Source organism: Parasegetibacter sp. NRK P23, from assembly GCF_023721715.1.
In the GTDB taxonomy this organism is placed as follows: domain Bacteria; phylum Bacteroidota; class Bacteroidia; order Chitinophagales; family Chitinophagaceae; genus Parasegetibacter.
Genome location: NZ_JAMDLG010000001.1, coordinates 540,054 through 1,001,426, shown reverse-complemented (window position 1 = coordinate 1,001,426; position 461,373 = coordinate 540,054). Strand labels below are relative to the sequence as shown.

Sequence of the window (461,373 nt, the reverse complement as noted above, 5' to 3'; positions counted from 1 at the left end):
CAGCGCGTTGCTCAACGTTCCCCAGGCTACTGTCAGAAAGCAAAAAGAGCGTGCGGTGGCGCTTTTACAATCGGTGTTGCTTAAAAACCAACTCTCGGCCTCCTGGGCTTTTTCTCCCTATTTTATTTTTTTATTAAAAATTGTCACAAAAGGATAATGCTGTCGTCTTAGAACCGGATGCCGCCAAAAGGCATTCCGTTTACCATGGCAGATATTCTTATTCATAGCGACATTATTGACCTGCTGTATAAACGCATCCAGGCGCAGGAGCTGAGTGTGCGTGAGTCGCGGCAACTGGAGGAATGGGGCGCACGTTCTCCCGAACATGCCCGATTGATAACCGACCTGGGCAACGATGTTTTCCTGATGCAGGCCATCCGCGAAAGGTACCAGTTGAAAAAAGAGTCGGGATGGGAAAAGATACAACACGAATTGCGCCAGGATGGCATGCAGGAAGCGCCCGTTCGCCCGATTTTCTTCTTCCGGAAAAAATGGTTCCGATATGCCGCGGCAGTATTGCTGTTCGCTACCGGGATTTATTTATGGGGAAAAAGGAATCCTGCTACGGATACTTCCACGCCGCAAATGGTAGTAACCGATCTGGCGCCGGGTTCCGAAGGAGCCGTACTCACGCTGGCCGATGGTACGGAAGTAGTGCTGGACAGCCTGGGTAACGGCGTAATCGCCAATCAGAGCGGCGCCGTGGTTGTACTTCGTAATGGACAACTGAACTATGATCCTGCCGCTGAAGCCACCGGGTCAATCGTCTATAATATCATGCGTACACCTAAAGGGCGCCAGTTCAGCGTGACCCTCCCGGACGGAACCAGGGTATGGCTCAATGCCGCCAGTTCCTTAAAATACCCCACCAGTTTCTCAGGAAACGAACGCCGGGTAGAACTTACAGGAGAGGGGTATTTTGAAGTGGCGCCGGATAAATCGAAACCATTCTTCGTAAAAGCAGGCAACCAGGCGGAAGTGCAGGTGCTGGGAACAAAATTCAACGTGAACGCGTATCATGATGAGCCGGGTACAAACACCACCTTGCTGGAGGGACACGTGCGGGTGAACAACCTTGAAACAGGAACACTCGCCGTGTTGCAGCCCGGACAACAGGCACGCATAGCCGGACAAAAAATCTCCGTAAGCAATGAACCCGATCTCGAAAAAGTGATGGCCTGGAAGAACGGACTCTTCAATTTTGAAGGTGCCGATCTGAAAGAAACCATGCGCCAGCTGGAAAGGTGGTACGATATAGAAGTGGTGTATGAAGGCACAATACCAGACGTCCACTTTTTCGGTAAAATGAGCCGTAAAGTGAACCTTTCCACGGTGCTTACCGCCCTGAAAGGATTCGGCCTGCAATGCAGGCTCACCGCGGAAGGAAAACTGATGGTAAGCCCTTAATTCCGTTAATAAAAATAATACTGACAACTATGCAATAAGAACCGGGTTGGCCAAAAAAAACCGGAAGTGCTTGAGACCACTTCCGGCTAAAAAGTTCGGCCGATTAAACGTAAGACTGATTCACTTTTAATAACCAAACCAATGCAATTTATGCAAAAAACTGCTATTGCCCGCCGATGCTTATCGGTTGCCCGGGTGTTCCTTCGGGTACCTGGCACAGGCGGGACTAACTGTAGCCGGAGTGATCTTGCCGTTTCTGATTCAAGCGCGCGCTTTCTGCCGGAGGCATCACTTACAAAGGCTGAACGTGTTCGTTTGAAATGGCAACCAGGCGCATTCCGGTTGACCGACCAAACGTTACGAATTATGAGATTAACTACTTTTTTGCTGCTCGTGTGCTGCATGCACATTTCCGCAAGAACGGTTTCCCAAACTGTTACACTGTCGGGGAAGAACCTCTCGATGAAAGAGGTATTCTCCGCCATCGAAAAGCAAACTGGTTACATGGTATGGGGCCGCACGGAATTCCTGGAAAATGCCCGTAAAGTTTCCGTCTCCGTACGGAAAATGCCGCTGGAGACCTTCCTGGATAAAGTGTTGAAGGATCAGCCCTTCACTTACAATGTGGCCGACAATACTATTTTTCTTTCTCAAAAATCAGGGGCTTTGAAGGATACGGTGCCGGGCAGGGTTGCTATAGCTACCGCAGTTGTTGTGGCAAACATGACAGGTCTGGTACTGAACGCTGAGAACAACGAAGCGGTGGAAGCGGCATCTATCGGGTTCAATGATGGCAAAACAATGATGAGGTCGGATAATACAGGTCACTTCGCTATCGCGGGAATTGATCCCAATGATGATATCGTGATCACCTCCGTCGGCTTTCAAAAGTTGCGCGTGCCCATGAGTGTGTTGATGCGCATGGGCAACGATCAAACCGTAGCGTTGCAATCAGGTTCAGTTAGGAAAATCCCAACGGGCCTGTTTATATTCAACCTGCTTCCTGTTAAGACCGTACTGGAAGAGGTGGTGATCAACAACGGGATGTTCAGCAGGAGCAAAGAAAGTTTTACCGGAGCGGCATCCGTTTTTACCGGAAAAGACCTCCGCTCGGTGGGCAATAAAAATATCCTGGAAAGCCTTAAAACACTGGATCCTTCTTTTATCATTGTGGAGAACAACCTCCAGGGCTCCAACCCGAACCGCTTGCCCACTATTGAAGTAAGGGGCCGCACCACCCTCACCAATGCCAATCTGAACGACCAGTTCAATGCAGATCCCAACCAGCCATTGTTTATCCTCGATGGGTTCGAAACAACGCTGCAAACGATCTACGACCTGGATATGAACCGTATCGCCACAATCACCATCCTCAAAGATGCTGCTTCCACCGCATTGTACGGCTCTAAAGCGGCGAACGGTGTGGTAGTGGTAGAAACAAAAAGGCCGGTGCCGGGAAAGTTACAGGGAAGTTATGTGGCCGACTTTACGATGGAACTACCCGACCTCTCCAGTTACAACCTGATGAATTCCACGGAAAAAATGACATGGGAAAAGTTCCTGCTCAATCCGGGTGGAACCGATCAGGGCTATTGGCTCAGGGAGGAAAGATATAATTTCTACCTGGCGGAAGCTTTGCGCGGCGTGAATACTTACTGGCTGCATGAACCCGTTCAAACCGGCATCGCCAACAGGCATTCCCTTCAGTTGAATGGGGGAAGCAACGACCTGTTCTTCAACGCGGGCGGCGTGTACAGCAAAAAAAACGGCGTGATGAAAGGTTCCGGAAGGGATAGCTGGAGCGGGAACTTCCTGGTCACTTACCGCAAGGGAAAGCTGAACATCACCAACAACGCAATGGTTTCCGGCACCAATGCCAATGAGTCGCCATACGGCTCCTTCGCTAACTATGCCAGCATGAATCCTTACTACAAAAAAACGGATGCGAACGGCTTCATCAACAGAAAAGTAGATGCCGTTTACGATACCAGCGTGATCAATCCCTTGTACAATGCTTCTTTGTTCAGCATCAACAATAGCAAAACATTCGCCTTCACCAACAACCTGAACGGTAGTTTTTCCCTTACCAACAACCTTCGCGTGGAAGGAGGGATACAGGCATCAAAGAGCAACGGGAATGCCGTGATATTCACGCCTCCGGACAATAGCATGTTCGACCAGGTGGAAGTGCAGAAGAAAGGTAGTTATACCAACACGCAATTGCAGAGCAGTACTTTCAATTCCAATCTTTCTCTTTCTTATGGGCAGGTGTTCGGTAAAAGCCGGCTATCCGCTAACGTGCGTGGCCAGGTGGAAAGTACCACTTCCGAATCTGTTGGCTTTTCCGTGGTGGGATTCCCTTTTGGAACGAATGGCAATCCCGCTTTCGCATACGGATTCACACCATTCAGTACGCCCGCTTCCACGAGGATGAAAAGCCGTGGCGTAGGGCTCACCACCAGTATCAACTATGTATTCGCCAACCGGTTTATGGTAGATGGTGTTTATACCCTGAGTGGAGCGAGCGCTTTCGGCAGCAACAAAAGATTCAAGCCGTTTATGTCGGCCGGGTTTGGCTGGAACCTGCATGAAGAGGCTTTTCTCCGGGGTGTGGAATGGCTGGAAGTATTCAAGCTGAGAGGGAACATTGGTTATTCCGGGAACCAGAACCTGGGGAACTTCACTTCTGTATCGACATATGCTTACGAAGGTACCGGCAGTAATTATTTCGGACAGGGCTTATCGCTCGCTTCATTGGGCAGTCCCGATCTCGAATGGTCGCGCACTTTTCAGGGCAGCTATGGGGTGGAGTTCAGGATGCTGAACAGCCGCGTGAGCGGTACGCTGGAATATTTCAGGAAACTCACCGATCCATTGTCGGTAGGAGCCGAAGGCACTGTTCCTTCTTCAGTGGCGCTAAACAACAATTATGTGATCAATGTGGGGAACCTCACTACAACGGGATGGAACCTTAACCTTCGTTTTTCTCCCATCTATGACTTGAAGAACAGGATCATCTGGTCCATCGCGGTTTCAGGTGTGAAGAACAACAGTGTGTATGGCGGTTTCTCCAATAAACTTCAGTCGCTCAACAAAGCGGAGCAGGATAGTCGCGGGCTCAGCCGCTATTACGATGGATACAGCCCGGATGATATGTGGGCCGTTCGCTCACTCGGGATTGACCCGGCAACCGGTAATGAATTGTTCCGGAAAGCCAATGGCGACATCACTTTTATATACGATCCCGCTGATATTGTAAGAGTGGGCAATACCCGCCCGAAAATGGAAGGGATCGTTACAACGTCCTTCACTTACAAGGATTTCACCTTCAATGCCAATGCCCGGTACAGGGCAGGGGGATACGTTTTCAACAGTGCCGTGTATTCGAAAGTGGAGAACGCGGGTACTACGACACTTGGTGCAGGACCCAACGGGTATGGTGTGGTGGGGAACCTGGACCGACGCGCGTTGTACGACAGGTGGCAGCAGCCCGGAGATGTTAGTGAATTCAAGTCCATACAGGGCGCTGGCGGCGTTACGGCCATGTCATCCAGGTTCATTCAGAAAGACAGTCATTTCATCGGAGAATCATTCAGTCTCTCCTGGAGAACGAACGCGGCCTGGGTGCAGCGACTGCACCTGCAGGGGTTGGGCGTGAACTTTTACCTGAACGATATTTTCAGGGTGGAAACGGTGCTTACCGAACGCGGATTGGATTATCCGTTCTCAAGGTCAGCCGGGCTGAGTGTTAACCTATCCTTTTAATTCCAAAACCAACTGATTATGAATAGCAGATATCCCGTTGTGTTTTTACTTGGCGCGCTTCTCTTACTGGGAAGTTGCAAAAAATACCTGGATGTACAACCTGAAACTTCCTATACGGAGAACCAGGTATATAACAGCGAATCGGCGCTGATCCAGGCTTTTAACGGATTGTACCTCGATTTGGCGGCACGCCCGTTGTACGGGTCCTTCCTCACCAATTCCGTAATAGAATTAATGGCACAGCGTTTTAAACCCGTTGTGGATGGATCGCAGGACATGAGTTCGTTCGTGGGGTACAATTATACGGCACTGCATGCGGGCCAGATGCTGGATACGATATGGCGGAAAGCTTACGGCACTATTCTCGCGACTAATGTGTTCCTCTCTAAAATAGACAACTCGATCGCCGCAAATGTAGTATCGGAAGCGAATGGCAAATTGCTGAAAGGAGAGGCGATGGCCATCCGTGGCATGCTTCATTTCGATCTGCTTCGTTTATACGGACCTGTATATTCCACCGGCAACGGATCTCCCGCTATTCCCTACTACACAATAGCAGATGGGAAAATGCAACCTATTCTCTCCGCCGCTGAAGTATTGGAAAAAGTGCTGGCCGATCTTACCACCGCGAAACAACTGCTGGCTGCCGATCCGGTGATTACAAAGGGCGTGGTGTTCGAACATGATTTTTACAGCAGCGCCCGCAACCAGCGCCTGAATTATTTCGCGGTAAAGGCATTGCTGGCAAGGGCTTACCTCTGGGCCGGCAGAACGGGCGATGCACACGCGGAAGCGCAATCGGCCATCACCGAAGGAGAACAGTGGTTCCCCTGGGTAGAAGCGGATGCGGTGAACAATGCATCCAATCCCGACCGCGTTTTCGCGCCGGAAATATTATTCGGCGTGTACAATCCGCAATTGTACAATATCTACGACAAGTTCTTTAACCCGGCCCTGACCGATCAGAGTATTTACGTTCCGTATGAGTCAAGGTTCACCGAGTTGTTCGAAGGGATGTTCCAGGATTACCGCGTGGTGCAAACATGGCTCACAGGTGGTGGAAAAAGCTACCGTACCTTTTACAAGTTCGCACCGCAGGCTACAAAAAATACCTGGGAATTTGTTCAGCCATTGGTGCGTAAATCGGAGTTGTACCTCATCCTCGCGGAAACCGAAACTGATCCTGCCAAGGCATTGGACTTCCTGAATACGGAACGCCGCAGAAGAGGATTGGCCAACCTGCCGGGAACAGCCACTTTGTCCCTTGAAATCAGGAAGGAATACCAGAAAGAATTCTGGGGCGAAGGGCAAATATTTTTCTATTACAAAAGAATCAACGCGAACGATGTGCCTATGGCTGATCTGCCGTATCCATGGGCTACCGTTGAACCCGTTTACAAAGTGCCGTTGCCACTTTCTGAAACCACCACCCGATAATCATCCTACAACTATAAACCAGGAACGATGAAAATAACTGTCTGTTTATTTGTAACATGCGCCGCAGCGGTGCTGTTGGGTACTTCCTGTAAAAAGGACCCGCTGCTCACTTATGCGGCCCCCGATAATATTTACTTTGAAATGATAGAGGGTGCGAACCCCGCGCAGGATTACCTGGGGCGGTATGCCGATTCCCTTAACCTCTCATTTGCTTTCAGCCCGGGCGCGGTAAAAGATACATTGATTGGTATCCCAGTTGCCGTTACCGGTTCCCCCGCAGCGCAGGACCGCTCTTTCGGAATATCAGTTGATCCGGCTTCCACTGCTATCGTATCAACACACTATGAGTTCCCTGCTTCTTTTACATTACGTGCCGGCCGGCTGAAAGATTCCGTTTTCGTGAAACTGAAGCGCGCGACTGACCTCACTTCAAAAAGCGTCTCAATCGTGCTCCACCTGGAAGAGAACGAAAATTTTGAAACGAAAATCAAATTCAGGTCGCGGAATCCAAGGGAGTCCACTTCGCTCAACGGCGATACCATCTGGGTGAATACTTTCAGGATCAACTTAACGGATAGGCTGGGCGCGGGTCCTTTCTGGAACGATTACTATTATTCTTATTTCGGCGATTTCAGTGAGAAGAAAGTAAGGCTTATCAACCAGATTGCCGGAATGCCACTCGATTTCTGGTCTGCAGCCATCACCACCGATCAACAGAGTTTTGATGCCACTTACTATGGTGCGTTCATGGCGCGCTACCTCAGCGATCAGGCTTTCGCCGGGAACACCATCTTCGAAAGCGATGGAACCACACCCATGAAAATGGGCTACAGGTTCCCCTGATGCATTTTCTTTTATGTCATTCAAAAAGTTTTAACATGAAGCGCTTATTCATCTGCATAATATTCGCCGCACAGGTTTGCTGCCTGCTCTCCTGTTACAAGGACGAAGGAAATTACAGCTACAAGGATATCAACGAAATCAGTTTTTCAGGCATCGATCCAAATGCAACCGTACCTGTTTTTATAGGAGACACACTCTCCATAACGCCCGTATTGAACAGTACTATGTCGAACGGGGATGATTACAGCTACGAGTGGTCGTTGTTCAGGGAGATGGTGGGAGAAAGGGTGATTTCTACGGAAAGAAACCTGAAGGTCAGGATCAACGAACTCCCGGGCACTTACCTGGTGCAGTACCGCGTAACCGATAATAAAACCGGTGTGGTGTTTAAAGTACGGACTACACTGCTCGTGCGCACCGATGTGTTTGAAGGCTACATGGTACTGAACAATGTAGAAGGAAAATCAAGGCTGGATATGCTTTCATACGACGCTGTGAACGGTTCTTTCAACCAGTTCACGGATGTATTAAAGAAGATGGGTTCTTCCCTGCCCGAACAGGGAACGCCCATCAAAGTAGTGTGTACAAGGGTTACCAGTGCTTTCAGTTATTCCGATTCTACTTTCGGCATCTACCTGATTACTGAAACAGGAACGAATCGTGTGCATCCCGAAACATTTGATTGGCGGCCTACCTACAATATCCGCTACGAAATTGCCGGCAATATCTCCCCGGATTTTAAGGCGCAAAATATGGTGTGGGACAGCTATACTTATTTCGTTCCCATTTTCCTTTGGTCTGACCACAACCTATACCTCCGTGCCGGAGGACTGGCGCCGGTGTACAGCCTTCCAGTAAACAAATATGTGGGGCAGCCTGAATTCAAAGCCGCACCGTATGTAACTTCCAACGGTTCTGATAACCTGGTGATGTTCAACCGGGACAATAACTCCTTCGCGCTGCTGCGTTCTTTCCAACACAGCGCAGCGGTGGACCCGCCTTTCGCTTCCAGACCCGGAGAGATCGATTTTCCCACCGGGAAGGAACTGGTGTTTATGGGTGAATCCGCATCCGGGTTCTCTTACGCCATACTCAAAGATCCGGGCGGCGCCAACCACTACCTGCTGAAATTCAGGGCGGGTTCACTCCCGGTTTACTTTAAGCAACTTAAAGGAACGGACATTGACAAGGCCACACATTTCGCGCTGGGCGCAAACCCCGAATATATTTTCTACAGCGTCGGCGGCAAAGTGTACGAGTATGATATGTACCTCGAAAGCAGCAAACTCATGCTCGATAAAGGTGCTTCCGAAATCAGTTACCTCGCGTTCCAGCAGTTTTCTCCCAATAGAAGCCCTGCTACTTATGGCGTTTGGTCGCGCTGGCTCAATGTAGGTGTCTATAACCCGGCTGGTGCTTCCGGTTCCAATGGTATACTGGAACAATACAGTGTTCCCGATGCCAACGAGGCGCTTGTGCTCCAGAAACAATGGACGGGTTTCGGAGAAATCACCAGTATTTCTTACAGAGAACGATAACGCCTTCAATTACCAACGAACTATAAAATTTAACATGGAAAATGCAATTGTAAGGATAGAAAAACTATCCCATCGCTACACCAATGCCTGGGCCATCCGTGATATCAATATGGAGATCGGTGCAAAGGGCATTGTAGGGTTGCTCGGCTCCAACGGCGCGGGCAAATCCACCACCATGAACATTCTGTGTGGCGCGCTGAATCAAACCGAAGGAGATGTATTTATCAACGGCATCAACCTGCGCGAGCAGCCAGAACTGGCAAAAAAAGAGATCGGCTTTCTTCCCCAGAATCCGCCGCTGTACATGGATCTTACAGTAGATGAATATCTCTCTTACTGCGCTGCACTCCGGCACATCCCCAAAGATAAAATGAAGCCCGCCATCAAAGAAGCGAAGGAACGTTGCGGCATCGACCATTTCAGCAACCGCCTCATACGCAACCTCTCAGGAGGATACCGCCAGCGGGTAGGCATCGCGCAGGCCATCGTACACAAGCCCGCACTGGTGGTGCTGGATGAACCCACCAATGGACTGGACCCGAACCAGATCACAGAAGTAAGGGCGCTGATCAAAGAGATCGCTTCAGACAGGGCCGTGATCTTTTCTTCCCATATCCTCTCCGAAATTCAGATCCTCTGCAAAGAAATCAAGATGATTGAAAGCGGCAGGATCGTATTCTCTGATACAATGGATGCCTTCAACAACTATGTTGAGCCGCACAGTATGCTGATCCGTTTCGAAAACCCGCCTTCCACGGCGGAACTGGCCGAGATACCAGGGGTCACCAATGTGGACTTTCTTACCGAAAGACAGGTACGCATCCATTTCAACGGCGACCAGGAAATCACCGAACGCATGGTGAACACCAGTGTACAGAAAGGATGGAGGCTCCGGGAGATCAGTCTCGATAAGAGCGCCCTCGATGAGATATTCAAACAACTTTCCAATCAGAAACTCAACTAAAAGAAATCACCAACAAAATAATCATCGGATGAAAACAATTTTCAGGGTCGCGGGCACAGAGCTACGCATGTTGTTCTATTCGCCCATCGCGTGGTTCGTGCTGATCGTATTCCTGGTACAAAGCGGCATCGTTTACCTCGGCATGATCGACGGCGTTGCCACACAACAGGAAATGGGCGGAATCAGGATCAGGTACATCTTTGACCTCACGGCAAGGTTGTTTGTGGGGAAAAGCGGCCTGTTCCCCCACATCATGGAAAACCTGTACCTGTACATTCCATTGCTTACCATGGGATTGATCAGCCGGGAAACTTCCAGCGGTACCATCAAGTTGCTGTATTCTTCTCCCATTAAAGTAAGAGAGATCATTTTCGGGAAATACCTCGCCATGATGGTGTACAGCTTCCTGCTGCTGCTTATCGTCGCCTTGTTCGTATGCTCCGGGATTTACCATATCCAGGAAGCGGACAAAGGAATGCTGATGACCAGCCTGGTCGGCTTCTACCTGCTCCTTTGCGTGTATTCGGCCATCGGCCTGTTCATGTCCTGCCTCACGACCTACCAGATTGTTGCGGCGGTATGTACTTTCGTGATGATCGGATTACTGAGTTATATCGGCTCCGTATGGCAGGGTATCGAATTCGTACGGGATATTACTTACTATCTCTCCATCGCGGGGCGTACGGAAAAAATGTTGCGTGGGCTGATCTCTTCCAAAGATGTGATCTACTTCATCGTGATCATTTCGATATTCCTTGGACTGAGTATTTACAAACTGAAATCGGGCATGGAATCGAAGTCTGCAGCGTTCAAAGCCGGAAGGTATGCTGCTGTGGTGGCGCTCAGTATATCTGTCGGTTATATCTTCTCTCTTCCCTGGCTTATTGGTTACCACGATGCTTCGCTGCACCAACGGAATACCGTGTTGCCGCATGTGCAGAAAATTATTGAAGACTTGGGCGATGAACCCCTGGAAGTGATCACCTACAACAACGTGCTGGCGGCTTCCATGGGAATGGGTATGGATGCCTCCTATAACCGCGTTGCTTCCACCTGGGAAATGTACAACCGCTTTAAAAAAGGACACAACATCAAAGTACACAAAGCGATCAATTTCTATGACAGCACCCTGGATAATACGACCATGCTCATGGGGTACCCCGATAAATCGCTGAAAGAAATAGCCCAGCAACTCACCAAAGCTACCGGCATGAGTATGAAAGATGTAAAAACGCCCGAGGAAATACGGAAAATCATCGACCTGCGTCCCGAAATGAACCGTTTTGTGATGCAATTGAAATACAAGGATAAAACTACTTTCCTGCGCATTTTTGATGACCAGACCGTATGGCCGGGTGAAACGGAAGTGTCTGCCGCATTCAAAAGACTGATGCAGGCAAAACTCCCCAAAGTAGCTTTCGTTACCGGAAACATGGAAAGAAGTATTTTCAGAAGAGGCGACCGTGAATACGCTAAAATTGCCACCGCAAGAGGATTCCGTTACGCATTGATCAACCAGGGGTTTGATGTGGATACGGTTTCACTGGATAACAGAGATGTGCCCGCTGATATTTCCAGCCTCGTAATTGCCGACCCCAAACTGGAGTGGAGCGAAACAGCCCTCGTGCGACTCCGCCAGTACATCAGTAGCGGAGGAAACCTCCTGATTGCCTGTGAACCGGGAAAAAGCAATGTGACGCAGCCCATACTGGATGAAGTTGGGGTGGAAATGATGCCCGGCAGACTGGTGCAGGCCGATAAGGATGCCGCGCCCGACAAAGTACGCCTGAACTTAACGAAAGAGGCCGCCGGTTTGTCGAAGTACCTGGCCGAGATAAAAGAGGATACCATGGCTGAAAGAGTAGCCATGGGCGGTGTGGCAGGACTGGTATATACCGGTAAAGCCAATTTCACGGCAAAGCCATTGCTGGTGACGGATAACAAGATCACCTGGAACAGGATAAAAGCACTGGATCCTGAAATGATGACTTCCGCGATGGACGGCTCCATGATGATGGGAAGCATTTATGGCGGGAAAGATGACGAACAGGAACTGCCTGCGGAAAAAACGGATACGGCAAAGAACAGGCGTGAAAATACTGCTGATCCAAAGAAGAAAGCGCCCGCGACCCAGGTGAACATGGTGAACACAAAACCATATCCTTCACTCGTAAAACACGCGGTGGTACGGGAAACCTCCGACCAGCCTGCATCTTCCCGTGCGAGAGGCCGGGGCGGAAGGCCGGGTGATATGGGAACGATCGTTTTTTCTCCCGAAGAAGGCGACACCAAAGGAGTCTACCCAACAGCATTATCTCTTTCAAGGAACATCAACGGGAAAGAACAACGCATCGTGGTTACCGGAGATGCCGATTTTATGAAGAACGGCAGCATGAGTATGGCAGGCTTTCATTTTACCAATTCCCTGTTCAGCTGGCTTTCTTATGATGAATTCCCGATCAGCAGCTACCGCCCCAAAACAAATGATACGGCGGTGAAGGTGAGCACCGAACAAGTGGGGACCCTGCGCCTGCTTTACCTATGGGTGCTTCCGGGATTGCTTATCGCTTTCGCTGCAATTTTACTCATCCGCAGAAAAAGGAAATAGACCACCATGTTGTTCACAACCGATAAACAAACACTGGAAGACCTGAACATCTTCGGTAAACATGGGGGAGATTCCATATACAATATGTTCAACCGCTGCGCCACAAGAGGGGGCGCGGCGGCGTTGGAAGAAATGTTCCGGTACCCGCTCTCGGACCACAACGGCATCAACCGCCGCGCGGGCATCATCCGGTTCTTCTCCGCTTCCAACCTCAGTTTCCCTTTTCCCAACGCGCATTTCGACGCCATAGAACCCTACCTCGCCAACCAGGACGACCGAACCAGGATCTCGCACGAAAAAAGATCGCTCACCCAAAAAATGAGCAATATGATCGCGCCTGATACCGAAACCATGATGGTCGTGAAAGGCGTGACCGCATTGATGGAAATTTTTCAGGACTGCCAGGTTTTCATTTCATCCCTGAAACTGGAAGCCGGACATTTTTATGCAAACGAAAAGCGCATACTCGAAGACGTGTTAAAAGATCCGGCTTTTGAAGCTTTGCTTCAACACAAAGGCAAACCCGGGCTGGAACTGATCGCGGAATATGATGTGCTACTGCGTTTCCGCTACCGCGATCGGGTGCAACTGCTGCTCCGGCATATCTACCTGCTGGATGTATATATTTCTGTGGCGAAAGTGGCGCGTGAACGGGGATTTGTTTTCGCGCAGGCTTTGCCGAAAGACGTACTCCATACCGTGGTGGAAGGCGTATACCATCCCAGGGTACCCAACGCCGTTCCCAACTCCCTGCACATTTCTCCGGAGGAAAATGTGCTGTTTCTTACGGGTGCGAATATGGCGGGAAAATCCACCTTTATGAAATCCATCAGCATTGCCATGTACCTTGCGCATGTTGGGTTTCCCGTTGCCGCAACGAAAATGGAATTCTCCGTAATGGATGGCATCTACACCACCATCAACCTGCCGGACAACCTCGGGATGGGGGCCAGCCATTTTTACGCGGAAGTATTGCGGGTGAAGAAAATGGCCCACGAACTGAGCCTGGGAAAGAACCTGTTCATCGTATTCGATGAACTGTTCCGCGGCACCAATGTAAAGGATGCCTATGAAGCCACCATCGCCATTACCAAAGGATTCGCCCGTCGCAGGAACAGTCTTTTCCTTGTTTCCACCCATATCATCGAAGCGGGTGAAGTGCTGGGAAAAAGCTGCGCCAACATTCGTTTCATTTACCTGCCCACCCGCATGAACGGCAACAAACCCGTGTACACTTATACCTTGGAAAAAGGAATCACCGACGACAGGCACGGCATGATCATCATCAACAACGAAGGTATCCTCGATATACTGGAAGCCGGATTGAAAGAAAAGAAATCAGCATGAGTTTTACAACAGACAAACAAACCCTGGATGACCTCGGACTGCCCGGGAAGTTCAAGCCAAATTCCATCTATTCCCTGTTCAATAAAGTAAAAACCGCTGGCGGGGAAAGACTGCTCAACGAAATGTTCCACCATCCCCTCCACGATCCCGATGCCATCAATGCCCGGAGTGCAACCTTCCGTTATTTCCAGGAACATGCTTTTCAGTTCCCGTTCAACCGGGAAGATTTTCTGCCCGTAGAAAATTACCTGGGTAATGGGACAAGTGCCAGCTTCATTGCTTCGGCCACTGTGTTGGCGAAGAAGAAGTGGATGCATTCCTTTTTACGGGATGAACAATATTCTGCGCTGCAAACCGGCCTTCGGGCCACCATCAATGCCCTGGTGGCGTTAAAAGAACTGCTGCACGAACTGAAGATCGGTTTTGTGGCGCCCGCACGAAATATATTTTCCCATCAAAAGTTACACTGGCTTTCCGAAGCGTATCATTCCAAAGAAGTCCCGTTGCTGAAAGCGGCCCGGTACGATCTTCTGCTCCGCCATACCCTGCGAAAGGAAATGGCGCAAGTGCTGGAGACCATTTACCAATTAGACGTGTACATGGCCGTGAGTGCCGTGGCGCGCGAAAGAGGATTTTCCTACGCGACGGCGCTGCCTGCGCCCATGAATGTGCTGGAAGCGGAAGCCCTATGGCATCCCGGCCTCCGGAAAGCGGTGCCGAACCCTGTGGCGCTGAACAGCGCGCACAACCTGGTGTTTTTAACGGGCGCGAATATGGCGGGGAAATCTACCCTCATGAAATCCATCGGGATCGCCACTTACCTTGCGCATGCCGGCTTTCCCGTGGCGGCGAAAGGTATGCGCTTCTCCGTTTGTGATGGCATGTACACTTCTATCAACGTGCCGGATAACCTTGATATGGGGTACAGTCATTTTTACGCGGAAGTACTCCGGGTGAAAAAAGTAGCGGAGGAAGTGAGCAGCGGGAAAAAACTGCTCGTGGTATTCGATGAACTCTTCAAAGGAACGAACGTAAAAGACGCTTATGATGCCACCCTGGCGGTAACAACGGCGTTCTCTAAATACAGGAATTGTTTTTTCATCATCTCCACCCATATCATAGAAGTGGGCGACGCCTTGAAAAAGGAGTTCGATTCCATCCGGTTCTCCTATCTGCCTACGGTAATGAACGGGCATGTGCCTTCCTATACTTACACCCTGGCCGAAGGCATCACCAGCGACCGGCAGGGGATGACTATCATTGAAAATGAAAAGATACTCGAACTACTGGAGGAATGAAATTAAAAAGTATGTATTGCGTGCTTCTTATTTAACAGACACCTTATGCACTTCTTTCCTCCCCTGGCCGTCGCTTATATGCAACACCAGTATACTTCCTGCTACAGCGTTGGTATTTACCGTATATGAGGAGCTCAACGCCCGTTTTTCCACCAGCTTTCTTCCCTGTATATCGAATACGGTGATCAGTAAGCCCGGTCTTGACAGCTGAAGCAATACTTCGTTACCCGAGGAGCGTTTTGCCACAGAAAGAAGACGTTTCTCCTGAGTGGCGATGGCCATTTTTTTTGTGGTGCTGTAGTCGAATTGCCCATCTGTATCCACCTGTTTGATCCGGAAGAAATAATGGGTGGATGGCACTGCAAGTTTTTGATGCGGGATCAGCGCCTTGTAATGAATTTCAGTTGTGCTGTTGCCTGCCGCCGCTACGCGGCTGTCTGTGGTAAAACTTTTACCATCAGCGGAAAATTCTGTTTCAAAGTGTGACGTATTGGCTTCCGTGTGTGTGCTCCAGCGGAGTTCCACACCCGTTGCGGTGGAGGTGGCGCTGAATGGGCCCCAGCTTACGGGCATTGCGGATGAGCCAATGTCCTGCGGAAGGGTGAAAGGTGTGGCGTCGTCGGTATCCCAGTTGGCCAGGTTGTAGATGGCGGTTTTTAACTGCGTTGCATTGCCAGTGAGTGTTCCTTTGTAAACGGCGTTATCCGCTTCCGGGGTAAGAAGGATGATATGATCGTTGGAAAGGTTGGTAGGTTGGGCGCTGGCCGAGGTGGAGGTAGAAGTTGTAGTGAGCCATCCGCCATCCATATTGATGCAGGCGATCCAGTTGTTGGCGCTGTTGTTGGCAGGTTTAGTGCCCTGGTAGGCGAACAGAACGTCTCCGGAAGTTGGAAAAGAGAAATCGGGGCAGGAGCCTGGTACAAACAATGTGCCTGTGGATGCCGTAGCTTGTGAAGGGTTGGTTGAACCTGTGGCGCCTGGGTTGGAGATCACTACAACGGTGCCCACGGTAAGTGCCGAACTGGCCGTCCATGTCATAAAAGTTTCGGTATTGCAGGCCCCGAACGAGGTGTTTTCGTAAAAGCCGCCGGTGCTATATTGCCACAGGTGGTCCGTAAACGTGATGGTGGTTCCTGTGGTAATATCTTTGAGTAGCATGAATGCGAAATCATCTACTGATCCATCTGAGTTGTAAGCTACGAATGCGATATCGCCCTGTGCAAGGGGTGTTTGGGCATCGCCCTTAACAGCGAAGAACAGGCTGCAAAGCGTGAATACGGCGGATAAAGTGTGAAGCCTGTTGTAAAGGAATATTCTTTTCACAAAGGTTTGGCCTGACTGGGGAATCATCTGGAATGGTTTTAAATGCACGTTGCAGCGTAAAGCTATCCCCATTGCGGCAAACCTGTTTTGCCGTTTCGTAAGCCGTAAGTCTGATTGAGTAGCTGGTGGGTCTCCCTGAGTAAACTATTTTTCCAGGAAACTTTTTAAGTAATGCAGGAATGCCTGTTTGTAGCTTCGTGATACAGGGATGAGGGTGCCGTTTTTCAGTTCCACTTTTCCGCCTTCGGCGTGAAAGAAGCGGTAAATACTATCGCGCGCAATCAGGTAACTCTGGTGCACACGGATGAATCGTTCCGGGTCCAGCCTACGCATCATACTGCCCAAAGTAAAGGAGGCGCATATCTTTTCCCCGTTCTTTAAGTAGATTAGGCAGTAGTTTCCTTCCGCTTCGCAATATAGTACCTGCATCGTCTCCACCAGTGTAATCCTGTCTTGTGCCGGAATGGCTATTCTTTCAGGGAACAACTGACTGGTATTGTTAATATTGCTATCCAGCCTTGAGATAGCGGCGTTAAATGCCGCTTGAAGTTGTATTGTTTCCACCGGTTTCAGGATATAATCGGCAACTTGTGCTTTGATGGCGCGCAACGCGAATGATTCATACGCGGTTACCATGATGGTTTGGAAAGAAGGCTGAGGGAAGACGTCAAACAATTCAAAGCCATTGCGTTTTCCCAACTGAATATCCAGCAGTACAATCTTTGGATCGTGGGCCTCAATGGCGTTCACGCCATCCTGTAGGGACGTGTGCGTCCATATCTGTCCCGCCTGCGGGCAGGATGCCCTTATATCCTGTTCCAACGCCAGCGCCGCGGGCAGTTCATCTTCTATGATGCAGATGTCATACGCTTTCATGCGTTTCAAAGCTACATGGAATTTTTAAAACCACCCGGCAACCGCCCTTTTCATCCATTCGGTCAATTTCGAAAAGCGGGCAGGTAGGTTTTCGGTTTCCCCAGGCCAGCGCGCCAAGCAACTCAAGGCGTTTACCAACCAATGCGACGCCCTTTCCGTTCGATCCCTCTTTGGTGTTATACTGTGCTTCTTCCATACCGGAATGCTTGGTGTACGTATATCCTTTTCCGTTATCCGTGATTTCAATGTTGATCATCGCTTTGGACCGATCTGGATTGATGTGAACATGAATCTGCTGTCCCGGCGCGTCTTCTTCAAACCCATGATCGAAACAGTTTTCTATGAGTGGCTGCAGCAACATGGTGGGGATGGATAGGTGCGCAGCTCCGGGTGCTTTGTATTCAAAATGAATTTCAACGGGATGCCGCTTTTTCATGTTCCGCCATGCACAATAGTTTTGCAGCAAACGCACTTCTTCTTCTAAACTGATCCTTTCTTTACCGGAGAGCCGCAGTTGCTCCCTTATAAGTCCTGAGAATTTTTCCGCGTAAGCCTTTCCCTCTGTGATTTTTCCGGCGCCATAATAACCTTGTAAGGCATAGATCGCATTAAAAACAAAATGGGGCGTCAGTTGTGCTTTCTCCGCTTCCTGCTGCCATTGAAGCAACTGGTGCTGAAGGGTGACGCGTTCTTTTTCCTGCACGATCTGTTGTTGGGCGGCGGCGTTTTTCTTTCGGAGCCGATTCATCTTTGTTTTGAAAAACAGCACCATCAGGCCCAGGGCCGCTATTCCCACCAAAACACGGAACCACCAGGTGCCCCACCAGGGCGGGGCAATGTACAGTCGAAGTGTTGCGGAGGGCCCGAAGGCGGAATCGGGTCTACGCGCCTGTACCGCGATATCATATGTTCCCGGCGCCAGTTGCCGGAATTGGATTTCGGGCCGCACGGTTGTTGCCCATTGATTGTTCCCCGGCGTTATTTTAAACCTGAAAACCGGTGCATGCACTATGGAAAAATACAAAGGCGTAAACCGAAGGGTGATGTTGTTCTGAAAGTGCGCCAGCCGTGGTATGGTGTTCGAATACTGAAGCATGTACACCGAATCTTCTAATTCCATTTCTTCCCAAAATACCTTTGGGCCGGGCGCTGCTTTTTTTTGAAGTGGAAGCGTGTACACCCCATTTTCAGTGGCCAGCCAGAGTGCGCCTTTGTGCGAAGCAATACTGAGGAGCGGTCCCTCATAAGGAATGCCATAACTTTTTTCAAGGATGAACTTTCCTTCTTTGTACGCCACAGCCGATAATCCCGCGTTGCTGGCTACCCACCATTGCCTGGGGCCGTCGGCGGGAATCACCTGGTGTACCCAGTAGCCGTCTCTTTCGCCATTGTTGAGGTGTTGTATTTTCCGGCCATCGAAATGAATAAGCCCCTCTTCCCTGGTGCCGATCAGCAACTGGTTTTCGGGCATAGTAACGATGGCCGTAACGGGGGAGCGTATGCTCTTCAGCGCGGCTGGTATGGGCAGGGCGCCGTCTTTGAACAACAGCCTGATCCCTTCCCAGCAACCTATCCAGGTGCTGTCGTTGCCGGAAGGTACCATACAAAGTACTTTCTCTTCGAGTATGGTCCGTTCGGGATAGCCGCCCGGCGGTTGAACGGAAAGTGCTGGATCGGGTGCGGGCACCTTCACCAATTTCGCGGATCTGGCTATTAGCAGACTATCATCCTTCAGTATCCTGATGGCTTTGGTGGCACCCGGTACCCTCACCGTTGCCTTGGTTGTTGTGTCGGTCACCAGCAATGCGCCATCCAGCGCGGCGTAAACCCGGTTGTGGTGCGCATGGAAAGCGCGTACCCGCTTTAAAGATTCTGAAAAACGTGCCTGGTGGATGAACCTCAGCCGGGAGCCCAGGCCTTCTTCTTTAAAAACGCATCCTTCTTCTGTTCCGGCCCAGAGTTTGCCATTTATGACTTCAAGCCGCGAGCAGATATCTTCCGGTGCGCAGCCCTCCAGCTGAATTTTTCTGAATGTATGTTGCTCCGCGAGGAAAAGTCCGCGGGTTAAACTGGTGGCCCACACATTTCCTGTTCTGTCCTTACGAAAGGAGCTCGTCCAGGGAACATCGTCCGCCAGTAGCTTCATACCGTCTTTGCCCATAGCTGAAAGCCCATACACGCCATTTTCCGTGCATACTACCAGTATGCCCTGTTCAGGGCCCGCCTTAATTCCTTTCCCCGGGAGGATGTTCACGACCAGTTGATTGCCGGGGGTGCTGAGTTGTGTTTCAAGTTGCAATGAAGCATTGAAAAAGTAGACTTCCCGATCTTGACTGATGCATAATTTTCCGTTCCATACCGCCATTTTGGTGTTTTGGTTCAGAAAGCGGATGGTTGCCGGTAACGTGATGAATCGTTTTTCCGCCGGCAGGTAAAATCCGGCATCCGTAACCAGCACCAGCTTCCCATTGAACAGGATGGCGCCGGCCATTTTTCTGGCGTAAGGCTGCAACTTTTCAACGGCGATGGAGCGGACGATGTTATCGCCCCTAATCCAAAATATTTTCCTGCTGCATACCACCACCACGTGATCCGCATGTTCCAGGATATTTTGGATGGGGCCATTGCCCGCAATAGGTTGTAGCCATGGAGCATTCTCTTTATTAAACCATTTGCCGTTGTGGAAAAAACAGGGATCGCCGTTAAAGGTAGCCGCCCATATTCTTTGCCGGCTGTCTTCATGAAATGAAAAGATATTAAGGTCCGAAAGCCCGTCTTTTTTGGAATAGTGGATGAACCGGGCGCCGTTGTACCTTGCCGCGCCGTTGGCGGAGGCGATCCAGGTATACCCGCGGCTGTCCTGGTAGGTATCAAAAAGCATTCTGCCGGAAGGGTAGGGGATTTGGCGGAACGAAAGCGTAGTGTCTTCCGATGCCTTGCATACGAAAGTGAGCTGCAGCGAAAAAATGATGAAAAGGATCGGCAATCTTTTTATCATGGGGAATAAAATGGAAAGGTAGGTGAAAATCTTATCTTCGGTCCGATGTCAGTTGATCGTTCCGAAACCATCTTCCATAACAGGAGTACTCCTTTCTCCCCTGAATATCGGGTAACCATTCCCGGTATCCTGACGCATCTTTTCCGGCTTTGGCGCACCATGAAACGCCATGAACCTTATTTTGAGACAAGGGTACAGGAATTGCTGGCGCCGCTTCTTCCCGGAAAAAATCAGCTCAACCCTTCCAACCTGGTCCGGATCCGGAAATACTGGGAGCTCTCCCTGCACTTTATCTGCGGAAGTTTTTATGAACGGAACGGTTGGAAGTTGAGCAGGAGAGAAGAAGAAAATATACTGCGCCTCAGTTTGCTCTCTCCTTTTTATGATGATCTTTTTGAAGAAGGTATTGATGCGGAAAGAATACGATCGCTTACTGCCAATCCCCAAGGCTTTCAGCCTGCGCATCCGAAAGAAATAATCGTTTGCACGCTTTACTGTTCCATTCTTGAAAGTTTGAAGGATCCTGTTTCTTTTAAAGAACAGTTCTTACAGGTTTTTCACTGGCAGCAACGATCGCTGGAGCAAAAGGATATTACTGTTTCCGAAGCGGCGCTCACTGAAATCATGATCGGAAAGAGTTACCACTCTTTTCAGTTGTTTTACCGGTTGCTGGAACACTTCCCTTCCGCTGATGAATTAGACATGATGCGCCGTGTAGCCGGGTTGCTGCAATTCACCAACGATGTATTTGATGTTTACAAGGATGTACAGCACAACGTATACACCGTTCCCAACCTGTATGGTGATTACTGTAAACTGCGTAAATGGCTGCTGGATGAAGTCCGTTTATTGAACGGGCAACTCGCCGCCTTACCTTATCACGTTAAGGGAAAGAAAAAAAACATCATCACATTCCACGCCATGAATGCCATGTGTTTACTGGCGTTGGAACAACTGGAGCGAAATACCGGCGGCAAAGCGGATATTGCCCGGCTGCGGATGATGCACCGGAAAGAACTCGTTTGTGATATGGATGATTTTTTGATGAAGATAAAGTGGTTGTGGAAGGTGAAAGCATTGTGTGGCATGAAGGAATAACCTGGCTAGCTGTGGAAGATGGCCAGGTATTCTTCGAACACGAAATGCCGGTTCCTTTTAAGGCCGGTTGTTTCCTTAAGAATTTTCAATTCAATGAAGTGATAGGCGGTAACCTGATAAACTTTCAATTTCCAGGTGCATATTGTTATTGAAGGGAGACTTATTTAATCTTTCAGAGCCAGAGTTAAATAAAAAAATCCATATTTAACTTTCCATCTTCTTCCTGAAAATTGACTTTCTACTGTCCTATTTGTGCATCTCCGTCTATTTCTATGCTAAATCACCTATCTTAAACAGTCAATTAACTGCTTTAACGGATGCCGCTGCCTGGAAGAACAGAGGGCCGGGAGTGAAGTTTCCAGCAACAAACCTGAAAAGATGCGTGGCCATATTTTAGTTTCTTTCCTATTGCTTTCTTTCGCGGCATTTGCGCAGGTGGATCAGTACAATTTCTCCAAACTCAATATTTACACCGGGCTTTCCCACAACCATGTTACCGCCGTACTGAAAGATGCCGACGGTTTTATGTGGTTCGGCACCATGGCCGGTCTTAACCGCTACGATGGTTACGCCTGCAAGGTGTTCCGGAAGCGGTACAATGATAGTACCTCGCTCCGCGACAACAATATTTCAGCCTTATACGAGGCGCCTGGCGGAAAAATTTTCGTGAAAACAGCGGGAGGGCCCTGTATTTACGATCCGGCCAGGGAGCAGTTCGATGATGATATGGATGCCTTTTTAAAGGGGCTCGCATTGCCGGTGGGGAATATCAGTTCCATTACCAAAGGCCGGGAAGGAAGGTATTGGATCGTATATGAAAATGGAGAACTCTATTTTTATAAGGAGGGGAAAAACGTTGCGCCCGAAAGGGGGAGGTTCGGTTCGGGCGATGGAGAAAAAGTGGCTTCAGTAACCGAAACCCGTGACGGAAAGTTATGGGTAGTGCTGCAAAATGGCATGCTCAGGTTGTACGCTATTAAAACAGGGAAGTTGTTGTTGCAGTCTGCCGCACTGAAGGAAACTAACCCCGGCACGCACTTCTACCACGTTTTTGAGGACCGCGACGGCGACCTATGGCTATGGGCCACCAACAGCGGAGCGCTCTTGTTTCAGCCAGGATCAAACAAAATCACACCTTTCAATGAACGTTCAGCCGTTGGTAAACTGAACACCGACCTCGTGACCCAGATCGTGGAAGATGAGAACGGCATGATATGGGTGGCCACCGACCACGGAGGTGTGAACCTGATCAGCAAGAAAGAGGGTTTCAGGGTCACTTATCTGTTGAACGACCCCAAGGATCCGCGAAGCCTTAGCCAGAACAGCATCACCGCCATGTACAAAGATGACCGGGGCGGTATCTGGCTCGGTACGTATAAACAGGGTGTCAGTTACCTGAACAGCGGCATTACGCTTTTCCCCCTTTTCAGGCGCCAGGAATCAAGGAACAGCCTGCCTTACGATGATGTGAACCGTTTCGTGGAAGATAAGGACGGCAATATATGGATCGGCACCAATGGCGGAGGGTTGATCTTTTTTGATAGAAAACGGAATGCTTTCAAGCAATACCTTCACGATCCTGCCAATGGCAACAGCCTGAACAACAACGTGGTGGTAAGTCTTATCATGGACCACAAAGGTGTGCTGTGGGTGGGTACTTTCTTCGGGGGGCTAAGCAGTTTCGACGGAAAAAAATTCACCCACTACCGGCACCGGGAAGGAGATACCGCCAGCTTATCGAACGACAATGTGTGGGAGTTGTTTGAAGACCGCGCACACAACTTATGGGTAGGTACATTGGGCGGAGGGGTCGACCTGCTCGACCGTGAATCGGGAAAGTTCACGCATGTTGATTATGTAACGGATGAGGCCCTCGCAATTCCGTCAGAATATGTTTCGAGCATCAGGCAGGATAAAGCCGGAAATATCTGGATCGGAACTACCGGAGGCATCATCGTACTGAAAAATGACCAGTCGGTAGCTGCCACGTACCGGCGGGAGGCAAAGCAGGAAAATGGGTTAAGCAACAACAACATCACCTGCATCCTGGAAGACAGGGCAGGCAACACCTGGGTGGGTACCCGGGAAGGGTTGAATATCCTGACCCCGAAATCGAATACATTCCGCGTACTCACCACAGCCAACGGTTTACCGGATAACATGATACTGGATGTGCTGGAAGACAATGCCGGTACAATATGGGTCTCCACACCAAACGGATTGTGCAACCTGCTGCGTGAAAAAAACAGCGCGGGCCAGGATTTCACAGCAGTGAACTACGATGAATCGAACAACCTGCAGAACAGGGAATTCAATGAGAACGCGGCTTTGAAAACAGCCCGGGGGGAACTGATCTTCGGCGGGCCTTCCGGCTTCAACATCATTGATCCGGGAAAGATCAGAAAGCAGGAGCGCAGACCCGATATCGTGCTAACGGGATTTCAGTTGCTGGGCAGAAGTGTATCGCCCGGAGAAGGCGTTGACGGGCGCGTATTGCTCCCGAACGCATTGTCGCACCTCGAAAACATCGTGCTGAAATACAAAGAGAACGTATTCTCCATCGAGTTCACTTCGCTGGATTTCAGGCAGGGCGCCATCGACAAATACGCTTACAAAATGGAGGGCTTTAATGCCGACTGGATTTATGTTTCAGGCGACCAGCGCAGGGCCACTTACACCAACCTCAGCCCGGGATCCTATTTCTTTAAAGTGAAGGTGCTGAACAGGGACGGGGCCTGGAGTCCGGAAAAATCACTGAAGATAAACATACTCCCGCCTTTCTGGAGAACCACCGTGGCGTATATCATTTACCTCCTGATCGCCGCGGGGTTATTCTGGCTCGCAAGAAGGATCATCCTGGAACGCATCCACATGCGGTATGAAGTGCAGCAAAAGCGCAGGGAAGCCATACGTGCCCAGGCCGTGGAGCAACTGAAAACGAAGTTCTTCACCAATGTGAGCCACGAGTTCCGCACGCCGCTGAGTCTGATCATTTCTCCGCTGGATAAAATCATCCGGCAAACCACGAATGAAGAACAGAAAAAGCAACTCAGCCTGGTACAACGGAACGCCAAACGTCTTCTGAGCCTGGTGAATCAATTGCTCGACTTCCGTAAAATGGAAGTGCAGGAAATTAAACTGCACCCTGCTATAGGCGATATCATCGCCTTCAGCAAAGACATCAGCGATTCCTTTCTAGACATCGCGGAGAAAAAGAACATGGGCTTTTCCTTTCAATCCAATATAGACCACCTGGAAATCTACTTCGACAAGGATAAGATCGAAAAAATACTGTTCAACCTCCTTTCCAACGCGTTCAAATACACCAATGAAAACGGGCGTGTGAACCTGGCGCTTACCTACCATCCACCGGCAGGCGAAGCCGCCGAAGGCACACTTACCATAGAAGTGAAGGACACGGGCATCGGTATCGCCGCCGACAAGCAGGAAAAGATATTCGAAAGATTCTTCCAGACCGATGTGCCGGAAACGATGGTGAACCAGGGCACAGGCATTGGGCTGGCCATTACAAAAGAGTTCGTGAAGCTGCACCAGGGTGTGATTTCTGTGAAGAGTGCACCCGATAAAGGCACCACTTTCAGTGTACTGATTCCCGCGAAAAAGATTAACGATTCCACCATAAAAGCCAGTTCCGTTTCCGTACTCGAGGAAGATGCTGAAAAAATACTGTCAGAAGAAACGCCCCGGAATGGCCGGAAGAAAATGGTGCTGGTGGTGGAAGACAACGAAGACATCCGTTTTTACCTGAAAGAGAACCTGAAGGCAACCTACGAGGTAGAAGAGGCCACAAACGGCAAAGAAGGATTCGAAAAAGCCAGGAGCCTGATGCCCGACCTGGTGGTGAGTGATGTGATGATGCCACAGATGGATGGCATTGAAATGGCGGCGAAACTGAAAAGTGAAACCGTTACCGCGCATATCCCCATAATCCTGCTCACGGCCATGGGCAGCGAAGAAAAACAATTGGAAGGCCTGAAAGTGGGGGTGAACGATTATGTGACCAAACCCTTCACCTTCGAAATACTGGCCTCCCGGATTCGGAACCTGATCGCCCAGCAGAAACTTTTACAAAAACGCTTCCAGAAACAGCTAGAAGTAGATCCCGGCGAAGTGACGATCACCCCGGTGGATGAAAAATTCCTGCGCCAGGCCCTGGAACTGGTGGAAAAAAACATGGACAACGCAGACTTCTCGGTGGAGGATTTCAGCCACGACATGTTTATGAACCGCGTTACTTTATACCGGAAAATCCTTTCGCTGACCGGCAAGACCCCGATCGAGTTCATCCGCTCCATCCGGATGAAAAGGGCGGCGCAGCTGCTGCTAAAAAGTGGCATGTCGGTTTCAGAGGTGGCTTACGAGGTGGGGTTCAATAATCCGAAACATTTCGCCAAAGCCTTCAAAGAAGAGTTTAAAGTGATCCCCTCCAAATACGCCTCCTCGCAAAACGAGGAGGAGCGTTGAGCCGTTTCAACGCTGACATTTTTGCCGCTAGGCGTTCCTTAAATTAGTAAGGATGCCAGTGTCCCTTCGCCGCCGCGGGCAATCGTGATTTACCCAGATTTTCAGGGTCATGCGCATTGTATAACTTGATTTCCGCTGAAAATCATTCCGTTGCAACATTTCGTATACCAATATGCAACAATTGACGACGGTGTTCCGAACCCGGCTTTTGTAGTTTTGAAGCATTCGACCAGGATTAAGATTGCTGTTTATGAAATTACGATTGCTGTTTACTACACTTTTTCTTACCGGCTGTTTACATGCCGTTTTGTCTGCACCCCCTTCCTTCATCAAAACGGAAACAGGCGTTATTGTATTCACGGATCCCATGTTCACGGGTACATCTAACGCCGTGAAACTGGAGGTGATAGCCGACCACATTATCCGGGTAACCGCGGCACCCGGGAAAGAGATCGTTCAAACAACCAGTCTGATCACTGTTTATTCCAGGCAGCCCGGCCTGGCCTGGGACGTGGTTCCTTCCGAAGACCTGCTGGAACTGAAAACAAAAAAACTCACCGCGAAAGTGGATGCGAAGAACGGCGCGGTTTCCTTCTACGATAATAATGGTAATAAAATCATTGCCGAAAAGGCCGTTGGCGGAAGAAGTTTCCAGCCTGCCGTATTCGATGGTAAAAGATACTACGGACTCACCCAGACTTTCCAGACCACAGAAGACGATGCTTATTATGGCCTTGGTCAGCACCAGGACGGCATCATGAATTACAAAGGACACCAGGTGAATTTCTTCCAGAACAATACCGAAGTGGCCGTTCCGTTTTTATTGTCCGCAAAAAATTACGGCATCCTCTGGGACAATTATTCCCTTACCAAAGCCGGCGATGTGCGTCCTGCACACCCGCTTTCCGCCCTGCAATTGTATTCCGCCAACAACGAGCCCGGCTGGCTCACCGCCGCGTATGCCAACAACAAAATGAAGCCGGGAGAGATCGTGTTGGAAAGAGCAGAGACAACAATAGAAATGGCTTTTCTGGGCGAATCAAAACTGAAGCTTCCGAAAGAATTTGATCCTGCGAAAGGTGTGGTTACCTGGAAGGGTAGTCTTTCCAGCACGCTATCCGGGCTGCACCAGTTCCGGTTTGTTTTCGGCGGAACATTAAAAGTGTGGCTGAACAATGAGCTCGTGCTTGCACATTGGAGAAAAGCCTGGAACCCTGCAACTGTATTGCTGCCCGTTCACCTTAAAAGCGGGGAGCAAACGCCCATCCGCATCGAATGGGTACCCGAAGGCGGCGAATCTTATCTTTCCGCGCAATGGCACGAACCACTTTCACCAGAGGAAAAGAACAGCTTCAGCTTTTCTTCTGAAGCGGGCCACCTGATCGATTATTATTTCATCCACGGCAACAACATGGATGAGGTGATTGCCGGTTACAGAACACTTACCGGGAAGGTCCCCATCGTACCCAAATGGGCCCTCGGTTTCTGGCAAAGCAGGGAACGGTACAAAACGCAGGAAGAACTACTCGATGCGGTTGCGGAATTCAGGAAACGGAAAATACCGCTTGATAATATTGTGCTGGACTGGAGCTACTGGAAAGAAGCCGAATGGGGCAGCCAGGAATTTGATGCGGCACGTTTCCCTTCGCCCGACAGCATGATCAATGTACTGCACAACAAATACAATACGCAGATCATGATCTCCGTTTGGCCGAAGTTCTATGAAGGCATCGAGGCCTACAGAACATTCGACCGGAACGGATGGCTCTACAAGAAGAATATCGCCGACCGCCAGCGCGACTGGATCGGAAAAGGCTATGTGTCCACATTCTACGACGCGTTCAATGAAGGGGCCCGCAAAGGCTTCTGGGAACTGATCCGGAATAAAATCTACACCAAAGGCATTGACGCCTGGTGGATGGATGCCAGCGAACCAGACATTCTTTCCAACGTGGACCCGGTGCAACGGAAATTGCAAATGAGTCCCACCGCCATCGGTGCCGCCGCTGAATACCTGAACGCCTATCCCCTGCAAAACGCGAAAGGCATTTACGAGGGGCAACGCTCCACCGATCCCGATAAGCGAGTGTTCCTGCTTACCCGTTCAGGTTTCGCAGGCTCCCAGCGGTATGCCGCGGCGATATGGAGCGGTGACATTGGTTCCACCTGGATGGATATGAAAAACCAGATCACGGCAGGATTGAATTTCTCCATGTCGGGATTGCCTTACTGGACCATGGACATCGGTGGTTTTGTGGTGCCGGAAAAATTTGAAAACCCCAACGCGGAGAGCCTGGAAGAATGGCGCGAGTTGAATACCCGCTGGTACCAGTTCGGTGCATTCGTGCCGTTGTTCCGGGCCCATGGTCAGTTCCCATACCGGGAAATTTACAACATCGCGCCCGGGCAACATGCCGCTTATAAAAGTTTTGTCTATTACAACCAACTCCGTTACCGCCTCATGCCTTACCTGTATGCACTGGCGGGCGCTGTTTACCACGACAACTATACTATGATGCGCGGGCTGGCGATGGATTTTGCCCATGATACCGCTGTGCTGAACATTGCCGATCAATACATGTTCGGCCCTTCCTTACTCATTAACCCGGTATATGGCTACCAACAGCGGAGCCGGAAAGTATACCTTCCTGAAGGGAATGGCTGGTTCGACCTGTATGCAGGAAAATACTTTGAAGGCGGACAAACCATTGAAGCCGCGGCACCTTACGAACGTATGCCCATATTCGTGAGAGAAGGTTCCATTCTGCCAACAGGTCCCGCCTTGCAGTATGCAATGGAGAAACCCGCCGATACCATCACGCTCACCATCTACGGTGGGAAGGATGCGTCTTTCAAATTATATGAAGATGATGGGAAACAATACGATTACGAGAAAGGTGCTTTTTCCACCATTGAAATGAAGTACAGCCACAGCGCCAACACACTTTCGATAGGAGAACGGAATGGAAGTTTTGAGGGCATGTTGAAAAAAAGATATTTCCGCATCCGGTTGATCACACCGGGAAAAGCACAGGCGTTCGATGCCAATGCACGGGGGCAGAAGGAAGTGGTGTACACCGGAAAGGAATTGACAGTGCGGTTAAAGCAGTAAAGCAGGACCTGAGTAACAACTTTTTCTATATACAGTTTGCTGATATGAACAGAGGTTTTTAACCCCGGTTTTCCCGGACATTAACGATTAGGTATATGAAATTAAACCAAACGACCCGCTTGTCATTATTACTGCTTCTTGCAGTATGCGCGCTTCCGTTTATGGAAGCGTTTTCCCAGACTTTAAAATTAAATGGCCGGATCACCGGCGAACGTTCTTCGGAACCCGCGAAAGGCGCTACCGTTACCGTAAAGAACACGAACCGGCATGCCGTTACCGACGACAATGGCCGCTTTACGATTGATGTAAACCCTGGTGAGGTACTGGTGATTACGATGGTAGGCTTCCTTTCGAAGGAAGTGAAAGTAGGGCAGGGAAGTTCCATTCAGGTGAAACTTTCCGAGACCATCTCGCAACTGGATGATGTGGTGGTGATCGGCTACGGCAAGGTCAGGCGAAAAGACCTTACCGGCTCCATTTCCTCTATCTCCGGCGAAGAGTTACGCCGCTCACAGCCCACTACCATTGACCAGGCCCTGCAAGGCAAAGTAGCCGGTGTGGTGGTACAACAAATATCCGGACAACCCGGTGGCGGCGTTTCCGTTCAGGTGCGCGGCGTATCATCCATCAGCGGCAACAACGCGCCCTTATATGTAATTGACGGGGTGATTATTCCATCGCCAGGTGATCCCGGAAGCGGCTCGAATCCGCTGAATACCATCAACCCCAACGAAATTGAATCCATTGATGTATTAAAGGATGCTTCAGCAACGGCCATCTACGGTTCGCAGGCCACCAATGGCGTAATTGTAATTACTACCAAAAGAGGAAAAGCCGGCCCGCCTTCTGTTTTCTATGACGCGTATTTCGGCTATCAGAAAATACCTAAAAAATTGCCGACGGTTAACCTGCAGGAGTTCGCCACGCTGCTGAATGAAAGAGCCATCATATGGGGCTTTGACGCAAGACCGGAATTTGTAAATCCCAAATATGTAGGGACCGGTACTGATTGGCAATCGGCATTGTTCCGCTCGGCCCCGATGCACAACCACACGATTACGGTAAACGGTGGCGATTTGCGTACCCAATATCTGTTGTCGGCTTCTTATTTTAACCAGGAAGGGATAGCGCTGGGTTCTGATTTTAAAAGGTATTCCGTTCGTTTGAATTTAGACAATAAAACCACCAGCTGGCTCAAAATAGGTACAAGCCTCCAATTGGCGCATGTTGATGAGAATGTGAACGCCACTACGTCCAGCGTTATTTCCAATGCCCTGAGTTTAACGCCGGATATTCCTGTAAAAAACCTCGATGGAACTTTTGGCGGCATCACCAATACATCGGGCTGGATTACGGCTGTTCCCAATCCCGTCGGGCTTGCCACCTTAAATACACGTACCAACAAAAGATACCAGTTGTTTGGCAACATGTACGCAGATATTCAGTTTACCAAAGACTTGTCGTTCAGGAATGAGGTGTCCCTCAATTTTGATTTTAACAAACAGAACGCATTCAACCCCACGTACAATTTTGGCAGAGTAGAGAACAACGTGAATTCCGCGTCCTCCTCTATGGGACATAGCTTGTACACTGTATTCAGGAGTTTCCTTACCTACAACCGTTCCTTCTCGGATTGGAACTTGAATGTATTGGCCGGCCATGAGGCGCAATTGAATACTTCAGACAATGTTTCCGCGGGAAGGCAAAACTTCCCGTCCAACGTAGTGCAGGCGATCAGCTCGGGTGATGCCAATACCGCTACCAATGGCGGCGCGCCCGGTTCGGGCCCTGCCCTTGAATCTTATTTTGGAAGGATTAACCTGGGCTGGCACGACAAATACCTGCTTACAGGAAATTTACGGGCCGACGGTTCTTCCAATTTTGCGCCCGGAAGGCGCTGGGTAAATACCTACTCCGGCGCGTTCGCCTGGAAAATGAACAATGAGGATTTTTTAAAAGATAAAAGTTTCATCAGCGAATTGAAATTGCGTTTAGGCTACGGCGTTACCAATAACCAGGGCATACCCGGTAATACGTTTGTAACATCACTTTCTTCGGTGAGCAATGGGCTGTCGGGTTCGGCGCAGTTTCAATACAATCTGGCCAACCCCTTTGTGTCATGGGAAAAAACGAAATACGCCAATGCGGGTATCGACGGCGCGTTCTTCAACTGGAGAATCAGTTTTTCGCTGGATGTTTATAACCGTGAGACAGACGGCCTGCTGCTGAAACTGCCATTGCCTTTGTATTCCGGAACCACTACCGCATGGTCGCCGGGAGCCATGCAGGCGCCATTTGTGAATGTGGGCGCCGTGCGCAACAAAGGATTCGATTTCAGAATCAGTTCCACCAACATCAGCCGGAAACACTTTACCTGGAAAACCGATATCACCGTTTCGCGCAATGTGAACGAAGTATTGAGTTTAGGCGCCGGTGGCGATGCGGCCAACCTTTCCCAAACTTTCAATTCTTACGTTTTCGCCAAAACGGTTCCTGGACGCGCGATGGGCGGATTTTACGGGTATGTGTTTGACGGTGTATTCGCCACCCCGGAAGATTTTAAAACCCATGCGCTGCCGGTAAACCAAAGTGGAGTAGCTTACCCTGTCTCACCCAGCGGCGGTGGAATATGGTATGGCGACAGAATGTATAAGGACCTGAACGGCGATGGCATTATTGATACCAGGGACCAGACTTTCTTAGGCTCTCCGCTGCCCAAAGTTCAATTGGGATTCAACAATTCATTCCAGTACAAAAATTTCGACCTGAATATTTTCCTGGCATCAAGTATAGGAAACAAAGTGTTTAACCAGTTGACCATTTCGCAAACCAACCCCCAGAGCAATGCCAATTATTTTAAATCGGTTTTGAATTATGCCCGGGTGGAATATGTGGATCCGAACCTTTCCACGGCCAATATTTACAACGCCTATGTCAGCAATCCCGATACAAGAATTGTTGGGTTGAGGAATGACAATACCAATGAAAATAATCGTCCTTCCGATCTCTATATTGAAGACGGCTCCTTTGTGCGGTGCCGCAATATCACGCTGGGGTACAGGATTCCCGCAAGTGTATTATCGAAAGCGCACATCAATGCGCTGAGGGTCTATTTTACCGTGGCGAACGCGTTCATCATTACCGACTACACGGGGATGGATCCGGAAATTGGTTCATGGAACCCGCTCCAGGCCGGTTGGGATGGCGGCTTCTATCCACAGCCCAGAACCTTCACATTTGGGTTGAGCCTGAATTTAAACCAATAATAAATTTTGTGACCATGAAACGTATGAATAGATATATGCTGCTTGCGATTGTTGTTGCTTCAGTTGCCTGCAAAAAAAGTTTTCTCGATCGCCCTTCTCTTTCACAGATCAGTTCGGATAATTTTTATAAAACAACCGGCGAACTGAGGTTGGCTACAGCGAGCCTTTACGGTGGATCTCCCTGGGGCATCTGGCACAAAGAGGCAAACTTGCCTTTGGGAGAAATTTTAAGTGGCAATGCCTATTTCGCCTGGTACGGCGATTTTGTACAGTTGTACACCCGTACCATTACGGCCGGCAACGCTGTGATACTTGGTGGCTGGAAAGGAATGTATAACCTGATCGGGCAATGCAATACCGTGATCAACTCCATCGATAAAAACGCCAGTGCTTCCATCAGCGCCTCAGATAAAAACGCGGCGATAGGCGAAGCGAAGTTCATCAGGGCGATGGCCTATTATTACCTCGCTATGGTTTGGGGTGAGGTGCCGATTATCGAAGACAACAGCAAACTGATTCAGGATCCGCTTTTAAACCGCATCATCGTAGCAGATGTATACAAGTTCGTTGTGCAGGACCTTAGTTTCGCTGCGGGTAGTTTGCCACTGACGGATGAAAAGGGAAGGCTTACCACCTGGTCGGCACAAGGCATGCTGGCAAAGGTTTACCTGACGATGGCCGGCCTGGGGCAAACAGGCGGAACCCGCAACCAACAATACCTGGACAGCGCCATAAAATATGGTGGTAATGTTTGCAACAAAAGTGGGTTGAACTTATTGAACAACTACGCCAATTTATTCATGTCGCAATATAACGACAATCCGGAAGCGCTGTTCGCCTTGCAGTGGGCAACCGGCGCGGGAATAGGTTGGCAGGAAGGAAACCTGAACCTTACCTATTCTCCCTCCAATGATATTAACCCCCAGCGCAATGGCGCGTGGACGCCGCTGGCCCCTACTTATGATTTGTATTTGAACTATTCGGCCCAGGATTCGGTAAGAAGAAAGGCTTCGTTTATGATGAACGGGGATTATTACCCGGAACTGAACGCGGCGGGCGGCGGTTATAAGGCGACCGGGCAAAGCATGAAAAAACACATTATCGGAAACGAGAAGGACAACAATGCGCCCACCATGACCTATACCGCATCCATTGAACACGATGCTCTGCTGCGGCTCGCCGATGTTTACCTGGTGTATGCTGAAGCGATTTTAGGTAACAATACTACTACGGCCGACCCCGAGGCGTTGAAGTTTTTTAATAAAGTGAGAAAGAGGGCCGGTGTTGACCCCGTTACAACCATCAACATGGATATCCTACTAAAAGAAAGGCGGATTGAATTTGCATTCGAGGGACAGTACTGGTTAGACCTGGTTCGTCTCTCATACTGGAATCCGGAAAAAGCTGTTTCAATCATCAACAACCAGCAAAGAACAACTTTTGAATATACCAACGGGTTAGCCACACCGGCGGCAATAAGCACGAGCATTGTACCTGCCACTGTTGCGGCGTTTAAAATGCAGATACCGGCGGCGGAGTTAACGGCCAACCCTAAACTGGCGGAAGCCGCGGTTCCTTATTACTAATTTTTCAACATCATTAAGATTAAGGTTATGAAGAATAAAATACTAAATATTTCAGGCTTCCCCGCAATCTTCGCCATGCTGTTGCTGGGTATGCTGATGCTGCAGGCATGTAAAAAAGATACTGCCGGCGGACCGCCCAAAATTACATCCATCCGCAACTATGCGCCCGCGCCGGAGGATACCCTGCTTACCAGCATCAGCACCGGACAATGGGTGGTGATTCATGGGGAAAATTTGAGGGAAGCGGTGGAAATACTTTTCGCCGGCGTGCCCGCGCAGTTTAATTACGGCATGTTTTCGGGTGAAATGGCCGTGGTGCAAATTCCCGCGTCCATTCCCTTCAACACTGTTCCGGATGAACTGCTGAATACAATTAAATATACCACCACAAGCGGCAGCACCGTTTTCTCTTTCAACTACAATTATCCCATGCCGGTTATTACCGGTCTTGGCAACGAAACCTTTTTCCCCGGCGACTCCGTCTATATTTATGGATCGGGGTTCTTCCTGGTGCAAAATGTAAAGTTTGCCGGCGCCACCATTACGGAGTATGGTGTTGATTCGCTTGGCGGTTTTATCAGGTTTGTATGTCCGCCACTGGCACAGGTGCCGGGAGGTACCATTACGGTAGTAGCCAAAGGGGGCACGGCTACCACTACCCAAATTTATTCGGTAGGTAAACCCAGTATTTACGCGATTTCCAACGAAAATCCCAATGTGGGTGATTCCGTTTACATTCACGGTGCCGCGTTTAAAGATGTGCAATCGGTAAGTTTTGGCGGGAACGATGTTGCTGTTGCCAATTACCGCACCGCAGACGATTTCTCCTACATCGCATTCAAATGTCCGGCGCTCAACAATGCCGGAGTGGTGCGGATGGAGACCTTATATGGCGTTGCAACCACCCTGTTTAACGTAAACGATAAGCTGACCGGCATGATAGGCAACATGGAGTGGGGCGACCAGTTCGGTTACCAATGGTGGGGTGGCGCCAATTTAAGTGTTGATGACGCAAGCCGCAATGGAGGATGGATCTATACCGATCCTTTGTTTGCCGTGAATACCAGTATGTTTATGTCGCTGATCAGCGGACCTTTAAGCAGTGGCGATGGCAACAATGGCAGCACTTCCATCCGTTTAGGCAGCGCGCAATGGGTGCCTGCCGCCAACCTTACTGAAACGCCTGATAACTGGGCCGTAAAATTTGAAATGAACGTGCCCAAACCCTGGAACGGCGCAACGCTGTGCATTCAAAGCGAATTCACCGAAAACATCATGTACCGCTACGAACCCTGGAGTACGCCATCCGGCGCGGTGGATTTTAAAACCAACGGATGGGTAACCGTTACCATCCCGCTTTCCGCTTTCCGGCTTAAAAGCACAACCCTGGGCGATGGTCGCGGCACACCGGTAACCACCTTGTCCAGTCTGGTGGGGAACTCCGGTAAAACAGGTATGTTCCTGTATATGAAAAATTTCAGCGGGGCCACCAATCCAACAGGTTATCACGCGGCGTTCGACAATATCAGGGTTGTAAGGATAAAACAATAAGTAAGCGATTCATGGCCATGAGCTCCTGCTCCCTGTTCATTCCAAAAAATAATACATGAAAATGAAAAATATTCTCACGGGTTTAATCACCTTAGTTGTAGTGTTTTTTTCTACGGCATCCTGCAAGAAAACAAATGATGACGGACAGTTTACACTGGAAAACCTAACCGACTCGGTAGCAGCTACCGGTGGCGTTCGTTCCATCAGCTTCAGCAGCAACACGACCTGGAGCATAGATACGGCCGGGCTGGGTTGGATCAAACTGAATGCTGTTTCGGGCAACGCGGGCGATGCCGCCTTACAGATTGCGGTGTCGGATACCAACAAAACTGGTGCCAGCAGAACGAAGCACATCACGGTAAATACCAGTGATGGTGTTTCCAGAAGAATAACCGTTTATCAGTTCCCATATATCTTTCCAGGGTATAATACTTCGCCGCTGCCGCCGGATGCAACAGGAATGGGCAGTACCGCCGCGCAACTGATCGCGAAAATCAGTTTGGGGGTGAACCTCGGGAACACACTGGAATTGGTGAACATCAATCCTGCGCCAACAGAGCCCTATTTCAAAATGCTAAAACAACAGGGTTTTAACGGCATTCGGATCCCATGCGGATGGTATTTGCATGGCGGCGATAACGCGACCGCTAAAATCCCACAGCTCTGGATGGACTCGGTAAAAAAAGTAGTACAGTGGTGCGTAAGCAACGATATGTATGTGTTGTTAAATATCCATTGGGATGGTGGATGGCTGGAAGGTGCGGGCAATACGGCTGAAAGTAAAAAAGATATGGTGATTGCCCGCCAGACCGCTTACTGGGAACAGATCGCCACGGCCATGCGCGACTTCGACGAGCACGTGATGTTTGCCAGCGCCAACGAACCTTTTAATGTACAGAATGACCTGGAAGCCAAAAACCTGGTGGCCTATCACCAGGCCTGCATCAATGCGGTGCGCGCCACGGGCGGGAAAAATACGTACAGGACGATCGCCATCCAGGGCCCGGAAGAGTTTATTCAACCAGACAGGTATTTCCCAACCGACCCCACCCCCAACCGCTTGGCGTTTGAATTTCACAATTACACACCAAGCAATTTTTCGATCCTCAATGCCGATCCTTCCGAAGGTGGATGGGGTTATATCTTCTACTACTGGGGTGCCGGCAACCATTCCACTATCGACAGCGCTTACCGCAACGCCAACTATGGCGAGGAAGCAGAACAACTGGCCAGTTTCAAAAAACTTAAGGAAGAATATGTGGACAAAGGCATTCCCCTGTTGATGGGGGAATACTCCGCCAACAGGAGAAAAGGCACATCGAATGGACACGAACCACTTGACCTGGCAAAACACAATGCTTCGGTAAACGCGTGGTACACCTTTCTGACCAAACAATGTCTCGCCATTGGTGCCAAGCCGTTTTTCTGGGAAACCGGCGGCGTTTTTGACCGGGTGACCAATGCAGTCAGGGATCAGCAAACACTGGATGCCATCAAAGCGGCGCTCTAACAGAGTAGGGTGTTCGAAGTTGTATTGGTTCTCCTAAAAGATGAATTGAAAACGTGTTCGTATGTGTATCCACAAGGTATTTTGTACAATCAGTATCGCTGCTTTTTTGGTTTGTTCAGGATTCTCCGTAAAAAAGGAATACCCTTCAAAACAACCTGTTTATCCATCCTATAATGTATCGCCTAAAGCGCCCGATAGTACCGGGATGAGCAGTAACGCGGTACAGCTGGCCGCAAAGTTCAGGTTGGGTTGGAACATCGGCAATACTTTTGAAGCCCCGGGCGGCGAAACCGGCTGGGGAAGCCCGGTGATAACAGAAGTATATATAAAAACGGTAAAGAAGCTGGGGTTCACCGCGATAAGATTGCCCTGCGCCTGGAACTGGCATCATTTGGTTGATGAAGGCACTGCCAGAATCGATCCGGACTGGCTGAAACGGGTAAAAGAAGTGGTGGGCTACTGTGTGAAAAATGATTTGTATGTATTGCTGAACATCCATTGGGATGGCGGCTGGCTCGACCACAACATCAGCAGGGAAAAACAGGATTCGGTAAACGCAAGGCAAAAAGCGCTTTGGGAACAGATTGCCACCACCATGCGCGATTTTGATGAACACCTGATGTTTGCGGGCTCCAATGAGCCGCCCGCTGAAAATGCCACACAGATGACCATCCTGGACACCTACCACCAGACTTTTGTGGATGCGGTGCGCGCCACAGGAGGCAGAAACAGTTACAGGGTACTGGTAGTGCAGGGGCCATGTACCGATATTGAAAAAACCGACAGCCTGTTTGTTCGCCTGCCCGCCGATAAGGTAAAGGACCGCATGATGGTGGAAGTGCACTTTTATACCCCTTTTCAATTTTGTCTGATGGATGGTGATGCCGATTGGGGGAACATGGTTTATTACTGGGGCGCCGGCCACCATTCCACGCTCGAACCCTCCCGCAATGCCAACGGAGGAGAAGAAAAGGATATCCTGAAGTTGTTCGGTAAGATGAAAGCGAAGTTCACAGACAAAGGTATACCGGTTATCATGGGAGAATACGGCGCTTTCAGACGAACCAAACCCGGACGCCAACCCGCAGACATGGCCAGGCACAACGATGCCATAGACCATTGGATAGCTTTTGTAACCCGTGAAGCCATTGCCCACGGTTTGAAACCCTTTTGGTGGGATACCGGCGGGGCCATAGACAGGCTGCACTTTAACCTGAAAGACAAAAGAACTATTGATGCTTTAACAAAGGGAAGTAAAAAATGAGCATGCCCCATCCGTTTCAACAAATGCTCTAAACCCGAATGTCCGGCAATGTATAAAAATGAATCCGTTATGATGAGAGTTTTTCCGCTGCTTCTTTCCTTTGTTACCACGGTCCTTTTTACTGCGGCCCAACCAACATCATCACCGTTTTTTAAAGATGCCGACCTGGTAAATACAGGAATATATTACTACCCTGAACACTGGCCGGAAAGCCAGTGGGAAAGAGATATTTCCACCATAGCGAACATGGGATTCGAATTTGTGCACCTGGCTGAATTCGCCTGGTACAAAATGGAACCAACCGAAGGGGTATTTGATTTTTCCTGGCTCGATAAAGTAGTGAACCTGTGTATAAAGTATCGCCTGAAGGTATTGTTGTGTACGCCTTCGGCTACCACCCCAACCTGGATGCGTGTAAATTATCCTGAAACCTTTATAATGGATGGGCACTACATCAGGGCTGAAAATGGCACCCGCGGACTGGGCTCGATGGTGAGCGAAAAATACCGAGATGGCGTGCGCAAAGTAGTGGCGGCTATGGCCCGGCGTTATGGAACGAATCCGCATGTAATCGGCTGGCAGGTAGACAACGAGCCCGGCGCCGTGGCTGATTATAGTCCCGCGTCACAGGCGGCCTTTAGAATATGGCTGCAAAAGAAATACAAAACCATTGGTGCGCTGAATAAAGCCTGGGGAACGGCTTTTTGGAGTCAGTGGTTCAATAATTTTGGACAGGTTATTATACCCAATACCAACCTGGTGGGCTGGTGGGGCAACAATCCACATGCCTTGCTCGATTTCAAACGATACTCCGCCGATACCCAGGCGGAATTTCTCGACATGCAGGCCGCGGCCCTGCGGAGCCATATCGCTGAAACCCAGTTCATCACCACCAATTACACCGCAGTATGTACCGGTGCCGATGCCATGCGTACCCGTAAGCTGGATTTTGCCACTTACACCGCTTATCCGAACGGCGGCGGCGATAATATCGGTAACCAGGGCTTCAGGCTGGGGAACGCCAGGGCCGTTCTTTTTGCAGCTGATTATTACAAATCTGTTGGGGGAGTATCAGGTGTAATGGAGATGCAGCCCGGTCCGGTTAATTGGGGAAGTTACAACCCGCTGCTCTTACCAGGAACAGTGCGTATGTGGCTCTACCACACGTTTGCGGCGGGCGGGCGAATCGCCTGTTCCTACCGTTTCCGGCAAATCAACTACAGTTCCGAGCAATACCATGCGGGTATCATGCTTACCGATGGTGTTACGCCTTCGCCGGGGGGAGAGGACTACAGGCGGTTTATGAAGGAGGTAAAAGAATTGCGCCAACAGTACAGGCCAGGTGAGGCCATGCCCCAACAAATGAAGGCCAGGTCAACAGCCATTGTTTGGAACGTCGAAAACTATTGGAGCATCGACCGGCAAAAACAAACCCACCAATGGGATACATGGAATTTTCCCGTGAAATATATTGAAATGGCAAAGTCGCTGGGAGCCCCTGTTGATGTTGTGCCCGAAACAGCCGACCTGTCGGCTTACAAATTTGTGATAATACCGGCTTATGAACTCGCCGATGAAGCGCTCGTAAAAAAATGGGCGGACTATGCAGCCAATGGCGGACATTTATTGGTTACCTGCCGCACCGCTGTCAAAAATCGTGATGGACATTTTTGGGAGGGGCCGATAGCCGCGCCCATCTCAAAGTTAATCGGCGCACGGGTAAAAGCAACCGATATGTTATCAGGCCATGGGAAAGGCGACATTGTATTGAACGGCAGCCACTATAAATGGAACAACTGGGCCGACCTATTAGCGCCATTCGAGGGAACTGAAATCGTCGCAACCTATAATGACCAGTTTTACAAAGGTATGGCCGCCATCGTGAAACGTAAGTCAGGAAAGGGTTCTGTAACCTATGTCGGGGTAGATACCGACGATGCGGAACTCGAAAAAACTGTATTGCAGCAAACGCTTAACGATGCGGGTGCCAGTACTGAAAATTATCCTGAAGGTGTTTATGTTTATTGGCGGGATGGTTTTTATATGGCCGTAAACTACGCTTCGGAAAGCTACACGATGAACTTGCCGGAGAACAGTAAGATACTTGTGGGGGAAAAAACGCTGAAACCAGCCGGAGTATTGGTTTGGAAAGTGTTCTGAAAGCTTGTGTTGAATGAAGCAGCAGCAACTGCAACTTGTACAAATAGGCGCAACAGGCAATATGCTTTTTTGACGACACAATTCATTGAAATTTTTTATTCAAAAAGATAAAATTTTATGCCCCGAAAGGAATTTAGAAAAATGCTGGCAGCAGCAACAGGCTTTTTGCTGACCCTTACAAGCTATGGCCAGCGTGCCATCGAAGTAAACTACAACAAGCCAAAGGGTGCCATGAACACCATGTTCAAGGAATGCGTAGGCGCAGGCAGGGCCAACGAAGGGTTGCGCGCCGACTGGCAGCAGCAACTGGCCTATGTAAAGGAACAGTGCGGGTTTAAATACATCAGGATGCACGGCCTGCTCACCGATGATATGGCTGTTTATACAACTGACAGTAAAGGTCAACCGAAATACAGTTTTATGTACGTGGATGCGCTGTTCGATTTCCTGCACAGCATTGGCATGAAACCATTCGTGGAACTCGGTTTTATGCCCAATGCGCTGGCCAGCGGTCCCGAAACGATCTTCTGGTGGAAAGGCAATGTTACGCCGCCCCGGGATTATGAAAAATGGGCGGGCCTGGTGGAAAACCTGGTGCGTCATTTCGAAGAAAGGTATGGCGAAGAAGAAGTGAAGACCTGGTATTTTGAGGTATGGAACGAACCCAACCTTTCCCCCGGGTTCTGGACCGGCTCCCAGGCCGATTATTTCAAATTGTACCAATATGCCGCCAACGCGGTGAAAAAAGTGAACAAGGCTTACAGGGTGGGTGGACCAGGAACGGCAGGCGCGGCATGGGAACCGGAAATGATAGACTTCTGCCATAAAAACAATATACCCATCGATTTCATCAGCACCCACGCATATGGCGTGAAACAGGGATTCCTGGATGAATTCGGGCAGGGTGGAACGGTGCTCAGCAAAGATTCTCTTTCTGTAAGCGGAGATGTGATGCAGTCCAGGAAAGAGATCTCCGAATCAGCCATGAAGCACCTGGAACTGCATTATACGGAATGGAGTTCTTCTTATACACCCGCCGATCCATTGCACGACAGTTACCACGAAGCAGCCTACATCCTCGACAAACTGAAACAGGTGGGTGATGCGGCGCAATCCATGTCGTATTGGGTGTTCACCGATATCTTCGAAGAACCCGGTCCGCGCTTCACACCGTTTCACGGTGGCTTCGGGCTGCTCACCATTCAGGGCATTAACAAACCCGCTTTCTACGCATACCAGTACCTTAATAAACTCGGTGGAACCGAACTGGTAAATACCGACACCCGTTCATGGGCATGTAAAAATGAGCAGGGCGATGTTCAGTTGCTGCTCTGGGATTTTACGAATACCCATCCCGGTGATTCCGTGCACAATCAGAAGTACTATATCCAGGACCTTCCGGCAAAATCAAAAGGCTCCGTAAAAATAAATATCTCCAACATCCCCGCGGGAAATTATACCATGGAAGTATATAAAGTGGGCTATCGTATCAACGACGCTCATACTGCTTATATCGATATGGGAAGACCCGATCAGTTGAACAAACACCAGGTGCGGCAATTGAAGAATGAAAACCATGGCAGCCCCGTATTCACCGGCAGGATATCAGTGAAATCCGGAAAAGATTTCTCCCACGAACTGGACATCAGGGAGAACGACGTGGTATTGGTGAAACTTATTAAAAGCAAGAAGTAAAGTATAAAAGATGAATGTAACCTGGTCCAGGGGAAACCATATCGTTGCGGCGTTTATCCCTGGTTGTTGTTTGGTTACCGCTCCTCCGGGAGAATGCACCAGGTTTGTCAGAAAGGCTACAAACGGAACGGACTGTTTGCTGAAAATTGGGCATGAAAAAAGCATGATAGGTAATGCTGAATTATTTTGACGGATTGAACCAGTTCTAAGATATTCAGCGGAAGCATTAAATTGGTGATCCGAAAGATGCGGTAACAGTAAATAATAAATGCAGCGGAAGAAAATAACAGCAACATGATTAGACGGTCTTTTATAATGGGTTTGCTTGCCCTGTTTGCAGCATGCCCAACATTCGCGCAAACAAAAGCGCCGGCTCCTGTCGGGCCCATCCCCACCGTTAACCAATTGCGGTGGCAGGAAATGGAATATTACGCATTTGTGCATTTTTCCCTGAATACCTATACCGACCAGTCCTGGGGCTATGGCAACGAAGACATCAACCTGTTCAATCCCGAAAAACTGGATTGCAGGCAATGGGCGCGGATCTGCAAACAGGCGGGCATGAAAGGCATCATCGTTACGGCGAAGCACCACAGCGGATTTTGCCTATGGCCATCGAAATATACGGCGTACTCCGTTAAGAATGCGCCCTGGAAAAACGGTAAGGGTGATGTGGTGCGTGAGTTGGCGGATGCCTGTAAAGAATATGGGTTGAAACTGGGGATTTATGTATCTCCCTGGGATAGAAACCATCCTGATTACGGGAAGCCGGAATACATCACCTATTTCAGGAATCAGATCCGGGAATTGCTTACCCAATACGGCCCCATCTTCGAAATATGGTTCGATGGCGCGAATGGAGGAACGGGATATTACGGCGGAGCCGATGAGAACAGGAAGATCGACAGAGCCACCTACTACCAGTGGCCGGAAACCTATAAGATCATCAGGAGACTTCAGCCAGATTGCGTGATCTGGAACGATGGTGGCGACCGTGCCGATTTGCGCTGGGTGGGAACGGAAGAAGGCTATGTGGGAGAAACCAACTGGAGTCTGCTCAACAAGAAGGGGGAACCCGATTGGGGTATGCTGCATTTTGGCCTGGAAAACGGCGATGCCTGGGTGCCCGCCGAAGTGAATACGTCCATCCGGCCAGAATGGTTTTACCATCCTGATGAAGACACCAAAGTAAAGACCGTGCCGCAACTGATGGATACGTATTACCATTCTATCGGGCGCAACGGAACCCTGCTGCTCAATTTTCCCATTATGCCGAACGGCCTGATCCATAAAACAGATGAACTTGCGGCGCTGGAAATGGCCGCCGCCGTGAAGAAGACCTTCGCCAACAATCTGGCGTTGAAAGCTTCGGCCAGCGCTGAACATGTCCGGGGAAACGATAAGCGGTTCGGTGCAGCTATGGCAATTGATAAAAATCCTGCTACCTATTGGGCCACTGATGATGGCGTTACAACCGCTTCGCTGGTGCTGGACCTTCCCGCGCCGGTGGTGTTCAACAGGTTCCTGGTGCAGGAGCGTATTTCGCTTGGGCAACGCGTAAAGTCGTTTACCGTGGAGGTTTTTGCGGATGGTAGCTGGAAGGAGGTCGCGGCCGGAACTACCATCGGGTACAAACGTATCCTTCGTTTTCCCGGGGTGAAAGCTTCAAAGCTGCGTTTCAATATAAAAGATGCGAAGGCGTGTCCTGCCATTTCAACCATCGGGTTGTACAATGCGCCTTTGTTTTTAAACGCGCCATCGGTTACAAGAGATCAGTCGGGGAAAGTAAGCATCACTACAAACGATATTGGTCCCGTTTTCTATTATACGTTGGATGGAAAAGTGCCTACTACCCGTTCGAAAAAATATTCCGGTGCATTTCAGGCCGATGGAAAAATGGAAATCAGGTCGATAGCCGTTGATCCAGCCTCCGGGCAAGCGGGTCCGGTAACCATGGAAAAATTCGATGTTTCAAAAAGCAAATGGAAACTCGTTGGAACGAATGATACCAAAGCGTACGCGGTATTGGATGGTAATAGCACCACCGCGTGGCACCAGCAGCGAAAAGATGGTATTCCCAATGAACTGGTCATTGACCTTGGGGAAGAACATGCGGTGGCAGGCTTCCGGTATTTGCCGGAGCAGGGCAAATGGGGTTCGGGCATCATTACGCATTACCGGTTCTATGTTTCAGATGATGGGGCGAATTGGACACTTGCAGATGAAGGAGAGTTTTCCAATATCAGGAATAATCCGCTTTGGCAAACCAAAAAGTTCCAGGTGCGGAAGGCGCGTTACATTAAACTGCAGGCGCTGAAAAATACGGCGGATAATAACCGGGCGGGCTATGCTGAAGTGGATATAATTACGCAGTAGCCACGGGGTAAAGAGGGGACATGTTTTAGCTGGCCTTTAGGAAGAACGATGGCAGGAGAAAAACTGTTTCAATCACTTTTGGCTACAACAATAGTCGTTTAGGCTTCATGCGTTGTTTTCGCGCAGGGCATTTTTGTATCATCAAAAATCAAACAAATGATGATACGAAAGAACACAACCGAAAACCTCGTATTCACGATGTTGCTCTGCATGGTGAGTGTGCTGTCTCAGGCGCAGTCGCCGGGTGGCTTCAAAGGAAAGGTGATCGACCAGGGGACCAAACAGCCCATTGCCGGGGCTTCCGTTCAGATCGGAAACACAAAATCCGGCACCGTAACCGATTCGCTGGGCAATTTTGAAATCCGCAATATTCCCGCGGGAACATTTTCTGTAACCGTTTCCAGTATTGGCTTTCAGGAAAAGAACATCAGTGAACTGCTGGTGGCGCCTAATAAAACCACCTACCTCGAAATCGAGTTGATGGAAGCTGTGGCGAAGTTGAACGATGTGGTGGTGAAAGCTTTCAGGGGCGAGAACAATCCACTTACACCTGTATCTACTTTCTCCTATTCGAGGGAAGAGATTTTCCGCAATCCCGGCGCGCAGGGCGATATCATGCGGGCTTTGTCGAGCTTACCGGGCGTGGTAAGCAGCGGCGCGCAATTTTCAGCCATCGCCGCCCGCGGACAAGGTACGCAGGACAACGTGTATATGGTAGACGACATGCCGGTGTTCAATTTGTCGCACCTGGAAGCGGAAGGGTTCAACTCTGGCTTTAATGATCCCAATGGCGGGCGGTTCAGCATATTCGCCCCCAGGATCATCGACAATGTGCAGTTCCAGAATGGTGGATTCGACGCTGTTTATGGGCGTAGGTCGTCCTCTTACCTGGGGCTGGGTATAAAAGAAGGGAACAGGGAAAACTGGTCGTTCGCCGGTCAGTTCGACCTGCTGGGCGCCACACTCATCGCCGATGGACCACTCTCCAGTAAAACCAGTGTTTTCGCTTCCGCGCGCTACCAGAATTTCGCGTTGCTTCAAAGGATATTGCAGCAAACGAATCCCGTTAGCATCGGCTTTGGCGACTACCTCGTAAAAACGACCACCCAACTCAATGCCAAAAACAAACTCACGTTCATCGCCATGTTCAATCCGGAGGCGCCCTCCAGGAGCATTGACGATATTGAGTCCGGCTACAACATACAGGAAGACAACAGCGCGGGCACCATGCTCTTTAACCACAGGGGCAGCAAGGGACTGGTAGGCCTGAACCTGCGCACGTTGATCAACAACAGCAGTTATATTAAAAATGTACTCTATTTCCGTTCCTCCACCGTGGACAACAGCTTCGGTCATTTTACGCCCTTACTGGATCACGAAGGTGTGGTGCTGGATCCGAAGTATGGCCGCTTTGAAGATGACCTGAGAACCATCAAAAACAACCAGCAGGAAATCGGCTACCGCTCCATTTACACCAAACGCTTTAACAAGGTCACACTTACCGCGGGTATAGATGCCGCCATGATGAACCTGGATTATGAAAGACGTTTAAAGCGTACCGATACCGTTTACACCTTCAGGAGCACCGATACAAGGTCCGCACCGGATCAATACTACCAGGTATTGAATCCCGCGCTGTACAACGCCAGGTTCGACGACAATGCTTTCAACGGTTCCGGCTATGTAACGCTTTCCTGGAAAGTCGCGAACGGGTTTACGCTTAACCCGGGTGTCCGTTACGATTATACCGGCTTTACCGAACAGCATACCATCTCACCCAGACTGAGCGGCAGCGTATTGCTGAATGAAAAAAACAGCATCAACTTCGCTTCGGGCATCTATTACCAGGATGCGGCTTTCTCCGACATCGCGGGGCAGAGCGCCGCCAATAACCTGAAGAACGAACGCACCTTCCAGAATATACTCGGGTACAAGTACCAGTTCTCGACAGATATGAAGCTGGTGGTGGAAGGCTGGCACAAGCAATTCGATGACGTGGTGGTACAGCCCAACCGCGTGCAGAGTTACCTCAATAATAACGGTACCGGATATGCGTACGGTGCGGACATCAGTCTTACGAAAAGACTTTCCCAGAAATGGTACGGACAGGTAAGCTATTCTTACAAGGAAAGTAAAAGGGACGACAATAATGGTCTTGGCGAGTACGATTACACTTTCAGTATTCCACACAACTTCTCCTTACTGGGCAGCTATAAACCCAACAACAAATGGATTTTCTCGGGGAAATTCAGGTACAGTACGGGCCGCCCTGCCGATGAATACATCGTTCATGCAGATGTGCTGAACAATACCGATGTGCTGCGTTACGCCCAGGAAATAACCGCCGTAAACGGAAGAAGGCTGAACGATTATGTGAGCCTGGATCTTCGTGTCGATTACAATGTACTGATGAAAAAGGGGATGTTCTCCGCGTTTATCGATCTGGCGAATATCAACAACCAGTTCAACGTGAATACGGAGATATTCCTCCCGCAAACAGGTGGGGTGTATAATGTGGGACTGGGGGTGTTTCCAACATTTGGCGTACGCATAGAATTGTAACAGCAGTTTTTTACCTTAATCATCAATCAATGAGACTAACCAATAATACCATCCTCATAACAGGCGGCACAAGCGGTTTTGGCCTGGAGTTCGCCAAACGTTTCCTGGCATTGGGCAATACGGTGATCATCACGGGAAGGGATCAGAATAAACTAAACGAAGTAAAAACGCTTCTGCCCGGCATTCATGCATACAGAAGCGATGTGGCGAAAGCGGAAGATATCCGGGCGCTTTACCACCAGGTAATCGATCAGTTTCCCGGACTCAATATGCTCATCAACAATGCGGGCGAAATGCGTAAAATAAGCCTTCACCACAACCATGAACTCACCGATATCACGCGTGAGATCGACATCAACCTTACCGGACCGGTGAGGATGGTGCAGCAGTTCCTTCCCCACCTGAAAACAATGGCCAACGCGGCGATCGTAAATGTAACTTCGGGTATTGCCCTGATGGCTTTCCCGATCGCGCCCATCTACAGCGCAAGCAAATCTGGTTTACGCGCTTATACGCAAACGCTAAGAATTCAGTTGAAGCATACGAACGTGAAGGTGATGGAATTGGTGGCGCCAGGTTCCAACACCCCGCTGAACCATAAGTTTACGGGAGACAGGTCGGTAAATGAAAAAATGCTGATGACCCCGGAAAAAATTGTGGAGGCCGCAATTAATGGTATGAAAAGAGACAGGCACACCGTATATCCCGGCTTGTCGAAGCTGATCCGTGTATTAAGCAGGGTTGCGCCCGGATTCCTGCTAAAGCAGGCGGGCAGGGCCGGTGCGGATTATTTCACGGAGCAATAGCGGCGCGTGGTAACCATCTTATAAAAAATCAAAATCAACCGGTTGATGACGAACAACAACATTGAAAGCAGCGCTTATTTATCCGGCTGGAAAAGAGCGGCCTTTCTAACCACGCTTGTACTGGTGAGCATATTCAGCCAGGTGGACAGGATACTGCCCTTTATATTGGGAGAATCCATAAAAAAGGAACTTGGCCTCAGCGATACACAATTGGGATTGATTACCGGATTGGCTTTCGCGGTGTGTTATTCGCTGGCGGCCCTGCCCTTGGCCAGGATATCGGATAGGGGCGGAGCAGGAAAAGTATTGGTTTGGTGTGTTGTTGTCTGGAGCGCCATGACTGGTTTGGCGGGTCTGGCCTCCGGTTTTTTGATGCTCTCGTTGTTGCGTGTGGGGGTGGCGCTTGGTGAAGCCGGGGGGACGCCCGCGAGCCATGCGTTGATCGTGCAGAAAATTCCGGCATCGTTCCGGGGCCGGGCGATCGGGTTGTTTTCGATGGGAATCCCGCTGGGCACCATGCTGGGCTTCGCGCTGGGAGGCTGGGCCGGAGACAGGATCGGGTGGAGGAACACGTTTATGGCTGCCGGAGCGCTGGGGTTGGGCATTGCGCTATTGGTAACAATGCTGCTGGCGAAACGAAGTAATGGACAGTTACTGAACAGGGCGCGCATGGAAGGATTTATTGCCCCGGCCAGGAATCTCCTGAAAAAACCGGCTTTTTTATGGCTGTTCATTTCCGCCAATCTGGTCGGTTTTGCTTCGGCGCCATTTTACGTGTTTACTTCACCGTTCCTGATCCGGACATACGGGCTCAGCACCAGTGAGGTGGGACTGAAATTCGGACTGTTGCAGGGATTGATGGGCATCGTAGCCACCCTTGTTGGTGGCAGGTTGTTCGACATAGCGGTCGCGAATAATTCCGTTAAAATAATACACCAGCCGGCTATCGTATTTATGGTGGCGGCGGTTTGTACCACCACGGCGTTGTTTATGCCCTCCGCGAACCTGGCCATCGCGTTGCTGGTTCCGGGCATGTTTTCATTCGCGTTCGCGCAGCCCTTCGCGTTTGGTGTGGGACACCTCATTGCGGGAACCGGTAAACAGGCCTTCTCCAGCAGTATGCTGTTGCTGGGCACCAGCCTGGTGGGGCCTGCCCTGGCACCTTTGCTGGTGGGGCTGATCAGCGACTACGCCACCGGGGCCAACATTGAAAACGGTCTGCGCTGGGGATTGCTGATCGGGCCCGTGGCAAGTATCTTGTGTGCGTTGGCCTGTTTCCAGGTAAGCAAAAAAATGTCACCGCGACAGCACCTTCATTTAATAACTTTATAAAAACGCTCTTTTGAAAATCGTTAGTATAGTACTTCTTTTTGTATCGGCCGGGCTCAGCATTAAGCACGGCATCGATACCTTCCGGCCAATGAGTCCGGAACAATGGCAAATGATGGAGCGGTTAGGTGTTACCAAAGCCGCGCTGCCCTATTTGGGTGCATTGTCGATCCTTATCGGGGTGATGTTGTTTTTTTCGCGCACTTTCTTTCTCGGAAATTTACTCAACGCTATCATTATCCTGCTGATCATGGCGCTTTCGCTGAAAGCCGGCGATACCAGGACGGCCCTGATAGAAATCCCGTTTCTTGCCCTGCCCCTGGTGTTGATCTGGCTAAAATATCCTTTCAAATCTTAAAAAGAAAAAATGAATACACCCATAAGAGTAAGTTCTATCGCGCAAGCGCATAAAATGCAGGACTTCGCGCCGCCATCACATCCGCTCATCAGTATTATCGAGTGTGGTGCTATGAAATCTGCACCCGGTCTAAGTGCCGTGCTGGATTTCTACATGATTTCCGTAAAGAGGAATTGTAATAACCTGATGTATGGCCAGCAGAAATATGATTTTGACGATGGCTTCATGGCATTTGTGGCGCCGAACCAGGTCATAAGCGGCCAGCAGCACGATCCGCATGAACGGCCCGTTGGCTGGATGCTCCTGGTTCACCCTGATTTTTTCTGGGGAACACCGCTTGCGAAAAAAATCAAGCAATACGAATACTTTTCATACGCGGTAAATGAAGCCCTGTTTTTATCGGACAAGGAGCAATCGATCATCAATGCCATCGTTGACAATATACGGCAGGAATGCAGCGGGAATATTGATAAATTCACGCAGGGCATCATCATCGCGCACCTAGACACTTTACTGAACTACGCGGAGCGATTCTATCAACGCCAGTTCATCACCCGTAAAATCACCAACCACCAGATACTGGACCGGCTCAACGATATGCTCGAAGGTTACTTCAACAGCGATGACCTGCTGAATAAAGGATTACCCACGGTGGAATTTATCTCTGATAAATTGAATGTATCGCCCAGTTACTTGCGCGGATTGCTCAAAACACTTACGGGGCAGAGTACGCAACAACTGATCCACGAAAAGTTAATCGATAAGGCGAAGGAGAAATTGTCCACCACCAGTTTATCCGTGAGTGAAATTGCGTATGAGCTGGGATTCGAACATCCACAATCATTCAGCAAATTTTTCAAGACGAAAACGAATGTTTCTCCTGTAGCGTTCAGGGAGGCGTTTAACTGATGGTATTCCAAAGGATTTGCACCACCGCAATATTCCTTTAAAAGCGGATGACAAAAACTGAAACGAAATGCCGTGCATCCCACAAACTAAAATGCGCTGGCCTGAATAAAAACAGGGTGTACCGTAATTTTGATACACCCTGTTTTATTAACGTGAAACTTCAGCTACATATTTCCCGAATGCTGATTGAACTATTCCGCGGCGGGAAGCACCACCGTATCAATTACGTGGATCACGCCATTAGTGGCTTTCAAATCGGTAGCGGTAACAATCGCTTTGCCGCCATTGCCATCCGTTAGCGTTACTTTTCCATCTTCCAGTGAAGCGGTGAGTTTACTTCCGGCAACTGTGGTGAGCACCGCTTTGCCACCCCCTTTTTGAATGGCTGCCAGTACTGCTTTGGCGTCCAGGTTTCCTGCTACAACATGGTAAGTAAGAATGCCGGTCAGCTGGGCTTTGTTTTCTGGTTTCAACAGGCTCTCTACTGTGCCGTCGGGCAGTTTGTTGAAAGCGGCGTTTACGGGGGCGAATACAGTGAAGGGGCCTTTGCTTTTCAGCGTTTCCACCAGTCCGGCGGCTTTTACCGCGGCCACCAATGTGGTGTGGTCCGCTGAACCGGCCGCGATGGTTACGATATCAGATTTTGCCTGGGCGATAGCACCCAGAGAGAATAAACTCATGGTAAGGAACAAGGCGATTTTTTTTACTGATTTCATGATTTTGAATTTGTAAAAATAAACAGCGGATTGGCTGAAAAGGTTGTTGGTGGCGGACTTCAGGAGAATGCGATAAAAATAAATTCCAACAATTTACGGGTTCAGTTGTGGTGTTTTTTTGAACTAAGCAAGTGTAAAATGGGAGGAAGGTTAAACAGGAGAAATTGTTTGTGTAACAAAGTTTGTGTTCAATGATGGGGATGGTTGAACAGGCGGGGTTATGTTAAGAAAAATAAATCTTTTTTTAGTTGATGTAATGCTCCTTTTCGTTTGATTTACTTATTCCGTAATTACCCCTGGGCTAATGTCTCGCCCACATAGGCTTCTGTTGTAAGATTTTTTTATAAATAGGACAAGTTTCGGCATGCGCTCCTGGTAAATAGCCAATGCTCATCAGGAATTCATTCACGATTTCACCGCCAGTAAAACGAAATGTCTTCTTAAATAATTTCACCCATTCTTCTTTGGTTTTCGGATGATGGTGTTTCAGCCATTTTTCAAATGAGCCATACGCTGCTTGCAAAGCAAGAATTGTTTTTGCGTTTTCGATGGCGGCATTTATTTTCAGTTTGTTCCGGATGATTCCTGCATCAGCCAGCAGTCTTTCCCTGTCCGTCTCCGTATATGCGGCCATCTTTTTGATATTGAAATTGCTGTAGGCTTTTCTGAAAGATGCTTCTTTTTTCAGAATCGTCTCCCAGCTCAATCCGGCCTGATTGATTTCTAAGATCAACCTTCCAAACAATTCATTATCGTCATCAATTGGAAAACCATAGTGCTTGTCGTGATAGTTTTTGTGCAGCAATTTTTTTTCTCCTGGCTGCATGGTTGCTATGGCCGCGCAATAAGACATGGTATATTTATTTTCTTGGTTTAAAAAGAATGGCTAAAACTAGCCATTCCTGGTTAACCTGTAATTTTTAAGTACTGAATTAATTCATCAGTGATTTGTAAATGGTATGTCAACACAATCGGACTTCCGGGAAAGTCTCCTGAAACTTCCGCCTTCAAAAGGGTTTCGTTTTCTTTTTCCTCAAAGCCCACAGGGTTCATTACGGCTTTGTATTGCTTGTTTGCATCATCGATCCAATGTTCTATCTCTTTTCTTCCGTTGTGGGTTTTCCCCTCATCAACTACCACGGCTGTTTCGGAAAAACAGGCAGTGTAGGCTTTACTGTCAAAATCGTTTTGTGCCTTTACTAAATCAGATATCACTTTAGGTAAGTTCATTTTGTAAGCTTTTAAATAATGATTAAATGGTTGGTACGGTGCCGCCATCAATAACGTACTCCGTTCCTGTGAGATAAGCGGCTCTTGGCGATACCAGAAAGCCAATCAATTCGGCTACTTCTTCCGGTTCGGCGGGTCTGCCATAAGGTATTCCACCCAGTGCGTCCATCACGTTTTGCTGAGCTTGTTCTACGGTAATGTTGGCATTTCTGGCAATCTCGCCTAACCATGCCACGGATGCTGTTGTATTGATCCATCCGGGCGAAACGGTCAGGACCCGGACACCTTTGGGAGAGACTTCGTTGGATAAGCTTTTGCTGTAATTTCTTAAGCCGGCTTTCGCCGCGGCATAAGGTAACGTGGAATCATACAAAGGCAATTTGCCCTGGATGGATGCAATATGAATAATGACCCCGCTTTTTTGTTCGATCATTTGCGGTAAAAATCCTCTGTCAAGCCGAACTGGGGCAAGCAGGTTGGCTTGTAATGTTGATACCCAGTCTTCGTCGGTTAACGAGGCGAAACCACCGGCGGGTGTGGCGGAAGAACCCAGGTTGTTCACAAGAATATCCAGCCTTCCATAAGTTGACAAAACCTCGCCCACTACTTTTGCCGCTCCTTCTGCCTTGCTTAAATCTACAGCGATAAAGTGCATGTTGCCGTTTTCTTTTTCAGGGGCGTTTCTTGCTGTAATAATCACCGTTGCGCCTGCCCGTACCAGCCTTTCTGCAATAGCGCTTCCTGCGCCTTTCGTGCCGCCTGTTACCAGGGCAATCTTGCCTGACAACTCATTGTTGAAATTGAACTGTTCCATTTTTTAGTCTTGTTTTATGAATTGATAATAGGGCAAAATTGAGGCGTAAAGGAGGTCAAAACAAGTACGGGGTTACGATTCATATAGGGATAAATTTATCCCCTATTGCAGAAAATGAGCTGTATGTATAACTTTGCTCCATGTATGAAAGAAAGACATCTCCCAGCCTGAATTGCGGACTTGATTTGATTGGCGAAGTGCTTTACGGCAAATGGAAAGTCCGTTTGTTGTGGTTTATTGATCAGGGACACAAACGCCCCAGCGAATTGCAACGAAAAATCCCGGATGCCACAAGGCGTGTGTTGAATGTGCAATTGAAAGAATTAGAGGACCACGAATTGGTGACGAGAAAAATCTATCCGGTTGTACCACCGAAAGTGGAGTACAGCCTCACCGAATTTGGTAAAACATTGATCCCTGTGATTAGCGCATTGGGGCAGTGGGGCGATGCGCACCAGGACCGTTTGCGGGATGTGATTTTGAAACGGGCAGCAGGTGCTCTGGACTGAAGTCAAACTGCGCCTTTGGCCATACATCAGCCACCCTTTGCTGGCGCGTGTTTCAAAGAAAAAAGCGTTCTAATGAACGCTTTTAGAAGAAGTTCGATTTTTTGCGAAAATGGGGTCTGGTGGCCTCGCCAGGAATCGAACCTGGATCTGGAGCTTCGGAAACTCTTATACTATCCATTGTACTACAAGGCCCTTATTTGATCAGTTCTCCAACATTCGAACTGAATATTTTTACCGCGATGGCCAGCAAAACTACGCCAAAAAATTTACGTACGGCAAGCAATCCTGCTTTTCCGAGTAATTTTTCTATGAGGTTCAGCGATTTGAGCACGGTATAAACGATCACCAGGTTGAGGACGATGGCGATCAGGATAGGAACTTCGTCGTTATTGGCGCGGAGGGAGATGATGGTGGTGAGGGTTCCGGAACCGGCGATCAGCGGGAACGCAATAGGAACCACTGTCCCCGATTTAGCATCGCCTTCGCTTTTGAAGAACTCGATGCCGAGGATCATTTCAAGGCCCAGGATGAAGATCACGATGGAGCCTGCCACCGCGAAGGAGCGTACATCCACCCCAAGGAGGTTAAGGAAACTTTCTCCTGCAAACAGGAAGAGGATCATCAGTCCGCCGGAAATGGCGGTGGCCCTGAACTCCCGGATACCCCCGAGTTTTTCTTTCAGCGAGATGAGCAATGGGACCGAACCCACGATGTCTATCACCGCGAACAGGGTGAAGGTGAGTGTGAGGATGGTGTCGATCTGAACGTTCATGCGTGGGTGTTTTACACAATTTAGGTAAAACGGGGCATTATACGGAGGATGGTTTGTGCTGCTCCTTCGTTCTGAAAATGTTCTGGATCACTTCATGTTCCAGGCCATCTTCCGTATGCTGTACTTTTACCACGCACCCGTAATTCAACTGGAACTTCGAGAAGGAGTCTTTCAACGCTGTATCGGTGATATGGGAAAGTATGCTTCTGATCACCCCGCCATGGGTGATGATGGCGCAGGATGGGTGTTGAGCAATAATTTCATTGAACCGGGATACGGTCCTTTCATATACTTCCACGTAGTTTTCGCCGCCCGGTATTTTTATGTTGACGAAATCATCCATCCACGGACGCACTTCTTCGGGTGGTATATTGTCCCAATGCAGTCCTTCCCAAATCCCGCAGTTGATCTCCATGAGCGCGGGCTCATGGTTCAGTTCGTGTGTGGGGAAAAGGTGTTCGGCCAGTTTCCGGCAGCGTTGTAACGGACTGGTAAATACCTTCCCGATACCTGGAGGCAGCGTTGCTTTGATCAATGCCGCTTCTTCGTGGAAAGCTTCCGTAACATCGAGGTCCAGTTGTCCGTAGCAGGTGCCTTTTTCCACCAGTGGTGTGGTGTGTCGTATCAGGTAGATGCCCATTATACAAAGTATTTCCAGGTGAGGAGGATGCCCAGGTAAAAAATGATTTCTGTGAGCTGTTGTATAGCTCCCAGGCAATCTCCGGTATATCCTCCGATCCATTTTTTAAAGTAGCGGCTCATTTCAAGCGTGACGAGCACCATTGGGAGCAGTACCCAGGCGAAGATCCATCCCGTTAGGTAAAAAACGGGAACAATGGTCAGCAGCCCAATCAGCAGGTTGGTCCAGCCTGGTCTCCTGTTGGCCATCGGCTTTGATTTACTTTGGTCCGGATCGGCTACATATTCAAAACGCTGAAGCGTAAGCAGCGGCATCAGCCGGCTGATGCCATGCGCCCCGAGAAATACACCGGTGATAAACAAATAGCCGCTGATGGGGTTGCCACCCGCTGCAACAGATTCCGGACTGAACAGGGGCAACGATCTGATCAGGAGAAACTTTGTACACAATACAGCGATCAGCCCGGTAACGCCGAAGGTGCCGAGCCTGCTGTCTTTCATGATGGTGAGTATCTTTTCTTTGGTCCATCCGCCGCCGAAGGCGTCACACACATCGGCGAAGCCGTCTTCGTGGAAAGCTCCTGTGGTCAGTATGCTGGTGATCATATAGGCTACGATAGCCAGATCGGATGAGACATACCTGTTCACCACCAGGAAAGATAAAGTAGCCAATACACCCACGATCATTCCCGTAAGGGGATAATAGCGCGGGGTTTGCTGCAAAAACTCCGGCTGGTGCTGCACGAATGCGGGCACCCTGATGCGGGTGAGAAACATGACCGCGTTAAAAAATACCATCAACTCCTTTTTCATACCATCTCCTTTTCTGAATAGTCAATCAATCTCTTTTCCCGGAAACGCCTGCGGAGGAGAAACTCGCCATGTCGTTGAGTATATCTACCGATGCTTTTATGATGGGCATTGCCATAGCTGCGCCTGTTCCTTCTCCCAGCCGCATATCCAGGTGAAGCAAAGGTATGCCGCCCACTTCATTCAATAATTGCGCATGGCCTTTTTCCGCGGAGCAATGGGTGAAAATACTGTAATGCTTTATGGACGGATACATCCTGTAAGCGATCAGCCACGCGGTGGTGGCGATGAACCCATCCACGAGCAGGATCATGCCCAGTTCCGCCGCTTTACAATAAGCGCCGGTCATCATGGCGAGCTCAAAACCACCGGTATATTCCAGTACTTTCAATGGGTGATTTTTCAGGGTATTCAATCGGTGTTTCTCCGCTACAAGTTCCAGTGTTTTTCTTTTCTGCTCCAGGAAGTCATCATTGGCGCCCGTTCCCCTTCCGGTACATTCTGATAACGGTATACCTGTAAGTGCGTGCATCATGAGTGCGGCGGAGGAACTGTTTCCTATGCCCATTTCTCCCAACCCGATGGTATTGCAACCAGTACTGAAAAGCCCTTCCACCAGTGTGGCCCCGGTTTCCAGCGCGTGGGTGCATTGTTCGGGTGTCATTGCCGGTTCTTCGAGGTAATTCTTCGTTCCCTGGTCGATGGGAATATTGATGAGCAGGTGAGCAGGGTCGGTAAAAGGAAAACTTTCTTTCACCCCCGCGTTCACCACTTTAAGGGAGATGTTGTTGGTGCGGCACAATACATTAATCGCTGCTCCGCCCGATAAGAAGTTCTGTACCATTTGCGCGGTCACTTCCTGCGGGTAAGGATTGACCAGCCCGGTAGCGGCGATGCCGTGGTCGGCAGCGAAAACCAATATATGTGGTTGGCGGATAGAAGGCGAAAGCGTTTGCTGAATCAGTCCGCATTGCAGGGCGGTGTTTTCCAGTTTACCCAATGCGCCGGGAGGTTTCGTTTTGTTGTTGATCGCGTGTTGAAGCTGAGGAAGAATTTGTGTGTCCGGTGCATTGATGTGCCATTTCATGAGGGGAAAATTACAGTAATAAATCCTGGAAATAAAACCCGTACTGTTCTTTTACGGGCGTGGTATAACAATTGTCCGCATCATTGCCGGATGGGACGGGGTAAGTACGGTGTACCAATGCTCCTTTTTTAACGGGGATAGCGTTGCGGAATACCGGTCCCGCATATACGTAGGAATGAAATTCTCCGTTTTCCCCGCAGGGGTCAACATCTGGAGGAAGGTCATTCAAAAAGGAATGGTCCAGTTCCCTTCCGCAGAAGGAGCTGTCGAGCCACCTTTCATTCACACAAACAATGATCGCTTTGAATCCTTCGTTGATGAAATATTCGGCCAGGGAACGGGTGTCTTCTTTCCAGATGGGGAACACGGCTTCAATGCCCGCCGCTGCCAGTTTTTCTTCTCTGTATTTTTTCAGGTCCTCCAGAAAAATATCACCGAAAACCGCTTTGCTGAAGCCGCGCTGTTTCAGGCTATTCATTTTCTCTCCCATCAAAGTATTGTAGGTATTCATATCGGGTTGTTCCGGCAGTTCCAGTGTTTCCAGTGGGATACCGGTTTCCATAGTCTGTATTTCCAGCAATTCCCTTCGTACGCCGTGCATGGAAACGCGGTTGTGCATAGCATTTACGGAGGTAAGCAGTAACTCGGGCGTATTGCCGGCTTCCATCATTCTGAACAGGGCGATGGATGAATCTTTTCCGCCACTCCAGTTGAAATATGTTTTCATGCGTTGGTGTTTGATCAGGGGCGTTTAATGGGAAGCGGGATACCGCTCACCATGAATACCACTTCCTGCGCTACGGAAGCGATGTATTGGTTGGCCCAGCCCTGAAGGTCGGTAAAAAGAAGGCCCGCTTCGGTATGTGCATGCAGTCCCATGCCGATTTCATTGGATACGATGAAGAAATGGTTGTCTGTTTTCAGCAGTTGCGCCATGTCTTGCTTTAGGAGTTGCAAACATTTTTCAATGTTGTTTTGCTCCTGTGAGAAGAGGTTGGTGAGCCATAAGGTAACACAATCGATCACTATGGTTTCTTTCTGAAGGGGAAGTTCCGAAAGGTGGGTCATCTTTTCGAATGTTCTCCATCGGTCGTTTCGGTCGTTGCGGTGCCGGTCCACTCTTTTCTGAAAGGAATCATCCCATACTTTCGCGGTGGCGACGTAAACAGGAGAGATGCTTTGCGCGAGCGCTCTTTCCTGCGCGTAACTGCTTTTTCCGCTGCGTGCCCCTCCCGTGATGAATGTAACATTGGCCATGAAACTAGTTTACGCGTGTACGGATCCGATAGTCCTGAAATGTTTGGTGAGCGCTTCCGGAACGGGTAATATTTCGGGGTGAAAAAGTCCGGCGAGTAGTTCAATCCCGTTCACCAGTGTAGAGGCGCTGGGTTGGGTAAAAAGATCGAAGTCGGCGAGGAAAACGCGGTTTGTTTTTACCGCCAGGAGTTCTTCCCATCCGGGAAGTTGGGTGAGCAGGTGCATTTCTTCCAATGATCTTTCCGTAGTGAACCCGCAGGGGGCGATCACCAGCACTTCCGGATCGTACCGGCGGATTTTTTCCCAGGGTGTAACAATGCTATCGCCTGAAGGGTTGCTCAACATATCCACACCACCGGCATAACCGATCTGGTGCGGGATCCAGTGGCCGCAATTGTACACCGGTTCAATCCATTCCATCAGCAGCACGCGGCGCACGGGCGCACGGTGTTTGCGCAGCGTATCCGTAATATGGTCCATTCTTTTGGTGAGGGCGCCCAGGTAGCGGTATGCGTGTTCTTCCATGCCCACCGCGGTAGCAATTTGAATAGCGGTGGCGAATACGTCTTCCAGACTTTGCGGCGTGAGTGCGATAAGTTCTGGTTGTTTTTCCAGTTTGGCAACGGCTGTGGCGGTACAAACGGTATCTATCTGGCATACTTCACAAACATCCTGCGTGAAGATGATATCGGGTGCGATAGACTGCAACAGCGCATCATCCACATAATATAAACTTCGGCCTTCGGCTTTGCTCGCAGAGAAGATGCGGTCGATCTCTATGCTGGAATAGTTCTTTCCTTCCAGCACGCACCGCACGACTTTCGGCTGACCGGCCGCAACGGAAGGGCATTCAAAGGTGACGCCTTTCAGCAGGTGCTGCAGGCCCATATCATAGATCATCTGTGTGGCGGCGGGAAGGAAAGAACTAATGGTTGGCATAGGATTATTTTATGCGTTTTGCGCCTGGAGCGATCTTCTGCGGATCATGTATTCGGCAGAACCGAACATGATGGTTCCATAGACAAGCGTTCCGGCGAGGAAATTCAATTCATAAGGAATGGCGGCGATCAGGCATTCAACAAACCCCATCCCTGTTTTTGGATACAAAGCATACGCCGATTGCCATACCCCGATATCGGTCACAACCCAATGGATGAGGGTGATGAACAGGGTGGCGGCGAACACGTTCCTGAAGTTGATCTTTTTCAGGAGAGAACCTGTGAAGGTCATCATCGCGAAAGCTGCGTAAGTCCATACGCTGCCATCGTAGAACAACTGCCATTCATTGAAGAATACGAGCCTGTTGAGCAGGACATCGCTGATCCACAAAGTGAGCAGCGGGAACAGGTATCCTTTCCACTTTTCCGTGAAATAAGCACCGCCGAAAAGCGCCATCGCGCCAATGGGAGAGAGGGTGCTCATAGGGGAGCCGCCCAAGCCGAACGCCACGCGGGAAGCCGCTACCACGCTCACAAAAAGCAGGAGGATAAAGGTAGGGAGTTGAATGTTTTTAGGCATGACTTATAGTTTAAAACTGATTCCGGCTGTAATGTTGAAGCCCTGGGTACTGTAACCAAGTACTTCTTCGTATTGTTTGTCGAGGATGTTCTTCACATCGGCGAATACTTTCAATCTGGCGGGAATGAAGGCGTATTCGGCGTAGGCGTTCCAAAGTCCATACGCGCCCAGGTTCACCTGTGTGGAGGGCCAGGAAGAGAAATCCATATCCGTACGTTTGCTGTACGTGTAGTAATTGGTGCTTACAAAAAGTTTTTTCGTAAGCTGGTACGATGCGGTAATGCCACCTGAATGTTTGGGCCTGCGCAGTAAGTTGAAGTAGGAGGTGTCTTTACCACTGGTTTGCGTGGATACTTCTCCATTAACAAAAGTGTAAAACAGGTTTACCTGGAGGTTTTTGGTAAGTTTCAACGTGGGTTCTATTTCAAACCCATAGTCTTCCTGTTTGTCGAAGTTGATGTATCCGTTCGCGCCGTAGATCATAACATCATCAATGTGGCGGGTGAATCCGGTGATCCGGGTATTGATTTTGTCCTGAAGGAAAGAAAGCTGCACACCTGCCTCTCCGGTAACGGATTCCTCGGGCTGAAGATCAGGGTTCGCGCCCCATTGACCGTACAACTGCGATAAGCTCGGGGCCTTGAAAGCCGTAGATAGATTGGCGAACAGTTTCACGTTATTGTTCAGCAGTACCGAAGGATTGATATTATAGGTGAAGTGGCTGCCGAATTCAGAATTTGAAATATACCTTCCGCCCAACTCCATATTCAGCGTGTTGAAGATATTCTTAAGGAATACACTTATATAAGGACTGGAGGAGTGCATTTTCTCCTTCGTGATCACCGGCAGAATGGTGCGGTACCAGCGTTGGTCGAAGCCAGCCAGCACTTCGAAATTCGGACTGAATTGATAGTTGCCGTAAACATCCAAAGTATGGTTCCTGCCATCAAATTCGGAGGGGTAGGCTGAAATATAGTCGCGGGTTACTTCATCGTATCCGAACAATGCGTTCACATTGCCTTTTTCATGTTTCCATTGGAATTGAGATCCGGTGGAAAGCAGGCTGGATTTATAGGAATTGGCTGCGTCGGCATAAGAGCCGTCGTCGTACGCTCCGCTGAAATAACTGTACCGGAAGAAAGGTTTCACTGACAGTCCAGGCATAACTTCTCCATCAATACTCAGGTTGATGGCGTTGTTGCGGAAGCCATCTTTATCGAAGTTGCCGGTTCCTGTTTTGTCTAGGGCTTCGCTGATGCCTTTGGTTTCGTTGTGCACGAAGCCGATATTGTAGGACACCTTATCTGTTGTGCCATTCAGGCCAGCAGTTGCTTTAAAGGTTCCGAAGGAACCTGCTGCGAGGTTGCCGTACAATTGAGCGGGTTTGCCTGCTCCTTTTTTGGTGATGATGTTAATAACGCCGGCAATGGCATCAGAGCCATACAAGGTAGATTGCGCACCTTTCAGAATTTCAATCCGCTCGATCTGGTCGATTGGGAACAGCCGCATGTCAAATGCGCCGCCTACACCGGTTGGATCGTTGACGGGAACGCCGTTTACCAGGAAAACCGTATAGTCGTTCTTGGCACCACGGAGGTAGAGGGATTTGTCTTTACCAGGGTTGCTGGTAGCGCCGTTCACTACGATGCCTGCCTGTTCGGTCAGCAACTGCGCGATGTCTTTACCCGCGCTTCTTTCCAGTACTTCTTTACTGATTACGGTAAGAACCTTTCCTGTTTCGGAAGCTTTTCTTGAAAACTTCGTAGCGGTAACGACCACTTCGTTCATGGAAGTGCCGCTTGTGTCCTGCTGTGCGTTGGCGTTAGAAAAGAAAGCCAGGGCCGCGCCTGCTAGGAATAAATGTTTCATGGTCATAGTGCTTTTAAAATGAATACTATGAACCCCCGGAAAAATGAATAACAGAAATGTAAAACGCTTTGCAATAAAGTATTTCCATCTCCGGCTTTTCACCCGAAAGCTCGTGATAACAACGGACCCTGGCAGGTCTTCTGGCTCGTTCCATGTTGAACACCTTCCCGGAGTGCTTCTCAAAAGATTACATCTTTACGCGGCCGCGTTATTGAGAGCAGTATCCAGTGGTATGAAGATCCAACACGTGGAGGAAATGCTTCCTCCAGGAACTTACAGCTACGGGGATAGCGCCGGATTTGCACCGGACTTCCCTTTTAATCCCCCGGTAAGGGGGAACCAAAGTCGCCGCAAAGATGGGAATACCCTTTGGAATTAGCAAATGGAAAATAATGGGTGCACGTGTTGAGTCGAGTGCATCAGTGTGTTTTCACCTTTTGTCCGGAAGAAAATAACGGAGGTCGCAAAGTTTTTTCCTGCCAACACCGGTAGAAAACAACGTCGGTGGCACCGGTTCACCCCAAAAGCGCGCTTTTCCTTCGTTCTGAGTTTGTTCCCTTCAACAGTATTTTCACCTTTCGTTCCAACCGAAAAACACGGTACCCGGTGTTTTGCCGGGTGCCGTGTTTTTTAAAACTTTACCGTAATTTCCCGGCACCAACACATGCGAACAACCAAACAACTGAACCTTTTCGACCTCACCATGATTGTGGTGAGTCTTGTTATCGGGATGGGCATCTTCAAAACACCGGTAAAAGTGGCCGCCAGCGCGGGTGTTCCCTGGATATTCTTCGCCGCCTGGATCGCCGGAGGCATAGTGGCCCTGTGTGGCGCACTCACCTTCGCGGAAATAGGTTCGCGGTTGCCCGTAGCCGGAGGCTACTATAAAATATTCTCGTATGCCTATCATCCTTCCCTGGCCTTCTCTATCAATTGTATCATCCTTGTTTCCAATGCGGCTTCGGTAGCAGGGGTTGCGCTGATTGGCGCGGAATACATCGCCGCGGTGCTTTTCCCTGACCGCCCGGATATTACGGCGATAAGGTTACTCATCGCCGCAGGAAGTATCATTGTTTTTTATGGGGTGAACCTGATGGGACTGAAGATGAGCGCACGTACCCAAAATGTGCTTACCATCATAAAGATCGGACTCGTGCTGTTGCTGATCTCAGCGCTTTTTCTGGCCGATCCCGTTTCCGGAGGAACTGCTACGAATACCACAAATGTCGCAGCGCACAATGGCTGGTTGCCGATGATAAAAGCATTTGGGATTTGCCTTATCGCGGTGTCCTTTACTTATGGCGGTTACCAGCAAACGATCAATTTCGGGGGGGATGTAAAAAATCCAGCCTCCGTAATGCCCAAAGGGATTTTCCTGGGACTGGCCATCATCATTGGGTTGTACCTTCTTATTAATATCACCTATGTTCATATCATCGGGTTCCAAAACCTTGGAAGCGCCGAATCCATCGCGGCCATACTGGCAGGGCAACTTTTCGGGGAACAAGGATTCACGGTATTGTCTGTATTGCTCTTTCTTTCCGTACTGGCCTATGTGAACGTGTTGCTTATGAGTAACCCCAGGGTGATCTTCGCGATGAGCGAAGACGGTGTTTTACCAGGATTCTTTCAGAAAAAAAACGGTAAAACACAGGTGGTGATCACTGCGCTCTCGGTGTTTGCCGCACTGTGTATCGTTACGCTTTTTTACGCCCAGACCTTCGATAAAATACTGAACTATACGATATTTATTGACAGTATCGGTATGGCCACTTCAGCGGCAACCATCTTTGTGTTGCGGATAAGAAAGGAGGGAGAAGGCAATAGCCAGGTGTATAGAATGGGCTGGTATCCGTTGCAACCGTTGTTGTTCATAGCGGCATACCTGTTTGTGGCGGTCAGTATTTTCCTGGATGATCCCATGGCGGCAGTGAACGGTTTGGGGATATTTCTCTTTTTCCTGTTGTTGTTTTTTATCATGAAAAGAACCGGTTGGAAGGGTTCAAAAAATATATAGATGGACATCTCTTTTATATTAAATGAACTGGGCGAAGAGCGGGAACTGTATTACAATGCCGTGGCCCCGCCCATTATGCAGACCAGCAATTTCAAAGCCGCCACCGTAGCGGAATTGAAAGAACTTTTTGCGGATGAATACAGCGGATACCTTTACAGCAGGGGACTGAATCCGACTGTGGAAATGCTGCGGAAGAAGCTGGCCGCCCTGGATGGCGCAGAAGATGCGCTCGTTTTCAACAACGGCGCCGCCGCCAGCTTCGCCGCCGTGTTTGCCCAGGTGAAATCCGGTGATCATATTGTTTCTGTGAGGAAACCCTATACCTGGTCGCAGAAAATGTTCGACGATATTTTTCCGCGTTTTGGTGTACGCACCACTTATGTGGACGGCACCAGCAATGCGGAAGTGGAGGCGGCCATCCGCCCGGAAACAAAAGTGATTTACCTGGAATCGCCCAACAGCTGGACCTATGAGTTGCAGGACCTTGCTTTTATAGCGGGTATTGCCCGTCCCCGCGGCATCGTTACCATCATAGATAATACCTATTGCACACCGCTCTGGCAGCGCCCGCTTGAACTCGGTATTGATATTGCCATGCAAACCGCCACCAAATATATTTCCGGCCACAGCGATACCCTCGGGGGCGTGCTTACCGGAACACGCGCCATGATGCGCCGGATCTTTGAAAGCGAATACCTGAATATCGGCGCGGGTATTCAGCCTTTTAATGCCTGGCTGTTGCTGCGGGGGTTAAGAACCCTGCCCCTGCGCCTGGAAAAAAGCGCTGCTTCAGCCGTTGAATTGATAGACAAACTGGAAAAACACCCTGCGGTTTCGAGGATAATCTACCCCTTCCATCAGTCATTTTCCCAATACGAACTGGCTAAAAAACAGATGAAGGGTTGCTGCGGATTGCTCACCTTTGTGGTGAAAGCGCATAGCCACGCCCAGGTTTCCACATTCTGTGAATCATTGAAACATATCATGATGGCCGTAAGTTGGGGTGGGCACGAATCGCTTATCATGCCCAGGTGCGCTTCACTGGAACCGGCCGATTTCGATCCCGCCAACGAAGCGCATCGTATGCTACGGCTTTACGTGGGCCTGGAAGAACCGGATTACTTATGGGCGGACCTGGAGCAGGCTTTTGAAAAAGTGACCTGGAACGAATAGAAATGCGGAGAATAATGACAATTTGTTAATTTGGCGGTGTAAACCATTAACCGCTTATCAATATTAGCGTTCACAGGTACCGGGAACACTTAAATTTGTTGCATGAGAAAAAGACAACTGTTGCCTTTAACCCTTATCACTATGCTGGCCGCCTTCCAGGGAATGGCGCAGGAAAAATGGGATTTAAAAAAATGCGTGGATTACGCAGTGGCAAATAATATTTCGATCAAGCAGGCACAGCTTGATATCAAAGTCGCCGAAGTAAATCTGAAACAAAGCCGGATGGGGCAGCTCCCAACGCTTGGATTTAACTCCGGGCAGCAATGGGGATTTGGACGAACCCGTGATTTCGCGACCCAGGAGATCGTTACGCAAAACTCCTTTGGATCCAGTTACGGGCTACAATCCGGGGTTACGCTTTTCAATTGGTTCAGCAACCGTTACAACACAAAAGGAACGGCTTTAGAAGTTGAAGCCACCAGAGAAGATGTGAATGCTTTGCGTTACAATACATCATTGAGCGTGGCTGCGGCATACCTGGATGCGCTGCTTGCCGTTGAACAGCGCAGGGTTGCCGATGTGCAACTGGAACTCACAAAATCTCAATTGGATAACACCCGCAAACTTGTAGAGGCTGGTTCCCTGCCGGAACTGAGTGCTGCTGAATTGGAAGCACAAGTGGCAAGAGATACGTCCGCTGTTGTAACGGCTTATGGTGCAGTAAACACCGCCATACTTCAGCTCAAGGCGCTGATGAACCTTGATGTTGCCACCCCGTTTGAACTGGCGGTGCCTCCTGTAGATCAGATACCCCTGGATCCTATCAGTGAACTGCAGCCTGACCTTGTGTACAATATCGCAGTTAATAATCAGCCCTCCCAAAAGAGCAATAAGCTGCGACTTCAATCCGCAGAGTATTATGTGAAAGCCAATAAGGCAATGCAGTGGCCCACTATTTCTGCCAGCGGAGGAATCAGTACCCAGTATTTTAGTTTATACAGGCAAATGAACGCTTCCGGACAGATTGAGAAAGTTCCCTATATGGATCAATTGAGTGAGAATATCGCAGAGAGTATTGGTATTGGTATCAATATCCCGCTGTTTCAAGGGTATACATTCAGGGGGAATTATCAGAAATCTGTACTGAACACGAAAAATGTCGCCCTGCAATTGGAGCAGATCAATTTCAACCTTAAACGCGATGTTTACCAGGCTTATGTAGACGCCACTACCGCACTTGAAAAATACAATGCCCAGAAAAAGGCTGTGGAGACATCTCAGAAGACATACGAGTTCTCTAAAAAGAGATATGAAGTGGGCTTATTGAATACAATTGATCTGATCATCGCCCAGAACAATTTCTCTTCCGCCAAAATAAACCTCTTATCCGCCCAGTTCGAATACGTTTTCAAAATGAAAGTACTCGAATTCTACAAAGGTCAGGGGCTTAAACTGTAACCACACACTTGAGAAAACCATCATAACAGTATTATTATGAACAAGAAATTGCGCTGGATCATTATCATTATCGTAGCCCTGATCGTGCTGCTCATCGTGCTGAAAAAAGCCGGTGTGCTGGGTAAGGACGAGGGAACCAAAGTGTCCGCAGAGAAAGCCGCACCCCGCACCATCATTGAATCGGTGAACGCCAGCGGTAAAGTATATCCTGAAATTGAAGTGAAAGTGAGTCCCGATATCTCCGGGGAGATCACTGAACTTACGGTACAGGAAGGCGACAGCGTACGCAAAGGGCAGGTGCTCGCGCGCATCTATGCCGATATCTATACCACGCAACGCGACCAGGCCGCGGCCAATGTAACGCAGCAACTCGCTTCCGTGCAGAACGCCAAAGCACAGCTCGCCGGGCAGAAAGCCGCCATGGAGCAGGCGAAAGCAGCTTACGACAGGCAAAAAACATTGCTGGACCAGAAAGTGATTTCCCGCTCGGAATTCGAAACCGCGCAAAGTGCATATTTGTCTGCTGAAGCTACTTACAACGCTGCATTGCAGGGCATCCGCAGCAGCGAGGCCAGCGTTCAGAACGCACAGGCACAGTTGAGCGGCGCCGATAAGAACCTCGGCAGAACCACGATCGTGGCACCCATGGATGGCGTGGTGTCGCTGCTCGCCGTTAAAAAGGGGGAGCGCGTAGTGGGTACCGCACAAATGGCGGGTACCGAAATGATGCGCATCGCCGATATGAATACCATTGAAGTGCAGGTGGATGTGAGTGAAAACGATATTCCCAAAGTACACCTCGGCGATTCCGCCATCGTGGAAGTGGACGCCTATACCAACAGGAAATTCAAAGGGATCGTAACCCAGATCGCCAGCAGCACTACTTCAGCTACCGCCACCGCCGCTACCAACGAAGTAACCAACTACAAAGTACATGTGCGCCTGTTGCCGGAAAGTTACAAGGACCTGATTGATCCATCCCGCCCTAAAAGTTTCCCCTTCCGCCCGGGTATGAGCGCCAGCGCTGATATTCAGACCAAAAGAATCGATAACGTGTTGAGCGTACCCATTAACGCGGTGACGACCCGCGAAAAAGGCAGCGATAAACCTTCTGAAAAGAAAAAAGAAGAGGGTAGTGAAGAACAGGGCAACGCGGGAACAACGGTTTCCGATGATCCCGATGAAGTAGTATTTGTACGTCAGGCTGATAATACGGTGAAGAAAATCGTGGTGAAAACAGGCATCCAGGACATTAATTATATACAGGTGACTTCCGGACTCAAAGGTGGGGAAGAAGTGATCACCGGACCATATTCCACGGTCAGCAAGACTTTGCGCGATGGCATGAAGGTAAACGTGGTGCCAAAGGACAAGCTTTTTGAGGTGAAGAAATAATGTAGGAACTTCGCCGCCTAAAACTTAGCGCAATGCAATTGGGAATGCTGGGCAGTGGAAGTTGGGCCACCGCACTCGTGAAACTGCTTACGGATAACGGACACACCATCAACTGGTGCGTACGCCACCAGGAGACGATAGATCATCTGAAGAAACGGCATCATAATCCGCACTATCTTAGTTCGGTGAATTTTAACCCTGCGCTGCTTCGGTTAAGCTGCGATGTGAGAGAAGTGGTCGCGGCGTCCGATTGCATCGTCGTAGCAACGCCATCCGCTTATGTAACGGATGCATTTCGCCAGCTTTCGAGAGAAAATCTTGCCGGCAAAAAAATCATTTCAGCCGTGAAAGGTATTCTTCCCGAGCAAAACCAGTTGCTGAACGAATACCTCTTCCAGGCCTTTGATTTTCCCCTCCAGGATTATTTCGCCGTGATGGGCCCCTGCCACGCCGAAGAGGTGGCCAAAGAGAAACTTTCCTACCTTACTTTCTCAGGTGTCAACGAACAGGCCGCGGCAGATATCGCTTCGTATTTCGCGACGGAATACCTGAACACCGTGGTGAATACGGATATCAACGGGGTGCAATACGCGGCCATCCTGAAAAATATTTACGCGGTAGGCGCCGGGATAGCCCACGGATTGGACTATGGCGATAATTTCCTTAGTGTACTGATCGCGAATAGTGCCGACGAAATGGCCTGTTTTCTCCGGAAGGCAGGTGTGCCGCGCATTGAAGTGGGCGTGCATGAAGAGGAAGATCCGGTTTCACACAGGAGGAAGGCGAATTACGCAGCCTCCGTGTACCTCGGCGATTTGCTGGTAACCTGTTACTCTCTTTACAGCCGCAACCGTACTTTCGGCAATATGATCGGTAAGGGATATTCCGTAAAAGCAGCACAGCTGGAAATGAATATGGTGGCCGAAGGCTACAATGCGAGCCGTTGTATTCATGAACTCAACCGCGGCTTCCAGGCGGAGATACCCATTGCAGAAGCCATCTACCGGATTTTATGGGAGAAAATGTCTCCCCGTGAAGGTTTCAGACTGATAGAAGGCGGGTTGATGTAAGTTTTATTCTTCCACTAACAGATTATTCTTCCACAAACAGGTCAGACGCGATCCCGTCGGCCAGGAACCGGCCTTTTTCTGTTATACGGATATGCGTTTGTGTAAGTATGGCATTTCCATTTGCGATATGTGGGGCGGTTGCTTTCAGCAGTTCCTGAACCGCTGTTGTTCCTGCTATTGCAGCGTAGCGTTCCAGTGAAAGTCCTTCCATGGTGCGTAGGCTGGTCATGATGTATTCGTTCAGCCTGTTGGCTTTCGTGAGTATTTCTTCTTCGAAAGGAACGGTCCCGCTTTGTATGGAAGTCAGGTAAAGCGCGTTGTTTGCCACGTTCCACTGCCGGCTTTTCCCATTGAACGAATGGGCCGAGGGGCCGATGCCCAGGTAGGGAACACCCTGCCAGTAAGCGGTGTTGTGTTTGCTCCGGAATCCCGGCTTCGCCAGGTTGGATATTTCATAGTGTTCAAAACCAAATTCCGGGGCTTTCGACTGCAGCAGTTCGAAATGCCGTGCCTGCCGGTCAGGATCCACAGCTTCTTTTTTCCCTTTCAGTATCATAAGATCCAGTGCGGTACTGGGTTCTACGGTAAGCGCGTAGCAGGAGAGGTGCGGTACTTCCAACTGAGCGGCTTTCTCCAGGTTGGCGATCCAGTTTTCGTCCGGAAGTGTGGGCCCTCCATAAATCAGATCGATAGAGATGTTGCGGATGCCCGCCTGTTGGGCCATGCGTATCGCGTCTTCGGCCATTCCCGCATTGTGGGCGCGGTTCATCCATTCCAGGTCGGCATCAAAAAAAGATTGCACACCAATACTAAGCCTGTTGATGCCCAATGCGACCCAGGATTCAACGGTGCCGGGTTGGATGTCGTCAGGGTTCGCTTCCAGCGTAATCTCCGGATCAGGATCAACCTGGAAATTGGCTCGTATGGCGGACAACATTTCTTTCAGAAACAAATCCGGCATCAGCGAAGGTGTTCCTCCCCCGAAATAAATGGTGCGCACCGGTTCTTTTCCCAGATAAGCGCTTTGAAGCGACACTTCTTTCAATAAAGCTTCCCTAATTTCGTTCTCATGCGTACGGGTGGTGGAGAAATGGAAATTGCAGTAATGACAAGCCCGTTTGCAGAATGGAATATGAATATAAATACCGGCCAATTTGTTCAGGATATTTTTGCGAGGAATGAATAGAATACTGCTCCTGCTGCTCCTCACCAGCATAGGGGCCGTAGTGTGCCGGGCGCAGGTTGCCAGCCAACCTTATCCCCTGCAACTGGATTGCTCCGGCAAAGATAGTGTGTTACTGCTGGAGCAGGTGAAAATGCCGCTTTCCTTCCTTTCAAAAGAAGCATGCGCCGGTTATATCGGGCAATTACCAGCCACTTTCAGAAAAATGGGCTTCATAACGGCCTCCATCGATTCCGTCAGGATCGATTCCACGGCTGCATACCTGAAAGTGTTTGTTGGAGAAGCCTGGAAATGGGGTGAGCTGGATCCGGGAAATGTTCCCCGCGCCATATTGGAAGCTGCGGGATGGCGTGGTGCTAATCATCAAAAAGTATATGATCCCGGCGCGATGAGCGCTTTGCAACAAAAGATCGTGGATTGGATGAACAACAACGGTTACCCCTTCGCCGCCGTAACCCTTGACAGTCTGCAACTCAATAGTGGCGTGGTTTCCGCGAAGTTACAACTGGACAGCGGCCGTAGGTACACCATTGATAGTATCCGTGTTTTCGGGGAAGGAAAAATCAACAACCGGTTCTTACAGAAATACCTGGAGTTGCCGAACGGTGTGTTGTACCGCTCCGCGAAACTGGAACAGGTGAGCAAGCGCATGCGCGAACTGCCTTTCCTGGAAGAAACACAACCCTGGCAATTGTCGATGCTGTCTACCGGCGCGGTCCTCGATATGTACCTCGCGCCCAAAAAAAGCAGTCAGGTAGATGTGCTCATCGGGTTCCTGCCGGGAAGTGATCAGCCGGGAGGAAAGCGGTTTCTCGTAACCGGAGAAGCGAATATCCAGTTGAAAAATGCCTTGCAGCAGGGCGAATCCATCGGTTTGAACTGGCAGCAATTGCAGGTACAATCGCCACGGCTCCATTTGAATTATGCCCATCCTTACATTGCCAACTCCAACCTCGGGATTGATTTTTCTTTTGAACTGTTCAAAAAGGATTCGTCTTTTCTCAATCTCCAGGCTTCGGCGGGCGTACAATACCTTGCCAGCGCGGAAAAAACAGGAAAGATATTCATCCAGACCTTCCGTACCAACCTGCTCACGGTAGATACGAATACTGTTTTTCTTACCCGTCAGCTCCCCGAACAGATCGATATGAGCGTGCTCACATTGGGGGTATCGTACAGCAGCAACAAAACGGATTACCGCAATAACCCACGCAAAGGCTTTGCCTGGGAGACCATGGTAACGGCAGGTCAGAAGACGATCAGGGAAAACAACGGCATCATTGAGATTAAAGATCCCAACTTCGATTTTTCTTCGCTTTACGACAGCCTTCAACTGAATTCGTACCAGTTCATCGCCAGGACATCACTCAATAAATATTTCCCTTTGGGCAGACAATCCACGTTCAAAGCGGCTTTTAACGGTGCCTGGCTGGAAAGTCCGGATATTTTCAGGAATGAACTTTTCCAGATCGGTGGCTACCGTTTACTGAGAGGGTTCGATGAGCAAAGTATTTTCGTTTCCCGTTACGGCGTATTCACAGGTGAATACCGTTACCTGGTAGGGCGCGACTCCTATTTCGCGGCTTTTACGGATATGGCGCTAACGCAGAACAGGAGCCGGTCCGCGGCAATGGCAGGGGCGGGCACGGTCGCTTATATCGGTGCGGGATTAGGTATGGCCTTTGAAACGAAAGCCGGGATATTTAACCTTTCCTGGGCCGCCGGAAAGCGGGGTGATCTTCCCTTCGATGTACGGCAATCCAAAATCCATTTCGGTTACGTGAATTATTTCTGACAGGAACGCATATTTTTGCCGGCATTACGCCTATGTCTCTTTTTATCCGCTGTTTTATTGTTGTATGCCTGTTGGGAGGAACGGACGCACTGCGTGCGCAGGACAGTACGTTGCTGAACAGCGTGGATTCCACTGTCCGCGACACGGTACAGCAAATGGTTGCAGGCGATACCACGGTTCTGAAAGATTCCGTTGTGGCTCCGCCGGTGGTCCCTAAAAAACCGTCGGAACTGCTCGATTACCGGAAGGCGTATTGGAAAACCGTGCAGGCGAACGAACTGATTGGGAACAATAAAGGCAATGTGCTCCGGCTGCCGATGGAACACCGCGTTGCGCCGGATAAGGACCAGTTCTTTTACCTGGTATGCGGACTGCTCTTTTTATTGGGGATACTCAGGGTCGCGTTCGGGAAATATTTCCAGGACCTGTTCAGGCTGGTATTCAGAAATACTTCTTTCCGCCAGAAGCAGTTGCGGGAACAGATGCAGCAAACGCCCCTTGCTTCGCTGCTGATGAATTTTTTCTTCGTGCTTACCGGCGGAGTGTACGTGAGCCTGTTGCTGCATCATTATGAAAGGGTGCCGCGTAACAGCTTCTGGACCCTCACCGGGCTGTGTGTGGCCGCTCTGGCCATGCTATATCTTTTGAAATTCCTGGTGCTTAAACTGGCAGGATGGATATTCGCGGTGCAGGAGGGGATGGAAACCTACAGTTTTATCGTATTCACCGTAAACAAGATTCTGGGACTGGCCTTGCTGCCGGCCGTCATTCTTATTGCGTTTACCGCCCAACCCGTGCTCGATTTCGCCATCACCATCTCCTGGCTACTGATTGCCGGACTGTTCATTTTCCGCTACTTTTTAGCATGGACAGCCGTTGCGAGAGAGGTTAAAGTAAGTCGCTTTCACTTTTTTTTGTACCTTTGCGCTTTCGAGATTGCGCCATTGCTGATTATTTACAAGGCGTTGTCCGGATATATGTGAGAGAATTAAACTTTACGTAAACTTAGCTCAATAACAAATGCTAAAGAACGGGGCGAAAAAAGCGGCGGATGTAGCCGGATCAGTAAAGAAAATCCTGATTACCCAACCGAGGCCTGAAAGCGACAAGTCGCCATACTTCGAACTGGCGAAGCGCTTTAACGTAGAGTTGGAGTTTCATCCCTTTATCAGGTTGGAAGGGGTTCCTTCTAAGGAATTCAGGAAGCAGAAAATTGATATCCAGCAATTTACGGCCGTTATCTTTACCAGCAGGAATGCAATCGATCACTTTTTCCGCATTTGTGAAGAAATGAAAGTGAGCGTATCCCAGGATACCAAATATTTCTGCGTTACCGAAGCCGTTGCGCTGTACCTCCAGAAGTTTATTCTCTACAGGAAAAGAAAAGTTTTCTACGGTGCTGATGGCACGAACAAGAGCATGTTCGATGTGATCAACAAACACAAAGAGAACGAGAAATTCCTTTACCCTGTTTCCGAAGGCCAGCAGGACAATGATATCTGCACCTGGCTTAAATCCCATAATTGCGAATACGCCACGCCTTATATGTACCGCACCGTTTCCAATGGCGATGTGAAGGAAGTGCTCGGCAGTAAAGACTTTGATGTGATCTGCTTTTTCACCCCCAGTGGCGTGAAGAGCCTGTTTGATAACTGTCCGCAGTTCAAACAAAATGGCACACACATTGGCGCCTTCGGCGTGAATACTTCTAAAGCGGTGGAAGAAGCGGGCCTCCGGCTTGACATCAAAGCACCGCAACCCCAGATGCCATCTATGGTGGCGGCACTGGAGAAGTTCCTCGCGGCAAAATAACTGCGGTATAAATATTGCTGGTATGTGCGTTGTATAATTGTACAACCCTACGTGTTTTTCTTCGTGATACACCGTTTTAATACCGAAGACCGGTAAAAACGAAAATCCCTAATATTGTAACTCACGCATTAAAAGGATTTTCATGCATACCAACCGGCTCATTTCAGAATCAAGTCCATATTTACTGCAACATGCGCACAATCCTGTAGATTGGTATCCATGGGGGCCTGAAGCTTTGTTGCGGGCACAAACGGAGCAGAAGCCGATCCTCGTAAGTATAGGTTATTCCGCGTGCCATTGGTGCCATGTGATGGAAAGAGAGAGTTTTGAAAATGAAGAAGTGGCTGCTTTCATGAACCAGCACTTCATCAACATCAAGATTGACCGGGAAGAACGCCCTGACCTGGACCATATTTATATGGATGCCGTTCAGGCGATCACCGGGAGTGGGGGATGGCCGCTGAATGTATTCCTTACTCCCGACCGTAAACCATTTTACGGCGGGACTTATTTTCCGCCGCAACCGATGCATAACCGGGCTTCCTGGCTGGACGTGCTTGCGGGGATATCCGCCGCGTTCAACGAAAGAAGACACGAAATAGAGTCGCAGGCCGAAAACCTGACGGCACACCTGCTGAATGCAAACACATTTGGCGCGGGAAAGCAATCGGAGTCCGCCGACACAGACTGGCTGCACCGGATGAAAAACAATATCATGCAACAGGCGGATACTACAGAAGGCGGCTTCGGCCGTGCCCCTAAGTTTCCTCAAACATTTTCTATACGATATCTACTGCGTTATGCCCATCTTTACAAGGATGAGCAGGCGCTGAAGCAGGCTCTGCTAAGCCTGGATAAAATGTGTGCCGGAGGTATTTACGACCAGATCGGCGGCGGCTTCGCGAGATATTCCGTGGACAATGAATGGCTTGCCCCGCATTTTGAGAAGATGCTGTACGACAATGCGCTGCTGATTTATGTGCTTTGCGAAGCCTTTCAGCTTTCAGGAAATAAGCGGTATGAAGAGGTGGTGCGCGAAACGATCGCTTTTTTACAAAGAGAAATGCGTGCGTCGGATGGAGGATATTACGCGGCATTGGATGCAGACAGCGAAGGTGTGGAAGGGAAATTTTATGTGTGGTCGTATGACGATTTTATGAAATCAGCAGGCCCTGATGCGCCCTTAGCCGCGGTTTTCTATGATGTCTCGCCCGAAGGGAATTGGGAGCATACCAATATCCTCCGGTTGAAAAACACAGTAGCGGAGTTTGCCGCGCAAAACGGGATGTCGGAAGAAGAGTGGGAGGAACGGCTCAATGAAGTTAAAGGCAATCTCCTGGCTGCCCGGTCGAAAAGAGTGCGTCCCGGCCTGGACGATAAAATACTGCTGAGCTGGAATGCGTTGATGCTTTCGGCATTGTGCAAAGCTGCGGGTGTTTTCGGCGAGGAGGCCTGGAAGCAGGAGGCGCTGACCCTGGCCGGTTTCCTGGAGCAACAGTTTGATGCGGGGAACCATACTTACCTGCATACCGCAAAGAACGGGGAGGCCAGGTATCCCGCGTTTCTGGACGACCTTTCTTTCTGGGTGCGCGGCTTGCTCGACCTGCAGGAACTCACCGGAGATAATACCTGGTTGCAGAAGGCCGGAGTGCTCACCGGGGTTATACTAAAGGATTTTTCCGATGAGGAAGGTGTTTTCTGTTATTATACGTCCGCCACTCAGGATGATGTGGTGATCAGGAAAAAGGAAACCTACGATGGCGCCGTTCCATCAGGAAATGCTGTACTCTGCGGCAACTTATTGCGCTTATCCGTGTTGTTGGGGAAAGAGGACTGGGGCATGCGCGCCTCAAAAATGCTGGAAGGTTTCGGGCAAACGGCTTCGCGGTATCCGACTTCGTTCGGTGAATGGGCGGATTGCCTGATGGTACAGCTGAACGGATTAAAGGAGATTGTAATACTGGGCGCCGGTTGGGAAAAGCATTTGAAGGAACTATTATTGAAATACATTCCCGGAAAGGTGGTGCAGGCGGCGGCGCAGGGAGATGATCAATACCCCTTAATGGCGGGCAAACCAACGGAAGCAGGTTCACGTATTTTCCTGTGTGAACAATACGCCTGTAAACAGCCGGTTTTTACGGTAGAGGAGTTAATGCAATTACTTGTGAATCAATAATGTAAAATTATGTTAATCCTAAACAATAATACATTCTTGCCTATCGTTAATACAATTGCGTTGAACCTGATTGGAAAAATTAAATTTTAAACGCTAATCTTGTAAAGCTGATGTTTGAGAAACATTATATTTGCCCAATACCCTTTAAGTACATGAAAATGAAAAACCTAGCCAATCTTATGGCCGTAGCCACACTAGCACTGCTGGCTGCAAGCTGCGGAAAGCTGGGCAAGTCCTCCGGACTCCCCAACGATGGCCAGTTGCACGGCGTTGCTCCTGGTAGTAAATACGTATTACCTAAGCCGCCGGGTATGGTATATATTCCACCAGGGACCTTTCACATGGGCCCCAGCGATGAGGATATGAACTATGCCTTTACCGCACGCAACAAACAGGTGTCTATCAACGGCTTCTGGATGGATGCTACTGAAATTACCAACAACGAATACCGTCAGTTCGTGAGCTATGTCCGCGACTCTATCGCCGCGAAACAACTGGGTTTCGTGAAGCAGGTGGATGGCGAAGAGTTCGTTGACTGGACCAAAGCGAAAACCATTAAGTACGGTGATAAGGCCACCATGGAAAAGCTGGAAGCCATCATGGTGACTCCTGAAAACAGGATTTTCGGTAAGAAAGTGTTGGATCCCGCTAAAATGATCTACCACTCCGAAACCTTCGACCTGAAAGAAGCGGCGAAAAGAGAGAACGCCAGTCGCCCTGTTTCAGCCTTCATCATTAAAACAGATACCAGGATTTACCCCGATACGCTTTGCTGGATCAGAGACTTCTCCTATTCCTACAATGAGCCTATGACCAAACGTTATTTCAGCCACCCCGCTTATGGAAACTATCCTGTAGTGGGCATCAACTGGAAGCAGGCTGTGGCTTTCTGCGAATGGAGGACAAAATACCTCAACAGTTTCCTCGAAAGCAAGAAAAGAATTACTGAGTCTGATTTCCGTTTGCCAACGGAAGCTGAGTGGGAATACGCTGCCCGCGGTGGTCGCTCACAATCTATGTTCCCCTGGGGTAACTATTACCTGAGAAACAAGAAAGGATGTCTGCTGGCCAACTTTAAACCCGGCCGCGGTAACTATCCAGAAGATGGTGGATTCTACACTGTACGTGCAGATGCCTACTGGCCCAACGATTTCGGTCTGTACAACATGGCCGGAAACGTAGCGGAGTGGACCTCTTCCCTGTACTATGAAGGCGGGTACAATTTTCAGCACGATATGAACCCTGACATTCGTTGGAATGCAAAGGATACAGATCCTCCCCGCATGAAACGTAAAGTATTGCGCGGCGGTAGCTGGAAAGATGTAGGCTTCTTCCTGCAAACAGGAACCCGCTCTTACGAATACCAGGATACAACCAAATCATACATCGGTTTCCGTTGTGTGATCGACCTGCCTCCCGTTCAGCAGCGCTAAGTAAAAATCCCGGACCCCGGAACAATTTTTAACCATTCTAACCGTTTAAATTTCGTCTGAATTTTAAATCAATACCCCTTTGTCAAAAATCAAAACATCTAATCATGGCCGGACAATCTAAATCAGTTGACAGAATCGTAAACGTTATCGTGTGTGTGGGCGCCGCAGTAGTAATCTTCGGAGCCTGGGCAAAAATCCTTCACAAGCCTTTTGCCGACATCATGCTCACCGTAGGTCTTCTTACCGAAGCAGGTATCTTCATCGTTTACGCATTGCTCCCACCTCCAGGTAACGATATGGAACCCCTTATCGCTGCACTGCCGAAAATTTCCCAGGGTTCTTCCAACCCCGCTCTCGCGAAACTGGACAACATGATGCAGGACGCGGACATCACACCCGCCAATCTGCAAAAACTCAGCGAAAGTTTCAAAAGCCTGGGTACCACTGTTACCCAGATGAAAGACATGACCAATGTAGTGGCCGCTACCAGCGATTATACCGCTAAAACAAAAGAAGCCGCCGCCGCACTGGGTACCGTAAAAGAAGCTTACCTGGGCGCCGCAAGTTCACTCGGTGCTTTCAACCAGGCCGCTGATGGTACAAAACAATTCCACGAGCAGGTACAACTGATGACCAAGAACCTCGGCTCACTGAACACTATTTACGAACTGGAACTGCAGGATACCAATAACCACCTGAAAGCGATGAACAAGTTCTACGGTAACCTTTCCAGCGCTTCGCAGGCACTGCAGGGCAGCGTGGAAGATGCCAAGAAAACACAAGAGCAGATCGGCGTACTGGCTAAAAACCTGAGCAACCTGAACCAGGTATATGGCAATATGCTGAACGCTATGCAAGGCCGTTCTTAATGATTCAAAGGGTGTGCTAAAAGCGCCATTTTCTCTCAGTATTAGATGTTTGCTTTAGAATCCCGATCCTGAAAAACCAACCGTACAATAATTACTTTAAATAGTTTAAGATATGGCCCTACCTAAAGAGCCCAGGCAGAAGATGATCAACATGATGTATTTGGTGCTTACAGCCCTGCTGGCACTGAATGTATCCGCTGAGGTGATCATCGCTTTCCGGACTGTAAACGCCAGTATCGGAGAAGCCAACCGCATCATTACCGACAAAAACAACATGACCTACGGCTCCTTTGAAGCGAAGCTGAAAGACAGCGAAACAAGGGAGCGCGCGGAAAAATGGAAACCTTTCGCGGATAACGCGAAGAAAGAATCAGAAGCGCTCTATTCTTATATCGAGGACCTGAAACAGAACCTGAAAAAAGAATCGGGTCTGGAGGTGCATGATGGCGTTGAATCTTTCAAGGAAGATAACCTGGATGCCCCCACCCGTGTAATGGTGGAAGGCGGAAAAGGTAAGGAACTGCTCGCCAAACTGGAAGCATATAAAAAGAATATGCTTGCGCTTGTGCAGGATAAAACCAAGCAGGCCGAGTTCGCAAAATCATTGCCGCTGGACCTGAATCCGCCTAAATCTGAAACAGGCTCTTCCGCGAACAAAGACTGGTCAGCTGCTTATTTCAGAATGACCCCGTCTATTGCAGCGATCACTATCCTGAGCAAGTTCCAGAACGATGTTAAAAGTTCAGAAGCACAGTTGGTGGATTATTTCCACTCACAGATCGGACAGGTACAAGTGGTGTATGATGCCTTCCAGGCTTTCGCCGGAACAAACTCTACTTACCTCATGCCTGGTCAGGAACTGGAAATTACGGCAGGTGTGGGTGCATTCAGTAGTAAATCAAAGCCTTCCATTACCATTAATGGTGCTGCCCAGCCTTTGAACGCTGACGGTGCCGCTGTATGGAAATCAAGAGTGGATGGTGTTGGTTCTCACAAAGTACCTGTAAACATTACCTACACCAAGCCTGATGGCACAACAGCTTCTATTTCTAAAGTAATTGAATACACTGTGGGCTCCCCCTCCGGCGCTTCCATCTTCCTTGAGAAAATGAACGTGCTGTACCAGGGAGTTGAGAACCCGCTCACCATCTCTGGTGGTAGCGTGGGTTCAGAAAAAGTAAGTGTACGTTTCACCGGTGGTGAACTGAGAAAAGTTGGTGGTGACCGTTACATCGCGATCCCCAACAAGACCGGTCCAGCTGAAATTATCGTAACCGCTGATGGCAAATCCACGCCTTTCTCTATGAGGTGTAAAGTACTGCCGGATCCCGTTGTAATGGTAGGCGGTTCAGGTGGTGGCGCTATGGCCTCCGCGAACTTCAAGGCGCAGGGGGGGCTGATCGCTAAACTGAAAGATTCTGATTTCGACGCGCCTTTTAAAGTGATCAGCTATGTGCTGGGCGCGAAAGGCGGAGAGATCGCTTCTTATCAGCAGTTCGCCAACGATGGTCCCCGCTGGAGCGGAAACGCCGCGGGATTGATCAACCGCGCAACACCAGGTACCTCTATCTTCTTCGATGAGATCAGGGTACAAGGTCCGGACGGAAAGATCCGCGCTATTCCCGGTATTTTCTTTAATTTGAAATAACTCGTTTGTATAATGAAGAACCGAATCATCAAATCACTGTTGTTGCTTACGCTGGTAGCCGGTGTAGCTGAAACTGCCGATGCACAGACGGGCCGCAGACCTAGACCTACGACCCGTAGAACTCCCACGACCAACAATACTGCAGCCAACAACAATGCCGTGCAGAATACACCGCCACCCGCGGATACAGTGAAAAAGTTGCCACCACCTCCCCCGGAACTGAAGCTGGATACGATCCGCAAATCATTGCGGAACGACAACGCCATCGAAAGGAACCTGGTGAAGGAAAGAACACCACTGGCTTACGAGCACATCCGCGAAGATGATGCCGTATACCGCCAAAGGGTGTGGAGGGAACTTGATGTTCGGGAAAAAATCAACATGCCCTTCGTGAACAAAGCCAACGAAGACAATGGCAACCAGCGCTTTATAAGTATCCTGCTGAACGCGTTGAAGAATCCGAACGACAGCATCACCGCTTTCAGTCCGATCGACGACCGCTTCACCACGCCCATCACGATGGGGGAGATCACCAAAACTTTGGTAGGTGAACCCAAGACTGTTCAGGTGCGCGACTGGAACGCCGATCCCGACGGATCTAAAGATATCTTCAAAGATTCTATCATCATCGATGAATTCAACCCTGAGGCCATCGAGAAATACTGGATCAAAGAAGATGTGGTGTTCGATAAGGAATCTTCCCGCCTTTACACAAGGATACTCGGCATCGCTCCGCTGAAGAACATTTATAATTCAGATGGCTCGTTCCGTGATGTTACCCCGATTTTCTGGGTGTATTATCCCGATCTGCGCCCCATGCTGGCACGTTATGAGGTGTTCAACGGAAAGAACATCGGCGCCCGCATGAGCTGGGAAGAATTGTTCGAAAGCAGGATGTTCAGCGCGAGGATCATCAAGACGACTATGGATAACCCCTATGATCGTTACATCGCGGATTACGTAAAAGATCCCATCCTTCGTTTGCTGGAAGGAGATGCCGTAAAAGAACGCATCTTCAACTACGAGCAGGATCTCTGGTCCTATTAATTACAACACTGGTTCTTTCATTATAGAAGCGGCGCTATCCAAAAGATGGCGCCGCTTTTTTATTCTTCCTTATAACAAACTTCTAGTCCCTCTAAACCACTGGCTTTTCAGCGGATGCTACTCGCCTTTGTCATTCGGTTTGGTTTCAGCAACCTGCCATGCAAATTAAGGTTCGTCCACTTTTGTTCCCGGTAGCAGGTTTGCTAAAAAATACCATCACGCCAAAACATCTGGCACCACTCCCTTATTTTCCGGGCTGTGTAGCGGGTTCTTTCAAACGCTGCATCTATGAGTAAAAACCTTAATAAAAAAAAATATCAAAATACCCACATGCGGGTATTGGAAGTTGTGATTCTTTTACTATTTTTACAACGGTTTTTCATAGGATATTGGATTTTAAAAACGGGGCTGGATGTCTATCCTGGCCCCTTTTTTTATGCCCTTTATTTTGCGGCATAGCGCATGTTCTCCCTACAGCACTTGTACTGCAGCCATTTTATACATACTTTTTTCAGGTGAATTTCTCTTCTATTCTTCCGTGTTTTCAGCGGAGAAATGTGTGCGGATGAGCTTAGCGCGCGCAACACCCACTACCTTAATGAGCTCTTCTTCCGAGGCGTTCTTTACATTTTTAACCGAGCGGAAATGCTTTAAAAGGTTTTCGGCCGTTTGTTTACCGATACCTGGTATCTGTTCCAGTTCATTACTGAAAGTACCTTTGCTGCGTTGGTTGCGGTGGAAGGTGATGCCGAAGCGGTGCACTTCATCCCGGATACGCCTGATCAGTCTTAGGGAGTCGCCATTATAGGGGAGCTTAATGGATTCCGAATCGCCGGGGAAGAACAGTTCTTCTTCGTTTTTAGCAAGCCCCACGAGGGTCATTTTACCTACGAGTCCCAGCTCCCTTATGCTCTCCATAGCGGCGCCTAATTGTCCTTTACCACCATCAATGATGACCAGTTGAGGAAAAGACTGCTCCTCGTCCCGGAGGCGCTTATAACGCCTGAAAACCACTTCTTTCATGGTGGCGAAATCATTGATGCCCTCCACGGTTTTCACGTTGTAGTGGCGGTAGTCTTTTTTGCTGGGGATGCCGTTCCTGAAACATACCATGGCCGAAACCGGGTAGCTGCCCTGGAAATTGGAGTTATCGAAGCATTCTATATGAACCGGCAGTTCGGGCAATTGAAGTTCTTCCTGGAGCTGGTACAGGACTTTTTTCTTTTCCTGGTCATCCTTTCCTTCCAGTTGAAGGATCTTTCTCTTCCGGATTTCTTCACGGAAATAGTTCACGTTTTTTAACGATAATTCTACCAGTTTTTTCTTGTCGCCGGCCTTGGGTACAGTAATCGTAATCGCTTCGAGCGGGAACTCAATAGGGAAGGGGACGACTATCTCATCCGCCAGACTGTTGAAGGTTTCTCTGAGCTGCTGTATCGCAAACACGAGTACTTCTTCATCCGTCTCTTCCAGGTGTGTTTCCAGTCGGATGGTATGGGTTTGAACGATGGTACCGTTCTGCACCATCAGGTAGTTTACGTAGGCCCATTCGTCTTCTTTGAGCAGCGAGAACACATCAATATTTGTGAGGTACCTGCTTACTACTACGGAGCGGGCATTGTAATTTTCGAGGTGTTCAATTTTCTTGCGCATCATCTCGGCTTTTTCAAAGGCCATGTCCTGCGCGAAAGCCTGCATCTGCTCCTTAAACTGCTGGATCACGGGGGAAACGTTCCCTTTCAATATCTGCCGGATCTGCAGCAGTCCGGCCTGGTAATCTTCTTCGGTCTGCAAGGCCTCACAGGGGCCCTTACAGTTGCCAAGATGGTATTCCAGGCATACTTTAAACTTTCCTGCCCGGATATTCGCCGGGGAAAGATTCAGTTTACAGGTCCGCAACGGGATGTTGAGCCGGATGAAGTTCAGCAACTCCCGCACTCTGCCGACGGAAGTGAATGGCCCCAGGTATTCCGAGCCATCGTTGATTTTATTGCGCGTAAGGAACACCCTCGGGAAATGTTCTTTTTTAATGACAATGAAGGGATACGATTTATCATCCTTCAGGTCGATATTGTACTTCGGCCGGTATTGTTTGATCAGGGCGTTTTCAAGCAGGAAGGCATCCTGCTCACTGTCTACGATGGTGAATTCCACCCGGTGGATGCGGGTGACCAACTCCTTTGTTTTGTAGTTGGGATAACTTTTTGTGAAATAAGACCCAGTCCTTTTCCGCAGGTTCTTTGCTTTTCCCACATACAACAGTGTGCCCTGTTTATCATAGTATTTATAGATACCGGGTTGGTGCGGGATGGTATGTGCGATCTGCTGGTATTCCTGTGCGGTCATGATATAGCTATTCGCCGGCGTTCCATACCAGTTTGGTCTGGATCATTTTTTCATTGCCGGAGGCATCTGTTTCCTGTTCAATAACCATGCAGTTCTGCCTGGATTTCCAGTACAGTTTTTTCACGGTAGTGGTGCCGTTATTTTCCGCCACTTTTTCAAGGTAAATACTGTTCACTTTACTCTTCACTTCCCCTTCTTTCACGAGTATATCGGCCCGGCGCAATGGTGTTTTGTCGTTGTCTATGGTATAGCTGAGCGTGACCAGTCCGATGGATTCATCCATGAAAGTTTTTTCTACCACATCTCTTTTAAAGGTGGCATCGTTCAGGTCAATTCCCATGAATGCGGTGGCGAATGCCTCCAGTGTATCGTAAGGCACGAACCCGGAATCCACTTTATTGCCAATCGTAATATACCTGGTAATGGCCGTTGGGTTTTCCTGGGCGTATTTCAGTTCCTCGGTAATAAAGGCGGGAATGGGATAGTATTCTTTGGAGGCTGCGATACTGTCTTTCATGATATCACCGGCTTCCGTTTTCAATGGGGTTCCCTGGCAGGCGTATAGGAACACCAGGGCTATAATCACTGTTATTCGCATGCCCCAAAATTAAGGAAATAGGGGGCGGGGAAGGATAATTTTTATTTGAAAATTTTGCTTACGCCGATCTTGAAACCATAATCGATCACGTATTCCCGTATAGGATACCTGTTCTCATAACTCGAAAGCATCTGGTACCTGAATTGTGGCCCCATTTGCCAGCGAAGCCCGTTCTTTTCGAAGGCGAAATAAGCTTCGAGATTGGTGTGCAGGTTCCAGCGGCGCATCAGGTCGTCCGGCGCTTTCACGTAATGTTTGTAATCGGAACTCAGCATGTAGCTGTTGCTGCCCAGCAGGTAGGTGGGCTGAACGGCACCTGCCACGTTGAAACTGAATTTATTGGTGCCCGCCACGCGGAGTTCCAGCCCCACCGGCATGGAAAGTTGCATGTATTGGTTCTGGACTTCCGCCCTCGAATAGCCGAAATAGTTCCTGAGCCTGCTGCTGCTGAGCATCGTGTCGGGCTGGTTGCCGGTAGTGGTGCTCATAGCCACGATTGCTGTTTCCGGCGCCGCATTATAAGCGTGCACCTGGAAGCGGGAGAAATTGAATTGAAGACCGGTTTTCAAGGTTAAGCCGGGCATCAGTTTTACGAGCATATTGGAACCGGCTTCAAAGCCAAATGATGGCTTATGGTTCACGTATTTGTCAATATCGTAGTGGGCTTGCGTGGTGAGGTTGGTTGGCGCGGAATTGAGGTTGATGTTTTTCCCCCAATCGGTTAACCTTCTGTAACTAACCGTAGGCGTTACGTAGAACTGGACACTTAGTTTCTTTCGCTGAGGGGGGATATAGTTCAGCGCGAAATTATCTATATGTCTTTTGTCTTCTTCAGAAAGGAATGGCTTGTCTTCCAACAGTTTTACGGAAGCAATATCCATTGTTCCGTTTACCGGTACCGTAAGTGCCTGTTGAAGCGGAGCGCTCAGGGCGGAAGGTTTTTCAATATGAGCGGCTTCCAGATGAGGAACAGGTTGTGATTCCGGTGTTTTAACGGGGAAGGAAGCCGTGGTTTTCAGTTCTATCTGCGCAACAACAGGGGCTGGCAGTTCTTTTTCTTCCGGAACCTCAGCGGCTACAATAGCCGGACTATCCACTTCCGCGGGACGAAGCCAGGCCACCTTCATGTTGGGATCGTTCTTTTCCGCGATGTCCTGGAAAAGCATATTGGAAAGTTTCCTTTCCCTGATGTTGTTGATGGCAATAATGAGTTGGTTGGGCGCTATGTATTTTGCCGCTTCTTTACCAGGCTCTTTCTTTGCGGTTTTTTTCTCCGCTTCTTCTTCTGAATTTGTAGTGGAAAGTGGAGAAGGTGTTACCTGGTTGTTGGCGGCATCGGCTAGGATATTTTCAGTGCCGCTCAGGAAAAACCTGCCTCCGAGGAAAGTGGCGCCCAGCAGCAGGGCGGATATACCGAACATGGTCCAGCGCCTGTACACATGCAGTTGGCGGTGAATTTTTTTCCAAACAGTATCAGAGGGGAACATCCGGTATTCGTCTGTTTTTTCCCTTAGATATTGTTCAAAATCATCTGTGTAAAAGTCTCTCTCCATGCCGGTCTCGTTTCAAGGTCTCAGGATCTCCCGGTAAGCGCGGCGAACCAGCCTGCTTTTTCCCGTGGTTTCTGCATAATTCTTTTTTTCACAAGAATATCTTCCAGCATGGCGCGGGCCCTGGTGTACTGCGAGCGGCTCGTGCTTTCCTCAATGTCCAGCATCTCTGCGATCTCCTTGTGGTTGTAGCCTTCAATGGCATACAGGTTGAGTACCGTCCGGTATCCGATCGGGAGTATCCTGATGCAATCGATAACCTGCTTGGCCTGGATGATCGACGGAACGGATTCCTCCCTTACCTGCACGCCCGAAGCGTGAATAATGTCCACACTTTCATTGAACTTTTTGTTCTTCTTCAGAATGTTGATGCAGGTATGCACAATCACCCTTCTCACCCAACCTTCAAAAGCGCCTTTGCCCTGGAAGGTGTGGATTTGCGAGAACACTTTAATGAAACCCTCCTGGAGCATATCTTCCGCGTCTTCCCTGTTGTGGGCGTACCTGAAACACACCGACAACATTTTCGGGCTGTAGCGGTTGTATAACTCCTTTTGGGCGGTTGCATCATTTCTTAAGCAACCGGTAAGAATGGCTTCCTCCGTCATATACGACATTTGGTTACCATACAAGTTAGACAATAATTTTCAGAATATGCTGCCTCCGTTTAAGTTTCAGGGCTGAATTTCTGCCTTTCTCTTCCGGATTCTTTTCGGGTTATACCAGAGCCAGAACCCGGTAATGGTGAGCAGGAGGAGGCTTATTCCTCCAATGGTGGAGTAGGTGAGTTTACCCAGACCATTGGCGCTCAACAGCTTATCAATGATGCTGCCGTCGTGCAACTGTTCAATAAAGTCGGCGCGCCGTTCCTCGTACAAAAGTATATTTCCCGTAACGGCATCTACCTGGAGCGCGTGGTAATGGTTCTCGAAAATGAACTTGACCATTCCTTTATCCGGCCGCGCATCGATCCGGCTGATCACGGTATCAATAGTATTACCGTGTTTTTCGCGAAGCGCCGTAATGGCTTTGGAAGAAAGCGTTTCAAAAGAGAGCCATTGGGAAAGAAGGGGGCTGCTCCCCTTCTTTGATTCCGCCAGCAGGTATCCCCCGCTATTTTTTTTCCAGGCCAGCAGCAGGCCGGTAACGGAGGTGAACAATAGGAAAGCAGCTCCTATAATGGCGATGTTCCGGTGCCATTTTCTGTGCCATCTCGTTTTGCGGGCTATCTGTGCTGAAGTGTTCTGCTGCATGGTTGGTGTTTTAAATGGAAGCTTTTACGGAGAGTACGAGGTTGGAACCCGCGGCCACAATGCCGGATGAATAAGGCCTGTACCTTTGGTTGGTCATGTTTTCCCAGCCTCCGGAAACAGAAATATGGCGGTTGATCTCGCAACTTCCCTTCAGGTTGATGGTGTACCAGGAAGGTGAATAAGGGTTGCCGTTCGCGTCCTTTGCGTAGATGAAGGTTTTCACCTGCTCGGTGGGCGCCAAGTCCTCGTAACGGATCGCGGCATTGTAGATGCCATACAGGTCGAACAGCCATTTGCCACGCATAAAACGCAGGTGGCTGTTCCCGAAGAAGGGGGCCGCGTGGCGTAGTGGAACGTTCTTGTCTTCCGCGTCGTCCGTTTCTTCTCCTTTCGTCCAATTGCCCTGGATGCTCCAGGATATTCTCGGGGCAATAAACACAGAAAAAGCACCCTGCACGCCCCATACTTTGGCGTGTGCCACGTTCTGAAGGGCTTCCGTGAACACCATGCCGCCATTGAATTCTAGGCTGTCGCTGCCATTCAACCGGAAAGCTCTCCGTGCGATGGCGTTATCCAGATAGGTGAAGAAGGCGGTGATGTCGAAACTATACCTTCTCTCTTTTTTGATGTTCCAGCCCAACTCGCCGTTCCACGCGTATTCCGATGACAGGTTCGCGTTCGGCACCGTCAGTCTTCCGGTAACCGATTCAAATATCTTCCCGATATCGTCCACGTTCGGACTTCTGAACCCGGTAGATACATTGAAGAAAAGGTGTGAGTTTTCCGTTGTGCGGTAGGTGATACCAATATTGCCTGTAAGAGCCCCTTTGCTGATGTCCGCTTCCAGGAATGGTGTTTTGAAGTAAGTAGTATCGAACCTGCTCTTCAGTGAAACATGGTTGTACCGGAGGCCGGTGGACAGCACAAGTTTCGGGTTTACCCGTTTTTTCAAACTGATGTAAGCGGCCGCTGATTGCCACTTTGATCCGTTAGGATAACGGGAAGCCACACCTGAAACTGTTCCGTTGGTGGTGTTCACCCTGTTTCCTGTTGAGCCCACTTCATTGAAAACGTATTCTGCGCCATAAAACAGGCTTGTATGCGGGTCGAGCATTTTCAGGAAATCGAAGTTGGCGGAAACAGCTTCCACGGTTTCAGTGAGGTTGCGGAGGTTGGCATTGTTTCTGCGCCGGTCGTGGCGACTTTCTTCATAATCCTGGTAGGCAAATACGGCCTTCATGTTGTCGAACAGCGCGGTTCTGCCAGTGTAAGCTGCCTGTGCCTGGTGCATTTCCCAGCGTTGCGGGCCATAATACCATTGGGCGAAGGTGGGTAAGCCGCCGCTCGTTTCAATCAACCGGTCATAACGGGGCACATTACCCGTAGCGGAATAATGGTAGGCATAACCGAGGTCCCAATGATCGTTGGGGCGGATACGGATTTTCTGCAACAGGTTGAGCTGATGGTAACCGCTTTGCAACTGGACACGCGGGTCCGGGTTAGTGACCACACTGTCTTTCCCGTTGATCCATTCCACGGAATTGGGGCGAAGGTAGCTGTCCTGGCCGCCGTTCTTTCCCATCTTCATGTCGCCGAAATCACTGTAGGTGAAGCTGGAAAGAAAAGATATTTTTTTCTCCCCGAAATTCACGTCGGCATGAACGGTTTTTTCCTTGTTCGCGGAAGCATAACGGGTGAGCACATTCGCTTTAACGAACAAGTCCTCATTGGACGATAGTTTCGGCGTGAAGGAATGAAAATCCATTACACCACCAATGGCATCGCTTCCATAAATAAGACTTCCCGGCCCGAAGATCACTTCCGCGTTTTCAGTAGCCAGCGCATCAAGCGAGATCACGTTCTGGAGGTTACCGCTGCGGTAAATGGCGTTGTTCATGCGCACGCCATCCACTACAATAAGTACACGGTTGGTGGCAAAACCGCGTATCATCGGGCTTCCGCCGCCCATCTGGCTTTTCTGAATGAATACTGAGCCCGAAGCACCCAGCAGGTCGGCCGCTGTTTGCGGGTGTTGCAAGGCAGCGAGTTTCATATTGATGCGCGCGATCTTATTGGGGACCTCATTCAGGTTTTGCTCCCATTTGTTGTAGGAAACAACTACTTCATCCAGTTCGTTCCACAAGGAATCCTTGCTCTTTTTATCCTGTGCCTGGGCAAAAAAGAACATGCCCATGGCTGTACAGGAGCATATAATTCTTCTGTAATCCATGTTAGTATTGGTTTGAAAAAATGAACAGCAGTGTGTGTTTAAGAAAACGGATGCCGGGGAGGAGGGGTGGGCACCTTTTGTTCATTTTTCTGAAAATATCCGGTCGGATAAATGTTGTACAGCTTAAGGATTGCAGTGCTTTCAACGGGCATGGCCGGCTCCTGGTCAGGGCAGGTATACTGTTGTTTAAAGAGCCAGGTGCCAAAAGCATCTTGTTGTTCTTCTTCCGCCTGGCCTTCTATCGCGTTACTTAATTGCCGGTGAATATGTTTTTCATCATAATCGTACAAGCCGGTAACGAGGTACCCTTTTGCCACCGGAACGATTTTTTTCACATCAAACAAATCTTTTCCAAGCTGTATCTCTTTGTTCTTCTTCACCCAATACAACCGGCCCCTGGGTACAAAGATGGTGGTGAGCGCCTCTTTTTCCAGCCGTTCTTCCATTTCATGGCGTATCATGGCCTGCCTGCCCAGGAATGCGAGGGAAAGAAAAAGCGGGGCGGCCGCCAGTAGGAGTAGCAGCATTGCCCCGCTGAAAGTTGGAATATTATGGTGTTTTACGTTCACCCGCTACCAGCATTTTGTTCTGTATTTCTTTCCGGGTTTTATCGGCCCAGGCTACAATCGCTTCTTTTTCCGCTTTGGTGAGCGCGGCACTTTTGTGCATGCGCACATAAGACGGTAGCGGCATATGGCCTTTTTTCACTTCTTCTATCACTTCTTCCAGCTTGTGATCCTGTTTTTTCAGGCCATAGGTGAGGAACTCATCGAAATTCAATTCGTTCTTCCCATCCTTAATATGGTCCGCGAGCCACCAGCCAACGGGCTGCACGTGCGCATACCAGGGATAACTGGTATTGTTGGAGTGACAGTCGTTACAGGACTTCTTCAGAATAATGGCTGCGGCTTCCGGCACGGCATAACCTGCCGAAAGGGCATTGGGCTGCGGAGCAGTTGTGCTGTTGGCTTCCGGCCGGAAGAACTGCATCAGTAGAAAAGCGACCAGCAGGCCTGTCAGTATTCTTTTTTTCATACGGTTTATTTATGCCGAAACCAGCACCTTGCCGGTCATTTGCGGGGGGATAGGAAGACCCATCATCGTTAAGATAGAAGGCGCGATATCACCCAGTTTTCCTGGCTGCAAGGTGCCATGCCAGTTTTTATCAATAACGAACAACGGCACCAGGTTCAGCGTATGCGCGGTATTGGGTGATCCGTCTTCGTTCCGCATATAATCGGCGTTGCCATGATCTGCTGTTAGAAACACGGTATAGCCGTTTTCCAGGGCGGCGGTTACCACGCGTTGAACGCAGTTGTCTACGGTTTCCGCGGCTTTCATGGCGGCTTCAAAAATCCCTGTATGGCCCACCATATCGGCGTTGGCGAAATTCAGGCAGATGAAATCGGCGGTTTGGTTTTGAATTTCAGGAACGATCGCGTCGGTAAGGTCGTAAGCGCTCATTTCAGGTTTCAGGTCATAAGTGGCCACTTTGGGCGAAGGTTTCAGGATTCTTTCTTCGCCTGGGAAGGGAAGTTCCCGGCCACCGCTGAAGAAGAAGGTGACGTGGGGGTATTTCTCCGTTTCGGCGATGCGGATTTGTTTGAGGCCGTGTGCGGCGATCACTTCTCCTAGTGTGTTGGTGAGGTTATCGTTTTCAAACATAACGGATACGTCTTTGAAGGTTTTATCGTATTCCGTGATGGTGGTATAGTGCAATGTTTTTTTGTGCATGCCCAGTTCAGGGAAGTCTTCCTGCGTAAGCACCTGTGTGATCTCGCGGCAGCGGTCCGTTCTGAAGTTGAAGCAGATCACGGCATCGCCGTCGGCGATGGTGGCGATGGGCAGGCCGTCGGCTCCGGTGATATTGGTGGGGAGGATGAATTCGTCGGTTTTGTCTTCAGCATAGGAAGAAGTAATGGCTTCGATGGCTGACGCGGCTTTGTTTCCTCTTCCATTTACCAATGCGTCGTAAGCGAGTTTCACGCGTTCCCAGCGTTTGTCGCGGTCCATGGCGTAATACCTTCCGGAGACGGTGGCTATTTTCCCGGTTGTACGGGTAAGGTGCTCTTCCAGGGTAGTAACATAACCCAGTCCTCCTTTTGGATCCGTATCCCTTCCATCCGTAAATACGTGTATATATACCTGTGGAACGTTCTGCGTGGCCAGGAAGCTGGTGAGCGCCATCAGGTGGTTGATGTGGGAGTGTACCCCGCCATCGCTTACCAGGCCCATCAGGTGAAGTGGCTTCTGTTGTGTGCGTGCATAGTCGATCGCTTTCAGCAGCACAGGGTTGGTGAACATTTCACCGGATTTAACGGCAACGTTAATGCGCTGAAGTTCCTGGTAAACGATGCGTCCCGCCCCCAGGTTGAGGTGTCCCACTTCGCTGTTGCCCATCTGCCCTTCAGGCAATCCCACTTCTTCCCCGCAGGTAACAAGGGTGGTGTTGGGATATTTTCCGTACAAACTATCTACAAATGGCGTATTTGCGCTGCTGATGGCATCCGCGGTGGGAACCTGGCCCAAACCCCAGCCATCCATGATAACCAGTATTGCTTTTTTCTTTTCCATGAAATCAAAACTAACTCATTTACAGAATTTTGACGGAGGAAACAGCTATATTTAGGTCGTGAAAAGCCCGGAAAAATCCTAATCTGGCATGTTTTTGGGTACCTCAGGGTTAAAATCAGTATCATGAAATATCTTTACCGGAGCGCCTTAATCCTTTTGCCGGTGTTGCTGCTTACCGCATTCACCAACTTTCAGACCCTTGATGGCGTCGTAAGCGCCATGAAGTCAGGGAATGCGGCCCAATTGTCCAAATTTTTCGATACTTACGTGGATATTTCCCTTCCCGCGAAAAGCAATTCTTACAGTAAAAGTCAGGCGGAACTGGTAATGAAAGATTTCTTCACGACCAATGCAGTAAAGAGTTTTGAAGTGAAACACAAAGGGGAGAACGGGGGAAGCCAGTTTTGTATCGGTATTCTGCAAACTAAAAATGGCCAGTACCGGGCCACGATATTCCTGAAACAAAAAGGAGAAAAGCAATTGCTCCAGGAAATACGATTGGAGAACAGCGGAGCCTGATCCGTTTATATATCGTTTGATTGGAGCGGCGCATCGTAAAAGATGCGCCGCTCTTTTTTATCATTGAATGGATGGAAGATTTGCGGAAGTATGGTTGGAACTGTATTGAAGGTATTAAACAAACCTTTGTACAGGAGTGCTCCGTTAAAAAACGGTATGTTATCGGTGTTTTTCTCTCTCTTCGGTTGCGCACGTTTTATGTAGCTTTGCTTTATGAGAACGTTCGACGAACAATTGGCGGCTTTGGTCACAGCAGCTTTGGCAGAAGACATCGGGGATGGGGATCATTCTACTTTAAGTTGTATTCCGGCAGATGCCAGGGGGAAAGCAGTGCTGAAGATCAAAGAAGACGGGGTATTGGCCGGGCTTGAAGTGGCCAGGAAAATCTTCGCCATGCAGGATAGTTCCTCCGTTTTTACGCCCCATAAAAAAGACGGGGAACCCATGAAGGCCGGAGAAACAGCGTTTGAAGTGGAAGCCAGTGTGCATACGATTTTGTCCTGTGAAAGACTTGCGTTGAACTGCATGCAACGCATGAGTGGTATCGCAACACTAACAAGGCAGTATGTCGGCAAACTGGAAGGATGGCACACACGCGTGCTGGATACCAGGAAAACCACGCCCAACTTCCGGTTGCTTGAAAAAGAAGCGGTGCGCATAGGAGGAGGGGTGAACCATAGAATGGGACTGTATGATATGATTATGCTCAAAGACAATCATATCGACTATTGCGGGGGGATTGAAATGGCCATTGAAAAAGCCTATGTTTATGTACAACGGTTGCAACTGCCACTTGAGATTGAGATAGAAACGCGGTCATTGGAAGATGTACAGAAGGTGCTGGCGTCCGGAAAAGTGAACAGGGTTATGCTCGATAATTTCTCGCCATCGTTGCTGAAAGAAGCCATGGAACTGATAGATGGAAGATTGGAAACAGAAGCCAGTGGCGGAATAAACCTTGACAATCTCCTGGACTACGCCGCCACCAACGTGGATTTTGTAAGTGTGGGCGCATTGATCCACCAGGCCAGAAGCCTGGACCTTAGTTTGAAAGCTGTTTAATGTAATGCTTGAAAAGATGGCAAAAAAGAAAATTACCGGAACAGGGATCGTTTACTCCACCGATCCGGGTTTTAAGATAGAAGAGGAAGCTGAAGTAGTGGAAACCCTGCCGAAAGCCGCGCAGCGGTTAAGGATTCAGTTGGAGACGAAACACCGCGGCGGAAAAACGGTTACGGTTGTACTCGGGTTCATAGGAAAAGAGGAGGACCTCGAAGCATTAGGTAAAAAACTGAAGAACCATTGCGGAACGGGTGGCTCCGCGAAGGATGGAGAGATCATCGTACAGGGGGATCACCGGGAGAAATTGAAAGCCTTTCTTAAAAAAGAAGGATACGTTGATGTAAAATAAGAACGGAGTTGAAATGAGCAAGATCACTCACATCAACTCCGCAATCAGATTATCGGAAAACTATTATTGGCCCTGCGCCAATGAATAACCGCTTTTCTCCCCGACTTTATTCAGGAGCTCAAGGGAACATATTTTGAAATCTCCGCTCAGACTTACATACAGACCAATCACATCCTGTTGGTTGAGTGGTGTGGTGTCGATGCTTTCAAAGCGCGCGTTGTATTGGTTCACCAGGTTGGTGAATTTGGAGCCGGTGGGCCAAACCTGGGTCCCGCGGTTGCTGATGTTCACCAGTTTGAACTTAACACCGGCATGACGCAGGCATTTCTGGGCCAGTTCTTCGGGTTGGATATTGCTCTCGATGAACATGTCCACACCAACGATCTTTTCGCTTGCGCCAGCGGCGGATTCCAGCATAGGATTCTCTTCCAGGTTAAAGACCGTGCAACTGGTGGGTTGGTCGGTGCTGCCTGGTTTGGGATTGTTGGCAGGCTTCTTGCCGAAGTTGCCGATGATGGCCTGCGCGAACTCAGTTGTGTTGAGAGAGGGTTTTGTTTTATCACCGAAGTCGCCTGTATGAACACCGCTTTCCAGGGTGTAAAGCAGGGCGTTCTCGATCATGGAGGCGGTATCATATAACCCGATGTGCTGCAGGAGAGAAAGTCCGCTGAGCAGCAGGGCGGTTGGGTTGGCGATGTTTTTACCGGCAATATCAGGTGCGGTGCCGTGAACGGCTTCGAAAATGCAGATATGGTCGCCGATATTGGCGGAAGGCGCGAACCCAAGTCCACCTACAAGACCGGCGCAAAGGTCGGAAACGATATCGCCCTGGAGGTTGGTGAGTACCACCACATCAAAAGTATCAGGGCGCGTAACGAGTTTCATGCAGAGATCGTCCACGATCACGTCGTCGGCTTTGAGTTCTGGGTATTCTTTGGCTACTTCGTAGAAGCATTCCAGAAAGAGGCCATCGGTGATCTTCATGATATTGGCCTTGTGTCCGCAGGTGATGCGGCGCGCGCCTTTCTTTTTCGCCATCTCGAAAGCGTAGCGGATCACCTGTAAGCTGCCGGGGCGTGTGATGAAACGACGGCTGAGGGCAACGTCGCGGGTGAGCATGTGCTCTACGCCACCATAGGTATCCTCAATGTTCTCGCGCACAATGGTGATGTCGATGGGAATGCCTGCCTTGCTGAAAACGGTGTCCACACCGGACAATGTTTGGAAAACACGCTTGTTGGCGTAGGTGTTCCAGGTTTTACGGGCGGTCACGTTCACGCTTTTCACGCCCTTTCCCTTGGGGGTTTCCATGGGGCCTTTGAAAAGGATGCCCAGGGTTTCAATAGATTGCTGGGCTTCAGGGGTCATTCCATTGGAAAAACCTTTGTCGAATACCCATTTACCCATATCAACAAATTCGTATTCCAGCGAAACTTTGGCGGCGTTGAAAACAGAAAGAACAGCATCCATTATCTCCGGTCCTATTCCATCTCCTTTGGCTACGGCAATTTTCATATCATGGTGTTTTTGATGTCGTAAAGTGAAAGTGGTGCAAAGGTAGCATTGAAAATTATTTCAGGATGCGTTATTTATCGGCCTTAAATTTTAAATTTGGTTAATTTTAGAAAAAACGTTGAAGATGGTATCTAAAATCTCCGAAGGCGTTGAAGTTAGTGTGGAAACGTTTTATCAACCCGACTATTCCAATCCCATGTCGGGTGAATTCATGTTCGCCTACCGGATCACCATCGAAAACCACAATACATATCCCGTAAAATTGCAACGCCGGCACTGGTTCATCGCCGATAGCAACGGCACCCACCGAGAAGTGGAGGGGGAAGGCGTGGTAGGCGTTCAGCCAACCCTGCAGCCGGGAGAAAAGTACCAATATGTGAGTGGCTGCAACCTGCGCACGGAAATGGGGAAAATGTACGGCACTTACCAGATGGAGAACCTGCTTTCCAAATCCTCTTTCGATGTGAATATCCCCGTGTTTGAAATGATCGTTCCTTTTAAACTCAATTAAGTTACGGTATCGGGTAGCTGAACGAGCGCTTCGTCTTACACTACCGACCTGCAACGTATTGGCTGATGAATTGGTCAATCGCCCGTTAATCATTACAAAGTTCCCCGAATGCATACACCTTCTGAAAAAGCGAATGGTATTGAATTTTCTGAAAAATTCTATCATGGCACAAAAGCGGCGTTAAATCCCGGAGATCTGATTGAGCCTGGCTTTTCGTCCAACTACGGGCGAAGAAAAATAGCAAAATACGTGTACTTAACGGCTACGCTGGATGCCGCGGTTTGGGGTGCTGAACTGGCGCAGGGGGAAGGACCCGGGCGGATTTATATTGTTGAGCCAACCGGACCCATGGAGGATGATCCTAATCTTACAGATAAAAAGTTCCCGGAAATCCTACAAAGTCTTACAGGTCATTGCAAGCGCTTCGTGTGGTAGGCGAATTAACAACCTGGACCGGACATGCTCCGGAACAATTAAAAGCCATGAAGGATCACCTTGAGCAATTAAAAGCGCAGGGCATTGAAGCCATTGAAGATTAGCAGTGGAATGAACTGAAACTACCATCTATCTCCTTTATGCCTCCCAAAAAACATATTCTCTTTTATTAAATGTGTAACTGCATTCGAAGAACTTCATTTTTTACTGTTGCTTATATGTGTTTCCCCTTACCTGACCGCTGTTTCAGCATTGATTTAACTCAAAAAAAACGCTGAAACGCACAACGGTAGGTAACCCCATTTCACCAAAATATTCACGGCTAAAACTTACGCACAGGATGTGTGCATTTCTTTTTGACACGAGGTGAAAACTTTTTTAAATTGGGGATAAGTGCATGATTCTTGTTTAAAAGCCGGGTAATGGATGTGGATTACCCGTGAAATAGCTGTGAAATACTTTTCAAAGCAGAATTATTTTTTGGAGAATAGGAACCCCATTATATTCGCCGTCCTGCCAAAATGCAGGTAACCTTCCGGTAACAAAACCGTAACGATTTGATAAATTAACATTCACGCAGATTCAGTTTAACTCATGGACCTTACAAATCTCAATAAAGACCGTAAAGCACGCCGCAAGTCCTCCGTTGACGTTTCCACCATGGTATATGGAAAGGTTCCGCCCCAGGCCAAGGACCTGGAAGAAGCCGTTTTGGGGGCGGTGATGCTGGAGAAATCCGCTTTCGACACGGTAATCGAGATCCTGAAATCGGAATGTTTTTATGTGGAGGCGCACCAGCGCATTTTCAAAGCCATGCAGTCCCTGGCCGCGAAGAGTATGCCCATTGATATTCTCACCGTGGTGGAAGAATTGAGAAAGAAGGAAGAACTGGAGATGGTGGGCGGCCCTTATTTTGTTACCCGGCTCACCAATGCCGTGGTAAGCGCCGCGAATATTGAAACACACGCGAGGATCATTTTGCAGAAATTCATCCAGCGGGAACTGATCCGCGTTAGCGGGGAAATCATCGCCGATGCCTACGAAGATTCCACCGATGTATTCGATCTGCTGGACGATGCTGAAGGAAAACTGTTTCACATTACCAATAATCACCTCCGGAAAGAGTTCAACAAAATAGACTCAGTGCTTGTAAAAGCGGTGCAAAGGATCGAGGACCTGCGCAGCAGGCAGGAAGAGATCACCGGTGTACCGTCCGGGTTCCCAAGCCTGGATAAGCTGACCTATGGCTGGCAGAAATCGGACCTGATCATCCTCGCCGCCCGTCCCGCCGTGGGTAAAACCGCTTTCGCCCTTAACCTGGCACGTAACGCGGCGTTGCACCCCACCAGGCCAACCGCGGTGGCGTTGTTCAGTCTGGAGATGAGCGCCGCGCAGTTGGTATCAAGGATTCTCTCCGCGGAAAGTGAGATTCTGCTCGAAAAAATCTCCCGCGGTAAAATGGAGGACCATGAAATGAAACAGTTGTATGCGAAAGGCATTCAACGTCTAGCACAGGCCCCGATTTTTATCGATGATACCGCGTCGCTCAATATCTTCGAACTGCGCGCAAAATGCCGCCGCTTGAAGAACAAAGAGAACCTTGGCATGATCATCATCGACTACCTGCAGTTGATGAGCAGCAGCGGGGAAGGAAAAAATACCAACCGTGAACAGGAGATCAGCCAGATATCACGCTCGCTGAAGCAACTGGCCAAAGAACTGGATGTGCCCGTGCTGGCGCTGTCCCAGTTGAGCCGGGCCGTGGAATCCAGAAAAGACGGACAAAAAATACCACAGTTGAGTGACCTCCGGGAATCGGGCGCCATCGAACAGGATGCCGATATGGTCATGTTCATCTACCGCCCCGAATACTATGATATCACCGCGAATGAAATGGGAGAAGACAACCGGGGGGAAACGCACATCAAGATCGCGAAACACAGGAACGGTTCTCTTGATACGGTGAAATTACGGGCACACCTTAATATTCAGAAGTTCGTTGAAATGGAGCAGGACAGCTTCAATGATTTTACCACCAGCGGCTCCTGGAAACCAGTTAAGGACGGAGATGGCGCCGATGCGAAATTATTCATCCAGAAAGGCAGTAAGATGAACGACCTGGACCTGGATGAAGAAACACCGTTCTAACTTCCTGGTTATAAAGTGACGTGAAATGCTGTGCCAGCGCCTTCTTTGCTGGTGCAGCTGATGGTACCGTTGAGTTCTTCCACCAATCTTTTTACAATGGAAAGCCCCAGGCCGGTTGAGTGCTCCCCACCGGTTGGCGTAGAGGAAATGCGGCTGTATTTGGTGAACAGATAAGGCAGCTCTTCCTCCGGAATGCCCACACCTTCATCTTCAACGGTGATGCGCACACGATCATTTTCCGTTTTTTCCAGGTGTATCTTCACTGAAGTGTCAGGGTTACTGAATTTGATCGCGTTCGACAAAAGGTTCTCCATGATCCTGGTGACAAGATACGCGTCGGTAAGTAAGGAGAAATCATTGCCCGACCGGGTGAACACCAGTGAGATATTCTTTTTTTCCGCCCTGGCTTTGTATTCTTCCAGTACTTTCAGCAGCACCTGTTCCATATCGTTCTTTTCTAGGTGCAGGAGATGGCCGTTGGTTTCCGCTTTTTCCACGTCAAGGATGTTTCGGATCAGTTGTTCGCCTTTTGCGGCGGAGGTGAGGATGCGCTTTACCGCGGTGTGTTGCTCCTCCGTCAGATTTTCTGCGTTGATCTGAAGTAGTTGTCCCCACATCATCACGTTTACGAACGGACTGCTCAGGTCGTGCGAAACGATGCTGATGAGCGCGTTTTTTTCCTGGTTCAGGATGGCGAGTTTTTCGTTTTTTTCGAGGATAAGCGCATTGGTGCGGGCGAGGTGCTTGTTGGCCCTTCTTTTGGTGATGAAGGCAAAGCCGGCCACCACGGCAATGAGCAGGAAAGCGAAGGCCAGCAGCCAGATGTAACGTTGCCTTTGTTTATTAACGAAGAGGTCGGCGGTCAGTTTGCGGTTGTCGTTTTCTCTTTTCTGCGCATTGTATTTTTCCTGGAGATCGGCTATCCTGCGGTTGGTTTCACTGTTCACGAGGGCCGTATCAAGGCTGTACCATTTCTGGAGGTAGGTAAAAGCTTCGGGGTAACTGTGTTTCCTTTCGTAGTATTTGGCGAGGATGGCGTAGCTGTCGGCTTCTTTTGTCCTGGAATGGAGTGTGATCGCCATTTTCAGGGAGTTGTTCGCGTAATGAAGCGCGGAGTCGAACTGTTCCTTTTCGATGAATACATCCGCGATGTTCAGGTAGTCGATCCAGAGGCCGCTTTCGTCGTTTTCCAGGATATGCTGGGAGAGGTTCGTTCTGAAATAGTACAGGGCTGAGTCAAGGTTGCCTGATTTGAAATGAACGTTCCCAAGGTTGTTGTAAAGGGTCGACAATTCGATATAGCCATTCACCTGACGAGAAAGTTCCTGCGCGTAAGAAAGGTAGTGGAGGGCGCTGTCGTATCTGTTCACCTGGTTGTGTAGTGCGCCGATATTGCTGTAAGCGGTGATGAGACCACCAAGTTCTCCCCGCGCCCTTGAGATATCCAGGCTTTTCCGGTACATCTCCATGGCCTTTACGGGTTGCTTCAGTCTGGAGTAGAGAATGGCCAGGTCGCTGAGGGCGGCGCTTTCGTAATCGGTATTTTGGAGTTTCCGGGATTCTTCGAGTGTGCGCAGGTAGCTGTTGGCGGCTTCATCGTATTCTTCTGAATATTCCTGGTAGATGCCTTTGAGCCGCAGGGCCAGTACCTTTGCTGCCGGGAAGTTTATTTCGGCGCCTGTTTTTTCGATATAATCTGCGCAGGATAACAGTGAGTCCAGTTTGCTCTCATCAAAATCCAGTGCGCGGTCGTACAGCGCTTTGAGGTACCCCGTGTCTTTCTGCGCCAGACTCTTCTGTTGTGCGGCGATCAGTAAAAGGACGGCGATGAACCACCTGGAGGTAAGCATAGGCTGCAATCAATCTATTAGCTTGTTTCGGAGTGCGTATTTCACCAGTCCAACGGTGTTGTTTACCCCTAGTTTGGCGATGATGTTTTTCCGGTGTGTTTCAACAGTGCCTACACTCAGAAAGAGCTTGTCGGCGATTTCTGAATTGCTGTATTCTTTGCAAACGAGCTTCAGTACTTCTATTTCCCTTTTGGTGAGGATATCATCGATCTTCACATCGTTTACCGTGATGGTTTGGCGGAAGTCGTCGTTCCCGTCGGAAACGTCTATTTCCTTGCTGAAATAGCTGCCGCCATTGGCAACGGTTGCAATGGCCTCGCACAATTCAGCAATGGGGGCATTCTTTAAAATATAACCTCCTATTCCATGCCTGATCAGTTTGTGAACGTTACGGGTGCCACGCATCATGGTGAGGTAGAGAATGCGTATGTCGGGCTGCTTAACGCGGATCTGCTTTAATAAAGTTTCGGCTTCAATATCCGGGAGGTGTACATCAAGTAGCAGCAGGTGCGCGTTTTCATCCGGCAGGTGCTCCAGCAATTGGGTGCCATTGTGGAAGGTGCCGGAAACGGAGAAGTGCTCCTGTTTGTTCAGCAACAGGGCCAGTCCTTCCAGGTACATTTCGTGGTCTTCGGTAATCAGAATATTGATCTTCATTCTTTTATACAGATCCGGCTAAAATATTAGATCAAATATAGGAGAAAACTATTCACTATTGATAAAAATACTACCCAAACAGGGGATATTGTGCAGCGGTTGAATGCACCGCCGTCTTTTAAGTTCAACAAGCTGAGATCAATTCAGTAATGGCCAAAAATTGAGAAACCAGTCCGAAGACTGGTTTCCCGTTTTCTCATGTGTCGCGTATATGTGAGCTAGTTGATGTTCTCTATAATGCCGGCGATGCCTTGTCCTCCGCCAACGCAAGCGGAAACGATCCCATATTTTTTATTCAGTCGTTTCAGATCGTGCGTAAGTTGTACAGTCAGTTTGCAACCGGTGCATCCCAATGGGTGACCGAGCGCAATGGCGCCTCCATTGATGTTAACGATGGAGGGGTCGAGGTCAAGCGTTCGTATTACTGCCAGCGACTGCGAAGCGAAAGCCTCATTGAGTTCCACGAGATCGATCTGGCTTTGTTGCAGTCCTGCCTGCCTGAGCGCCTTAGGGATAGCTGCCACAGGGCCTATTCCCATGATCCTGGGATGAACCCCTGCAGAGGCGCAGGCGATAAGGCGGGCGATTGGTTTTAACCCCAGTTCATTCACCATTTTTTCTCCCATCACGATCACGAAAGCGGCTCCATCACTTGTTTGAGACGAGTTGCCCGCTGTTACCATTCCTCCCGCAGCGAATACCGGCTTCAATTTTCCCAGTGCCTCGAGCGTAGTATCAGGTCTGGGACCCTCGTCCGTGTCAACAACAAAAGAAGCTTTTTGTTTTTTACCCGAGGGGTCCAAATATACATGCTCCACGGTTATGGGTAGAATTCCCTCCTTAAAAATGCCTTTTTGGATTGCATTTATGGCTTTTTCGTGTGATTGCAACGCGAACTGGTCCTGGTCTTCCCTGCTTACATTGTATTCTTTTGCCACTGCTTCTGCTGTAAGCCCCATGCTCAGGTAATAATCCGGTTCTTCTGATGCGATGGAATAAGCCGGGGCTGTTTTCCATCCTGCGGTAGGCACCAGGCTCATGCTTTCCGTTCCGCCTGCCACAATACATTCCGCCTGTCCGCTCCTGATCTTGGCGGTGGCGATGGCGATGGTTTCCAGTCCGGAGGCGCAATACCTGTTCACCGTCATGCCCGGAACTTCGATACCCAAAGCCCTTGCTGCTATGATTCTTCCCACCTGTAAACCCTGTTCCGCTTCCGGCACCGCATTCCCCACGATCACATCGTCAACCCTGGCAGGGTCAAGCGCAGGAACGCTGGCCATCAATCCTTTGATCACTTCCACGGCAAGGTCATCAGGCCGTGTAAACCTGAATCCCCCGCGCTTCGATTTCCCGACCGCGGTTCTGAAACCAGCTATGATGTAGGCTTCCTGCATGGTGAAATTTTTATAAAAGTATTGGAGACTCGGATAAGGTCACTCCTATAAAACTAAACAAATTTCGGAAAAGTTGCATAAACAACTTAAAATTTTTTAGCGATAGTCTGGCTATCTTCGCAGCCATTATGTATTCACTGCTCAGAAACCTGCTTTTCCTCGTTGATCCTGAAACTGTTCACTATCTGGCGATGAACAGTTTACAAGGCGTTTGTGGGATAGCGCCCGCGAAGAACGCCATTGCCGCGTCGATGACACCGCCGGCATCGCTGGCCAAAAAAGTTTTCGGACTTACTTTCAGAAATCCGGTAGGACTGGCCGCCGGGTTCGATAAAAATGCCCGCTACCTCCGGGAACTGCGTGCATTGGGCTTCGGCTCCGTGGAAATAGGAACGGTTACACCGAAACCACAGGATGGCAATGAGAAGCCGCGCCTGTTCCGTTTACCGAAAGATGGCGCGCTCATCAACCGCATGGGTTTTAACAACGATGGGGTAAAAGTGGCCGCACGCCGGCTCGCCGAATGGAAGAACCAGGAACAAAAAGGATTGAAGCCAGGTGAACTGCCCATGATCATCGGGGGAAATATCGGTAAAAACAAGGTTACGCCCAATGAAGACGCCTGGAAAGATTATGAACGTTGCTTTACAGAACTCGCCGATGTGGTGGACTACTTTGTGGTGAATGTAAGTTCTCCCAATACACCCGGTTTGCGCGAATTACAGGAAAAGGACGCGCTCCGGAAAATACTCTCCCATCTTCAGACGATTAACGTACAATCGTCCACGCCAAGGCCGCTCCTGCTGAAAATAGCGCCGGACCTCACCCAGGGACAACTTGATGATATTATTTCACTCGCCACCGAAATCCGGTTGGATGGACTGGTAGCCACGAATACGACGATAAGCCGGGAAGGACTGAAGACGCCTGCTTCCGAAGTGGAAGCCATTGGCGCAGGAGGATTAAGTGGAAAACCCGTGCGGCAAAGGAGTACAGAAGTGGTGCAATACATCTGTTCAGAAACAGGCGGATCGATTCCGGTGATTGCCGCAGGCGGCATTTTTACGGGTGAGGATGCCCGGGAGAAACTGAATGCAGGGGCTGAACTGGTGCAGGTTTGGACGGGGTTCATTTATGAGGGGCCAGGGATTGCGGGGAAGATTTGTAAGGGACTTTGATTTTTTTTCACGCAAGGACGCAAGGAAGCGGAGACGCAAGGAGCGGTTTTGTGACCACCTACATCATAAGTGTTACTGCACCGTAGATGCCGGCGGTTTCGGTGCGGAGCCGGAAATTGCCCAGGGAGACGGGTTGAAAGCCTGCGTTGCTGGCTGATATTACTTCTTCTTCCGTGAAATCCCCTTCGGGGCCGATTAATAAATACTGGGAAACGGCCGGGGTTACCATCATTTTTAAGGGCGTTTTTTCACTGTCCATGCAGTGGGCTATGAACTTTTTTTCAGCGGGTATTTTAACGACTTCTTCTATGGATTGGGGAGTATATAACTCTGGAAGCCAGGCTTTCTGCGACTGGAGCATCGCGGCAATGAGAATGCCCTTCAGCCTTTCTTCCCTGAAATGTTGACGCTCCGTTCTTTTACACAACAAGGGTACAATACCGTTAATGCCGAGTTCAGTTGCCTTCTCCAGGAACCATTCGAACCGCGAAGCATTCTTTAAAAGAGAGATCCCGATCAGTTGTTTGTGGGCCGGGGCAGGGATATTTTCCACCGAAACAAGGGTGACGCCGCATTTCTTTTTGTGCGGATCCGTGATCTGAACGGTAGCAAGTAGTCCTTTCCCGTTGGTGAGCACCAGTTTTTCACCGGCTTCCATCCGCAGTACCTGTACACAATGCTTGCTGGTGTCTTCGTCCAATATCCAGTTTTTTTCGCCTGCATATTGTTCCTGGTAAAAATAAGGGAGCGCCATACCTGTTCGTTTGGGACCGGCAATTTATTACCCCATTCTTTACTTCCATTAATAAAAAATGAAATAGTGTTGCATATTTAAGTCAAATCCTTAGTTTTGTACCTTCAAATTTGAATCGTGGTTTCAAAAAACTGGTTGGTCCTGGTAATTTTAGTGGCAATGGGAAATCTGGCTTCCGCCCAGTGTATTCTTCGTTTGAAGGGTACGGTGCAGGATGCGGACACCCGTGAAAAACTAAGTTCCGCCACGGTTACCCTGCTGGAACTGAAGAAAACCGTGGAAACGGATGAACAAGGCAACTTTCTCCTGGAAGGACTTTGTCCGGGGAATTACAACCTTATTGTGTCCCATATTGGTTGTGATCCCGTTTCACTTCATATTCACCTCAATGACGATCTTACCAAGAACATCGCTTTGCCCCATCGCCACAATGAGCTGGCCGAAGTTACTGTAACAGGTGCCGGAAAACAGAAGACCACCGCGCAGGTGGGGGAATTGAAAGGGGCTGAACTGGAAGCTACACGAGGCCTTTCCCTGGGGGAGGCCGTAAAGCGCATAGCCGGGGTAAGCACTTTGCAAACGGGTAATAACATTTATAAGCCCGTCATCCATGGATTACACAGCAACCGCGTACTGGTGCTGAACAACGGGATCAGGATCGAAGGACAGCAATGGGGCAGTGAACACGCGCCTGAAGTGGACCCCTATCTCGCCAACCGGATTTCGGTTGTGAAAGGAGCGGGTTCCATGCGTTACGGCAGCGATGGACTTGGCGGGGTGATTTTAGTGGAACCGCGTTTACTACCTAATGTGCCGGGCATTTCCGGTGAACTCAATCTCGCGGCATTCAGCAACAACCGGCAAGGAGTGATTTCTGGTATTCTGGAGGGCAACAGCGCCAGGTTCCGGCCGTTCAGCTGGCGCTTACAAGGAACGCTGAAACGAGGGGGAGACGCCAGAACGCCAAATTACTGGCTCACCAATTCCGGTAACAAAGAAGTCAACTTTTCCGCTACCGCGGGATGGAACACACCCACCAAAGGCGCGGAACTTTTTTACAGTCAATTCAACAATACGATAGGTATTTTTAGCGGTGCGCACATGGGGAACCTCACCGACCTGGAGAACGCCATTGAACGGGGCGAACCGACGGAATTCTACCAGCAAAAAGACTTCTCCTACACCATCGACCGGCCCCGGCAGGAGATTCAACACCGGTTGCTGAAGGTGAAATCCTTCCTGCAAACCGGTGATATCGGCAGGCTGAACCTCACCCTCTCCGGGCAATACAACCACAGGGATGAATATGATCCCGCCCGCTCTTCCAACAGCGTGCGTCCCCTGATGCGGCTTGATTTGTATACACTCGGTTCCGAACTGGTGTGGGACCACTATCATTTACTCGGACTGCGTGGAACCATGGGGGTTACCGCGAACTATCAATACAATAGCTATGAACAGCGTTTTTTCATTCCAAACTATGAGGCGCTGAACCTCGGCGCTTTCTGGATTGAAAGATGGGATAAGAACAAATGGCTGCTGGAAGGTGGTGTGCGGGCCGATCACAGAAAGTTGTACAACATCAGCAACAACGATAACAGTGTGATCTTCGATGAGAAAAACTACACCAGCATATCCGGAAATTTCGGGGCCACCTACCGTCTTTCTACCGAAGCGCAGTTTACCATGGGTGTTTCTTCCGCCTGGCGACCGCCCGCCATCAATGAACTGTACAGCGACGGGCTGCACCATGGTGTGCTGCGCCTGGAAAAAGGCGATGCTTCACTTACCCCGGAACGCGCCAATACCATTCAGGGAAACTTCAACTTCAACAAAGGACATTGGTTACTAGACTGGACAGTTTATTATAAGGACATTAATGGCTTTATCTACCTGCGTCCAGGGTTTCCTTACCAGCTTACGGTTAGAGGAGCATTCCCCGTATTCGAATACGCGCAAACAGACGCAAGGCTGACCGGTACCGATCTCTCCATTACCTATGCTTACAACAAACATTTGTCCGTATTGGGGAAGGTAAGTCTGCTTCGTGCAAAAGACAAACTGGCCAACGACTGGCTCATCCAGATGCCCGCCGACCGCTTTGAAGGAGAGGTTACTTATACCTTCTCCGACGGCAAATTCTGGAAAGAAAGTTATGTGAAGTTACTGGCGCAGCAGGTGCTCCGGCAATCCCGTACGCCTGGTACCGGCAATATAGAAGTGAAGCAGCCCGACGGCTCCACCACCATGGCATCCGATTTCGCGCCACCCCCTTCAGGATATTTCCTGGCGGGCGCGGAAGCCGCGACCACCATCCGCTGGGGCAAACAACCCATTCAACTGATTCTTGGCGTGCAAAACGCTTTCAATACCAGGTACCGCGATTACCTCAACGCCTTCCGCTATTTTACGGATGAACGTGGGCGTGATGTTTCACTCCGTGTTAAAATTCCTTTCCATAAAAAATAACAAATACAGCAATATGAAAAGAAAAATCCTTTCGCTGAGCCTGCTGGCCTTTCTCGGAGCCGCTACTTTGAGCTCCTGCAAAAAAGACAAAACCGAACTGAACGAGGAAGAACTGATTACTTCCGTAACGCTCACGTTCACTGAAGTGGGTGGTTCATCAACACCCTTAACATTTTCCTTCAAAGATCCTGATGGTGAAGGCGGAAATGAACCCACGCAATTCGATGAGATCGTGCTGGCGCCGAATAAAGTGTATACCTGTGCGATATCTTTCCTGAACGAATCAGTATCACCCGCGGATAATATTACGGAGGAGATTGCAGAAGAAGGTCATGAGCACCAGATTTACTTTGTGCCCACCCCTGCCTCCCTCGCCACGATCAACCAACTGAGTACCGATGCCAACGGATTACCCCTGGGCCTCACTTCCCGGTGGACAACATCAGCTACCGCTGGTTCAGGTACGGTAAAAGTAGCGCTGAAGCATAAGCCTGATGGCATGAAACAGGCAGGTGACGGGATAGGCGTGGGAGAGACGGATGTGGAGTTGGATTTTGATTTTAGAGTGCAATAATTTTTTTCACGCGATTGCTTTGTGCTGTGCACTTCGCAACGCACTGCTTCATGCCTCGCAGGAGCAAGGACGCAAGGAGCGGCTGTACGGCAGCTTAGTGCAAATATTTTTCGGCAACAACGTTTACACAAAATTTAGCCCCAGCCAACCTGTTAAGGCTTTGCGTCCTTGCTCCTTTGCGTCTTCGCGTGAAAATTCTTTCCTGCTACACCTTCTCCGCCACTGTATTCCGTTCCCCGATCTGCTGCCGCCACATCGCGTAATACAACCCTTTCTCGCCCAGCAATTCGTGGTGCGTACCCATTTCCACGATCTTTCCTTTTTCCAGTACGAAAATCCGGTCTGCGTGCAAAATCGTTGAAAGGCGGTGCGCGATGAGTATCGTGATCTGTTCCCTTTTGGAAGAAACTTTCCGGATGGTTTTGGTGATCTCTTCTTCCGTAATGGAATCCAGTGCGGAAGTCGCTTCATCAAAGATGAGCAGGTGTGGTTTCCGGAGCAGCGCCCTCGCAATGGAGAGCCGTTGTTTTTCGCCGCCTGAAATTTTGATGCCGCCTTCACCGATCAATGTATCCAGGCCGTTTTCGGCCCGGGCCAGCAGGTTCTGGCAGGAGGCTTGCTGCAATACCTCCATCAGGTCTTCATCTGATGCGGTGGGGTTTACGAACAGGAGGTTCTCTTTGATGGTGCCGGCGAACAGTTGGGTGTCCTGGGACACGAAACCTATTTGTCCGCGGAGTTGGTTGAAACTGATGTCTGCGCCATTCGCGTTGTTGTAAAGAATCCTTCCTTCCTGCGGGCGGTACAGGCCCAATAATAACTTCACGAGCGTGGTTTTTCCCGAGCCTGAGGGGCCAACAAAGGCGATGGTTTCGCCGGTTTTTACCTGGAAACTGATGCCATCGATGGCTTTGTAGGGAGCGGTCCGGTGCTGGAAGCCTACGTTTTCATAAGCGAGGGTTTCCACGGCGCCCAAGGGAACGGGTTTGTCCGGTTCGTGTTCCGGCTCTTTCTGCATCAGGTTGGTGAAATTGTTGAGGGAGGCTTCCGCTTCGCGGTACGCCATGATGACGTTCCCGAGTTCCTGCAAAGGACCGAAGATAAAGAAGGAATAGATCTGCATGGCCACGAAATCGCCCACGGTAAGACTTCCGCCGAAGATGAAATAAAGCAGCAGGAACAGGATGACCGTACGCAACAGGTTCACGAAAGTGCCCTGGATGAAACTGATGCTGCGTACCTTTTTCACTTTGGTGAGTTCAAGGCCAAGTATCTTATACGTATTCTTATTGATGCGGCTCACTTCCTGTTCCGCCAGCCCCAGGCTCTTCACGATCTCGATGTTCCTCAAACTTTCCGTGGTACTTCCCGCCAGGGTGGTGGTTTCTTTCACGATGTTCTTCTGGATCACCTTGATTTTCCGGCTCAGCAGACTTGTGAGTACGGCGAGTATGATAATGCCCCCGAAATAAGTTGGGGCCAGCAGCCAGTGTTTGCTGGTGGCGTACCAGATCACGAAAATGATGCCGGTGATGGTGGGGAAAAGAATGTTGATGAAGTACATGATGAAGCGCTCGGTATCCGACCGTACTTTTTCCAGAATAGAAAGTGTTTCCCCGCTGCGCTGGTCCTCGAATTCCTGGAATGGGAGTCCCATGGAGTGGCGGAGGCCGTCGGTGAATATTTTCGCCCCGAATTTCTGTACCACCACATTCATGAAGTAATCCTGGAAGGCTTTCGCGATGCGGCTCACCATAGCGGCGCCCACACCTATTCCGAGCCAGTAAAGGACGCCGTTGATGTATTGTTGTTTGCTGAGCTCGTTGGCTTTGGACGCGAAAAGGTCGATGATCTTTCCGAAGATCATGGGTTCAAAAAGGGAAAACACCATATTGATGGCGGAAAGCAGGAGCGCCAGGGCGACCAACCATTTATGGGGTTTGAGGTATTGAAGTAGTGTACGCATATTTTGATGTCTTATATTTGGAAGAAGGATAATAGATCAAGTATGGAACCAATGTAAGTATTATGCCATACTGGCGCTCCAGCATGGATTCTGTAAGAAACATGATTATAATAAGTAACGAAATACATTTAAGGACAACGGTGCCTGAAGAGAATGCCATTTTTACCATACTGGCGCAAAGAAGCAGGAGCACTGCCAGACCAACCAAACCTGAATCCACCAGCGTTTGCAGGTATTGGTTGTGGTAATTGAACGAAAGGTATCCAACATTATCCGTTCCTTTTTCACCGCTGTACATATTCATCTCCAGGTATTTCTTTTGTAGCAGTGGTTGGGAATTGGAAGGGCCCACCCCAAAGAGCAGGGTGTTTTCATGCTCAGCAATATCAAATCCGAATCTCCATAACAATAACCTGAATTCCAGCCCGGAAAAATAGGTATTGGGATCAAACTTTTCCTGTGTGATTTTTTTGTAGTCGGTCTGGATTATTTCTTTGAATCGTTTATTGATAGGCGGTGTAAGAATGATGGAACTGATGAAGGTTAAGGAGAAAATAATGAGACTAACGGTGAGGATGAGCGGAGAACGTTTTTTTTCTGCTGCAATACGATAGAAAGCGATAATAAGGGTTACGAAAGTGATGGAGATGATCAGTTTTGAAGATAATAAAAGGAGAAAGCAAAACAGGAGCATCAACCAGGCGCTTCTCCATCGTATGAATTGTTGCGATGGCCATAAGTTTTTTCCTTCAAAGAGAATAAAGCAGAAACTGATGTAGGTGAACCCGGAAATGTAGATAGCGTTTTGATGAACGGGCAATAGCAGTTCATGGTAGAAAAATATGCCAGGATCTCTTTCCATCAAGAACTTGTAACCTGCAATAGCCAGCATGAAAAGCAGGAACAGGGTCATCAGTATAGAATAAATCGTCATGATTATCTTTCTTTCTTTTGCTGATGGGAAACTTCCGGAAAGAAAGAGGATCGGTAAAACGATAAGCCCTGCTTTGGATTCAAGCCCCTTCCAGGCGCGTGAAGAATTTTCTCCTAAAAAAAAGCCATACACCTGAACCGCAAAAAAAGCAAGGAAAAACCAGAATATTTTACTGGCGTAAAGGGTGCTTATTTTCTCCCTGAAGTTTCTTTCGTATAGCCAGCACAGTGCCAGTAGGATAATACAGAAGCTATTGAGATTGAGCTTGGAAATAAGAATGGTAAGAAAAAGTGCAGAAATTATTGTAATCCTTAACGTGCTAAATTTCTGAACATGTACCATACTTAAGTATTTTTATTAGACCTGTGGATTTATAAATATAATATTATTGGGCTATTTTTGGCCGCTTTCTGATCCGGCAAAGGTATAGTTTGCGGCGGTGATAAATGACAAAGGCGTCGCTGGTAAGTTTTCGCTATTTTGAAGTAAAGCTATGTTGTCCCTTATTTACAAATTAAAGTTGGAATATGGATATTTCGGAGTTTAAAAGGTTGAATGAAAAGGAGGGTTATGCAAGGCATCCTTGGGAGCTGGCCAGGGTTAATGTAGTGTGGAACCTCATCAGGGCGAATATAAAAGAGCCGCAGGCTACACTTGTGGATATAGGCAGCGGGGATGCTTTTGTCATAAACTGGCTTGCCGGAAAAGGGCTGGCAAAGAGATATCACGCCATTGATAATGCTTTTACGGAGGAAATTGTTATGCGCCTGGCAGAGAATAACCCCGACTCTAAAATAAATTTCCACTCCTCCATTGATGCTTTTATTGCAAGAGAAGGAGGTGCAGGAGAGGGATTATATCTTTGTATGGATGTACTGGAGCACTTAAAAGATGAAAATGAAATATTGAAATATTTTCCACCAGACAATGAAAATAAAGGACAGAAGAGATATTTTGTTTTTACGGTACCGGCATTTCAGCAAGTGTTTACCAATCACGATGTATTGCTGGGGCACTACCGCCGGTACAATAGGAAGGGGTTTAAAAAATTGTTGACCAACGCTGGATTCGAGGTTGTTGACTCCGGGTATTTCTTTTTAACCCTTTTAGTTCTGCGGACAATAGAAAAAGTAATGTTGAGGAAGAAGGATTATTCAATAGACAATTGGAATGGGGGCGCATTGAAGACGAAATTAATTTCAGCGGTACTTCGCGCTGATTTTTGGGTTGGACGATTGCTGGGTAAAGTTGGTATTAGAATTCCGGGGCTTTCATGCTATTGTATATGCAGAAATTAGGAATTGTTATTCCTTGTTATAACGAGGAACTAAGGCTGGACCATGCGGAAGTTGGCGAATTGATCACACGTTTACCTGAAGTATGCCTATGTTTTGTGGATGACGGAAGTACGGATGGCACCCGTGAGGTGTTGAATAAACTGGCGGCCAGGTTTGGTAGAAATGTAAAGGTGCTTTTGCTTAAAAAAAATGGCGGTAAAGCCAATGCTGTGCGGGAGGGCATATTATCATTGCTCCAATTGGAAGAGATAGATTTTGTAGGCTATCTTGATGCCGATTTTTCAACGCCTTCCTACGAATACATAAGGCTTTATGAGGAACTGTTGGAAAGGAAGCGTCCATTTGCCTTTGCCGCAAGAATTAAAAAACTGGACAGCAAAATAGATAGAAAACCCTGGAGACATATTGTGGGCAGGGTTATTTCAACCATCCTCGGTTTCAGGTTTGGTCTCAGGATTTACGATACACAGTGCGGCGCTAAAATATTCAATAGGAAAACGGCAGAAATAGGGTTCCATAACAAATTCACCTGCAGCTGGCTTTTTGATGTGGAGATTTTTCTTCGTCTGAAAGCGGCCGACATGCTGTATGATGGAATAGAAGCGCCAATCAGGCAATGGAAGGATGTGAAAGGTTCGAAACTAAGGATTACTGATTTCCCCAAAGTTATAAGGGAACTTATTATGCTTTCCATTAAGTATTGAAGCCAGGGCCAACTTCCGGTTGTTGGTGTATCAGGAATGCCTGATACGATCAAGCAGATTACGCCGGAACGTAAGCAGCAGGCCTGCAAAAATACCTGATGCAAGGCCAGCGAACAACAACAATTCAAGCCTGGGTTCTACCGGGTTCCTGAATTTAGAAAAACTCTTTAACACATGGATGGCATCAACAAATTTCAGACTTTCCTGATACGACAGGAGTTTTTCGTTAAATGAAATGATTTGCCCGTTTATTCCTGCAACGTCAATAATAAATCCATTGTTGCTGGAGCCCTGGGCGCGGAGTGAATTTTCTATGATCTTTTTCGTGGAATCCAACTTGTCAATTTCAGAGGTCACTTTTTCAATCATCCGCGTAATGTTTTGCTTCTTTAAGGTAACACGACTTTTGATGAATTCATTTTCGTTGAGCCCGAACAATATACCTTGCTCAAGGGAAGCCAAAACAGCCGTATCTTTTACCAGTGCTTCCACAATAAAGCCATTGGGATTTCCGGCTACTCCGTCTACTTTGTAAATCTCTTTTGCTTTAAGGCTTTTTACTTTCTTCAGGGTGTTTTCATCACTGTTCAGCATACCCGATAGTTGCTGGTATTCACCCTTCGATAAAAGTTCGTCCCAGCTTTCAATGATCTCAATCTGTTCTGAGTTGGTAAGTATCGTGGAGTGAAGCAGGAGCCGGGAACTGTATTTGTTTGAGATGAGCAGGAATAAGCAAAATCCCAGCAGCATTCCTCCTAAACCACATAGGGCAATCGAACGTCCGTTGATGTTAAGGAAGTTTATTATCCGCCTGAAAAGATGAATAAGGTCAATCTCTTCGGATTCAATGGGGATAGGTTTCTTTTCGTTCATACGATAAAAGTCTTGCAAGGTTATTCAGCAATGTAGCGGCAAGATAAATAATAAATGCTATCCGTTTTCACTGTGTTGAAGATTATTCTCTTTCACTATATTCCACGCAATGTTATCTTCGTGGCTTATGAATAGTACGGAAACAAAGCGTCTTTTGGCGAATTTTTTTTCATTAGGATTGGTCCAGGGTACTAATTTTCTGGTGCCGATCTTAATAATTCCGTATGTGATCGGCAAGATTGGCGCTGACGGATTTGGGGAGGTGGCCGTAGCCCAGGTTTTCATTATGTTTTTCATTAATGTGACAGACTATGGCTTTAACCTGACGGCAACCAGGGATGTGTCGCGGAGTGAAATGGAGCCTTCAACAGTTTCAAAGATACTATCGGTTGTCCTTATTACACGGCTACTGATTGCCGCCCTTCTTTTTTCTTGTATGCTTGCAACGTTTTGGCTGGTTCCTTCTGTCAGAGAATATACTGCCTTGTATGTATTGGGTTTTACCGCGGTTGTTGGGCAGGGGCTGCTCCTGAACTGGCTCTTTCAGGGGGCGGAACAAATGAAATTCATTACTTATGTGAGCTTGTTTTCCAGAGTAGTGTTCGCATTGTTGGTGCTGGTTTATATAAAGAGTCCGGGTGATGGGATTTATTATATGTTTTTTATGGGGCTTGGTAATATCCTTGCCGGAGTAGTCAGTGTCATTATTGCGATCAGGTTATTCAAGCTCTCTTTTATCATGCCTTCCAGGAGGGAAGTGGTAAAAGAATTGTACGGAGGATGGCATATCATGGCCTCGAATGTTGCTACAAGTTCTTATATGTATGTGAATGTTTTTTTTCTAAGGCTGTTCACCAACGATACTGTGGTGGGATACTACAGCGTGGCCGACAAAGTTGTGCAGGCCGTAAGGCAATTACTGAGTGTGTATTTTAATGTGATTTATCCAAAGGTGTGTCAATATGTGCAGAAAACAAGGGTGGAACTGTACCAGTTCTTTAAGCGTTTTTTCTTTCCTTTTCAAGTCGCCATCTTATTAGGCTGTATATTCCTGCTTTGCTGGCCATCTCCGGTTGTGGGGTATTTTATGAAGGGAGATACCCGTCTCCCTGAGGAATGCCTTCAGATCATGGCTTTCGTGCCCTGGCTGGTTTGTCTCAATATTCCTTCTTACCAGGTATTGCTTGCGAACAATGAGAAACGCAGTCTGATGTTCGTATTTATAAGCGGCGCTTTATTCAATGTTGTATTAAACATTGCCCTTACCGGTTTATATGGTATTTACGGCACCTGTTTTACCGTATTGATTACCGAAGTCTATATCACGGCAGGGCTTGTTTATTTTTATAACAAAAAGATGCATACAAAACCGGGCGTTTGGATTTTTTAAAGGTAGTGTCTGAAATGAATACAGAAAGCGTAAAAATTGCTGCGGTTGTAGTACTATATCATCCTTCCAATGATGTGTTGAGTAATATTCGTTCTTATGCGGCGGAAGTGGAGTGCCTTTTCCTGATCGATAATTCGGCTGTTCAGAACGATTGGATTATTGAAAAAGCGCAGGAATGGAATACGAATGCGCGGTATAAATACCTGGGCGGCAACAAAGGAATAGGTGTTGCCCTGAATTGTGGGTGTGAACTCGCAATGGCGGAAGGGTGCAGTTGGATATTGACCATGGATCAGGATAGTTATTTCAACGGGCATGACTTTGCCAGGATGAGGGGGGGGCTGGCGTACGCTGGCTTTCCCGCCGGGGCGGCGATTATTACCCCCAGGCATTTGGTACACCACCATTTCTCTGTGGCTACTACAGGGGAAAGATACCAGGTGGAGAAAAGCGCCATGACATCAGGTAATCTCCTCTCTCTTGCCGCATACAAAAAGGCAGGTCCTTTCAGGGAGGATTATTTCATTGATTACGTTGACCATGAATATTGCCTGAGGCTCAGAAAGAATGGGTACATTATCTATTGCGATACTTCCATTGCGCTCCAGCATGCATTGGGAGATTTCCAATTGCACTCGATCTCAGGAAAAAGTGTGGGCGCATCCCACCACAACGCTTTAAGAAGGTATTATATGACCAGAAATGGATTTGATACTGCCTGGAAATATTTTTCGGTGGATCCTTTGTTTGCTTTCAAAATAATCAGGACAAGGATAACCGAACTTATTAAAGTGATGCTTTTTGAGCGGGATAAACGGAAAAAAGTAAAAGCGTTTTTTTATGGATTTGCGCATTTCCTTTGTGGCAGATTCGGTGTATTCAAAAGTTTTCAATAATGAAGCATTGTTATGTTATTATATTGAACTATAAGAAATACGAAGATACTGCCGCCTGTATCCGGGCTTTGTTGTCATCCGATTATCCCCATTACACGGCAATAATTATAGACAACAACTCCGGGAATGGGTCACTGGCAAAAATTCAGGAAATAACGGCGTTAAACGATGACGATTGCTCATTTTTTACAGCTTCCTCCTTTACTGAGAGCGCTTTGACCGGATGGAAAAAAGTGGTTTTGATCCAGAATGATACCAATGCGGGTTTTGCAGGGGCCAACAACCTTGTTCTGGCAAAAATTTCAGCGGAACATAACGCTTGTACCTGGCTCTTGAATCCGGATATGGTGGTAGAGCGGAATACGATGTCTGAACTGATGTTGGAAGAGAGAAGGTGGCCAGGAACAATTGTGGGGGCGGTTACGAAATCTTTTTCAGCCCCTCAAGGCATTCTTTTTTATGGAGGCTCCAGGGTGATATATTCCTTTGCAACGGTGAAAGAAGTGATTTCCCAAGCCGATGTGCCGCGACTTTCTTACATTTCCGGCGGTTGTCTGCTTTGCGATTCGGCAGTTTGGCTGAAACTGGGACTATTATCAGAGCAGTTTTTTTTGTACTGGGAAGATGCCGAATGGGGTTTCCGCGCAAGGAAAAATGGAGTAGGCTTACGTGTTGCTGAAAATGCGGTATGTTACGATAAGATCAGTACTACTATTGGCCGGGGCTTTCTGTCGGATTATTTCTATACCAGGAATGGACTAAAGTTTATTGCAGGAGTGAACACCTGGTATGTGTTACTGGCGATACCCTCCCTGGTTCCACGGATCATGAAAAGATTACTGAAGGGAGAATACCAGCGGGTGCGCGGCATGATATATGGTACGTTACATTTTTTCACAGGAGGACGCTATGAAGATCAGTAAATACACGCCTTTTGCGGTTTTATTCTTTTTCTTTAACTCGGTGGGGCTTCCGTTTGGGCTTACCTTCATGGCTTTACTTGGCCCGTTGTTTTATTATTGGACAATAAGACGTGGAAAAGTTTGGGGGTTGTTTACTTTCATTTTATTGCTGACGCCGTTCTTTATTGCCCATATGCTTGTTGGAGTTGATGTCAATGTCTATCTCGCTTCTTTAATCAACTTCACACTTGTATTCATTTTTTGCCATTCCTGTCAGGTGCTGGTTGGAAGTTACAAGCTGGATACCCTATTTCATAAGCTGCTTAAATGGAATTTTATCTTATGTCTGATCGCTATTCCATTTTACAGCTCTCCATATTTTAACCTGTTCTGGATTGAACAATACCTTACTGAAGGGATAGATCATTACCGGCGTTTGCGGCTCTTTACTTATGAAGCTTCTTATTATGCCACCTTGTTTGTGCCACTATGCCTGTTCTTCTTTTATAAAACGATTTTGAGTGGTAAAGTATATGCTTATCTCAAGTATATGCCAATGGTATTGCTACCCCTGCTTTTATCTTTTTCACTGGGGGTGATAGGAGGCCTTCTTATAGCCGTGCTAGTTACGCTTGTGGTGCACCTCAGAACCCTGCTGAAGAAAAAAGCTGTTTTTGTATTTATTGTTTCTTCTTCATTACTCATGGTATTGGGGGTTGTTTTTTCTGTGTTGTTCTTCCCGGACAATACACTTTTTCTGCGGTTAAAGAATATCTTCAGCGGGCACGACTCATCGGGGAATGGCCGCACCTTTGAAGCATTTCTGTTGGCATACAGGATCGCGGAACAGAAAAGTCTGCTTTTTGGCGCAGGCCTCGGGCAGATAAAGGTGATTGGAACAGATATTATCAGGTCTTATTACGGTTATGATGAAAACTATGTAATCTCTATTCCCAATGCTACCGCGGAAACTTTTGCGATATTCGGGTGGCTTGGATTGTTATTGCGGTTTTCAATTCAGGGATTTTTGTTCTTTTACAAGCGTGTATGGTCAAATTATTACAGGTTATCGCTCTTTGTATTTATATTTATCTATCAGTTTACCGGTAGTTTTATTACGAACATGGCGGAATACCTGATATGGATACTTGCTTTTTGGGGCAATTTCCAGCAATACGATAAAAATACCCTTAAAGAGGAACGGTCTAATGAGTTATGAAAAATAACGCGATCAGAAAAGTAATCACCCCATTTTTCCCTTTGCTTGACGTGCTGCTTGCGCCCTTTACCATATTGAGCGCTGTACTTTTAAAACTCATCAGGGTGCTCAGGGTAAGGCACTTTCCGGTTAGCATGTTTATTTTTAAGAAAGTTGGCGTGTTCCCGATAAGGGATCACTATTATGAACCGCAATTCAATTTCGATCAACTGAGCCGTCCACTTACTGCGGACAGGTCTTTAAATGGGATAAATTGGAATATTGACGGACAACTCGCTTTGATTAATTCTTTTGTGTACAGGAATGAACTCTCGGCATTTCCCTGGGATAAACCAGCGGGCGTAAAGCCCGTATTTTATTTTAACAATCCTTCTTTTGGCCCTGGTGATGCGGAGTTTCTATATGCTATGATCCGGAAATTCAGGCCGGGGAAAATTATAGAAATTGGCAGCGGTTATTCTACGCTTATGGCGCAGGCGGCAATAGACAGGAACCGCTTTGAAGATCCGTCTTATTCCTGCCGGCATACCTGTATCGAACCATATGAAATGCCGTGGCTGGAGAGTACGGGAGTAGAAGTGGTGCGGGAGGTGGTGGAAAAGATTCCCTTGTCTTTCTTTGAAGATTTGAATGAGCATGATATCCTGTTTATCGATTCATCTCATGTCATCAGGCCTCAGGGTGATGTATTGTATGAGTTTCTGGAGCTGCTTCCTTCTATTCAAAAAGGCGTGATTGTTCACGTACACGATATTTTTTCGCCACGTGACTATACGGACCTGCATTTGAAAAAGGATGTATTGTTCTGGAACGAACAATACATCCTTGAAGCTTTTCTTACCTGTAATAAGGAGTTTGAAGTGTTGGGAAGCCTGCATCATCTGAAGCAAAAATATCCGGCGCAACTCCAACAGGTGTTCCCCTATCTGGGACAATTTCCAGCTCATGAACCTGGTTCTTTCTGGATCCGAAAAGTGTAAGGCTATTGGTTTTTAGCCGTTCCGCTTCCGAACAGTTTGTTTTTTATTTTTACAGCGGGTCCGTAAATAGATGCGAGCATTTTTTTCACTGGTTTTGCATCAGATACCACCCAGTCTGTGGTTCTTGGCTTTTCAACATGATGCATATGCGTTGTGTAAGCATATGTGGCGATGGATGTTCTGAACTTGCCATCCGGGAAGTTGGTCATTTCATAGCCATGCAGTGTATAGGCGCGGGTTTGTTGAATGATCATTCTGTTAAAGGGAACTTCCAGTTCCTTCGTTTCTCCAGTTCTAAGGTCCTGAATTTTAAGATGACCTTTATAGGAGGGGTGCCAATCTTTATTCAGGTAAAGCAACAGGTTCATATTCCTGAACCAACTGGTTTGAAGTGGATGATAGTTGAAATCAAGGTGCATATCAAGAAAGCTGTTTTTCTTGCCCTGGTGTAATCCGCCACCATGATTTTTGGGGTCTACAAAAACTTCTTCATTTGCGATAAAACTCAGAAAGGCATTCATCCTGTCAGAAATAAGGTCGTCGTATAATTCCTGAAATTCTGTACCAAGTTCTTTGTAGTTTGATTTTTCGAACTTGTTGTTCGCGAAAACATAGTCGCGGCTCTTATTGTTCAGTTCAGGAATTTTCGCGTAAAGCGCTTCCATTTTAACCGGATCGCAGAAATTGTCGATAATGAGGTAAGGAAAAGGTTTAGCCAAAAGATATGCTTCTCTCAACCTTTCTTTATTGGCTTCTAAGAAGTCTAAGTTGATCATAAGATTTTTTTGTAAAGTTAGCTATATTTTGTTTGTAAGATTTCATAAAATTTGTTGGCTGAAGCGCTCCAATTGTATTTTTTGCGGATGGTTTCAGCAATTTCAAGCAGTTGTTCTTCAGCAGGAGGATGGGTAATGTAAACGCGCAGCGATTTGGTAAGTGCTTCCTGGTCATAAGGGTTAATATGTCCCTCGCCAAAAAAAGAAAACTCCTCCATCGCAGAGGTGTTGGAACAGATCACCGGGGTATGGAAGGCCGCGGCTTCAAGCGGAGGGATACCAAACCCTTCAGCTTTTGATGGATAGGCGAATACCAGCGCGGCATTATAGTAGCGCTTAAGCTCTTCCTCTTCAATATTGGTATAGTGGTGAATACTGGCGCTTTGTTCGGGAGAGAGTTGTTGGAGCAACGCATCCATTTCAGCACATGGGATGGACGTGTGACCGATGAATACCAGGTGAATACCCTTTTGGTTCAAGCCCAACTCCAGGTATGAACGGATGAGTGCGGCGTGGTTTTTTCTGGGTTCTATCCGGCTTACGTAAAGGATAAATTTTGAATATCCGTTTTGTTGCTCCAACTTCCTGCGATCATCATTTTTACTTCTGGCAATAAAGAACGATTCACTGACGCCGTTTGGAGTAATGGTTATTTTTTTTGCCGGAACAGCAAGGTATCTTTGAATCGCATAGCGGGAGTGTTCAGAAACAGTAGTAATATGAAAGGCTCTTTTGGCGGCATGTTTGTAAAGGAGGTATTTAGACAACCTGTAAAAGACTGAAAATTCTTCGGGAAAATCCTTGTATACCACATCGTGAATGGTCACGATCGTTTTTGCGTTGAGCAATACCGGAATGATATATTGATAATGCGCGTAACCGATATTGTTTTTCCGGATTATTGACGGGATGTCTATCAGCAGCCGGAGGAATTTCGATTTCCATCTGTACTGATGAAATTGTACGTTGGGGAGGTCAGGAAACGTTTCTTTAAGTACTGCTACATTATTGCCTCCCATGTGGATCCTCACATCTTTTTTCCTGCCCAGGAACTTGTAAATCTCTTTAATGAAAGTTCTGCTTCCCTGGAACTCACCATCAAAAACATGGGCATCTACAAATAGGTTTATCGGGGTTTCCTTCTTCATTTTTTTGGTTGTCTTATTGGGCAGAAGGTACATTGAATTTAATACCTGTTAATGTCATGCCTGTTTTTTTGCCGTTTTTGTTTTTTAGTATAATACCTACCTGGTAGGTGCCTGACGCTAATCTGTTCCTTTCAAAAGTAGTTTCGAAGCCGCAATCATCCATGTTCAATCTCAGTTTTCTCGCATTCGCGATATCGGGGCGTGATACCACATCGGGTTTGAGCTGAAAATCAGAAGTACTGGAATGCAATACGATGATGATTTCGTTTTTAGCGGCTGATTCTCCTGTTCTGTATGACCAACCAGCGAGTTTAATGGTGGTTCCGGTTGTATCAGCTATGTCAAAATTATAAACAAGTTCTTCTGAAGGGGGCATCTGAGCCAGTGTCGTAAACGCCTGTTCTTGTGGTCGTCCTATTTGCACCATTTCACGGTTTTGAGCATGCCGCACCAAACCGTTTTTGTTTTTGATGGCAATGCCTATATGGTATTTTCCGGGAGGCACATCAGTGGTATGCGCAAGTAGCTTAAACCCTGCATTATCGAGGTTGGTTTTTTTATACTGCTGCGTAATATCGGGTCTTTTCTGGGGTGAAACGGCGGAAAAAAAAGATTGATTGGTCGTGCTCAGTGTAATAAATGTGGAGTCTCCTGAATTGTCATCAGTGTTTTTAATGAAGCCCCAGCCGTCGGCTGAGACAAGTTCAGGAGTAATGTTTAGCCGGTCAAAATAATAATGAATCAGCGTATCTGCCGGAGCTTGCAAGTGAGGAGGTAAGGGCTGAAAGACCTGTTTTTCCCCGATGGCCGCAAGCGCTTTTTTTATTGAAACAGAGTCATGCTTGTCTAATATTGCGCATGCTTTATGCAAATTACTGAGTACGCTATCAGTTGAGAAAATATAATAGTAGCCGTTTAATGTATGGATTTGCGCTTTACCCCTGAGGTAGACGCCTGCGAAAATGGGCAGGTTGGGATAAGTGGTTACATAGAGGGCCTTTTGTGGTATGGTTCCGTTTTCAAGTTCATTGAAAATGGAGTCTGTAAAATGGCGCATTTTTTTTTCATCCATTCGCGCCACGTACCCGATGGTGATGGGCTTTCTTAGTTTGGCAGCAAGGAAACTGAAATCCTGGTAATCAAGGGTGTTGAGCTGGGAGTTATTGAAAGGGGGAACAAACCTTATTTCTTCAAAGTTTTTCATAATGCTCAGCCACTCATTATCTGCCAGCGGCGTGGTATAATCACCGTTTCTCAGTTTGCGGTGGGTAAGGAGCGGGAGGGTATCATAGAACTGCAAACATGTTGCACCCAGCAGGATGAAGTATTTTAAGCGTTTAGGGAGAGGGGAACGTAAAAGCAGGAGCAGAGGAGCCAATAGGAGTATGTAATAGGGCAGCCAAAAAAATCTTGCGCTGGCCCTGAAGATGTTTCCGATATTCAGGAATGTCTTGGGAGCTGGGAGCTTAAGCAACACTTTGTCTTCAAATGTGATGATGTGTGTTATCGCGAATATGGCATAACCTGTACAAAGAATCCCCAATAAAAGAATTGAAATACGGTGTTGCGCGATTCTTTTTTTTATGTTTTCGTATTTGCGCACGAACAGAAAGGTCGAATACCCCAGAGCCATAACAACCAACACCATCATCCCGGCACCCAGATACATGAAGCCTTCGTATTGGTGCCATGAAACGTCTTTAAATGCCGGCAATAAATTAGAAAACCCTTTTGCGTTGTACAGTGCGTTGAGGTTAAGACTGTAAAGGCCGAAGGCATTATCGACCGAAAGTTTTTCTCCATCTAATCTCAGCATTCCGGTAACAAACCAAAGGAACAGCAAACCTGAAAACGACAGCGCGAGGTAGGCAACTGTTTTCTTTAAACTTAAATACCTTGTTTGTAAATAATGCTTCAGGGGGAGTATAACTGTAAACCCTCCCACCATGGCACACATATACGGGTTCACAAGCGCACTTAGGAGGAACAGTAAGAGCTGATTTCTGAGGGCTGTGTATGGGTTTTTACCAATGAAAAAACAGAAGGAAGCCAATAACATCCAGTGGCTGCAGAGTGCCGGATGCATTCCCCTGTAGGCAAGAGCAGGGTTGATAAGAACCAGCAGGGTCAATAAAAAAATAAAACCTCGTGAAAGGCCGAAATGTTTCCCTATACGGAGCACATAATAAGCTGTAAGGATATAACAAAGCATCAACCAGAACCCGAAGTATTGAAAATCTTCAGGCAGCAAAAACGAAAAAATCTTAAAGAAAATAGCGAACAAAGGAATGGAATCGGTGTATCCTACATTCGTAGAAACGGGATAGTTATAAGCGTGTATATCACCCAAAGGGAATCCCCAGTCCTCGTTCCGGAAATAATAAAACCCCAGGTAATGGGTGCCCCAGTCATGCCGGGCTTCCATTAACCAGGCAATATTAGTAGGGATAATGGTTTGTATGCCATAAGTCAGATGGAATATGGTTACTGACAAGATGAATAGTAAAAGGTTGTTGATTTTTTCGCTATTCAGTTCGGGTAAGGTCTTTTTATTCATAAGTAGATGTAAGAAAAAGGGGTTAGCTTTTTTTATGCTCAATCAGTCTTTTAAACAGTGACTCATATTGTTCAATCACTTTGTCCCAATTGTAAATGGTAGCGATTTTTTGAAGGTTATTGTATTTTTTGTTTGTAGCTGCTCCTTCCGAATCCGAGTTTGTCAGCAAGTGTTGAATTTCTTCAGAATTATTAAAATACCGGGCGTCCGCACCTAGAACTGCGCGGTTAAATTCATTGTCATGAGCGGCAATATTGCAACTACAGGCCATGGCTTCCAGAAGAGAAGGATTAGTGCCTCCAACAGAATGGCCATGAAAATAAACATCAGCGTAGTGCCGCAGGGTATTTACAATCTGAATATCATAAATCCCGCCAACGAAAATTATGTTGGCTGATTCATACTCATTTTTAAGGTACTGCCCGTATTTGTTGTCTGTTTTGCCCACGACCAATAATACTTTGCCATGAACAGCGCGATGGGCCTTCAGTACCATCTCAATATTGTTTTCAGGCTCCATTCTGGCCATAACCATATTATATCTGTATGGTGGAAGGTGGTACCTTTCAAGGTATGCAATATCGAATGCCTCGGGTATATCTGCCCCGTAAGGAATAAAGTCTGATGGAAGACCATATTTTTTATTAAGATAACTTTGAATGCCGGTTGAATCAGAGACCATATAGTGAGCGCCGCGCGCGGCCCATTTTTCAGCTGATTGAAGGAAACTCCGTGTGAGCTTTCCGTATTTCGTTCGTTTCCATTCAAGCCCATCCATGTTCACGACATTCAATGTATCTGCGGGCCAGAGAAAACGCCAGATTGAATTACTGGTATATCCAAGTTGAAGTAATATGTTAAACTTTCTCTTCCGTGCGTCGAGAATACAGTTGAGGTCGTAAAAGAATTGTCCGGCAGTCCCAATTTTATTTTCCCAGTCCTTGCAATGGATTAGACGGATGTTATTCCATTGGTTTTGTTGATAAGGGTGGGTACTTGAATTGTACACATATACCTCATGCCCGCGTGCATACAAACCCAACGCAAGGAACTGTGCAAATTGCTCAAATCCACCGTAAGCGTTGGGAATGCCTCTTGTACCCAGTATCCCGATCTTCATAACATGTTAATTTATCTGCAAGATTTTTTGTTCTGAAACGCAAAGAAAGGGAAAAATGGCACATATGGTTAATGTGATTAAAGAAGTAAGGCTTGATGATATTTTATAATATAACTAAGGTGATTTTTTTTCTTTTTGCTGCAACGATTGATAAGAACTACTTGTCAGTTTCAAAATAAAATCTGGCAATATTTATGATATAATACCGTTGATATGAAACCTTACGCTATTTTTGTACCAACCTTATTAGTAAACTTTTATCCGATTGAAGATGTTTTTTGAAAACCAGCAGCGAGTTGTAAATTATCCCAGGTATCGAAGAAAAGGTAATTTTAAAATCCCTAATAACAGGAAGTTTTTTAATATCCAGCGAAATTTTTTCCTTTACAAGCGCATTTTTGATATAGTTTTCTCTTCCCTTGTAATTTTGATGTTTCTAAGTTGGATGATTCCTCTTATCAGCCTGGCAATACTGCTAACTTCACGTGGCCCCGTTTTTTTTGTGCAGCGCAGAATCGGGTTCTTAAACAAAAGTTTTTATTGCTATAAGTTTAGAACAATGAAAGTCAATCAGTTGAGTGATACGCTCGCTGCAACTGAAAATGATTCCAGAATTACATTGGTGGGAAAATTTCTCCGTCGTTCCAACCTGGATGAAATTCCTCAGTTCCTTAATGTTTTTCTTGGCCACATGAGCATTGTTGGCCCAAGGCCGCACATGCTGAGTGATTGCTCAAAATTTTCTAAAGTGATCGAAGGCTATAAATTCCGCAATCTGATGAAGCCCGGCATCACAGGTTTAGCTCAGGTTAAAGGTTTCCGCGGCCCCGCTGAAACATTCGATCAGATCTTTCACAGGTACCAGTACGATGCATTTTATGTAAGAAACGCCAATTTTTGGCTGGATATCAGAATCGTTCGCCAAACTGCGGCCCAAACGGTTTTTTATATACTGGGTAAACTTGTGGGCAAAGAAGATTTCCACGACGATGTTCGTAGAATGAAAATTTACAGGAAAATAACCTTCACCTTCAAACAACTTCTCAGCCGGGCTTAACCCGGCTTTTTTATTTCCCCCAACTCTCCCTGTCCAGACTCCGGTATTGTATCGCCTCTGCAAGGTGTTCCACTTCTATTTTCTCCCTTCCTGCAAGGTCGGCAATGGTACGTGCCACCTTTAGTATTCTGTCGTATGCCCTGGCGCTCAATTGCAGTTTTTCCATCGCCTGCTGAAGCAGCGTCCTTGCCTCGCAGGGTAATGTACAGGCATCGGTTAACATGGACGCCGGCATCTGGGCATTACAGAAGATGCCAGGATGACCCGTAAACCTCAGTTCCTGCCGCTTTCTGGCTTCCACCACTCTTGCTCTTACTGTTTCTGAAGACTCAGTTCGCCGCTCACTTTGAAGATCGCTGAAACCTACCGGTGTCACTTCCACATGAAGGTCGATACGGTCCAGCAAGGGGCCGGAAATCTTCTGAAGGTATTTCTGCACCATGGTCGGGTGACATTTGCATGCTTTGTCGGGGTGGTTAAAATACCCGCATGGACAAGGATTCATAGACGCGATCAACATAAACGATGCGGGGAAAACGGAGCTCAACCGCGCCCGGCTTACCGTGATCTTTCTTTCCTCCATAGGCTGACGCATCACTTCCAGTACCGATCTTTTATACTCCGGCAGTTCATCCAGAAACAACACCCCATTGTGCGCCAGCGATATTTCTCCGGGCTGCGGAATACTTCCCCCACCCGCCAGCGCTGAAGCGCTGATGGAATGGTGCGGACTTCGGAATGGCCGTGCCGTAACCAGCGCTTTGCTCCAATTCAACCGCCCCGCCACACTATGAATACGGGTGGTTTCCAGCGCTTCGGCCAGACGCATGGGCGGGAGAATGCCCGGTAATCGTTTGGCCAGCATGGTTTTACCCGCTCCCGGCGGACCAATCAACAGGGCATTATGTCCGCCCGCCGCTGCAATCTCCAACGCCCGTTTGATGTTTTCCTGCCCTTTTACCTCGGAAAAATCATGTGCTGTGCTGTGGGCCTCCAGAAAGAGGGCATCCACATCTGTTTCAAGCGGAACAAGCGCCAGCTCCCCGTTCAGGAAGGAGACCACTTCTTTCAGGTGTTTCATGCCGTACACACTGATCTCTTTCACGACACCGGCTTCCCCCGCATTCGCTTCCGGAAGAAGTATCTGTACAAATCCCTCGGCTCTCGCCTGCATCGTGATGGGCAAAGCACCCCTTATTGGCAGGATATTCCCATCCAACCCCAGTTCACCCATCAGCATGGTATTCGACAGTTGCGCTGTCGAACGCAGTTGCCCGGTCGCGGCCAGTATGCCGATGGCAATGGGCAGGTCAAAGGAGGAACCGGTTTTCCGGATATCAGCGGGGGCCAGGTTTACCACCACTTTGTTCCTGGGCATCTGCCAGCCATTTGTTTTCAGCGCGGACTCAATACGGAGGATACTTTCCTTCACCGCATTATCAGGCAATCCCACCACATGCGTATGCAATCCACCATAAACATTCACTTCTATTGTAATGGTGATGGCGTCCACGCCAAACACCGTACTGCCATATACTTTCACATGCATAATAGGTGCAAGGTAGGAGGACATCGATTCAGAAAAAACGGTGTTTTAACCGAGAAGTGCGGGGAAAAAAACGGGTTTATCTTGAATTTTGGGTGATGAATTTTGGATGATGGATTATTGTAGCGGAAGTTTTGATTGGCTCTGGCTGAATAAAAGGTTTGTAAAGGGCTTGTATGTGCAGGGCTTGAATGGATAGGAGAGCCGGGGATAATGAACCGCGAAACTGAGCTCGTATACAAATGGGAAAGCCAGGCCCGCCATATCCCAATTCAACATTCATCATTCAAAAAATTTCCTACAGCTTATCCAGCAACTCCGTTACTTTTTCCCTCTTCAGAATCAGGTAGCCGAGCCGGTCGTTGCTGATGCCTTCCTTCAGTTGGTAACTGAATTCAAGCTGGTCATCTTTCACATTGGTTTCGAAGAAGCGGAAAACGATATTGGGGTGGGTTTTCAGTTCCTCCCCGATCTCATAAAGGTGCGTGGAAAGTATGAACAAAGAATGTTTGATGCGCACGAGGCCGTTGATCACCGCCAGGGAGCATTTCATGGCATCCTGCACATTCGTTCCCTTAAAAAGTTCATCGATCAGGATCAGCCATTTTCGGCTGTCGTTGATGGTTAGAATGGTGTTCTTGATGCGTTGCACTTCGTTAAAGAAATAGCTTTCCCCCTTCAGGATATTGTCCATCACCTGTATGTTCGAGAGCAGGCCATTGAACAGGCTTAGTCGCATTGAAGCCGCGGGAACCCCCATGCCCAGGTGCGCAAGGAAAACGGAAATACCCACGGCTTTGATGAAGGTGCTTTTACCGGCCATGTTCGCGCCGGTAAGAAAGAGGAAGTTCTTATTGGAATTCAGCTCCGTATTGTAGGCCACTGGCGTGGGCAGCAGCGGGTGATACAATCCGTCAATTTCCAGGATGGGCATTTCACTGTGCACCATTTCCGGGAAGGCCAGCTTCAGCTCCTTAGCGGATTTTGCCATCCCATAATAAGCATCGAGCCGATAATAGATCTGAATGAGTTCCAGCGTTTGTTCCCGGAAAGCGTGAAGGAAAAAGTGCGCCAGGCGCAGCATTTCCGCTGTACTCAGTTTTGCGCCTCTGGGCGTTTTAAGTATACGCGGCACCCCTGAACGTTGCAGCAATTCAGCAGCCCTTTCCACATGAGCCTTAATAAGCTTGGGCAGTTGATCGACCTGACCAAGCAGCGGGAGCAACTGGGCCACGCCTTTCAGGAAATCGATACAATGGGGGAGCGTAAACTTAATAAGCGCATAGTCAGGTCCGTGAAATATGCGGTAGCTGAATGCCTGCACGGGGTTGGGTCGTTCAGGATATTCATCAATGTTGGTGTCGTATAACTTTTCAATCACCAGCAATGTGCCGTTGGTAATATCTGCGGGCCACAAAGCATCCTTTTCCATGATCCTGCGCAGCAGTTCCTGGGTGGCGACAATCTGTTCTATATCCGTATGCGGCGCCCTGAAAATGCGGCGCATCCATTCCCTGCCACCCACGGTACGTGTACGGTCGAGCAGGTGGAATACGGATGATTCCTCGTCGGAACTGAAGATAGAAAGGTCGTTGAAGGTTACTTTGTCGATTTGCATGGGCGGTATTTATCGGTCAAACTGCAGCCGTTCTCCCTTCATTGATTCATTCCATACCGCTTTTCCATAATCACCACCGGGCGCATGGTACACCAGGTTGCCGTTTACAAAAGTATGGGTGACGGAAGCGGGGAGGGACATGCCTTCCATCGGGCTCCAGCCACATTGGTACAGGATGTTGCCCGTATTAATCGTGTAAGGCGCGTTCATATCCACTATTACCAGGTCGGCCATATAGCCTTCGCGGATATAGCCCCGGTTGGCGATCTGGAAACAATCGGCAACGGCGTGGCTCATTTTTTCCACTACTTTTTCCAGCTTTATCCTGCCTTGCTTCACATAATGCAGCATCAGCGGGAGGGAATGTTGTACCAGCGGCAAGCCGGAATGCGCGTGTTGGTAACCGGGGTTTTCCGGAGCCGGCACCAGCATACCCGCTTCGTTGCGCACATAGCCTTTTTCGGTAAGCGTATGCGGGGCATGGTCGGTGGCGATCACATCTAAACGGTCGTCCAGCAACGCTTCCCACAAAGCGGCCTTGTTTTCAGGCGATTTAATGGCGGGGTTACATTTGATCTGGTAGCCCAGTTGCGCATAGTCGTCGGCGGTAAAATGCAGGTGGTGCACGCATACCTCAGCGGTGATCCTTTTTTCTTTCAGCGGCAGCATATTGGAGAAAAGGGCCAGTTCCTTCGCTGTGCTGATGTGGAGTATGTGCAGGCGGCTATTGTATTTCTTTGCGAACTGGATTGCGGTAAGGGAAGATTCAAAACAGGCTTCCGCATCGCGGATGATGGGGTGGTCGGCTGCATCCAGTTCAGGCTTTTCCGTGATTCTTTTTTCGTAATTCCGTTTGATGATCTTCTCGTCCTCGCAATGGGTGGCGATCAGCACTTCGGATTCGCTGAACACTTTGTTGAGGGTAACATAGTTGTCTACCAGCATGTTTCCGGTACTGGAACCCATGAATATCTTCACACCGCAGATGTCTTTTTTCAGCTCGTTCACTCTCAGCACTTCATCCGCGTTGTTGTTGGCGGTGCCCATGAAAAAGGAATAATTGGCGAGGGAAGTTTGCGCGGCAATCTTATATTTATCTTCCAGCAATTCAATGGTGAGTGCGTTGGGAACAGTATTCGGCATTTCCATAAACGAGGTAACACCTCCGGCAACGGCGGCTTTGGCTTCGGACCCAATGGTGGCCTTGTGGGTAAGACCCGGTTCCCGGAAATGCACCTGGTCGTCGATGGCGCCCGGCAGCAGGAACTTTCCTTCGCCGTTGATTTCCACGGCTACATCTGAACTTATTTGTGGCGCGATTTTTTCAATTCTTCCGCCGGCAATCAATACATCGTTCACCTGAACCAGGCCTTCATTCACGACCTGGATATTCTTAATGAGATAATTTTGCATACTTTTCAGTCTCTAAATCATGAATCAATATCTGATGCAAGTTATTAAAAGCGTGGTAAGCATCCTCTTTTTATGTTTACCGGTTACATTGCTCGCCCAAACCAACTGGTTCCCGCAAGGGTCGAAAGAATACCGTTTACTGGACCGGCTGGACATTAAAATGCAGTCGCACCCTGAATTGCGTTTCAATACCGCCAAGCCTTTCCCGGGTAAAAAATGGGTGGCGGCCCTGGCTGATGCCGATAGCGCCGGGGTTTTAACGAAGGTGGACCAGGCCAATATGCTTTCCGCGCTGGCACAGAACAGTGAGTATGTGGAGAACGAACCGGCTTCTTTTCTTTCAAAAAAGCCCTGGTTCAAAACTTTTTACCAGAAGAAGGCGAATTTTTTTGAAGTGAAGAACGACGATTTCTTCCTGGCCGTGAACCCCATCCTTCAACTCAGGTGGATGAAAGAAACGGATAACGATGAATCCCTTTTCCAGAATACACGCGGCATTACTATCCGAGGACTGATCGGGAAAAAGATTGCCTTCTCCACTTATATGACCGAAAACCAGGAGCGCGGCCCGTCCTGGTTCATGGAGCGTATCGCCCGCTACAGGGCGGTTCCGGGCGTGGGTTTCTACAAATCCTTCAGAAACACAGCGGTGGATTACTTTGATGCCCGCGGGTCCATCAGTTTCAACGCGGCTAAGTTCATCGACCTGCAGTTCGGATATGATAAGCAATTTATCGGGAACGGCTACCGCAGCCTGTTCCTGAGCGATTTCGCCAACAACCAGCTTTTCTTCAAAATAAATACGCGCATCTGGAAGTTCAACTACCAGAACCTGTTCATGGAACTCACCCCGCAGTATCTTTCCAATCCGCGGGATGAACTGCTTTCCAAGAAGTACGCGGCCATGCACCACCTCAGTTTGCAGGCCACCCGCTGGCTCAACATCGGATTGTTCGAATCCGTTGTTTTCGGCAGGAAGGACCATTTCGATTTCACCTACCTCAATCCCATTATATTTCTCCGCTCCGTGGAGCAACAGAACGGAAGCGCAGACAATGGTATCGCGGGCTTCGATTTCAAGGCCAACATCGCCAAACGCATTCAGCTGTATGGCCAACTGGCCCTGGATGAACTGAAAATCTCAGAGCTTACCGGTGGAAATGGCTGGTGGGGCAACAAATGGGGCATCCAGTTGGGAGGAAAATATGTGGATGCCTTCGGTGTAAACAACCTGGATTTGCAGGTGGAAACCAACATCGTGCGTCCGTTCACTTATTCCTTCCGCGATTCCGTGGCCAGTCACAACCATTACAACCAACCGCTCGCTCACCCGCTGGGCGCTAATTTCAAAGAAGTGGTGGGCATCGCCTCCTGGCAGCCCGCACCCAAATGGCGAATCGACGGGAAAGTGATCTACGCGTTACAAGGCATAGATACCGCCGGACTTAACTTCGGGAGCAATATCTTCAACCTCTACACGACACGCCCTGCCGATTACGGTTTCCAGATCGGAGACGCGGTACAGGGGAAAACAATAAACGCCTCGCTGTGGCTAAGTTATGAAGCGAAAGAAAATGTATTCCTGGAAGCGGGGTTGGTGCACCGGAAACTCAATACGGTAGCGGTAAACGAAATGTACACGGGGCTGAAAGCCAGTTCAACCATGGTGAGCGTGGGGTTGCGGATGAATATGTTCAGGAGGGAGTATGATTATTGATTTTCACGCGAAGTTTTTTTATTTCTCGCAACGGCGCAAAGGCGCAACGTAAGGCCCTGATTGATTTTCTGGTTAATTATTGGCCGAGAACAGACAGTATGTTTTATATTGGGACATAGACTAAAGAGAAAGGGCACTTAAAATATAAAGCCTTAAAAAGGAAGATAGCCAGCCTTTATGAAATTAGCCTTTACGCATTCAGCAGCACGTGGCGTCGTAGCGCCGTGGCGAGAAAAAAACTCAAAGGAAAACCCCAACTAATCTAGGCTTTGCGTCTGCGAAGAATGAAGCAGTGCTCCATTGCGTCTGCGCAGTGCAAAGCACAAAGCAGTTGCGTGAAAACCCTAATCCACCGAACTCATCACATCATCAATAAAATCCAGAATTTCTTTCTTTCCCATTTTTTTCACCGTAGATGTCACGAAATGCGGCGGCAGTTCCTCCCATGTTTCCAGCATCGCCTGCAGGAAGCGTTTTACATTTTGCGCGGTTTCCCGTTGCGTGGTTTTATCGGCTTTGGTGAATACCAGTGCAAATGGAATCCCCCATTCACCGAGCTGGTTCACGAATTCCAGGTCTATTTTCTGGGGAGAATGGCGGCTGTCGATGAGAATGAATACGTTGCGGAGGTTCTCTCTTTTGCGGAGGTATTCCTCGATCATTTTGGTCCAGCTTTTCCGCTGGTTCTGCGACACTTTCGCGTAGCCATAGCCGGGAAGGTCAACGAGGTACCAGGCACCATTGATGTCGAAATGGTTGATCATCTGGGTTTTTCCGGGACTGGCGCTGGTTTTGGCGAGTTTTTCCTGGTTGCAGAGAAGGTTGATGAGGGACGACTTCCCCACATTGCTTCTACCGATAAAAGCAAATTCAGGGCGGTCGGGTTTAGGGCAGAGCTGGATGCCAGGACTGCTGATGAGGTATTGCGCGCTTTTGATGACCATGGCGCAAAGGTAGGCAGTTTCTAATTTACCGCCTTATCCGCGCAGCAACTGCTGGCGAAAGCATCCGGTTTGGCCTTGAAGGCGAATCCCATTCCGAGGATATAGCCCATGGCTTCGCGCAGCGCTTCGTTGCTTTTGAAATGCGGATTGGTGTTAATGTCGGCATGTACTTCCATGTCCACATCATACTTTGTGAAGAGGTCGCAAAGTTCATACGCGATCTCGATGGATTTGGCCACTTCTACCAGCATCCGTTCCTTGATGGAGTAGGGATGCCGCGTTTTTTCGTTGTGGATGAACATGAATCCGCCATGACCTTCCCGGAGGAAAACGATCACGGTGGCGAATTCCGTTTCCTGGCCTTTTACCTGTGAGTCGGTGCCGATGCATACCTTGAGAGAGAAACCTTTGTCAACTTCCCGCCTGATGGCTGTTTCCACGGCGCTTTTGATGGGCAGATCAATAGGGTCGCCATTAAATTTTCTCCAGAGCATACGAAAATGTTTTCCTAATATAAAGAAAATTTATGTTGCAACCGGAGCTTTGTTGAATTATTGTTTCATTAACTTCTCGGTTTGGCTGCTCATGCCATCCTGTATTTTGAGGAGGTAAATACCACCGGATGATAGCGTGAACCGGTTGGAACCCTTGTTCAATCTTCCTTTGCTGATCATTCTGCCAGAGGGATCCAGCAGCAGGTATTCGGCGGCATGTGCGGCGCTGATCTGGTAATTGCCGTTCCCGAGTGCATGTACTTCCGCTGTTTTCACCGGATCGCCTTTGATAACTACAGTATTAGAATAGTGGTGTTGGGCCGCATGAATGCCTTTGACCCGTAAACGGTAGTAATGCGGACCAGGTGTTTCCGGCGAATAAGTATAACTGTTGGAGTGATCCGATAGAAATACGGTCTCAAACCGTGTTCCGTCTTTGGATACCTGCAATTCGGCATTGTAACCTGGTTCGTCGCCGTCGATTTTCCATTGAAGGATGTGTTTGCTCCCCGATTGGGATCCCGTGAGCCTGATGTTGTGAACAGGAAGTATGCCATTTGCAACGAAGACACCGGTAATATTGTAGAAGCCGATGCTGGAGGTGTCAGAAAGATAGCTGTTCCCTACGCCATCCACGGCGAAATAATAAGTGCCTGCCTGAACAAATGTATCTATGGCCGCACTGAGTTTATCCGGGGGATTGAAGCTGGCAAGCGTATCGCCGTTGCTGCCGATCATACTGAGTTTGATGTCGAGATTAGCGCCGGAGTTATTGCTGTTCACCGTATATGGAACGGCGTTCAGTTGAAGGATAGCCGGTTGCGTGAGCGTTAAACTGAATACATCCTTATCGTCCATCCTGGTGAGGATACCGCTGGCGGCGATGCTGTTGCCACTGGTGGGGATAGGGGCGGCGGCTTCAATGTGATCGGCATGATCGTCGGCACGAAAGCTGATTTTATTGGCGAAGCTGGTAATGGTTTTGATATCGTCCTGTATGTAATTACAGCCGAAGGCGCTGGTGCCTTTGGTCCAGGTGGTGAGGTTGCGCGCATAACTGTTGCCCATGATGGGCGCCCAACTGATTTCACCAGTTCCTTTTCCTGAATTGTATTCTTCCACCAATGCACAGGATTCATTAAAGCGGCTCTGGTGTTGCAATCCGAGGGTATGTCCGGCTTCGTGAGAGCAGGCTTCCCCCACATTTTTGGTGGAATAACTGAGTTTATTGGGGAACACGAAACAGGGTGTATCATCGCCCCAGGTAAAAGACCCCACCCAGGCCGCGCCACCCGCATTGCCGTACCAGGCCGAAGTGGGGGTTACGATTACCCGTGTGCGTTGCCGGATGGGGGCTGCGAAATACACGGTGGAATCCGTGGTGATATTGATGTTGAAGGGACGGAAGTCTTCAGCGACCCGGTTGAAAATCTCTTCAATTGCCGTATTGGAGAAGCCGGACGCGGCAGCGGAAATTGGACCGCTCCAGTTCCAGGAGGTGCCGGTTACATAATGCCCGTCGAAATCAAGGAAAATAACCCCGGCGGCGGCAGGATAGCTGTTCAGTTTTATAACCTGGGCATTGGTTTTATGCGTCAGCCACAGCAGTACAACGCAGAGCAATGAACGTAAAATGGTTTTCATGCGGATGATGTTTGGATAGGGGATGGATCGGGCGGATCAAAAACGGGCGCTAGTCGACCAATAAAAACTTCGCGTTCGTTTTCACGAAGAAGTACTGGTCGTTCTCTTTCGTAAGCACGTACGCTTCACCGGTTTCCCGGTTGTAGATACGACCAGTGAACGAAGTGCTTCCGTCTTCTTCCGTGATTCTGGAAAGGGTGAGCAGGGCGCCTCCGTAATTGGCGGCTTTCAGTTGTATTCCTGAAACCTGTTTGTTCTTCCGGAAATTGGAGACGATCTCTCCTTCCAGCATGAAATCCGGGGCAATAAATACTTTGTTTTTTGTTCCTTCGCGGAGTTGTAAAGTGTGGCTTATTTCGTTCGCGGCGAAAGGGATTTTCGCTTTCACTTCACGGAACACTGATGGTGCGTTGGCAATCTGTTTCTGACGGGTGGGTTGCTCCTGTGATTGAGCAGACATGGCGCATCCCCCTACAAGAAACATCAGAACAGCTGCCTGTTTGAGGTTCTTCATACTACGATATTGGGTGTTACAAAATGGTTTTTGTAGGGACGAATGCTATTGCAAGTATAGAATAGGAACGTTTTTCCGCAAAAAATATTTCAGCCTAATACTGGTTTGTACTTAGCATTACCAGCGTGCAGGCCTCCACGGGTTCTATGCCATTTTGTTCCGCCAGCGCATACAGTTCAGGGTTTTCGGTGCCGGGGTTGAAAATAATACGTTTGGGTTTCAACGACAGGATATAATCATAATATTCCTGCTGGTGGGTTTCGTTCAGGTACAGGGTAATGGTGTCTATGTTTTCAAAAGGAAGTTTCTCCTTTAATATCGCTGTTCCGTCTACAGTAGTTGCTTTCCTGCCGATGCCCACCGTTTCATGCCCTCTTGCTTTCAGGCGTTGCATGGCCAGGTAGCTGTAACGTTGCGGGTTATCCGATGCGCCCAGTACAAGTGTTTTCTTACTCATTTGATCAGTTTTAACAAGGTGCCGGTGAACCAGTTTTCATCTGCTTTGATCAGTTTGTCGAGGGCATTGTCCGTTTGCCCGGCCATCTTCCTGATTCCTGTGATCGCGTTGTTGAAAGATTTCACCTCCGGATTTTTGGGGTCATCCTCCACTTCTTTCAATTGATCCAGGAGTTTCAGCATCGGCTCCAGTTCTCTTTTTTTCCGTTCCCTTGTGATCTGTTTCACCACCTTCCAGATGTCTTTCTCGGCGGTGAAGAATTCCTTTCTTTCACCAGGTATCAAAACGCGTTCCACCAGCCCCCAATCGATCAGTTCGCGGATATTCATATTGGCGTTGCCCCGGCTGATGTTGAGTTCTTCCATGATTACTTCCGCACTCAATGGTTCCGGGCTCACCAGCAGCAGCGCGTGGATTTGCGCCATGGTACGGTTGATGCCCCATTGTGAGCCGAATGCGCCCCAACTGGCGATGAATTGTTGTTTGGCTTCAGAGAATTTCATGAAGCAAAGGTAGGGGAATGTAAGAACTTTCAGGATTTTCAGAAAGTTTAACAGGTTGAAGCGTACTTGATTTTATTCTCTAATCCTGCTTTTCAGGTCCATTTGTTGGTGGAGGATTCTGAGAATGATTATTCCATTTACTGCAACTCGGTAGAATATGATATGCCTGTTAATGCGAAATCCAAGAATGTCAGGGCCGATAGGATCATAAGTTTTTCCAATGTCTGGTGTTTGTGCAATTTTGTTGCAAGTCTCAATAAGGATATTGTAATATTTATCCGCCTGCTTTTCTGACCATGCTTCAAATGTATAATCCCAAATATTAGAAAGGTCTGCGACAGCGCTATTAGAAAGTTCGTATTTAGCCATTTTTACGCTTCATGGCTTTAAGTTCCTGAAGGTGGCTCTTAGGATTGAACCCCGTAGCAATGCCGCTTTCTATTCCTTCCTCAATGGCGGATTTAAGTGTCAGAAATTTATTTTCTTCTTCTTCTAAAAGCCTCAATCCCGCACGTATTACCTCACTCGCATTTTTATACCTTCCTTTGGCTACCCTTGCTTCTACAAAATGTTCAAAATAGTCGCCTAATGAAACGGAAGTATTTCGTCCCATAATTTTAAAATTTACACCTAAATTACCAAATTATGGTAACTTTTACCTTGCTTTTTTGAATTGATCCAACATCCTGTTTCTACGGATCATTTGGGTAAAAAGTTGAAGTTTTTCAATATCCGGTCTGTTGATGTCTGCGAGTAATCGTTCTTCTTCAGATTGAAATACAAATTTCCCCTTTTGCTTTAGTGTGCCTTTGTTTTGAAAAGACTGATTCTGCTGAATGCCGCCTTTATTTTCTGATGGTATTTCCATAGATGCAATTTAAGAATTTATTGCCTCAGCCTCAAAAATCCGGGCACGCCACACCAGTATCCCGCTCCCGGAATTTCCAGCCGCGCACCGTAAGCGCCAGGTAAAATCCGCCATTGGGCATCGCGTTCTTTGTAAATATCCAGCCAGCGTTGTGAAGGCCCATTACTACCGGACCCAACTTTCCGGCAAGACCCACCCAGAATTTTCCTTCAGTAGTGTATTGCATGGGGAGGTAAGCGGCCAGTTTGCGTTTTTCCCAGCGCGGCGTAACGGCGATCATATCCATTTCGCGGACCGCATACTTTTCGTCGTGGGTGCTGGAGCGCAGGTTGGCGCTGATGTTCGCGTTCACATAAAAATCCTGCGTAACGTGTTTGTCGATGTTCACCACCAGTCGCGTGGGTTGATTCACAATGAAGTTGCCGTTAATGCCACGATAACCGGCCGCGATGGTTTCCAGGGAATCGTTGAATTCGGGCACGCCGGCCACGTTCTGGAATTTATATTGAAGGATGGAATCCACCACTTCGGTTTTGAATCCGCTGAAGCGACGGCTTTCCCGGCCGTGGCGGTATTGGTTTCTGCCGATGTCCAGGATGGAGAAGCCGATTTTCCAGTTGTAGGGCGGGGCATCTTCCTGGCGCACGTAACCATCGTACCGGAGCAATAGTTCGGCGCCTAGATCGGCGCTGGCGCTGTTTAAAGTATGGCCCATGACATCTTTGATGTTCTGCCAGGTGGATTTTTCGCTGCTGATGCGGTCGTAGTTTGAAGAATAACCGTACCGCCCGCGGCCATCGGTGACCACGAAGTAAGGTTGAAGCCCATCGTTCCTGATTTCAAAATACCCGTTGCTTAGGCGCACATAGCCCCCGGATAAACCGCGCTGCGCCTTTAGTGTAACGCCGCCCGACAAACGCATGAGCTCATTCTCGTAAAGGGTTTGCGCATACGAAAAGAACAGTTCTCCCCAGGAAGACTGCACCGCGCTTGCGCCGATGGGAACGGAAGCGAGCTGGTTCAGGTTGAAGAACTGGTTGGTAGTTTGAAGCGTATCCGTATAAAAATAAGGAGAGGAGCGCACATGAAGGTAGTGCCGCAGGTTAGCGCCCACTGCCACGGCCCTGTCTCTGCCGATATTGAAACGCAGGTTGAAAAGGCGTATATCCGACTGGTAATGCGCCCTTCGTCCATAGTAACCGCGGTTGAATTCCACATAGGAGTTTTTTGCCGTCCCCAACAAGCCATAGTCTTTCACCGTGGCTACGTTGTTAAAGGCTTTTTGTTGGGTGGAAAAAATAGTAAGGTCCCAGGGAAAGGGCTGGTGCACAATGGATGCGGGATTGTTGTAAACGGTGAGTCCGCTCCCGTAAACATTGCCATGCAGCGCATGGTACGATTGCGCCTTAACGGTATGATAAACGATTACCAATAGGAGGAGAAGCCGGATCTTTTTCAAAGCTGTTCAATTATAATAGTGATACAGTTTGGTTCTTCAGGCGGTATCGGCGCTTCAAATATCCAATAAATATGGGAATGGTGGTTTTAAAGGACAGAATTAAGTTTACAAGGAAAGTTTTTGAGGGAGATAACGTCTGATTTCCTTTCCAAAGCACTAAATTGCTTTTTCTTCAAACCAAACTGAATTACACCATGCAAAGGTTCTTTCTGCGGATCATGCCCGCCTTTTTGGGGGTATTGATGGCCGTAACCCCGGCATTGGCCCAAAACCCCGCTGCTGTTACCAAAGGCAATTACAACCTTGCCGCCCGTTTTTCTCCCAAGAAACTAAGTAAACTGATCTTCTCCACTTCGGTGGACCCGCATTGGATGCGCAATTCCGATCGTTTCTGGTACACCTGGGAATCGCCTTCCGGGAAAAAATGGTACATCGTGGATCCGGCTAAAGCTACCAAAACAGAAATGTTCGATACCGATAAAATGGCCGCGGACATCACGCGTATCGTGAAGGACCCTTTCGATGGGCAGCACCTTCAGCTCGATAACCTCGAATTTATTAAAAATGAGACGGCCATCAGGTTCGAAGTAAGGAGCACAGAGGAAGTGGAGAAAAAGGATACCACTACTAAAAAGGACTCTACCCGCCGCGCCACACCACCGGCGAAAGAAAAAAAGACCTTTTATTTTGAATACAATCTCCAGACCCGTGAACTGAAAGAACTCACCGATTACGAGAAGCCAAAGCGCCGCCCGATGTGGGCCTCCATCGCGCCAGACAGCTCCATGATAGTCTTCGCGAAGAACCATAACCTGTACTGGATGGACAAGGAGAACCTCTACAAAGCCATCAAGAATGAAGACGATTCCACCATTGTTGACCACCAGATTACAAAGGATGGCGTGGAAGATTTCGGCTTCGGAAGAGGGTATGGGGAAACCGACGTGGAAAAGGAAAAGAACAAAAACAAGCGCAAAGGCGCTTACGTACTTTGGTCGCCTGACTCCAAGTTTTTCACCACCACGCTTTCAGATGTACGCAAAGTAAGCGACTTGTGGGTGATCAACAACGTGGCCGAACCACGCCCTACGCTGGAAACCTATAAATACCATATGCCGGGTGAAGCGAACGCTCCCATCGAATACCTGATCGTATTTGACGCCACCACCAAACAGGTGAAAAAACTGGATGCGGGCAGGTATAAAGACCAGACCATTGGTTTGTGGGCATCTCCCTGGAAACCCAGCGATCGTGACGTTGATTTCCGTCCTTCCACCTGGCTGGGCACCAATACTAAGTTTTACATGAACCGTACCAGCCGCGACCTCAAGAAGATCGACGTTTGTATGGTGGATGCGGCTTCCGGGAAAGTAACACCTGTTATTGAAGAGAAGCTGAACACCTATGTGGAGATCCGTCAAGTAGCCCTGGTGAACGGAGGAAAAGAACTGATCCAGTGGTCAGAAAAAGACGGATGGGCACATTTTTACCTGTACGATGAAAATGGTAAACTGAAAAACCAGATCACTTCAGGGGCTTTCCATTGTGAAGAGATTGTGGAAGTGGATGAAAAGAACCGCGTACTTTATTTTACGGCGAACGGAAGGGAAAGCCTTCCTGCCAAAGGAAAGGATGGCGTTGCGGAAAAAGAAGATCCCTACTATGTACACCTTTACAGGGTGAACTTTGATGGTACCGGTCTGAAATTGCTGAATCCCGGCAACTTCGACCACAGCTCCAGCATGGGGGATTCCTATAAGTATTTTGTGAACAACTATTCCCGTGTAAATACCACGCCAGAATCAGTGTTGATGGACAACACCGGTAAGCTGATCATGAAGCTGGAAACCGCTGATTTGTCTAACCTGTTCGCGGCTGGTTACAAATTCCCCGAGCCTTTCAAAGTGAAGGCCGATGATGGCATCACCGACCTGTTCGGGGTAATGTACAAACCTTTCGATTTCGATTCCACCAAAAAATACCCCATCATTGAATACGTGTATCCCGGTCCGCAAACGGAAGCGGTGAACAAAGCTTTCGGCAGAAGTATGGATAGAATTGACCGCCTTGCGCAATTCGGCTTCATCGTGGTAACGGTAGGCAACAGGGGCGGGCATCCCAGCCGCTCCAAGTGGTACCACAATTACGGGTACAACAACCTCCGAGATTATGGCCTGGCCGATAAGAAGGCGACCGTGGAGCAACTGGCAGTAAGGTATCCTTTCATTGACGCCGACAGGGTAGGGATTACGGGGCACTCCGGTGGTGGATTCATGTCAACCGCGGCTATGCTTGTATATCCCGATTTCTTTAAAGTGGCGGTTTCAGGCGCCGGCAACCACGAAAACAATATCTACAACCGCTGGTGGAGCGAAAAGCACCATGGCGTAAAGGAAATCATCACACCCAAAGGCGACACTACATTCCAGTACAATATTGAAAGAAACCCTGAACTGGCGAAGAACCTCAAAGGAAAACTGCTGTTGGTGACGGGCGATATTGATAACAACGTTCACCCCGCGAATACCATCCGCATGGCGAATGCCCTCATCAAAGCCAACAAACGCTTCGATTTTATGCTGATGCCCGGCCAAAGACACGGATTTGGTGATATGACTGAATATTTCTTCTGGCTGATGGGTGATTATTTCTGCAAATACCTGCTTGGTGATTTTTCTCAACCGGTTGACATCATGGAAATAAACCGGGAAGTGGAGCAGACAGGCAACAAAAGAAGGTAATAATTCCTTAACCGGAAGGTTATACCAGTCTGAATTAATTTCGCCGCATGCAAAAAAGAACGTTTTTGTATGCGGCGATTTTGTTTTCCGCCTGCAATACCCAGCCCCCGGTGGCGAAGGATGCCCTGAAACCAGCGGTTGTAACCGAAGTTACGCCACACGATACCGATGATCCTGCGATCTGGATCCATCCCACGCATCCCGATTCCAGCCTGATCATCGGAACGGATAAAGATTCGGATGGCGGGTTGTATGTATATGACCTTTCCGGAAAGATGCTCCGGGAAAAAACAGTGCGTCCTCTGAAACGCCCCAATAATGTGGATATCGTTCAGAACGTGAAGATCGGGGGCAAAACGATGGACATCGCCGTTGCCACTGAAAGAGAGACGAACAGCATCCGTATATTCTCTGTTCCAGATATGCGTCCGCTTGACAATGGTGGCATTGAAGTGTTCACCGGTGAACAGGAGCGCGGACCTATGGGCGTAGCATTGTACCATAATACGGCCGACAGTGCAGTTTACGCCATCGTGGGAAGAAAGTTCGGTCCGAAGGATGCTTACCTCTGGCAATATAAACTGGAAGCGGATGCTGGTGGAAATATTACCGGCACCGTTGTGCGCAAATTCGGAAAGTTCATGGGTGGAAAAGAAATTGAGAGCATTGCCGTGGATGCTAAGTTGGGCTACATTTATTATTCTGATGAAGGATATGGTGTGCATAAATATCATGCTAATCCCGCAAAAGGAAATGAAGAACTGGCCGTATTCGGGTTGAAGGAGTTTAAAGAAGATGTGGAAGGTATTTCTATTTACCAGAGTACGGACTCAACCGGGTACATCATCGTTTCCAACCAGCAGGAGAATACCTTCAACTTCTACCCCAGGGAAGGTGTTTCAGGTAACGTCCATCAACATACGCTGATCGGAAAACTACCTTTCTCTACTGTCTCAAGTGATGGTTCGGAAGTAACATCCGTTCAACTTGGGAACAGCTTCCCGAAGGGCGTATTCGTAGCCATGAGCGAAGGAATGGTGTTCCATTACTACGACTGGCGTGATATCGAAAAGCGGTTACTTAAAAAATAATCCTTTACAACAACCTTCCGCTGCGTGCACATGGCGCGCTCCACAGGCTGGGTCACCAGGAGCGGAAAAACTCCGTAATGAGTACGGCCCTGTGCATTGCGCAGCATCCTATTGTTAGTGTTTAAAAAGAAAGAGGCCACGCGGTTTGCGTGGCCTCTTTACGTATTATGTTTGAACGTTTCCGTTACACGAGCATTCTAACGGGTTCTTCCAGCAGGCTCTTCAGTGTTTGCAGGAACGCTGCGCCTGTTGCGCCATCCACTACACGGTGGTCACAGCTCAGGGTTACTTTCATCACATTGCCCACTTTAATCTGACCATCTTTTACAACGGGCACCTGGCTGATACCACCTACCGCGAGAATGCAGGCATCGGGCGGGTTGATGATGGCGGTGAATTCGTCCACACCGAACATACCAAGGTTAGAGATGGTAAAGGTGGAACCTTCCCAATCGGCAGGTTGCAACTTCTTGTCTTTGGCGCGTTTGGCATACTCCTTCACTTCAGCACCGATCTGGCTGAGGGATTTGGTATCGGCGAAACGGACTACAGGAACCAGCAGCCCTTCATCCACGGCAACGGCTACGCCGATGTTCACGTGGTGGTTGGTGCGGATCTTGTCGCCCAGCCAGCTGCTGTTCACAGCGGGATGTTGTTTCAGCGAAAGCGCCACGGCTTTCAGCACCATATCGTTGAAGGAAATTTTTACGGGAGCGGTTTCATTCATTTTGGCGCGGCTTTCCACGGCTTTGTCCATATCAATAGACATCGTAACGTAGAAGTGCGGTGCGGTGAACAGGCTTTCGCTGAGGCGCTTGGCGATTACCTTGCGCATTTGCGAAACAGGCTTCTCGTCGAAGCTTTCCTGGCCGTATACTGCAGGAGCGGCGGTTGTTTTTGCAGCAGGGGCGGCAGAAGCTTTTTCAGCGGCGGGAACATAATTGTCAACGTCGGATTTAACAATACGGCCATTGTCTCCTGTTCCGGTTACTTTGGTGATATCGATGCCTTTTTCAGCGGCGATCTTTTTGGCGAGTGGGGATGCTTTGATCCTTCCGTCGCTGGAAACATTTTCAGAAGTGGTATCACTTTCCTTATTGGTATCTTCCTTTTTGCTTTCTACGGAAGAGGCGGGTGTACCTGTGGCACCTTTCACGTCACCTTCTCCTTTGGCTTCGATGCCACCGCCTTTGGCTGCGGCAACGATCGCGTCCACATTTGTTTTATCATTTCCGATGATGCAGAGCAGGGCGTTAACAGGAACTTTGTCGCCTTTTTCAGCGCCAATATAAAGCAGGGTGCCATCTTTATAACTTTCCAGTTCCATGGTCGCCTTATCGGTTTCCACTTCCGCAAGCAATTCTCCTTTTTTAACGGAGTCGCCCACTTTTTTATGCCAGGCGGCGATCACGCCTTCTGTCATGGTATCGCTGAGACGTGGCATCAGGATGGCTTCTTCCACAGTGGCCAGGTCCATACCGGAAGCCGCGGTTTTTTCAGCCTTAGGTGCTTCCGTTTGCGCTTCAGCTTTGGGTGCTTCTTCTTTTGTTGCTTCGGATTTCTTTTCGGCTGCGGGAGCGGCTTGTCCGCCATTTTGCTTCACGAGATCATCTACATTTTCCCCTGGTTTTCCGAGGATGGCCAGCAAAGCGTTCACGTCCACTTTTTCTCCATTCTGGGCACCCACGTACAGGAGCGTACCGTCCTGGTAGCTTTCCAGTTCCATGGTGGCCTTATCGGTTTCAACTTCAGCCAGTAAATCTCCTTTCTTAACGGTATCACCCACTTTTTTGTGCCAGGCGGCTATCACACCTTCGGTCATGGTATCGCTCAGGCGGGGCATGAGTATCACTTCAGCCATAAAAAGATAATCGTTTTTAGTTGTTCGATTGCATGTGTTTCCCGGTTTCCCGGTACCCATTTGCTTAATGGAAGGCCGAAATTACAGGAAAAAGGCGAATTATGGTGCAGCGGTTCCCATAATTGGCTCAGCCTTTACCGGAAGCACAGATCATACACTGATAGGATCTTAGCACCAGTAAAGGCTGATGGTCGGAAAGCAATTCCGGAACGAATGTAGGGAAAGCTTTTGTTAAGAAAATGAAAATGGTTTTTACCTTATCATTAAACGGTGTTTTTACATTTCTGATCAGGGTGTTTTCACCGAAAATTAATCTACTTCGAGCCGGAGTTTTATCCGCAAATCGTTGATCAGTGGGTATTGTTCGGCCATCTGCATGAATACCTCGCGTGGTGTGAGCGGCCGTTCGAATTTCAGGCCGAGGTCTGCTCTTTGCTCAATCACCACGGTGAAAAGCAACCTGTTGTTGCAGAACTTCTCCTGCAGGTATTCCGCGAGTTCCCGCTTTTCAGCATCAATAAAGCGGGCCATGATATTGTCGCCGGTAACTACTTCAAAGTTTTCATCGTCCAGGATACGCAGTTCGGATAATTCGAAACTTTGTACGGCTGGGTTTTTCGCTTCCCTTAATTTGTTGGCGAAGCCCTGCCAGTGTTCTTTCAACAGTTCCTGCGTAAGGGCGATGCGTTCTTTTTTCTCGGAAGGGCCGCTGTTTCTTGCCGCGATCTCCTGCCGGAGTTTACTCAGTGAGCTGAGTTTCAGTCCTCCGCCATTAGGTGGAGCAGGTGCGGTAACTGTAGCGGGTTTGACGGCTGCGCTGGGGGCTCCCGTTTGTATTGGTGTTGTTGGAGTTTGGAAAGCGGCCGGTTGAGTATTTGCTGAAGGTGCCGCCGCAGCCTGTGTAGCAGTGGTTGCAACTGGCTTCGGTGTGGCTGATGTTTCCACAATCAGTTTCGCGCCTGAAACCGGTTTTTTCTCTGGAGCGGGTGCCAGTGAAACCGTTCTGAACGCCAGCGGCCGGTCAGTTATTTTTTTTTTATCCGGGCCGGAGCCGCCATCGGTAATTTCTATCGCCTGCTGGAGGTAACAGAGTTTGATGAGGGTAAGTTCTATGTGGAGGCGCTTGTTCCTGGCGCCGCGGTATTGTATTTCCGCATCGGAAAGCAGGTTCAGCGCACTCACCAGCAGGGAAGCGCTGACGGCCCCAGCCATGGTTACATAACGGTCTTTGAAACTCTCCACCACATCCAGCAGTGACGCCACTTTCGGGTCTTTGCACACCAGCAGGTTCCGGATGAATTCGGCCAGCCCGTTCAATACGGTATCGCCTTCAAAACCTTTCCGGTTGATCTCGTCGAACATCAGGAGCGCCGAAGATACATCCTGCTTCAGCATGGCGTCCATGAGCCGGAAATAATAATCCGCGTCCAGGATATTGAGGTGCTCCAGGGTATTCGTGTAGCTAAGTTCCCCGTTGGTGAAACTCACGATCTTGTCCATGATGCTCAGCGCGTCGCGCATACAACCTTCACTTTTCTGGGCGATCAGTTGCAGGGCGGCCATTTCCGCTTTCACTGCTTCTTTCTCACATATCTCGTTGAGGTGGTCGGCGGTATCCTGGGTGGTGATCCGTTTGAAATCGAAAATCTGGCAACGGGAAAGGATCGTGGGCAGTATCTTATGTTTTTCCGTGGTGGCCAGGATAAAAATGGCATACGGAGGCGGTTCTTCCAGTGTTTTCAGGAAGGCGTTGAAGGCCGAGGAACTGAGCATGTGCACCTCATCGATGATGTACACCTTGTACTCCCCCGCCTGTGGCGCGAAACGTACTTGTTCCACCAGTGTACGGATATCGTCCACCGAGTTGTTGGAGGCGGCATCCAGTTCATGGATATTCAGCGAGGCCCCATCGTTGAAGGATACACAGGAATGACAGGTATTGCAGGCTTCCCCATCTTCTCCGGGATGCGCACAGTTGATGGTCTTGGCCAGGATACGCGCGCAGGTGGTCTTCCCCACACCCCGCGGACCACAAAACAAAAAGGCATGCGCCAGTTGTTTGTTGCGGATCGCGTTCTTTAAGGTGGTGGTAATATGCTGCTGCCCCACAACGGTGCTGAAATTCTGTGGTCTGTACTTCCGGGCCGAAACGATGAACTTTTCCATTATGGTTGCAAGATAGAGATTTTACTTTTCAGGCAAACAGGTACGGTGTTTAAACCTGCGCTACATCCGTTATTTTCCGGGTCCCGGTCAGAGGATGGGGTGGCGCTCGAAAGGTTGGGTCCTGTCGAAATTGTACCGGTATGTGATCAGTTCCCGGGTCCGGAAGGAGTCTGGCAGGTTTTCGGCTACGTTGATCATTTTTGGGTTGAAATCGCCGATCCACTGCATTTCATATTCCGTGTAAGGGGTTTCCGGCTGCACCACTTTGGCGGTTTCTACAATAATATAGGCATCCACCCCCTTTGCCTGGTACTCGGGGATAATACCGAATACAATACCCGTTAATTTACGGCAGGGTTTGGTGGCTTTCACCCAAAGGAACTTCAACTTCGCGAGCAGGTTGAACTGCCCGTTCAGGTGTTTGAACCATTGGTTCAGATCGGGCAGGTTCACAAACAGTGCGATAGGTTTGTTGTTGTGGTAGGCAAACCAGATGATACGCTCGTCCATAACGGGTTTCATGGTTTTGAACATGACGATCACCTGTTCTTTCCGGAGTTCCTTCATGCCCCCATGTCCCGCCCAGGCCTTGTTGTATATTTCAGTGAAATCTTCCGCGAATTTTTCCAATTGGTCCTTACGGATATGTTTGGCGGAATAAGCGGGGTCTGCTGCCACACGCGCGTGCCTCTTCAGCAGTTTTTCGCTCATGGGCTTTTTCGCGTCCATGCCGAAGCATACCTGGTGAAAGAAGGGCCTGAATCCGTAATTTTCTACCAGTTCCTGGTAATAGGGTGGATTAAAGTTCATCCCGTAAAGTGGTTCCTGGAAACCTTTCACCACCAGTCCCCACCAGCGGTCGCGTTCCCCGAAGTTGATGGGGCCGTCCATGGCGGTCATGCCGCGTTGCAGGAGCCAGTGTTTCGCTACGTCGAACAGCATATCCGCCGCGTCTTGGTGATGAATGCAATCGAAGAAGCCCATTCCGCCCACGGGACCTTTATCACCTTTGGACCTGTATTTTTTATTGACGAAGGCCGCGATCCTGCCGATCAGTCTTCCTTCTCCATCCTTCAATACCCAACGTGCGCATTCCCCATGCCGGAAAGCCTTGTTCTGCGCGGGATCAAATACCATCCTGATGTCTTTATCAAGCGGTCGTATGTAATGAGGGGTATTCCTGTTCACTTCCACCGAAGCCTTCAGAAACAATGCTTCAGTAGCCTTATCCGATACCTGGATCAATTCCATGCTTATGGCTTTTTCGTTCCTAAAAAGGGCAAGTTAAACCGAACAGGGCGAATTTTATTCTTTTTTATGACCGGAACATCGGTCTGGTATTCCGCGTAATAAATCTTCAGGAGGATAATAAAATAGGAGATCAGGAGTGGCCCGAATATCAATCCGGGAATATTAAAATATTTCAGTCCGATGATCACGCCCAGCACGGTAACCACGGGATGTACATCGGCCATGCGCTTGGCGAGCATGAACCGGATCACATTGTCAAGGCTCCCCAGCGCAGCCGCGCCCCAGATGATGATAAATACGCCCTGCCAGATGGAGCCACCCGCTAAAAGGTAGATACCCGCGGGCACCCATACCAACCCGGTGCCAACAATAGGAATGATGGAAGAGAAACCTGTGATGATGCCCCAGAAACCCGCTTCGGGCAGGCCCGCTATCAGGTAACCACCGTAACCGCAAAGCCCCTGTGCCACTGCAATCAGGGGAACACCCACCGCATTGCTGAAGGTCTGCGCCACCAGTTCCTGCCCGAACAATTCGATTTTCCTCCGCTGGAAGGGAAGGTAAAACACGATGGCCGCTTCCATCCTGTTTACATTGTACAACATGAAATAAAGAAAGAAATACATCATGGTAATGGTGCCGAAAATGCCCAGGCTTTCATTCAGGATCGATTGTATGGCACCGGTAGCGAATCCTTCAATATTGCTGATGTTCTTTTCTGAAAGCAATTTGAAATTATATTGAGACTGTATGCGCTGGTCGAATTCTTTTAACGCGCTTACCAGCGCTTCAGGATCACTAACAAAAGCGCTTATCTTATTATACAGCATCGCGCCCAGCAAACTGATCGGCAAGAGGATGATAAAGAAAGAAATCACGATGATGACCACGGCTGCCAGTGATTTATTCCAGCCCTTTTTCAAAAGCCTGCACATGCTCGGTTTGGCCAGCACATAAAACATAATGGCGCCCAGGAAACCGGTGAAGAATTCTATCAGACTGAAAAAAAGAAACCCGCCGAAAAGCAGGATGATGGTCAGGAAGAGGTACTTGTTCATCTTCCGGTCGGATAGCTTTGTCTCCATTTGTTATTTTTGTAGTGGAATGGTATTTGATTAACTTAGGTAGGCTCAAACCTACACTGATTCTTTCACAATTTTAAAAAACATACCAACATGGCAAGTAATTCGAAACTACTCGTAGGATTTATACTTGGCGCTGCCGCGGGCGCTGCTTTAGGTGTTTTTCTCACCAGCGATAAGGGGAAAGAACTGATCGCGGACCTGAAAGATGCCGCGGGCAAGTTCTCTGATGAAGTGAAAGAAACGATCAACAAGGGAAAGCAATTCGCTGATGACCTCGAAGGCACCACGGAACAGGCCTGATCTTCTATAATTACCTAAAACATTGCCTATGGCCAGTGATAAAAAGCCCGGATTTTTTGAAGAAACGGAGGAGATGGTGGAAAAGTACGTTCAGGACAGGATGCTGCTCTTTAAACTACAGGCCACTGAAAAGGCCGCCAACCTGGTGGCGCTTATGGTGAGTGGCATCGTAATTGGCATGATCGGCTTTTTTATCCTCATGTTCCTGAGTATTATGGCGGGATATTATTTCGCAGAACTTACCGGAAGCCTGTTTTACGGCTTCGGTATCATTACGCTCGTGTACATCGTTTTGCTCATCATACTCGTCTTATTGAGGAAAAAAATCCTCCATAATTTCGTGGCCAACACGGTAGTCAGGATCATATTTGACAAACAAACAGATGAAGATGAACCAAATTCCACCCATAACGTCCCCGACCAGGCCGGACCTGACACATATCAACAACCTTGAAGACCTGAAGCTGGAGCAAAAGCGTGTACGCCTCCGCGTTAAGCTGCAGGAAAAAGAACTACGTACCCGGGTGAAAAAAGTGCCAGGGGAACTGGTGGCCTCGGTAGCAAAAACCGTGGTACCGGCTTTTATCGCCGGGAAAGTTACCGACACCGCGATTGGCGGGTTAAGTAGTGGCATTAACATGCTGTTCTCCAAAAACAAAAGCGGCGTGGGTGGAGTGGTTACGGGGCTTGCTGGCGGGCTGGCGAAAGGATTCATCCAACGGGTAGGTGTGTTTACGGCTTTACGCATGGCCTCGAAACTTTTTTTCTCCAAAAAGAGCAATAAAAAAGAGAAGTGATTGCACTTCTCTTTTTCTTATAATTATTCCTGCTTAATCTATTTGGGCGATGATCCGAAAAGTTTTTCTTCCAACTTCTTATCGTGCCCATACACATCTTCCCTGAAGTTTAGTTTCCCATCTTTATCCACCCAAGCGGTGAAATAGCCGATAAATACCGGGATTTCCTTTTTAAGCGTCACATATTTTTCTTTGTCGGCTTTCATGAATTCACTGATCTTTTCAGATGTCCAGGAGGTATCGTTGCGGAGCAGGTGTTCCGCGAATTTCACGGGTTCGCTGAGGCGGATGCAGCCATGGCTGAAATCACGGCGGCTTTCACCGAAAAGACTCTTAGCCGGTGTGTCGTGGAAGTAAATATTATAGTTATTCGGGAACAGGAATTTCACCCTGCCGAGTGAGTTATTATCACCGGGCTTCTGGCGTATCATATACGGGAAGGTACGGGCGGTGTATTTCCCCCAGTTGATGCTGCCGGGTGGCACCACCGTTTTACCGCTAACCACTTCCATATTGTGTTTGGCGAGATAACCGGGGTTGCGTTGGACGGCCGGAAGTATCTCGTTGGCAAGAATTCCGGGAGGAATATTCCAGTACGGACTGAATACAATGTACTTCAAACTACCCGTGAAAATAACGGTACCATGCTGCGCTTTTCCCACCACCACATCCATATCAAAAGAAAGTTGCCCATCTTCGTACACATGCAGGCGATATTCGGGAATATTCACCAGGAGGTAATCGGTTTCGGGTTCACGGGGCGCCCAGCGCAACCGTTCCATATTGATGAGAATCTGCCGGATGCGGTCATTGATCGGGGCGTTTAACCTGCGCAGGAACTGGGGCCCGATGATGCCGTCTTCGGTAATACCATGGCGGTGCTGGTAATTTTTGACCGCTTCGGTGAGGGCGTTGTTGAAATAGCCGGAGGAATCGGGATCGGCATAGTCTCCCAGAAAGCTGAGACGGTGCTTGATGGCGGAAATCGTGGAGGAACTGTCTCCGGGACTGAATTTTTTCTGTTCCGCCACAATTTCGGGCCAGCCGGTTTCTTTTTCGAGTTGGTAATACTTTTTAAGGTATTCTTCCAGCAGGTAATATTGTTTGCTTACCGGGGCGATACGGGCGATGTCCTTGCCTTTGGTTGCGATCAGGGAATCGAGCAGTTCAACCGCCTGGATTTTCTTGCGGGGGATGAACCATTCCAATTCGGCCATATCGAGGTTTTCTTTGCCGGTGAAGTTTTTCTCCGCATAAAGGAAGAACTGGCGGGTGAGGGCGATTTCGGTTCTGAATATGCCGGAATCGCTGGAGGGTGGCGTAAGACCAGGTTGGTGAAGACTGTCAACAGTGGCGGTAAGGGGTTCATTCAGCAGGAGCGAATCCTGAAGATCGGAAGCGCTGGCGGTCCACAGGTTGCGGAAGTTATAAGCCTGTTCGGCCATGCCGGAGGTATCGAACCAAGCGAACTGGTAGTTGCGGCCGGCATAGAAACGACGGAGTTTTTCATCGAATTGCCAGAGGGACGAATCACTGGCGATTGCTTTTTCCAACCGCAGACTGTCGAAGAAAAGGTTATTGTATGCGTTCTGCGCTGTAATGGTAGTGTCTCTGACAATAGGTGCCTGCTCTTTCCCAGAACCGGAACCACAGGCTGAAACGATAAGCGCAATGGCGATCAGGATCATTACCCCTGATCCGGGATTGAAGTAGTGATTTTTCCGCATAGGCAAATATAAGTTTTCACCGGAAGGATGTTGGAAAGGGAACCGGGTATATTAGTGACTATAGGGCGAGGTAAGGTAGAATTAGTGAAATATTTACTTTAAAAACTAGCTGAAAAGATGATCAGGATGTAAATGCGTTTTTTAGTGTAATTATATGAATATCATTTATTTATGAAGGTTTTGCACATGATGTAAACTTTAAGCCCGGCAAATTATTGAACTTTGAACACCATGTGTTACCTTTGCGCCAATTTTGAACAGCTCACTTAAAATTAATTGATAATATGCCTAACACAGGTAAAGTAAAGCAGGTGATCGGAGCCGTTGTGGACGTACAGTTCAGCGGTAAATTACCCGAAATTTACAACGCGCTGGAACTGAAGCGTGAAAATGGTGATACCCTGGTAATGGAAGTTCAGCAACACCTTGGTGAAGACAGCGTTCGTTGCATCGCGATGGACGGAACTGAAGGCCTGGTGCGTGGCACAGCGGTATCTGATACTGGTAAAGCGATCACCATGCCCATAGGTGAAGGCATCAAAGGAAGGTTGTTCAACGTAACAGGTGATCCTATCGACGGATTGCCCGCTATCGACAAAGCCGGTGGCCGTGCTATTCACGCCAAGCCCCCTGCGTTCGAGAACCTGAGCACCGCTACAGAAGTACTCTTCACAGGTATCAAAGTAATCGACCTGATCGAACCTTACGCGAAAGGTGGTAAAATCGGTCTGTTCGGTGGTGCCGGTGTGGGTAAAACCGTATTGATCCAGGAATTGATCAATAACATCGCGAAAGCATATTCCGGTTTGTCCGTGTTCGCAGGTGTGGGTGAGCGTACCCGTGAAGGGAACGACCTCATGCGCGAAATGATTGAAGCCGGTATCATGAAATATGGTGAAGGATTCAAACACAGCATGGAAGAAGGTGGATGGGACCTCGAGAAAGTGGACATGAACGAACTGAAAGATTCCAAAGCGACTTTCGTGTTCGGACAAATGAACGAACCCCCAGGAGCACGTGCCCGCGTGGCATTGAGCGGTCTTACCATCGCTGAATACTACCGTGATGGCGACGGACAGGGACAAGGCCGTGACATCCTCTTCTTCGTAGACAATATCTTCCGTTTCACCCAGGCTGGTTCCGAAGTATCGGCCCTGCTGGGACGTATGCCTTCCGCCGTGGGTTACCAACCTACACTGGCTACTGAAATGGGACTGATGCAGGAAAGGATCACCTCTACCAAGAACGGTTCCATTACCTCCGTACAGGCGGTATACGTGCCTGCGGATGACCTTACCGACCCCGCTCCCGCAACAACTTTCGCCCACCTTGATGCGACAACCGTACTCAGCCGTAAAATCGCTGACCTCGGTATCTATCCTGCCGTGGATCCGCTGGATTCTACCAGCCGTATCCTTACGCCGGCCATCGTGGGTGAAAACCACTACAACACCGCTGACCGCGTGAAGCTGATCCTTCAGCGTTACAAGGAACTGCAGGATATCATCGCCATCCTCGGTCTGGATGAATTGAGCGACGAAGACAAACAAACAGTATCCCGCGCCCGTAAAGTACAGCGTTTCCTTTCACAGCCTTTCCACGTGGCAGAACAGTTCACGGGTCTGAAAGGTGTACTCGTTCCCATCGAAGAAACCATCCGCGGTTTCAACATGATCATGGACGGTGAAGTAGACGAATACCCAGAAGCGGCGTTCAACCTTGTTGGTACCATTGAAGATGCCATCGAAAAAGGTAAGAAACTGCTGGCGCAGGCACAGGGATAAGCAATAGAATTTTAAATTTTGAATGATGGATGTTGAATGAATAATTCAGCTTCCGTCATTCAATATTCAATATTAATAACGTGTATCTAGAAATTTTAACACCCGAACGCAAGCTGTACAGCGGCGAAGTATATGGTGTCCAGTTACCTGGAACTGATGGGCTTTTCGAGGTACTCGATCAGCACGCCCCGCTCGTAAGCGCGCTCGGTAAAGGAAAGGTGAAAGTGCTGAAAGACAAACAATCCGCTTCTTTTTACCAGATCGCGGGTGGTTTTGTTGAAGTGCTGAACAATAAAGCTACTGTGCTGGTGGAAGGCGCTGTCGCGCTGGATAACCAGTAGGTTTTTGCGTTTCGGAAGAAGATTTTTCACGCAAAGGAGCAAGGACGCAAGGAGTGGTTAGGGTGCTTCGGGTTGAGGGAGAATTTTCTCGCGACCAGGCATTGAGATTGCTCAGTTGAGTACGAATAATTTAAGAGGGTTGGTACATTGATTTGTGTCGGCCCTTTTTCTTTTGCGCTATGCTGATGAAATTTTACACGGTGGTTCGCGCGGAAAATCATTAGTGAAGATCCGTGAAAAATTCTTATACAATAAATAATAAAAGGCAAAAGCCCTTTGCGCCTTCGCGAGAAAAAAGACTTCTTTAGAAACCGAACCGCTAATTCAACCCCGCCACCAATTCCATCTGCAAGTCTTTCAACACAGCAACTGCTTCATACAGGAACCTGTCTTTCTGCAAACTGTTCAGCCATGCTTTGTTGTTCTCCTGGCGGAATTGTTCCTTCTGCACCATTTCCGCCGCATCTACAGGCGTGTTGTGCACCTGCATGGCGTTCACCAGCGCGCTGAGTTTACGTACCTGCGCGATACGTTCTCTTTTTTCAGCGCGGTGTTTCCGGAAGGCGCTCAGTTCCAGCGGATAAACATCTTCTTTATCGGCGAGCCAGTCGAGTTGTTGTTTCATCAGTAAGATGCTGCTGTCGCGCTCCTGGCGGGAGATGCTCCGGTTGATGAGTTGCGCCAGATTGCCCGTATGTTGTTCAATGCTGAAGGGAACAGGTTTTATTTCGTCCCATGGAAGGGCTGCCTTGGTATCTTTCTCCCGGACGTTGTAGTGTTCATACAAGCCGGGAAGTGAAACATCGGCCTGGATGCCTTTCAGTTGCGTGGAACTTCCGGTAACGCGGTAATATTTCTGGATGGTAAGATGTAGTGTGCCAAGATCTGCGGTGGGCGCTTCGCTCCAGTTCTTACCGGGAATGCGGTAGGCGCGTTGTACCGTGCCTTTTCCGAATGTGGTGCTGCCCACGATGATGCCTCTTTTATAGTCCTGGATGGCGCCCGCGAAAATTTCGGAGGCGGAGGCGCTCAGTTCGTTCACCATTACTACGAGCGGACCATCATAGATTTTCTGTTTGTTCATTTTACCAACTTCCGACCTTTCACCCCGGCTCTTCACCTGCACTACGGGACCTTTATCCACGAACAGCCCCACCATATCGATCACTTCTCCAAGGCTGCCGCCACCATTGTTGCGGATATCAATCACGATGCCGTCTACCTGCTGTTCTTTCAGTTGCAATACGGCTTTTTCCATATCGTCGGCGCAGCTTCTGCCATTTTCATCACCGAAATCGGTGTAGAATTTCGGGAGGAAGATATAGCCGATCTTTTGGGTGCTGTCTGCTATCACGGCGGTTTTTACGAAAGTATCTTCCAGTTGCAATGCGGTTCTGGTCATGGCCACATCGCGCAAAGTGCCGTCGGCCTTACGGAAGGTGATGGTAACTTTGGAATCTTTCTTACCCCGGGTGAGTTTAATGAGTTCGGGCATAGTATAACCCTCTACGGAAACGGGCTGTTCGCCGGCTTGAGTAACGCGGATAATGACATCGCCTTTTTCCACCAGTTGCGACCGCCATGCCGGGCCACCGATCATCAGTTCACCAATGGAAATATTGCCGTTCTGTTCTTCCAGCAACGCGCCGATCCCATAATACACACCGCTCAGGTCTTCCACGAATTCGCGGCGGTCAACGGGAAGGTAATAAGAAGAGTGTGGGTCAAATTGTTGCACGATGGTATTGAGGAAAGTGCTGAAGGCTTCTTCTTCGGAAGTGCGGGCCAGGAGGTTCTTAAAGAAACGTTCATTGATGACGGAAACCAGTGCCCGCGCTTTTTTCTCGATACTATCGATGCGGGTGGAACCTTTGCCGGCTGCCAGGTCCTCGTATTTTTCCAGCACCTGATATTTGATGCTCTGGCGCCATCTTTCTTTTCTATCATTGGCAGAGGCGGGGAAGGGCGCCTTTTCATTGTTGGCTCGGAAAGTTTCTTTGGTGGTGAAATCGAAGGGGCGCGAGAGCAGGTCGCGACTCAGCAATTGCGCTTCTTTTAAACGGAGTACGTATACCTCGTTGGCATCTCGGAAGAACTTAGGTGTTCCACCCTGGATTTCCTCGTCGATGGCGGTCTCGTATTGCCGGAGCCGGTCGATATCGGACTGCAGGAAAATCTTTTTCTGTGGGTCGAGTGTCGCGAAGAATTCCCTGAAAATAATCTGGGAGAACGCGTTGTTGTAAGGCTTCGGATTGTAATGGATCACTTCCAACATCTTTCCCGTATTGAACAGGATGGTCTCATAGTTCTGCTTTACTTCCTGTTTCTGCGCGAGGGTACAGGAGAGGAGGGCCGAAAAAAACGGCAATAGGAGTAACTTCTTCATATCGAATCTTCTCGTGATAAACTTTTTAAATCTACTAAATATTTCGTTGTTGGTTCGTTAATGTGGATGACCGGGGCGATTGTACGGGTGAGTGGGGAAACAAGGGCATTTTTCCTTATTTTTAGCTTCCAATAGCAAAAACAGATGAGATTCAGCACGGATGGACACATTGTAGATATTTTCAACGAAAAGATATTCCCCGGAAGGGTTACGGTAGAAAACGGCAAGATCGTATCTGTGGAGGAATTATCCGCCGCAAGGGCTGTTCCAGCCCGATTTATATTGCCCGGATTTATAGATGCGCACGTACACATTGAGAGTTCGATGCTTGTTCCTTCTGAATTTGCACGGCTCGCGGTGGTGCACGGCACCGTGGCCACCATCAGTGATCCCCATGAAATCGCGAATGTGTGTGGTATGGAAGGGGTTGATTTTATGATCAACAATGGAAAACAGGTACCGTTCCATTTTTATTTCGGGGCGCCATCCTGCGTGCCTGCCACGTTATTCGAAACCGCCGGCGCCACTTTGGATGCCGACCAGGTAGAGGCGCTGCTGGCGAAGCCTGAAATAAAATACCTCTCCGAAATGATGAACTTCCCCGGCGTACTGAACCGGGAGGAAGAAGTAACGCGTAAGCTTGATGCCGCAAGGCGTTTCGATAAACCTGTTGATGGTCATGCCCCTGGATTAAGGGGAGAAGCAGCCAGGAAATACATTGAATCAGGTATTTCTACCGATCATGAATGTTTTACATTGGAAGAAGCACAGGAGAAACTCCGTTACGGCATGAAAATCATCATCCGTGAAGGAAGTGCCGCGCGTAACTTCGATGCGCTGATCCCTTTGCTGAAAGAATACCCGGAAGCCATCATGTTCGGTAGTGATGATAAACATCCCGACAGCCTGGTGAAAGGTCATATCAACGAACTTTCGGAGCGGGCCGTAAAAGCCGGCATCCCCCTGTTTAATATACTCCGTGCGGCCTGTATCAATCCGGTCCTGCATTATAACCTGGATTGCGGCATGCTGCGCACCGGTGATTCCGCCGATTTTATTGTGGTGGAAGACCTGCGCTCTTTTAAGGTATTGCAAACCGTTATAGCCGGACAAAAAGTAGCGGAAGAAGGAAGAACACTGATAGATTCCGTGCCCGTTACACCCGTGAACAAGTTCCGTTGTACGCCGCGTGTGCCATCCGACTTCGCTTATCCATTGCTGAAATGGGGGGAGGAAGAAAACATAGAGCAGGTGTATGTGATAGAAGCGCTCGACGGGCAACTGATCACCAACAAAAAGATCGTGAGTATTCGTTCGGTGATCAATGAAAATAATTTACTGCAAAGCAATACGGAAGAAGATATCCTTAAAATGGTGGTGGTGAACCGTTATACGCCGGACGCGCCCATCGCCAAGACTTTCGTGAAGAATTTCGGGTTGAAGAAAGGCGCCATCGCTTCCAGCGTGGCACACGATTCACACAACATCATTGCCGTAGGCGTGGATGATGCTTCTATTTGCGCAGCGGTGAATTACATCATCGAAAACAAAGGCGGCATCAGTTGCGGAACGGATGGCATGTCGTTGCCTGTTGGCGGACTAATGTCGGCAAGAGATGGGTACAATATCGCGAAACGTTACGCCGCTTTGGATGCTGCCGCGAAGGAGCTCGGTTCCACACTCAGCGCGCCTTTTATGACCCTTTCGTTCATGGCATTGCTGGTGATTCCCCATTTAAAACTGAGTGATAAGGGATTGTTTGACGGGGATACTTTTCAACTGGTTTAACTTCCGCTCCACAATGCTCCGCCGATACTGCTTCGAGATGCGCCGGTAACGGAGGCGAAAACATTTTCGTCCTGCCGCCAGCGTAATATTCCGATAAACGCCATGATCAGCGCTTCTTTTCCGGAAACCAGCGTTTCATTGGGAAGAATGATTTCCACATCCAATGCTTTCAGGCGCTTATCCAGTTCCGTGAGCAAGTAGGTGTTGAAGGCGCCGCCTCCGGTAACCAGTAACCTTTTTTCCTTACCGGCTTCGCTCCATTGCTGAACAGAGTTTTCAATCTGATCACAAATATGGTGCACCATCGTATGCAAAGCGTCGGCGGTGGAAATTGCTGATTGCTGAAGGATAGGAAGAACAGTTTCCGTACCGAATTCATTCGCCAGCGATTTAGGTGCCGGAAGCTGGTAATAGGAGAGCGCATTCAGTTGCTGAAGCAGGTGTTCCTTTAAATTCCCGCCCGCGGCCATGGCACCGTTGTGGTCGTATGCTTTTCCTGCTTCGTTTGCGAGCGTGTTCAATACACGGTTTGCGGGGCAAACATCAAACGCGATGCGTTCCTTTCCGGCTACAGTTAGATTAGCGATACCACCAATATTGAGGTAGAAGTCAAATCCGGGCAGCAGCAGCGCTTCCCCGATGGGCACGATGGGGGCGCCCTGTCCGCCGAGGGCCACATCCAGGGAACGGAGGTCGGAGATGACCTGGAGACCGGTTTCAGCGGCGATCGCGGCACCATCACCCAGTTGTGCGGTCATACGTTTTTCCGGTGCGTGGAAAACAGTATGGCCATGCGAGGCCACGAGCTGCACCTTGTGGTGCAGTGCATGTTTTTCAATGAATTCATTCACTTTTTCCCCAAGATAGCGGCCATATTCCACATGGAGCACGAGGTAATCGAATGCGGATAACTGCCTTGCGTTTTTCAATTTCTCCTGCCATTCAAGGGTATAGGGGATACATTCGGCGTGCAGGATATCAAATCCCCATTTCCGCCCGGATTCATGAATTTCTGCAAAAACAATATCCAGCCCGTCCAGCGAACTTCCACTCATCAAACCGATAGCCCTGTAGATCATCCCGTTTATTTTTGAATGCGGCCGATAGCCCTTAAATTGCAGCAAAAATAGGTGTAAACCTGCCTTATGGTCATCAACCTCAGCGAAAATTATTCCCTGCTCAGCAACTGGGTGGGTGAACTCCGGGATGTGAATGTGCAAAACGACCGGATGCGTTTCCGCCGCAACCTGGAACGCATCGGGGAAGCCATCGCCTATGAACTGAGTAAAACCCTTGAATGGGAGGAAAAAGAGATTACGACACCGCTGGGCATCTCGCCCTGTAAGGTGTTGAAGGAACAACCCGTGCTGGCCACGATCCTCCGTGCAGGACTTCCGCTTCACCAGGGATTGCTCAACTATTTTGACAAGGCAGATAACGCGTTCATCTCCGCATACCGCAAACACAATCCCGACGGCAGTTTCGACATCAGTCTGGATTATGTTTCCTGTCCCGCCCTCGAAAACAGGGTGGTCATCATTTCCGATCCCATGCTGGCCACGGGCGCTTCGCTCGTAAAAACAATCCAGTTCCTCCGCGAAGAGGGGCATCCCAGCGAAATACATGTGGTGGCCGCCATCGCCTGTACCGTAGGCATCGAATTCGTTCACCGCACGGAGCCCAACGTGAAGTTGTGGTGCGGCGCCATTGACGATGAACTGACCGCAAAAGGGTATATCGTTCCCGGACTCGGCGATGCCGGAGACCTCGCCTTCGGCGTGAAAGTGCAGATGTAAACCGCCACTTATTGCCTGAACACCGCAAGGGGATGTGAAAATTAATGCTTACCTTGTTTACCCATTCTAGTACTGATGAGAAAGATCCTGACCTTAATACTGTGCATACTCCTGGCGAAAGATTTTTACGGGCAGGATCCCAATTTTTCACAGTTCTTCGTTTCACCACTTACGCTGAATCCCGCGCTTACAGGTAAATTCAATGGTGGCTACCGCATCGCGGGCAACTACCGCAACCAATGGCCCACCATCAGCAACGCATTCAAAACAGGCACCGCATCCATTGATCTGCCCATCCTCACCAACCGCATCTCCGAGATCGACCGCTGGGGTGTTGGCGTACTGGCCCTAACCGATAAAAGCGGCAACGGTATTCTCAACAACAACTACCTCTCGCTCTCCACCGCCTACCACAAAGGCCTGGATGAAGATGGCTACCACCAACTGGGCGTGGGGTTCCAGGGTACCTACGCGCAAAGCAGGCTCGATGGTACCAAACTGAACCTGGGTGATGAACTGGATGCCAACGGTACCTGGACCAGTCCAACACAGGACCCGCTCAACAACGTGGTGTTTAACAAAAACTATTTCGATCTGGCCGCAGGCATCTTCTATAACGGCGCCACCAGCGACTGGAACAATTTCTATTTCGGCATCTCCATGTACCACATCAACAAGCCGAAAGAATCTTTTACCGACGCGCTTTTCTACCTCAATCCACGTGTAACTGTGCAGGCAGGAGGATACTTCCCGCTCAGTGAAACCGCGAACCTCCACCTCAGCGCCATGCACAGCAACCAGGCCAGCGCCCGGAACACCGTTGCAGGTGGCGCAGTAGAGTTTCTCCTCAACCAGGATGAATACGCTCCGGTAAGTATGTATGCAGGTGCATGGCTCCGCCTTAAAGATGCCGTGATTCCTTATGTTGGGCTGGAAATCAACAACGAATGGCGCTTCGGGCTTTCTTACGATGTGAATACTTCTTCGCTGAAACCCGCTTCCAATACCAGGGGCGGAATTGAACTTTCACTGATTTATACGAGGCAGCCGAGGGATCCGAATGCGAGGAAGTTGAATTGTCCGAAATTTTAGTTTTTCTTTCACGCCAAGACGCAAGGAAACAAGGCGTTGTTTGTGTTTGGTGTGGTTGCTGTTGGAGTATCTTTTTTTCTCGCTGCGGCGCGGCGAAAAAATACTAATTCAACGAAGGATCTATCGGAAAATTCACCATCAACTCATAATCCCCGCCCAGCCCTTTCAACGCATCCTTCCATATTGCCGAAGTTTCCGGGTTAAAAACCAGTCTCTTGCTGGCCTGCCCTAAAATCCAGGAGTTCTCCTTTAGTTCTTCATTCAGTTGTCCGCCGCTCCACCCGGAGTAGCCGATAAAAAAACGGAAATTCTTCGGATCAGCGGCTTTCGCTTTCAGCAAATCCATCGCCACATTGATGTCCCCGCCCCAGAAAATGCCATCGGTTATTTCAAAACTGCCTGGTATGTCCTGTGGATAGGTATGCAGGAAATGGAGCGTATCCATTTGTACGGGACCGCCATAAAAAACGGGTATCCTGAATCCTTCCATATCGGGCAAAACTTCATCGAGTGTGCATTGGTGGTGCCTGTTCAGTACAAAACCCAGACTGCCCTCTTCCTGGTGTTCGCAGATCAATACAACGGAGCGCATGAAATTCGGATCTTTCAGAAAGGGCTCCGCTATCAGAATGGTGCCTGTTGCCGGTTGATTCATATTTCTAAATTAATGTTTCCCCGAGGTTTTTGAATATCTTGTAGAAGAATGATCCCTTAACGGCTCAACCAAAAGTTAAAAAGATTGGGCTGAAACCCTTTATTGCATTGCATTACAGGGATTGAACTAAATTTGGCGCATGAAGAAAATATTTCCCGTGATCATCGCCCTGATCACGCTTTCTCTGATCGGCATTATTTATATCCAGTACAATTGGATACAGAACATGTTGATCGTAAAGGAGGAGCAGTTCCGTGAGCGGGTTTCCAAAGTGGCGGAAACAGTGGGCAAAGACCTGATGGAGCAAAGGGGACTCGGTTTGCTGAACCGGCCAGGGAAAAGTACCCACGGTTTCAACTGGCAGTCTGACCAGCTTTCTTACGACCTCGTTCGTCCGCCAAGTATTGCGCAACGGTTCACCACTTTTGAGATAGAAGAGAAAATGCAGAAAGCGCTGGTGAAGGAAGGAATGAAAGATATCTCGCTGGAGTTCGCGATCTATTCCCCAAGCACAACAGGGATGGTGGGGTATTTTGAAAGGCAATCCCCCAATTTCGAGGCGATGAGCCAGGATACCGTGCGCAACTTCACTTTTGTGTACCACATGATCCCCGCAAGCGGCAGTATCGCGGAAGGACTTGTACAGGACGAGATACTGGTGCTGGTGGTGCCAAACGTGAAGCATATACTCTGGAAATCGCTCCAGTGGATGATCGCGGGCGCGATTTTGTTCACCCTCATCATTATTTCCGCGTTCTACATCACGATCGCCACATTGCTCCGGCAGAAAAAACTCAGTGAGATCAAATCAGATTTCATCAACAACATGACCCACGAGTTCAAAACGCCGCTGGCCACCATATCACTCGCTATTGATGCGCTCCGCACCGAAAAGGTAAAGCAGGATACCTCGAAATCCGACTATTTCAGTGGCATCATCAAAGAAGAGAATAAGCGCATGAACAAGCATGTGGAAACCATACTACAGGCGGCTTTGATGGACCGTCAGGATGTTCAGCTTAACCTGAAACCCCTCCACGTGAACGAAATGATCACCGCCGCCCTCGATAAATTCTCTCTTCAGTTGAATGAAAAGAACGGTAAAGCCACGGTTAACCTGCAGGCCACCAACGACCTGATAGAAGGCGATGAAGTGCATTTCGCCAATGTGATCTCCAATATGATCGACAACGCCGTGAAGTACTCACGCGATCAGCTTCAACTGAATATCAGCACCTTTAATAAAGGCAAAAATGTGGTATTACGTTTTGAAGACAATGGTATTGGAATGAGCAAGGAAACGGTGAAACGCATCTTCGAAAAATTCTACCGCGCACACACGGGTAACCTGCACAATGTAAAAGGGTTCGGACTGGGACTCAGCTACGTGAAATCCATTGTGGATGCCCATGGCGGCAAGATCAAAGTAGAAAGCATTGCGGGGAAAGGCAGTGCGTTCACGATTGAGGTGCCGTTGGCGAAGTAGTTGGCCACAACAGGCATCCGTCTCCGTAACTGAGGAACCGGAAATCGTTGTCCAGCGCATACTGATAAATGTTTTTCCAGGAATCTCCCACAATAGAAGCGATCAGCAACAACAAAGTAGATTGCGGCTGGTGAAAATTTGTGATGAGTGCATCGGCTATGCGTAGCCGGTACCCCGGTGCGATGATGATCTGTGTTTTGATAACCAGTTTCCCGCCACCGTTCTTTTCTATCCAGGTTTTTAGTGAAAATAACGCCTGTTCAACGGTGATATGCTGCGGCAGTTCGTATGCGTCCCATTGCTTTATTTCCAGTGCGCCATAGGTTATGGCCGGGTCGATATATGTTTTTACCCCCATCCAGTATAAACTTTCCACGGTGCGGAGCGAGGTCGTGCCTACGCAGATCAGTTTGTTTTTTCCCCTGTTCAGCAGTTGCTCTAAAAACGGGATGGCTGTTTCCAGGAATTCCGCGTGCATTTCATGCGCATCCATGGTTTCAGACTTCACCGGTTTAAAGGTCCCGGCCCCAACATGAAGCGTAACAAAATGTGTGGACACCTGTTGTAGTGCCAGTTCCTCGAACAGTTCGTTGGTAAAGTGAAGTCCGGCAGTAGGGGCGGCTACTGAACCTTCGGGTTCAGCATACACCGTTTGGTACCGTTCGTGATCTGGTGTTTCGGCGGCCCGGTTCATATAGGGCGGTAACGGGAGCTGACCGGCATATTGCTGCACTTCGGCGAAACTCAACGCTTCGTTCCAGGAGAAGCGGATCACAAAATGATCCGCGTTTTTTCCTACTTTCCACGCAGTGATTTCACCGAGATTTTCCGGAAGGGAACACTGTAAAGCTATACCTTCTTTCCATTTGGCGGCGCCGCCCACCAGGCATTTCCAGTACACTTCTCCATGCTGCTGCATCGCGGTTTGAATATCCGGGTAGCGTTCGTCGGGTTCCAGGCAAAATAACTCCAGTTGACCACCGGTTGGCTTTTGGAAGAACAACCTTGCGCGTACCACCCGTGTATTGTTGAACACCAACATGGTTCCTCGTTCGAGTTGTTCCGGCAGGCGTTTGTACACCGTGGTGGAAATAGCGCCATCGCGGTAAACAAGGAGTTTTGACGCATCTCTTTCCGGGAGTGGATAACGGGCGATCCGATCTTCCGGAAGCGTATAAGTGTAATCTGCAATACGAAGGTGCCTGGGATGTAACATGGCGCGAAGTTAAAACGCCTTTAAATCAATTCTTTCTGCTGTTATCCACTGCTTTTATTCGTTATTCACATAATTTTCACATGATATTCACATTAAAGGCAGGTTTTCCACACCCGAAAAAGGAGGCTTTCTATAATTAACTATTTGTTAATCAATCACTAATGAGCATAGTATGCCTGTGGATAAAATAAGAAATCGAAATTTCTCAACGAAAGTGGGAAAAAGTGTTATTTTGTGGTAATTAATGTTTTTTTGGAGCAAATCCCTGTAAATGAACAATCTCCTCGGCGAATACGAAGCCACCCTTGATGCCAAGGGGCGCTTTTTGCTCCCGGCCGGCTTGAAAAAGCAGCTGCCGGAAGGGGACAGTTCTATGGTCATCAACAGGGGATTTGAGAAATGCCTGGTGCTGTATCCGTTGAAAGTTTGGGAAGAAGTGGCGGCTAAAGTGCGCAAACTGAATGATTTTAAACCGAAGGTACGCCAATTCAAGACCATCTTTCTTGGAGGTGCCACGGTAATTGAGTTTGATTCCGCGGGAAGAATGTTGCTTCCGCCATCGCTGAAAGAATACGCGAACCTCTTGAAGGATATAGTACTGGCTTGTGAACTGGACAAAGTGAAGATTTGGGACGCCGCCGCTTACAAAAAGCTCTTTGAAGATATTTCCGATGAGGATTTCAGCAATCTCGCAATGGAAGTGCTGGGTGGGGATGATGATGTTCCGGAATTGGGTTGATCCTAAAATGTAGTTATGGAAGAAAATCTGTCTGGATATCATGTACCGGTGCTGTACAACGAGGTGTTGGAAAATATGGCCATACGGCCCGATGGGGTATATGTTGACGCAACATTCGGCGGGGGCGGTCATTCGAGGGGGATATTAGAAAGATTGGGGAAAGATGGAAGACTGTTCGCCTTCGACCAGGATCCTGATGCGGAGCAAAACCTGCCCGATGATCCAAGGATACAGTTTGTGCCCCACAACTTCAGGCATATCTCCAGGTTCCTGCGGTTGTACCGTGTTGATAAGGTAGATGGTGTGCTGGCGGATCTCGGGGTTTCCAGTCACCAGTTCGATGAAGCGGAAAGAGGTTTCTCCATCCGCTTCGATGGCGACCTGGATATGCGGATGGATCAGCGGCAGCCTAAGAAAGCATCGGATATCGTAGCGGAATATGAAGAGAAGAAGTTGCATAGCATCTTTGAAAAGTATGGGGAAGTGACGAATGCGAAAACGCTGGCCAGGACAATCGTGGAAGCGAGGAAACTCACACCCATGAAAACGATCAGCCAGTTCATGCAGGCGTTGCGGCCAGTGGCCAAAGGCAACCCCAACAAGTATTTCGCACAGGTGTTCCAGGCGTTGCGCATGGAGGTGAACGATGAGATCGGCGTGTTAAAGGAGTTCCTGCAACAACTGCCTGATGTGGTGAAACCTGGCGGAAGGGCGTCCATCATTACGTTTCATTCCATTGAAGACAGGGTGGTGAAGCAGTTCTTTAAAAAAGGCAATGTGGCCGAAGATGTAGTGGAGAATCCTTTTGAAATGGTGGAAACAGAAAAGAGTCCCTGGAAGGCGGTGCATAAAAAGCCAATTACCGCCTCGCAGGAGGAGTTGAAAAGAAACACAAGATCGAGGAGCGCGAAACTGAGGGTGGTGGAGCGGATATTTTGAATGATGAAATAATTCAAAACTCAAAATTCAAAGCGTGTCGGAAACAAGAGCAGATTGGAGAAAATGGTTCGATTACAAATGGATCGTGAAGAACTTCACTTTCTTCCTTTTCTTATCGGGCCTCGCGGTATTGTATATCGCCAACGGGCATTACGCGGATAAGACGATCATGCGGATCAACCAGACATCAAGGGAACTGAAAGAGCTGCAGTACGAATACAAAACGGTGAAGAGTGAACTGATGTTCAGAAGTAAACAGAGTGAACTGGTGAAAGCCGTGGCCATACTGGGTTTGGAAGAACTGAAAACGCCACCGGTGAAACTGGATTTGGATAGTTTGAAACAGGATTAACGCACCGGAAGGTGTTCATGACTTAATGCCGGACGGCCCGATGGATATAAAACGCGACATACTTTGGAGGGTGTACCTCTGCTTCATCGGAATGATGGTGCTGAGTGTACTGGTGCTGGGACGAGCGTTTTACCTGCAACGGGTGGAAGGTGATTACTGGCGGAGCCTCGGTGACAGCCTGCACCAAAGGGTGGAAGAGCTGGGGGCGGAGCGGGGCACGATTTACAGTGAAGATGGAAGTATGCTGAGTACTTCCGTTCCGCAGTTCGATATCTATATTGATTTTGGCGCGGATGGATTACGGGAGAAAGGAGGAAAGCGTTTCACTGACAATCTCGACTCGCTTTCATACAGCCTTTCACAGCTCTTTAAAGATCAGTCAACGGAGGAGTACAAACGCATGTTGCGCCTCGGCTACCGGGAAAAGAACAGGTACTTCTCATTGAAAAAGAAAGTGTCCTTCGCCGATTATTGCCAATTGCGGGAATTCCCGCTGGTAAGGCAGGGCAGGTACAAAAGCGGATTCGTGGTGGAGGTACAAACGAAAAGGTTGACGCCGTTCGGTTTGCTCGCCAACAGAACCATAGGCCTGGCAAGGGCCAATGCCCAGAATGTAGGACTGGAAAATACCTACGACAGTTTATTGAAAGGAACGACAGGAAAAAGATTGGTGCGGCAGATTGCAAGAGGAGCTTTCGCGCCAATTGAAGGAACAGAAATAGAACCTGAAAAAGGAAAGGATATTATCACTACACTGGATGTGAATATCCAGGACATCGCGGAAAACGCGCTGTTGAAAATGCTCATTGAAAACGAGGCGGCTTACGGCACCTGTATTGTGATGGAGGTGAAAACGGGTAAGATCAAAGCCATAGCCAATCTCGGACGCCAAACAGATGGATCGTACTGGGAGAATTACAATTACGCCATCCAGGGTTCGGAGCCTGGATCAACTTTCAAACTGGCCACGATGCTGGCCGCGCTGGAAGACAAGCACGTAACGCTGAACAGCAGGGTGAACCTGGAAGGTGGCACCTGGCAGGTAGGCAGAAGAACGGTGTTCGATTCCGAAAAGCACGGCAAGTTCGACGTATCGGTGAAAGAGGCCTTCGAACACAGTTCGAATGTGGGCATGGCCAAAATAGCCTGGCAGTATTATTCGAAGAACCCGGAACCTTTTCTGAATCACCTGAAAAAGCTTCGGTTCCACCAGGTGAGCGGTATCGATTTACTGGGGGAATCAAAACCGGTGATCAAATCGCCGAAAGACAGAAGCTGGAGTGCGGTTACATTGCCCTGGATGAGTTTTGGCTACGAAGTGAAAGTGAGTCCGTTGCAAACGCTGATGTTGTACAACGCGGTGGCCAACAACGGAAAGATGATGAAGCCCTACCTGGTGAGTACGGTGGCGAAAGATGGGATCACGGTGAAAGAAGTGCAGCCGCAGGTGCTCGAAGAAAGCATCTGTAGTCCGGAAACGCTGAAGCAACTGAAGGCAGCGCTGGAGGGCGTGATGATTAATGGAACGGGAAAAGCCTTGTGGTCGCCGTTCTACGGTATCGCCGGTAAAACGGGCACATCGCTGGTGGCGAACGGGAACAGGGGGTATGCCGATCATATTTACCAGTCGTCATTTGCGGGGTATTTCCCGGTCAATGATCCGCAGTACAGTTGCATCGTGGTGATCAAGAACAAACCGCACGCGGTAAAATATTATGGCGGCGCCGTGGCGGGACCGGTGTTCAAAGAGATCGCGGATAAATTATACGCCCTGCGGATCAAGGAGATGAAAGCTGTAAAGACGAACTGGAAAAAGGACAGCAGCAAATTTATATATCCCGGTTACAAGAGAGAGATGGAAACGGTGATGGACGAATTGCGCTTTACTTATAAGGAGGTAGACAAAGAAGATGAATGGGCCACGCTGAGTGGAGAGAACGCCGGTTTGTTGTTGCAGCCGATGCCGGTGGAGAAGGGGAAGATGCCCGATGTAAAGGGAATGGGGTTGAAAGATGCGCTCTACCTGCTGGAGAACAAAGGCTTGAAAGTGAAAATTGTGGGCAGTGGAAAAGTGGCTGCCCAGTCGATAGCGCCGGGAGCGGCTTATATAAAGAAACAGACAATTACGATTGAATTGCAATAAATGGCGGAACTGCAGAACATATTGTACAAGGTGAAAATCAGGTCGATCGCGGGAGAGCGTGCCGTTGAAGTGCACGATCTTCAGATCGATTCCAGGAAAGTTACGCCCGGAACATGTTTCATTGCCATCGTAGGAACGCATTCAGATGGACACCAGTTCCTCGATAAAGCCATCGAAGCCGGCGCCACCGCTGTGGTGGTAAACAAGATGCCGGAACATAGGAAGGGAGGGGTTACTTATGTGGAAGTGAGTGATACTTCGGAAGCCGCGGCCCTGATGGCGCACAGCTTCTACGGTGAACCTTCGCGCAGCATAAAACTGGTAGGCGTTACCGGTACGAACGGGAAAACCACCATCGCCACGCTGCTGTACAAATTGTTTTCGGAACTGGGGTATAAATGCGGACTCGTTTCCACCGTACAGAACATGATTGGCGAAGAAGTGTTGGTGGCCACGCACACCACGCCCGATGCGATTAGTCTGAACGCTTTGCTCCGTAAAATGGCCGATGCGGGTTGTTCGCATGTGTTCATGGAATGCAGTTCACACGCCATTCACCAGAAAAGGATCAACGGGCTGGAATTCACGGGAGGACTGTTCAGTAATATCACCCATGACCACCTCGATTACCATAAAACATTCGACGAATACATCCGGGTCAAGAAGGCGTTCTTCGATCAGCTTTCTCCCGAAGCGTTCGCGATCAGCAATCTCGATGACCGCCGCGGTACCGTGATGCTGCAGAATGCGCCCGCAAGGAAATTCTATTACAGCCTGCAGTCGCTCGCGGACTACAAAGGAAAGATTCTGGAGAACGGCCTCACTGGTCTGGTGATGATGGTGAACGATATGGAAGTGCACTTCAGAATGATCGGCGAGTTCAATGCTTATAACCTGTTGTGTGTGTATGGCGCGGCATTGCAACTCGGAGAAGACAAACACGAGGTATTGCGGATACTGAGTCGGTTGAGTGGAGCCGAAGGCAGGTTCGATTATACCGTTTCCAATAAAGATAAGATCATCGGTATCGTGGATTATGCCCACACACCGGATGCGCTGGTGAACGTGTTGGAAACTATTCATGCTTTACGGTCCGGTGGAAACGCCATTATTACCGTAGCTGGTTGCGGCGGTGACCGGGATAAAACAAAACGTCCGATCATGGGCCAGACAGCCTGTGATTACAGCGATAAAGCAATTTTTACTTCCGATAACCCGCGTACTGAAGATCCACTGGAGATACTTAAGGACATGGAAGCCGGACTCAGTTCCGCGGCCAAAAGGAAGTACATCGTGATCGCCGATAGAAAGGAAGCCATTAAAACGGCGGTGAGTCTGGCAAAGCCGGGAGATATCGTGCTGATCGCGGGAAAAGGGCATGAAAAGTACCAGGAAGTGAATGGTGTGCGCCATGATTTTGACGACAAGAAGGTACTGAAAGAAATGTTCGAACTGCTGGATAGGTAAGCATCGGGCAACCGAAGCACCGATCCGGAACCGGTAACACCAAGCGGAAGCCAGGTGTTGCTACAAACAAGCGTTTACTTAATAACCATACATGCTCTATCATTTTTTTACCTGGTTGAAACAGGAGTTTAATGTTGCGGGAGCCGGCGTGTTCCAGTTCATCACCTTCAGGGTGCTGCTGGCCGTGCTGCTCTCATTGGTGATCACGACTGTTTTCGGTAAAAAACTGATCCGTTTCTTACAGAATAAACAGGTGGGCGAATCTGTGCGTGATCTCGGTCTGGCCGGCGAACAACAGAAAAAAGGTACGCCTACCATGGGTGGTATCATCATTCTGCTCGCCATTCTTATTCCTACTTTACTTTTCGCGGACCTCAACAAAGCCTATATCCGCCTGATGATCTTCGCTACCATCTGGCTGGGCATCATCGGTTTTATAGATGATTACCTGAAACTCCGCGCAAAGCGCATCGCGCAAAAACAGGGTGTCGCTTACAAAAAAGGCGATAAAGACGGACTGGCAGGGTGGTTTAAAATATTGGGCCAGGTGGTACTCGGCATCGTGGTGGCCGCCACTATTTTGTTCAACGACAACGCCAAAGCGTACCGTGAGTTTACAGGGGAGAACAAACCGCCTGCGGGTGTGGAAGTGAAACACGTTCCCTTCGATGGAAAGGACCGCGTATTTGTGGAAGCGAAGGAACCCATCACCACCATTCCTTTTGTGAAGAGCCACGAATTCAACTATTCCAAATTATTGCCGGAAGCCATGCGTGGCCTTACCTGGTTGCTCTATTCCGCCATCGTGATCATTATTGTGACCGCCGTTTCCAATGGCGCGAACATCACGGATGGGTTGGATGGACTGGCAACGGGTACCAGCGCCATCATCGGGACCTGCCTCGGCATATTCGCGTATGCCAGTGGTAACCTGCGCTTCGCGGAATACCTCAATATTATGTATATCCCCAATCTCGGTGAGCTGTCCATTTTTATTGGTGCGTTCATCGGGGCAACCGTGGGCTTCCTCTGGTACAATGCTTTCCCTGCGCAGGTATTCATGGGCGATACCGGAAGCCTGGCGCTGGGAGGCATCATCGCCGCACTGGCCATTATCGTGCGGAAAGAATTGCTGATACCCATATTCTGCGGGGTGTTCCTCGTGGAGAACCTGAGTGTGGTGATCCAGGTTTCTTACTTCAAATACACGAAGAAGAAATACGGGGAAGGAAGGCGCGTGTTCCTGATGAGCCCGCTCCACCACCATTACCAGAAGTTGGGATACCATGAAAGTAAGATTGCCGTAAGGTTCTGGATAGTAACCATCTTATGTGTACTGCTTTCGATTGTTACACTGAAGATGCGTTGATTATATAGTGAAAAACCAAACCCCAAGAACCGTCCAGGCATCCTGAGAAGAACCAACATGTAGCATAAGAATGTGTAGTTTACCCTGACCCGATACTTTTGAAGAACCCCCCAATATCCCCCTGAAACAACCGCGGAAAATTGTTTGTATGAACGAACGAATGGTCATATTAGGTGCCGCTGAAAGCGGTGTTGGCGCGGCGTTGCTGGCGAAGCAACACGGGTATGATGTGTTCGTTTCCGATGCGGGCAGTATCAAAGAAGTGTATAAGAAAGAACTGCGCGGCAACGGAATTGAATTTGAAGAAGGGCAGCATACGGAGGAACTTATCCTGAATGCTTCGGAAGTGATGAAGAGTCCCGGTATTCCTGAAAAGAACGAACTGGTGAAGAAGATCAGGAAGAAGGGAATAAAGGTGATCAGTGAAATTGAACTGGCCTATCGCTTCAAAGGAGAGAGTAAGATCGTGGCCATCACCGGGAGCAATGGTAAAACCACCACCACTTCTATGATCTACCACATCTGTAAAGAAGCGGGACTGGATTGCGCGCTGGTGGGCAACATTGGTTATTCTTTCGCGAAGCAGGTGGCAGAGAATCCGAAACCACTGTACATCGCGGAAATCAGCAGTTTTCAATTGGATGATATCCACGAGTTCAGACCCGATATCGCGGTATTGGTGAACATAACGGAAGATCACCTGGATCGATATGAATATAATTTTCAGAAATACATCAATAGCAAATTCAGGATAGTGGAGAACCAGACCCCGGCGGATTATTTTATCTACTGCCAGGACGACGAAGTAACCATGGCCAACATCAGAAACTTTAACATTCATTCTAACCCATTGCCGATTACCATGAAAAATAGCGAGATATTAAAAGGAGCTTTCATCCGCAAAGACGAGATGACCGTGAAAACGGAATCGGAGAACTTCTCCATGAGCGTTTACGATTTTACCCTCCGGGGAAAGCACAACCAGTACAATACTATGGCAGCAGGGGTAGCAGCGTCAACGCTGGGCATCCGGAAGGAAAAGATCCGCGACGCCGTGAAGAATTTCGAGAGCCTGGAACACCGTATGGAATACGTGGCCACCGTTCGTGGTGTGGATTTCATCAACGACTCCAAAGCCACCAACGTAAACTCGCTGTGGTACGCGCTGGAAAGCATGGAGAAACCTACCATTCTGATCCTGGGCGGTGTGGATAAAGGAAACGATTACAACCAGATCATGGACCTGGTAAAGGAAAAGGTAAAGGCCATCGTATGCATGGGTATCGATAATACCAAAATCCACGAAGCATTTGGAAAAGAAATGCAGTTGATCGTAAACACCGCCAGCGCCAAAGAAGCGGTACACGCCGCTTTTCACTTCGCAGACAAAGGCGATGCGGTATTGCTCTCGCCAGCGTGTGCCAGCTTCGACCTGTTTAAGAATTATGAAGACAGAGGCAACCAGTTTAAGGAAGCAGTGAAGGAATTATAAAAAAGTAACGTGAACCAATTACTGAATAAAACACGCGGCGATAAAGTGATCTGGGCCCTGGTGATACTACTGGCGCTCACTTCCCTGCTCGTGGTGTACAGTGCAACGGGTTCACTCGCGTATAAGATGTATAAGGGCAACACGGAAGTGTACCTTTTTAAGCAGTTTGCGTTCATCATGGGCGGACTGGCCATCATCTTCTTCGCGCACAAAGTCAACTATACGATCTATTCGAAAGTTGCGAAGCTCTTATTCTTATTGTCGATACCATTGCTGGCCTACACGCTTTTCTTCGGTGCGAAAATCAACGAGGGAAGCCGGTGGATCAAATTGCCGGTAATCAACATGACTTTCCAGACCTCCGATCTTGCGAAGCTGGCGCTGTTCATGTACCTCTCCAGGTTACTCAGTAAAAAGCAGGACGTGATCAAGGATTTTAAAACAGGGTTTCTCCCGGTGATTTTCCCGGTAGGCATTATCTGTATCCTGATTGCGCCGGCCAACCTTTCCACCGCGTTGCTGGTAGGTGCCACGAGCTTGATGTTGCTGTTTATCGGAAGGGTTTCTTTCAAACATTTGTTACTGGTGATCGGTATCGCACTGATCCCGGTAGGCATGTTGGTAACGGCTGCGGTCATCAAACACAAATCTGAGGAGGGTGCTCCCACTGCTGTGCGTACGGAAAAAAACAGGCTCACGGGCAGGGTTTCCACGTGGATATCCAGAGTGGAAAACTTCATCTATCCCAACAAGGAAGATGTGAGCGAAAGCAATTACCAGATCAACCAAGCCAAGATCGCGATCGCAAAAGGTGGTTGGGTAGGAAAAGGACCGGGCAACAGTGAGCAAAGGAATTTCCTGCCGCACCCGTATTCAGATTTTATCTACGCGATCATCATCGAGGAGTATGGATTGATAGGAGGGGCGTTCATCCTGTTCATCTACCTGGTGTTCCTCTTTAGGAGCATCCGTTTGTTCAGGAAATGTCCGTATGCGTTTGGCGCTTTTCTGGCATTGGCGCTGAGTTTTACACTGGTGATCCAGGCGCTGGCGAACATGGCGGTGAACGTGAACCTGTTCCCTGTAACGGGGGTAACGCTTCCATTGGTGAGTATGGGCGGAACATCGTTCCTGTTCACCTGTTTGTCGATCGGCATCATCCTGAGTGTGGCCAGGAACGTGGAGCAGCTGGAAGGAAAGGCGCCACCGGAAGATGCAACGCAGGATGGAGCTGCGGCCACAAACTAAATATTGAAAGAGCAGATTGAAAATAGAATGGGTCAACAAAAGAAAATAATCATTGCAGGAGGAGGTACCGGGGGGCATATATTCCCCGCGATCGCTATTGCGAATGCGTTGAAGAAAATGGATCCTGCCACTGAATTTTTGTTTGTGGGCGCAAAGGGGAAAATGGAAATGGAGAAAGTGCCGCAGGCCGGTTACAAGATAGAAGGAATAGATATCGCGGGATTAAACAGGAGTTCTTTGATAAAAAATATTTCCCTTCCCTGGAAACTCATCAAAAGTTTTTTCCAGGTAAGAAGGATCGTCAATGATTTTCGTCCCGATGCGGTAATTGGTGTAGGTGGCTATTCCAGCTTTCCCGTACTGCGTTTCGCGCAGCAGAAAGGAATACCCACGTTCATCCACGAATCCAATTCATTCGCGGGCAAGGCCAACATCATGCTGGGAAAAAAAGCGACCCGCATCATGGTGGCCGCGGAGAAAATGGACAAGTTCTTTCCAAAAGAAAAGATCGTGGTAACTGGGAACCCGGTACGTAGTGTGATCACTGAAAGCCATGCATCCAGGGAAGAAGCGCTTTCCTTCTTCGGATTGAAAGTCAACCAACCAGTGGTGTTGGTGGTGGGCGGTAGTCTTGGAGCGAAAAGTATCAATGAAGCCATCGAAACCGGAGTAGCAACGATTCAGGAAGAAGGCATCCAACTGATCTGGCAAACCGGGCAGCTTTTCGGAGAAAGGGCCACACAAGCCGCGCAGGGAAAGGAAGGCATCAAAGTGATGCCTTTCATCCGCGAAATGGAAATGGCCTATGCCGCCGCCGATGTGGTGGTGTCCCGTGCGGGTGCCATGGCCATCGCTGAATTGTGTGTGGTGGGAAAGCCGGTGATTTTTGTACCGTATCCTTTCGCCGCTGAGGATCATCAAACAGCAAATGCTAAAGAACTGGAAGCTGCAAGCGCCGCGGAAATGGTCAAAGATGAAACGGTAAAAACAACACTGGTGCCCACATTGCTGGAACTGGTGAAAAATGAAACAAAAAGAAAACAGTTCATAGATAATATTAAAAAGAAAGGTGTAAAAGATGCCGATAAAAAAATAGCGGAGATCATTTCGCAAAATAGTTAACGGCAACCGGCACATCAAACTTCCAAACGTTGCGTCGTGGCGTCGTTGCGAGAAAAAAATAAATCTCCCGCAACGACGCTACGACGCAACGCAACAAATTATAAAGAAAGGCTAGTGATAAAACTGGAACAAATACAACACATCTACTTCATCGGCATCGGCGGCATCGGTATGAGCGCTCTCGCCTGCTACTTTCATGCCCGTGGCGCGAAAGTAAGCGGATACGACCGCACCGAAACACCGCTTACAAAGCAACTCGCTGCCCTGGGAATGGACATCACCTATACGGATACCGAAGATGGCATTCCCACAGATGTGCAACTGGTAGTATATACCCCCGCTGTGCCTGCCACCCACAAAGGGCTTGAGTTCTACCGCGCCAACGGCTTCGCCGTCATCAAAAGAAGCGATGTGCTGCAGATCATTACCGAAGGCGCCTACAATATCTGCATCGCGGGCACGCACGGTAAAACCACCATCACGACGATGACAGGACACCTGCTCCGGGATACAGGATTCGGTTGCAACGCATTCCTGGGCGGAATATCCGTGAACTACCAAACGAATTTCTGGAGCGATCCCCGCAATGTATGTGTGGTGGAAGCCGATGAATATGACCGTTCCTTTCTGAAACTACATCCAGATATCGCGGTGATCAGTGCCATGGATGCCGATCATCTGGATATATATGGAACGCCGGAAGCGTTGGAGGAAGCATTCATTCAATTCGCCAATCAACGGAAACCTGGTGGCTGGCTGATTTCGAAAGCGGGATTGAAAAAGCATGATCTTCTTCCAAAAGAGAACCACATCACTTACGGTGTGGAGAAGGAAGCTGATGTGAAAGCGCACAATATTAGGATGAACGATGGAACGTACACCTTCGATGTGGAAATGAAAAAACCGCAATCGCGTTCCATTCAAAACATTCACCTCAACATGGGGGGCATGCACAATGTGGAGAACGCTACCGTGGCCGTGGCCGTATCGCTGTTGCTGGGCATCGAGGAAGAAAAAATTAAAGCATCCGTAGCCTCTTTTAAAGGGGTGAAACGCAGGTTCGAATACAAGGTGCATACACCGGAGCAGGTGCTGATCGACGATTACGCGCACCATCCGGAAGAATTGCACGCCCTCATCAGCAGCGCCAAAGCGCTTTTCCCGGAAAGGAAATGCACGGTGATTTTTCAACCCCATCTCTTTTCGCGTACCCGCGATTTTGCAGAGGGCTTCGCTGAAACGCTGATGATGGCCGACGAAACAATACTGCTGCCCATTTACCCGGCCCGGGAATTGCCTATGGAGGGAGTGAGCAGCAGTATGCTTGCGGAAAAAATGGAAGTCCAACGGGTTACCTTACTCGAAAAAACGGAATTGATGCCGTGGATCGAAAAGTATAAGCAACAGCAAGGACAACCTCGTATGCTGATTATGGCCGGAGCAGGAGATATAGATGCTTTGGTGGAACCGGTGAGAGAAATGTTGAATGATGAATGTTGAATGATGAATGAAGTTGTTTAATCCAAAATCCATCATTCAACATCTAAAATTAAAATATGGCTTCTTCTAAACTGAAACGCATCATTACACTAACCGGCTGGCTCACGCTCAGCACGGGTGTACTGGTGCTTTTGGTGGCAGCCATGGGAAGAAGGGAGGACCAGTTGTGTAAGCGGGTGGAAGTGGAGATTGAAGGGGAAGGACAAACCCTGTTTGTAGAACGGAAAGATATTCTGAATACGCTTACGGCAAACGGAGGAAGGTCGATAAAAGGGAAGCCGGTCGGAAGTATTTCCATCAAAGACCTGGAGGCCCAACTGGAAAAAAATGTATGGATCAGCAATGCTGAATTGTTCTTTGATAAAGACGCCGTGTTACAGGTAAGAATAACCGAAAATGAACCGGTGGCCAGGGTGTTTTCCATCAATGGAAATTCCTGGTACATGGACAGTGCCGGTGCAAGGTTGCCACTTTCCGACCAGTTCTCGGCCAGGTTGCCGGTTTTCACCGGCTTTCCGACCGATAGGAAGAACCTGGGGAAAGAGGATAGCGTCCTGTTGCAGCGCATGAAAGAACTGTCGCTCTTTCTGAAGAAAGATCCGTTCTGGATGGCACAGGCCGGTGAAATAGCGATCACACCTTCCCGGCAGTTGGAAATGCACCCGGTATTCGGATCGCATGTGGTGGAACTGGGCGATGGAAAGGATTTGGAGAACAGGTTCACAAGGCTGGAACTTTTCTACCGCCAGGTGCTAAAGCAAACGGGGCCAAACGCGTGGAGCCGCATAAAAGTACAGTTCGCCAACCAGGTGGTGGCCATCAGAAATGGCATGGAGGAGAAAACGGTTTTAGTGAATGCACCAGTTGCGACGCCGGTAACGCCCAGCGTAAGCAACAATGCAACACAGGTGGTGAACAGAACCCCGGCCGGAGGCCCGGCACCCAGAGCGGTGATGCCTCCGAAAAGAAGAAACAACAACTAAAAACAGGATAGCGTATGAACTCAGAACAAAGACCCATCATTATTGGGCTCGACATTGGCACGACGAAGATCGCCGCCATCGCCGGGCGCAAGAATGAATACGGAAAACTCGAGATACTCGGGTTCGGGAGGTCCAACTCCAATGGCGTGAAACACGGGCAGGTGCTCAACATTGATGAAACCATCAAGGCCATCAGGATGGCCCTGCAAAACTGTTATGAATCAAATCCCGACCTGGTCATCAACGAAGTGTACGTCGGTATTGCAGGACATCATATCAAGAGTCTGCAAACCCGGGGCGACATCGTACGCCACAACACCGATGAGGAAATTTCCCAAAGGGAAATCGACCAGCTCATCAGCGATCAGTACAAAACCTATATTCCCGCAGGCGACCAGATCATTGATGTGATCCCGCAGGAATTTACGGTGGATAATTTTCAGAATATTCCCGATCCCATAGGATACGGCGGGGTGAAGGTGGGCGCAAATTTCCACATCATCACCGGCGATAAAAACGCCATCCGCAACATCAACCGGGCCGTGGAAAAAAGTGGTCTGCACACCAAGGACCTCGTACTCCAGCCGCTCGCTTCCGCAGCGGCGGTGATGGGGCATGAAGACATGGAAGCAGGCGTAGCTATCGTGGACATCGGCGGCGGCACCACCGACCTGGCCGTTTTTTACGAAGGTATCCTGAAGCATACTGCCGTGATCCCCTTCGGAGGTGAGAACATTACCAACGATATCAAAACTGGGTTGGGTGTACTCAAATCTCAGGCGGAAGCCATGAAAACCCAGTTCGGATCCGCATTGGCCAATGAAGCGAAAGCCAACGAATACATTACTATTCCCGGCTTACGCGGCATGCCGCCCAAAGAGATCAGCGTAAAGAACCTCGCCAACATCATCCAGGCACGCATGAGTGAGATCCTCGATTTCGTAAGCTATCACCTGAAGCAGGTGGGGCTCGACGGAAGGGTGCTCAACGGTGGCGTGGTGCTGACCGGCGGCGGTTCACAATTAAAACACCTCATCCAGTTGACCGAATATGTTACCGGGCTCAACGCGCGCATCGGGTTCCCGAACGAGCATTTGTGCGCCGGACACATTGAAGAACTGAGAAAACCCACGTACTCAACTTGTATCGGTCTGATCCTGAAAGGATACAGCGATTACGAGAACCAGCGGAAATCGTTCCGCGATGAATACGTTCCCGTAAGTGTTCCCGGAAACCTGAAGCAGAAGCTCCAGGAAGAAGAAATGAAAGAAGATTTATCGGAAGAAGTGGAAGTGAAAGAAATGCCGAAGGAAATTGTTCCCATTGAAAACAGGAAGGGCCTGAAAGATTTCTGGGGCAAATTCAAAGATGGCATCATCGATCTCTTCAAGGAAGAAGAAGACGCCAAACTCAACTAACCGATTCGTGATTGTGATACTTACTAACCCATTTTAAATTTATTGCTATGATCCATTTTGATTTACCAAAGGAGAAATCCAGCATCATAAAAGTGATTGGCGTGGGCGGCGGCGGAAGCAATGCCGTAAACCACATGTACGCGCAGAACATTGAAGGCGTAAACTTTATTATTTGTAACACCGATGCGCAGTCGCTGGCACAAAGCAGCGTGCCCAATAAAATACAGCTTGGGCCGCATTTAACGCAGGGGCTGGGTGCGGGTGCCAACCCTGAAATAGGCAAGCAGGCCACCGAAGAGAGCCTGGAAGAAATCAAGCGCATCCTCGAAGTGAACACCAAAATGGCGTTCATTACTGCAGGTATGGGCGGTGGTACGGGCACTGGTGGCGCACCCATCATTTCCAAAATCTGCAAAGACCTCGGCATCCTCACCGTTGGTATCGTGACCACTCCCTTCGCCTACGAAGGAAAGAAACGCCAGCAACAGGCGCAGAATGGTATCAATATCCTGAAGGATTATGTGGATACCCTGCTCGTGATCAGCAACGATAAGCTGCGTCACCAGTTCGGTAACCTCACCATGAAAGCGGCTTTCAACAAAGCGGATAATGTACTGGCCACCGCCGCGAAATGTATCACCGATGTGATCAACAGCACCGGCCAGATCAATGTTGACTTTGCCGACGTTTGTACCGTAATGCGCAGTGGTGGCGTGGCCATCCTCGGAAGCGCCACGGCACAGGGTGAAAACCGTGCCTTCAAAGCCATCGAAGAAGCGCTGAACTCTCCATTGCTGAACGACAACGATATCCGCGGCGCAAGGTGGATCCTCATCAACATCAACTCCTGCGAAGGAGAGAACGAGTTCACCATGGATGAAGTAGAGATCATCCAGAGCTACCTCCTCGAACAGGCCGGTGAAGATACCGACGTGATCCTGGGTATGGGCTACGACAATTCCCTTGGAGACCAGATCGGTATTACGCTGATCGCCACCGGTTTCGAGCACAAAGACCCCTTCGTGAAAAAAGTGGCGCCCCAGCCGGAGCCCAAACGCGAAGAGAAGATCACCCTTGTTCTGGGAGAAGATCCGGAAGAGAAAAAGAAGTACAACCAGCCTCCGCTGCCTTTCGTGGAAGAAAAGAAAGACCCGCTGGCTCCTACACTGGTGCCTGCTCCTGAACAACATAGGGAAATTACCAGGGAAGTTTACGGTGAGGCGAATGTGGAAAATAAATCCGTCCATACCGAACCACCCGTTGTAAATTACACCCTCAATAGCAATCAAACGGTTGATCCTCAACCTCAAAATACCAAAGACGCTGTTGTAGCTACCAGCACCTCCGGAGGTTTATTGGCCAAACCTTCCAATATCTACATGGAGACCAAGCCTGAATCAGTCCAATCAGTGCCTGTTGAAAAACTCCCTTCAGCATCAGTTGACAATGATGAGCCAGGCATGGACATCCAACTTGTTGTGAAGGAAGCACATCCAGGGGCGGCGGATACGCCAGGAACGGATCAAACTCAGAACATCATCAATGCAAACAAATCTTCCGTTGAGGATCCGGCGATGCCAGACGAAGCGGAAGAGCAGAAAAGGAGAGCCGCCGAAAGGATCCAGAAATTGCGCAATCTGTCCTTCAATATTAACGGCAGCGATCCGAACAACGAGTTTGAAACGGTACCGGCCTACATCCGCCGCAACATGGAACTCTACAACAACCCGCACTCCAGCGTGGAGAATTTCTACAGCGGCTACACAGTTAATTCAAACGAAAACAATCAGGCTGATATCAGCACCATCAATACTTTCCTCGAAGGAAAGAAGCCTGATTAACATAGTGAGGAGTGAGTGATATTTGTTTTTAGTTGTTGGTCCCGCAGTGATGCGGGACTTTTTTTATTTCACGCAACGACGCGAGGGAGCAAGGACGCAATGGGCTGTTGAGGTGCGGCACGCAAGAAGGGATTTCTCGCAATTGCTTCATTCTTCGCAACGCTACGACGCAACATTAGAGCGTGATTTTTGTTTCTTGTTCATTGAATAATGAGGGGTATGTTTTTATGGCAAAGAGTTGTTGTAACAAGCCATAGAAGCGTATATGCGGAAATAAAAAGCTTACCCATAATATTCAATAGCTATCCTAAATAAAAAAGCCGTAGCGTCTTAGTGCCGTTGCGAGAATAAAATCACCACTTAAATGAAACTCCCGCCAACCAACTAACGCCTTGCGTCCTAGCTTCCTTGCGTCTTTACGAGGAATGAAGCAATCGCCTGAAACTTCCCCTCGCGTGAACTGAATACAACCCAATAACTCCTCCTAAGCATTTCACCTTATCCCCCGGTTAACCCGTTGTTAACCGACATCCCCACGCATACACCTTCACAGAATTTTAACCAATCTTTGAATCAGCAAACGCATTCGGCTATCAATACCTTATCTGTGAAATACAAAAAGGGGTGAATACAGAGATGCGCAAATAAAAAACTTAAACTCCAATTCGTATGAATCCCTACTCTACATCAACAAGTAGAAAGATTGCAGTGGCGATCGCGTTGCTCGGCGTATCGCTTGTATCGAAGGCCCAGTTGAAAGTGGGCGACAACCCCACCAGTATCCACAAATCATCTATCCTGGAATTGGAGAGTACCCGCCAGGGCCTGCTGCTGCCGCGTTTGGCAGATACCACGCAGATCAACGGACTCACGCCTCCGGATGGAATGATCATCTACCTCAACTCAGACAAGAGTTTGCGCCTGCGCAGCAACGGAAGCTGGAAAAAGATCGCCGATCTTTCAGAGGCTACTTCCAACTGGTCGCTATCTGGCAACAGCGGCACCAACCCCGCAACACAGTTTCTCGGAACGGTGGATGGACAGCCTTTGGTAATCCGGACCGACAACAATGAAAGGATGCGCATTGACGCAAATGGCAATGTGGGCATCGGAACGAATAATCCCACCGCCAAACTGGAAGTGGATGGCTCCGTTAAATTACAGGGTATTGCCGCAGGTTCCACCGAACTGGACGTGCTTGTATTAAACGCTGATGGCTCCGTTTACAAAAGAACCATCTCTTCTTCCTCCTTCGAAAATGCCATCAAGGCGATTAATAACATTCAGGCACAAACGCTTTCTTTTACTGCAGAAACAAGTCTGTCAGAAGATTCAGTTAAAGTAGAGAACAGATCAGCCGACAGCACCATCGCTTTGTACCTTCCCGTTCAGAACGGTTCCTCCGCCAGCAAGCCTTATGGTATGCTTACTTATGCCGACTGGCAAAAGATCCAGAGCAGCATGCAAACGCTTACCATTGGCACCGTGGCTTCTTCTTCCAACGTGAATGGCGCCAGCATTGTAAGCGACAGCACTTCGCGCCAGATCATCCTGCACCCGGCTGATGCTACTAATGCAGGTATTGTGTCCGTGACCGCGCAAACTTTCGCGGGGAATAAAACGTTCCAGGACAGCGTTTCCGCTTCAAAAGCAATACTCGTGGGCGCTACGGGCGCGGCCAATTCAACAGTTGAGGTACAGGGTTCTATCGCGATGGCCATCAAAACGGTTACGGCCAGCTATACCGCCACCGCAGCCGATAATACCATCCTGGCCAATACATCTTCCAGTTCCATCACGCTTACATTGCCCGCCCCGTCAGCATTTTCGGGAAGGATATATACCATTAAGAAGATAGGTAACGGAGGAATCGACCGCGAACTCGTGATTACGCCTTCTTCCGGCACCATCGATGGAGGAAACTCCTATACCATCTATAATGACTGGACCTATGTGACGCTCCAAACCAATGGAACCGACTGGTTCATCATTAAGAAATAACATCATTTCCATCCGCCTCACATGAAGAAAACAACGCCCCGTTGCAACGTACGCGCGGGGCGTTCTGTTAAACCTCCTTTCATGAAGCGCTGTTATCGTTTATTATTCTTGTTGTGCTGTAGTTGTTGCTTTCTTTTCACGAAGGCGCAGCAAGGCGTGTATATACCGAAGAACGCGAAGGTGTATTTCAAGGGAGATACCGCCACTATTTTTTCTGATGTGCAACACAAAGGGCATATCCGTATCGGGAAAAAAGCGGTAGTGCAATTCAAGGGTAAGCGTTGGGAGAACGGTGATTCTGCTACCATTGAAGCGGAAGAAAACGGTGGACTGATCCGTTTTTTAACGCCCGATCTCCCGGGAACAGACGGAAGGCAGATCATGGTGGGCGGATACAATGCCGCGACAAAAAGCGGACCCGCCTTTGCACGTTTTTCACTCGCCAATCCCTACGGATTGGTGTTGAATGAAACCAGTTTCCGTGTTACCCACGAACTGATTTTTGAGAACGGGCATATCTATGCGCTCGATCAGTTGTTGTCTGTGGGCAATGAAACAGGTCCGGGTATAATAAAAGGATACAACGAAAAAAGTTACGTGGTAACAGGCGGACTTACCGCCGGTGGTTTACTGCTTCGGGAGAACATTGCCGAAAAGCATGGTGAAGTTATCTTTCCCATAGGTAGTGATGTGGAGCATTATACGCCCGCGGCGATCCGTTCTGTAAGCAGCATCCCGGATGATGTGTACGCGAAAACATGGATGGGCGTTTTCGCACACATGAATACGGGTAATAACCTGGATGGGATGAGTGTGAAAAACATCTGGCAACTGGGGAAATTACGTCGTCCGGGATCGGGTGTAGTAGGTGTGAGGCTGCAGCACCTGCTGAAAGAGGAGGGCGCTGCCGGCTTCGTTCCCAACAGGACTTCCAGTTATATTTCGCTGTTCAATGGCAATACATGGGATACCAGCGGTCAACAGCATAACCCCGTGTCGCCGGCTGTATTAACCTCAGGAGGTGTCCTGTATAATAGCGGGGTGAACGAACGTGTTTTCACCGATGAGATCGGAACCGCTTCTTATCTTACTAAATTTGCCCTGCCATCGAAAGATACTGTATCGTTCCGCACCAGGTTCAGGTTCTGGGGCTATCGCAGGAACGCGCAACAAGCGGAACTCAACTGGACCACCGAGCCTGAATACAATATCCGGCATTTTGTATTGCAGCGTAGGCTCGCGAACGAAACTGATTTTAAAACCGTGGCCACGGTCCGCTCCCGGGCCATCGGCGGAAGCAGTGCATCGTTACTGAAATACATACACAACGACCCGAATACCTACCAGGGCATCAGCTACTACCGGCTTATCCTGGTTGATTATAACGGACTTGAAGTGTATTCGAATATCGTTCCCATTGGACCTGTTCCAGGTGGTTATGGTATTGTTGTATGGCCCAATCCTGCGGCGCAGCGGTTCTTCGTGGGCATCAGCGGCGTGGCGCCGGTGAAGGCCGTTGTTGTGTGGAACGTGATTGGTCAGAAGGTGAAGGAGGAAATGGTGAATGGCAGAAATATCATTCCGCTGGAGATCAGAACGCCAGGTACATACCTGGTGGGATCCATCACTTTTGGCGGAAGGGTGATTGAAACAAAGAAGGTGATTATTACGGGGAACTAAAAGGACGGGTTCGATTCAATCCGGAATAATGAGATATATACAATAATTGTTGTCATATATCAATTGAGTGGTTGTTGTGCTGAAAATAGCTTTGTTACACTGGTTCAAAAACAGCATTAAGTTTTGAAACCAGACGATAGCACTGTTTTTTAACAACAAACCATATAACATCAAACCTTCATTCTTTTCTACGCTTCTGTTGCCTGTTTTATTCTGTTCAGGCGTCTACGCGCAAACCGCCCAGCCGCCACATGGGTACACTTATGGCACTAAAGATGTGGCCAGATCACCATTTAGTCTTGAGGAGCTAAAGCTGCTCCAGCAGGCTATGTTATTTGGGGAGGAGGATATAAAATACCTGAGAATGAGCTATGCTATACTCAAAGACCAAACCAATGATATATTAGATGTCTGGTATGGCTTTGTAGGTGCAACACCGCAGTTGGTGTATTTTTTCAGCAACAAAAATACCGGTAAGCTGGACGGTGAATACCTGGCGAAAGTAAGAGAACGGTTCGCCGCCTGGATTTTGCAAACCGCTGAAGCTAAATATGATCAGCAGTGGTTAGACTATCAGTATGAAATAGGACTGCGACATTACACCACGAAAAAGAACAAAACAGACAATGTGAATTCTGTTCCCGTTATCAACTTCCGCTATATTCCCGCGCTTACGATACCGGTTACCACAACGTTAAAACCATTTTTAGCGAAAAAAGGAGCCGGTGCTGAAGACGTCGATAAAATGTATACCGCCTGGTTGAAATCGGTACTGCTGCAATCTATTTTATGGGGACAGCCTTATATGAAAAAAGGCGAATACTAACCATCTTAAAGCCTTGTAAAATGGATAAGCGAAATACTTTACACAAAGGGGAAACCTTTCTGGCCGTACTCACTGATTGTAAAAACAGCCATAGCAAAGTGCATTTACTTTTTGAAGAAGATGGGGTTGTGAGGGGCGAAGGGTTTATACAAAAACTGGAAACGGATAATGATGCGCCTTACCTGCAACTTACCGACGGAAAGCAGATTCTTTTACAGCATATCATAGCCGTGAATGGGATGTTTGATCCTTCTTATTCAGAATGTTAAATATGCGTTGATTGCATCAGGCGCAGTACAAAATGTGCCTGATGCAATCAAATATCTTTAGATAGCTTTAAGATAAGATGCGTGATTTTTAGCTACCTTGAATTCTACAGCAACATTGGTGCCTTCTCGGTTTTCAATGCTCAGGGTTCCATGTATTTGTTCAGATAGCCCCTTCATCAGTTTTAAGCCAAGAGAACCATGTGTGTTGATGTTAAAACCTGGAGGTAGTCCTTTGCCGGTGTCTTTCAGTTCCAGTCTGTACGTATGGTCATCTAAGGATTTTAGTACCACGGTTAGTTCACCGCTATCCTGGTTAGTAAAAGCATGTTTGAAGCTGTTGGTTATCCCTTCGTTTATGATCAAACCCAGTGGAACAGCCTGAGCCAAATCTAGTGTTAGCGGTTCGACTTGCAGGTTTACCTTGATCTTTTTCTGGTCCGATAAGCTTTCCTTCAGGCATTCGGTCAACTCACACACATATACCTTCATGTCTATTTCATCATTGTTGCCGGACTGGTACAGTTTCTGGTGAATCAGCGACATGGCCTGTACTCTTTGCTGGCTCACCTGCACCGCGGCCAATGCTTCATCCGACAAGTAGGCCGCCTGCGATTCTAATAAGCTCTGCATGATTTGTAAGTGATTTTTTACCCGGTGGTGCACCTCTTTTACCAGCCAGTCTTTTTCCTCCAGCAGCTTCTCCAGCAGGATATTTTGTTCGGAAATTTTCCGGCTGCTTTTTTGTTTGATGCGGTACTGGTTGTACAGCAATGCAAGGATGATGAACAGCAGGACAAGTCCGCCAATAGTTATTCTTTTAGTGAAGTTGGACTGTTTCAGCGCTGCATCCTGTAGCTCGCTTTTGCGTTTGAGCAATTGAATGTCCTGGGCGTTCAGGCGGATGGTTTTGTCGTTTAGAATTAAACTTTTTTCCCTGCTGGCAGCAAGTGCCTTTTGCAGTTCAGCCTCGTTTTTCAGTAGCTCGATCCTGCTTTCTTTTACTAGAATATCCCGCAGTCTTTTTTCGTTTTCCAGCTTTTGCAAAAGTCCCTGCTTGGTTAGTAACTCAATTTCTTTTTCCCGGCGGAGTATGGCCTGGTCTTTTAGCAGCAGGTCGTTGTTTTTCTTCTCTACTTCGTATCGGGTGGTTATTTCGGCGATAAGCCTGGTTTTCTTCGCGTTGAAAATCGTATCACTGATTAATTTGTACCTGTTCAGGTGGTTCATGGCGGAAAGGTAATTTCCGTTGGCGGAGTCCGTTTTGTAAAGCATGTAGGAGATGTCGGCCTGTACATTGGCCGGAACCACATTTGGGTTCTGCATTACTTCGTCAAAAAATGCTTTTGTTTTATCGAAACGTTTATTGCGGTAATAGAATTTACCCAGGGCCAGCTTTGGTGCCATCACCCACGCTGGTGCAAGTCCGCTTGCGGGATCGATCATTCGGTTGTAGAAAGATTCCGCTTTTTCAAACTGTCCTAATGCATCATAGCAATCGCCATAAGCTTCATAAAGATTCATTTTGTCATCCGCCCCATATCTTGATGAAAACTCTTTCTCCATACTTTCTGTGTACGTCAGCGCTTCTTTCTTTTGGTTATTGGCCAATAACGTTTTGCAATGCCATTTTACCAATACGCCGGGTACTATTTTCCCTGAATCCCTTGATACCTTAATACCCATTTCAAAGGCCCTGATGGCATTCTCGTAATCGGCAAGTTCATAATAAGTTATGCCGAGCCTGGTATAAGCATGCTCTATATTCCGGCCTTTGTTTTTTTGAACCTCTTTTATCCCTTCCAGCATGTGTTCTAATGCTTTTTCAAAATCACCCTGCATGCGGTATATGTCGTAAAACCGGGGACTGACTTTAAAGGTGGTATTAAACCCGTTAGTGCGAAGAATTTGCTCTGCGGTTTTAGCCGCATTCATAGCCAGGTCAAGTCTGCCCTCGTCTGTGTAAATATCTGCGAGATAGATGTGTACATGGGCCAGTTTTTCGTGTTCCTTAGTTTGCTCCAGGAGCGATTTTGCCTGGAGTAAACAGCTTGTTTTTTCAGCAAAGTTTTCCGGCTTATGCGGTATTTTCTCAGCGATATTATGCCATAATAGCGCTCTTTTTTCAAGGTTATGCTGTGTTCTGTAAATGGAATCAAGGCTTTCCACATATTGCTTTCCCACATCAATTCGGTCAGTCATGTGGTAAAAAACAGACAATGCGTTCAGTCCCCAGATTTCGTAATTCAACTGCTTATACAACCTTGCGTAATGCAATACTTTGTGGCTGTAAGTAATAACGCTGTCTGAATTGGAGGGTTTGTTGTTGTAGGATTCCGCATGCAGATTGGCAACCTTTGCATAGATGAAAGTCAGGTAAGTACCTGGTAATAAACTTATTTTTTTGTGCGCTAATGTATGTTCATTCCTGATCAGGTGGAGAATGGCCTGAGAGACCACTCCGCCTTTGTATCCGTTGCAACTGGTGTCCACTGCTCCTGTTGCTTCAGCCATGCGTTGCCAGTATAAGGCACTATCAAGGGCATGTTTGTTCGTTTTCCTGGTATCGTAATGGGCGGTGCCAAGCAGGTTATAAAGCGTTGCTTTTGCTGTGTCAGATTTAGCTGCTGCAATTCTGGTGAATAATTCAGCGATATGCGTTTGCTGCTTTTGCTGCGCTGATGCGGTATTCAGCATTAGCAGTATACAACCCGCAACCCAACCCAATTTAAGTTTCATAAACAAAGTTTATAGGTGCTCATTGGTTATCTGGTGTTTTCGGTCGGAAGTTATGGAAGCGACCATCATCATCGGGAGATTGTTCCTCTTTCAGGGCTGTTAATTACATTCTTCCAGGCCTTCCGGCAGGTAGTGGATCATAAGACAGTAAGTTTAGCCCAAAAGTACAGTTATTCAAAATATGGAAACCGTGATCGTTTTTTTTGAATGATTTGTACAACTGATGGTACTTTTTATACGATGGCAGATGTTTGATGAATGGCGCATTGAAAGAGGTCCGAAAGTATATTCCAATAGTCCTGGGAATGGAAAACGGTGGATGAACCGATTTATGGATGCCGGAACTTTGGGAGGTAGAATGCCTGAATTAAAGAAGTGTTGATTCCTGGTATTAATACGTTAATTGCGAATCGCTTTTATGAAGGGGTTCTTTGCGTGTGTTACCGGCCAATTAGAATAGAGCTGCATATACTTCATAAGCGGATAATGAAATTTATGACTTGCTTGTAGAATAACGTCACAATATCGGCTTACTTAATCCCCAGGTTCAGCGATTGAACCGCAACGGCTGTATTGTCCGTATTATTTTCTACCCAAACCTCAATGTAATCGTTCTTGGCGAGTTGTACGGTGCAAGATAGTGAAACGGAGGCCTGGTCGCTGCTATTCACCAAACGAACCCTTTGTCTGGATTCTTCCAGTACTACGCCGTTTTTAGCGATGTAAAAAGTGTAAAGTTTATTTGCGAAAAGCGAACCGTGCGATGCCGTCATGGCGCAGGTCGCCTGGAACCTTCTTGTTTTCGTGCCGGTATAAGTAAGACGCAGGTTGGCCGGCGAGGTAACCCGGAACAGGTTGCTGGACGTGGTGGTGCCTGCCACTTTTACTTTGGTATTCACATTGGAAAAACTGGTGGTGGCCGTTGTGCTGATGTATAAATTGCCGGTGGCCACATCGTCTTTTTCCGTATCCAGCCCGGTGGATTCCACCTCCCAGTTGCTGGAGAAAACACCTGTTTTATAGGTGCCGTTTCCATCGAAAAGTACGCTTTTAATTTCCCCGGAAGCAATGCTGGTTATCCCTGAAATATCCATGCCTATGGCTGTGTTGGCAGACTGGCAGATCATATCACCGCCAATTTTCTGGATGATGTTGAAGGTGCCGGTAAACTTCTCATAAGTATTCTTGTTGGAGCCGTCCCACAACTGGTTGCTGAGTACGATATTGTTGTTGTTCTCGAAAGTGATGCCATTGTTGTTGTAAAAATACGCGATGGTGCTGAAAAAAACGGTTCCGCCGAAACCTTTGATGGTGCCGAGCCCGCCACAGGCCAGTACATAGCAGTTCTGAAAAATAAGATTGGTATTCGCGCCACCCGCGTTCAGGTTGAACAGGTTCGAAGAAGAGGTAAGTGTGAGTAAACGCAACGTGCCGCCTAAACTCCCGGTAAACAATTCGCCGCCGCCGGTATATATAATTTTATCCTGCGTGGCATTCACCCCGATCAGGCAGGAACCGTTCAGGTTAATCTTGCTCGACAATGTAATGGCGCCGTTTATTTCGTAGGTGGTATTCGCCAGAAGGGTGATGACGCCACCTGAAGCGGCGGGCAAGTCCGAAGTGCTCTTCACGATCACATGATTGCTCCTGGTAAGCAGGGCGCTGTTCAATGCGAGCCATCCGCCATTGCGCCGCACCATCAGTTGTTTTGAAGTGCTGTGGAAGATCACCATCCCATCCGGAGGAGTGAGGGCATTGATCAGGGCGGTATCCGTTATACGGGGGAAAAGTAAACCCTGGTTGTCTGATTTCAATTCCAGCACGGCTGATTTTTCGATGCCGTAAGGCTGGTTTCCGAGCCGCAGTTGTTGTGCGCTGGTTTGTTGCTGGAAAAAAGTGATGGCAAGAAGCGATGCCACAATGTATAACTTTCTCATAGGCCTGGGTGATATTGGGATTTCACCTCAAAGATGCCCTTCTTTTACAGGAAGGAGAAAGATTGCCAGGCGGTTAACCTGTGCTTAACCACGCGGTAAGTGGGAATGCTTAGTGCTGGTGGTTATTTTTTTCACGCGAAGACGCACTGCTTCGTTCCTCGCAGGAGCGGAGACGCAAGGGGCTGTTGATGTGCGGCACGAAAGAAGGGGTTTCTCGCAACGGCGCTACGACGCAACGTTAGCGCTTGATTTTTGTTTCTTGTTCATTGAACAATAATGTATATGTTTCTTTATGGGTAAAGGGTTGTTGTGACAAGCCATAGTAGGGTATATGCAAGAATTAAAGTTCACCCGTAATAATCAGCCATCCTAAATAAAACAGCCGTGGCGTCGTAGCGCCGTTGCGAGAAAAAACACCACTTAAATGAAACTCCCGCCAACCAACTAAGGCCTTGCGTCTCCGCTCCTGCGAGGTACGAAGCAGTGCGCTGCGCAGTGCGAAGCACAAAGCAGTCGCGTGAAACGAGCTATCCACCAAAATAATTCAGGTACACCGCCAGCGCAAACCCCAGCCAATGCAATATCCCCGGCATCAAACCAGTTTTAGGATAAAAATATGCCGCCGCGTGAAAAGCAGCGAACGGCACCGTGCACAAAATCCAGTTTCCAAAATCCTGGGAAGTGTTGATAAAAGGTATTAGCGTGGAAACAAGTATATACAACAGCAACAGGCTCCAGCACTTCCGTGTTTGTATCAGCATCTTGCCCAGGTTCGCCTGCACAAAATACCCCCCGGCCAGAAAAGGAATCACCATCAGCGAGATGGCCGCGGCCACCCAGATAGACGGGCGGAAACGCAGCATGTCAATTGAAATCTGCGGAAGATACTTTGCCGGTGTCCAGTTGCCGGAAAGAAACAATACGATGAAAAGGAAATAATACGGTGCCAGCAAACCCATCAACGTAATCACCCATTCAGAGAACCGGAACGGACGCATGAGCAATAAGGCGAAAAATACCAGCAACACGAATGCCGCGGCGGGAAAGAACAGGAAAGAGGCCAGCCCTACCAGGATACCCATGTTGAACAACTGCGTCTTCGGACTTTGCGTATTGTACAGCGCCATCATTTTTACCAGTGCCCAGATCAGCAGCGAGTTCACCAGCAGACCTGCGGAAAACAAATTCCATTCAGGAAAAAACGAGGTGATGAGCAGGTAACTCATTCCCGCCAGGAAGTTCGGTTTCGGGAACAGCCGCTGGTCGTTCACGATCTTGTTCAGGTGCGAAGCCTGGGTAAAAAGCAGAAGGAAACTGAGCAGGGAAAAAATGGCCGGACTTCCGCCCGAAAAGCCGTTCAGCCACGCCACCAGTTCGCGGTACAGGAACCCGTCCTGCGGCTTGGTGACCGGTAAGGAAGGATGCAGGAACACCGGGAACTTCAGTACCAGTGCGTAAATAAGAAGGATCAGGGCGTTTCCCGGGTTTTTCTGCTTGAATATTGTAATCACCTTAGGCTGGTTGTTTTAGAAATCTACTTTCGCGAAGCAAAGATAGTTTCTATAAAAACAAGGTACAACCATTTGGCGCGCGGAAACCTGTTTTGCGTAACGCGGCATGAATTCGTAGCCTTTATCAAGGTTTTTAATGGTGGGCGAACGGGTGATCTGTCCGTCCGGACTAACAGTTTGTTCGCTCAGGATCAGGCTCCTGCGTTCCACTTCGTTGAAGAGGAAATGCAATTGCCCGCCGGTAACCAGCGAAGCGTAAGAGATCAGGAAATCACTTTCGTCGTCGAACTGTGTTTTCGGTATCACATTGCTCCATTCCAGTTCGCCTTTGTTGTTGAAGGAGATTACCATGATGTTATCGGCATGATAACGGGTGGCGGGTGTATTGTTGTAACGCCAGGAGTTCCATCCCCAGGGACTGTAATAACGGTTCCAGAAATAATAGTCGGATGGCATCATCCAGGGGTTCCGGAAGGAGAGGTAATCCCACCTGTTCCAGGTATAGCCGCGGGAAGTGGTGTAGTTGGATTCAGCCGCAAGGATAAACCCGCCATCCACCCGGGGTATAATTGTTTTGATGAAGTAATCATTAAAGGCCATTTTCAGGTTCGATTCCCCTTTCGCCATGCTGCGGAGTTCGTCGTTGAATACCACGGCATTGCTTTTGGTGATGGAATCGGCCTTGTTGTCGTAAGCTGCTGTGTACATGCCTTCAATGTTGCCCCTCCTTTGTTTGTAATAGAAAGCCGTGAGGAGAAAGTGGTTGTTGAGGTTATCGATCCTGATCTTCACCTCATCGAGGTACCTGCCACCCAGGTCCAGTTCGTGCATGGAGAACTGGTCGGCTCCCACGGGTTTGGTCACCATGAACAATTTGCTGATGTTATCATTGCCGCCGGAACGGATGAATTTTCCGAAAACCAGTTCCCCGCTGTTGGAAATCTGGAAATCGGTAAAGAAATCGTTCCTTTCCTCCATGGCCATGTTCAACTGTTTTTTCTCCAATTGTTTCAGGTTTTCATCCAGTAACACCGAGGTGAAAACGAAGTTCCGGGCATTCCGGCTGTTGATCTTCAGCGCCATGATCCTTTTTTTGTCCTCGCTCACCAGGGTAGAGTAAAGTTTATTGTCGGCGGAAAACCCGATCTGGGTGGTATCAATATCTATCGGTTCCCCGATCTTCTTGCCATCCGGACCAACTTTCACCCCAACGCAGTGTACAATATTTTTGCGCTGGAACTGGTAGATCATATAGGCGAAATCAGGATATGAAACGAAGTCCACGTTGATTACCCGGTCGGGCATATAATCCTGGTTCACTCTTTCGAGCAGTTTCATATCATTATCATACACGCTGATGGCGTTTTCGGCGCGGTTGTTCTTAAACACGAGGTAATTGTTGCCGAGCTTGCCGATGATCTCAAAATTCGTGCGCTTACTGTCTTCCCTTTCCGGTTCAGAATAGGAAATCCTTTGGGAAAAACTTTCCGTGAGTGAAAAACACAAAGCCAGGGTAAGCGTTAACAAGCATCTGATGTTCATAATTCCTGTGTTTATACGATAAATGTAGAGCATTGTCGGCACATTTCGGGCGGATGGGTCTGCTGGCCACGGCAATGAATATACTGGTAAACGAAATATGGCCCCGCCGGGTTGTATATAAACTGTGTTAAACTTTCTCAAAAAGCGGTCCGGAAACGCTTTTTGAAATATCGCCGAACAGTATACCTTTGTTCCATATTCCAACAACACAGCAACGTGGGCAAACAACTGAACAAAGTTACCGCAGCGGGCCTTTTAGTGGCGCTGGGTATTATTTACGGCGACATCGGAACATCTCCTCTCTACGTTTTCAACGCCATCATCAACGAGAAAGTAATTTCAGAAGACCTGATCCTGGGGAGCCTTTCCTGCATCATCTGGACCATCACGCTTCAAACCACCGTCAAGTACGTGATCCTCACCCTCCGGGCCGATAACAAGGGGGAAGGCGGAACGTTTTCGCTGTACGCCCTGGTGCGTAGACGAAAAAAATGGCTGGTGATCCCGGCCATGATCGGCGGGGCTGCCCTGCTTTCGGACGGCATTATTACCCCACCCATCTCGATTACTTCTGCCATTGAGGGCCTTAAACAGATTCCCGCCCTGCACGATATCGAAAGGATGACCATCGTATATATCGTACTGGGTATCCTGACGCTTTTCTTTTTCATGCAGCAATTCGGAACGCATTCCATCGGGCGCCTCTTCGGACCCATCATGTCTTTGTGGTTCCTTATGCTGGCGGGTTTGGGCATCTACCATTTCGCAGATGATCTTTCCGTGCTAAAAGCTTTCAGCCCGCATTACGCCATTCAGTTCCTCGTTACGTATCCCGCCGGTTTCTGGGTGCTGGGCGCCGTATTTCTATGTACCACAGGTGCTGAAGCGCTGTATTCGGATCTTGGGCACTGCGGAAGAGGGAATATCCGCATCTCCTGGATATTTGTGAAAACCTGTTTGCTCGTTAACTATATTGGTCAGGCGGCCAACCTGCTTTCACACCACAACGGCAAATTCGTGAATGATGCCCTGGGACTGAACGCGTTTTACGACCTGATGCCCCAATGGTTCGTGATCATCGGTATCGTGATTGCGACTTCCGCTGCCATCATCGCGAGCCAGGCCATGATCTCAGGTTCCTTCACCCTGATCTCGGAAGCCATGCGGCTCAACCTCTGGCCCCGCATGAAGGTGAACTATCCTTCAGAAGAAAAAGGACAGCTTTTTATACCGGGTGTGAACATATTGCTGTACCTCGGTTGTTGCGGCGTGGTGCTGTATTTTCAGCGTTCTTCCAGTATGGAAGCGGCTTATGGACTCGCCATCACGCTGTGTATGCTTTCTACCACTATTCTTTTCGCCAACTACCTCGTTTCCAAAAGAGTGCCCGCCTTTCTGATCTATCTTTTTCTCGTGGTATATATCGTGATCGAATCGTCTTTCCTGGTGGCCAACCTCATCAAATTCACACATGGCGGCTATATTACGCTGATGATCGGCGGTGTGATGTTCCTCATTATGTACACCTGGTACCGCTCCCGGAAAATTAAGAACCGTTACGTGGAATTTGTACGCCTCGACCAGTATATTCCCATGATCCAGGAACTGAGTAACGATAAATCCGTTCCCAAATACGCCACACACCTGGTGTACCTCACTTCGGCGAATAATCCTAAGGAGATTGAGCACAAGATTATTTATTCGATTCTCAACAGAAAACCCAAACGCTCCGATATTTACTGGTTCGTACACGTAGACACGCTCGATGACCCCTATACCTGCGAATATTCCGTGGACCATATCATTCCCAACGACATTATCCGCGTGGAGTTCAGGCTCGGTTTCCGCGTACAGCAACGCATCAACCTCATGTTCCGGAAAGTGGTGGAAGACCTGGTGAAGAACAAGGAAGTGAACATCACCAGCCGCTACGAATCCCTGGAGAAGAACAATGTGGTGGGCGATTTCCAGTTTATTGTGATGGAGAAATACCTTTCCCAGGACAACGAACTGCCGTTCTTCGAGCGCATTATCATGAAACTGTATTTCTGGATCAAAGAGATCAGTTTGTCGGAAGAACGCGGCTTCGGGCTCGATACCTCTAATGTGGTGATCGAAAAATTCCCGCTCATCGTGTCTCCCGTAAGTAACCTGCGACTCACCCGCATCAACCAGGACCTTGACTGATGAAAGAGCTGAGTTGGGAGGAATGGAAGGCGCTGGAGCAGAAAGGTGAACCATTCGCTTTACTGGATGTGCGCGAAGCAGCAGAAAGAGACGCGTACAATATTGGTGGAATATGGATTCCGCTGGGAGAAATCATGCAACGGTATACCGAGATTCCGCAAGATGTTCCCGTGATTGTTTATTGCAGAAAAGGCATCAGGAGCGGTATCGCCATTCAGCGGCTCGAAGCCCGCTTTGGTTGGACGCATTTGTTCAACCTTAAGGGTGGGCTGCGGGTGCCATCTCTGTAGCGGGGGCACCGGTATGTCCACCCACATTCTTACCCAACTCCTCCACGGTACGGGCGATGAAGATGAACTGGTCGGCGATGGATTTATACTCAGATAGTGTTTTCCGCACCGGGCTATCCGCCACACCTTTCCCCAGTTCTATACTTCTTTCCTGCTTCAGTTGCATCACTTCATGGTTCAACTGTTTCAATGCCTGTTGGGTGGGAGAAGCATCCTCCGCCAGTTGTTTATTGATGGGAACGCCGTTCAGTTTCTTTTCAATGTCTTCCAGTTGATGGTTCAATGCTGTGGTCAGTTGCTGCAATACCGGTTTCTGGTATTGTTGCGCCAATGGCTGCGCATAGTAGGATACGGTAGCGATGTGTGAAGTGAGCACATGGTTGAGCACTACGAACTGGTGCATTTCCTTGCTGTTCTTTTGTTGGTGCACGGGTTCCGACATCATCCGGTTAAAGGCATCGGTAAGGTTGGCGAGTGATACGAACGCGTTCTTCCTGGATAATTTGTATTCCGTATTGGTATAAGGCTTCCCGGCAAATGCGCCGGCGATCACTTTAAAATATTCCCGGTTATCGTGGATGGCGCGGATCATATACTGTCTGATCTGTGTGTATTCCCAGGCAGGTACCAGGAAATAATTCGCGAGGAACGCGATGGCGGAACCAATGGCCGTATCGATTACTCTTTCCGTGAGCAGGGTTCTGAAGTCTCCCGGGAAGAGCAGGTGAAAAAGTATGAGGATATATGGTGTCATCAACACCACGCTCAGCAGGTATTTAGCGCGCATGAAACTGAATGTTCCGATCATCAGGAAAATCATAATGGCCAGCAGGATGTTTTTATCCTGGATGAAATACAACAGCAGTAAACCGATGGCCGCTCCGGCAATGGTGCCGATCAGTCGTTCCCCGTTTCTTTTCTTGGTAAGACTGTAAGCGGGTTTCAGGATCACGATGATGGTGAGCAATATCCAATAACTGTGTCCGAACGGAAGGATCAGCGATATAAGGTAACCTGCGAAAGTGGCCACGCTCACCCTGACGGCATGCCGGAAAGTGTTGGACTGCAAGGTGAGGTTGGACAGCAGCAACCGCAGGTCGATGGCCTGGTGGGTAACGAAGCGATCGTAATCCGGTTCTTTGAATTGCTTGCTGAGTGCGGGGTCGAAAGTGGTGTACTGGTGCAGGGTGTAGATTCTGCCGGCAATGTCTTCAATGCTGTCGAGGATGTGCCTGAGTGAAATAAATGCCTCCACGTTTTCAGCGGTACGGTGTTCATCCCGGAGCTGAAAGAAGAGTTGGTTCACTTTCTCCGTTTTTTTGGACAGCAGATCGGTAGGCGTGGAAGGGAAACCGCTTTTGAGTGCGATTCCTATTCTATCCAGTTCATCTGTTAACTGATAGATCAGGGATTGGTAATGGTGGAGAATGGCATGCTGATCGAAAGCCTGGTGGAGGGCGCGGTAATCCTGGTGGGAGGTCATGGCGCGTTCAAAAAGATCCACCACATCGAGGAAGATCATCACGAGAATTCTGCCTTGCGGTGTGGACTCCCGCACGATATCGCGGCTTTTAAAAAGCATTTCCCTTACGAGGTCCTGCTTCTCGTGCACGATGATTTGTTCTTCCAGTAATTTTCTATAAGCGGCGTCGTAATCCACATTTTTGCTGTAGAACGCGGCTTTGGCGTGCAGGTAATTGGCGGTGGCCTGAATACAATCGCCCATGGCCTGCTGGGTGAGTTTATAGGGCCGAATGCTGTATAGTCCAAGACTCAAGAGCGTGTACCACAATCCGCCCCCGAAGATGTAGGCCGCGTGAATGGCCGCGTCCTCCAAAGTTCTTTTCTCGTCGATATTCAGTACCATCACCAGCAACACCGCCGTTCCAATAGCCATGCTCCGGGTGTTGAATACGCCGATCATGGAGAATATAAATGCTGCTGCGGCAACCCAGGCGCCAAGCAAAACGGGGGAGAAGGCCACAACGCCGGTGATAAAGGCGCAACAGGAGGTAAGGATGAAACATACCACCATGGCGTTTTTCCGGTGGTGAATAGGGCCTGGATTGTCTGGAATGCTGGCGCACATGGCCCCCAGCGATACCACAATGCCCGTTTCCAATGCGCCGAAGTAGCTGAAAATTACAGCAGGAAGCACCACGCCCACAGTAATGCGCACGCCCTCACTGAGGTAGTGGCCGTAGATGAAGTTCTTGTATTCCCTGATGTAAGAGGCCGGCAATTGCAGCATAGAACCAGCTTGAATTAAGAAGATACCTGTTTTTTCTTTTGTTGCTGGTAGAATTTACAAAATTCTGTAATGCCGCACGCGTGGCATTTCGGATTTCTTGCCACACAAACATACCTTCCGTGCAGGATAATCCAGTGGTGTGCTTTGTGCACCAGTTCGGAAGGAATAAATTTGATAAGCTGTTTCTCCGCTGCAAGCGGTGTTTTTGCGTTTACGGTTAACCCGATCCTTGCGGAAACCCTGAACACATGGGTGTCCACGGCCATATTGGGCTGCTGGTCGATCACCGAGGTAATTACATTAGCGGTTTTCCGCCCCACGCCGGGAAGTGTGACGAGTTCATTTACGGTAAGCGGTACTTCACCATTGAACTCGTTCATGAGTTTTTGTGCCATCCCGATCAGGTGCTTGCTCTTGTTGTTGGGATAAGAGATACTCCTGATGAGGGCGAAAATGTCTTCAACACTGGCTTTCGATAAACTTTCCGCGTCGGGATACCGCCTGAAGATAGCAGGCGTGGTCAGGTTAACGCGTTTATCGGTGCATTGAGCGGATAAAATCACAGCTACCAGTAACTGGTAGGGATTGTCGTAAATAAGTTCGGTTTCAGCCTGCGGGATGTGTTCCTGAAAATAGCGGATCACACCTTCGTATCTTTCCTTCCTGGTCATACTTTATTCCTGTATAACCACGAAAGTAGCTGAAAAACCGGAATTGGTTTGGTTACTCGTGTGCAGTTATGGGTTCTGTGTTACGGGCGTAGTTCAGTATATTCAATACCGATGCTGTCCTAGGAGCTGTTAGCAGGCGCTCCATCCTTTCGTGCGCATCTTTTAACACGGCCATTTTCTCTCTCAGGGTCCAATCTTCCTGGAGTGCTTGTTCTATGGCGCCTGTTAATGCGGGAGAACTTTCTTTGTATAGGAACAAAAGTAAATCCTCGGGTGTAAAAGTGGTCATTAGGCAAACCTATTTATGTCCAAAAATTCCTGAAGGGTCCAGCTTCAGGATAGTCCGGTATATTAACGGTGGTCAGTATGGGATATTGCCCAACAGATAACTATTTTTTAACGGAGGCTTCCGGTGTTGGCATCACGAAGAGTTCTTCGTTTGGCTTTTTCATGAAATATTTCTCCCTGGCGTATTTTTCAAGGAGGGCGGGATTAGAGTCGAGCTGGCGGAGTTCTTTGTTGGTAAGACTGATCTCCTGTTCGTAATAAGCTTTGCTTTGCTGTAGGTCCCTGAGTTCGGAACGTCTTTCTGTTTGGGTGATGATATCGTTCCGGTCGAAGAACAGTACCCATACGGCGAACACGATCAGGGCGATCATGTATTTGTTCTTCAGCCAGGATGGAATACGTTCTAATATTTTCATTTCGAGGATTTTAGAAAGAAGAGAAAGCGTTCCGGTAAAGAAACACCTTCTCCCTTATCAGTTCCGTTTATTTGCTGCCGAACCTGATCTGCCCGTTGGGGTAGATCGCGTTGGCTTCCAGTGCCTCTTCGATGCGGATCAACTGGTTGTACTTGGCCATACGGTCGGTACGGCTGGCGCTTCCGGTTTTAATTTGTCCGCAGTTCAGGGCCACGGCCAGGTCGGCGATGGTAGTATCTTCAGTTTCGCCGGAACGGTGGCTCATAATGGTGGTATAACCATTTTTCTGGGCCAGTTGTACGGCATTGATGGTTTCTGTGAGTGTTCCGATCTGGTTTACTTTGATCAGGATGCTGTTGGCGACACCGTTGTCGATACCTCTTTTCAGAATTTTTGTATTGGTTACAAACAGGTCATCTCCAACGAGTTGTACTTTTTTACCGAGGGCGTCGGTGAGTTTTTTCCAGCCATCCCAGTCTTCTTCAGCCATGCCGTCTTCGATAGAAATGATGGGGTATTTGGAGCACCATTCTACCCAATACTGCACCATTTGGTCAACGGTGAGTTTTTTGCCGTCGCTCTTGTGGAAGTGGTATACTTTTTCGTCTTCTTTCCACATTTCGGAGGAGGCGGCGTCGAGTGCGATACCGATCTGCTCGCCAGGTTTGAAGCCTGCGGCTTCGATGGCGGCCAGAACTGTTTCGATGGCCTCTTCGTTGCTCTGGATGTTGGGAGCGAAACCACCTTCGTCACCTACGTTGGTGCTGTAACCTTTTTTCTTGAGTACGCTTTTCAGGTGGTGGAAAATTTCCACGCCCCAACGCAGGCCTTCGCTGAAAGAGGTCGCGCCAACCGGAACGATCATAAACTCCTGGTAATCAATTTTATTATCGGCATGTGCGCCACCGTTCAGGATGTTCATCAGGGGCATGGGCAGCACGGTGCTGTTCACACCGCCGAGGTAGCGGAAGAGGGGCAGGTTGCTTTCGAGGGCTGCGGCTTTGGCCACTGCCATGGAAACGGCGAGCATGGCGTTGGCGCCCAGTTTGCCTTTATTGTCGGTTCCGTCGAGTTCGATGAGTTTTTTGTCGATGCCGGCCTGGTCGTTCACGCTCCAGCCGATCAGTTGTTCAGCGATCACTTCATTTACATTCTTCACGGCCTGGAGTACGCCTTTGCCCATGTAAACGGCTTTGTCGTTGTCTCTCAGTTCCACGGCCTCATGAATACCGGTGCTGGCGCCGGATGGCACGGCGGCACGGCCCATGTGTCCGTTTTCGGTTATAACGTCAACCTCCACGGTGGGGTTACCGCGGCTGTCCAGGATTTGTCTTGCATGAATGTCTGCAATGTAGCTCATGTTGTTGTTGATTTGTTTTGACTAATTTATTGCGGTTTGTTTTGAGCAGTGAGTTCCCGGAAGATGTCTTCCAGTTTTCCGTTTTCGCTTTGCAAAGAAACGATATTCAGGTTGTGCTGCAAAGCCAGTTCAAGGATTTGCTTCCGGAGTTTTTCGGGGCTGGAAGTAGTGAGCAGCCAGGTGTGGGCATCTGTTTTTTCTGCGGAAAGGGTATCCGGGAGGCGGAGCAGCCATTCGGCTTCCAGTGGTTCGCCAAAATTTACGCGAAGTCGCTGCTGGTCGCCATTGGTGTTTTTCAGGTCTGAAAGCGGCGCGTCCGCAACCAGTTCTCCCTTATTAATAATGATCACTCTTTCACAAAGTGCCTCCACTTCCTGCAGAATATGCGTGCTGAAAAGAATGGTCTTTTGTTGCCCCAGGCTCCGGATCACTTCCCTGATCTCAATGATCTGGTTGGGGTCAAGGCCGGATGTGGGTTCATCCAATATCAGCACTTCCGGATCGTGGATCAGGGCCGCGGCTAGTCCCACCCGCTGTTTATACCCTTTGGAAAGCTGCCCTGTTTTTTTATGGCTTTCCGGAGTGAGGCCCGTCATGGCGATCACGGCGTTTACGCGTTCTTTGGTCTTTTTGCCCAATCCATGCACACCAGCAATGAAATGAAGGTATTCCTTTACATACATGTCATAATACAGCGGATTTGCTTCGGGAAGGTAACCGATTTTTTTCTTCACCTCCAGTGGCTGAGCCTGCACGGAAATGCCGTTTACGGTTATTTTTCCGCCATCCGGCTGAAGATAACCGGTCATCATTTTCATGGTGGTGGATTTCCCGGCACCATTCGGGCCGAGAAAACCAACGATCTCACCGGGCTTCAGGGAGAAAGAGATGTTGTTGACCGCTTTTTGTGTGCCGTAGTGCTTGCTGACTGCCTCGATGGATATTGACATATTGGTTACTTCTGCTACGAAAATACGGATAGCATCCGTTAAAAAACGGTAGGGATACCGTGTTTTTCTGTCTTTGAAAATTATGTTAGCCCTAAAATCAGGCGCAACTTTGTAAAAATTGAAAGAGATGAGTGAGCAGGAGTTGTATGGATCGATCAGGGAATTGATTGTTGGGGCAAGGGAAAAAACGCTACGTGCCGTGAATGTTTTGTTGCTCCAAACATATTGGGAGATAGGGAAGTTGATTGTGGAAGAGGAGCGGAAAGGGAAAGCAAGGGGCAGGTACAGCGACCGTATTTTGAAAAATGTTTCCGGCAAACTTGAAAGAGAATTCGGAAGCGGCTACGCCGAGCGAAGCCTGAGAAATATGAAAGCTTTTCATCAGGCATTTCCAATTCGGTCCGCACTGCGGACCGAATTGAGCTGGACGCATTACCGTTTGATTTCCAGGGTTGTAAATGAAAAGGCCCGCAACTTTTACATGGAAGAATGCGTTTCCGGAGGCTGGAGCTCAAGAACCCTGGAGCGAAACATCAGCAGCGGTTATTTTGAAAGAATAAAAGCATTCCCAACCCCAAAAGATGGTGTACTGCCACCTGATGCCCGGGCATTCATCAAAGACCCTTACATTTTCGAGTTCCTGGGGTTATCGGCTGAGCAGGTCCCTGCGGAAAAGGACCTCGAAACCGCATTGCTCAAACACCTGCACCAATTTCTGATGGAACTTGGCAAAGGTTTCGCATTCGTGGCAAGGCAGCAACACCTTTCTACCGAAACAGGTGACTTTTATGTTGACCTGGTATTCTATAATTATTACCTGAAGTGTTTTGTGCTGATTGACCTGAAGAAGGGGCGCCTCACCCACCAGGATATCGGCCAGATGGATATGTACGTGCGTATGTATGAAGACCTGAAAAGAGCACTTGACGATAATCCCACCATCGGAATCATTCTCTGCACGGAGAAAGATGAAACCGTTGTGAAATACTCTGTGCTATCCGGTAGTAGTCATCTGTTCGCGAGCAAGTACAGGCTCTACCTGCCGGAGGAAAATGACCTGAAACAGTTGATAGAACACGATCGGCTGCTCTTTGAAATGGAAAGCAGGACGCGGGAACGCGGTCCCTGAGTATAGGGTGATCGCTCCCGCTATACTTCTTCGGAGTTTTCTGGTAATTTATCATACTCTCCCTTCCAGGCATACCATCCGAAAAGGAAGAAGCCAATAGCAATGGGAGAGAAAATGGCGATGATGATGATCCAGGGAACCGGTTGGTTGATTTCGGCCTTCCCGTTCGGATCAATATATACGCCCGCTCCTATGAATAGCGTGAAAAGAAGGGCCGGAGCGATCAGCATCCATACCAGGCCAAGCGTTTTTTTAAGTTGGTTCATGATGTTTCGTTTAATCATTTACGTTTTCATCGATCCGGTTGTTGAGGTAGAGGCAGCCGATGATGAGGCTCAATGCGGCAACACCAACAGGGTACCATAGTCCTGAAAGTGGCGTAGCGCCCGGAAGCGTTGAAATCAATACACCTATAAAAGGGACAAGTCCACCGAATACGCCGTTACCAATATGGTAAGGTAACGACATGGAGGTATACCTGATTTTGGTAGGGAACAACTCAACAAGGAAAGCCGCAATAGGGCCATACACCATGGTTACAAACAATACCATGATGAAGATCCAGCCGGTCATTTTCCACTGATCAGATGAAGAGAGGATCACGTTTTTTACATAAGTGATGGTTCCTTCAACGGTTTTCGGCGTTTCCGTAAGAGAACCGCCATCGGCGAAGGTAGTTACAGTGGCGCCTGTTGCTGCCACTGCAGTTTTGGAAGCAACGGTTTTCAATGTAGTATCTGCGATATTACGGAGTTGACCGAACAGCGAAAAATAGCTGATCACACCCAGGAACATCCCGGTAAGCATGATGTTCTTTCTGCCGAATTTATCGGAAAGGGAGCCGAAGATGACGAAGAATGGCGTGGCCGCGAGCAAAGCGATACCAATGATGGTATTGGCCTGCTCATAGTCCACCTTGCAAACGGTCAGAATGAAATTCTGTGCGTAGAACTGGCTGGTGTACCATATCACGCCTTGTCCCATGGTGGCACCAAACAGTGCCAGGAGTACCATTTTGAAGTTCTCTTTTTTCCCGAAACTCTCTTTCAGGGGGTTGGTGGATGTTTTGCCTTCCGCTTTCAGCTTGCTGAAGAGCGGCGACTCATTCATCTTTAAACGGATGAAAATGGAGACTACCACCAATAAAATGGATACCAGGAAAGGATAACGCCAGCCGTTCCCGTTCACGAATTCATCCACCCCTACGATGCGACGGATCGAAAGGATGACACCCAGGGATACGAACAAGCCCAGTGTGGCGGTGGTTTGGATCCAGCTGGTATAAAATCCGCGTTTCTCTTTTGGCGCATGTTCGGCAACGTAAGTCGCGGCGCCGCCGTATTCTCCCCCTAACGCCAATCCCTGCAGCAGCCGGAGCAGCAATACGAGGGCCGGGGCCCAGTAGCCAATGCTTTCAAAGGAAGGGACGCATCCTATGAGGAAGGTGGAGCCGCCCATGAGCACAAGCGTTAGGAGAAAAGTATATTTTCTGCCAATCAGGTCACCAAGGCGGCCAAATACAAGCGCGCCGAAAGGCCGCACAATAAAGCCGGCGGCAAAGGTGGCAAGTGTGGAAAGCAGGGCAGCCGTAGGGTTCGTGCCCGGGAAAAACTTTTGGGAAATGATGGTGGATAAACTTCCGAAAATGTAAAAATCGTACCATTCAATCAGGGTACCAACAGAGGAGGCGGTGATCACCTTCCAGATTCCTTTGGGTGCAGGCATGTTCGTTAGAGTATATATTCCGCTAAATATACAAAGCAACTTCGTATAACCATCCTGCCCAATAAAAAAAGCCCATCGCTTTGTGGCGACGGGCCTATGGTGTAGAAAGCGAAAAAAGTTAAAGATTATCGTACTCGTACAACGGGTCGATATGGGTACCTGGTGCCATGTCGAATACCGGGTTGAGAATGCCGTCTTTCAACCCGTAAACCCAGCCATGCAGGTGTGGGCGCTGATGGTGTTTCCATGCAGCCTGGATGATGGAAGTTTTGGCCAGGTTCATGACCTGCTCTTTGGTATTGAGTTCCACCAACCTGTCGGCACGGGCTTCTTCGTCCGGAATACCATCAATCTCATCGCGGTGGATGCGGTACACATCCTTGATGTTACGGAGCCATTTGTTGATGATGCCCAGGCTGTGCTGCGTCATGGATGCTTTCACGCCGCCGCAACCGTAGTGACCGCAAACGATGATGTGCTTCACTTTAAGGTGGTTCACGGCATAGTCGAGTACGCTCAGCAGGTTCAGGTCGGTATGCACCACCATGTTGGCGATGTTCCTGTGTACGAATATTTCTCCGGGCGCGGTACCGGTAACTTCATTGGCGGGTACGCGGCTGTCGCTGCACCCGATCCAAAGAAATTCAGGCGTCTGGATCTTTGCCTGGCGGAGAAAGTATTCAGGGTCGTCTTCTACTTTTTCTTTTGCCCATGCTTTGTTTGTCAGTAAAAGTTTCTCGAATGATTTCATCTTTAGTGTGTTTTTTCCAGCTTAATGAATGGTTTCCTTTGCAGATAAATTGCTTAATGGGGATCAGACTTCTTCGCCATCACCATTTCCCCGTTCAGGATGGCTTCGTTGAAACCGTGTTCACGGTATAAACTTTTTTTCAGTTCCACTTTGATGTTTTTTAGTGGCGCGTGTATCATGAAGTCCTCGATAATATCAACTACATCCGCATCAATGAAATCGGCGCTTGAGATGTCAATCAAAACATAGCCATCTTCAGGAATGGCTTCCAGCCTTTGTTTGATGATGGGTTTATTGAGGAAGGATACATCTTTCCGGAGGCGGACAAGGTGACGGTTGCCATCGCTCACCACATGCACGGCTGTTTTGAAATTGCTGCGCAGTACAAAGAACAGGCCTACCGCTATACCGATCATGATACCGATCAGCAGGTCGGTGAGGAGGATGGCGGCTATGGTGATGACAAAGGGCGCGAACTGGTTCCAACCTTTTTTATAGAACTCTTTGAACAAAGATGGTTTGGCCAGTTTATAACCGGTGAATATCAGGATGCCGGCCAATGCGGAGAGCGGTATTTTATTCAGCAAGCCAGGAATAAGCGCCGCGCAGAGCAGCAACAGCATACCGTGGGTAATGGCGGATATTTTTGTTTTCGCGCCTGAGTTTACGTTAGCCGAAGTACGCACGATTACCGAAGTAATGGGAAGTCCTCCGATGAGCCCTGAGATCAGGTTACCCGCACCTTGCGCCTTCAACTCCCGGTTGGTGGGTGTTACGCGTTGGTAAGGGTCCAGTTCATCCGCTGCTTCAATGTTCAGCAGCGTTTCCAGGCTCGCTACAATAGCGAGGGTAAGCGCCGTGGTCCAGACGGCCATATTGGTGAGGTGACTGAAATCAGGGAAAGAGAAAAAGGAGAGGAAGCCTTCCACTGATGTGGCCACCGGAATGTTTACAAGATGGGATGATTTCAGCGCCGTGCCCGGGTTGCTGGAAATGAGGTACTCATTGATGCCTACAGCCACCAGTACCACAACGAATGGCGAAGGGATCAGTTTGAAAATCTTTGCCTTCTTCACCAGTACCTTTTCCCACAGCACCTGTATCAGTATGGAGATCACGCCAATTGCCATGGCTACAGGAAGTACATAATTGAGGGAATGAAAAATTCCCGTGAAGGTGTTTTCTCCACCTTTCCCCGCAAATGCTTCGTTGCCTTCGAAATCCGCGTCGTAGCCTACCAGGTGCGGCAATTGCTTAAGGATCAGGATCAGGCCGATCGCGGCCAGCATTCCCTTAATTACACTGCCGGGTACATAGTCGCCAACAACACCAGCTTTCAGGAACCCAAAAATAAGTTGCAGCGCACCTGCAAGCACTACGGCCAGCAGAAATGCTTCATACACCTGAAGTTTAAGTATCGCTGCCGCCACAATGGCCGTTAAGCCCGCCGCGGGTCCGCTTACACTTAACTGAGAACCGCTGAGGGCGCCAATAACGATGCCTCCAACAATACCGGCGATTAAGCCTGAAAAAGGAGGTGCGCCCGATGCCAGGGCGATGCCAAGGCACAATGGCAGCGCTACAAGGAACACCACCAGCGCTGAAGGAATGTCATTCCCCAACGAACTGAAATAATTTTTCGCTTTCTTAACCATGTTGAAACTTTTAAAAACGTGCTGAATAATGATATAACGATGGATCTCATAGCCCCTCATGTGCGCGCAGAACGAACACATGGCTACTCCCGCGGGAGCGGAATACTGAAAACCTTTACTGATTACAATAATTCAAATAAGGAAGAAAAGGTTACGCGATAACCTGTTCGGGAGGTGGTGTGTTCAGTTCAAAATGAACCGCTAAACTTTTTCCGGTAAAATGGAATTTATGATGCGTCAGGTAAGCATCTGTAGCGGGATGCGCTATTTCACTGTGGTCGTGAAGGTATTCGGAGAGAGAATTGGAGCCGCTCTCGGCTCTTTCTTCCGCCATGTTGTTGGCGTTGTTTTCTGATGTATCGTTATCTGGTCCTGGCGGGGCGGGGAGATCGTCGCTTTGCGCGATCCTGATCAGGCCTTCCGTGTCAGGATAGATAAATACGTTACTGATGGTGAGGAAGGCAAGCGCAAACACCATCAGACCTACGGAAATGAATTTCCTGGCCATTTGAAATGGTGCTATCTGGTTGGTTGCTTTCATCAGACGTAAAAATAGGGATGTTCCCGCACAACTGGAACCCTGTTAATAAAATTAACAAAATTAACAGCCAGACGTTGGATGGATCGCAAAAGAAAAACGTAACTATTTGATTTTGTTCATCCCGGAGGAATGTTTTTACTTTATGGCCTCAAAATGTAACGTGCTATGTCATATCCCTATCAGATCAAATCTTTTGAAAGCTACAAGGACGCGTATGAGAAGAGTGTAAAAGATCCGGAAGGCTTCTGGGCGGAGATCGCCGCTCATTTCCAGTGGAGAAAAAAATGGGATAAGGTACTGAACTGGAATTTCGCGGAGCCGAAAGTGGAATGGTTCGCCGGAGGAAGGCTGAACATCACTGAAAGCTGTCTCGACCGCCACCTCGAGAAACTTGGGGATAAGCCGGCGATCATCTGGGAACCCAACAATCCCGAAGAAAGAACCCGTGTGGTCACCTATGAGCGTTTGCACAAAAGAGTATGCCAGTTCGCCCAGGTGCTGAAAAACAACGGGGTGAAAAAAGGCGACCGTGTTTGCATTTATATGGGTATGGTGCCTGAACTGGCTTACGCCGTACTGGCCTGTGCCCGCATCGGCGCCATCCACAGTGTGATATTCGGTGGGTTCTCCGCCCAGAGTATCGCCGACCGCCTCGAAGATGCCAAAGCTGAGTTCATCGTCACCTGCGACGGGGCTTACCGCGGAGCTAAAGATATTCCTCTGAAAAGTGTGATTGACGATGCACTCATTGGAAACAAACTCGTGAAAAGGGTGATCGTTTATACCCGCACCCGCACGCCGGTCAGTATGATCAAGGGCCGCGATGTATGGTGGGAAGATGAAATGCTCAAGGTAACCGACACGCTCCCCGTGAATGGTTTCGGTGACGTGGAAGTGATGGACGCTGAAGATCCCCTCTTTATTCTCTACACTTCAGGAAGTACGGGAAAACCGAAAGGTGTGGTGCATTCCTGCGCGGGATACATGGTATGGGCGAATTATACTTTCGTGAACGCGTTCCAGTACCAGCCCGGACAGGTACATTTCTGCACCGCGGATATCGGCTGGATCACCGGACACAGTTACATTCTGTACGGACCACTGAGCGCAGGCGCGACTTCCATCATGTTCGAAGGTATTCCCACCTGGCCCGATGCCGGCCGCTTCTGGGATATCGTGGACAAATACAAGGTGAACATCCTCTATACCGCGCCCACCGCTATCCGCAGCCTGATGGGCTTCGGACTGGATCCCCTCAAAGACAAAGATCTTTCTTCCCTTAAAGTCCTCGGAACAGTAGGAGAGCCCATCAACGAAGAAGCGTGGCATTGGTACGATGAACACATCGGCAAAAAACAATGCCCCATCGTGGATACCTGGTGGCAAACCGAAACTGGTGGGGTAATGATCACCAACCTCGCTGGCGTAACACCCGCCAAACCCTCCTGGGCCACGTTGCCCTTGCCTGGTATTCAACCCATCCTCGTGGATGAGAAAGGGGAAGAAGTAACGGAAGCTGATGAAGACGGACTGATCAAAGGAAATCTTTGCATCAAAGCCCCCTGGCCCGGCATACTCCGCACTACTTATGGCGATCACGAAAGGTGCCGCACCAATTATTTCGCCACCTACGAAAACCTCTATTTCACCGGAGACGGCGCTTTAAAAGATAAAGATGGTTTCTACCGCATTACCGGCCGTGTGGATGATGTACTGAATGTGAGCGGCCACCGCATCGGTACCGCCGAAGTGGAAAACGCCATTAATATGCACGCCAGCGTGGTGGAAAGTGCAGTAGTAGGTTACCCGCACGACATCAAAGGGCAGGGTATATACGCCTACGTTACCGTAAGCGGTTTCCACGGAGACGAAGCTTCCACCCGCCAGGACATCATCCAAACCGTTTCGCGCATTATTGGACCCATCGCCAAACCCGATAAAATCCAGTTCGTCAGTGGATTGCCCAAAACAAGAAGCGGTAAAATCATGCGCCGCATCCTCCGCAAGATCGCGGAAGGTGAACTCGGTAGCCTCGGCGATACCTCTACCTTGCTCGATCCCGGCGTTGTAGATGAAATCAGGAACGGCAAACTCTAGTTTCTTAAAACTGTATAACGTTGCGCCGTAGCGTTGCGAGGCATGAAGCAATCTGCGAGAGACTATATTACATTAATATATAAGAAATAATTTCTCGCAACGACACTACGGCGCAACGCATTAATTCGAAAGGAAATTTTCCTTTTACACCGCCGAGCTGCCGCGGGAAAATACTTCACCATCACCGTTGTATGCGCACCCGTGTTCCGGCGGGGACCAGTTCATATAATTCCTCCACATCTGTTCTCTTCAACGAAATGCAGCCGTCGGTCCAGTTGAGGTATCGGTCAACCGCGTATTCTTCGCGGGGCCAGGTGCCGTGGATGCCAATGCCTCCGCCAATGCTGGCGCCGGAAGGTATTTTTCCGCTCGCTTTCAACTGCGCAAAGCGCTCCCGGTTCTGTTGGTTGGGATAATCTATCAGGAGAAAGCGGCTCCATTTCTGGTGAACCCGCTTGTTTTGGATGCGGTAATCCCCTTCGGGCGTGAGTTTGTCGCCTTCCATGCGTTTATCGGCGAGGGAGTTGCTGCCGAATACAACGGGGTAGGTGGCGTACCATCCTTTCTGATCGAAAAGTTTCAGTTCATAATCCGATTTATCGATAACGATATACACTTCTCCGATCGGCGCGTTTATCCTGTGATAGCGCCTGTTCTTCGCGGGAAGAAAACTGAGTGCGGGAGCAATGGCCGCGACAAGAAAAAATGAAAATGCCCGTTTCATCGATCACCAAATTTAAGGGTAATATTAAACGGGAAAAGGGGCTTCACCATTAACGGCGACGCCCCTTTTCTTAGTATGTGTTGCGGTTGTTAAAATCGTCGGCTTACCAGTTGCTCAAACGGAAGCCTACATTGAAGGGTGTTTGGTCAAGACCTTTCTCGAACATCGACTGTGTGGCGAGTGATCCGTAGAGTTTAACGGGTCCCAGCCCGATCTCCCCGATATAGGCCAGTTTGAATTTGCGCAGGTCGAAATCATCGCGCTCTTTCTGCTTACCATCTTCTCCTGTGATGGTTTTCTGGCGCGCGCTGTAAAGGTATCCTCCGCTCACGCCGGCGCTCAGGGAGAATGATTTTCTTTTGTTGGGATTGAAATTGAAGTTCAGCATCAGGGGAACGGTGAGGTAATCCGCCGCCAGCTTGTTCTTGGTATAGTGGCGGGTATCCATTACAATTTGTGTGGGACTTGTATTAAACAATACCGGTTCGGTATAGCGGTAGTTGTTGAGTTCCAGTCCCAGACCGTATTTAAGGTTCACATAATGCTTAACGAGGTTGAAGCGTTGCATGAAGAACCAGATGTTTACGTTCACGGATTTACCGGTTCTGAGGTCAAGTTGATCTTCTCCCACACCAGGTCCAACAAATCCGCTGGCCAGGGCGTTGGCGTAATTGGTGTTATCGGTGTAGTTGGCAAAGCCGAGGTCAACGATCCACCAGTTGGTGCTCACATCTGATTTTGCTTTCTTCCGTACAATTTTTGTACTGTCTTCGATGATGATGGTTTTGGATTTAGAATCCTTGTCTTTGCTTTTAATGATCACGATCCCGCCAATGCGGATGGTGTCTGGCTTTTTCTCCTGTCTGGTGCTGTCGGTTTGAGCGGAGGCGGTTCCGATACTCAGGAGTACGGTTGCGAGTAGAAGTAACTGTTTCATCTGAATGCTTGTTTTTTGTTTGGTGGAAACACAGTAAGGTGTTTCATGGCTATAGTTGAATAATGATATGAAATGTCCTGCCGGAATTATTTCCGGATGCTGCTATATGTGCAGGCTTAAATCTTAATCTTTTTTGTTGTCTGATTTACCGTTGATGAACTGGCTGGCTTTGTTCTCGCCCACATTGGCTGTGCGTTCCAGGAACCTGCCGGTTTTCCGGAGGATACCCCGCACGGAACTTTTATTGATCCTGGTGCTTCCGATCAGGAGTACTTCTTCTTCAGGCATTTCAAGTTTCTGGTTGGCGGCCAGCGTTGCTTTCAGGGCATCAGTGCCCGGGGTTACCGGTGCAGCCAGTTTCATGTCTCCCTTTTTCTCCGTGATGGTGGTCACCGGTGCTTCAACAGTATTGTTGGAAGCGATGGTGTTGTGGATGTCTGTGAATGCTTTCGGCGCCTTGTTCACTTCATTTACCGCGAAAGCAGTATTGCTTTCAGCAAGATGTTCCTGTACCGGGATGGCCTGCTTCTTCGGTTGATCTACACGTGTTCCGGTAGATTTCGGGGGCGCAACAGGATTCGTTGTGGATGCCAGTGTCGTATTCGTTGTGTTGTATGGTATGGAAGTCCCGTTAGTATCCGCGGGTGTTGTTGAAGGTTTTTCATTGGAAGCCATTCCCGGAGCCTGTGCTGTATTGTTATCTACCGGTTTGTTCAGCCACAGGGTAACGAATATACCCATCATCGCGGCGGCCACGGCTACATATTGCCAGCGGAAGTAAACGATCTTTCTGTTTTTTTCTTCTTTCAGCAGTTCACTTTTATCAGGATAAATGATAGAAAGATCGGGCTGAAGTTTCGTACGTTGTAAAACCTGAAGTGTTTCTTTCGCGGAAGCGTTGGCCGAAACGAAAGCCTCCGTTCTTATTTTATCCTCCGCAGAAAGTTCATTGTCGATATAAGACAACAGGAAGGGTTCGAAGTTCTGTTGGTTGATTACCGCCTCTGTTTCTGGTTTCAGCAGCAGTTCAATATCTCCGAATTGAATGGGTTCTTCCTGTTCCGCCTGGAGAATGGTTTCTTTCAGCAATGCCATCTCCATCGCCATATCGGGATTGGCCGCCAGGAAAGTTTCCACTTCGTTCCTGCCCGCGGCATCCAGCTCACCATCCAGGTAGAGCAGGAAGTATTCTTCGTAATTGTTGCGGTTCAGTTCCATTTATATCACGTTTTCCGGCTTAACTAAATAATTTTTCAATTGCAGACGCGCTCTGTGGAGGTACACTTTCACCTGGCTGTCGGACAGTCCCATGATCTGGCCGATCTCTTCGTAACTGTACCCTTCATAATCTTTCAGCATCACCAACGAACGTTGTGTTTCGTTCAGCCTGTCCAGCGCTTCTTCCAGTATTTTCTTCGCGTTGTTCACCTCTTTGTAAGAAATACGCGCATCTTCCCTGAATTCTTCTTTTAACGTCACCCTTTTCGCTTTGCGGAGGTGGTCAATCATCTGGTTGTAGGCCACTGTAAAGAGGAACGACTTACATTTATCCGCTTCCACTTCGGCGCGGTTCCGCCACATTTTTTCAAAGGCCGACTGCACCACGTCGCGGGCGTCTTCCTCGTGTTTCAGGTTTTTGAGTATAAAACGGTATACATTGTCTGCATACTGCCTTACACAATCATTGTAGTCTTTTTCCGTCATAAACAGTGGGCCTGTTGGTTATTGTTGTGCGTTGAAAGTGTGACGGGTGAACGGGGAGAATGTTACAGCATCCTACAAAAAAAATTACCGGGTCGCGGAAATTACATGATGACCGATAGAACGGAGCAGCTTTACTTCTTTGCTGAACGGTGATTTTCCGGCGGAAAGTTCCTGTGGTTCCTCTCCGGAAATAACTTCCTCACGTGGTTGCCGCTCGCTCCAGATGCAGCAAACCAGCAGTACCGCGATCCCTCCGGCTATTAATGCGCTCCTGCGTTTCATATACGTTGTTTTCAGGGTTAGACGAAGGTAATGGCTTTTTGTTACAGATTTTTTCAGAAAAGCAATCGATTGTACCTGTTAACACAGTTCAAATCCCATTTTTACTACGCGTAATTGCTTTATTTTGCAGCCGTTAACGTTGAAAACACCTGTTTATGAACCAGAATTTCGTACAAAGAATAGGAGCTGAACTGCAAGAAATCCGCGAAGCGGGCTTGTTCAAATCCGAACGCATCATTACCAGCGAACAAGGGCCGGAGATTGTAGTGAACGGGAAAACCGTGCTGAATTTCTGCGCCAACAATTACCTCGGGCTGTCTTCCCATCCCAAAGTGATTGAGGCCGCCCATAAAGCAATCGATTCCCATGGGTATGGCATGAGCAGTGTCCGTTTCATATGCGGAACCCAGGATATTCATAAAGAACTGGAAACCAAGATTGCACAGTTCCTGGGTACAGAAGATACCATTTTATATGCCGCGGCATTCGATGCGAACGGTGGCGTATTTGAACCTCTTTTCAACGAGCAGGACGCGATCATCTCCGATGCCCTGAACCACGCCTCTATTATAGATGGTGTTCGTTTGTGCAAGGCGCAGCGTTTCCGGTACAACCACAACGATATGGCAGACCTGGAAGCCAAATTGAAGGAAACCCAGGGCCTCCGCAGCCGCATCATCGTAACCGACGGCTCTTTCAGCATGGACGGTACCATCGCCCAACTCGATAAAATCTGCGACCTAGCCGACCAATACGATGCCATCGTGATGATCGATGAATGTCATTCTTCCGGATTCCTCGGTAAAACAGGTCGTGGCACCCACGAATACCGTGGTGTGATGGGCCGCATCGACATCATCACCGGAACATTAGGAAAAGCCCTCGGCGGTGCTTCCGGCGGATTCACCAGCGGGAAAAAGGAAATTATCGAAATGTTGCGCCAGCGTAGCCGTCCGTACCTTTTCTCCAATACCGTCGCGCCCAGTATCGTAGGCGCTTCCATCGCGGTACTCGATATGCTCAGCGAAACCACTGAACTCCGCGATAAACTGGAATTCAACACGAAATTCTTCCGCTCCAAAATGACGGAAGCGGGCTTCGACATCAAACCAGGCGATCACCCTATTGTTCCGATTATGCTGTATGAAGCGGTACTGGCCCAGCAATTCGCGGCCAAACTGCTCGAAGAAGGGGTGTATGTGATCGGGTTCTTCTTCCCTGTGGTGGCGAAAGGCCAGGCGCGTATCCGCGTTCAGCTGAGCGCCGCGCACGAGCAGCACCACCTGGAAAAGGCAATTGCCGCATTTACAAAAGTTGGGAAAGAATTAGGGGTATTGAAGTAAGCGAACACAAATATATATTCCCATGGCGGCGCCTGTTTACAGGGTGCCGCCATTTTTTTACAACAACGAAGGGCGTTCCGTGATTTCATGGTATTTGATCACATCCTTCGCATAATAATGCACCACCATACTTTTACGGGTAAGCGCGGGGTTTAGAATAGGGGCTCCGCCATGAATCAGGTTGGCGTGCCAGATCAGTACATCCCCTTTTTTCGCAAGGAATTCCTTCCGGGGAAAATCGTGTTGGGTAAGCAGGTCGGCTATCGCGTCTTCATAATCATGGTAATCTTTATTGCCGAGTTTTAATAAAGTACTGCCTGTATTAAATCCGCCGTTCAACAAAAAGGGAAGTTTATGGCTGCCGGGGTAATAAAACAATGGCCCGTTTTCGTGGGAAATATCTTCCAGGGCGATCCAGGCGGCAATCAGGTAGCCGAGTGGATAGGTGGTCATGTGAATACTGTCGGAGTGTGCCCGTTGTCCGCTTCCTTTTAAAAAGTTGATGGTTTGAAAGGCCAATACTTCGCGGTCCAGAAGAAATTCAAGTAATTGGACAAGTGCGGGGGCTTCGGCCATTTGCCGGACGGTATCAGATTTCTTGTTGGCGAACATCAACTTGTTGCCATATTTGAACTTTAACTGATGCGTGCTTAAGAGCCGTTCTATTTCGTGGTTGATGGCGTCACATTGCGATTCCGTAAAACACCGCTCCCATATAAGATAGCCATTACTGCTCCACTCAAGGATACTTTTCTGTATGTCGGAAGAAAAATGTTGAAAGCCATCTTTCTGTGGTGCCAGTTCGGCTGAATCTCCCGTGTCGAGCCAGGCACGGGAAGTTTTATCGGGGAAATCTTTGCTGGAAACGGAACCTACCAGTGGTTTGCTGAGGTTGTATTTCCGGTAAGCCGCCTTATTGTGTTGCAACTTTCCGAGGTGGAGCAGGTTGTATAACCAGTGAACAGGTTTATAGCTTTTCAACGACATAAAACAAATGTAGCCAAATGGCTGAATCTTCAATCTCACTTTCAGCGAAATTGTGCCGGGGTAAAAATGATCCGGACCATAATCTTTCCGCTTAAATTGCCAATCTCTTCTCATCTTTGCGCCATGAAATATCTTTTCTATGTGCTGGTGGCGGGAACGCTTTTCTCCGCCTGCAACAACAACAATGTTACGGAGAACAAATCCCTCGGTAAATTCTTTGAGCAACAGGGCGTTACGGGAAGTTTCGGCCTTTTCGACAACGGAAAAGGAACGTTTACCGTGTTTAACCTCTCCCGCTTCCGCGACAGCGCATACCTGCCAGCCTCCACGTTCAAGATCGTGAACGGGTTGATAGGATTGGAAACCGGTCGGATAACCGATGAAAAAATGGTCATAAAATGGGATGGCGTCACCCGCGCTGTCGATAACTGGAACCAGGATTTGACCATGGAGCAGGCCTTCCGGTATTCCGCCGTACCCTGGTACCAGGAACTGGCACGCAGGATCGGTAAAGATACCATGCAGCATTTCCTGGATACGCTGGGCTATGCGGGCAGTGCCGGGAAAGCTGTTATAAAGGATAACCTGGATACCTTCTGGCTCGACAATTCCATAAAAATCACCGCCGATGAACAACTGGGGCTTGTTAAGAAACTGTATTTCAACCAGCTCCCGTTTCAGCCCCGCTCGCAAAAAATACTACAGAAGATCATGGTGCAGGAAGACAACAGCAACTATATCCTGGCCTATAAAACCGGTTGGGGAACCGCTGAAAATGGTCACGCCATAGCCTGGGTCGTAGGTTGGGTGGAAGAGAACAGGCACCCCTATTTCTTTGCGTTGAACATAGAAGATCCCAATCCGGACGCTGATATTCCCGCCAAAAGAATGACCATTCTGAAAGGTATTCTGAAAGAACTGGGTTTCCTCGAAGGGAAAATGTAACCCCGAACCTGCACGGTTTTTGCCATCATTGGGTTTGATTCGTAAATTGCCTGAACTAAAAGAACACTCATTTGCTTGAATTTCAATACCCGGTATGGTGGTGGGCGCTCCTGTTGCTTCCCCTTGTAACACTCCTGTTCTGGCTCGTGGTACGCTGGAAAAAGAATACCATGCGTAAGATCGGCGACCCCGAACTTGTAAAAACGTTGTTGCGCGGCGATTCTCCCCGTCGATTCACGTTTTCCCATATCCTGCTTACCCTGGCTGCCGGACTACTGGTGGCGGCACTCGCCAATCTCCGTAAGCCATCGGGGGGTGAAAATATTTCCCGGACAGGCGTGGATGTGATGGTGGCGCTGGACGTCAGTAAAAGTATGATGGCGCAGGACGTGGCACCCAACCGGATGGAAAAAGCCAAACACATGGTGGCGAAAATGCTGGATGAACTCGGTAACGACCGTGTGGGACTGGTGATTTTCGCTGGTCATGCTTATTTCCAGATGCCACTTACCACAGACCTCGCAGCGGCAAGGTTGTACATCAATTCCGCCAGCCCGGCAATGGTTTCCACACAGGGAACTGTGATAGGCGAAGCGCTCAGGCTCTGTAATTCCGCATTCAATCCCAAGGAAAAAAAGTATAAAGCAGTACTGCTCATTACAGATGGGGAGGACCATGATCCCGATGCCGTAGCCACCGCGCAGGCCATGGCCGAAAACGGTGTCATGATCTCCACGGTAGGCGTGGGAAGTACGGAAGGTGCAAAAATTCCCGATGAAGAAACCGGCGATTTTAAAAGAGATGAAGCCGGAAATGTTGTGGTGTCTGCACTGAATGAACAGTTATTGCGTGATATTGCCGCCGCGGGAAACGGGGAGTACGTGCAACTGGTGAGTACCGACATGGCGGTGAAAGGCCTCCGCGACCGGCTGGATACACTGGAACAACGTACAGTGAGCGATAAAAGCCAGGCCAATTACAAATCTTTCTTCTACTGGTTCGTACTGGGCGCGGCGATCTTCCTGCTGGCGGAGTTCCTGGTAAACGCGATGCCTTCCCGGTTCAGCAAATACAAGGTATTTCTGGCTAAAAAACAGACAACATGAAACAATGGCGCATAATGATTGTTTTCTTCCTGCCATTGTTCGCGTCCGCACAGTCGGCCACGCCGAACAATCTCATTAAAAAAGGAAACGAGTTGTATAGAAAGGGCGCTTTCGATAAAGCATTGGAAGCATATGAAAATGCGCTGAAGGCCAAACCCGACAATATGGTGGCCGGTTACAACCAGGGAAACGCGTTGTACCGCTCCGAAAAATTTGATGAAGCCGCGCAACGCTTTGGTGAGGCCGCTGAAAAAGCAAAGTCTGCAGCAGACAAAAGCCGTGCGTATTACAACCAGGGCGTGGCCATGAACAAGCAGAACCAACTTGAACCCGCTATTGAAGCGTACAAGAATGCTTTGCGGAACGATCCTACGGATATGCAGGCCCGCGAAAATCTGCAGAAGGCGCTCCAGGAGCTGAAACAAAAACAGCAGGAAGAAAAGAAAAAGCAGGACCAGCAACAACAGGAGGAAAAGAAAAAAGAAGAGCCGAAAGACCCGGAAAAGGAAAAAAAGGAAGAACAAAAGAAAAATAAAATGTCACAGAAAGAAGTGGAACAGAAACTGAAGTCGATGGAAGAAAAGGAAAAGCAACTGCGCGATAAGCTCCAGCAGCAGAAAAAAGCCGCCCCGGAACGCCCCGGAAAAGATTGGTAAACCGCATCATTATTCTTAACTAGCTTTGTGCTCCCAAACCGGAAATTTTACATGCAACTATATACACCTTCGCTTACCGGGTATAAAAGACTGATTACAAAAGAAGTGAACATCGGCGGATTACTGCTGGGCAACGGACATCCCATCCGTGTACAGACGATGACCACCACCGATACCATGGATACCCTGGCCACCGTGGAGCAAACGCTCCGTTGCGTGGAAGCCGGCGCTGAAATGGTGCGCATCACCGCACCCAGTAAGAAAGAGGCTGAAAACCTCGCGGTGATCAAAGCTGAACTCGCCAAAAGAGGTTGTCACGTGCCCCTCGTGGCTGATATTCATTTTACACCGAATGCGGCGGAAATCGCCGCCAGGCTCATCGAAAAAGTGCGCGTGAATCCCGGCAATTACGTAGATAAGAAAAAGTTCGATGTGATCGATTATACCGACGCGGAATACGCCGCCGAAATTGACCGCATCCGCGAAAGGTTTACGCCGCTGGTGAAAATCTGTAAGGAATACGGTACCGCCATGCGTATCGGCACCAACCACGGCTCGTTGAGCGACCGCATCATGAGCCGCTACGGCGATACACCCATGGGGATGGTGGAAAGTGCCATGGAATTCCTCCGCATCGCACGCTATGAAAGTTACCACAATATTGTACTGAGCATGAAGTCGAGCAACCCGCAGGTTATGGTACAGGCCTACCGCCTGCTGGTGGAGCGCATGGACCAGGAGTTCGCGGAGTGTTATCCGCTGCACCTGGGGGTGACGGAAGCAGGCGATGGAGAAGACGGGCGCATCAAATCTGCCATAGGAATAGGCGCGTTGCTCGAAGACGGCATTGGTGATACCATACGGGTATCCTTAACCGAAGATCCGGAGTTCGAAATACCTGTTTGCCGCGACCTCGTAAAAAGATATGTCCCGGGCGTGGAAAGCAGCACCGTTCCGCCCATAGAAAAAATGCCCTACTCGCCGTTCAGCTACCAGCGAAGAGATAGTTTTGAAGTGGACATCATCGGCGGAAAACAGGTGCCCGTTGTAATAGCCGACCTCAACAGGATCGAAAGCCTGGAGCCCACGAACCTCGAAGCCATCGGGTACCATTACGATGCCCAAACCGATAAATGGACCATTGCCGATATCGCCGCCGATTTTGTATATACCGGTAATAAAGTGCCAGGTTTCGCGTTGCCGGGAACAATTAAAGTGATTACAACGCCAGCGCTGGCGCAAAATGATACCTCCGGAAAATGTTTTCCTTTATATGATTTATCCGGATTTGTGTCCGCGCCCTGGAAGCATCCCTCCCTCAATTTTGTGATGGTGGATTGCTACAATGGCGGCGCATTGCCCGATGTGGCGATGCTGGAAAAAATCGGGAACGATCCTTCCGTTGTGATTTGCCTGAGTTCCACCAACCAGAACGCCATGCAATCGGTAAGACGGATGTTCATAGAACTGATGAACAAAGGATTCCGTAACCCCGTTGTGCTGATCACGGATAGCAACGGGATCACCCCGGACGAGCACCTGATTCACTTCGCTACCGAAACGGGCGCGCTGCTGCTGGATGGTCTGGGCGATGGAATTTGCCTGGGCTATGGGGCTTCCGCGAAAATGGATACCATGCAGTCTTCAGGCAGAACTTACCTCGAAGTGAAGAACATCCACCAGTTCACCAACAATACGGCTTTCTCCATCCTCCAGGCTACGAGGACCCGGATTTCAAAAACCGAATACATTTCCTGTCCTTCCTGCGGAAGAACATTGTTTGACCTCCAGGAAACCACGGCGAAGATACGCGCGGTTACCAACCACCTGAAAGGGGTGAAAATCGCCATCATGGGCTGTATCGTGAATGGTCCCGGAGAAATGGCCGATGCCGATTTTGGCTATGTGGGCAGCGGTCCCGGAAAAATCACGTTGTACAAAGGGAAAGAAGTGGTGAAAAGGAACGTGCCTACGGAAACCGCTGTGGAAGAACTGATCGGTCTCCTGAAAGAGAACGGCGCCTGGGTGGATTGATTATATTTATGCTTCAAAAACAATACATGCAATTTTCTGTACAACACATTCAGGAGAACGGATTAGATAAAATCGTGCTTTCCGATTCGGCTGCAAATACTTCCGCTGTTATTCTACCGGCCTTCGGCGCGATGTTACACGAACTGAACCTGCAAGTAAACGGCGCTTCGTTCAATGTAATCGCCAACTATGCGGACCTGGATGATATCCGGGCCGACCTGGGTACTTCTTTCAAAAGCAGTAAACTTTCTCCCTTCGCCTGCCGCATCGAAAAAGGTGTTTATACCTTTGAAGGCAGAACGCTGGAATTCGATACCAAATTCGGTGATGGCAACGCCATTCATGGTTTGTTGTACAACAAGCCTTTTCACCTGGAAGCATCCCAGACAGATTCCGCGGCGGAAGCTGTTTTCGTGTACCACTACGACAAACAGGACAGTGGCTACCCCTGGACCTATACCTGCCGTATCTCCTATGCATTGGTTGGTAATAAACTCACCCTCACCACCGAGGTCATCAATGATGATGAACACAAAATTCCCTTGACCGATGGGTGGCATCCTTATTTCCAGTTGGGCGGAAAAGCCAACAACTGGACGTTAAATTTTAAAGGGAAAGGTATCGTTGAGTTTAATGAAAGACTGATTCCGACAGGTAAAGTCCTTCCTTACAACAAATTCCAGGAGGCGGAACCACTCGCTGATATTGAACTTGACAACTGCTTTATCCTCGACCAGGAAGCGCAACATGCACCTGTATTGCATAACCCGGAAAACGGTGTTTTCGTGCGTTTTCATCCCGATGAAAATTACCCCTTCCTTCAAATGTACATTCCGCCACACCGCAACAGCATCGCCATCGAGAACCTGAGCGGCGCGCCCGATTGCTTCAACAACAATATGGGATTGGTGGTGCTGGAACCAGGCACCAGCAAACAGTTTTCCGTAACCTACGAAACCGGCATTCAATTTTAATCAAATACAACACACCTCACAATGAAAAAATTAACCTCCTTATTCCTTATCCTCTGTATCGCCATTGGCTTTACGGGTTGTTATGAAATGTCTGAAGAATATACCATCGCTGCCGATAACTCCGTGGTGTTTGATATGAACATGGACATGGGAAAACTATTTGAAATGGTAGCCGCCATGGGTGGAGAAGAAGAAATGAAAAATAATCCTGAATTCGCCAAAATGCAGGACACCACTATCTATTTTAAAAGCTTTACCGATACGGCTTCTGAACTTTCCGCCGAACAAAAAGCATTGCTGGAAAACGGAAAGATGACGATGAAAATGAAGATGGAAGAGAAAATCTTCAAAATGAATTTCCAGTTCCCTTATAAAACATTGGCCGACCTGAACAAGACCTGGGACCCCGCCAACCAGGAAAGCTTCGCGAAAGTGATGAACAAAGTGTTGGATCAGAAAAAAGAAGAAGATGAAGAAGAAGGTGAAGAAGAAGGTGAGAAGAAAGAGCTCGACAAACTGAACATGCTGCAAAATATTTACAAGACCAACTTCACAAACGGCAAAATTGAACGTACCGTGTTAGATGAATCAGCAATTGAAAAACTGAAGAGCGATGAATCTTTCGCGCAGATGCAACAGATGAGTGCCATGCTGGGTGCTGTAAAAATCAGCACCATCATCAGGCTGCCCAGGCCGGCAAAGAAAACAACCGGTGAAGCTGTAGAACTTTCAGCCGACAAACGTACCGTAACTATTAAGTACTCGCTGGACAAAATGATCGAAGACCCCAAATCAGGCGCCTTCACCCTGGAATATTAATACGGATGATGCAGACAGATTTTTTAGTGATAGGCTCCGGCATTGCAGGCCTGACGTATGCCCTTAAAGTGGCGCAGCAGTTTCCCGAAAAACAGGTATTGGTGATCACCAAAACCGTGGCCGACGAAACGAATACAAAATATGCACAGGGTGGCATCGCTGGCGTAACCGACCTGGAGAATGACAGTTTCGAAAAACACATCCAGGATACACTGGTTGCCGGAGACGGATTGTGTAACCCGGAAACCGTGGAAATCGTGGTGAAAGAAGGGCCCGAACGCATCCGGGAGATCATTGAATGGGGCGCCCGCTTCGACAAGGAACCCGATGGTGATTTTAAATTGGGAAAGGAAGGAGGACACTCAGAATTCCGAATTCTCCACCACAAAGATGTCACCGGGAAGGAGATGGAGCGGGCCCTGCTGGAAGCCGTGGGAAAAACACCGAACATCCGGTTCATTAAACACTGTTTCGTGGTGGACCTGATCACCCAGCACCACCTGGGTTACCTGGTCACTAAAGCCACGCCTGATATCACCTGTTACGGCGTATATGTATTGAACCAGGAAAGCAACCGCATTGAAAAGATCATTGCGAAAGTTACCCTGCTGGCCACAGGAGGAAACGGGCAGGTGTACAGAAGCACGACCAACCCTGTGATAGCCACCGGCGACGGGGTTGCCATGGTTTACCGGGCCAAGGGAAGGATCGAGAACATGGAGTTCATCCAGTTTCACCCCACCGCATTGTACGAACCGGGCGTAAGCCCGTCGTTCCTGATTACCGAAGCCGTTCGCGGTGATGGCGGTATCCTGCGCAACAAAGCAGGTGAGGCCTTCATGGAGAAGTATGATGAAAGAAAGGACCTCGCACCAAGGGATATCGTGGCCCGTGCCATCGACTCCGAAATGAAGATCAACGGTACCGAACATGTTTACCTTGATTGCCGGCACATGGATATGGAGAAGTTCCGCGATCATTTCCCGAACATCAACGAAAAATGCCGTTCCATCGGGATCGATGTGGCCCAACAGATGATCCCCGTCGCGCCCGCGGCCCATTACAGTTGTGGTGGTATTAAAACCGACCTACTCGGGAGAACCTCGATCCTGAACCTGTACGCCGCTGGAGAATGCGCTTCCACCGGCCTGCATGGTGCCAACCGTCTTGCCTCCAATTCGCTGCTGGAAGCCATGGTGTTCTCGCACCGTTGCTACCTGGACAGTATTGAAAATATAGACCGGCTTTCCTTCAGAAATGATATTCCTGATTGGAACGCGGCAGGCACGGCACAACCCGGCGAAATGATCCTGATCACGCAGAGTTTAAAGGAATTGCAGTCTATCATGAGCGACTATGTCGGGATCGTGCGCAACAGCATCCGTTTGCAGCGCGCCAGCAAAAGACTCGACCTGCTGCACGAGGAAACCGAACTGTTGTACGAAAGCAGCGTGCTTTCCCCGCAGTTGTGCGAATTGAGGAATCTCATCACCGTGGGCTATCTGATTGTGAAAGGCGCCCAGTTCCGGAAAGAGAGTAGGGGACTTCATTTCAACACGGATTTCCCCGGCAAATCGGAACTGCTGCAAAACATTGTGCTGTAACGCACCATTAACTTTAGCGCATGTATTACCTGATACTCGGCTTTTTCTACGGCATTTCCCTGCTCCCTTTCTGGTTGTTGTACGGGCTGGCCGATTTTATATATGTGCTGGTGTATTATGTTTTTGGTTACCGCAAAAAAGTAGTGCTGCAGAACCTGGCGATCGCGTTCCCTGAAAAAAGCGAAGCGGAAAGAATAAAAATCGCCCGCCGGTTTTACCGGGCTTTCATCGACAACTGGCTGGAAGCGGTGAAACTGCTTTCCATGAGCAAACGAACCTTGCAGAAGCGTTTCAGGATGGATTATGGTCCGTTGCCGGAACTGTATGCAAAAGGCAAAAGTTGCCATGTGCACCTGGGACATCAGTTCAACTGGGAGTGGGCCAATGTGGCCTTCGGCCAGAATGGGCAATTTACTTTACTCGGCGTTTACCAGCCAATCTCCAGCAAAGCCATAGACAGGCTATTCAAATACTTCCGGAAAAAAAGCGGCACCATCCTGCTATCGGCGAGGAACATGCGCCAGGAAATGCTGCCGTACAGGCATACACAATACATCATGGGCCTGGTGGCAGATCAGAACCCTTCCGATCCGAACAAGGCTTACTGGCATATGTTCTTTTCGAAGATGGCGCCTTTTGTGAAAGGTCCCGAGAAGAATGCCAGGCTACACAATATTCCCGTCGTTTTTGCCCGCTTCGAAAAATTGAAACGCGGGTATTACAATTGTGTGCTGGAACTGGTGGAAGAAAACCCTGCGGATACACCAGAAGGTGAATTGACCACAAAGTTTGTCCGTTACCTGGAAGATAATATTCGTCGGCAGCCGGAGAACTGGTTGTGGAGCCACCGCAGGTGGAAACATGATTGGGAGAAATATCGTAGCGGAGAATAGCTCCTTTTATTACTATGCTGAGTGAAATCGTTATTTATTGCGGTACTGTTTTAAGAGGTTTGAAGGACTTCGGAAACTCATTCAATAAAAAATCCCCCACGGAAATAACCATGAGGGATTTCATATATTCAGGGGGGAAAAATTAATTCAACACACTGCTGTCTTTCACAATCTCAATCTTCTCCTGTTCTTTAATGGCTTTATATCCTCCGGCAATATTTCGGATGTTATGGATACCCTGTCTTTTCATCAGCGAGGCGGCAATTACGCTGCGGTAGCCGCTGGCGCAATGCAGGTAAACATTATCGTTTTCTTCTACCTGGGCCAGCGTAGCCAGGTCCATCATTGTATCCAGCGGAACATTCACGGCATCTTTTACATGCCCATCGGCGTATTCCATTTCCTTGCGCACATCCATCACCACCATGTTTTCATCGAAGGGGATATCCATCGCGAACTCGTCGGCTTCAATATTGATGACCATATCAACAGTGTTACCGGCATCTCTCCAGGCTTCAAAACCGCCTTTCAGGTAACCGAGGAACTGGTCGAATCCAACGCGGGCCAGCCGGAGTACAGATTCTTCTTCTTTTCCGGCTTCCGCCACAATGATCAACGGCTGGTGGAAAGGAAGCAGGCTGCCGGCCCATTCCGCGAAGCGGCCTTCCAACCCGATGAATATGGAGCCAGGCACGAATCCCTCCATGAAAACGCCGCCGGGACGTGTATCCAGGATAATCGCATCCGTTTCTTTCGAGAGGGTTTTCACCTGGGCGGGATCAAGGGGCGTAAGTCCTTTTTCAAGTACTTCATGAATAGGATCGTACCCTTCTTTGTTGATGCGCGCGTTGATCGGGAAATACTGCGGGGGGGCGGTAAGTCCGTCGGTAACGGCCTTTATAAAATCTTCCCTGCTCTGTGGTTGCAGGGCATAATTGGATTGTTTTTCGTCGCCAATGGTGCTGTGCGTATTGGGGCCGAGGTTTTTCCCGCAACTACTGCCTGGGCCATGCGCCGGGTACAGCAGTACGGAATCGGGCAGGGGCAGAATTTTGTTTTGAAGGGAATCGTACATCATGGATGCCAGTTCCTCCCTGGAAAGGTTGCCGCTGCTCAGGTCGGGGCGGCCAACATCGCCCACAAATAAAGTATCGCCGGTGAAGATCGCATGTGCCGTACCAGCCTCATCACGCAACAGGTAGCAGGTGGATTCCAGTGTATGTCCCGGTGTGTGCAATACTTCTATGCTCACCTTGCCGAGTTCGAAAACCTCACCGTCTTTTGCTTTGTGGATGGAGTAGCGTGTTTCGGTATTGGGACCGAAAACAATGGGTGCGCCTGTAGCCTTTCCCAGGTCGATATGACCGCTCACGAAATCGGCGTGGAAATGCGTTTCAAAAACATATTTGATGGTGGCCTTCCGCTCTGCCGCCAGGGTCAGGTAGGGTTCCGTTTCCCGGAGTGGGTCAATCACGGCTGCTTCGCCCTCACTTTCAATGTAATAGGCGGCCTCACTGAGGCAGGAAGTATATAGTTGCTTTATAAACATATCTTGTAATTTGTAATTTCCACAAACTTACCTTCTGTAAATAAAAAGCGGAACCGCCTTTCGACCAGTTCCGCTATATTTTGTACGAATCGGAGATTATTTCGCCACCAGTTGTTCCACAAAAGCGCTGATATCCTGGATTCTTGCTGTATTTACGGTGTAATAAATGAATTTCCCGTCTCTTTCAGTGTTCACGATACCCGCTCTGCGGAGAATAGCGAGGTGCTGAGAGGCCACGGATTGCTCGAGACGGAGCTTTACATATATTTCGGTAACGGTCATTTTGCCGCTCTCATCAATCAACTTCAGGATCTGCTGACGGAGTTTGTGGTTCAGGGAGCGGAGCACGAGGGCTGCTTTCTTCAGATTGATGAAATCCAGCTTCACAGCATTTTCTTCCTTTCCGGATGCGTTCAAAATCATCGAATACGGCGCAGAGGTAATCATCGTAAATAAGATATTAAATTTTTCCTATATCGGTTATACATTAGAATATCCTCGCAAAGATACAACCCTGATCCCGAATTGTTAAGATTTTAACGAATCGTTACCGCTTGGATAGAGCTGTGGTATGGAAGTCCTTGATATAGAATGGTTCAGCATAGGCCAAATCGTTAAAATCCTGCATATTAAAGGATTCGGTGGCCATCAGGGCCATATAAAATGCGGTTTCCTGCGTGTTTGTAGGGAAAGAAGCGGTCGTTTGTGTGCATAAGTTTGCCCATTTGGGGCTGCCGTCACCGATAAAATAGGTGGGATGCGCATCTAGCTGATCACGATAACTTTCTTCTGAAAGAATGAGTGCCGAAGGCCCAACGACTTCATTCATATCCTGATCATAAACCGCGGTGTATACCTCCATTCTGCGGGCATCAATCATCGGCACCACGAAAAATGAGTGATTTTTATCATGTTTATTTTCTGCGAGCCATGCACCGGCCACAATGCGGAGGGTACTGAGGCAGATCAACGGGATATTTCTGGCGAAGCAGATGCCTTTCGCTGTTGCCAGTCCTACCCGTAGCCCCGTATAAGATCCGGGGCCATTGCTTACCGCCACGGCTTTTATGGCTTCCCATGTTGTACCCGTTTCTTTTAAAAGTTCCGCGATGGCGGGTTGAATGAAGGAAGCGTGTTCTTTCTGGTTCGCGCTGGTTTTCGTGGCCACGATCCTGCCTTCGCTGGCCAGGCTTACGTGTGCGGAGGAGAGGGCGGTATCAATCAGTAGAATCATAGTCGGGAGTTCATTTCCAGTTCCATTGCCGGAGCAGGCAAATATCGTTCATCTGTGGCCGCGAGTTGCTGCAGGAGCCGGTAAATTTTTTCCAGCCCGATCTGTTCACTCCAGGCGAATGGTCCGTAAGGATAATTGGTGCCCAGTTGCATGGCGGTATCAATTTCAGCTTTCGTGCTCACGCCTTCACCCCAGGCGAAATATGCTTCGTTTACAATCATGGCGATAGTGCGCGGGGCGATCATGCCCGGAACATCGGGCACCTTAATCACCCGTTTCTGCAACAATTCAAATGCGGCTGCCGCCATCTCAATCCTGTCATCATTTCCGGCAATTTCCACGGCGGGGTTCTTTTCAGCGCCTGGCCATCCGTTGAAGCGTACAAATGAGGCTGGAAGTTCAGCGCCTGTGAGTGCCACGGCGTTCACAATAACCGTAGCGGGAGCAACCGCGTTGAGCAGGGCTACCCGTTGGGGTTCGTGCTCAAACAGCATATCAATGTATACATCCGCTTTGAAAGCAGCCAGTTCATCGGGTTCCGTAATCCATTGAACGGAAGGATGCTCCTTTCCGGCCCATTGTTCCTTTTGAATGGCATTGGCAAGCACAACCAGTTGCATAGAAATATTTTGGCAAAAATAGGTTTGTTATTTGATGCAGGATAAGCGATTTTAGCCCCCTCAAAAATTCCATTCATGCAAAAGCAGATCATTCAAACCAACAATGCGCCCGCTCCCATAGGACCTTACAGCCAGGCTGTTAAAGCCGGAAACCTCCTGTTTGTATCCGGACAGGTCGCTTTCGATCCCGCTACCGGTAATCTGGTAATGGAGACACTCCAGGCCGAAGCACACCAGGTGATGAAGAACCTGGAAGCTGTGCTCACTGAAGCCGGTGCAGGTTTCGACAACGTGGTAAAAACAACCATCTTTTTGAGCGATATGAGTTTGTTCGCCGAAGTGAACGAAGTATATGGTAGTTATTTCACCGGGGATTACCCCGCACGCGAAACGGTTGCTGTGAAAACACTTCCCCGCAATGTAAACGTTGAGATCAGCGTAATTGCAGCGCTTTAACTGAAACTTTTCACGCGTTGCGCCGTAGCGTCGTTGCGAGGCATGAAGCAATCTGCGAGAAATACTTTTTTAAAATCTCTCGCAACGACGCTACGGCGCAACGTTTAGGCTGTTAGTTGTTTAAAGTAATGAACCCGCCATCTATCGGGTAATCGCAACCGGAAACAAAAGCGGCTTCATCGGAGCAGAGGTAAAGGGCCAGCGCCGCTATCTCTTCAGGCGTGGCCATCCGGCCGATGGGTTGCGTTTTGGATAATTGCTCGAACATCTCCGCTTCTTTACCAGGATAGTTTTTTGCCAGGAAGCCATCTACAAAAGGCGTATGCACCCGCGCAGGAGAAATACAGTTGCAGCGGATGTTTTGCGTAAGGTAATCTTTGGCGATGGAAAGGGTCATGCCTACCACGGCGCCTTTCGTCATGGAATAAGCGAACCGGTCGGGAATGCCTACGGAAGAAGCAATAGAAGCCATGTTGAGAATAGCGCCACCATGTTGTTTCATGTAGGGGATGGCACTTTGGGTACAGTTGAAAACACCTTTGATGTTGACGTCCATCAGTCGGGTGAGATCCGTTTCTGAAGTGGTTTCAATATTCCCGATATGGGCGATGCCCGCGTTGTTGACGAGAATACTGATCTTGCCCGCCATGCGGTTGATATCATCCATCACCGCTTTTACGTCGGAGCCGCTGGATACATTGCATTTTCTGTACGCGGCGATCCCTCCTTTCTCAATAATTTCACGGCATACGGATGTGCCGCCGGTTTCATCCATATCCAACACATACACATCAGCACCCTGGCGCGCAAACAAAAGGGCGATCGCTTTTCCTATACCGCTTCCACCTCCGGTGATCACGGCCGTTTTATGAGACAATGAGAACATATAAGTCGTTTATGCAAAATTAGGTTGTTGAACTTTCTTCGCGAAAAGCGCGATCATGCCGAAACAGATCAGGGGCACGAAGTAGCCGTATTGGATATTACCGGTTTTATCCGTGATGAATGCGAATAGCAGAGGCAGCAGTGCGCCGCCAACGATGGCCATGATGATAAGACTGGAGCCCATTTTTGTATCTTTTCCAAGGCCTTCAATGCCCAATGAGAATATTGTGGGAAACATGATGCTCATGAAAAATGTAATGCCTACAACTGCTACTATGGCGGTGATTCCACCGAAGAAAATGGCCATTGCAGATAGTGCGATGTTAATCACTGCATAGAGGAACAGTAATTTCACCGGGGCAATGTATTTCATCAGGAATGTGCCCGCAAACCGCCCCAGCATAAAGGCCAGCCCGCAACTACTCAGGTAAATGGCGGCCGTTTTTTCCGTGATATTTCCCGCTTTGCTGGCGTACAAAATAAAAAAGCTGAATACACAAACCTGGGCGCCAACATAAAAGAACTGCGCCATTACGCCCCATTTGAGGCGTTTGTGTTTCCAGGCGCTGGCAATCCCGCCCGATCCTTCTTCGTCTTTAATATCCGGAAGCTTGGTAAAGAAAAAGAGGATAGCAACCAGGATCAGAATTAGTCCCAGGATGAGGAATGGCATCTTTACACTCGATGCTTCCATTTCAAAATACGCCTGCCTGATGTCGGGCGCCATTGCCGCGATTTCAGCATCCGTGATTTCTTTGCCGGACAGAATAAAGTTCCTTCCGAATAAGGGTGCGAGGAATGCTGCCAGTCCATTGAAAGATTGCGCGAAGTTGAGCCTGAAAGTGGCGCTTTCCGGCGCCCCCAATACGGTAACATAAGGATTGGCGGCTGTTTCGAGGAAAGTCAGGCCGCTGGCAATAATGAAAAGTGCAGCAAGGAAGATACCGTAGCTATGAAAGTTAGCGGCTGGCAAAAAGAGCAATGCGCCGGATGCAAACAGAATCAGCCCAAATATAATCCCATACTTATACCCCATTTTTTTCATCAGCAAACCCGCGGGTAAGGCCATGGCGAAGTAAGCAATGAAAACCGCGAAATCCACGAGCGACGCCTGTAATGTGTTTAACTGGAAAGTTTTCCTCAAATGCGCGATCAATATAGGATCGAGGTTATGAATAAATCCCCAGAAGAAGAACAGGCTGATCACCAGGATCAGTGGCAGCAGGGCTTTCGATCCGGTAATGCTTTTCGCGGGAACGGTGGTGTTGGTGGGAAGTGCCATATAGCGTGCAACTTGGTTGAAGGGTTATTAAGAGATGGAGCGGTCGAGGTGCGTGTATCCGCCATCGGGATAGAATATCTGTCCTGTGGTGTGCGAGGAACGTTTACTGAGCAGGAACACCACGGCATCGGCGATTTCTTCGGAAGTGGTCATCCGGTTTTCCAATGGTATTTTGGAAACGATCTGCGCGAGTTTCTCTTCTGAATTGGGCAGGGATTTGATCCATTTTTCATAAAGTGGTGTCCATACCTCCGCCGGGTTCACGGTGTTTACACGGATACCGAAAGGCAGCAGTTCCACGGCCCATTCGCGGGTAAGCGCGTTCACGCCTCCTTTGCTGGCGGCGTAACCCGAAGTATTGCCCTGACCAGTTTCCGCCACCTTCGAGCCAACGTTCACGATAGCGCCTTTACTTTCTTTGAGGTAAGGAAGCGCGAAATGCGCCAGGTTATAATAATGACTGAGGTTTTTCTGAATGCTTTGCATGAACTTTTCGGGAGAGCCGCTTTCAAGCCCGCAACCATCGTTCACGCCGGCATTGTTCACGAGTCCGTCGATCCGGCCGAACTTTTCTACGGTGAAGGCGATCACATTTTTACACGCTTCCACTTCGCCCAATTCGACGGCTACAGTGGCCACTTTTCCGCCCGCGGTTTCAATTTCCCCGGCGATCTTCGCATTGTCGTCCGCATCTCTTCCGGCCACTACAACGGTGCCACCTTCTGCTGCAATACATTTGCTGATGGCCCCGCCAATTCCTTTGGCTCCGCCCGTTACAATGAAAACTTTTCCCTGAATGCCCAAATCCATATTGTATTATATTTCGGTTCTGTAAATGCGTTGCGCGTTCCCGCCCATTATGGCTTCAATCATTTCTTCCTCCATATTTTCCATGTATTTAAGCAACAGACTTTTCCACTGCACATACATGCCTGAAACCAGGATCACCGGCCAGTCGCTGCCGAACATTAGCCGGTTGGTACCAAATGATTCAAATACCACGTCAAGGTAAGGATAGAAATCCGCGGGACTCCACTGTTTCCAATGTGCTTCCGTAAACAAACCCGAAAGTTTGCAGCTCACACCGGGGTGTTGCGCGATTTCCCGGATGCCTTTCGCCCAGCCCTTGATCTCTTTGTTCCTGATATCGGGTTTGGCGCAATGGTCGAGTATAAAGTTAGCTTCGGGCAGGGCGTTCACCAGTTGGATGGCCGCCGGAAGTTGCCGCGCGTAAATGAGTATGTCGTAGGAATAGCCGGCATCGGTTACCGTGCGGATGCCATTGATCACTTCTTTCCTGGAAAGAAAATCATCTGCTTCACCCTGGGCCACATGCCGCCATCCCTTGATTTCGGGGAATTCGAGGAAATGGTTGAGCCGTTGATCCAGGTCGGGGTTCAACAGGTCTATCCAGCCCACCACACCTTTAATAAACGGATATTTCCGGGCAAGCTCCACCAGGAAATGGGTCTCCACTTCGCTTTGATCGGCCTGAACGGCGATGCATCCATTGAGGCCGTTGTTGTTCAGTACCGACTGAAGTTGTTGTGGAAGATAGTCCTGCTGCAGCAGTTTCATGTCGTCCGTGATCCATGCGTCGCGGACTTTATCGTATTTCCAGAAGTGTACATGTGTGTCAAGCATCGTTGTTTTTTTGCGGAAACTCCCCGGACTGCAAATTAGACCGGGGAGCTTTCAGACTGATAATTCAAATATGCAAAGCATTGCTGCATTTATTCCTGTTCGTTCAGCGAAAAGATCCGGTTCATCGGCACCCACTTTTCACCTTCTTTTGCCCAGGGCAGGGGATATTGAAATTTCCACATCAATTCTTCCCATTCCTGTACTTTGGGATGAATGTCATCCCCGCCAGATCCTAAGTCCGGTGCGGGTAACTCATCCGTTTCGGTGATCATGAAAAGCCGGTTTCCCGTACGGTATATTTCCATGGAGCGGATGCCTTGTGCGCGGATACTTTCCAGTATTTCCGGCCACACTTTCCGGTGGTACGCTTCATATTCCGCGATCAGTTCAGGATCATCTTTCAAATCTAAGGCCAGGCATTGACGCATTCCTGTAGTATTTTGCGCTTTACTATAAATTTATTGGCCCTTCCAGTCTTCGGCCACCTGTTTGCTGCTTCCCAGGCCATCTATGCCCAGTTCCACCACGTCACCCGCTTTCAGGTAAATGGGATTCGGCTTCATGCCCAGTCCAACGCCGGCCGGTGTTCCGGTGGTGATGACGTCACCCGGGAGCAGGGTCATAAACTGGCTGAGGTAGGACACGAGAAAAGGCAGGCTGAAGATGAGGTTCTTGGTGTTGCCGTCCTGCATGGTTTTGCCGTTAACGGTAAGCCATAAACGCAGATTTCCCGGATCGGTGATCTCGTCAGCGGTAGCGATCCAGGGGCCAAGCGGCGCGAAGGTGTCGCAGCTTTTTCCTTTCACCCATTGGCCGCCTCTTTCCAGTTGGAAGGCGCGTTCACTGTAATCGTTGTGCAATACATAGCCGGCGATGTGCTGGATTGCGTCGGCTTCTGAAACATAAGATGCTTTTTTACCGATTACCAGCGCCAACTCTACTTCCCAGTCGGTTTTTGTGGAGTTTTTCGGGATCACTAGGGCATCGTTCGGGCCAACAATGGATGAAGTGGCTTTGAAGAAAACGATGGGCTCAGCGGGCACCTGCATCTTACTTTCAGCCGCGTGATCAGAATAGTTCAGGCCGATACATACGATTTTGGAGGGGCGAACCAATGGTGGGCCCAGCCTTTCTTGCTTTGAAATTTCAGGGCATTTGTCCTGGTTTTCTTTCAGCCAGGCAGCCAGTCTTTCAATGCCATCTCCGCCAAAAAATGCTTCATTGTAATCTTGACCGAATGCTGTAACATTTAACCTGCGGCCATCTTCCAGTTGAACGCCCGGTTGTTCCTGGCCTGCCTTTCCAAATCTGATCAGTTTCATGCGATGCTAATTTTTTTGAGGGAAAATGAATCTTGCTGTAATATGATCCATCATCCTGCTCAAATAGTGTATGTTTTGAATTGATTGAATTACCCTATTGGCCTTTTTTGTCCTTTAGCAAACTAAACTTAGAACATTTTGAATAGGCTATGAAATTTTTGCGGCAAGGTAATGCTAACAGTCATTAGTTTTTTGTCCTATTTTTACAATTCATTAATATGAATTGCCAGGTATGAAACGCATCGAAGAAGAAAAGATCAGGATCGTTACAGCAGCAGCTTTGTTTGACGGACATGATGCCGCCATCAATATCATGCGCCGGATCATGCAGATGAAAGGCGCGGAGATCATTCACCTCGGGCACAACCGCTCCGTGGCCGAGATCGTGGAAGCCGCTATAGAAGAGGATGCGCACGGAATAGCGATTACCAGTTACCAGGGCGGACACCTGGAATTCTTTAAATACATGAAGGACCTGCTCGACCAGCAGGGCTGCGGGCATATCCGGATATTCGGCGGCGGTGGCGGAACCATTCTCCCTGAAGAGATCGATGAACTTCATGCTTATGGGATCACTAAAATATATTCTCCTGATGATGGGCGGAAGATGGGGCTGGAAGGAATGATTGAAGAGGTGATCCACCTTTCAAAGCCACAGCAGTACAGTAAAACGAAGAAAGTTGCAGTGGCAATGGGAGAGGTCGAAGATAAGGTGCAGCGCGATGGATTCTGGGAAGCGGAACAGACGTGGGAACACAGCACCGTTTTAAATGAAGTAAAGGATATCCGTAAAATTGCCAGGGCCATAACGATGGCCGAACTGGGCATCCGGGAAAACGATATGCCTGAATGGGCAACCACTCCGAAAGAAACGATTCCTGTTTTAGGCATTACAGGTACGGGCGGGGCGGGAAAATCTTCCGTGACCGATGAACTTGTACGCCGCTTCCTGCATAGCTTTCCTGATAAAACCATCGCGGTAATCTCAGTGGATCCCTCCAGGAAAAAAACGGGTGGCGCTTTGTTGGGCGACAGGATCAGGATGAACAGTATTCATTCCCCGCGTGCTTATATGCGTTCACTCGCCACAAGAGAGAGTGATGTGGCACTCAGCGCTTCGGTGCAGGATGCCATCAATATCTGCCGTGCCGCCGCCTTCGATATGATTGTACTGGAAAGCGCCGGGGTGGGGCAGAGCGACGCGTCCATCCTTGATTTCTGTGACCTGAGTTTGTATGTGATGACGCCTGAATACGGCGCGGCCAGCCAGTTGGAAAAGATCAATATGCTCGATTACGCCGATGTGATCGCCATCAATAAATTTGATAAGAACGGCGCGTTGGACGCATTGATGGAGGTTAGAAAACAATACAAACGCAACCACCAGCTTTTTACCGCGAAAGATGAAACGCTCCCGGTGATCGGCACGATTGCCGCGCAATTCAACGACGCGGGGGTGAACAGGTTGTTCGCGAAACTCATAACGCTGATCCGTGAAAAAACGGGGGTTGTATTTGGTGAAATCCCCGATGAAGCCGCAAAAGTGGAAGTAACCCATCCGCATATCATCCCGGCCAAAAGAGTGCGCTATCTCTCCGAGATCGCAGAGCACAACAGGGCTTACGATAATTGGGTGAAAGAGCAGGCCGCACTAGCCTCTCAGTTGTATCAGCTCGAAGGAACGATGGCGCTGGTAAAGGATGCGGTGGTAAGTAACGGGGTCAAAGTGGTCAGGGAAGAATTGTTGAAGCAACTGGAACCTTCCAACCTGAAACTGCTGGAAGCGTGGCCAAAACTTGTTCTACAATATGCAGGGGATTATTTTGAATACCAGGTACGGGATAAGGTGTTCAAACAACCGCTTACCACAACCTCATTAAGCGGAACGCGGGTACCACGTGTGGTGTTGCCAAAGTATAAGGACTGGGGCGATCTGCTGAAATGGCAACTCCAGGAAAACCTGCCCGGTGAATTCCCTTATACAGCAGGTGTTTTTCCACTGAAAAGAGCGGAAGAAGATCCTACGAGGATGTTCGCGGGAGAGGGTGGTCCGGAACGCACCAATAAACGGTTCCATTATTTGTCTTCCGATCAGCCGGCCAAAAGATTGTCTACCGCATTCGACTCTGTTACACTGTACGGAGAAGATCCCGACCATCGTCCCGATATTTTTGGAAAGATCGGCAACGCGGGGGTGAGTATCGCTACCGTGGACGATGCCAAAAAACTGTACGCGGGCTTCGATCTTTGTGATCCGAAGACCTCTGTAAGCATGACCATTAATGGGCCCGCGCCCATGCTGCTGGCCTTCTTCCTGAATACCGCCATCGATCAGCAGTGCGAAAAATATATTCAGGAGAATGGGTTGCAGCATTTGGTGAATGAGGCATATGAGCGCAAATACGGTACAAGGTTTGAACGACCGGTTTACCACAACAGCGGTGCTGTGCAGGGCGTAACGGAAACGCCTGCCTTACTGGGACTTTCAGGCGATGAGGTGCTGCCACCGGAAGTGTACAACGAAATCAGGAAACGAACCCTTTCACAAGTGCGCGGCACCGTTCAGGCCGATATCCTGAAAGAGGACCAGGCACAGAATACCTGCATTTTCAGCACCGAGTTCGCGCTCCGTTTAATGGGCGATGTGCAGTCGTATTTTATACAGCATGAGGTCCGTAATTTCTACAGTGTCTCCATCAGTGGTTACCACATCGCGGAAGCGGGTGCAAATCCCATTACGCAACTGGCCTTTACACTGTCCAATGGATTTACGTACGTGGAATATTACCTGAGCCGCGGGATGCACATCGATGCCTTCGCTCCTAATCTATCCTTCTTCTTCTCCAATGGGATGGATCCTGAATATAGCGTGATCGGTCGTGTGGCCAGGCGCATCTGGGCAAAGGCGATTAAAGGATTGTACAAGGGCAACGACAGGAGCCAGAAATTGAAGTACCATATTCAAACCAGCGGCCGAAGCCTGCATGCGCAGGAAATTGATTTCAATGATATCCGGACTACCTTGCAGGCGCTGTACGCGATTTATGATAACTGCAATAGTCTTCATACCAATGCATATGACGAGGCTATTACAACGCCTACGGAAGAAAGTGTGCGCAGGGCCATGGCGATACAATTGATCATCAACCGCGAACTCGGTACCGCTAAGACGGAAAATTTTATCCAGGGTTCTTTCCTGATTGAAGAATTGACGGACCTCGTTGAAGAGGCTGTGCTGCTTGAGTTTGAGCGCATCTCCGATAGAGGTGGCGTGCTTGGCGCCATGGAGCGTATGTACCAGCGCAATAAAATTCAGGAAGAAAGTTTGCATTATGAAATGTTGAAACATTCAGGAGAAATGCCTATTATTGGCGTGAATACTTTTTTGAATAAAAAGGGAAGTCCCACCACAATTCCCAACGAAGTGATCCGTAGCTCTGAAGAAGAAAAGGAGCGTCAGATCAACAACCTGCGCTCTTTCCACCACAGGAATGCAAGTATTTCGGAACAAAAACTGCAACTGCTGAAAGCAGCCGCCGTGCAGGAAAACAACCTGTTCGAAGTGCTGATGGATACGGTGAAATACTGTTCGCTCGGGCAGATTACCCATGCTTTGTATGAGGTGGGTGGGCAATACCGGCGCAATATGTAGGTGAAAAAACATTTGTCCGTTCAGTAAAAAACTGATCCTGTAGCAATTGCTTGTTCCGCCAACACGTTAACCAAACCTCTATCTGTATGAGTGCCGTGAACAAGGCTGCCGATCAGGGGCAGGCATATCCCTGCCCATTGAACGAAATCCGCTGGAATGAATACCAGCGCGTGGTAAATGCTTTTTTCGATGACTTCCATCCCGATGATACAAGGGAACTGCTTTGGAACTGGCTCACAGCAGCGCTGGGGGCTGAGCATCCGCTTTTCCAGCAAGCGAAAAGCAGGGCCGACCTGTTGTTCTTTTATGAGCGCCTGGAAGAATTGATCCATGCGGCTTATGAGTGGAACAGCACCGCAAAACGACCGCCTGTTCAAACGAATGGATCTATAGGTGAAAATACTGTATAAATGGTTGCTCCGTTCTTCCTACTTTTGAGCACCAAAACGGATGAATGGAAAATATCATTGCTGACATAAAAGAACTCTATCAATCCTGCAAAGGAGCATTGCCCGTGTCTATCGAGGTGTTACCACCCTCCGGCTCAGACAGGCGCTATTTCCGCGTGCATGGTGAAGAAGGAACCTGCATCGCCTGCCACAACCTGCACATCAGGGAAAACAACACTTTCCTGTATTTTACGGAGCACTTCAGAAATATTAATGCCCCGCTTCCGGAAGTACTGGCCGTGAATAATAGAAGAGACATTTACCTGCTGGAGGACCTTGGAACAGTTTCCCTGCTGGATAAGATTGAAGAGGAAAAATACAGTTCCAATGTATACGACCTCTTCCGGAAAAGCCTCTCAGCGCTCGCCAGGATGCAGATTTTGGGAGAAAAAGATTTTGATTATGCCATGTGCATTACCTCCCGGGAATTCGGGAAACAGGCAATCATGGCCGATCTGCTGTATTTCAAGTATTACTTTCTGGATACGTTGAAGATACCTTACGATAAGGAAAAACTGATCGAAGATTTCGAGGCGTTGAGCACTTATCTCGCTTATACGGGCCACAAGTATTTCATGTTCCGTGATTTCCAGAGCCGCAATGTAATGATCCGGAACAATGAACCGCATTTTATCGACTACCAGGGCGGTATGAAAGGCGCCCTTCAGTACGATGTGGCTTCCCTATTATGGCAGGCCAAAGCGGAATTGCCCGATGAATGGAAAACCGGACTGCTGGAAGAATACATGAACGAAGTGGATCAGTTACTGCCCGCTCCGTTAGACAGAACCACCTTTGTTGGTCAATACAACGGGTACGTGTTACTGCGCCTGCTACAGGTATTGGGCGCTTACGGTTTCCGTGGCCTGTTTGAAAGGAAAGCACATTTCCTTACCAGTATTCCGCTGGCCTTGAATAACCTGAAATGGTTCTTACAACATAAATCCATAGGTATTGTACTGCCAACTTTTGATACGATACTTGCTGAAGTAACAAAAGAAACCGTGATCAACCGGTTCGAGCCCATAAGGGCCACAGACGATACGCCACTGGTCGTGCACATCTGCAGTTTTTCATACCGGAATGGGATTCCAGAAGATAAGTCCAGTAACGGAGGAGGTTTTGTCTTCGATTGCAGGGGAATACTGAATCCGGGAAGAATCGATGAATACAAGAAGCAAACGGGGCGAGACAAAGGCGTGAAAGATTTTCTGGAGCAACGTACACGTATGACTGAGTTCCTGAATAATATTTACAATACGGTGGATATCTCGGTAGAAAATTATTTAGCAAGAGGATTTGAAAATCTTTCTGTGTGCTTTGGATGCACCGGTGGTCAGCATCGGAGCGTGTATGCCGCCGATGCGCTGGCAAGGCACCTGAGGAATAAGTACAAAGTAAAGATTGAACTGAAACACCTTGTACAGGATGCGAAAGCCTGGGTAAACGAAGGTTAAATAACAGTATGAAAGCGTTGATTTTTTCCGCCGGCCTGGGAACCAGGTTCAAACCCTGGACAGACAAGCACCCGAAAGCATTGGCACCGGTGAATGGCAAGTCTTTACTGCAAAGAAATATTGAATACCTCCGTGGTTACGGTATTACCGATGTGGTGGTGAATGTGCACCATTTCGCGGATCAGATCATCGCTGCGCTGAAGGAGAACAACGGCTGGGGAAGCAATGTTGAAATATCCGATGAACAGGATGCCGTGCTTGAAACCGGTGGCGGATTGCTGAAAGCAAAGCCTTTACTGGAACATACACGGTTCCTCACGATCAATGCCGATATACTTACCGATCTTAATCTGCACGAGATGTGTCGCTTTCACCAGTCATCTGAAGCAGTTGTAACATTGGCGGTAACCAACCGGGTTACTTCCAGGAATTTTTTGTTTGATGCGGATAGCCGGTTGTGCGGTTGGCGGAACAATGCCACGGGTGAAGAGAAGATTGTTATAAATGCACCCGTTAATTTTGAGAAGGCGTACAGCGGCATCGCTGTATATGAACCGGAAGTATTTCAACACATCAGGCAAAACGGGAAATTCTCCATTGTAGAAACGTTTCTTGACATAGCGCCGCACCAGCTTATAAAGGGATACGATCATTCCGGTTCCCGGTGGATGGATGTGGGAAAGCCGGATTCCGTAGCAAAAGCAGAGTCGCTTTTTAACTAAATCCTCATTTAAAAATCGAGTCCCAGCGAAAGCTGGCTTCCCGGAGGACGGAAGCTGCTGGCATCCAGTTCCCATCGTTCGCGGTCCAGACCATACTTTTGAATGTATTTCCTGTATTGCATCGCCACGAGTTCGGCGATATTGCCCTCGCCACGCATCCGCACGCCATACCGGGAATCGTTCACCTGCCCGCCATGCCCGTTTTCGATCAGGTGCCATACTTTATCTCCCCGGTCTGGGAAGTGTTTATAGAGCCAATCGTGAAAAAGTAGTTTGATGGCGCCATTCAACCGGATAAAAGTGTAGGCGGAGAAAACAGCCCCCGCTTCCGATGCGGCTTTCATGATGCGTTGCATTTCATGCTCATTGAGTCCTGGGATCATGGGGCCAAGCATCACACCTGTTCTGATGCCCGCCGCGGAAAGTTCCCGTATCACCCTCAGCCGCTGGGATGCGGTGGTGGTGCGTGGTTCCATGGCCAGTCTTAACTGCTCATCAAAAGAAGTAATGGAAACAAGCACGGAAACCAGGTTTCTTTTGCCCATCTTCGCCAGTAGTTCCTTGTCCCTTAATATGCCCGCATTTTTGGTGATGATGCCCACCGGTTGGTGAAAGCTGTCGCACACTTCCAGCAGTTTACGGGTGATGCCAAATTTCTGCTCCGCGGGTTGATAGCAATCTGTATTACCACTCAATGATATGGGAACGGATTTCCATTTGGGATGGAGCAGGAACTTCCGCAGCAGTTCTGGTGCGTTTTTTTTAACCATGATCTTGCTTTCAAAATCCAGTCCCGCGCTGAATCCCAGGTACTCGTGGCTGTTGCGGGCATAACAATAAATGCAGCCGTGCTCGCAACCCTGGTAAGGATTCATGGAGTAAAACATGCCCACATCCGGACTTTCCACTTTATTTACCAGCGATTTGGCGTGTTGTTCCAGGAACACCGTTTTAACGCCGGGTTCCTCCCATTCATCGATTCCTTCCACATGTTCCTTTTCAAGACTATGCCTGTGAAACCTGTTTGGTGTATTGATCTGGGCACCGCGCCCCTTAATAATCTCATCCATAATGCACGAATTTGACAATGATTAACCTTATTTGGGGATTGACGGGGCTGGTAAGTAAACAGAAATTTGGGACGGCACGAAACAGTGAAAAAACGGATAGCAAACCGTGTTTTTCTTTTTGATCAGTTCAAAAATACTAAATAATTTAGCAAAATGAAACAGTACGTCATGATAATTAAGCAGAAAAAATATTTCGTGGAGTTGAAATTCAATGTAACTTGCCGACCGAATGAACGTTCAATCGGAAATAGCGGGTAAAAAAGAAGCGATCCTTCGCAGCGCGATGGAGTTGATCCGGCAGCATGGTTTTCATGGTACGCCCATGAGCCAGATTGCGAGGCATGCCAATGTAGCGTGTGGAACGATTTACCATTATTTTCCGGGCAAGGATGATGTGATGTTGGAGATATACCTGCTGATCTGCAAAGAACTTTCAAACGTGGCTTTCGGTGCGAGAGATACTTCATTGAGTTTCCGGGACCAGTTTTTTGAGGAATGCAGGAAGCTGTTACATTATTATATCACTAATCCTGATGCTTTGTATTTCCTGGATCAGTACAACAACTCACCTTATGCGCAACGTACCCTGGAAGCGAAACAGGTGTTCATAGACAACTTTTTCAACTTTATCCGAGCGGGTATGGAAGAAGGTGTCGTCAAAGAGATGGAGTATTTCCTGGTGGCACCCGTGGTGCTGGGGGCGATCTCCACTACTGCCAAAGTTCATGTATCGGGTCGGCGGGAATTTTCTCCGGACAGTGTGAACAATATTCTGGCCATCATTTGGGATGGCATCCGGTTGTAAGCCATCGTACTTTTTATTTTTTAAATTATATGAGAGTATCAAACGTTGTTAGAACGCTGTGTTTGGTGTGTCTGTTGCCGCTTTCAGGAATGGCGCAGTTGTCGGACTCACTTTCACTGGAACAGTGTATCGCCTTTGCCATAGAAAACCAACCTTTGGTGAAACAGGCGAAGATTGATGAACAGATCACCAATTATACGATTAAGAGCAGGCTTTCGGATTGGTATCCGAGGGTGAATTTCAACTATAACCTGCAGCACAATTTTGAGGTGCAGACCAACATCATCGGTGGAAATCCCGTGAAACTGGGTGTTGACAATGTATCCGCGCTACAGTTCACGCTTTCACAGAATATTTTCAACAGGGACGCTTTACTGGCACTGCGTTCCAAAGGAGACGTACAACTTCAGGCAAACCAAAATACGAGCAGCAGTAAAATAGATATCGCCGCCAATGTAAGTAAAGCGTATTATGATGTGCTTGCCACCGCGCAACAGGTTCGCGTGGCCGATGAAAACATCGTTCGCCTCGAAAAGAGTCTGCGTGATGCGACCAGCCAATATGAAGCAGGTGTGGCCGACAAAACAGATTTCAAACGGGCCACAATTCAATTGAACAATACAAAGGCTTTGCGGAAAAGTAATATGGAACTGCTGGAGGCGAAGAAAGAAGTACTCAAATTGCTGATGGGCTATCCTGCTGAACAGGATATTAAAATCATCTCTGATGTGGCTCAAATGGAGAAAGAGGTCATTGCGGATACACTTCAGCTACCCGACTACAGGCTCCGGATCGAATACAGGCAATTGGAAACACAGCGCAGGCTGCAGGATGCGAACATCAGGTACAATAAATGGAGTTTTCTCCCGAATGTATCGTTGAACGGGGCGTATAATTTCAATTACCTCAACGACCGGTTCAGTAAGCTTTACAATGTAAATTATCCCAACTCCTTTGCGGCGCTGTCCCTTACCTGGCCCATCTTCCAGGGCGGAAAAAGAAACGCGGACATCGCGGTGGCTGAATGGCAACTGAAGCGGACCGAAGAAGATATCGTGAACCTGAAAAACAGCGTCAACGCCGAATATGCACAGGCCATTGCCGGTTATAAAGGAGCGCTTGCCAACTACCAGGCTTTGAAAGAAAACCTGGCGCTCGCACAGGAAGTGTACGATGTGATCCAGTTGCAATACAGGTCCGGTATCAAAACCTATCTGGAGGTGATTACGTCGGAAACAGACCTGAGAACTTCACAGATCAGTTATTACAATGCCCTTTATCAACTGCTTGCCAGTAAGGTCGATATGAAGAAAGCGCTTGGCCAAATCAATTATTAATGCTTAAAACTTCCATAATATGTTATTGAATAAGATCCGGATTTTCGCAGGTATCAGCAGCCTGCTGTTTATCATATCCTGCGGGAACAAGCAGGCGCAGCAACAACAGGGGCCGCCGCCAGCCGTTCCGGTTACCGTGGCGGAAGTGACTTCCGGGAACGTTGCCTATTTTGATGAATACCCAGCCACTGTGGTAGCGTTAAACCAGGTGGAACTGCGTGCTCAGGTGAGTGGTTATGTTACGGGTATTTTTTTTAAAGATGGCGACAGGGTAAGGAAAGGACAGAAGCTGTATTCCATTGACGCGCAATTGTACAGTGCGAACGTTCAGCAGGCGATTGCCAATTTACAAGTGCAGGAAACCAACCTGGTGAAAGCCCAGAAAGATGCTGACCGATACCATGAACTGGATAAAAAAGATGCGATTGCCAAGCAGCAGGTGGATTATGCCGATGCAGCACTGGAGGCCGCAAAAAAACAGGTGGCCGCGGCACAGGCCAATGTAAAGAGCCTGCAATCGAACGTGAACTTCTCAACTATCTATGCACCTTTTGATGGGACCATCGGTATCTCGCAGGTGAAAACCGGAACCGCGGTTGTGGCTGGACAAACCGTATTGAATGTTGTGTCATCGGACAACCCCATCGCTGTGGATTTCGCGATCGATCAGAAAGAAATATTCCGTTTCACGCAGTTGCAGGGAACAAAAAACGTTGACTCCACTTTCACCCTTGCATTCGGAACGGATGTGTATCCTTATCCCGGTTCCATCAGCGTGATCGACAGAGCGGTAGATCCGCAGACGGGTACTTTAAAAATGAGACTCTCTTTCCCGAACGCGAAAAATATGCTGAAGGCTGGAATGAGCGGTACGGTGCGCGTAAAAAGCAGTGCGGGAGCGGAAAGTGTAACCATTCCTTATAAGGCCGTCACTGAAATGCTGGGTGAATTCTTCGTGTATGCCGTTGGTGACAGCAATAAAGTAACGCAGCGCAAAGTAGTGCTCGGCAAACAAATAGGAACGGATATTCTTGTAAGGGAAGGATTGAGCAAAGGAGATAAGATCGTGGTGCAGGGCGTACAGAACCTGAGGGAAGGAAGTGTGATCACCACCGAACAACCCGGGGCCGCTCCTAAAAAATAACGATCAGAAGTTTCAACGAAAAGAGCAATTCAAATGATAGCAGATGTATTTATAAAAAGACCCGTCACCGCGATCGTGGTATCCATCGTGATTGTACTGGTCGGGGTAATTTCTTTGATCAACCTGCCGGTGGCACAGTACCCGGATATTTCTCCGCCCACTGTTTCTATCAACGGAAACTTTACAGGAGCCGATGCGCAGACCGTGGAACAAACCACCACCACGCCTATTGAGACGCAGGTGAATGGTACGCCCGGCATGACGTACATGAGCAGTAACAGCACAAGTAGCGGTCAGAGCAGTATTACCGTGAACTTTGAGGTGGGAACCGACATCAACATCGCGACGCTGGATGTGCAGAACAGAGTGAGTGTGGCTGAACCTACTTTGCCGGATGCGGTGAAGCGGTTGGGACTTACGGTGCGCAAGAGAAATCCCAGTATCATGGTGGCCCTTGCGTTTTATTCTCCCAATGGCACAAGGGACGCTAACTTTATCGGAAACTATGTTAACCTGTATGTGAAGGATGCCATACAGCGGGTAAAAGGGGTGGGAGATGTGTTGTCGCGTGCCGATGATTTCGGTATGAGGATATGGCTGAATCCCGAGAAAATGGCTGCACTCGGCATGACGCCGGCAGAAGTGAACGCGGCGTTGCAGGAGCAGAACCTCCAGGTGGCCGGTGGTACTGTAGGCGGTAATCCCCAGCCCGGTACGCAGGCGTTCGAATACAGCGTGTTAACGAACAGCCGCATCAGCACCAAAGAAGAATTCGAAAACATCATTGTGCGTACCCGACCGGCCGACGGAAGCATTGTGTACCTCCGGGATGTGGCGAGGGTTGAACTGGGAAGGTTCGATTACAGCATTAATTCGTTCGCAAACGGCAAGCCGGCGGCTTTCCTGCTCATTTACCAGGCACCTGGCGCAAATGCGCTGGATACCTATGAGGGAATCATGAAGGCGCTCACGGAAATGAAGAAGACCTTTCCCCGGGATATTGATTACCTGATTCCGCTGGAAACGGTTTCCGTTGTAAAGGCATCCATCAATGAGGTGATGCACACCTTACTGGAGGCGTTGGTACTCGTAGTAGTGGTGGTGTTCCTGTTCCTTCAAAGCTGGAGGGCCACACTCATTCCCGTATTGGCAATTCCGGTTTCCCTGATCGGTACATTTATTCTCTTTGGACCGCTTGGATTTACGATTAACACGCTTACCCTCTTTGCGTTTGTACTGGCCATCGGTATTGTGGTGGATGACGCGATCGTGGTGGTGGAAGCCGTGCAGCACAACATAGACCACGAGAAGCTTTCACCCCGTGATGCCACCCGAAAGGCAATGAAAGAAATTTCTGGTCCGGTGATCGCGATTGCCTTGATCCTGGCCGCGGTATTCGTTCCGGTGGGCTTTATCCCAGGTATAGTAGGGCGGCTTTACCAGCAGTTTGCGATCACCATTGCGGTGTCTGTGATCATCTCCGCTTTTGTGGCATTGTCGCTTACGCCTGCGCTTTGTATTCTCATGCTGAAGCCCTCCAAGCAGGAAGGTGATAAAAAGAACCTGCTTGATAAATTCTTTGCCGGTTTCAATAAAAGGTTCGGCAACCTTACACGGGGATACACGAGAGGTGTAGGGAAATGGATCAGGGCAACGCCGTATGTATTAATCATGATGGTGGTGTTGTTCGTTGGGTTATTCTTCCTTTTCAAGAACAAACCCTCGGGCTTTATCCCTACTGAAGATGAAGGGCGTGTGCTGGTTACTTATGAAATGCCTGAAGCTACATCCACTACCAGGAGCGTCGCGATGCTGAAAGATATTATCGCACGGGTCGAAAAGATTCCGGAAGTAAGGGTTGCGGGTGGTTTGGCAGGATTGAACATCATCAGTTTCTCCAATAAATCAAACGCGGGAACTGTGTTCGTTAACCTCAAACCCTGGGAGGAAAGGAAAGGCGCAGGCATGCATGCCCAGGATGTGATGAACAAGATCAGGGCCGCAACCAGCGATATCAAAGAGGCGCGCGTGTTGGTGATTGCTCCGCCCGCGATTCCGGGTTTGGGTGCTACGGCAGGGTTTACGTTTGAATTACAACAGATAAGCAGTACAGAAAGTATCCAGCAGTTTGAGAAAGTGGCGCAGAACTTCCTGGCCAAACTGAACCAGCGTCCGGAGATCGCAATGGCGTACACCTTCTTCAACGCCCGCACACCCAGTTACAAAGTGGACGTGGATAAGGAGCAGGCGAAGAAACTGGGCGTGGCCGTTTCTGATGTGTACGGAACATTGTCGACATACCTCGGAAGTTCTTATGTAAATGACTTTAACCTGTATGGGCGGAATTTCCGGGTAATGTTACAGGCCGATAGTACCTATAGAAGTTCGCTGGCTGGTGTGGAGAAGTTTTATGTGCGCAACAGCCAGGGAAACATGGTTCCTTTGGGCTCGCTTATCACTACTAAAGTAATAGAGGCTCCGGCTGTGGTGTCGCACTATAACGTATACCGCGCCATTGAGATCAACGGTTCTCCTAAACCCGGGTTCAGTAGCGGACAGGCGATTCAGGCCCTTAAAGAAGTGGCTGCTGAAGCGCTTCCGGCAGGATACGGGTATGAGTTCTCCGGTATGAGCCGGGAAGAGATTGCTGCCGGTAACCAGCAGGCGATCATCTTCGCCATCTCCATCGTTTTCGTGTTCCTTTTCCTCGCTGCATTGTATGAAAGCTGGTCGGTGCCATTCTCCGTATTGTTCGCCGTACCTATCGGTGCATTGGGGTCTATCATCACGCTGACCCTGTTGCCCAACCTCAGCAACAATATTTATGCGCAGATCGGTTTGATTACCCTGATCGGACTAGCAGCGAAAAACGCCATCCTGATCGTGGAATTCGCAAAAGAAAGAGTAGATGGTGGAATGGAAGTGGTGAAGGCCACGCTCCAGGCGGTTGAACTTCGTTTGCGCCCGATTGTTATGACCTCTCTTGCGTTTATTCTTGGCGTACTTCCGCTGGCTTTCGCCAACGGCGCTGCCGCAGAATCCCGTAAAACCATCGGCTGGACGGTGTTTGGAGGAATGATCGCTGCTACCACGCTCGCGATATTCGTAGTGCCCGTATTGTTCGTGCTGATCACCAAAATAAGCTACGGTAAAAAGAAGTTGAAGGCTTTGCGCGAAACAAAAGGTGACCTTCCCGAAGCCGGAACGGTGTAGGATGGGATTTAAAGAAATGGAAAAATAATAGGCGCTCTCAGGCTTCTTCTGAAGCCGAACTTCAATGAGCATAAGGATAAAGAAGTTCGGATATTAAAACTCCTGTGCAAAGGATAGAGAAAAACTAAAATAAAACCTTATAAGAAGAGTGTGTATCGAATTTGATACACACTCTTCTTATTAAGGATGCTTATGGGATAACGGGGATTCCTGCGACGCTCAGCGCCTGCATTGCCCGGGTTATATATTTATTGAATCAAATGAACGCTTGATCGGTCTCAATGTGCTAGCTCGGCCTATGCACTTTAGTGCAAGGCTTTAGCTTCTACAAGCCTTGGTTGCTCGAATCGAAAAAACAAAAAAGAATAAGCGGAGCCACCTTATGGCTTTCAGCCCTTTTCTGACCTATTGATTTTCAATCATAGGGTAGTGGAAATCTAAAACAACACTGCCTGCTTTACTTCCAAAGGCGCATGTTCCAACTTAAGCGCCTGAACGATCTGGTAAGCCCTTTCTCCATCGCGCTTTTTCAAAAGAAGCAGATTGTCTGCCATGAACCGGGAAGTAAAATGCTTGTGCTGGTAAACGTTCCACCCTTTTTCATATTGGTGGGGCAGGAGTTTCCGGGCAATGTTGATGAACGGTGTCGTCATAAAATGAGGTTCCTTCTCAGGATCGGCTTTCATCAGGGATTGCGCCGCCCGGAACGACTTCACCAGTTCGGTATAACGGTGCCCGCCATCCGCTTTGATAAAGATGGAATGGGTAGGGAAACTGCCGAACCCCGACAGCTCCATTTTTACAGGAGCCTGTGCCCGGGCTATACTGTTTAGTTTGTTCAGTAACCGGTGTTCTCCCATCTCCCGCTGGTGAAACTTCAATAAGGTAATATGGGGCCGTCGTACCGGAGTATCATACCCGGTGAGTAAACGAAAATCTTCCCGGATCTGCTGAATTCGGTTGCGTACATGCTCGGGCGGAGCGATCACCAGGAGGTATTCGTTGAGGCCCGGCATGGCGTAAGGAATATGAATGGTGGCCATAAAATTATTTTTAACTACTAAAATGATTAGTATAAAAATACTAAAAAAATTAGTAATTAAAAATATTTTTGATGAACCGGAATCTATTTATGGAAGAACTCTTCTAACGCGCTCCAGGAGATGGTTTGCTGTTCTCCTGAATGCATGTTTTTAATATTGATGGTTTTTTCAGTCAGTTCCTTTTCTCCCAGGATGGCCACATACGGAATCTGTTTTTTCTCCGCGTAACCAAACTGCTTGTTGAACTTGGCCTGTTCATGGTAAATTTCGCAACGTATGCCGGCCTGCCGGAGTTGGTGACTGAGTTGCAGCGCTACGGTAACCTCAGCGTCTCCGAGGTTGAAGAAAAGTACTTCGGTGGATACCAGTACAGAATCAGGGAAAAGCGCCAGCTCTTCCATTACATCATAAATCCGGTCCACACCGAAAGAAATCCCTACCCCGGGAATATTGGGTACACCAAACAGCCCGGTCAGGTCATCATAACGGCCGCCACCACCTATGCTGCCCATCTGCACGCCATTGGCCTTAACCTCGTAAATAGTGCCCGTGTAATAATTTAGTCCGCGGGCCAGTGTAAAGTCGATGGTGACACGGGCTTTTTCTTCGCCGAGGAGGGGGGCGATATTGGAAAGTATATAAGTCAGTTCATTGGTGCCTTCAAGTGCCAGTGACTCGTTGCCCAATAATGCTTTCAATGCGTTTATCTTTTCAGCATTGCTGCCATCAATAGCCAGGTAGGCGCTGATGGTTGCCACCTGTTGTGGCGTGAGTCCGCGGGTGAATAGTTCTTCCTGCACTTTTTCCAGCCCTATCTTATCGAGTTTATCGATGGCTACGGTAATATCGGTAAGTTGTTCCGAGCCGCCGCAGGCCGCTGCTAATGCCGCCAGGATTTTCCTGTTGTTGATGCGGATATCAACGGGAATACCTAAGCGCTGGAATACGGTGGCGTAAATCAGGGTAAGCTCGACTTCGTTCAGCAGTGACCTGCTGCCGACCACATCGGCATCGCACTGGTAGAATTCACGGTACCTCCCTTTCTGGGGCCGGTCGGCGCGCCATACGGGTTGTATCTGGTAGCGTTTGAAGGGCATCACCAACTGTGCGTGGTTCATGGCCACATACCTGGCGAACGGAATGGTAAGGTCGTAACGGAGGGCACGTTCCGTGATTACTTTGGTGTTTTTGCCCTCCAGGATTTTAGAAAAGCCTTCCTGTGTCTGCGCCGTTTTCGCCGGGTTATCGAGCCCGTTGTTCAATATCTTAAAGATGAGTTTGTCGCCTTCCTCGCCGTACTTTCCCATCAGGGTATCCAGGTTTTCCATGGATGGTGTTTCCAGGGGCTGAAAGCCGTATTGTTCAAACACGGACCTGATGGTTTGAAAGATGTACTGTCTTTTTCTGACGGTTTCTGGTCCAAAATCTCTGGTGCCTTGCGGTATCGATGGTTTCATGTTCGTGGTTGCCCGGCATAAGCCGGCATTATGTTATAAGTGCCTTTCAACAATTGCGTCGCAGGCCTCGTCAATCATTTTAAATACTTCGTGGTAGCCGGATTCTTCGCCGTACCAGGGATCGGGAACATCCATGTTTTCACCGGGATGTAGTTCATCCAGTAGCAATTTTACTTTCGTTGCATCAAAATGCTTTCCGGCAATTCGTTTCATGGAAAAGATCACATCGGTGGCCATCGCGTAGATCAGATCGAAACTTTGCAGGTCTTCCTTCGTGAACATCCTTGAACGCTGGGCGCTGATATCAATCCCATTCAGACGGGCTACTTTCTGGGAAAGCCGGTGTGGGGCCTCTCCGGTATGGTAGCCATTGGTTCCGGCGCTGTCGATTTCCCAGTTCAAGCCCCTTTCCTGTACTTTTTGCGCCAGTATTCCTTCAGCCAGCGGACTCCGGCAGATATTGCCCAGACAAACCATTAAAACTCTCATGCTTCCCTTGTTTTCATAAATTTCTTCGCACGCAACCTACTCCCTGCCCGGTTCATCTTGCAAAAGTAGGGCAGGGAGGGCATACTATAAAGGTGTTAATTTAGGACCTGAGGTATGGAAAATCTTTTTTTCAGGCTCTAACTTGTCTGGTAGGTGATTTCACTGTTCAGGTTTCAGCATGAAATTTCCTAACTTGCCCTCTTTGTAAACCAGGATATGAAAAGTGCGTTTGGCAGGGATAAGCAATATAAATGAAAGGGAACAATGAAAGAATTTGACCATCGGAGCAGAAAAACAGGGCCGTCACTCGGCACGATTCGGGAGACGGTAATGGGGGTGGTGATTATCGTGTGCGCAATGGCTATGTTTTTCAGGGAGAAACTGGGGCTCGACCTGTCATTTCTTCCCGAAGGAACAGTGCTGCCCTTCGCGGCGCTGATCCTGCTGTATGGAATATGGCGCATTTTCAGGGGAATAAAATCTTATAAAGAAGACAATGCTGGTACTGAAGAATAATACGATGAAAGGCAGAAACTATATGTTAAGTATGCAGGCGGTAGCCTTCCTCCTGTTGCTCGCGGCCTGCGGCGCACCGCAGAAAAAAGCTGATTTTACTGGTGACGATCCGCAGAATGGCACCATTCACATCAGCGTGGATGAGTCTTTTAAACCCATCATCGATTCGCAGATCAGGGTGTATGAGTCGTCCAACCCTAACGCCAGGATCATCGCGCACTATAAAAGTGAGGCCGATTGTATGAAAGATATGCTGGTAGACAGCATCAGGATGGTGATTGTTACCCGCGGACTGAGCCCCAAAGAGGAAGCCTACTACCTGGATACGCTCAAAATTAAGCCGGTATGGGATCGCGTGGCTTTTGATGCGCTTGCCGTGATCCTAAACAATGCAGCGAAAGACTCCGTGTTTACCATGGAGGAGATCAGGGATATGCTGAAAGGTACATCTCCATTGCCCTACCAGATGGTATTTGACGGGCTCTCGGCCACGAGCAATGTCCGGTACGCCATGGACTCTATCCTGAAAGGAGAAAAACTTACAGACAAAGTAATGGCGGCCAAAACAAGTGAAGAGGTGATCGACTATGTGTCGAAAACCCCTAACGCCATGGGCTTTATCGGGGTAAGCTGGATCGGCAACAAAGAAGATGCCCAGCAGGTGAGTTTCCTGGAAAAAGTAAAGGTCGCTTCCATACAGAGTAAGCTGGACGGTGGTTATGTAAAGCCTTACCAGGCGAACATTGCTACACGGCGCTATCCTATGGTACGGGGTTTGTATTATATAGTAAAAGAGAATTATGTAGGATTAGGTCGCGGATTCGCCAATTTTCTTGCCTACGAGCGGGGGCAGCTTGTTTTCAGAAGGGCATATTTATGGCCCGGTAAGATGAATTTTACCATCCGCAAGGCAAATGTTTCAGAATAATTCGCAAATCATTTAATTTACGACCGCATCAAATCAAGTCACCATTTCAACCATCACACACTCACTAAAACATTAAACAAGCAATGAGAGCGAGAGCAAGTTTTCTGGTAATGGCGCTGCTGGCAAGCCAGGCATTATTGGCGCAAACCGTGGAGCAGGGAAAGAAGTTTTTTTATTACGAGCGTTTCAGAAGCGCAAAAGAAGCTTTCGAAAAAGCATTGGCCGACAAGCCTGGAAACCAGGAAGCAGCCTACTGGCTGGGGCAGACGCTGATTGAACTGAAAGATGTGAACGGTGCCAAAGAAGTATACCGTAAAGGGCTTGAAGCCAATGGCAGCGCACCGTTGTTGCTGGTGGGAATGGGGCATATTGAATTGCTGGAGAACAAAGCCGCGGATGCCCGTCAGCGTTTCGACCTGGCCATCAATGCCACCAAGAGCAAAAATATTGATGTACTCAGCGCGGTGGGCAAAGCCAATGCGGAAGCGCCTGCCGGAGATGCTGCCTATGCTATTGAAAAGCTGAACCTTGCCACCACCGTGAAAGGATTTAAAGATCCGGAAGTGTTTATTAACCTGGGCAATGCCCACCGTAAAATCGCCGATGGCGGCGGAGCGGTAACCGCTTATTCCAGGGCCTTTACAACGGACCCAAAGTACGCGGCCGCCAAATATTACACCGGAAAAGTATACCAAAGCCAGAAGAACAGAGAGATATACCTGCCCGCATTTGAAGAATCCATTCAGGTAGACCCGGCTTTCGCACCCGGATACCGTGAACTCTACTTCGATTACTACAACAGGGATGTGAACAAGGCCATCGAATACCTGGATAAATACGCTGCCAATACAGATCAGACTCCTGAACTTGAATATGAGCGTACTTCAGTGTTCTTCGCCGCCCGCAAATACCAGGAGGCGATCGATAAGGCTAAAGCTACACTGGCCGCACAAGGTGCCGCCGCCAACCCCAAATACCACCGCCTCATCGCGTACAGCTATGATGCCCTTGGCGACTCAGTTCAGGCGCTGGCAAAAATCCAGGAATTCCTGAAAGTGGCGCCCGCTGATATGGTATTGCCCGGTGATTACGAACTGCAGGGTAACCTGCTGCTGAGGTTCCCGGATCGTATCACGGAAGCTATGGCCAGTCTGGATAAAGCCGTTGAAATGGATACCAGTTTCGCCACCAAACAGGAAACCGCCGATAAACTGGCTACCCTGCTGGATAAAAAAGGCATGCTGAAAGAAGCCGCCGCCTGGAAAGGTAAGGCCTACCGCTTCAACAGAAATCCCACAAAACAGGACCTCTTCTATACAGGGTATGCTTTCGTAAAAGCACAGGAGTATGATTCCGCCCGCGTTATGTTCGGTTCTTACGCTACCCAGTATCCGGAGGAAACTTACGGCCACTACTGGCTCGGCAGGATAGAGCTGATTCAGGATACAACAGGAGAGAACGGAAAGCCACTTCCGCATTTCACGAAATTTATTGAGGTAGCCGAAAAAGATGTGGCCAACAACAAGAATACATTGATTACCGCATACGGTTATATGGCTGCTTACAACGCTAACGTTTTGAAAGATAAAGAGGCCGCAATCGGGTATTTCGACAAAATCCTGGGTGTGGACCCCAATAACGCGGATGCAAAACGATTGAAAGAAGTGCTTCAAAAGCAACTTTCCGCGCCAAAAACGCAAACGAAACCCGCCGCCGGGAAATAGCCGGTAACAATATTCTTTTACAAAGGGGTGTGTCATCAGGATGCACCCCTTTCTTTTTAAGTCTAATCTTTTTCTAATATCGGGAACCGATATGGTCCTGATTTAGTTTTGATGTTCATCCCGTTGTTGTTCTGCTTATTTTGCATTAATAAAAAGCGAATATGTTTAATGTTGCACAATGGACCGGGAAACTTTTCTTCCACAATCTGTTTACCGGCTTATTATTTTCTTATTCACATGGTTTTTAATGATTCGTATACTATTTTTGCCGTTGGAGCAATTCAAAGTACCATGGACCCAATATTTTTGCAGGCCCAAACCGTAGGGGCTGCAGCGGATGTAAACAATGCAGTGAACTATTTCCCAATCGGTATCCAATTCCTTTTTGCTATTCTTTTTGTGGCAATAACGCTTGGAGCCACCCATCTTTTAGGTCCAAAACGCAAAACATCCGATAAGCTCAGCAACTTCGAGAGTGGCATCGAGAGCCAGGGCAACGCAAGACAGCCCATGGCCATCAAATATTTCCTGGTAGCGATCCTTTTTGTATTGTTCGATGTTGAAGTGATTTTCTTTTATCCTTACGCTGTGAATTTCAGGGAGTTGGGTTGGCATGGCTTCGCCGCCGTACTGATGTTCGTGGGATTCTTTCTGGCCGGGTTCTTCTATATCGTGAAGAAAGGCGCCCTTCAGTGGGAGGATTAACAGAGAAGGCTGAACACTATTGCATTTCAGGGGTTTTACCAGGTAGATAAAACATATTGATTATGGCACGTCCGGTTCGATTTAATATCAATGGTGATGTAAAGTTGGTGAAGGAAGGTCCAGAAGGCCTTATGGGCGAAGGATTCTTTGCGACCAACCTGGATAAAGTGGTGGGCCTGGCCCGGAAAAATTCCATCTGGCCCCTGCCTTTCGCAACTTCCTGCTGCGGTATTGAGTTCATGGCCACCATGGCCTCGCACTACGATCTCGCGCGTTTCGGAGCGGAAAGGGTGGGGTTCTCTCCGCGTCAGTGCGATCTCTTAATGGTGATGGGCACCATCGCTAAAAAGATGGGTCCCGTGGTGAAACAGGTTTACCTGCAAATGGCTGAGCCGCGTTGGGTGATCGCCGTTGGAGCCTGCGCCTCTTCCGGAGGAATATTTGATACCTACTCCGTATTGCAGGGCATCGACCAGGTGGTTCCCGTGGATGTGTATGTGCCCGGTTGTCCTCCGCGCCCCGAAGCAATTCTGGATGGTTTTATGAAAATCCAGGACCTGGTGGGGAACGAGAGCCTGAGAAGAAGGAACAGCGACAGGTACAAGGCTTTGATGAACAGTTACGGAATTGAATAACGCTTTTGAAATGGAAATCACAAACGAATACATCCGGGAAAGACTTGTCGAGAAGTTCGGAGAGCAGGTAACAGGCTTCGAAGAATCCTTCGATATGCTCAGTTTTGAGTCGCCGAAAGACCTGAACCTGAAAGTGCTCCAGTTTCTTTACGATGATGAAACGCTGAAGTTCAGGTTCATGACCGATCTCTGCGGGGTGCACTATCCCGATAATGAAGGGAGGGAACTGGCGGTGGTTTACCACCTGCACAACCTGGAAGCCAACGTGCGCCTTCGTTTTAAAGTATTTACATCCGTGGCGCAGCCCGATGTTTTCAGCGCGACGGCCTTGTTCTCCACGGCCAACTGGATGGAGCGGGAAACATACGATTTCTACGGGATCAACTTTATTGGTCATCCCAACCTGATCCGTATCCTGAATGTGGATGAAATGGACTATTTCCCGTTGCGGAAAGAGTTTCCGCTGGAAGACCAGTCCAGGATCGATAAGGATGATGAAATGTTCGGAAGGGGAGAAATATTTCAATAGTATTCAATAAAAAAACAATAGACAGTAATGTCTGAACAACATATAAAACTGCCGGAAGGCTCGATCGAAAAGCAGACCACCACGCTGAACCTGGGGCCCACGCACCCGGCCACGCACGGGGTTATGCAGAATATCCTTGAACTGGATGGTGAAAGGGTTGTTTCTACCGAACAAACCATCGGGTACATCCACCGCGCCTTCGAAAAGATCGCCGAGCGCCGCCCCCTGTACCAGATCACCCCGCTTACCGATCGCCTCAACTATTGTTCCGCCCCCATCAACAACATGGGCTGGCACACCACCTGTGAGAAATTGCTGGGCGTGAAAACACCCAAGCGCGTGGATTACCTCCGCGTGATCCTGATGGAACTCTCGCGTATTACCGATCACCTGATCTGCAACTCCATTGTGGGCGTGGACTCCGGTGCGTTTACCGGGTTCCTCTACGTAATGCAGTACCGTGAACTGGTATATGAAATTTACGAAGAAGTGTGCGGCTCCCGTCTCACTACCAATATTGGTCGCATCGGTGGTTTTGAAAGGAACTTCACCAATACCGCCTTCGAAAAAATTGAAAAATTCCTGAAAGAATATCCCGTTGTACTGAAGGAGTTCGAAGGACTCTTCCTCCGCAACAGGATCTTTATGGAAAGGTTGATGGGCACCGGCGCCATCAGTGCCGAACGCGCCCTCAACTACGGTTTCACGGGCCCGAACCTGCGTGCCGCAGGCGTGGATTACGATGTGCGCGTGGCCAAACCTTATTCCTCTTACGAAGACTTCGATTTCAAGATACCTGTTGGAACCACTGGTGATAACTACGACCGCTGGCTGGTGCGCAGCCAGGAAATGTGGCAAAGCCTGGAGATCATCAAACAGGCCTACCAGAAAGTGCAGGAGTTCAAAGGTGCTGAGGCGGAAGTATATCACGCTGATGTGCCTGAATACTATCTCCCGGAGAAAAAGGATGTTTATACGAAGATGGAAGCACTGATCTGGCACTTCAAAATCATCATGGGAGAGATCGATATGCCGAAAGGGGAAGTGTACCATTCTGTGGAAGGCGGAAACGGAGAACTCGGGTTCTACCTCATCAGCGATGGGGGAAGAGCGCCGTTCAGACTGCATTTCAGAAGGCCCTGCTTCATTTACTACCAGGCCTATCCCGAACTGATTAAGGGTGGACAACTGGCCGACGCGGTAATGACGATGAGTAGTCTGAACCTGATCGCCGGGGAATTGGACGCATAACTTAGAAGAGCAATAACAGATTTAAAATAACAACGGATGAAATTTTCACCCGAAAAGTTGGAAAAGGTTCAGGAGATCATCAACCGGTATCCGGAGGGAAAGCAGAAGAGCGCGTTGATACCGCTGTTGCATCTTGCACAGGAGGAAGCCGGCGGCTGGCTGGATGCGCCTGTAATGGATTACGTAGCTGAGTTACTGGGCATCACGCCGATTGAAGTGTACGAGGTGGCTACCTTTTACACCATGTTCAACCTGAAACCCGTAGGGAAAAACGTATTGGAAGTATGTATCACCGGTCCCTGTATGATCAGTGGCAGCGATGATATCATTGCTTATATCAAGGAGAAACTGGGTATTGGTCCCGGTGAAACCACGGCAGACGGTCTATTCACCCTGAAACCGGCGGAATGCCTCGGCGCTTGCGGGTACGCCCCCATGATGCAGCTGGGCAAACATTACCGCGAGCACCTTACCAGGGAAAGAGTGGACCAGATCATTGAAGAATGCAGGCAGAAGGCTTAAAAGTATAAAACTACCGCAGCATGGGAGTTAAACTGTTACTCGAGAACGCACATATTGAAGGCATCCGTTATTACGATGTATACCGTAAAAACGGTGGGTACCGCTCTGTGGAGAAAGCGCTGAAAATGGCGCCCAACGATATTGTGGAAGAAGTGAAGAAAAGTGGTCTCCGCGGAAGGGGTGGCGCCGGATTCCCCACCGGTATGAAATGGAGCTTCCTGGCCAAACCCGAAGGCGTGCCCCGCTACCTGGTGTGCAATGCCGACGAAAGTGAGCCCGGAACCTTCAAGGACCGCTACCTCATGGAATTCCTGCCCCATCTGCTCATCGAAGGACTGATCGTTTCTTCTTATGCACTGGGTTCCAACAGCACTTACATTTATATCCGTGGTGAATACGCCTGGATCCCAGATATTCTTGAACAAGCCATCGCCGAAGCGAAACAGAACGGCTGGCTCGGAAAAAACATTTTAGGTACCGGTTTCGACCTGGAAATCTACGTGCAACGTGGTGCCGGCGCTTACATCTGCGGAGAAGAAACCGCGTTGATCGAATCCCTCGAAGGCAAGCGTGGTAACCCGCGAATCAAACCTCCGTTCCCCGCCGTAAAAGGATTGTACGATTGTCCGACTGTGGTGAACAATGTGGAAACACTCGCCGCCATCGTGCCCATCATGAACATCGGCGCGGAGGAATACGCTAAAATCGGCGTAGGCCGTTCCACCGGTACCAAACTGATCTCCGCCTGCGGCAACATCAACAAAGGTGGCGTGTACGAGATTGACATGACCATCTCAGTAGAAGAATTTATTTATTCCGATGAATATTGTGGCGGTATCCGCAATGGTAAAAAGCTGAAGGCATGTATCCCGGGCGGTTCTTCCGTGCCCATCCTGCCCGCTAACCTTTTGCTGAAAACAGCGAAAGGTGAAACCCGCTACATGAACTATGAAAGTCTGAGTGATGGCGGCTTCGCCACCGGCTCCATGATGGGTTCCGGCGGTTTCATCGTACTCGATGAAGACCAGTGCGTGGTAAAACATACCATGACCCTGGCGCATTTCTACAACCACGAGAGTTGCGGTCAGTGCTCTCCCTGCCGGGAAGGTACGGGCTGGATGTATAAAATCCTGAAGAACATCGAGAAAGGAAAAGGCAAAATGAGTGATATCGACCTGCTGTGGGATATCCAGCGCAGGATCGAAGGCAATACGATCTGCCCGCTGGGAGATGCTGCGGCCTGGCCCGTAGCTGCTGCCATCAGGCATTTCAGGGATGAATTTGAGTGGCATGTGCTGCATCCGGATGAGGCGGTGAAGGGGAATTATGGGTTGAGGCATTATGCGGATCCTATTTATGTTCCGGCGGAGGCGTAGGTGATTTCACGGGGGTGTTGGGTGTTTTTTCACGCAAAGACGCAAGGGAGCGGAGACGCAAGGAGTGGTTGAGTATTTTGCAGGTGTAAAATACTTGGAGATGATAGAGAATGAGATTGCAAGGGGTGTGTTTGAGGCTTCTTTGGATTTGCATAGGAAATTTGGGCCGGGGTTGTTTGAGAGCGTATACGAAGAATTGCTCTGTTATGAATTAACGAAACGGGGTTGGGAGGTGGAAAGGCAGAAGATTGTGAAAGTTGTGCATGAGGGGTTGGAAATGAAGCGTGGTTTTCGTGCAGATTTGGTGATAGAAGAATGTGTGATAGTAGAAGTTAAATCAGTGGAACAATTGGAAAAGATTCACTTCAAACAGATTATTACCTATTTGAAGTTGACGGATATAAAACTGGGATTACTGATCAATTTTAACGTTGATCTTTTAAAAGATGGATTTCACAGAATAGCAAACGGGCTTTAAATGAAAGTAGCAGATCGAAAAATATTAACAATCAGTAACGCTATCGCATCCTTGCGTCTCTGCTCCCTTGCGTCTTTGCGTGAAAAAAACATACGAGGATGAGTGAACAACAACTATTTAAAGTAACGGTAGACAACATCACCATCGAAGTTCCCCCCGGAACCACGATCCTCCAGGCCGCGCGTCAGATCGGAGGCGATGTTACCCCGCCCGCTATGTGCTACTACAGCAAACTGAAGGGAAGCGGCGGGAAATGCCGTACCTGTCTGGTAGAAGTAGCCGCCGGCTCCACTGCCGACCCACGACCCATGCCCAAACTGGTAGCCAGTTGCCGCACCACCGTGATGGATGGCATGATCGTGAAAAGCATTACCAGCGAACGCGTGATCGATGCCCGTAAAGGCGTGGTGGAATTCCTGCTCCTCAACCACCCCCTGGATTGCCCCATCTGCGACCAGGCAGGGGAATGCCATCTCCAGGACCTCAGCTATGAGCACGGCGCCGAAAGCACCCGCTACGAATTCGATAGAAGAACCTTCGAAAAAGAAGACATCGGCCCGAATATCCAATTGCACATGACCCGCTGCATCCTCTGCTACCGTTGCGTATTCACCGCGGAGCAACTGACCGATGCCAGGATCCACGGTGTGCTGGAAAGAGGCGAGAAGTCTGAAATATCCACCCTGCTCGGCAAAGCCATCACCAACGATTTCAGTGGAAACGTGATTGATGTTTGCCCCGTAGGCGCACTGACCGATAAAACTTTCCGTTTCAAGAACCGCGTTTGGTTCCTGAAACCAGTGAACGCACACAGGGATTGTGAGAAGTGTTGCGGACAAACAACGCTCTGGTACCGTGGCGACGAAGTGTTCCGCGTAACCGCCCGCAAAGACCAGTGGGGTGAAGTAGAAGATACCGCCGACGGAAAACCAGGATGGATCTGCAACGAATGCCGCTTCGAGAAAAAACATACTTCCGACTGGACCATTGAAGGACCACGCCAGATAGACCGCCACTCCGTGATCAGCGCCAACCATTACGTAGGCATGAAAAAACCGGAGGAAACGATCCAAAAAGTGATGGGTAAAGAACCGCGATTGCTGATGGAAATCCACAGTGTGAGCGAAGTAAACAAACCGGAAGTGAAACTCTCTGAATTACCCGGACCAGCCAGTTCCGGCGTATTCAAAGAGCAGTAAGCAGAATTCAAATTAGAACAGAAACAATTCAATAGAATGCACCTTACGTTATTGGCCATCGATTGGGCTTTCATCATCGAAAAAGCAGCGCTTATCTCCGTGATCATCGGGGTGAGCCTGGTGATCGCTATGTACGAAACCTATGCTGAAAGGAAAGTGGCCGGTTTTATTCAGGATCGTCTCGGTCCCAACCGCGCGGGTCCTTTCGGGATATTGCAGCCCCTCGCCGATGGACTGAAGTTGTTCATGAAGGAAGAGATCGTTCCCAATACTTCTAATAAGTTCCTGTTCGTTATCGGGCCCGGACTGGCAATGCTCACCGCGATGATGACCAGCGCCGTGATTCCCTGGGGCAGCGACCTTAGTTTTACGTTCAACGGCGTAGAACGCACCATTCCCTTACAGGTGGCCGATATCAACATCGGGATACTGTTCGTATTCGGCGTGGTGAGTATGGGGGTGTATGGCATCATGATCGGTGGCTGGGCCTCCAACAACAAATTCTCCCTGATGGCCGCGCTCCGTGGCGCTTCGCAGGTAATCTCCTACGAACTGCCCATGGGTCTTTCGCTCATCGCCCTGCTGATGCTCACCGGATCACTCAGCATGAAAACGATCGTGGGCCAGCAGATCGATACCTGGTACAATGTATTGTACCAACCTCTCGGTTTCTTCATCTTCCTGGTTTGCGCATTCGCGGAATGTAACCGTACACCTTTCGACCTTCCCGAAGCGGAAAGTGAACTGAACTTCGGTTACCACCAGGAATATTCTTCCATGAAACTTGGTTTCTACTTGTTCGCGGAATATATCAACATGTTCATCAGCAGTGTGATCATGGCAACCCTGTTCTGGGGCGGTTACGATATTCCATTTGTGAAAGACATCGCACTCGGTGAAGCAATAGGAGGGAACTGGCTCGCACTCCTCCAGGTACTTAGTTTATTGTTGAAGACCTGCATGTTCATATTCTTCTTCATGTGGGTACGCTGGACTATACCGCGGTTCCGTTACGATCAACTGATGAACCTGGGCTGGAAAGGATTGATACCACTGGCACTCGTAAATATGATCATCACCGGAGCCGTAGTATTGTGGCTGAAGAAATAGCACTTTAAAACAGAAATTATGCAACTGACCAATAGATCCCAGTCTGTAGATCGTCGCCCGATGACATTTTCGGAGAAGATCTATATGCCCTCGATCCTGAAAGGAATGGCGGTAACGCTGAAGCACTTCTTCAGAAAGAAGCCTACCATCAGCTATCCCGAAGAGAAACGTCCGTTCAGCCCAGTGTTCCGCGGACTGCACGTGCTGAACCGTGATGAGGAAGGTCGTGAGAAATGCACCGCCTGTGGACTGTGTGCGGTTGCCTGTCCTGCAGAAGCCATCACCATGGAAGCGGCGGAAAGGCAGAAAGGGGAGGAGAACCTTTACCGGGAAGAAAAGTATGCGGCCAAATACGAGATCAATATGCTGCGCTGCATCTTCTGCGGATTGTGTGAAGAAGCCTGTCCGAAAGATGCGATCTATCTTTCCGAAACCTTCGCCCCGGCGAATTACCAGCGGAAAGGATTTGTATATGGCAAAGATGAACTGCTGATCCCCAATCCTAAAACTGATCCTGAAGGATACGCGAAGGCGAAGGGAGAGTAGGAGTAGTGTTGAATGTTGGATAAGGGTGGTTGAGCGGCGTGGAGGATTTTTTATTAAAGAGAAAATTTAAAATAAAAGGAATATAGGTTTTTGTTGTTGGAGGGCGATGTTGAATGATAACGAACATTCAAATCAGCATCCAGCATTCAAAATCCAAAACTTAAAACCCAATGAGCATCACACAAATTCTATTCTGGTTTCTAACGGTACTTGCTTTGGGGAGCGCCATTGGCGTGGTACTCAGTAAGAACCCGGTACACAGTGTACTGTTGCTTATCATAACTTTCTTCGCTATTTCCGGGCATTACATTTTGCTGAACGCGCAGTTCCTGGCCATCGTGAACCTGATTGTTTACGCCGGTGCCATCATGGTGCTTTTCCTGTTCGTGATCATGTTGATGAACCTGAACGCCGATACGGAGCCGCAGAAGAACAAATGGCTGAAACTGGCCGGCGGCATTGCCGGATCGAGCCTGATGCTGATCCTGGTGGCGGCGCTCCGCGAATCGGAAGTGCAGAAGAACATCACCCAGTTGAATGGCGGGAACATCGGGCTGATCCAGCAACTGGGCAAGACCCTTTTCACCGATTATGTAGTTCCTTTTGAAATAAGCAGCATCCTGTTCCTGAGCGCTATGGTGGGTGCAGTTGTCATTGGTAAAAAAGATTAAACCCAACAACCGAATTATGCCGATCAATTATTACATATTCGTAGCCATCGCCCTGTTCTGCATAGGTGTGATTGGTGTGCTTACGCGTCGCAACGCGATCATCATCTTTATGTGTGTGGAACTGATGCTGAATGCCGTGAACCTGTTGCTGATCGCCTTCTCTAAAATGCACCACCAACTGGCGCTGAAAGGCGGGGATGCCGCGGCGAACGTGGTGAATGCCGCCAATGCGGGAATTGAGGGCCAGTTGTTCGTATTCTTCATCATGGTGGTGGCCGCCGCTGAAGTGGCCGTAGGACTCGCCATCATCGTTATGATGTTCAGGAATACGCACTCCGTGGATGTGAACTTTTTGAACCGACTGAAAAACTAATTCAAAATCCAAAATTCAGAATAACATTCGGGTGTTTTGAATTTTTGACTTGCTGAAATATTATGAACCTAGTTTACTTAGTACCGCTTTTCCCCCTGGTTGGGTTCCTGCTCAACGGATTGCTGCGCAACCAGTTGTCGAAATCAGCCGTGGGCATCATTGGAAGCGGATCCATCCTCGCGTCGTTCATTGTGAGCCTGGTGCTTTTCTTCGAAGTGAAATCGGGGCATAACACCGTGGCCACCCTGTTCCAGTTCATCAACATTGAACAGTTTAAAATTCCGTTTTCCTTCCAGGTCGATCAGCTTTCTTCGATCTTCCTGCTGGTGATCACCGGGGTTGGGTTCCTGATTCACCTGTACTCCACGGCGTATATGCACGAGGAGAAGAGTGAACACTTCGCGCGGTATTTCGCTTACCTGAACCTGTTCGTGTTCTCCATGCTGCTGTTGGTGATGGGTGGCAACTTCGTAATCATGTTCATTGGTTGGGAAGGGGTTGGACTGTGTTCCTACCTGCTCATTGGTTTCTGGTTCAAGAACAACGATTACAACAACGCGGCGAAGAAGGCATTCATCATGAACCGCATCGGCGACCTCGGGTTCCTGCTGGCCGTGTTCTGGTTGCTGCTGAAATTGGGCACTGTTTCTTACGGTGAAGTATTCGCCAATGTGAACAAGCTTTCTGCAACTGATATTACTATTATTACCCTGCTCCTGTTTGTAGGCGCCACCGGTAAAAGTGCACAGATACCTTTATATACCTGGCTTCCCGACGCCATGGCCGGTCCAACGCCTGTTTCCGCGTTAATCCACGCGGCAACGATGGTGACCGCGGGTATCTACATGATCGCAAGAAGCAACGTGCTGTACACCATGGCGCCCGTTACACAACATGTAATCGCCATCATCGGACTGGCCACCGCCATTTTCGCGGCCACCATCGCATTGAAGCAGAACGATATTAAAAAAGTACTGGCTTATTCTACCGTGAGCCAGTTGGGTTATATGTTCCTCGGTTTGGGCGTAGGCGCTTATACCGGAGCCGTTTTCCACGTAATGACACACGCTTTCTTTAAAGCCCTTTTGTTCCTGGGTGCGGGTTCCGTGATTCACGCCATGCACCATGAACAGGATATCCGCAATATGGGCGGACTGAAAAAGAAACTGCCCATCACGCACATTACTTTCCTGCTTGCTTGTCTGGCGATAGCTGGTATTCCTCCGTTCTCCGGGTTCTTCTCCAAAGATGAGATACTGATGGGAGCATTCGCGCACAACCCGGTGCTGTACTACATTGGAATGGCCGGTGCTTTGATGACTGCGTTCTATATGTTCCGTCTCTATGCCATGACCTTCCTCGGTAAATTCCGCGGCACACACGAACAGGAGCATCACCTGCATGAAAGTCCCGCCGCCATGACCATCCCCCTGGTGATCCTGGCCGTTCTTTCTGTAACAGCAGGATTCATTGGCATTCCTGAAGTATTCGCGCATGGTGCGCACCGCCTGGAGCATTTCCTGGAACCCATCTTCGCCGCTTCCAATAATATCGTGGGGGAACACGCACACATCGATCATACTACAGAGATCGTGATGATGGGCATCAGCACTGCGGTGATCGCGCTGATCATCTTCTTTGCGATCAGCAAATTCTCTAAATACCAGAAAACAGAGAAAGAAGAAACCGGCTTGGGTAAACTGCTGGAGAATAAGTGGTATGTGGATGAACTGTACAACACCATCATCGTGAAACCTTTGATGGCGCTGGCTAAATTCCTGAACAATATTTTTGAAAGATACATTGTGGATGGCATCGTGAACGGTGTGGGCAAAGCCGTGCAGTATGGTGGCCGCCAGTTGCGCCTGGTGCAGAGTGGCCAGGTAGGCGGTTATATCCTGCTGATGGTGCTGAGCATCCTGGTGTTCTTCGCGATACAACTGTTTTTAAAGAAATAACTATACATTTTGGATGTTGAATTTTGAATGAAAGATCAAATTCACAATCCAGCATTCAGAATCCAAAATTGAACACAACCAAATGATACCGGTTCTACTTCTTTTAATTCCATTGATCACTGGGTTGACGGCCTTCTTCATCAAGCATGAGAACGGCGCGCGATCATGGGCATTGTTTTCCTCCATAGCCACGCTGGTGGTGACGCTGTTGGGGATCACCGTGTTCAACAAATACCAATACCTGTCTTCAGATTGCGCCTGGTTACCCATGCTTGGAAGCCGTTTCACCCTTGTGCTGGATGGCATGGGAAAACTCCTGGCATTGCTCACGGCCATCGCTTTCCCGCTGATCTTTGTTTCCACCTGGAAAAGCAGGTATAAGGATGCGAACCAGTTCTTCGGATTGATGCTGCTGTCGCAGGCCGGACTTTTACTGGTGTTCATGGCCATGGACGCGCTCCTGTTCTACTTTGGCTGGGAAATCGCGCTGATACCCGCTTACTTCCTCTGCTCCAAATGGGGTGGGGAGAAACGCATCCAGGCCACTTTCAAGTTCTTCGTGTACACCTTCGCGGGTTCCCTGCTGATGCTGATTGGGTTGATCTACCTGTATTTCCAGACACCGGATCAGACTTTCGCCATCAATGCTTTCTACGAACTTAAATTATCTGTGAAAGAACAGAGCTGGTTGTTCTGGCTGTTCTTCGTGGCGTTCGCCATTAAAATGCCGATATTCCCCTTCCATACCTGGCAGCCCGATACCTATGAGCAATCGCCCACGGCGGTTACCATGGTACTGAGCGGCGTAATGGTGAAGATGGGTGTTTTCGCGCTGATCCGCTGGTTGCTGCCCGTATTGCCTTACGGTACATACATGTGGGGCGATACCGCCACTTCCATGGCCGTGATCGGAATGATCTACGCTTCGCTGATCGCCATTAAACAGGATGACATCAAACGACTGGTGGCTTATTCTTCCATCGCCCACATCGGGTTGATGTGCGTGGCCATCTTCGCTTATACGGAAGTCGGCATGAAAGGCGCCATCCTCCAGATGTTCAACCACGGCATCAACATCATCGGACTCTGGATCGTGGTGGAACTGATCGAAAGACAATATGGTACCCGCAAAATGAGTGAACTGGGCGGATTGGCACAAAACTCTCCGGTGCTGGCCATCTTCCTCGTGGTGCTGGCCTTCGCCAACATCGCGCTGCCCCTTACCAACGCGTTCGTGGGCGAATTCCTGATGTTCAATGGTATATTCTCTTCCACCATCACGAAATATAACGTGGTATTTACGGTAGTGGCCGGATTGAGTATTATCCTGGCCGCGATCTATACTTTGAATATGGTGCAGAAAGTATTTTACGGGAACACCAATACACTTACATCCACCGGGTATACATTGGGCGGAAACGAAAAACTCGCGCTGGGCGTACTGGTGATTGTGATACTGTACTTTGGCGTTTACCCGCAACCGTTGTTCGATCTGAGTCAGGATACGGTGACCAATATCATGGAACGAATCAAAATCAATTTGTAGTCAGCGAAAATAGATTATGAACGCAATTATTATTTCTGCTATCTGGGGTGTGATCATGATGTTCGGGGGCTTGTTCCTGAAACAGTCATCTGCCATCCGCTCACTTGCCATCGCCGGTCTGCTGGTTTTGCTCGGAGCCAACGTTTGGGAAACTTACCACAGCGCTTTCCTTAAGATTGATACGCACGGGATGCTTGATTTCGGCAGGTTCGGCCTGTTCTTCAACACCATCGCTTTCGCTGCTACCCTGGTGTACGTGCTGCTTTCCGGCAACGACATCACCAAAGTTGGCAACAAAAGCAATGCCGCCGATTATTTCGCGCTGATCTTCTTTATACTCGCCGGTGTGGGCATCGTTTCCTCCTTCGGGTCACTGCTGATGCTGTTCCTGGGCATTGAAATCATTTCCATCCCCTTGTATGTGTTGGCGGGAAGCGATAAAAAGAACCTGAAAAGCAATGAAGCTTCGCTGAAATATTTCCTGATGGGCGCTTTCTCCACGGGCATCATGCTGATGGGGATCGCCCTGATCTACGGTGCGAAAGGGACTTTCTTTATTGATACCATCGCGATTGGCGCGGGCAAATTAACGCCGCTCATGGCTTCCGGCCTGATACTGCTGCTCATCTCCATGGCATTCAAAGTCTCCGCCGCGCCTTTCCACTTCTGGACCCCGGACGTATACGATGGTTCACCAACAGTATTTACTTCCTTCATGGCCACGATCGTGAAAGCCGCAGCCTTTATCGGTTTCGTGCGCCTGTTTGAGCGCTCCTTCGGTGCAGCCAAAGAAGAATGGCAACTGCTGGTGGCGATTATTACCGCAGCCACGCTAATCATTGGAAACGTTACGGCTGTTTTCCAGCAGAGTGTCAAAAGAATGCTGGCCTATTCGAGTATCGCGCAAGCCGGTTTTATGATGTTCGCCATCTTTACCCTGAACGATTTCGCAAAAGAGGGCATCATCCTGTATGCCGCGGCATATAGCCTGGCCACGATAGGTATTTTCGCGGTACTCATCCGCATGAAAGATTATACTTTCGAAGGGTTTAACGGACTGGCCAAAAGCAATCCCCTGCTGGCAGCCGTTATTACCATATTCCTGCTGTCGCTGGCAGGCATTCCTTTAACCGCGGGCTTCTTCGCGAAATACTATATGCTTACGGCCGCTATTAAATCAGGTACTTATTTCTGGTTGGTGATTGTGGCGATTGTGTGCGCCGCGATATCTGTCTACTACTATTTCAGAGTGATCCAGGCCATGTATTTCAGGGAGGGCGACGCGGAAGTAGGACCGGTTTCAGGTGGCTTCAAAGCCTTGCTGCTAGTGGTTGCCGGCATCATTGTGCTGATAGGCGTATGGCCGCAGTTGCTGCTGAATTATCTTTATTTCTAGGAGAGAAGTATTTTCTTTTTGAATTTATTAATGTCTCGCAAACGTAGCGTCGTTGCGAGACATTTTTTAGATACCGGCAACACCGTGAAAACACGGTACCCGGTGGCACGGCTATAGCGGTGCCACCGGGTACCGTTAAAACACCGTTTAGCGCGTTAACCTGCATCGCCTGAACTAATGCGCCTTATGCTCCATTCCGCCGCATCTGCAAAGCTGCGAGGTACGAAGGAGCAAGTTGTGCGCCGTTGCGTGTGCATATTCCCCGCATCCTCCCACTCAACCACTCTTCCTTCCAACGGTTTGCTCTCCCGTTTTTTGTCCTATCTTTAAAATAGAAACACACGTTCATGCAATTCAGGGACATCTTTTCTCTTTCATACAGAACCATCCGCGGGAACCGCCTGCGGACGGGCATTACAGTGGCCATCATCGCATTCGGGATCATGGCGCTGGTGGGGATCATCACGGCTATTACAGCTATGGAACAGAAGTTTACAGAAAGCTTCTCCGCCATGGGTGCGAACGGCTTTACCGTACGTTTCCGGGAAGTGAACAGGAATATGGGTGGAGGAAACCGTGAAGTGACCAAATCCGAGAAAGGCGCTAAGAAGGTGAAAAAATCAAACGAAGGAAAGATCATCACCCACGACCAGGCCGTGGAATTCAAGAAAAGATACAAGTTCCCCGCTACCGTGGGCATCTCCATATCAGGAGGAAACGACGCCATCGTGAGCGCGAACGGGAAAAAGACCAATCCCACGGTAAGGCTGTATGGCGGAGACGAGAACTACCTCGATCTTAATGGTTATACCGTAAGTACCGGGCGTGGCCTCAACGAACTGGATGTGGAAAGCGGGCGTAACGTATGTGTGGTGGGCATGGATGTGGTGACCAAACTCTTCGGTAAGAATACCGGCTCCGCGCTCGAAAAAACAGTGCGCGTCAACAATATTCCTTACCGCATCATCGGTGTGCTGGATGCCAAAGGATCCACTTTCGGCTTCAGCCGCGACAATATCGTGATTACTTCTTACAACAATATCCGCCGTTTCTTCAGCTCCGGGCGTTCTTATCTTATTGGGGTAAAAGTGCCGGAGGTGAGTCTGGTCGATGAAGCCATGGGCGAGGCCCAGGCCGCCTTACGTCCCATCCGCAAACTCTCTACCACGGAAGGCGATAATTTCTACCTGGATAAAAGCGACAGCTTTGCACAGATGGCCATTCAAAGTACGAGCATGCTCACGCTGGCGGCCACAGTAATTGGATTGATTACATTGATTGGCGCCGCTATCGGACTGATGAACATCATGCTGGTATCCGTGTCTGAAAGAACAAAAGAAGTGGGCCTGATCAAGGCCATCGGCGGCAACCAGAGTACGGTGCGCAAACAGTTCCTGCTGGAAGCGATTATCATCAGCCTGCTGGGCGCGGCATTCGGTATCATCCTTGGAATACTGGTAGGCAACCTGTTTTCCATGGTATTGGGTACGGGGTTCGTGGTGCCCTGGATGTGGGTATTTTATGGCGTGTTGATCTGCTCTGTTGTTGGGTTGGTGGCTGGGTTGTATCCCGCGATGAAGGCGGGAAGACTGAATCCTATTGAGGCGCTGCGGTATGAATAAGTATTCCGTTGTTGCTGAGCGCTGGTCCGTTTTTTATTCATCTGTGTTTTCAACATTACTCCCTCATTTTTCCTGTCTTAAACCGTTCACTCGCTGTTTGATAGTAAGAAATGGTCTCGGTTACTAGGGTATTGTTTATGCCGTTTTTATCAGACAACGACTGCCCTTTGTCGTTCACCTGAAATTGCTTAATTCTTTTGTGGTCGTCGATCTGGGTAAACAGATTGTTTTTGAGCAGGCCAAGTGTTCTGTAGTTGCCGATGAAAGCCCTTTCATCTCCCGGCATGGTTGCATTAATATCTTTTCCATAGAAAGCCGATCTGTAGTTCCAGTTCAGGTAACCAAATAATGTGGGCATCAGGTCTATTTGTGATACCAGCCTGTCTATCTTTTGCGGGGCTTGTGGAAGATTGAAAATGATAGCGGGGATATGGTGCTGGTTGATGTTGATCTCCCACCTGCCTGCGCTGCTGGCGCAGTGATCGGCCACCACCAGGAATACGGTATTGCGGAACCATGGTTTAGTACGGGCATCCCTTATAAATTTCCCCAGGGCAAAATCGGTATATTTTACGGCTGCGTTCCTACTGCCTTTTGGCAGATTGATCTTTCCTTCCGGAAAAGTGAATGGCTTATGGTTGGACGTGGTCATTACGAATTCAAAGAAGGGAATTTGGGCATTGCTGCTTTTGTCTGCATAGGTCATCGCCTGACTGTACAGGTCTTCATCGCATATTCCCCAGGCATTTTCGAAATGTACTTCTTCGTCGGGAATAGTATACCGGTGCGTGGTAATGTTATCAGACAAAGGGTTGCCACGGTCCCTGTCTACTATATCAAAGCCCTGGCCGCCGAAAAAATTATTCATGTTGTCAAAATAGCCGTCCCCGCCATAAATGAAGTAAGGCTGATAACCTTTCTGATGCAGTATAGTTGCGGAGGAAAACAGGTGTTCATTCCCCGGTCTTCTCACGATACTGTTGCCAGGTGTTGGCGGTACGCAAAGGGTAAGGGCTTCCATTCCTCTTACTGTCCTGGTGCCAGTGGCGTAGAGGTTGGTGAAGAAGATGCTTTCTTTTGCGAGACTGTCGAAATTGGGCGTAAGATGTTCCTCGTTGCCAAAGGCTGTGACGAAATCGGCACTGAAACTTTCAATTGCAATCAGTACGATGTTGGGGTGCTGTTCATTTGTGGCTATGGTATTTCGTATGATATCGTTCCGTCTGCCCCGCAGGTAATATTGGTTGTTTTGCAGGAGGTTCTTTTTAAGTGTATCATAGGCTGTTGTGTCGGCTATCCGGGGATAAAAAGTGGTATAGTCGAGTTCGTTCGAACGCAGGGCCGCAAAGAAAGAGAAAACACCATTCTTTCCCAGCTCATTCACTACCAGGTTGCTGCCGGATTCCGCTTGTTTATTATTCAGGAAGCCCAGCAATAGTAATGTTGCCAGCGCTATTGGCAGAAAAAAGCAGCCTCTTTTTATTAGCCCGGTTTTGGAGGAGAATGCAGCGTACAGCATCCCCCTGGAGCCTAATATCCTGAAAGAAACGAATACAAGACCAGCCAGAGCGGCTACTATAAGCGGTATGGGATAGGATTGATTGATGTTGGAAACAACTTCATAAGTGTAGATCAGGTAGTCTACCGCAATAAAATTGAAACGTACACCGAACTCATTCCAGAAAGGGAATTCTGCCATCAGGCTGAAAAAGATGAGCAGCAGTATGATTGTAATGCAGCAGTAAGTAAAAATTTTATCGGCCAGTAATCCGATCCATTTTTTGGGGAAAACCAACAAATAAATACCATATGGCAGCAACAGGGAGAGGCCAGTGGCCAGGTCGAATCCAAATCCTGTAATGAATGCCCTGAACACAGGGAGAATACCACCGGATACGTTTTTTTCGGACCAGATAAAGAGGATAACCCTGGTTACCGTTGAAAGACTCACGTATAGGATTAATAGGGCAATCAACAAGGTGTACCGTCCCGCTAGTGGTTTGCGGGTTGCGACGGCTGGTTTTGGGGAGAGCTTCATAAGACTTATTTAAGTGCCACGTGAAGTTCCCGCTGAATTTTGTAGACATTCTGAATTACGTGTTTTAACAATAAAAAATGCCCTTCGCAATGAAGGGCATTTTTTATTGTATCAATAACTCTCCTTATTTAGGATCGAGTATTTCGTTGATCCTGTCTACTACATCTTCGAGGTGGTAGCGGCTCATCCTGTCGGTGGTGACGGGGATAGCGGCTTTCACTTCGGCGCGCAGCACTTTCAGCGAGCCTTTCGCTACTGAAACCGCATCGCTTCTTTCTCCAGCGGAGTTACCGCCGCCGGCCATGCCACCCATCATCGGGTTACCGGCGTTGGCCGCAGGTGCGGGAGGAGCGATCATGCCCTTCATCTTAGCAATATAAGTTTTCTGCAGCATCCTGCGGTAAGCATCGATGGGTTGACGGGTAGTCAGTTCGCCCCAGATGCCCGATTTCAGGTCGGCCAGCATTTCGGTAACGGTATAAGCATTTGTGCCGATGGCTGCTTCCGCGGCAATCAACTTGTTCATGGTGAAGAGACTGAGCAAACGGGTCAATACCGCGTCCTGGCGTGCGTTGATGATGTTCAGGGCATTGTCGCCGGTTTTGGCGAAGATGTCCTGGTTAATCAGCCACGTAGGCGTGGCGAACAGTTGCTTTTTCAGGAAGTCCATGGCTTCTTTCTGTGTTGCCTTGGGAACGTATTCATAGATCACGCCTCCTTGTTCAGCCATCTTAGGTGTTTCCATGATGCCGCCGATGTTTTTGGCAACGTGGCCCATGTAACGGCCATATTGGCCTACCACCTCATTGTACATGCTTCTCAGGTTCACATAACCTTCGTTCTCTTCAAAGGTCCATTTGGGGAGGTTAGGCAGAATGCGTTGCAGGTTCTTGATGCCGTAGGCGCTGGCTTTCATCGCGTTGTCGCCCAGGTCCTCATTCTGTGAGCGGGGGTCATCGCCATTGGTTTCAGTACCGAACCAGAGCCGCTTGTTCTTCATTTTTTCGGCGGTCAGTTTGCTCAGCATTTTGGTCTCGTCATCCAGGGATTTATCGGTCCATTTGTAGCCCCATTCGATGGCCCAGATGTCGTAGTCGCCGATGCGTGGGAACATGCCCGCGTCGCCGATTTTATCTTCAGGCTGCGCCACGTAGTTGAAGCGGGCGTAGTCCATGATGGAAGGCGTGTGGCCGTTCTCTTCCACGAATTTTTTGTCGCGGAGTTTTTCAACAGGAACAGTAGAGCTGGAACCGAAGTTGTGGCGAAGTCCCAGCGTATGTCCCACCTCGTGAGAGGATACGAAACGGATGAGTTGTCCCATCAGTTCATCATCGAATTTCATCATGCGGGCGCGTGGGTCAACGGCTGCGGCCTGCACCAGGTACCAGTTGCGCAGCAGTTGCATTACGTTGTGGTACCAGTTTACGTGGCTCTCCAGGATTTCTCCGGAACGGGGATCCGCGGTGCTTGGACCGCTGGCGTTGGGAACGGAAGAAGGCTTGTACACGATAGCGGAGTGGCGTGCGTCGTCCAGGCTCCACTGGTCGTCTTCAGTAGGTTTGGGCGCCACTTTTGCCATTACGGCATTTTTAAAGCCGGCTTTTTCAAAAGCTTTCTGCCAGTCGTTCACACCCTGAATCAGGTAAGGCACCCATTTCGCGGGCGTTGCGGGATCTATGTAGAATACGATGGGTTTCTGGGGTTCAACCAGTTCGCCTTTTTTGTATTTCTCCACATCTTCGGGCTTCGGTTCAAGCCTCCAGCGTTTGGTGAGAATGAGTTGCTTCACACCCTGTGGGTTCGCGTCGAAATCGGTGTAGCCAACCGCGAAGTAACCAACGCGGGGATCGAAGTAGCGGGGCTTCATGGGGACTTTTGGAAGGATCACCATGGAAGTGTTCAGTTCCAGGGTGGTGGTACCACCTGAAGGAGCGCCGCCCATCATCATACCGCCCTGAGCGCTTCCGCCGGAACGGCTGTAAGTCTTAACGGCTCTGATCTCAGTATTGATCGGGAACGATTTGATGCCGGTGATATAAGATTTATCACCCTGGAAACCACCTATTCTCCAGCCTTGTTTCGACCTGCTGTCGAAATGGAGGATGTCGTTGTCGCCGCTGATGTAGTCGGTCATATCGATCACCACATTGTTGGAATCGGACCTGTCCACTTTTACGTCGAAAGAAGCTGCGATGGGCTGCATATTGGAGCGCATCACCGCCTGGTACATGGGCTGGGTGGAATCTTTGGATACTTCGGAGAAAGAACGGTTGATGAGGAAAATTTTGTTGTTGGGACCTCTTTCGAAGGAGATCACATTGGAGTTCACATCATCACCCGCGTAACCCGACATGCTTTGGGGGCTTCTCAGGTCAGCGCCGGAGCGGGAAACGCGTGTCATCACGAGAATATCTCTTCCAAAAATGGAATCAGCGATTTCGAAAAAATAGCGGTCTTCCACTTTGTGCACTTTGAAAAGCCCGTCGGTGGTTTGTGCTTTTGAAGTGATCACGTCTTTGTAGCCTTTGGGGCCGGGTTTGGGGGCCGCGGCGGTAGGGGTGGGGTTCCCACCGGTAGGCGCGGTGCCGGTAAGGGGGCGGTTGCCGGTAGGGCGTTGTTGTGCCAGAACGGCTGTTCCGGAGGCAAGCAGCACGCCGGTGTAAAGCCATTTTTTAAGGCCGAAGGTGTTTGTCATTGGTTGAAACTGATTTTTAAGGCGGCAATTTAACGAAAAGGTAATCAGGTTGATAAATGTTGCAACATCTTATTTATGAGTGGGAAAATGAAGGGTTAATTGGCGGAGTGATAAGGGGAAATGCAGGAATGAAGCGGGTTTTAGGCGAAAAATAGGAAATATATCAGCAAAAAAACGCTTATGTACGCATGTGGAAAAATCAGTAACTTGTGCATCCCGGAAAATTTTTTATTCCATCGTGTTGCCGATAGAATAAGATTTTTCCTTAGAATTGTGCACTCAAAAAGACGAAAGTTCTTACTTCTTTAGATTGTAAAAAATTAAAAAAAACACTAAAACAAAAGAACATGGCTGAAACAAAACCGACTGCGACTGCAACAGTGAAAAGTGCAACGTCAGTTCAACCAAAGAAGTCCGGCAACGCGATCTCCTTTCTTGCGCCGGTAATTTGTATCATCGCTGGTTACCTGATCTGGCGTTTCATTCTGGGCGATCCGGCTTACTTTAAAGTGCCTGATGCCGCCGGTGGATTCTGGCCCTCTCACAAAGGCCCGTTAGACGCGTTGCACCGCATGTACGAAGGTGGTATCATCGTTCCCCTGCTGATTGGATTGTTCCTGATGGTAATCACCTTCTCTATCGAAAGAGGTCTTACAATCGGTAAAGCTACCGGTAAAGGATCTGTTTCTGATTTCATCCGCAAAGTACAGTACCACCTCGCCAACAAAAATGTTGACGCGGCACTGGCTGAGTGCGATAAACAACAAGGTTCCGTTGCCAACGTAATGAAGGCCGGCCTGAAGCGTTACAAAGAAATGATCTCTGACACTGAACTGGCTACCGACCAGAAAGTTATGGCGATTCAGAAAGAAGTGGAAGAAGCCACTGCCCTGGAACTGCCCATGCTGGAAAAGAACCTGGTGTTCCTCTCCACCATCACTTCCGTGGCTACCCTGATCGCCCTGCTCGGTACGGTAATGGGGATGATCAAATCCTTCGCCTCTCTCGGTGACGGTGGCGCAGGTGCAGCATCTGAACTGGCCGTAGGTATCTCCGAAGCCCTGTACAACACGGCCCTCGGTATCGGTACTTCCGCCGTTTCCATGATCATGTACAACATCTTTACTACCCGTATCGACGGTATCACTTACGGTATCGACGAGTCTGGCTTCACCCTGACACAGAGCTTTGCTTCCCTGTACAAATAATTTTGTGCAAGGCGTATGGAATCCGTTTCCATTTGAATCTTAATTTTCAAGAACAAGCAAAAACTCAAAGATGCCAAAGATCAAAGCAGCGAGAAAAAGCACCTGGGTGGATATGACGGCCTTCGTGGATGTGGCATTTCTGATCCTCTCGTTCTTCATGCTGGCTACCAAGTTCAAGCCTGAAGAACCAGTAGAGATCACCACACCAAGCTCCGTTTCCGCCAAGCAGCTTCCTGAAAAGGATGCGATGCTGATCTCGATCGATAAGGATGGTCGCGTGTTCTTCGCGGTGGATAACCCCGATATGCGCGAACAGATCATCACCAACCTGAACAATACACGTAACCTGGGCCTTACACCGAAGCACATCGCTTCGTATAAGAACGCCCCCAGCGTTGGTGTACCGTTCAGCCAGTTGCCGCAATTGTTGAGCCTTACGCCGGAACAACAGATCAAAGCGAAACAACCCGGTATTCCCGTGGACAGTACAGGTGGGGAACTGGCTTTCTGGATCAGGGACGCGATTTCCGTTTACGCGGGACGTACCCTGAACTTCCTGATCAAAGCCGATAACTCTACCAAGTACCCTTCTTTCAAAGGAGTGGTGAACGCACTGAAGATCAATGACCAGAACAAGTTTCTGCTCATTACTTCAGGAGAAGACGCGCCAACAGGTTCCGATCTTGAAAGAAAACGTGCCCAGGAAGCCAAGAAGAAATAACACATTCCTCACTTAAAAAAGTACGATCATGGCAGATATGGATGTGTCGGACAAGGGTGGCCATAAGAAAGGCCCCGGGGTCAAGAAGTCCAAAAAGAAGAATGCGAGAGTGGATCTTACCGCGATGGTGGATCTCGGATTCCTGCTGATCACGTTCTTTATCTTTACCACTACCATGGCGCAGCCTACCGCAATGGACCTGCTGATGCCAAAGGATACGCCGGATAAAGAAAAGCAACAGAAGATCAAGGCTTCCGGAGCGCTCACCCTCATGCTCGGCAAACAGGATGTAATTTATTACTACGAAGGAGAAGATCCTTCCACACTGATGCCCACCAGCTACAAGGATGTGCGTGATATCATCATCAAAAAGAAAAAGACCACGAATCCCGACGATTTCATGGTGGTGATCAAACCCACGGAAGACGCTACGTACAAGAATACCGTAGATATCCTGGATGAAATGACCATCAACGTCGTTGAGAGATACGCACTGGTTGATATCAGGCCCGATGAGCTCAATTTTGTGAAACTCACCGAAGCCGCGAATGGTATTCAGTAAAACTTATTAAATCAATACGCATGGAAGCAAATAAGATACTAAGTGCCGATATTCTTGACATCGTTTTCGATGGCAGGAATAAAAACTACGGCGCTTACGAATTGCGGAAGAAGTATAATAAGCGGCTTACCATCGCCCTTATTATCACCGCTTCCCTGGCGGCCCTGATCCTCCTGCTTACGATCATTTCCTCCCTCAACAAAGATGAGAAGGTGGAAGAAGTGAAGATCGATGAAGTGGAACTGACCGAGGTGAAGGAGCAACCCAAGGAAGAACCGCCACCGCCGCCTCCGCCACCACCACCACAGGCTGAACCACCCAAAGTGGAAATGAAGCAGTTCACTCCGCCCGTGGTAGTAAAGGACGAAGAGGTGCGTGAAGACGAAAAACCTCCGAAAGTGGAAGAACTGACCGATACAAAGATCAGTACCATCAATCAGGAAGGTATTAAGGATGAAGGCATCGTTGCACCCCCTGCCGGCGACGGCGGTAAAGGTGTGGTGGTGGCCCCCGCCAAAGTGGAAGACGACCTCGACAAGGTTTTCCAGAAGGTGGAGATCGAATCCAAATACCCCGGTGGTCCCAGCGCATGGGCACGTTACCTGAACAGGAACCTCCGTTATCCCGACCGCGCCGTTGAAGACGGTATTCAGGGTACCGTGGTGATCCAGTTCATCGTGGACCGCGAAGGGAACGTGAGTGAAGTAACCGCCCTCAACGACCCAGGGGGTGGACTGGCCGAGGAAGCCATCCGCATCATCAAAAGGAGCGGTAAATGGGAACCTGCCATCCAGAATGGCCGCCAGGTAAAATCCTACAAAAAGCAACCGATCACTTTCCGTTTGGAAGAAGGATAGTAGTAAGGAAGCTGCCTATATTGATCCCCCGTTTTTTAACGGGGGATTTTTTTTGCCCTTCGGCGCCACCGATTCCCCGCTTATCTTTGTCCCATGAACAAACTTTCCGGCTGGAACGACACCATCGTAGCATTATCCACCCCCCAGGGCATCGGGGCCATCGGCGTGATCCGGTTAAGCGGAACGGAGGCCTGGCAAATCGTAAACCGCCTGTTCCCTTCCAAAGATATCCTTCGGCAGCCAACGCACACCCTTCATGTCGGGTTCCTGAAACACAACGACCAGGTGCTGGACGAAGCCGTGGTGGCTTTATTCAAAGGCCCGCGCTCCTATACCGGGGAAGATGTGGTGGAGCTGTCCTGCCATGGCTCGCCCTATATCCTGGAGCAGGTCATCAACGCCTGCGTAACTGAAGGGGCCAGGATGGCCAAACCCGGAGAGTTCACCCAACGTGCCTTCCTGAACGGAAAACTGGACCTCACACAGGCCGAAGCCGTAGCCGACCTCATCGCCAGCAACTCCGCCGCCGCGCACCATACCGCCCTGCACAACATCAGGGGCGGCTTCTCCGCCGTGCTGAAAGACCTGCGCGATGAACTCATCCAGTTCTCTGCACTCATCGAACTGGAACTTGATTTCTCCCAGGAAGATGTGGAGTTCGCCGACAGAACCAGGTTGTATGAGCTGATTACACACGCGCAATCCGTTACGGGTCAACTCATCCAGTCTTTCAGGCTGGGCAATGTGATCAAGAATGGTATCCAGGTGGCCATCATCGGGAAACCGAACGCCGGGAAATCAACATTACTGAATGCACTGCTGAACGAGAACCGTGCCATTGTAAGCGATATCGCCGGTACCACAAGAGATACGATTGAAGAAGTACTGAATATTGAAGGTGTGCTTTTCCGCCTCATTGACACCGCCGGTATCCGCGACCATACCGCCGATGCAATTGAAATGATCGGCGTGGAAAAGAGCCGGGAGAAAATGCGCTCCGCCGATCTGGTATTGTATTTATTCGATGTAAATGATACCGTGCAAGAAGTGGCTTCAGCAGTGAAAGAGATCGAAGCAACCGGAACACCTTATGTGCTGTTGGGCAATAAGGCCGATACGCTTCCGGAAGCAACGCTGAAAGAAAAATTTTCTTCCCTCAAGGTGCTTTTTCTATCTGCAAAACACGTGTTGAATATCGAATCCCTTAAAAAGCGGTTAGTCGACGCCGTTATTTCCGGTGATCTCGGTTCTGAAGATACGATTGTGACCAATGCCCGGCATTACCAGGCTTTGCAACAGGTGGCCGCGGCATTGAGCGATACGAAGAATGGGATGGATAACGGGTTGCCCGGGGATTTGCTGGCGCTGGATATACGCAGGTGTTTGCATTTTATAGGAGAGATTACCGGGGAGATTAATACGGAGGATAAGCTGGATTATATATTTAGTAAGTTTTGTATCGGAAAGTAATATCTTACTTTTGTTTCTAAGAGAGCATGCAAGCAGAGAAAAAGGAATGAGAAGATTGATGTGGTCATCAAGGGAGAAAGCTATAAAGTCCTTTATAGCCCTGTCATAGCTCAAAAGGATATTCTTTCCGTTGTGGAAACCTGCCAGTTAATAATTGTCGGCCCATGGATCATATACAGGCTCTTTGATAAAGAGAGCTCAAAGCAGGCAAACTGGGCAGAAGTATCTGCATTTCCCGGGGAGCACAATGAATTATTCAAGCTAATTGAAGCATAGCACTAACACTTTGGCAAACAAGCCATTAACAATCATACGGCCAGTATAAAAGTGAATATTTTAACTTACATTTACTGTTAACTGAAAAATTATTATCTTTGCGGTGAAAATTACTTTTGCAGATAAGAAATTGGAAAAACTGGTTAATGATGACCGGAAGATGCTAAGGGAGCTTGGTAAGCTCCGGGCTGAGAAGATTAAGGCGAGGCTGGCACAGCTGCGATTTGCCACCACCCTTGAAGACGTAAGATACTTGCCCGGCAATTACCACGAACTCACCAGTAACCGCAAAGGGAAATGGGCTTGCGACTTAGACCAGCCATACCGGTTGGTTTTCACTCCCCACGAAAATCCTATCCCCACCAATGAAGACGGGCAATACATCTGGTTAGAGATCGCAGGCGTAGAAGTAATTGAAATTATAAATTACCATAAAGAGAAATGATCATGGCTAAGCAGAATCAATATTTCCCACAATCAGTTCCGCATCCTGGTGAAACCTTAGCCGAAAAGCTGGAAGAAATGGAAATGGGGCCTAAAGAATTTGCTCTCCGAACTGGCAAGCCGGAAAAAACCATTATTGCTGTAATGAAAGGCGAAAGCTCCATTACACCCGATATGGCGGTGCAGTTTGAAAATGTAACCAAAATTCCAGCCCATTTTTGGATGAACCACCAGCGGGGCTACGATGAGTTTATAGCAAGAGAGAAACGCAAAACAGCCATTGATGAAGCCGTGGTATGGGCAAAGCAATTTCCGCTGTCAGATATGATAAAAAAAGCCTGGTTGCCACCCGTTACCACTATTCAAGAAAAAACAATGGAGATGCTGGCATTCTTTGGTTTCAGTAATCATACCGCCTGGGAAGATTATTATTTCAAACAGCAGTTGAAAGTGGCTTTCCGCATTTCGCTGGCTCAAACCAACGAGCCTTATGCCATATCCGCATGGCTTCGCAAAGGTGAATTGCAGGCAGCCGAACTGGAAGCAAACGACTATTCAGAAAAGAAGTTCAAAGAAGCGCTGCCGCAGATAAAATCTATCATGGCAGCACATCCCGAAGGTTTCTTTAACCAGTTACAAAACATCTGCCTCGAAGCAGGGGTTAAAGTGGTACATACCCCCTGCATCAATAAAGCACCTATCAGCGGTTCTACCCGTTGGTTAAATGATACTCCTTTTATACAGCTAACGGGCCGCTACAACCGCAACGATAGTTTCTGGTTCACCTTCTTTCACGAAGCCGGACATATTCTCTTACATGGTAAAAAAGACATTTTCTTAGAGAAGGTGGAGTATTCCGATAAAGACCTGGAAAAAGAACTGGAAGCAGATGAATTTGCCTGTAAGTGGACATTAACCGAAGACGAAGAAGCAGAAATATTAGATGCGGCCCCACTCAGCAAAGACGACATCAGGGCTTTTGCCAAACAGTTCAATACCCATCCTGCCATCATTATTGGCAGGTTGCAGCATAAGAAGTTAATACCTTACTCACTGGGCCGTGAATATTTTGAGGCGGTAATATTTGAATAAACCATTTCCGCAAGATATCTGGTCACGGTTGCGGGAGTAAGGTCACCTGTAATTCATCCACATTGTCGGACGATACCGAATTAAGCGAACCTAAAATCAAACGCGAATTCCATCGGAATACGCGTTCTAAATGTATAAATGCCGCTGCATCAAAGTTGAAGTTTGGCCAATCAGATCTCTCCAAATCCATTTCATGAGCCATAAATATTACTTCTACAACTCATTAATACTAATTAAATGAGCGATTGAGTAAATTTCTATCGCTCATGGGAAAAAACTTGGCGGAAAATTTATGCTTAAACCTGGCAATGTATATAAAGAGTCTTCTCTCCTTTGGAGAGGATGGAGGATGAGCTCTCTTTTCCCAATCCTCATTTCTCAGCATTCGCATCTCAGGAAATCCTACAAGCTTAAGTCAGTAGAGTTTGTCAGGTTAAAACCTTCCTTTTTCTTTTTTTTGTCAGGCTATTTCCTTACATTTATCTTTATTTAGTCAGGGCGTAACCTTACAAATATGGCTAAGAAATCATTACAGCTACAGCAGTTGAACGATAAAATGCTGATTTATAATAGTTTGCAGAAGATTGCGCCGCCGCCTACAGGCTGGATAAAAGCGGTGCGTACCGCCATTGGCATGAGTCTGCAACAGTTAAGCAGCCGCCTTTCTATTACCCGGCAAAGCGTACAGGAGATGGAGCAACGCGAAAAAGATGGTTCCCTTACCATAAAATCCCTACGGGAAACTGCTGCCGCTTTAGATATGCAATTGGTATATGGATTTGTACCCAAAGATGGTTCGCTGGACGCATTGATTGATAGAAAGGCAAAAGAACTGGCAAAGCAAATTGTGCTTCGCACATCCAACACGATGAAGCTGGAAGACCAGGAAAATTCAATAGCAAGAATTGAAAGGGCTATAGAGGAAAGAGCAACAGAAATAAAAAACGAAATGCCTAAAACTCTATGGGATTAGACCTGGAATACCTGGACGGACAAACGCCGCTGGATGAAGATGAGAAAGAAGGGCTTAAAATTGCCACTATTGCCACCCGCGGCGAACTGGATGAATTTGAACAGCAGAATATTGAACAGGCTATCCTCTGGACCTTGAAACGAAAGTTTAAACCCGAGGCTGTCTTTACTGAAAAGCTTGTGCGACATGTACACAAAAGGATGTACGGAGATACCTGGGCATGGGCGGGAGATTTCAGAAAAACCAACAAAAACATTGGTGTTGACAAATGGCAGATACCCACAGACCTGCACCATTTGTTAGGCGATGCAAAATACTGGATGGAAAACAATACATTTTCGCCGGATGAAATTGCTATACGGTTTAAACACCGTATTGTTAGCATTCATTGTTTTCCCAATGGCAATGGAAGACATAGCCGGTTAATGGCAGATATAATAATTGAAAAGATTTTTGGTTTGCCGGTGTTTACATGGGGTGCTGCAAACCTGGTAAAACTGGGCGACCAGAGAAAGGAGTATTTAAAAGCATTGAAGGCGGCAGATAATGGGGATATGGAACCGTTAGTGAAATTTGCTAGATCATGAACGGAAAACATAATAAGCAAAGACTGAAAATTTATAGCGTATGCCAATGAATGAACAGGAAACCCGTTACCACTTAATTGATCCGGTTTTAAGAACCAAGGGTTATGACGATATAACTAAGCTCAGATGTGAAACTCCTGCACCAGTAGAGCCTACCGGACCAAAGGGGCGTAGGAAAAAAGGTGCTGGTCGCACGGATTATTTGCTTTGTGTAAAGGCAGGTTCAATGCCCAAGCCTTTGCCTGTTGCTGTATTGGAGGCAAAAAAAGAGAATGAAGATGCATTGAAGGGAATGGATCAGGCAAAAAAATATGCCGAGTGTGAAAGGTTTGAAGTGAAATATGTATTTGCCAGCAATGGGCATTTATATGGCGAGTTTGACCACTTCACAAGATTGCAGGCTGGTCCTTTTCCGCTAGATGATTTTATTACACATGATGATCTGACCAAACGATATGCAAAAGATACAGGCATTGATTTAAGTTCTCCCGAAGCAAAAATGCTGTTCATGCCCGATAGTCCACCCTGGAATAAATACAGGTATTATCAGGATGCGGCAATACGGGCAGCCTTTGAGAAAATCATTTTGCAAATTCAAAAAGGCGAAGATCCAAGAGTTTTATTATCGCTTGCAACTGGTGCAGGCAAAACCATTATTGCTACAAATATTTTATGGCGTTTAAATGAAGCAGGGCAATTACCAAAGCCTGCTTTGTTCATTTGCGACAGAGACGAATTGCGTACACAGGCGTATGAAAAACTAAGTGCTGCTTTTGGCGATAATGTTAGGATTGTAAAAACGGATAAAGGCGAAAACGCTGCAAAGAATGCACGTATACATATCGCAACTTATCAAACCCTGGGTTTGGATGATGAAACACCCGATGATAAAGTGGCAAGCTTCCTTACAGAAAACTATCCTGAAAATGCTTTCAGCGTTATCATTATAGACGAGTGCCACCGCTCTGCATGGGGTAAGTGGTCTGAGGTGTTGAAACGTAATTCAAAAGCCATTCACTTAGGTCTTACAGCTACGCCACGCAAACTCATTACAAGCAAAGAATTGCCGCCGGAAGAAATAGCAATCACCGCCAATAATTTCAATTATTTTGGCGAACCGGTATATGAATACACATTAGCCCAGGCACAGGAAGATGGTTATCTGGCTGCCTGCGAAATTGTAAAACGCAAAGCTGACATTGACAAAAGAGTTTTCACTAAGCAGGAAATACTGGATGCAAAAGTTGCCAATATTAAAACTGGGCAACCTTTAACTGAAGCTGATTTAAAACAAAACGAATACACGGGTAAGGATTTTGATGATGAACTTTTCTTTGAATGGCGTACACCTGCGATGTGCGATGATTTATTTCAACAGCTCATTGAAAATGGTGGGCCAGAACAAAAAGTAATCATCTTTTGCAACAGGGAAATACATGCCGATAGAGTAGTGATGTACATGAGTAACCTCTATACCAAATGGTGCAAGGAAAACAACCAGCCCATAAAAGATGATTATGCTTTTAAATGTATGGGTGGTCCCAATGGTGGGGCAGATAAAATAGAGCCCATGCGCGGCTCCGGTCATCGGGCTTTTATTGCCTGTACGGTTGATTTGCTGGAAGCCGGTGTAGACATAGAACGCTTAAATGCCGTTGTTTTTTTTCGCTACCTGAAATCGGCAATCAAGTTTTACCAGATGGTTGGGCGCGGCACAAGGATACACGAAGAAACGGAGAAGTATAAGTTTTGGTTGTACGATTATACCGGCGTTACTGATTTGTTTGGAACTGAGTTTATTTCTAAATACCGAAAACCCAAAGAAGGCAAATCTGGTAGCGGAACAGATGACGATGATGATGACGGCGGTGGTGGTGATATATCACCTGCCGTAGGTGAAGTACGTGGACATGCGGTGAAAATTACCCCCGAAGGTCGATACATATTGGGCAGCAGGGATGGAAAGGAAGTTGCCATTCCGGTGGATGTATACCGGGCAGAGATAATGCAACGGGTATTAAGTGAAGCTCATAACCTTGCGGATTTTAAACAACTATGGATTGAAACGCAAAAAAGGCGTTCGTTGATTAACCATATTCTGGAAGCCAACTTTTCGCCGGAAGTAATACAGGAAATAGATAAAATGAACGACTACGATCTCTTTGATTTCTTTAGCCACGCAGGCTATAAAGCGAAAGCCTTAAAACGTACTGAAAGAGGATTGCTGTATGTAGATGAAAACAAAACCTGGTTTGATGGCATAGATAAAAACGCAGCCACAGTTTTAAAAGCCCTGGGACATCAGTTTACCTTAGGCGGCACAGATGCTTTGGAAACACAATCGCTATGGGATGTGCCGGAAATAAAACAAGCGAAAGGTTTGGATGCATTAAGAAAATTAGGAAACCCTATTGATGTAATGAAAGATGCAAAAGGGAGGTTGTTTAGGATATGAAGTGGATTTCCGATAAGCTAGGTAACCTGACCGATATTATCAGTGGCTCTACACCGAGTTCAGAAGTAAAAGCCTATTGGGGCGGTGAACACGTTTGGATAACCCCGACTGATTTGGGCAAGCTTGAAGGGTTGTATATAACATCAAGCGAAAGAAAGCTGACTGGTGCGGGTCTGAAAAATGCAAGTCTTACCCTTATACCCAAAAACTCGGTAGTAATGTCTTCACGGGCACCAATTGGGCATTTAGGTATTACAACAACCGATATTTATACCAATCAAGGGTGCAAAAGTTTTGTGTGTAGTTCTAAGGTGGATGCTCTTTTCTTGTATTATACTTTAAAGCAACAAGTAAAGAAGATTCAATCGCTTGGTAGCGGTTCTACCTTTGCCGAAGTGTCCAAATCAATGCTGGAGGATTTTACAATTTCCTTTCCGGAGAAAATTACTCACCAAAAACAAATCGCTACAAATCTTAAAACTCAATTATCAGAAATTGAGAAAGCAAGAAAGGCTGCGGAGATGAAACAGCATGAGTTAAAAGCTATTTCGACTAAACAGCAACAAACAGTGTTAGATATTTTAGAAGATTTGCCTCGTGTTCCGCTTGATTATTACTTGGAAGGAATTGAAGCTGGAAAGAGCATTCAAACAACCGAATTGCTTGCGAAGAAAGATGAAGTTGGTGTATTGAAAGTTAGTGCAGTTAGTTGGGATAAGTTTCAGCCAGATGAGGCAAAAGCTGTCATTGGAAATTACAATCCACCTATAAAGCATCAGGTAAAAAAGGGGGACTTAATTATTACAAGAGCGAACACTTTGGAATTGGTTGGAGCTGTTGTTTTGGTAGAACAAGATTACCGAAACAGGCTTTTATCTGATAAAACACTCAGATTAAAACTGAAGCCAGATGAAATAATTCCTCAATATCTTTTATACATTTTAAAGTTGCCGGAGGCAAGGAAACATATAGAAGATAATGCAACAGGTTCAAGTAATTCTATGCGGAATATTTCGCAAAAATCAATCTGCACCATTCCTATACCACAGGCAGATGAAACATTGCAAAAGGAAATAATTGAACTGATGCAGAGCAACAGAGCAGAAGTGAAAAAGGTAGATGAAGCACTGAAGCTGATGTTGGAAGATTTGGATGTGCTACCCAATAAAATCCTTGACCAAGTTTTTAATGAATTTGAAAATGAGTAAAACGAAAGATAAAGTAAAGGCGGTAAAAAAGAGCAACGGCAAACAATCTAAAGCTATTGGTTCTACGCAATCGTTATCTTCTTATGTAAAGTCTATTTGCGATATTATGCGTCGCTCCAATTGTGCCAGTGCGTTGCAATATGTGCCGGAACTTACATGGATTTTATTCCTTCGTATTTTAGATGCACAGGAGCAAAAAGAAAGAGAAGAGGCAGAAGTGTTGGGCAATATTTATATGCCTGCGTTAGTAAGCCCTTTCCGCTGGCAGGATTGGGCAGCACCATACAGCGATAAGCCGGGCCATCCCAAAACGGCAGATGGCAAACCGCAGGGCTGGAAACGGCAGGAGCTTTTTGCAAAAGGCGATAAAAAACTGTTCGATTTTATCAATAATGAATTATTGCCGCACCTGCATGGATTGGATATCGATAAGGCAACCGGGCAGCCAAACCCCAATGCCACACGTAAGCAACGCATCATTGGTCGTATTATGACGGCTGTAGAAAGAGTTCGTGTAGATAGTGAAACCAATTTGCGGGACATTCTGGATAAAGTGCATCAATTGCACACCGATAATGTGGACGATACACACTTTTTCACCTTGTCGCAGGTATATGAAGATCTGTTGCTGAAAATGGGTGAAAAAAACAGTGATGGCGGACAGTTCTTTACCCCTCGTGAAGTGATAAGGGCGATGGTGCTTACCATGAACCCTGAAACAGGTAAAACCATTTTTGATCCTTGCTGCGGTACCGGTGGTTTCTTGGCGGTAGTGTACGAATACTTAAATCAAAAATTAGGAAAGGATATAGCGAGTACCGATATTGATGTTTTAAAACACAATACATTTTTTGGTAAGGAAAAAGAAAACCTGGTCTTTCCTATCGCATTGGCTAATCTGGTCTTGCATGGCATAGATCAACCCAACATCTGGCACGGAAATACCTTAACCAACCGCCCTACTTACGGAGCATTGTTTGAAAATGCACCGTCTACTTTTGATTACATATTCACCAATCCGCCTTTTGGTGGCAAGGAAGGAAAGGATGCTCAGGACAGGTATTCCTATTCCACCAGTTCAACACAGGTGCTTTTTGTGCAGGATATTATTGCTCACTTATCGCATGAAGGAACTTGTGCTATTGTGTTAGATGAAGGGCTTTTATTCAGAACGAATGAAAGTGCCTTTGTTGAAACCAAACGTAAGCTGGTAGATGAATGTAATGTCTGGGCAATCATTAGTATGCCCGGTGGTGTATTTTCAACAGCCGGTGCCGGTGTAAAAACAAACCTGTTGTTCTTCACTAAGGGTAAACAGACCGATAAGATTTGGTACTACGATTTGTCGCATGTAAAAGTGGGCAAAAAAACACCAATGACTTTAGCCCATTTCGGATTTGATAAAAGCGGTAATGTTATTGAAGATAGTAAACTGCCAGCTACGCTTACCAGCGATTGGCTGGAAGATGAAGAAGTAAAAGATGAGGCATTCCCGACTTATGCAAAGATGCTTGCCAGTAAAAGTGAAAGCCGCTATTCCTGGACCATTGATTTTGCAGCACGTAGAGCCGAAGCGCTTGAAAAAATGCAGCCTTACAAAGACAATGCTGCAAAATTAAGAGAAGAAATTATTCCGCTGAAAGAGCAGCTAAAAGTTTTCAAAAAAGAGAAAAAAGATAAAGAAGAAATTAAAGCGTTAGAGCTACAAATTACAAGTATTGAAAAAGTCATAAAGGAGCAGGAAGCGATCATTTCAGATATTGATGCAAAAGTGTTTGATCTGAAAGCTGTAAATCCCAATGCAGTTGTTAAAACAGATACGAGAACTACTATTGAAGTAATTGAGAATATTGAAGCACAGGCAAAAATTATTGAAGATGCAATGAGTAATTTGAAGAAGATGCTTGATAAATCAGAAAAAGAAGCAATAAAACAGCAAACAAAAAATGGTGTACTTAATATGCCCAGTCGAACCCAATAACAGCGCAAATAAAAGTACATGCAGCACTTAAAAAAGAAGAAGTTTTTGATGCATTGAAATTGGGTGTGTTCATAAGTTTAATTCAGCAATATACGAGTTGTTTATATATGGAAAGACTAGCTCAGGGAGATAAAACTTACGGCTATTACGAATACGCTAAAGAACAGGAGTTTGAACAACTGATTGTTCAGCAAGCCAATCATATAGCAATAGTATTTACATAGACATTAAGAAACGAATCGGTGATAGTATTATCACCATCCCAGACGGCTACTTGATTGATTTTTTTCGAGGCCGAACCTCGTCTATTCATTATCGAAAAAGAGCTTTCAAGCCATGATCCTTATAAGCACGTTCACAGCTACCCAAATTCGCTATTTAATATAAAGCCAGTGGAAGAAGAATAAAGCCTTCTTGTTAGAACACTTAATAGCTCACCCCCCAAGTCTCTCCTAAATACCTCACCTTCTAAAATTCTTTAGTAGTTCCGAACTTTGGCTTATGCCGATGTCATCGGCAGGCGGGTAATTGGATCTGATCTTTTCCCGGCACGTTTTTTTTAGTCTTAGGAAGAATTGGTCATATTTCCTTACCTCAAAAAACGTGTTATGCTAACTAAAAACCACAAACACACCTTCTTAGCCGCTTTCGCAGGAATATCTCTTTTCCTCACCTCCTGCAAAGACGAAAACGAAAACCCCGGCGTGATCACCGATCCCGTTGAAACCAACGACCCCAATACAAGCTACCAGCCTGCATTTGAAGGACAAACAAGGGCAAACGGACTCAAAACCACCACCACCTATAATCCACGGATCATCACCAGTTCCCTCGATGCGCCCTGGGGCGTAGCTGCGCTTCCCGATGGAAGACTGCTGATCACCGAAAAAGCCGGCACCATGCGCATTGTTACGCAGGCGGGCCAGGTAAGCGCACCTGTAACAGGAATTCCCCAGGTGAACCCAGCCGGGCAGGGTGGATTGCTCGGACTTTGTCTAGATCCCGATTTTTCCAGCAACCGTATGGTGTATTGGGTATTCTCTGAACTCAGTGCCGGAGGAAATGTGACCGCGCTGGCCAAAGGAAGATTGTCTTCCGATGATTCCAGGATTGAAAATGCCACGGTCATCTACCGCGCAACGCCGGGTTATGTAGGTGCACTGCATTATGGCGGAAGGGTGCTGTTCGATAGAAGCGGACACCTGATCCTGAGTACGGGAGAACGCTCCGATCTCATCACAAGGCCGCAGGCGCAGGATTTGAATTCAGCGCTCGGTAAAATCATCCGCCTTACCAAAGATGGCAACTCCGCTCCTGGAAACCCATTCACAGCGCAAGCTGAAGCGCGTCCTGAACTTTATACTTACGGGCACCGCAATCCACAGGGATTGGCCATTCACCCCGTTACAGGTGATATTTGGTCAGGAGAACACGGTCCCCGTGGCGGTGATGAAATCAACCGGATTGAAGCCGGTAAAAACTATGGCTGGCCCGTTATCACGTATGGTATTGAATACAGCGGTGCTGTAATTGGGGACGGTATTCAGCAGAAAGAAGGGATGGAACAACCGGTGTACTATTGGGATCCCGTGGTTTCTCCAAGCGGCATGACTTTCTACAGCGGCAACAAAATCCCCGAATGGCGCAACAACCTTTTCATTGGCGCGCTGAGCGGTATGCACATCGTACGCCTCGCATTTGACGGCAACAAAGTAATTGGTGAAGAAAGATTACTCGTAAGCGAAAGGCAGCGCTTCCGCGATATCACGCAGGGACCGGATGGCGCATTGTATGCAGTTACCGACCAGGGCAGGTTGTACCGCATCAGCAACGATTAAACAACTGTATACCGGAAATTTTGAAGGATGCTGATATTGTGCTTAACTTCCCGCTTCAATTGTAACCTTTAGCAAATTCATTTTCATAAATGGCATCCGGAATTTTCGCTGTTCTCGACGATATCGCCGCATTGATGGACGATGTGGCTGTGGCAAGTAAACTGGCAACAAAAAAAACGGCAGGAATCCTGGGCGATGACCTCGCGGTAAACGCGGAGAAAGCTACAGGATTCCTTGCTTCCCGTGAACTCCCGGTGCTATGGGCCATTACCAAAGGTTCTTTGGTGAACAAGCTCATCATTGTACCGGTCGCTTTTTTATTGAGTTTTTTCTTCCCCGTCGCCATTAAAGTAGTATTGGTAATCGGAGGGATATACCTCGCTTATGAAGGGGTGGAAAAGATCGTCGAATTCCTTTTTCACAAAAAACACCAGGACAAACCTGCCGCAGAAGAAGTGGCGGAAGAAGGGTTGGAAGCTGAAAAGAAAAAAGTAAGGTCCGCCATCTCAACGGATTTCATCCTTTCCGTGGAAATCGTGATCATCGCGTTGGGAACGGTATTGGATAAACCGCTCACCACACAAATTTTGACCGTCTCCGTTGTCGCGTTTATCGCTACTGTTGGCGTGTACGGTATCGTGGCGCTTATTGTACGCATGGACGATGCCGGGCATAAACTGATCAAACGTTCGGGCGACAAAGGCTTCCTCGCTAAAATGGGGAACCTGCTGGTGCGCGCCCTTCCCGTGATCATCCGTTCGCTGGCCGTAATAGGCACCCTCGCGCTGGTCCTGGTTTCCGGCGGCATCTTCGTACACAATATCGATTACCTCCACCATGTACTTCCAGGCGTACCTTCCATGATCAAAGAGATCATGTCCGGATTGATTGCCGGGCTTATTGCGGTATTGCTGGCAACTGCCGGTAAGAAACTCTTTTCAGCCGTAAAGAAGTAGCAAAAAACAATCGAAGTACTGGACAGGCATTTTCAGTGGATGGTTGGGATATCCTGAACAAAATGGTTTTCCAGCCTGAATAACTTAACTTTAAGCAGATCGCTTTTTACTGAAATTCATTAGTTGTCGTTAGGCTTAAAAATTGATTTGTAGCGCAAACCATCATCTAAACCAAACAGGTATGCGTACACTATTTTGCTTGCTGCTTCTTGTCATTACCATGTCCGCTTCCTCACAGGAAACGAAATCTATTCTTTTTGAAAAGGTGCGTGTCTTCAATGGCCGTTCCGCTGTTGTTTCCGAACCCATGTATGTGCTGGTCAACGGAAATACTATTCAGAAAATCAGCGCCGTTCCTATCGATGTGGCCACTGATGCGGTGAAGATAAACGGAGAAGGAAAAGTGTTGATGCCGGGGCTCATAGATGTGCACGTGCACCTCACATTCGGCGCGCTGTCCAAAAAGGACATGCTTTCACCTGAAACCACGGAAGCCATGTTGATGCAACGGGTAGGGATATCCGCTGAAAAAACATTGTTGCGTGGTTTTACCAGTGTGCGTGATGTAGGCGGTCCGATTTTCCCCCTGAAAGCCGCTATAGATCAGGGAAAAATTAACGGGCCGAGAATATGGCCCTCGGGCGCGACCGTTAGCCAGACTGCAGGCCATGGGGATTTCCGAACACCCGATGAGCGTTCCCGCCGCTTCTTCGGGGAAGCTTCCATGGCGGAAAAGTACAACGCTACCTTTATCGCCGATGGGCGGGATGAAGTACTTACGGCCGTCCGGGAGAACCTGCGTTTCGGCGCCAGCCAGATCAAAGTGATGGCCGGAGGCGGCACGTCATCCGCTTATGATCCCGTGGATGTTACCCAATACACTTTAGATGAGATGAAAGCCGCTGTGGAGGCCGCCGGCGACTGGGGTACCTATGTTACCGTTCATGCCTACACGCCAAAGGCGGTACAACGGGCCGTGGAAGCCGGTGTGAAATGTATAGAGCACGGTCAGTTGCTGGATGAATACACTTTAAGACTCATGGCGAAGAAAGGCGTATGGCTCAGTCTACAAAACCTTGTGGAAGATACGCCCGATATGGATCCGCAACGCAGGGAGAAACGCAAACCGGTGATTGAGGGCCAGGAAAAGATTTGGCCGCTGGCGAAAAAGCTGAAAGTAAAACTCGCCTGGGGTACCGATTTTCTCTTCGAACCCGAGCTGAATGAAAGGCAGAACGAATTCATCCTTCGGTTGAAGAAATGGTTCACCACCGCGGAAATACTGAAAATGGTGACGCACGATAACGCGCAACTGCTGGCGCTGTCCGGGCTAAGAAGTCCGTATGCCGGTAAACTGGGCGTGGTGGAAGAAGGCGCCCTGGCCGATCTGTTGCTGGTGAATGGGAATCCATTAGAGGAGATTGAACTTATCGCCGATCCGGCGAAGAACTTCCTTGTGATTGTAAAAGATGGAAGGATGTATAAGAACATGCTTCAGCAATAGTGGTATGCGCTGCCCCGTTTTTTTCTGCGTGTGGCGAAAAGGGCTTAGGCCTTCCAACTGCCGGACTTTTTTATCACATGAAAAGTTCAGTTTATTCCTGTCGCAATCGCCCCGGAATTTGTCTTTATTCCGTCCATATTTTACCTGCCGTTCTCCCTACATTTGTATCCTTCACCCAATAAAACATTCAACATGATTATCAACCCTTATCTGAATTTCGATGGCAACGCGGAAGAAGCTTTCCGCTTTTACCAATCCGTTTTCGGCGGCGAACTTTTTGTGCAGAAAATGAGCGCCGCTCCCGGTATCGAAGGACTTTCCGAAGCAGAAAAGAACCGCGCGATGCACGTATCGCTGCCGGTTGGTAACGGACAGTACCTCATGGCCTCCGATTGCTTACCCTCCGCAGGACACGTACTTACCGTAGGCAACAACAACTACATCTCCGTTGCACCCGACAGCAGGGAAGAAGCCGACCGCCTTTTCAACGGACTTTCAGCCGGTGGAAAAGTTGAAATGCCCATGGCAGATATGTTCTGGGGCGATTATTTCGGCTCCTTCCAGGATAAGTTCGGCGTATGCTGGATGATCAATTTTACGAATCCGAAGTAACCTCACCCGCCCCTCTCCCCTGGGGAGAGGGGCAATGTTTATCGTAACCGAAATGATTGGTGGTAGTAGGGAGCTTTTCTTTGGGTGTTTTTGTAATGCGGTGTTTATCTTGGATACTTCAATTAAGCCTTACGAATTTCTTGCTTTCGCCACTCATCAATGCTTCGCGCCTTTGCGTCTCCGCAAGAGAATTATCCTCCAATGTAACGTCCTGAATTATCTCTTCCAAAACAGCCGTTCCGGTAAAAGTTCTTCCCTTAAATCCACTCCCCACCAATAAACGCATGGCGTATAAAATATCTTTCTTTAAAAATCCTCTATAGCTATCCAATAAAATCATCTTCGTTAATAAACTCTTCCTATAAATCTACTCCTTACCAATCCATGCGTGGGATCTCCAATACCTCTCCTTACAATTCTCTAAGCTTTCACAAAAAAACGCTCCCCAAAAAAGTTTTGCGCATAAACCTATGCTCTAATCAACGCGTGGCGTTCCCAGTATCTTCCATCAAAAATCATCGCAAAAAACCATCTTCCCCTAAAAGTTCTGCCCCAAAACCGACTCCCCACTAATCAACGCGTGGCGTCGTAGGCGTTGCGAGTTGCGAAGTAATGGTGAGAAAATATTCCCCCAGCTAACTGCACACCCAACCACTCTTTGCGTCTGCGAGGAACGAAGCAGTGCTCCATTGCGTCTGCGACGTGCACAGCACAAAGCAGTTTGCGTGAAAAACTATCCTAAAACCAATCCTTAAAGCGCTCCGCCCACTACCGCAGTAGCTCCCATGTTAAGTTTTCATTAACTAAATGTTACCATTCGTTTAATTCAGTGTGACCAAATCATTACTTTAATGTTAAGTCCTGAATTTTGCCCCGCTACGAACGAACAAATTTTAGTACTTTAAAACTCTTTACTTTGACTATCAGGACCTTATGGCTGCTGATCGTAATGATCACGGCTGTTAGCCCCTTGAAAGCGGCTGCAATATTCCCGGACACGCTCCAGTTGCCCGACCGTTGGCTACAACCAGCCCCGACTTCCGAACCTGAAAAGAAATGGTACGAACGCATTAACCTGCGGGGCTACGCCCAGGTTCGTTACAACCGTTTGCTGGAAACCAACAGCAAGCTGGGTTGTGAACAGTGCGACAAATCCTGGGGAGAAAACGGTGGCTTTTTTATCCGCCGGATACGCCTCATCTTCTCCGGCCAGATCACGAAGAACATCTCCTTTTACATCCAGCCGGATTTTGCCAGCAGCGCCGCCTCAGATAAACTGCATTTCGGCCAGATACGCGATGCTTATTTCGATATCGGTCTCGATTCCCTCAACGAATTCAGGCTTCGTATCGGGCAAAGCAAAGTGCCTTATGGTTTCGAAAATATGCAATCCAGCCAGAACCGCCTTCCCCTCGACCGCCACGATGCTCTTAACAGTGCCGTGGCCAACGAACGCGATCTCGGACTCTTTTTCTACTGGGCGCCAAAAGAGAAAAGGGAACTTTTCAGTGACCTCGTCAGTTCCGGCCTCAAAGGTTCAGGCGATTACGGCGTATTCGCTTTCGGCGCGTACAACGGACAAACGGCGAATAGTCCGGAAATGAACAATTCCCCGCACATCGTAACGCGTTTCTCTTACCCGATGAAAGTAGGCAGACAAATCATTGAACCCGGCATACAGGCGTACACCGGTAACTACACCATGCCGCGCTCCAATGTAAGTGCGGAGGCCAAAGCTCCTTCAGAACTGCGTTTCAAAGACGAGCGGGTGGCGGGTACTTTCGTTATGTACCCCAAACCGTTCGGGATACAGACGGAATACACTTTTGGCCGGGGTCCTGAATACAATAAAGTAACCGACAGCATCGAAACACAGTCATTGCAGGGTGGATACATTCAACTGATGTACCAGATCCGTGGAAAGAAGCACATCGCATTTCCCTTTGTGCGCTACCAATACTACGATGGCGGTAAAAAGCACGAGCGCGACGCCAGAAGTTATACCGTCCGCGATCTGGAGATCGGCATCGAGTGGCAGCCTGTAAAATATTTTGAACTGGTGGCCATGTACGTGATCTCAAACAGGCGCTATGAAGATGCGGCACTTCCCGAGAACCACCAGGTGGGCAACCTCCTCCGTTTGCAAGCCCAGGTAAATTTCTAGGTGTTTACACGGTACCCGGTGGCACAGCTATAGCGGTGCCACCGGGTACCGTTAAAAAACGGTATTTTTGGAGCATCTACGAACGGATAGGCTTTGGTAAGGCTATAAATGATGCAGAAATACCACGACGATAGTATTCTTTTGGACGCTTTGAATAAGGGGGAGGAACAGGCCGTGCGCCATCTTTTTCACTTGTATTATCCTTCCCTCAGGTATTTCGCTACGGGCATCGTGGTCCATACCCAGGAAGCGGAGGATATCGCGATCAGGGTTTTCCAGAAGTTCATCGAAAAAAAGTCCGGCTTTTCATCCATTCCCGCCATTCGTTCTTTCCTGTATACTTCGGTCAAAAATGCCGCCATCGACTTCCTCCGTAAAGAGCACACCCGGTTGAAAAAAGCGGAAGAGATCGGTTACCTTGTCACGGTTTCAGAAGAAATAGAAGATGAAAAAATGTTGGAAGCAAAGGTGCTTCAACTGATCTATGAAGAGGTGGAACGCCTTCCCACGCAATGTTCCATCATTTTCAAGGCGTATTTTTTTGAAGGAAAAGACACTGCTTCCATCGCTTTAGCAATGGGGCTTAGTCCGCAGACGGTGCTCAACCAAAAATCAAAAGCCATTGCGCACCTGCGCTCCTTTATCAGGAAACAGGGTGTTATTCCTGCGGTAGCCTACGGATTTATCGTATCGTTAGTTGCGCGGGGTGGGTGAAAATCTTTTGAGATGCCCAGTGTTTACACCGATAATAAGTTCCCGGGGAATAATTGTTTCGGAAGCGATAAACTTATCGTGATTGGAAAACCGGTGCCACCGACGTTGTTTTCCCCTTCGCTCCTCCGTTAAAATACTTGCACGCAAACTGGTATTTCTTATCTGCGAAATGAAGAAAAAACTGATCAACGTAGCATCGTCTATCTTTCCTAATACCACACGCAAACAAACGCGCCTCTCCCCGGAGAGGGGATGGGGGTGGGGCTTCTCCGGCAATAAATGCTGAAAAAAAAACTTTCTCTTACCAATGGTTAAACCTTTAGCTGCCCCGTTCTAACCATAATCCTTGCCTGTAATACAAGTTTGTTATGCCAGAATTGATGGAATTGGATCGTTTGATCCTGAAATATTTATCGGGAACCCTTACTGAACCGGAGGAGGAATATCTTTTTCGTTGGAGAGATGCGTCTCCGAAGAACGGGGAAACCTTTGCGCGCCTTACCAGCAAAGAATGGCTGGCGGATGCTTTGGAAAAAATGAATGCCTCCGGAGAGGCTGCCGCCTGGGAAAGGTTGCGTGCATTGGAGCGGGGCACTTCCGCGAAAGTGGTTCCCTTCAGGAGAAGGTTTGGGGCTGTGGCCGCAGCAGTAGTTCTTTTCATCAGCATTGGAGCCGGTATCTGGTGGTTCACGCGTCCTGTTGAGAAACATGAACTGGCGCAGGAGCAAAGGTTCCGCAACGATGTGCCGCCGGGAAAAGAAGGTGCCTACCTCACGCTGGCGAATGGAGCAAAAGTATTATTGGACAGCATGGGAAATGGTTTATTGAAAGGCCAGTCGGAAGCAGGAATCCGGAAAGATGGCGGGCAACTGACTTATGAAGCGGTGGTGGGCGAAATTGTGCAGCACACCCTTTCCACGCCCAAAGGAAGAAAGTTCCGGCTGGTATTGGCCGATGGTACCGTGGTGTGGCTGAACGCTGAATCTTCGATTACTTTCCCAACGGCGTTTGTGGGAAAATCAAGGGAGGTCAGTATTTCGGGAGAAGCATATTTCGAAGTAACCAAAACAGGGAAACCATTTTTCGCGCACATGGATGGTATGAAAGTAGAAGTATTGGGCACGCGTTTCAATATGATGAATTATAACGATGGCGGATCAGTAAAAGCAACATTGGTGGAAGGCTCGGTACAAGTGGAAGCACGGGAGGGGAATAATCTTATCGTAACCCAACTGGTTCCCGGAAGCGAAATGGTGCTCGAAAACGAAAAGGTGAATGTGCAAGATGCCGATATTGAAGGAACCCTTGCCTGGACCAACGACCTGTTCGCTTTCAACGATGCAAACATCAGGCAGGTGATGCGCCAATTGGAGCGCTGGTACAATATTGAAGTGGTGTACGAAGAAAAGGTGGAAAAACACTTTACGGGAACCATTCCCATGAACGTGAACATCTCTACCGTACTGAAAGTGCTGGAGCTGACGAAAGGCGTGAAATTTCTGGTGGAAGGAAGAAAAGTGACCGTGATGAGCAACTGAGTCTCTGCAATGCCGGACCGGTAAAAATGCCGGAAGTGGTGGAACACTTCCGGCGGCGTTTGAGCCGGTTTGATGCGTTCGATACATATCAACTAAAACCCAAACACTGCAAAAGTATGAAATTGACTTTGCAAGGGGGCTTTTTGCGCCGCAAATATCGCCTCCTCAACCAAACACTGCTGATTTTGAGATTGAACTTCGTAAGATCCCATCGCACCATCAGCAAAACAACTGTTATCGCGATGAAACTGACCACCGCCCTCATTTTGTTCGCGTGCCTGGAACTGAGCGCTTCGGGAAATGCCCAAACGATCACGCTTTCCAGGGAAAAAAGCCCGCTCGAAAAAATCTTCCGCGACATCCGGAAGCAAACGGGGTACAATTTCGTGTACACCAGCGACATGCTCCGCAGAACAAAAAATGTTTCCGTTCATGTGAAAGACATGCAACTGGATGATTTTCTGAAAGCCATCTTCAGGGATCAGCCCGTCACTTATTATTCCATCGACGACAAAATCATCGTACTCCAGCCTAAAGTGGAAGTAGTGCCCACCGAAGGAGAAGAGCGCTCTCCCTACGTGGTAGTGGCGGGTCACATTTCAGGTGAAGAAGGCAGGCCGCTGCAAGGTGTTTCCGTTCGGAACCAGCGTACAAAAGAAGTGAAAGTGACCGATGTAAATGGTGATTTCTCCATGGATGTAGAGGTGAACGATATGTTGGAATTCACTTTCGTAGGCTACAAAAAAGTTGAGCAGCGCGTGAGGGCCATCGGGAAGATTAACCTCCAGATGGAAATTGAGGCCACTGAACTGGCCAGCTCCGTTGTAATTGGTTACGGCTCCGTAAAAAGAAAAGACCTTACCGGTTCCGTTGCTTCCGTAAACCCCGATGAAATCCGTGATGTGCCTTTTATGACGCTGGATGCCGCACTCGTTGGCAAGGCGCCTGGTCTGCAGGTGACAAAAGCCGACGGTTCCCCGGGCGGTGCCGTCCGCATCCGCATCAGGGGCGGGTCCTCACTGATCGGGGCCAACGATCCATTGTACATTATCGACGGCGTTCCCGTACTCGTGGAAAATAAATATGTAGGTGTAACGGATATGACCAACCCCATCGAAAACTTTGGCGGTGAAAATGCCCGTAACTCCAGCATCTCCGGGTCTTTCTCGCGTGGACTCAATAACCTTGCTGGGTTGAACCTGGAAGATATCGAGACCATCGATATCCTGAAAGATGCTTCGGCTACCGCCATCTACGGGGCCAAAGCTGCGAACGGCGTGGTGATCATCACCACCAAAAAAGGGAAGCTGAACCAGAAGCCCGTGCTCGAAATGAATTATTACGCCGGCTTCAGTAAGGCGCGCCGCGAAAAAGTGCTGAACGCGGAGCAATACAAAATGCTGATGCTGGAAGCCGCCACCAACAGGGTGCAGGAGGACCAGCGTTTGAACCGTCCCGTGAATGGTGTCGCCAGTGCATTGGTGAACAACCCCGCGTTGCTGGGCGATGGCTCCGTGGATACCGACTGGCTGGGCATGATTCTTCGCACGGGCATCACGCAGAACGCGAACCTCTCGGTAAGAGGTGGCGGTGCGGGATCGAGGTATTATACTTCCCTCGCTTATTCTAATCAGAAAGGGGTATTGCTGGGCACGGATTTCAGCAGGATCGCAGGAAAGGTGAGCCTGGATAACGAAATTACCAGCAAACTCCGGGTGATCACCAATATGGATTATGCTTTCTCTACTACTGATATCACCAACGGTATTTACAATAGCGCGATGATGGCGCCACCCATCTTCAAGCCCTACAACGACGACGGCTCCTTCACCAATTTCGACCAGCGCTTCGCCACGCTCACACCGGTTGGCGCAGGCTCCGATTTCGGTATTCAGAACCCGATCGCCATGGCCACGGCCATCAACCAGGGAAAAAACATCACGGTACTGGGATCGCTTTCCGCAGAGTACGATATCCTGAAAGAACTCAAATTCAAGTCAACGGTTTCCATCAACTACAGCAATTACCGCCAGCGCAACTATATTCCCAGCTACCTGGAGATCGCCAACCCCAACAGCCAGGGTGGAACATCATCCAGCGGCGGCGTAGGTTCGCAATCGAACAGCACTACAGCCAACTCTTTCTTTGAGAATACACTTACCTGGGACAAACAATTCAACAACGACCATCGCCTGAACCTGTTGGGTGGTACTTCCTGGGAGAAATACACCACTGAATTTTTCTCGGCTGAAGGTCGTGGTTATCCCAATGATGATTTCCTGAACAACCTGAATTCCGCGGCTATCCCCACACGTGTGCAGGGGAGCAGTCCTTCCGGCGAATACTCCCTGCTTTCCTTTTATGTGCGCGCCAACTATGCATTGAAAGAAAAATACCTTTTCACTTTCACCGGCCGTAACGATATCTCTTCCAAATTCGCACCCGGTAAACAGGCCGCTTATTTCCCTTCCGGCGCCGTGGCCTGGCGGATTTCCCAGGAAAACTTCATGAAAGATGTGAAGTGGGTGAATGACCTGAAAATAAGAGCCAGTATAGGGTTTACCGGATCACAAAGTATTGGCAACTACCTGTACAGGTCGTTGTACACCCCCAACGCTTATGCGGGAACCAGCGCTTTCATCCCCACACAACTGGGTAACGACGGTATTGAGTGGGAAAGAACATTGCAAAAGGACCTCGGACTGGATTTCGTATTGTTCAACAACAGGCTCCGCGGCACTTTCGGTTACTATGAAAAGAATACAGACGGCTTGCTGCTCAACATGACCACGCCACCCAGCTACGCCTACGGAAGTGTGATCATGAACATCGCGAAAATCCGCAACAGCGGGCTGGAACTGGAACTCAGGGGCGATATCGTGAAGTCGAAGGATTTCAACTGGAACATGGCCTTCAACATCTCCGGCAACAGGTCCAAAGTATCTGAGATTCGTGGTGGTCCCTTCTCTAATCCCAACGACAGGAACGCGCTTAACCTCGGCACCAGCATCGTGCGGGAAGGCGATCCACTTGGACTCATCTACGGCAGGGTGGCCATCGGCATCGCGCCTACCCTTAAAGATGCGCAGGACTATATGAACGCAGTGTACTTCGCCGGGTTGTTCAATCCCTATTTCAACGCCGGAGACATGAAGTTTGACACATCCCTCCTCACACAGGTGGGAAGCGTTCGTTACCTCCAATACAAACAGGATGTGATCGGCAACATGAACCCCAAGTTCTATGGCGGTATCACGAATACTTTCTCTTACAAAAACTTCAACCTCACCACGCTGTTCAATTTCACCTACGGCAACGATATCCTGTTCCAGGCCGATGTGCGCGACAGAAGCATGAACAACGCCTACAACAGAGGTGTTCGTATCCTTGACCGGTGGACCGCTGATAACCCAAGTGATACGCGCGGAAGGCTCATGTACGGATTGAGTGAATTCATGAGTAACTATAGTGTTTATGACGGTTCTTTCATCAAACTCAAATCCCTCACCTTTGGTTATGACCTGCCCCGTAAAGCAGCGGATGCAGTTGGATTACGGAGCGCGAATTTCTATCTCTCCGCCACCAACCTCTTCCAGATCACCAATTATCCCGGTTTAGATCCTGAAGTAAGTGATGATCCCAGAAGCATCATCGGCGGCGGACGAGACCTCAGCATGTACCCCACCACCAGGGAACTGACACTCGGTGTAAGAATTGGTCTTTAATCAAAAAACAAACTGCAATGAAATCAACATACATCATATCTTATTTAATGGTTGGGGCGTTTGCGCTGGGTGCACTCAGTTCCTGCAAAAAGCAACTCAACGCTTTGCCTTCCCAGGCCGTAGTAGACGCTACTGTAGTGGTGGACCAGAAAAGCGCCGAGATCGCACTGAACGGCGGCTATTACAGATTGGCCAATGCGGGCACAACACTGTCCGCGCAAAGTACAAGGTGGTCGAATACCCACGAAGTAACGCCCGCGATGCTTGCCGGATGGATGCAGTACGGCTTCGGGCCGGTAAACTTCCAAACGCATACGTACACGCCTGCTTCAACCGGCGACTGGGGTTATGCGTATGGCGTATTGAATGCCGTTAATGGCACCATCGCCGGAGTGGAAGCGCTCCCTGAATCCGCGTTTAGCGGAGACCGCAAGAAGGAGATGCTCGCAGAAGCCCGTTTCCTGCGTGCTTATGCCCATTTCTTCCTGCTCTCCTATTTTGGAGAATGGTACACCTTAGACAGCAAACATGGTGTGATGATGCGGAAAGAGCCGCTTACCTTCAACAACGGCTCCAATGCTACCCGCAGTACCGTGAAAGAAAGCTATGATTTTATCCTGGAGGATATTGACTATGCCATAGCGAACGGCCCGGTGAACAGGCCGGTTTACTACGCCAATAAAGCCGCGGCCCAGGCGCTCAAACTGCGCGTGTTGATCAGCCGCGGGCAACAGGCTGACTATACCGAACTCATCTCTATCGCCAATACGCTGATCGGTAATCCAGCTTACGCGCTGGAGACCAACCTGAAGGACCTTTTCTTAACCAAAGGGCTTACGAGTAAGGAAGTGATATTCGGAGTCACCCCTTATACCAGCCAGGTCGGAAAGAAAGCAACCTATGAATTCGTGCAATCCAGTGTGTACATTGCCACCAAGGCGTTCAAAGATCTGCTGGCGAATGATCCCCGTGGTACCTGGATGCTGCGCACTACGCCGGCAGGCGTGAGCACCATGATTAAGGATTCTTCCTACATGAACAAGTTCACCGGCCCTAAATACGAAGACGTATATGTGTTCCGCCTTACTGAAGCTTATCTTCTTAAAGCCGAGGCGATCGTCCGCTCCAATGGAAGTTTAACCGAAGCGAAGAATATCCTGAAAGAAATCATGGGACACGCTGGCGTAACGGATTTTTCCGCTGTGGACAACGCCGTTACGAAAGATGAAGTGCTGTACCAGATCTACCTAGAGTTTTCCCGGAACATGACCGCGGAAGATGGTATCGAATGGTTCGCCCTGCTCCGCCTCCCCTTCGAAAAAGTGCTAGAGATTAGGCCTACGATCCTTACCAGGGAACGCCGTATTCTGCCCATCCCCGCCACAGAGTTCCAACTGAACCCCAATATCGGTGACCAGAACCCCGGTTACCCCAAACAATAGAATTAAATACGGGGCCGTACCGCAAAAACGGCCCCGTATTTGAGCAAAAGGGATGATGACGTATAAAAAACTCTTGCAAATGAACCGGTCCTTGCGTCCTGCGAGAAACGAAGCAGGCCCCCTTGCGTTGCGAACTGCGAGGAACGAAGCAGGAAGCAATCGCGTGAATCAAAAATACCTCAAATGAAAAAAGTATTCAGCCTCGTGGTCTCCGCCTGTATAACCCTTGCGGCCACAGCACAGAAAAACAATGTTTTCGTAAAAGCCACCATGCCGGGTATCCCTGCTGGCGAGTGGGTTTATTACAATGGCATGAACGGAAACCTGCGCGACTCCGTTCAGCCCGATGCCAAAGGTTTCAACATCGCCATGCATATTCCTGAAGGGGAAGGTGATTTTTATATGATTAGTATCGGAAAATTACGTGCTGGCTCCGGAGAAGGAAAGCTGATGATGCTTTTCCTCGAAAAAGGAACAGTGCAGATCAAAAGTAGCAGCGCGTCCTTTAAAGATGCGGTGCTATCCGGCGGAAAGGATGCCGCTTATTACAACGCGTTTCAGAAAAGAGAGCGGGTTCGGGGGCTGAATGAACTGCAGCAGGAACTGATGGATGCCCAGTCTAAAGGAGATACCGCTTTCATGAACAGGGGAATGGCCCGTTACCGCCAGCTGAACCAGGAACAGCGTGAAATGGATATGAAGTGGTTCGCGAATAATGCCGGTTCCACGGCGATCGTGTATCCTGTATACCAGTCGTTAAGAAGTATGGTTCCCTTGAATACAATGGATTCCCTCTTTCAACTGGCGAAGCCTTCGGCAAAGAATAACCTGGTGGTGAAAAAAATTGAACACAGCATTAAAACGGATAAACTCACGGGTATTGGCCGGACTGCACTGGATTTCGCTCAAACGGATACCGCCGGGAAGCTGGTGTCGCTGAAGGATTTCCGCGGGAAATACGTGCTGGTGGATTTCTGGGCCAGTTGGTGCGTGCCCTGCCGCATTGAGAACCCGCATGTGGTAAGCGCCTTCCAGCAGTACAAGGATAAAAACTTTACCGTGCTCGGTGTTTCTTTCGATATGCCTGGTAAGCACGATAAATGGGTGCAGGCTATTCACGACGACCAACTCTACTGGAACCATGTTTCCGACCTGAAATACTGGGATAATGCGGCTGGAAGGTTGTATGATATCAGATCCATTCCGTCCAATGTACTCATTGATGCGAACGGCATCATTGTGGGAAAAAACCTTCGGGGTGAAGCGCTCGATAAAAAATTGCACGAACTGCTGGGGGAGCCTGCGCTTGCGAAGAATACTTTCATCATCAAAGGAAATGTGACCGGAACAAAAGGAACTACCTGGTTTCATATTTCGTATGATGGCCCGGATGGCAAAATCGTAAGAGACAGTGTGAAGTTGTTCTCCGGCGCTTTCGCTTATATCGGAAAGGTACAGCAGCCCACACAGGCTTACATCTATTTTAAAGGTGAAAACGAGCAGCGGGTAGATTTCAGCGCCTACAAATCTGTATTTGTAGAGCCAGGTGTTTCTGAATTAAAAGGCAATACCGGAGACGTGAAGTCACTGTCTCTGAAAGGTGGTACGGTGCAGGCTGAAATGGAAGCTTTTGAAAAACTGACAGCGCCTTACAAAGCAGGTGTTGCGCCATTGAATGAACGGTACAATGCCGGGAATTTGGCATACATCGATGCTAAAAAAGCAGGCGCCTCAGAAGAAACATTGGAAGAACTGAAATTGAAGCTGGAGCATATACGCGACAGCATGCAGCCTTACAACCAGAAGACTCGTGAGGCCAACCTGGCCTATTTCAAATCGCACCCTGATTCTTATATCACGCTATCGCAACTGCGTTTTTACACCAGCAGCATGCGTGTGGAGGAAGCCGAAGCGATCTTCTCGAAGATGACACCGCAAATGAAAGCCTCTCCACAGGGAAAAGAGATCGCGAAGGAAATCGCCAACATGCGTTCCGGTTCTCCCGGGAGTATGGCTACGAACTTCTCCGGAATGGACATTACGGGTAAGCCTCTTAGCTTAACGGATTTCCGTGGTAAATATGTGCTGGTCGATTTCTGGGCAAGTTGGTGTGTTCCTTGTCGCAAAGGCAATCCGCACCTGCTCCAGTTGTACAGCAAATACAAAAAGAAAGGTTTCGAAATCATTGGTGTTTCAGATGACGACAGCAACCATGAAGCCTGGAAGAAAGCTGTTGAAAAAGATGGCATAGGCGTTTGGAAGCATGTGCTCCGTGGGCTGAAAAGAACACCCGATGGCGGTTTCGATCGTTCCGAAGATAAATCCGAAGCCTATGGTATCCACAGCCTTCCCACCAAAATACTAATCGATCCGCAAGGCAAGATCGTTGGCCGCTATGGCGGTGGCGGAGAGGACGATGGAGCCATGGATAAAAAACTTGCTGAAGTCTTTAAATAGGAGCAGGGTTAAAGAAGGTATCATCAACAAGAGCCTCCGCGGACAGGCATTGCACCAGAAATTAGAAGAAGTACTAAACTGCTTTTCGCGTATAAAGCAATCCCGGACAAAAATAAAAGCCCCCCTTCCACCGGAACGGGGCTTTTTTATTTTGTATCCCATTGCAATAAATACTTTTTGTAAATGATTATCCGTTAATTCGTTCAGTGGATCACCGCACTGGCGTAAAGGATTTCCCTTAACCGGTAAAAGTGTTTCCATGTCCTAAGTATAAACCCCTAATACCTCAATATGAAGAACCGGATTTTTACGCCGCTTGTAAGTGCATGCTTTGCAGGTTTATTTTCTCTTTCCCCGGGCGGACTTTTTGCCCAGACAGTTCCATCCATTACAGCCATTACGCCTTCAGCAGCATCTATCGGTAGTTCGGTAACCATTGATGGTGCGGATTTCAGTACAACGATTTCAGACAATGTGGTTTGGTTTGGCGGAGTGAAAGCTACAATCACAGCAGCTACAGCTACTTCCCTGACGGTAACGGTACCTGCGGGGGCCGGGCCGGTGGTGCGTGTGTATACATCCGGACTTTCAACGCAAAGCCTTGTACGTTTTGTATATACTTTTCCGGGAACGGAACCATTGGCGGGTGCTAACTTCGGGAGCGTAACATCTTCGCAGAGTTATGTGGTAAAGAACGGAAGTTACACCGGTCTTGACCTTCACTCCCTCGCGAACCTGAAATTCGCCGACCTGGATGGAGATGCTAAACCCGATCTTATCTGCGGGAGAATGGGGACTTACGTGCAGCACAATACATCCACACCCGGAACCATTTCACGCGGCACCTTAAATGGAAGCACCGTGGAAGGCGCCAGTTTTGAAGCCGGATTTGGCGGGGGAGGTGTTCAGGGGTATTTGTCTGAGCTGACCACCTACGGCACCAATGCCGCGCGGGAAGGTGAAATTGATTACGGAGATGTGGATGGCGATGGTAAAATAGATATTGTTTCCAGTGTTTACCGTCCTTCCAATACTGATCGTATATCCGTTTTCAGGAACATTACATCAACACCGGGATCGTTGAACGCGAGCAACTTTGACGCACCCGTTGTGTATGGTACCAGCGGAAGATGGGCGAGAATGGTGCGCCTCGGTGACCTGGACAACGATGGCAAAATCGATATCCTCGTAAGCACCAGCGGTGGCGGTGGTATGATATTCCGGAATACCTCCACGCCCGGTACCCCCAGTTTTGCCGCTGCGGTAGAACCCGGACTAGGTTTGGGAGAAGGCTTTATCGAAATATCCGACATGGATGGCGATGGGAAAAACGATATCGTAACCCGCGGTTGGGGTGGCGATGTGGTGCGCGTATTGAGAAACACTTCTTCCGGCCCTGGCGTATTCAGTTTCTCGGCTGCCCAGAGTTTTGCGGTAGAATCCGGTGTTTCCAGTTTTGATATCGGCGACCTGGACGGTGATGGTAAAACAGATGTGCTGGCATTCGGCAGCTCTGGAAAACTATTTATCCTCCGCAATACCTCCACATCGGGCACGGTCGCTTTCGCGACTTATTATACCATTACCACCCACACTGGAAACGTGCAGGACGCCGCTATGGGCGACCTGGATGGCGACGGGAAAATAGACATCGCGCTGAATGATGGCGGCTACATCATGTATGTTATAAAAAATACTTCTACGCCCGGCAGTCTGAGCTTCGATCCTTACGAAGCGTTGAACCCTTCCGGAGGAATGAGCCAGTACGCATCCGAAATCGCGATCCAGGATATAGATGGCGATGGAAAGAACGATGTGGTGGGCCTTTCCACTTACAGCAACGGGATACATTTCTTCTCTAACGAAACCAGTTCAACGCTGCCCGTGAACTGGCTCGGCTTTACCGCGCATTCCAGGAACAACGGCGTGCAACTGAACTGGACCACCGCCTCAGAAAAAGACAATGCTTACTTTGAAGTGGAAAGAAGTACACAGCAGGCCCGGGGCTTCCAACCGGTGGGACGTATAACCGGCGCACTAAACAGCAACGGCCAACAACGGTACGATTGGTTCGATGCCACCGCTCCTGAAACAACCTTATGGTACCGCATCAAACAGGTGGATGCCGATGGCGGTAGCACCTACAGTACCATCGTGCGCGTAAACAGGTTGCCGGGTATACAACTGGAACTTTCTCCCAATCCCGTTTCCAACCAGCTTAGAATTACCATCCCGGTTGCAGGAAACAGTACAATGGACCTCCGCATTCATGATACGCAGGGAAGAATACTGTTGCAGAAAAAGATCAGCACGGGAACTTCATTCATCGATTGTAAAACATGGGTGCCGGGCATCTATTCCATAACAGTATACGATGGAACACAAATGGTGACCACGAAGCGTTTTATGAAACAGTAACGCGCTTTCAACACCTGGTATCTGCGTTTATTAGTGTATTTTAGAAAACATCCGGATTAACCCGGGTGTTTTTTATGCCCGCAAAACAAACGCCCATGGATCCCAATACACAATCCATCAACACCTACAACCAGGTGGCGGAACTTTACCAGGAAAAGTTCATGCATCTTACTATGTATGATGAAACCTACGAGGATTTCTGCCAGTTGCTGCCGGTGCACAATGCATCGATACTGGAAATTGGTTGCGGTCCGGGAAATATCACCCGCTTCCTGCATGCCCGTATGCCGGAGTGCCAGATCATAGCGATAGATGCCGCGCCTAATATGATTACGCTGGCCCGGAAAAATGTGCCAGGCGTGGATTTTCGCGTGATGGATGCCCGCTCGTTAACAGGAATTCCCCCGGGCCTGGACGGCACCATCTGCGGTTTCTGTATGCCATACCTTACCCACGAAGCAGCAGCGCAATTTATTTCAGACTGCCTTACGCTATTGAAATCGGGCGGTGTTTTTTATGCCAGCGTGATAGAAGGCGCACAGGGAAGTTCCCGTTTCCAGCAAAGCAGCGATGGTAAAACCGGTGCCTGGATATTTTATTATGAAGAACACTGGTTAGCGGAACAATTCAATGAACATGGATGCACTCCACTCAAAGCCCGGCGAATCAGTTTTGAACGTAAGAATGGGGAAAAAGAAGTGCATCTTGTAGTGATGGCGGTGAAACAATGATGGATAGTTAAGGGTAAATCACCTTCCGGTTAACCTTGTGGAATTCGATGTATTTGTGTTTATTTCCCGTATCAATCAGCGCGGATCCATTCTCTATGGCGATTTTTTTACAGCCATAAATATGAATGATTCCCGACTTTCTGAATACTTCCGCTTTTTGTACCCCTTCAAAAAGGTATCCCTTGCCCTTCAGCGTAATGTCTCCTTTTAGTATAATTTTATCGCTGCCCGCTATCTCGAGTGAATCAGAAATGAATTCATCAGTTTCATCGAAAAGGGACTTTGTAGAATCTGCAGGAAGTGATGGAAGTTTTTGCTGAGAGAAGGCCGCGCATGAAAGAAATAAGAGCGCCGGCATAAGAAGGCTTCTTTTCATAAATCAGGTTTAAATGGTTTGATGCACTAATATAAACCATTCACCTGCTTGGGATATGTTAAAAAATAAGTACCCCGGTAGACACCGGGGTACAATGGTTTTAAACCATTAAACCTTATCCTATGACCCCAAAGATAAGGAAGTTATGGAATTGAAAAAATTGTGTTAACAAATGGTTTACATCTCTGCGTTCATTATTTCTTCTCATTCCCTTCATATCCCGGACATATTCACTTCCCATCTTTGCGGAAACAAAAAGCTCACCTATTATGAAACACCTTTTCTGCGCGCTTATCCTGCTCGTTTCTTCTACTGTTTTCGCGCAAAACAACACCGATTCCACGCATTCCTTTAAAGTGAAGTTCACTGAGGAAGAAGGAAAACTGGTGCTTTCTATTGAAAATCCCACCGCTAAAAAACTGAACATCTGGGTGCGTCAGCACAACGGTACTATTCTCTCGGAGAACGCCGTGAACGATGTGCAATACCGTTGCCGGTACACGTTCGACAATGCCGCCGACGGGGAATACACCTTCGTGGTGCAGTGCGGTAAAGAAAAAGTGATCCGTGCCTTCGCCATCGAAACCAAACAGGTGGAGACCCGTACCATCTGGCGCCTGTTTAACTAAAGCCATTCGTTATTGATTGGTTAACAGGCGGTTTTATTTTCGCTGCGACTTATTACTGCCGCATCTTTGCAATGCTTTCAAAGCAGCACTACTATTGAATTACAGATGCAAGCAAATATAACAGAGTATAAGGCCCTGGTTTTTACCGGGGCCTTTTTGTTGTTTTTCGCCGTCGCATTCCACCCGTAAAATGACGTATTCCCCCAATGTGTTTTCGCAGTATCGGGGCTAGGTTTGTAGCCTAATATTTATTACAATGCAACACCGGATATCTCCCTGTCTCTGGTTCAATACTGAAGCCGAAGACGCCGCTAAGTTTTACACCTCCGTTTTTTCCGACGCTGAAATGCTGCGGGTGCTCCGTTTTGGGAAAGCAGGTTCCGAAGGATCCGGCCAGCCGGAAGGACTGGTGATGACCGCGGAGTTCCGCATCGCCAACCTGGAGTTCGTGGCGCTGAATGGCGGACCCGTGTTCAAACCTAATCCCTCCATCTCATTTTTTGTGGTGGCGGAAACGGAAGAAGAATCAGATTTGCTCTGGCGCAGGCTCTCCGAAGGCGGTATGGTGATGATGCCTTACCAGGGTTACGACTGGGCCGAAAAATACGGCTTCCTCCAGGATAAGTTCGGGGTGAGCTGGCAGATATCCTGGGGTAAACTGGAAGATACCGGTGGCGATAAAATCATTCCCTCGCTGATGTTCACGAAACATTGGGCTGGCAGGGCAGAAGAAGCAGTGCAGTTCTATGCTACCGTATTTTCAGGACATCAACTGCGGCATCTGCTGAAGTACGGTCCAGGAGCGGCACAGCAGGAAGGAATGGTCATGCACGGTCAGTTCAATATGGAAGGGCAGGAGTTTATGGTGATGGACAGCAGTATTTCCCATGAATTTTCTTTCAGCGAAGGGGTTTCACTCATCATCAACTGCGAGAACCAGGCCGAGAACGATCATTTCTATGATGCGTTGGTAAAAGGAGGGGAGGAATCACAATGTGGATGGTTAAAAGACAAATTTGGTGTTTCCTGGCAGGTCGTGCCTGTGGAGCTGACCAGCATGATGACAGATCCGGACAAGGAAAAAGCGGAGCGCGCCACCAAAGCCATGATGCAGATGAAAAAAATAGATATTGAAAAAATCCGGGCCGCTTTTGAAGGAACAAACGCGTGATCTCCCGACATCAATACTTAATTCCGAACATGACTGTCCGATTCCGGACAGTTTTTTTATTTCCTCCCTTTTCAATTTGTTCATTTTCAATATATTAATTCTGGCATCCGGCTTGGAACACTTCTGTCCAAAATACGAGTAAATGGACCGAGCCCTCCCCAAAGAAGTATATGCCATGAAAAAAAGGAAGCTGCTGCTGGTTGTAGCGGCTTCCATCATCGTGATCCTTACATTGATCATGCTGCTGCGCAACACCTTCCGTACAACCGTGCCAGCCAACAGCATCACCACGGCTGTTGTAGAGACCGGCGACGTGGAAAACACCATCACGGCTTCCGGAGAAGTATTGCCGGAATTTGAAGAAGTGATTACCAGTCCGGTACAGGCGGCGATCCTGGAAGTACTGGCGGATGCGGGCACTTCAGTGGTGAAAGGACAATCATTGCTGAAACTGGATAAAGCCGCTATTGAATCCGCTTTCGACAAAGCAAAATTCTTACTCGAATCCAAAGAGAACAACCTTCGGAAACTGAAGCTGGAGTTGAACAAGAGCTATTTCGACCTGAAATCGGGCAACGACATCAAGCAACTCCGCATCAGCAGCCTGGAGGCGGAAGTGGAAAGTGCGCGTCGTTTGTTCAAAGCGGGCGGTGGTACGCGGGAAAGCGTGGAGCAGGCCGAAATGAACCTGAAAGTGGCCCGGCTGGAAAAGATACAACTGGAGAATGAAATCCAGAGCAAGCAACAGACCATGAAGGTGGAAATCAGGGAATCTGAAATTGAAGTGACGATCCAGCGGCACGAACTCAGTGAGATGGCCCGGAAAAAGGAACTGGCGGGCATCATTGCCACGCGGCCAGGCGTGATCACCTGGATCAATAAGAATGTGGGCGCTTCCATAGGCGAAGGCGCGGAACTGGTGCGGATAGCGGACCTCAGTAGTTTTAAAATAGCGGGCAGCATCTCCGATGCATACCTGGAAGAACTGCACAACGGGATGCCGGTAATTGTGGGCATCAACAACAAAAAACAGCGCGGCGAAATTGTGGCGGTATATCCCTCCGTAAAAAATGGCCTGGTCAACTTCGATGTACGGCTGGATACACAGGATTCGTTGTTGCGCCCTTCGCTGAAAGTGGATGTATATGTGGTCACCAACAGGCATGCCAATGTACTTCGGGTGCAGAATGGCCCAGCGTTCACCGGGAGTGGGGGTACGCAGGATGTATTCGTGGTGAAAGGAGAAAAAGCGGAACGGAGGACCGTGCAGAAAGGATTGAGCAACTTCGATTACGTGGAACTGGCGGGGAATATCCGAGCCGGGGAAGTGATCATTACATCGGATATGAACAGTTTTAAAAACGCCAGGGAAATCATCATCACGAAATGAGAACAGCTATCATAACGGGCCTGTTGCTTTTCGGGAGAATGGCGCTGGCGCAACAAACGGAAGATACCATACGGTTATCCCTGAACGAAGTGGTGGAGATGGCCAAACAGGGTTCCATCGCCGCAAGGCAGGCCGCCACTTTGAAAGAAACGCGTTACTGGGAATGGCGCACCTACCGTTCTAATTATGCGCCGCAACTGCAACTCCAGGGCACACTTCCCGGTTTTCAACGCACCTTCTACCAGGTGTTGCAGCCCAACGGAACAGTGTTGTTCCAGCCCGTGCATAACAACAATTCCATGCTGAACCTTTCTTTCAGCCAGGGCATCACGGCAACCGGCGGAACCATCTACGGAGCCACGGAACTGCAACGCTTCGATGATTTCGACAGGAACACCACCCTGTACAACGCGGTACCCTACACCATCGGCTACAACCAGCCCATCTTCGGTTTCAACAAACTGAAATGGGACAACAAAGTAGAACCGCTGAAATACCGGGAAAGCGAACAGCAGTTCATCTCCGATATGGAATACGTTGCTGTAAACGCCACCACTTATTATTTCGACCTCCTGCTGGCGCAGGTAAATTATCAGGTGGCCGAAACGAATTTGCAGAACACCAAAAGAATGCAGGCCATCGCCGACGAAAAGTTTAGTCTGGGCAAGATCGCGCGCAATGAAATGCTTCAACTGCAACTGGAAGCACTGAAGGCCGAAAAATCACTCGGCTCCGCAAGACGCGATATGGAAATGGCCATGCTGAACCTCCGTTCCTACACAGGTCTTCAGCAGAAAGGTAAGATCGTGCTGGAACTTCCCCCTTCTGAAATAAATGTGGTGATACCCACCGAAAAAGTTTTAAGCGAAGCCATGGAGAACAATGCCGATGCCATTGCTTTTGTAAGAAAAGTAGTGGAGGCCGAACGTGATGTGGCCATGGCGAAAGGGGCCAACGGCGTAACCGCTTCCCTTACGGCGAACCTGGGTTTCTCCAACAGCGCCACAAGTTTTTCAAAATTGTACAACGCGCCGCGGAACCAGCAACTCGTGCAACTGCAGTTTACCGTACCTATCCTCGACTGGGGAAGATCAAGGTCAAGAGCGAAAACGGCCGCTGCCAATTTGAAACTGACACAGTACGAAGTGGAGCAGGACAAACAAAATTTCTCCCAACTCATCGCCACGAAAGTGACCCTATTCGAAATGATGAAGGAACAGGTGGTGCTCAGCGGGATGGCCGACAGCATCGCCTCCGAAAAATACCTCATCGCCAACAACAGGTACGCGCTCGGTAACATGAGCATCACCGACCTCAGCATTGCTTTCCAGGAAAAGGACCAGGCAAAAAGAGATTATATTACAGCGATGGCCAACTTCTGGGGCGTGTATTACGAACTCAGGTTCCTCTCGCTGTACGATTTCAGTAAACAGGAAAAAATCAGTTATCCATCATTAAATACACACCAATGATCAGGTTGAACAACATAGAAAAAGTGTACCGTACCGATACGGTTGAAACACAGGCGCTCAGTAACATTCACCTCGAAGTGCGCAAAGGGGAGTTTCTCTCCATTATGGGGCCATCCGGTTGCGGAAAGAGTACGCTGCTCAATATCATGGGACTGCTCGACAAGCCTTCCGGTGGCGAAATTGTGATTGATAATGAAACCGCGCACCAGTTGCCCGACAAACAACTTGCGCATTTCAGGAACCGGAAGATCGGTTTCATCTTCCAGAGTTACCACCTCATCAACGACCTGCGCGTACTCGATAACGTGGAACTTCCCTTGTTGTACCGCAAAACCTCCGCCGCCGAACGGAAATCTCTGGCTGAAGAAGCGCTCGCCAAAGTGGGACTGAGCAACAGGATGAAACATTTCCCGACCCAGCTCTCCGGCGGACAAAAGCAACGTGTCGCCATCGCCCGCGCCATCGTGGGCAAACCGCAGATCATCCTCGCGGATGAGCCCACCGGTAACCTCGACAGTGTAATGGGCAACGAAGTGATGGACATATTGCTGCACCTGAACAAACAGGAAGGTACCACCATTGTGATGGTGACCCACGACGAAAATATGGCCCGGAAAACACACCGCCTCGTAAGGTTGTTCGACGGCGCACAGGTGCAATAACTTATCCCATTCAATCCAAAGCCATGTTATCCAATTATTTTAAAATAGCCATCGCCGTATTGAAGCGGCGGAAATTCTTCACTTTTATCAGCCTGTTCGGTATCAGCTTCACCCTCACGATCCTCATTGTGATCACTTCTTTCATCGATCACCTGGTGGATCCGGGCTATCCCGATGCCAACCGCAACAGGTCATTGTATGTGCAGCGCATGGAATCGAGCGATCCTAAAAAAGGCTGGTCACGCAGCGGCCCCGTGAGTTTCCATTTCTATGATAAATATGTCCGATCACTCAAAAAACCCGAGCTGGTTTCGTTTCAGTCCATGCCCTCTCCAACGGTAACGTATATCAATAACCGAAAGCTATCCCTTGATGTAAAGTATGTGAATGCTGATTTCTGGAACGTATATACGTTCAGTTTTATAGAAGGAAAACCTTTCTCCGCGGAACAACTGGCGCGCAGCGAAAAGCTGGCCGTGATTACCGATAAAACCAGTATGGATTATTTCGGCACCACACAAGGTGTTGTTGGTAAAACGATCACCACCGACAATGAAGACTATACCGTTGCGGGTGTGGTGAAAGCCGGTCCCATCACCGATATTCCCAGTTATGGCGAACTGTACCTGCCCTATACGCTGATGAAAGGTGATTTCAAGGGCACAACCCTGAACGGAAGTTTCCTGCTAACGCTACTCGCCCGTTCGGAAAATGAGGTGGACGCGGTAAAAGAAGAGTACGCGGCCATGGTAAAAAGAATTCCGCCCCAGGATAAAGAGTATACAAAAATATCCAGCGAGGCCGATCCCTTTCTCGCAAGTTTCGCAAGGCCCATCCTGGGCGGTGACCACAGTGATGGCATGACCAAGCTGACGGGGTTTGTTGTGGCGTTCTTCTTGCTGTTCCTGCTGCTGCCCACCATCAACCTGGTCAACATCAACGTGAGCAGGATCATGGAGCGTTCTTCAGAGATCGCCGTGAGAAAGGCTTTTGGCGCTTCTTCCCGCATACTGGCGGTGCAATTCATCGTGGAGAACCTCATTCTTACATTCATTGGTGGTGTACTTGGACTACTATTTTCCCTGCTGGTGATCTGGGTTATCAATACAACTGAACTTATTCCTGGTGGCGTGCTTACCATGAATTATAAAGTGCTTGGATTGAGCTTCGTGATCTGTATGATTTTCGGCCTGCTCTCCGGGGTGTATCCCGCATGGCGCATGTCTAAACTGCAAGTGGTACGCGCGCTGAAGATGGCGCAATAGTCGTAAAAATTAAATCTTACAAAATGTTAGCGCATTATTTTAAACTGATATGGAACAGGAAAAGGCAGAACTTCCTGCTTTTTATTGAAATACTCGTGGCGTTCCTGGTGGTATTCGGCGTATTTTCCTCTATCGTATACTATTATAACAATTACAAACGCCCGATGGGCTTCGATTACAACAATGTATGGACGATCACCTTTAAGAATCACCAAACCGGCACAGAAAAAAAGGATTCCCTGATAATGTTGTATGAGGCTATCCGTAACAGGGTAGAAGCCTTACCGGAAGTGGAAGCCATGACTTATACGAGTGAGAACGCACCCTTTACGATGAATACGAATGGAACGGATGTGAAGAAAGGTACGATAGAAATTATGGCGGATGATTATACAATGGATGAGTACTATTCAAAAGTGTTGAAGCCTGAAGTATTGGAAGGAAGCTGGTTCTCCAGCAGGGACAACGGCCGGAAACTACCGCCGGTGGTACTGAACGAGACGAGTAAAGAAAAGTTGTTTCCGGAAGGAGGCGCGGTTGGAAAAAAGGTAACGGTGAGCGGAACGGAAAAAGAAGTGATTGGTGTGATCCGCGACCTGAAGGATAAAGGGGATTATAATGCGCCTTTTAAGGCGGTATATTCCAAACCGGACAGCGGTTTTTACAACTGGGTTTCGGTGGCCATGATCAGGGTTTCGCCTTCCGCCGACGCGGCATTTGAGAGCCGGTTGTACAAAACACTGAGCGGGCTTTTTAAAGGCGCTTCTATTGAGATTGAGCACCTTTCGGAGAAACGTGTCGTAAAGAACGGCATTACCGTGGTGCCCCTGATCATCTGGTTTGTAGTAGCAGGTTTCCTGATCGTGAACGTGGCGCTGGGATTGTTTGGCGTGTTGTGGTACAACATCAGCCTGAGGCGGCAGGAAATTGGTTTGCGCAGGGCCATCGGCGCCACTTCAGGGGACGTGTCGCGGCAGGTGGTAACGGAAACACTGGTGTTGAGCGCGCTTTCCCTGATACTGGGTGGATTCTTCGCGGTACAGTTTCCTTTGCTGCACCTGTTCGATTTGCCATCAGGCGTTTATGTAACGGCCATTTTCCTGGCCATGGCGTTTATCCTGCTGCTGGTCATGTTGTGCGCCGTTTACCCGGGAAAAGTAGCGGCTGGCATTCAACCGGCTGTGGCGCTCCATGAAGATTAACGGTTGCTGCGGAACGGTTGGGCTGAGGCGCAATTAGTGTTACTTTTAACCCATAAATGATGCGATGAAATGGTGCTGATTATAGATGACGATATTGCTGTTCGTACTTCCCTGCTTTTATTGCTGCAACAACAGGGCATGTCTGCGGATGTGGCGGAAACCCCTTCGTTTGCACTGGAAAAGATCGAAAAGCTAAAACCCTCCCTGGTATTGCTGGACCTGAATTTCTCCCTGGATACTTCCGGAAGGGAAGGCATGGAACTGTTGGAAAAAATCAGGAAGAAGGAACCGTCATTGCCCATCATCCTGATCACCGGCTGGGGAAGCATCGCGCTTGCCGTGCAGGGCATGAAACTGGGGGCCAACGATTTTGTAACGAAGCCCTGGCAGAACGAACAGTTGTTGCAGACCATCCGCACTTTGTTGCAGCTCAACAAAGAGAAACAACGCCCGCAGTCAAGGAAACAATTGGATGAACAGTTCGCCTTCCGGCAGATCATAGGAGAGGACCCCGCGATGTTGCAGGTGCTGGAAACGATTGGCCGCGTGGCGCCCACCGATGCGCCCGTGCTTATCATGGGTGAAAGTGGTACTGGTAAAGAACTGGTCGCGGAAGCCATTCACCAGAACAGCGCCCGGAAGCATAAGCCGTTTGTAAAAGTGAACCTCGGTGGCATATCGTCTGCTCTCTTTGAAAGTGAAATGTTCGGGCATGTACGCGGCGCGTTTACGGATGCGCGTTACGACAGAACCGGCCGTTTCGAAATGGCCAACAAAGGCACCATCTTCCTCGATGAGATCGGCGACCTGGATCCGGCGAGTCAAGTGAAACTGCTGCGTGTATTGCAGGATAAAACCTATGAAGTGCTGGGCAGCAGCCGCTCAAAATTCGCGGACGTACGCGTGGTATGCGCTACCAATAAAAACCTCCATGAGATGGTGGCGAAAGGCAGTTTCCGAGAGGACCTGCTTTACCGCATCAACCTCATTACACTCAGGCTGCCGGCATTGCGGGAAAGAGCGGGTGATATTCCCCTGCTGGTGAACAGTTTTATCGCGAACCTCAGGGAAATATACCAGCGACCCGGTGTTTCCGTCGCGCCTTCGGCCATGAAATGCTTGCAGCAACTGCCGCTGCCCGGAAATATACGCCAGCTCAAGAACCTGGTGGAAAGAACCATACTGGTGAGCGGAAACGATCAGTTGGAAATGGAGGATTTTAACCGGCAACTGGAACTCTCACCCGCTTCGGAAGGAAACCTTCGTTTGCCCGGCGTGGGTACCATTACGCTGGAAGAACTGGAGGTGGAAATGATCCGCAGGGCCATGTCGTTCCACCGCAACAGCATTTCCAAAGCGGCGGTCGCCTTGGGGATTACCCGGAGTTCTTTGTACAGAAGGTTAGAGAAATACAATATCGCTTACGATGAAGCTGAAGACTAAATACCTGCTCTTCGTGGGCACCGTGCACCTGCTGATGCTGGCGCTCAGCTTCGTGGTGTTTGAACGAAACAGGTTGCTGTTCCTGGTTTCCGAGGTGCTGATACTGGTATCGGTCTTCTTCTCCTGGCGATTGTACCGTGCGCTGATTGATCCCCTGAACATGCTGGTACAGGGTACCGAAGCCATCCGCGACAGAGACTTCAGTGTGAAACTCCTCCGCACCGGCAGTTTCGAAATGGACAAACTCATTGATGTGTACAACCAGATGATCGAAGAACTTCGTACTGAACGATTACAACAGGAACGGCAGCATTTTTTCCTGGAGAAACTGATCCAGACTTCCCCCACCGGGATCATCGTACTCGATTTTAACGGGATGATTCAACAGGTGAATCCACGCGCCATCAATATGCTTGGAATAGAAGAAACGGCTTTAAAAAATGGCACTCATCAACATCCTATTCTTCAGGCCATGCAGGAACTGAAGTCGGGCGAAGCGAAAACCCTGGCCGTTTCCGGCGTTCAGACCTATAAGATTCAGAAATCACATTTCATCGACCGTGGGTTTTCCCGCCATTTCATCATGATTGAAGAACTCACCGCGGAAATACTGGCCGCTGAAAAGAAAGTATATGAAAAAGTGATCCGGATGATGGCGCATGAAGTGAACAATACCACGGGGCCGGTTAATTCAATCATGTCTTCCGCATTGCATGCTGATGCACTCTGGCAATCCGGTACACTGGATACTTTGCGGGAAGCTTTCGAAGTGGCCATCGAACGCAACAACAACCTCAACGGTTTCATGAGAGGTTTTGCTGACCTCGTGAAACTGCCGCTCCCTGAAAAACGCAACATTGATATAAACAGGTTACTCCGCTCCGTGGCCCGCCTCATGGAACTCCGCGCCGCTGATAGCAATATAAAAATCGAAGCCTTCACACCTTCAACGGAATGGTGGGTGCCGGCCGATGCGCAACTCATGGAACAGGCGCTCATTAATATCGTGAAGAATGGCATCGAGGCCATCGAAGGTAAAGGCATTGTTCAACTCCTCGCTGATCCCGCAACCCGCACCATTACTGTTTCCGATACGGGACGCGGTATTCCTTCTGAAGTGGGCGAACATGTTTTCTCCCCGTTCTACAGCACCAAACGCGACGGACAGGGCATCGGCCTCACGTTGGTAAGGGAAGTATTGCTAAACCATGGCTTTCGTTTCAGCTTAAATACCCTCCGGCCTGGCAATACCCGTTTCACCATCCATCTCTAAAAACGTTGCGTCGTAGCGTCGTTGCGAGAGACTATTTCTCGTAGCGTGAAAAGTTTATTATTTCTCGCAACGACGCTACGACGCAACGTTAGTGCGGAAGTTTTTCTCTGAAATAGCCATACACCCAGGTTCCTGCAACAGCGCTCAGTACCACAACTGCCACTACGATTGCGCCAGTACCAATCTGCGCGAACAACGGTCCGGGACATGCGCCGGTGAGCGCCCAGCCCAGTCCGAAAATCAGTCCGCCGATAACCTGTCCTTTATTGAATTTTTTTGGCGTAAACGTGATTGGTTCGCCGTGGATGGTTTTTATCCTGAATTTTTTGATGAGGAACACGGAAAGGGCACCAACAGCAATGGCGGTACCGATAACGCCGTACATGTGAAAGCTTTGCAGCCTGAACATTTCCTGGATACGGAACCAGGAGATGATTTCCGCTTTCACGAATACGATCCCGAAAAGGATGCCTACGGCGGCGTATTTAAAATTATACCACCAGGGATGTTGTTGCACGGAATCGTTGGTGCACATGGTGTCCTGTGAACGGACTTCGTAATCAGTAACAGGGGCCGTAGATATTATTGGTGTATTTTTCTGTAATGTTTCCATAGTTATAAACGCATGATGATGGGGAGAATAAGATTAGCCATAATAAAACCGCCGGCCATAAAGCAACAGGTGGCGATGATAGAAGGAACCTGAAGGTCGCTGATGCCCATGATGGCGTGACCACTGGTGCAACCGCCAGCATACCGGGTACCGAAGCCAACGAGGAATCCGCCTGCAACCATCATGATGATGCCCCTCACGGTAAACAGCGCTTCCCAGGAAAGCAGGTCGTTCGGCACCATATTGCTGTAATCAGTAATGCCATAACCGGCCAGTTCCTGTGTGAGCCTGGGATCAACTTGTATGGGATTCGGGTCGGCCAGCAGGGTGGCGGCGATGATGGCGCCAACAAAAATACCGCCCACAAAGAAGAGGTTCCAGGCTTCTTTCTTCCAGTCGTATTTAAAAAACTTAATGTTGGCGGGAAAACAGGCCGCGCACGCATGACGAAGGTTGGCCGATATCCCGAAATGTTTATTGCCCAGCAACAGCAACGCGGGTACAATGAGTCCTATCAGTCCGCCGGCCACGTACCAGGGCCAGGGTTGTTTGAATACTTCCAGCATAGAATACAATCAATTTTTTACAAATGTCGGTTTCCCGCTCAACATCCTTCGTGACCAAAATCACGAACGCAGTGAAGTGATCTCCCCACGACTACCACCCAACTAATTCACATTACACCCGTCCTCGCCCCCGCAACGCCTCACCCGAAAAAAGCCCGTTGCCACAAATACTGCTCCGAACAACACAGCCGACCAACCACCCTCTCCCCAAAACAACACCCCCGTACCCATAAAAAATCCGCCCAGCCCAAACCGAATAACCCGGTTCCATAAATCCACCCGTTTTATCGATCGTAAAGTGCTCATGGTTTTCAGTTTAAAAATGATAATTCAATATCAAACTATAATGCGATAGTGCAGTTTTATTAATCAGGTATTTCTCCGCCACCTCTTCTTTCAATAACCCCTTATGCACATACAATAATCCAATATCCATCCCGCTCAAGCTACCCTGAAACCCATAATCCGCCCATAATTTAAGGTGATTGTAAGCGGGTAGCCCATATTTGTTCAAACTAAAATCATCCGCCGGAGGAAGGTAATAATGTCCATAACCCAATTCAGTTTTCAGGCGCTGCCGTGGCAACTCTTTTTTCACCAGTACGGAAACCGCATGCACATTCCCATACCCTTCATTTCTTTCCCTGGAGAGATACGTGAACAAGGGCTCTGTGCCCCATTCGCGCGGAAAAGTAAACCTTCCGGAACCGGTAATCCGCGTATAATTAAGCGTGAATTGTGTATGCTCCCGTTCCCAACCTGTTCTTGCGCCGAAAATATTCACCTTATTCGATGGATCGAAGTAGGTAAGATCTGGGTTTGGATTACCGCCATCATGAAGCGCATCCTGCCGGATGTATTGTACTGCGGCTAGCCAGCGGCCCTTGGGGAACGGGAATTTTTTCTCCGCCTGAAGCATGGTTGTATGGAAGATGTTTTCCGCCACATATTCCCAGGCCTGAACATGTGTTTCCGTATCGGGTTGAAAATGAAGCCCCGTGAGGAAAACACCTTTCGAGTGCAGTTTATTTTTGTAGTCGCCTCTTGTGCCGTTCCGGTTGATGCCCTGAGGATATATGCCAATCGTATGCGATGCCGGGTACCACTCGGTTGTGCTGCGTGGGGAAATATTGTACAATAACCCGCTTTCGATTTTTATAGAAGAAGCAGGATGCAGTTGCGCAAAAAGTCCTTCCACTTCCGTGGGGCGCATTCGGCTGTCTTGCGGATTGATGAACGGGGTTTTGATGACCTGTTTGCCGAAGGTGATGGTGTTCTTTTTGAATTGATAAGCAAGATAAAGTTCTTCGAGCCGGTCGATGTTCTTTTTGTTGTAGGGGTCTTCCATATCAAACAAACCGATCTCGTATCTGTTGTGTGCATTCGTTGCGGGATCGGCCTTGCCGAGATCGGAGGAGAAAATATTATAGATGAAGAATCCGCTTACGCCAAGTTTGAATCCTTTGAAAGCGGCCGTTTCGTATTTGATACCGCCGCCTACGGCATTGGCATGATAATCTGAAAGCCCGTGCCTGTTATCTGTGCCCATGAAGAACTGTCTGAAATGCCCGTGAATGCTTCCTTTCCTGAAGGCATGGATCAGTCCGGCAGTATCCGTAGTGTGTTCCTGTGCCTTCGTAGTATGGAGCAGAAGTATTGCTGTTAGTAAAAGAAATGGATGCTTCATAACCCACTGAACGTTGAATAATGTTAATGCCCGGATACTGTTGTGGCGAAGAATAGTTCTTTCACAATAATGTAAATGCCCATCACCAGTACGAACCAGCCGAATCCTTTTTTGAGTTTACCAGCTTCTATTTTTTTGCTTAGTCGGTTCCCCAGGAATATGCCCAACACCGCGAGCACGGTAACAGTGGCGAGTAAAGACCAGTTCATGCTTCCTTTCCCGAGATCACCTGTGAATCCGATCAATGATTTGGCTGCGATGATAAGTAATGATGTGCCAATGGCCTGTTTCATGGGCAGCTTGCTAAGCAGCACCAATGCGGGAATAATCAGAAACCCGCCGCCAGCGCCAACGAGCCCTGTAAGTGTGCCCACCACGGCGCCTTCCAAAAGTATCAGCGGGTAATTGAATTGCTGAGGTTGCGTTGCAACGGGATCGTTGCTCGCTTTGTTGCGGATCATGGAAACGGAAGCGAATACCATCAATGCCGCAAACAATAGCATCATCATCAGCGATTTGGTAACCGCCAATGAGCCAATGGAAAATAACTCAGCCGGAATAGATGGAACAATGAAAGCGCGTGTAGCATATACCGCAGCAATAGAAGGAATGCCAAAAATCAGCGCCGTTTTCAGGTTAACCTCTCCCAATTTATATTTCGGAAAACTGCCCACCAGACTGGTAGCACCCACGATGAACAAAGAATAAGCCGTTGCCACTACCGGCTCTACATTAAAAAGATAGACCAGCACCGGAACGGTAAGAATGGAACCTCCGCCACCAATCAGTCCCAGCGAAACGCCTATTACCAATGAAGCCAGATAGCCTGCGATTTCCATACGATGTGTTTTGCATGCAAATCTCCGCTTCAGCCCCCGCTTCCTTCGTGACCAAGATCACGAACGCAGTGAAGTGATCTCCCCACGACTACCACCCAACCAACCCCTCGCCCCAAAAACATCCCCACTCCAACAATCAACCACTCACCCAAAAAACATCCCCACTCCCCAAATCAAGCTCCCCCCAAAAAAAACATCCGCACTCCAACAATCAACCCCTCGCCCCAAAAACATCCCCCCAACTTAACCCAACGCCCTACCCAAATCCACAATCTCCACATAACTTTTATGCAACCGCACCAACCCTTTATCAGCAAGTTTTTTCATCAACCGTGAAATCACCTCCCTTGAAGAATTTAACTCCTGCGCCATCTCAGTAAAAGAAAGATGAATATTATTAGAATGCGTAGTCTCCTGGTATTTCCTCAGGTAAAACACCAGTCGTTCGTCCATATTCCGGAACGCGATATGGTCCACGGTGGAAAGCAATTCCTCGAACCGCGCCCTGTAGGTCTCCAATACAAAATAGTACCACGACTTATATTTCGCCATCCATGCGTCCATATTATCCAACGGTATCCTGACCACTTCCGTAGGCTGCACCGTTTTCGCCATAATCTGGCTGGTCTCCTGTTTCGCCGCGCAGATCATCGACAAGGCACAGGCCTGGCCCGGCTCCAGGTAATACATGAAATACTCGTTCCCTTCTTCATCCTGCCGGAATACTTTCACCAGTCCGCTGATGATGAGCATCGTGGAGCGGATATTCTGCCCCTTCCTCAACAACCATTCCCCCGCTTCAAACGACTTCAGTTCCGCCTTCTCCTCCAGTTCCTCCAACAGGGTCGTTTCAAACTGAGGAAATTGTGCTTTTATGTTATTGCCATTTTGTTCCATAAACCGGTTTTAGCATTTTAATGAATCAGGCGTGAAAAGAAAATGATTTTGAACAACCCGCAACGTGATAAAAATCACGCGCATGGCTTTCTTTCTCCGCTAACTTTCCTCTTCCCAAAAAGTAAAACTATGAAAAAAAATATGGGCTCCACCGACAGAGCCATCCGTGTACTGGCAGCCATTGCGGTCGCCATTCTTTATTTTTCCGGCACTATTTCCGGCACTTTAGGTATCGTATTATTGGTTGTCGCTGGCGTTTTTCTTCTCACTTCTCTCGTAGGTTTCTGCCCACTCTATACCATACTTGGCCTGAATACCTGCTCCCGGAAAAGCCAATAGGGATAAGAATTTTGGATTTCCCATCAACCCAGGAAGTTCGCCAATAATTTATGCGTTGCGCCTGCGAGGCAGTGAGGAACGAAGCAGGAAGCAGTGCGCCGTTGCCAAAAAAATACACATCTACAAACTGAAACCACCCCAAACACAAACAACGCGTTGCGCCGTTGCGAGCAATTATTTCACCAAGGCCTTGCGTCCTAGCCTCCTTGCGCTGCGCAGCGCGAAGCGCAAAGCAATTGCGTGAAAAAAACACCAGGCTTTCCGCGTGAAAAACTCACCTCCTCCTCACCACCTTTTCCATTTCAACCGCCACCATCACCAACCCCGAAACCCCCAACGTAAACAACAACTCATTCAACGTAAGCGGCTCCGTATGAAAAAACGTGTTCAGAAACGGAATATAGATTACCCCCAGTTGCAGCAACAAAGTTCCCGCCACAGAAAGCAGCAAAGGAATATTCCCCATCAATCCCAACTTAAACACCGAGCGCGTCTCACTGCGAATGGCCATCACGTGCCACAACTGACAAAAACACAACACACTGAACGCGATCGTTTGCCAATGCAGTTGATGCTCTAATGCGTACCATTGTGCGCCAATGGTAATGAGCCCAATGAAAATACCCACCCACAACACATGCACACCAAGCCCCTGCGCGAAGATGTTCTCGTCCGGATCCCGTGGCGGACGGTCCATAATATGTTTTTCGGGTGCTTCCGCGGCAAGCGCTATGGCCGGCAACCCATCAGTTACGAGGTTCACCCATAGAATGTGCACGGGCAATAACGGTATGGGCAGACCAAGCAAAGGAGCCAGGAAAATACTCCATATTTCAGCCGTATTCCCGGTGAGAATGTATTTGATGAACTTGCGGATATTATCATAGATGCGCCGCCCTTCTTTCACGGCTTTCACGATGGTCGCGAAGTTGTCGTTCAGCAGGATCATGTGCGCCGCTTCTTTGGTAACATCGGTTCCGGTGATGCCCATGGCCACGCCGATATTCGCCTGTTTCAGCGCCGGCGCGTCGTTCACGCCGTCGCCGGTCATGGATACGAATTGGTTGTTTTCCTGTAATGCGGTTACGATATTGAATTTCTGTTCAGGAGAAACCCTTGCATACACTTTAATCTGTTCCACTTCTTCCTTTACTTTCTCTTCGGAATATTGTTCCAGTTCTCTTCCGGTAACAATTTTATCGGCTTCGGTTTCAACGATGCCCAGTTCCCGGGCGATGGCGGCGGCGGTAAGCGGATGGTCACCAGTAATCATCACCGGCACGATTCCGGCTTGTTTGCATTCCCGGATGGCCTGCTTTGCTTCTTCCCGCGGCGGGTCCATTAATCCGGCAATGCCGGTGAAGTTCAGTTCTTTTTCAATGTTTTCAGGGGTGATTTCAGCGGGGAGTTCTTTCAGTTCCTTCGTGGCATAAGCGATTACCCGCATGCCTTCACTGGCGAAAGCTTCTTCCTGTGTTTTGATCTCTTGTTGTGCGGTATGGTTGGAGATAGAAGCCAGGTATTCCGAGGCGCCCTTCGTGATAACGAGATAACCTGTTGGAATCTTATGAATGGTGGTCATCGCTTTTCGGTTGGAATCAAAGGGGATTTCTTTCACCCTTTCCAGTTGTTCCTGCTCTCCGGCGTAAGCTACCAGGGCCAGTTCTGTGGCTTCGCCTGAAGGTTTTCCATCTTTCTCCATCACATCATGGTTCAGGCTCATCGCCTGCAATAGCAATGCTTCCGAACTTTCCGGCGTATGCCATACTTTCTCCACCTTCATTTCATTTCGGGTGAGCGTTCCCGTTTTATCGGTACAGATATAAGTGACCGATCCCAATGTTTCCACGGCGTACAGCTTCCGGATAAGCGCTTCCTGTTTGGCCAGACGCCTGGCGCCAAGCGCAAGCGATACGGTGATGACCGCGGGGAGCGCTTCAGGAATGGCGGCTACGGCCAGTGAAATAGCGGTGAGCAGCATCCTGTTGAATGGTTCGCCACGCAGGTATCCTACAAAAAACAGTGCGGCGCATAAGCCGATTACAATGAAGGTGAGCTTTTTGCTGAAGCGGTTCAGCCGCAATTGGAGCGGCGTTTCACTCTGCGCGCTGTCGAGCATCCCCGCGATCTTACCCAGTTCGGTTTGCATCCCGGTGGCCACTACAATGCCTTTGCCGCGGCCGTTGGTGAGCAGGGTGCCTTTAAAGGTTATATTGGAGCGGTCGCCGAGTGGTAGTTCTTTTTCTGAAAGGGGTTCAGTTTGTTTGTCAACCGTGTTTGATTCTCCTGTAAGACTGGCCTCGTTTATTTTGATACTTTCAGCTTCCAGCAGCCGCATATCGGCGGGAATCATGTTGCCGGCTTCCAGTAAGACAATATCGCCGGGTACAAGTTCCGATGAAGGGATTTCCGTTGTGGATCCGTTCCGGAGTACTTTCGAACTTGGGGCCGCCATTTGCTGCAGCGCCTCCATCGCTTTTCCCGCGCGGTATTCCTGGATGAAACCAATCACCGCGTTCAGCACCACAATGAATACGATCACGATCGTGTCTGCCGCTTCTCCAATGAAGAAAGAGATCAATGCTGCCGCCAGCAGCACCACGATCATTACGTCCGCGAACTGTCGAAGGAAAAGTTTCAGGGGAGAAGTTTTCGTTTTTGATTGCAGTTCGTTCTTTCCGTGCTCCTGCAGTTTTTTTTTCGCCAGCTCCGTGCTCAGTCCCTGTATGCTACCGTCCGTTTGTTTCAGTACTTCCTCCACAGGTAAAGTATGCCAGTTCATGTTGAAATTTTTAGTAGTGATGAAGGAGGGTATGGAATTGAAGGTTCCATAAGGTAAGCATTTTTACCCGTTAGGTAAGGCAGTTAAAAATTATGCCAGCAGGGAAGATGCAGAGAATGATTTAAAAAAGAAGCCCCGGCGGGAACACCAGGGCGTCAACCAAAACCAACTGCGTTTGAGGGTGGCAGTTGTAACTGTAATGAAGTAACAAATGTAGATGGTTCATGCGGATACTGGTTGTCGATATCGGGAAATTGATGTTCGAAACCCGGAAAATCCGTACTAGTACGCGGTTTTATTCGTAGATGTACGTGTTCCTCCCTGCATCCGATTACCGATTGCTAAGTGAAACACTTAACGGTGGGTTAACCGGTGGTTAACCGGGCTTTATTTCTTTTCCCGGTTGCGGAAGCGGCGCATCTTTGTACTGCAATCGTCCAATAGCAGTAAATGTCCAAATGTCCAAACCTAGAAAAAACTAAAATCCGAATCCTGGAAAACCAATGATCCAAACTATGAAAACCACATCCAGGTCCTGAAAACCTGATCCTGAAATCCAAACCGTGAAAACCCGAACCCTGATCCGTGCCCTCCCTATCCTGTGAAACCCTGACCGTTCAAACCTGCCGATCCTATAGCAGTGGCGCAAGCCGCCACTGCTGCGGCAAACTCCGAAACCCTGAATTTTTTCTATAGTTAAGTGTTGGTTGTAGCGCCCCGTTCGAAAGAGCGGGGTCTTTTATTTTACCACAAAGTGGTATTGCATACGATGGAGATGACGGTTAGTTTTGTGGCGCATCAACCAGTTCGTTTTTTGTAAGATAAAGAAGCAAGTTTTCTCTTCGGCCCCGTTGTTTTCAGCGGGGCATTTTAATTCTTAAGTATCTTGAATTCCACCCGCCTGTTCAGCTGCCGGTTTTCATCCGTGTCATTTGGTACTACCGGCATGGTTTCGCCGTAACCTTTTGACGTAATGCGTGCGGCGGCAATACCTTTGCTCAGGATGTATTCCCTCACCGAACGGGCCCTGTTGTCACTAAGGGTGAAGTTGTAGTCGTCGGAGCCACGGCTATCTGTATGCGCACTCATTTCTATTTCGATGGCGGGGTTTTCTTTCAGGAGTTTCACCACTCTGTCTAGTTCCACGAAAGATTCAGGACGCAGGTTATATTTGTCGAAATCGAAGAATACATTGTTCAGCCTTACCACCTGGCCTATTTCAATGGGCACGAGGTACAGGTCTTTATGAATTTCTTTGTACCCTGCTTTTACGAGTGAATCAAGGTTAAGGTTTTCTGAAACAGCGAAGAAATGATCGGCGGTGGCGCGGATGCTGTAGTTTTTGTTGTAAGGCAATACGATTTTGAAGGATCCGTCGTTGGGTGCGGAAATGCCGTTGCCGGCCTGTTCTCCATCGGGAAGTGTTTCATATACCAATGAAGCGCTCAGCGGCTCTTTGGTTTTCTGGTTGTACACATTGCCGCTAACCAGTACCACGGGCGCTGGTTTCTCTTTTTCCAATAATTTGACCCGTACTATATCGCTTTCGCCGTATGTGTTTTGTTTGGTGGTGAGGTAGGCGTATTCGCCGCCCGCGTCCATGGTGAAAAAAGCGTCCCAATCTGGGGTATTGATCGGGCTGCCCAGGTTAACCGGGTCACTCCATTTCTGCCAGGATTTATCGAGGCGTTTGGTCATCCAGATATCATTGTCGCCCAGACCACCCGGCCGGTTGCTGCTGAAATACAGTGTTTCTCCGTCGGGCGCTAGGTAAGGGGTCATCTCATCGTGTTCGGGCAGGTTGATCTTTTTGCCCAGTGATTTGGGTTCGCTCCAGGAGCCGTTGGCTTGCAGAAAACAAACATAAAGGTCGTTGTTGAAGCCATTTTCTTCAGGTGTCATGTAGAACAGCAGTGTTTGCCCGTCGGCTGCCATGCTGGCGCCGGACTGGTTGCCACGGTCGTATTTCTGGTAGTTTTTGATGGCAAGCATATTGGGTGGGCTCCATTTCCCGGACACAGTGCGGTAGCTCATGCTTACGCCTTTTCCACGGAAACCTCCATCCACAAATGCGCCACGGATGAGTATGCGGTTATTATCCGGGGATATCCAATACACAGCATTGTAAAAAGTAGTGTTGATGGGGTCCTTCAGGTGCCGCGCCTCCTGCCAGGTGCCGTTGCTGTCGCGGATCGCGTACCAGATGTCCTGCGAATTGGGGATGGAGCGGAACTTCGTATTGGCGGGATGGTTCTCGCAGATGAAGAAAAGCAGGTTTCCGTCTGCTGAAATGGTGGGCCGGAGTTCCGGAAGATCCGAATTGATGTTGATACCGAGGTTTTCCACTTTTACAATGGTGGAAGCGGTAATGATGTTTTCTTTCTGCTGCACCAGCGCTGCGGTGTCCTTTAAGGGCTGCGCATTGGAGCATACGGTAATAACAAGCGCGAGGAAAAGGGGTATAGTTCTTTTCATGTAGTTGGATATTGGAATCTGCCGAAAAGTACTACTTATATCCCTGAAAAGAAAGCGTACACACCCGCTTTTTACCGGGAACGCAGCCGTAAAAACACGGTTGATCCCGGTGTTTTGTCCCCTTTTTCATCCCGGATGAGGATCGTTTCCCCATTTACTTCGGCTTCCAGTTCATAATGAGAACCGAAGTACCAAGTTTTCCGTATCACTGCCGGAACGCCTTTTTTGCCGTTCATTGTTACGTCTTCCGGCCGTACAATGCGCCGTCTTTTCCTTGGGGAGAGCAGTGCGGCAGTTTCCTCCGAAAGAAGCGTGTATTTCCCGAAAAGTCCCGCCACATATTCGTTTACGGGGTGGTCGTAAATTTCTTTGGGACTTCCTTTCTGCACCAGCGCGCCCTGTTGCAATACCAAAACCTGATCGGCCCAGGAAAGGGAGTCCATCGGGTCATGCGATACCATCGTGCAGGTAATGTGCAACGCTTCGCTGATATCCTGTAATACCGCTTTAATCATCTTCTTATGCGACATATCCGCGTTCGAAAATGGCTCGTCCAGCAGCAATAATTTTGGAGCCGTTAACAGCAGACGTGCAATCGCGATCCGTTGTTTTTCCCCGCCCGAAAGCTGGTTCGTTCTTCTTTTCAATAAATGGGAAATCCTGCAGATGGCGCAAATCCGCTCCAGGTCCTGTTCTTCCAGTTGATTGGCATATTCGAGCACCTGTTCCACCCGGAGATTATTCGGTAATTCAAAGTGTTGAGAGAGGAATTTGATGCCTGGATGACCGGGTATCAACTGGTCCTGCGGGCCAATGATTTTTTTCCCTTCAAAAAATACGGTGCCGGTATCGTGTTCAATCAGTCCGCCGATGATCTTCAGTAAGGTCGTTTTACCCGATCCCGTTTCTCCCGCGATGGCCAGCCTGGAGAAAGCCGGTTGAGAGAAACTGATGTCTTTCAATTCAAATCCGCGTTCATCTTTCAGGCCAATATGCTGTACGTTCAAAAGATCCATGCCCAAAAATAGGTCAAATCAGCTCAATACTTCGCGATGGGATCGGGTGTTCCATCCGGATCGTTGGTGGCAGTACCGGAACTGCCCACGCTTCCGCGCAGCGCAAGAATGCCCGCCAGGTGTGGCGCTGCCATGGAAGTGCCGCTGAGCCGGGCGTAGCGCCCCCTGGAGTAAGTCGATACTATATTCACACCAGGTGCCGCGAAATCGACCACATCATTTCCGAAATTGGAGAAGGACGCGAACCTGCCCAAACTATCTATTGCAGTAACGGTATACACATTGGCATGATTAACCCTTGCGGGAGAAGATTTATTCGCGGCCACGCCATCATTGCCGGCGGCTACCGCAAAAAGGAATCCGCGGTTGGCGAGCGTAAGCACGGCGTTGTCCAGCGCATTCGAAATCGTATCACTGCCCAGGCTCATGTTGATGACATCGCCCGCGGCGCCGTTCTGCGCAATGTAGTTCAGCGCCCGGACCAAGTTGCCGGTATTGCCTTCGCCTTCATCGTCCAGTGCTTTCAGCGCTACGAGTGTTGCGCCGGAGGCCACGCCCAGCACGCCTGTTGTATTGTTCAGCGCACCAATAATACCCGCTACGTGCGTGCCATGACCATTGCCATCATCGGCGGAAGATTCACCGCTCACGAAACTGGCGCTCAGGGTCTGGCTCACCAGCAGGTCAGGATGGTCAAGGTCTATGCCGGTATCAATCACCCAGACTCTTTTCCCCGTGCCATCTCCCACGCCTACGCGCCGCACGCCCCATTGTGCCGTAGAAGGCGCTACCAGTGAAAAACAACCTGTGGCCAGGGAAATGATCCTGTCCCTTTCTACCAGTTGTACTTCGGCATCTTTCCGGAGTGCATCGGCCTGCACGGCAGTCAGTTTCGCCAGAAAACCCGGTTGCGCGCCGGTAAACAACGCGCCAAGTCTTTCCTGTTCTATGGCGCACCTTTCCAATACCGAGCCCGATCGTTTGGAAAGCGCGGTAACGGCATCGGTCTTCAGCAGCGGATCGCCTTCATTCAAAACCACGATGTAAGCTTCTCCCGGAATACTGCTGAAAGTAACGGGCTCACATTCTTCTGCCGCCACCTCTTGCGTGGTAGTTTCAGCTTTCTTGCACTGGCTGAATGCCAAAGCAACGCATATAGCGGTTCCTCCAACGATCCATTTCATTTTCACCTGATTTTCTGTACACAAAATTGTAAGTATATCTAACCTCAATGTACGGGGAATGTTGTGCCGGAGTTGCCCTGGAAGTGCATATTAACGTTTCCTTGGTGGTGAAACAGGACATGTTTGGGGTAAGTGCCACCACATATATATGGGAGCCTGTTTCATGTATTCCACATCTTCATGCGGTTGTTTACTATCCAGTGCCGAAGCAACTTTGTACCCGTAAAGCAAACGCCATGAAAAAGAATTTTTCTCTCCTCCTTATCCTGCTTCCCGCCTTCGGTTTTTCGCAGGGCATACTGGGTAAAGTAAAACAACGCGCGCAGCAAACTGTGGAAAACAGGGTGCTGAATAAAGCGGAAGCTGAGGTGAACAAAGGACTGGATAAGGCTGAGGGAAAAAAGAATGAAACAAAAAACGTTACAGACAATGCAACGGAAGATTCCAATATCGATGAAGCGCCTGCACAGAAAAAAGATACAAAACTGAAGCAGTACTCGCGCTACGATTTCGTGCCGGGGGAATCGGTTTTTTATTTCGCGGATTTTAACGGACAGCCCATCGGCGAACTGCCCGTAGGCTGGAACAGCAATGGTTCCGCTGTATTGGTGACGCTGGAAGGGATTGAAGGGAACTGGCTCCGCCTGCCCCAGCGTACGGTAACACTTACAGACAATAAAAAAGAAATGGGGGAGGATTTTACCCTTGAATTTGATGTGGTGATGCAGTATGAATTTAATGGATGGTTGCCGCCGCACCTGCAGTTTGGGCTGTTCGCAAGCGGTGAAAAGGATGCGGTAGCGAATGATTACCTGAATGAACCTTACGGACTCAAAACTTTGTATGTGACCATCAATCCCGCAAAAGATGGCAGAACAACGGTAAGCATGCAGAGCTACAATAAACGGAACCGGTATTTTAACGGACCCGCCAAGGCGCACGGCGCAATTGAACAATTTTACGGGAAGCCGCTCCATGTGGCCATGAAGGCGCAAAAAGAGAGAATGCGTGTTTGGTTGAATGGCGATAAAGTGTTCGATATTCCCAAAGCGATTCCGGTGGAAAATATTTTCAACCAACTCTTCTTCCAACTGGAAAGCAGTGCCTACGCCGATGAGCAGGTAAACGTGTATGTAGGGAATTTTAAAATGGCCAGGGGACTGCCGGATACGCGGCACAAACTGGCGGAAGAAGGGAAGTTCAGTACAACCGGAATTTTGTTTGAAAGCAATAAGGCGGCCATCAAGCCTGAATCGTCGGGTGTGCTGGCTGAAATTGCGGGCGTGTTGAACAAGTATCCTGAACTCAAAGTGAAGATCATCGGCCATACCGATTCTGATGGAAGCGATGAAGCCAACCAGAAGCTCAGCGAACGCAGGGCCGAGGCCGTAAAAGAAGCGCTGGTGAATGAATATAAAGTGTCGGAAGATCGTTTGCAGACCGCTGGAAAAGGGGAAAAGGAGCCGGTGGAGAAAAACGATACACAAGCGGGGAAAGCGCAGAACAGGCGGGTTGAATTTTTAAAATTGTAATAAGGGCAAGGTCTTTTGTTAGGGGTTTAGCTTAGTGGAGCAACTTGTTCGTAAGAACGGTTGCTTCGCTTTTTATGCGTGAGGTGTTTGTAGGTGAAAAAACGGTGGGAAGAAATGAAATGCGTCTTGTAGTTTTGTGGAGAAGATGAAAGTAAAGTGTAGGGATCAGTAGATGGCGTGAATTGTTTTTTTGTCCTTGCCCAACAAAAAATGGTCACCCGCTTTTTTAGAATAGAGTTGCAACGCTAACGGTGCGTTAGGGGATACGAACAAGATGGTTCTTCCGGAGAATGCTTGTTTGCCGAGGCCCGCGGCAATAAATATGGAGGTTTCCCCACAGTCTATCACTGCGCCTTTAGCTGGCGTATTGTAAAGTATTGAAGTGTCTGTTTCCTGGAGATTGGCCCACTCCAGTAGTTGGGCGGCTAGTTGTCGCGCATGCATGTCTTTGTCAATATGGCTCATGGCACGTGAGGTTTCATATTTATCTCCGGCAGAGCTCTTTTCTTCCTGGTTCGCGGCCTGTTGGGCGGCGTTCATGTTGTGGCGTGCGGTATCAATCCGCAACAGTAGCTGTTCCATGCAGAAGGAAAGCAGCGCATGTTTATAAGCGATTTTTTCAGCGGAAGTGGAAGGGGGATAACTCATTGCAGCGATTCAAGTTTTCGGCGGTAATCGTATTGAAGGTCCTCATGTACCGAAGCCAGCAAAGTGTTGATCTTTTTGAGTTGCTGGTTACGGATGTTGTTGAGGATGGGGTATTTTTTGAATGGGATGTGATGTTCCGTTAGCAGCGCGCAGAAATGCAGGGAGAGTTCCAGCGCCGCTTCTTTGGATGCTGTGTATTTTATGCGTTTGTTCATCTGGTTGAGGATCTTCCGGAGCCGCTTCTTGGTAAAATACACCTGAGTGAGGGGGATATCGGAGAAGCCTTCTTCCATTTCCTGTTTCGCAAGCTGAATGTAAGCGTCTGCATCGTGCGCTTCAAAAAGCAGGTAGTGAAGTAATTCTTTGTTCTCTTTTTTGAAGCGGGCCAGGCGCAAACAGAGTTCTTTCACCTCCTCATGCGGAAGGTTGCCGAGTTCCTGTTTGATCTCCTGTATGGTGGATGTGCTCATGCCGTAAATATCATTTAATCAAAGTACAGCGGCAAAATACGGAGAAACGGAGATATGGCATTTAACTAAACGAAAAGCCGGATCACTCCGGCCTTCCGTTGTTCACAGGGAACAATCGACGGTTGAGAAAAAAAATAATACCTGCTATTCGGTCAATCGTCCGTTCTCTATGAAACGGATCTTTGTTTGTTGCGTGGTATCCGTTGCACCCGGTAATCCAAGGAGCAATACGGTGTAAGCCTTGCTTTGTTCCACAGTGATCGTTCTGTTGAGATTAATATTGCTTTCGTTGTTCACTGAAATGTCAACGCTTCCTGGTGTTACGGCCATGAATTCAGATACCGTTCCAAAACGGGCGGTACCATCGGCGATATTATTGCCACCGGCCACTACACTAACCTGTGGTTGCGAGGAGTCGGGGATCGCGTTGATGTACCGGATATACGCTTTTCCGGAGGTGGAGGATAGACTGTCGAAGTTGTCACGGACAATGATGTTCCGGTAGGTGTCATTGGCGCCAACCAGGAAGAGAGAGTAGAATTTGCCGTCTTCAAATAGATTGCTGCTCGTTGCCAGGGAGGTGTTCTGGGAGAAATCATAAGATTGCGCCTCCCTGTTGCCGGTATAAACGCTGAGGTAACCACCGGTGAAATTGGTGTAAGCCAGGGGCGCCTGCGTTAAACTGTTGCCCGATAAGGTAATGCCGGCGTTGGCCACATCAGGAGCCAGGTTGAATGCCATAAGTCCTGACACAGGAACTGTTGTGCCTTCACTATTCTTCTGACACGAAGCGAAGAAAACACCGGACAGTACTACGCCACAAGCCAATAGCAGGTTTTTTCGAAGAAAATTCGCTTTTTTCATACTATGCACACATTTTGAGGATTGAATAATAAAAGGGTGGGGTGTTATTCAAGTGAAAAAATGGTGCCAGTTAAAAGGCATGGACAGGCAATTAACGTTTCTTTTCGATCGTGTTAAAATTGGTATAAAACAAATTTACGGGCACAATATAAAGTTCAGTCCCGTGCACAAACGGAAGTTGTTTTCCGTCGGAAGGTAACAACAGAGGGCGGATCGTACTTTTCGGACCCGCCCTCTGTTGAAAGCACATGAGAAGGAGATGTTTAAAAACTAATACCGGCTTTTAAGACAATGCGGTTGTATACATACTTCATTTGTTGGGTAGTATGCGATGTGGCTGAAGGTGGCGGAATGCTACTGGATATCCACCACATAAAATTCGGAACATACTCCGTGGCCATCGTGGTTTTCTGACTGTAACCCGCCTGGAGCAGGAAGGCCTTTTTGCCGGAAAGGTTCCATCTGTAACCGATTCCGGCTTCCGCCATCCAGGCGCCGTGGAGATCGTACTGCTTATGCTCGGTCCAGAGTTTGTTGTTCCACTCTTTTGTTTTAACGGGAATGGAAGGCCCACCTTGCGCATACAGTAGCGGCCCTTCCTTTGCGTTGCCAAACCTGTATTCAACATGAGGAAGAAAGGGGACGTGCAACATGAGGTATTCATCTACGCCCGTGGCGATACCGATGAAGATGTTCCGGCGCTGAATGCCATGCGTGGTTTGAAGAATGTATCCGCCAGATGTTTGCCCAATGGCGTATCCTGGTGTTAAACTGCCTTCGTAACCCCATTTTTTCTGTTGTTTTGTCTGCGAAAAAACGGTAGCGGAAAGGAGCAGGAATAATGGAACGGTGATCTTTTTCATAAAGTGAGTTGACGATGATTAGAATTTTATTCCGATCCTGCTCAGCAGTTTAATATTGTTGATGTCTGAATAATCGTATTGATAGAGCCCGTCTTCTGCGGAAACGATAGCTACATTATTGAAGCAGATTACATCGAAAGTTTTGGGCATTGGGATGGTTGATTTGATGGTCACATTTGAGGGGTTACTGGCATCCAGTATCCGGAGCCCGTCCCTGCCATCGCAAACAAATAGATGGTTGCCCGCCTTGCTGAGTCCGTGTGGATTGGTGAGCGGGTAGGATTTTACCAGTTTGGGGGAGAAGATGTTCTCCACATTCACCACATCCAGTTGGTTCACATAACCCAGGCATTGTGTGCCGTTGCGCAGCGTTACATAAGCGTAAGTATCGTCGGCGATAACGGGGTCGCATACGCGTGCATGGTCAAATGTGCTTGCTTTTACCGGGTTGGCGGGGTCTTCAACGGAATAAATGTGCATGCCGCTCTGGGCACCGATGAAGAGTTTGTCTTTGAATGGGTAAATCGTTTCAATGCCCCATCCCAACGAGGTTTTTGTTTTCCAGACCGGGTTCATCGGTTGCGAAATGTTCAGTACTTCTAGGGTGGAATTTGAAACGGTATAAAGATGTTCCCGCTGGATGGCGAAACGCGCCATGCTGCCTCCCACGCCCTGTTGTGGCGCGGTTTTTACGCCTGCACTATTGGCGGCCATGCCTGATGCGGCGGAGAAGTTGAAGGAAGCATCAAAAAACATGATCTCGTTCCTGCGGGTGCCGTTCTCGATCTTTTCTGTTACCGTGGTGTCTTTGGTGATCCATTCCGTAATTACTTGCCCGGAATCCTGGTAGTAACCAAGTACATATACACGTTCGGGGAACAGGTTGGGGATGGTCTTTACATACTTTACATCATTCGGTTGCGCGATGTTGAGCACGATCAGGTCTGTGTAACAATCGGCGTACAAAGTATTGCCGTAAGCCGCCATATCACCACATCCGGGAATGTGGATGAAGGATTCCACGATGGGGGCGGCGGGGTTCAGGTTGTTGATCACGTGAATGCCTTTGCCCAGTTCGTTGAGGAAGATGTAGTGCCCGAGCAGGTACATCTTTCCTGCGGCGGAAATGGTTTCGGGTGCGGTATTTCCGATCTGGGCCACTACTTCCGCTTTGGTCTGGAAAACGGGTCTTGTGATCTGGTAGGTGTAGGTCTTGTAAGTAGTGTCCTTCAGGCAACCGCTGAAAATGGTAAGGACGCTGAGACTAAGGAATAAGTGTTGAAGAAGTTTTTTCATGACTATACTTTTTTAAGATGGAAGCTACTTTTTGAAAGAGACGGGAATGGCTGCCGAGAACTGCCACTGCCGCCAGTAATTCGATGTGCTGCTGATGGGTGAATAGGCCCGGGTGATGTCGTATATGCTTTGCAGGGAAAATTGATAAGCCTGTTTTGTATGGTAACTGATCCCGCCTGAAACGGACGCGCTGATTGTTTTTTTGGCGGACGAAAGAGGAAGGTATGTGCCTGTTGAATAGTCTGGGACAAGGAATACCGCCCCGGCATTATATCCTGCCTGTACACCTGCTTTTAGTGAAATGCGTTGCTGAAGCACAGGTAATTTGTACGCTATCGATGATGCGATGGCTACTCGGGAGAAATAACCTGAATGTTCCTGCGTGTTGCCCGCCCTGTAAAAATGGTTGATGGATTTATTTTCGAACCCCGTGAACTGGGTATTGAAACTGGTATCTTTCCTGGAACCGGTGAACTGCGTGAAACGCAGGTGCTGGAAACCGAGTCCTGCTGTGAGTGTCCATTGGTCGGACAACGGTTGTACACGGTTCAAAAAAGCGGAATAGGAGGCGCCCGCCCTCGGACTATAAATAACGCCAGGCACCTGTGAACCTACACTGCCGTTCCCGGGAACAGGGGAGTTGTAGGAATAGCTATCCTGGTAAGCAAAGGGGCGTAACAGAGAGGGAATGCCATCCTTCATATTCGAAAGTCCTGAGGCTACCTCAATTTGCCAGAAGCCTTTATGTCGGGTAAACCGCTGCCCGTTCACCACAATGCTGCCCGTACTGTTTGTGGGGATGTCGAAGGTGCCCGGTTTTTTTTCCTGAAGCAGATCGATAGCCGGAAAAACAGGGGGGGCGGTAGTGATAACTTCCGGAAGCAGCGCAATGTTTTTTTCTGCTTCATCCGGCAGGATCAGGGCGGAAGAATTATCTTCTCCATGCGCCGTTTTTTCTTTTTTAATTACAGTGTTGGAAGAACCGGCGGCTGATAAACGATTGCTACCGGTTTTCCTATTGAAGGGAGTACTTCCCTGCACGATGCTGACCGGAGGTTTGTTAGAAGCGCTTGCGTCGGTAGCGTGAACGGATTCTCTTTGTTGACGGCTGTTACCTGCACCTGGTGTAGAAAAAGAGGAATGCTCCTGCCGTGTCGCCGATGATGGCGATTTTTTTTCTCCGGAGGAAAGGATTCCCGTGAACAACAGTATGGGGATAGCTGCTCCTGCCAGCCCGACGGGGAACCACCACCAGGCCAATCGGCGTTTCTTTTTTTGGTCCAGTTCGGCGGAAATCCTGTTCCACACATCTTCACGGGGCGCGATCCGGTATCCGGCACCCTGTTGTTGAACCTGTTTTTCAAAATCTTCCCGCATGGTATTAAAATTTATTGCCCGCAATGGGTTTTGCTGCTGCCGGTTGCTCCGCGTTGATCCATTTTACGAGTTGCGCCCTGGCCCTGCTGTAATGGCTGCGGCAGGTATTCTCATTAATGCTCAGCATTTTTGCTACTTCTATATGATTGTATCCTTCCATGGCTACAAGGTTGAAAACCGTCTGGTAACCTGTAGGTAGTTTCCTGATCAGTTCTATCAGCGCCTCGGTATCCAGTTTGGCGTTGGCCGTTTCATTGGTTAGAGGATGCAATATTGTTTCATTGAACTGCATCTGGCTCCGGTACCTGTTGTGCCGCCGCAGGTAACTTAATGCGGTATTGATCATGATACGGTTGATCCACGCACCCAGTTCCCCATCCCCCTTGTATTTGTCCAGGTGGGAGAACACTTTGATGAATCCTTCCTGGAGAATGTCTTCTGCGTCGTCCAGACTTTTAGTATACCTGTAACACACCCCCAGCATCGTGGGCGCGTATTGCCGGTAAAGTGTTTCCTGCGCGTTCCGGTTATTCCTGATGCAGTTTTTGACAAGTTCGGTCTGGTGCATGGTCGGTTGAGGGTATTGACTCCCGCCATAACCGTTTCATTGCAGGGAAACCCGTTTTTTTTAAAATGGGCTAAAAAAACTTTGCGGTTTGGATTTTAGTCGTAAATTGGTCAACCAAATAATTGGTCAACCAATTTTGGGTAACGATTTGCTAATACTTCAACGAAAACTGCTTGCTTTATGAACAGGTTTAAACCACTGCTTTTCCTGTGCCTTTTGTTCCACCTGGAGGCCATGGCGCAGAAAACGGTAAAGGGCACGGTTACCGACGCCAAAACGGGTGAAGGGCTGGCTGCAGTTTCCATCAGCCTGCTGGGCGCGAAAACCCAAACCGGCACTTCCACCAATGAGAAGGGAGAATTTTCTCTTGCCGTGCCGGCGCTGAATTCCGCCCGCCTTATGGTTTCCCTTGTGGGCTACAAAGCCCGGATCATTGAATTACAGGGGAAAGATAAAATCGCGATCGCCCTCGAAGCCGATGCCGCACAACTCGATGATGTGGTGGTGATCGGGTACGGCGATCAGAAGAAATCACACCTCACCGGCGCCATCACCAAATTAAAGAATGACAACCTGGATGAGATTCCCGCCTCCAGCTTAGACAGGATGCTGATCGGGAAAATGGCCGGCGTAACGGTGCAGAACCTCAGCTCCGAAACCGGCGTATCGCCACGCGTAAGGGTGCGCGGACTCAGTTCCATCTCCGCTAATGCCGATCCGCTTGTGGTGGTAGATGGGCACCCGATGGTGGACGGGCTCGCCATGGTGAACCCCTTCGATGTGGAATCCGTGGAAGTATTGAAGGATGCCGCATCCTCTGCGATCTATGGTTCTCGCGGTGCAAACGGCGTTATCCTGATCACTACAAAAAGCGGGAAATCGAATAAGCCGAAATATACTTTGAAAGCTTACTATGGTATAAAGGACGCTTACAAACTTCATCCCATCATGACCACCGGTGAGTACACCGAAAAACTGTACCGGGAAGCCGCGCTCCGCGAGAATGATCCCACTGTTCCGGCCAACCGTAAAAACCTGGTTACACCCCAGGAAAAAGCCCGCTATCTCGCAGAAAGAACACTGCTGAATGGCGAGGCCACCAACTGGCAGGAAGAAGCTTTAAGGCCCGCCGGTATTTACAACGTGCAACTGGGTGTTTCAGGCGGAAAGGAAATCAGGTACTATGTTTCGGGGAACTACCAGCAGGACGACGGTATTATGGATCACAACGCCTTCAACCGTATTAACTTCAGAACCAAGATCGATGGGAACCTCGGGAAAAAGACCAGGTTCGCGGTCAATTTCAACCCATCCTATTCAAGGACCACAAGGCCCGCTACCAACTTTACCGATTACTACCGGTTCTATTCCGGACTCCCTGTTTTTCATACCCCTGCCACCGCCGCATTCGTGAACCAGAACGCCCAATGGGCGGGTATCAGGCCTGGCGACTGGGCGCAGCCACGGCATTTCGCCAATCTGGCGTATCTCGGCTTTATGCCGGACGGCACACTCTGGGACAGTAACCTCGATCCCTCCATTACTTCCGGAAAAGTGAACCCTTTTTCTTCCAGCAATAATACCCCGAAGTCTATTGCGGACCGTGAATCGAATACCAGTTGGAACTACCGTTTGCAAACCGGCGGCGACATCAGTGTCGATCTCGCTAAGGGGTTAGTGTTGAAAACCTCCGGTAGCGTGTATTTCAACTATATAGAGTCTGAATATTTCGCCATGAAGAATTCCCGCACCGATGGACAGGTGAACAGAGGGGAACATTACACCCGCCGCATGATAGACCTGCTTTGGGAGAATACACTCAATTACAGCAAACGCGCGGGCGACCATAATTTCTCCGCGTTACTGGGTTTCACGGCACAAAGAACAAACACCACCACCGCGCAGATCGAAGGACTCAATTTGCCCACCGATGACATCAAAACCCTGAACCAGGCTTCATCCATCAATCTCGCCAATACTTACACGTTAAAGAATCCCATCGGTTTGCTGTCCTACCTCGGAAGAGCCACCTACGATTTTAAAGGAAAATACCTTTTCTCCGCCAGCATCCGTACCGATGGAAGCGGCTATTTCCCAGAAGGACAGAAATATGGCTGGTTCCCGGCGGTTTCCGCGGGATGGCGCATCAACAATGAACCCTTTCTCGCAAAAACGGACTGGCTCAGCAACCTGAAACTCCGGACCAGTTACGGCGCTACGGGCAACAACAGCATCGAGCCCTTTTCGTACCTGGAACTGCTGAACATGGCCAATTATTCCTTCGGCGGCGGAACCGGCTCACTCAACAATGGCCTGGCCGCGAATAATGATGTGCTCCCCAATGTGCTTACCTGGGAAAGGACTTACCAGTTTAACGCTGGTATCGACCTGGGCATCCTCAACAACCGGTTCACCATGAGCCTGGAATATTACAACGGCGTAACCGATCGCCTGCTCTTCAAACAGGCAGCCATGTCGTTCTCCGGATCCAACCAGTTCTGGAACAACATCGGCAAAGTGCGTAATCAGGGGTTGGAACTCGAACTGATGACCACCAACATCAGGAACAAAAACTTTGAATGGACCACTTCGTTCAACGCCGCGGGCAACAGGAACAACTTGCTGGACCTGGGCGGGGAAGCCTATCAATTCAATTACGGCGAAAGAAATGAGATATACGCCGCGTTCACCGGCGGGCCTGCCGTACAGTTCTTCGGATACAAGACCGATGGTGTATGGACCTCAGACCAGGAAATTCAGGAGGCACAGGCCAAAGGATTGGAAAGCGCATTGTCAAAGTATTTCGTGGCCGGTGGATTGAAGTTCAAAGACATCAACAGCGATAACCGCATCGATGAAAACGACCGCACCGTTATCGGGAAACCTTTTCCCGATTTCACCTGGGGAATGACCAATGTACTGAAGTACAAAGGGCTCGACCTTACTTTCGTGATACAAGGCGTGCAGGGCGCGGATATTGTAAACGGAGACGCTTATTACAACGAATCGAAATGGTACAATAAAAACTACAACAGCGAAAACCGTTGGGTGAGTGCGGCCAATCCGGGTGATGGAAAAACCCCGTATGCCGCAGACGGTGCCGATTGGATGCTCACCGACTACATCATTGAAGACGGTTCTTACGCCGCTTTAAGAAGTGTGATCCTGGGGTATTCCGTGTCGCCGCGTTACGCGAAAAAAATGGGTATCAATGGCGTAAGACTTTATGCTTCCGGCGAAAACCTGTTCTTCATCATGAGCAAAAATTACCGCGGCGTTAACCCTGAAGCCCGCACCACTTCCGGCACATACGCTTCTCCGTTAATAGACGGCTACCAGCGCGGTGGCTTCCCTATCGGGAGAACAGTAACAATGGGAATCGACATTAATTTCTAAGCACGGAAAAACGGAAATCATGAAATTATCAAATCTCTATACAATCGTTCTCCTGGCCGGAACAATGGCTTCCTGCTCAAAGATCATCGACCTGAAACCTGAGTCGAATGTATCCGTCGAGAACTTCTACCGCAACTATGAAGAAGTTCAGGTGGCGCTTACAGGATGCTACAACGGTTTGCAGCAACCGCTCCGTACGGAATGGATGCTCACTGAACTGCGATCCGATGTGTCCAAACAGGGAAGTCCCGGAAGTACTTCCGTACCCAATATTGAACTGAACGACCTGAATACTTTCCTGCAGAACTCATCCCACACCAAAGTGTACGATTACTGGTTCAGTACCTATAAAAATATTCGCAGCGCGAACTACGTGTTGAGGAGTCTCGGCGTTACTTATGCGAATGGGAAAACGGTATTTGGAAAAGAACCCACTGCGGTGATGGAGGAGGCCAGGAGAAAAGAACTGGCGGGCGAAGCGCTGTTCATACGCGCGTACCACTACTTCAACCTGGCGCGTTTGTTCAATGGTGTTTTTCTGCTCACCGATCCAACCGATCCGCTTCAGTTGAAACAGATCAACCGCTCCTCCGTACAGGAATGTTACACGCTGGTGATGGCCGATCTGGAAGCGGCGCAGCAATGGCTTACCGACCGGAACTTTTCACAACAGCCCGAAGCCGACAGAGGACGCGCCACCATCTGGGCCGCTAAAGCATTGCTCGCTAAAGTCTACCTTACCAATAACCGTAAAGCCGATGCGCTCCCGCTGCTGAATGATATCATCGCAAGAAGCGGCCACGACCTGCTCACCAGTTATGCCGATGTATTTTCCATCAGCAATGAAATGAACCGTGAAATTCTGTTCGCCATCCGGTTTAAATCGGGCGGACTGGGATTGGGTAACTTTATGGCCAATTCCTTCGCCGCATTGAATAGTGGAAGCGCCATCGTGAACGGGAACGGATCCGGATTGAATTATCCCACACTGCACCTTGAATCAAGGTACATCGTTCCGAATACAGGCTTCGCCGATGCAAGAAAGGCGACAAACATCGCGCGGTACAATACACTTTCTTACTGCCGGAAATTCATTTCTCCCGTGATGATAAAAGACGATGCCGAAAATGATTTTCCCGTGATCCGGTTTTCAGATGTATTGCTGATGCAAGCGGAAGCGGAAGGTTTCAGTACAGCGTCTGTAAATGCCATCAACCGTATTAGGCAACGGGCCGGGGCAGGCGAATACCCCGGAACGGGCAACTTCTCCGCTGCATTCTACCTGTATCCCGCTACCGGAGCGGAAGCCATTACAGAAGAGAATTTTACGGATCGCCTGTTGCACGAAAGAAGACTGGAACTTGCATTCGAGAACCACCGTTACTTTGACCTGCAACGCATGGGGAAATTTGAAGAAGCGATGGGTATATATTATGAAGCGGAATACGATGAACATTACAAAAGATTCCGTCCCGCGCTTACGCTGGAACAGTTGAAAGAAAACCTCGTTGTCCGGCCTTTTCTTCCGATCCCGCAACGGGAACTGGATACCAACAATGAAATTGAAATCACCCAGAACCCCGGGTATTAACCAAAAACGATCTCATTATGCGAGCCATCCATAAAAATAGTATACTGTTCGCCGCCTTCCTGCTTATACTGGCGGCCTGCAAAAAGAAGGACCAGTTCATGGCCGACGGCACGCTGGAAACAGCAGAATATATATATAACGAAGCCATTAAAGGATTTCAGCCGGAGGCTACAGTGGAAGGAACGGTAGCGGCCAACTTCAATATCCGCACCGTTTATTATTACCTCCAACGCAACAATACCACCGATTCGCTCCTGCAAACCGATTTCGTGGAAGATGGTTCTGGAAACAACTACACGTTCTCCCTTGATCCTGCCGTATGGAACGGCGTGAAATTCGAAAATGTGAAAGGGCTGAAAGTGTTGTTCGTGAGGGACAATACCACTTCCATCGAAAAATTCATCTCCGTCACTTATTTTAATCCGGCTGCACCGCAGTTTTCGGAACTGCCCGAAACGGTTACGCCTTCTTTAACCGGACCCACGGCCATAACCGGAAAACTAAGTTCTGAAACCGGCATTCAGAAACTGTATTTCTCCGACAACAGCACCGGTAATATGGAGCTGATCGATAGCATCGCCGTGAACGGTGCGAAAGATTACACCATCAATTACCCGTATACCTATAAGGAAGGCGCAGGGCAAATGCGGGTACACGCCACAGATATATATGGTTTGGTGTCGGAAAAGCTGATCCAGTTCGTGGGTATTCCGTTCCGCCCTGTACTTACGTTCTCGAACCCGGTCCTGAAGGCCGCCCTGCCGCATGGCACACCCATTGTTTCCGGTACCGTAAAGACTTTCGGGGAACTGGTGGCGCTGAAAGCTTATGTGGTAAAAACTTCCGGAGAAACCCTGGTGGGGGATGTGTCGTATGCGCTTACCGGTTCAGCGCCCAACGAATACAATTACACGTTCTCTCTTGCTGATTTTCCTTTTGCCGACGATGTTACGGAATGCCGGATAGAAGCAATGGATGCCAATAACAGTAACAGTTCCGCCAACAATCCGGTGCAAATACTGCCGTATTACCATTGGAAAAACGTGACGATGATGGCGCAGGGGTTGCCCAATGCCGATCCGCCGTTAACGTCCTCCAGCAGCTTCTTTATCGGTGAGGTGAACAGGCCCGTCATCGGAAGTTGTGACGTAAATGGCAATACCACTTACGATGATAAGATTGATTTTGTTGCCTATACCACCACGGCGCCGGCTATTACCTTTTATAATCCCAACAATACCGGGAGTATCCGTGGTAATTATCGTTGCAACGGCGGCGCCACTGGCTGGACGCCGGCTACGGTACGCGATGTGCGGATGCGTGTGATGCTGCAGACCTCCGTTTCCAATGGCAGTAACATCTATACGAAGTACAATGCGGGAGGTATCGAAAGCCTGGGGAACGATTTCTTCTCCGGCGTGAGTGCGCCCAGCGCCAATACGGCCAAATACGACAATGTGAGTACGCCCGCGTCGAATGTTTTTCACCCGGACAATGCTTACCTGGTATGGATGAAAACGCCTGAAGGGAAAAACATACTGGTACACGTGAAGGATACGGATATGTATACTTCGCCCAACCAGGGCCGATCCAGCGTGGTACTCGATATTTTGAAGGAACGTTAGGAAGAAATTGTTCTTTTGCAAACTGATCAGCATAAACACAAAATATATGGAATCGTCAACCATTATTCAAAGAATCAAAGCGATAGAAGTGGAAAGTCCGGTGGATAAAATAATTCACCAGTTGCGGCAACTCATTGCCAGCGGACAGTTGAAACCCGGCGACAGGCTACCGGCGGAACGTGTGCTGGCCGAAAGGTTTTGCGTGGGAAGAGGCTATGTGCGCGACGCCATCCGGAAACTGGAATTCTACGGCCTGCTGAAAACATCGCCGCAAAGCGGAACCTATGTTTCAGGCTACAGCATCAAAGTATTGGATGGTATCCTCAGCGATATCATTGATTTCAATAAAGATGATTTCGCGGCCATGGTGGAAGCGCGCTATTATATGGAGATCAACGCCGCCCGTTTGGCCGCCCAGCGCAGAACGGATGAGGATTTGAAAGTGTTGCAGTCGGCCGTGGCAGATTACGACCTCAAAATGAAGCACAACCTGGACGGGGTGCAGGAAGACATGTTCATTCACCTCAAAATAGCCAGCGCCACCAAGAACTCCTTCTTTGAGTCGATGCTGCTGCTGTTGTTGCCCGATCTGATCCGGAACATTATTGAGAAGAAGGTGTGCGGTCCCGATCGTTCCATTACAGCCGTGAAAGAACACCATGAAATACTGACGGCTATTGCCGATAAGGATGAAAACGCTGCCGCACTGGCTATGGCCGCGCACCTCGATGACATTTTGCGCATCAGCCGCAGTGAATCGCTGCTCAACAAATAGAAGTATGCTGAAACATTTTTTGATCCTGCTCATTTGTATGGCTGCCGCCAGGTTAACCCTTGCACTTTCCTGGCCTGTTCAAAACCTGCCCGAACTGAAAGCCGCGCTGAAAAAAGCACAACCCGGCGACACGATTGTGCTGGCCAATGGCGAATGGAAAAATACCCCGCTGGTGCTGGAAACATCCGGCGCGGCGGGCAAGCCACTGGTGGTAAAGGCTGCAACGCCGGGAGGTGTTCGGCTCACCGGTAATTCCTTCCTCCGCTTCGGCGGTGCGCACATTGAAGTGTCCGGATTGCATTTTACCAACGGATACGCTAAAAAAGGCGCCGTAGTGGAATTCAGGGTGAACGATGAAAAGCTCGCGAAATATTGCAGGCTCACCCAGACCACCATAGATGATTTCAGTAAACCCGACCGGTCGGATAACGACAGCTGGATCATTTTCTGGGGAAAGAACAACAGGATGGACCATTGCTCCATCGGCGATAAGTTCAATGGCGGGGCCACACTTATCGTGAACCTGAACGATGAACGGAGCCAGGACAACCGGCACAGCATCGACAGCAATCATTTTATGGGCCGCTCACCGCTGGGGTCAAACGGTGGAGAAACCATCAGGGTGGGGGTTTCAAGGTATTGTCTCACGGAGTCGCGTACACGCATAAAGGATAACTTATTTGCCAGGTGCAGCGGAGAAGTGGAAATCGTTTCCATCAAGAGTAGTAAAAATGAAATTACCGGGAATGTTTTTTTTGAATGTGAAGGCGGGCTGGTGCTGCGGCACGGTAATGAAAATACAGTAGCGGGAAATACCTTTATCGGGAACGGGAAGCCCTTCACGGGCGGTGTGCGTGTGATCAACGCGGGGCATCTTATTTACGATAATCTTTTCCTGGACCTTGCAGGGGAGCGCTTTCACGCTGCGTTCAGCGTCTTGAACGGTGTACCCAATTCTCCGCTCAACAGGTACGCGCCGGTAACGGATGTAAAGATCCACCACAACACATTTTCAGGTTGCAAAGAGATCATGTTCGGGGCCGGAAAGGATCCGGAAAGAACACAGGCGCCCGAACGTGTTGCATTCACCGATAATTTTATTCAAACTACCCATGAAGTGGTGTATGAAGATGCCAATAGAGATGGTGGTATTCTTTTCAGAAACAATAGTTTCATGGGTGAGCAGGTAAGGAATACTTTAAATGGTTTTCAACCGAAAAAACCGGTGTTTTCAACAGTTGTTTATGCCGGGAAAAAACTCACACTTCCTGTAGTAAAAAACGGTGCGTCCATGCAGCGTAGAAGCTGGATGGATGAAAAGCATGCAGGCGTATCCTGGCGTGTTCCAACGGTAAAAAATGTCAGGAAACCTGTCGTTCACTTTGTGCGCGCAGCGGAAAGCCTTAATCTTCCCGCTATTGTGGCTAAAGCGACCGATGGAGATATTATTGAACTGGAGGCGGGAAAGTATGCCATAGAATCACCTTTGCTGGTGAATAAAACACTTACGCTGCGGGTTAAAACACCTGGGGAGAAAGCGGTGCTGGTAAATGTGAATGCAAAGGCTCTGCCGGCGTTCATCCTATTGGACAATGGTGTTGACCTTACTGTTGCAGGAATCATATTTAATGCCTCCGAAGCCAACTTTGGGGCCGTTTCTGCAGGCATCTCAACAGGCGATCGTCCCATGAACCGGCCCTATAAACTGAAACTGGATGAGTGTGGTTTTACCGGGTTCAACGAGTGGGGCGCTGCCGCTGTCAGGGGATGGAAATCCACCTATGCTGATTCGGTTACCATACAAAATTGTCTTTTCTACAATAACGCGGGCGGGAGCATAGATTTCTCCGCTGAAAAAGAGGATAAAGGTATTTACAACATTGCTTACCTCGCCGTAAGGAACTGTGTATTTCAGAACATGCAGAGCACGGTAATCAATGTGTACCGGGGTGGCAACGATGAGAGTACCACTGGTCCTGAAGTGCAGATCGATCATTGTACTTTTCTGAATGTCGATAACCGGATGCAGGGTTGTGTGGTGAAACTGCATGGTGTGCAGCAGGCGCAGGTGACCAATTCCATTTTTACACAAAGTGGTTCGGGCGGCAGGACGATCTGGTTCGAGGAAATGGCGTGGGATAAGCTGAAGGTGGACCATTGCGGTTTCTTCCGGAGCGGGAAACTGAGCGCTTTTTTCGGCAGGTTGAATACGACCAAATCATACTATGTCGAGCCCATGTTCAGGAACGCCTCAGCAGCGGATTTCAGGCTGAAAAATGCGGCTGAATTGTCTTCTGCAGGAGGCGAACCCATAGGGGCGGCATTGTATTGGAATGAAAAACCGGTGTTTTAAAAAAGGATGTATGATGAAGAAAATAATCTGGCTGGGTGTTTTTACCCTCGTAAATATGGTAGTTTTCGCACAGGAACACCCTTCCATCATGTTGACCAAAAAGAAGATTGGTGAATTACGCAAAGGAATAGAACGTTATCCTGTAATGGCTTCTTCCTATAAAACGATCTTGAAGTCGGCTGAAAAAGCTGTAGCCCGTCAGCCCATGGTTTCGGCTCCTGTGGATGATGGCGGTGGTGCCACGCATGAACAGCACAAACGCAATTACCAGGACATGCTGGCCTGTGGTATCGTTTACCAGGTTTCGGGAGAGAAAAAATACGCGCAGTATGTACGCGATGTGTTGTTGCAATACGCCGCGGTTTATAATCAATGGCCCCGTCATCCCAAGCGGAAGGAAGATCCCGGTGGAAAGATGTTCTGGCAAAATCTGAACGATTGCGTGTGGATGGTCTATACCATCCAGGGGTACGATTGTGTCTATGATTTTCTATCGAAAGAAGAACGTAAAAAGATTGAAACAGATTTGTTCGAACCCGTGGTGAATGAACTTGCCGTAGTGAACGGCGCAATCTTTAACAAGATACACAACCACGGCACCTGGAGCGTGGCTGCAGTGGGCATGGCGGGTTTGGTATGCAATCGCTCCGAATGGGTGGAAATGGCGCTGAAAGGAAGCTCTAAAGATGGGAAAGCCGGTTTCCTCGCGCAACTGGATCAGCTCTTTTCACCGGATGGCTATTATTCCGAAGGTCCCTATTACCAGCGTTACGCCTTGTTGCCCTTTGTGCTTTTCGCCAAAGCCATCCACCAATACCGTCCCGGTCAGAAAATATTCGATTACCGGAACGGGTTGCTGAAGAAAGCGGTAGATGTATCGCTGCAATGTACCTACACCAACAAAGTATTCTTTCCGCTGAACGATGCCATGAAAGATAAAACTTATGAAACGGAAGAGCTGGTGTATGCCGTGGATATTGCCTACGCCGATATGAATGCGGGTGACCATCTGCTGGACATCGCTGCCCAACAGGGACGCGTGCTCATCAGTGATGCCGGTTTAGAGGTGGCGAAGGCCATCGCGGAAGGAAAAACGGTACCCTTCGAATACCGGCCCGTATGGATCAGCGACGGGGCCCAAGGTACGGAAGGCGGACTCGGTATTTTAAGGTCCGGCAAACAACAGGACCAGACCTGTGTGGTGTTTGAAGCCGCCTCGCAGGGAATGGGGCATGGGCATTTCGACCGGCTGAACATGTTGTTGTACGATAACAATACAGAAGTATTCAGCGACTATGGCGCAGCCCGGTTCCTCAATATAGAAACCAAAAGCGGCGGCAGGTACACCACCGAAAACAATACGTGGGCGAAGCAATCCATCGCGCACAATACATTGGTGGTGGACGAAACATCTCATTTTGAAGGGAAACTGAAAAAAGCCGAAGCGGCCGCGCCGGAGTTGTTGTTCTTTGAAGCGAATGAGCGTTTTCAGGTCGTGAGTGCCCGGGAAAAAAACGCGTACAAAGGGGTGGAAATGACCCGCACACTCGTGCTTTTTACCCCGGAAGGCGCAGCGGGACCGCTGGTGATAGATGTGTTCCTGGCGAATGCCTCCGGCACACATTCCTACGACCTGCCGTTCTGGTACCAGGGGCATGTTACCTATACTTCCTTCCCGTTAAATACCCATACCAATGCGTTACATCCTTTGGGGAAGGATCATGGCTATCAGCACATCTGGTTGAACGCTACCGGTAAACCCGGTGCGGCAAACGGTGTGTTCACCTTTCTGCAGGATAAGAAATTCTATACCACCAGTTTTCTCTCTGATACGGCTACTACAGTAAAACTCGTTACTGCAGGCGCGAATGATCCGGATTTTAACATCCGGAACGAAAAGGGATTCATCATTTCAAAGAAAGGCATCGGTAACCAACTGTTCATCCAGCTCACGGAACCACATGGCAAAACGAATCCGGTGGCCGAATCTATCACTGGGGCAAAACCAGGTGTTTCCAAAATTGCTGTGGAGAAAAAAACACCGGAGGAGACCGTGTTTTCCTTCTTCTACAAAAAAGAAAAATACACGGTAACCATTCAGTACAACAACAAAACATCTTTCATTTCAATAAAATAGAAATCATGTTACAAAGCGCAGCATTTCAGGTAGAAAAGGAGATTCCGTGGCATGACCTCGGAAATGGCATTCAACGACAGGTATATGGCTACGATGAAAAGATTATGCTGGTGAAAGCGAAGTTTGAAAGAGGCGCCATTGGTGCGCTCCACAGTCATCCGCATGTGCAGGTTACTTATGTGGACAGCGGCGCTTTTGAAATGACCATCGGCGAAGAAAAAAAGATCATCAAAAAAGGAGATGGCTATTACGTTGCGCCAAATGTGGTGCACGGCTGCGTGTGCCTGGAACCTGGTATGCTCATCGATGTATTCACCCCGCACCGGGAAGATTTTTTATAACCAATAAACACTTGCTATATGAAACAAAGTACCCTTGTTGCCCTGTTTTCCGTACTGCTTTTTTGTGGGACGCTTTCGGCCCAGGATTCTGCCAAATACAAACCTGTGGCGCTTCCTGATGGATATACCTCAAAAATGGAGGTCGTATATACAAATGGAAGCGGCTGGGAGAAAGCGATGGATATCTATCTTCCTCCCGCAGCCAATGGCGCTTCGCCGGTGGTGATCAATATCCACGGAGGTGGCTGGAACCATGGGGAACGCCAGTCGCAGACGGGTTTCAGTACATTCTTTAAAATGGGTTTTGCCGTAGCGAATATTTCCTACCGGCTCACACCGGAAGCCACGGCTCCGGCAGCGGTGGAAGATGCGCGTTGCGCCCTCATCTACCTCATAAAGAACGCTAAAGCGCTGAATATTGATGTAAATAAAATAGTGGTGATGGGCGGAAGTGCGGGTGGTCACCTTGCTTTGATGGCCGGATTGTTGGGTAACGACCGTCGTTTTGATGGGAATTGCCCGGGAAAGGAGGATATTAAGGTAGCCGCCATCATTGATAAGTACGGGATCACTGATGTATGGGACTGGGGCCATGGCCCGGTTTCCAGCAAATCAGCGGGTCGTTGGTTAGGCGATAAAGCCGCCGATCAGCAGTTCGCCACGTCGGTTTCACCCATTAATTATGTCAGCAAAAACAGTCCGCCGGTATTCATCGTGCACGGCGATGCCGATCCTGTTGTGCCTTATCAGCAGTCGGTTGATCTGCATAAAAAACTGGTGGAAGCCGGTGTAAAAACGGAGTTCGTTACCGTGAAAAACGGGCAGCATGGAAAATTTCCCGCTGAAGAAAATTCCGCACTCAATAAAAAGATCATGGCCTTTATCAAAGCACTGAGGATCGCCAAGTAAACGAATCATTTGCACATGGAACTAAAGCAGGAGAGAAAAGTAAAAGGACTGCGGTGGTACATCATCACCCTGATCGGATTAGCGACCGTGATCAATTACATTGACAGAGGTGCCATTAACTTCATGTGGCCTTATATCTACAAGGATTTTGGCATAGCTGAAGCAGACAGTAAGAACGCGCTCGCCCTGATCACCACCTTTTTTATGATCGCTTATGCCATCGGGCAAACGGTAACGGGTAAAATGATGGATGCCATTGGTACGCGGCTTGGTATGACCGTGAGCATCATCGGCTGGAGCCTCTCCATCGCGCTGCATGCCGCGGCCCGTTCCATCATGCAGTTCAATATATTCCGGTTCCTCCTCGGTATCAGCGAGGCGGGCAACTGGCCCGGCGCCACCAAAAGCAACGCGGAATGGTTTCCGCCCAAAGAAAGGGCGATTGCGCAGGGTATTTTCGGTGCAGGCGCCTCTCTTGGTTCAGTGGTGGCAGCACCGGTAATTGCCGGCCTGTTCATTGCCTTTGGCTGGAAAACCACCTTTCTGCTCATCGCCATACTTGGTTTTGTATGGATCATCCCTTGGTTGCTTATCAATAAATCCACACCCGATAAACATCCCTGGATCACACCGGAGGAGCGGCAGTATATATCAGGTAAAGGAGAAAATAACGGTGAAGCAGTTGCGGATAACACCCATCCGGTTCGTGTTTTATCCCTGAAGGAGCTTCTGGCGAACCGCGATTGCTGGGGTATAATTTCGGCCCGGTTCTTTATTGATCCGGTCTGGTGGTTGTTCGTGACCTGGTTGCCCACGTTTCTGAAAGAACAATACCAGTTCGATATGAAACAGATCGGTGCGTTTGCCTGGGTACCCTATCTGTTTGCCGCCATTGGTGGTTTGATGGGCGGCTTCTATTCATCGCGCAGGATCAGAAAAGGCGTTCCCGCTGCAAAGGCCAGGAAAGCCGCCATCACCATAGGAGCTGTGATCATGTTGTTTTCCCTCGTGGGCATCGCCGTAAATATGGAAGAAATGCGGAGTAATCCTTCCGCGGCAATCGCATTGATCAGCGCAACTTTGTTCGGGTTCCAGTTCCTGATCAATAACCTCCAGACACTGCCCTCTGATTATTTCGATGGGAAAAATGTAGGCGCGGTAGCCGGAATGGGCGGAACGGCCGCGGTTCTGGGTACACTTGTGACCACCTGGATCGTGCCCGTGATTACCCGTACCAGCTATACCTCCTTTTTTGTGATGGGTGCCCTGATGGTGCCCGTAGCATGGTTGTGTATCACGTATATCAGTAAACGAAATAAAAGTTTATAAAGCTATTTTCAAGCAACAGTAAGGCGTGTAAAAAGTGTCTGCTGTTTCAAACCCAAAAAACAAACAGATGAAACTGAAAGGAAAAGTGGCCATTGTAACCGGTGGCGCAAGAGACATTGGCAGGGCCGTTTCCCTGAAACTGGCCGCTGAAGGCGCGAAGGTGGTGGTGAATTACCTGAGCAGCGCCGCAGGTGCGGAGGAAACGGTAAAGGCAATTCAGTCGGCTGGCGGAGCCGCCATCGCTGTAAAAGGTGATATGAGCAATGTGCGTGACGTGGAGCAACTGGTTGAGCAAACCCGGTCCGCATTTGGGACAAGTATTCATATTCTGGTGAACGTAGCCGGTGGGTTGGTGGCCCGGAAACTGATTACCGATATGGACGAAGAATTTTGGGACTTCGTCATGAGTTTGAATGTAAAATCAGTATTTATGACCACAAAAGGAGTGGTGCCTTATATGCCCGAAGGCGGTGCCATCATCAACTTTTCTTCACAGGCCGGTCGTGATGGCGGCGGATTCGGCGCTTCGGCTTACGCTACCGCGAAAGGCGCCGTGGCGACTTTTACCCGTGCGATGGCGAAAGAATTAGGGCCGAAGGGTATCCGTGTAAACGCGGTGGACCCGGGAATGATCGCCACTACTTTTCACGATACCTTTACCAACCCGCAGGTGCGCACAAATGTTGCTGGTGCAACACCGTTGCGCAGGGAAGGCAAGGCAGAAGAAGTGGCCGACCTGGTGGCATACCTCGCGGGAGAGGAGAGCTCGTTCATTACGGGTACAAATATTGACATCAACGGCGGAACCTATTTTTCATAATGTTTTACCACCCCGCCGCTGCTCTGATAGAAGGCCGGATGGAAGCTTTGCCATGCGTATATTCAGCTTAATACTATTGCTTTTCCTTCCCTGCGTGCTTTCCGCAAAAGATTACCTGGCTTCTTCTCCGCAGGAGGCGCAGGTGATCTTTAACAATGCGATTGCTGGTGACCGTGTTTTTCTCCGTAACGGCGTGTATAAAAACGCTATTATTAAACTGCACAACACCAAGGGGACAGCTACACAGCCCATTGTATTTGCCGCTGAAACACCGGGAGAAGTTTTTTTTGAAGGAGGTTCCACACTTAGTCTTTCGGGCAGGTATCTGCTGGTGAAAGATTTTACCTGGAGGAACGGATCCGCTTCTCCGTCAAACGCTTCGGTGGTGGCATTCAAAAACGGGAAGGAATATGCGTTTTATTCCACCGTTAGCAATTGTGTGATCGACGCTTACAACAGTTTGCCGGCAGCGGAAACGGAAAACAAATGGGTCTCTTTATACGGTGATCACAACACACTTGAAAATTGCTTGTTGAAAAACAAGACCAACCGGGGCGCAACCGTTACTGTATGGTTGAATCAGGGTGAACCGGCATACCATACCATTGCCGGGAATTATTTTTTAGGAAGAGGAAATGCAGGTCATCACGATAACGGGCTTGAAACCATCCGCATCGGGGATAGTGAAGCCTCATTCACCGCTGCGCATTGCGTGGTGGCGCTGAACAGGTTTGAAGATTGCGATGGCGAAATAGAGATCATCTCCAATAAAAGTTGCCGGAACAGTTACCTGTACAATACATTTTTCAACAACGATGGCGGACTAACCCTCCGGCACGGGAATGCCTGTCTGGCAGATGGAAACTATTTTGACGGCGGGCAAAAGAAACTTTCTTACGGCATACGGTTTATAGGAGAGGACCATGTTGCGGTGAATAATTTCTTCAAAGATTTACACGGTGCGCCGCACCAGGTTTTTCGCGCTCCTGTAACGTTTGTAAACGGCGTGGAAAACAGTGTTTTGAACGGGTATTTTCAGGTGAAAAACGCGGTGTTGCGCAGTAATATCTTCGTGGATTGTGATGCGCCCTGTATCCGGGTAGGTGCGCATACCAGAAAGGAAGCCACGGCTGCGCCGGAAGGGGTCAGTATCCTGGAGAATATTTTTGTAAACGAAAAGGGTGTTAGCGGTGTGTTGTATGAAGAAAAGGAACATCCGTCTGAACTGGATTGCGCAGATAACTTAGTTCAGGGGTATGCTAAAGCCATGCTGCCCGAAGGTTTTTTACTGGTGAAAGCAAAACGATGGAAGATGGGCAGCGCTAAGCTGGAGTCCATTGTTTCCGGGGATACTTCTTTAGCTGAAAAATATGTGCCGGATCTATCAGTCACGGGTGCTGATTGGCTGTCCTTGGTATTGAGTGAAAGATCCGGCGCTAAATTTATGCTGCTTTCTCCAGCGGAAGTGGGGCCGCTTTGGTTGCGATAAGGTTACATCATCCTGCCGGGATTGATCCTGAAAAACACCTGGTACGACCATGGGTTTTTTCCGTAAACAGGCTCAAGTTTTTTACCCGCGCCATAAAAAGTGGCCTGTGTGCCTATGGAGAAGTCTGTTTTGCCGAGCGTAAGTAAGCGCCTGTTTAATCCCAATGTAAGCGCATTGATGTTGAAGATGGCATCGTGTCCGTAAACAGCTTCATCCAAACTCAGCTCATGCGTACTTTTCTGCACAAATTCATATTTTCCATAAACTGCGTTCTTCCCGAAAGCGTAAGCCGATTCAGCCAATACCGCATGCTCCTTGTGCTGCGCGTCCTGGTAGTTGTAACCCCATACGAGTGCGCTGTTCAATAAGTTGCCTCCAGGAAGTTGTTTCGCATGGATAATGGACGCGCTGGTGCGGTGGATGTTTTTTCCTGGCTCAAGTGACTCCGGACTTTTGATGTATGCTTTGGAAACTTGTAAGGACCATTCTTTTCCAGGGTTGAAACTGATCCTTCCTGCCCAGGAGTCGAATCGGGGTTGGTCAAAATCATACCGGTTTTCATCGGGCTCTCTTCCGGTGAACAAGGACCCTTCCAGCTTGAATTTTCCGTGCCTAACACCCAGTGTGGTGGTCCCGAAAGTAATGTGGGTGGCATCCTGCCAATGGTGTCCCAGCGGTGCGTCGGGATTATAGAGGGAAGAGGGGCGGTGCATGAAAGCTGTTCCTCCGATGGCGGGTTCGCCGGGATAACCGAAGTAAACAAATACATCCGTTTTTTTACTGAGTGCATGCGTATAACCAACAGACAGTTCCGCAAAAAGGTCGTGCGGGTGCTGGCGGTCGGTAAGGGGTTGTCCCTGCCATGTTTCGCCGGATTGGAAAAGTAAGGGATAACCGTCTCCGCCCAATGTAAGCCGGTCGATGGACAGCATGGCGCTGAAGCGGAACAATCCGTTCTTTCCAATGGCGCGTTGTCCCATCCCCATCACCCAGTTGGGTGCGTCGAACTGGCTGGCACCGCGGGTTCCTTTCCGCGCGATGTCCTGGTTGTTGTAGCGGAGGAACACGTTGCCATGCACCATATACATCCATTTTTTGCTGTGGAGCATGTACCCATACATGGGAGCGGCATCCGGGAGCCATGCTGTTCCGGAGCCGTTGCGCTGCATGGGCAGGTTTTTACTGAATGCGTGGCTCATTACCGGGCCATGGTCTTCTATTTTGTGTTCCGGTATGGAGTCTTTGTGTTCCGCTGAATGATGGTGTTCGTGCTGCGCCATGGCGCATGTGGTGAAGGCAGCGAGGATCAATGTAAATGCAAACTGTTTCATGCTTCCGTTTTTTCACTGTGCACAATGGTGTATTTTCCCCGCGCCGAAAGTGCGGATTGCACCGTGGCTTCACTGATGGGCGCATCGGCGTTGAAGATCGCCTGCGGCGCTTCTTTCTGAACTTTCTCTACCTGAATTCCGGGCACTGAATGTAAGGCGTCCGTTACATTTTTTATACAGCCGCCACAGGCTATTCCGCTGATGTTGTATGTGTATTTCATATACTGATGTTTACTATGCAAAAATACTTCCACCCCACGCCAGCGTTGTTATACAATGATGGGTTTCCTTTGCATGATTAGGGATTGTATTACCTTCGGCCCTTCAGATTGAATTATGATACAGGTATTCTTATTAAGACACGGTGAAACACCCTGGAACGCAGACAATAACCGCTATTGTGGCAGAACGGATGCGCCGCTTACAGCAAAAGGAATAGAGCAGGCCGCTGCTTCCCGGGAGAAACTAAAGCACATCGCCTTTGATGGTGTGTATGCCTCTTCCCTTCAACGCGCGCGCATCACCGCCGAAATCGTGACCGGAAAAGAAGTGATCACTGATCAACGGCTGATCGAACTTGATTTCGGTGATTGGGAACTGCGTACCAAAGAAGAATTCATAGCCGCCGATCCCGTTTTGTGGAACCGATGGATGAGTGGCGAAGCAGGTATAAAGGCGGGGAATACTGGTGAAACCATGGAAGCCGCAGCCAACAGGGTATCCTCCTTTTTCAGGGATTTGTTTGAAGAAAAAAAGAAAGGCACTTTTCTTGTGGCCGCGCACAATGCAGTGAACCGCTTTTTTCTCGCGCAGCAACTGGGGATGCCGCTGCACCATTACAGGAGGCTCTGGTTCGATAACGGGGCGGTTACTGAATTTGTGATAGAGGATAATGGAGATTTCGTACTAAGGAAGTTGAATGCTTGAGATTAGCGGAGTTTCACGCGAAGACGCAAAGGAGCAAGGACGCCAAGAGCTGTTGATGTGCCGCGCCGATGAAAGAAATAAATAATCGCCCTGAAATAATTAACCGCCCTAAACACAAACAATGCCTTGCGTCCTTGCTCCATTGCGTCGTTGCGAGGCACAAAGCAATCGCGTGAAATTTAAACTCAACTCCTTTCCAGGCAAGGGTTAACGGCAATTATTCTTCTTCAGTGGCAAACACCACCGGAATGTGAAAATACACACGCACCTTGGCGCCGTTCTGTTCTCCCGGAATCCATTTCGGCATCTTCTTCATTACCCGCAGTATCTCATTCTGATAAACCGGTTCTCCACTTTCTGTGAAGACAAAGCTTCCAACATTCCCGTTTTCATCTACCACAAACCGGATGACCAGTTTTACTTTTTGTCCGGGCTCCATTTCATTCGGAGAGCGCATGTTGCGTGAAAGAAACCTTTGCAGTGCAGATTTCCCACCTGGAAACTCCGGCATTTTTTCGGAGACTGAAAATATCTTTTCCTCCGCGGCTGCTTTTGCAACGGGCTTTTCAGGCGTGTACTCCGGGCCTATCTTTTCGGCAGGCGGTGGCTCCATGATACCGATATAATCATCTCCGTCTCTGGTGAAATCGGCGATCACTTTGTTTTGAAGATCGTCTATTTTAGGTGGCGTATTGAGGAGCTGGTTATCTTCAACAATTTCCGGAACTGTATATTGGATCGCTGCTGTGGTGGTAGGAGAGGTACGCACTTCAGGTTGTGGTGGTTCTGGCGGGGTAGGTTGCTCAATATCTATAAGTCTTACAACATCTTCTTCCAATAAGTGCGATAATGCCTGTTCGTTGTCGGGCTGAAACCTGATGGCTGCGTACAATAAAAATGGAACGAGCATGGCGATGGCGATGCCTTTGGTTAGTCTCCTGGAATAGGCTGTTCTGAGTTCGTAGGCACCATAAGATTTGTTGCGGTGCTCAAATAGAATGTCAAGGAGGGCGCTCCGTTGAATAGCTTCGGGGCTCATAACGGTAAAGTTTAATCTTGATGAATTTGGTTTAAAATGGGGCGCCTTGTAAATGGGATGATGGGAGGGGAAAATTTCCATAGGGGAGGGAAAGAAAATTTTTGGCCTCACCCCGCCCCCTCTCCCCGGGGAGAGGGGCATAGTTCATCGTAATCGAATAGTGGTGTACGCATAGCATGTTTAGTGACGGGTTTGCTTTGTCGTCAACAATATGCTGATTGCGTTTTTGTCAATTTTATTGGGAGGCAGGATTTTTACGCTTGCTACAAAAGTATATGGTGGATCGTAATTAAATACATGCATGTGTGCAGTGCATTTGGCAACGATATGTTTAAACAAAAAAGTTAGCTGATTGCGCCCAAAATCGTGAAGCATAAACTCCGTTTCACCCCTCTCCCCGGGGAGAGGGGCCGGGGGTAAGGCCTACATCTCCGCAAACCCATACACCTTCACCCCGGCGCTTTCCTCCAAAGAAGCTTTCAACATAGCATCCGCCACCTTTGTAGCTTGTATAGGCCTGTACTTCGCAGGCAATAATGGCGCAATAACAGGCATCACGGCCTGAGCGATCCTTTCTCCCACCCGTAGTTCCTTCCTTTTGCCGAGCAACAGAGATGGCCGGAAAATATGTACAGCTTTCAACCCTTTCTCCTGAACAGCTTTCTCCGTTTCTCCTTTTAATTTCAGGTAGAAATTGCCGGAAGAAGGATTCGCGCCTACGGCCGATACCATGAGGAAGGAACTGAATGCTTTTTCAGCAGCGAGTTCCGCGCAATGCACCGGGATATCATGGTCCACAAAGCGGTAAGCGGTTTTGTCGCCTTTTACCTGCTGTTGTGTGGTGCCCAGGCAGCAAAACAACACATGTCCACCCTCCATGGCTTCGGACACCTGCGCCCTGTTCCTGAAATCGACCACATGGATGGTGAGTTTGGGGTGTTTTATATGGAAGGGACGCCGCACCAGTACTTTCACGGTACTGTAAGCATTGCCCTCCAGTAAACGCAGCAGCAAATGGTGCCCGATAAGCCCCGTGGCCCCGATCAATACAGCAGAACGTTCTTGCATGGTGATTATTCCTTTATTTTGCGCTAATTCAGATTTCTCATGCAAATTCAGGAAAATTTCCCGCTTCGCCCGTTCAATACTTTCGGTATCGCCGTTAACGCCCGTTATTTCGCCCGGTTTCGTTCCCTGGATGAACTGGGTGAACTGTTGGAAAGAAGGGTGCAGGGCCTTACGAAGCCGCTGCTGTTGTTGGGTGGTGGAAGTAATATACTCTTCACGAAAGATCCGGATGCCTGGGTATTGAAGAATGATATTCCAGGCATCGAAATCGTGCGCGAAGCAGGAGATGAAGTGTTTGTGCGGGCAGGAGCAGGCGAGAACTGGCACAACTTCGTGTTGTTCTGTATAGAAAATGGCCTCGGGGGAATCGAGAATTTGTCACTTATTCCCGGACAGGTAGGCGCGGCGCCCATGCAGAACATCGGTGCTTACGGGGTGGAAATAAAAGACGTTTTTCATGAACTGGAAGCCTTTCATCTTTCAGAAAAAAAATCCGTGGTATTGGGGCTGAAAGATTGCGCTTTTGGCTACCGGGAAAGTGTGTTCAAAACAGTATTCAAAAACCAGTTCTGCATTACGAATGTAACGTTCAGGCTTACTCGTAAACATGCCTTCAATATTTCTTATGGCGCTATCGCGCAGGAGCTGGAAGCGATGGGTGTTCAGGATCTTTCAATAAGGGCGGTAAGCAACGCGGTGATCCGCATCCGTTCTTCTAAACTGCCCGATCCGAAACAGATCGGAAACGCCGGTTCTTTCTTCAAAAATCCTGTCGTTGACCAACAGCAGTTTGATGCGCTGAAAGTATTGTATCCTGCCATTCCCGCTTATCCCGCAGGCGCGGGGCAGGTGAAACTCGCTGCCGGCTGGCTGATAGAACAATGTGGCTGGAAAGGCTACCGGAAAGGTGATGCCGGTTGCCATGAAAAGCAGGCATTGGTATTGGTGAATTATGGCAATGCGACGGGAGAAGAAGTGTATGAACTGAGTTCGGAAATCCTGAAAAGTGTACAGGAGAAATTCGGAGTGACGTTGGAAAGAGAAGTGAATATCTGGAAATAAAATGGCTCCGGTTACCCGAAGCCATTTCGATACTATTCTATATTCATTTCATTAAATATCCTCTTCCCCGAAATCATCTTCCTGCGAAAGCCCCAGGTTCATCATGGAGCCGATCAGGTCCTTGAAGGAAATACCACCTTCCATTACTTTTTTACTGATCAGCGAGTACGCCGCCAGCCCGTGCAGCACAAATTCCATCAGCAATGCGGCTTCCTGCTCATTCGCTTGCGGATAATGCTTTTTCACCAGTGCATACAAGCCATCCACTTTATATAGCTCCTGCACTTTTTGTGCATCCGTTAGGTTAAAGAGTATTTCAAGCTGGTTGCCCTGATCGAACCAGCGGGTGACCGGCGCATAAGGATTTTCAATTTCCTTTTCTTTCTGACCGCCCCTGCCTCTTTTTTTGAGGGCGTCGGGATTCGGGAAGTAGATTACGAATTGTGAACGGATGCTTTTTTCAAGCAGGTTCCAGGCTACCTGCAACGGACCTTCCTGCTCGCCTTCATATACCAACTCTATCTTCCCGGTGATGGAGGGGATGATGCCCGCCAGGTCGCTGATCCAGACCTGGGTGTTTTTCTCCTTGTAAATAATCGATCTTCTTTCAGCGGCGCTCACCGCGTTTTCAAAGGCCGCGATGGTGAGACGTGCGGAAACACCGCTTTTCTTATCAACATATTCAGAAGTGCGCGCTTCAAAGGCGACTTGTTCTATCAGTCGTTTGATGAGATCGCTGGTCTTGATTTTCTTCTCCTGTTCGGGCAGGATATTGGCTTCCTGCTCAGTAATGGCCAGCGAGGTTTCCAGTGATTTAGGGTAATGCGTCAGAATCTGGCTCTCAATCCTGTCTTTCAGCGGTGTAACGATGGAACCACGATTGGTATAGTCTTCAGGGTTGGCCGTGAACACGAAAAGGATGTCCAGCGGCATTCTCAGTTTGAATCCCCTGATTTGTATATCGCCTTCCTGAAGAATGTTGAAGAGGGCCACCTGGATGCGTGCCTGGAGATCGGGCAACTCATTGATGACGAATATGCCGCGGTTGCTGCGCGGGATGATGCCATAGTGGATCACGCGTTCGTCGGCGAAATTCAGGCGCAGGTTGGCGGCTTTAATCGGGTCTATATCACCAATGAGGTCGGCGACGCTTACATCGGGGGTAGCGAGTTTCTCGCCATACCTTTCGGAGCGGTGCAGCCAGTGAATGGGGGTATTGTCGCCCTGTTCGGCGAGCAGGTCCCTGGCGTACTGAGAAATGGGGTAGAAGGGATCGTCGTTGATTTCGGAGCCGGCGATCACGGGAATGTATTCGTCCAGCAGGTCGGTCATTTGTCTGGCCATTCTTGTTTTAGCCTGTCCGCGTAAACCGAGGAAGAGGATATTGTGGCGACTTAACAGCGCCCTTTCTGTATCGGGGATCACGGTTTCCTCGTAGCCGAGAATACCCGTGAAAGTGGGTTCTTTCTTTTGAAGTTTTTTGATGAGGTTTTCCCTGAGTTCGGTTTTTACGTTCCGGGGTTTGTAGCCGGAGGTCTTCAGTTCTCCTAAGGTCGAAATGGTCAGTAGTTCCTTCATATTCATCTTTGTTCCGCTGCTGTTTTGTGGTTATCAGCAGTAAATTAAGCAAATTATTAATGCGTCCGCCATTGGGTAATGCTCATGGATCAGTAAACTGTTTTGCGTTTGCCGTTCTCGAAGTCCCTGAAAATGAATGCGCCGAGGCGATCGAGGGAAGCGAAAAAGGCTTTCCCGTTGTTGGTTTCCGTGAATTCCTGTACGAACCGCTGCAAATAGGGGTCAGATGCGATCATGAACGTGGTGATCGGTATCTTAAGTTTTTTGCATTGAGCGGCCAGGTTGATGCACCGGTTGGTGATCTTTCTGTCGAGGCCAAAGCTGTTTTTGTAATACCTTTTCCCTTGTTTCAGACAGGTGGGTTTCCCGTCGGTGATCATAAAGATCTGCTTGTTGGGGTTCCTCCTTCTGCGGAGCAGGTCCATGGCCAGTTCCAGCCCGGCGACTGTATTCGTATGGTATGGCCCCACTTCCAGGTAGGGAAGGTCCTTAATGGCTACCGGCCACGCGTCGTTACCGAAAACCACGATGTCAAGGGTATCCTTGGGGTATTTGGTGGTGATCAGTTCGCTCAGTGCCATGGCCACTTTCTTGGCGGGCGTGATGCGGTCCTCGCCGTACAGGATCATGGAATGTGAAATATCGATCATCAGCACCGTGGAGGTCTGGGATTTGAAATCCGTTTCCCGGATAGAAAGATCGTCTTCCCGCATCTGGAACGATTCGATGCCGTGGTTGATCTGCGCGTTGCGGATGGAATTGGTGAAATCGATCTGTTCGAGGGTATCGCCGAACTGGTAGGGACGGGTCTCGGGGTTGATCTCATCGCCTTGTCCGGGTCTGAAGGTGCGGTGGTCGCCGCTCTTCGTTTTTTTCAGTTTCCCGAATATTTCCTCCAGGGATCTTTTCCGGATCGACTGTTCCGTTTTAGGCGTGATCTTTATCGTGCCAGAAGATTGATCTTCAGTGATATAGCCGCGGTCCTTGAGGTCGTCAATAAAATCTCCCAGGCCATATTCCTGGCTGGTGAGCTGGTATTGCTGGTCGAGCTGGGTCATCCACTGGAGTGCTTCACTTACATCGCCGTTGGTGTAAGTGAGGAGTTCCATGAAGAGATCCATGAGTTTGTCGAATGGTGTATTGCCGTCTTCGGAAGGCGTGAACTTGGTGAACTGAAATCCTTTCATGCGCCGCTGTTTCTTTAATGGATGAGGATGCCGGGATAATAACAGCATAAATATAGGAAAGTTCGGGGTACCCGGTGGCACCGCTATAGCGGTGCCACCGGGTACCGTTTTTTCACCGTAAACGCTAACATAATACAGCGGGCGTTGTGAATAAGCGTACCTTTCGGGAACCATTAAAACCCATCGATATGCTTGACAATCTTCTTAACCTCGTGAAACAACACGCGGGTGGCTCCATCATCAATAATCCGGCGGTTCCCAATGAAAGGAACGAGGAAGCCGTGGCGGTGGCCGGGGATTCCATCACCGGCGGTTTGCAACAACTGATTTCGCAGGGCGGCATCAAACAGGTGCTGGGCATGTTCAGCGGAAAGCAGGACATCAATCCGGACAATCCGGCCGTTCAGCAGGTGTCCGGGAATGTGGTGCAGAACCTGATGGACAAATTGGGACTCAACCAGCAGCAGGCGGGTTCCGTAGCCAACGGACTGGTGCCCGATGTGCTGAAGAACCTCGTCAACAAAACGAACGATCCCAACGACGGCTCCTTCGACCTGCAGGGGATATTCAATTCCCTCAGCAACGGCGGCACCTCCGGACTGGATGTACAGGGATTGCTCGGGAAGTTTAAAGGTGGACTGGACCAGGACGGAGACGGTGATGTGGACCTCCAGGACCTTACAGCAGCATTCTCCGGCAAAGGCGGCGGCGGGATGATGGATAAGCTGAAAGGACTGTTCGGGAGCTAATCTTTACAAGCCCAGCCGTTCTTCCAGTTTTTCTTTGTAATGATCGCTCACCGGCACCTCGTGTTCGCCGATGAGCGCGAGCCCTTTTTTGATCTCGCGTATCCGTGGAACGGATACGATATAGGATTTGTGTATCCGCTGGAAAATGCTTTCCGGAAGTTTCTCTTCGATGGCTTTCATGCTCATTCGGGTAAGAATGGGCCGCAGGCCATCCAAATGAATTTTCACATAATCTTTCATGCCTTCCACCATCACCACATCGGAGAAGTTCACCCGCACCTGACGGTATTCCACATGAACGAACATAAAATCGCGGGAAACGGGGTTGGGTAAAGGGGGTATCGAATTTTTTTTTTGGAGGAAAATTTCATGCGCCTTGTGGCAGGCTTTCAAAAAGCGGTCGAAGGGCACAGGCTTAACCAGGTAATCCGTTACGCCTACTGCAAAGCCTTCCACCGCATATTGCTCGTAAGCGGTAATTAAGATGACCATGGGAAGGGTGGGTAGGCTTTTTAACCAGTCCATACCCGTAATACCGGGCATCTGGATGTCCAGGAATACCAGGTCCACCTGTTCGTTGCGCATGCATTCATACGCTTCCGCGGTATTGCGGCATTTGCCCACCAGTTGCAGGAAAGGCACTCTTCCAATGTTATCGGCCAGTAAATCCATGGCCGGTTTCTCGTCGTCAACTGCTATGCACCTGATCATGATAAATGTATGGTTAGTTCAGCGATGAACCAGTTTTCTTCCTGCCGCAGCAACAACTGGTGCTTGCCGGGGTAAAGCAATTGCAGCCTGCGTTGTACGTTCGGTATCCCGATACCGGAATTGGCATCGTGGATCCGCGGTTCATTCGGTTCGAATTTGTTTCTTACTTCAAAATAAAGCGTTTGCTTCCCGGCGTGCAGGTGTATATTGATTCTTGGGGAAGAAAGGTTGCCGATCCCGTGTTTGAACGCGTTCTCTACAAAGGGAATCAGCAGCATCGGTTCAATGCGCGCGTTCGCGTCTTCCAGTGTCTTCTGAAAAAAAATATTCACCTGGTCGCCGAAGCGGAGTTTCTGTAATTCAATATAATTTTCAAGGTATTCAGTTTCGCGCAGCAAACTCTCTTTGTCGAATTCTGATTCATACAACATATAACGGAGCAACTGCGAAATCTTGATCAGCGTTTCTTCCAGTTGGTCTGAACGGGTTCTTGCCAGCGATACCGCGCTGTTCATGACGTTAAAAAGAAAATGCGGACTGATCTGCGACCGGAGGAACGACAGTTCCGTTTTCAGTTGTTCGTTCTCTTTTTCCTGCTGAAGCTGGTCGTTTTTGATCTTGTCTTTGATATAACGGTAAAGTGTACTTGCTGTGATGATAAGCAGGGAGGGAAAGAGGTTGAATACGATGTGTCCGCGCAACGGCATATCGCCTCCGAACTCATAAGAGATGGCAAGGTGCACAATGAAATTGGTGAGCAGGAACGCAAGTAGTATCAGGCTGAAATAAAACAGGTACCTTCTCCTGTACAGGAATCGCGGGATCAGCAGGTATGCGTTGAAATAAAAAAGCAGCACCAGCCCTATGTTCGACACCAGTTGCACGCCGTTGATGAGCATTGAGGGCATGGAAGGAATACTGATGCTGATGGGCATAGGGCCACCGCGACGGAAATCAGGGCGTTCACGCAGAGAATCGGTGATGATCCATCTGTTCCCTTCCGAGAAACGCAAACTGTCGCCAGCCATTCTTTTCTGAATAAGGAATCCCCTTCCCCCCATGGGGAACCCGGTCCTGCCTTCTCTGGCATTGATGGAGAGAATAGCGGGCAGGGAAAAAAACAATATCCAGGCGATACAATGAAGGATCACCTGGAAGATTGTTTTATGGTACCATTTTCTTGGGGGCGGCGTCATGCGGGTAAGTTAGTCATTCTCTTCATATTCGGCAAAGGGCAGGAACTCGCGGCAGTCGTCGAAACGGTAGCTGGCGCTCCTTCCTATGGCTACGAATGCCCTGCCTTTGCTGGTGAAACCCACGGCGCCTTCGCGTGCCGTTCCTTCGAATGATGTTTTCAGGGTCCACAAATCAGTAGTGGGATCATATTCCCAGGTGGTGCTTACATAAGACCCGTTGATGCCTGTGGTGATGTATCCTTTTCCGCCAAGTGCGAAAGCTACGGCGTTACTGCGTACAATGTTGTAGTCGTCATCATAATCTTCGTCGCTTACATTACTGATTTTTCTGATTTCGGTCCAGGCATCGGTAGTAGCATCGTACACCCAGGCATCGTTCACATTGGAACCGTTGTTGGTGCCGGAAACGAGATAGGCTTTCTGGCCGATTACAAAGGAAACGGGTTCGTTTCGTTTAGTGCCGCCCGGACTTATTTTTTGTGTCCATGTTTTGGTGCCGCCATCGAAGGCCCAGAAATCTTTAAGGAAGTTGCCATCGTAGCCACAGCATACATAACCGGTGGTGCCGATGGAGAAGGCGGTGGCGCCGTAACGTGCGGAACCATCGAAGTCAGCGAGTTGTGTCCAGTCGTCTGTTGAAGGATCGTATTCCCAAAAATCTTTCAGGTAGTTCACGCCATCGTAGCCCAGTCCTACATATACTTTATTGTTTACGCTGAAAGCTACCGCGGAGTTTCTTGCTGTTCCCGGAAATGCTTTTTTCTTTGTCCAGAAATTCCGCTCCGCATCATATTCCCAAAGATCCGTGAGCCTGTTCACACCATCATAGCCCAGTCCTACAAATACACGATCATCACCTGTTGTAACGGAAATGGCTTCACTTCTGCCCACGCCTTCAAAATCGGACCGGCGCACCCAGTTGCCGATGGTGTCGTCGTCATCACTTTCAGTTTTGGTACAGGAGCCGGCGGTGAGTGCAATGCCCATTGCCAGTACAATAAAGAACCTGTTCATACGCGATTTATGTTTTGCCCCGAAACTAAAGGCGCGCAGGAAAGAGAAAGTGTTATAGGCGACCAAAGCACAGATTGTATAGACGAATGAATTTTACGCAACCCCTGATCCGCGTTGAATAACAGGATAGCACAGGACGATTTTTAACAAGGCTTTAAATAAATTGAATTTGATTCTTCAACCTAACATTTGCCATATGAACTCCTCTCGATTGCAATGTAGCGTATTAACTGCGCTCCTATGTTTCCTATTTTATTTGCCAACCTGGTCGCAAACGACACAGGTTCGTGGAAAAACCACCGATGCACAGGGTAATGCGCTTCAGGGCGTAACCATTCAGGTGAAAGGTGGGCAGGCTAACGCAAGCAGTGGCGCTGATGGCACCTACAGTATCAGTGTTCCTGCATCCAATGCGGTACTTGTATTCAGCTACGTGGGATTCGCCACCCGCGAAATACCCGTTAACGGCAGAACGACTGTAGATGCCACGTTGTCACCCGCTGATAATTCGCTGGAAGATGTGGTGGTGATTGGTTACGGAACGCAGAAGAAAAGTGATGTAACGGGTGCCGTAACAAAAATTACCGCGAAAACGCTGGAAGAAAGGCCGGTTACCAATGCTTTGCAGGCCTTGCAGGGTAAAGCCGCGGGCATGAACGTGGCCACGAACATCAAGCCTGGTGAAACGCCTATTGTAAGAATCAGGGGCACGCGTTCACAAAGCGCTTCCAATGAGCCGCTGTATGTAGTGGATGGTATACCCATCGTTGCTGCGCTGGGCGTAACTTCTTTCTCTATCAATGATATCAATCCCAATGATATCGCTTCAGTTGAAATTCTGAAAGACGCTTCGGCTACCGCTATTTATGGTTCACGCGGCGCGAATGGGGTAGTGCTGATTACCACGAAAAGAGGCTCCAAAGGACGCGTTACCGTAAACTACAACGCTACGGTTTCCGTTGATTCTTACAAGGCCCTCACCGACTGGATGGATGGCGGACAATGGATCGACCGCTGGCGCGAAGCCCTTATAAACGGGCGTGCTTATCAGGATGTTCCGGGCAATGCGAATAGCAATCTTAATGTTCCCCCAATGTCATGGTATCCTGATCCGGCACTCGACCGCCAGAAAATGACCGGTATCACCAGCGATCCCCGCGCCCTGGAATCTGTTATGATGGGCTATGAATGGGAAGACCAGATCGGGGGAACGGTGCGCATGCGTCCCACCACCGCTGAAGAGCAGGCCATGGGATGGCCGGCGATGGTTCCGGTATACAATTCCGCCAATATCAGGAATTTCGACTGGATTGGCGCCGTAACAAGACCAGGCATCACACAGAACCACCAGATCGCACTATCAACAGGCTCCGAAACCTCCAAACTATATATTTCACTGGGATACAATAACCAGCTCGGCGTACAGAAGGACCAGGATTTCGAACGCTTTAACCTCAATATGAATGGAGACATCACCGCCAACAAATGGCTCACCATGGGCGTCTCTATACTCGGTTCACTCTCCAAACAGAATTTCGGGATCACCACAAACTCCGGCAACACCGGCTCAAAAGATTTGTATTCCCGTGCTATAGACCAGTTTCCCTACGCGCTTCCTTATGATGAGAACGGGCTTTTCGTGCGTAATCCCGGTGGAAATCTTTCACTCTGGAACCCTATTATCGACATCGATCAATCCATCAATGAAAGAAGGGCATCCGCCATTATGGCGAATTCTTACATGGAAGTGAAGTTCACACCCTGGCTGAAGTACAGGGTCAACTTCGGCGCCCAGGTCAGGAATTTCAGAAGCGGTTCCTGGACAGGTCCGGAAGCGACTTCTCACCTTACGGCAAGGCCCAATACCGCGAGCCACAACAGGGAAGAGAACTTTTCATGGGTGGTGGAAAACCTGCTGTACTTCGACAAATCGTTCGGTACGGACCACCGTTTAGGCGCTACTTTGCTACAGTCTACACAAAAATCGAGGAGAGAAAACATTGGGGCGAACATCTCCAACTCCACTTCTCCACTGAGTTTGTGGTACGATCTCGCTTCCAATACCGTGGGGCGACCGGATGGATATGGATCAGGTTTCACGGAGAATACCCTTGCATCCTACATGGCGCGTGTGAATTACACATTGATGGATAAGTACCTTATTACAGCTACGGGCCGTTATGATGGTTCTTCCGTGTTGGCCCCTGGAAATAAATGGGATTTCTTCCCCTCTTTCGCCGTGGCCTGGAAAATGCAGGAGGAAGGATTTCTCCGCAATGTATCCTGGATCACTGAACTGAAGCCCAGGTTGGGTTATGGCGTAACGGGCAACTCTTCCGTAAACCCATATACTACCACGGGACCGCTTAGCCGAAACCCTTATGTGTTCGGTGGAACAGCCGCCACCGGTTACCTGCCACAACTGGTGCAGAACCCGCAACTGGCCTGGGAACAAACGGCGCAATGGAACGCGGGCATAGACTTCTCCCTGCTGAACAACCGGTTGTCCGGCTCATTTGAAGTGTACAAGGCCAATACAACGGGATTGATCATGAACAAGTCGCTTAACCCCGTTTCAGGCTATGTGGAGAAACTGGAAAACGTAGGCGCCACACAGAACAAAGGATTTGAAGTAACCCTTTCCTCGGTGAACGTGGATAAAAGGGATTTTAAATGGAGTATGGACGTGAACTTCGCCGTGAACGATGAACAATGGGTGGAACTGATGAACGGGAAAGTAGATATGCTGGCGCAACGCTGGTTCATTGGGCAACCCATCCAGGTGTTCTTCCATTACGAAAACGATGGGATATGGCAGAATACCGCGAAGGACCTGGAAGAAATGGCCAAATTTAATGCGAACGCACACAGGTTTTACCCCGGTACCATCAAAGTAAAAGACCAGAACGGTGATTATAAGATCAACGCGGAAGATTATGTGATCCGCGGATCGGCAAGGCCAAAATGGACAGGCGGTATCACCAACACTTTTACTTACAAAAACTGGTCGCTCAGTTCCTTCATTTACGCGCGTGTCGGGCAAATGTACTTTGGCGGATTCCCCAACCTCAACGGCGGTGCCAATCCCAATGGGCGTGTGGAGAACGATGTGTGGAGCTGGAACAATCCCAACGGAAGATGGCCCATGCCCATATCCGGGGCGCAGGTGGAGAACTTTACGCCCGCCATGCAATACAACGACGGCACTTTTTATGTAGTAAGAAATATCTCCCTTACCTACGATCTTCCCAAACAATTGTTGAGAAGGGCATCCATCAATGGACTTCAGTTGAATTTCCAGGTACTGAACCCCTTCATTTTCGGTGGGGATATTGTGAAGATGGGACTGAACCCGGATGATGAAACCAACTGGTCATCGCAATCTCAACCCAATTCCAACAACACTGCTCCACTCGGTGGAACCAACAATAATACCATTCTTCCACAGAGCGTGGTGTTCGGTGTAAGACTTGGATTATAAGACGCATAAAAGAAAAAATATGAAACGCTATATATTATTTTTCGCGATTGTGCTGGCGTGTATTTCGCTTTCTTCCTGCAAGAAATTCCTGGAAGAAAAGCAGGTGGCCAGCTTAACACAGGATTATTTCAACGATGAGAATGGTTTGAATGCGCTCATCAACGGCTTGTACGTGTACACCCGGGTGAAGCATGAATGGGATGCCAATGGCGCCAGGCTGATAGAGGCCGGAACGGATGCTTATATGATATCCAATGCTGCCCAGGCGAGAATGGGCGCTGGTGATTATGGCAGTGATGTGGGATTGATCGCGGGAAACGTGAACAATTATCTCGGTGCCGCGAATTCGAACAATGCCCCTATGGGTGCTTATCCACACATCAACAATTGTAATATCGCCCTTGAAATCATTGATAACGTGAAGCCCGGTAAATTCGGCACAGATGAAAATTTCCGGAAGGTAAGGCGTGCGGAAATTTTGATGCTGCGTTCATGGGCTTATTACCTCATCTCCAATCAACTTGGAGACGTTCCTTTACTACTTACACCCAACCGGGAAGACAACGGTATTTATTACTATCCCAAAGCTTCCCTGGAGAATATTTACAAGCAGATCATCGCTGATATGAGATACGCCTATGAAAATCTTCCGCCTACCGTGCTGCCCACCGAGCGCGGGCGTGCTACCAAATGGGCCGCGGGTCATTTCCTTGCTAAACTTTACCTTAACCGCGCCCAGGCCGCGCCTTTTCAGAACAGTGCTGAAACGCACCTGAAAATGCTGTACAAAGGCAATGTGGCCACCGACCTGGATTCCGTGATCACCGTCGCTTCCGAAGTGATTGGTGGCACCGGAGGCGCGCTCGCTCCCGATTACTGGACCCTGTTCAACCCCGCCGTCTCCGAAACCAATCCGCATTCCGAAGTGTTGTGGGCCGCGCAATTTGATGTGAACACTTCCCTGAACGGCAGGTTCGGCGGCAACCGCTCCGTGAACTACCATGTCGGAAACTATACTGATCTTACCGGCGTAACCCGTGTGATGGCCTATGGCCGTCCCTTCGGTACCTTCAAACCAACCGACTGGGGCTACGATAACTTCATCGACAAAGTGAATGATTCGAGGTATTACAAAACATTCCAGTACGAATACATCGCGAACATGCCGCCCGCAACCAGTACTTCCTTCACCTGGAGTGCCGCCGCGGCGGCCTGGTGGAACGCCAACAAACCTGCGAATGAACCTGCGGTAACCGCTGGTACCAAAAGGATTTTATCCGGACAACGCGCGCTGATTTACATTGAAAACCAAAGGGACGAAGCGCTCGATTCCGCCATGGTCATGGCGATGCCGTTCCAGTTCATGGTGCGCTGGATCCGTTCAGCGGTAACCGGAAGGTACTATTACCGCCTGTTTGTGGACGGTTCACCCATGGGCCTCGCCACCGCCAGGAACGCGCCCTACCTTTCTTCCAAAAAATACGTGGACCCGCTCCGCGGGGGCAGTTCCGATGAAGCCAACTTCAACAGCGAAAACGGTACACGCGATGCCATCCTGATGCGCCTCGCCGAAACTTACCTGCTGCGCGCCGAAGCCTATGGCAGAAAAGGACAGTACGTCCTCGCCGTGAACGACATCAATGTATTGCGTCAACGTGCGGCATACAAAGCTGGGGAAAACCGTCCCAATGTGCTGGCGCAGTATGAGCCGCAGGCGGCCACGCTTAGCGCGGGAGAAAGGCAGGCGCCTTACACCGCCGCAGCCGGCGCTTACAATAAGATCATGGTAACGGAAGATCATTTTACGCCGGGCACACCGCAGGCCAACCTTGAGAAATACATCCCCACGGCCACTACCAAAGCGGATATGTTCATCCATTTTATATACAATGAAAAAGCCCGCGAGTTCCTTTCAGAAGGCATCACCTGGGAAGACCAGCACAATGCCGGTATTCTCTACGAGCGTACCATCTACCACAACCAGATGGCTTCGCCCCTCACCGGAAGATGGCCCGTTTCCGCGAACACCTCAGGGTCCAGCGGACAGGATGGCAACGGCAAAGGGCTCATGCAAAAACATTACACTTTCCGTCCATGGCCCAACCAATACCTGAGCCAGCTCACGGATGAAACCGGTAAACCGCTGGATGCCGCCGGAAGGGCAGCTTACCAGAATCCGGGGTATTAATCTTTCCTAAACAGCCGCGTTGCGCCGTAGCGTCGTTGCGAGAAATATTTTTCTTCTCTCACAACGACGCTACGGCGCAACGTATTTAACACTATGGCCTTACCGGCAAAAAACACCCAGCAACCCCAATTTCATCGACGGAACAGCTTCATTCGCCGCAATTCACATTTTATAAGAAAGCTCCCTCTCTAAGTTTGGCGAAAACAGGCTCATGATCAGGATCTGCCGCTGGCTGTTGTGTTGCACTATATTTGTTTCGTGTACGAAAGAACCGGTTTACATTGAAACGGTGAACGTTTCTGAAAACCCTTACCTCATTAACCTGGATACGTTCAGCGTAAATGCCACCGTTTTCAGGCTCGACTCCTTCCAGACCGGCAACACCGGTATCATAGTGGCCGGAACACATAGTGATCCTTTGGTGGGCACCACCTCAGCCAAAGGTTACCTGCATTTCAAATTGCCCACGGTAGATTACAACAATGTCGGGAACCAGAATGAATACTACGACTCCATCGTTTTCGTGGCGAAGATCAACACCACCTACCTCGGGGATACCACGGTGCCGTTTAAGTTGAATGTGCACCGGCTGGCGCAGGAAATTTACAATGAGGACAACCTGTTTTTTAACGTGAGTTCCTTCGGGGAAGAAACGGGTGCACTAGGTGTTTTTAACCGGAGTATGCGGCCGTTTTTGGGCGATTCGGTCCGTGTGAAACTCACGGATAATCTCGGCATTGAATTGTTCCGGTATTACAAAGAAAAGAATGAAATTATCCGCACCGATGAAGCTTTTCAACGTTGGTTCAAAGGGGTGAAGCTGGTGCCGGAAGGCAATGGTCCGCTTTATGCTTTTCCCACAGCCGACAGTAGTATTTATATCCGTTTGTATTACCATACCGATGTGGCCGTGCGGGAATCGAAATACCTCCAGTTCGAACTTTCGGCAACCGGGAAAGATTTCTCTGAAATATCGGTCAATACAGCCGGAACGGCTTTCGCATCCGTAACGCCGGGCAGTTCGGTTAAAGCGGAAAATATCGGTAACCAGTATCTTTTCTTTCCGCTTGCGGGCATTCGTACCGGGTTCAGTTTCCCCACCATCAAAACCATTCCGGGGTATGGCGACTTCGTCCGGCTCATGTCTGCCCAGTTGCAATTGTATCCCAACAGCGGTACTTACCGTGATTATACGATTCCCGATTCGCTGAACGTGTATTTCCGTTTGCCCGATCTTTCTTACGAAGGGCCACTTGCCACACTGGATGGCTCAGCGGCGCAGAACGGCAGGCTGGTGAGAGACGATATCTACGGTATCAATACATTTTATACCTGGGATGTGCCGGCATACATCAGCACGGAAATGACCTCGAATAATTATACGGAACGCGCTTTTGTGCCGCTCTCCGGTAATTATACCGGCACTTTGCAGGACAAGTGGAACCATCGTTTGGTGGGCACCGTGGAGTCGGGGAAGAAAACAAAATTATCGGTTCAGTTACTCGTTTACCAATCCAACAACTAGATCATGCGGAACGTTTTTTCAGCGGTTATATGTATTGTTTTTTCACCAGTGGTATTGTGGGCACAGAACGGCGTGAATTCGGTGTATTCCGCCTATGGTGTAGGTGATTATTCCCTGAGGTCGCCAGGGTATTTTTCAGGCATGGGCGGTGCGGGCGTAGCCCTGAATTCGGGCAGTACCATCAATCTGTTGAATCCGGCAGGGTTAACTGGTATCAAAAACGATAAGTTCATCTTCGAATTCATCACTTCCGGGGCCAGCGTGCAGTACGTGGCTTCGGAGGCTAGACCCAATGCTGCAGACTTTGGCGTGCGCGGCGCCGCTTTCGCGGTGAATCTTTTTAAGAACAGCGCCACGGCCTTTTCCCTAAAAAGAAGAACGGTGGTGGATTACCTTACCCTCAGCACCAAAAACATTGACGGTACCGAAAGTGCCGTGCTGGATGAGATTGAAGGCTCCGGTGGTTTGTACGAATTCGGGGTGAGCCATGGCATGAAAATCGGGAAACATCTTTCCATCGGGGCAACGGCTGGCTACCTGTTCGGTCCCATCAACAGGATGGAGACGATGTATGTTTCTGAATCTGAGCAGGTGAACATCGAAAATAATAAGTACTACAATAATTTCTATTTCTCCGGCGGTATGCAGTACCAGTTCAAAACAGGAAAATCGGACTGGACTCTGGGCGCCTTCTTCGAACCATCCGTTAATCTGAAAACGGTAGAGGACAATACTATTTCCGACGCGTCAGGGAACGTGCTGGTGGAAGAGAAGTCCATCTACGGCAATTTTAAATACCCGCACAAATGGGGCGCCGGCCTTGCCTGGAAACAAAATCAGCTTCAACTCTCTGCCGATTATATTCAACACAAATGGAGCGCTACCAATTACAAAGGAACGCATTTTACTTCCCGCGACGCGGATGGCTATTCGATAGGCGCGAAGTATTCGTTTATCCGTAAATCCATCTGGGGCAACCGGGAAGGCGTATCGTTGTTTACGGGTTTCTCTTCTGAAAAATCTTACCTCGTCATCAACAATTACAACCTGAAGAGTAATGCGTTTACCCTGGGCGTTTCCGCGCCAAGTTTTAATATGCTGCACAATTATTCGGCCTACATTAAAGTAGGTTCAAGGGGAGTGGCCACCTATCCCCTGGTGAAGGAGAACTTTACCGAATTCGGGTTCATCTTCGGACTGGGCGGCGTGTTGCAGAAAGGGGGAAGGAAGTATGATTAATGTTGGGTTACCTGAAAAAACAAATAATACAACATTCAAAATTATATTTTCCTCCCTCCGGAAGAATCCCTGATCTGTATTTCAGGTGTAAGTACTCTTTTCTCGAACTCCTTTACTGGGCGTTTGCTTTCGATCAATTGCAGCAGCAGTTCGGTGGCGGCTTTGCCCATTTCGTAGGCGGGTTGCCTTATTACGGAGAGCGATGGGTTCAGCAGTTCCGGGATATCTGTGTTTGAAAATCCGATCACCGCTATTTCATCGGGTACGCGAATGCCTCTTCTGATCAGCGTTTTCAGGCATCCGGTAGTGAGCTTGTCGCTGGTGGTGAAAATGGCGTCGGGTTTGTTCTTTTGTGTGAGCAGGTTGTTCACGGCTTCTTCAATTTCAGAAAAGATCATACCGCCGTAAAAACAGTGTTTTACCCATGAGTTGATGGGTTTAATATCGTGTGCAAGCAAGGCTTCGCGGTAGCCCGCCAGTCGTTCCGAAGTAATGGAAAGGAATTCGGAATTGGTAAGGGCCGCGATTTTTTTATAACCATTCTTAATAAGATGTTCCGTGGCATCATAAGCGCCCTGGAAATTATCGGATACCACCGTATGTGTTTTTATTTCATCGGCGATGCGGTCGAACAACACGATGGGTAATCCTTTTTCGTGTAATGCGCGGATATGACTGGTATCGTTGGTTTCAGTGGAAACGGAAATCAGCAATCCATCTACGGAGCGGGAAGACAGGTAATGGAGGTCCATCACTTCGCGTTCATAGGATTCATGACTTTGCGAGATGATTACGTTGTACCCGCGGTCGTAAGCGATGGATTCGATTCCGTTGATGATTTGTGAAAAGAAGTTGTTGGCAATCTCGCATACCACCACACCAATGGAGCGGCTCCTTTTTTCCTTCAGGCTCAGCGCGATGGGATTGGGGCGGTAGTTGAGTTTTTCGGCGCAATCCAGTACCAGTTGTTTGGTTTCCGCACTGATCTCGTGGCTGTCGCGCAGGGCGCGGGAAACCGTTGAAGTGGAGAGTCCTAAGGCTTTGGCAATGTCTTTAATGGTAACCGCTTCGAATTTCATCCTTGATCTGATTGAATGATTCTAAAGATACTTTATTATGCCGGAACGCTGCGGGAAGAAGAAACTAAGTGGTGATTTTATGCAAACCATTACGCCAACGATGCCGGGAACGATTGCGTAAAAAAAGGTTTTCAAACGTTTTCCCGGCAAGGAAAATAGTGATAGCATTGCTTTAACGATTGAAATTGCTTGTCATATTGCACATGGAAACCTTCCATTTTATAACTCCGCGTCTTTGGGTGCCGTGCGTAATCCTGCAATTTCTTCGCTTTATTTAATAAACATGTTTGCTGTATGAGAAAGTTATGCTTCACGCTGTTATTCCTCATTACGTCATTTTACCAGGTCTTCGCCCAATCGGGAACCATTCAGGGGAAAATTACTGAAGAAGGTACCGGTGCGCCATTGCCCGATATTTCGGTAGTGGTGAGCGGAGAAAAAAATGGGGTTAAAAGTGGTTCCGACGGGCGCTTTTCCCTTCGTGTGTCCAAGCCCGTAACACTGGTAATTACCGGCGTGGGTTTTAAAACCATGAACGTTCCGGCTGAACCCGGGAAGGAACTGAATATTACCCTTCAACGAGAGGTTTCTAACCTTGACGAGTATGTGGTGATTGGGTACCAGCAGGTAAAAAGAAAGGACCTGACCAGTTCCGTTTCTTCCGTGAGCGCGAAGGACCTGAAAGATATTCCGATCAACTCCACCGCGGAAGCATTGGCAGGACGATTGGCCGGTGTACAGATTATTCAGTCGGAAGGTACGCCCGGGGCCAGCGCCGTAGTGAAACTGAGGGGCGGAGGTTCTATTACCCAGGACAACGCGCCGTTGTATGTGGTGGACGGTATTCAGGTGGAGAACGCGCTGGATGTATTGGCTCCGCAAGACATCGAAACCATTGATGTTTTGAAAGATGCGGCGGCCACCGCGATTTATGGCGCGCGTGGCGCGAACGGCGTAGTAATTATTACCACCAAAGGAGGAAAGGCGATGAAAACACGCATCAACTACAACGGGCTGGTGGGCGTGCGGCAACTCGCCAATAAGCTCTCCGTGATGAAGCCTTACGATTTCGTACGCTACCAATATGAAAGAAGCAGAGGCAGCTCCGCCGATGAACTGGGTTTCCTCAATTCCTATGGAACCTACGCCGACCTTGAATTATACAAGGAAGTGCCTTTTGTGGATTGGCAGGATGAAATGTTTGGACGTGACGCCATGATGCAAACCCACAACGTGAGTATGGTGGGCGGAAACGCGGATACCAAATTCAACCTGAGCCTGTCGTCGAATAAAGAAGAGGGCGTAATGCTGTTATCTGACTTCGATCGGAAGATACTCAACTTCAAATTCGACCATAACGTATCTAAAAAACTTAAGGTAGGCGCTGCGGTCCGCTACAACAATACGGTGATTAACGGTGCGGGAACGGCCAGCGAAGGCAGTTCCGGAACCAACCGTTTGCGCCATAGCGTGAAGTACCGTCCTTTGCTGGCCGGTACCCAGGATTTGCTGGATTATGATCCTGATTACGCCTTGCAAACCAACGCCAACGGGCTCTCTCTGGTAAACCCGATTTTGTTGAATGAGGCGGAATACAGGAAGAACAGGAACAGCGTGGCCAACCTCAGTGGCTTCTTTAACTACGAGTTGAACAAATACCTTTCTTTTAAATCAACGCTCGGTTTTGACATCACCAACAACCGGCAACTGGCTTTCAACGATACCATTACCAGTATCGCCCGTCAGAACTCCAACATGCCCACCGCTTCCATCACTACTTTTCAGCGGAATACCCTGAACAACTCCAATGTGCTCACGTTTACCATGAACAAGTCGGGGACCACATTCAGTGAAAGAAACGCGTTGGATGTGCTGGTGGGACATGAAGTATACGAAAATGTGGAAAGAAGATTAATTACAGAAAGCCGTTATTTCCCGGTGGGCATTACCGCTGAAAGGGCTTTGGGAAATATGGGACTGGGCAGCGCGCCCGCGGGAAGTGTGCAGCCTTTGCCCACTTCTACCGAATTCACCAATAAGTTACTCTCCTTTTTCGGCAGGGTGAATTATGCTTTCGACAAGAAATACCTGTTCACGGCTTCACTCCGTGCCGACGGTTCTTCCAAATTCGCCGAAGGCAAAAGATGGGGGTATTTCCCCTCCGCTTCCGCCGCCTGGAGAATTTCGGAAGAAGATTTTATGAAGAACACTTTCCCAGTAATCAGCGACCTGAAACTGCGCGCCAGTTACGGAGAAGCGGGCAACAACAGGATTCCGGACTTCCTATACATGCAGCAGTTCCTCACCAACAGGTATTATAGCATCGGTGAACAACTGATTCCGGCTTATTTCAGCGCCGACCTGGCCAATGCAAACCTGCAATGGGAAACCACCATCGCCCGCAACATCGGCGTGGATGTGTCTTTCTTCAACAACAGGTTGCAGTTGTCGCTGGATGCCTATAAAAATACTACCCGCGACCTGCTCGTGGAAGTGCCCGTGCCTACTTCATCAGGATACGTTGACCAGTTCCAGAACGTGGGCGCCACTACCAACAAAGGGGTGGAAGTTCAACTGAGCGGTACGCCGGTAACCGGAAAAGATTTTAGCTGGAACGCCAGCTTCAACATTTCTTTCAATAAAAACGAAATCACCAGCCTGGGCAGGTTCCAGGACAGGTACCGGTTCACCTCCGGATGGGGCGGCTCCAACCAGCCCGCGGATTATATGGTACAGGTGGGGCAACCGGTGGGAACCATCTTCGGACTGGTGACCGATGGTTTCTATACATTGTCGGACTTCGATTACGCCAATGGCGTATATACCCTCAAAACCGGGGTGCCCAACAACAGCGGCATTACTTCCGTGGCGCCCCAGCCCGGTGTGCTGAAGTTTAAGGACCTGGATGGCGATGGAGATGTGGACGATTCCGACAGAACGATTATCGGTAACACACAACCGAAGTTCTTCGGCGGGCTGAACCAACAGTTCACCTACAAAAATTTCGATATGAGCGTATTCGTGAACTTCCAGGTGGGCAACGACGTGTACAACGCCAACAAACTGGAGTTCACCAGCGGGTATACGCCCAACTCCAATATGTTGGATATCATGAACGGCAGATGGACCAACATCAATGCGGCCGGCCAAGTAGTAACCGATCCCGCGGAACTGGCCAAATTGAACGAAAACGCCACCATCTGGTCGCCGCTGCGCAGCGCGAGTTCTTTCTATGTGCATTCCTGGGCCATTGAAGACGGGTCTTTCCTGCGCGTGAACAACATTACCCTGGGCTACACTTTCCCCAAAAAGCTGATGAATAAACTGAAAGCCAGCTCGCTCCGGGTATACGGAACCGTGAATAACCTTGCGGTATTCACCAACTACAGCGGCTACGATCCAGAGGTGAACACCCGCAGAAGCACACCGCTCACGCCTGGTGTCGACTATTCAGCATACCCCCGCAGCAGGGCCTTTATCTTCGGGTTAAACCTTTCCTTGTAATGTTTAAATGATTGATGTCATGAAAAGAAATCTTTATAATAAACTGATGTTGGGTTGCTTGTCTGGTGTATTGGTGTTAAGTGCCGCCTCCTGCAAAAGATACCTTGAAGTAGAGCCGGTGTCCTCCTTTGGAACGGACTATGTTTTCAGCAACGTCCCAAATGCTGAAAAGGCCGTACTGGGTATTTATTCCGCGCTAGGTGGAGACCAGGGCTACGGTATCCGCATCAGTATGTACTATCCTTATGATAACGATGAAATGATGGGCCAGGGCGGAACCCCGTATCCGGACAATGAAAGAAGGGATATCGCCCACTTTAACGTGCAGCCGAGCAACACACAGCTTGCCGGCCCTTTCAATCAATTGTATTCGGGGGTGGAACGCGCCAATATCTGCATCTACAATATACCCCGCATGGCCATGTACACCAGTGGCAGCGCATTTGAACAAAGCCAGTTGAAACACATGCTGGGCGAGGCGCTTACCCTGCGCGCGCAGTTCTATTTCGAGCTGATCCGCAACTGGGGAGATGTGCCCGCGCACTTTCTGCCATCGAGCCTGGAAACGGATTTGTTTAAAGCCAAAACGGACCGGGACTCTATTTATGATGTATTGCTGAGCGACCTCCAGGAAGCGGCCACACTCGTGCCCTGGCGATCGGCTACTACGGTTACGAATGAACGCATTACCCAGGGCGCCGTGCGTGCTCTTCGCGCCAGGATCGCCCTGTTCAGAGGTGGATATTCACTCCGCCTGAACAGGCAGATGGAAAGGCCGGCCAATTATAAAGATTTCTACCAGATCGCTTTGGACGAATGTAAGGCCATCATGGATAAATCTTCAGAACACAACCTGAACAGCAGCTTTCAAGCGGTTTTCAAAGATGCGCTGGGCGCTAAAAGACAAGAGCCTAACGGTGAAATCATCTGGGAAGTGGGCATGTCGGGTGGAGGCAGCGGTTTCGGAGACAGCAAGCTGGGTTATTACAACGGCCCCCGTTACAACAACCAGGGCAACTCGGCGCTCACCATTCTTCCCTCTTATTTCTATGCGTTCGATTCTGCCGATACCAGGAGAGATGTGACCTGCGCGCCTTATAATATCGCCGCAGACAGGAACCTGGAGGCCAGGACCCTGCAAACGATGGTGGATGGAAAATTCCGCCGCGACTGGACGAACCAGCTTACCTCCGCCGCGCAGTACTTCGGCACCAACTGGCCCATGATCCGCTTTTCGGATGTATTGCTGATGTATGCCGAAGCAGATAATGAACTGAACAACGGCCCTTCCGCCGCCGCGAAAGCCGCCTTTGAAAAAGTGCGTCTCCGAGCCTATGGAGGCGACGCTTCCAAAATCGGGGTTACCCCATCTGATTACACAGGCTTCTTTAACGCGGTGATGAAAGAAAGGATGCTGGAACTTGGCGGAGAAGGTATCCGTAAATACGACCTGCTGCGCTGGAACAAGCTCAAGGAGCGGATCGATGCCACGAAAGCGCAACTGGAGGCTATGGCCAGCCGTCAGGCGCCATACGACCAGTACCCCGCCACCATGTACTACATAAAAGGAACGCCGTATATGAACTGGGCGAACTCGTTCTATAAACCCTCGCCTTCTCCGGCGCCAGCCGGCTCCACTTCGGTGGCATGGGTGGGAACAGGTATCCGCTCTACGATACTCACCTATTACGCCATCGGATTCACGGCGGGGAAAAGTGAACTGTTACCGATTCCCATCTCCGCGAGGGAGGCGAATCCATTCCTTACACAGGATTTCGGTTATTAACCCTTCTGATTTGAAGCATCATTAAAAACCTTTTTATGAACAGATTTCTTGCCAGGTATAAAACGGGATTGATGGCGGCGCTTTTCTTATCGGCGCTGGGCATTACGTCCTGTAAAAAAGACGATGATAAGTCTTTCCAACTCTCCAGGTTCTTCTCTCCCGGCGTTATTACGCCCACGGCCGGTGAAACCAGTGTTTCCCTTCAATGGCGGCCCTCGCTGCTCACGGAAGGTATTCGTGTAGAATATACGGTGGAAGTGGCCAAAGACACGCTATTCGCGAATGGCGCCGAATTGTCCAAAGTAGTATCCGATTCCACCCGGGTGATCTTTTCCGATAGTGAACTGGATATAAAGGTGAAATATTTCGCACGGATCAAAGCCAATGAACTGGGGGAAACGAAAGCTTCCAACTGGACCTACAGCCCTTCTTTTATGATCACGGGAGAACAGATTTTCTCCGCGATTTTGGATACGGAACTAAAGGATAAGTCCGTTATACTTCGCTGGCGTAGTACTTCCATGCCTACTAAAATCAGGCTTACCCCAACCGGTGGTACCGCTGTCGATTATCCGATCGGCGATGCCGACCGTACAAATGCGGCGCTGGAAATTACTGGACTCAGTCCCAATACCACTTACAGCGCGGAGATTTACCAGGGCAATCTTGTAAAAGGTGTGCTGAGTTTCACCACCAAAGAACCTAGTTTGTATACGGTGGAACTTGAAGCCGGAGCCGATATCGCCGCCGCAGTAGCCGCTGCCGCTTCCGGAGATGTGATCGGCCTTAAAGCCGGTGCATACAGCCTGCCCGCCGCTCTGGAAATTGTCGGGAAAAATATTTCCATCGTTTCCGTAACAGGTGATCCTGCAACAACAGTGGTCAATTTCAAACAGGTGAAACTGGTAGGAACCGGAGCTGGCGTTACCTTACGGGGAATTGATTTTAACGGCACCGCGAACGCCGCGGATTATTTCCTCAATTTCGGTGGTGCGGGTGGCGATGGGAATGCCGCTGATTTTGCGAATGTGAGTGTGGAAAATTGTATCGTAAGAAATGTTACCACTTCTTTCATCCGCGCGAACAGGGGAAGTTCAGCGGGCGTGCACACGATTAACGAAATCAAAGTGAGCGGCTGCATGGTTTATAACCTGAATGCCAGCAATTCCGGCTTCGATTGTGTGCTGCTGGATCGGCTAAAGTTCACTAAAGTAGATATTACCAATTCCACCTTTACCGATTTTGGCCGTGCCTTTATCTCCGCTTCCACTACCGTTTCAGGACCCATTCCCGAAGTGAATGTGAGCGGTGTTACCCTGAATTATTTTGGTGCCGGTTCCAGAAGGGTGTTGTTTGACGCGAATGCGAATCCTGTTAAATTCACACTTAGCAATTCGATTGTGGGCAATACGCCCAAAGCCGGTGCGGCCACGCTTTCTCCCGATCTGGTGAGAGCCACCGGGGTAGGCGCGACCGTTACCATTCAGCATACCAATCTGTTCAACCTGCAGAATGGAGAAAGCGCCCCGTTGAATATTCCCGCTTATGTTTCTGTGCTGAACAATACGAATGTGGTCCTCGATTGGAACGCAACCACCACCAATTTTACCTTGCCTGTTGGTTCTCCCCTGAGAACCGCCGGTTCAGGAGGTGGCCCGGTAGGCGATCCCCGTTGGGCGCTCTAAAGCGATGAAATTTTGAATACCGGCATAGCTTTTTCGGAGTACTATGCCGGTATCGCTTTTTAAAACCAGATTATGTTAAGACCAAGCACACAACTGAAGTTATTGTTGGCCCTGGGAATACTGGTGGTAGCTTGTGGTAAAACAACCATGTCGCCGGTAGACATTGGTATGCCGGGAACGCCGGAGGCGCCTGTCCAGGAAAGAGCCCTCGCTTTCCCCGGTGCTGAAGGTTTCGGAAAGAGTGCCACCGGTGGCCGCGGTGGAAAGGTGATTAAAGTAACCACACTTGCGGATGCAGGTACAGGTTCTCTGCGGGATGCCATCAACCAGACCGGTCCGCGCATCATCGTCTTTGAAGTGTCAGGTAATATTAAGTTGAAAAGTACACTGAGCATTCGCAACAATGATGTGACCATCGCCGGACAAACAGCGCCCGGAGACGGCATCTGCGTGCAGGATTACGATGTGGTGGTGGATGCCGATAATGTGATCATCCGTTATATGCGTTTCCGTATGGGCGATCTCGCGCAGCGCGAATCCGATGCATTGTGGGGAAGGTACCACCAGAACATCATCATCGACCATTGCTCTATCAGCTGGTCTATAGATGAGGCAAGTTCTTTCTACTTCAACAAGAATTTCACCATGCAATGGTGCTTCATCACGGAAAGCCTGAACAAGTCGTTTCATGAAAAAGACGATCATGGCTATGGCGGCATCTGGGGCGGAAGCAATGTGAGTTTCCACCACAACCTACTGGCGCACCACAACAGCCGCAATCCGCGGTTCAATGGCGGTGCTCGTTCCGGGATAAGCAACCCGTTCTCTAACTGGCAGGAAAACGTAGATTACCGCAACAATATCTTGTACAACTGGGGCGATAACAGCGCTTATGGCGGGGAGAATGGCAACCACAATATGGCGGCTAATTATTACAAACCGGGGCCGGGAACACCTTCCTCAAAAAACAAACGTATCCTCGAAATATCCATGGATGCAAACCCTACGCTTCATCCGCCTGGATTCGGTAAATTTTATATTTCCGGTAATTACCTGCATGGCAATACAGCTATTACTTCCGATAACTGGGCCGGTGGTGTTGACCTGCGCCCCGGCGTGATCCTATCCGTGGCGAAAGCTACCACCCCCTTCCCTTACGATACCATCACGCAGCACACGGCGGAAAAAGCATACGATTTGGTACTTGCCTACGGTGGTTGCAGCTTAGTAAGAGACGTGGTGGATACCCGCATAGTAAACGAAGTGAAGAATGGAACAGTGACCTTCAATGGTTCTAAAACGGGTAAAAAAGGCATGCTGGATTCTCAAACCGATGCCGGAGGATGGCCGGTTCTCAACAGCAAGCCTGCTCCGGTCAATACCGCTGGCGATGGAATAGCCGATGCCTGGAAAACCGAAAAGAAACTTGATGTGTCGAAGAATGTCGCCAACGGACGCAACCTCAGCACTGCTTACGACAATCTTGAAGTGTATATCAACAGCCTGGTGGAAGAAATTACCACGAAACAAAAAGGGCAATAAAATACTACTATGATCAACCGACTGAGTACTGTAAGCCTATTGATCTTCCTGTTTGTTGTTGCGGGCACACAAGCCCAGCCACTGGCTTTCCCCGGGGCCGAGGGCTTTGGCCGCTTTACTACAGGCGGAAGAGGCGGACGTGTATTATATGTGACCAACCTGAATGATGATGGTCCCGGTAGTTTGCGCGCCGCCCTGAAAGAAAAAGGCGCGCGAACAATCCTGTTCTCCGTATCAGGAAATATCGAACTTCAATCCAGGTTGCCCATCAACAATGGGGATGTAACCATAGCCGGACAATCAGCGCCAGGCGATGGCATCTGTATCACGGGCTACCCGGTAGGGATAAGTGCGGACAACGTGATCATCCGCTACCTGCGTATCCGCCTTGGTGATGCCAATAAAGTGGAGGCCGACGCGATCGGTGGAACGGGGCACAATAATATCATCATCGACCATTGCTCCATCAGTTGGTCCACGGACGAATGCGCCTCTTTCTACCACAACAAAAATTTCACGCTTCAATGGTGCCTTATCTCCGAAAGCCTGAACGCGTCCGCCCACGTGAAAGGAGAACATGGTTACGGCGGAATATGGGGTGGGGAAGGCGCAAGTTTCCACCACAACCTGCTGGCGCACCACAAAAGCAGGATGCCCAGGTTCAGCGGTTCTTCCACCACACAGAATCCGGAGGATGAACTGGTGGATTACAGGTATAACGTTGTCTACAACTGGGGCAGCAATAATTCCTACGGTGGGGAGAAAGGGAAATACAACATCGTGAACAATTACTACAAAGCAGGACCCGCCACCAAGAAGACTGTGGCGGAAAGAATATTGAACCCATCTTCACCTTATGGGTTGTTTTATGTGAAAGGAAACGTGCTGGAAAATTCACCCAAAGTGACCGCCGACAACTGGAAAGGCGTGCATTGTGAAAACCCGGATTCCGCCCGTGCGGAAAATCCCTTTCCCACGCCGGAAATTAACGGGGTGGATGCGGTGAAAGCATACGATCTGGTGTTGAAATTTGCCGGAGCAAGTTATAAAAGAGACGTCTTGGATGAGCGGATTGTGCATGAAGTGCGTTCAGGAACGGCTTCCAGGGGCAAAGAAAAGAATGGTATCATTGATTCCGTTGAAGAATCTGGCGGATTACCGGCATTGAAATCGGCTACCGCGCCAAAAGATACGGATGGCGATGGCATACCCGATGTATGGGAACAGGAACACAAGCTGAATCCGTTAAAAAACGATGCCCAACTGAAAACATTACACAAAGATTATACGAACCTTGAAATCTATTTGAACGGTCTCCTGCAACTGTCCGCAGGAAAAGCCTGATTTGAAATCTGCAACCCCTCGTCTATCCATAATTAATAATGAGGTTCCAACCCCTCTCCCCCGGGAGAGGGGTTGGGGTGAGGCTCCGAAACGCATCTACGGAAATAAGATTCAAAGCTCAAAACCATCACCATGAAATACCTGCTTTACTGTTTGCTCCCGTTTTTGTTTGGCCCGCAAGAAAAGATCCATATCTACCTTGTCGGCGATTCCACGATGTCCATCAAAAGCACGAAAGCTGTTCCTGAAATGGGTTGGGGCGTACCCTTCGCTACTTTTTTTGACAGTACGGCGGTAGTGGAGAACCATGCGCAGAATGGGAGAAGTACCCGCAGCTTTATGCAGGAAAAACGCTGGGAGCCTATCGTAAACAAACTCAAGAAAGGTGATTTTGTATTGATCCAGTTCGGGCACAACGATGAAATACCCACCAAAAAATCAGCTACTACGCCGGATGAATTCCGGAAGAACCTGGAAAAATACGTGAACGATACCCGCGAAAAAAACGCGTTCCCGGTGTTGATTACCGCCGTGGCGCGCAGAAGTTTTTCCCCTGAAGGAAAGCTGACGGATACACACAGGGAATATTCCGACATCACCCGCAGCGTAGCGAAACAGCTGAATGTGCCATTGGTGGACCTTGATGAAAAAAGTCGCGCTTTGTTGCAACAGATGGGGCCGGAATCCTCAAAGCTGCTCTACCTGCACCTGAAACCCGGCGAGCATCCTAATTATCCTGACGGGAAAACCGACGATACTCATTTTAATGAACTTGGCGCAAGACTGATGGCGCAACTGGTGCTGAAAGAACTTCGATCGCTGAAAATACCCGTTACAGATCATGTAGTGAACAATGGCAAAAAATAATTACCGAAGGAATACCCCGCATATTATGCACCGATTAACCTCCATATGTTTTCTTTTTCTTTCTTTACTGTTGCTTTCCTGGCACGCCGATCCGGTAAAGCTGACGGTAGCCAAAGACGGTACCGGTGATTACACCACGATCCAGGAGGCCGTAAATGCCGTGCGTGATCTTTCGCAGGTGCGGGTGACCATACACGTTAAGAATGGGATCTACCGTGAAAAACTCGTGATCCCTTCCTGGAAAACAAGGGTATCGATCATCGGTGAAAACGCGGACAGCACGATCATCTCCTGGAACGATTATTCCGGTAAACCCTATCCCGGTAAAGATTTTACGGGGAAGGATAAGTTCAGCACGTATACTTCTTATACGGTGCTCGTACAGGGAAATGATTTCATCGCGGAGAACCTGACCATAGAAAATACTTCCGGTCCCGTAGGGCAGGCCGTTGCGCTCCATGTGGAGGGCGACAGGTGTATTGTGCGCAAATGCCGGCTGCTGGGCAACCAGGATACTTTGTACACCGCTACGAATACCAGCCGGCAGTATTACGAAGACTGCTATATAGAAGGCACAACGGATTTTATTTTCGGCGAAGCAACAGCCGTTTTTCAACGCTGCACTATCTTCAGTAAGAAAAATTCTTTCATAACCGCCGCGTCTACGTCTCCGGCGCAGCCGTTCGGATATGTATTCTTTGATTGCAGGCTGAAGGCCGATACTTCCGCGAGGAAGGTTTACCTGGGAAGACCGTGGCGGCCACACGCAAAAACCGTATTTATCCGCACGGAGATGGACGGGCATATTCTGCCCGCAGGCTGGGACAACTGGCGCAATCCGGACAATGAAAAAACGGTAGGATATGCGGAGTATGAAAGTAAAGGCGCGGGCGCATCCACCCAAAGGGTGAAATGGGCGAGACAACTTTCTTCGAAGGAACTGAAACAATATACCTTGAAGAAAATATTTAGTCAGAACGATGGGTGGACGCCTGAGAACAGCTTATGACCGGAAAACACTCCTGGGAGAACAGGCACCGGAGCAGGAGATAATTGCTTATTCAGCAGAGAGGCATGTTTCGGCTGCTATCAATCCGGCATTCCAGGTGCCTGCGGCCAAGGGCAATTCGGTTGCGGCTGTAAATAGTCTGATGTATGCCAGCGCAATGCTGAAATATAAGCGCCCGGGTAGTCTTCATGTTTTCCCTGAAAGAAGCCCTGTGATTGCATTACGGAATAACCCTGGCAGCACGTCACAATAGACTGAAATATGAGCGCGCTGGCTAATAAAAATGAATTTCATTCCAGAAAAGATCAAAAAATGATAAAGAAAATCCTCGCCGTAGGCTTGTTTTTTAACGGTATGTTCTCCGGTATTTTCGCACAGGCTTATTCCTGGGAAAAACTTCCCGTTGCGCAACTGCCCTCTTTTAAAAAGGATACTATCAATATAAAAACCTTCGGTGCAAAGAACGATGGAGTTACACTCAATACCAAAAGCATCAATAGCGCAATCGCAGCCATATCAAAAAAAGGTGGTGGCGTAGTGGTGGTGCCCGAGGGCATCTGGCTCACCGGGCCGGTTGAAATGCAAAGCAATGTGAACCTTCACCTGAAGGCAGGATCCATGTTGCTTTTTACGAAGGACTTCGATCAATACCCCTTAGTGGAGGGATTTTATGAGGGAAGAAGGGCTGCCAGGAACCAGTCGCCTGTGTATGGCACCAATCTTACCAACATTGCCATTACCGGGAAAGGTGTGGTGGATGGCAACGGCGATGTATGGCGCATGGTCGGCCGCGACAGGCTCACGGCATCTGAATGGAAAAAGAAAGTTGCCTCCGGAGGAATGGTGAGCGCGGATGAAAAGCTCTGGTATCCTTCCGCCAAAACAAAAAAAGCCCATGAAGAAAAGCGCAGTATGCTATTGGAACCGGGAAAATCCCTGACGGATTTCGAGGACATTAAAGATTATCTCCGGCCCAACCTGATAGTATTCATCAACTGCAACCGTGTTTTACTGGAAGGCGTAACGTTTCAGAACTCCCCCGCCTGGAACCTTCACCCCATCATGTGCAGTAACATTACACTGAAAAACGTGACCGTTAAAAACCCGGAATACGCGCAGAACGGGGACGGGATAGACCTTGAATCCTGTAAGAACTTCCTTTTGGAAGATTGCACCTTTGATGTTGGTGATGATGCCATCTGCATCAAATCAGGAAAAGATGAGGAAGGCAGAAAGCGCGGTATGCCCACAGAGAACGGTGTGGTGAGGAACTGCATTGTGTACAAAGGTCACGGCGGTTTCGTGGTAGGCAGCGAAATGAGTGGCGGGGCAAGAAATATTTTCGTGGAGAATTGCCTATTCATGGGCACCGATAAAGGCCTTCGCTTCAAAACCACCCGCGGACGCGGTGGTGTGGTGGAACACATTTATGCGAGGAACATTTTTATGAAGGATATCGTTCAGGAAGCGATATTCTTCGATATGTACTATTTCGTGAAATCACCAACCGACGGGGAAAGAAAGGTTACGCCGGAAGTGAATGAAGGAACACCGGTTTTCCGGAAGGTGTTTATGGAAAATATTGTTTGCGAAGGGGCCAACAAAGGCATCTTCATCCGGGGATTACCCGAAATGAATGTACAGGATATCCACATGAAGAAGATGACCCTCACTTCTAAGATCGGGGCCGAAATTATTGAAGGGACGGGCATTTATATGAAAAATATTACACTTAACAGTACCGTGAAAACACCGGTTGTATTGGTGGAGAACAGCCATGAAGTATGGGTGAAATCCTTGGAACATCCGGCTACAGATTCGCTTTTTGAGTTGAAAGGCACACCCGCCGCTGAATTAAAAATCCAAAAGAACTGACCCGATGCGTACGTTGTATTTCACAAGGTTTTTGTTCCTCGCAGGATGGCTGATGCTGCTGCCCTGTTCAAAAAAAATACAGGCTGGCGTTGCAGGTTTACCCAGGTACGATATGGTAGTGGCCCAGGATGGCTCGGGTGATTTTACCACCCTACAAGCCGCTTTAAACGCGGTGCCTGATTACCGTAAAAAGACCACGGTGATATTCGTGAAAAAAGGACGGTATAAAGAAAAACTGGTGTTGCCTGAATCGAAGAACTTTGTCACGATTATCGGGGAGGATAAAGACAGTACTATCCTCACCTACGATGACTATGCGCAGAAGTTGAACACCTTCGGGGAAGAGAAAGGTACTTCCGGTTCCGCTTCCTTTTATGTGTATGGCAAAGATTTTACAGCAGAGAACATTACGTTCGAGAACAGTTCCGGCCCCGTAGGCCAGGCGGTGGCGATTTTAGTAGCAGGAGACAGGGCAAGATTCATCGGGTGCAGGTTCCTGGGTTTCCAGGATACATTGTACACATATGGTCACGAGAGCCGCCAGTTTTATAAGGATTGTTACATCGAAGGGACGGTTGATTTTATCTTCGGTTCGTCTACAGCCTGGTTCGAAAACTGTACGATATTTTGCAAAAAGAACGGGTATGTAACTGCGGCGTCCACGCCACAACATAGGCGGTTTGGCTACGTGTTCTCGCATTGCAGGATAACCTCCGACGCCGCTCAGCATAGTTTTTACCTCGGTCGCCCCTGGAGACCGTATGCCAGAACAGTATTCCTTCATACTGAAATGGCGGCGCACATCAGGCCGGAGGGTTGGCACAACTGGGGGAAAGTTGAAAATGAAAGCACCGTTTTTTACGCCGAATACAAGAGTTCAGGCCCCGGCGCGCAGCCGTTAAAACGCGTACAATGGTCGCGTCAGTTAACCGACCAGGAAGCCGGCGAATATGCGTTGCAGTCAGTAATGGGCGATTGGGACCCGCTTGCGGGCTTATAATGTCAAAGGTTCTTAAACACAACAGGGCGCCTATTGTAAGCGCAATTGAATAGGTGCGGCATGTTAGAATACTGGTGGATAGGATTTAATGCTGTAATAGTTGTTTGTGATTAATAATCATACACCAGAAGTATTACTGGAATTGAATTTATTTTTTGTGGGCTCTTTTGTAAAATATGAAAAGAAACTTACGATATGTGGCGGCTATACTGCTGTTTTCCACGGCAGTTAAGGCGCAGCAGGAGATGTTATCAAAAACCTGGGTAGCCGATAACGGCAACGGTACTTATAAGAATCCCATCCTCCATGCCGATTATTCTGATCCGGATGCGGTGCGTGTGGGTGAGGATTTCTATATGATCTCTTCCAGCTTTAACCAGGCCCCGGGATTACCCATTCTTCATTCAAAAGACCTGGTAAACTGGAAACTGATCGGTCATATTCTGCCCAAACAACCGCCCTTTGCGCATTTTTCAAAGCCACAGCATGGAAATGGAGTATGGGCGCCTTCCATCCGGTACCATAACGGTAGTTTCTATGTGTATTACCCCGATCCCGACTTCGGTATTTACCTCACCAAAGCAAAAAATATTAACGGTCCCTGGAGCGAGCCCATCCTCGTGGAGGCGGGAAGTGGTTTGATTGATCCCTGCCCCTTATGGGATGATGACGGGAAAGTATACCTGGCGCATGCTTTTGCGGGAAGCAGGGCGGGTATCAAAAGTATTGTGGTGGTGAAACAACTGAATGCGGAAGGAACAAAAACCATCGATGACGGTGTACTGGTGTTCGACGGGCACGACCAGGATCCCACCCTTGAAGGGCCGAAATTCTATAAAAGAAATGACTACTACTACATATTCGCGCCTGCCGGTGGTGTTTCCACCGGATGGCAGCTGGTGCTTCGTTCCAAAAACGTATACGGTCCGTACGAAAGAAAGGTGGTGATGGACCAGGGCAAATCGCCTGTGAATGGCCCGCACCAGGGTGCCTGGGTGAATACGGCTACTGGAGAGGATTGGTTCCTTCATTTCCAGGACAAAGATGCTTACGGTCGGATTGTGCACCTTCAGCCGATGAAATGGGTGAACAACTGGCCCGTGATTGGCGAGGACCCGGACGGAGATGGAAAGGGGCAGCCGGTGATGGTGCACAAAAAGCCAAATGTCGGTAAAATATGGCCCAAAGCCGCACCGCCGGAATCCGACGAGTTTTCCAGCCGGAAGCTTGGCTTACAATGGCAGTGGAACGCCAATCCGAAGGTGGGCTGGTATTTTCCTTCACCTTCAAAAGGTGAACTGCGTCTTTTTACAGATAAAATACCCGACAGCGCAAAGAACTTATGGGATGTGCCCAATATTCTTACGCAGAAATTTCCTGCCGAAGCTTTTTCGTTTACCACGAAATTCAGTTTTAAACCCAGGCTGCAAGGCGAACGTTTCGGCCTGGTGGTGTATGGTGCTGACTATGCATACCTGTCTCTCGTGAAGAAAGAAGATGGTATTTACCTTTCCCGTGTTACTTGTTTGAAGGCGGAAAAAGGCGCTGCCGAAAAAGAAGAAATGCTGCAGAAGATAGCTTCAGGGGATTGCTGGTTCAGGGTAACGGTACAGCCAGGTGCGCTTTGCTCCTTTAGCTACAGTACCGATGGCGCGACCTTCACGAGCGCCGGAACGGTATTCAAGGCCGTGCCGGGTCGCTGGGTGGGCGCGCAAGTAGGATTTTTCTGCACCAGGGATGTGGTGACCAACGATGCGGGCTGGTCGGATATCGACTGGGTACGTGCGCACCCGGTGCCACCGCTATAGCGATGCCACCGGGTACGGTGAAAACACCGTATGCCGTAAACGATGCCGGTAACGATTGCGTAAATAAAGTCGCAAAAACCGCTTACCGGTCGGGAATATCTCGTTACACTTGTCATGAATCATACGATGCTTGCAATGATGAAACACAATTTTTCCGCCTTTTTGATCGCGTTTGCCATTTTTTCTTCCCAGCAAATAGTTGCGCAGGCGTTTCCTATGCCCAAAGTGAAGCCCCCCGTTTTCCGGAAGGATACGCTCGATATCCGGAAATTCGGTGCGAAGCCGGACGGCGTTACGCTGAACACCAAAGCGATTCAGGATGCCATTACCGCCTGTAATAAGAAGGGTGGTGGCGTGGTACTGGTGCCTTCCGGGCAATTTCTGACGGGTCCCATTGAACTGCTTTCTAACGTGAACCTGCACCTGCAAAAAAATGCCATGTTGTTGTTTACGAGTGACTTCTCCCAGTACAAACTGGTGGAAACGAACTGGGAAGGGCTGAGGGCCGTGCGCAATCAATCGCCGGTTTCAGCGCTGAAAGCGATAAACATCGCTATAACGGGATCTGGTATTATTGATGGTGGCGGCGCAGCCTGGCGTATGGTAAAACGCGAAAAACAAACGGAGTCGCAATGGAAGCGACTCGTGGCTTCCGGCGGTGTGGTGAGTGAGGATAAAAAGAACTGGTACCCATCCGAAGGTTCCATGCTGGGGAATAAGAATCCATCGCTCGGTCTGTGGAAGGAAGGCATGAAACCCGAAGATTTTCTTCCTGTAAAAGATTACCTGCGGCCCAACCTGCTGGTGCTGAACGGGTGTAAAAATATTCTGCTGGAGGGCGTGGTATTTCAGAACTCCGCGGCCTGGTGTTTGCACCCCATCATGAGCAGCAATATTATTATCCGGAACCTCAACGTAAAGAATCCCTGGTACGCACAAAACGGTGATGGAATTGACCTTGAATCCTGCAAAGATGTGCTGATAGAAAACAGCATCTTCGATGTGGGCGATGATGGGATTTGCATCAAATCCGGAAGGGATGCACAAGGCCGGAAACGCGCGATGCCTACGGAAAACGTACTTATCCGCAACTCAGTGGTGTACCAGGCCCATGGCGGGTTTGTGATTGGCAGCGAAATGAGTGGCGGCGCGAGAAATATTTACGTTACGAATTGTGCGTTCATAGGAACTGATATTGGTCTGCGCTTTAAAACCACCCGCGGAAGAGGCGGGGTGGTGGAGAATATTCATATCAAAAATATCCACATGTCGGGGATCGCAGGGGAGGCTATTCTTTTTGACATGTACTATGCCGCGAAAGATCCGGTGCCGTTGGAAGGGGAGAAACGAGAATTGCCTAAAGTGGAATTTAAGCCTGTTACAGAAGAGACGCCCGTTTTCAAAAACTTTTTCATCTCCGATGTGGTGTGCAACGGGGCCGCCAAAGCTATTTTTATCCGCGGGTTGCCCGAAATGCACATCAGCAATATCAACTTGTCGAATATGACGCTTCAGGCGGAGAAAGGAATTGAATGCAGCGAAGCGACCGATATACGGTTCAATAACGTGAAGATTCTGTCGAAGCATACGTCTCCTGTGGTGGATATCGTGAACTCGGACCGTATCTTTTTTAACGGGCTTTCCACTTCCGCCGCGCCTGAACTGCTGTTCCGCGTAGGCGGCGACCGGGTACGCCAGATTGAGGTGTCCAACACGACAGCACAGGATGCCAAAAACAAAATTGAGTACGAATTTGGGGCTTCGCCCAGCCAGGTAAAGTTTAAATGATGAATGTTCTGCGCAATATCACGATTGCTTGTTTCGCCACCATAGCCACATCAACTGCTTCCGCCCAGGAACAGCCGCTATCGGAGGCGCTCTCCCGCACGGCCATGCACCAATGGAAAGACTCTTTCGCGTTGGGTAGCGGCTCCGCCAAATGGAGCTACGACCTCGGCGTGATCCTGAAAGGCATGGAAGGCGTTTGGAGGTCAACCGGGAACGGCGATTACTTCCGGTACATCCAAAAGATGATGGACTTTTACGTACAGCCCGATGGCTCCATCAAGGGCTATAAAAAGTCTGATTTCAACATCGACTTCGTGAACAATGGCAAGTTGTTGCTATTGCTCTATAATGTGACCGGCCAGGAAAAATACCGCAAGGCCGCGGCCATACTCCGGGCGCAGCTGGATGAACATCCGCGCACCAAAGAAGGCGGCTTCTGGCACAAAAAAATCTATACCTGGCAAATGTGGCTCGACGGTCTTTACATGGGCCAGCCTTTCTATGCCGAGTATGCGAAAATATTCAACCAGCCCGAGGCTTTTAATGATATCACACGCCAGTTCGTTTTAATGGAACAGCGTTCCCGCGATCCTAAAACAGGATTGCTGTACCATGGCTATGATGAATCGCGCGAGCAGCAATGGGCCAATAAAACCACCGGTACATCCCCGCATTTCTGGGGACGCTCCCTGGGTTGGTACGGCATGGCGCTGGTAGACGCGCTGGATCATTTCCCGGAGAAACATCCGGGTAAGGATTCGCTCATCGGTATCCTGAACCGCCTCGCCACCGCGGTGGTGAAGTACCAGTATCCCGCCAACGGGTTGTGGTACCAGGTAACGGATCGCCCCGATTCAGCAGGCAACTATCCCGAAGCTTCCGCCTCCTGCATGCTCACTTATATGCTGGCCAAGGCCATGCGCAAAGGCTACCTTCCGGCAAAGTTTAAAGCCAATGCCCAAAAGGCTTACGCCGGTATTCAAAAACAGTTCATCCGCAAGGATGAGCAGGGACTGACCATTCTCGGCGGTACCGTTAGTGTCGCCGGACTGGGTGGAAAACCATACCGCGACGGCAGCTACGACTATTACCTCAGCGAAAAAGTAATCGATAACGATCCAAAGGGCATGGGTGCATTCATCCTCTGTGCCGTGGAAATGGAGAACGCCGCCATCGCTTCCAAAGGAAACAATAAGCTGGTAGTGCTCGACCGTTTCTTCAACAACGAATTCCGGAAAACCGCCGATGGCAGAACAGAACCCTTCCATTATATATGGGAGGAGCAGGACAACGGGGGCTATTCCGGTCTTCAATACATCATAGAACGTTTTGGCAGCAGGACCGGTAACCTGGCCGCCAAACCGGATAAAAAGAACCTGAAAGGCGCTTCCGTTTACATTATCGTGGATCCCGATACTGAAAAGGAAACGGCCCATCCTCAATTCATTACCGCGGACGCGCAAAAGAACATCGCCGCCTGGGTGAAAAAAGGCGGTACGCTTTTGCTGATGGCCAATGATAAGGAGAACGCTGAGTTCACTTATTTTAACCAGCTTGCAGGCATCTTCGGCATAAAGTTCAATGAAGATAGTCATAACCGCGTGCAGAAAAACAACTATGTGGAAGGAACGGTGAAAATACCGGAAGGTAATCCCGTGTTTTCACCGGGTGATTTCTTTATCAAGGAATATGCTTCTATAGAAACTTCCGGCAACGCGAAACCTTTGGTAACGCATGAGGGAAGAACAGTGATGGCATGGGCTACTTACGGCAAAGGAAGGGTGCTGGCCATTGGGGATCCATGGATCTACAATGAGTACGCCGATGGCAGGCGGTTGCCGGCTCATTTCCGCAACTTTGAAGGGGCGGAGGAACTGGTGAAATGGCTGGTGCGGTATCCAAAGTAGCAGCCAGAAAAATTTAAAAAGAAGTCGCGCGTTTGTGCGTGTACGTAATATAAAATCAGGAAGAATGAAACTGTGTGTAAACGCACTACCTCACATCAGCGCCGCCCGGCTGGAAGTGCCGCAGGCAGGCGCTTTGCGGTTCCCGGAAAAAGTACTCCAGTTTGGAACGGGTGTACTGCTGCGCGGGCTGCCGGACTATTTTATTGATAAGGCCAATAAGCAAAACGTTTTCCAGGGGCGCGTGCTGGTGGTGAAATCCACCGCCAACGGCGGCACGGACGCCTTCGCCGAACAGGATCACCTGTATACGCAGTGCATTAAAGGGATAGAGAATGGGCAACTCGTGGAGGAGAATATTGTAAACGCTTCCATCAGCAGGGTGCTTTCCGCCAAATCCGATTGGGACGAAATCCTGGAAGCGGCCGCGAACCCCGATATGGAACTGGTGATTTCCAATACCACCGAAGTGGGTATCGTGTTGCAGAAAGACAATATCCACGGGCATCCGCCAGATAGTTTTCCCGGCAAGCTGCTGGCCTTCCTTTACCGGAGGTTCCGCATCTTTAAAGGTGATCCCGCTAAAGGGATGGTGATCGTACCCACTGAACTGATCCCGGAAAATGGTTCCAAACTGGAATCCATCATTACGGAACTGGCGCACCAGAACGCGTTGGAGCCCGCGTTCATCGACTGGCTGGAGCAGCACAATCATTTTTGTAATTCACTGGTAGACAGAATCGTACCGGGAAAATTACCGATTGCCGATCAGCAAAAAATGGAGCAAGAACTGGGTTACGCCGATGAACTCATGATCATGAGCGAAGTGTACCGCCTCTGGGCCATTGAAGCGAAGCATCAGCGTGTATTTGATGTGTTGCAGCCGCTGGCTTCGGTGGACGAAGGCATTGTGCTGACGCCGGATATTCATTTGTACCGCGAACTGAAAGTACGTTTACTGAACGGACCGCACACCTTCGCCTGTGGCATCGCGGTTTTGACCGGGGTGAATACAGTGAAAGAAGCAATGGATCATCCGTTAATTTCCGCGTACATCGCCCGTGTAATGGAACAGGAGATTACGCCCGCTATTGTTGGGGAGGAGCTTACAAAAGAAAAGGCGCTGGATTTTGCCGCAAGGATATTGGATCGTTTCAGGAATCCGCATATAGAACACCGGTGGATCAGTATTACGATGAATTATTCTTCTAAGATGGAGATGCGGAACGTGCCGGCTATTGTGCAGTATATTGAAAGGCAGGGTGCGGCGCCGCAGGCTATGGCTTTGGGATTCGCGGCGTTCCTGTGTTTTATGAAAGGTGTAGAGGGGAATGATGGGAAGTATTATGGTACTGTGAATGGCGCGCAGTATGTTATTCAGGATGATAATGCAGGGTTGTATGCGGAAAGCTGGAAGAAGGGCGTGGATGGGGTTGTGGGGGATGTTTTGGGGAATGAGACTTTTGGGGGAAGTGGGCTGGCAGATGCATTGGTTTGGAGAGATGCGGTAGCGTATTGGGTGAGAGAGATTGTGGAGAAAGGGGTGGTACGTGCGATGGAGGAGTGTGTGCGTGGGGAGGGGGTAAGGTTGGGTTGAGGGGAGAGTGGTTGAGTGGGGAGGGGTTTGGGAGGTGTTCGGTTTTAGTTGAGGGGAGATCGCTTCGTGCCTCGCGATTGGGGGTAGAAATAAATTAAATATAATGTTGAAGAGAGTACTACAGATTAATAGGAAAGACAATGTGCTGGTGGCGTTGCAGGACCTTCGGAAAGGAGAGGTGGTGCAGTTTGAGGACGTTGATTATGAGTTGAAGGAAGATATTTCCGCCAAGCATAAGTTTTACATGAATGATATGAATACTGGGGAAGAAGTATTCATGTACGGTGTGCTGGTGGGAAAGGTGCAGCAACTGGTATTGAAGGGTATGCGGATGAGTACGGATAACCTGAAACATGCCGCGGAACCTTATTTTTTCCGTCCGTACCATTACGAATGGCATGCGCCGGATGTGTCGAAGTTTGAAGGAAGAACATTTAACGGTTACCACAGAAGTGATGGCAGGGTAGGGACGGCTAACTACTGGCTTTTTATTCCTACGGTTTTTTGTGAGAACCGTAATCTGGATGTGATCCGCGAAGCGTTACACAATGAGTTGGGTTATGCGGTAACGGACAAATATAAGCGCAAGGCGAAGTTGCTGAAGGAACTTTACCTGAGCGGAAAAGATATTACCGCAGCCGATCTTGAGGTGGTGGAATCCGATGTGCATACCAGCCGCATCTTCCCTAATGTGGATGGGATAAAGTTCCTGAACCATCAGGGCGGTTGCGGCGGCATCCGGCAGGATGCGGCCGTACTCGGCAAGTTGCTGGCGGCTTATGCCGATCACCCGAATGTGGCCGGGGTTACCGTGTTGAGTCTCGGTTGTCAGAACCTGCAGGTGCAGGATTTTAAGAAAGACCTTTATGAGCGGAACCCACATTTCGATAAGCCGCTTTTCATATTTGAGCAACAGCAATCGCAGAGCGAAGACTGGCTCATTACCGAAGCGATCCGCCAGACTTTCGTGGGCTTAACGGAAGCGAATAAGCTGGAACGTAAACCCGCCCCGCTCAGTAAGTTGAACCTGGGCGTGAAATGCGGCGGCAGCGATGGTTTCAGCGGCATCTCGGCGAATCCGGCGGTGGGTTATTGTTCCGATCTGCTGGTGGCTTTGGGCGGAACGGTATTGCTGGCGGAGTTCCCCGAACTCTGCGGCGCTGAACAGGACCTGATCGACAGAACGAAGGACGAAGCCGCCGCGAAGAAATTCATGCAGCTCATGAAGTCGTACAGTGATTCAGCCGAAAGGGTGGGTTCCGGCTTTCACATGAACCCTTCTCCCGGAAACATCAAGGACGGACTGATTACGGACGCCATCAAAAGTAATGGGGCGGCGAAAAAAGGGGGCACCTCTCCCGTGGAAGATGTGCTGGATTATACCGAACCTGCTGTAAAACCAGGCCTGAACCTGGTTTGTACCCCGGGTAATGATGTAGAGGCCACCACCGGTAAGGCCGCCAGCGGTGCCACGTTGATTCTGTTTACGACCGGACTGGGTACGCCGACCGGGAATCCTGTTTGTCCGGTCATTAAAGTAGCGACGAATTCTTCGCTGGCCCAACGCATGTCGGATATTATTGATATTGATACCGGAGGCGTGATCAGCGGAGAGAAATCCCTCGCCCAGATGGGAGAGGAGATACTCGAGTACTGCATTAAAGCGGCCAGTGGAGAAGTGATTCCCAAAGCCGTACTGCTGAACCAGGATGATTTTATACCGTGGAAACGCGGGGTGAGTTTATAAATGAGTATTGCGGCGCGATGTGTTGAACGTACAAGAGTGCGACGCAACGATGCTGATGATTGTTCCAATGCCCGGCCCACGGGCGCTAAAATTCTGAGTGATGAAAAAATTCCTTGACGAGCATTTTCTGCTCCAAACGCCCACAGCGCAGCGTTTGTACCATGAATACGCGGCGAAAATGCCGATCATAGATTACCATTGCCACCTTTCGCCCGAGCAAATGGCGAACGACCATGTTTTCGGCAACCTTACCCAGGCCTGGCTGTATGGCGACCACTATAAATGGCGCGCCATGCGTACCAACGGAGTGAATGAAAGTTATATCACGGGCAATCGTTCCGATAAAGAGAAATTTGACCAGTGGGCCGCCACAGTGCCTTATACGATGCGCAATCCCTTGTACCACTGGACGCACCTGGAGTTGCAACGTTATTTCGGTGAAAACCGCATCCTGAACAGCGATACAGCTACGGATATCTATAACAGTTGCTCTGAAAAGATCAGCAGCGCCGATTATTCCATTCGCAACCTGCTGGGTAAAATGAACGTGAAACTGATTTGTACCACGGATGATCCGCTGGATGATCTGGCCTTTCACCAACAGATGAAGGCCGAAGGGTCCGCGCTGAAAGTACTGCCGGCTTTTCGCCCGGATGCCGCCATGGCGGCGGATACCCCGCAGAAGTTCAGCGCGTATGTGAACAGGCTGGAGACCGTAACTAATATTTCCATCGACAACTTTGATACATTCCTGGATGCTTTGAAACAGCGCCACGACTACTTCGCAGCCAATGGCTGCTCCGTTTCCGACCACGGTTTGGAAGAGATTTACGCGGATGAGTACACGGAAGTGGAGGTGGCTTCCATCTTTGATCGTATACGCAAAGGCGTGAGTGTGCCGCTAACGGATATCCGTAAATTCAAATCGGCCATGCTGTACATTTTTGCCGTATGGGATTGGGAGAAAGGATGGGTGCAGCAATACCACCTGGGCGCCATCCGCAACAACAACAGCCGGATGATGAAAGTGCTGGGGCCGGACACCGGTTGGGATTCCATTGGAGATTTTAGTCATGCGGTTGCCGTTGCGAAGTTCCTCAACCGGTTGGATACGGAAGATAAACTTGCGCAAACCATTCTCTACAACCTTAATCCCGCCGATAACGAGTTGATGGCCACCATGATCGGCAACTTCAACGATGGGTCGGTGCCCGGTAAAATACAATGGGGTTCCGGCTGGTGGTTCCTGGACCAGAAGGACGGTATGACCCGTCAGCTCAATGCATTGTCAAACATGGGATTGCTGAGCAGGTTCATCGGGATGCTCACCGATTCACGCAGTTTCCTTTCTTTCCCGCGCCATGAGTATTTCCGCAGGCTGCTCTGCAACCTCTTCGGGGATGATATAGAGAACGGGGAACTGCCCAACGACCTGCCCTGGGTAGGAAAACTGGTGCAGGACATCTGTTTCAACAACGCGCAACGTTATTTCGGCTGGCAGAATCTTATTTCAAACGATATAAATACTGAAAAACAAGCGATAGCGGCACATTTGTAGCCGCTATGTGCTATTTTTAAGCCTTCACCAAATAACCGATTGCTAAATGACCCAGAAAATTGGCTCTTTCCGCTGGACGATCTGCGCCTTACTGTTTTTCGCCACCACTGTAAACTACCTGGACCGGCAGGTGCTGAGTTTGTTGAAACCTGAACTGGAGGAATTATTTGGTTGGACCAACTCCGATTATGCAAACATTACGGTCGTATTTCAATTGGGGTACGCGATATCCATGCTGTTCGCCGGTAGAATTATTGATCGCCTGGGGACAAAAAAGGGCTATGCGTGGGCCATTGTGATCTGGTCCATTGCCGCTGCTATCCACGCGTTGGCTATTCCTTTGGGTGAAGGGATCGCGGCAATTCTCGGGGTAGTGGGCATTACAATAACATCTGTGTCTGTGGCTGGTTTCATGTTCTCCAGGGCTTTGCTGGCATTTGGTGAAGCTGGCAATTTCCCTGCCGCGATAAAGGCTACCGCGGAATATTTCCCCAAAAAGGAACGTTCTTTAGCCACGGGTATATTTAATTCCGGGGCCAATGTGGGGGCGGTGCTTGCTCCGCTTTCAGTTCCCTGGATCAGCAAAAGCTGGGGCTGGGAAGCTGCATTCATAGTAGTAGGCGTGGTCGGGTTTGTGTGGTTGGTATTATGGCTTAAATTTTATGAAAAACCGGAAGAGCAGAAGAGATTGTCTGCGGCTGAGCTTGCGCACATCAATAGTGATGTTGAGCCGCAAAAGGTACAACCCGGTGAAAGGGTAGCCGCAGAGGCCAAAGTTTCCTGGACAAAACTGCTGGGTTATAAGCAAACATGGGCTTTTGTTGTAGGCAAATTCATGACGGATGGTGTTTGGTGGTTCTTCCTGTTTTGGCTGCCTGCCTACCTGAAAGACCAATATGGGATGGTAAATGAACAGATTTCCCTTCCCCTTATGGTGCTTTATAGTATGACCATGTTTGGTAGTATTGGCGGTGGGTGGTTCCCGGTTTACTTCATTAATAAGGGGTACGCCGCTTATGATGGCCGTATGCGCGCCATGTTCGTGATTGCCCTTTTCCCGCTCGTGGTACTGGCAGCGCAGCCTTTGGGCGATATAAGTTATTGGATACCTGTACTGCTGATAGGAGTTGGAGCTTCTGCGCACCAGGCCTGGTCGGCCAATATATTCACAACTGTGTCGGATATGTTTCCAAAGAGAACGATAGGTTCCGTGGTGGGCATAGGTGGGATGGCTGGAGGAATTGGGGGCGCCCTCATTTCAAAATTGGGGGGGGCTCTTTTTGACCATTATAAAGCCCTTGGACATATTGAAACAGGCTATACCATTATGTTTGCCATCTGCGCATTGGCATATCTGGTAGCGTGGCTGATCATGAAATCACTCGTCCCTAAAATGAAAATGGTGGAGCTCTAACAGTTTCACTATTACTTAACACTTAGGTGTCGTGTTTTATCCGACATTTGTGGAACAAACAACGAATAATTTAAAATTTCTCATAAGCAGTTAGTTTTGGTTACGGGCGGATATTCTTATCTGCCCTTTTTTTATGCCCGGAATTTCTTGTAATACCTTGCCTGAGTAGGCGATCCGGGGCTGATAACATTTCATTAACCAACTCATTTTTCCTTCAAAAAACAGATTTCATAGTAAGCCCGGAACATCGCTTCTATCACACAAATATGTGATACTGTGTGAATAAAAATACCATTAACCGGTAATTGTTTTACCATATTTTCTTCCCATCTTTGGGCCTGAAAAAAATCGGAAGATATTTGGATTTCTGAAATTTGTTATTATCTTAGCCTTCGAATTGGTATGGATAACAGAAATCTCCACTGATTTTTTCGCTCCCACATCCATTGAAACAAACCTCTGAAACATTCTAATATTGCCTGTCATTTAGGAACAAGTATCCTGAAAGCCATTACCGATTTCCAATTCTTTATGAGCCGTTTCTTCCAAAGTTAAGTCTATGAAATGCCGACTAATCCGTTCACTTAACTACTTAGGAAATGAAACCTCTTATTTTAGCAATAGACGACAGCAAGGCAATACGCTTCCTGTTACAGACCATCCTTGGCAAAAAATACCAGGTGGTAACCGCGGCGGACGCAGCTTCGGCCATGTTCTGGCTTTCTAAAAAGAATTTCCCGGAACTGATCCTGGCAGATGCGCAGTTGCCCGACATGGAGAACTGGGAGTTGATCGCTAACCTGAGGAGCAGTTATATATACAGGGAGATCCCAATGGTGGTGCTTTCTTCACTCAGTATGGAGCATACGGAAAGCAACTGCCGCCAGCTGGGCGTGGATAAATTCTTCCTCAAACCATTTAATCCCATTCACCTTATAGAAACAATCGATCAGCTTGTCAATGAAAAGGTGCCCGGTCCCAAAGCCAGGTTCCCGCAGGCAATCTAATCATCACCAAACCTGACCTCACATGAAACAGCTTGACACACTCTTCGCCCAAAAACCCAGCCCCACCTACGTTAAGCGGGTTGCTGTAGCCGGGCCGAAGAAAAAAACACTGGAAGGTTCCTACCTCTACATTGGAAAGGATTTCCAGTATACCAACAGCCTGATGGAAGGATTCAGCAGCAGCTACTATTTCGAGAATTTTTTCTCGGCGCTGAAAGTGTTGCCGCGTTTGGATGATTTGCAGACCCTTCCCGAACTGATTCTGTTTGATGGAAACCAGGCCTGGCAGGAAATTGAAATATTCCTTCAGAAAATAAAAGAAATCTCCGATCTGGCAGGTGTGCCCGTGCTGGCAGAAGTGAAAGACTGTTCCCAGGCGCAGATCAACAAATTACAGAACCACCCCGCGGTAGATGACCTTATCGTAGTGAGAGAATCCGCCGCCAGTTTGCGTAAGAAAGTCGCTTTTCTTCGCAAAATGAAAGAGAACGAAAAGGAATTGATGATAGAAGATCGCCTGGAAACCGAATTTCCCAGGGAGTTAAACCTGAATTATTTCCTGAAACGTGGCTTCGATCTCACCATTTCCGGCAGTTTGCTGCTGTTGTTATCCCCGATCTTTATTCTGATTGCTATCGCGATCCGTCTCGAATCAAAAGGAAATATCTTTTACGTTTCCCCACGTGCCGGGAGAGGATATAAGGTATTCAAATTTTATAAGTTCCGTACCATGGTGGCCGATGCCGACCGTAAGGTTACAGAACTGCTGCACCTGAACCAGTATGGTGTAAACACCGGACAGCCTGTGTTCTTCAAAGTGAGCAACGATCCGCGCATTACAAGAATCGGAGCGTTTCTCAGGAATACCAGTATTGATGAACTTCCACAGTTGATCAACGTGTTCCTCGGCGATATGTCGTTGGTTGGTAACCGTCCGCTGCCCCTGTATGAGGCCGCTACGCTCACGTCCAACGAATATGCCGCACGCTTCCTGGCACCCGCTGGTATCACAGGACTGTGGCAGATCAAGAAAAGAGGTGATAGCAATATGTCGATCCAGGAGCGCATTAACCTGGATATTGATTATGCCGCGCGCCACAATTTCATGTACGACCTCTGGATCATCGCCAATACCCCTTCAGCATTGCTGCAAAAAGAAAACGTATAATAAGATAGCTATATTTGAAGTTTATCGCTATTTTGTTGCCGCATTAGTCCGTGCTTACCTCAAAAGAAACAACAATGTTAAAGGGCAATCCTTTAATATCGGTGGTTGCATTGAATTGGAACACACCAGATATTACCTGTGACTTCCTGCGCTCCGTGCAACAGCATTCCCAAGGGGTGCAGGTTGAAATGATCCTGGTAGACAATGCCTCTGCCGTAGACGCTACCCTGCGCTTCCAGGAGGTGTATCCAGGTATAAATGTGATCAGGAACAAAGAAAACCTTGGTTTTGCCGGGGGAAACAATGTGGGCATCAGGGCCGCGAAAGGCGACTATATTTTTATTGTGAACAACGATACAGAATTTACCCCAGGTTTGCTGAAGACCCTGCTCGAACCGTTTTCATCAGACCATTCAGTTGGGGTGGTTTGTCCCAAAATCCGTTTTTTCGACCGGCCCGACACGATTCAGTACGCCGGCTTTCATCCCATCAATACTTTTACAGGACGCACCGAGGCCGTAGGTAACCGACAGGTAGATGACGGACAATTCGATCGCCCGGGCTACACCCATGGGGCGCACGGCTGTGCCATGATGGTGAAGAAAGAGGTGATTGAGCAAGTGGGCGCTTTTCCTGAAAGTTTTTTCCTTTATTATGAAGAATGGGATTGGAGTGCGCGCATACTAAGGGCTGGCTATAAAATATACTTTCAGCCGAAGGCGCTGATTTTTCACAAAGAGTCTATGTCTGTTGGAAAACAAAATCCCATGAAAGTATATTACCAGACGAGGAACAGGATACTTTATATGAGGCGGAACTCGCCTTTCATGCACCGTTTGGTGTTTTTCGTGTTCTTTGGTTTTTTTGCGTTGCCGAAAGCTGTTTTACGTTACACGGCCGCGCGCCAGTTCAACCACCTGCGCTCGTTTCTGAAGGGAATGGCGTGGAATTTTACTTCATCGAAATACTCCCCGGTATAATGCAACAGAAGATCAAGATACTGGAATGTATCCGTCAGGGCAAGATCGGGGGAGGTGAATCACATTTGTTGAGTTTGGTGGAGAACCTTAACCGCCAGCGATACGAACCTGTTGTATTGTCGTTTACCGATGGTCCGATGGTGAAAAGGCTGGAGGAAATGGCGGTGAAGACCCATGTTATACATACGGAAAAGCCGTTTGACGTGAGGAAATGGCGCCAGGTGAAGCGTTTCCTCCGTAAAGAAGGGGTGAAACTCGTGCATGCGCACGGTACACGGGCTTGTTCGAATGTGTTGTGGGCTGCCCGTTCGTTGAAAATTCCCGTGATTTATACGATACATGGCTGGTCCTTTCACCGCGACCAGCACCCGGTGGTTCAGCGCATGAGAATTATGGGTGAAAGATACCTTACCGCCAATGCCCAAGTGAACATTGCGGTATCGGAATCGAACCGGGCCTCCGGGAAGGAACGTATTCCCGCCCTTGATGCCGTAGTCGTGAACAACGGGATCAACCGGCAGAAGTTCACGCCCGAAAGGAAGTTGTCGGATATAAGAGGGGAGCTGGGCATACTGCAGGAGGAAAAACTGGTGCTGTTTATTGCCCGGTTCACGGCGCATAAGCAACCCATAACGCTGATCCGGGCTTTTGCGGAAGCCGTGAAAGTTCAGCCTGAACTTCGTTTGCTGATGGTGGGTGATGGCGATCAGAAGGAAGAGGCGCTTGCATTGGTGCAGGAGCTTCAACTGGGCGACCGGATCATATTTCAATCGTTCCGGCAGGATGTGCCCGATGTATTGGGCGCATCAGATATCTTCGTACTGCCTTCTTTGTGGGAAGGATTGCCGATTGGCCTTCTGGAGGCGATGGCGATGGGGAAGGCGGTGATTGCCACAAAAGTGGATGGCACAGTGGAAGTATTACAACACAGGGAAAATGGCATCATGATAGAACCGGGAAAAGTTGATGCCCTGAAAGACGCGCTGCTGGAGCTTGGCCGGGATGAGGCTTTGCGAAATAATTTTGGTCGGAAGGCACTTGAAACCGTCGAAAAACGTTTCAATGCAGTGCATATGACCCGGGAAATAGAAAATATTTACGAGAAACTGTTGAATGGCGGTTCTCCCTCATAAACCTTAATCAGGAAACCATGGAATTTGAAAGGATTGCCGATATCAAACGGCTCGATTTTATTACACAAGTACTAAAGGCTAAGCTCCCGACCGGAGCCGAAGTGCTGGACGTGGGTTGTGGAAACGGGGTGATCTCCAGAAGCCTGGGGGAAAAGGGATTTAATGTGCGGGGCATTGACGTGAGCGATATTGCCATTGCGAGGGCTAAAGAATTGAACAAACTGCCCAACGTGAAATTTGATGTCATCAGCGCGGAACAACTGGTGGCCGACGGAAATAAGTACCATGCCGTAATTTGCAGCGAGGTACTGGAGCACCTGAACGAGCCCGGCAAATTATTAAAGGTGTTGAACCAGACCCTCCACGACGATGGTGTGCTGATTGTTACGGTGCCCAACGGTAAAGGTCCGCGTGAGCTTTTCGTGACCCGGCCCGTGATCGCCATGCAAAAAAAGAACGGGTTCCTTTGGAAAACGGTTTCAAAAATCAAATCCCTCCTGGGGTATAAGGGTACCACGGTGCAGTCTTCCGCAAGTGACCTCACCCATATTCAGTTCTTTACCAAAAAAACGCTGCAGCAACTGGCGGAGGAAAATAATTTTGTCATCAGCACCTTCGGTAAAACGAATTTTGTGGAGGACGTATTCCCTTTCTCCCTTGCGACCAAAAAGATAAAATCATTGCAGAAACTGGACTGCGCCATTGCTGAAGTACTTCCTTACCAGTTTACCGGCGGATTTGTAACCGTATGGGAAAAGGCGAATAAATAAAGACGGGAGTATGATCCGATATATACGCAAACTTGCTTCTTTTGAAAATCCAACTCGGCTCGATTGGATTTTTTATTTTGCAGCGTTCCTCGTTTTGCATGTGCCGGCCATCATGAATTTTTACCAGAACGATGGTGCAAACAATGCCTACCTGCGTTTCGCGGAATCGTTGCTGAACGGAAGTCTTGCGCTTCCTCCCATGGATACCTACAACGATATGATCGCGTACAACGGTGCGCATTACCTGCCTTATCCGCCACTGCCATCGTTGCTGCTGGCTCCTTTTGTGGCTATTTTCGGTTACCAGCAGGTGAACACCGTATTCATTGTAGTGGTCATGAGCTGCCTCAATCTTTTTCTGCTGCACAAAATTCTGGTGAGAGTAAAGGTTTCCGCCTCGGTACTGCCCTGGCTGATACTGGCGTTTTTCTTTGGAACCGGTTATTGGTTCGCGCTTTTTACCAGTCACCATGTGTATTCATTCGCGCACATTACGTCGCTTACCTTTCAACTGCTGTTGATGAATGAGCTTTTGGGCCGCAAACGCTGGTGGCTGGCAGGTGTGTACATTGGTTGCAGTTTTCTAACCAGGCAGTTCACCTTCGCCTATATTTTTATCGCGTTGGGCTTTCTTTATTACGCCTGGAAGCAGAACAGGGAAGAAGTGAAGTTTAAACACCTGGTTCACCTGGGTCTGGGCGCCGGTTTCTTTTTCCTGCTTTACGCCGGATACAATTATGTGCGCTTCGGGAACCCGATGGATCCTGGTTATTCCTATATTATTTTCAACGGCGTATTGCGCGACAGGGTGAATGAATATGGCGTTTTCAGCGCGAAATACTTCCTTTTCAATTTTTACAGCATGTTCATCAAAGGGTTCAACATTGAATTCGAAGGGGTGGGAAACATGCACATTAAAGATATGGACCTTTGGGGCACCTCATTGCTTTCCGCAAGTCCCTTCCTGGTTGCGGCCGTGAAAGCGAAATGGGCACGCCCGCTGGCCATCGGCGCCTGTGCCACTATCGGCGTGATTCTTACGGGAACCTTATTTTACCACAACAACGGGTTCCACCAGATCAATACCATGCGGTTTTCTCTCGACTTTCTGCCACTGCTGTTCGTGTTGTTCGCGCTAGCCGTGCAGCACATCCCCGCATGGCTTTTGAAAGGGATGATTGTATATGCCGTATTGCTGAATATACTTGGGTTCCTTATTCATTTTATCTACCAGTAGCATAAAACAGATTCCCATGAGCGAAACAATTACCCCCGCGGCTCCACCGGTAGTGGTTACCGAGAAAAAGAAAAGAGAGTTTATTGGTTATATCCATAATTTCCGGGGCTTCGCCATCATTTCCGTAGTTGCCGGACACCTGTTGATGGAATGGCCGGAAGACTCCATCATCCATCAGTTTATCCGGGTGTTCTGGGAAAACGGTACGGTTTTGTTCATGTTCATGGCGGGCTATCTTTTCCACCATCTCTCCGCGAACTTTAAATACAAGACCTATCTTGTTTCGAAATTGAAGTTCGTGGTGTTACCTTACCTGCTGTTGTCCATCCCGATATTGGCCTACCGCCTGTATTCAGGAGATATACCGGGTTACCTTCTGGCCTATAAACCCGATTTTATGGCGCTGAGCGGTTGGGAAAAGTTCGGCTTCCTTTATGTTACCGGGGGGCACATGCAACAGTTCTGGTTCATTCCCATGATTGTTATATTTTATCTGCTGGCTCCCGTGTTCCTCTATATTAACAGGCATCCGGTGTGGTACTGGATCATTCTCCCGCTGATGGTGCTTTCCATGTACATTGGCCGGGATCCTTTTTCAGATATTCCGCGCATGTTCGTACACTTTCTTCCCTGCTATATTTTCGGAATGTTCATGAGTTATAAACGTGCAGATTACCTTTTGTTCGCACAAAAATACTGGTGGCTGATTACAGGGGCGACGTTGCTGGTATTGGGCCTGAACTTCGCGCTTTTCCCGGTAGCCAATACGCAGCTTAATTTTCTGCACAAGATGTTATTCTGCCCGTTCTTTATTTATTGGTTCTGGAAGCTGGATAAAAAAGTGCCAGCTATGCTATCAACACTGGCGCACCTCAGCTTTGGGATATTCTTTGTACACTATTATGTACTGCTTGTGCTAAAAGCCGTTTATGAAAAACTGATGAAGCAACCTATACCCGGTAACCTGTTGTACTGGACCATTTACCTGGTGCTGGTACTGGCCGGCAGTATGCTGGTGATTAAGGCCGCGCAGAAGTTGTTTGGAAAGAACAGCAAGTATTTGGTAGGATGTTGATCTCTTAAATTTGACCGTTAAACAAGTTCAGATGCAGCCGGATAATAAATACGTTTCTTATATCGATGGATTCAGAGGATACGCGATCTTACTCGTGATCCTTTCGCATTTGCACCTTGCGCAAATGGATGTGGCCTTCCTGGGGGTTACCCTTTTCTTTTACGTCAGCGGGTTGCTCATTACCAAACTGATGATTGTGGAATACAATAAGATCGGAACGGTGAAGCTGGGCGAATTTTATATCCGGCGGCTGCTGCGCCTTTACCCGGCCTTGCTGTTGATGCTGCTCGTTTCTATTGTCGTGCTGCTGCTCCATCACTATACGATTATCTGGAGCGATATCCTGGCGGGATTGTTTTATTTCACCAATTACTACCTGGTGTATTTTCACCCCGTGCTTCCCGATTCGAACTATCTGCTGGTGTCAAAAATATTGTGGTCGCTGTCTGTGGAGGAGCATTTTTATATGTTGTTCCCACTGCTTTTCATCACGTTTTATTCCAACGCCCATAAGCGGTTGTTCTACATCATCTTCTTCCTGCTGCTGCTGTTTCTGGGCATCCGGATTTTTACATTTATGACCGCGCCTGGAGGCACCACGGTTTTTCAGCTTACCTACTATACCACCCATTGCAGGGCCGACTCTATTCTTTACGGTTGCTTCTCGGCATTGTTGCTGTATAAATATCAATCTAAGTGGTACCAGCGTTTACTTCAATCGCATATTGCGTTTATCATCGCGGTGGCGCTGCTTGCGGTAACCCTTATTTACAATGATCTTTTTTTCCAGACAACCATAAAATATTCTCTTCAGGGCATTGCGTTCGCGATTATCGTTCCGGCATTCGCTGTGTTGCATACAAAGGGATTCATCCACAAGCTGGTTGATAACAAATTCATGGTATTTACAGGAAAGCTTTGTTACTCCCTTTACCTGTTCCATTGGGTGGCTTTAAAAGTGGGGAACCTTTATTTTGAAAAGAGTAGTTTGGAATGGTACGCGCTCACAATCGTGCTTACGGTAGGTTTGTCTTTAGGGTCTTATTACCTGGTGGAAAAACCATTCGTGGCGTTGAGAAGGAAATTTGGCTCTAATGCACGTCCCGCCACTGTTTCCTGATTCGAATTAAATAGAAACGAAAAGAGCGCATTCCGTTTGAAGGATGCGCTCTTTTCGTTGAATGCCGGAAGATTACTTCCTATTTGGTGATTTTTTTAGCCGCGTCGTAAATGATAGGCGGTGTAAGTTGTTTGATGATGTCTTTGAAAGATTTGCCTGCTTTTTCGTTGGGCCTTGCTTTGAACAGGGTAGAGTGCGCATCGGTGATTTCCTCTTCGGGCCTGCCGTTGGTATAATAGTAAAGCGCGAGCGATTTCCTGCTTCTGTCCGGAGGGCACCTTAACGGATCAGGGTGGCCATGGTAAGAATCGCTGGTGGTGGTGAAGAGCGCCATCCGGTTGAATATGGGGAGGATCTTCTTAACGGCTCCTTTCATTTCTTTGTCCCAGAGTTCAAAATGTCCACCCCAGGATTCGTCCCAGTCTTTGTTCATGTAAACCAGAATGTTCAGTCTGCGGTCGAGATTGGTGAGTTTATTCTTATTGAAATCGGCGTGGATTTTCAGCAATCCGCCGGGAAGTATCTGGTGCGCGCCGCCGCCATCGAAATAAGGGTCGGGGATAAGCGCTTCTATGCCGGTGAGGATGGAAAGGAACTCCAGGAAAGGCTGGGAATTAAGGAAGTGCATGAACTCCCTTGTTTTTTCACCAAAGCGGTATTCGCCTTTGGAGGCCAGTTTGATCTGGTTCGCGTCGTTGTATTTAAGGTCTGGATTCTGGCTGAGGTCAGGGAACTCTTCCAGCACTTCAGATAATTTTTCGGCATTAAAGAAATTATCGAAATAAGTGTTGGGGAAGGGCTCCGCCGAAAGGTAATCGGCCCTTCTGCTTTTTGCGAGGTCATGCAATTCAGATACGGACAGGTCGATAAATTTCATGTGAATAATATTATGATGAATGATTGTACGGGTTTCATGAAATATGGAAGCGTGGTATTGATGAGGTTTTTCCGGGTATTGGGAAGATGTAATTAGTGCCCTTGCACTCAATCCTGAAAAGCGAAATAAAATTACTCAAAAAAGCGAAACTTCATAGTATACCTGCCGGAATTACAGAAAAAAGAATGATGGAAGATGGTATACCCTGAAAGTGGTATTGGAGCAAATTACTGGTTTATAGTACTTTTGTGCAATAGCAACAGATGTGCAAAAATAATTATACCAGGAAGTTGCAGAATTTGAAAAAAGATGCTTCCTTTGTATGTCCTATGTTATAGCTACCTCTGATTCAGCATCCTAGTAATACCACACTACATCTTCAATCTCCTCTGTTGAATTCCATCGTTCCAATCTCCTCCATGGATATTACCGCTTAACTTTTTATCTAACGGCGACAATCCGTATTTATACTGATCGAATCTGAAACCAACCGTGGCTGAAGTAGTGGGCCACACAAACCTTAAAATTAGAGTATGAAAACTTTTACAAGAATTTTCAGCTTACTGGCGATTGTTCTTTGTGCTGCCCTGGGGAACGCGGCGGTGGCACAAACCGGCGTCCTTAACCCGGACGACCCAATCGTTGTTTATAACCCCAGCGCCCCGCCGGCTACCCCGGCTTACGGAACGCTTGCCAAATGGGTGAAAACAAACCGGGTGTCTTTCAATACTTCTTCTTTCAAAGCCTACTATTACAAAGGGATGGCTTTTCGCGTGAAGTTCCCCAAGTCGTACAAAGACTCACTGGGAACAGGTAAGAAATACCCGATCTTTATATTCTTTCACGGTATTGGTGAAAAAGGTACCATTTACGACAACGAATACCAGCTTTACCATGGTGGCCAACGTTTCATGAACTATGTGGACAATGGCAGCTTTGATGGTTTCCTGCTCTATCCGCAAACTTCTTCCGGCTCCGGAGCCTTCAATACCGGGCATTTTCAGAATATCAAAGAGTTGATCGAGAACTATTTTGTTCCTGAGGTAAATGTGGACATCAACCGGGTGATCGTTGACGGCCTTTCCGGCGGCGGCGGTGCAACATGGCAGATGTTGACCAATCACACCAAGCTTGTCGCTGCCGGTTTGCCGATCAGCGCCGTTTCTGTTGCAGACGGTGATGCAAGTAAAGTGCAATCCCTGAAATGGACGCCAATCTGGTTGTTCCAGGGTGGACTTGATAAATCTCCCGCCCCCTTCACAGCAAGAGGCGTGGTTTCCAATTACAGGAATGCAGGTTCTAACATCAGTTATACGGAATACCCCAACCTGGGGCATGGCTGTTGGAACCAGGCCTGGGTGGAACCTCAGTTCATTCCATTCATAAATAAAGCGCACAAGGCCAACCCCTGGCCGCTGAACGGCAGAACGGAATATTGCCCTGGAGATCCCATCAACCAGGTGATCGGGCTTACCGCCGGCTTCGACGGTTACGAATGGCGCAAGAACGGTGAACTGATTGTTGGCGCCAATTCTAATACCATTACAGCCACTTCTGTAGGCGTTTATTCAGCACGCATTCGTCGTGGCACGGAGTGGTCCCCATGGTCCCCTATTCCCGTTGAAATTAAACTGAAAGGCGCCACTGTTTCTCCTGATATCCAGGCTGAAGCGGGCACCACACGTGTAATACCCGCTCCGGACGGAACAAATTCAGTGCAGTTGTTTGTGCCGGAAGGATATGCTTCTTACCAATGGGTAAAAGATGGCAGCGCTACTGTGTTGGGTACTTCCAATACATACGTGGCAACTTCAGCAGGAGCCTACCGTGTGAAAGTGACCGAAGAGTTTGGCTGTTCAAGCGAGTTCTCTAATCCCTTCACCGTGATTGACGCGAATGGCGCCAATGGTCCTTCTTCAGCTTCAGGCGTAATTGCGACCGTTCTTTCCAAAACTTCCATCAAACTCGATTGGAACCAGAGCAGTAATCCGGCTCCCGGAACAAATGAAACCGGATTCGAAATTTACCGTTCTCTCAGTTCCGGTTCAGGCTACACACTGATCGCTACCACTGCGGCGGATGCCACTGGTTACACAGATACTGACCTTAACTCCAACACGCAGTATTTTTATCGTGTAAGGGCTATCAACCTGAACGGCGCTTCCGCCACTACCGACCCGGTTAATGGTACAACGCTTTCGGATATCCAGGCACCATCTGCCCCTGGAAGCCTCAGCATTACAGGAACCACCAGGAACTCCGTTTCCCTCACCTGGAGCGAGTCGCTGGATGATGTAGGCGTTGTTGCTTATGATATTTATGTGAATGGGGTTAAGTTCTATGAAACAGAGCTTACAGCTTTCACCGTGTATAACCTGCAATATGGACAGTCGTACAACTTTAAAGTACAGGCAAGGGACTTTGCAGGCAATAAGTCTCCGTTCAGCAGCCAGGTCACCGGCCAGCCATTACTGAATGGACTGAATTATAAATACTACACCTTTACGGGTACCTGGAGCAATCTCCCCAACTTCAACGACCTGGATCCTGTGGCTACAGGTGTTGTTCCCAATGTAACACTGGCTCCACGTTCACAGAACGATAACTTTGGGTTCCTGTGGGAAGGATTCATCAACATCACGCAGGCCGGAACCTATTATTTCCGTACCAACTCGGATGACGGAAGCCGGTTGTGGCTCGGATCGCTCGGACAAACATCCTCTCCGTACGCCTTCGGTACCACGTCTACTGTAAACAATGATGGTCAGCACGGTTCTCAGAACAGGGAATCCGTTGCACTGAACCTGTCTGTTGGTGTATACCCCATCGCTATCGGTTTCTTTGAGCAGGGTGGTGGTGAAGCCATGACGGTTTCCTGGAGAACACCATCTAGCGGCACCAGCTACGTTACTATTCCCAATAGCGCGTTCTCTGATCCTCCGGTAAACAATGGTTCGGCCCCTGCTGTTCCATCTGGATTGAGCGCTAACGCTGTTTCTTACAAACGCATCAATCTCGCCTGGACAGACAACAGCGATAACGAGAGTGGCTTTGAGGTATGGAGGTCAACCAATCCAGCTGACGATTATGCCATTATCGGAACATCCGCTGCAAATGCCACTACATTTGTGGATACGCTTGGTCTTGATGCAAGCACCACCTACTTCTACAGGTTGCGCGCCATCGGTCAGTACGGAGAGTCCGCTTTCATCCCTGCTGTAACCACCGATGCGCAGGCGCAATGGCGCTTCAATGGTAACCTCACGGATGCTTCCGGCAACGGAAGAACCATTACCGGAAGTAATAACCCCGGTTATGATGCGAACGATAAAAAAGAAGGTTCACATGCTCTTACATTCAATGGCTCGAACCAACACCTGGATGTAGCCACATCTTCAGGAGATTATATCCGTGGCGGTTATTCTTCCAAGTCTATTTCATTCTGGATGAAATCTAACTCCAATACCGGTAACAGGGTAGTGGTTGATTTCGGCGGAAATGATGATGGTCTGGCCATCAGGTTAGATGGCAACAGGCTTTATGCCGGCGCCGCTTACACCAATTTCATCTTTGTTACCCGCAAGAGCATTTCCGCTCCTTATACCAGCACAGATTGGAATTATGTGACGGTGGTATACAATGCGAACAGCCTGAAATTGTATATCAATGGTGTTGAGGTTGCAGCCGACAATAACCTTGGTTTCAACGCAATAGGGGAAACTTCGAACGCCTCCAGGATCGGTACCGTGAACAGCAGTAATGCTTTCAATACCGCTACTGGCCGCTTCTCCGGAAAGCTGGACGACTTCGTGGTGTTTGGTAAGGCGCTGACTGTTTCAGAAATCGGTCAGTTGATGAATGATGCTTATGGTAAAGTGTTTGCCACCACAATGGCGCTGCCTCCTGCTCCTTCCGCTCCTACAGGACTGGATGCAAATGGAACATCTACTTCTTCCATCGCTGTAACATGGGCCGATAATGCCAACAATGAGGAGAAATACGAACTCTACCGTTCCACTACAGCCAATGGGGTATATGTATTGCTGGCCAGCCTGCCTGCGAATACTACCACTTACAATGATACCGCACTGCTTTCCAATGCAGTATTCTACTACAAAGTGCGTGCGGTAAATGAAGGAGGGCATTCCGCTTACAGCAATGAAGACAGTGCGGCCACGCAAAACAATGCGCCCACGATCACTGCTATTGATCACCAATACATGCGCTTCGGTACGCAATTGAACCTGCCTGTTTCCGCTACGGACGCCGATCCTGAGACGCTGACCATCCACAGTACGAAACGAAAATCAACAAAGCAGTCGCGCGAAATACTCAAACAAAAAAAGTCTCCCCAATGGGGAGACTTGAATTTGTTTAATGATCTTAAACCTGATTAGTAACGGTTGTATCCACCGCCACCGCCGCGGCCACCACCGTAGCCACCGCCACCGCGGTTTCCACCACCACCAAATCCGCCACGGCTTCCACCGCCGCCGCCGCCGAAGCTTCTTTTCTTGAAGCCACCGCCGCCGCCAGCTGATGAACCACCTTGCTTAGGTTGTGATTCGTTTACAACGATGTTACGACCCATAGTCTCAACACCGTTCAGGTTTTCAATAGCAGTTTTACCCGCTTCATCGTCAGACATTTCAACGAAACCAAAGCCTTTGCTGCGGTTGTTGTTGAATTTGTCGGTAACGATTTTGGCAGAAGTAACTTCGCCATAAGGAGCGAAAAGCTCCAGGAGATCTTGCTCAGTCATATCCCAACTGAGATTTCCAACGTAAATGTTCATGATTCTAAATTAAAAAAATAAATAAACCATCATGATAACAGTGATCAATGAACCAGGAACAATTTTCGAGAAATGCTCAGAGAACGATTGGATACTGTAAAGATCATTCTGGACACACCGAAGGTATATTTTTATTTTGATTTATGAAATTTATTTTTTATGAATAGAAAAACCCCGCAATCGCGGGGTTTTTACCTGGTATATCTTCGAATTTCGCTTATTCAGCTACGATTTCCAGCTCTACTTCAGTAGCATGGCCATTTCCAAAGTCGATGTTCGCTTTGAATGTACCCAGCTCCTTGATGTCTTCAGCCAGGGAGATACGACGACGGTCGATATCATACCCTTTCTGATCGCGGATCGCTTTGGCGATCTGAACAGAAGTAACGCTACCAAAGATCTTCTCGCTGGCACCAACTTTCGCTCCGATTTTCACCGGACCTTCTTTCAGTACCGCGATCACGTTGTTGATCTCGGAGAGCATCTTCTCTTCTTTCTTCGCTTTCTGCTTCAGGCGCTCCTGGAGTTGCTTCAGGTTAGAAGCACTTGCTTCTACGGCGAACTTGTTTGGGATCAGGAAGTTACGGGCATACCCGTTCTTCACCGTTACCAGTTCGTTGGCACCACCCAGGTTGTTTACGTCTTGTATCAATATTACTTGCATGGTGTCCTCCTTACTTTAACAGGTCTGTTACGTAGGGCAATATCGCCATCTGACGGGCTTTTTTCACAGCATCAGATACCTTCCGCTGAAACTTCAGGGAGTTACCGGTGATCCTGCGGGGCAACAGTTTACCCTGCTCGTTGATAAATTTCTTCAGGAACTCGCCATCTTTGTAATCGATGTACTTGATCCCCATCTTCTTGAAGCGGCAGTATTTCTTCTGGCGCTTTTCGGTCTTGATCGCAGTTAAATACTTGATCTCGTTTGCTTTGGCCATAAATTAACCCTCCACTTTTTCGGATGAAGCCTGTACGCCACTTCTCTTTTTCGCATTGTACTCGACGGCGTATTTATCGAGTTTGGTAGCCATGTGACGGAGAACGCTCTCGTCACGCAGAAGCTGGATCTTCAGCTTCTCATTGAAGTCGGATGGCGCACTGTACTCCAGGACCCAGTAAATACCTGTGGTCTTCTTCTGGATAGGGTACGCCAGTGATTTCAGTCCCCAGGGGTTCGTGTGAACCACCGATCCGCCTGCATCTGTGAGCAGGTCGATGTACTTTTTCTGAGACGCTTTGAAGTCATCATCAGAAAGCACAGGGGTAAAAATCACCATCAATTCGTAATTGTTCATGATCCCTGTTTTTGTTTAATTTTTAATTCCGCAAACCCACACGCTTACTAAAAGCAGTACGGTTTACACCCAAAATGGGGTGCAAAGGTAAACCTTTATACTGAAAAACCAAGCAGGGGACTACTTCCGGGGCACGAATTTTTCCACCTTATTCTCCAAAGCCGGTACGGTGCGGAGGAACGCGTAAATCGCGCCCAGGTCACTTTCTTTCATGTTCGCGTACATCGTCCAGGGCATAATGGTGTTGAAATCTCCCTGTTTAACGGGTACATGCTGACGACCACTGTCGGCGTACATTTTAAACCTTTCTATGAACATTTCCTTCGTCCAGTTTTTAATGCCCGTTTCATGTGGCGTAAGGTTGGACGTAAATAAGGTGCCATTGGGCATAGGGAAAGCCCTTCCGCCCGAAAACGCCTTTTCAAACACCGGCGCGCCCTTTTCAAATGGAGAGTGACATTCCACGCAACTCGCCGCGGTAATCAGGTATTTGCCATAGGCCAGTGTATCCGTCTCGGCCGGTTTTTTGGTAAAAGCCGGTTTCTTTGGAATCGTGTTCAGGATATAGCTGAAGGGAAAATCCACTTCAGGAAGCGGCACTTCGTTCTCAATAGCGGGTAAGGTGCGGAGATAAGCGATCACACTTTTAATGTCTTCTTCGTCAAGTTGACCGTAGGCAGGATGCGGCATCAGGGGGAACAAAGGTCGCCCATCTTTGGAGACGCCAGAGGTAATGGCACGGAATACCTCGCCATCCGTCCAGTCTTTTAGTCCTGCGGGCGTGATGTTGCGGGCGTAGAAAACACCGGGCATGCCCATTTCCCTGTCGAAACGGTCACCACCTTTTCCAAGGGTGCCGGGAACTGGTGGGGCGGAGAATTCGTTCCAGTTGCGGGTGCTGTGGCAATCCATACATACCATCACGCTATTGGCAAGGTATTCGCCGCGGCTAACCCGTTCAGGCGTAATATCCACCTGCATTACGGGAGCATCGCCCACATCGGGAAGCGCTGTTTTGATGTACACGGCAACGCCGGCCACGCACACCACCAGCAGCAGTACCAGGATACCCAGTACTTTGAATACTTTTTTCATTTTTTGATTGATTGTTTGGGTTATGTTATAAGAAGGGTTTACAAAATGGCATCGCAGGAGAACGGGATCAGGATACAAGAACGGTACAGGAAATCTCAGTGAAGGCGTACCATCACTGAGATCGTTTTTTCATGGCTACCCGTAAGTCGCCTTGTATGAAGGGGAAGTTATGGATTATTTAACGAACTGGCGGAAGATCAGCAGGGTGCGTTCAGGTAATCCGTTACCGGTTGCCGGCGTTTCAGGTTCCTGTTCCTCGCAAAGCGAGGATGTGGCTGAACCGGGAACCAGCTGTTGTAACCTGCCCAGCAGGGAGAAATTGGCATGAAACCTTCCGCTTTCCGCGCTGGCTACTGCCGGCTCGCAGGCGACGGACTTCACCGCCCCGCTCAGATCGAGTTTCGCAATGGCAACACCGGCTGCCAGGATTCCAATAGAGAGGAGCAATTGTTTCATGATTGTTTGATTAACTGGCGCAAATGTACAACTGGTTTTTCTTCCCCACAATCACATGAAGTGGGTATTTTATCCTGCTTTTAGTAGGTATAGGTATAATTTACTTCGTAGGTATCCCCGTCTTCCGTGTGTTTCTCCTTCAGTTTGGTGGGATACCCCTGCGCATCGTATTCGTAAATTTTCTCAATCGTGGCTTGTAACAGACCTTCAGCATCATAGTGTTTGATGAGCGTTGGGTTGTTGGGGCGGTAAGAAGGATCCACGATACCGGTCATATTGGACGTAATGCTGATGGGGTCGAACTTATTGTCGTACTGCTCATATTCCTCCCTGTATTCCAGTTCATAACCGTCGTCGCCGGAAACATAGGCGTAGTACTTTACTGTTTTCAGGTTGCCGTTCGCATGGTACTCGTAGGTCACTTTGGAGTCGGGAGCAAATGTATTGCCTTCTTCTTTTTCATAAGTGATGGTCTGGGCAAGTTTTCCGTTGTTCCAGGTGAACTCATCGTAACTGATTTTCACGTTGTTTTCATCGAAATCCTCTGATTTGGAAGGATAGTTCCCGCTATAGGTGATCACGCTTTTCTCCCCTTCAGAAGTAATCACTTCTTTTACTTTGTTTCCGTTGTAAGTAAAGGATGTTTCCAAAACGATAGGTACTTGTCCGAACGACATGCTGCTTTTCATTTTGCTGAGTTTGCCGTCGTTGTTGTAAGAGAAGCTCACGTAGTTGTTGGCATCTACCGCGAATCTGGTGATCTTCTTACCTGCGGGTGGATTACCTCCTCCGGGTTCATCGTTGTCTTTTTTGCAGGAAGTACCCAGGAGCAGCGCGGCGAACGCGAGGGCGGCAGTAATTGTTCTGCCGGTTTGTTGTAACATGTTCATGATGGTTGGTTTAAATGTGTGATGAAATTTGTACCGCAAAATTCACGGGAATCGGGCTGCGTTACAATCGCATGTAGATGTGAAAACCAATGCCATCTGAAGAAAGCTACCACATAACGGGGTGGTGGTGCAACGGTTAAGGCTGCAAGGTTGTCGCCGTTTCTTTTTAAATGATCCTGTCTTTGAAAGCTTTGGCCACGGCCTCCGATTTGGAGTTCACGTGCAGCTTCTCGTAAATCTTTTTAATATGCGACCTTACCGTATCTATGGAGATGTACATTTCCGCGGCGATCATTTTATAGCTGTAGCCATTCACGAGTAATTGTAATACTTCTTTTTCCCGGTCGGAAAGGTTGTAATTGTCTTCTTCGCGGTTGGAAACGGGTTGCCCGGAGAACATCTGGAGCACCTGCCTTGCGATAGAGCTCGTCATAGGCGCCCCGCCATCAAACACGTCCTGGATGTATTCGAGCAGTTTGGACGGCGGTGTTTTTTTGAGCAGGTAGCCATCGGCGCCGGAACGGATGGCTTCAAACACGTTCTTGTTGTCATCAAAAACGGTGAGCATCAGCACCTTCACCTGGTTGTCGACCTCCCTGATCAGTTTCAGCCCTTCAATGCCGTTCGTTCCCGGCATATCTATATCCATCAGCACCACGTCAGGCTTCAGTTCCCTGATTTCTTCCTTTACATTGTTGCAGTTGCGGAACGCGCCCGCCACCGCGAACTTGTCGAAACCGTTGATCAGCATGCTGAGGCCCTCTCTGAGCTGGGTATTGTCTTCATACAAAACGATCCGGATCATACGCACATTTTTATTTTATGATATATTGAATTCGAGTGTGATGGTTGTTCCTTTCCCGGGTACACTGTCTAAACGGAGTTTTCCCTTCAGTTCCTGCGCCCGTTTGTGCATGTTGGCGATGCCGTTGCCATATTCAGCCCGTGTGGTATCGAAGCCGCTGCCATTGTCTTCTATGCGAAGGTACAATATGCTTCTTTTGAGCGTGAATTCTGTTCTTACCTGCGTGGCACCGGCGTATTTGGCAATGTTGTTCACGGATTCTTTAAAGATCATGAAGAAGTCATGTCTCGATTCCAGGTCGAGTTTGATGTGCTGTACCTGGTCGTCGATGATGAATTCGCACAGCATATCTTTAGGCTCCAGTACCGTGGTCGCGAATTCGCGCATCCGCGCGAGGATGTTCTGCATGGAATCGTTCACGGGGTTGATGGACCACACGATATCGTCCATGGATTCCATCATACGCGAGGAGTTGTCGCTGATGCTGTGGATGAATTCCAGCGCACGTTCCTGGTCGGTATGTATTTTCATCCGGGCCATTTCAGAAAGAATATTGATGGTGCTGAGGGTGGAACCCATATCATCGTGCAGGTCGCGGGCAATCCGTTTACGCACGCTTTCCATATCCAGCAAACGCTGTATCCTGATGCGTTGCACGAGGTACACAACGCCGGCGAGTAATACGGCCGCGAGCAGGTAGAACCACCAGGAGCGCCAGTACGGACTGGAGATATGTATCTTCAATGTTGTTTCCGGCGTAACCGCGCTGCCATCGGCTTTTTCCGCTTTCACGCGGAAAGTGTAGTTCCCGCCATCGAGGTTGGTATAGGTGGCGAAGCGGATGTTTCCGGCGCGCACCCAGTCTTTATCAACACCTTCTAACTGGTAGTAATAAACGATTTTATCTTTATCCGCGTAACTGAGCGAAGCGAATTCCACCGTAAAATAATTTTCACGGTGCGAAAGGCGGATGGGGGTATTGCTGAGGATAGAATCCAGTGGTTGTTGGATGCTGAACAATTTGAACCCGGTAATGGTCACATTTGGAAGCGGCGCCACCTCCAACTTTTTATCCGGTTGTATGAATGCGATGGTTCTGTTGCCGCCGATCAGTAATTTCCCGCTGCGCAAACGGATGTTGGCGATGCTTTCATAGTTGTCATCCAGTATGCCGTCCCTGGCGCCGTATACCACGGTTTTCCCGGAAGGAATGTGTAACCTGCCCACTTCGTGGTTGGTGCTGAAACAAAGGTATGCTTCGTTCTCTTTCAGGATGTTCACGATCATGTTGTCGGGCAATCCGTTGGCCAGTGTGAATTGTTTCATCCTGCCGTTATCTGGGTTGATCAGTTCTATGCCATAGTCTGAAGCGGCGGCGAATAAGGTATCGGACAGCCACAACAGGTCTCCGTACCCGTAACTCAGCGTTTTGTTGGTTTTATTTTCCTGGGAGAAACGTTGTTTTACCGCACCTGTTTGCCTATCGATCTCAATGATACCATAGGTAGAAGTGGTGGCCCAGATTCTTCCCCTGGGATCTTCCACGAGTTTGTTGATGTTGCCGAATTGTTCGCCGGAAGGATAGCGTTGATCAGTAAAACGGGTATAGCTGTTGGTGGCGGGATCATATTTTACGATCAGTCCGTGTTGGGTGCCCAGCCATACTTCTCCGTTCCGCGCAACGGTGATGCAGCGGATGGTGCGGTTGTCGAAAACGGGATGCTGCCCTTTCTCTACGAGGGTGCCATTTTTATCGAAGCGCATCAGGTAACCGAGCTGGCAGCCGACCCAGATGTTTTGTGCGCTGTCGTAGGCAAGACTCCAGCAAAGGTCTCCGTTCACGTCTCCGGTGCTGAACTCCTTCTTCAGCCTGAACTGAGGGTCGAAGTAGTATAATCCAGACCCCCAGGTACTTACGATCACATCGCCGCCTGGTATTTCGCAGAAGCCGGTGATGTTGAGCGCCGAAGTTTTTTTGTCCATCCCCGCGCGCAGCAATACCGTTCCCGCTTTTTTAGGGTCGGGGTTAAAAAGGAAAATACCGTTGCTGGTACCCAGCCAAAGGTTATGTTGTTTGTCTTCACTGATGTGATAGATGCGGTCGAAGTCAATACCGTATTGGTAGCGTTCATCGGTATGAATGGTCTCGAATGTACCGGAACCCTGTTGGTAGGACGTGAAGAATTCCCCTACCGACCAGACTCTTTTCCGGCTGTCTTCAAATAACATGGCTTGTTCCCCTGCGGCGGCTGCTTTGTGAAAGCGCTGGTGTTGCCGGTCATCTGATACAAATGTGGGCATAGATACGGTGGCCGCGTCCCAGGTGGTGATCCAGACCCGGTGTTGCCGGTCGATCATCATATTCAGAATGGGCTTCCTGAATTCTGGTGCGGAAAGAAAGGGGAAAAGAGCGACAGTATTTTCACGGGTTAGACACTTGTTTTTTTCCTGGTCATAAAGGCGTATGCCATCATCCGTGGCCAGCCAGAGATAGGGGAGAAGCGGATCCTGCACCACATCCATGATCCTGGTGTGCGCCAGTTGAGGCAAACAGGTAAGCGCCGGGTCGAAATGCCCGGTTTTGGGATTGTAAATAAATGCGCCTTGTTTGCGTGTGGTGAGCCAGGTATTGCCTTCGCGGTCACGGAAAATATCCAGAATTTCCATGGTATGGCTGAGGTTGCCGCGCATCACGGGCACCTGTTTCAGGTACCTGCCGGCAATATGGAAAAGGGTGACACCGGAAGAGGAGGCGGCCCATATTCTGGAGCTGTCGTCTTCCATCAGCCGGAGAATTTTGTTATCGGGGAGCTGACCGGTGCGGCCGGGAATATGTCTGAAGGTCTGAAACTGTTGCCCGTCGTAGCGTTGGAGTCCGTTGGAAGTGCCGAACCACATGAACCCATGACTGTCCTGTAAAACAGCGTAAACATGGTTGGAAGCCAGCCCGTCGTTCTTGTGCAGCCGGGTATAGATGTACACTTCCTTTTGCGCATGTACGCCGGTTGCCAGGAGCAACAGCAGTATTGTAATGAATTTTCTCAGTTTAGGCTGGTTTTGAACAGGATAAAAATACAACTGCTTCCCGGTTCAGGAACGCTGATTTTCAAAATAACATCTTTATGTGGTGGAGGAAGCGGAATGGCATGTGCGGCAGGCTTTTTTCACCTGCTTATGTGGTTGCCGCGCAAACCCGCTTCCCGGAACTTTGTGTTCTAAAATAGCAAACATGAATAACAAAAGAACGCCACTGCTGAACGGCAGGGTAAAACTAGCGCTCACTTTATGCGCCATGATCGCTGCGGTGCTGCTTTCCTCCTTTGTGAAAGAAAAACACCGTGATATGGCGGTGCAAAACCTCCTCGATGAACTGGGCATTACACCGAAACAGGCACAGGAACATGTATGGACATCCATAAGTACCCGTTACCTTCCTTATGCAGGGAAGTTAAAAGTCCTGCGGAAGTATGAACCTGCCCAGCAGGCTTCTGCGGCGAAGGAACTACTTGCATTCGCAAAGCAATACACGGAATCGCCTGAATTCGCTGCCCGTTACGAAAGTTTCAGGCAGGAGCATGCGCCCAAAGCCCCTTCCACCGCTGCCGAAGAAATGCAGAAAATGGTAGATGGCGCGAAGCAGGGAAAGGCAAATATTGAAAAGAGCCTGCCCGGCACTTCAGGAGAAACAAAGCAATCGCTCGAAGAAGCCCTTACCATGTTTAATGAGCAAATACGCATGTACAGTGATCCCAAACATCCCGATTACCAGAACATGAAGGAGATGATGGAAATGACTTATACCCATTCCAAAAAGCAATACCAGGACAACCTCGTTCAGTTTGAAAAAGACTATCCCAAAGCGCCCGGTCAATATGTAAAAAGAAAACTGCAGCAGTTCCTTCAGTTGTCCGGCACCGTTGATTTTGCCGCCGAACTGAAAGATGGCCCCGGCGGAAAGAAATACTTCGTAAAAGCAGAATACGAAAAGAAGCCTGACGAATGGAAGAAATGTTTCCGTGCTGGCAAAGAAGCTGTCACCGCTGCCCGGACTTATGTAACCGAATGGCAGAACAGCATTAAATAATGTGGTCGTTGGTTCAGGTTGATTATAAAAAGGGCGTATTTCAATACGCCTTTTTTTATTTACAGAGGACCATTGACGCGGAACAAAGTTTTACGGAAAATGAAGATATTCTTGGACAAAAATTAATTCGCCAAAGGAATATCTTCGCAACAAAGGTTTTCGGAAATGAATCAAAAATTATTCATGGTCATCATGGGCGCGACTCCCGAAGGGAGGCGCACCGAGCAACACGATGTTTTTTTCGGGATAGCGCCGGCGTTAAAAGACCTGGTTCCTGCCATGAAGGAAGCCTGGCCCGAAGCTAAAGGGCGTATCCATATTGATTCCTGGCGGGAAGTGACGTTGGTGGACGGTTTCACCATTGAGGTAATGGAAAGAAAAGATTTACCGGAATACACCCTGCAGGAACGTGTATTTTTCCTGAACCTGGGCGGGTACAAACCCGGCGACATGGAAGAGTACCATTACAAAATGCTGGTAGTGGCGCCGGATGCGGGAAAAGCCGTTCAGCAGGGAAAGTCGACCGCCTTCTATCAACATACCGGTTTTAGTGGCGCAACCGCCCATATCGACGATAAGTACGGGATTGATGTGGATGATGTGTACCAGATAGAAGATATTCTTCCCGGTTCCATGAGGGAAAAGTACCAACTTCGCTTACAGCCAGCACCCTCAAATCATCCTCAGGATGAATTGCACATCGGCTACCTGAAACTGGATAAACTACTGAAAGGATAACTGCTATCCGAAAATTTCATTCAGCAAGCCCGCCAACCTTACACCACCTTTCAACAGGCGATTGTTGAGTGTTTCAACATGTTTGAAGTTGTAATTATAGCTGAGGTTCTGCTCCGGGCTTTTGATTTCCTCATAGAGTTCAGCGCTGATGCTGTAGGATTCATAGAGCCATTCGGTAATGGGCTGCGCCTGCCATTTTTTACGTGTATCCTTATTCGTGAAATTGATGGCACGGGTGTATTCTGTATAACTCAGGTTCTGGTATTCCGGCAAATGATCGTCCCAAACCCGGTGCAGGTTAGAAGGCTGGTTGAACCACATCAGCCTGATCCTGTTCCCGCCCAGGTCTTCAGCGCGGCTCACATGCATGGGCTGATGGATATCTCCGGTAATATGAATGAGAAGGCGCAGGTACATCCTTTTTGTATCTGATGGAAGTTCCTTCTTTTTCAGTTCACTGATTAAGAACTTCAATTTATTATAAGCGTTAGGGGTAGTGTCGCTTTCCGCGGCATTCACCATCTGCTCGTAGTTCAACCCTTTGCTGAAATTAATGTAATGCCAGGAATCCAGGTATTTGTATGCGGGATCGGATTTAATAAAATCACCCCAGTTGCTGGCCATGGCCAGGCTTTCATTCCCCAGTATTGCCTTTATCTGCTTGCGGGCTTTTCCGGAAAGATAGGTTTCGGCGATTTCCCCGGTCACACGATGCCCCAACATACCCCAGGCGGAAGCGGTAATGGAAGGGAGAAGGCATATACAAATTATTAAGAGTCTGGATATCGTTTTCATGCCGCTAAAATACATATCTTATTTGATTTCTAATTTTCAGAAAATATTGAAAGTTTGAAAATGTTGATTATCTTTGATGGGTGAAGCAAAGAAAATGAAGGGTGCCGTTCGATATGTTCTTTCACTGCAAACATCAAACCGTTATACGATGAGAACGCTCCGCAATCACCTGATCCTCTACGATGCAGAATGTCCCATGTGCCAGTTGTATACCAATGCTTTTGTAAGCTCCGGCATGATGGATGCGAATGGGCGTGAAGCTTACCAGCGTTTACCCGAAGGCGCCTGTCCGCTGGTCGACAAGCAGCGGGCGGTAAATGAAATTGCGCTGGTGAACCTGGAAACCGGGACCGTTACTTATGGCGTGGATAGTTTGTGCACGGTGCTGGCGCACAATTTCCCTTTGTTGCGCCCGGTTTTCAACTTTGGACTTTTACGTTGGTGCCTGCGGAAAGCCTATGCTTTCGTTTCTTACAACCGCAGGGTTATCGTGCCCGCAAACGGGGAAGGAACTTATGCCTGGCAGCCCTCTTTCCGCCTGCATTACAGGTTGCTTTACCTGTTATTTACCTGGCTGACCACCGCGGCAATCCTTTCCGCTTATACGCCTTATATGGACGAACTATTGCCTGCTGGCCCCTGGTTCCGGGAATATCTTATTTGCGGTGCCCAAATTATCTTCCAGGCTGTTGTGTTGTTGTTGGTGCAAAGAAAAAAACTATGGGACTACCTGGGCAATATGATGACCGTTTCTCTTGCAGGCGGATTGTTACTGTTATTGGCACGCCCGGTCCTTTTGTTGTTTGACGCCGGAGCTGCAACGTATGGAATCGTATTTATTGGCGTGGCAGGACTTATGTTGCTTGAACACATCCGCAGGTGCAGGCTGCTGCAATTGGGATGGATACCTTCTTTTACCTGGATTGTTTTCAGGATCGGGCTGTTGTGGATGATCTTTAATGGAGTTTTATGAAATACAATAAAATTGTGATCGCCGGGGGCAACGGCTACCTGGGCACCGTCTTTAGCAGGTATTATGCGCCGCTTTCGGAAAAAGTGTTGCTGTTGTCCAGGAAAGCCGCGCCAGCGAAAGATAATATCACTACCGAAGTTTGGGATGGCAGGGAGGAAGGCGCCTGGGGACACCAACTTGAAGGCGCTGATCTGCTCATCAACCTTTGCGGAAAGAACGTGAACTGCCGGTACACCACAAAGAACCGGCATGCGATCATAGCTTCGCGTATAACGCCCACAAAATTGCTGGGGAAAGTGATCCGGCGTTTGCAAACTCCACCTCGTTTGTGGATCAACGTCACTTCCGCCACCATTTATCGTCATGCGGAGGACCATGGGCAGGATGAATGGAACGGGGAGGTCGGGACAGGTTTTTCAGTGGAGGTTTGTCAGCAATGGGAAGCCACGTTTTTTGAAACAGCTACGCCGACCACCCGTAAGATCGCGCTTCGGATGGGCATCGTACTGGGGGCGGAGGATGGCGTGTTCCCCCGTTTGCTCAGACTGGTAAAATGGGGTTTGGGTGGAAAGCAGGGCAATGGCAGACAAATGGTATCCTGGATACACGAGCAGGATGCAGCCCGTACCACGGAATGGCTGCTCCGAAACAAAACGCCCGACGGGGTTTTCAATTGCACCGCGCCCCAACCCGTAAGCAATGCTGAACTTATGCGTACGATAAGAACCGAAGCAGGGATAAACATTGGCATTCCCACCCCTGAATGGTTACTCGAATGCGGTGCCCGCCTTATCGGAACAGAAACAGAACTGATCCTCAAAAGCAGGTGGGTGCTCCCCAACCGGCTCATCAAAAGCGGCTATCCTTTTCTTTACCCTGATGTGCAGTCTGCAACCAGGGCCATTCTCCAACGATAACTTACGCAACCATGGAAACAATACTTTTGGAAACCATCATCAACGCCCCAATCGAAGTGTGCTTCGATACCGCACGCAGCATCGACATGCACCTGGAAAGTATGCACCACACCGGCGAACGCGCCATTGCCGGCCGGACAAGCGGATACATCGGCGCTGGAGAAACCGTTACCTGGAGGGCCAGGCATTTGGGGATTCCTTTCCGGATGAAAGTCCGCATCACCGCCTGCCAACCTTATTTTCTTTTCACCGACGAAATGGAGCGTGGCCCCTTCAAAAAAATGAAGCACCAGCATTATTTTGAAGAAACCCTGGCAGGTGTAAGAATGCGGGACATCTTCTTTTTTGAATCACCCTGCGGATGGATCGGGAAGCTTGTTGACCGCTATATCCTGGCGCCTTATCTCCTGAAATTACTGCTCCGTCGCAACGAGGTGCTGAAGGCCACAGCAGAGCGCAACGCCATTGCAGCTATGGCCCGTGTTTCCTGAAGCGGTGCTCGGCCCCGGTTATTTTTGGTTGGCGTAATCGAAAGCCAGGTTTACCAATGCGAGTACACCCAGCTTTAGTCCGCTTTCATCGATAAAGAATTCCGGTGTATGGTGGGAGGGAGCTTCCAGCTTATTCTTCCCCTTTGGCATACCACCCAGGAACAGAAAAAGCCCCGGTACTTTCTCCTGGTAAAAAGAAAAGTCCTCTGCACCTGTACGTGCAACGGCCAGCACAATGTGCTCAGCCCCGGCAGTTTTCCTTAACGAGGGAAGCATCTTCTCCATTAACACGGGATCATTGTAAGTAACCGGGTACCTGTTGGAGTATGGTATTTTCACTTCAACGGATGCGCCGGCGGCTTCCCCGGTTTTCACCGCGATGTCCTTTATTCTTTGCACAATCATTTTTTCATCCGCTTCACTCAGGAAGCGCAGGGTGCCCGTCATTTCCACCTGCTCGGGAATGATGTTGAACCGGTTCCCGCCATGGATGGTACCAATGGTTACCACCCCTGCATTTTCGGTTACGTTGAGGTTCCTGCTCACAATGGTTTGCAGGCTGGTGACAATCTGCGCGGCTGTGACCACCGGGTCTATTCCCTGCCAGGGATATGCACCATGCGCCTGTTTGCCTTTCACGGTAATCTTCAGGTCGTTCACGCCGGCCATGGTACCTCCCGGACGGTAGGCTATATTACCTACTTCACTTTGCGCGTCCATGTGCAGGCCGAAGATGACATCTGGCCGGGGATTTTCCAGTACGCCTTCTTTTACCATCAATGCGGCGCCACCTTCCTCGCCAACCGGGGCGCCTTCTTCAGCGGGTTGAAAGATGAACTTTATTGTTCCTTTCAGCTCTTTCCGGAGAGCGGCAAACACTTCGGCCGCGCCCATCAGCATGGCAACATGGGCATCGTGTCCGCAGGCATGCATCACGCCGGTTTGCTGTCCATTGTACGTGGTCGTTGCTTTCGACGCGAACGGAAGCCCTGTTTTTTCCGTTACGGGCAGTGCATCCATATCCGCGCGGAGCGCTATCACCGGGCCGAGTAACCCACCTTTCAAAATGCCCACCACACCGGTCTTAGCCACGTTTCTTTTCACTTCTATGCCCAGCGTTTCCAGGTGTTTCGCAATTATTTCGGCGGTGCGGAATTCCTGGTTTCCGAGTTCGGGGTTGGCATGGATATCCCTTCTCCAGGCAATCACTTTTTGCTCTACCTTATCGGTCTCGGCATTGATTTTTGCACGGATACCTTTTTCCTGTGCGTTTCCCTGTATGGCCAGCAACAGTAAAAAAACGCTTGTTATTTTTCTCATGTCAGTTGTTTACAACCCTATAAGCCCGCCAAACGTCCTCCATCCACTGGCAGGTTCACGCCGTTGATGTAGGCTGCGGCCGGGCTGCAAAGGAATGCCACCGCGGCCGCGAATTCTTCTGGTTCTCCCAGTCTTTTGACCGGGATGAGTTCCGCGTTCCGCTCCATGATCTTTTCCGTTGTGGTACCCGCGGCCTCGGCCTGTTTGCCAAAAAGGTAGTTCAGTCTGCCCGTTTTAGTAAAGCCAGGCAACACATTGTTCACCGTAATACCAAACGGCCCCAGTTCTGTTGCCAGTGTTTTGCTCCAGTTGGCCACTGCTGCCCTCACTGTATTCGAAATGCCAAGTCCCGGAATGGGTTCTTTCACCGCAGTGGATAATATATTTATGATTCGCCCGAACCCTTCTTTTTTCATGCCCTCCACCACGGTTTGCACCAGCAGGTGCGCGGTAATCAGGTGCGACCGGAAAGCGGCTTCCAGTTCAATGGCCGGCGTGCTGAGCAAAGGCCCTGAAGAAGGCCCGCCTGTATTGTTCACAAGAATATCCACGCGCTTATCTTCTCCCAGATATGCTCTCAGTTGCTGTACCAGTTCATCCGGCTGCGTAGTATCCGCTGTTATATAATGGTGCGTTTGCTTCAACCCTGTGTCCAGCGTTTCCTGCACACGTTTCAGGTTTTCTTCATTTCTTGCCAGCAAAATTACATTCGCGCCCAATTGCGCCAGTTCTTGTGCCACCGCTGCGCCTAGTCCCTGGGATGCGCCACCTACCAAAGCCGTTTTTCCTGAAAGATCAAGGTTCATCCTGTATGCTTTTGGTGCAATTTACTATTAAAACGCTCCGCCACATCTCGGTGTTTTCCTTCGTTGTTCTGTTGTTTTCACGGTATTTGTGCCGGCCAAAACACGGGAGCGTTAGCTGTTTAACAAACGTTCGGCCCAATTCATCCGGGCATACCTCAAATAAATTGATTGATTATGATATACTTACGATGAAGCTGTCTTAATATAGACAGAGATGGTTCACCTCTTTCTCTTCAAAAAATTGTCCTGCTTCCCTTGTTAATGCCGGGTTAACGGGGAGTAAGTGTTTGCATGTACGGATGGGTGAATATACTTTTACATCGTACCCCGGAATAACCCGAGTTTAGCATCCCGGAAGTTGTTCTGAAAAAGTAGAAAAATGATCCGTTCCCTGATTTACCCCCTGCTGGCAGTTGCAATGCTGCTCTCTTCCCTTTCAATGTCCGCGCAAAACATCGCGCTGGGCAAAAACGCCTTTTCTTCCTCCGATGAATGGGCTGGCAACAATCCTTACCTGGCAGTAGATGGAAGAGGAAGTTCCAATGCCAACGGCACAGGCGGTTGCAACGGGGAATGCTCCCGCTGGTCGAGCGGTTTCAACGATGATCAGTGGATTTACATTGACCTTGCCGCGCAATACCAGCTTTCAGAAGTAAGGATTTATTGGGAAAACGCCAGCGGAAGGAATTTCCTGGTACAGGTTTCCAATGATGCCAGCAACTGGACTACAGTACACACGGTTACCAACAATACTATTTATGTGAACAATTTTAACATGACCGGACACACCGCCCGTTATGTAAGGATGTTCGGCCAAACGCGCAATACAGGTTACGGCTTTTCGATCTGGGAAATGGAAGTATATGGCACCCGCGTGATGTCGTTAAGTTCTAATATCGCCCTGAACGCTCCTGCTGTGGCTTCTTCCACCCAACATGGCGGAACCGGTGCGGCAAATGCGGTAGACGGAAACGGAAGCGGCTCGCAGGTGAATTATTATGGCGGATGTACCGGTACATGCACACAATGGAGCAGTAATGGCGCGGACGACAACTGGGTTTATGTGGATATGGGCAGCATTGTTACGCTTACAGAAGTAGTGCTTTTCTGGGAAGGACATAACTATCCGAGAAGTTTCCAGATCCAGGTATCCAACGATGCCAGCAACTGGACCACTGTAGCCGCATTGAATAATAATTACGGCACCGTAAACACGATGAATGTGTATGGTTCTTCAGGAAGGTACGTGAGAATGCTGGGCTTGCAACGCAACAGCGGACACTACGCGCTTTACGAAATGCAGGTCTATAACTTTACAGGAATATTGCCCGTAACTTTCAAAGACTTTACTGTAAAGGCTTCCGGCATTCACCATGAACTGAACTGGAAAGTGTTTATGGATGGAAATACTGTTTTTGAGATCGAAAAAAGTTCAGATGCCCGTAATTTCACGACGATCGGAAAAGTAGAAGGCAACGGCAGCGCCCTTGAACAGGCTTATCGTTTTATCAGTAAGTTCCCTTCAGGAAAAACATATTACAGGCTGAGATATACGGAGCAGGGAAAAGCGCCTGCTTATTCTGCGGTGGTTTCAATAGGTCAGGAAGAGAAAGCGGCACTACAGGTGTATCCTAACCCGGTAACAGGCGGCAGTTTCCAGGTTAACCTGGGCCACTCCACAAATGGAAAAGTTGACATCGCCATCTTCAACAATGCCGGAGTGCTGGTACAGAAAGAGCACCAGACCCTTAACGGGGCAGGCAGCATTACGATTCAGAAAAGGACCGCGCTCGTTCCCGGCGTGTACAACCTTCAGATTTTGGAAAACGGGAACCTGCGCCATACCCGGCTGCTGATCGCACGATAAAAGGACGGTTCATATATCATCAGACCGCATCTCTCAAAAGGATGCGGTTTTTTGTTGCCGCATACGGCGTATCTTGTTCGCTCAATCACCTATCATTCTATCGTGAAAAATGTACTTATTCTCGGCGCCAATTCGGATGTGGCGAAACAGACGCTGATTCTTTACGTAAAAAAAGGATACACTGTAATGGCCGCTTCGCGGAGTACTTCGGAACTGGAGGCCTTCGTTCACCTGCAGCTTCCCGGAACAGATCGTGTGCAGGTACTTTATTTTGACGCGGTAGACACTGCGGGCCATCAGCGTTTTTATGAACAGCTTCCTGTTAAGCCCTCCATTGTTGTATACGCGGCAGGGTTCCAGGTTACGAACGATCAGGCGCTGGTTGATTATGCGGGTACGCTGCGTATGATGCAGGTACATTATTGCGGTGCGGTTTCTATCTTGAATATTATCGCGATGGATGCGGATAACACGGCACTGGAACGGATCGTTGGGTTGTCTTCACTTTCTGGTGTGCGGGGCAGAAAAAGTAATTTCGTGTATGGCAGCACGAAGGCCGCTTTCACACAATACCTCGCGGGATTAAGACAGTATTTATTTGAAAGGAAGATCCCTGTAAATGTGATTGTGGCCGGTTATATCAGGAGTAAAATGACTAAAGGATTGGACCTTCCGGAACATCTGATGCTTGAACCATCGTATGTGGCGAAGGCGATAGTTGAAGCTGGCTCAGGGTTCACCATAGTGCCTGGTTTTAAATGGAAAATCATCTACAATATTTTAAGAATGCTGCCGGAGCGGTTGGTGGCGAAGTTGCCGTAGTCTCACCCCAACCCCTCTCCCCGGGGAGAGGGGCATCACGAGATGTGACTGGTAGCCGAGGTGAGCGGTTGGCTTGTTAATGATTTTTTATAACGGAAGGTTAAACCATTTCGTTTTAGATCAACCGGTTAAACCCCGGAGATACACTTGCTTCATACCACCAAATCAATGGTTATGAACACAAGTAAGTTACTCCTTGGCATGATGGTTTTTACCACCTTAAACGCGGCTACCGCTTCGGCACAAAGCCGCCGTTCTTCCGATAGATACGTCTCTCCCAACGAACAGTTCAGCCTGGAAGGCGCTTTGGATATGTTCAAACGCTCATCTACACCCGAAGCTTTCGAGCAGATGCTGAATTCCCCCGACAATGATGTGAACAACCTGGACCTCGACAGGAACGGTGTTACGGATTATATCCGTGTGGTGGAAAGCATGGAGGGAGAGGACCATGTCTTTGTTTTGCAGGTGCCTTTCAGCCACGACGATGCGCAGGATATCGCCGTGATTGAACTGGAACGTACGGGGCGTGAAAGCGCCATGATCCAGATCGTGGGCGATCAGGAATTATTCGGCGACGATAATATTGCTGAACCTTATGAAGAAGAACGGCAGCATAATTATTACCGGCCGCAGGGAGGCAATGGATACGGTCCTGATGCGTATTTCCCGGAATATGCTCCCGACAGGATCGTGGTAAATGTATGGTCTTGGCCGATTGTGGTGAGGGTATATGCCCCGCATTACCGTCCCTGGGTATCACCCTGGGGCTGGAACCGTCGCCCGGTTTGGTACCGTCCCTGGAGGCCCGTTCCGGTGCAGGTGTTTTACCCCAGGCGCAGCCATTACCGTCCGCAGTATGTGATCGTGCACCAGCACCGTACCGTAAGGTCGCACCGTTACTATACGCCCATGCGCACGCGTTCGGCAAGGGTCACGACTTACCATGGACACAACGGGCACAAGGTACGTGTGGTGCGTACGCCCGGAAGAAGAAGAGGATAGTTGGTGTTGGATAAAGAATGAAGCCCTGGCAGATGCCGGGGCTTCGTTTTGCTATTGTTTTCTCATTGTTCCCGCTCGGTTTGCGTACTGTAAGTACTTTCAAATATTTTATCGGCGTTACCGGCTTCAAATCCTTCGCGGCGGTGTTCCCTTTTCACCGCTTCCTTCGGAAGGTGCGCAAATTCAGGAAGCACCCTTCGCTCCGCGAACTCGACATAAGAACCCGGGATCATTGTTTTTTCTCCGCCGGAGAAGGTCGCTTCCACTTTACCAGCTACAGTGGCGCTTTGCAATAAACCTCCATCAGGACTTTGTTTGATCTTTCCGCCCGAATCGTTCAGGGGAAACCCGTGTTGCTCCAGGAACGAATTGAATTGGGCCACGTTATTGTAGCCTTTCGGAAGATTGTGTACGGAGATGGTAAAATGGTTGAGGTAGTACCGGTTGTAGATTACCCATGCGGCATATTCGCTTTCTGCCGACAGCGTTTTGTAGTCTTCCAGCGTTGGTGTGCGCCACAAGGCGCTGTGCAGGAACTTATCTACGGCCTGTCCATCGTTCAGGTTAAGGGAATCGACCGGATCGGAAACTACTTCATCCGTGTAGGAGCGGATGATCTTTTGAGCTTCTGCTGAAAGATCGTTCACGCGCAGTTCACTCACAAATATCCGGGGATAATGCGGTTCGGGCGGAGCGTACCAGAATGCGTTGAGTTTTTTCTCGGTAAAATGGTACGCGTCTCTTTTGGTATAGCCGTAATGGAGGAATATTTTTTCGAAAGACTGAATGCCCAGTTGCGGCACACCCATTGTGCGGAACGCGATATGGTCGTTTTCAATATCAGCGGCATCTGCGATAATGCCTTCTTCCACCATCGCGCTGGTAATGGCTTTCACATGCGGTACACGTTCGCGGTAGCGCTCCATCAGTCCGTTCAGTACAAAATCCAGTGGTGTATTTGCTGTTGCCATGTCCCTTACTTTTGTTGTGCTTTTTTATACAGGCTTCCGTTCTTTGTGTTCAGGAAATGTTCAAAGCCGATTTCTTCCTGTTTAATGAATCCTTTTTGCGGAAGTGTACCAGCGGCCACCATTTCCACTACGGCCGCCACAGATGCCGCTGTGGTCCAGGAGATGGCGCGCCATTCCTTCCCGTTGATGGTGATGGGGTGATAGGCCTGGTAGAATTCTTCCCGTGCAATTTCCGTTCCTTTCCAGCCTTCCACCACGGCATATACATATACAACATCTTCGCGGACCGGAGGTTTGGCCTGGGTGAGAATTTCTTCCACCAGTTCTCTTTTTTCCTTCAGGATCAGTTCATACAAGAGAAAACGCATCAGCTTCGCATGACCCGGATAACGCATGGTTTTGTAGTTCAGTGTATCCACTTTTCCTTCCAGGGTTTCACACATCGTACCCAATCCGCCACTGGTGCTGAACGCCTCAAATTCCTGTCCTTCAATATTGATCATTTCCGTTCCATCGAGGGAGGGCACCATTTTACGGATACCGTTGTGGATCACTTCCGCATCGTTGATGTATTCGTTGATTACACCGGCCGGCGACCAGGTAAACGAATACCCCATCAATCCGTTGGGATAACGTGGCAAAGCGCCCACACGCAGTTCTACATCACGTAGTTTGGTGAACCGGTTGTACAGGTCCGCACCGATGATGCCGATGAAGCCAGGCGCCAGTCCGCATTGCGGTGCCATTACCCCTTTTGAAGTCTCCGCCATTTCACGGATCGCTGAAGTGGTGGGAACATCTTCCGTTAGATCAAAATAATGAATACCCAGTTTGTGTGCGGCTTTGGCCACGGGGAGATTGAGGTTATACGGAAGACAGGAAACCACCGCGTCTTTTGATTGCAGGAAAGATTCCAGGAAAGTGGCATCGGAAACACTGCCTGTTTCAACAGAGAAAGGCAATTCGGTATAGGGGAGTTTCTGATCAAGGCCGGTAACGGTAAAAAGATCGCTCAGCAAAGTGCCCACGAGGGAGCCTACTTTACCAAGTCCAATAACAGCAACGTTTGTCATGTTGTTGGTTTAATAAATTGAATGATGGAATAAGATGAAAAGTATGCCGGAAAAGCCATCCATCAGGGCACGTTGGCACAGGCGCTCCGCAGGAAAGCCATATAAGCGAAGAGTATGTTGAGGTGAACATTCATGCCTGTGCTTCAAAATTGTTTAGGGTACTAAAATTAAGGGAACCCTTTTGAAATAACAAGCGGAATAGACAAACGGCGTGTATGGTGGAACGAAAGGGCCTCAATATTTGATGGGCACTTTTTTCCCTGTTTTCACCGCTTCATAAACAGCGTCTATAATTACCATGTCTTTCCAGCCCTCGGTGCCGTCTACGGGAACGATTGGTTTTTTATGCTGAAGAATGATGTCCGCCATTTCTTCCATCTGTATGGTCTGGTGTCTAATATGGGGCTGGGTCAGCTCACCTTTGTGGGTGCGTCCTTTGATGGGCCCATATCCTGTGGAGGGCTGCATTTCGGCGAACCCTTTTTCCCCGTTCAGGAAGAAGCGGTCGAGGTTGTTCATATTGTAGGTAGAGAGGCAGGAAGCCACGGCGCCGCCGGGGAAACCGAGTTGGAACTGAATGGTTTCATCCACACCCGCTTTGAATTTTTCAGGATTCGTTTTTGTTTCCTGTGCGGTAACCCAAACCGGATCTTCGCCCACCATATAACGTGCACCATTGAGCGCGTAAATGCCAATGTCCATCATGGAACCTCCTCCTGCCAATGCTTTGTTGAGCCGCCATTGTGTAGGATCTCCGATGCGGAAGCCGCAAAGTCCCTGGAAGAAGAGCACCTTTCCGAATTCACCCGCTTCGCGCATCCGGATCACTTCAAGTGTTTTCGGTTCAAAGTGCATCCGGTAGCCGATCAGTAATTTCACGTTGGCTTTGTTGCAGGTATCCACCATCTCTTTTGCCTCTTTGGCGCTTATGGCCATGGGCTTCTCACAAATCACATGTTTGCCCGCTTTTGCGGCGCGGATGGTATGCGGGTGGTGCAGCGCGTTCGGGGTAATCACGTATACCGCGTCAATATCCGGATTGTTTTTAATGGTGTCGAAATTATCGTAATTGTAGCAGTTTTTTTCAGCGATACCATACCGTTGCTGCCAGTCTTTAATTTTGGAAGGTGTTCCGCTGATGATGCCCGTCAGCTTTGCTTTTTTGCAATCTTTCATGGCTTCTGCCACGCGGTTGGCGTAACCGCCCAGTCCCATAAGCGCCACGCGCAGCACGGGTCCGTCGTAAACGGGTGCGGCCTGCACTTTGGGCAACAGGTGGAACGCGAGGGTGGAACCTGCGAGTGTGGTCAGAAAGGAGCGTCTGCTATTCATGGCAAGGTGTATTTGATATGAAATGTACGATTTTACATGGTTTCTTTCCGTAATTTACCGTCATGCCCGAACCTTTGTACCTGCACATCAAAAGACATACCGCGCTTTCCGAGGCCGGGTTCAACGCCATCAGGGGTTATTTTGATACAAGAAAAGTGAAGAAAAAGGAATTACTGGTAACGGAGGGAAAATTATGCACCAGGCATTTCTTCGTGGTGAAGGGGTGCCTGCGGCTTTTTTTCCTGAAAGAGGACGGGCAGGAACAAACCATACAATTCGCGATAGAGAACTGGTGGATGACCGATATCGACGCTTTCAACAAAAAGAAAAGAGCCGCCTTCAGTGTGCAGGCCATTGAAGCCACGGAAGTGCTGGAAATAGAAAAGAACCGGCTGGATGAATTGCTGGAAACACACCCGGTGATGGAGCGCTATTTCCGGATGGTGTATGAGCGGGCCTATACCGCCTCGCTGTTCCGTGTTAAATATATTTTCCAGTTGTCCAAAGATGCCTTTTACGAGCGCTTCAGCAACACTTATCCGGAGTTCGTGCAACGCATTCCGCAGAAGATACTGGCTTCTTTCCTCGGGTTCACGCCTGAATACCTGAGCGCGTTGCGGAAGAAGAAAGCGTTGAAGGGGAGAAAAGGTTGATCGCCTGTTCCTGTTGCTGCATCGTGCTTTTGGGTTGTCCTGTGTTTGGTCGTACAGGTTCTTCGATGCGCCATGCTCCTCTTCCGTTCATATCAATCGGGTAGTTCTTTCTTATTCTCTTCCAGGCATAAAATGAATTCATGAAAAGCGACAAAAGGAAAGCGCCCCATCTCAATGTGCCGATCCCATTAAAAATTCTTCGCAACGCATATAAGGGTGAGAATGATTTTTTCCACAAAGTTCGGTGCGCCTCTAGTAATTGTTGTCCGGTTATTTTTTTGGGTTGGAACGCAACATTGTAGCCATTGTAAAAGTTCCAGTTCTTTTCTTCCAGTATCCGGCCTTCCTGTTTCAATGTATTGTAAATGGGTGTTCCGTTGAAGGGCGTCATGATACTGAGGAAGGGTACATCTATTCCAATTTCCATCAACTGGTTGGCCATATTCACGATGCTTTCTTCATCGTCGTGATCGAAGCCTGCTATAAACCCGGCCATCACGGCGATGCCGCGCTTTCTGATCTCTTTTACCGCGGCGCTGTAGTGGGCGATCTTATTCTGTTTTTTGTTGGCATCGGCGAGAGAATCCGCTCCGAAGGATTCTATGCCCAGGAAAACGCCTATGCAACCCGAAGCCTTCATCAGATCGAGCAGTTCCGGATCCTTTGCGATGTCCATACTGGCTTGTGTTAACCACCATTTTTTTAAAGGGATCATTTCCTGCAACAGTTGCCTGATGTATGGCCTGCGGATGGTAAGGTTATCGTCCCAGAACCAGACGATCTTCCGCTGCCACCAAAACCTGAACCGGTCGTAGGAAGCATCGCGGATAACGTCTTCCACTGGTCTTAACCTGAACCCGGGGTTAAGCGAAGGAACGGTGCAGAAGGAACAGGAGAAGGGACATCCCCTTGTGGCCTGGAGTACTTTTTTGATGAAGAATTTATTGGGAAGCAGATCGTAACGGGGCGTGGGCAAGCCTTTCATGTCACACGGTGTTCCGGTATAAACGCGTTGCATACTGCCGTTTTCAAAGTCGTTCAGTAGCAGGGGCCATACATTTTCCGCTTCGCCAGTTACGATGGCGTCAAAGTACGCGAGCGCTTCTTCTTTACAATACGTTACATGAGGACCTCCGGCCACAGTCTTTTTGCCTTTTTTTCTGAAGGTATTCGCAAGTTCGTAAGCAGACCGGGCGAATCCGCTGAAGAAGGAGATGGCGATCAGATCGGCATCGGTATCGAAGTCTATTTTATCCACTTGCTGGTGAAATACCCTTACGTTGTGTTTGGATGGGGTGATGGCGGCAAGATGAATACCGGTAATGGGCGGAACGAAATCGCGTTCATGACCAAATTCATACCGTTGCAGGTAGGCGATGATGATGTCTATTTTCATGCTGGCTTATTTGAATCCGAACAAAACAGGGAACAGGAATACTACAATGCCGGTCCATACAAAATACACGGGGAGGTAACGGCCCATAATTTTTTCCACTTCGGCTATACCCGTTTTTCCGGAAACAGCGCCGTATAACCTGGATGTTACGAGCAGCAGGTTCACCAGAATCAGCACATTGCCGCCCAGTACCGCCGCTCTGTTCGGGGTAATGCCCCATTCGGCGATCCGGAACCATATCGCTGATAATGCTATGCCGTTTACAACGATGGTAAGAATGGATAGCAGGAAGAGTATCCATAGTTCCCATTTACTTTTCACTTCGTTCGAACTGCCCGCGATGGAGAAGAAAATAATGGCCATTACACCCACCAGCAGCAGGTTAAAAAGCAAAAGGAATTCCCGGTCATTATAAGGGTCCTTTCCGGAATAAATAATAGCGCCCAGATAGATGAGCAGCATACCCATTACAACAGGGGCGAATATCCTGGCGATTACCGGCGATACTTTCCCTACCAGTTGCGGGTTCGCACGGATGAGGTACGTACCGATCAGCGGAACGGCAGGCAAACTGAATACTACGATATTATTGAAATATAATTTTTCGATGTTGAAACCGATCAGCGAAAAGAGTCCCACGGTTACCCCGGAGAGTATGCCACCGGCAATCAGCATCAATGCGCAGATCACCAGCAGATCGCCGTTGTAACGAAGGTAACCGATGCGTTTCTCCGGCTGGTTGATGCCGCCCGCGAATACGAAGCCCGTGAGCGACCAGAGGAAGAGCGGCAAATGGATACACGACAATTGTAGCGTATCACTTTTGTCGTCGCCCGGTGTCAGGTTGATGAAGAGCAATGCCGCCAGCATCAATCCAGTTACGAAAAGGAATTTTCCCGCGGGAACACGTTGTTCGCCTTTGCGCATTTCGCGGTAGGCGAAGAAGGCGGCCAGGAAAGGGAAGAGGATGAACCCGATGTTCCTGCTGTAAAAATGTTCCTCGTTCAGGCCGAAGATCGCGGGGAACTTAGCTACAGTTCCGGCAATAACCGCCGAAACGATTACAAACAAAAGGTCCTTCGGACTGCCCCAGGAAATATCGTCTTTCGTGGTATGCAATCTTTCGTGCCAGAAGCTGACCAGCGCGTTGTGTTTGATTTCCGGGTACAATTCCCTGAATGCTTTTCTGAAAGCGGTACGGTTCGACCGGTACAGTTTTTCCAGTTGTACCGGATCGGCGAGATGGGTGAGGATGTCCTGTTTCATAAATACATATTGATTGGATGGATGTTATTTTGAAAGAACTTTGATTTTCAAAGTGTACGGGTAAAAAAATATAGCGCGTTCTGTTTATAGTTTTTAATTGGGTGATGTGTTTTTCCCGGTTAACCCTTTGTTGCGTCGTTGAATAATGGCTTCCAGGGTTTGCAGGTGCCGGTCGAAGGCTTTCTTCCCGGTTTCGGTCATAAAATATTTTGTATTGGGTTTCTTTCCCACGAATGCTTTTTTCACGCCGATAAAATTTTCATTTTCCAGTGTTTTCAGGTTACTGGCCAGGTTGCCGTCCGTTACATCGAAATACGCTTTCAGCGAATTGAAATCAAGGGTGTCGTTCACCGCCAGCACCGACATAATACCCAGCCTGATGCGGTGTTCAAAAACCCGGTGTAAGCCATCTATCACTGTTTTCATCGTTCGTATCTGTAGTGCATGTATGCGCCGTAAATGATGTGTGCCACGCCAAAGCCGATGGCCCAGCACAGGAGGCCATACGCTACGAAACAGGTGCCTGCCAGTCCCAGCACGATCTGTATCACCCCAAGGCTTTTCATCTCCGCATACGTATACTTTCCCGCGTTGTACAGTGCGATGCCATAAAAGATCATGGAGAACGGCGCGAGGAATGCGATCATCCCTTTCCCGGCCAGGATCAATAGCAAAAGACCACCGGTAAGCAGGGGCAGGCCCATGTGGGAAACAAGTCTCCTAGCGGTAGAGTTCCATAACTTTTCTCCCCGCTTCACCGCGTTTCGTTTCGAGAGCAACACAGCGGTGCACACCGCCAGGAGCAATACCACCATGCCTACCGCCATCGACTTGAGCAGCACCGGCGATTCCAGCACATCCACGTCCTCCGCGGTCCCGGGGTTAAAAGAGAACAGTCCATAAATAATACCCGCCCCGGCCAGGGCGTAAATGCCTGCCATGATGCCCGATAGTCCCGAAAGGAACAGGAACCTGGAGGATTTCTCCATCAGGCTCCGCATCTCCGATATTTCCCGGATGTAATCCTGGTCATCTTTCATTTGAAAGTACTTTGGAAAACAAAGTTAATAGAAGAATCGGAATTTGCAAGGGGAGGGGAAAATTATTTTCCTCCCTCCGGATCGGTCGCCGGGTTATTTTTAACGGTGCCTTTCATATCGCGGGTATTTTTTTGAACGGCGATAGCGGCGAACATGCTGAGGGTGAACGACATGCCGTAAAATCCTTTTTCACTTTTTGTGAGGTCCGCGTTCCATAATCCGATGGTGAGCAGCAGGATAGACACGATAGTGGTGAACCAGGCGATGCCGTAATAAAGGTTGGTAACGGGAATGCCTTCCATCTGGTCGCGTACGGCTTTCTGAACGGAAATGGCGGAGAACAGTCCGAAAAGGAGCACAGTGAAGTAATAACCTTTTTCATTGAGTTCCATATCAGCGTTCCATAAACCGATATTGTAGGCGATCATGCCGGCGAGCAGTGCGATCCACGAAGCAGCGATAAATGCGGGTGAGGGTGGGAGTGGGGTTTGCTTTTCCATATGTATAATTTTATGGAGCAAATCTATTTTCCGCGCTTCGTTCCATTTTTGACAACCGTCAAAAAATGGGGAAGGGTTTGTTAAAGCTTCGCACGCACCCTGCTCAGTGTTTCCTGCGATAAACCCAGGTAGGAAGCTATATGCCCTAGTGGTACCCGTTCAATAATGTGTGGGGCCTGTTCCAGCAGCAACGCATACCGTTCGGCTGCCGTGCGGAACTGGGATTTTACGAAACGCTCTTCCAGTCGGATATAATATTTTTCATAAGCCATCCGGAGCAGCCTTTCTATGTTATGGTGCTTTTCACACAATTGCAGGAGTTTCTCCCTTGAAATACTCCAGAGGACTGATCCTTCCAGCAGTTGAATGTGCTCGGTGGCCGGTTGTTGTGTGCTGAAACTGTGAAAAGAGGTGACGAAATCATTTTCGAAACCGAACCAATGCGTGATCTCTTTTCCATCAGAGAGATAATAGCCCCTGATGCAGCCCTGCTCGAGGAAATACAGTTGACGGCAAATTTTTCCTTCTTCGATCAGGAAGGTGTTTTTGGTGAGGGTTAATGGCAGGAAAGCTTTTTCCAGGTCCTGTTGTGCGGCAGCTGAAAGCCGGTGTATGGTAGAAAGTTGTTGAAGAAGGGATTGCATGGTGTAAAAGGTTAAGGCTATTTTAATTGTAAACTACGCTGACGCTCTCTCATTACCCCTTTGTAAGCCAGTTGGGCGTCATCACTTAAAAAACTTCTTTCCACCAATGCTATGGCCTGATCAGTATTGTTCATCATTTCATTCATGGCCTTTCCTGCCAGTTCAGTATTTATGCCTGCTTTTTCAGCAAAAACGATAAATGAATTACGGGTATAAGTGCCGTAGCTGCGGTAAGATGCTTCTTCAAAATCTCCAGGATAGAGCCCATCGTGCAAAGCCAGTCTGCCATCATCGAGGTGCAGGGCTGTACAAAGCAGATCGTACGCTGGTGAAAGCGTGTAATCTCCATGACCGGTTTCCATGAGTGAAAAATTCTTGAGGTGTGCATCTCCGTTGCCGATGAGGTAGTTGAATACGACCAGCCGGAAAAACTCCAGCAATACTACGGGTGCAGCGGCAACATAATGATGGATCATTTCCGCGATATCCAGGTAGGAGGCATTGTACTTAAAATTGTCTCCTTCATTTTCAGGTGATTTCGCCAGCAATGTTGCGAAATCTTCCACATGATATTTGCCGCTGCCTTCAGGCTTATAATCAAAACGCCTGGTAATGTAACCAGGTGAACCATCTTGAAAAAAGAGCATACCACAGGCTGCTGTTCTTATGCCGAAAACCTGTCTGGCCATTTGCATGCTTACATGCTCGTTCGCTGGCAGATCGGTTATCCGGTCAAGCCTTTCAGCAGGTACAGGTTTTAAAATATGTGTGCCAGCCGTATCTGTTAGGGTAAGTTGGTTTCTGGTAAGTTTCAGGCTGTACTTTTCCTGAACCCCGCTGATGCTGATGCTTTTTCTTTTCTCATTGTATGTGCGGGTTTGTTCACTGTTCTTCCCCGGAGGATCAAATGGCAGTACATGGGAAACCTTTTTAGCGCGGCTGCCAAACAGCGTTTGTTGGGCAGCCGGACTGTAGCCGGAAAAACCAGGCTGCAATGTGCAGGGGCAATGTTTAATCGTTGGCAGGCTCATCAAGCTGTTTTATGGTAAGTGGTCCGATACTATCGCTTCCTGCAGTAGCGAGTAACAGGCCGAAATAATCATTTTCATCAATCTTCAGCAACCGGCATTGCAACGCTTTATTGGCGCCTTCGCTTAACCTGTTGACGAATGCGGGGAACAATACGTCGCTTTCGTAAGGTGAATCGCGGAGTGGTAAGGTTAAACTTACCGGGCGGCTACCGGGTCTTGTCAGGTATGTTTTGTCGTAAACAAACCTGTACTTCCCTTCCGATCGGGATAGGGTGCCCGCAAGTTGTTCGTTGTATAAAACCGCTGCCGCGCTCATGGTTATTTGATGTTAGATTTTGCAATGGGTTGTTTTAGCAGAAATTCGAGGTTCAGGCCGAGCGGGTCACTTAGTTTAAGGAGCGTTTCCAGTGATGGATTGGCTTTTCCCTGCTCTATGAGTTGGATCGTGCGCACACTGATGCCGGATAGGTCAGCAAGTTGGGATTGCAGGAGGTGCAGGATTTCTCTGCGTTCCTTTATTTTTTTGCCTAATTTTTGGATTGAATTGCGCATTATCCTTCGCTTTTGGCTGTAAAGATAATGCTTTGAATTTAAAATACATCTAAAAGCGAAGTATAGTTTGCTTTTGAAGAGAAATGCAATGTAAAAGCACACATTATGATCGGCGCTATAAAAAGAGCTTCTATGGAAGAAAAAAATTTGATGCAAACCGGTATTTACTGTTCACCTGAAATACTATTTCCCAATAATTTCGCTTGTTCTAGTATTGTTTTTACTGCGAAGTCTTGTTTTTCGGGGGGATAACCGTATTTTTTCAGTATTCGTTTAATCATTACACGCATTTTGGCCTGTACGCTTTCTTTCTTATCCCAATCTATGGTTACAGAATTGTTCACGCTTATCACCAATTCTCTTGCGATGGTTTTTAATATCTCATCACCCAATACCTGAACTGCACTGTCGCTTACTTCCAAGGCGTCGTAAAATGCCAGTTCTCTAAAATCTAGGTTCAGGTTTTCTCCGCGCTTATCGGCTTCTTTGATTGCTTTGGCCAATCTGATCAATTCTTCAATGATTTCCGCGGCTGTCAAAGCATTATTTTGGTAACGCTTGATTGCTTCCAGCAATAATTCTGAGAACTTTTTACTCTGTACGATATTTCTGGATGAACGCTGCTTAATTTCGTCATTAAGCAATCTTCTTAAAAGCTCTAAGGCTAAATTCTTTCGTGGCATATTTTTCAATTCTGCCATAAACTCGTCTGAAAGAATATTTAATCCTGATATTTCAGGGTTTTGCAAACCTGCTGCCTGGAAAATGTCAACAACTTCCGTTGAGATCAGTGCATCTGAAATAATTTGTCGGATGGCTGTTTCTACTTCTTCGTCTGTTCTCTTTTTCTTGCTTTCTCGTAGTTTGGTAATTCTTGCTTTGATGGCCTGGAAAAAACTCAAATCATCTCTTATCGCGAGGGCTTTTGGATGCGGAACCGAAATGGCAAATGCTTTGGATAGGTTGGAAACATTGGTGCTAAACCTTTCTTGGCCTTTGTCCAAACCTAAAATAAAGTCTGTTGCATCAAGCAGGAAAGTGAGCTTTTCCCTCGGTTGCAAACCGAAAAAACGTTTGTAGTCGAACCCGTGGAATATGGCGACTACTATTTCATACAGTTCTTCCATTTTAGCAACTGCTTCTTCCTGGTCAAACTCGATCTTGCCTTTGCCACCGCTTGACGTATAAACACTCAATGCTTTCTTCAGGTCTTGCGCTATGCCCAAGTAGTCTACGATCAAACCACCTTCTTTGTCTTTGAAAACCCTGTTTACCCTTGCGATGGCTTGCATCAGGTTATGGCCTGTCATTGGCTTGTCCACATACAAAGTATGCAAACATGGTGCATCAAAACCTGTTAACCACATATCTCGGACGATGACCAATTTTAACTCGTCTTTCGGATCTTTTAGTCGGTCGCCTATGGATTTCCTTCTTGGTTTATTACGAATATGCTCCTGCCAGTCCAATGGGTCGGAAGACGAGCCTGTCATAATAACTTTAATGGCTCCTTTGTCATCATCACCGCTATACCATTCGGGGCGGATTTTTATGATTTCGCTATGCAACGCCACACAAATTCTACGGCTCATACACACAATCATGCCTTTCCCGTCAAAGCCTTCGCTGCGTTGTTCATAATGCTTAACAAGGTCTGCGGCAACTTGCTTTAATCTTTTGTCGCTGCCTACTATGGCTTCTTGTTGTGTCCATTTGGCAAAGCGTTGTTGACGTTCGGTTAGCTCGTCTTCCTCGGTTACTTCTTCAATGCGTTGGTCAATGATTTCCTGCTCTTCCGGGTCCAATTCTATTTTGGCTAATCGATTTTCATAGAAAATGCGGACAGTCGCGCCGTCTTCAACAGCTTGTTGTATATCATAAATGTCCACATACTCACCAAAAATGGCTTGTGTGTTCTTGTCCTCTTTTTCAATGGGTGTGCCTGTGAAACCAATAAACGACGCATTGGGCAAAGCGTCCCGCATATGACGTGCGTAACCGTCGATGAAATCGTATTGGCTTCTGTGGGCTTCATCCGCAATCACTACTATGTTTCTGCGGTCGGATAATTTGGGATAGGTTGCCCCTTTTTCTTCAGGCATGAATTTTTGAATGGTGGTAAAAACCACACCGCCCGAAGGCACTGAAAGCAAACTTTGCAAATGGCTTCTGCTTTCTGCCTGAACCGGTGTTTGCCTGATGAGTTGCTGGCAGTTACTGAATGTTTCAAAAAGTTGTTGGTCAAGGTCGTTGCGGTCGGTAAGCACCACAATAGTCGGGTTGTTGAGTTGTGGCGTTACCACCATTTTGCCTGCATAAAAAACCATGCTCAGACTTTTGCCGCTGCCTTGTGTGTGCCAAACTACACCTGCTCGTTTGTCGCCCGAAACGGCTGCCGCTTTGATGGTAGAATGAATGGCTTTGTTTACGGCATAGTATTGATGGTAAGCCGCTATTTTCTTAACAGTTTTGTCTTTTGTTTTCTCAAAAACGATGAAATAGCGAATGATATCAATCAACGTTTTCTTCTCCAGCATTCCACTTAATACTACTTCCATTTCTACATTAGCATTGGGTGTAGCAAAAATGGAAGTCTGGTATTTTTCTTCATCTTCAGCTACTACATTACTCACAGGTTCTTCGGGAATTTTCCAACCACTAAAACGGCTGTAATCACTCGTAATGGTTCCCGCTTTGGCAAACCAACCGTCGGTAGCAATTAAAAAACTGTTGTAATTGAAAAGGGTAGGAATGGCTTGTTTGTAAGTCATCAACTGATTGTAAGCCGCTTTCAGGTCGGCTTTTTCATCTGTTGCGTTTTTGATTTCTATCACTACTAAAGGCAGGCCATTCACAAAAATGATTACATCAGGGCGTTTGTTGTGGTGGTTTTCAATGATGGTAAACTGATTGACTGCCGCAAAATCGTTGTTTTCGGGGTTTTGAAAATCAATCAACCACACTTTGAAGGTTTTGATTTGCTCGCCTTCTCTGCCTTTTACATCAACACCTTCGGTGATGAATGTATGAAATGCTTCGTTGTTGGCTAATAAATTGGTAGAAGGTATTCTTGAAATGTTGCGCAGAGCCTCTTCCCGTACTTCGGCAGGAATATCAGGATTGATTTTATCAATAGCGGCTTGCAAGCGGTTGGTTAAAACTACTTCGTTGTATGGGCGGTCAATGTTTGCACCGTAGAGTGTTTCATAACCATGCTGCTGCAAGGTTTGCAATGCCATTTTTTCTATTTCTTCTTCCGTAAGAATATTCATTGCCTAATATATTAAGGATTTTAGTTGTGCTTCTACCTTGGTGAAATCCGCGATAGAAAACTCTATATCCTGCGATTTGCTTACTACTTCAAATTTGTACTTGCCTCCAGCAATCTTTTTTTTGAAAAAACAAATAAGTGCGTTTGTTTCATGATCCTCTTGATAGAAATGTATAAATGGCGAAACAGGAAAGGCTATTTCATTAATTTGAGCGTAAATCTTAGAATTATTGAAGTCTTCCATTATCTCAATATAATTGTCTTTTTGAAGAATAATATTTTCTTTCTTACCGCCTAATGCGCTGCCATTGTATATTTCACATCTAGGAAGAAGTGGCATTGGCGCTTCGTAATAACGGAATAATTTTATCTTTTCGAAGCCAATTAGTTGATTTAGAATGCTACTTACTATTGGGTAGAGTTCGGAATAAAGTTTTCGTTGTTGTTGAGCCGTCTTTGCAGAAGCATGCGTAAAGCCATTTCTTTCTTGATTAAGCTTTCGGATGTCAGTTAAAGTTGATATTTGAATCAGCTTTGAACATTCAAAAGCAAATCCATTTTTTAGAATGTAATCAAGGATATTTTCAACTATATTTAATTTATCAAAAACTTTGTCTGAACAGAAAGTTTCATATTTTACTAGACCCAAATTTTTGAATGGTACCTTTCTGTAGTTTGCTTCTGCTACAACTAAACCAAAAATGAAAAATATTATTGCTTCCCAACAAGATTTGAGAAGGTCCAGGCGATGGTGGTCATTTTGATAATTATATTCTGCCTGATCTATATAATAAGCAATAGGAGTTGGAAAATTCTTTGTTATTCTGGAGAGTACAATTTGCGGATCAACGTTATATCTCTCAAGAGCCTGTATGTAAAAATCAATCTTGTAATTATACAGTACCTCACTAGCATTTAGTTCAAATTCTTCAATTGAAACTGGATAGTTCTCATTTAACCAAAGATTAAACTCTGGATTATCTTCGAATTTTATTTGTAATGATTTATCCATTTCTATAGTTTGATTTTACCGCTCATTAATTGAGGTAATAAGCTGTCTCTAATGGCAGAAAGGATTTTGTTTTCTTTTAAATTATCTTGAATCTTAACAAATAACGAGGTTGTGAAAGTTTCAAAAGAATTTAATACTTCATTTGGGGGAATAGGGATTACAATATTATTTAGAATCTCTGTCGTCAAGCTAGGGACAGCCGTCCCTACATTCATTGATGCGAGGTTTAAAGTTTGTAGTAGATGAAACAGATATTTTCCACTTTTCGGTAAATTGATCCTTGTATAAAACATCGTATCAACTGACCAAAATGGAGTATTGACGTAAAATAAATTACTTAGAGTGCCTTTCCTGGGAATTAAAATAGATTCTTTTTCATAAAGAGGCTTGTTAACATACCGCATAATACCCCCTGAGCCAAAAACTGGAATTATCCCTTCCTCAAGATGCTTATGGTCTTTACCATATTTGATTTCTAAAACATCCCCCAATGTCCCCACTTCCCAACTTACTGGAATATCCCCAAACTCGCTTTGTTTTAAGTTCCAGTCTGAACCAGGATAGTTAAAATTTACGAACCATTCCTTAAAAAGCGTTCGGGCTATTTCTTCAAGCGTTTGGTTGGTGGCAAGGTTGTTTTCGATTTTGTCGTCAAGGGATAATAAAATGAATGAAATCTTTTTTTGTATTGAATATTCAGGGCAGTCAATTATGAGTTTACGTAATTCCGATTGCTTTATCCCTGTAACTGTTGTTCCTGTTTCTCGTTCTTTTAATCTTCTTTGTCCAACAGAAGACTGAAGAAAGTATTTTAAATATCCACTATCGAGGACACCTGTTTTACCCCTTAGAGTTATTATTCTTTGAGCTAAAGCAATATTTTCATCTTTAATTTGGGCAACTTCACCTAAAGGTGCTTCCACTGTTAAAACAACATCACCGATTTTTGGCAACCCACGAGTCATCCATTCATTGTAGTCTTCTTCGGCAATAAATTCGTTAGGTGCTTCAATAAATCCATTTTTTACAATTTTGGCTGTAACTAATGGGATGCCCTTTTCCACTTTTTTAGGTGTCTTGCCCCTGTAATCAATTAATGCGTCTAAGCTATCTTCCAAGACTAATTGCCGCCACTCGTTAGAACTCATATCCAATTCCTTTTAGGTTTTCACGAATGATATTTTCTAATGCATTGTCTTTGTCAAATTGCTCAGCAAGTTTGGCAGTAAGGCTTCGCATTTTTTCATCAAAAGGCATATCGTCTGTTTGCTCGTCTTCGGTGCCTACATATCTGCCGGGCATCAGCACAAAGTTGTTTTGGCGTACTTCTTCTAAAGTGGCAGATTTGCAAAAGCCTACTATATCCGCATACCCGCCATTTAGGTTTCTCCATTTATGATAGGTGCTGCTGATCAGGTCAATATCTGTCTGTTCTAACACACGGTTTCGCCTGTTGATCATTTTGCCCATTTTGCGGGCATCAATAAACAGGATTTCATTTTCACGGTTACGAAATTTTCCATTGGTTTTGTTCTTTGCCAAAAACCACAATGAAGCTGCAATAGTGGTATTGTAGAACAAGTTGGCCGGAAGCGTAACCATGCAGTCCACCAATCGCGCTTCAATCATATTTTTTCTGATTTCGCCTTCGCTGCCTGTATTGCTGTTCATGCTGCCGTTTGCCAATACAATACCTGCCGTGCCTGTTGGGCTTAGTTTGTGAATGAAGTGTTGCAACCAGGCATAGTTCGCGTTGCCCACTGGCGGAACGCCATATTGCCACCGCACATCATCACGCAGTTTCTGGCCATTCCAATCGCTGATGTTAAACGGTGGATTGGCAATAATAAAATCGGCTTTCAGGTCGGGGTGTAAGTCGTTGGTAAAAGTATCGCCAAATTGTATGTTGGCGTCAATGCCACGAATGGCAAGGTTCATCTTTGCCAATTTTACGGTAGTTGGGTTGCTTTCTTGTCCGTAAATACTCAGGTCGCCAATTTTGCCCTGGTGGCTTTCAATGAATTTTTCGCTCTGCACAAACATGCCACCGCTACCACAACAGCCGTCATAAATTCTGCCTTTGTAGGGCTCAAGCATCTCCACCAATATTTTCACAATGCTTTGCGGTGTGTAGAATTGTCCACCGTTTTTGCCTTCGGCGTCGGCAAACATTCCTAAGAAGTATTCATACACTTGTCCAAGAATGTCTTTGCCTTCGTGTCCACCGCCAAACCCGATTTTACTGATCAGATCAATGAGTTCGCCCAAACGTTGTTTGTCAAGGTCGGGATCGGCATAGTTTTTAGGCAATACGCCTTTTAAGCTGTCGTTGATTTTTTCAATGCTGTCCATGGCCTGGTCAATCAGAATACCTATTTCAGGCTGTTTGGCATTGTCTCTCAAAAAAGTCCAACGTGCTTTTTCAGGAACATAAAACACATTTTCAGCCAAATACTCGTCTGGGTCTTCGGGGTTTGCACCTTCATATTCCCCCTGTCCTTCTTGTAATTTCTGGTGTAGTTCAGCAAAAGCGTCCGAAATGTATTTCAGGAAAATAAGTCCCAAAACAACGTGTTTGTATTCTGCCGCATCCATATTGCTGCGCAACTTGTCAGCCGCGGCCCATAGGGTCTTTTCAATTTCTCTTATGTCACTCATTATTTGTATTTCGATTATTTATTGGGTGTAGAATGGATGTACGCTGATTCAGGTTTATGTATGCAGGATAGGTGGTTGTTGGTATCAGGTTGAATTAGTCATTAAGCTGTGCTCACTAAGTGCTCAAATCTATGAAAACCAATCCTGTTTTCAGAACAGATTTTTGTTTGGACTTGCGTTTATGGTATCTGGGTGTAAAAAAGTTCTTTATTTGATTGTTTTTTAATGAACTATACCATTCTTGGTAATTGTTTTTTCGACTGTTACGGCACTATTCGGGAATAAAAAAAGCGCCTCAAATGAGACGCTTTCCGCGGACCGGACGGGACTCGAACCCGCGACCTCCGCCGTGACAGGGCGGCATTCTAACCGACTGAACTACCGATCCTTCAGTGGGTTGCAAATATAAAAACAATTGATGCAAAAAAACAAATCCCGATCTTGCAGCCACAGAAATTTTCTCCATGCAGCAACGCGCACTTACCCGTTTCGCTCCCACGCCCAGCGGATTCCTGCACCTCGGGAACATCTTCTCCTTCGCCATCACCAACGCCATCGCTCACCAATCGGGCGCGGAGCTACTCCTCCGCATCGATGACCTGGATCGTGAAAGAATGCGCCCGGAATATGTAAATGATATTTTCGAAACCCTTCATTTCCTGGGTATCCAATGGAAAAGAGGGCCAAATGACGCCGCGGATTTTGAACAGCATTTCTCCCAATTGCACCGCACAACGCTTTACCAGGAAAAGCTGGATCAACTCCACAACAAAGGTTTGCTCTTCGCCTGCAATTGCTCACGTACACAACTACTCGCGGACAACAAAGAAGGTGTCTACTCCGGTAGATGCCGCCATAAACAAATTCCGCTGAACACACCCGGCGTTAACCTCCGCATATACACCGACGACAGAACTATAAAGGTGAACAGTTGCGATGGAACACAAGTGAATACTACCCTGCATCCGTCCATGAAAGATTTTGTGGTGCGCAAAAAAGATGACATGGCCGCGTATCAACTTGCTTCTCTCGCAGATGATATTCACTTTGGCGTGGACCTCATCGTAAGGGGAACCGACTTATGGCCCTCCACACTTGCGCAGCTGTACCTTGCTGATGTGCTGGAAGAACAAACTTTCCAGGATACAGCTTTCTTCCATCATGCCCTTATCCCCAACAGCAATGGAGAAAAACTCTCTAAATCGGCGGGAGATACTTCCATTCGTTTCTGGCGCGAAAAAGGATATGCCGGGCAAGCGGTATTGTCCATGCTTGCCCGGCATTCAGGGTTGGAGAAGGAACCTGCTTCCTGGGAAGCGCTCTGCGAAGCGATTACCCATTGCAGTTGGTTCCCCCGCTGAGTTTATTGTTTCAGCAACAGTTGCTTCTGTTTGCTGCCATCCCTTCCTTCAAATTCTATCACATAAGTGCCATTGGCCAACTGACTCACCGGTATTCTTTCAATGGAACTTCCGGTGCGCCGCTGCTGCAACAGTTTGCCATCCATCCCGTAAATACGGATTGTTCCATTTGCTTCCACCCCAGTGATGGTGATGAAGTGTTGCGCCGGGTTGGGATAAAGGGAGAAGGTGGCTGTGCCCGTTGCTATCCACCTGGTGGGGGAGTAGGTGAAACTGCCATCCCTGTCCACCATTTTCAGGCGGTAATAATGTTTGCCATGGCCAAAAGGTTCGTGTCGGAAACGGTAGGCGTTGTTACCTGGTATATTGAGCGCCGACACACGTCCGGCTGAATCGAATGTGTTGCCGTTCCTGCTATATTCAATTACAAAATGACTGGTTTGTATTTCATCTGAAGTGTTCCATTCCAGCAATGCACTGCCGTCTCTTTGTGTGGCGGTGAAGCGGAGCAGCGTAAGCGGTAAGGCCGATGTGCTGCTGGTTACCGTGAACGGAGAGAAACCGGTGAAGCCTGCCTGGGTTTTGATCCACCGGGTTTCCGGGTCGGTAGACGGCGCTCCGGGCGTGCCGAACTGCCAGCCATTGGAGAAATGCGCGGTACGCGACTGGTTGCGGTCGAACACCGGCGTTTCATGGTCCGTGTTCCAGTAGAAACTGAGGGTTACATTGCTGCCGCCAGGCGTGGTTTCTTCTATCAGCCAGGTGCGGTTCACCACTTCCGTTCTTACGGTATCGCCGCTCATGCCGTTGCGGAGCACGTAAGGACGCACGGCTACCGAGAACTGGTCGGGCGTTCCGCTGTTGGCGATCTTCACGAAATTACTGTTCTGCGTGGTGGCGCCTACGGGGAAGATGTTCTCGTTGTTGTTATTGGCGATCTTCAGTTTGCCCGTGCCGTTGGTGACGATAAAATGATTGGTATCGAAGTTCAGGATATTGCCGTTCACCACCATATCGTAGTCACCCAGAACAAGTTTGCCGCCGATCCATCCGGGAAGTTGTTGCGGCAGACCGTTCTGCATGTCGAGGTCGCCTGAAACGGAGAGGTTGCTGCGCAGGTTCATGGTGGTGCTGAAACGCAGGGTATCCTTGTTGTTGTTAAGGTCAAACTCTATTGGGGTGCAACGAACGATTTCGGTTACCACCATGCCTTTTTCGATATCGAACAGCAGTTTTCTGGAAACAGTAATCTCTGTTTGTGCGGCCAGGGATATCTGTATGCTGTCGATAGCGGAGAGTGCGTCGCCTTCATCGTACACCATGAATTTCACCCATGCACTGCCTGACTGTGTGCCGAAGTTGCGGATGAGCCAGGAAACGGTAACACTGTCGCCGGAACGGAAACCGTATGGGTTGAAGCTGATGGCGCCGGCGGTTTTTCTACCCAGGTCGGGTGCGTCGCCAACGATCATGGTTCTGGTGGCCATATTGTTGTCTTCTCTTTCTTCATCGGCGGTATTGCCGGGGTCGGCGATCAGTTTCATCACTTTTACGCCGGAGATCGTGGAGGAATAGGTGGCCGTTGCCGCCACGGTAGTGTCTCTTCCGGGCTGGAGGATGCCTACGGGAACATCGGCCCCAAGTTGAATATCGTCCATGAGGAAGCGGAGCACGGTGGCTTCTGAAGGTTTACCGCCGAGGTTCCTTACAGTGCCCACCAGCGTAATGTTCTGGCCGGGTGCTGGATTCAGACTACTTGGTGAAATGTATTGCGAGAGTACTTCAAAATCCTGTTTGCTGTCCACCACGCGGATGTGGAAGCTGCCGCTGTTGTTGGTTTCGTTGTCTTCGCAGATGGTATTCAAAGTATCTGCTGTTACTGTTACTACGTAATTGCCGGGCATAGAGAATGTTTGCGTGAAAGAAGCGTATCCCGCGAATGGTTCTCCCGCTTTTACGATGGCGATTTCATCTCCGCCGATCCTGTTGCCGTTCAGCGTAAACCTTACGGTTACATGACGCACATCTCTTGCGCCCATGTTACGGATGGCTGCGAAGAAGGTGCCGGGCGTATTTACACGGATCACCGCGGGGTTGGACGCGGATCCGATCTCCTGCGGCAGTTGATAAGGTTGTAGTTCAGCGCCCAGTACAATTTGCCTGGAGTTGTTGCTTTCAGAAGATTCCGTAACCTGGAGGTCCACATCCGCGAAAGCGGTAACGGTTACGCCGCAGTCTTTGTCGCTCGTGGTTACCGTATATGGATCGGATTGAACAGTGAAGAACGCTTCTTCTCCAATGCCGCCGACATTAACTTTTGCGCCCAGTGGTGTGCCGTTCACTTCGAAGCCTACTTTGAATGCTCCGGTAGCGATGCCGGTGTTCCTGATCCTTGCCTGGAAGGTTACCGCCGAGCCAACAGACAATCCTGAAGCAGCAGGTGTAAGTGAAACAATGGTGAGGTCCGGTTGCGGAACCACTACTGTGGCGAGGAACACATTGTTGTTTTCTTCGGTTTCAGTTACGGCCCCGGGCTCATCGGTCACAATTTTCAGGATATGCGTACCCGGTGTCATATTGGGATTCTGGTATTGAATGGTAGTAGAGGTACCTCCGGCCAACGATGATACATTGGTGGTTTGCACCAGTGTGCTGCTGCCGCCGGGAATGGAATCGTACACCCGTACCACGTGAGCGCCCGCGGGTCCGCATTTGATGTTCGCGTTGCTGAAGCTGAAGGACGTAAACTTCGTTTGCGCAAAATTTTGAATGGTAAGGTCCGGAAGATTCGGCTGCGCGTTGATGGTGCCCCCGCCGCTTGCCGACATGGGGATGTTCACGCCTTTGTACAGCGAACTTGGAATTTGCCGGTATTCCACATACGTATAACTCAGTTCTCCGCGCACCGTCACCGGTGTGGTAGAACTCAGCGGAACGGAATAGGGGATGATGCGCACTTCTCCGGGACCGTGGGAATTATCGGCGCTGGTGATCGTTTCCACCAAAACATCATTGATGTATACACGAAGTACATCGTTCCTGATCTCGTCGAAGAGGCACCACATGTTGTTAAGGTCACGTTCCCTGTATTTCACCGTGAAGGTTACGCTCGCGGTACTGCCCACTACATTGCTGCACGGATTGGAGCTGCCTATGGCAGCGGTGATGCCGCCATTGGAAGGTGGTTGCACGCAGGGGTTGGTAGTGGGGCAGGGTACGGCCAGACTGTAATATTTTTGCGCGCTCGTGAAAGTGAAGTCTGTAACCTGGGCGTAGTAACTGAAGTTGCCGCCGCAGGAAATGCCGGAATGCAGGAAGCTGAACTGGCCCGAAGCGTTGGTGGTGGTATAGAAAGTATCCGTTCCGTAGAAGATGCTTACTTCCGCGCCGGCCACGGGTATATTACTGCCGAAGCCATCATAGGTGGCCGTTCCTGTGATCAGCGCTTTCAGTTGCGGACATTGCTGCAGAGATGCGGAGGTGTTCACGATGATACCACCGGGTAATGCGGGCGTGCCCACCGTTACGGGCCTGATGGCGTAGTTGTTGAGTACATTGGTTTCTCCAAGCGTATTGCTGCTGTCGATCCATACTTTGATGGGATAGAAGCCATCGGCCGGAAAACTGAAGGTATGCGTGATGGTAGCCGAGGAGTTTCCACCGATAGCGGGAATGGTACCGTTGCCGATAAGGATGGTGTCGCGGTAGAAGGAGATGGGCACATTGGTTACCGGCACTACCGTACTGTTGAGTATGGTGGCGGTAACGGTGAATACATCTCCGGGGCCGGGATTGTTTTTACTGAAGCTGATGTTGTTGGCGAAGATGCGGAGGTCGGTGGTTTCATCCGTTACCAGGGGGCCTGTTTTGTAGGTGGTTTCAAAGGTATTGCCGTTGGCATCTGTGGCGAAAAACTTATAGCCGGCGGTGGTATTGTTGATTTGGTGCGTGAACGTGTAGGTGTATACTACGCCGGTCGTATAATCGTTGCTGTTGCCTTCTTTCACCATATTAAAAATCCCTTCATCCAGGTCGTTGAAATCCTGGTCCCCGTTCAGGTCGATGCCCAGGCGGGGGTGTCCGGGTTGCGGTGCCAGGTTGTTGGGATGCTGGTACAGGATGCGGTAAGTAAAGTCGCCGGTTTGTCCTGTGGCGGGTGAAACGCCCGCATTGTTGTAAGTCGCGTTGTTCAGGTATTGCAGTGCGGGAGGCGCACCGGGCGTATAACCGCTGCCGCTTACCGCAGTGGTCACTGAATCCACACCATTGGTGGTGGAGGTGATTTTGAGTTGGGCCGAGAAATTGCCTACGCTTCCCGGTGTAAAGGTTACGGGCAGTACCATGGTTCCGTTTGCCGCAATGGTAGTTCCGGTAGAAACGTTGCTGGTAAACGCCGGATCGCTGAATGCTACATTTCCGAACACAACGGGCAGGTTACCCGTGTTGCGGATGGTGAAGTTGAAGGTTGCGCCTGATCCTGTCGCGATATTGCCAAACTGGTGTCCGCCTGCGGGTTCTATGCTCCAGCTGGCGGTGGCGGCGATGCCTGTTCCCTGCAATACGGCACTGTAACGTCCGGCGGTGGTAGTGAGTACGATAGAATCAGTGAATGTACCGGCTGCATTGGGTTGGAACCGGATGCGTATGGTATCGGAGGATTGCGCGGGTATAATAATGGGCGCGCTGCGCAATGTACTGAATACACCCCCGATGGTGATGGATTGAATGCTTTGACTGGTGGCGCTGTTGTTGGTAACAACCAGTTCCTGTTCCGAGATCGTATTCTCCGGAACATTTGTATAATGAAGGGTATCGGAGGAAAGGGCCATCTGGTCCGTATAAAACTCCGCGGTGGCGGTAATGCTCCAGGCGCCTTCCTGGTTGCGGGTGCGCAGGTAGATGCGGTGGTTACCGTTACTCAGTCCGGAGGTATTGATGTTGGTGGAAATATTGCTCAGGTCCGTACCTGGTGTTATGGGGATCATTGTTCCCGCGCCCTGGCCCGGATCGGTATCTATAAAATATTCCGCCGCCACAATGTTTTGTGGTGTGGCAGGTGTTGCAGGATAGGAGATGTCTTCATTCACAATAAAATCTTTCACCTGCACCATGCTCCAGCTTCCCTCATTGTTGCGTATCCTGATGTACAGTCGGTGGGTGCCGAGGCTCAATCCTGCGGTGTTCGTAGTTACCGTCAGGTTACTGATATCGGTAGCCGGCGTTATGTTGATGGCCGTTCCTGCTCCGGTGCCTGGATCTGTATCTATAAAATATTCTGCGGCTACAATGTTTTGCGCTGTTGGTGGTGTGGAGGGATAACCCGGATCGGCATCCACGATAAAGTCCCGCACCTGTGTGATGCTCCAGCTTCCTTCCTGGTTGCGTGTGCGGAGGTAAAGGCGGTGCGTGCCCAATGATAGGCCTGCTGTATTAATGGAAGTTGAAATGTTATTAATGTCAGTACCCGGCGTAATAAGCACCGCGGTTCCAGCTCCCGTACCCGGATCGGTATCAATAAAATATTCCGCGGCCACAATATTTTGTGCTGCGGAAGGTGCGGGTGGGTAACCGGCGTCGAAATCGACGATAAAATCACGTACCTGCGTAATGCTCCATGCGCCTTCCTGGTTGAGTGTGCGCAGGTAAAGGCGGTGCGTGCCATTCGTTAAACCGGCAACGTTCACCACTACGGCCACATCCTGTAGTGCAACACCAGGTGTTACGGTAATGGACGTTCCGGCCCCCACACCGGGATCTGTATCTATAAAATATTCCGCGGCCACAATGGGTAGCGCCGCGGAAGGTGTGCTTTGGTAAACGATATCCTGGTCGTAAAGGAAATCATGCACGTGTGTAAGGCTCCATCTTCCCTCCGTGTTCCTCACTCTTATGTATAACCGGTGAATGCCGTTGCTTAACCCGCTCACGTTTATCCCAGCGTTCATCGCGCTGATATTGACCGCCTGTGTAATGGCTATCGGCGTTCCCGCTCCGAACCCCGGATCGGTATCAATAAAATATTCCGCTGCCGTAATATTTCCCGCCGCAGCCGGTGCTGCCGCATATTCCGGGTCCTGTGCATACGCAAACACGCTGCATACCAGCAACACTATCGTGTATAAATACTTTTTCATGTAAATGGGTTTGGGCCGTGATTGTGTGGCAATCGCGGTTTATAAGATGTGAAGAACCTGGCAATACCTTAATCGTTGCGCCTGCGATGAAGGAAGTGGTGCGCTTCCGCGAGAAAAGATTGTCATGCAAAAAAGCATGCTGCCTAAAATATTCCTGCCAATCCTACCTGGCAAAAAAAGTGCTCACCAACTTTTTAACGCCCCGCGTCGTTGCGCCGTTGCGTGAAAAAAAACCTTCTTCAGATCAACCTCCCGCCAACTACTCAACGCTTTGCGTCTTAGCTCCCTTGCGCTGCGAAGTGCGAAGCACAAAGCAGTTGCGTGAAAAAAATAACCTACTCGCCTCTGCGAGGGACGAACTGCGAGGGACGAAGCAGGAAGCACAAAGCGGTTGCGTGGGAAATATCATATAAAGAGCGTCATGAAGAACCGCATTTTTGTGTGCAGGGGTTGCGAGGTGGGATTGCTTCGTTCCTCGCAATTGGGGGTTACCTAGTTGTTATTCCTCGCACTGAAAGTAATATTCATTGTCGCACTCCCCGAAGGAATTGACACCGGCACCGTCAACTGATAAATAGTCGGAATATTCGGAATGCCCGAAAGCTTGTAAGGATCCGTTCCGCCGAACGCCCCGCAATCCGGACTTGCCACGCTCCCTACGGTAAGGCCCGCGCCAATAGCCGGAGAGGCGGCTTTCAATGTAAACCTTCCATCGAAGCTGCCGGTGGCGGTATAAATATCTCCCATGTTCGCGCTCACCTGGTTATTGGTAGCGGTGCCGGGCAAGGTTTGGTTCACCTGAAAGAAATTGTTTTTGATGGTACAGTTGGTGAGCGAGTTCTGGGAAAAAGTGCCCACGATATTGTTCACGAAATAAGTATTTACCAGTGTGAAGGAATTAGACGCGTTAGCGATACTGTTATTCCTTACAATATTGTCTGTGCCAGTGAGGTTCGGTAAATTGATGTGTGCGTTCGAGTTGAAGATGCTGTTCTCACATACGAAGCCGGTGATGGTGGCACTCAGGCTGGAACTGATGGCCGCACCGTTCAGGTAGCATTTCCTCACCGTTGTATTGTTGTTGGTGCCGTTTTCAAAATAAAGTCCACCGCCGAAAAGACATCTTTCAAAAGCAATATTGCTGGCCCCGTTCATATACACTGAACCGGCGATGGTA

The 461,373-nt window shown here is 48.8% G+C and carries 373 protein-coding genes, 2 tRNA genes, 1 pseudogene and 1 riboswitch (2 of these 377 running past the window's edge); of the genes and pseudogenes, 217 read left to right on the top strand and 159 right to left on the bottom strand.

Annotation, left to right across the window (positions count from 1 at the left end; all coding sequences use genetic code 11):
* From M4J38_RS04025 to M4J38_RS03980, 10 genes are all read left to right on the top strand, one after another.
* Positions 1-157, top strand: the 3' end of a protein-coding gene (locus M4J38_RS04025) for an RNA polymerase sigma factor (RefSeq protein WP_251758243.1). 458 nt of this gene lie to the left of the window's left edge; 157 of the gene's 615 nt are visible here — the last part of the coding sequence; its start codon lies off the left edge, out of view; the stop codon is at positions 155-157.
* A 47-nt stretch (positions 158-204) separates the two neighbouring features.
* Positions 205-1,407 (top strand): FecR family protein, encoded by a 1,203-nt coding sequence (locus tag M4J38_RS04020; protein ID WP_251758242.1) that lies wholly within the window; start codon positions 205-207, stop codon positions 1,405-1,407.
* Between the two features lie 366 nt (positions 1,408-1,773).
* Positions 1,774-5,172, top strand: a complete 3,399-nt coding sequence (locus M4J38_RS04015; RefSeq protein ID WP_251758241.1) for a SusC/RagA family TonB-linked outer membrane protein — start codon at positions 1,774-1,776, stop codon at positions 5,170-5,172.
* Positions 5,173-5,190: 18 nt separating this feature from the next.
* A complete protein-coding gene (locus M4J38_RS04010; protein ID WP_251758240.1) occupies positions 5,191-6,609 on the top strand; it encodes a RagB/SusD family nutrient uptake outer membrane protein in 1,419 nt (472 codons plus the stop codon).
* Between the two features lie 27 nt (positions 6,610-6,636).
* On the top strand, positions 6,637-7,452 hold the full coding sequence (locus M4J38_RS04005) for a DUF4843 domain-containing protein (protein WP_251758239.1): 816 nt from the start codon (positions 6,637-6,639) through the stop codon (positions 7,450-7,452).
* Between the two features lie 35 nt (positions 7,453-7,487).
* Positions 7,488-8,990, top strand: a complete 1,503-nt coding sequence (locus tag M4J38_RS04000) for a PKD-like family lipoprotein (protein ID WP_251758238.1) — start codon at positions 7,488-7,490, stop codon at positions 8,988-8,990.
* A 34-nt stretch (positions 8,991-9,024) separates the two neighbouring features.
* Entirely contained in the window at positions 9,025-9,954 is a 930-nt protein-coding gene (locus M4J38_RS03995; RefSeq protein WP_251758237.1) for an ABC transporter ATP-binding protein, read from the top strand.
* 28 nt (positions 9,955-9,982) lie between these two features.
* A complete protein-coding gene (locus M4J38_RS03990) occupies positions 9,983-12,562 on the top strand; it encodes a Gldg family protein (RefSeq protein ID WP_251758236.1) in 2,580 nt (859 codons plus the stop codon).
* 6 nt (positions 12,563-12,568) lie between these two features.
* On the top strand, positions 12,569-13,909 hold the full coding sequence (locus tag M4J38_RS03985; protein ID WP_251758235.1) for a DNA mismatch repair protein: 1,341 nt from the start codon (positions 12,569-12,571) through the stop codon (positions 13,907-13,909).
* Positions 13,906-15,207, top strand: a complete 1,302-nt coding sequence (locus tag M4J38_RS03980) for a DNA mismatch repair protein (protein WP_251758234.1) — start codon at positions 13,906-13,908, stop codon at positions 15,205-15,207. The genes M4J38_RS03985 and M4J38_RS03980 overlap by 4 nt, the downstream gene beginning before the upstream one ends.
* Positions 15,208-15,234: 27 nt before the next feature.
* Here M4J38_RS03980 and M4J38_RS03975 read toward each other — a convergent pair whose 3' ends face one another.
* The 3 genes from M4J38_RS03975 to M4J38_RS03965 form a co-directional block, all read right to left on the bottom strand.
* Positions 15,235-16,557, bottom strand: coding sequence for a hypothetical protein (locus tag M4J38_RS03975; RefSeq protein ID WP_251758233.1), 1,323 nt, complete (start codon positions 16,555-16,557; stop codon positions 15,235-15,237).
* A gap of 117 nt (positions 16,558-16,674) precedes the next feature.
* Positions 16,675-17,406 (bottom strand): LytTR family DNA-binding domain-containing protein, encoded by a 732-nt coding sequence (locus M4J38_RS03970; protein WP_251760858.1) that lies wholly within the window; start codon positions 17,404-17,406, stop codon positions 16,675-16,677.
* The gene (locus M4J38_RS03965; protein ID WP_251758232.1) at positions 17,393-20,404 is read right to left on the bottom strand and encodes a histidine kinase; all 3,012 of its coding nucleotides are present in this window, start codon (positions 20,402-20,404) and stop codon (positions 17,393-17,395) included. Before M4J38_RS03965 ends, M4J38_RS03970 begins: the two co-directional genes overlap by 14 nt.
* 45 nt (positions 20,405-20,449) lie before the next feature.
* Between M4J38_RS03965 and M4J38_RS03960 the strand changes: the two genes are divergently transcribed.
* From M4J38_RS03960 to M4J38_RS03885, 16 genes are all read left to right on the top strand, one after another.
* On the top strand, positions 20,450-21,502 hold the full coding sequence (locus M4J38_RS03960) for a hypothetical protein (RefSeq protein WP_251758231.1): 1,053 nt from the start codon (positions 20,450-20,452) through the stop codon (positions 21,500-21,502).
* A gap of 378 nt (positions 21,503-21,880) precedes the next feature.
* Positions 21,881-25,987 carry a two-component regulator propeller domain-containing protein gene (locus M4J38_RS03955; protein ID WP_251758230.1) on the top strand — a complete coding sequence of 1,369 codons (4,107 nt, stop codon included), beginning with the start codon at positions 21,881-21,883 and terminating at the stop codon, positions 25,985-25,987.
* A 250-nt stretch (positions 25,988-26,237) separates the two neighbouring features.
* Complete coding sequence (locus M4J38_RS03950; protein ID WP_251758229.1) at positions 26,238-29,099, top strand: TIM-barrel domain-containing protein; 2,862 nt, start codon at positions 26,238-26,240, stop codon at positions 29,097-29,099.
* Between the two features lie 119 nt (positions 29,100-29,218).
* Positions 29,219-32,365 carry a TonB-dependent receptor gene (locus M4J38_RS03945; RefSeq protein ID WP_251758228.1) on the top strand — a complete coding sequence of 1,049 codons (3,147 nt, stop codon included), beginning with the start codon at positions 29,219-29,221 and terminating at the stop codon, positions 32,363-32,365.
* 14 nt (positions 32,366-32,379) lie between these two features.
* Positions 32,380-33,951 carry a RagB/SusD family nutrient uptake outer membrane protein gene (locus tag M4J38_RS03940; RefSeq protein WP_251758227.1) on the top strand — a complete coding sequence of 524 codons (1,572 nt, stop codon included), beginning with the start codon at positions 32,380-32,382 and terminating at the stop codon, positions 33,949-33,951.
* A gap of 27 nt (positions 33,952-33,978) precedes the next feature.
* Positions 33,979-35,502: a glycan-binding surface protein gene (locus M4J38_RS03935; protein ID WP_251758226.1), complete on the top strand. Its 1,524-nt coding sequence runs from the start codon at positions 33,979-33,981 to the stop codon at positions 35,500-35,502.
* Between the two features lie 55 nt (positions 35,503-35,557).
* Positions 35,558-37,012 (top strand): cellulase family glycosylhydrolase, encoded by a 1,455-nt coding sequence (locus M4J38_RS03930; RefSeq protein ID WP_251758225.1) that lies wholly within the window; start codon positions 35,558-35,560, stop codon positions 37,010-37,012.
* 61 nt (positions 37,013-37,073) lie between these two features.
* On the top strand, positions 37,074-38,276 hold the full coding sequence (locus M4J38_RS03925) for a glycoside hydrolase family 5 protein (RefSeq protein ID WP_251758224.1): 1,203 nt from the start codon (positions 37,074-37,076) through the stop codon (positions 38,274-38,276).
* A gap of 69 nt (positions 38,277-38,345) precedes the next feature.
* A complete protein-coding gene (locus M4J38_RS03920) occupies positions 38,346-40,436 on the top strand; it encodes a beta-galactosidase (RefSeq protein WP_251758223.1) in 2,091 nt (696 codons plus the stop codon).
* Positions 40,437-40,553: 117 nt separating this feature from the next.
* Positions 40,554-42,131, top strand: coding sequence for a glycoside hydrolase (locus M4J38_RS03915; RefSeq protein ID WP_251758222.1), 1,578 nt, complete (start codon positions 40,554-40,556; stop codon positions 42,129-42,131).
* 294 nt (positions 42,132-42,425) lie between these two features.
* On the top strand, positions 42,426-44,507 hold the full coding sequence (locus tag M4J38_RS03910) for an alpha-L-fucosidase (RefSeq protein WP_251758221.1): 2,082 nt from the start codon (positions 42,426-42,428) through the stop codon (positions 44,505-44,507).
* A 156-nt stretch (positions 44,508-44,663) separates the two neighbouring features.
* Entirely contained in the window at positions 44,664-47,069 is a 2,406-nt protein-coding gene (locus M4J38_RS03905; RefSeq protein ID WP_251758220.1) for a TonB-dependent receptor, read from the top strand.
* Between the two features lie 29 nt (positions 47,070-47,098).
* Positions 47,099-47,875, top strand: coding sequence for an SDR family oxidoreductase (locus M4J38_RS03900; RefSeq protein WP_251758219.1), 777 nt, complete (start codon positions 47,099-47,101; stop codon positions 47,873-47,875).
* Between the two features lie 45 nt (positions 47,876-47,920).
* Complete coding sequence (locus M4J38_RS03895; RefSeq protein ID WP_251758218.1) at positions 47,921-49,207, top strand: MFS transporter; 1,287 nt, start codon at positions 47,921-47,923, stop codon at positions 49,205-49,207.
* 10 nt (positions 49,208-49,217) lie between these two features.
* On the top strand, positions 49,218-49,562 hold the full coding sequence (locus tag M4J38_RS03890; RefSeq protein ID WP_251758217.1) for a hypothetical protein: 345 nt from the start codon (positions 49,218-49,220) through the stop codon (positions 49,560-49,562).
* Positions 49,563-49,571: 9 nt separating this feature from the next.
* Entirely contained in the window at positions 49,572-50,471 is a 900-nt protein-coding gene (locus M4J38_RS03885) for an AraC family transcriptional regulator (RefSeq protein ID WP_251758216.1), read from the top strand.
* Positions 50,472-50,662: 191 nt separating this feature from the next.
* Here M4J38_RS03885 and M4J38_RS03880 read toward each other — a convergent pair whose 3' ends face one another.
* The 4 genes from M4J38_RS03880 to M4J38_RS03865 all read right to left on the bottom strand — a co-directional run bounded on the left by M4J38_RS03880 (position 50,663) and on the right by M4J38_RS03865 (position 53,231).
* Positions 50,663-51,187: a fasciclin domain-containing protein gene (locus M4J38_RS03880; RefSeq protein ID WP_308217809.1), complete on the bottom strand. Its 525-nt coding sequence runs from the start codon at positions 51,185-51,187 to the stop codon at positions 50,663-50,665.
* A gap of 301 nt (positions 51,188-51,488) precedes the next feature.
* Complete coding sequence (locus tag M4J38_RS03875) at positions 51,489-52,040, bottom strand: DNA-3-methyladenine glycosylase I (protein WP_251758215.1); 552 nt, start codon at positions 52,038-52,040, stop codon at positions 51,489-51,491.
* Positions 52,041-52,093: 53 nt separating this feature from the next.
* Positions 52,094-52,417, bottom strand: a complete 324-nt coding sequence (locus tag M4J38_RS03870) for a nuclear transport factor 2 family protein (protein ID WP_251758214.1) — start codon at positions 52,415-52,417, stop codon at positions 52,094-52,096.
* A 22-nt stretch (positions 52,418-52,439) separates the two neighbouring features.
* Positions 52,440-53,231, bottom strand: a complete 792-nt coding sequence (locus tag M4J38_RS03865; RefSeq protein WP_251758213.1) for an SDR family oxidoreductase — start codon at positions 53,229-53,231, stop codon at positions 52,440-52,442.
* 140 nt (positions 53,232-53,371) lie between these two features.
* On the opposite strand from M4J38_RS03865, the gene M4J38_RS03860 reads away from it, so the two are divergent.
* Positions 53,372-53,740 carry a helix-turn-helix domain-containing protein gene (locus M4J38_RS03860; protein WP_251758212.1) on the top strand — a complete coding sequence of 123 codons (369 nt, stop codon included), beginning with the start codon at positions 53,372-53,374 and terminating at the stop codon, positions 53,738-53,740.
* Positions 53,741-53,857: 117 nt separating this feature from the next.
* On the opposite strand, the gene M4J38_RS03855 is transcribed toward M4J38_RS03860, so the two are convergent.
* The 10 genes from M4J38_RS03855 to M4J38_RS03810 all read right to left on the bottom strand — a co-directional run bounded on the left by M4J38_RS03855 (position 53,858) and on the right by M4J38_RS03810 (position 61,692).
* A tRNA-Arg gene (locus M4J38_RS03855) sits at positions 53,858-53,932 on the bottom strand.
* A gap of 1 nt (position 53,933) precedes the next feature.
* Positions 53,934-54,512, bottom strand: coding sequence for a MarC family protein (locus tag M4J38_RS03850; RefSeq protein ID WP_251758211.1), 579 nt, complete (start codon positions 54,510-54,512; stop codon positions 53,934-53,936).
* Between the two features lie 37 nt (positions 54,513-54,549).
* Positions 54,550-55,152, bottom strand: a complete 603-nt coding sequence (gene cobC / locus M4J38_RS03845) for an alpha-ribazole phosphatase family protein (protein ID WP_251758210.1) — start codon at positions 55,150-55,152, stop codon at positions 54,550-54,552.
* Positions 55,152-55,964 (bottom strand): adenosylcobinamide-GDP ribazoletransferase, encoded by an 813-nt coding sequence (locus M4J38_RS03840; protein WP_251758209.1) that lies wholly within the window; start codon positions 55,962-55,964, stop codon positions 55,152-55,154. The genes cobC and M4J38_RS03840 overlap by 1 nt, the downstream gene beginning before the upstream one ends.
* A 25-nt stretch (positions 55,965-55,989) precedes the next feature.
* Complete coding sequence (gene cobT, locus M4J38_RS03835) at positions 55,990-57,048, bottom strand: nicotinate-nucleotide--dimethylbenzimidazole phosphoribosyltransferase (RefSeq protein WP_251758208.1); 1,059 nt, start codon at positions 57,046-57,048, stop codon at positions 55,990-55,992.
* Between the two features lie 10 nt (positions 57,049-57,058).
* Positions 57,059-57,775, bottom strand: coding sequence for an adenine nucleotide alpha hydrolase (locus tag M4J38_RS03830; RefSeq protein WP_251758207.1), 717 nt, complete (start codon positions 57,773-57,775; stop codon positions 57,059-57,061).
* A gap of 14 nt (positions 57,776-57,789) precedes the next feature.
* Complete coding sequence (locus M4J38_RS03825; RefSeq protein WP_251758206.1) at positions 57,790-58,305, bottom strand: bifunctional adenosylcobinamide kinase/adenosylcobinamide-phosphate guanylyltransferase; 516 nt, start codon at positions 58,303-58,305, stop codon at positions 57,790-57,792.
* A 9-nt stretch (positions 58,306-58,314) separates the two neighbouring features.
* On the bottom strand, positions 58,315-59,244 hold the full coding sequence (locus tag M4J38_RS03820; protein ID WP_251758205.1) for an ABC transporter substrate-binding protein: 930 nt from the start codon (positions 59,242-59,244) through the stop codon (positions 58,315-58,317).
* A 9-nt stretch (positions 59,245-59,253) separates the two neighbouring features.
* Positions 59,254-59,823 (bottom strand): DUF6580 family putative transport protein, encoded by a 570-nt coding sequence (locus M4J38_RS03815; RefSeq protein ID WP_251758204.1) that lies wholly within the window; start codon positions 59,821-59,823, stop codon positions 59,254-59,256.
* 3 nt (positions 59,824-59,826) lie between these two features.
* The gene (locus tag M4J38_RS03810) at positions 59,827-61,692 is read right to left on the bottom strand and encodes a TonB-dependent receptor domain-containing protein (protein WP_308217808.1); all 1,866 of its coding nucleotides are present in this window, start codon (positions 61,690-61,692) and stop codon (positions 59,827-59,829) included.
* A gap of 112 nt (positions 61,693-61,804) precedes the next feature.
* Positions 61,805-62,051, bottom strand: a riboswitch (cobalamin riboswitch).
* 305 nt (positions 62,052-62,356) lie between these two features.
* Here M4J38_RS03810 and M4J38_RS03795 point away from each other — a divergent pair.
* From M4J38_RS03795 to M4J38_RS03775, 5 genes are all read left to right on the top strand, one after another.
* The gene (locus M4J38_RS03795) at positions 62,357-63,709 is read left to right on the top strand and encodes an APC family permease (RefSeq protein ID WP_251758203.1); all 1,353 of its coding nucleotides are present in this window, start codon (positions 62,357-62,359) and stop codon (positions 63,707-63,709) included.
* Entirely contained in the window at positions 63,710-64,882 is a 1,173-nt protein-coding gene (locus tag M4J38_RS03790) for a PLP-dependent aspartate aminotransferase family protein (RefSeq protein ID WP_251758202.1), read from the top strand.
* Between the two features lie 102 nt (positions 64,883-64,984).
* Entirely contained in the window at positions 64,985-66,340 is a 1,356-nt protein-coding gene (locus tag M4J38_RS03785) for a TolC family protein (RefSeq protein WP_251758201.1), read from the top strand.
* A gap of 36 nt (positions 66,341-66,376) precedes the next feature.
* Entirely contained in the window at positions 66,377-67,735 is a 1,359-nt protein-coding gene (locus tag M4J38_RS03780) for an efflux RND transporter periplasmic adaptor subunit (RefSeq protein WP_251758200.1), read from the top strand.
* A 32-nt stretch (positions 67,736-67,767) separates the two neighbouring features.
* Complete coding sequence (locus M4J38_RS03775; protein ID WP_251758199.1) at positions 67,768-68,805, top strand: NAD(P)H-dependent glycerol-3-phosphate dehydrogenase; 1,038 nt, start codon at positions 67,768-67,770, stop codon at positions 68,803-68,805.
* A gap of 22 nt (positions 68,806-68,827) precedes the next feature.
* On the opposite strand, the gene hemW is transcribed toward M4J38_RS03775, so the two are convergent.
* Positions 68,828-69,958, bottom strand: a complete 1,131-nt coding sequence (gene hemW / locus M4J38_RS03770) for a radical SAM family heme chaperone HemW (RefSeq protein ID WP_251758198.1) — start codon at positions 69,956-69,958, stop codon at positions 68,828-68,830.
* Positions 69,959-69,983: 25 nt separating this feature from the next.
* On the opposite strand from hemW, the gene M4J38_RS03765 reads away from it, so the two are divergent.
* From M4J38_RS03765 to M4J38_RS03725, 9 genes are all read left to right on the top strand, one after another.
* Complete coding sequence (locus tag M4J38_RS03765) at positions 69,984-71,783, top strand: BamA/TamA family outer membrane protein (RefSeq protein WP_251758197.1); 1,800 nt, start codon at positions 69,984-69,986, stop codon at positions 71,781-71,783.
* A gap of 32 nt (positions 71,784-71,815) precedes the next feature.
* The gene (locus M4J38_RS03760) at positions 71,816-72,766 is read left to right on the top strand and encodes a DUF4271 domain-containing protein (protein WP_251758196.1); all 951 of its coding nucleotides are present in this window, start codon (positions 71,816-71,818) and stop codon (positions 72,764-72,766) included.
* A gap of 37 nt (positions 72,767-72,803) precedes the next feature.
* Positions 72,804-73,595, top strand: coding sequence for a uroporphyrinogen-III synthase (locus M4J38_RS03755; protein WP_251758195.1), 792 nt, complete (start codon positions 72,804-72,806; stop codon positions 73,593-73,595).
* A gap of 142 nt (positions 73,596-73,737) precedes the next feature.
* Positions 73,738-75,771 carry a thioredoxin domain-containing protein gene (locus M4J38_RS03750; protein ID WP_251758194.1) on the top strand — a complete coding sequence of 678 codons (2,034 nt, stop codon included), beginning with the start codon at positions 73,738-73,740 and terminating at the stop codon, positions 75,769-75,771.
* A 158-nt stretch (positions 75,772-75,929) separates the two neighbouring features.
* Positions 75,930-77,204 (top strand): SUMF1/EgtB/PvdO family nonheme iron enzyme, encoded by a 1,275-nt coding sequence (locus tag M4J38_RS03745; protein WP_251758193.1) that lies wholly within the window; start codon positions 75,930-75,932, stop codon positions 77,202-77,204.
* Positions 77,205-77,308: 104 nt separating this feature from the next.
* Entirely contained in the window at positions 77,309-78,073 is a 765-nt protein-coding gene (gene gldL, locus M4J38_RS03740; RefSeq protein ID WP_251758192.1) for a gliding motility protein GldL, read from the top strand.
* A gap of 112 nt (positions 78,074-78,185) precedes the next feature.
* Entirely contained in the window at positions 78,186-79,721 is a 1,536-nt protein-coding gene (gene gldM / locus M4J38_RS03735) for a gliding motility protein GldM (protein WP_251758191.1), read from the top strand.
* A 12-nt stretch (positions 79,722-79,733) separates the two neighbouring features.
* Complete coding sequence (gene gldN, locus M4J38_RS03730; RefSeq protein ID WP_251758190.1) at positions 79,734-80,768, top strand: gliding motility protein GldN; 1,035 nt, start codon at positions 79,734-79,736, stop codon at positions 80,766-80,768.
* 288 nt (positions 80,769-81,056) lie between these two features.
* Entirely contained in the window at positions 81,057-81,227 is a 171-nt protein-coding gene (locus M4J38_RS03725) for a hypothetical protein (RefSeq protein WP_251758189.1), read from the top strand.
* Positions 81,228-81,296: 69 nt separating this feature from the next.
* Here the strand turns inward: M4J38_RS03725 and uvrC are convergent, their stop codons facing one another.
* The 9 genes from uvrC to gpmI are packed head-to-tail and all read right to left on the bottom strand — an operon-like array spanning position 81,297 to position 91,319.
* Positions 81,297-83,114: an excinuclease ABC subunit UvrC gene (uvrC, locus tag M4J38_RS03720; RefSeq protein ID WP_251758188.1), complete on the bottom strand. Its 1,818-nt coding sequence runs from the start codon at positions 83,112-83,114 to the stop codon at positions 81,297-81,299.
* A 7-nt stretch (positions 83,115-83,121) separates the two neighbouring features.
* Positions 83,122-83,712, bottom strand: coding sequence for a hypothetical protein (locus M4J38_RS03715; RefSeq protein ID WP_251758187.1), 591 nt, complete (start codon positions 83,710-83,712; stop codon positions 83,122-83,124).
* Positions 83,713-83,753: 41 nt separating this feature from the next.
* The gene (locus tag M4J38_RS03710) at positions 83,754-85,265 is read right to left on the bottom strand and encodes a hypothetical protein (protein WP_251758186.1); all 1,512 of its coding nucleotides are present in this window, start codon (positions 85,263-85,265) and stop codon (positions 83,754-83,756) included.
* A 20-nt stretch (positions 85,266-85,285) separates the two neighbouring features.
* Positions 85,286-85,879, bottom strand: coding sequence for an RNA polymerase sigma factor (locus M4J38_RS03705; RefSeq protein WP_251758185.1), 594 nt, complete (start codon positions 85,877-85,879; stop codon positions 85,286-85,288).
* Between the two features lie 57 nt (positions 85,880-85,936).
* Entirely contained in the window at positions 85,937-86,515 is a 579-nt protein-coding gene (locus tag M4J38_RS03700) for a PepSY-associated TM helix domain-containing protein (RefSeq protein ID WP_251758184.1), read from the bottom strand.
* A 10-nt stretch (positions 86,516-86,525) separates the two neighbouring features.
* Positions 86,526-88,745, bottom strand: coding sequence for a TonB-dependent receptor (locus tag M4J38_RS03695; protein ID WP_251758183.1), 2,220 nt, complete (start codon positions 88,743-88,745; stop codon positions 86,526-86,528).
* 38 nt (positions 88,746-88,783) lie between these two features.
* The gene (locus M4J38_RS03690) at positions 88,784-89,272 is read right to left on the bottom strand and encodes a hypothetical protein (RefSeq protein ID WP_251758182.1); all 489 of its coding nucleotides are present in this window, start codon (positions 89,270-89,272) and stop codon (positions 88,784-88,786) included.
* A 22-nt stretch (positions 89,273-89,294) separates the two neighbouring features.
* On the bottom strand, positions 89,295-89,780 hold the full coding sequence (locus tag M4J38_RS03685; protein WP_251758181.1) for a heme-binding domain-containing protein: 486 nt from the start codon (positions 89,778-89,780) through the stop codon (positions 89,295-89,297).
* A 9-nt stretch (positions 89,781-89,789) separates the two neighbouring features.
* Entirely contained in the window at positions 89,790-91,319 is a 1,530-nt protein-coding gene (gene gpmI / locus M4J38_RS03680; protein ID WP_251758180.1) for a 2,3-bisphosphoglycerate-independent phosphoglycerate mutase, read from the bottom strand.
* A gap of 123 nt (positions 91,320-91,442) precedes the next feature.
* Here gpmI and M4J38_RS03675 point away from each other — a divergent pair, with 123 nt between their 5' ends.
* From M4J38_RS03675 to M4J38_RS03665, 3 genes are all read left to right on the top strand, one after another.
* Positions 91,443-91,838 carry a DUF4783 domain-containing protein gene (locus M4J38_RS03675; RefSeq protein WP_251758179.1) on the top strand — a complete coding sequence of 132 codons (396 nt, stop codon included), beginning with the start codon at positions 91,443-91,445 and terminating at the stop codon, positions 91,836-91,838.
* 213 nt (positions 91,839-92,051) lie between these two features.
* A complete protein-coding gene (gene nadC, locus M4J38_RS03670) occupies positions 92,052-92,900 on the top strand; it encodes a carboxylating nicotinate-nucleotide diphosphorylase (RefSeq protein ID WP_251758178.1) in 849 nt (282 codons plus the stop codon).
* A gap of 16 nt (positions 92,901-92,916) precedes the next feature.
* Positions 92,917-93,249 (top strand): translation initiation factor, encoded by a 333-nt coding sequence (locus tag M4J38_RS03665; RefSeq protein WP_251758177.1) that lies wholly within the window; start codon positions 92,917-92,919, stop codon positions 93,247-93,249.
* Between the two features lie 63 nt (positions 93,250-93,312).
* On the opposite strand, the gene M4J38_RS03660 is transcribed toward M4J38_RS03665, so the two are convergent.
* Positions 93,313-94,764 carry an isocitrate/isopropylmalate family dehydrogenase gene (locus M4J38_RS03660; RefSeq protein ID WP_251758176.1) on the bottom strand — a complete coding sequence of 484 codons (1,452 nt, stop codon included), beginning with the start codon at positions 94,762-94,764 and terminating at the stop codon, positions 93,313-93,315.
* 124 nt (positions 94,765-94,888) lie between these two features.
* On the opposite strand from M4J38_RS03660, the gene apaG reads away from it, so the two are divergent.
* From apaG to dnaB, 3 genes and pseudogenes are all read left to right on the top strand, one after another.
* Positions 94,889-95,275, top strand: a complete 387-nt coding sequence (gene apaG / locus M4J38_RS03655; RefSeq protein ID WP_251758175.1) for a Co2+/Mg2+ efflux protein ApaG — start codon at positions 94,889-94,891, stop codon at positions 95,273-95,275.
* Between the two features lie 108 nt (positions 95,276-95,383).
* Positions 95,384-95,814, top strand: a pseudogene (arr, locus tag M4J38_RS03650) (NAD(+)--rifampin ADP-ribosyltransferase).
* Between the two features lie 490 nt (positions 95,815-96,304).
* On the top strand, positions 96,305-97,858 hold the full coding sequence (gene dnaB / locus M4J38_RS03645; RefSeq protein WP_251758173.1) for a replicative DNA helicase: 1,554 nt from the start codon (positions 96,305-96,307) through the stop codon (positions 97,856-97,858).
* 8 nt (positions 97,859-97,866) lie between these two features.
* On the opposite strand, the gene M4J38_RS03640 is transcribed toward dnaB, so the two are convergent.
* From M4J38_RS03640 to M4J38_RS03630, 3 genes are all read right to left on the bottom strand, one after another.
* Positions 97,867-99,708 carry an ATP-binding protein gene (locus tag M4J38_RS03640; RefSeq protein WP_251760855.1) on the bottom strand — a complete coding sequence of 614 codons (1,842 nt, stop codon included), beginning with the start codon at positions 99,706-99,708 and terminating at the stop codon, positions 97,867-97,869.
* A 9-nt stretch (positions 99,709-99,717) separates the two neighbouring features.
* Positions 99,718-100,365, bottom strand: a complete 648-nt coding sequence (locus M4J38_RS03635; protein ID WP_251758172.1) for a response regulator transcription factor — start codon at positions 100,363-100,365, stop codon at positions 99,718-99,720.
* Between the two features lie 218 nt (positions 100,366-100,583).
* Positions 100,584-101,762 (bottom strand): acetyl-CoA C-acyltransferase, encoded by a 1,179-nt coding sequence (locus M4J38_RS03630; RefSeq protein WP_251758171.1) that lies wholly within the window; start codon positions 101,760-101,762, stop codon positions 100,584-100,586.
* Between the two features lie 128 nt (positions 101,763-101,890).
* Between M4J38_RS03630 and M4J38_RS03625 the strand changes: the two genes are divergently transcribed.
* On the top strand, positions 101,891-102,940 hold the full coding sequence (locus tag M4J38_RS03625) for a quinone-dependent dihydroorotate dehydrogenase (RefSeq protein ID WP_251758170.1): 1,050 nt from the start codon (positions 101,891-101,893) through the stop codon (positions 102,938-102,940).
* 58 nt (positions 102,941-102,998) lie between these two features.
* On the opposite strand, the gene M4J38_RS03620 is transcribed toward M4J38_RS03625, so the two are convergent.
* A complete protein-coding gene (locus M4J38_RS03620) occupies positions 102,999-103,694 on the bottom strand; it encodes a 16S rRNA (uracil(1498)-N(3))-methyltransferase (protein ID WP_251758169.1) in 696 nt (231 codons plus the stop codon).
* Positions 103,695-103,853: 159 nt separating this feature from the next.
* Here M4J38_RS03620 and M4J38_RS03615 point away from each other — a divergent pair, with 159 nt between their 5' ends.
* A complete protein-coding gene (locus tag M4J38_RS03615) occupies positions 103,854-106,163 on the top strand; it encodes a TonB-dependent receptor (protein ID WP_251758168.1) in 2,310 nt (769 codons plus the stop codon).
* A 13-nt stretch (positions 106,164-106,176) separates the two neighbouring features.
* On the top strand, positions 106,177-106,737 hold the full coding sequence (locus M4J38_RS03610; RefSeq protein WP_251758167.1) for a hypothetical protein: 561 nt from the start codon (positions 106,177-106,179) through the stop codon (positions 106,735-106,737).
* 205 nt (positions 106,738-106,942) lie between these two features.
* Here M4J38_RS03610 and M4J38_RS03605 read toward each other — a convergent pair whose 3' ends face one another.
* Together M4J38_RS03605 and M4J38_RS03600 are read right to left on the bottom strand one after the other, a co-directional pair.
* Positions 106,943-108,703 carry an ABC transporter ATP-binding protein gene (locus M4J38_RS03605; protein ID WP_251758166.1) on the bottom strand — a complete coding sequence of 587 codons (1,761 nt, stop codon included), beginning with the start codon at positions 108,701-108,703 and terminating at the stop codon, positions 106,943-106,945.
* Complete coding sequence (locus tag M4J38_RS03600) at positions 108,669-109,637, bottom strand: O-antigen ligase family protein (RefSeq protein WP_251758165.1); 969 nt, start codon at positions 109,635-109,637, stop codon at positions 108,669-108,671. The genes M4J38_RS03605 and M4J38_RS03600 overlap by 35 nt, the downstream gene beginning before the upstream one ends.
* 527 nt (positions 109,638-110,164) lie before the next feature.
* Between M4J38_RS03600 and M4J38_RS03595 the strand changes: the two genes are divergently transcribed.
* Positions 110,165-110,935, top strand: coding sequence for a hypothetical protein (locus M4J38_RS03595; RefSeq protein WP_251758164.1), 771 nt, complete (start codon positions 110,165-110,167; stop codon positions 110,933-110,935).
* Complete coding sequence (locus M4J38_RS03590) at positions 110,923-111,639, top strand: glycosyltransferase (protein ID WP_251758163.1); 717 nt, start codon at positions 110,923-110,925, stop codon at positions 111,637-111,639. The genes M4J38_RS03595 and M4J38_RS03590 overlap by 13 nt, the downstream gene beginning before the upstream one ends.
* Positions 111,640-111,669: 30 nt before the next feature.
* Here the strand turns inward: M4J38_RS03590 and M4J38_RS03585 are convergent, their stop codons facing one another.
* Positions 111,670-112,512 (bottom strand): hypothetical protein, encoded by an 843-nt coding sequence (locus M4J38_RS03585; RefSeq protein ID WP_251758162.1) that lies wholly within the window; start codon positions 112,510-112,512, stop codon positions 111,670-111,672.
* A 109-nt stretch (positions 112,513-112,621) separates the two neighbouring features.
* Between M4J38_RS03585 and M4J38_RS03580 the strand changes: the two genes are divergently transcribed.
* Genes M4J38_RS03580 through M4J38_RS03560 form a run of 5 tightly spaced genes read left to right on the top strand, consistent with a single transcriptional unit; the run spans position 112,622 to position 117,899 of the window.
* The gene (locus M4J38_RS03580; protein ID WP_308217807.1) at positions 112,622-113,902 is read left to right on the top strand and encodes a flippase; all 1,281 of its coding nucleotides are present in this window, start codon (positions 112,622-112,624) and stop codon (positions 113,900-113,902) included.
* Positions 113,890-114,798, top strand: coding sequence for a glycosyltransferase (locus M4J38_RS03575; protein ID WP_251758160.1), 909 nt, complete (start codon positions 113,890-113,892; stop codon positions 114,796-114,798). Before M4J38_RS03580 ends, M4J38_RS03575 begins: the two co-directional genes overlap by 13 nt.
* The gene (locus M4J38_RS03570) at positions 114,798-115,721 is read left to right on the top strand and encodes a glycosyltransferase family 2 protein (protein ID WP_251758159.1); all 924 of its coding nucleotides are present in this window, start codon (positions 114,798-114,800) and stop codon (positions 115,719-115,721) included. The genes M4J38_RS03575 and M4J38_RS03570 overlap by 1 nt, the downstream gene beginning before the upstream one ends.
* On the top strand, positions 115,708-116,919 hold the full coding sequence (locus tag M4J38_RS03565; protein WP_251758158.1) for a hypothetical protein: 1,212 nt from the start codon (positions 115,708-115,710) through the stop codon (positions 116,917-116,919). The genes M4J38_RS03570 and M4J38_RS03565 overlap by 14 nt, the downstream gene beginning before the upstream one ends.
* A complete protein-coding gene (locus tag M4J38_RS03560) occupies positions 116,916-117,899 on the top strand; it encodes a class I SAM-dependent methyltransferase (RefSeq protein WP_251758157.1) in 984 nt (327 codons plus the stop codon). The genes M4J38_RS03565 and M4J38_RS03560 overlap by 4 nt, the downstream gene beginning before the upstream one ends.
* Before the next feature lie 2 nt (positions 117,900-117,901).
* Here M4J38_RS03560 and M4J38_RS03555 read toward each other — a convergent pair whose 3' ends face one another.
* Genes M4J38_RS03555 through M4J38_RS03540 form a run of 4 tightly spaced genes read right to left on the bottom strand, consistent with a single transcriptional unit; the run spans position 117,902 to position 123,500 of the window.
* Positions 117,902-118,675: a 2OG-Fe(II) oxygenase gene (locus M4J38_RS03555; protein ID WP_251758156.1), complete on the bottom strand. Its 774-nt coding sequence runs from the start codon at positions 118,673-118,675 to the stop codon at positions 117,902-117,904.
* Between the two features lie 17 nt (positions 118,676-118,692).
* Complete coding sequence (locus M4J38_RS03550) at positions 118,693-119,823, bottom strand: glycosyltransferase family 1 protein (RefSeq protein ID WP_251758155.1); 1,131 nt, start codon at positions 119,821-119,823, stop codon at positions 118,693-118,695.
* A gap of 13 nt (positions 119,824-119,836) precedes the next feature.
* A complete protein-coding gene (locus tag M4J38_RS03545) occupies positions 119,837-122,380 on the bottom strand; it encodes a DUF6311 domain-containing protein (protein ID WP_251758154.1) in 2,544 nt (847 codons plus the stop codon).
* A gap of 22 nt (positions 122,381-122,402) precedes the next feature.
* Entirely contained in the window at positions 122,403-123,500 is a 1,098-nt protein-coding gene (locus M4J38_RS03540; protein WP_251758153.1) for a DUF1972 domain-containing protein, read from the bottom strand.
* Between the two features lie 271 nt (positions 123,501-123,771).
* Between M4J38_RS03540 and M4J38_RS03535 the strand changes: the two genes are divergently transcribed.
* Positions 123,772-124,557 carry a sugar transferase gene (locus M4J38_RS03535; protein WP_251758152.1) on the top strand — a complete coding sequence of 262 codons (786 nt, stop codon included), beginning with the start codon at positions 123,772-123,774 and terminating at the stop codon, positions 124,555-124,557.
* A 10-nt stretch (positions 124,558-124,567) separates the two neighbouring features.
* Here the strand turns inward: M4J38_RS03535 and M4J38_RS03530 are convergent, their stop codons facing one another.
* The 3 genes from M4J38_RS03530 to M4J38_RS03520 form a co-directional block, all read right to left on the bottom strand.
* Positions 124,568-126,106 (bottom strand): YifB family Mg chelatase-like AAA ATPase, encoded by a 1,539-nt coding sequence (locus M4J38_RS03530; protein WP_251758151.1) that lies wholly within the window; start codon positions 126,104-126,106, stop codon positions 124,568-124,570.
* Between the two features lie 295 nt (positions 126,107-126,401).
* Positions 126,402-127,721, bottom strand: a complete 1,320-nt coding sequence (locus tag M4J38_RS03525; RefSeq protein WP_251758150.1) for a DNA mismatch repair protein MutS — start codon at positions 127,719-127,721, stop codon at positions 126,402-126,404.
* A 9-nt stretch (positions 127,722-127,730) separates the two neighbouring features.
* Positions 127,731-129,134, bottom strand: coding sequence for a dihydroorotase (locus M4J38_RS03520; RefSeq protein WP_251758149.1), 1,404 nt, complete (start codon positions 129,132-129,134; stop codon positions 127,731-127,733).
* Between the two features lie 34 nt (positions 129,135-129,168).
* Here M4J38_RS03520 and M4J38_RS03515 point away from each other — a divergent pair, with 34 nt between their 5' ends.
* Entirely contained in the window at positions 129,169-130,851 is a 1,683-nt protein-coding gene (locus M4J38_RS03515; RefSeq protein ID WP_251758148.1) for a capsule assembly Wzi family protein, read from the top strand.
* A 344-nt stretch (positions 130,852-131,195) separates the two neighbouring features.
* Here the strand turns inward: M4J38_RS03515 and yihA are convergent, their stop codons facing one another.
* The 10 genes from yihA to M4J38_RS03465 form a co-directional block, all read right to left on the bottom strand.
* Positions 131,196-131,795, bottom strand: coding sequence for a ribosome biogenesis GTP-binding protein YihA/YsxC (yihA, locus tag M4J38_RS03510; RefSeq protein ID WP_251758147.1), 600 nt, complete (start codon positions 131,793-131,795; stop codon positions 131,196-131,198).
* Between the two features lie 20 nt (positions 131,796-131,815).
* The gene (locus M4J38_RS03505; protein WP_251758146.1) at positions 131,816-132,289 is read right to left on the bottom strand and encodes a ribonuclease H-like YkuK family protein; all 474 of its coding nucleotides are present in this window, start codon (positions 132,287-132,289) and stop codon (positions 131,816-131,818) included.
* A gap of 57 nt (positions 132,290-132,346) precedes the next feature.
* Positions 132,347-133,933, bottom strand: coding sequence for a zinc-dependent metalloprotease (locus M4J38_RS03500; protein ID WP_251758145.1), 1,587 nt, complete (start codon positions 133,931-133,933; stop codon positions 132,347-132,349).
* A gap of 49 nt (positions 133,934-133,982) precedes the next feature.
* Positions 133,983-134,447 carry a hypothetical protein gene (locus M4J38_RS03495; protein WP_251758144.1) on the bottom strand — a complete coding sequence of 155 codons (465 nt, stop codon included), beginning with the start codon at positions 134,445-134,447 and terminating at the stop codon, positions 133,983-133,985.
* 94 nt (positions 134,448-134,541) lie between these two features.
* The gene (locus M4J38_RS03490; protein ID WP_251758143.1) at positions 134,542-134,904 is read right to left on the bottom strand and encodes a CoA-binding protein; all 363 of its coding nucleotides are present in this window, start codon (positions 134,902-134,904) and stop codon (positions 134,542-134,544) included.
* Positions 134,901-135,407 (bottom strand): GbsR/MarR family transcriptional regulator, encoded by a 507-nt coding sequence (locus M4J38_RS03485; protein WP_251758142.1) that lies wholly within the window; start codon positions 135,405-135,407, stop codon positions 134,901-134,903. The genes M4J38_RS03490 and M4J38_RS03485 overlap by 4 nt, the downstream gene beginning before the upstream one ends.
* Positions 135,408-135,479: 72 nt before the next feature.
* Positions 135,480-135,776, bottom strand: coding sequence for a type II toxin-antitoxin system RelE/ParE family toxin (locus M4J38_RS03480; RefSeq protein ID WP_251758141.1), 297 nt, complete (start codon positions 135,774-135,776; stop codon positions 135,480-135,482).
* Entirely contained in the window at positions 135,769-136,020 is a 252-nt protein-coding gene (locus tag M4J38_RS03475; protein WP_251758140.1) for a type II toxin-antitoxin system ParD family antitoxin, read from the bottom strand. Before M4J38_RS03475 ends, M4J38_RS03480 begins: the two co-directional genes overlap by 8 nt.
* 42 nt (positions 136,021-136,062) lie before the next feature.
* Positions 136,063-136,275: a hypothetical protein gene (locus M4J38_RS03470; RefSeq protein ID WP_251758139.1), complete on the bottom strand. Its 213-nt coding sequence runs from the start codon at positions 136,273-136,275 to the stop codon at positions 136,063-136,065.
* Positions 136,276-136,306: 31 nt separating this feature from the next.
* Entirely contained in the window at positions 136,307-137,734 is a 1,428-nt protein-coding gene (locus tag M4J38_RS03465; RefSeq protein ID WP_251758138.1) for a hypothetical protein, read from the bottom strand.
* Between the two features lie 194 nt (positions 137,735-137,928).
* Here M4J38_RS03465 and M4J38_RS03460 point away from each other — a divergent pair, with 194 nt between their 5' ends.
* Positions 137,929-140,475, top strand: a complete 2,547-nt coding sequence (locus tag M4J38_RS03460; RefSeq protein ID WP_251758137.1) for a DPP IV N-terminal domain-containing protein — start codon at positions 137,929-137,931, stop codon at positions 140,473-140,475.
* Positions 140,476-140,522: 47 nt separating this feature from the next.
* Positions 140,523-141,566 (top strand): phytase, encoded by a 1,044-nt coding sequence (locus M4J38_RS03455; protein ID WP_251758136.1) that lies wholly within the window; start codon positions 140,523-140,525, stop codon positions 141,564-141,566.
* Between the two features lie 184 nt (positions 141,567-141,750).
* Here M4J38_RS03455 and M4J38_RS03450 read toward each other — a convergent pair whose 3' ends face one another.
* The 4 genes from M4J38_RS03450 to M4J38_RS03435 all read right to left on the bottom strand — a co-directional run bounded on the left by M4J38_RS03450 (position 141,751) and on the right by M4J38_RS03435 (position 147,929).
* Entirely contained in the window at positions 141,751-143,427 is a 1,677-nt protein-coding gene (locus M4J38_RS03450; protein ID WP_251758135.1) for a pyruvate dehydrogenase complex dihydrolipoamide acetyltransferase, read from the bottom strand.
* A 309-nt stretch (positions 143,428-143,736) separates the two neighbouring features.
* Positions 143,737-145,593, bottom strand: a complete 1,857-nt coding sequence (locus M4J38_RS03445) for a DNA polymerase III subunit gamma/tau (RefSeq protein ID WP_251758134.1) — start codon at positions 145,591-145,593, stop codon at positions 143,737-143,739.
* A gap of 87 nt (positions 145,594-145,680) precedes the next feature.
* A complete protein-coding gene (locus M4J38_RS03440) occupies positions 145,681-146,844 on the bottom strand; it encodes a hypothetical protein (RefSeq protein WP_251758133.1) in 1,164 nt (387 codons plus the stop codon).
* Between the two features lie 2 nt (positions 146,845-146,846).
* Positions 146,847-147,929, bottom strand: a complete 1,083-nt coding sequence (locus M4J38_RS03435; protein ID WP_251758132.1) for an AI-2E family transporter — start codon at positions 147,927-147,929, stop codon at positions 146,847-146,849.
* A 90-nt stretch (positions 147,930-148,019) separates the two neighbouring features.
* On the opposite strand from M4J38_RS03435, the gene M4J38_RS03430 reads away from it, so the two are divergent.
* Genes M4J38_RS03430 through M4J38_RS03420 form a run of 3 tightly spaced genes read left to right on the top strand, consistent with a single transcriptional unit; the run spans position 148,020 to position 149,026 of the window.
* Positions 148,020-148,229 (top strand): YtxH domain-containing protein, encoded by a 210-nt coding sequence (locus M4J38_RS03430; RefSeq protein WP_251758131.1) that lies wholly within the window; start codon positions 148,020-148,022, stop codon positions 148,227-148,229.
* A gap of 28 nt (positions 148,230-148,257) precedes the next feature.
* On the top strand, positions 148,258-148,683 hold the full coding sequence (locus M4J38_RS03425; RefSeq protein WP_251758130.1) for a phage holin family protein: 426 nt from the start codon (positions 148,258-148,260) through the stop codon (positions 148,681-148,683).
* Positions 148,619-149,026 (top strand): hypothetical protein, encoded by a 408-nt coding sequence (locus M4J38_RS03420; RefSeq protein WP_251758129.1) that lies wholly within the window; start codon positions 148,619-148,621, stop codon positions 149,024-149,026. Before M4J38_RS03425 ends, M4J38_RS03420 begins: the two co-directional genes overlap by 65 nt.
* A 38-nt stretch (positions 149,027-149,064) precedes the next feature.
* Here M4J38_RS03420 and M4J38_RS03415 read toward each other — a convergent pair whose 3' ends face one another.
* The gene (locus tag M4J38_RS03415) at positions 149,065-150,753 is read right to left on the bottom strand and encodes a murein L,D-transpeptidase (RefSeq protein ID WP_251758128.1); all 1,689 of its coding nucleotides are present in this window, start codon (positions 150,751-150,753) and stop codon (positions 149,065-149,067) included.
* Between the two features lie 284 nt (positions 150,754-151,037).
* Here M4J38_RS03415 and atpD point away from each other — a divergent pair, with 284 nt between their 5' ends.
* Together atpD and atpC are read left to right on the top strand one after the other, a co-directional pair.
* The gene (atpD, locus tag M4J38_RS03410) at positions 151,038-152,537 is read left to right on the top strand and encodes a F0F1 ATP synthase subunit beta (RefSeq protein WP_251758127.1); all 1,500 of its coding nucleotides are present in this window, start codon (positions 151,038-151,040) and stop codon (positions 152,535-152,537) included.
* Between the two features lie 80 nt (positions 152,538-152,617).
* Positions 152,618-152,878 (top strand): ATP synthase F1 subunit epsilon, encoded by a 261-nt coding sequence (atpC, locus tag M4J38_RS03405; RefSeq protein WP_251758126.1) that lies wholly within the window; start codon positions 152,618-152,620, stop codon positions 152,876-152,878.
* 319 nt (positions 152,879-153,197) lie between these two features.
* On the opposite strand, the gene M4J38_RS03400 is transcribed toward atpC, so the two are convergent.
* Complete coding sequence (locus M4J38_RS03400; RefSeq protein WP_251758125.1) at positions 153,198-155,264, bottom strand: carboxy terminal-processing peptidase; 2,067 nt, start codon at positions 155,262-155,264, stop codon at positions 153,198-153,200.
* Between the two features lie 144 nt (positions 155,265-155,408).
* Here M4J38_RS03400 and ade point away from each other — a divergent pair, with 144 nt between their 5' ends.
* Positions 155,409-157,052, top strand: a complete 1,644-nt coding sequence (ade, locus tag M4J38_RS03395; protein WP_251758124.1) for an adenine deaminase — start codon at positions 155,409-155,411, stop codon at positions 157,050-157,052.
* Here ade and M4J38_RS03390 read toward each other — a convergent pair.
* Positions 157,049-158,131 carry an anhydro-N-acetylmuramic acid kinase gene (locus M4J38_RS03390; protein ID WP_251758123.1) on the bottom strand — a complete coding sequence of 361 codons (1,083 nt, stop codon included), beginning with the start codon at positions 158,129-158,131 and terminating at the stop codon, positions 157,049-157,051. The two genes, ade and M4J38_RS03390, sit on opposite strands and share 4 nt — an antisense overlap.
* Before the next feature lie 66 nt (positions 158,132-158,197).
* Here M4J38_RS03390 and upp point away from each other — a divergent pair, with 66 nt between their 5' ends.
* Both upp and M4J38_RS03380 read left to right on the top strand, forming a co-directional pair.
* Positions 158,198-158,848, top strand: coding sequence for a uracil phosphoribosyltransferase (gene upp / locus M4J38_RS03385; RefSeq protein WP_251758122.1), 651 nt, complete (start codon positions 158,198-158,200; stop codon positions 158,846-158,848).
* 75 nt (positions 158,849-158,923) lie between these two features.
* Positions 158,924-159,940: a PorP/SprF family type IX secretion system membrane protein gene (locus M4J38_RS03380; RefSeq protein WP_251758121.1), complete on the top strand. Its 1,017-nt coding sequence runs from the start codon at positions 158,924-158,926 to the stop codon at positions 159,938-159,940.
* A gap of 103 nt (positions 159,941-160,043) precedes the next feature.
* Here the strand turns inward: M4J38_RS03380 and M4J38_RS03375 are convergent, their stop codons facing one another.
* On the bottom strand, positions 160,044-160,595 hold the full coding sequence (locus M4J38_RS03375; RefSeq protein WP_251758120.1) for a YqgE/AlgH family protein: 552 nt from the start codon (positions 160,593-160,595) through the stop codon (positions 160,044-160,046).
* 139 nt (positions 160,596-160,734) lie between these two features.
* Between M4J38_RS03375 and M4J38_RS03370 the strand changes: the two genes are divergently transcribed.
* Positions 160,735-162,081: a sensor histidine kinase KdpD gene (locus tag M4J38_RS03370; protein ID WP_251758119.1), complete on the top strand. Its 1,347-nt coding sequence runs from the start codon at positions 160,735-160,737 to the stop codon at positions 162,079-162,081.
* On the opposite strand, the gene M4J38_RS03365 is transcribed toward M4J38_RS03370, so the two are convergent.
* Positions 162,053-163,297 (bottom strand): S-adenosylmethionine:tRNA ribosyltransferase-isomerase, encoded by a 1,245-nt coding sequence (locus M4J38_RS03365; protein WP_251758118.1) that lies wholly within the window; start codon positions 163,295-163,297, stop codon positions 162,053-162,055. The two genes, M4J38_RS03370 and M4J38_RS03365, sit on opposite strands and share 29 nt — an antisense overlap.
* Before the next feature lie 271 nt (positions 163,298-163,568).
* Between M4J38_RS03365 and mraZ the strand changes: the two genes are divergently transcribed.
* From mraZ to M4J38_RS03280, 17 genes are all read left to right on the top strand, one after another.
* Entirely contained in the window at positions 163,569-164,036 is a 468-nt protein-coding gene (gene mraZ / locus M4J38_RS03360) for a division/cell wall cluster transcriptional repressor MraZ (RefSeq protein WP_251758117.1), read from the top strand.
* 15 nt (positions 164,037-164,051) lie between these two features.
* The gene (gene rsmH, locus M4J38_RS03355) at positions 164,052-164,975 is read left to right on the top strand and encodes a 16S rRNA (cytosine(1402)-N(4))-methyltransferase RsmH (RefSeq protein ID WP_251758116.1); all 924 of its coding nucleotides are present in this window, start codon (positions 164,052-164,054) and stop codon (positions 164,973-164,975) included.
* Between the two features lie 34 nt (positions 164,976-165,009).
* Complete coding sequence (locus tag M4J38_RS03350; protein ID WP_251758115.1) at positions 165,010-165,327, top strand: FtsL-like putative cell division protein; 318 nt, start codon at positions 165,010-165,012, stop codon at positions 165,325-165,327.
* A gap of 40 nt (positions 165,328-165,367) precedes the next feature.
* The gene (locus M4J38_RS03345) at positions 165,368-167,470 is read left to right on the top strand and encodes a penicillin-binding protein (RefSeq protein ID WP_251758114.1); all 2,103 of its coding nucleotides are present in this window, start codon (positions 165,368-165,370) and stop codon (positions 167,468-167,470) included.
* Entirely contained in the window at positions 167,471-168,937 is a 1,467-nt protein-coding gene (locus M4J38_RS03340) for a UDP-N-acetylmuramoyl-L-alanyl-D-glutamate--2,6-diaminopimelate ligase (protein ID WP_251758113.1), read from the top strand. It begins immediately after the preceding gene.
* Positions 168,938-169,028: 91 nt separating this feature from the next.
* Positions 169,029-170,306 carry a phospho-N-acetylmuramoyl-pentapeptide-transferase gene (gene mraY / locus M4J38_RS03335; RefSeq protein WP_251758112.1) on the top strand — a complete coding sequence of 426 codons (1,278 nt, stop codon included), beginning with the start codon at positions 169,029-169,031 and terminating at the stop codon, positions 170,304-170,306.
* A gap of 148 nt (positions 170,307-170,454) precedes the next feature.
* Positions 170,455-171,798 carry a UDP-N-acetylmuramoyl-L-alanine--D-glutamate ligase gene (gene murD, locus M4J38_RS03330; RefSeq protein ID WP_251758111.1) on the top strand — a complete coding sequence of 448 codons (1,344 nt, stop codon included), beginning with the start codon at positions 170,455-170,457 and terminating at the stop codon, positions 171,796-171,798.
* A gap of 9 nt (positions 171,799-171,807) precedes the next feature.
* Positions 171,808-173,046: an FtsW/RodA/SpoVE family cell cycle protein gene (locus tag M4J38_RS03325; RefSeq protein ID WP_251758110.1), complete on the top strand. Its 1,239-nt coding sequence runs from the start codon at positions 171,808-171,810 to the stop codon at positions 173,044-173,046.
* Between the two features lie 3 nt (positions 173,047-173,049).
* Positions 173,050-174,168 (top strand): undecaprenyldiphospho-muramoylpentapeptide beta-N-acetylglucosaminyltransferase, encoded by a 1,119-nt coding sequence (murG, locus tag M4J38_RS03320; RefSeq protein ID WP_251758109.1) that lies wholly within the window; start codon positions 173,050-173,052, stop codon positions 174,166-174,168.
* Positions 174,169-174,282: 114 nt separating this feature from the next.
* Positions 174,283-175,668, top strand: coding sequence for a UDP-N-acetylmuramate--L-alanine ligase (gene murC, locus M4J38_RS03315; RefSeq protein ID WP_251758108.1), 1,386 nt, complete (start codon positions 174,283-174,285; stop codon positions 175,666-175,668).
* A gap of 56 nt (positions 175,669-175,724) precedes the next feature.
* Positions 175,725-176,651: a cell division protein FtsQ/DivIB gene (locus tag M4J38_RS03310; protein ID WP_251758107.1), complete on the top strand. Its 927-nt coding sequence runs from the start codon at positions 175,725-175,727 to the stop codon at positions 176,649-176,651.
* A gap of 14 nt (positions 176,652-176,665) precedes the next feature.
* A complete protein-coding gene (gene ftsA, locus M4J38_RS03305; RefSeq protein WP_251758106.1) occupies positions 176,666-178,069 on the top strand; it encodes a cell division protein FtsA in 1,404 nt (467 codons plus the stop codon).
* Positions 178,070-178,116: 47 nt separating this feature from the next.
* Positions 178,117-179,910 (top strand): cell division protein FtsZ, encoded by a 1,794-nt coding sequence (gene ftsZ, locus M4J38_RS03300; RefSeq protein ID WP_251758105.1) that lies wholly within the window; start codon positions 178,117-178,119, stop codon positions 179,908-179,910.
* Positions 179,911-180,579: 669 nt separating this feature from the next.
* Complete coding sequence (locus M4J38_RS03295) at positions 180,580-181,911, top strand: hypothetical protein (RefSeq protein WP_251758104.1); 1,332 nt, start codon at positions 180,580-180,582, stop codon at positions 181,909-181,911.
* An 81-nt stretch (positions 181,912-181,992) separates the two neighbouring features.
* Positions 181,993-183,591 (top strand): T9SS type A sorting domain-containing protein, encoded by a 1,599-nt coding sequence (locus tag M4J38_RS03290; RefSeq protein ID WP_251758103.1) that lies wholly within the window; start codon positions 181,993-181,995, stop codon positions 183,589-183,591.
* 277 nt (positions 183,592-183,868) lie between these two features.
* The gene (locus tag M4J38_RS03285; protein ID WP_308217823.1) at positions 183,869-184,417 is read left to right on the top strand and encodes a protoglobin domain-containing protein; all 549 of its coding nucleotides are present in this window, start codon (positions 183,869-183,871) and stop codon (positions 184,415-184,417) included.
* Positions 184,418-184,437: 20 nt separating this feature from the next.
* Complete coding sequence (locus tag M4J38_RS03280; RefSeq protein WP_251758102.1) at positions 184,438-184,686, top strand: hypothetical protein; 249 nt, start codon at positions 184,438-184,440, stop codon at positions 184,684-184,686.
* Between the two features lie 57 nt (positions 184,687-184,743).
* On the opposite strand, the gene M4J38_RS03275 is transcribed toward M4J38_RS03280, so the two are convergent.
* From M4J38_RS03275 to M4J38_RS03260, 4 genes are all read right to left on the bottom strand, one after another.
* Positions 184,744-187,422, bottom strand: a complete 2,679-nt coding sequence (locus M4J38_RS03275) for a histidine kinase dimerization/phosphoacceptor domain -containing protein (protein WP_251758101.1) — start codon at positions 187,420-187,422, stop codon at positions 184,744-184,746.
* Positions 187,423-187,952: 530 nt separating this feature from the next.
* Positions 187,953-189,359, bottom strand: a complete 1,407-nt coding sequence (locus M4J38_RS03270; protein ID WP_251758100.1) for a hypothetical protein — start codon at positions 189,357-189,359, stop codon at positions 187,953-187,955.
* A 527-nt stretch (positions 189,360-189,886) separates the two neighbouring features.
* On the bottom strand, positions 189,887-190,870 hold the full coding sequence (locus tag M4J38_RS03265) for a DUF6427 family protein (protein WP_251758099.1): 984 nt from the start codon (positions 190,868-190,870) through the stop codon (positions 189,887-189,889).
* A 15-nt stretch (positions 190,871-190,885) separates the two neighbouring features.
* Positions 190,886-192,412, bottom strand: a complete 1,527-nt coding sequence (locus tag M4J38_RS03260; protein ID WP_251758098.1) for a hypothetical protein — start codon at positions 192,410-192,412, stop codon at positions 190,886-190,888.
* A gap of 216 nt (positions 192,413-192,628) precedes the next feature.
* On the opposite strand from M4J38_RS03260, the gene M4J38_RS03255 reads away from it, so the two are divergent.
* Together M4J38_RS03255 and M4J38_RS03250 are read left to right on the top strand one after the other, a co-directional pair.
* The gene (locus tag M4J38_RS03255; protein WP_251758097.1) at positions 192,629-194,599 is read left to right on the top strand and encodes a KUP/HAK/KT family potassium transporter; all 1,971 of its coding nucleotides are present in this window, start codon (positions 192,629-192,631) and stop codon (positions 194,597-194,599) included.
* On the top strand, positions 194,599-194,889 hold the full coding sequence (locus tag M4J38_RS03250) for a rhodanese-like domain-containing protein (RefSeq protein ID WP_251758096.1): 291 nt from the start codon (positions 194,599-194,601) through the stop codon (positions 194,887-194,889). Before M4J38_RS03255 ends, M4J38_RS03250 begins: the two co-directional genes overlap by 1 nt.
* Here the strand turns inward: M4J38_RS03250 and M4J38_RS03245 are convergent.
* The 6 genes from M4J38_RS03245 to gldA form a co-directional block, all read right to left on the bottom strand.
* Entirely contained in the window at positions 194,858-197,140 is a 2,283-nt protein-coding gene (locus M4J38_RS03245; protein ID WP_251758095.1) for an FUSC family membrane protein, read from the bottom strand. The genes M4J38_RS03250 and M4J38_RS03245 overlap by 32 nt on opposite strands.
* Before the next feature lie 14 nt (positions 197,141-197,154).
* Positions 197,155-197,811 carry an endonuclease III gene (gene nth, locus M4J38_RS03240; protein WP_251758094.1) on the bottom strand — a complete coding sequence of 219 codons (657 nt, stop codon included), beginning with the start codon at positions 197,809-197,811 and terminating at the stop codon, positions 197,155-197,157.
* Positions 197,812-197,863: 52 nt separating this feature from the next.
* The gene (locus M4J38_RS03235; RefSeq protein ID WP_251758093.1) at positions 197,864-198,100 is read right to left on the bottom strand and encodes a hypothetical protein; all 237 of its coding nucleotides are present in this window, start codon (positions 198,098-198,100) and stop codon (positions 197,864-197,866) included.
* 100 nt (positions 198,101-198,200) lie between these two features.
* Positions 198,201-198,515: a septum formation initiator family protein gene (locus M4J38_RS03230; protein WP_251758092.1), complete on the bottom strand. Its 315-nt coding sequence runs from the start codon at positions 198,513-198,515 to the stop codon at positions 198,201-198,203.
* 67 nt (positions 198,516-198,582) lie between these two features.
* Entirely contained in the window at positions 198,583-199,875 is a 1,293-nt protein-coding gene (gene eno, locus M4J38_RS03225; protein WP_251758091.1) for a phosphopyruvate hydratase, read from the bottom strand.
* A 26-nt stretch (positions 199,876-199,901) separates the two neighbouring features.
* Complete coding sequence (gene gldA, locus M4J38_RS03220; RefSeq protein ID WP_251758090.1) at positions 199,902-200,825, bottom strand: gliding motility-associated ABC transporter ATP-binding subunit GldA; 924 nt, start codon at positions 200,823-200,825, stop codon at positions 199,902-199,904.
* Positions 200,826-200,952: 127 nt separating this feature from the next.
* On the opposite strand from gldA, the gene M4J38_RS03215 reads away from it, so the two are divergent.
* Positions 200,953-201,954, top strand: coding sequence for a YhcG family protein (locus M4J38_RS03215; protein ID WP_251758089.1), 1,002 nt, complete (start codon positions 200,953-200,955; stop codon positions 201,952-201,954).
* Positions 201,955-201,974: 20 nt separating this feature from the next.
* On the opposite strand, the gene M4J38_RS03210 is transcribed toward M4J38_RS03215, so the two are convergent.
* The 5 genes from M4J38_RS03210 to M4J38_RS03190 all read right to left on the bottom strand — a co-directional run bounded on the left by M4J38_RS03210 (position 201,975) and on the right by M4J38_RS03190 (position 206,626).
* Positions 201,975-202,220, bottom strand: a complete 246-nt coding sequence (locus M4J38_RS03210) for a DUF6814 family protein (protein WP_251758088.1) — start codon at positions 202,218-202,220, stop codon at positions 201,975-201,977.
* Positions 202,221-202,230: 10 nt separating this feature from the next.
* A complete protein-coding gene (locus tag M4J38_RS03205) occupies positions 202,231-203,679 on the bottom strand; it encodes an MFS transporter (RefSeq protein ID WP_251758087.1) in 1,449 nt (482 codons plus the stop codon).
* A gap of 118 nt (positions 203,680-203,797) precedes the next feature.
* On the bottom strand, positions 203,798-204,430 hold the full coding sequence (gene can, locus M4J38_RS03200; RefSeq protein ID WP_251758086.1) for a carbonate dehydratase: 633 nt from the start codon (positions 204,428-204,430) through the stop codon (positions 203,798-203,800).
* Between the two features lie 53 nt (positions 204,431-204,483).
* A complete protein-coding gene (locus M4J38_RS03195) occupies positions 204,484-206,085 on the bottom strand; it encodes a SulP family inorganic anion transporter (protein ID WP_251758085.1) in 1,602 nt (533 codons plus the stop codon).
* A gap of 151 nt (positions 206,086-206,236) precedes the next feature.
* The gene (locus M4J38_RS03190; RefSeq protein ID WP_251758084.1) at positions 206,237-206,626 is read right to left on the bottom strand and encodes a hypothetical protein; all 390 of its coding nucleotides are present in this window, start codon (positions 206,624-206,626) and stop codon (positions 206,237-206,239) included.
* Positions 206,627-206,791: 165 nt separating this feature from the next.
* Between M4J38_RS03190 and acs the strand changes: the two genes are divergently transcribed.
* A complete protein-coding gene (gene acs, locus M4J38_RS03185) occupies positions 206,792-208,723 on the top strand; it encodes an acetate--CoA ligase (protein WP_251758083.1) in 1,932 nt (643 codons plus the stop codon).
* Positions 208,724-208,904: 181 nt separating this feature from the next.
* Here the strand turns inward: acs and M4J38_RS03180 are convergent, their stop codons facing one another.
* The 5 genes from M4J38_RS03180 to M4J38_RS03160 all read right to left on the bottom strand — a co-directional run bounded on the left by M4J38_RS03180 (position 208,905) and on the right by M4J38_RS03160 (position 212,370).
* The gene (locus M4J38_RS03180) at positions 208,905-209,447 is read right to left on the bottom strand and encodes a murein L,D-transpeptidase family protein (RefSeq protein ID WP_251758082.1); all 543 of its coding nucleotides are present in this window, start codon (positions 209,445-209,447) and stop codon (positions 208,905-208,907) included.
* Positions 209,448-209,550: 103 nt separating this feature from the next.
* Positions 209,551-210,384, bottom strand: a complete 834-nt coding sequence (locus M4J38_RS03175; RefSeq protein WP_251758081.1) for an outer membrane beta-barrel protein — start codon at positions 210,382-210,384, stop codon at positions 209,551-209,553.
* Between the two features lie 123 nt (positions 210,385-210,507).
* Positions 210,508-211,602, bottom strand: a complete 1,095-nt coding sequence (locus M4J38_RS03170; RefSeq protein ID WP_251758080.1) for a hypothetical protein — start codon at positions 211,600-211,602, stop codon at positions 210,508-210,510.
* Positions 211,603-212,088 (bottom strand): RNA polymerase sigma factor, encoded by a 486-nt coding sequence (locus M4J38_RS03165; protein ID WP_251758079.1) that lies wholly within the window; start codon positions 212,086-212,088, stop codon positions 211,603-211,605. It lies immediately after the preceding gene.
* Positions 212,089-212,172: 84 nt separating this feature from the next.
* Positions 212,173-212,370, bottom strand: a complete 198-nt coding sequence (locus M4J38_RS03160; RefSeq protein ID WP_251758078.1) for a hypothetical protein — start codon at positions 212,368-212,370, stop codon at positions 212,173-212,175.
* 155 nt (positions 212,371-212,525) lie between these two features.
* On the opposite strand from M4J38_RS03160, the gene kbl reads away from it, so the two are divergent.
* Positions 212,526-213,713 (top strand): glycine C-acetyltransferase, encoded by a 1,188-nt coding sequence (gene kbl / locus M4J38_RS03155; RefSeq protein WP_251758077.1) that lies wholly within the window; start codon positions 212,526-212,528, stop codon positions 213,711-213,713.
* A 57-nt stretch (positions 213,714-213,770) separates the two neighbouring features.
* On the opposite strand, the gene M4J38_RS03150 is transcribed toward kbl, so the two are convergent.
* Positions 213,771-214,700, bottom strand: coding sequence for a phytanoyl-CoA dioxygenase family protein (locus M4J38_RS03150; protein ID WP_251758076.1), 930 nt, complete (start codon positions 214,698-214,700; stop codon positions 213,771-213,773).
* Between the two features lie 123 nt (positions 214,701-214,823).
* Here M4J38_RS03150 and M4J38_RS03145 point away from each other — a divergent pair, with 123 nt between their 5' ends.
* The 8 genes from M4J38_RS03145 (at position 214,824) to M4J38_RS03110 (ending at position 223,731) form a co-directional block, all read left to right on the top strand.
* A complete protein-coding gene (locus tag M4J38_RS03145; RefSeq protein WP_251758075.1) occupies positions 214,824-215,645 on the top strand; it encodes a penicillin-binding transpeptidase domain-containing protein in 822 nt (273 codons plus the stop codon).
* Positions 215,646-215,716: 71 nt separating this feature from the next.
* Complete coding sequence (locus M4J38_RS03140) at positions 215,717-216,751, top strand: VWA domain-containing protein (protein ID WP_251758074.1); 1,035 nt, start codon at positions 215,717-215,719, stop codon at positions 216,749-216,751.
* Positions 216,748-217,407, top strand: a complete 660-nt coding sequence (locus tag M4J38_RS03135) for a tetratricopeptide repeat protein (protein ID WP_251758073.1) — start codon at positions 216,748-216,750, stop codon at positions 217,405-217,407. The genes M4J38_RS03140 and M4J38_RS03135 overlap by 4 nt, the downstream gene beginning before the upstream one ends.
* Before the next feature lie 51 nt (positions 217,408-217,458).
* Positions 217,459-219,441 (top strand): (E)-4-hydroxy-3-methylbut-2-enyl-diphosphate synthase, encoded by a 1,983-nt coding sequence (ispG, locus tag M4J38_RS03130; RefSeq protein WP_251758072.1) that lies wholly within the window; start codon positions 217,459-217,461, stop codon positions 219,439-219,441.
* A gap of 26 nt (positions 219,442-219,467) precedes the next feature.
* Positions 219,468-220,415, top strand: coding sequence for an aldose 1-epimerase (locus tag M4J38_RS03125; RefSeq protein ID WP_251758071.1), 948 nt, complete (start codon positions 219,468-219,470; stop codon positions 220,413-220,415).
* A gap of 21 nt (positions 220,416-220,436) precedes the next feature.
* Complete coding sequence (locus tag M4J38_RS03120) at positions 220,437-221,234, top strand: hypothetical protein (protein WP_251758070.1); 798 nt, start codon at positions 220,437-220,439, stop codon at positions 221,232-221,234.
* A gap of 5 nt (positions 221,235-221,239) precedes the next feature.
* Positions 221,240-222,838, top strand: a complete 1,599-nt coding sequence (nadB, locus tag M4J38_RS03115; RefSeq protein WP_251758069.1) for an L-aspartate oxidase — start codon at positions 221,240-221,242, stop codon at positions 222,836-222,838.
* Positions 222,839-222,858: 20 nt separating this feature from the next.
* Positions 222,859-223,731 carry a lysophospholipid acyltransferase family protein gene (locus M4J38_RS03110; protein WP_251758068.1) on the top strand — a complete coding sequence of 291 codons (873 nt, stop codon included), beginning with the start codon at positions 222,859-222,861 and terminating at the stop codon, positions 223,729-223,731.
* A 142-nt stretch (positions 223,732-223,873) separates the two neighbouring features.
* Here M4J38_RS03110 and M4J38_RS03105 read toward each other — a convergent pair whose 3' ends face one another.
* The 4 genes from M4J38_RS03105 to M4J38_RS03090 form a co-directional block, all read right to left on the bottom strand.
* Positions 223,874-225,280 carry a rhodanese-like domain-containing protein gene (locus M4J38_RS03105; protein ID WP_251758067.1) on the bottom strand — a complete coding sequence of 469 codons (1,407 nt, stop codon included), beginning with the start codon at positions 225,278-225,280 and terminating at the stop codon, positions 223,874-223,876.
* 96 nt (positions 225,281-225,376) lie between these two features.
* Positions 225,377-225,727, bottom strand: coding sequence for a helix-turn-helix transcriptional regulator (locus M4J38_RS03100; RefSeq protein WP_251758066.1), 351 nt, complete (start codon positions 225,725-225,727; stop codon positions 225,377-225,379).
* Positions 225,728-225,827: 100 nt separating this feature from the next.
* A complete protein-coding gene (gene tsaB / locus M4J38_RS03095) occupies positions 225,828-226,514 on the bottom strand; it encodes a tRNA (adenosine(37)-N6)-threonylcarbamoyltransferase complex dimerization subunit type 1 TsaB (RefSeq protein WP_251758065.1) in 687 nt (228 codons plus the stop codon).
* Positions 226,511-227,134 carry a 3-hydroxyacyl-CoA dehydrogenase family protein gene (locus M4J38_RS03090; protein WP_251758064.1) on the bottom strand — a complete coding sequence of 208 codons (624 nt, stop codon included), beginning with the start codon at positions 227,132-227,134 and terminating at the stop codon, positions 226,511-226,513. Before M4J38_RS03090 ends, tsaB begins: the two co-directional genes overlap by 4 nt.
* Positions 227,135-227,209: 75 nt before the next feature.
* Here M4J38_RS03090 and M4J38_RS03085 point away from each other — a divergent pair, with 75 nt between their 5' ends.
* Positions 227,210-227,590, top strand: coding sequence for a RidA family protein (locus M4J38_RS03085; RefSeq protein WP_251758063.1), 381 nt, complete (start codon positions 227,210-227,212; stop codon positions 227,588-227,590).
* A 112-nt stretch (positions 227,591-227,702) separates the two neighbouring features.
* Here M4J38_RS03085 and M4J38_RS03080 read toward each other — a convergent pair whose 3' ends face one another.
* The 6 genes from M4J38_RS03080 to M4J38_RS03055 all read right to left on the bottom strand — a co-directional run bounded on the left by M4J38_RS03080 (position 227,703) and on the right by M4J38_RS03055 (position 232,723).
* Positions 227,703-228,476, bottom strand: a complete 774-nt coding sequence (locus M4J38_RS03080; protein WP_251758062.1) for an SDR family NAD(P)-dependent oxidoreductase — start codon at positions 228,474-228,476, stop codon at positions 227,703-227,705.
* Between the two features lie 9 nt (positions 228,477-228,485).
* A complete protein-coding gene (gene fucP / locus M4J38_RS03075) occupies positions 228,486-229,757 on the bottom strand; it encodes an L-fucose:H+ symporter permease (protein ID WP_251758061.1) in 1,272 nt (423 codons plus the stop codon).
* Positions 229,758-229,784: 27 nt separating this feature from the next.
* Complete coding sequence (locus M4J38_RS03070) at positions 229,785-230,567, bottom strand: SDR family oxidoreductase (protein WP_251758060.1); 783 nt, start codon at positions 230,565-230,567, stop codon at positions 229,785-229,787.
* Positions 230,568-230,573: 6 nt separating this feature from the next.
* Entirely contained in the window at positions 230,574-231,401 is an 828-nt protein-coding gene (locus M4J38_RS03065) for an amidohydrolase (protein WP_251758059.1), read from the bottom strand.
* An 89-nt stretch (positions 231,402-231,490) separates the two neighbouring features.
* Positions 231,491-231,829, bottom strand: a complete 339-nt coding sequence (locus tag M4J38_RS03060) for an L-rhamnose mutarotase (RefSeq protein ID WP_251758058.1) — start codon at positions 231,827-231,829, stop codon at positions 231,491-231,493.
* Positions 231,830-231,859: 30 nt separating this feature from the next.
* The gene (locus M4J38_RS03055; protein ID WP_251758057.1) at positions 231,860-232,723 is read right to left on the bottom strand and encodes a fumarylacetoacetate hydrolase family protein; all 864 of its coding nucleotides are present in this window, start codon (positions 232,721-232,723) and stop codon (positions 231,860-231,862) included.
* 232 nt (positions 232,724-232,955) lie between these two features.
* On the opposite strand from M4J38_RS03055, the gene M4J38_RS03050 reads away from it, so the two are divergent.
* The 4 genes from M4J38_RS03050 (at position 232,956) to M4J38_RS03035 (ending at position 239,003) form a co-directional block, all read left to right on the top strand.
* Positions 232,956-236,375, top strand: coding sequence for a methylmalonyl-CoA mutase family protein (locus M4J38_RS03050; protein WP_251758056.1), 3,420 nt, complete (start codon positions 232,956-232,958; stop codon positions 236,373-236,375).
* A gap of 86 nt (positions 236,376-236,461) precedes the next feature.
* On the top strand, positions 236,462-236,785 hold the full coding sequence (locus M4J38_RS03045) for a hypothetical protein (protein ID WP_251758055.1): 324 nt from the start codon (positions 236,462-236,464) through the stop codon (positions 236,783-236,785).
* A gap of 44 nt (positions 236,786-236,829) precedes the next feature.
* Positions 236,830-238,281 (top strand): phosphotransferase, encoded by a 1,452-nt coding sequence (locus M4J38_RS03040; RefSeq protein WP_251758054.1) that lies wholly within the window; start codon positions 236,830-236,832, stop codon positions 238,279-238,281.
* Positions 238,282-238,289: 8 nt separating this feature from the next.
* On the top strand, positions 238,290-239,003 hold the full coding sequence (locus tag M4J38_RS03035) for a nucleotidyltransferase family protein (protein WP_251758053.1): 714 nt from the start codon (positions 238,290-238,292) through the stop codon (positions 239,001-239,003).
* Positions 239,004-239,011: 8 nt separating this feature from the next.
* On the opposite strand, the gene M4J38_RS03030 is transcribed toward M4J38_RS03035, so the two are convergent.
* Complete coding sequence (locus M4J38_RS03030; RefSeq protein WP_251758052.1) at positions 239,012-240,073, bottom strand: PA0069 family radical SAM protein; 1,062 nt, start codon at positions 240,071-240,073, stop codon at positions 239,012-239,014.
* Positions 240,074-240,302: 229 nt separating this feature from the next.
* Here M4J38_RS03030 and M4J38_RS03025 point away from each other — a divergent pair, with 229 nt between their 5' ends.
* The 4 genes from M4J38_RS03025 to M4J38_RS03010 are packed head-to-tail and all read left to right on the top strand — an operon-like array spanning position 240,303 to position 246,572.
* Positions 240,303-240,878, top strand: coding sequence for a TetR/AcrR family transcriptional regulator (locus tag M4J38_RS03025; RefSeq protein ID WP_251758051.1), 576 nt, complete (start codon positions 240,303-240,305; stop codon positions 240,876-240,878).
* Between the two features lie 29 nt (positions 240,879-240,907).
* Complete coding sequence (locus tag M4J38_RS03020) at positions 240,908-242,215, top strand: TolC family protein (protein ID WP_251758050.1); 1,308 nt, start codon at positions 240,908-240,910, stop codon at positions 242,213-242,215.
* A gap of 19 nt (positions 242,216-242,234) precedes the next feature.
* Positions 242,235-243,359, top strand: coding sequence for an efflux RND transporter periplasmic adaptor subunit (locus M4J38_RS03015; RefSeq protein ID WP_251758049.1), 1,125 nt, complete (start codon positions 242,235-242,237; stop codon positions 243,357-243,359).
* Positions 243,360-243,392: 33 nt separating this feature from the next.
* Positions 243,393-246,572, top strand: coding sequence for an efflux RND transporter permease subunit (locus M4J38_RS03010; protein WP_251758048.1), 3,180 nt, complete (start codon positions 243,393-243,395; stop codon positions 246,570-246,572).
* 437 nt (positions 246,573-247,009) lie between these two features.
* Here the strand turns inward: M4J38_RS03010 and M4J38_RS03005 are convergent, their stop codons facing one another.
* The 3 genes from M4J38_RS03005 to M4J38_RS02995 all read right to left on the bottom strand — a co-directional run bounded on the left by M4J38_RS03005 (position 247,010) and on the right by M4J38_RS02995 (position 249,561).
* The gene (locus tag M4J38_RS03005; RefSeq protein WP_251758047.1) at positions 247,010-247,615 is read right to left on the bottom strand and encodes a 2'-5' RNA ligase family protein; all 606 of its coding nucleotides are present in this window, start codon (positions 247,613-247,615) and stop codon (positions 247,010-247,012) included.
* Positions 247,616-247,698: 83 nt separating this feature from the next.
* Positions 247,699-249,072, bottom strand: a complete 1,374-nt coding sequence (gene hisS / locus M4J38_RS03000; RefSeq protein ID WP_251758046.1) for a histidine--tRNA ligase — start codon at positions 249,070-249,072, stop codon at positions 247,699-247,701.
* A 33-nt stretch (positions 249,073-249,105) separates the two neighbouring features.
* Entirely contained in the window at positions 249,106-249,561 is a 456-nt protein-coding gene (locus M4J38_RS02995; protein ID WP_251758045.1) for a low molecular weight protein-tyrosine-phosphatase, read from the bottom strand.
* Positions 249,562-249,825: 264 nt separating this feature from the next.
* On the opposite strand from M4J38_RS02995, the gene M4J38_RS02990 reads away from it, so the two are divergent.
* The 19 genes from M4J38_RS02990 (at position 249,826) to M4J38_RS02900 (ending at position 268,646) form a co-directional block, all read left to right on the top strand.
* The gene (locus M4J38_RS02990) at positions 249,826-250,077 is read left to right on the top strand and encodes a hypothetical protein (RefSeq protein WP_251758044.1); all 252 of its coding nucleotides are present in this window, start codon (positions 249,826-249,828) and stop codon (positions 250,075-250,077) included.
* On the top strand, positions 250,058-251,005 hold the full coding sequence (locus M4J38_RS02985) for a PstS family phosphate ABC transporter substrate-binding protein (protein WP_251758043.1): 948 nt from the start codon (positions 250,058-250,060) through the stop codon (positions 251,003-251,005). The genes M4J38_RS02990 and M4J38_RS02985 overlap by 20 nt, the downstream gene beginning before the upstream one ends.
* 83 nt (positions 251,006-251,088) lie before the next feature.
* Positions 251,089-252,729: a tetratricopeptide repeat protein gene (locus tag M4J38_RS02980; protein ID WP_251758042.1), complete on the top strand. Its 1,641-nt coding sequence runs from the start codon at positions 251,089-251,091 to the stop codon at positions 252,727-252,729.
* A 291-nt stretch (positions 252,730-253,020) separates the two neighbouring features.
* The gene (locus tag M4J38_RS02975; protein ID WP_251758041.1) at positions 253,021-253,434 is read left to right on the top strand and encodes an NADH-quinone oxidoreductase subunit A; all 414 of its coding nucleotides are present in this window, start codon (positions 253,021-253,023) and stop codon (positions 253,432-253,434) included.
* Between the two features lie 62 nt (positions 253,435-253,496).
* Entirely contained in the window at positions 253,497-254,069 is a 573-nt protein-coding gene (locus M4J38_RS02970; RefSeq protein WP_251758040.1) for an NADH-quinone oxidoreductase subunit B, read from the top strand.
* Between the two features lie 10 nt (positions 254,070-254,079).
* The gene (locus M4J38_RS02965) at positions 254,080-254,598 is read left to right on the top strand and encodes an NADH-quinone oxidoreductase subunit C (RefSeq protein WP_251758039.1); all 519 of its coding nucleotides are present in this window, start codon (positions 254,080-254,082) and stop codon (positions 254,596-254,598) included.
* Between the two features lie 27 nt (positions 254,599-254,625).
* Positions 254,626-255,849 carry an NADH-quinone oxidoreductase subunit D gene (locus tag M4J38_RS02960; RefSeq protein WP_251758038.1) on the top strand — a complete coding sequence of 408 codons (1,224 nt, stop codon included), beginning with the start codon at positions 254,626-254,628 and terminating at the stop codon, positions 255,847-255,849.
* A 36-nt stretch (positions 255,850-255,885) separates the two neighbouring features.
* On the top strand, positions 255,886-256,371 hold the full coding sequence (gene nuoE / locus M4J38_RS02955) for an NAD(P)H-dependent oxidoreductase subunit E (protein WP_251758037.1): 486 nt from the start codon (positions 255,886-255,888) through the stop codon (positions 256,369-256,371).
* 20 nt (positions 256,372-256,391) lie between these two features.
* On the top strand, positions 256,392-257,747 hold the full coding sequence (nuoF, locus tag M4J38_RS02950; protein WP_251758036.1) for an NADH-quinone oxidoreductase subunit NuoF: 1,356 nt from the start codon (positions 256,392-256,394) through the stop codon (positions 257,745-257,747).
* 100 nt (positions 257,748-257,847) lie between these two features.
* Positions 257,848-258,225 carry a GxxExxY protein gene (locus M4J38_RS02945; RefSeq protein WP_251758035.1) on the top strand — a complete coding sequence of 126 codons (378 nt, stop codon included), beginning with the start codon at positions 257,848-257,850 and terminating at the stop codon, positions 258,223-258,225.
* A gap of 98 nt (positions 258,226-258,323) precedes the next feature.
* Positions 258,324-259,424 (top strand): 2Fe-2S iron-sulfur cluster-binding protein, encoded by a 1,101-nt coding sequence (locus M4J38_RS02940; RefSeq protein ID WP_251758034.1) that lies wholly within the window; start codon positions 258,324-258,326, stop codon positions 259,422-259,424.
* A gap of 36 nt (positions 259,425-259,460) precedes the next feature.
* Positions 259,461-260,534, top strand: a complete 1,074-nt coding sequence (gene nuoH, locus M4J38_RS02935; RefSeq protein ID WP_251758033.1) for an NADH-quinone oxidoreductase subunit NuoH — start codon at positions 259,461-259,463, stop codon at positions 260,532-260,534.
* Positions 260,535-260,552: 18 nt separating this feature from the next.
* Positions 260,553-261,080 carry an NADH-quinone oxidoreductase subunit NuoI gene (gene nuoI / locus M4J38_RS02930; RefSeq protein ID WP_251758032.1) on the top strand — a complete coding sequence of 176 codons (528 nt, stop codon included), beginning with the start codon at positions 260,553-260,555 and terminating at the stop codon, positions 261,078-261,080.
* 170 nt (positions 261,081-261,250) lie between these two features.
* The gene (locus M4J38_RS02925; RefSeq protein ID WP_251758031.1) at positions 261,251-261,751 is read left to right on the top strand and encodes an NADH-quinone oxidoreductase subunit J; all 501 of its coding nucleotides are present in this window, start codon (positions 261,251-261,253) and stop codon (positions 261,749-261,751) included.
* 13 nt (positions 261,752-261,764) lie between these two features.
* Complete coding sequence (gene nuoK / locus M4J38_RS02920) at positions 261,765-262,124, top strand: NADH-quinone oxidoreductase subunit NuoK (RefSeq protein WP_374662831.1); 360 nt, start codon at positions 261,765-261,767, stop codon at positions 262,122-262,124.
* Positions 262,125-262,186: 62 nt separating this feature from the next.
* Positions 262,187-264,082, top strand: coding sequence for an NADH-quinone oxidoreductase subunit L (gene nuoL / locus M4J38_RS02915; protein ID WP_251758029.1), 1,896 nt, complete (start codon positions 262,187-262,189; stop codon positions 264,080-264,082).
* A gap of 82 nt (positions 264,083-264,164) precedes the next feature.
* Positions 264,165-265,628, top strand: a complete 1,464-nt coding sequence (locus M4J38_RS02910) for a NuoM family protein (protein WP_251758028.1) — start codon at positions 264,165-264,167, stop codon at positions 265,626-265,628.
* Between the two features lie 16 nt (positions 265,629-265,644).
* Positions 265,645-267,024, top strand: a complete 1,380-nt coding sequence (locus M4J38_RS02905; protein ID WP_251758027.1) for an NADH-quinone oxidoreductase subunit N — start codon at positions 265,645-265,647, stop codon at positions 267,022-267,024.
* Between the two features lie 347 nt (positions 267,025-267,371).
* The gene (locus tag M4J38_RS02900) at positions 267,372-268,646 is read left to right on the top strand and encodes an ABC transporter permease (RefSeq protein WP_251758026.1); all 1,275 of its coding nucleotides are present in this window, start codon (positions 267,372-267,374) and stop codon (positions 268,644-268,646) included.
* A 55-nt stretch (positions 268,647-268,701) separates the two neighbouring features.
* On the opposite strand, the gene M4J38_RS02895 is transcribed toward M4J38_RS02900, so the two are convergent.
* Together M4J38_RS02895 and M4J38_RS02890 are read right to left on the bottom strand one after the other, a co-directional pair.
* The gene (locus M4J38_RS02895; RefSeq protein ID WP_251758025.1) at positions 268,702-270,684 is read right to left on the bottom strand and encodes an LTA synthase family protein; all 1,983 of its coding nucleotides are present in this window, start codon (positions 270,682-270,684) and stop codon (positions 268,702-268,704) included.
* A 124-nt stretch (positions 270,685-270,808) separates the two neighbouring features.
* Positions 270,809-273,379, bottom strand: a complete 2,571-nt coding sequence (locus M4J38_RS02890; protein WP_251758024.1) for a zinc-dependent metalloprotease — start codon at positions 273,377-273,379, stop codon at positions 270,809-270,811.
* Positions 273,380-273,726: 347 nt separating this feature from the next.
* Between M4J38_RS02890 and M4J38_RS02885 the strand changes: the two genes are divergently transcribed.
* The 7 genes from M4J38_RS02885 (at position 273,727) to M4J38_RS02855 (ending at position 280,009) form a co-directional block, all read left to right on the top strand.
* Positions 273,727-274,587, top strand: coding sequence for a MotA/TolQ/ExbB proton channel family protein (locus M4J38_RS02885; protein WP_251758023.1), 861 nt, complete (start codon positions 273,727-273,729; stop codon positions 274,585-274,587).
* A gap of 70 nt (positions 274,588-274,657) precedes the next feature.
* Positions 274,658-275,308 (top strand): biopolymer transporter ExbD, encoded by a 651-nt coding sequence (locus tag M4J38_RS02880; RefSeq protein ID WP_251758022.1) that lies wholly within the window; start codon positions 274,658-274,660, stop codon positions 275,306-275,308.
* A gap of 28 nt (positions 275,309-275,336) precedes the next feature.
* On the top strand, positions 275,337-275,870 hold the full coding sequence (locus tag M4J38_RS02875; protein WP_251758021.1) for a biopolymer transporter ExbD: 534 nt from the start codon (positions 275,337-275,339) through the stop codon (positions 275,868-275,870).
* A 20-nt stretch (positions 275,871-275,890) separates the two neighbouring features.
* Positions 275,891-276,727 (top strand): energy transducer TonB, encoded by an 837-nt coding sequence (locus tag M4J38_RS02870; protein WP_251758020.1) that lies wholly within the window; start codon positions 275,891-275,893, stop codon positions 276,725-276,727.
* Positions 276,728-276,820: 93 nt separating this feature from the next.
* Positions 276,821-278,197 carry a tRNA uridine-5-carboxymethylaminomethyl(34) synthesis GTPase MnmE gene (mnmE, locus tag M4J38_RS02865; protein ID WP_251758019.1) on the top strand — a complete coding sequence of 459 codons (1,377 nt, stop codon included), beginning with the start codon at positions 276,821-276,823 and terminating at the stop codon, positions 278,195-278,197.
* 379 nt (positions 278,198-278,576) lie between these two features.
* Complete coding sequence (locus M4J38_RS02860) at positions 278,577-278,918, top strand: type II toxin-antitoxin system RelE/ParE family toxin (RefSeq protein WP_251758018.1); 342 nt, start codon at positions 278,577-278,579, stop codon at positions 278,916-278,918.
* Between the two features lie 2 nt (positions 278,919-278,920).
* Positions 278,921-280,009, top strand: coding sequence for a HigA family addiction module antitoxin (locus M4J38_RS02855; RefSeq protein ID WP_251758017.1), 1,089 nt, complete (start codon positions 278,921-278,923; stop codon positions 280,007-280,009).
* A 22-nt stretch (positions 280,010-280,031) separates the two neighbouring features.
* Here the strand turns inward: M4J38_RS02855 and M4J38_RS19835 are convergent, their stop codons facing one another.
* Positions 280,032-280,199, bottom strand: coding sequence for a DUF4172 domain-containing protein (locus M4J38_RS19835; protein WP_374662829.1), 168 nt, complete (start codon positions 280,197-280,199; stop codon positions 280,032-280,034).
* Positions 280,200-280,523: 324 nt separating this feature from the next.
* Here M4J38_RS19835 and M4J38_RS02850 point away from each other — a divergent pair, with 324 nt between their 5' ends.
* The 9 genes from M4J38_RS02850 to M4J38_RS02810 all read left to right on the top strand — a co-directional run bounded on the left by M4J38_RS02850 (position 280,524) and on the right by M4J38_RS02810 (position 292,123).
* Positions 280,524-280,982, top strand: a complete 459-nt coding sequence (locus tag M4J38_RS02850; protein WP_251758016.1) for a mobile mystery protein A — start codon at positions 280,524-280,526, stop codon at positions 280,980-280,982.
* Entirely contained in the window at positions 280,973-281,569 is a 597-nt protein-coding gene (locus tag M4J38_RS02845; RefSeq protein WP_251758015.1) for a mobile mystery protein B, read from the top strand. The genes M4J38_RS02850 and M4J38_RS02845 overlap by 10 nt, the downstream gene beginning before the upstream one ends.
* A gap of 46 nt (positions 281,570-281,615) precedes the next feature.
* Complete coding sequence (locus M4J38_RS02840; protein WP_251758014.1) at positions 281,616-284,024, top strand: DEAD/DEAH box helicase family protein; 2,409 nt, start codon at positions 281,616-281,618, stop codon at positions 284,022-284,024.
* Positions 284,021-285,232, top strand: a complete 1,212-nt coding sequence (locus tag M4J38_RS02835; protein ID WP_251758013.1) for a restriction endonuclease subunit S — start codon at positions 284,021-284,023, stop codon at positions 285,230-285,232. The genes M4J38_RS02840 and M4J38_RS02835 overlap by 4 nt, the downstream gene beginning before the upstream one ends.
* Complete coding sequence (locus tag M4J38_RS02830; protein WP_251758012.1) at positions 285,198-287,213, top strand: N-6 DNA methylase; 2,016 nt, start codon at positions 285,198-285,200, stop codon at positions 287,211-287,213. Before M4J38_RS02835 ends, M4J38_RS02830 begins: the two co-directional genes overlap by 35 nt.
* A gap of 608 nt (positions 287,214-287,821) precedes the next feature.
* Positions 287,822-289,051, top strand: coding sequence for a PQQ-dependent sugar dehydrogenase (locus M4J38_RS02825; RefSeq protein ID WP_251758011.1), 1,230 nt, complete (start codon positions 287,822-287,824; stop codon positions 289,049-289,051).
* An 89-nt stretch (positions 289,052-289,140) separates the two neighbouring features.
* Positions 289,141-290,007: a DUF808 domain-containing protein gene (locus M4J38_RS02820; RefSeq protein ID WP_251758010.1), complete on the top strand. Its 867-nt coding sequence runs from the start codon at positions 289,141-289,143 to the stop codon at positions 290,005-290,007.
* Positions 290,008-290,188: 181 nt separating this feature from the next.
* Entirely contained in the window at positions 290,189-291,511 is a 1,323-nt protein-coding gene (locus M4J38_RS02815; RefSeq protein ID WP_251758009.1) for an amidohydrolase family protein, read from the top strand.
* A 192-nt stretch (positions 291,512-291,703) separates the two neighbouring features.
* Positions 291,704-292,123, top strand: a complete 420-nt coding sequence (locus M4J38_RS02810; protein ID WP_251758008.1) for a VOC family protein — start codon at positions 291,704-291,706, stop codon at positions 292,121-292,123.
* Positions 292,124-292,241: 118 nt separating this feature from the next.
* Here the strand turns inward: M4J38_RS02810 and M4J38_RS02805 are convergent, their stop codons facing one another.
* On the bottom strand, positions 292,242-292,463 hold the full coding sequence (locus tag M4J38_RS02805; protein ID WP_251758007.1) for a hypothetical protein: 222 nt from the start codon (positions 292,461-292,463) through the stop codon (positions 292,242-292,244).
* Positions 292,464-293,039: 576 nt separating this feature from the next.
* Between M4J38_RS02805 and M4J38_RS02800 the strand changes: the two genes are divergently transcribed.
* The 8 genes from M4J38_RS02800 to M4J38_RS02765 all read left to right on the top strand — a co-directional run bounded on the left by M4J38_RS02800 (position 293,040) and on the right by M4J38_RS02765 (position 307,312).
* The gene (locus M4J38_RS02800; protein WP_251758006.1) at positions 293,040-294,287 is read left to right on the top strand and encodes a porin; all 1,248 of its coding nucleotides are present in this window, start codon (positions 293,040-293,042) and stop codon (positions 294,285-294,287) included.
* Between the two features lie 108 nt (positions 294,288-294,395).
* Complete coding sequence (locus M4J38_RS02795) at positions 294,396-295,001, top strand: RNA polymerase sigma factor (RefSeq protein ID WP_251758005.1); 606 nt, start codon at positions 294,396-294,398, stop codon at positions 294,999-295,001.
* A gap of 368 nt (positions 295,002-295,369) precedes the next feature.
* Entirely contained in the window at positions 295,370-296,539 is a 1,170-nt protein-coding gene (locus M4J38_RS02790; RefSeq protein WP_251758004.1) for a FecR family protein, read from the top strand.
* A gap of 185 nt (positions 296,540-296,724) precedes the next feature.
* On the top strand, positions 296,725-300,264 hold the full coding sequence (locus M4J38_RS02785; RefSeq protein WP_251758003.1) for a TonB-dependent receptor: 3,540 nt from the start codon (positions 296,725-296,727) through the stop codon (positions 300,262-300,264).
* 17 nt (positions 300,265-300,281) lie between these two features.
* Positions 300,282-301,706: a RagB/SusD family nutrient uptake outer membrane protein gene (locus M4J38_RS02780; protein WP_251758002.1), complete on the top strand. Its 1,425-nt coding sequence runs from the start codon at positions 300,282-300,284 to the stop codon at positions 301,704-301,706.
* A gap of 183 nt (positions 301,707-301,889) precedes the next feature.
* Positions 301,890-304,163, top strand: coding sequence for a redoxin domain-containing protein (locus M4J38_RS02775; protein ID WP_251758001.1), 2,274 nt, complete (start codon positions 301,890-301,892; stop codon positions 304,161-304,163).
* A gap of 291 nt (positions 304,164-304,454) precedes the next feature.
* Positions 304,455-306,581, top strand: a complete 2,127-nt coding sequence (locus M4J38_RS02770; RefSeq protein WP_251758000.1) for an FG-GAP-like repeat-containing protein — start codon at positions 304,455-304,457, stop codon at positions 306,579-306,581.
* Between the two features lie 74 nt (positions 306,582-306,655).
* Positions 306,656-307,312, top strand: coding sequence for a trans-aconitate 2-methyltransferase (locus M4J38_RS02765; RefSeq protein ID WP_251757999.1), 657 nt, complete (start codon positions 306,656-306,658; stop codon positions 307,310-307,312).
* Between the two features lie 7 nt (positions 307,313-307,319).
* On the opposite strand, the gene M4J38_RS02760 is transcribed toward M4J38_RS02765, so the two are convergent.
* Positions 307,320-307,688 carry a hypothetical protein gene (locus M4J38_RS02760; protein ID WP_251757998.1) on the bottom strand — a complete coding sequence of 123 codons (369 nt, stop codon included), beginning with the start codon at positions 307,686-307,688 and terminating at the stop codon, positions 307,320-307,322.
* A gap of 269 nt (positions 307,689-307,957) precedes the next feature.
* On the opposite strand from M4J38_RS02760, the gene M4J38_RS02755 reads away from it, so the two are divergent.
* From M4J38_RS02755 to M4J38_RS02715, 9 genes are all read left to right on the top strand, one after another.
* Positions 307,958-308,317, top strand: a complete 360-nt coding sequence (locus tag M4J38_RS02755) for a hypothetical protein (RefSeq protein ID WP_251757997.1) — start codon at positions 307,958-307,960, stop codon at positions 308,315-308,317.
* 256 nt (positions 308,318-308,573) lie between these two features.
* Complete coding sequence (locus M4J38_RS02750) at positions 308,574-309,488, top strand: VOC family protein (protein ID WP_251757996.1); 915 nt, start codon at positions 308,574-308,576, stop codon at positions 309,486-309,488.
* Positions 309,489-309,630: 142 nt separating this feature from the next.
* A complete protein-coding gene (locus M4J38_RS02745) occupies positions 309,631-310,878 on the top strand; it encodes an efflux RND transporter periplasmic adaptor subunit (protein WP_251757995.1) in 1,248 nt (415 codons plus the stop codon).
* On the top strand, positions 310,875-312,350 hold the full coding sequence (locus M4J38_RS02740; protein ID WP_251757994.1) for a TolC family protein: 1,476 nt from the start codon (positions 310,875-310,877) through the stop codon (positions 312,348-312,350). Before M4J38_RS02745 ends, M4J38_RS02740 begins: the two co-directional genes overlap by 4 nt.
* The gene (locus tag M4J38_RS02735; RefSeq protein ID WP_251757993.1) at positions 312,347-313,012 is read left to right on the top strand and encodes an ABC transporter ATP-binding protein; all 666 of its coding nucleotides are present in this window, start codon (positions 312,347-312,349) and stop codon (positions 313,010-313,012) included. Before M4J38_RS02740 ends, M4J38_RS02735 begins: the two co-directional genes overlap by 4 nt.
* Before the next feature lie 23 nt (positions 313,013-313,035).
* Positions 313,036-314,277, top strand: coding sequence for an ABC transporter permease (locus M4J38_RS02730; RefSeq protein WP_251757992.1), 1,242 nt, complete (start codon positions 313,036-313,038; stop codon positions 314,275-314,277).
* Between the two features lie 23 nt (positions 314,278-314,300).
* Positions 314,301-315,479 (top strand): ABC transporter permease, encoded by a 1,179-nt coding sequence (locus tag M4J38_RS02725; protein ID WP_251757991.1) that lies wholly within the window; start codon positions 314,301-314,303, stop codon positions 315,477-315,479.
* A 69-nt stretch (positions 315,480-315,548) separates the two neighbouring features.
* Positions 315,549-316,922 (top strand): sigma-54 dependent transcriptional regulator, encoded by a 1,374-nt coding sequence (locus M4J38_RS02720; protein ID WP_251757990.1) that lies wholly within the window; start codon positions 315,549-315,551, stop codon positions 316,920-316,922.
* Positions 316,906-318,195: a PAS domain-containing sensor histidine kinase gene (locus tag M4J38_RS02715; protein ID WP_251757989.1), complete on the top strand. Its 1,290-nt coding sequence runs from the start codon at positions 316,906-316,908 to the stop codon at positions 318,193-318,195. The genes M4J38_RS02720 and M4J38_RS02715 overlap by 17 nt, the downstream gene beginning before the upstream one ends.
* 88 nt (positions 318,196-318,283) lie before the next feature.
* On the opposite strand, the gene M4J38_RS02710 is transcribed toward M4J38_RS02715, so the two are convergent.
* From M4J38_RS02710 to M4J38_RS02690, 5 genes are all read right to left on the bottom strand, one after another.
* On the bottom strand, positions 318,284-318,808 hold the full coding sequence (locus tag M4J38_RS02710) for a DUF6691 family protein (protein ID WP_251757988.1): 525 nt from the start codon (positions 318,806-318,808) through the stop codon (positions 318,284-318,286).
* 2 nt (positions 318,809-318,810) lie between these two features.
* Positions 318,811-319,374 carry a YeeE/YedE family protein gene (locus M4J38_RS02705; RefSeq protein WP_251757987.1) on the bottom strand — a complete coding sequence of 188 codons (564 nt, stop codon included), beginning with the start codon at positions 319,372-319,374 and terminating at the stop codon, positions 318,811-318,813.
* A gap of 316 nt (positions 319,375-319,690) precedes the next feature.
* Positions 319,691-321,061, bottom strand: a complete 1,371-nt coding sequence (locus M4J38_RS02700; protein ID WP_251757986.1) for an OprD family outer membrane porin — start codon at positions 321,059-321,061, stop codon at positions 319,691-319,693.
* 23 nt (positions 321,062-321,084) lie between these two features.
* Entirely contained in the window at positions 321,085-321,900 is an 816-nt protein-coding gene (locus M4J38_RS02695; RefSeq protein WP_251757985.1) for a sulfite exporter TauE/SafE family protein, read from the bottom strand.
* Positions 321,901-322,143: 243 nt separating this feature from the next.
* Entirely contained in the window at positions 322,144-322,797 is a 654-nt protein-coding gene (locus M4J38_RS02690) for a Crp/Fnr family transcriptional regulator (protein ID WP_251757984.1), read from the bottom strand.
* Positions 322,798-322,926: 129 nt separating this feature from the next.
* On the opposite strand from M4J38_RS02690, the gene M4J38_RS02685 reads away from it, so the two are divergent.
* Positions 322,927-323,136 carry a DUF2892 domain-containing protein gene (locus tag M4J38_RS02685; protein WP_251757983.1) on the top strand — a complete coding sequence of 70 codons (210 nt, stop codon included), beginning with the start codon at positions 322,927-322,929 and terminating at the stop codon, positions 323,134-323,136.
* Positions 323,137-323,410: 274 nt separating this feature from the next.
* Here the strand turns inward: M4J38_RS02685 and M4J38_RS02680 are convergent, their stop codons facing one another.
* From M4J38_RS02680 to M4J38_RS02665, 4 genes are all read right to left on the bottom strand, one after another.
* Positions 323,411-325,918 (bottom strand): cation-translocating P-type ATPase, encoded by a 2,508-nt coding sequence (locus M4J38_RS02680; protein WP_251757982.1) that lies wholly within the window; start codon positions 325,916-325,918, stop codon positions 323,411-323,413.
* An 870-nt stretch (positions 325,919-326,788) separates the two neighbouring features.
* Positions 326,789-328,393, bottom strand: coding sequence for an OmpA family protein (locus M4J38_RS02675; RefSeq protein ID WP_251757981.1), 1,605 nt, complete (start codon positions 328,391-328,393; stop codon positions 326,789-326,791).
* 71 nt (positions 328,394-328,464) lie between these two features.
* The gene (locus M4J38_RS02670; RefSeq protein WP_251757980.1) at positions 328,465-329,409 is read right to left on the bottom strand and encodes an ATP-binding cassette domain-containing protein; all 945 of its coding nucleotides are present in this window, start codon (positions 329,407-329,409) and stop codon (positions 328,465-328,467) included.
* 23 nt (positions 329,410-329,432) lie between these two features.
* Positions 329,433-330,593 carry a S8 family serine peptidase gene (locus tag M4J38_RS02665; protein ID WP_251757979.1) on the bottom strand — a complete coding sequence of 387 codons (1,161 nt, stop codon included), beginning with the start codon at positions 330,591-330,593 and terminating at the stop codon, positions 329,433-329,435.
* A gap of 236 nt (positions 330,594-330,829) precedes the next feature.
* Here M4J38_RS02665 and M4J38_RS02660 point away from each other — a divergent pair, with 236 nt between their 5' ends.
* Entirely contained in the window at positions 330,830-332,125 is a 1,296-nt protein-coding gene (locus tag M4J38_RS02660; RefSeq protein WP_251757978.1) for an OmpA family protein, read from the top strand.
* Positions 332,126-332,290: 165 nt separating this feature from the next.
* On the opposite strand, the gene M4J38_RS02655 is transcribed toward M4J38_RS02660, so the two are convergent.
* From M4J38_RS02655 to M4J38_RS02625, 7 genes are all read right to left on the bottom strand, one after another.
* Positions 332,291-332,773, bottom strand: coding sequence for a hypothetical protein (locus M4J38_RS02655; RefSeq protein WP_251757977.1), 483 nt, complete (start codon positions 332,771-332,773; stop codon positions 332,291-332,293).
* On the bottom strand, positions 332,770-333,243 hold the full coding sequence (locus tag M4J38_RS02650) for a hypothetical protein (RefSeq protein ID WP_251757976.1): 474 nt from the start codon (positions 333,241-333,243) through the stop codon (positions 332,770-332,772). The genes M4J38_RS02655 and M4J38_RS02650 overlap by 4 nt, the downstream gene beginning before the upstream one ends.
* A 144-nt stretch (positions 333,244-333,387) precedes the next feature.
* Positions 333,388-334,107, bottom strand: coding sequence for a DUF4397 domain-containing protein (locus M4J38_RS02645; protein WP_251757975.1), 720 nt, complete (start codon positions 334,105-334,107; stop codon positions 333,388-333,390).
* A 263-nt stretch (positions 334,108-334,370) separates the two neighbouring features.
* Entirely contained in the window at positions 334,371-334,970 is a 600-nt protein-coding gene (locus M4J38_RS02640; protein ID WP_251757974.1) for a hypothetical protein, read from the bottom strand.
* Between the two features lie 18 nt (positions 334,971-334,988).
* Complete coding sequence (locus M4J38_RS02635) at positions 334,989-336,266, bottom strand: LVIVD repeat-containing protein (RefSeq protein ID WP_251757973.1); 1,278 nt, start codon at positions 336,264-336,266, stop codon at positions 334,989-334,991.
* A gap of 24 nt (positions 336,267-336,290) precedes the next feature.
* Positions 336,291-337,643 (bottom strand): hypothetical protein, encoded by a 1,353-nt coding sequence (locus tag M4J38_RS02630; RefSeq protein WP_251757972.1) that lies wholly within the window; start codon positions 337,641-337,643, stop codon positions 336,291-336,293.
* A 4-nt stretch (positions 337,644-337,647) separates the two neighbouring features.
* A complete protein-coding gene (locus tag M4J38_RS02625) occupies positions 337,648-338,211 on the bottom strand; it encodes an RNA polymerase sigma factor (RefSeq protein WP_251757971.1) in 564 nt (187 codons plus the stop codon).
* 180 nt (positions 338,212-338,391) lie between these two features.
* Between M4J38_RS02625 and M4J38_RS02620 the strand changes: the two genes are divergently transcribed.
* The 11 genes from M4J38_RS02620 to M4J38_RS02570 all read left to right on the top strand — a co-directional run bounded on the left by M4J38_RS02620 (position 338,392) and on the right by M4J38_RS02570 (position 354,976).
* Complete coding sequence (locus M4J38_RS02620) at positions 338,392-341,607, top strand: TonB-dependent receptor (protein ID WP_251757970.1); 3,216 nt, start codon at positions 338,392-338,394, stop codon at positions 341,605-341,607.
* A 19-nt stretch (positions 341,608-341,626) separates the two neighbouring features.
* Positions 341,627-343,198, top strand: coding sequence for a RagB/SusD family nutrient uptake outer membrane protein (locus tag M4J38_RS02615; RefSeq protein WP_251757969.1), 1,572 nt, complete (start codon positions 341,627-341,629; stop codon positions 343,196-343,198).
* 17 nt (positions 343,199-343,215) lie between these two features.
* Positions 343,216-344,823, top strand: coding sequence for a hypothetical protein (locus M4J38_RS02610; RefSeq protein ID WP_251757968.1), 1,608 nt, complete (start codon positions 343,216-343,218; stop codon positions 344,821-344,823).
* A 46-nt stretch (positions 344,824-344,869) separates the two neighbouring features.
* Positions 344,870-345,598 carry a FadR/GntR family transcriptional regulator gene (locus M4J38_RS02605; RefSeq protein WP_251757967.1) on the top strand — a complete coding sequence of 243 codons (729 nt, stop codon included), beginning with the start codon at positions 344,870-344,872 and terminating at the stop codon, positions 345,596-345,598.
* 4 nt (positions 345,599-345,602) lie between these two features.
* Positions 345,603-347,951: a polysaccharide lyase 6 family protein gene (locus tag M4J38_RS02600; protein WP_251757966.1), complete on the top strand. Its 2,349-nt coding sequence runs from the start codon at positions 345,603-345,605 to the stop codon at positions 347,949-347,951.
* A 10-nt stretch (positions 347,952-347,961) separates the two neighbouring features.
* Positions 347,962-350,088, top strand: coding sequence for an alginate lyase family protein (locus M4J38_RS02595; protein ID WP_251757965.1), 2,127 nt, complete (start codon positions 347,962-347,964; stop codon positions 350,086-350,088).
* A 5-nt stretch (positions 350,089-350,093) separates the two neighbouring features.
* On the top strand, positions 350,094-350,429 hold the full coding sequence (locus M4J38_RS02590; protein ID WP_251757964.1) for a cupin domain-containing protein: 336 nt from the start codon (positions 350,094-350,096) through the stop codon (positions 350,427-350,429).
* A gap of 18 nt (positions 350,430-350,447) precedes the next feature.
* Entirely contained in the window at positions 350,448-351,338 is an 891-nt protein-coding gene (locus M4J38_RS02585; RefSeq protein ID WP_251757963.1) for an alpha/beta hydrolase, read from the top strand.
* 15 nt (positions 351,339-351,353) lie between these two features.
* Positions 351,354-352,667 carry an MFS transporter gene (locus tag M4J38_RS02580; RefSeq protein ID WP_251757962.1) on the top strand — a complete coding sequence of 438 codons (1,314 nt, stop codon included), beginning with the start codon at positions 351,354-351,356 and terminating at the stop codon, positions 352,665-352,667.
* A gap of 67 nt (positions 352,668-352,734) precedes the next feature.
* Complete coding sequence (locus M4J38_RS02575) at positions 352,735-353,487, top strand: SDR family NAD(P)-dependent oxidoreductase (protein WP_251757961.1); 753 nt, start codon at positions 352,735-352,737, stop codon at positions 353,485-353,487.
* Positions 353,488-353,539: 52 nt separating this feature from the next.
* On the top strand, positions 353,540-354,976 hold the full coding sequence (locus M4J38_RS02570) for a polysaccharide lyase 6 family protein (protein WP_251757960.1): 1,437 nt from the start codon (positions 353,540-353,542) through the stop codon (positions 354,974-354,976).
* 2 nt (positions 354,977-354,978) lie between these two features.
* Here M4J38_RS02570 and M4J38_RS02565 read toward each other — a convergent pair whose 3' ends face one another.
* Complete coding sequence (locus M4J38_RS02565) at positions 354,979-356,307, bottom strand: hypothetical protein (RefSeq protein WP_251757959.1); 1,329 nt, start codon at positions 356,305-356,307, stop codon at positions 354,979-354,981.
* Positions 356,304-356,528 carry a heavy-metal-associated domain-containing protein gene (locus M4J38_RS02560; RefSeq protein WP_251757958.1) on the bottom strand — a complete coding sequence of 75 codons (225 nt, stop codon included), beginning with the start codon at positions 356,526-356,528 and terminating at the stop codon, positions 356,304-356,306. Before M4J38_RS02560 ends, M4J38_RS02565 begins: the two co-directional genes overlap by 4 nt.
* A 115-nt stretch (positions 356,529-356,643) precedes the next feature.
* Here M4J38_RS02560 and M4J38_RS02555 point away from each other — a divergent pair, with 115 nt between their 5' ends.
* Entirely contained in the window at positions 356,644-357,234 is a 591-nt protein-coding gene (locus M4J38_RS02555) for a histidine phosphatase family protein (protein WP_251757957.1), read from the top strand.
* Between the two features lie 217 nt (positions 357,235-357,451).
* Here M4J38_RS02555 and M4J38_RS02550 read toward each other — a convergent pair whose 3' ends face one another.
* Entirely contained in the window at positions 357,452-358,273 is an 822-nt protein-coding gene (locus M4J38_RS02550; protein ID WP_251757956.1) for an energy transducer TonB, read from the bottom strand.
* 423 nt (positions 358,274-358,696) lie between these two features.
* Positions 358,697-359,341, bottom strand: a complete 645-nt coding sequence (locus M4J38_RS02545; RefSeq protein WP_251757955.1) for an NAD(P)H-binding protein — start codon at positions 359,339-359,341, stop codon at positions 358,697-358,699.
* 39 nt (positions 359,342-359,380) lie between these two features.
* On the opposite strand from M4J38_RS02545, the gene murB reads away from it, so the two are divergent.
* On the top strand, positions 359,381-360,403 hold the full coding sequence (gene murB, locus M4J38_RS02540) for a UDP-N-acetylmuramate dehydrogenase (protein WP_251757954.1): 1,023 nt from the start codon (positions 359,381-359,383) through the stop codon (positions 360,401-360,403).
* A 51-nt stretch (positions 360,404-360,454) separates the two neighbouring features.
* Here murB and M4J38_RS02535 read toward each other — a convergent pair whose 3' ends face one another.
* Both M4J38_RS02535 and M4J38_RS02530 read right to left on the bottom strand, forming a co-directional pair.
* Complete coding sequence (locus M4J38_RS02535) at positions 360,455-361,981, bottom strand: sigma 54-interacting transcriptional regulator (RefSeq protein WP_251757953.1); 1,527 nt, start codon at positions 361,979-361,981, stop codon at positions 360,455-360,457.
* A gap of 89 nt (positions 361,982-362,070) precedes the next feature.
* Entirely contained in the window at positions 362,071-363,168 is a 1,098-nt protein-coding gene (locus tag M4J38_RS02530; RefSeq protein WP_251757952.1) for a VWA domain-containing protein, read from the bottom strand.
* Positions 363,169-363,356: 188 nt separating this feature from the next.
* On the opposite strand from M4J38_RS02530, the gene M4J38_RS02525 reads away from it, so the two are divergent.
* Entirely contained in the window at positions 363,357-363,917 is a 561-nt protein-coding gene (locus M4J38_RS02525; protein ID WP_251757951.1) for a hypothetical protein, read from the top strand.
* Positions 363,918-363,920: 3 nt separating this feature from the next.
* Here M4J38_RS02525 and M4J38_RS02520 read toward each other — a convergent pair whose 3' ends face one another.
* Genes M4J38_RS02520 through M4J38_RS02510 form a run of 3 tightly spaced genes read right to left on the bottom strand, consistent with a single transcriptional unit; the run spans position 363,921 to position 366,838 of the window.
* A complete protein-coding gene (locus tag M4J38_RS02520; protein WP_251757950.1) occupies positions 363,921-364,628 on the bottom strand; it encodes a LytTR family DNA-binding domain-containing protein in 708 nt (235 codons plus the stop codon).
* Positions 364,625-365,824: a sensor histidine kinase gene (locus M4J38_RS02515; RefSeq protein ID WP_251757949.1), complete on the bottom strand. Its 1,200-nt coding sequence runs from the start codon at positions 365,822-365,824 to the stop codon at positions 364,625-364,627. The genes M4J38_RS02520 and M4J38_RS02515 overlap by 4 nt, the downstream gene beginning before the upstream one ends.
* Positions 365,825-365,833: 9 nt before the next feature.
* Positions 365,834-366,838 carry a kelch repeat-containing protein gene (locus tag M4J38_RS02510; protein ID WP_251757948.1) on the bottom strand — a complete coding sequence of 335 codons (1,005 nt, stop codon included), beginning with the start codon at positions 366,836-366,838 and terminating at the stop codon, positions 365,834-365,836.
* 256 nt (positions 366,839-367,094) lie between these two features.
* Here M4J38_RS02510 and M4J38_RS02505 point away from each other — a divergent pair, with 256 nt between their 5' ends.
* The 4 genes from M4J38_RS02505 (at position 367,095) to M4J38_RS02490 (ending at position 375,271) form a co-directional block, all read left to right on the top strand.
* Positions 367,095-370,319 carry a TonB-dependent receptor gene (locus M4J38_RS02505; protein WP_251757947.1) on the top strand — a complete coding sequence of 1,075 codons (3,225 nt, stop codon included), beginning with the start codon at positions 367,095-367,097 and terminating at the stop codon, positions 370,317-370,319.
* A gap of 19 nt (positions 370,320-370,338) precedes the next feature.
* Positions 370,339-372,507 (top strand): RagB/SusD family nutrient uptake outer membrane protein, encoded by a 2,169-nt coding sequence (locus M4J38_RS02500; protein WP_251757946.1) that lies wholly within the window; start codon positions 370,339-370,341, stop codon positions 372,505-372,507.
* Between the two features lie 211 nt (positions 372,508-372,718).
* A complete protein-coding gene (locus M4J38_RS02495) occupies positions 372,719-374,032 on the top strand; it encodes a DUF4270 family protein (protein ID WP_251757945.1) in 1,314 nt (437 codons plus the stop codon).
* A gap of 3 nt (positions 374,033-374,035) precedes the next feature.
* Positions 374,036-375,271 carry a hypothetical protein gene (locus M4J38_RS02490; RefSeq protein ID WP_251757944.1) on the top strand — a complete coding sequence of 412 codons (1,236 nt, stop codon included), beginning with the start codon at positions 374,036-374,038 and terminating at the stop codon, positions 375,269-375,271.
* 41 nt (positions 375,272-375,312) lie between these two features.
* Here M4J38_RS02490 and M4J38_RS02485 read toward each other — a convergent pair whose 3' ends face one another.
* On the bottom strand, positions 375,313-376,350 hold the full coding sequence (locus tag M4J38_RS02485; protein WP_251757943.1) for a LacI family DNA-binding transcriptional regulator: 1,038 nt from the start codon (positions 376,348-376,350) through the stop codon (positions 375,313-375,315).
* Between the two features lie 294 nt (positions 376,351-376,644).
* On the opposite strand from M4J38_RS02485, the gene M4J38_RS02480 reads away from it, so the two are divergent.
* The 24 genes from M4J38_RS02480 to M4J38_RS02365 all read left to right on the top strand — a co-directional run bounded on the left by M4J38_RS02480 (position 376,645) and on the right by M4J38_RS02365 (position 411,268).
* Complete coding sequence (locus M4J38_RS02480; protein WP_251757942.1) at positions 376,645-379,854, top strand: TonB-dependent receptor; 3,210 nt, start codon at positions 376,645-376,647, stop codon at positions 379,852-379,854.
* A gap of 19 nt (positions 379,855-379,873) precedes the next feature.
* Entirely contained in the window at positions 379,874-381,640 is a 1,767-nt protein-coding gene (locus M4J38_RS02475; protein ID WP_251757941.1) for a RagB/SusD family nutrient uptake outer membrane protein, read from the top strand.
* 35 nt (positions 381,641-381,675) lie between these two features.
* The gene (locus M4J38_RS02470) at positions 381,676-383,325 is read left to right on the top strand and encodes a DUF4957 domain-containing protein (RefSeq protein ID WP_251757940.1); all 1,650 of its coding nucleotides are present in this window, start codon (positions 381,676-381,678) and stop codon (positions 383,323-383,325) included.
* 72 nt (positions 383,326-383,397) lie between these two features.
* A complete protein-coding gene (locus tag M4J38_RS02465) occupies positions 383,398-384,867 on the top strand; it encodes a polysaccharide lyase family 1 protein (protein ID WP_251757939.1) in 1,470 nt (489 codons plus the stop codon).
* 9 nt (positions 384,868-384,876) lie between these two features.
* Positions 384,877-386,211, top strand: a complete 1,335-nt coding sequence (locus M4J38_RS02460) for a polysaccharide lyase family 1 protein (protein ID WP_251757938.1) — start codon at positions 384,877-384,879, stop codon at positions 386,209-386,211.
* Between the two features lie 132 nt (positions 386,212-386,343).
* Positions 386,344-387,078 (top strand): rhamnogalacturonan acetylesterase, encoded by a 735-nt coding sequence (locus M4J38_RS02455; RefSeq protein WP_251757937.1) that lies wholly within the window; start codon positions 386,344-386,346, stop codon positions 387,076-387,078.
* Positions 387,079-387,103: 25 nt separating this feature from the next.
* A complete protein-coding gene (locus tag M4J38_RS02450; protein WP_251757936.1) occupies positions 387,104-388,087 on the top strand; it encodes a pectinesterase family protein in 984 nt (327 codons plus the stop codon).
* A 312-nt stretch (positions 388,088-388,399) separates the two neighbouring features.
* Entirely contained in the window at positions 388,400-389,962 is a 1,563-nt protein-coding gene (locus M4J38_RS02445) for a glycoside hydrolase family 28 protein (protein WP_251757935.1), read from the top strand.
* A gap of 4 nt (positions 389,963-389,966) precedes the next feature.
* The gene (locus M4J38_RS02440; RefSeq protein WP_251757934.1) at positions 389,967-390,962 is read left to right on the top strand and encodes a pectinesterase family protein; all 996 of its coding nucleotides are present in this window, start codon (positions 389,967-389,969) and stop codon (positions 390,960-390,962) included.
* Between the two features lie 176 nt (positions 390,963-391,138).
* Positions 391,139-392,770: a glycoside hydrolase 43 family protein gene (locus M4J38_RS02435; RefSeq protein WP_251757933.1), complete on the top strand. Its 1,632-nt coding sequence runs from the start codon at positions 391,139-391,141 to the stop codon at positions 392,768-392,770.
* 135 nt (positions 392,771-392,905) lie between these two features.
* Complete coding sequence (locus M4J38_RS02430) at positions 392,906-394,558, top strand: glycoside hydrolase family 28 protein (RefSeq protein ID WP_251757932.1); 1,653 nt, start codon at positions 392,906-392,908, stop codon at positions 394,556-394,558.
* The gene (locus tag M4J38_RS02425) at positions 394,555-396,465 is read left to right on the top strand and encodes a glycoside hydrolase family 88 protein (protein WP_251757931.1); all 1,911 of its coding nucleotides are present in this window, start codon (positions 394,555-394,557) and stop codon (positions 396,463-396,465) included. The genes M4J38_RS02430 and M4J38_RS02425 overlap by 4 nt, the downstream gene beginning before the upstream one ends.
* A 64-nt stretch (positions 396,466-396,529) precedes the next feature.
* Positions 396,530-398,059 (top strand): tagaturonate reductase, encoded by a 1,530-nt coding sequence (locus M4J38_RS02420; RefSeq protein ID WP_251757930.1) that lies wholly within the window; start codon positions 396,530-396,532, stop codon positions 398,057-398,059.
* Between the two features lie 103 nt (positions 398,060-398,162).
* Positions 398,163-399,806 carry a UxaA family hydrolase gene (locus tag M4J38_RS02415; protein ID WP_251757929.1) on the top strand — a complete coding sequence of 548 codons (1,644 nt, stop codon included), beginning with the start codon at positions 398,163-398,165 and terminating at the stop codon, positions 399,804-399,806.
* 100 nt (positions 399,807-399,906) lie between these two features.
* On the top strand, positions 399,907-401,364 hold the full coding sequence (gene uxaC, locus M4J38_RS02410; RefSeq protein ID WP_251757928.1) for a glucuronate isomerase: 1,458 nt from the start codon (positions 399,907-399,909) through the stop codon (positions 401,362-401,364).
* A gap of 46 nt (positions 401,365-401,410) precedes the next feature.
* On the top strand, positions 401,411-402,778 hold the full coding sequence (locus M4J38_RS02405; RefSeq protein ID WP_251757927.1) for an MFS transporter: 1,368 nt from the start codon (positions 401,411-401,413) through the stop codon (positions 402,776-402,778).
* A gap of 599 nt (positions 402,779-403,377) precedes the next feature.
* Positions 403,378-403,785: a response regulator gene (locus M4J38_RS02400; RefSeq protein ID WP_251757926.1), complete on the top strand. Its 408-nt coding sequence runs from the start codon at positions 403,378-403,380 to the stop codon at positions 403,783-403,785.
* Positions 403,786-403,807: 22 nt separating this feature from the next.
* Positions 403,808-404,953, top strand: a complete 1,146-nt coding sequence (locus M4J38_RS02395; protein WP_251757925.1) for a sugar transferase — start codon at positions 403,808-403,810, stop codon at positions 404,951-404,953.
* Positions 404,954-405,027: 74 nt separating this feature from the next.
* Complete coding sequence (locus M4J38_RS02390; protein ID WP_251757924.1) at positions 405,028-405,933, top strand: glycosyltransferase family 2 protein; 906 nt, start codon at positions 405,028-405,030, stop codon at positions 405,931-405,933.
* On the top strand, positions 405,933-407,066 hold the full coding sequence (locus M4J38_RS02385; RefSeq protein WP_251757923.1) for a glycosyltransferase family 4 protein: 1,134 nt from the start codon (positions 405,933-405,935) through the stop codon (positions 407,064-407,066). The genes M4J38_RS02390 and M4J38_RS02385 overlap by 1 nt, the downstream gene beginning before the upstream one ends.
* Before the next feature lie 17 nt (positions 407,067-407,083).
* Positions 407,084-407,836 (top strand): bifunctional 2-polyprenyl-6-hydroxyphenol methylase/3-demethylubiquinol 3-O-methyltransferase UbiG, encoded by a 753-nt coding sequence (locus M4J38_RS02380; RefSeq protein ID WP_251757922.1) that lies wholly within the window; start codon positions 407,084-407,086, stop codon positions 407,834-407,836.
* Between the two features lie 10 nt (positions 407,837-407,846).
* Entirely contained in the window at positions 407,847-409,073 is a 1,227-nt protein-coding gene (locus tag M4J38_RS02375; protein WP_251757921.1) for a glycosyltransferase family 39 protein, read from the top strand.
* 16 nt (positions 409,074-409,089) lie between these two features.
* Positions 409,090-410,148 (top strand): acyltransferase, encoded by a 1,059-nt coding sequence (locus M4J38_RS02370; RefSeq protein WP_251757920.1) that lies wholly within the window; start codon positions 409,090-409,092, stop codon positions 410,146-410,148.
* Positions 410,149-410,179: 31 nt separating this feature from the next.
* Positions 410,180-411,268, top strand: a complete 1,089-nt coding sequence (locus tag M4J38_RS02365) for an acyltransferase (protein ID WP_251757919.1) — start codon at positions 410,180-410,182, stop codon at positions 411,266-411,268.
* A 79-nt stretch (positions 411,269-411,347) separates the two neighbouring features.
* Here the strand turns inward: M4J38_RS02365 and M4J38_RS02360 are convergent, their stop codons facing one another.
* Positions 411,348-412,145 (bottom strand): 2OG-Fe(II) oxygenase, encoded by a 798-nt coding sequence (locus tag M4J38_RS02360; RefSeq protein ID WP_251757918.1) that lies wholly within the window; start codon positions 412,143-412,145, stop codon positions 411,348-411,350.
* Positions 412,146-412,678: 533 nt separating this feature from the next.
* Here M4J38_RS02360 and M4J38_RS02355 point away from each other — a divergent pair.
* Positions 412,679-416,542: a fibronectin type III domain-containing protein gene (locus M4J38_RS02355; protein ID WP_251757917.1), complete on the top strand. Its 3,864-nt coding sequence runs from the start codon at positions 412,679-412,681 to the stop codon at positions 416,540-416,542.
* Here M4J38_RS02355 and M4J38_RS02350 read toward each other — a convergent pair.
* From M4J38_RS02350 to M4J38_RS02310, 9 genes are all read right to left on the bottom strand, one after another.
* Complete coding sequence (locus tag M4J38_RS02350) at positions 416,539-416,940, bottom strand: RNA-binding protein (RefSeq protein WP_256469189.1); 402 nt, start codon at positions 416,938-416,940, stop codon at positions 416,539-416,541. The two genes, M4J38_RS02355 and M4J38_RS02350, sit on opposite strands and share 4 nt — an antisense overlap.
* 217 nt (positions 416,941-417,157) lie before the next feature.
* Positions 417,158-417,604 (bottom strand): 50S ribosomal protein L9, encoded by a 447-nt coding sequence (gene rplI / locus M4J38_RS02345; RefSeq protein WP_251757915.1) that lies wholly within the window; start codon positions 417,602-417,604, stop codon positions 417,158-417,160.
* 10 nt (positions 417,605-417,614) lie between these two features.
* The gene (rpsR, locus tag M4J38_RS02340) at positions 417,615-417,881 is read right to left on the bottom strand and encodes a 30S ribosomal protein S18 (protein ID WP_251757914.1); all 267 of its coding nucleotides are present in this window, start codon (positions 417,879-417,881) and stop codon (positions 417,615-417,617) included.
* Between the two features lie 3 nt (positions 417,882-417,884).
* Positions 417,885-418,238 (bottom strand): 30S ribosomal protein S6, encoded by a 354-nt coding sequence (gene rpsF, locus M4J38_RS02335; RefSeq protein ID WP_251757913.1) that lies wholly within the window; start codon positions 418,236-418,238, stop codon positions 417,885-417,887.
* A gap of 120 nt (positions 418,239-418,358) precedes the next feature.
* Positions 418,359-419,333, bottom strand: coding sequence for a c-type cytochrome (locus tag M4J38_RS02330; protein ID WP_251757912.1), 975 nt, complete (start codon positions 419,331-419,333; stop codon positions 418,359-418,361).
* Between the two features lie 174 nt (positions 419,334-419,507).
* Positions 419,508-419,789 carry a hypothetical protein gene (locus tag M4J38_RS02325; RefSeq protein ID WP_251757911.1) on the bottom strand — a complete coding sequence of 94 codons (282 nt, stop codon included), beginning with the start codon at positions 419,787-419,789 and terminating at the stop codon, positions 419,508-419,510.
* 80 nt (positions 419,790-419,869) lie between these two features.
* A complete protein-coding gene (locus tag M4J38_RS02320) occupies positions 419,870-420,679 on the bottom strand; it encodes a hypothetical protein (protein ID WP_251757910.1) in 810 nt (269 codons plus the stop codon).
* 166 nt (positions 420,680-420,845) lie between these two features.
* Positions 420,846-421,484, bottom strand: a complete 639-nt coding sequence (locus M4J38_RS02315) for a response regulator transcription factor (protein ID WP_251757909.1) — start codon at positions 421,482-421,484, stop codon at positions 420,846-420,848.
* Between the two features lie 15 nt (positions 421,485-421,499).
* Positions 421,500-424,502, bottom strand: coding sequence for a two-component regulator propeller domain-containing protein (locus M4J38_RS02310; RefSeq protein ID WP_251757908.1), 3,003 nt, complete (start codon positions 424,500-424,502; stop codon positions 421,500-421,502).
* 211 nt (positions 424,503-424,713) lie between these two features.
* On the opposite strand from M4J38_RS02310, the gene M4J38_RS02305 reads away from it, so the two are divergent.
* Complete coding sequence (locus M4J38_RS02305; protein ID WP_251757907.1) at positions 424,714-425,568, top strand: hypothetical protein; 855 nt, start codon at positions 424,714-424,716, stop codon at positions 425,566-425,568.
* A gap of 165 nt (positions 425,569-425,733) precedes the next feature.
* A complete protein-coding gene (locus M4J38_RS02300; RefSeq protein ID WP_251757906.1) occupies positions 425,734-426,306 on the top strand; it encodes a DUF1543 domain-containing protein in 573 nt (190 codons plus the stop codon).
* 3 nt (positions 426,307-426,309) lie between these two features.
* Here M4J38_RS02300 and M4J38_RS02295 read toward each other — a convergent pair whose 3' ends face one another.
* On the bottom strand, positions 426,310-427,101 hold the full coding sequence (locus M4J38_RS02295) for a S1/P1 nuclease (RefSeq protein ID WP_251757905.1): 792 nt from the start codon (positions 427,099-427,101) through the stop codon (positions 426,310-426,312).
* A 148-nt stretch (positions 427,102-427,249) separates the two neighbouring features.
* Between M4J38_RS02295 and M4J38_RS02290 the strand changes: the two genes are divergently transcribed.
* The 3 genes from M4J38_RS02290 to M4J38_RS02280 are packed head-to-tail and all read left to right on the top strand — an operon-like array spanning position 427,250 to position 429,482.
* Positions 427,250-428,074, top strand: coding sequence for a hypothetical protein (locus M4J38_RS02290; protein WP_251757904.1), 825 nt, complete (start codon positions 427,250-427,252; stop codon positions 428,072-428,074).
* Entirely contained in the window at positions 428,071-428,991 is a 921-nt protein-coding gene (locus M4J38_RS02285; RefSeq protein ID WP_251757903.1) for a TIGR01777 family oxidoreductase, read from the top strand. The genes M4J38_RS02290 and M4J38_RS02285 overlap by 4 nt, the downstream gene beginning before the upstream one ends.
* 11 nt (positions 428,992-429,002) lie before the next feature.
* The gene (locus M4J38_RS02280; protein ID WP_251757902.1) at positions 429,003-429,482 is read left to right on the top strand and encodes an SRPBCC family protein; all 480 of its coding nucleotides are present in this window, start codon (positions 429,003-429,005) and stop codon (positions 429,480-429,482) included.
* Between the two features lie 18 nt (positions 429,483-429,500).
* Here the strand turns inward: M4J38_RS02280 and M4J38_RS02275 are convergent, their stop codons facing one another.
* Both M4J38_RS02275 and M4J38_RS02270 read right to left on the bottom strand, forming a co-directional pair.
* Positions 429,501-430,802 (bottom strand): amidohydrolase, encoded by a 1,302-nt coding sequence (locus M4J38_RS02275; protein WP_251757901.1) that lies wholly within the window; start codon positions 430,800-430,802, stop codon positions 429,501-429,503.
* Between the two features lie 17 nt (positions 430,803-430,819).
* Entirely contained in the window at positions 430,820-431,608 is a 789-nt protein-coding gene (locus M4J38_RS02270) for an SDR family oxidoreductase (RefSeq protein ID WP_251757900.1), read from the bottom strand.
* Positions 431,609-431,987: 379 nt separating this feature from the next.
* Between M4J38_RS02270 and M4J38_RS02265 the strand changes: the two genes are divergently transcribed.
* The 3 genes from M4J38_RS02265 (at position 431,988) to M4J38_RS02255 (ending at position 435,302) form a co-directional block, all read left to right on the top strand.
* On the top strand, positions 431,988-433,475 hold the full coding sequence (locus M4J38_RS02265; protein ID WP_251757899.1) for a discoidin domain-containing protein: 1,488 nt from the start codon (positions 431,988-431,990) through the stop codon (positions 433,473-433,475).
* A gap of 102 nt (positions 433,476-433,577) precedes the next feature.
* A complete protein-coding gene (locus M4J38_RS02260; protein ID WP_251757898.1) occupies positions 433,578-434,297 on the top strand; it encodes an SDR family NAD(P)-dependent oxidoreductase in 720 nt (239 codons plus the stop codon).
* A gap of 174 nt (positions 434,298-434,471) precedes the next feature.
* A complete protein-coding gene (locus M4J38_RS02255) occupies positions 434,472-435,302 on the top strand; it encodes a hypothetical protein (protein ID WP_251757897.1) in 831 nt (276 codons plus the stop codon).
* A gap of 62 nt (positions 435,303-435,364) precedes the next feature.
* On the opposite strand, the gene M4J38_RS02250 is transcribed toward M4J38_RS02255, so the two are convergent.
* From M4J38_RS02250 to M4J38_RS02240, 3 genes are all read right to left on the bottom strand, one after another.
* Positions 435,365-436,273 carry a DUF1338 domain-containing protein gene (locus tag M4J38_RS02250; protein WP_251757896.1) on the bottom strand — a complete coding sequence of 303 codons (909 nt, stop codon included), beginning with the start codon at positions 436,271-436,273 and terminating at the stop codon, positions 435,365-435,367.
* Positions 436,274-436,278: 5 nt separating this feature from the next.
* Positions 436,279-437,346 (bottom strand): saccharopine dehydrogenase family protein, encoded by a 1,068-nt coding sequence (locus M4J38_RS02245; RefSeq protein WP_251757895.1) that lies wholly within the window; start codon positions 437,344-437,346, stop codon positions 436,279-436,281.
* Positions 437,347-437,580: 234 nt separating this feature from the next.
* Positions 437,581-438,678, bottom strand: a complete 1,098-nt coding sequence (locus M4J38_RS02240; RefSeq protein WP_251757894.1) for a Gfo/Idh/MocA family protein — start codon at positions 438,676-438,678, stop codon at positions 437,581-437,583.
* Positions 438,679-438,740: 62 nt separating this feature from the next.
* On the opposite strand from M4J38_RS02240, the gene M4J38_RS02235 reads away from it, so the two are divergent.
* Entirely contained in the window at positions 438,741-439,331 is a 591-nt protein-coding gene (locus M4J38_RS02235; RefSeq protein WP_251757893.1) for a Crp/Fnr family transcriptional regulator, read from the top strand.
* Here M4J38_RS02235 and M4J38_RS02230 read toward each other — a convergent pair.
* The 14 genes from M4J38_RS02230 to M4J38_RS02165 form a co-directional block, all read right to left on the bottom strand.
* A complete protein-coding gene (locus M4J38_RS02230) occupies positions 439,270-440,727 on the bottom strand; it encodes a radical SAM protein (protein ID WP_251757892.1) in 1,458 nt (485 codons plus the stop codon). The two genes, M4J38_RS02235 and M4J38_RS02230, sit on opposite strands and share 62 nt — an antisense overlap.
* 6 nt (positions 440,728-440,733) lie before the next feature.
* Positions 440,734-441,993 (bottom strand): DUF4153 domain-containing protein, encoded by a 1,260-nt coding sequence (locus M4J38_RS02225; RefSeq protein ID WP_251757891.1) that lies wholly within the window; start codon positions 441,991-441,993, stop codon positions 440,734-440,736.
* A gap of 93 nt (positions 441,994-442,086) precedes the next feature.
* Positions 442,087-442,419: a transcriptional regulator gene (locus tag M4J38_RS02220; protein ID WP_251757890.1), complete on the bottom strand. Its 333-nt coding sequence runs from the start codon at positions 442,417-442,419 to the stop codon at positions 442,087-442,089.
* The gene (locus M4J38_RS02215; protein WP_251757889.1) at positions 442,416-443,033 is read right to left on the bottom strand and encodes a hypothetical protein; all 618 of its coding nucleotides are present in this window, start codon (positions 443,031-443,033) and stop codon (positions 442,416-442,418) included. Before M4J38_RS02215 ends, M4J38_RS02220 begins: the two co-directional genes overlap by 4 nt.
* Positions 443,034-443,095: 62 nt before the next feature.
* Positions 443,096-443,533: an inner membrane protein YiaA gene (gene yiaA, locus M4J38_RS02210; RefSeq protein WP_251757888.1), complete on the bottom strand. Its 438-nt coding sequence runs from the start codon at positions 443,531-443,533 to the stop codon at positions 443,096-443,098.
* 80 nt (positions 443,534-443,613) lie between these two features.
* Positions 443,614-444,177 carry a Crp/Fnr family transcriptional regulator gene (locus M4J38_RS02205; protein ID WP_251757887.1) on the bottom strand — a complete coding sequence of 188 codons (564 nt, stop codon included), beginning with the start codon at positions 444,175-444,177 and terminating at the stop codon, positions 443,614-443,616.
* A 17-nt stretch (positions 444,178-444,194) separates the two neighbouring features.
* Entirely contained in the window at positions 444,195-445,208 is a 1,014-nt protein-coding gene (locus M4J38_RS02200) for a HipA domain-containing protein (protein WP_251757886.1), read from the bottom strand.
* Positions 445,189-445,524, bottom strand: a complete 336-nt coding sequence (locus tag M4J38_RS02195; RefSeq protein ID WP_251757885.1) for a HipA N-terminal domain-containing protein — start codon at positions 445,522-445,524, stop codon at positions 445,189-445,191. The genes M4J38_RS02200 and M4J38_RS02195 overlap by 20 nt, the downstream gene beginning before the upstream one ends.
* A gap of 2 nt (positions 445,525-445,526) precedes the next feature.
* A complete protein-coding gene (locus M4J38_RS02190) occupies positions 445,527-445,760 on the bottom strand; it encodes a helix-turn-helix domain-containing protein (RefSeq protein ID WP_251757884.1) in 234 nt (77 codons plus the stop codon).
* Between the two features lie 164 nt (positions 445,761-445,924).
* Entirely contained in the window at positions 445,925-449,032 is a 3,108-nt protein-coding gene (locus tag M4J38_RS02185; protein ID WP_251757883.1) for a type I restriction endonuclease subunit R, read from the bottom strand.
* Positions 449,033-449,035: 3 nt separating this feature from the next.
* On the bottom strand, positions 449,036-450,043 hold the full coding sequence (locus M4J38_RS02180; protein ID WP_251757882.1) for a hypothetical protein: 1,008 nt from the start codon (positions 450,041-450,043) through the stop codon (positions 449,036-449,038).
* 2 nt (positions 450,044-450,045) lie between these two features.
* Positions 450,046-451,191 (bottom strand): restriction endonuclease subunit S, encoded by a 1,146-nt coding sequence (locus M4J38_RS02175; protein WP_251757881.1) that lies wholly within the window; start codon positions 451,189-451,191, stop codon positions 450,046-450,048.
* Positions 451,181-452,701, bottom strand: a complete 1,521-nt coding sequence (locus M4J38_RS02170; protein ID WP_251757880.1) for a class I SAM-dependent DNA methyltransferase — start codon at positions 452,699-452,701, stop codon at positions 451,181-451,183. The genes M4J38_RS02175 and M4J38_RS02170 overlap by 11 nt, the downstream gene beginning before the upstream one ends.
* Positions 452,702-453,015: 314 nt before the next feature.
* Positions 453,016-453,089 (bottom strand) — tRNA-Asp (locus tag M4J38_RS02165).
* A 76-nt stretch (positions 453,090-453,165) separates the two neighbouring features.
* Here M4J38_RS02165 and M4J38_RS02160 point away from each other — a divergent pair.
* A complete protein-coding gene (locus M4J38_RS02160) occupies positions 453,166-454,062 on the top strand; it encodes a glutamate--tRNA ligase family protein (RefSeq protein WP_251757879.1) in 897 nt (298 codons plus the stop codon).
* 2 nt (positions 454,063-454,064) lie between these two features.
* Here M4J38_RS02160 and M4J38_RS02155 read toward each other — a convergent pair whose 3' ends face one another.
* Entirely contained in the window at positions 454,065-460,196 is a 6,132-nt protein-coding gene (locus M4J38_RS02155; protein WP_251757878.1) for a CARDB domain-containing protein, read from the bottom strand.
* An 86-nt stretch (positions 460,197-460,282) separates the two neighbouring features.
* Here M4J38_RS02155 and M4J38_RS02150 point away from each other — a divergent pair, with 86 nt between their 5' ends.
* On the top strand, positions 460,283-460,609 hold the full coding sequence (locus M4J38_RS02150) for a hypothetical protein (RefSeq protein ID WP_251757877.1): 327 nt from the start codon (positions 460,283-460,285) through the stop codon (positions 460,607-460,609).
* 79 nt (positions 460,610-460,688) lie between these two features.
* On the opposite strand, the gene M4J38_RS02145 is transcribed toward M4J38_RS02150, so the two are convergent.
* Positions 460,689-461,373: the 3' portion of a hypothetical protein gene (locus M4J38_RS02145; protein ID WP_251757876.1), read on the bottom strand. It continues 362 nt past the right edge of the window; the window shows 685 of its 1,047 coding nt (coding positions 363-1,047); the start codon falls outside the window, past its right edge; the stop codon is at positions 460,689-460,691.

Excerpts from the sequence above, each read along its gene's own strand:
- M4J38_RS03170 (WP_251758080.1), bottom strand. The coding sequence starts at position 211,602 with ATGGAACTGAACCGCAACAATTACGAAGAATACTTCCTGCTCTACCTG.
- M4J38_RS03250 (WP_251758096.1), top strand. The coding sequence starts at position 194,599 with ATGAAAGAGCTGAGTTGGGAGGAATGGAAGGCGCTGGAGCAGAAAGGT.
- M4J38_RS03485 (WP_251758142.1), bottom strand. The coding sequence starts at position 135,407 with ATGAAATTCTCTGAAGCCAAACAACAATTCATCGCCAGTTGGGGCGCA.
- M4J38_RS03270 (WP_251758100.1), bottom strand. The coding sequence starts at position 189,359 with ATGAGAAAGTTATACATTGTGGCATCGCTTCTTGCCATCACTTTTTTC.
- nuoL (WP_251758029.1), top strand. The coding sequence starts at position 262,187 with ATGAACCTAGTTTACTTAGTACCGCTTTTCCCCCTGGTTGGGTTCCTG.
- M4J38_RS03180 (WP_251758082.1), bottom strand. The coding sequence starts at position 209,447 with ATGAAACGGGCATTTTCATTTTTTCTTGTCGCGGCCATTGCTCCCGCA.
- M4J38_RS03045 (WP_251758055.1), top strand. The coding sequence starts at position 236,462 with ATGAGTGCCGTGAACAAGGCTGCCGATCAGGGGCAGGCATATCCCTGC.
- M4J38_RS02565 (WP_251757959.1), bottom strand. The coding sequence starts at position 356,307 with ATGAAACAGTTTGCATTTACATTGATCCTCGCTGCCTTCACCACATGC.
- M4J38_RS02170 (WP_251757880.1), bottom strand. The coding sequence starts at position 452,701 with ATGAGTGACATAAGAGAAATTGAAAAGACCCTATGGGCCGCGGCTGAC.
- M4J38_RS02205 (WP_251757887.1), bottom strand. The coding sequence starts at position 444,177 with ATGCAATCCCTTCTTCAACAACTTTCTACCATACACCGGCTTTCAGCT.
- M4J38_RS02745 (WP_251757995.1), top strand. The coding sequence starts at position 309,631 with ATGGACCGAGCCCTCCCCAAAGAAGTATATGCCATGAAAAAAAGGAAG.
- M4J38_RS02900 (WP_251758026.1), top strand. The coding sequence starts at position 267,372 with ATGCAATTCAGGGACATCTTTTCTCTTTCATACAGAACCATCCGCGGG.
- M4J38_RS02480 (WP_251757942.1), top strand. The coding sequence starts at position 376,645 with ATGAGAAAGTTATGCTTCACGCTGTTATTCCTCATTACGTCATTTTAC.
- M4J38_RS03145 (WP_251758075.1), top strand. The coding sequence starts at position 214,824 with ATGAAATATCTTTTCTATGTGCTGGTGGCGGGAACGCTTTTCTCCGCC.
- M4J38_RS03665 (WP_251758177.1), top strand. The coding sequence starts at position 92,917 with ATGGCAAAAAAGAAAATTACCGGAACAGGGATCGTTTACTCCACCGAT.
- M4J38_RS02360 (WP_251757918.1), bottom strand. The coding sequence starts at position 412,145 with ATGAAATTTATCGACCTGTCCGTATCTGAATTGCATGACCTCGCAAAA.
- fucP (WP_251758061.1), bottom strand. The coding sequence starts at position 229,757 with ATGGCACTTCCCACCAACACCACCGTTCCCGCGAAAAGCATTACCGGA.
- M4J38_RS02870 (WP_251758020.1), top strand. The coding sequence starts at position 275,891 with ATGGAAGCAAATAAGATACTAAGTGCCGATATTCTTGACATCGTTTTC.
- M4J38_RS02300 (WP_251757906.1), top strand. The coding sequence starts at position 425,734 with ATGAATCAAAAATTATTCATGGTCATCATGGGCGCGACTCCCGAAGGG.
- M4J38_RS02595 (WP_251757965.1), top strand. The coding sequence starts at position 347,962 with ATGATGAAGAAAATAATCTGGCTGGGTGTTTTTACCCTCGTAAATATG.
- M4J38_RS02270 (WP_251757900.1), bottom strand. The coding sequence starts at position 431,608 with ATGAACCTTGATCTTTCAGGAAAAACGGCTTTGGTAGGTGGCGCATCC.
- M4J38_RS02530 (WP_251757952.1), bottom strand. The coding sequence starts at position 363,168 with ATGAAAGGATTTCAGTTCACCAAGTTCACGCCTTCCGAAGACGGCAAT.
- M4J38_RS02245 (WP_251757895.1), bottom strand. The coding sequence starts at position 437,346 with ATGACAAACGTTGCTGTTATTGGACTTGGTAAAGTAGGCTCCCTCGTG.
- M4J38_RS02235 (WP_251757893.1), top strand. The coding sequence starts at position 438,741 with ATGCCCGAACCTTTGTACCTGCACATCAAAAGACATACCGCGCTTTCC.
- M4J38_RS03610 (WP_251758167.1), top strand. The coding sequence starts at position 106,177 with ATGAAAAGAAAAATCCTTTCGCTGAGCCTGCTGGCCTTTCTCGGAGCC.
- yiaA (WP_251757888.1), bottom strand. The coding sequence starts at position 443,533 with ATGGAAAAGCAAACCCCACTCCCACCCTCACCCGCATTTATCGCTGCT.
- tsaB (WP_251758065.1), bottom strand. The coding sequence starts at position 226,514 with ATGATTCTACTGATTGATACCGCCCTCTCCTCCGCACACGTAAGCCTG.
- M4J38_RS03445 (WP_251758134.1), bottom strand. The coding sequence starts at position 145,593 with ATGGAAAAGTTCATCGTTTCGGCCCGGAAGTACAGACCACAGAATTTC.
- M4J38_RS02925 (WP_251758031.1), top strand. The coding sequence starts at position 261,251 with ATGAGCATCACACAAATTCTATTCTGGTTTCTAACGGTACTTGCTTTG.
- M4J38_RS02890 (WP_251758024.1), bottom strand. The coding sequence starts at position 273,379 with ATGACAAACACCTTCGGCCTTAAAAAATGGCTTTACACCGGCGTGCTG.
- M4J38_RS03035 (WP_251758053.1), top strand. The coding sequence starts at position 238,290 with ATGAAAGCGTTGATTTTTTCCGCCGGCCTGGGAACCAGGTTCAAACCC.
- M4J38_RS03850 (WP_251758211.1), bottom strand. The coding sequence starts at position 54,512 with ATGAACGTTCAGATCGACACCATCCTCACACTCACCTTCACCCTGTTC.
- M4J38_RS02695 (WP_251757985.1), bottom strand. The coding sequence starts at position 321,900 with ATGGAAATCGCAGGCTATCTGGCTTCATTGGTAATAGGCGTTTCGCTG.
- M4J38_RS03565 (WP_251758158.1), top strand. The coding sequence starts at position 115,708 with ATGAAGATCAGTAAATACACGCCTTTTGCGGTTTTATTCTTTTTCTTT.
- M4J38_RS02175 (WP_251757881.1), bottom strand. The coding sequence starts at position 451,191 with ATGAGTTCTAACGAGTGGCGGCAATTAGTCTTGGAAGATAGCTTAGAC.
- M4J38_RS03085 (WP_251758063.1), top strand. The coding sequence starts at position 227,210 with ATGCAAAAGCAGATCATTCAAACCAACAATGCGCCCGCTCCCATAGGA.
- M4J38_RS03345 (WP_251758114.1), top strand. The coding sequence starts at position 165,368 with ATGGATATAAAACGCGACATACTTTGGAGGGTGTACCTCTGCTTCATC.
- M4J38_RS03625 (WP_251758170.1), top strand. The coding sequence starts at position 101,891 with ATGTATTCACTGCTCAGAAACCTGCTTTTCCTCGTTGATCCTGAAACT.
- uvrC (WP_251758188.1), bottom strand. The coding sequence starts at position 83,114 with ATGACCGCACAGGAATACCAGCAGATCGCACATACCATCCCGCACCAA.
- M4J38_RS02160 (WP_251757879.1), top strand. The coding sequence starts at position 453,166 with ATGCAGCAACGCGCACTTACCCGTTTCGCTCCCACGCCCAGCGGATTC.
- M4J38_RS02910 (WP_251758028.1), top strand. The coding sequence starts at position 264,165 with ATGATACCGGTTCTACTTCTTTTAATTCCATTGATCACTGGGTTGACG.
- M4J38_RS02645 (WP_251757975.1), bottom strand. The coding sequence starts at position 334,107 with ATGAAAAAAGCGAATTTTCTTCGAAAAAACCTGCTATTGGCTTGTGGC.
- M4J38_RS03555 (WP_251758156.1), bottom strand. The coding sequence starts at position 118,675 with ATGATCAACTTAGACTTCTTAGAAGCCAATAAAGAAAGGTTGAGAGAA.
- M4J38_RS03900 (WP_251758219.1), top strand. The coding sequence starts at position 47,099 with ATGAGACTAACCAATAATACCATCCTCATAACAGGCGGCACAAGCGGT.
- M4J38_RS03495 (WP_251758144.1), bottom strand. The coding sequence starts at position 134,447 with ATGAAGAACCTCAAACAGGCAGCTGTTCTGATGTTTCTTGTAGGGGGA.
- M4J38_RS02770 (WP_251758000.1), top strand. The coding sequence starts at position 304,455 with ATGAAGAACCGGATTTTTACGCCGCTTGTAAGTGCATGCTTTGCAGGT.
- M4J38_RS03120 (WP_251758070.1), top strand. The coding sequence starts at position 220,437 with ATGAAAAAATTAACCTCCTTATTCCTTATCCTCTGTATCGCCATTGGC.
- M4J38_RS02775 (WP_251758001.1), top strand. The coding sequence starts at position 301,890 with ATGAAAAAAGTATTCAGCCTCGTGGTCTCCGCCTGTATAACCCTTGCG.
- M4J38_RS02225 (WP_251757891.1), bottom strand. The coding sequence starts at position 441,993 with ATGAAACAGGACATCCTCACCCATCTCGCCGATCCGGTACAACTGGAA.
- M4J38_RS03530 (WP_251758151.1), bottom strand. The coding sequence starts at position 126,106 with ATGCATGTGAAAGTATATGGCAGTACGGTGTTTGGCGTGGACGCCATC.
- M4J38_RS02650 (WP_251757976.1), bottom strand. The coding sequence starts at position 333,243 with ATGAGCACATCCACCATACAGGAGATCAAACAGGAACTCGGCAACCTT.
- M4J38_RS02655 (WP_251757977.1), bottom strand. The coding sequence starts at position 332,773 with ATGAGTTATCCCCCTTCCACTTCCGCTGAAAAAATCGCTTATAAACAT.
- M4J38_RS02875 (WP_251758021.1), top strand. The coding sequence starts at position 275,337 with ATGGCAGATATGGATGTGTCGGACAAGGGTGGCCATAAGAAAGGCCCC.
- M4J38_RS02455 (WP_251757937.1), top strand. The coding sequence starts at position 386,344 with ATGAAATACCTGCTTTACTGTTTGCTCCCGTTTTTGTTTGGCCCGCAA.
- gldM (WP_251758191.1), top strand. The coding sequence starts at position 78,186 with ATGGCCCTACCTAAAGAGCCCAGGCAGAAGATGATCAACATGATGTAT.
- M4J38_RS03535 (WP_251758152.1), top strand. The coding sequence starts at position 123,772 with ATGTTTTTTGAAAACCAGCAGCGAGTTGTAAATTATCCCAGGTATCGA.
- M4J38_RS03905 (WP_251758220.1), top strand. The coding sequence starts at position 44,664 with ATGATGATACGAAAGAACACAACCGAAAACCTCGTATTCACGATGTTG.
- M4J38_RS02945 (WP_251758035.1), top strand. The coding sequence starts at position 257,848 with ATGATAGAGAATGAGATTGCAAGGGGTGTGTTTGAGGCTTCTTTGGAT.
- M4J38_RS03070 (WP_251758060.1), bottom strand. The coding sequence starts at position 230,567 with ATGGATTTGGGCATTCAGGGAAAAGTTTTCATTGTAACGGGCGGAGCC.
- M4J38_RS02675 (WP_251757981.1), bottom strand. The coding sequence starts at position 328,393 with ATGAAAAGAACTATACCCCTTTTCCTCGCGCTTGTTATTACCGTATGC.
- M4J38_RS03585 (WP_251758162.1), bottom strand. The coding sequence starts at position 112,512 with ATGAACGAAAAGAAACCTATCCCCATTGAATCCGAAGAGATTGACCTT.
- M4J38_RS03450 (WP_251758135.1), bottom strand. The coding sequence starts at position 143,427 with ATGGCTGAAGTGATACTCATGCCCCGCCTGAGCGATACCATGACCGAA.
- M4J38_RS03965 (WP_251758232.1), bottom strand. The coding sequence starts at position 20,404 with ATGATAAAAAGATTGCCGATCCTTTTCATCATTTTTTCGCTGCAGCTC.
- M4J38_RS02590 (WP_251757964.1), top strand. The coding sequence starts at position 350,094 with ATGTTACAAAGCGCAGCATTTCAGGTAGAAAAGGAGATTCCGTGGCAT.
- dnaB (WP_251758173.1), top strand. The coding sequence starts at position 96,305 with ATGGACCTTACAAATCTCAATAAAGACCGTAAAGCACGCCGCAAGTCC.
- M4J38_RS02840 (WP_251758014.1), top strand. The coding sequence starts at position 281,616 with ATGAATGAACAGGAAACCCGTTACCACTTAATTGATCCGGTTTTAAGA.
- M4J38_RS03015 (WP_251758049.1), top strand. The coding sequence starts at position 242,235 with ATGTTATTGAATAAGATCCGGATTTTCGCAGGTATCAGCAGCCTGCTG.
- M4J38_RS02240 (WP_251757894.1), bottom strand. The coding sequence starts at position 438,678 with ATGAATAGCAGACGCTCCTTTCTGACCACACTCGCAGGTTCCACCCTC.
- M4J38_RS02460 (WP_251757938.1), top strand. The coding sequence starts at position 384,877 with ATGATCAACCGACTGAGTACTGTAAGCCTATTGATCTTCCTGTTTGTT.
- M4J38_RS19835 (WP_374662829.1), bottom strand. The coding sequence starts at position 280,199 with ATGGATTTGGAGAGATCTGATTGGCCAAACTTCAACTTTGATGCAGCG.
- atpD (WP_251758127.1), top strand. The coding sequence starts at position 151,038 with ATGCCTAACACAGGTAAAGTAAAGCAGGTGATCGGAGCCGTTGTGGAC.
- M4J38_RS03110 (WP_251758068.1), top strand. The coding sequence starts at position 222,859 with ATGTATTACCTGATACTCGGCTTTTTCTACGGCATTTCCCTGCTCCCT.
- M4J38_RS03595 (WP_251758164.1), top strand. The coding sequence starts at position 110,165 with ATGGATATTTCGGAGTTTAAAAGGTTGAATGAAAAGGAGGGTTATGCA.
- nuoF (WP_251758036.1), top strand. The coding sequence starts at position 256,392 with ATGGGAGTTAAACTGTTACTCGAGAACGCACATATTGAAGGCATCCGT.
- M4J38_RS02610 (WP_251757968.1), top strand. The coding sequence starts at position 343,216 with ATGCGAGCCATCCATAAAAATAGTATACTGTTCGCCGCCTTCCTGCTT.
- M4J38_RS02405 (WP_251757927.1), top strand. The coding sequence starts at position 401,411 with ATGACCCAGAAAATTGGCTCTTTCCGCTGGACGATCTGCGCCTTACTG.
- M4J38_RS03380 (WP_251758121.1), top strand. The coding sequence starts at position 158,924 with ATGAGAAAGATCCTGACCTTAATACTGTGCATACTCCTGGCGAAAGAT.
- M4J38_RS03175 (WP_251758081.1), bottom strand. The coding sequence starts at position 210,384 with ATGAAACAGTTACTTCTACTCGCAACCGTACTCCTGAGTATCGGAACC.
- M4J38_RS03390 (WP_251758123.1), bottom strand. The coding sequence starts at position 158,131 with ATGATCTACAGGGCTATCGGTTTGATGAGTGGAAGTTCGCTGGACGGG.
- M4J38_RS02400 (WP_251757926.1), top strand. The coding sequence starts at position 403,378 with ATGAAACCTCTTATTTTAGCAATAGACGACAGCAAGGCAATACGCTTC.
- M4J38_RS02625 (WP_251757971.1), bottom strand. The coding sequence starts at position 338,211 with ATGCACCAGACCGAACTTGTCAAAAACTGCATCAGGAATAACCGGAAC.
- M4J38_RS03995 (WP_251758237.1), top strand. The coding sequence starts at position 9,025 with ATGGAAAATGCAATTGTAAGGATAGAAAAACTATCCCATCGCTACACC.
- acs (WP_251758083.1), top strand. The coding sequence starts at position 206,792 with ATGTCATATCCCTATCAGATCAAATCTTTTGAAAGCTACAAGGACGCG.
- M4J38_RS03980 (WP_251758234.1), top strand. The coding sequence starts at position 13,906 with ATGAGTTTTACAACAGACAAACAAACCCTGGATGACCTCGGACTGCCC.
- M4J38_RS03440 (WP_251758133.1), bottom strand. The coding sequence starts at position 146,844 with ATGGAATTGATCCAGGTATCGGATAAGGCTACTGAAGCATTGTTTCTG.
- gldN (WP_251758190.1), top strand. The coding sequence starts at position 79,734 with ATGAAGAACCGAATCATCAAATCACTGTTGTTGCTTACGCTGGTAGCC.
- M4J38_RS03150 (WP_251758076.1), bottom strand. The coding sequence starts at position 214,700 with ATGTCGTTGAAAAGCTATAAACCTGTTCACTGGTTATACAACCTGCTC.
- M4J38_RS02735 (WP_251757993.1), top strand. The coding sequence starts at position 312,347 with ATGATCAGGTTGAACAACATAGAAAAAGTGTACCGTACCGATACGGTT.
- M4J38_RS04015 (WP_251758241.1), top strand. The coding sequence starts at position 1,774 with ATGAGATTAACTACTTTTTTGCTGCTCGTGTGCTGCATGCACATTTCC.
- M4J38_RS03755 (WP_251758195.1), top strand. The coding sequence starts at position 72,804 with ATGCTAAAGAACGGGGCGAAAAAAGCGGCGGATGTAGCCGGATCAGTA.
- M4J38_RS02290 (WP_251757904.1), top strand. The coding sequence starts at position 427,250 with ATGAGAACGCTCCGCAATCACCTGATCCTCTACGATGCAGAATGTCCC.
- M4J38_RS02500 (WP_251757946.1), top strand. The coding sequence starts at position 370,339 with ATGAAACGCTATATATTATTTTTCGCGATTGTGCTGGCGTGTATTTCG.
- nadC (WP_251758178.1), top strand. The coding sequence starts at position 92,052 with ATGAGAACGTTCGACGAACAATTGGCGGCTTTGGTCACAGCAGCTTTG.
- M4J38_RS03010 (WP_251758048.1), top strand. The coding sequence starts at position 243,393 with ATGATAGCAGATGTATTTATAAAAAGACCCGTCACCGCGATCGTGGTA.
- gpmI (WP_251758180.1), bottom strand. The coding sequence starts at position 91,319 with ATGGAAAAGAAAAAAGCAATACTGGTTATCATGGATGGCTGGGGTTTG.
- M4J38_RS03165 (WP_251758079.1), bottom strand. The coding sequence starts at position 212,088 with ATGACGGAAAAAGACTACAATGATTGTGTAAGGCAGTATGCAGACAAT.
- rpsF (WP_251757913.1), bottom strand. The coding sequence starts at position 418,238 with ATGAACAATTACGAATTGATGGTGATTTTTACCCCTGTGCTTTCTGAT.
- M4J38_RS02515 (WP_251757949.1), bottom strand. The coding sequence starts at position 365,824 with ATGACGCCGCCCCCAAGAAAATGGTACCATAAAACAATCTTCCAGGTG.
- M4J38_RS03280 (WP_251758102.1), top strand. The coding sequence starts at position 184,438 with ATGGATAAGCGAAATACTTTACACAAAGGGGAAACCTTTCTGGCCGTA.
- M4J38_RS03615 (WP_251758168.1), top strand. The coding sequence starts at position 103,854 with ATGGGAAATCTGGCTTCCGCCCAGTGTATTCTTCGTTTGAAGGGTACG.
- M4J38_RS02190 (WP_251757884.1), bottom strand. The coding sequence starts at position 445,760 with ATGCGCAATTCAATCCAAAAATTAGGCAAAAAAATAAAGGAACGCAGA.
- M4J38_RS03430 (WP_251758131.1), top strand. The coding sequence starts at position 148,020 with ATGGCAAGTAATTCGAAACTACTCGTAGGATTTATACTTGGCGCTGCC.
- M4J38_RS02620 (WP_251757970.1), top strand. The coding sequence starts at position 338,392 with ATGAACAGGTTTAAACCACTGCTTTTCCTGTGCCTTTTGTTCCACCTG.
- M4J38_RS02365 (WP_251757919.1), top strand. The coding sequence starts at position 410,180 with ATGCAGCCGGATAATAAATACGTTTCTTATATCGATGGATTCAGAGGA.
- M4J38_RS02195 (WP_251757885.1), bottom strand. The coding sequence starts at position 445,524 with ATGAGCGCGGCAGCGGTTTTATACAACGAACAACTTGCGGGCACCCTA.
- M4J38_RS03605 (WP_251758166.1), bottom strand. The coding sequence starts at position 108,703 with ATGCGTACACTACTTCAATACCTCAAACCCCATAAATGGTTGGTCGCC.
- ftsA (WP_251758106.1), top strand. The coding sequence starts at position 176,666 with ATGAACTCAGAACAAAGACCCATCATTATTGGGCTCGACATTGGCACG.
- M4J38_RS02575 (WP_251757961.1), top strand. The coding sequence starts at position 352,735 with ATGAAACTGAAAGGAAAAGTGGCCATTGTAACCGGTGGCGCAAGAGAC.
- M4J38_RS02555 (WP_251757957.1), top strand. The coding sequence starts at position 356,644 with ATGATACAGGTATTCTTATTAAGACACGGTGAAACACCCTGGAACGCA.
- M4J38_RS03105 (WP_251758067.1), bottom strand. The coding sequence starts at position 225,280 with ATGTTTATAAAGCAACTATATACTTCCTGCCTCAGTGAGGCCGCCTAT.
- M4J38_RS02730 (WP_251757992.1), top strand. The coding sequence starts at position 313,036 with ATGTTATCCAATTATTTTAAAATAGCCATCGCCGTATTGAAGCGGCGG.
- M4J38_RS03795 (WP_251758203.1), top strand. The coding sequence starts at position 62,357 with ATGCGAACAACCAAACAACTGAACCTTTTCGACCTCACCATGATTGTG.
- M4J38_RS03815 (WP_251758204.1), bottom strand. The coding sequence starts at position 59,823 with ATGCCTAAAAACATTCAACTCCCTACCTTTATCCTCCTGCTTTTTGTG.
- M4J38_RS02685 (WP_251757983.1), top strand. The coding sequence starts at position 322,927 with ATGAAAAAAAATATGGGCTCCACCGACAGAGCCATCCGTGTACTGGCA.
- M4J38_RS02385 (WP_251757923.1), top strand. The coding sequence starts at position 405,933 with ATGCAACAGAAGATCAAGATACTGGAATGTATCCGTCAGGGCAAGATC.
- M4J38_RS03025 (WP_251758051.1), top strand. The coding sequence starts at position 240,303 with ATGAACGTTCAATCGGAAATAGCGGGTAAAAAAGAAGCGATCCTTCGC.
- M4J38_RS02715 (WP_251757989.1), top strand. The coding sequence starts at position 316,906 with ATGAAGCTGAAGACTAAATACCTGCTCTTCGTGGGCACCGTGCACCTG.
- M4J38_RS02615 (WP_251757969.1), top strand. The coding sequence starts at position 341,627 with ATGAAATTATCAAATCTCTATACAATCGTTCTCCTGGCCGGAACAATG.
- M4J38_RS03055 (WP_251758057.1), bottom strand. The coding sequence starts at position 232,723 with ATGAAACTGATCAGATTTGGAAAGGCAGGCCAGGAACAACCGGGCGTT.
- M4J38_RS03710 (WP_251758186.1), bottom strand. The coding sequence starts at position 85,265 with ATGGAGAGAGACTTTTACACAGATGATTTTGAACAATATCTAAGGGAA.
- cobT (WP_251758208.1), bottom strand. The coding sequence starts at position 57,048 with ATGAAATGGCACATCAATGCACCGGACACACAAATTCTTCCTCAGCTT.
- M4J38_RS03090 (WP_251758064.1), bottom strand. The coding sequence starts at position 227,134 with ATGCAACTGGTTGTGCTTGCCAATGCCATTCAAAAGGAACAATGGGCC.
- M4J38_RS03005 (WP_251758047.1), bottom strand. The coding sequence starts at position 247,615 with ATGGCCACCATTCATATTCCTTACGCCATGCCGGGCCTCAACGAATAC.
- M4J38_RS02690 (WP_251757984.1), bottom strand. The coding sequence starts at position 322,797 with ATGGAACAAAATGGCAATAACATAAAAGCACAATTTCCTCAGTTTGAA.
- M4J38_RS03660 (WP_251758176.1), bottom strand. The coding sequence starts at position 94,764 with ATGAAAATTGCCGTAGCCAAAGGAGATGGAATAGGACCGGAGATAATG.
- M4J38_RS02905 (WP_251758027.1), top strand. The coding sequence starts at position 265,645 with ATGAACGCAATTATTATTTCTGCTATCTGGGGTGTGATCATGATGTTC.
- M4J38_RS03910 (WP_251758221.1), top strand. The coding sequence starts at position 42,426 with ATGATTAGACGGTCTTTTATAATGGGTTTGCTTGCCCTGTTTGCAGCA.
- M4J38_RS02255 (WP_251757897.1), top strand. The coding sequence starts at position 434,472 with ATGAACACAAGTAAGTTACTCCTTGGCATGATGGTTTTTACCACCTTA.
- M4J38_RS02560 (WP_251757958.1), bottom strand. The coding sequence starts at position 356,528 with ATGAAATACACATACAACATCAGCGGAATAGCCTGTGGCGGCTGTATA.
- M4J38_RS03190 (WP_251758084.1), bottom strand. The coding sequence starts at position 206,626 with ATGAAAGCAACCAACCAGATAGCACCATTTCAAATGGCCAGGAAATTC.
- M4J38_RS02435 (WP_251757933.1), top strand. The coding sequence starts at position 391,139 with ATGAAAAGAAACTTACGATATGTGGCGGCTATACTGCTGTTTTCCACG.
- M4J38_RS03505 (WP_251758146.1), bottom strand. The coding sequence starts at position 132,289 with ATGCTCTGGAGAAAATTTAATGGCGACCCTATTGATCTGCCCATCAAA.
- M4J38_RS02150 (WP_251757877.1), top strand. The coding sequence starts at position 460,283 with ATGAAGGAAGTGGTGCGCTTCCGCGAGAAAAGATTGTCATGCAAAAAA.
- M4J38_RS03960 (WP_251758231.1), top strand. The coding sequence starts at position 20,450 with ATGTCAGTTGATCGTTCCGAAACCATCTTCCATAACAGGAGTACTCCT.
- M4J38_RS03195 (WP_251758085.1), bottom strand. The coding sequence starts at position 206,085 with ATGGTTAAGAAAGCGAAAAATTATTTCAGTTCGTTGGGGAATGACATT.
- M4J38_RS02220 (WP_251757890.1), bottom strand. The coding sequence starts at position 442,419 with ATGAAAACAGTGATAGATGGCTTACACCGGGTTTTTGAACACCGCATC.
- M4J38_RS03985 (WP_251758235.1), top strand. The coding sequence starts at position 12,569 with ATGTTGTTCACAACCGATAAACAAACACTGGAAGACCTGAACATCTTC.
- M4J38_RS02440 (WP_251757934.1), top strand. The coding sequence starts at position 389,967 with ATGCGTACGTTGTATTTCACAAGGTTTTTGTTCCTCGCAGGATGGCTG.
- M4J38_RS02665 (WP_251757979.1), bottom strand. The coding sequence starts at position 330,593 with ATGAAATGGATCGTTGGAGGAACCGCTATATGCGTTGCTTTGGCATTC.
- M4J38_RS03920 (WP_251758223.1), top strand. The coding sequence starts at position 38,346 with ATGATGAGAGTTTTTCCGCTGCTTCTTTCCTTTGTTACCACGGTCCTT.
- M4J38_RS03425 (WP_251758130.1), top strand. The coding sequence starts at position 148,258 with ATGGCCAGTGATAAAAAGCCCGGATTTTTTGAAGAAACGGAGGAGATG.
- M4J38_RS03600 (WP_251758165.1), bottom strand. The coding sequence starts at position 109,637 with ATGACGATTTATTCTATACTGATGACCCTGTTCCTGCTTTTCATGCTG.
- M4J38_RS02450 (WP_251757936.1), top strand. The coding sequence starts at position 387,104 with ATGCACCGATTAACCTCCATATGTTTTCTTTTTCTTTCTTTACTGTTG.
- M4J38_RS03545 (WP_251758154.1), bottom strand. The coding sequence starts at position 122,380 with ATGAATAAAAAGACCTTACCCGAACTGAATAGCGAAAAAATCAACAAC.
- M4J38_RS03365 (WP_251758118.1), bottom strand. The coding sequence starts at position 163,297 with ATGTTACATCCCAGGCACCTTCGTATTGCAGATTACACTTATACGCTT.
- M4J38_RS03310 (WP_251758107.1), top strand. The coding sequence starts at position 175,725 with ATGGCTTCTTCTAAACTGAAACGCATCATTACACTAACCGGCTGGCTC.
- M4J38_RS02420 (WP_251757930.1), top strand. The coding sequence starts at position 396,530 with ATGAAACTGTGTGTAAACGCACTACCTCACATCAGCGCCGCCCGGCTG.
- M4J38_RS04020 (WP_251758242.1), top strand. The coding sequence starts at position 205 with ATGGCAGATATTCTTATTCATAGCGACATTATTGACCTGCTGTATAAA.
- M4J38_RS02825 (WP_251758011.1), top strand. The coding sequence starts at position 287,822 with ATGCTAACTAAAAACCACAAACACACCTTCTTAGCCGCTTTCGCAGGA.
- M4J38_RS02265 (WP_251757899.1), top strand. The coding sequence starts at position 431,988 with ATGATCCGTTCCCTGATTTACCCCCTGCTGGCAGTTGCAATGCTGCTC.
- M4J38_RS03700 (WP_251758184.1), bottom strand. The coding sequence starts at position 86,515 with ATGCAGCAGAACACTTCAGCACAGATAGCCCGCAAAACGAGATGGCAC.
- M4J38_RS02470 (WP_251757940.1), top strand. The coding sequence starts at position 381,676 with ATGAACAGATTTCTTGCCAGGTATAAAACGGGATTGATGGCGGCGCTT.
- M4J38_RS02850 (WP_251758016.1), top strand. The coding sequence starts at position 280,524 with ATGGCTAAGAAATCATTACAGCTACAGCAGTTGAACGATAAAATGCTG.
- M4J38_RS02445 (WP_251757935.1), top strand. The coding sequence starts at position 388,400 with ATGATAAAGAAAATCCTCGCCGTAGGCTTGTTTTTTAACGGTATGTTC.
- nth (WP_251758094.1), bottom strand. The coding sequence starts at position 197,811 with ATGACCAGGAAGGAAAGATACGAAGGTGTGATCCGCTATTTTCAGGAA.
- kbl (WP_251758077.1), top strand. The coding sequence starts at position 212,526 with ATGAACCAGAATTTCGTACAAAGAATAGGAGCTGAACTGCAAGAAATC.
- M4J38_RS02985 (WP_251758043.1), top strand. The coding sequence starts at position 250,058 with ATGCTGGTACTGAAGAATAATACGATGAAAGGCAGAAACTATATGTTA.
- M4J38_RS03030 (WP_251758052.1), bottom strand. The coding sequence starts at position 240,073 with ATGGATGAGATTATTAAGGGGCGCGGTGCCCAGATCAATACACCAAAC.
- M4J38_RS03630 (WP_251758171.1), bottom strand. The coding sequence starts at position 101,762 with ATGCAGGAAGCCTACATCATAGCTGGTTTCAGAACCGCGGTCGGGAAA.
- can (WP_251758086.1), bottom strand. The coding sequence starts at position 204,430 with ATGAAATCATTCGAGAAACTTTTACTGACAAACAAAGCATGGGCAAAA.
- M4J38_RS03040 (WP_251758054.1), top strand. The coding sequence starts at position 236,830 with ATGGAAAATATCATTGCTGACATAAAAGAACTCTATCAATCCTGCAAA.
- M4J38_RS03400 (WP_251758125.1), bottom strand. The coding sequence starts at position 155,264 with ATGAAGAAGTTACTCCTATTGCCGTTTTTTTCGGCCCTCCTCTCCTGT.
- M4J38_RS02605 (WP_251757967.1), top strand. The coding sequence starts at position 344,870 with ATGGAATCGTCAACCATTATTCAAAGAATCAAAGCGATAGAAGTGGAA.
- M4J38_RS02600 (WP_251757966.1), top strand. The coding sequence starts at position 345,603 with ATGCTGAAACATTTTTTGATCCTGCTCATTTGTATGGCTGCCGCCAGG.
- M4J38_RS03065 (WP_251758059.1), bottom strand. The coding sequence starts at position 231,401 with ATGCTTGACACACATGTACACTTCTGGAAATACGATAAAGTCCGCGAC.
- M4J38_RS03875 (WP_251758215.1), bottom strand. The coding sequence starts at position 52,040 with ATGTCTTATTGCGCGGCCATAGCAACCATGCAGCCAGGAGAAAAAAAA.
- M4J38_RS03940 (WP_251758227.1), top strand. The coding sequence starts at position 32,380 with ATGAAACGTATGAATAGATATATGCTGCTTGCGATTGTTGTTGCTTCA.
- M4J38_RS03745 (WP_251758193.1), top strand. The coding sequence starts at position 75,930 with ATGAAAAACCTAGCCAATCTTATGGCCGTAGCCACACTAGCACTGCTG.
- M4J38_RS03675 (WP_251758179.1), top strand. The coding sequence starts at position 91,443 with ATGAAATATCTTTACCGGAGCGCCTTAATCCTTTTGCCGGTGTTGCTG.
- M4J38_RS02635 (WP_251757973.1), bottom strand. The coding sequence starts at position 336,266 with ATGAAAAAACTTCTTCAACACTTATTCCTTAGTCTCAGCGTCCTTACC.
- cobC (WP_251758210.1), bottom strand. The coding sequence starts at position 55,152 with ATGGGCATCTACCTGATACGACACACCACACCACTGGTGGAAAAAGGC.
- M4J38_RS03415 (WP_251758128.1), bottom strand. The coding sequence starts at position 150,753 with ATGCGGAAAAATCACTACTTCAATCCCGGATCAGGGGTAATGATCCTG.
- M4J38_RS03590 (WP_251758163.1), top strand. The coding sequence starts at position 110,923 with ATGCAGAAATTAGGAATTGTTATTCCTTGTTATAACGAGGAACTAAGG.
- M4J38_RS02845 (WP_251758015.1), top strand. The coding sequence starts at position 280,973 with ATGGGATTAGACCTGGAATACCTGGACGGACAAACGCCGCTGGATGAA.
- M4J38_RS03100 (WP_251758066.1), bottom strand. The coding sequence starts at position 225,727 with ATGATTACCTCTGCGCCGTATTCGATGATTTTGAACGCATCCGGAAAG.
- murB (WP_251757954.1), top strand. The coding sequence starts at position 359,381 with ATGCAAATTCAGGAAAATTTCCCGCTTCGCCCGTTCAATACTTTCGGT.
- M4J38_RS03560 (WP_251758157.1), top strand. The coding sequence starts at position 116,916 with ATGAAAAATAACGCGATCAGAAAAGTAATCACCCCATTTTTCCCTTTG.
- M4J38_RS02630 (WP_251757972.1), bottom strand. The coding sequence starts at position 337,643 with ATGCGGGAAGATTTTGAAAAACAGGTTCAACAACAGGGTGCCGGATAC.
- M4J38_RS03925 (WP_251758224.1), top strand. The coding sequence starts at position 37,074 with ATGTGTATCCACAAGGTATTTTGTACAATCAGTATCGCTGCTTTTTTG.
- M4J38_RS02740 (WP_251757994.1), top strand. The coding sequence starts at position 310,875 with ATGAGAACAGCTATCATAACGGGCCTGTTGCTTTTCGGGAGAATGGCG.
- M4J38_RS03620 (WP_251758169.1), bottom strand. The coding sequence starts at position 103,694 with ATGGCGCTCCCTTATTTTTACCAGGAACAATATGCAGGCGAAAAAAAC.
- M4J38_RS03230 (WP_251758092.1), bottom strand. The coding sequence starts at position 198,515 with ATGAAAATATTAGAACGTATTCCATCCTGGCTGAAGAACAAATACATG.
- murD (WP_251758111.1), top strand. The coding sequence starts at position 170,455 with ATGAACGAACGAATGGTCATATTAGGTGCCGCTGAAAGCGGTGTTGGC.
- M4J38_RS02805 (WP_251758007.1), bottom strand. The coding sequence starts at position 292,463 with ATGATTTTATTGGATAGCTATAGAGGATTTTTAAAGAAAGATATTTTA.
- M4J38_RS02970 (WP_251758040.1), top strand. The coding sequence starts at position 253,497 with ATGGCACGTCCGGTTCGATTTAATATCAATGGTGATGTAAAGTTGGTG.
- M4J38_RS02415 (WP_251757929.1), top strand. The coding sequence starts at position 398,163 with ATGTTGAAGAGAGTACTACAGATTAATAGGAAAGACAATGTGCTGGTG.
- yihA (WP_251758147.1), bottom strand. The coding sequence starts at position 131,795 with ATGGTCATCAAAAGCGCGCAATACCTCATCAGCAGTCCTGGCATCCAG.
- M4J38_RS02980 (WP_251758042.1), top strand. The coding sequence starts at position 251,089 with ATGAGAGCGAGAGCAAGTTTTCTGGTAATGGCGCTGCTGGCAAGCCAG.
- M4J38_RS03515 (WP_251758148.1), top strand. The coding sequence starts at position 129,169 with ATGCAAGTTATTAAAAGCGTGGTAAGCATCCTCTTTTTATGTTTACCG.
- M4J38_RS02330 (WP_251757912.1), bottom strand. The coding sequence starts at position 419,333 with ATGAAAAAAGTATTCAAAGTACTGGGTATCCTGGTACTGCTGCTGGTG.
- M4J38_RS02465 (WP_251757939.1), top strand. The coding sequence starts at position 383,398 with ATGTTAAGACCAAGCACACAACTGAAGTTATTGTTGGCCCTGGGAATA.
- M4J38_RS02230 (WP_251757892.1), bottom strand. The coding sequence starts at position 440,727 with ATGAAAATAGACATCATCATCGCCTACCTGCAACGGTATGAATTTGGT.
- M4J38_RS02895 (WP_251758025.1), bottom strand. The coding sequence starts at position 270,684 with ATGAAGCTCTCCCCAAAACCAGCCGTCGCAACCCGCAAACCACTAGCG.
- M4J38_RS02350 (WP_256469189.1), bottom strand. The coding sequence starts at position 416,940 with ATGAACATTTACGTTGGAAATCTCAGTTGGGATATGACTGAGCAAGAT.
- nuoH (WP_251758033.1), top strand. The coding sequence starts at position 259,461 with ATGCACCTTACGTTATTGGCCATCGATTGGGCTTTCATCATCGAAAAA.
- M4J38_RS03970 (WP_251760858.1), bottom strand. The coding sequence starts at position 17,406 with ATGAAAGCGTATGACATCTGCATCATAGAAGATGAACTGCCCGCGGCG.
- M4J38_RS03050 (WP_251758056.1), top strand. The coding sequence starts at position 232,956 with ATGAAACGCATCGAAGAAGAAAAGATCAGGATCGTTACAGCAGCAGCT.
- M4J38_RS02375 (WP_251757921.1), top strand. The coding sequence starts at position 407,847 with ATGATCCGATATATACGCAAACTTGCTTCTTTTGAAAATCCAACTCGG.
- M4J38_RS02185 (WP_251757883.1), bottom strand. The coding sequence starts at position 449,032 with ATGAATATTCTTACGGAAGAAGAAATAGAAAAAATGGCATTGCAAACC.
- M4J38_RS03520 (WP_251758149.1), bottom strand. The coding sequence starts at position 129,134 with ATGCAAAATTATCTCATTAAGAATATCCAGGTCGTGAATGAAGGCCTG.
- M4J38_RS03370 (WP_251758119.1), top strand. The coding sequence starts at position 160,735 with ATGAAGAAAATATTTCCCGTGATCATCGCCCTGATCACGCTTTCTCTG.
- M4J38_RS02355 (WP_251757917.1), top strand. The coding sequence starts at position 412,679 with ATGAAAACTTTTACAAGAATTTTCAGCTTACTGGCGATTGTTCTTTGT.
- M4J38_RS03975 (WP_251758233.1), bottom strand. The coding sequence starts at position 16,557 with ATGATTCCCCAGTCAGGCCAAACCTTTGTGAAAAGAATATTCCTTTAC.
- gldL (WP_251758192.1), top strand. The coding sequence starts at position 77,309 with ATGGCCGGACAATCTAAATCAGTTGACAGAATCGTAAACGTTATCGTG.
- M4J38_RS02760 (WP_251757998.1), bottom strand. The coding sequence starts at position 307,688 with ATGAAAAGAAGCCTTCTTATGCCGGCGCTCTTATTTCTTTCATGCGCG.
- M4J38_RS03895 (WP_251758218.1), top strand. The coding sequence starts at position 47,921 with ATGACGAACAACAACATTGAAAGCAGCGCTTATTTATCCGGCTGGAAA.
- mraY (WP_251758112.1), top strand. The coding sequence starts at position 169,029 with ATGCTCTATCATTTTTTTACCTGGTTGAAACAGGAGTTTAATGTTGCG.
- M4J38_RS02520 (WP_251757950.1), bottom strand. The coding sequence starts at position 364,628 with ATGATCAGGTGCATAGCAGTTGACGACGAGAAACCGGCCATGGATTTA.
- M4J38_RS02885 (WP_251758023.1), top strand. The coding sequence starts at position 273,727 with ATGGCTGAAACAAAACCGACTGCGACTGCAACAGTGAAAAGTGCAACG.
- M4J38_RS02535 (WP_251757953.1), bottom strand. The coding sequence starts at position 361,981 with ATGAAGGAACTACTGACCATTTCGACCTTAGGAGAACTGAAGACCTCC.
- M4J38_RS02325 (WP_251757911.1), bottom strand. The coding sequence starts at position 419,789 with ATGAAACAATTGCTCCTCTCTATTGGAATCCTGGCAGCCGGTGTTGCC.
- M4J38_RS02780 (WP_251758002.1), top strand. The coding sequence starts at position 300,282 with ATGAAATCAACATACATCATATCTTATTTAATGGTTGGGGCGTTTGCG.
- M4J38_RS03210 (WP_251758088.1), bottom strand. The coding sequence starts at position 202,220 with ATGAACCAACTTAAAAAAACGCTTGGCCTGGTATGGATGCTGATCGCT.
- M4J38_RS03375 (WP_251758120.1), bottom strand. The coding sequence starts at position 160,595 with ATGAATCAACCGGCAACAGGCACCATTCTGATAGCGGAGCCCTTTCTG.
- M4J38_RS02570 (WP_251757960.1), top strand. The coding sequence starts at position 353,540 with ATGCGTATATTCAGCTTAATACTATTGCTTTTCCTTCCCTGCGTGCTT.
- M4J38_RS02250 (WP_251757896.1), bottom strand. The coding sequence starts at position 436,273 with ATGGCAACAGCAAATACACCACTGGATTTTGTACTGAACGGACTGATG.
- M4J38_RS03480 (WP_251758141.1), bottom strand. The coding sequence starts at position 135,776 with ATGGCTAAATACGAACTTTCTAATAGCGCTGTCGCAGACCTTTCTAAT.
- M4J38_RS02155 (WP_251757878.1), bottom strand. The coding sequence starts at position 460,196 with ATGAAAAAGTATTTATACACGATAGTGTTGCTGGTATGCAGCGTGTTT.
- M4J38_RS02280 (WP_251757902.1), top strand. The coding sequence starts at position 429,003 with ATGGAAACAATACTTTTGGAAACCATCATCAACGCCCCAATCGAAGTG.
- M4J38_RS03235 (WP_251758093.1), bottom strand. The coding sequence starts at position 198,100 with ATGACCACTTTTACACCCGAGGATTTACTTTTGTTCCTATACAAAGAA.
- M4J38_RS03840 (WP_251758209.1), bottom strand. The coding sequence starts at position 55,964 with ATGAAAAAGGAGTTGATGGTATTTTTTAACGCGGTCATGTTTCTCACC.
- M4J38_RS03340 (WP_251758113.1), top strand. The coding sequence starts at position 167,471 with ATGGCGGAACTGCAGAACATATTGTACAAGGTGAAAATCAGGTCGATC.
- M4J38_RS02425 (WP_251757931.1), top strand. The coding sequence starts at position 394,555 with ATGATGAATGTTCTGCGCAATATCACGATTGCTTGTTTCGCCACCATA.
- M4J38_RS02200 (WP_251757886.1), bottom strand. The coding sequence starts at position 445,208 with ATGAGCCTGCCAACGATTAAACATTGCCCCTGCACATTGCAGCCTGGT.
- M4J38_RS03080 (WP_251758062.1), bottom strand. The coding sequence starts at position 228,476 with ATGTTCTCATTGTCTCATAAAACGGCCGTGATCACCGGAGGTGGAAGC.
- M4J38_RS02580 (WP_251757962.1), top strand. The coding sequence starts at position 351,354 with ATGGAACTAAAGCAGGAGAGAAAAGTAAAAGGACTGCGGTGGTACATC.
- M4J38_RS03780 (WP_251758200.1), top strand. The coding sequence starts at position 66,377 with ATGAACAAGAAATTGCGCTGGATCATTATCATTATCGTAGCCCTGATC.
- M4J38_RS03260 (WP_251758098.1), bottom strand. The coding sequence starts at position 192,412 with ATGAACATCAGATGCTTGTTAACGCTTACCCTGGCTTTGTGTTTTTCA.
- M4J38_RS02380 (WP_251757922.1), top strand. The coding sequence starts at position 407,084 with ATGGAATTTGAAAGGATTGCCGATATCAAACGGCTCGATTTTATTACA.
- M4J38_RS03470 (WP_251758139.1), bottom strand. The coding sequence starts at position 136,275 with ATGGAAATACCATCAGAAAATAAAGGCGGCATTCAGCAGAATCAGTCT.
- M4J38_RS02820 (WP_251758010.1), top strand. The coding sequence starts at position 289,141 with ATGGCATCCGGAATTTTCGCTGTTCTCGACGATATCGCCGCATTGATG.
- M4J38_RS02395 (WP_251757925.1), top strand. The coding sequence starts at position 403,808 with ATGAAACAGCTTGACACACTCTTCGCCCAAAAACCCAGCCCCACCTAC.
- M4J38_RS03760 (WP_251758196.1), top strand. The coding sequence starts at position 71,816 with ATGTCTCTTTTTATCCGCTGTTTTATTGTTGTATGCCTGTTGGGAGGA.
- M4J38_RS02815 (WP_251758009.1), top strand. The coding sequence starts at position 290,189 with ATGCGTACACTATTTTGCTTGCTGCTTCTTGTCATTACCATGTCCGCT.
- M4J38_RS02305 (WP_251757907.1), top strand. The coding sequence starts at position 424,714 with ATGAATAACAAAAGAACGCCACTGCTGAACGGCAGGGTAAAACTAGCG.
- M4J38_RS02960 (WP_251758038.1), top strand. The coding sequence starts at position 254,626 with ATGTCTGAACAACATATAAAACTGCCGGAAGGCTCGATCGAAAAGCAG.
- upp (WP_251758122.1), top strand. The coding sequence starts at position 158,198 with ATGGTCATCAACCTCAGCGAAAATTATTCCCTGCTCAGCAACTGGGTG.
- M4J38_RS03635 (WP_251758172.1), bottom strand. The coding sequence starts at position 100,365 with ATGAAGATCAATATTCTGATTACCGAAGACCACGAAATGTACCTGGAA.
- ispG (WP_251758072.1), top strand. The coding sequence starts at position 217,459 with ATGCAACTATATACACCTTCGCTTACCGGGTATAAAAGACTGATTACA.
- M4J38_RS02940 (WP_251758034.1), top strand. The coding sequence starts at position 258,324 with ATGAGTGAACAACAACTATTTAAAGTAACGGTAGACAACATCACCATC.
- M4J38_RS02710 (WP_251757988.1), bottom strand. The coding sequence starts at position 318,808 with ATGGAAACATTACAGAAAAATACACCAATAATATCTACGGCCCCTGTT.
- ftsZ (WP_251758105.1), top strand. The coding sequence starts at position 178,117 with ATGATCCATTTTGATTTACCAAAGGAGAAATCCAGCATCATAAAAGTG.
- M4J38_RS03460 (WP_251758137.1), top strand. The coding sequence starts at position 137,929 with ATGCAAAGGTTCTTTCTGCGGATCATGCCCGCCTTTTTGGGGGTATTG.
- M4J38_RS03785 (WP_251758201.1), top strand. The coding sequence starts at position 64,985 with ATGAGAAAAAGACAACTGTTGCCTTTAACCCTTATCACTATGCTGGCC.
- M4J38_RS02755 (WP_251757997.1), top strand. The coding sequence starts at position 307,958 with ATGAAACACCTTTTCTGCGCGCTTATCCTGCTCGTTTCTTCTACTGTT.
- mraZ (WP_251758117.1), top strand. The coding sequence starts at position 163,569 with ATGAACAATCTCCTCGGCGAATACGAAGCCACCCTTGATGCCAAGGGG.
- M4J38_RS03500 (WP_251758145.1), bottom strand. The coding sequence starts at position 133,933 with ATGAAAACCATTTTACGTTCATTGCTCTGCGTTGTACTGCTGTGGCTG.
- M4J38_RS03930 (WP_251758225.1), top strand. The coding sequence starts at position 35,558 with ATGAAAATGAAAAATATTCTCACGGGTTTAATCACCTTAGTTGTAGTG.
- M4J38_RS02660 (WP_251757978.1), top strand. The coding sequence starts at position 330,830 with ATGAAAAAGAATTTTTCTCTCCTCCTTATCCTGCTTCCCGCCTTCGGT.
- M4J38_RS02855 (WP_251758017.1), top strand. The coding sequence starts at position 278,921 with ATGGCTAAGCAGAATCAATATTTCCCACAATCAGTTCCGCATCCTGGT.
- M4J38_RS02680 (WP_251757982.1), bottom strand. The coding sequence starts at position 325,918 with ATGAACTGGCATACTTTACCTGTGGAGGAAGTACTGAAACAAACGGAC.
- M4J38_RS03020 (WP_251758050.1), top strand. The coding sequence starts at position 240,908 with ATGAGAGTATCAAACGTTGTTAGAACGCTGTGTTTGGTGTGTCTGTTG.
- M4J38_RS03550 (WP_251758155.1), bottom strand. The coding sequence starts at position 119,823 with ATGAAGAAGGAAACCCCGATAAACCTATTTGTAGATGCCCATGTTTTT.
- M4J38_RS02765 (WP_251757999.1), top strand. The coding sequence starts at position 306,656 with ATGCCCGCAAAACAAACGCCCATGGATCCCAATACACAATCCATCAAC.
- M4J38_RS03490 (WP_251758143.1), bottom strand. The coding sequence starts at position 134,904 with ATGAGTAAGAAAACACTTGTACTGGGCGCATCGGATAACCCGCAACGT.
- M4J38_RS02315 (WP_251757909.1), bottom strand. The coding sequence starts at position 421,484 with ATGATCCGGATCGTTTTGTATGAAGACAATACCCAGCTCAGAGAGGGC.
- M4J38_RS02835 (WP_251758013.1), top strand. The coding sequence starts at position 284,021 with ATGAAGTGGATTTCCGATAAGCTAGGTAACCTGACCGATATTATCAGT.
- uxaC (WP_251757928.1), top strand. The coding sequence starts at position 399,907 with ATGAAAAAATTCCTTGACGAGCATTTTCTGCTCCAAACGCCCACAGCG.
- rsmH (WP_251758116.1), top strand. The coding sequence starts at position 164,052 with ATGGAAGAAAATCTGTCTGGATATCATGTACCGGTGCTGTACAACGAG.
- M4J38_RS03135 (WP_251758073.1), top strand. The coding sequence starts at position 216,748 with ATGAAACAATGGCGCATAATGATTGTTTTCTTCCTGCCATTGTTCGCG.
- M4J38_RS03775 (WP_251758199.1), top strand. The coding sequence starts at position 67,768 with ATGCAATTGGGAATGCTGGGCAGTGGAAGTTGGGCCACCGCACTCGTG.
- M4J38_RS03060 (WP_251758058.1), bottom strand. The coding sequence starts at position 231,829 with ATGCGTCAATGCCTGGCCTTAGATTTGAAAGATGATCCTGAACTGATC.
- M4J38_RS03935 (WP_251758226.1), top strand. The coding sequence starts at position 33,979 with ATGAAGAATAAAATACTAAATATTTCAGGCTTCCCCGCAATCTTCGCC.
- M4J38_RS03810 (WP_308217808.1), bottom strand. The coding sequence starts at position 61,692 with ATGAAACATTTATTCCTAGCAGGCGCGGCCCTGGCTTTCTTTTCTAAC.
- M4J38_RS02370 (WP_251757920.1), top strand. The coding sequence starts at position 409,090 with ATGAGCGAAACAATTACCCCCGCGGCTCCACCGGTAGTGGTTACCGAG.
- M4J38_RS03990 (WP_251758236.1), top strand. The coding sequence starts at position 9,983 with ATGAAAACAATTTTCAGGGTCGCGGGCACAGAGCTACGCATGTTGTTC.
- M4J38_RS02720 (WP_251757990.1), top strand. The coding sequence starts at position 315,549 with ATGGTGCTGATTATAGATGACGATATTGCTGTTCGTACTTCCCTGCTT.
- M4J38_RS03125 (WP_251758071.1), top strand. The coding sequence starts at position 219,468 with ATGCAATTTTCTGTACAACACATTCAGGAGAACGGATTAGATAAAATC.
- M4J38_RS03295 (WP_251758104.1), top strand. The coding sequence starts at position 180,580 with ATGAATCCCTACTCTACATCAACAAGTAGAAAGATTGCAGTGGCGATC.
- rpsR (WP_251757914.1), bottom strand. The coding sequence starts at position 417,881 with ATGGCCAAAGCAAACGAGATCAAGTATTTAACTGCGATCAAGACCGAA.
- M4J38_RS02810 (WP_251758008.1), top strand. The coding sequence starts at position 291,704 with ATGATTATCAACCCTTATCTGAATTTCGATGGCAACGCGGAAGAAGCT.
- M4J38_RS03695 (WP_251758183.1), bottom strand. The coding sequence starts at position 88,745 with ATGGATTACAGAAGAATTATATGCTCCTGTACAGCCATGGGCATGTTC.
- M4J38_RS03690 (WP_251758182.1), bottom strand. The coding sequence starts at position 89,272 with ATGCTGCTACTCCTACTGGCGGCCGCCCCGCTTTTTCTTTCCCTCGCA.
- nuoI (WP_251758032.1), top strand. The coding sequence starts at position 260,553 with ATGCAACTGACCAATAGATCCCAGTCTGTAGATCGTCGCCCGATGACA.
- M4J38_RS03820 (WP_251758205.1), bottom strand. The coding sequence starts at position 59,244 with ATGCCAACCATTAGTTCTTTCCTTCCCGCCGCCACACAGATGATCTAT.
- M4J38_RS03525 (WP_251758150.1), bottom strand. The coding sequence starts at position 127,721 with ATGCAAATCGACAAAGTAACCTTCAACGACCTTTCTATCTTCAGTTCC.
- M4J38_RS02705 (WP_251757987.1), bottom strand. The coding sequence starts at position 319,374 with ATGCTGGAAGTATTCAAACAACCCTGGCCCTGGTACGTGGCCGGCGGA.
- M4J38_RS02640 (WP_251757974.1), bottom strand. The coding sequence starts at position 334,970 with ATGAAAAAGATCACCGTTCCATTATTCCTGCTCCTTTCCGCTACCGTT.
- M4J38_RS03870 (WP_251758214.1), bottom strand. The coding sequence starts at position 52,417 with ATGAACTTACCTAAAGTGATATCTGATTTAGTAAAGGCACAAAACGAT.
- M4J38_RS03865 (WP_251758213.1), bottom strand. The coding sequence starts at position 53,231 with ATGGAACAGTTCAATTTCAACAATGAGTTGTCAGGCAAGATTGCCCTG.
- M4J38_RS03540 (WP_251758153.1), bottom strand. The coding sequence starts at position 123,500 with ATGAAGATCGGGATACTGGGTACAAGAGGCATTCCCAACGCTTACGGT.
- M4J38_RS02585 (WP_251757963.1), top strand. The coding sequence starts at position 350,448 with ATGAAACAAAGTACCCTTGTTGCCCTGTTTTCCGTACTGCTTTTTTGT.
- M4J38_RS03955 (WP_251758230.1), top strand. The coding sequence starts at position 21,881 with ATGCGTGGCCATATTTTAGTTTCTTTCCTATTGCTTTCTTTCGCGGCA.
- M4J38_RS03215 (WP_251758089.1), top strand. The coding sequence starts at position 200,953 with ATGAGTGAGCAGGAGTTGTATGGATCGATCAGGGAATTGATTGTTGGG.
- M4J38_RS02495 (WP_251757945.1), top strand. The coding sequence starts at position 372,719 with ATGATCAGGATCTGCCGCTGGCTGTTGTGTTGCACTATATTTGTTTCG.
- ade (WP_251758124.1), top strand. The coding sequence starts at position 155,409 with ATGAGATTCAGCACGGATGGACACATTGTAGATATTTTCAACGAAAAG.
- M4J38_RS03750 (WP_251758194.1), top strand. The coding sequence starts at position 73,738 with ATGCATACCAACCGGCTCATTTCAGAATCAAGTCCATATTTACTGCAA.
- M4J38_RS03640 (WP_251760855.1), bottom strand. The coding sequence starts at position 99,708 with ATGCTTACCTCCAGGTGGTTCATCGCCGTCCTTTTACTGATCGCCGCA.
- M4J38_RS04000 (WP_251758238.1), top strand. The coding sequence starts at position 7,488 with ATGAAGCGCTTATTCATCTGCATAATATTCGCCGCACAGGTTTGCTGC.
- M4J38_RS02485 (WP_251757943.1), bottom strand. The coding sequence starts at position 376,350 with ATGAAATTCGAAGCGGTTACCATTAAAGACATTGCCAAAGCCTTAGGA.
- M4J38_RS04005 (WP_251758239.1), top strand. The coding sequence starts at position 6,637 with ATGAAAATAACTGTCTGTTTATTTGTAACATGCGCCGCAGCGGTGCTG.
- M4J38_RS02545 (WP_251757955.1), bottom strand. The coding sequence starts at position 359,341 with ATGCAAGAACGTTCTGCTGTATTGATCGGGGCCACGGGGCTTATCGGG.
- M4J38_RS02670 (WP_251757980.1), bottom strand. The coding sequence starts at position 329,409 with ATGGATCTTTTGAACGTACAGCATATTGGCCTGAAAGATGAACGCGGA.
- hisS (WP_251758046.1), bottom strand. The coding sequence starts at position 249,072 with ATGAAACCATCGATACCGCAAGGCACCAGAGATTTTGGACCAGAAACC.
- M4J38_RS02430 (WP_251757932.1), top strand. The coding sequence starts at position 392,906 with ATGATGAAACACAATTTTTCCGCCTTTTTGATCGCGTTTGCCATTTTT.
- M4J38_RS02965 (WP_251758039.1), top strand. The coding sequence starts at position 254,080 with ATGGAAATCACAAACGAATACATCCGGGAAAGACTTGTCGAGAAGTTC.
- M4J38_RS03765 (WP_251758197.1), top strand. The coding sequence starts at position 69,984 with ATGAATAGAATACTGCTCCTGCTGCTCCTCACCAGCATAGGGGCCGTA.
- M4J38_RS03830 (WP_251758207.1), bottom strand. The coding sequence starts at position 57,775 with ATGAAAACATATTTCAACTGGAGTGGCGGAAAAGATTCATCCATCGCC.
- M4J38_RS03205 (WP_251758087.1), bottom strand. The coding sequence starts at position 203,679 with ATGCCTGCACCCAAAGGAATCTGGAAGGTGATCACCGCCTCCTCTGTT.
- M4J38_RS03245 (WP_251758095.1), bottom strand. The coding sequence starts at position 197,140 with ATGCTGCAATTGCCGGCCTCTTACATCAGGGAATACAAGAACTTCATC.
- M4J38_RS03290 (WP_251758103.1), top strand. The coding sequence starts at position 181,993 with ATGAAGCGCTGTTATCGTTTATTATTCTTGTTGTGCTGTAGTTGTTGC.
- nadB (WP_251758069.1), top strand. The coding sequence starts at position 221,240 with ATGATGCAGACAGATTTTTTAGTGATAGGCTCCGGCATTGCAGGCCTG.
- M4J38_RS02795 (WP_251758005.1), top strand. The coding sequence starts at position 294,396 with ATGATGCAGAAATACCACGACGATAGTATTCTTTTGGACGCTTTGAAT.
- M4J38_RS02490 (WP_251757944.1), top strand. The coding sequence starts at position 374,036 with ATGCGGAACGTTTTTTCAGCGGTTATATGTATTGTTTTTTCACCAGTG.
- M4J38_RS02700 (WP_251757986.1), bottom strand. The coding sequence starts at position 321,061 with ATGAAGCATCCATTTCTTTTACTAACAGCAATACTTCTGCTCCATACT.
- apaG (WP_251758175.1), top strand. The coding sequence starts at position 94,889 with ATGGTATCTAAAATCTCCGAAGGCGTTGAAGTTAGTGTGGAAACGTTT.
- M4J38_RS03435 (WP_251758132.1), bottom strand. The coding sequence starts at position 147,929 with ATGGAGACAAAGCTATCCGACCGGAAGATGAACAAGTACCTCTTCCTG.
- gldA (WP_251758090.1), bottom strand. The coding sequence starts at position 200,825 with ATGTCAATATCCATCGAGGCAGTCAGCAAGCACTACGGCACACAAAAA.
- M4J38_RS02295 (WP_251757905.1), bottom strand. The coding sequence starts at position 427,101 with ATGAAAACGATATCCAGACTCTTAATAATTTGTATATGCCTTCTCCCT.
- M4J38_RS02975 (WP_251758041.1), top strand. The coding sequence starts at position 253,021 with ATGGACCCAATATTTTTGCAGGCCCAAACCGTAGGGGCTGCAGCGGAT.
- M4J38_RS03160 (WP_251758078.1), bottom strand. The coding sequence starts at position 212,370 with ATGAAACGCAGGAGCGCATTAATAGCCGGAGGGATCGCGGTACTGCTG.
- M4J38_RS03860 (WP_251758212.1), top strand. The coding sequence starts at position 53,372 with ATGTATGAAAGAAAGACATCTCCCAGCCTGAATTGCGGACTTGATTTG.
- M4J38_RS02285 (WP_251757903.1), top strand. The coding sequence starts at position 428,071 with ATGAAATACAATAAAATTGTGATCGCCGGGGGCAACGGCTACCTGGGC.
- rplI (WP_251757915.1), bottom strand. The coding sequence starts at position 417,604 with ATGCAAGTAATATTGATACAAGACGTAAACAACCTGGGTGGTGCCAAC.
- M4J38_RS03705 (WP_251758185.1), bottom strand. The coding sequence starts at position 85,879 with ATGTCGTATATGACGGAGGAAGCCATTCTTACCGGTTGCTTAAGAAAT.
- M4J38_RS02880 (WP_251758022.1), top strand. The coding sequence starts at position 274,658 with ATGCCAAAGATCAAAGCAGCGAGAAAAAGCACCTGGGTGGATATGACG.
- M4J38_RS02510 (WP_251757948.1), bottom strand. The coding sequence starts at position 366,838 with ATGAACAGGTTCTTTATTGTACTGGCAATGGGCATTGCACTCACCGCC.
- M4J38_RS03475 (WP_251758140.1), bottom strand. The coding sequence starts at position 136,020 with ATGGGACGAAATACTTCCGTTTCATTAGGCGACTATTTTGAACATTTT.
- M4J38_RS02790 (WP_251758004.1), top strand. The coding sequence starts at position 295,370 with ATGCCAGAATTGATGGAATTGGATCGTTTGATCCTGAAATATTTATCG.
- M4J38_RS02725 (WP_251757991.1), top strand. The coding sequence starts at position 314,301 with ATGTTAGCGCATTATTTTAAACTGATATGGAACAGGAAAAGGCAGAAC.
- M4J38_RS03885 (WP_251758216.1), top strand. The coding sequence starts at position 49,572 with ATGAATACACCCATAAGAGTAAGTTCTATCGCGCAAGCGCATAAAATG.
- M4J38_RS02475 (WP_251757941.1), top strand. The coding sequence starts at position 379,874 with ATGAAAAGAAATCTTTATAATAAACTGATGTTGGGTTGCTTGTCTGGT.
- M4J38_RS03725 (WP_251758189.1), top strand. The coding sequence starts at position 81,057 with ATGAGTAAAAACCTTAATAAAAAAAAATATCAAAATACCCACATGCGG.
- M4J38_RS02995 (WP_251758045.1), bottom strand. The coding sequence starts at position 249,561 with ATGAGAGTTTTAATGGTTTGTCTGGGCAATATCTGCCGGAGTCCGCTG.
- M4J38_RS02215 (WP_251757889.1), bottom strand. The coding sequence starts at position 443,033 with ATGAAAGATGACCAGGATTACATCCGGGAAATATCGGAGATGCGGAGC.
- M4J38_RS03715 (WP_251758187.1), bottom strand. The coding sequence starts at position 83,712 with ATGCGAATAACAGTGATTATAGCCCTGGTGTTCCTATACGCCTGCCAG.
- M4J38_RS03275 (WP_251758101.1), bottom strand. The coding sequence starts at position 187,422 with ATGAAACTTAAATTGGGTTGGGTTGCGGGTTGTATACTGCTAATGCTG.
- eno (WP_251758091.1), bottom strand. The coding sequence starts at position 199,875 with ATGAGCTACATTGCAGACATTCATGCAAGACAAATCCTGGACAGCCGC.
- M4J38_RS02525 (WP_251757951.1), top strand. The coding sequence starts at position 363,357 with ATGCTTGACAATCTTCTTAACCTCGTGAAACAACACGCGGGTGGCTCC.
- M4J38_RS02550 (WP_251757956.1), bottom strand. The coding sequence starts at position 358,273 with ATGAGCCCCGAAGCTATTCAACGGAGCGCCCTCCTTGACATTCTATTT.
- nuoE (WP_251758037.1), top strand. The coding sequence starts at position 255,886 with ATGAAATTTTCACCCGAAAAGTTGGAAAAGGTTCAGGAGATCATCAAC.
- mnmE (WP_251758019.1), top strand. The coding sequence starts at position 276,821 with ATGAACAAACTTTCCGGCTGGAACGACACCATCGTAGCATTATCCACC.
- M4J38_RS03915 (WP_251758222.1), top strand. The coding sequence starts at position 40,554 with ATGCCCCGAAAGGAATTTAGAAAAATGCTGGCAGCAGCAACAGGCTTT.
- M4J38_RS03580 (WP_308217807.1), top strand. The coding sequence starts at position 112,622 with ATGTTATCTTCGTGGCTTATGAATAGTACGGAAACAAAGCGTCTTTTG.
- M4J38_RS02275 (WP_251757901.1), bottom strand. The coding sequence starts at position 430,802 with ATGAGAAAAATAACAAGCGTTTTTTTACTGTTGCTGGCCATACAGGGA.
- M4J38_RS02990 (WP_251758044.1), top strand. The coding sequence starts at position 249,826 with ATGAAAGAATTTGACCATCGGAGCAGAAAAACAGGGCCGTCACTCGGC.
- M4J38_RS03790 (WP_251758202.1), top strand. The coding sequence starts at position 63,710 with ATGGACATCTCTTTTATATTAAATGAACTGGGCGAAGAGCGGGAACTG.
- M4J38_RS03880 (WP_308217809.1), bottom strand. The coding sequence starts at position 51,187 with ATGAAATCAGTAAAAAAAATCGCCTTGTTCCTTACCATGAGTTTATTC.
- M4J38_RS02180 (WP_251757882.1), bottom strand. The coding sequence starts at position 450,043 with ATGGATAAATCATTACAAATAAAATTCGAAGATAATCCAGAGTTTAAT.
- M4J38_RS03420 (WP_251758129.1), top strand. The coding sequence starts at position 148,619 with ATGAACCAAATTCCACCCATAACGTCCCCGACCAGGCCGGACCTGACA.
- M4J38_RS03455 (WP_251758136.1), top strand. The coding sequence starts at position 140,523 with ATGCAAAAAAGAACGTTTTTGTATGCGGCGATTTTGTTTTCCGCCTGC.
- M4J38_RS04010 (WP_251758240.1), top strand. The coding sequence starts at position 5,191 with ATGAATAGCAGATATCCCGTTGTGTTTTTACTTGGCGCGCTTCTCTTA.
- M4J38_RS02320 (WP_251757910.1), bottom strand. The coding sequence starts at position 420,679 with ATGAACATGTTACAACAAACCGGCAGAACAATTACTGCCGCCCTCGCG.
- M4J38_RS02390 (WP_251757924.1), top strand. The coding sequence starts at position 405,028 with ATGTTAAAGGGCAATCCTTTAATATCGGTGGTTGCATTGAATTGGAAC.
- M4J38_RS03685 (WP_251758181.1), bottom strand. The coding sequence starts at position 89,780 with ATGAAAAAAAGAATACTGACAGGCCTGCTGGTCGCTTTTCTACTGATG.
- M4J38_RS03825 (WP_251758206.1), bottom strand. The coding sequence starts at position 58,305 with ATGGCCAATGTTACATTCATCACGGGAGGGGCACGCAGCGGAAAAAGC.
- M4J38_RS03570 (WP_251758159.1), top strand. The coding sequence starts at position 114,798 with ATGAAGCATTGTTATGTTATTATATTGAACTATAAGAAATACGAAGAT.
- M4J38_RS03950 (WP_251758229.1), top strand. The coding sequence starts at position 26,238 with ATGAAATTACGATTGCTGTTTACTACACTTTTTCTTACCGGCTGTTTA.
- M4J38_RS02750 (WP_251757996.1), top strand. The coding sequence starts at position 308,574 with ATGCAACACCGGATATCTCCCTGTCTCTGGTTCAATACTGAAGCCGAA.